Annotated in this window: 406 protein-coding genes, 7 tRNA genes, 4 rRNA genes and 3 pseudogenes (2 of these 420 only partly in view); 246 read left to right on the top strand and 174 right to left on the bottom strand. The window is 63.0% G+C overall.

Annotated features, from left to right (window positions below; genetic code table 11):
- The 4 genes from rrf (LK03_RS02355) to LK03_RS02340 all read left to right on the top strand — a co-directional run.
- Positions 1-71, top strand: a 5S ribosomal RNA gene (gene rrf / locus LK03_RS02355) (it extends 45 nt beyond the left edge of the window).
- A 150-nt stretch (positions 72-221) separates the two neighbouring features.
- The gene (locus tag LK03_RS02350; protein ID WP_038410906.1) at positions 222-881 is read left to right on the top strand and encodes a paraquat-inducible protein A; all 660 of its coding nucleotides are present in this window, start codon (positions 222-224) and stop codon (positions 879-881) included.
- Entirely contained in the window at positions 868-1,491 is a 624-nt protein-coding gene (locus LK03_RS02345; RefSeq protein WP_038410905.1) for a paraquat-inducible protein A, read from the top strand. Before LK03_RS02350 ends, LK03_RS02345 begins: the two co-directional genes overlap by 14 nt.
- On the top strand, positions 1,484-3,784 hold the full coding sequence (locus tag LK03_RS02340; protein ID WP_038410904.1) for a PqiB family protein: 2,301 nt from the start codon (positions 1,484-1,486) through the stop codon (positions 3,782-3,784). The genes LK03_RS02345 and LK03_RS02340 overlap by 8 nt, the downstream gene beginning before the upstream one ends.
- A 107-nt stretch (positions 3,785-3,891) precedes the next feature.
- Here LK03_RS02340 and rpsT read toward each other — a convergent pair whose 3' ends face one another.
- Positions 3,892-4,170: a 30S ribosomal protein S20 gene (gene rpsT, locus LK03_RS02335; RefSeq protein WP_028695915.1), complete on the bottom strand. Its 279-nt coding sequence runs from the start codon at positions 4,168-4,170 to the stop codon at positions 3,892-3,894.
- Positions 4,171-4,424: 254 nt separating this feature from the next.
- On the opposite strand from rpsT, the gene murJ reads away from it, so the two are divergent.
- The 6 genes from murJ (at position 4,425) to ispH (ending at position 11,765) form a co-directional block, all read left to right on the top strand.
- Positions 4,425-5,963 (top strand): murein biosynthesis integral membrane protein MurJ, encoded by a 1,539-nt coding sequence (gene murJ / locus LK03_RS02330; RefSeq protein WP_038410903.1) that lies wholly within the window; start codon positions 4,425-4,427, stop codon positions 5,961-5,963.
- Positions 5,964-6,080: 117 nt separating this feature from the next.
- Complete coding sequence (gene ribF / locus LK03_RS02325; RefSeq protein ID WP_038410902.1) at positions 6,081-7,031, top strand: bifunctional riboflavin kinase/FAD synthetase; 951 nt, start codon at positions 6,081-6,083, stop codon at positions 7,029-7,031.
- Positions 7,028-9,865: an isoleucine--tRNA ligase gene (ileS, locus tag LK03_RS02320; RefSeq protein ID WP_038410901.1), complete on the top strand. Its 2,838-nt coding sequence runs from the start codon at positions 7,028-7,030 to the stop codon at positions 9,863-9,865. The genes ribF and ileS overlap by 4 nt, the downstream gene beginning before the upstream one ends.
- A complete protein-coding gene (gene lspA / locus LK03_RS02315) occupies positions 9,858-10,373 on the top strand; it encodes a signal peptidase II (protein ID WP_038410900.1) in 516 nt (171 codons plus the stop codon). The genes ileS and lspA overlap by 8 nt, the downstream gene beginning before the upstream one ends.
- Positions 10,366-10,803, top strand: coding sequence for an FKBP-type peptidyl-prolyl cis-trans isomerase (gene fkpB / locus LK03_RS02310; RefSeq protein WP_038410899.1), 438 nt, complete (start codon positions 10,366-10,368; stop codon positions 10,801-10,803). The genes lspA and fkpB overlap by 8 nt, the downstream gene beginning before the upstream one ends.
- A 14-nt stretch (positions 10,804-10,817) precedes the next feature.
- On the top strand, positions 10,818-11,765 hold the full coding sequence (gene ispH / locus LK03_RS02305) for a 4-hydroxy-3-methylbut-2-enyl diphosphate reductase (RefSeq protein WP_038410898.1): 948 nt from the start codon (positions 10,818-10,820) through the stop codon (positions 11,763-11,765).
- On the opposite strand, the gene LK03_RS02300 is transcribed toward ispH, so the two are convergent.
- Complete coding sequence (locus LK03_RS02300) at positions 11,754-12,287, bottom strand: GspH/FimT family protein (RefSeq protein ID WP_430962056.1); 534 nt, start codon at positions 12,285-12,287, stop codon at positions 11,754-11,756. The genes ispH and LK03_RS02300 overlap by 12 nt on opposite strands.
- A 96-nt stretch (positions 12,288-12,383) precedes the next feature.
- Between LK03_RS02300 and LK03_RS22385 the strand changes: the two genes are divergently transcribed.
- The 4 genes and pseudogenes from LK03_RS22385 to thiO all read left to right on the top strand — a co-directional run bounded on the left by LK03_RS22385 (position 12,384) and on the right by thiO (position 15,122).
- Positions 12,384-12,725: a hypothetical protein gene (locus LK03_RS22385; RefSeq protein WP_205621225.1), complete on the top strand. Its 342-nt coding sequence runs from the start codon at positions 12,384-12,386 to the stop codon at positions 12,723-12,725.
- A pseudogene (locus tag LK03_RS22760) lies at positions 12,722-12,793 on the top strand (prepilin-type N-terminal cleavage/methylation domain-containing protein); the annotation flags it as partial. The gene LK03_RS22385 and the pseudogene LK03_RS22760, both read left to right, overlap by 4 nt.
- 563 nt (positions 12,794-13,356) lie before the next feature.
- Positions 13,357-13,827, top strand: a complete 471-nt coding sequence (locus LK03_RS02285; RefSeq protein WP_038410896.1) for a hypothetical protein — start codon at positions 13,357-13,359, stop codon at positions 13,825-13,827.
- Between the two features lie 185 nt (positions 13,828-14,012).
- The gene (thiO, locus tag LK03_RS02280; protein WP_038410895.1) at positions 14,013-15,122 is read left to right on the top strand and encodes a glycine oxidase ThiO; all 1,110 of its coding nucleotides are present in this window, start codon (positions 14,013-14,015) and stop codon (positions 15,120-15,122) included.
- 21 nt (positions 15,123-15,143) lie between these two features.
- On the opposite strand, the gene LK03_RS02275 is transcribed toward thiO, so the two are convergent.
- Positions 15,144-15,374: a PP0621 family protein gene (locus tag LK03_RS02275; RefSeq protein WP_038410894.1), complete on the bottom strand. Its 231-nt coding sequence runs from the start codon at positions 15,372-15,374 to the stop codon at positions 15,144-15,146.
- Positions 15,375-15,468: 94 nt separating this feature from the next.
- Entirely contained in the window at positions 15,469-16,488 is a 1,020-nt protein-coding gene (locus tag LK03_RS02270) for an outer membrane protein assembly factor BamD (protein WP_028695927.1), read from the bottom strand.
- A 148-nt stretch (positions 16,489-16,636) separates the two neighbouring features.
- Here LK03_RS02270 and rluD point away from each other — a divergent pair, with 148 nt between their 5' ends.
- The 6 genes from rluD (at position 16,637) to LK03_RS02240 (ending at position 21,637) form a co-directional block, all read left to right on the top strand.
- On the top strand, positions 16,637-17,599 hold the full coding sequence (rluD, locus tag LK03_RS02265; protein ID WP_038410893.1) for a 23S rRNA pseudouridine(1911/1915/1917) synthase RluD: 963 nt from the start codon (positions 16,637-16,639) through the stop codon (positions 17,597-17,599).
- Positions 17,596-18,336 carry a peptidoglycan editing factor PgeF gene (gene pgeF / locus LK03_RS02260; protein WP_038410892.1) on the top strand — a complete coding sequence of 247 codons (741 nt, stop codon included), beginning with the start codon at positions 17,596-17,598 and terminating at the stop codon, positions 18,334-18,336. Before rluD ends, pgeF begins: the two co-directional genes overlap by 4 nt.
- A gap of 125 nt (positions 18,337-18,461) precedes the next feature.
- Entirely contained in the window at positions 18,462-21,026 is a 2,565-nt protein-coding gene (gene clpB / locus LK03_RS02255) for an ATP-dependent chaperone ClpB (protein ID WP_038410891.1), read from the top strand.
- A 372-nt stretch (positions 21,027-21,398) separates the two neighbouring features.
- Positions 21,399-21,474 (top strand) — tRNA-Asn (locus LK03_RS02250).
- A gap of 4 nt (positions 21,475-21,478) precedes the next feature.
- Positions 21,479-21,555 (top strand) — tRNA-Pro (locus LK03_RS02245).
- A gap of 6 nt (positions 21,556-21,561) precedes the next feature.
- Positions 21,562-21,637: transfer RNA gene (locus LK03_RS02240), tRNA-Lys, on the top strand.
- 127 nt (positions 21,638-21,764) lie between these two features.
- Here the strand turns inward: LK03_RS02240 and LK03_RS02235 are convergent.
- The 6 genes from LK03_RS02235 to LK03_RS02210 form a co-directional block, all read right to left on the bottom strand.
- Positions 21,765-23,060: an NAD(P)/FAD-dependent oxidoreductase gene (locus LK03_RS02235; RefSeq protein ID WP_038410890.1), complete on the bottom strand. Its 1,296-nt coding sequence runs from the start codon at positions 23,058-23,060 to the stop codon at positions 21,765-21,767.
- Positions 23,061-23,422: 362 nt separating this feature from the next.
- Positions 23,423-24,052: a DUF1780 domain-containing protein gene (locus tag LK03_RS02230; RefSeq protein WP_038410889.1), complete on the bottom strand. Its 630-nt coding sequence runs from the start codon at positions 24,050-24,052 to the stop codon at positions 23,423-23,425.
- 73 nt (positions 24,053-24,125) lie between these two features.
- The gene (gene yacG, locus LK03_RS02225) at positions 24,126-24,326 is read right to left on the bottom strand and encodes a DNA gyrase inhibitor YacG (protein WP_028695933.1); all 201 of its coding nucleotides are present in this window, start codon (positions 24,324-24,326) and stop codon (positions 24,126-24,128) included.
- On the bottom strand, positions 24,323-24,946 hold the full coding sequence (gene coaE, locus LK03_RS02220; protein WP_038410888.1) for a dephospho-CoA kinase: 624 nt from the start codon (positions 24,944-24,946) through the stop codon (positions 24,323-24,325). The genes yacG and coaE overlap by 4 nt, the downstream gene beginning before the upstream one ends.
- On the bottom strand, positions 24,946-25,812 hold the full coding sequence (locus LK03_RS02215; RefSeq protein ID WP_038410887.1) for a prepilin peptidase: 867 nt from the start codon (positions 25,810-25,812) through the stop codon (positions 24,946-24,948). Before LK03_RS02215 ends, coaE begins: the two co-directional genes overlap by 1 nt.
- A 1-nt stretch (position 25,813) precedes the next feature.
- Positions 25,814-27,019 carry a type II secretion system F family protein gene (locus tag LK03_RS02210; RefSeq protein ID WP_038410886.1) on the bottom strand — a complete coding sequence of 402 codons (1,206 nt, stop codon included), beginning with the start codon at positions 27,017-27,019 and terminating at the stop codon, positions 25,814-25,816.
- A gap of 249 nt (positions 27,020-27,268) precedes the next feature.
- Here LK03_RS02210 and LK03_RS02205 point away from each other — a divergent pair, with 249 nt between their 5' ends.
- The 13 genes from LK03_RS02205 to LK03_RS02165 all read left to right on the top strand — a co-directional run bounded on the left by LK03_RS02205 (position 27,269) and on the right by LK03_RS02165 (position 37,042).
- The gene (locus tag LK03_RS02205; RefSeq protein ID WP_038410885.1) at positions 27,269-27,682 is read left to right on the top strand and encodes a pilin; all 414 of its coding nucleotides are present in this window, start codon (positions 27,269-27,271) and stop codon (positions 27,680-27,682) included.
- Between the two features lie 67 nt (positions 27,683-27,749).
- A tRNA-Thr gene (locus LK03_RS02200) sits at positions 27,750-27,825 on the top strand.
- A 161-nt stretch (positions 27,826-27,986) separates the two neighbouring features.
- Positions 27,987-29,315 carry a tyrosine-type recombinase/integrase gene (locus LK03_RS02195; protein WP_038410884.1) on the top strand — a complete coding sequence of 443 codons (1,329 nt, stop codon included), beginning with the start codon at positions 27,987-27,989 and terminating at the stop codon, positions 29,313-29,315.
- A 314-nt stretch (positions 29,316-29,629) separates the two neighbouring features.
- A complete protein-coding gene (locus LK03_RS02190) occupies positions 29,630-30,499 on the top strand; it encodes a hypothetical protein (protein ID WP_038410883.1) in 870 nt (289 codons plus the stop codon).
- Positions 30,500-30,582: 83 nt separating this feature from the next.
- Positions 30,583-30,816: a helix-turn-helix domain-containing protein gene (locus tag LK03_RS21695; protein WP_081951536.1), complete on the top strand. Its 234-nt coding sequence runs from the start codon at positions 30,583-30,585 to the stop codon at positions 30,814-30,816.
- Positions 30,723-31,148 (top strand): AlpA family phage regulatory protein, encoded by a 426-nt coding sequence (locus LK03_RS22755; RefSeq protein WP_430962055.1) that lies wholly within the window; start codon positions 30,723-30,725, stop codon positions 31,146-31,148. Before LK03_RS21695 ends, LK03_RS22755 begins: the two co-directional genes overlap by 94 nt.
- A complete protein-coding gene (locus tag LK03_RS22130) occupies positions 31,145-31,783 on the top strand; it encodes a hypothetical protein (RefSeq protein ID WP_156109508.1) in 639 nt (212 codons plus the stop codon). Before LK03_RS22755 ends, LK03_RS22130 begins: the two co-directional genes overlap by 4 nt.
- Before the next feature lie 191 nt (positions 31,784-31,974).
- Positions 31,975-32,112, top strand: coding sequence for a hypothetical protein (locus LK03_RS22440; RefSeq protein ID WP_240478641.1), 138 nt, complete (start codon positions 31,975-31,977; stop codon positions 32,110-32,112).
- 379 nt (positions 32,113-32,491) lie between these two features.
- Entirely contained in the window at positions 32,492-32,656 is a 165-nt protein-coding gene (locus tag LK03_RS22275; RefSeq protein ID WP_167334481.1) for a hypothetical protein, read from the top strand.
- Complete coding sequence (locus LK03_RS22710) at positions 32,653-32,940, top strand: hypothetical protein (RefSeq protein WP_081951533.1); 288 nt, start codon at positions 32,653-32,655, stop codon at positions 32,938-32,940. Before LK03_RS22275 ends, LK03_RS22710 begins: the two co-directional genes overlap by 4 nt.
- A complete protein-coding gene (locus tag LK03_RS02175) occupies positions 32,937-33,221 on the top strand; it encodes a DUF3077 domain-containing protein (protein WP_038410882.1) in 285 nt (94 codons plus the stop codon). The genes LK03_RS22710 and LK03_RS02175 overlap by 4 nt, the downstream gene beginning before the upstream one ends.
- On the top strand, positions 33,218-36,094 hold the full coding sequence (locus LK03_RS02170; protein ID WP_038410881.1) for a DUF927 domain-containing protein: 2,877 nt from the start codon (positions 33,218-33,220) through the stop codon (positions 36,092-36,094). Before LK03_RS02175 ends, LK03_RS02170 begins: the two co-directional genes overlap by 4 nt.
- Positions 36,095-36,187: 93 nt before the next feature.
- Positions 36,188-37,042, top strand: a complete 855-nt coding sequence (locus LK03_RS02165; RefSeq protein ID WP_156109507.1) for a hypothetical protein — start codon at positions 36,188-36,190, stop codon at positions 37,040-37,042.
- A 247-nt stretch (positions 37,043-37,289) separates the two neighbouring features.
- Here the strand turns inward: LK03_RS02165 and LK03_RS22125 are convergent, their stop codons facing one another.
- The 4 genes from LK03_RS22125 to LK03_RS02160 form a co-directional block, all read right to left on the bottom strand.
- Complete coding sequence (locus LK03_RS22125; RefSeq protein WP_156109506.1) at positions 37,290-37,853, bottom strand: hypothetical protein; 564 nt, start codon at positions 37,851-37,853, stop codon at positions 37,290-37,292.
- A 171-nt stretch (positions 37,854-38,024) separates the two neighbouring features.
- Positions 38,025-38,513 (bottom strand): hypothetical protein, encoded by a 489-nt coding sequence (locus tag LK03_RS21675; protein ID WP_081951532.1) that lies wholly within the window; start codon positions 38,511-38,513, stop codon positions 38,025-38,027.
- Positions 38,514-38,918: 405 nt separating this feature from the next.
- The gene (locus LK03_RS21670; protein ID WP_081951531.1) at positions 38,919-40,625 is read right to left on the bottom strand and encodes an ATP-binding protein; all 1,707 of its coding nucleotides are present in this window, start codon (positions 40,623-40,625) and stop codon (positions 38,919-38,921) included.
- 3 nt (positions 40,626-40,628) lie between these two features.
- Positions 40,629-41,867: an SIR2 family protein gene (locus tag LK03_RS02160; protein WP_038410879.1), complete on the bottom strand. Its 1,239-nt coding sequence runs from the start codon at positions 41,865-41,867 to the stop codon at positions 40,629-40,631.
- 1,397 nt (positions 41,868-43,264) lie between these two features.
- Here LK03_RS02160 and LK03_RS02155 point away from each other — a divergent pair.
- Positions 43,265-43,900, top strand: a complete 636-nt coding sequence (locus LK03_RS02155; protein WP_038410878.1) for a LysE family translocator — start codon at positions 43,265-43,267, stop codon at positions 43,898-43,900.
- 195 nt (positions 43,901-44,095) lie between these two features.
- On the opposite strand, the gene LK03_RS02150 is transcribed toward LK03_RS02155, so the two are convergent.
- Together LK03_RS02150 and LK03_RS02145 are read right to left on the bottom strand one after the other, a co-directional pair.
- Positions 44,096-45,481, bottom strand: a complete 1,386-nt coding sequence (locus LK03_RS02150) for a sensor histidine kinase (protein WP_049870409.1) — start codon at positions 45,479-45,481, stop codon at positions 44,096-44,098.
- Positions 45,481-46,143, bottom strand: coding sequence for a response regulator (locus LK03_RS02145; protein WP_038410877.1), 663 nt, complete (start codon positions 46,141-46,143; stop codon positions 45,481-45,483). The genes LK03_RS02150 and LK03_RS02145 overlap by 1 nt, the downstream gene beginning before the upstream one ends.
- Before the next feature lie 148 nt (positions 46,144-46,291).
- Between LK03_RS02145 and LK03_RS02140 the strand changes: the two genes are divergently transcribed.
- Genes LK03_RS02140 through LK03_RS02130 form a run of 3 tightly spaced genes read left to right on the top strand, consistent with a single transcriptional unit; the run spans position 46,292 to position 48,810 of the window.
- A complete protein-coding gene (locus tag LK03_RS02140; RefSeq protein WP_038410876.1) occupies positions 46,292-46,558 on the top strand; it encodes a PepSY domain-containing protein in 267 nt (88 codons plus the stop codon).
- Positions 46,558-47,097 (top strand): cytochrome b/b6 domain-containing protein, encoded by a 540-nt coding sequence (locus LK03_RS02135; protein WP_038410875.1) that lies wholly within the window; start codon positions 46,558-46,560, stop codon positions 47,095-47,097. Before LK03_RS02140 ends, LK03_RS02135 begins: the two co-directional genes overlap by 1 nt.
- Positions 47,098-47,118: 21 nt before the next feature.
- Complete coding sequence (locus LK03_RS02130; RefSeq protein ID WP_038410874.1) at positions 47,119-48,810, top strand: phosphoethanolamine transferase; 1,692 nt, start codon at positions 47,119-47,121, stop codon at positions 48,808-48,810.
- 46 nt (positions 48,811-48,856) lie between these two features.
- Here LK03_RS02130 and LK03_RS02125 read toward each other — a convergent pair whose 3' ends face one another.
- The 3 genes from LK03_RS02125 to LK03_RS02115 form a co-directional block, all read right to left on the bottom strand.
- Entirely contained in the window at positions 48,857-51,277 is a 2,421-nt protein-coding gene (locus LK03_RS02125) for a TonB-dependent siderophore receptor (RefSeq protein WP_038410873.1), read from the bottom strand.
- Positions 51,278-51,350: 73 nt separating this feature from the next.
- Complete coding sequence (locus LK03_RS02120; protein WP_038410872.1) at positions 51,351-52,310, bottom strand: FecR family protein; 960 nt, start codon at positions 52,308-52,310, stop codon at positions 51,351-51,353.
- Positions 52,303-52,827: a sigma-70 family RNA polymerase sigma factor gene (locus LK03_RS02115; RefSeq protein ID WP_038410871.1), complete on the bottom strand. Its 525-nt coding sequence runs from the start codon at positions 52,825-52,827 to the stop codon at positions 52,303-52,305. Before LK03_RS02115 ends, LK03_RS02120 begins: the two co-directional genes overlap by 8 nt.
- A gap of 302 nt (positions 52,828-53,129) precedes the next feature.
- On the opposite strand from LK03_RS02115, the gene LK03_RS02110 reads away from it, so the two are divergent.
- Positions 53,130-54,113, top strand: a complete 984-nt coding sequence (locus tag LK03_RS02110; protein ID WP_038410870.1) for a DUF1852 domain-containing protein — start codon at positions 53,130-53,132, stop codon at positions 54,111-54,113.
- Positions 54,114-54,140: 27 nt separating this feature from the next.
- The gene (locus LK03_RS02105) at positions 54,141-55,172 is read left to right on the top strand and encodes a methionine synthase (RefSeq protein ID WP_038410869.1); all 1,032 of its coding nucleotides are present in this window, start codon (positions 54,141-54,143) and stop codon (positions 55,170-55,172) included.
- Between the two features lie 44 nt (positions 55,173-55,216).
- Here the strand turns inward: LK03_RS02105 and LK03_RS02100 are convergent, their stop codons facing one another.
- The gene (locus LK03_RS02100; RefSeq protein ID WP_049870408.1) at positions 55,217-56,689 is read right to left on the bottom strand and encodes an MFS transporter; all 1,473 of its coding nucleotides are present in this window, start codon (positions 56,687-56,689) and stop codon (positions 55,217-55,219) included.
- Positions 56,690-56,788: 99 nt separating this feature from the next.
- On the opposite strand from LK03_RS02100, the gene LK03_RS02095 reads away from it, so the two are divergent.
- From LK03_RS02095 to LK03_RS02050, 10 genes are all read left to right on the top strand, one after another.
- Positions 56,789-57,403: a TetR/AcrR family transcriptional regulator gene (locus LK03_RS02095; RefSeq protein ID WP_038410868.1), complete on the top strand. Its 615-nt coding sequence runs from the start codon at positions 56,789-56,791 to the stop codon at positions 57,401-57,403.
- Positions 57,404-57,520: 117 nt separating this feature from the next.
- Positions 57,521-58,024: a sigma-70 family RNA polymerase sigma factor gene (locus LK03_RS02090; protein WP_038410867.1), complete on the top strand. Its 504-nt coding sequence runs from the start codon at positions 57,521-57,523 to the stop codon at positions 58,022-58,024.
- A gap of 3 nt (positions 58,025-58,027) precedes the next feature.
- The gene (locus LK03_RS02085; protein WP_038410866.1) at positions 58,028-58,969 is read left to right on the top strand and encodes a FecR domain-containing protein; all 942 of its coding nucleotides are present in this window, start codon (positions 58,028-58,030) and stop codon (positions 58,967-58,969) included.
- A gap of 109 nt (positions 58,970-59,078) precedes the next feature.
- A complete protein-coding gene (locus LK03_RS02080; RefSeq protein WP_049870407.1) occupies positions 59,079-61,583 on the top strand; it encodes a TonB-dependent siderophore receptor in 2,505 nt (834 codons plus the stop codon).
- A 108-nt stretch (positions 61,584-61,691) separates the two neighbouring features.
- Positions 61,692-62,369 (top strand): thermostable hemolysin, encoded by a 678-nt coding sequence (locus LK03_RS02075; protein WP_038410865.1) that lies wholly within the window; start codon positions 61,692-61,694, stop codon positions 62,367-62,369.
- A complete protein-coding gene (locus tag LK03_RS02070; protein WP_038410864.1) occupies positions 62,359-63,834 on the top strand; it encodes an AMP-binding protein in 1,476 nt (491 codons plus the stop codon). Before LK03_RS02075 ends, LK03_RS02070 begins: the two co-directional genes overlap by 11 nt.
- Entirely contained in the window at positions 63,831-64,505 is a 675-nt protein-coding gene (locus LK03_RS02065; RefSeq protein ID WP_038410863.1) for a TenA family transcriptional regulator, read from the top strand. Before LK03_RS02070 ends, LK03_RS02065 begins: the two co-directional genes overlap by 4 nt.
- On the top strand, positions 64,492-65,301 hold the full coding sequence (locus LK03_RS02060) for an SDR family oxidoreductase (RefSeq protein ID WP_038410862.1): 810 nt from the start codon (positions 64,492-64,494) through the stop codon (positions 65,299-65,301). The genes LK03_RS02065 and LK03_RS02060 overlap by 14 nt, the downstream gene beginning before the upstream one ends.
- A gap of 106 nt (positions 65,302-65,407) precedes the next feature.
- A complete protein-coding gene (locus tag LK03_RS02055) occupies positions 65,408-66,070 on the top strand; it encodes a response regulator (RefSeq protein ID WP_038410861.1) in 663 nt (220 codons plus the stop codon).
- On the top strand, positions 66,067-67,434 hold the full coding sequence (locus LK03_RS02050; RefSeq protein ID WP_038410860.1) for a sensor histidine kinase: 1,368 nt from the start codon (positions 66,067-66,069) through the stop codon (positions 67,432-67,434). Before LK03_RS02055 ends, LK03_RS02050 begins: the two co-directional genes overlap by 4 nt.
- A gap of 4 nt (positions 67,435-67,438) precedes the next feature.
- Here the strand turns inward: LK03_RS02050 and LK03_RS02045 are convergent, their stop codons facing one another.
- Genes LK03_RS02045 through LK03_RS02035 form a run of 3 tightly spaced genes read right to left on the bottom strand, consistent with a single transcriptional unit; the run spans position 67,439 to position 72,070 of the window.
- On the bottom strand, positions 67,439-68,761 hold the full coding sequence (locus tag LK03_RS02045) for a di-heme oxidoredictase family protein (protein ID WP_240478640.1): 1,323 nt from the start codon (positions 68,759-68,761) through the stop codon (positions 67,439-67,441).
- The gene (locus LK03_RS02040) at positions 68,758-70,050 is read right to left on the bottom strand and encodes an ABC transporter substrate-binding protein (protein ID WP_081951529.1); all 1,293 of its coding nucleotides are present in this window, start codon (positions 70,048-70,050) and stop codon (positions 68,758-68,760) included. Before LK03_RS02040 ends, LK03_RS02045 begins: the two co-directional genes overlap by 4 nt.
- Positions 70,037-72,070 (bottom strand): TonB-dependent receptor plug domain-containing protein, encoded by a 2,034-nt coding sequence (locus LK03_RS02035; RefSeq protein ID WP_038410859.1) that lies wholly within the window; start codon positions 72,068-72,070, stop codon positions 70,037-70,039. Before LK03_RS02035 ends, LK03_RS02040 begins: the two co-directional genes overlap by 14 nt.
- A gap of 501 nt (positions 72,071-72,571) precedes the next feature.
- Between LK03_RS02035 and LK03_RS02030 the strand changes: the two genes are divergently transcribed.
- The 11 genes from LK03_RS02030 (at position 72,572) to LK03_RS01980 (ending at position 82,305) form a co-directional block, all read left to right on the top strand.
- Positions 72,572-73,078: a disulfide bond formation protein B gene (locus tag LK03_RS02030; protein WP_038410858.1), complete on the top strand. Its 507-nt coding sequence runs from the start codon at positions 72,572-72,574 to the stop codon at positions 73,076-73,078.
- 557 nt (positions 73,079-73,635) lie between these two features.
- Positions 73,636-74,580 (top strand): ubiquinol oxidase subunit II, encoded by a 945-nt coding sequence (gene cyoA / locus LK03_RS02025; RefSeq protein WP_038410857.1) that lies wholly within the window; start codon positions 73,636-73,638, stop codon positions 74,578-74,580.
- A gap of 3 nt (positions 74,581-74,583) precedes the next feature.
- Positions 74,584-76,602, top strand: a complete 2,019-nt coding sequence (cyoB, locus tag LK03_RS02020; protein WP_038410856.1) for a cytochrome o ubiquinol oxidase subunit I — start codon at positions 74,584-74,586, stop codon at positions 76,600-76,602.
- A 3-nt stretch (positions 76,603-76,605) separates the two neighbouring features.
- On the top strand, positions 76,606-77,229 hold the full coding sequence (gene cyoC / locus LK03_RS02015; RefSeq protein ID WP_028695961.1) for a cytochrome o ubiquinol oxidase subunit III: 624 nt from the start codon (positions 76,606-76,608) through the stop codon (positions 77,227-77,229).
- A complete protein-coding gene (cyoD, locus tag LK03_RS02010) occupies positions 77,229-77,561 on the top strand; it encodes a cytochrome o ubiquinol oxidase subunit IV (protein ID WP_028695962.1) in 333 nt (110 codons plus the stop codon). The genes cyoC and cyoD overlap by 1 nt, the downstream gene beginning before the upstream one ends.
- Before the next feature lie 11 nt (positions 77,562-77,572).
- Positions 77,573-78,460 (top strand): heme o synthase, encoded by an 888-nt coding sequence (gene cyoE / locus LK03_RS02005; protein WP_028695963.1) that lies wholly within the window; start codon positions 77,573-77,575, stop codon positions 78,458-78,460.
- 231 nt (positions 78,461-78,691) lie between these two features.
- Positions 78,692-79,900 carry an alanine transaminase gene (alaC, locus tag LK03_RS02000; protein ID WP_038410855.1) on the top strand — a complete coding sequence of 403 codons (1,209 nt, stop codon included), beginning with the start codon at positions 78,692-78,694 and terminating at the stop codon, positions 79,898-79,900.
- Positions 79,901-80,051: 151 nt separating this feature from the next.
- Positions 80,052-80,435: a YkgJ family cysteine cluster protein gene (locus tag LK03_RS01995; protein WP_038410854.1), complete on the top strand. Its 384-nt coding sequence runs from the start codon at positions 80,052-80,054 to the stop codon at positions 80,433-80,435.
- A 112-nt stretch (positions 80,436-80,547) separates the two neighbouring features.
- On the top strand, positions 80,548-81,111 hold the full coding sequence (locus LK03_RS01990; protein ID WP_049870406.1) for a GNAT family N-acetyltransferase: 564 nt from the start codon (positions 80,548-80,550) through the stop codon (positions 81,109-81,111).
- A 68-nt stretch (positions 81,112-81,179) separates the two neighbouring features.
- Entirely contained in the window at positions 81,180-81,719 is a 540-nt protein-coding gene (locus tag LK03_RS01985; RefSeq protein WP_038414561.1) for a hypothetical protein, read from the top strand.
- 193 nt (positions 81,720-81,912) lie between these two features.
- On the top strand, positions 81,913-82,305 hold the full coding sequence (locus LK03_RS01980; protein WP_038410853.1) for a lysozyme inhibitor LprI family protein: 393 nt from the start codon (positions 81,913-81,915) through the stop codon (positions 82,303-82,305).
- On the opposite strand, the gene LK03_RS01975 is transcribed toward LK03_RS01980, so the two are convergent.
- The 3 genes from LK03_RS01975 to LK03_RS01965 all read right to left on the bottom strand — a co-directional run bounded on the left by LK03_RS01975 (position 82,302) and on the right by LK03_RS01965 (position 84,443).
- Positions 82,302-83,219, bottom strand: coding sequence for a bestrophin family protein (locus LK03_RS01975; protein ID WP_049870405.1), 918 nt, complete (start codon positions 83,217-83,219; stop codon positions 82,302-82,304). The genes LK03_RS01980 and LK03_RS01975 overlap by 4 nt on opposite strands.
- A 91-nt stretch (positions 83,220-83,310) precedes the next feature.
- Positions 83,311-83,961 (bottom strand): S1 family peptidase, encoded by a 651-nt coding sequence (locus tag LK03_RS01970; RefSeq protein ID WP_038414559.1) that lies wholly within the window; start codon positions 83,959-83,961, stop codon positions 83,311-83,313.
- Positions 83,962-84,358: 397 nt separating this feature from the next.
- Positions 84,359-84,443: transfer RNA gene (locus LK03_RS01965), tRNA-Leu, on the bottom strand.
- 108 nt (positions 84,444-84,551) lie between these two features.
- Between LK03_RS01965 and queA the strand changes: the two genes are divergently transcribed.
- The 6 genes from queA to LK03_RS01935 all read left to right on the top strand — a co-directional run bounded on the left by queA (position 84,552) and on the right by LK03_RS01935 (position 90,640).
- Positions 84,552-85,601 (top strand): tRNA preQ1(34) S-adenosylmethionine ribosyltransferase-isomerase QueA, encoded by a 1,050-nt coding sequence (queA, locus tag LK03_RS01960; protein ID WP_038410852.1) that lies wholly within the window; start codon positions 84,552-84,554, stop codon positions 85,599-85,601.
- Between the two features lie 14 nt (positions 85,602-85,615).
- Positions 85,616-86,731: a tRNA guanosine(34) transglycosylase Tgt gene (gene tgt, locus LK03_RS01955; protein WP_167334511.1), complete on the top strand. Its 1,116-nt coding sequence runs from the start codon at positions 85,616-85,618 to the stop codon at positions 86,729-86,731.
- A gap of 60 nt (positions 86,732-86,791) precedes the next feature.
- On the top strand, positions 86,792-87,124 hold the full coding sequence (gene yajC, locus LK03_RS01950; protein ID WP_028695973.1) for a preprotein translocase subunit YajC: 333 nt from the start codon (positions 86,792-86,794) through the stop codon (positions 87,122-87,124).
- Positions 87,125-87,188: 64 nt separating this feature from the next.
- Positions 87,189-89,051, top strand: coding sequence for a protein translocase subunit SecD (gene secD / locus LK03_RS01945; protein WP_038410850.1), 1,863 nt, complete (start codon positions 87,189-87,191; stop codon positions 89,049-89,051).
- A gap of 10 nt (positions 89,052-89,061) precedes the next feature.
- On the top strand, positions 89,062-89,970 hold the full coding sequence (secF, locus tag LK03_RS01940) for a protein translocase subunit SecF (RefSeq protein ID WP_038410849.1): 909 nt from the start codon (positions 89,062-89,064) through the stop codon (positions 89,968-89,970).
- A gap of 121 nt (positions 89,971-90,091) precedes the next feature.
- A complete protein-coding gene (locus LK03_RS01935; RefSeq protein WP_038410848.1) occupies positions 90,092-90,640 on the top strand; it encodes a glycine zipper 2TM domain-containing protein in 549 nt (182 codons plus the stop codon).
- Between the two features lie 69 nt (positions 90,641-90,709).
- Here the strand turns inward: LK03_RS01935 and suhB are convergent, their stop codons facing one another.
- On the bottom strand, positions 90,710-91,528 hold the full coding sequence (suhB, locus tag LK03_RS01930; protein ID WP_028695977.1) for a type III secretion system regulator SuhB: 819 nt from the start codon (positions 91,526-91,528) through the stop codon (positions 90,710-90,712).
- A 149-nt stretch (positions 91,529-91,677) separates the two neighbouring features.
- On the opposite strand from suhB, the gene trmJ reads away from it, so the two are divergent.
- The 21 genes from trmJ (at position 91,678) to LK03_RS01825 (ending at position 110,251) form a co-directional block, all read left to right on the top strand.
- Complete coding sequence (gene trmJ / locus LK03_RS01925) at positions 91,678-92,433, top strand: tRNA (cytosine(32)/uridine(32)-2'-O)-methyltransferase TrmJ (RefSeq protein WP_038410847.1); 756 nt, start codon at positions 91,678-91,680, stop codon at positions 92,431-92,433.
- Between the two features lie 6 nt (positions 92,434-92,439).
- The gene (gene cysE, locus LK03_RS01920; protein ID WP_038410846.1) at positions 92,440-93,228 is read left to right on the top strand and encodes a serine O-acetyltransferase; all 789 of its coding nucleotides are present in this window, start codon (positions 92,440-92,442) and stop codon (positions 93,226-93,228) included.
- 166 nt (positions 93,229-93,394) lie between these two features.
- Complete coding sequence (iscR, locus tag LK03_RS01915) at positions 93,395-93,886, top strand: Fe-S cluster assembly transcriptional regulator IscR (protein WP_028695980.1); 492 nt, start codon at positions 93,395-93,397, stop codon at positions 93,884-93,886.
- A gap of 34 nt (positions 93,887-93,920) precedes the next feature.
- Positions 93,921-95,135 carry an IscS subfamily cysteine desulfurase gene (locus tag LK03_RS01910; RefSeq protein ID WP_038410845.1) on the top strand — a complete coding sequence of 405 codons (1,215 nt, stop codon included), beginning with the start codon at positions 93,921-93,923 and terminating at the stop codon, positions 95,133-95,135.
- A 46-nt stretch (positions 95,136-95,181) separates the two neighbouring features.
- On the top strand, positions 95,182-95,568 hold the full coding sequence (iscU, locus tag LK03_RS01905) for a Fe-S cluster assembly scaffold IscU (RefSeq protein ID WP_003248539.1): 387 nt from the start codon (positions 95,182-95,184) through the stop codon (positions 95,566-95,568).
- Between the two features lie 41 nt (positions 95,569-95,609).
- On the top strand, positions 95,610-95,933 hold the full coding sequence (gene iscA / locus LK03_RS01900; protein WP_028695982.1) for an iron-sulfur cluster assembly protein IscA: 324 nt from the start codon (positions 95,610-95,612) through the stop codon (positions 95,931-95,933).
- Between the two features lie 8 nt (positions 95,934-95,941).
- Positions 95,942-96,463 carry a co-chaperone HscB gene (hscB, locus tag LK03_RS01895; protein WP_038410844.1) on the top strand — a complete coding sequence of 174 codons (522 nt, stop codon included), beginning with the start codon at positions 95,942-95,944 and terminating at the stop codon, positions 96,461-96,463.
- A 42-nt stretch (positions 96,464-96,505) separates the two neighbouring features.
- Positions 96,506-98,368: a Fe-S protein assembly chaperone HscA gene (gene hscA, locus LK03_RS01890; RefSeq protein ID WP_038410843.1), complete on the top strand. Its 1,863-nt coding sequence runs from the start codon at positions 96,506-96,508 to the stop codon at positions 98,366-98,368.
- A gap of 3 nt (positions 98,369-98,371) precedes the next feature.
- On the top strand, positions 98,372-98,713 hold the full coding sequence (fdx, locus tag LK03_RS01885) for an ISC system 2Fe-2S type ferredoxin (protein WP_038410842.1): 342 nt from the start codon (positions 98,372-98,374) through the stop codon (positions 98,711-98,713).
- 10 nt (positions 98,714-98,723) lie between these two features.
- Positions 98,724-98,924, top strand: coding sequence for a Fe-S cluster assembly protein IscX (gene iscX, locus LK03_RS01880; RefSeq protein WP_038414558.1), 201 nt, complete (start codon positions 98,724-98,726; stop codon positions 98,922-98,924).
- Positions 98,925-99,013: 89 nt separating this feature from the next.
- Positions 99,014-99,439, top strand: a complete 426-nt coding sequence (ndk, locus tag LK03_RS01875; RefSeq protein WP_038410841.1) for a nucleoside-diphosphate kinase — start codon at positions 99,014-99,016, stop codon at positions 99,437-99,439.
- Positions 99,440-99,467: 28 nt separating this feature from the next.
- Positions 99,468-100,613: a 23S rRNA (adenine(2503)-C(2))-methyltransferase RlmN gene (rlmN, locus tag LK03_RS01870; RefSeq protein ID WP_038410840.1), complete on the top strand. Its 1,146-nt coding sequence runs from the start codon at positions 99,468-99,470 to the stop codon at positions 100,611-100,613.
- 14 nt (positions 100,614-100,627) lie between these two features.
- Entirely contained in the window at positions 100,628-101,389 is a 762-nt protein-coding gene (gene pilW, locus LK03_RS01865) for a type IV pilus biogenesis/stability protein PilW (RefSeq protein ID WP_038410839.1), read from the top strand.
- A complete protein-coding gene (locus LK03_RS01860; protein ID WP_038410838.1) occupies positions 101,386-102,378 on the top strand; it encodes a RodZ domain-containing protein in 993 nt (330 codons plus the stop codon). Before pilW ends, LK03_RS01860 begins: the two co-directional genes overlap by 4 nt.
- A gap of 3 nt (positions 102,379-102,381) precedes the next feature.
- Positions 102,382-103,491 carry a flavodoxin-dependent (E)-4-hydroxy-3-methylbut-2-enyl-diphosphate synthase gene (ispG, locus tag LK03_RS01855; protein ID WP_038410837.1) on the top strand — a complete coding sequence of 370 codons (1,110 nt, stop codon included), beginning with the start codon at positions 102,382-102,384 and terminating at the stop codon, positions 103,489-103,491.
- 24 nt (positions 103,492-103,515) lie between these two features.
- Positions 103,516-104,805, top strand: coding sequence for a histidine--tRNA ligase (gene hisS, locus LK03_RS01850; protein WP_038410836.1), 1,290 nt, complete (start codon positions 103,516-103,518; stop codon positions 104,803-104,805).
- A 39-nt stretch (positions 104,806-104,844) separates the two neighbouring features.
- The gene (locus LK03_RS01845) at positions 104,845-105,486 is read left to right on the top strand and encodes a tetratricopeptide repeat protein (RefSeq protein WP_038410835.1); all 642 of its coding nucleotides are present in this window, start codon (positions 104,845-104,847) and stop codon (positions 105,484-105,486) included.
- A gap of 1 nt (position 105,487) precedes the next feature.
- Positions 105,488-106,630: an outer membrane protein assembly factor BamB gene (bamB, locus tag LK03_RS01840; protein ID WP_038410834.1), complete on the top strand. Its 1,143-nt coding sequence runs from the start codon at positions 105,488-105,490 to the stop codon at positions 106,628-106,630.
- A gap of 126 nt (positions 106,631-106,756) precedes the next feature.
- Positions 106,757-108,220, top strand: a complete 1,464-nt coding sequence (gene der / locus LK03_RS01835; protein WP_028695995.1) for a ribosome biogenesis GTPase Der — start codon at positions 106,757-106,759, stop codon at positions 108,218-108,220.
- Positions 108,221-108,320: 100 nt separating this feature from the next.
- Complete coding sequence (locus LK03_RS01830) at positions 108,321-109,469, top strand: pyridoxal phosphate-dependent aminotransferase (RefSeq protein WP_038410833.1); 1,149 nt, start codon at positions 108,321-108,323, stop codon at positions 109,467-109,469.
- Complete coding sequence (locus LK03_RS01825; protein ID WP_038410832.1) at positions 109,457-110,251, top strand: amidohydrolase; 795 nt, start codon at positions 109,457-109,459, stop codon at positions 110,249-110,251. The genes LK03_RS01830 and LK03_RS01825 overlap by 13 nt, the downstream gene beginning before the upstream one ends.
- Positions 110,252-110,279: 28 nt before the next feature.
- Here the strand turns inward: LK03_RS01825 and LK03_RS01820 are convergent, their stop codons facing one another.
- Together LK03_RS01820 and LK03_RS01815 are read right to left on the bottom strand one after the other, a co-directional pair.
- Positions 110,280-112,829 (bottom strand): PepSY domain-containing protein, encoded by a 2,550-nt coding sequence (locus tag LK03_RS01820; protein ID WP_038414557.1) that lies wholly within the window; start codon positions 112,827-112,829, stop codon positions 110,280-110,282.
- Positions 112,830-112,963: 134 nt separating this feature from the next.
- Positions 112,964-114,127: a type III PLP-dependent enzyme gene (locus LK03_RS01815; RefSeq protein WP_028695999.1), complete on the bottom strand. Its 1,164-nt coding sequence runs from the start codon at positions 114,125-114,127 to the stop codon at positions 112,964-112,966.
- Between the two features lie 729 nt (positions 114,128-114,856).
- Between LK03_RS01815 and LK03_RS01810 the strand changes: the two genes are divergently transcribed.
- Complete coding sequence (locus tag LK03_RS01810; RefSeq protein WP_038410831.1) at positions 114,857-116,440, top strand: peptide chain release factor 3; 1,584 nt, start codon at positions 114,857-114,859, stop codon at positions 116,438-116,440.
- A gap of 1,108 nt (positions 116,441-117,548) precedes the next feature.
- Positions 117,549-118,481, top strand: coding sequence for a hypothetical protein (locus LK03_RS01800; protein WP_038410829.1), 933 nt, complete (start codon positions 117,549-117,551; stop codon positions 118,479-118,481).
- A 152-nt stretch (positions 118,482-118,633) separates the two neighbouring features.
- On the opposite strand, the gene LK03_RS01795 is transcribed toward LK03_RS01800, so the two are convergent.
- The 9 genes from LK03_RS01795 to LK03_RS01755 all read right to left on the bottom strand — a co-directional run bounded on the left by LK03_RS01795 (position 118,634) and on the right by LK03_RS01755 (position 130,240).
- Complete coding sequence (locus LK03_RS01795) at positions 118,634-119,602, bottom strand: peptide ABC transporter ATP-binding protein (protein ID WP_038410828.1); 969 nt, start codon at positions 119,600-119,602, stop codon at positions 118,634-118,636.
- On the bottom strand, positions 119,602-120,570 hold the full coding sequence (locus tag LK03_RS01790; RefSeq protein WP_038410827.1) for an ABC transporter ATP-binding protein: 969 nt from the start codon (positions 120,568-120,570) through the stop codon (positions 119,602-119,604). The genes LK03_RS01795 and LK03_RS01790 overlap by 1 nt, the downstream gene beginning before the upstream one ends.
- 10 nt (positions 120,571-120,580) lie before the next feature.
- The gene (locus tag LK03_RS01785) at positions 120,581-121,507 is read right to left on the bottom strand and encodes an ABC transporter permease subunit (RefSeq protein WP_049870404.1); all 927 of its coding nucleotides are present in this window, start codon (positions 121,505-121,507) and stop codon (positions 120,581-120,583) included.
- A gap of 8 nt (positions 121,508-121,515) precedes the next feature.
- Positions 121,516-122,526, bottom strand: a complete 1,011-nt coding sequence (locus LK03_RS01780; protein ID WP_038410826.1) for an ABC transporter permease subunit — start codon at positions 122,524-122,526, stop codon at positions 121,516-121,518.
- Between the two features lie 94 nt (positions 122,527-122,620).
- Positions 122,621-124,216: an ABC transporter substrate-binding protein gene (locus LK03_RS01775; RefSeq protein WP_038410825.1), complete on the bottom strand. Its 1,596-nt coding sequence runs from the start codon at positions 124,214-124,216 to the stop codon at positions 122,621-122,623.
- A gap of 69 nt (positions 124,217-124,285) precedes the next feature.
- Positions 124,286-125,662, bottom strand: coding sequence for an OprD family porin (locus tag LK03_RS01770; RefSeq protein WP_038410824.1), 1,377 nt, complete (start codon positions 125,660-125,662; stop codon positions 124,286-124,288).
- Between the two features lie 151 nt (positions 125,663-125,813).
- Positions 125,814-127,403 carry an ABC transporter substrate-binding protein gene (locus LK03_RS01765; protein WP_038410823.1) on the bottom strand — a complete coding sequence of 530 codons (1,590 nt, stop codon included), beginning with the start codon at positions 127,401-127,403 and terminating at the stop codon, positions 125,814-125,816.
- Between the two features lie 171 nt (positions 127,404-127,574).
- Positions 127,575-129,200, bottom strand: coding sequence for an ABC transporter substrate-binding protein (locus tag LK03_RS01760; RefSeq protein ID WP_038410822.1), 1,626 nt, complete (start codon positions 129,198-129,200; stop codon positions 127,575-127,577).
- Between the two features lie 326 nt (positions 129,201-129,526).
- Complete coding sequence (locus LK03_RS01755) at positions 129,527-130,240, bottom strand: SIMPL domain-containing protein (RefSeq protein WP_038410821.1); 714 nt, start codon at positions 130,238-130,240, stop codon at positions 129,527-129,529.
- A gap of 204 nt (positions 130,241-130,444) precedes the next feature.
- On the opposite strand from LK03_RS01755, the gene LK03_RS01750 reads away from it, so the two are divergent.
- The 4 genes from LK03_RS01750 (at position 130,445) to LK03_RS01735 (ending at position 134,742) form a co-directional block, all read left to right on the top strand.
- Positions 130,445-131,701 carry an ATP-binding protein gene (locus tag LK03_RS01750; RefSeq protein ID WP_038410820.1) on the top strand — a complete coding sequence of 419 codons (1,257 nt, stop codon included), beginning with the start codon at positions 130,445-130,447 and terminating at the stop codon, positions 131,699-131,701.
- The gene (locus LK03_RS01745; RefSeq protein WP_038410819.1) at positions 131,701-132,261 is read left to right on the top strand and encodes a response regulator transcription factor; all 561 of its coding nucleotides are present in this window, start codon (positions 131,701-131,703) and stop codon (positions 132,259-132,261) included. The genes LK03_RS01750 and LK03_RS01745 overlap by 1 nt, the downstream gene beginning before the upstream one ends.
- A gap of 129 nt (positions 132,262-132,390) precedes the next feature.
- Positions 132,391-133,332, top strand: coding sequence for an AEC family transporter (locus LK03_RS01740; RefSeq protein ID WP_038410818.1), 942 nt, complete (start codon positions 132,391-132,393; stop codon positions 133,330-133,332).
- Positions 133,333-133,380: 48 nt separating this feature from the next.
- Entirely contained in the window at positions 133,381-134,742 is a 1,362-nt protein-coding gene (locus LK03_RS01735) for an amino acid permease (RefSeq protein ID WP_038410817.1), read from the top strand.
- A 3-nt stretch (positions 134,743-134,745) separates the two neighbouring features.
- On the opposite strand, the gene LK03_RS01730 is transcribed toward LK03_RS01735, so the two are convergent.
- From LK03_RS01730 to gatC, 5 genes are all read right to left on the bottom strand, one after another.
- Positions 134,746-135,771 carry a calcium/sodium antiporter gene (locus tag LK03_RS01730; RefSeq protein ID WP_430962066.1) on the bottom strand — a complete coding sequence of 342 codons (1,026 nt, stop codon included), beginning with the start codon at positions 135,769-135,771 and terminating at the stop codon, positions 134,746-134,748.
- Positions 135,772-135,850: 79 nt separating this feature from the next.
- The gene (locus tag LK03_RS01725; protein ID WP_038410816.1) at positions 135,851-136,228 is read right to left on the bottom strand and encodes a septal ring lytic transglycosylase RlpA family protein; all 378 of its coding nucleotides are present in this window, start codon (positions 136,226-136,228) and stop codon (positions 135,851-135,853) included.
- Positions 136,229-136,292: 64 nt separating this feature from the next.
- Positions 136,293-137,738, bottom strand: a complete 1,446-nt coding sequence (gene gatB, locus LK03_RS01720; protein ID WP_038410815.1) for an Asp-tRNA(Asn)/Glu-tRNA(Gln) amidotransferase subunit GatB — start codon at positions 137,736-137,738, stop codon at positions 136,293-136,295.
- An 11-nt stretch (positions 137,739-137,749) separates the two neighbouring features.
- Positions 137,750-139,201 (bottom strand): Asp-tRNA(Asn)/Glu-tRNA(Gln) amidotransferase subunit GatA, encoded by a 1,452-nt coding sequence (gene gatA, locus LK03_RS01715; protein WP_038410814.1) that lies wholly within the window; start codon positions 139,199-139,201, stop codon positions 137,750-137,752.
- A gap of 15 nt (positions 139,202-139,216) precedes the next feature.
- Positions 139,217-139,504 (bottom strand): Asp-tRNA(Asn)/Glu-tRNA(Gln) amidotransferase subunit GatC, encoded by a 288-nt coding sequence (gatC, locus tag LK03_RS01710; RefSeq protein WP_038410813.1) that lies wholly within the window; start codon positions 139,502-139,504, stop codon positions 139,217-139,219.
- A 205-nt stretch (positions 139,505-139,709) separates the two neighbouring features.
- On the opposite strand from gatC, the gene mreB reads away from it, so the two are divergent.
- The 8 genes from mreB (at position 139,710) to tldD (ending at position 150,966) form a co-directional block, all read left to right on the top strand.
- Complete coding sequence (gene mreB / locus LK03_RS01705) at positions 139,710-140,747, top strand: rod shape-determining protein MreB (protein WP_038410812.1); 1,038 nt, start codon at positions 139,710-139,712, stop codon at positions 140,745-140,747.
- A 210-nt stretch (positions 140,748-140,957) separates the two neighbouring features.
- On the top strand, positions 140,958-141,977 hold the full coding sequence (mreC, locus tag LK03_RS01700) for a rod shape-determining protein MreC (protein WP_430962065.1): 1,020 nt from the start codon (positions 140,958-140,960) through the stop codon (positions 141,975-141,977).
- Entirely contained in the window at positions 141,977-142,465 is a 489-nt protein-coding gene (mreD, locus tag LK03_RS01695; protein ID WP_028696026.1) for a rod shape-determining protein MreD, read from the top strand. Before mreC ends, mreD begins: the two co-directional genes overlap by 1 nt.
- Before the next feature lie 30 nt (positions 142,466-142,495).
- On the top strand, positions 142,496-143,104 hold the full coding sequence (locus LK03_RS01690; RefSeq protein WP_038410811.1) for a Maf family protein: 609 nt from the start codon (positions 142,496-142,498) through the stop codon (positions 143,102-143,104).
- Between the two features lie 54 nt (positions 143,105-143,158).
- A complete protein-coding gene (gene rng / locus LK03_RS01685) occupies positions 143,159-144,616 on the top strand; it encodes a ribonuclease G (RefSeq protein WP_038410810.1) in 1,458 nt (485 codons plus the stop codon).
- A 73-nt stretch (positions 144,617-144,689) separates the two neighbouring features.
- Positions 144,690-148,520: a YhdP family protein gene (locus tag LK03_RS01680; RefSeq protein ID WP_038410809.1), complete on the top strand. Its 3,831-nt coding sequence runs from the start codon at positions 144,690-144,692 to the stop codon at positions 148,518-148,520.
- Positions 148,521-148,672: 152 nt separating this feature from the next.
- Complete coding sequence (locus LK03_RS01675; protein ID WP_038410808.1) at positions 148,673-149,524, top strand: carbon-nitrogen hydrolase family protein; 852 nt, start codon at positions 148,673-148,675, stop codon at positions 149,522-149,524.
- A 2-nt stretch (positions 149,525-149,526) separates the two neighbouring features.
- Positions 149,527-150,966, top strand: a complete 1,440-nt coding sequence (tldD, locus tag LK03_RS01670) for a metalloprotease TldD (RefSeq protein WP_038410807.1) — start codon at positions 149,527-149,529, stop codon at positions 150,964-150,966.
- A 54-nt stretch (positions 150,967-151,020) separates the two neighbouring features.
- On the opposite strand, the gene yjgA is transcribed toward tldD, so the two are convergent.
- Positions 151,021-151,542: a ribosome biogenesis factor YjgA gene (gene yjgA, locus LK03_RS01665; protein ID WP_038410806.1), complete on the bottom strand. Its 522-nt coding sequence runs from the start codon at positions 151,540-151,542 to the stop codon at positions 151,021-151,023.
- Positions 151,543-151,650: 108 nt separating this feature from the next.
- On the opposite strand from yjgA, the gene pmbA reads away from it, so the two are divergent.
- Complete coding sequence (gene pmbA / locus LK03_RS01660) at positions 151,651-152,997, top strand: metalloprotease PmbA (protein ID WP_038410805.1); 1,347 nt, start codon at positions 151,651-151,653, stop codon at positions 152,995-152,997.
- Positions 152,998-153,133: 136 nt separating this feature from the next.
- Here the strand turns inward: pmbA and LK03_RS01655 are convergent, their stop codons facing one another.
- Positions 153,134-153,784 carry a hypothetical protein gene (locus tag LK03_RS01655; protein ID WP_156109505.1) on the bottom strand — a complete coding sequence of 217 codons (651 nt, stop codon included), beginning with the start codon at positions 153,782-153,784 and terminating at the stop codon, positions 153,134-153,136.
- Between the two features lie 2,194 nt (positions 153,785-155,978).
- Positions 155,979-156,899 (bottom strand): toxin VasX, encoded by a 921-nt coding sequence (locus LK03_RS22705; RefSeq protein WP_346423484.1) that lies wholly within the window; start codon positions 156,897-156,899, stop codon positions 155,979-155,981.
- 419 nt (positions 156,900-157,318) lie between these two features.
- Between LK03_RS22705 and LK03_RS01640 the strand changes: the two genes are divergently transcribed.
- The 5 genes from LK03_RS01640 to LK03_RS01620 are packed head-to-tail and all read left to right on the top strand — an operon-like array spanning position 157,319 to position 161,094.
- Positions 157,319-157,720: a FagA protein gene (locus tag LK03_RS01640; RefSeq protein ID WP_156109504.1), complete on the top strand. Its 402-nt coding sequence runs from the start codon at positions 157,319-157,321 to the stop codon at positions 157,718-157,720.
- Entirely contained in the window at positions 157,713-159,089 is a 1,377-nt protein-coding gene (locus tag LK03_RS01635) for a class II fumarate hydratase (protein WP_038410801.1), read from the top strand. The genes LK03_RS01640 and LK03_RS01635 overlap by 8 nt, the downstream gene beginning before the upstream one ends.
- A gap of 25 nt (positions 159,090-159,114) precedes the next feature.
- Entirely contained in the window at positions 159,115-159,576 is a 462-nt protein-coding gene (locus LK03_RS01630; protein ID WP_028695168.1) for a DUF2753 family protein, read from the top strand.
- 1 nt (position 159,577) lies between these two features.
- Positions 159,578-160,189, top strand: a complete 612-nt coding sequence (locus LK03_RS01625; protein ID WP_038410800.1) for a superoxide dismutase — start codon at positions 159,578-159,580, stop codon at positions 160,187-160,189.
- An 11-nt stretch (positions 160,190-160,200) separates the two neighbouring features.
- A complete protein-coding gene (locus LK03_RS01620) occupies positions 160,201-161,094 on the top strand; it encodes a ZIP family metal transporter (RefSeq protein WP_038410799.1) in 894 nt (297 codons plus the stop codon).
- A 20-nt stretch (positions 161,095-161,114) separates the two neighbouring features.
- Here the strand turns inward: LK03_RS01620 and LK03_RS01615 are convergent, their stop codons facing one another.
- From LK03_RS01615 to LK03_RS01575, 9 genes are all read right to left on the bottom strand, one after another.
- On the bottom strand, positions 161,115-161,387 hold the full coding sequence (locus LK03_RS01615; protein ID WP_038410798.1) for an HPr family phosphocarrier protein: 273 nt from the start codon (positions 161,385-161,387) through the stop codon (positions 161,115-161,117).
- 20 nt (positions 161,388-161,407) lie between these two features.
- Positions 161,408-162,262: an RNase adapter RapZ gene (gene rapZ / locus LK03_RS01610; RefSeq protein ID WP_028695172.1), complete on the bottom strand. Its 855-nt coding sequence runs from the start codon at positions 162,260-162,262 to the stop codon at positions 161,408-161,410.
- Between the two features lie 2 nt (positions 162,263-162,264).
- Complete coding sequence (gene ptsN / locus LK03_RS01605) at positions 162,265-162,729, bottom strand: PTS IIA-like nitrogen regulatory protein PtsN (protein ID WP_038410797.1); 465 nt, start codon at positions 162,727-162,729, stop codon at positions 162,265-162,267.
- 12 nt (positions 162,730-162,741) lie between these two features.
- Positions 162,742-163,050 carry a ribosome hibernation-promoting factor, HPF/YfiA family gene (gene hpf, locus LK03_RS01600; RefSeq protein WP_038410796.1) on the bottom strand — a complete coding sequence of 103 codons (309 nt, stop codon included), beginning with the start codon at positions 163,048-163,050 and terminating at the stop codon, positions 162,742-162,744.
- A gap of 78 nt (positions 163,051-163,128) precedes the next feature.
- Positions 163,129-164,622, bottom strand: coding sequence for an RNA polymerase factor sigma-54 (locus tag LK03_RS01595; protein WP_038410795.1), 1,494 nt, complete (start codon positions 164,620-164,622; stop codon positions 163,129-163,131).
- Between the two features lie 177 nt (positions 164,623-164,799).
- The gene (gene lptB, locus LK03_RS01590; protein WP_038410794.1) at positions 164,800-165,525 is read right to left on the bottom strand and encodes an LPS export ABC transporter ATP-binding protein; all 726 of its coding nucleotides are present in this window, start codon (positions 165,523-165,525) and stop codon (positions 164,800-164,802) included.
- Positions 165,526-166,050, bottom strand: a complete 525-nt coding sequence (lptA, locus tag LK03_RS01585; RefSeq protein WP_028695177.1) for a lipopolysaccharide transport periplasmic protein LptA — start codon at positions 166,048-166,050, stop codon at positions 165,526-165,528.
- Complete coding sequence (gene lptC / locus LK03_RS01580) at positions 166,037-166,612, bottom strand: LPS export ABC transporter periplasmic protein LptC (RefSeq protein ID WP_038410793.1); 576 nt, start codon at positions 166,610-166,612, stop codon at positions 166,037-166,039. The genes lptA and lptC overlap by 14 nt, the downstream gene beginning before the upstream one ends.
- 166 nt (positions 166,613-166,778) lie before the next feature.
- Entirely contained in the window at positions 166,779-167,753 is a 975-nt protein-coding gene (locus LK03_RS01575; protein WP_038410792.1) for a KpsF/GutQ family sugar-phosphate isomerase, read from the bottom strand.
- A gap of 243 nt (positions 167,754-167,996) precedes the next feature.
- On the opposite strand from LK03_RS01575, the gene LK03_RS01570 reads away from it, so the two are divergent.
- From LK03_RS01570 to LK03_RS01505, 14 genes are all read left to right on the top strand, one after another.
- On the top strand, positions 167,997-168,806 hold the full coding sequence (locus LK03_RS01570) for an ATP-binding cassette domain-containing protein (RefSeq protein WP_038410791.1): 810 nt from the start codon (positions 167,997-167,999) through the stop codon (positions 168,804-168,806).
- Complete coding sequence (mlaE, locus tag LK03_RS01565; RefSeq protein ID WP_038410790.1) at positions 168,806-169,603, top strand: lipid asymmetry maintenance ABC transporter permease subunit MlaE; 798 nt, start codon at positions 168,806-168,808, stop codon at positions 169,601-169,603. Before LK03_RS01570 ends, mlaE begins: the two co-directional genes overlap by 1 nt.
- Positions 169,603-170,088 carry an outer membrane lipid asymmetry maintenance protein MlaD gene (mlaD, locus tag LK03_RS01560; protein WP_028695182.1) on the top strand — a complete coding sequence of 162 codons (486 nt, stop codon included), beginning with the start codon at positions 169,603-169,605 and terminating at the stop codon, positions 170,086-170,088. The genes mlaE and mlaD overlap by 1 nt, the downstream gene beginning before the upstream one ends.
- Before the next feature lie 9 nt (positions 170,089-170,097).
- Positions 170,098-170,751, top strand: coding sequence for an MlaC/ttg2D family ABC transporter substrate-binding protein (locus LK03_RS01555; RefSeq protein WP_038410789.1), 654 nt, complete (start codon positions 170,098-170,100; stop codon positions 170,749-170,751).
- The gene (locus LK03_RS01550) at positions 170,748-171,053 is read left to right on the top strand and encodes an STAS domain-containing protein (protein WP_038410788.1); all 306 of its coding nucleotides are present in this window, start codon (positions 170,748-170,750) and stop codon (positions 171,051-171,053) included. The genes LK03_RS01555 and LK03_RS01550 overlap by 4 nt, the downstream gene beginning before the upstream one ends.
- A gap of 114 nt (positions 171,054-171,167) precedes the next feature.
- Entirely contained in the window at positions 171,168-171,407 is a 240-nt protein-coding gene (locus tag LK03_RS01545; RefSeq protein ID WP_028695185.1) for a BolA family protein, read from the top strand.
- Positions 171,408-171,432: 25 nt separating this feature from the next.
- Positions 171,433-172,698: a UDP-N-acetylglucosamine 1-carboxyvinyltransferase gene (gene murA, locus LK03_RS01540; protein WP_038410787.1), complete on the top strand. Its 1,266-nt coding sequence runs from the start codon at positions 171,433-171,435 to the stop codon at positions 172,696-172,698.
- A 92-nt stretch (positions 172,699-172,790) separates the two neighbouring features.
- Positions 172,791-173,426 (top strand): ATP phosphoribosyltransferase, encoded by a 636-nt coding sequence (gene hisG, locus LK03_RS01535; RefSeq protein ID WP_038410786.1) that lies wholly within the window; start codon positions 172,791-172,793, stop codon positions 173,424-173,426.
- Positions 173,427-173,551: 125 nt separating this feature from the next.
- Positions 173,552-174,877, top strand: a complete 1,326-nt coding sequence (hisD, locus tag LK03_RS01530; RefSeq protein ID WP_038410785.1) for a histidinol dehydrogenase — start codon at positions 173,552-173,554, stop codon at positions 174,875-174,877.
- A gap of 2 nt (positions 174,878-174,879) precedes the next feature.
- The gene (gene hisC, locus LK03_RS01525; RefSeq protein ID WP_038410784.1) at positions 174,880-175,926 is read left to right on the top strand and encodes a histidinol-phosphate transaminase; all 1,047 of its coding nucleotides are present in this window, start codon (positions 174,880-174,882) and stop codon (positions 175,924-175,926) included.
- A gap of 137 nt (positions 175,927-176,063) precedes the next feature.
- Positions 176,064-176,711 (top strand): FadR/GntR family transcriptional regulator, encoded by a 648-nt coding sequence (locus tag LK03_RS01520; protein WP_038410783.1) that lies wholly within the window; start codon positions 176,064-176,066, stop codon positions 176,709-176,711.
- Between the two features lie 13 nt (positions 176,712-176,724).
- Entirely contained in the window at positions 176,725-178,005 is a 1,281-nt protein-coding gene (locus LK03_RS01515; protein WP_038410782.1) for a CynX/NimT family MFS transporter, read from the top strand.
- Positions 178,006-178,087: 82 nt separating this feature from the next.
- Positions 178,088-178,561, top strand: a complete 474-nt coding sequence (locus LK03_RS01510) for a nuclear transport factor 2 family protein (protein WP_038410781.1) — start codon at positions 178,088-178,090, stop codon at positions 178,559-178,561.
- Entirely contained in the window at positions 178,554-178,850 is a 297-nt protein-coding gene (locus LK03_RS01505; RefSeq protein ID WP_240478639.1) for a GIY-YIG nuclease family protein, read from the top strand. The genes LK03_RS01510 and LK03_RS01505 overlap by 8 nt, the downstream gene beginning before the upstream one ends.
- On the opposite strand, the gene yejK is transcribed toward LK03_RS01505, so the two are convergent.
- On the bottom strand, positions 178,831-179,838 hold the full coding sequence (gene yejK / locus LK03_RS01500) for a nucleoid-associated protein YejK (RefSeq protein WP_038410780.1): 1,008 nt from the start codon (positions 179,836-179,838) through the stop codon (positions 178,831-178,833). The genes LK03_RS01505 and yejK overlap by 20 nt on opposite strands.
- A gap of 390 nt (positions 179,839-180,228) precedes the next feature.
- Here yejK and LK03_RS01495 point away from each other — a divergent pair, with 390 nt between their 5' ends.
- Positions 180,229-180,510 (top strand): HU family DNA-binding protein, encoded by a 282-nt coding sequence (locus tag LK03_RS01495; protein ID WP_038410779.1) that lies wholly within the window; start codon positions 180,229-180,231, stop codon positions 180,508-180,510.
- Positions 180,511-180,558: 48 nt separating this feature from the next.
- Here the strand turns inward: LK03_RS01495 and rlmF are convergent, their stop codons facing one another.
- The 9 genes from rlmF to LK03_RS01450 all read right to left on the bottom strand — a co-directional run bounded on the left by rlmF (position 180,559) and on the right by LK03_RS01450 (position 193,753).
- Entirely contained in the window at positions 180,559-181,512 is a 954-nt protein-coding gene (rlmF, locus tag LK03_RS01490) for a 23S rRNA (adenine(1618)-N(6))-methyltransferase RlmF (RefSeq protein ID WP_038410778.1), read from the bottom strand.
- Positions 181,513-181,573: 61 nt separating this feature from the next.
- On the bottom strand, positions 181,574-184,420 hold the full coding sequence (locus LK03_RS01485) for a valine--tRNA ligase (protein ID WP_038410777.1): 2,847 nt from the start codon (positions 184,418-184,420) through the stop codon (positions 181,574-181,576).
- Positions 184,421-184,529: 109 nt separating this feature from the next.
- Positions 184,530-185,627 (bottom strand): DUF1513 domain-containing protein, encoded by a 1,098-nt coding sequence (locus LK03_RS01480; protein ID WP_038410776.1) that lies wholly within the window; start codon positions 185,625-185,627, stop codon positions 184,530-184,532.
- Position 185,628: 1 nt separating this feature from the next.
- Positions 185,629-186,693, bottom strand: coding sequence for an imelysin family protein (locus tag LK03_RS01475; RefSeq protein ID WP_038410775.1), 1,065 nt, complete (start codon positions 186,691-186,693; stop codon positions 185,629-185,631).
- 19 nt (positions 186,694-186,712) lie between these two features.
- The gene (locus tag LK03_RS01470) at positions 186,713-188,134 is read right to left on the bottom strand and encodes a di-heme oxidoredictase family protein (RefSeq protein ID WP_038410774.1); all 1,422 of its coding nucleotides are present in this window, start codon (positions 188,132-188,134) and stop codon (positions 186,713-186,715) included.
- 445 nt (positions 188,135-188,579) lie between these two features.
- Positions 188,580-189,917: an imelysin family protein gene (locus LK03_RS01465; protein WP_038410773.1), complete on the bottom strand. Its 1,338-nt coding sequence runs from the start codon at positions 189,915-189,917 to the stop codon at positions 188,580-188,582.
- Positions 189,918-190,041: 124 nt separating this feature from the next.
- The gene (locus LK03_RS01460; RefSeq protein WP_038410772.1) at positions 190,042-192,093 is read right to left on the bottom strand and encodes a putative bifunctional diguanylate cyclase/phosphodiesterase; all 2,052 of its coding nucleotides are present in this window, start codon (positions 192,091-192,093) and stop codon (positions 190,042-190,044) included.
- 271 nt (positions 192,094-192,364) lie between these two features.
- Positions 192,365-192,961, bottom strand: coding sequence for a superoxide dismutase (locus LK03_RS01455; protein ID WP_038410771.1), 597 nt, complete (start codon positions 192,959-192,961; stop codon positions 192,365-192,367).
- 192 nt (positions 192,962-193,153) lie between these two features.
- Complete coding sequence (locus tag LK03_RS01450) at positions 193,154-193,753, bottom strand: LysE/ArgO family amino acid transporter (RefSeq protein ID WP_038410770.1); 600 nt, start codon at positions 193,751-193,753, stop codon at positions 193,154-193,156.
- Positions 193,754-193,882: 129 nt separating this feature from the next.
- On the opposite strand from LK03_RS01450, the gene LK03_RS01445 reads away from it, so the two are divergent.
- The 3 genes from LK03_RS01445 to LK03_RS01435 all read left to right on the top strand — a co-directional run bounded on the left by LK03_RS01445 (position 193,883) and on the right by LK03_RS01435 (position 196,736).
- Positions 193,883-194,773, top strand: coding sequence for a LysR family transcriptional regulator ArgP (locus LK03_RS01445; RefSeq protein WP_038410769.1), 891 nt, complete (start codon positions 193,883-193,885; stop codon positions 194,771-194,773).
- A 49-nt stretch (positions 194,774-194,822) separates the two neighbouring features.
- The gene (locus LK03_RS01440; RefSeq protein WP_038410768.1) at positions 194,823-195,818 is read left to right on the top strand and encodes an NAD-dependent epimerase/dehydratase family protein; all 996 of its coding nucleotides are present in this window, start codon (positions 194,823-194,825) and stop codon (positions 195,816-195,818) included.
- Between the two features lie 96 nt (positions 195,819-195,914).
- Positions 195,915-196,736: a hypothetical protein gene (locus tag LK03_RS01435; RefSeq protein ID WP_038410767.1), complete on the top strand. Its 822-nt coding sequence runs from the start codon at positions 195,915-195,917 to the stop codon at positions 196,734-196,736.
- A gap of 150 nt (positions 196,737-196,886) precedes the next feature.
- Here the strand turns inward: LK03_RS01435 and LK03_RS01430 are convergent, their stop codons facing one another.
- Both LK03_RS01430 and LK03_RS01425 read right to left on the bottom strand, forming a co-directional pair.
- Positions 196,887-197,936 (bottom strand): alkene reductase, encoded by a 1,050-nt coding sequence (locus LK03_RS01430; RefSeq protein WP_038410766.1) that lies wholly within the window; start codon positions 197,934-197,936, stop codon positions 196,887-196,889.
- A 37-nt stretch (positions 197,937-197,973) separates the two neighbouring features.
- The gene (locus LK03_RS01425) at positions 197,974-198,276 is read right to left on the bottom strand and encodes an ArsR/SmtB family transcription factor (RefSeq protein ID WP_038410765.1); all 303 of its coding nucleotides are present in this window, start codon (positions 198,274-198,276) and stop codon (positions 197,974-197,976) included.
- Between the two features lie 141 nt (positions 198,277-198,417).
- On the opposite strand from LK03_RS01425, the gene LK03_RS01420 reads away from it, so the two are divergent.
- Positions 198,418-198,996 (top strand): ACP phosphodiesterase, encoded by a 579-nt coding sequence (locus LK03_RS01420; RefSeq protein ID WP_038410764.1) that lies wholly within the window; start codon positions 198,418-198,420, stop codon positions 198,994-198,996.
- Between the two features lie 6 nt (positions 198,997-199,002).
- On the opposite strand, the gene LK03_RS01415 is transcribed toward LK03_RS01420, so the two are convergent.
- Both LK03_RS01415 and olsB read right to left on the bottom strand, forming a co-directional pair.
- On the bottom strand, positions 199,003-199,791 hold the full coding sequence (locus tag LK03_RS01415; RefSeq protein WP_038410763.1) for a lysophospholipid acyltransferase family protein: 789 nt from the start codon (positions 199,789-199,791) through the stop codon (positions 199,003-199,005).
- Positions 199,791-200,546, bottom strand: coding sequence for an L-ornithine N(alpha)-acyltransferase (gene olsB / locus LK03_RS01410; protein ID WP_038410762.1), 756 nt, complete (start codon positions 200,544-200,546; stop codon positions 199,791-199,793). The genes LK03_RS01415 and olsB overlap by 1 nt, the downstream gene beginning before the upstream one ends.
- 196 nt (positions 200,547-200,742) lie before the next feature.
- On the opposite strand from olsB, the gene LK03_RS01405 reads away from it, so the two are divergent.
- From LK03_RS01405 to LK03_RS01390, 4 genes are read left to right on the top strand one after another with little or no spacing between them, the layout of a single operon-like run.
- Complete coding sequence (locus tag LK03_RS01405) at positions 200,743-201,837, top strand: serine hydrolase domain-containing protein (RefSeq protein ID WP_038410761.1); 1,095 nt, start codon at positions 200,743-200,745, stop codon at positions 201,835-201,837.
- Complete coding sequence (locus LK03_RS01400) at positions 201,834-202,142, top strand: hypothetical protein (protein ID WP_038410760.1); 309 nt, start codon at positions 201,834-201,836, stop codon at positions 202,140-202,142. Before LK03_RS01405 ends, LK03_RS01400 begins: the two co-directional genes overlap by 4 nt.
- A gap of 44 nt (positions 202,143-202,186) precedes the next feature.
- Positions 202,187-202,768, top strand: coding sequence for a YceI family protein (locus LK03_RS01395; protein ID WP_038410759.1), 582 nt, complete (start codon positions 202,187-202,189; stop codon positions 202,766-202,768).
- Position 202,769: 1 nt separating this feature from the next.
- A complete protein-coding gene (locus LK03_RS01390; protein WP_038410758.1) occupies positions 202,770-203,930 on the top strand; it encodes a phospholipase D-like domain-containing protein in 1,161 nt (386 codons plus the stop codon).
- A gap of 9 nt (positions 203,931-203,939) precedes the next feature.
- Here the strand turns inward: LK03_RS01390 and LK03_RS01385 are convergent, their stop codons facing one another.
- On the bottom strand, positions 203,940-204,338 hold the full coding sequence (locus LK03_RS01385; protein WP_038410757.1) for a nuclear transport factor 2 family protein: 399 nt from the start codon (positions 204,336-204,338) through the stop codon (positions 203,940-203,942).
- A gap of 115 nt (positions 204,339-204,453) precedes the next feature.
- Here LK03_RS01385 and LK03_RS01380 point away from each other — a divergent pair, with 115 nt between their 5' ends.
- Both LK03_RS01380 and LK03_RS01375 read left to right on the top strand, forming a co-directional pair.
- Positions 204,454-205,044, top strand: coding sequence for a GNAT family N-acetyltransferase (locus LK03_RS01380; RefSeq protein WP_038410756.1), 591 nt, complete (start codon positions 204,454-204,456; stop codon positions 205,042-205,044).
- Positions 205,041-205,943 (top strand): carbon-nitrogen hydrolase family protein, encoded by a 903-nt coding sequence (locus LK03_RS01375; RefSeq protein WP_038410755.1) that lies wholly within the window; start codon positions 205,041-205,043, stop codon positions 205,941-205,943. The genes LK03_RS01380 and LK03_RS01375 overlap by 4 nt, the downstream gene beginning before the upstream one ends.
- Here LK03_RS01375 and LK03_RS01370 read toward each other — a convergent pair.
- The 5 genes from LK03_RS01370 to LK03_RS01350 form a co-directional block, all read right to left on the bottom strand.
- Positions 205,924-208,437: an RHS repeat-associated core domain-containing protein gene (locus LK03_RS01370; RefSeq protein WP_081951526.1), complete on the bottom strand. Its 2,514-nt coding sequence runs from the start codon at positions 208,435-208,437 to the stop codon at positions 205,924-205,926. The two genes, LK03_RS01375 and LK03_RS01370, sit on opposite strands and share 20 nt — an antisense overlap.
- Complete coding sequence (locus LK03_RS01365) at positions 208,434-211,241, bottom strand: hypothetical protein (RefSeq protein ID WP_038410753.1); 2,808 nt, start codon at positions 211,239-211,241, stop codon at positions 208,434-208,436. The genes LK03_RS01370 and LK03_RS01365 overlap by 4 nt, the downstream gene beginning before the upstream one ends.
- Before the next feature lie 70 nt (positions 211,242-211,311).
- Positions 211,312-212,286, bottom strand: a complete 975-nt coding sequence (locus LK03_RS01360; RefSeq protein WP_038410752.1) for a hypothetical protein — start codon at positions 212,284-212,286, stop codon at positions 211,312-211,314.
- 60 nt (positions 212,287-212,346) lie between these two features.
- The gene (locus tag LK03_RS01355) at positions 212,347-214,269 is read right to left on the bottom strand and encodes a hypothetical protein (protein ID WP_038410751.1); all 1,923 of its coding nucleotides are present in this window, start codon (positions 214,267-214,269) and stop codon (positions 212,347-212,349) included.
- A gap of 148 nt (positions 214,270-214,417) precedes the next feature.
- Positions 214,418-215,941, bottom strand: coding sequence for a fumarate hydratase (locus LK03_RS01350; protein WP_038410750.1), 1,524 nt, complete (start codon positions 215,939-215,941; stop codon positions 214,418-214,420).
- A 228-nt stretch (positions 215,942-216,169) separates the two neighbouring features.
- Between LK03_RS01350 and LK03_RS01345 the strand changes: the two genes are divergently transcribed.
- Positions 216,170-217,111, top strand: coding sequence for an iron-sulfur-binding ferredoxin reductase (locus tag LK03_RS01345; RefSeq protein WP_038410749.1), 942 nt, complete (start codon positions 216,170-216,172; stop codon positions 217,109-217,111).
- On the opposite strand, the gene pyk is transcribed toward LK03_RS01345, so the two are convergent.
- A complete protein-coding gene (pyk, locus tag LK03_RS01340; RefSeq protein WP_038410748.1) occupies positions 217,112-218,563 on the bottom strand; it encodes a pyruvate kinase in 1,452 nt (483 codons plus the stop codon).
- Positions 218,564-218,734: 171 nt separating this feature from the next.
- Between pyk and LK03_RS01335 the strand changes: the two genes are divergently transcribed.
- From LK03_RS01335 to sbcB, 3 genes are all read left to right on the top strand, one after another.
- Positions 218,735-219,121, top strand: a complete 387-nt coding sequence (locus LK03_RS01335; protein WP_038410747.1) for a tetratricopeptide repeat protein — start codon at positions 218,735-218,737, stop codon at positions 219,119-219,121.
- A 216-nt stretch (positions 219,122-219,337) separates the two neighbouring features.
- Positions 219,338-219,697: a PilZ domain-containing protein gene (locus LK03_RS01330; protein ID WP_038410746.1), complete on the top strand. Its 360-nt coding sequence runs from the start codon at positions 219,338-219,340 to the stop codon at positions 219,695-219,697.
- Between the two features lie 65 nt (positions 219,698-219,762).
- Positions 219,763-221,193, top strand: coding sequence for an exodeoxyribonuclease I (sbcB, locus tag LK03_RS01325; RefSeq protein ID WP_038410745.1), 1,431 nt, complete (start codon positions 219,763-219,765; stop codon positions 221,191-221,193).
- An 86-nt stretch (positions 221,194-221,279) separates the two neighbouring features.
- On the opposite strand, the gene mvaT is transcribed toward sbcB, so the two are convergent.
- On the bottom strand, positions 221,280-221,657 hold the full coding sequence (gene mvaT, locus LK03_RS01320) for a histone-like nucleoid-structuring protein MvaT (protein ID WP_038410744.1): 378 nt from the start codon (positions 221,655-221,657) through the stop codon (positions 221,280-221,282).
- Positions 221,658-221,928: 271 nt separating this feature from the next.
- Here mvaT and purU point away from each other — a divergent pair, with 271 nt between their 5' ends.
- Positions 221,929-222,780 carry a formyltetrahydrofolate deformylase gene (purU, locus tag LK03_RS01315; protein WP_038410743.1) on the top strand — a complete coding sequence of 284 codons (852 nt, stop codon included), beginning with the start codon at positions 221,929-221,931 and terminating at the stop codon, positions 222,778-222,780.
- Positions 222,781-222,783: 3 nt separating this feature from the next.
- Here the strand turns inward: purU and LK03_RS01310 are convergent, their stop codons facing one another.
- From LK03_RS01310 to LK03_RS01285, 7 genes and pseudogenes are all read right to left on the bottom strand, one after another.
- Positions 222,784-223,776 carry a lysylphosphatidylglycerol synthase transmembrane domain-containing protein gene (locus tag LK03_RS01310; RefSeq protein WP_038410742.1) on the bottom strand — a complete coding sequence of 331 codons (993 nt, stop codon included), beginning with the start codon at positions 223,774-223,776 and terminating at the stop codon, positions 222,784-222,786.
- Positions 223,773-224,537, bottom strand: coding sequence for a DUF2334 domain-containing protein (locus LK03_RS01305; RefSeq protein ID WP_038410741.1), 765 nt, complete (start codon positions 224,535-224,537; stop codon positions 223,773-223,775). The genes LK03_RS01310 and LK03_RS01305 overlap by 4 nt, the downstream gene beginning before the upstream one ends.
- Positions 224,530-225,621, bottom strand: coding sequence for a glycosyltransferase family 4 protein (locus tag LK03_RS01300; protein ID WP_038414552.1), 1,092 nt, complete (start codon positions 225,619-225,621; stop codon positions 224,530-224,532). Before LK03_RS01300 ends, LK03_RS01305 begins: the two co-directional genes overlap by 8 nt.
- A 227-nt stretch (positions 225,622-225,848) precedes the next feature.
- Positions 225,849-226,613 (bottom strand): methyl-accepting chemotaxis protein, encoded by a 765-nt coding sequence (locus tag LK03_RS22750; RefSeq protein WP_430962064.1) that lies wholly within the window; start codon positions 226,611-226,613, stop codon positions 225,849-225,851.
- A 93-nt stretch (positions 226,614-226,706) separates the two neighbouring features.
- Positions 226,707-227,579 (bottom strand): annotated as a pseudogene (locus LK03_RS22745) (cache domain-containing protein); the annotation flags it as partial.
- A gap of 377 nt (positions 227,580-227,956) precedes the next feature.
- The gene (locus LK03_RS01290) at positions 227,957-229,429 is read right to left on the bottom strand and encodes an inorganic phosphate transporter (protein ID WP_038410739.1); all 1,473 of its coding nucleotides are present in this window, start codon (positions 229,427-229,429) and stop codon (positions 227,957-227,959) included.
- Positions 229,430-229,737: 308 nt separating this feature from the next.
- Entirely contained in the window at positions 229,738-229,938 is a 201-nt protein-coding gene (locus tag LK03_RS01285; RefSeq protein WP_038410738.1) for a hypothetical protein, read from the bottom strand.
- Positions 229,939-230,564: 626 nt separating this feature from the next.
- On the opposite strand from LK03_RS01285, the gene pcaR reads away from it, so the two are divergent.
- The 6 genes from pcaR to pcaD all read left to right on the top strand — a co-directional run bounded on the left by pcaR (position 230,565) and on the right by pcaD (position 236,630).
- On the top strand, positions 230,565-231,374 hold the full coding sequence (gene pcaR, locus LK03_RS01280) for a pca regulon transcriptional regulator PcaR (protein ID WP_038410737.1): 810 nt from the start codon (positions 230,565-230,567) through the stop codon (positions 231,372-231,374).
- A 167-nt stretch (positions 231,375-231,541) separates the two neighbouring features.
- On the top strand, positions 231,542-232,402 hold the full coding sequence (locus LK03_RS01275; RefSeq protein WP_038410736.1) for a CoA transferase subunit A: 861 nt from the start codon (positions 231,542-231,544) through the stop codon (positions 232,400-232,402).
- Positions 232,399-233,178 (top strand): CoA-transferase subunit beta, encoded by a 780-nt coding sequence (locus LK03_RS01270; RefSeq protein WP_038410735.1) that lies wholly within the window; start codon positions 232,399-232,401, stop codon positions 233,176-233,178. The genes LK03_RS01275 and LK03_RS01270 overlap by 4 nt, the downstream gene beginning before the upstream one ends.
- On the top strand, positions 233,175-234,386 hold the full coding sequence (pcaF, locus tag LK03_RS01265; RefSeq protein ID WP_205621231.1) for a 3-oxoadipyl-CoA thiolase: 1,212 nt from the start codon (positions 233,175-233,177) through the stop codon (positions 234,384-234,386). The genes LK03_RS01270 and pcaF overlap by 4 nt, the downstream gene beginning before the upstream one ends.
- 121 nt (positions 234,387-234,507) lie before the next feature.
- Positions 234,508-235,797 carry an MFS family transporter gene (locus LK03_RS01260; RefSeq protein ID WP_038410733.1) on the top strand — a complete coding sequence of 430 codons (1,290 nt, stop codon included), beginning with the start codon at positions 234,508-234,510 and terminating at the stop codon, positions 235,795-235,797.
- A 38-nt stretch (positions 235,798-235,835) separates the two neighbouring features.
- Positions 235,836-236,630 (top strand): 3-oxoadipate enol-lactonase, encoded by a 795-nt coding sequence (gene pcaD, locus LK03_RS01255; protein ID WP_038410732.1) that lies wholly within the window; start codon positions 235,836-235,838, stop codon positions 236,628-236,630.
- A 14-nt stretch (positions 236,631-236,644) separates the two neighbouring features.
- Here pcaD and LK03_RS01250 read toward each other — a convergent pair whose 3' ends face one another.
- The 4 genes from LK03_RS01250 to LK03_RS01235 form a co-directional block, all read right to left on the bottom strand.
- A complete protein-coding gene (locus tag LK03_RS01250) occupies positions 236,645-237,565 on the bottom strand; it encodes a LysR family transcriptional regulator (protein ID WP_038410731.1) in 921 nt (306 codons plus the stop codon).
- 226 nt (positions 237,566-237,791) lie between these two features.
- Positions 237,792-239,243 carry an AdeC/AdeK/OprM family multidrug efflux complex outer membrane factor gene (gene adeC / locus LK03_RS01245; RefSeq protein ID WP_038410730.1) on the bottom strand — a complete coding sequence of 484 codons (1,452 nt, stop codon included), beginning with the start codon at positions 239,241-239,243 and terminating at the stop codon, positions 237,792-237,794.
- Entirely contained in the window at positions 239,240-242,401 is a 3,162-nt protein-coding gene (gene ttgB, locus LK03_RS01240) for a multidrug efflux RND transporter permease subunit TtgB (protein ID WP_038410729.1), read from the bottom strand. Before ttgB ends, adeC begins: the two co-directional genes overlap by 4 nt.
- Positions 242,402-242,404: 3 nt before the next feature.
- Positions 242,405-243,562 carry an efflux RND transporter periplasmic adaptor subunit gene (locus LK03_RS01235; RefSeq protein ID WP_038410728.1) on the bottom strand — a complete coding sequence of 386 codons (1,158 nt, stop codon included), beginning with the start codon at positions 243,560-243,562 and terminating at the stop codon, positions 242,405-242,407.
- A 253-nt stretch (positions 243,563-243,815) separates the two neighbouring features.
- Between LK03_RS01235 and LK03_RS01230 the strand changes: the two genes are divergently transcribed.
- Positions 243,816-244,490, top strand: a complete 675-nt coding sequence (locus LK03_RS01230; RefSeq protein WP_049870403.1) for a TetR family transcriptional regulator — start codon at positions 243,816-243,818, stop codon at positions 244,488-244,490.
- Position 244,491: 1 nt separating this feature from the next.
- Here LK03_RS01230 and LK03_RS01225 read toward each other — a convergent pair whose 3' ends face one another.
- Entirely contained in the window at positions 244,492-245,892 is a 1,401-nt protein-coding gene (locus LK03_RS01225) for an MDR family MFS transporter (protein ID WP_156109557.1), read from the bottom strand.
- Positions 245,893-246,299: 407 nt separating this feature from the next.
- Here LK03_RS01225 and LK03_RS01220 point away from each other — a divergent pair, with 407 nt between their 5' ends.
- Complete coding sequence (locus LK03_RS01220; RefSeq protein ID WP_038410726.1) at positions 246,300-247,169, top strand: isocitrate lyase/PEP mutase family protein; 870 nt, start codon at positions 246,300-246,302, stop codon at positions 247,167-247,169.
- Between the two features lie 9 nt (positions 247,170-247,178).
- Here the strand turns inward: LK03_RS01220 and LK03_RS01215 are convergent, their stop codons facing one another.
- Positions 247,179-248,111 (bottom strand): LysR family transcriptional regulator, encoded by a 933-nt coding sequence (locus tag LK03_RS01215; RefSeq protein ID WP_049870402.1) that lies wholly within the window; start codon positions 248,109-248,111, stop codon positions 247,179-247,181.
- Positions 248,112-248,282: 171 nt separating this feature from the next.
- Here LK03_RS01215 and LK03_RS01210 point away from each other — a divergent pair, with 171 nt between their 5' ends.
- The gene (locus tag LK03_RS01210) at positions 248,283-249,161 is read left to right on the top strand and encodes an MBL fold metallo-hydrolase (RefSeq protein WP_038410725.1); all 879 of its coding nucleotides are present in this window, start codon (positions 248,283-248,285) and stop codon (positions 249,159-249,161) included.
- Between the two features lie 6 nt (positions 249,162-249,167).
- On the opposite strand, the gene LK03_RS01205 is transcribed toward LK03_RS01210, so the two are convergent.
- Together LK03_RS01205 and LK03_RS01200 are read right to left on the bottom strand one after the other, a co-directional pair.
- A complete protein-coding gene (locus tag LK03_RS01205; RefSeq protein WP_038410724.1) occupies positions 249,168-251,015 on the bottom strand; it encodes a tetratricopeptide repeat protein in 1,848 nt (615 codons plus the stop codon).
- An 81-nt stretch (positions 251,016-251,096) separates the two neighbouring features.
- The gene (locus LK03_RS01200) at positions 251,097-256,799 is read right to left on the bottom strand and encodes a beta strand repeat-containing protein (protein WP_081951525.1); all 5,703 of its coding nucleotides are present in this window, start codon (positions 256,797-256,799) and stop codon (positions 251,097-251,099) included.
- Between the two features lie 378 nt (positions 256,800-257,177).
- On the opposite strand from LK03_RS01200, the gene LK03_RS01195 reads away from it, so the two are divergent.
- The 3 genes from LK03_RS01195 to tadA all read left to right on the top strand — a co-directional run bounded on the left by LK03_RS01195 (position 257,178) and on the right by tadA (position 259,783).
- Positions 257,178-257,780 (top strand): class I SAM-dependent methyltransferase, encoded by a 603-nt coding sequence (locus tag LK03_RS01195; RefSeq protein WP_038410723.1) that lies wholly within the window; start codon positions 257,178-257,180, stop codon positions 257,778-257,780.
- A 141-nt stretch (positions 257,781-257,921) separates the two neighbouring features.
- Entirely contained in the window at positions 257,922-259,304 is a 1,383-nt protein-coding gene (locus LK03_RS01190) for a multicopper oxidase family protein (protein ID WP_038410722.1), read from the top strand.
- Complete coding sequence (gene tadA, locus LK03_RS01185) at positions 259,304-259,783, top strand: tRNA adenosine(34) deaminase TadA (RefSeq protein WP_038410721.1); 480 nt, start codon at positions 259,304-259,306, stop codon at positions 259,781-259,783. Before LK03_RS01190 ends, tadA begins: the two co-directional genes overlap by 1 nt.
- Before the next feature lie 189 nt (positions 259,784-259,972).
- Here the strand turns inward: tadA and mltF are convergent, their stop codons facing one another.
- Complete coding sequence (gene mltF, locus LK03_RS01180; protein ID WP_038410720.1) at positions 259,973-261,427, bottom strand: membrane-bound lytic murein transglycosylase MltF; 1,455 nt, start codon at positions 261,425-261,427, stop codon at positions 259,973-259,975.
- A gap of 274 nt (positions 261,428-261,701) precedes the next feature.
- Here mltF and purL point away from each other — a divergent pair, with 274 nt between their 5' ends.
- Together purL and LK03_RS01170 are read left to right on the top strand one after the other, a co-directional pair.
- Positions 261,702-265,601, top strand: a complete 3,900-nt coding sequence (gene purL, locus LK03_RS01175) for a phosphoribosylformylglycinamidine synthase (RefSeq protein WP_038410719.1) — start codon at positions 261,702-261,704, stop codon at positions 265,599-265,601.
- A 2-nt stretch (positions 265,602-265,603) separates the two neighbouring features.
- Positions 265,604-265,915: a YqfO family protein gene (locus LK03_RS01170; RefSeq protein WP_038410718.1), complete on the top strand. Its 312-nt coding sequence runs from the start codon at positions 265,604-265,606 to the stop codon at positions 265,913-265,915.
- Positions 265,916-265,973: 58 nt separating this feature from the next.
- Here the strand turns inward: LK03_RS01170 and LK03_RS01165 are convergent, their stop codons facing one another.
- The 9 genes from LK03_RS01165 to LK03_RS01125 form a co-directional block, all read right to left on the bottom strand.
- Positions 265,974-266,600, bottom strand: coding sequence for a LysE family translocator (locus LK03_RS01165; protein WP_038410717.1), 627 nt, complete (start codon positions 266,598-266,600; stop codon positions 265,974-265,976).
- Positions 266,601-266,630: 30 nt separating this feature from the next.
- A complete protein-coding gene (locus tag LK03_RS01160; RefSeq protein ID WP_038410716.1) occupies positions 266,631-267,212 on the bottom strand; it encodes an anthranilate synthase component II in 582 nt (193 codons plus the stop codon).
- Positions 267,209-268,678 carry an anthranilate synthase component I family protein gene (locus LK03_RS01155; protein WP_038410715.1) on the bottom strand — a complete coding sequence of 490 codons (1,470 nt, stop codon included), beginning with the start codon at positions 268,676-268,678 and terminating at the stop codon, positions 267,209-267,211. The genes LK03_RS01160 and LK03_RS01155 overlap by 4 nt, the downstream gene beginning before the upstream one ends.
- A 1,012-nt stretch (positions 268,679-269,690) precedes the next feature.
- The gene (locus LK03_RS21545; protein WP_049870401.1) at positions 269,691-271,742 is read right to left on the bottom strand and encodes an HET-C-related protein; all 2,052 of its coding nucleotides are present in this window, start codon (positions 271,740-271,742) and stop codon (positions 269,691-269,693) included.
- A gap of 186 nt (positions 271,743-271,928) precedes the next feature.
- Positions 271,929-273,983, bottom strand: a complete 2,055-nt coding sequence (locus tag LK03_RS01145) for a PhoX family protein (protein ID WP_038410714.1) — start codon at positions 273,981-273,983, stop codon at positions 271,929-271,931.
- A gap of 156 nt (positions 273,984-274,139) precedes the next feature.
- Positions 274,140-278,678, bottom strand: a complete 4,539-nt coding sequence (locus LK03_RS01140; RefSeq protein WP_038410713.1) for a hemagglutinin repeat-containing protein — start codon at positions 278,676-278,678, stop codon at positions 274,140-274,142.
- 25 nt (positions 278,679-278,703) lie between these two features.
- On the bottom strand, positions 278,704-280,431 hold the full coding sequence (locus LK03_RS01135) for a ShlB/FhaC/HecB family hemolysin secretion/activation protein (RefSeq protein WP_081951524.1): 1,728 nt from the start codon (positions 280,429-280,431) through the stop codon (positions 278,704-278,706).
- 160 nt (positions 280,432-280,591) lie between these two features.
- Positions 280,592-281,155 carry a L,D-transpeptidase family protein gene (locus tag LK03_RS01130; protein ID WP_038410712.1) on the bottom strand — a complete coding sequence of 188 codons (564 nt, stop codon included), beginning with the start codon at positions 281,153-281,155 and terminating at the stop codon, positions 280,592-280,594.
- Between the two features lie 6 nt (positions 281,156-281,161).
- Positions 281,162-281,728 (bottom strand): NUDIX hydrolase, encoded by a 567-nt coding sequence (locus LK03_RS01125; protein WP_038410711.1) that lies wholly within the window; start codon positions 281,726-281,728, stop codon positions 281,162-281,164.
- A 137-nt stretch (positions 281,729-281,865) separates the two neighbouring features.
- Here LK03_RS01125 and LK03_RS01120 point away from each other — a divergent pair, with 137 nt between their 5' ends.
- From LK03_RS01120 to LK03_RS01095, 6 genes are all read left to right on the top strand, one after another.
- Entirely contained in the window at positions 281,866-282,465 is a 600-nt protein-coding gene (locus LK03_RS01120; protein WP_038414546.1) for a CoA pyrophosphatase, read from the top strand.
- A gap of 43 nt (positions 282,466-282,508) precedes the next feature.
- On the top strand, positions 282,509-283,033 hold the full coding sequence (locus LK03_RS01115) for a gamma carbonic anhydrase family protein (protein WP_038410710.1): 525 nt from the start codon (positions 282,509-282,511) through the stop codon (positions 283,031-283,033).
- Entirely contained in the window at positions 283,026-283,226 is a 201-nt protein-coding gene (locus LK03_RS01110) for a DUF1289 domain-containing protein (protein ID WP_038410709.1), read from the top strand. Before LK03_RS01115 ends, LK03_RS01110 begins: the two co-directional genes overlap by 8 nt.
- Before the next feature lie 72 nt (positions 283,227-283,298).
- Positions 283,299-283,766: a VUT family protein gene (locus LK03_RS01105; RefSeq protein ID WP_038410708.1), complete on the top strand. Its 468-nt coding sequence runs from the start codon at positions 283,299-283,301 to the stop codon at positions 283,764-283,766.
- 88 nt (positions 283,767-283,854) lie between these two features.
- Entirely contained in the window at positions 283,855-285,036 is a 1,182-nt protein-coding gene (gene purT / locus LK03_RS01100; protein ID WP_038410707.1) for a formate-dependent phosphoribosylglycinamide formyltransferase, read from the top strand.
- An 88-nt stretch (positions 285,037-285,124) separates the two neighbouring features.
- Positions 285,125-285,712: a hypothetical protein gene (locus tag LK03_RS01095; RefSeq protein ID WP_038410706.1), complete on the top strand. Its 588-nt coding sequence runs from the start codon at positions 285,125-285,127 to the stop codon at positions 285,710-285,712.
- Here LK03_RS01095 and LK03_RS01090 read toward each other — a convergent pair.
- Together LK03_RS01090 and LK03_RS01085 are read right to left on the bottom strand one after the other, a co-directional pair.
- Positions 285,695-286,906: a transporter associated domain-containing protein gene (locus LK03_RS01090; protein WP_038410705.1), complete on the bottom strand. Its 1,212-nt coding sequence runs from the start codon at positions 286,904-286,906 to the stop codon at positions 285,695-285,697. The two genes, LK03_RS01095 and LK03_RS01090, sit on opposite strands and share 18 nt — an antisense overlap.
- 9 nt (positions 286,907-286,915) lie before the next feature.
- A complete protein-coding gene (locus tag LK03_RS01085) occupies positions 286,916-287,725 on the bottom strand; it encodes a cytochrome C assembly family protein (RefSeq protein ID WP_038410704.1) in 810 nt (269 codons plus the stop codon).
- 244 nt (positions 287,726-287,969) lie between these two features.
- Here LK03_RS01085 and ffh point away from each other — a divergent pair, with 244 nt between their 5' ends.
- The 30 genes and pseudogenes from ffh (at position 287,970) to LK03_RS00935 (ending at position 317,913) form a co-directional block, all read left to right on the top strand.
- A complete protein-coding gene (ffh, locus tag LK03_RS01080; protein ID WP_038410703.1) occupies positions 287,970-289,346 on the top strand; it encodes a signal recognition particle protein in 1,377 nt (458 codons plus the stop codon).
- Between the two features lie 231 nt (positions 289,347-289,577).
- Entirely contained in the window at positions 289,578-289,829 is a 252-nt protein-coding gene (gene rpsP / locus LK03_RS01075) for a 30S ribosomal protein S16 (protein ID WP_028695274.1), read from the top strand.
- Between the two features lie 5 nt (positions 289,830-289,834).
- Positions 289,835-290,371 (top strand): ribosome maturation factor RimM, encoded by a 537-nt coding sequence (rimM, locus tag LK03_RS01070; RefSeq protein ID WP_038410702.1) that lies wholly within the window; start codon positions 289,835-289,837, stop codon positions 290,369-290,371.
- Positions 290,372-290,374: 3 nt separating this feature from the next.
- Positions 290,375-291,127, top strand: coding sequence for a tRNA (guanosine(37)-N1)-methyltransferase TrmD (gene trmD / locus LK03_RS01065; protein WP_038410701.1), 753 nt, complete (start codon positions 290,375-290,377; stop codon positions 291,125-291,127).
- A 42-nt stretch (positions 291,128-291,169) separates the two neighbouring features.
- A complete protein-coding gene (gene rplS, locus LK03_RS01060; RefSeq protein ID WP_003252148.1) occupies positions 291,170-291,520 on the top strand; it encodes a 50S ribosomal protein L19 in 351 nt (116 codons plus the stop codon).
- A 130-nt stretch (positions 291,521-291,650) separates the two neighbouring features.
- On the top strand, positions 291,651-292,088 hold the full coding sequence (locus tag LK03_RS01055; protein WP_049870400.1) for an acyl-CoA thioesterase: 438 nt from the start codon (positions 291,651-291,653) through the stop codon (positions 292,086-292,088).
- A gap of 27 nt (positions 292,089-292,115) precedes the next feature.
- Positions 292,116-293,012: a site-specific tyrosine recombinase XerD gene (gene xerD, locus LK03_RS01050; RefSeq protein ID WP_038410700.1), complete on the top strand. Its 897-nt coding sequence runs from the start codon at positions 292,116-292,118 to the stop codon at positions 293,010-293,012.
- A 153-nt stretch (positions 293,013-293,165) separates the two neighbouring features.
- A complete protein-coding gene (locus LK03_RS01045) occupies positions 293,166-293,909 on the top strand; it encodes a DsbC family protein (protein ID WP_038410699.1) in 744 nt (247 codons plus the stop codon).
- Positions 293,910-293,994: 85 nt separating this feature from the next.
- The gene (locus LK03_RS01040; protein WP_038410698.1) at positions 293,995-295,299 is read left to right on the top strand and encodes a homoserine dehydrogenase; all 1,305 of its coding nucleotides are present in this window, start codon (positions 293,995-293,997) and stop codon (positions 295,297-295,299) included.
- A 177-nt stretch (positions 295,300-295,476) separates the two neighbouring features.
- Entirely contained in the window at positions 295,477-296,886 is a 1,410-nt protein-coding gene (gene thrC / locus LK03_RS01035; protein WP_038410697.1) for a threonine synthase, read from the top strand.
- A gap of 279 nt (positions 296,887-297,165) precedes the next feature.
- Positions 297,166-297,603 (top strand): response regulator, encoded by a 438-nt coding sequence (locus LK03_RS01030; RefSeq protein ID WP_038410696.1) that lies wholly within the window; start codon positions 297,166-297,168, stop codon positions 297,601-297,603.
- A gap of 75 nt (positions 297,604-297,678) precedes the next feature.
- Complete coding sequence (locus LK03_RS01025; protein ID WP_028695281.1) at positions 297,679-297,960, top strand: DUF3509 domain-containing protein; 282 nt, start codon at positions 297,679-297,681, stop codon at positions 297,958-297,960.
- Positions 297,961-298,213: 253 nt separating this feature from the next.
- Positions 298,214-298,756, top strand: a complete 543-nt coding sequence (locus LK03_RS01020; RefSeq protein WP_038410695.1) for a YaeQ family protein — start codon at positions 298,214-298,216, stop codon at positions 298,754-298,756.
- A 31-nt stretch (positions 298,757-298,787) separates the two neighbouring features.
- Positions 298,788-300,496, top strand: a pseudogene (gene recJ, locus LK03_RS01015) (single-stranded-DNA-specific exonuclease RecJ).
- A gap of 130 nt (positions 300,497-300,626) precedes the next feature.
- Entirely contained in the window at positions 300,627-301,733 is a 1,107-nt protein-coding gene (locus tag LK03_RS01010) for an NADH:flavin oxidoreductase/NADH oxidase (protein ID WP_038410694.1), read from the top strand.
- A 169-nt stretch (positions 301,734-301,902) separates the two neighbouring features.
- Positions 301,903-302,595 carry a tellurite resistance TerB family protein gene (locus tag LK03_RS01005; protein WP_038410693.1) on the top strand — a complete coding sequence of 231 codons (693 nt, stop codon included), beginning with the start codon at positions 301,903-301,905 and terminating at the stop codon, positions 302,593-302,595.
- A 136-nt stretch (positions 302,596-302,731) separates the two neighbouring features.
- On the top strand, positions 302,732-304,354 hold the full coding sequence (locus LK03_RS01000) for a methyl-accepting chemotaxis protein (protein WP_038410692.1): 1,623 nt from the start codon (positions 302,732-302,734) through the stop codon (positions 304,352-304,354).
- Between the two features lie 7 nt (positions 304,355-304,361).
- Positions 304,362-304,883: a chemotaxis protein CheW gene (locus tag LK03_RS00995; protein ID WP_038410691.1), complete on the top strand. Its 522-nt coding sequence runs from the start codon at positions 304,362-304,364 to the stop codon at positions 304,881-304,883.
- Positions 304,876-306,138, top strand: a complete 1,263-nt coding sequence (locus tag LK03_RS00990; protein WP_038410690.1) for a CheR family methyltransferase — start codon at positions 304,876-304,878, stop codon at positions 306,136-306,138. The genes LK03_RS00995 and LK03_RS00990 overlap by 8 nt, the downstream gene beginning before the upstream one ends.
- Positions 306,135-306,800 (top strand): chemotaxis protein CheW, encoded by a 666-nt coding sequence (locus tag LK03_RS00985; RefSeq protein WP_038410689.1) that lies wholly within the window; start codon positions 306,135-306,137, stop codon positions 306,798-306,800. The genes LK03_RS00990 and LK03_RS00985 overlap by 4 nt, the downstream gene beginning before the upstream one ends.
- A complete protein-coding gene (locus tag LK03_RS00980; RefSeq protein WP_038410688.1) occupies positions 306,797-309,106 on the top strand; it encodes a hybrid sensor histidine kinase/response regulator in 2,310 nt (769 codons plus the stop codon). The genes LK03_RS00985 and LK03_RS00980 overlap by 4 nt, the downstream gene beginning before the upstream one ends.
- The gene (locus tag LK03_RS00975; protein ID WP_038410687.1) at positions 309,103-310,116 is read left to right on the top strand and encodes a chemotaxis response regulator protein-glutamate methylesterase; all 1,014 of its coding nucleotides are present in this window, start codon (positions 309,103-309,105) and stop codon (positions 310,114-310,116) included. The genes LK03_RS00980 and LK03_RS00975 overlap by 4 nt, the downstream gene beginning before the upstream one ends.
- A 48-nt stretch (positions 310,117-310,164) precedes the next feature.
- Complete coding sequence (locus LK03_RS00970; RefSeq protein WP_038410686.1) at positions 310,165-311,169, top strand: response regulator; 1,005 nt, start codon at positions 310,165-310,167, stop codon at positions 311,167-311,169.
- Between the two features lie 131 nt (positions 311,170-311,300).
- Positions 311,301-312,396, top strand: a protein-coding gene (prfB, locus tag LK03_RS22120) for a peptide chain release factor 2 (protein WP_156109503.1) whose coding sequence is annotated in 2 segments (ribosomal slippage) — positions 311,301-311,372 and positions 311,374-312,396 — 1,095 coding nt in all. Because the reading frame shifts where the segments join, the coding sequence is not laid out codon by codon here.
- A 92-nt stretch (positions 312,397-312,488) separates the two neighbouring features.
- Positions 312,489-313,991: a lysine--tRNA ligase gene (lysS, locus tag LK03_RS00960; RefSeq protein ID WP_028695294.1), complete on the top strand. Its 1,503-nt coding sequence runs from the start codon at positions 312,489-312,491 to the stop codon at positions 313,989-313,991.
- Positions 313,992-314,118: 127 nt separating this feature from the next.
- Positions 314,119-314,835 (top strand): TetR/AcrR family transcriptional regulator, encoded by a 717-nt coding sequence (locus LK03_RS00955; protein ID WP_038410685.1) that lies wholly within the window; start codon positions 314,119-314,121, stop codon positions 314,833-314,835.
- Positions 314,836-314,862: 27 nt separating this feature from the next.
- The gene (locus LK03_RS00950) at positions 314,863-315,408 is read left to right on the top strand and encodes a hypothetical protein (protein ID WP_038410684.1); all 546 of its coding nucleotides are present in this window, start codon (positions 314,863-314,865) and stop codon (positions 315,406-315,408) included.
- 24 nt (positions 315,409-315,432) lie between these two features.
- Complete coding sequence (locus LK03_RS00945; protein WP_038410683.1) at positions 315,433-316,710, top strand: flavohemoglobin expression-modulating QEGLA motif protein; 1,278 nt, start codon at positions 315,433-315,435, stop codon at positions 316,708-316,710.
- Positions 316,682-317,605: an alpha/beta hydrolase gene (locus tag LK03_RS00940; protein ID WP_038410682.1), complete on the top strand. Its 924-nt coding sequence runs from the start codon at positions 316,682-316,684 to the stop codon at positions 317,603-317,605. The genes LK03_RS00945 and LK03_RS00940 overlap by 29 nt, the downstream gene beginning before the upstream one ends.
- Entirely contained in the window at positions 317,602-317,913 is a 312-nt protein-coding gene (locus LK03_RS00935; RefSeq protein ID WP_038410681.1) for a hypothetical protein, read from the top strand. Before LK03_RS00940 ends, LK03_RS00935 begins: the two co-directional genes overlap by 4 nt.
- 58 nt (positions 317,914-317,971) lie before the next feature.
- Here LK03_RS00935 and LK03_RS00930 read toward each other — a convergent pair whose 3' ends face one another.
- From LK03_RS00930 to LK03_RS00915, 4 genes are all read right to left on the bottom strand, one after another.
- Entirely contained in the window at positions 317,972-321,148 is a 3,177-nt protein-coding gene (locus LK03_RS00930; protein ID WP_167334480.1) for a dermonecrotic toxin domain-containing protein, read from the bottom strand.
- Positions 321,149-321,311: 163 nt separating this feature from the next.
- Positions 321,312-322,094, bottom strand: coding sequence for an OmpA family protein (locus tag LK03_RS00925; protein WP_038414543.1), 783 nt, complete (start codon positions 322,092-322,094; stop codon positions 321,312-321,314).
- Positions 322,095-322,144: 50 nt separating this feature from the next.
- Positions 322,145-322,558, bottom strand: coding sequence for a DUF4398 domain-containing protein (locus LK03_RS00920; protein ID WP_028695302.1), 414 nt, complete (start codon positions 322,556-322,558; stop codon positions 322,145-322,147).
- Positions 322,559-322,809: 251 nt separating this feature from the next.
- Positions 322,810-323,154, bottom strand: coding sequence for a hypothetical protein (locus tag LK03_RS00915; protein ID WP_038410679.1), 345 nt, complete (start codon positions 323,152-323,154; stop codon positions 322,810-322,812).
- A gap of 143 nt (positions 323,155-323,297) precedes the next feature.
- Between LK03_RS00915 and ppc the strand changes: the two genes are divergently transcribed.
- From ppc to LK03_RS00880, 7 genes are all read left to right on the top strand, one after another.
- Positions 323,298-325,925: a phosphoenolpyruvate carboxylase gene (gene ppc / locus LK03_RS00910; protein ID WP_038410678.1), complete on the top strand. Its 2,628-nt coding sequence runs from the start codon at positions 323,298-323,300 to the stop codon at positions 325,923-325,925.
- A gap of 257 nt (positions 325,926-326,182) precedes the next feature.
- Positions 326,183-326,830: an adenylate kinase gene (gene adk, locus LK03_RS00905; RefSeq protein ID WP_038410677.1), complete on the top strand. Its 648-nt coding sequence runs from the start codon at positions 326,183-326,185 to the stop codon at positions 326,828-326,830.
- Between the two features lie 83 nt (positions 326,831-326,913).
- Positions 326,914-327,588, top strand: a complete 675-nt coding sequence (gene tsaB / locus LK03_RS00900) for a tRNA (adenosine(37)-N6)-threonylcarbamoyltransferase complex dimerization subunit type 1 TsaB (RefSeq protein ID WP_038410676.1) — start codon at positions 326,914-326,916, stop codon at positions 327,586-327,588.
- A 154-nt stretch (positions 327,589-327,742) separates the two neighbouring features.
- A complete protein-coding gene (locus tag LK03_RS00895; protein ID WP_038414542.1) occupies positions 327,743-328,030 on the top strand; it encodes a hypothetical protein in 288 nt (95 codons plus the stop codon).
- Positions 328,031-328,033: 3 nt separating this feature from the next.
- On the top strand, positions 328,034-328,903 hold the full coding sequence (locus LK03_RS00890; protein ID WP_038410675.1) for a DUF72 domain-containing protein: 870 nt from the start codon (positions 328,034-328,036) through the stop codon (positions 328,901-328,903).
- A gap of 69 nt (positions 328,904-328,972) precedes the next feature.
- Positions 328,973-329,803 carry an isocitrate lyase/PEP mutase family protein gene (locus tag LK03_RS00885; RefSeq protein WP_038410674.1) on the top strand — a complete coding sequence of 277 codons (831 nt, stop codon included), beginning with the start codon at positions 328,973-328,975 and terminating at the stop codon, positions 329,801-329,803.
- A 5-nt stretch (positions 329,804-329,808) separates the two neighbouring features.
- Positions 329,809-330,498, top strand: coding sequence for an extensin family protein (locus LK03_RS00880; protein WP_038410673.1), 690 nt, complete (start codon positions 329,809-329,811; stop codon positions 330,496-330,498).
- A gap of 13 nt (positions 330,499-330,511) precedes the next feature.
- Here LK03_RS00880 and LK03_RS00875 read toward each other — a convergent pair whose 3' ends face one another.
- Entirely contained in the window at positions 330,512-331,135 is a 624-nt protein-coding gene (locus tag LK03_RS00875; RefSeq protein WP_038414541.1) for a hypothetical protein, read from the bottom strand.
- 94 nt (positions 331,136-331,229) lie between these two features.
- Here LK03_RS00875 and LK03_RS00870 point away from each other — a divergent pair, with 94 nt between their 5' ends.
- Complete coding sequence (locus tag LK03_RS00870; protein WP_038410672.1) at positions 331,230-332,012, top strand: class I SAM-dependent methyltransferase; 783 nt, start codon at positions 331,230-331,232, stop codon at positions 332,010-332,012.
- A gap of 21 nt (positions 332,013-332,033) precedes the next feature.
- Here the strand turns inward: LK03_RS00870 and cmoB are convergent, their stop codons facing one another.
- Both cmoB and cmoA read right to left on the bottom strand, forming a co-directional pair.
- Complete coding sequence (gene cmoB / locus LK03_RS00865) at positions 332,034-332,990, bottom strand: tRNA 5-methoxyuridine(34)/uridine 5-oxyacetic acid(34) synthase CmoB (protein ID WP_038410671.1); 957 nt, start codon at positions 332,988-332,990, stop codon at positions 332,034-332,036.
- Positions 332,987-333,766, bottom strand: coding sequence for a carboxy-S-adenosyl-L-methionine synthase CmoA (gene cmoA / locus LK03_RS00860; protein WP_167334479.1), 780 nt, complete (start codon positions 333,764-333,766; stop codon positions 332,987-332,989). Before cmoA ends, cmoB begins: the two co-directional genes overlap by 4 nt.
- A gap of 175 nt (positions 333,767-333,941) precedes the next feature.
- On the opposite strand from cmoA, the gene LK03_RS00855 reads away from it, so the two are divergent.
- On the top strand, positions 333,942-335,099 hold the full coding sequence (locus LK03_RS00855; protein ID WP_038410669.1) for an alpha-xenorhabdolysin family binary toxin subunit A: 1,158 nt from the start codon (positions 333,942-333,944) through the stop codon (positions 335,097-335,099).
- A gap of 17 nt (positions 335,100-335,116) precedes the next feature.
- The gene (locus tag LK03_RS00850; protein WP_038410668.1) at positions 335,117-336,100 is read left to right on the top strand and encodes an alpha-xenorhabdolysin family binary toxin subunit B; all 984 of its coding nucleotides are present in this window, start codon (positions 335,117-335,119) and stop codon (positions 336,098-336,100) included.
- Positions 336,101-336,165: 65 nt separating this feature from the next.
- On the opposite strand, the gene lon is transcribed toward LK03_RS00850, so the two are convergent.
- From lon to LK03_RS00830, 4 genes are all read right to left on the bottom strand, one after another.
- On the bottom strand, positions 336,166-338,589 hold the full coding sequence (lon, locus tag LK03_RS00845) for an endopeptidase La (RefSeq protein ID WP_038410667.1): 2,424 nt from the start codon (positions 338,587-338,589) through the stop codon (positions 336,166-336,168).
- Positions 338,590-338,744: 155 nt separating this feature from the next.
- Positions 338,745-341,156: a glucose/quinate/shikimate family membrane-bound PQQ-dependent dehydrogenase gene (locus tag LK03_RS00840; protein WP_038410666.1), complete on the bottom strand. Its 2,412-nt coding sequence runs from the start codon at positions 341,154-341,156 to the stop codon at positions 338,745-338,747.
- A 39-nt stretch (positions 341,157-341,195) separates the two neighbouring features.
- Entirely contained in the window at positions 341,196-342,494 is a 1,299-nt protein-coding gene (locus LK03_RS00835; protein ID WP_049870593.1) for a carbohydrate porin, read from the bottom strand.
- Positions 342,495-342,781: 287 nt separating this feature from the next.
- Entirely contained in the window at positions 342,782-344,833 is a 2,052-nt protein-coding gene (locus tag LK03_RS00830) for a TonB-dependent receptor (protein WP_038410664.1), read from the bottom strand.
- Between the two features lie 208 nt (positions 344,834-345,041).
- Between LK03_RS00830 and LK03_RS00825 the strand changes: the two genes are divergently transcribed.
- The gene (locus LK03_RS00825; RefSeq protein ID WP_038410663.1) at positions 345,042-345,263 is read left to right on the top strand and encodes a VF530 family DNA-binding protein; all 222 of its coding nucleotides are present in this window, start codon (positions 345,042-345,044) and stop codon (positions 345,261-345,263) included.
- The gene (locus tag LK03_RS00820) at positions 345,260-345,895 is read left to right on the top strand and encodes a Pr6Pr family membrane protein (RefSeq protein ID WP_430962054.1); all 636 of its coding nucleotides are present in this window, start codon (positions 345,260-345,262) and stop codon (positions 345,893-345,895) included. The genes LK03_RS00825 and LK03_RS00820 overlap by 4 nt, the downstream gene beginning before the upstream one ends.
- Positions 345,896-345,898: 3 nt before the next feature.
- On the opposite strand, the gene LK03_RS00815 is transcribed toward LK03_RS00820, so the two are convergent.
- From LK03_RS00815 to LK03_RS00805, 3 genes are all read right to left on the bottom strand, one after another.
- Positions 345,899-346,660 (bottom strand): siderophore-interacting protein, encoded by a 762-nt coding sequence (locus LK03_RS00815; RefSeq protein ID WP_038410662.1) that lies wholly within the window; start codon positions 346,658-346,660, stop codon positions 345,899-345,901.
- Complete coding sequence (locus LK03_RS00810) at positions 346,657-347,187, bottom strand: PadR family transcriptional regulator (protein WP_038410661.1); 531 nt, start codon at positions 347,185-347,187, stop codon at positions 346,657-346,659. Before LK03_RS00810 ends, LK03_RS00815 begins: the two co-directional genes overlap by 4 nt.
- Before the next feature lie 124 nt (positions 347,188-347,311).
- Positions 347,312-350,437 (bottom strand): transglycosylase domain-containing protein, encoded by a 3,126-nt coding sequence (locus tag LK03_RS00805; protein WP_038410660.1) that lies wholly within the window; start codon positions 350,435-350,437, stop codon positions 347,312-347,314.
- A gap of 227 nt (positions 350,438-350,664) precedes the next feature.
- Between LK03_RS00805 and LK03_RS00800 the strand changes: the two genes are divergently transcribed.
- Both LK03_RS00800 and LK03_RS00795 read left to right on the top strand, forming a co-directional pair.
- Positions 350,665-350,928, top strand: a complete 264-nt coding sequence (locus LK03_RS00800) for a type B 50S ribosomal protein L31 (RefSeq protein ID WP_038410659.1) — start codon at positions 350,665-350,667, stop codon at positions 350,926-350,928.
- A gap of 63 nt (positions 350,929-350,991) precedes the next feature.
- Entirely contained in the window at positions 350,992-351,405 is a 414-nt protein-coding gene (locus LK03_RS00795) for an NUDIX hydrolase (protein ID WP_038410658.1), read from the top strand.
- Here LK03_RS00795 and metR read toward each other — a convergent pair.
- Positions 351,389-352,306 carry a transcriptional regulator MetR gene (gene metR / locus LK03_RS00790; RefSeq protein ID WP_038414539.1) on the bottom strand — a complete coding sequence of 306 codons (918 nt, stop codon included), beginning with the start codon at positions 352,304-352,306 and terminating at the stop codon, positions 351,389-351,391. The two genes, LK03_RS00795 and metR, sit on opposite strands and share 17 nt — an antisense overlap.
- Positions 352,307-352,499: 193 nt before the next feature.
- Here metR and LK03_RS00785 point away from each other — a divergent pair, with 193 nt between their 5' ends.
- Complete coding sequence (locus LK03_RS00785; protein ID WP_038410657.1) at positions 352,500-353,492, top strand: alpha/beta fold hydrolase; 993 nt, start codon at positions 352,500-352,502, stop codon at positions 353,490-353,492.
- Positions 353,493-353,501: 9 nt separating this feature from the next.
- Here the strand turns inward: LK03_RS00785 and LK03_RS00780 are convergent, their stop codons facing one another.
- The 10 genes from LK03_RS00780 to LK03_RS00735 all read right to left on the bottom strand — a co-directional run bounded on the left by LK03_RS00780 (position 353,502) and on the right by LK03_RS00735 (position 365,307).
- Entirely contained in the window at positions 353,502-354,827 is a 1,326-nt protein-coding gene (locus LK03_RS00780; RefSeq protein ID WP_038410656.1) for a sigma-54-dependent transcriptional regulator, read from the bottom strand.
- A complete protein-coding gene (locus tag LK03_RS00775) occupies positions 354,824-356,728 on the bottom strand; it encodes a sensor histidine kinase (RefSeq protein ID WP_038410655.1) in 1,905 nt (634 codons plus the stop codon). Before LK03_RS00775 ends, LK03_RS00780 begins: the two co-directional genes overlap by 4 nt.
- Positions 356,729-356,785: 57 nt before the next feature.
- Entirely contained in the window at positions 356,786-357,520 is a 735-nt protein-coding gene (locus tag LK03_RS00770) for an amino acid ABC transporter ATP-binding protein (RefSeq protein ID WP_038410654.1), read from the bottom strand.
- Positions 357,517-358,188 carry an ABC transporter permease subunit gene (locus tag LK03_RS00765; RefSeq protein ID WP_038410653.1) on the bottom strand — a complete coding sequence of 224 codons (672 nt, stop codon included), beginning with the start codon at positions 358,186-358,188 and terminating at the stop codon, positions 357,517-357,519. Before LK03_RS00765 ends, LK03_RS00770 begins: the two co-directional genes overlap by 4 nt.
- Positions 358,189-358,935, bottom strand: coding sequence for an amino acid ABC transporter permease (locus LK03_RS00760; protein ID WP_038410652.1), 747 nt, complete (start codon positions 358,933-358,935; stop codon positions 358,189-358,191).
- Positions 358,936-359,078: 143 nt separating this feature from the next.
- Positions 359,079-360,011, bottom strand: coding sequence for a glutamate/aspartate ABC transporter substrate-binding protein (locus tag LK03_RS00755; RefSeq protein WP_038410651.1), 933 nt, complete (start codon positions 360,009-360,011; stop codon positions 359,079-359,081).
- 263 nt (positions 360,012-360,274) lie between these two features.
- On the bottom strand, positions 360,275-361,807 hold the full coding sequence (gene glpD / locus LK03_RS00750; RefSeq protein ID WP_038410650.1) for a glycerol-3-phosphate dehydrogenase: 1,533 nt from the start codon (positions 361,805-361,807) through the stop codon (positions 360,275-360,277).
- Positions 361,808-361,994: 187 nt separating this feature from the next.
- Positions 361,995-362,750, bottom strand: coding sequence for a DeoR/GlpR family transcriptional regulator (locus tag LK03_RS00745; protein WP_038410649.1), 756 nt, complete (start codon positions 362,748-362,750; stop codon positions 361,995-361,997).
- 145 nt (positions 362,751-362,895) lie between these two features.
- Complete coding sequence (gene glpK / locus LK03_RS00740) at positions 362,896-364,395, bottom strand: glycerol kinase GlpK (RefSeq protein ID WP_038410648.1); 1,500 nt, start codon at positions 364,393-364,395, stop codon at positions 362,896-362,898.
- A 63-nt stretch (positions 364,396-364,458) separates the two neighbouring features.
- Positions 364,459-365,307, bottom strand: a complete 849-nt coding sequence (locus LK03_RS00735) for an MIP/aquaporin family protein (protein WP_038410647.1) — start codon at positions 365,305-365,307, stop codon at positions 364,459-364,461.
- A 293-nt stretch (positions 365,308-365,600) separates the two neighbouring features.
- Here LK03_RS00735 and ybaK point away from each other — a divergent pair, with 293 nt between their 5' ends.
- Positions 365,601-366,068 carry a Cys-tRNA(Pro) deacylase gene (ybaK, locus tag LK03_RS00730; RefSeq protein ID WP_038410646.1) on the top strand — a complete coding sequence of 156 codons (468 nt, stop codon included), beginning with the start codon at positions 365,601-365,603 and terminating at the stop codon, positions 366,066-366,068.
- 43 nt (positions 366,069-366,111) lie between these two features.
- Here the strand turns inward: ybaK and LK03_RS00725 are convergent, their stop codons facing one another.
- Both LK03_RS00725 and argF read right to left on the bottom strand, forming a co-directional pair.
- A complete protein-coding gene (locus LK03_RS00725) occupies positions 366,112-367,218 on the bottom strand; it encodes an ABC transporter ATP-binding protein (RefSeq protein WP_038410645.1) in 1,107 nt (368 codons plus the stop codon).
- Positions 367,215-368,135, bottom strand: coding sequence for an ornithine carbamoyltransferase (gene argF / locus LK03_RS00720; RefSeq protein ID WP_038410644.1), 921 nt, complete (start codon positions 368,133-368,135; stop codon positions 367,215-367,217). Before argF ends, LK03_RS00725 begins: the two co-directional genes overlap by 4 nt.
- A gap of 421 nt (positions 368,136-368,556) precedes the next feature.
- Here argF and grxD point away from each other — a divergent pair, with 421 nt between their 5' ends.
- Positions 368,557-368,892 (top strand): Grx4 family monothiol glutaredoxin, encoded by a 336-nt coding sequence (grxD, locus tag LK03_RS00715; protein WP_028695343.1) that lies wholly within the window; start codon positions 368,557-368,559, stop codon positions 368,890-368,892.
- Positions 368,893-369,008: 116 nt separating this feature from the next.
- Here grxD and bfr read toward each other — a convergent pair whose 3' ends face one another.
- Together bfr and LK03_RS00705 are read right to left on the bottom strand one after the other, a co-directional pair.
- On the bottom strand, positions 369,009-369,482 hold the full coding sequence (bfr, locus tag LK03_RS00710; protein ID WP_038410643.1) for a bacterioferritin: 474 nt from the start codon (positions 369,480-369,482) through the stop codon (positions 369,009-369,011).
- A gap of 201 nt (positions 369,483-369,683) precedes the next feature.
- On the bottom strand, positions 369,684-369,902 hold the full coding sequence (locus LK03_RS00705; protein WP_038414538.1) for a bacterioferritin-associated ferredoxin: 219 nt from the start codon (positions 369,900-369,902) through the stop codon (positions 369,684-369,686).
- Between the two features lie 210 nt (positions 369,903-370,112).
- Between LK03_RS00705 and LK03_RS00700 the strand changes: the two genes are divergently transcribed.
- Positions 370,113-370,715 (top strand): peroxiredoxin, encoded by a 603-nt coding sequence (locus tag LK03_RS00700; protein WP_038410642.1) that lies wholly within the window; start codon positions 370,113-370,115, stop codon positions 370,713-370,715.
- Between the two features lie 111 nt (positions 370,716-370,826).
- On the opposite strand, the gene rnt is transcribed toward LK03_RS00700, so the two are convergent.
- Entirely contained in the window at positions 370,827-371,495 is a 669-nt protein-coding gene (gene rnt / locus LK03_RS00695; RefSeq protein ID WP_038410641.1) for a ribonuclease T, read from the bottom strand.
- On the bottom strand, positions 371,492-372,538 hold the full coding sequence (pyrC, locus tag LK03_RS00690; RefSeq protein WP_038410640.1) for a dihydroorotase: 1,047 nt from the start codon (positions 372,536-372,538) through the stop codon (positions 371,492-371,494). The genes rnt and pyrC overlap by 4 nt, the downstream gene beginning before the upstream one ends.
- Before the next feature lie 166 nt (positions 372,539-372,704).
- Between pyrC and LK03_RS00685 the strand changes: the two genes are divergently transcribed.
- Together LK03_RS00685 and LK03_RS00680 are read left to right on the top strand one after the other, a co-directional pair.
- Complete coding sequence (locus LK03_RS00685; RefSeq protein WP_038410639.1) at positions 372,705-373,751, top strand: flagellar protein MotY; 1,047 nt, start codon at positions 372,705-372,707, stop codon at positions 373,749-373,751.
- A 123-nt stretch (positions 373,752-373,874) separates the two neighbouring features.
- Positions 373,875-375,092 carry an argininosuccinate synthase gene (locus LK03_RS00680; protein WP_038410638.1) on the top strand — a complete coding sequence of 406 codons (1,218 nt, stop codon included), beginning with the start codon at positions 373,875-373,877 and terminating at the stop codon, positions 375,090-375,092.
- A gap of 58 nt (positions 375,093-375,150) precedes the next feature.
- Here LK03_RS00680 and LK03_RS00675 read toward each other — a convergent pair whose 3' ends face one another.
- Entirely contained in the window at positions 375,151-375,603 is a 453-nt protein-coding gene (locus LK03_RS00675) for a hypothetical protein (RefSeq protein WP_038410637.1), read from the bottom strand.
- Positions 375,604-375,916: 313 nt separating this feature from the next.
- Between LK03_RS00675 and LK03_RS00670 the strand changes: the two genes are divergently transcribed.
- Positions 375,917-376,540 carry a response regulator transcription factor gene (locus LK03_RS00670; protein WP_038410636.1) on the top strand — a complete coding sequence of 208 codons (624 nt, stop codon included), beginning with the start codon at positions 375,917-375,919 and terminating at the stop codon, positions 376,538-376,540.
- A gap of 39 nt (positions 376,541-376,579) precedes the next feature.
- Here LK03_RS00670 and LK03_RS22270 read toward each other — a convergent pair whose 3' ends face one another.
- From LK03_RS22270 to metG, 3 genes are all read right to left on the bottom strand, one after another.
- A complete protein-coding gene (locus LK03_RS22270; protein WP_038410635.1) occupies positions 376,580-376,753 on the bottom strand; it encodes a PA3496 family putative envelope integrity protein in 174 nt (57 codons plus the stop codon).
- A gap of 104 nt (positions 376,754-376,857) precedes the next feature.
- Positions 376,858-377,496 carry an endonuclease III gene (gene nth / locus LK03_RS00660; protein WP_038410634.1) on the bottom strand — a complete coding sequence of 213 codons (639 nt, stop codon included), beginning with the start codon at positions 377,494-377,496 and terminating at the stop codon, positions 376,858-376,860.
- Positions 377,497-377,595: 99 nt separating this feature from the next.
- Complete coding sequence (metG, locus tag LK03_RS00655; RefSeq protein WP_038410633.1) at positions 377,596-379,635, bottom strand: methionine--tRNA ligase; 2,040 nt, start codon at positions 379,633-379,635, stop codon at positions 377,596-377,598.
- Between the two features lie 157 nt (positions 379,636-379,792).
- Between metG and apbC the strand changes: the two genes are divergently transcribed.
- Positions 379,793-380,887 (top strand): iron-sulfur cluster carrier protein ApbC, encoded by a 1,095-nt coding sequence (gene apbC / locus LK03_RS00650; protein WP_038410632.1) that lies wholly within the window; start codon positions 379,793-379,795, stop codon positions 380,885-380,887.
- Between the two features lie 111 nt (positions 380,888-380,998).
- On the opposite strand, the gene LK03_RS00645 is transcribed toward apbC, so the two are convergent.
- The gene (locus LK03_RS00645; protein WP_016488765.1) at positions 380,999-381,208 is read right to left on the bottom strand and encodes a cold-shock protein; all 210 of its coding nucleotides are present in this window, start codon (positions 381,206-381,208) and stop codon (positions 380,999-381,001) included.
- Positions 381,209-381,531: 323 nt separating this feature from the next.
- On the opposite strand from LK03_RS00645, the gene dcd reads away from it, so the two are divergent.
- Together dcd and LK03_RS00635 are read left to right on the top strand one after the other, a co-directional pair.
- A complete protein-coding gene (gene dcd / locus LK03_RS00640) occupies positions 381,532-382,098 on the top strand; it encodes a dCTP deaminase (RefSeq protein ID WP_028695358.1) in 567 nt (188 codons plus the stop codon).
- A gap of 116 nt (positions 382,099-382,214) precedes the next feature.
- Positions 382,215-382,451 (top strand): hypothetical protein, encoded by a 237-nt coding sequence (locus LK03_RS00635; protein WP_038410631.1) that lies wholly within the window; start codon positions 382,215-382,217, stop codon positions 382,449-382,451.
- Here the strand turns inward: LK03_RS00635 and pdeM are convergent, their stop codons facing one another.
- The 6 genes from pdeM to LK03_RS00605 all read right to left on the bottom strand — a co-directional run bounded on the left by pdeM (position 382,452) and on the right by LK03_RS00605 (position 392,082).
- The gene (pdeM, locus tag LK03_RS00630; RefSeq protein WP_049870399.1) at positions 382,452-383,162 is read right to left on the bottom strand and encodes a ligase-associated DNA damage response endonuclease PdeM; all 711 of its coding nucleotides are present in this window, start codon (positions 383,160-383,162) and stop codon (positions 382,452-382,454) included.
- Positions 383,159-385,615, bottom strand: coding sequence for a ligase-associated DNA damage response DEXH box helicase (locus LK03_RS00625; RefSeq protein WP_038410630.1), 2,457 nt, complete (start codon positions 385,613-385,615; stop codon positions 383,159-383,161). The genes pdeM and LK03_RS00625 overlap by 4 nt, the downstream gene beginning before the upstream one ends.
- A gap of 67 nt (positions 385,616-385,682) precedes the next feature.
- Complete coding sequence (locus tag LK03_RS00620) at positions 385,683-386,798, bottom strand: succinylglutamate desuccinylase/aspartoacylase family protein (RefSeq protein WP_038410629.1); 1,116 nt, start codon at positions 386,796-386,798, stop codon at positions 385,683-385,685.
- A 98-nt stretch (positions 386,799-386,896) separates the two neighbouring features.
- Entirely contained in the window at positions 386,897-388,555 is a 1,659-nt protein-coding gene (locus LK03_RS00615) for an ATP-dependent DNA ligase (RefSeq protein WP_038410628.1), read from the bottom strand.
- Positions 388,552-389,568 carry a ligase-associated DNA damage response exonuclease gene (locus tag LK03_RS00610; RefSeq protein ID WP_038410627.1) on the bottom strand — a complete coding sequence of 339 codons (1,017 nt, stop codon included), beginning with the start codon at positions 389,566-389,568 and terminating at the stop codon, positions 388,552-388,554. Before LK03_RS00610 ends, LK03_RS00615 begins: the two co-directional genes overlap by 4 nt.
- 72 nt (positions 389,569-389,640) lie before the next feature.
- On the bottom strand, positions 389,641-392,082 hold the full coding sequence (locus LK03_RS00605; RefSeq protein ID WP_038410626.1) for a penicillin acylase family protein: 2,442 nt from the start codon (positions 392,080-392,082) through the stop codon (positions 389,641-389,643).
- Between the two features lie 249 nt (positions 392,083-392,331).
- Between LK03_RS00605 and LK03_RS00600 the strand changes: the two genes are divergently transcribed.
- Positions 392,332-393,108, top strand: a complete 777-nt coding sequence (locus LK03_RS00600; protein ID WP_038410625.1) for an EAL domain-containing protein — start codon at positions 392,332-392,334, stop codon at positions 393,106-393,108.
- A gap of 35 nt (positions 393,109-393,143) precedes the next feature.
- On the opposite strand, the gene LK03_RS21665 is transcribed toward LK03_RS00600, so the two are convergent.
- The 4 genes from LK03_RS21665 to LK03_RS00580 are packed head-to-tail and all read right to left on the bottom strand — an operon-like array spanning position 393,144 to position 394,799.
- Positions 393,144-393,338, bottom strand: coding sequence for an SEC-C metal-binding domain-containing protein (locus tag LK03_RS21665; RefSeq protein ID WP_038410624.1), 195 nt, complete (start codon positions 393,336-393,338; stop codon positions 393,144-393,146).
- Between the two features lie 5 nt (positions 393,339-393,343).
- Positions 393,344-393,820, bottom strand: coding sequence for an LEA type 2 family protein (locus tag LK03_RS00590; RefSeq protein WP_038410623.1), 477 nt, complete (start codon positions 393,818-393,820; stop codon positions 393,344-393,346).
- A 3-nt stretch (positions 393,821-393,823) separates the two neighbouring features.
- Positions 393,824-394,300, bottom strand: coding sequence for a YchJ family protein (locus LK03_RS00585; protein WP_038410622.1), 477 nt, complete (start codon positions 394,298-394,300; stop codon positions 393,824-393,826).
- A 4-nt stretch (positions 394,301-394,304) separates the two neighbouring features.
- Entirely contained in the window at positions 394,305-394,799 is a 495-nt protein-coding gene (locus tag LK03_RS00580) for a DUF6231 family protein (protein WP_038410621.1), read from the bottom strand.
- A gap of 161 nt (positions 394,800-394,960) precedes the next feature.
- On the opposite strand from LK03_RS00580, the gene LK03_RS00575 reads away from it, so the two are divergent.
- Positions 394,961-395,665 carry an OmpA family protein gene (locus LK03_RS00575; RefSeq protein ID WP_038410620.1) on the top strand — a complete coding sequence of 235 codons (705 nt, stop codon included), beginning with the start codon at positions 394,961-394,963 and terminating at the stop codon, positions 395,663-395,665.
- A gap of 83 nt (positions 395,666-395,748) precedes the next feature.
- The gene (locus LK03_RS00570) at positions 395,749-396,015 is read left to right on the top strand and encodes a DUF1145 domain-containing protein (RefSeq protein ID WP_038410619.1); all 267 of its coding nucleotides are present in this window, start codon (positions 395,749-395,751) and stop codon (positions 396,013-396,015) included.
- Positions 396,016-396,019: 4 nt separating this feature from the next.
- On the opposite strand, the gene LK03_RS00565 is transcribed toward LK03_RS00570, so the two are convergent.
- On the bottom strand, positions 396,020-396,484 hold the full coding sequence (locus LK03_RS00565; protein WP_038410618.1) for a CopD family protein: 465 nt from the start codon (positions 396,482-396,484) through the stop codon (positions 396,020-396,022).
- A 95-nt stretch (positions 396,485-396,579) separates the two neighbouring features.
- Between LK03_RS00565 and dinG the strand changes: the two genes are divergently transcribed.
- The 6 genes from dinG to LK03_RS00535 all read left to right on the top strand — a co-directional run bounded on the left by dinG (position 396,580) and on the right by LK03_RS00535 (position 404,754).
- Complete coding sequence (dinG, locus tag LK03_RS00560; RefSeq protein WP_038410617.1) at positions 396,580-398,724, top strand: ATP-dependent DNA helicase DinG; 2,145 nt, start codon at positions 396,580-396,582, stop codon at positions 398,722-398,724.
- Positions 398,725-398,805: 81 nt separating this feature from the next.
- Complete coding sequence (locus LK03_RS00555; protein ID WP_038410616.1) at positions 398,806-401,043, top strand: beta-galactosidase; 2,238 nt, start codon at positions 398,806-398,808, stop codon at positions 401,041-401,043.
- A 124-nt stretch (positions 401,044-401,167) separates the two neighbouring features.
- The gene (locus LK03_RS00550; RefSeq protein WP_038410615.1) at positions 401,168-402,313 is read left to right on the top strand and encodes an EstA family serine hydrolase; all 1,146 of its coding nucleotides are present in this window, start codon (positions 401,168-401,170) and stop codon (positions 402,311-402,313) included.
- A 98-nt stretch (positions 402,314-402,411) separates the two neighbouring features.
- Positions 402,412-403,431: an OmpA family protein gene (locus LK03_RS00545; RefSeq protein ID WP_038410614.1), complete on the top strand. Its 1,020-nt coding sequence runs from the start codon at positions 402,412-402,414 to the stop codon at positions 403,429-403,431.
- 18 nt (positions 403,432-403,449) lie between these two features.
- Complete coding sequence (pdxH, locus tag LK03_RS00540; protein WP_038410613.1) at positions 403,450-404,097, top strand: pyridoxamine 5'-phosphate oxidase; 648 nt, start codon at positions 403,450-403,452, stop codon at positions 404,095-404,097.
- Positions 404,098-404,289: 192 nt separating this feature from the next.
- A complete protein-coding gene (locus tag LK03_RS00535; RefSeq protein ID WP_038410612.1) occupies positions 404,290-404,754 on the top strand; it encodes a glycine zipper 2TM domain-containing protein in 465 nt (154 codons plus the stop codon).
- Positions 404,755-404,859: 105 nt separating this feature from the next.
- Here LK03_RS00535 and LK03_RS00530 read toward each other — a convergent pair whose 3' ends face one another.
- From LK03_RS00530 to LK03_RS00500, 7 genes are all read right to left on the bottom strand, one after another.
- On the bottom strand, positions 404,860-406,470 hold the full coding sequence (locus LK03_RS00530) for an NAD(P)/FAD-dependent oxidoreductase (RefSeq protein WP_038410611.1): 1,611 nt from the start codon (positions 406,468-406,470) through the stop codon (positions 404,860-404,862).
- Positions 406,471-406,554: 84 nt separating this feature from the next.
- Positions 406,555-407,229 carry a COG3650 family protein gene (locus LK03_RS00525; protein ID WP_038410610.1) on the bottom strand — a complete coding sequence of 225 codons (675 nt, stop codon included), beginning with the start codon at positions 407,227-407,229 and terminating at the stop codon, positions 406,555-406,557.
- 220 nt (positions 407,230-407,449) lie between these two features.
- A complete protein-coding gene (locus LK03_RS00520) occupies positions 407,450-408,151 on the bottom strand; it encodes an ABC transporter ATP-binding protein (RefSeq protein WP_028695382.1) in 702 nt (233 codons plus the stop codon).
- On the bottom strand, positions 408,152-408,919 hold the full coding sequence (livG, locus tag LK03_RS00515; RefSeq protein ID WP_038410609.1) for a high-affinity branched-chain amino acid ABC transporter ATP-binding protein LivG: 768 nt from the start codon (positions 408,917-408,919) through the stop codon (positions 408,152-408,154). It abuts the gene before it with no gap.
- Positions 408,916-410,172 (bottom strand): high-affinity branched-chain amino acid ABC transporter permease LivM, encoded by a 1,257-nt coding sequence (locus tag LK03_RS00510; protein ID WP_038410608.1) that lies wholly within the window; start codon positions 410,170-410,172, stop codon positions 408,916-408,918. The genes livG and LK03_RS00510 overlap by 4 nt, the downstream gene beginning before the upstream one ends.
- A complete protein-coding gene (gene livH, locus LK03_RS00505) occupies positions 410,169-411,092 on the bottom strand; it encodes a high-affinity branched-chain amino acid ABC transporter permease LivH (protein WP_028695385.1) in 924 nt (307 codons plus the stop codon). The genes LK03_RS00510 and livH overlap by 4 nt, the downstream gene beginning before the upstream one ends.
- Positions 411,093-411,318: 226 nt before the next feature.
- Positions 411,319-412,434, bottom strand: coding sequence for a branched-chain amino acid ABC transporter substrate-binding protein (locus LK03_RS00500; RefSeq protein WP_038410607.1), 1,116 nt, complete (start codon positions 412,432-412,434; stop codon positions 411,319-411,321).
- 356 nt (positions 412,435-412,790) lie between these two features.
- On the opposite strand from LK03_RS00500, the gene LK03_RS00495 reads away from it, so the two are divergent.
- Positions 412,791-413,102 (top strand): DUF2288 domain-containing protein, encoded by a 312-nt coding sequence (locus tag LK03_RS00495; protein ID WP_038410606.1) that lies wholly within the window; start codon positions 412,791-412,793, stop codon positions 413,100-413,102.
- 157 nt (positions 413,103-413,259) lie between these two features.
- Entirely contained in the window at positions 413,260-414,147 is an 888-nt protein-coding gene (locus LK03_RS00490) for an NAD(P)-dependent oxidoreductase (protein ID WP_038410605.1), read from the top strand.
- A gap of 49 nt (positions 414,148-414,196) precedes the next feature.
- Here LK03_RS00490 and rapA read toward each other — a convergent pair whose 3' ends face one another.
- Complete coding sequence (gene rapA, locus LK03_RS00485) at positions 414,197-417,043, bottom strand: RNA polymerase-associated protein RapA (RefSeq protein ID WP_038410604.1); 2,847 nt, start codon at positions 417,041-417,043, stop codon at positions 414,197-414,199.
- Positions 417,044-417,159: 116 nt separating this feature from the next.
- Between rapA and LK03_RS00480 the strand changes: the two genes are divergently transcribed.
- From LK03_RS00480 to LK03_RS00465, 5 genes are all read left to right on the top strand, one after another.
- The gene (locus LK03_RS00480) at positions 417,160-417,852 is read left to right on the top strand and encodes a M949_RS01915 family surface polysaccharide biosynthesis protein (RefSeq protein ID WP_038410603.1); all 693 of its coding nucleotides are present in this window, start codon (positions 417,160-417,162) and stop codon (positions 417,850-417,852) included.
- An 82-nt stretch (positions 417,853-417,934) separates the two neighbouring features.
- Positions 417,935-418,261 (top strand): hypothetical protein, encoded by a 327-nt coding sequence (locus LK03_RS00475; protein WP_038410602.1) that lies wholly within the window; start codon positions 417,935-417,937, stop codon positions 418,259-418,261.
- Positions 418,262-418,323: 62 nt separating this feature from the next.
- A complete protein-coding gene (locus LK03_RS22265; protein WP_167334478.1) occupies positions 418,324-418,485 on the top strand; it encodes a hypothetical protein in 162 nt (53 codons plus the stop codon).
- Between the two features lie 133 nt (positions 418,486-418,618).
- Positions 418,619-418,735 carry a cytochrome c oxidase subunit CcoM gene (ccoM, locus tag LK03_RS22635; protein WP_038410601.1) on the top strand — a complete coding sequence of 39 codons (117 nt, stop codon included), beginning with the start codon at positions 418,619-418,621 and terminating at the stop codon, positions 418,733-418,735.
- Positions 418,736-418,849: 114 nt separating this feature from the next.
- Positions 418,850-419,197 (top strand): DUF2025 family protein, encoded by a 348-nt coding sequence (locus LK03_RS00465; protein WP_038410600.1) that lies wholly within the window; start codon positions 418,850-418,852, stop codon positions 419,195-419,197.
- Here LK03_RS00465 and LK03_RS00460 read toward each other — a convergent pair.
- The gene (locus tag LK03_RS00460) at positions 419,166-420,242 is read right to left on the bottom strand and encodes a diguanylate cyclase (RefSeq protein ID WP_038410599.1); all 1,077 of its coding nucleotides are present in this window, start codon (positions 420,240-420,242) and stop codon (positions 419,166-419,168) included. The genes LK03_RS00465 and LK03_RS00460 overlap by 32 nt on opposite strands.
- Positions 420,243-420,444: 202 nt before the next feature.
- Entirely contained in the window at positions 420,445-421,329 is an 885-nt protein-coding gene (locus tag LK03_RS00455; RefSeq protein WP_038410598.1) for a formate/nitrite transporter family protein, read from the bottom strand.
- A gap of 563 nt (positions 421,330-421,892) precedes the next feature.
- Between LK03_RS00455 and LK03_RS00450 the strand changes: the two genes are divergently transcribed.
- The 9 genes from LK03_RS00450 to LK03_RS00410 all read left to right on the top strand — a co-directional run bounded on the left by LK03_RS00450 (position 421,893) and on the right by LK03_RS00410 (position 431,403).
- Positions 421,893-423,429 (top strand): 16S ribosomal RNA (locus LK03_RS00450).
- 86 nt (positions 423,430-423,515) lie between these two features.
- Positions 423,516-423,592, top strand: a tRNA-Ile gene (locus tag LK03_RS00445).
- Positions 423,593-423,616: 24 nt separating this feature from the next.
- Positions 423,617-423,692: transfer RNA gene (locus LK03_RS00440), tRNA-Ala, on the top strand.
- A 265-nt stretch (positions 423,693-423,957) separates the two neighbouring features.
- Positions 423,958-426,849 (top strand): 23S ribosomal RNA (locus LK03_RS00435).
- 128 nt (positions 426,850-426,977) lie between these two features.
- Positions 426,978-427,093: ribosomal RNA gene (rrf, locus tag LK03_RS00430) — 5S ribosomal RNA — on the top strand.
- The 16S, 23S and 5S rRNA genes sit together here with 2 tRNA genes alongside, the layout of an rRNA operon.
- 266 nt (positions 427,094-427,359) lie before the next feature.
- On the top strand, positions 427,360-429,003 hold the full coding sequence (locus LK03_RS00425; RefSeq protein ID WP_038410597.1) for an acetolactate synthase large subunit: 1,644 nt from the start codon (positions 427,360-427,362) through the stop codon (positions 429,001-429,003).
- A gap of 130 nt (positions 429,004-429,133) precedes the next feature.
- A complete protein-coding gene (locus LK03_RS00420; RefSeq protein ID WP_038410596.1) occupies positions 429,134-429,691 on the top strand; it encodes a UPF0149 family protein in 558 nt (185 codons plus the stop codon).
- Positions 429,692-429,799: 108 nt separating this feature from the next.
- The gene (locus tag LK03_RS00415) at positions 429,800-430,669 is read left to right on the top strand and encodes a hypothetical protein (protein ID WP_038410595.1); all 870 of its coding nucleotides are present in this window, start codon (positions 429,800-429,802) and stop codon (positions 430,667-430,669) included.
- A gap of 26 nt (positions 430,670-430,695) precedes the next feature.
- The gene (locus LK03_RS00410) at positions 430,696-431,403 is read left to right on the top strand and encodes a hypothetical protein (protein WP_038410594.1); all 708 of its coding nucleotides are present in this window, start codon (positions 430,696-430,698) and stop codon (positions 431,401-431,403) included.
- A 2-nt stretch (positions 431,404-431,405) separates the two neighbouring features.
- On the opposite strand, the gene LK03_RS00405 is transcribed toward LK03_RS00410, so the two are convergent.
- On the bottom strand, positions 431,406-432,143 hold the full coding sequence (locus LK03_RS00405; RefSeq protein WP_038410593.1) for a GntR family transcriptional regulator: 738 nt from the start codon (positions 432,141-432,143) through the stop codon (positions 431,406-431,408).
- Between the two features lie 116 nt (positions 432,144-432,259).
- Between LK03_RS00405 and LK03_RS00400 the strand changes: the two genes are divergently transcribed.
- Both LK03_RS00400 and LK03_RS00395 read left to right on the top strand, forming a co-directional pair.
- Positions 432,260-433,615, top strand: a complete 1,356-nt coding sequence (locus tag LK03_RS00400) for a class-II fumarase/aspartase family protein (RefSeq protein WP_038410592.1) — start codon at positions 432,260-432,262, stop codon at positions 433,613-433,615.
- A 66-nt stretch (positions 433,616-433,681) separates the two neighbouring features.
- A complete protein-coding gene (locus tag LK03_RS00395; protein WP_028694711.1) occupies positions 433,682-434,983 on the top strand; it encodes a cation:dicarboxylate symporter family transporter in 1,302 nt (433 codons plus the stop codon).
- Between the two features lie 91 nt (positions 434,984-435,074).
- Here LK03_RS00395 and LK03_RS00390 read toward each other — a convergent pair whose 3' ends face one another.
- Positions 435,075-435,971 carry a LysR family transcriptional regulator gene (locus LK03_RS00390; RefSeq protein WP_038410591.1) on the bottom strand — a complete coding sequence of 299 codons (897 nt, stop codon included), beginning with the start codon at positions 435,969-435,971 and terminating at the stop codon, positions 435,075-435,077.
- A 105-nt stretch (positions 435,972-436,076) separates the two neighbouring features.
- On the opposite strand from LK03_RS00390, the gene LK03_RS00385 reads away from it, so the two are divergent.
- Positions 436,077-436,538, top strand: a complete 462-nt coding sequence (locus tag LK03_RS00385; protein ID WP_049870397.1) for a CidA/LrgA family protein — start codon at positions 436,077-436,079, stop codon at positions 436,536-436,538.
- On the top strand, positions 436,538-437,227 hold the full coding sequence (locus LK03_RS00380; protein ID WP_038410590.1) for an LrgB family protein: 690 nt from the start codon (positions 436,538-436,540) through the stop codon (positions 437,225-437,227). Before LK03_RS00385 ends, LK03_RS00380 begins: the two co-directional genes overlap by 1 nt.
- A 106-nt stretch (positions 437,228-437,333) precedes the next feature.
- Here LK03_RS00380 and LK03_RS00375 read toward each other — a convergent pair whose 3' ends face one another.
- The 3 genes from LK03_RS00375 to LK03_RS00365 form a co-directional block, all read right to left on the bottom strand.
- On the bottom strand, positions 437,334-437,708 hold the full coding sequence (locus LK03_RS00375) for a MerR family transcriptional regulator (RefSeq protein WP_038410589.1): 375 nt from the start codon (positions 437,706-437,708) through the stop codon (positions 437,334-437,336).
- Positions 437,709-437,779: 71 nt separating this feature from the next.
- Positions 437,780-438,352: an NAD(P)H-dependent oxidoreductase gene (locus LK03_RS00370; protein WP_038410588.1), complete on the bottom strand. Its 573-nt coding sequence runs from the start codon at positions 438,350-438,352 to the stop codon at positions 437,780-437,782.
- Positions 438,353-438,558: 206 nt separating this feature from the next.
- Positions 438,559-438,744 (bottom strand): hypothetical protein, encoded by a 186-nt coding sequence (locus LK03_RS00365; protein ID WP_049870396.1) that lies wholly within the window; start codon positions 438,742-438,744, stop codon positions 438,559-438,561.
- A 44-nt stretch (positions 438,745-438,788) separates the two neighbouring features.
- Here LK03_RS00365 and LK03_RS00360 point away from each other — a divergent pair, with 44 nt between their 5' ends.
- On the top strand, positions 438,789-439,238 hold the full coding sequence (locus tag LK03_RS00360) for a GNAT family N-acetyltransferase (RefSeq protein ID WP_038410587.1): 450 nt from the start codon (positions 438,789-438,791) through the stop codon (positions 439,236-439,238).
- Positions 439,239-439,711: 473 nt separating this feature from the next.
- On the opposite strand, the gene LK03_RS00355 is transcribed toward LK03_RS00360, so the two are convergent.
- The 5 genes from LK03_RS00355 to LK03_RS00335 form a co-directional block, all read right to left on the bottom strand.
- Positions 439,712-440,227, bottom strand: coding sequence for a GrpB family protein (locus tag LK03_RS00355; protein ID WP_038410586.1), 516 nt, complete (start codon positions 440,225-440,227; stop codon positions 439,712-439,714).
- A 462-nt stretch (positions 440,228-440,689) separates the two neighbouring features.
- Positions 440,690-441,940: a ribonucleotide-diphosphate reductase subunit beta gene (locus LK03_RS00350; RefSeq protein WP_038410585.1), complete on the bottom strand. Its 1,251-nt coding sequence runs from the start codon at positions 441,938-441,940 to the stop codon at positions 440,690-440,692.
- Between the two features lie 215 nt (positions 441,941-442,155).
- Positions 442,156-445,035: a ribonucleoside-diphosphate reductase subunit alpha gene (locus tag LK03_RS00345; RefSeq protein WP_038410584.1), complete on the bottom strand. Its 2,880-nt coding sequence runs from the start codon at positions 445,033-445,035 to the stop codon at positions 442,156-442,158.
- 619 nt (positions 445,036-445,654) lie between these two features.
- A complete protein-coding gene (locus LK03_RS00340) occupies positions 445,655-446,356 on the bottom strand; it encodes a 4'-phosphopantetheinyl transferase family protein (protein ID WP_038410583.1) in 702 nt (233 codons plus the stop codon).
- A gap of 66 nt (positions 446,357-446,422) precedes the next feature.
- A complete protein-coding gene (locus LK03_RS00335) occupies positions 446,423-446,893 on the bottom strand; it encodes a MaoC family dehydratase (RefSeq protein WP_028694722.1) in 471 nt (156 codons plus the stop codon).
- A gap of 369 nt (positions 446,894-447,262) precedes the next feature.
- Here LK03_RS00335 and fadD2 point away from each other — a divergent pair, with 369 nt between their 5' ends.
- The 4 genes from fadD2 to LK03_RS00315 all read left to right on the top strand — a co-directional run bounded on the left by fadD2 (position 447,263) and on the right by LK03_RS00315 (position 456,219).
- Positions 447,263-448,954, top strand: a complete 1,692-nt coding sequence (fadD2, locus tag LK03_RS00330; protein ID WP_038410582.1) for a long-chain-fatty-acid--CoA ligase FadD2 — start codon at positions 447,263-447,265, stop codon at positions 448,952-448,954.
- A 278-nt stretch (positions 448,955-449,232) separates the two neighbouring features.
- Positions 449,233-450,930 (top strand): long-chain-fatty-acid--CoA ligase FadD1, encoded by a 1,698-nt coding sequence (gene fadD1, locus LK03_RS00325; protein ID WP_038410581.1) that lies wholly within the window; start codon positions 449,233-449,235, stop codon positions 450,928-450,930.
- Positions 450,931-451,030: 100 nt separating this feature from the next.
- Positions 451,031-454,936, top strand: a complete 3,906-nt coding sequence (gene hrpA / locus LK03_RS00320) for an ATP-dependent RNA helicase HrpA (RefSeq protein WP_038410580.1) — start codon at positions 451,031-451,033, stop codon at positions 454,934-454,936.
- A 161-nt stretch (positions 454,937-455,097) separates the two neighbouring features.
- The gene (locus tag LK03_RS00315) at positions 455,098-456,219 is read left to right on the top strand and encodes a beta-ketoacyl-ACP synthase III (RefSeq protein WP_038410579.1); all 1,122 of its coding nucleotides are present in this window, start codon (positions 455,098-455,100) and stop codon (positions 456,217-456,219) included.
- Between the two features lie 95 nt (positions 456,220-456,314).
- Here LK03_RS00315 and LK03_RS00310 read toward each other — a convergent pair whose 3' ends face one another.
- Positions 456,315-457,559 (bottom strand): putative porin, encoded by a 1,245-nt coding sequence (locus LK03_RS00310; protein WP_028694727.1) that lies wholly within the window; start codon positions 457,557-457,559, stop codon positions 456,315-456,317.
- A 241-nt stretch (positions 457,560-457,800) separates the two neighbouring features.
- Between LK03_RS00310 and LK03_RS00305 the strand changes: the two genes are divergently transcribed.
- Entirely contained in the window at positions 457,801-458,928 is a 1,128-nt protein-coding gene (locus LK03_RS00305; RefSeq protein ID WP_038410578.1) for a GNAT family N-acetyltransferase, read from the top strand.
- 56 nt (positions 458,929-458,984) lie between these two features.
- On the opposite strand, the gene LK03_RS00300 is transcribed toward LK03_RS00305, so the two are convergent.
- Complete coding sequence (locus LK03_RS00300; RefSeq protein WP_038410577.1) at positions 458,985-460,817, bottom strand: ABC transporter ATP-binding protein; 1,833 nt, start codon at positions 460,815-460,817, stop codon at positions 458,985-458,987.
- 66 nt (positions 460,818-460,883) lie between these two features.
- On the bottom strand, positions 460,884-461,373 hold the 3' portion of the coding sequence (locus LK03_RS00295) for a peptidylprolyl isomerase (protein ID WP_038410576.1). Its footprint extends 68 nt past the window's final position; the window shows 490 of its 558 coding nt (coding positions 69-558); its start codon lies beyond the right edge, outside the window; its stop codon occupies positions 460,884-460,886.

Genomic DNA, 461,373 nt, shown 5'->3' with positions numbered 1-461,373 from the left:
TCAGCAGTGAAACGATGCATCGCCGATGGTAGTGTGGGGTTTCCCCATGTGAGAGTAGGTCATCGTCAAGATTCATTTCGCAAAACCCCTATCTGCGCAAGCAGGTAGGGGTTTTGTCTTTTCTGGCACAATACCCCGCGCGCCCGACGCCAGGGAGCCATCTCCCGTATCTGATGTCGGATCACTAGAATACAGCCGACGTACTTCTGCAGAAGCCAATCATGTCCGAATCCGTTGATCAGCCTGTGCTTAGCGAAATGCCGCTGAACCAGCTCATCGCCTGTCACGAATGTGACCTGCTGATGCACAAGCCGGTACTGCGCAAAGACGAGAAGGCTCAGTGCCCACGCTGTGGCTACGAGCTGTACGCCCAGCGTCACAACGTCGTCAACCGCAGCCTGGCGTTGGTACTGACGGCGCTGCTACTGTTCGTTCCCGCGAATTTCTTACCCATCATGCAATTGCACCTGCTGGGCCAGACGTCTGAAGATACGGTGTGGAGCGGTGTACTGGGGCTGTACAACTCGGACATGCGCGGTATTGCCGTGGTGGTGTTTCTTTGCAGCATGGCCATCCCGCTGCTGAAGTTGACCTGCCAGCTCGCAGTACTGCTCAGCATCCGTCTGAACGTAGGTCGTAGTTACGGTCTGTTCATTTATCGCATCTACCACCACGTCCGTGACTGGGGAATGCTGGAGGTCTACCTGATGGGTGTGCTGGTCGCAATCGTCAAACTGGTCGACATGGCTCAACTGACCATCGGCTTGGGCCTGGTGTGCTTCGTTGGCCTGTTGCTGGTACAGGTGTGGCTGGAGGTCGTTATGTCACCCCATCAAATATGGGTCGCGTTGTCGGGAGAGGACGTGCATGCGGGCGATTGATGCAGGGATCGTCGTGTGCAATGAGTGCCATGAGCTCAATCGCATTCCGGCACAAGGTCGGCTGGGGCACTGCAGTCGTTGCGGTGCGATCCTTCACGAGCGGCGACCCAATAGCATCACGCGCACATGGGCGTTGCTCTTCGCGGCGATGATTCTCTATATCCCAGCCAATGTGCTGCCCATCATGACCGTCAGCAGTCTGGGCCAGGGCACGCCGGATACGATCATGTCAGGGGTCATTGCCCTGATGCAGCACGGCATGCTGCCGATCGCTGCGGTAGTGTTCGTGGCCAGTATCCTGGTGCCTACGTTCAAGTTGATCGGCATTGCCCTGTTGTTGTATTCGGTCCAGCGCCATCAACCGCTTTCGGCGCGGCAGAGAATCTGGATGTATCGCTTCATCGAATTCATCGGGCGCTGGTCCATGCTGGACATCTTCGTCATTGCCATCCTCGTGGCGTTGGTGAATTTCGGCCGCATCGCCAGTGTCGAAGCCAATCTAGGCGCTGTCGCCTTTGCCAGCGTGGTGATCCTGACCATGTTTGCAGCGTTAACTTTCGATCCCCGTCTGATCTGGGATAACACGGAGTCGGATGACGACCATGAGTGATTTGCCTACGGCTAAAACCCGCCCCGCTTCAAACTGGTCGGCCATCTGGATTCTTCCGCTCATTGCCCTGTTCATTGGCGGCTGGCTGGCCTTTCAGGCCTATCGCGACGCCGGTGTGGAAATCGAGGTGCGGTTCAAGACGGGCGAGGGTATCGTCGCCAATAAAACCGAAGTCATCTACAAAGGGATGTCGGTCGGTAAGGTCAAATCCTTGGTGCTCGACGACGAGGGGCGTAACACCGGGGTGATCGCCACCATCGAGATGAACAAGGCCGCGCAGGACCACCTGACCACCGGTACGCGCTTCTGGCTAGTCAAGCCAAGTGTCTCCCTGGCGGGCATCTCGGGCCTGGAAACCTTGGTATCGGGCAACTACATTGCCATCGATCCTGGCAAGGGCGAGCCGGTCAAGCGCTTCACGGCGCTGTCGGAGGCGCCGCCTTTATCGGACAACGAACCCGGCCTGCACCTTACGCTCAAGGCAGAGCGTCTAGGGTCGCTCAATCGCGACAGCCCGGTGTTCTACAAGCAGATCCAGGTCGGCCGCGTGAAGAGCTACCGCCTTCTGGAAGACCAGGACATGGTCGAGATCAAGATCTTCATCCAGCCCGCGTACGCCAATCTGGTGCGTAAACACACGCGCTTCTGGAATGCCAGTGGGGTGAGCATCAATGCCGACCTGTCAGGGGTCAAGGTGCGCACCGAGTCGCTGGCGAGCATCGTCTCCGGCGGCATTGCGTTCGCCACACCGGAGCATCGCAAGGACAGTCCCCCGACCGATCCAAGTCTGCCATTTCGCCTGTATGAAGACTTCGATGCTGCCCAGGCAGGTATTCGCATCAAGCTCAAGCTGACGGACTTCGAGGGCCTGCAGGCCGGACGCACACCGGTGATGTACAAAGGCATCCAGGTCGGCTCGCTGAAGACAATGAAGATCGATGAAGACCTCACCGGCGCCACTGCCGAGTTGACCATGGACCCGCTGGCTGAAGACTTCCTGGTTTCCGGCACCCAGTTCTGGGTGGTCAAACCATCGATTTCCCTGGCGGGTATCACTGGGCTCGAGGCGCTGGTCAAGGGTAACTACATTGCCATTCGCCCTGGGGAAAAAGGTTCTGCGCCGTCGCGGGAGTTCGAGGCGAGGGCCAAAGCGCCGCCGCTCGATCTGAAGGCTCCAGGTCTGCACCTGGTGTTGTTCGCCGATACGCTGGGTTCGGTCGAGGTGGGCAGTCCGGTGATGTACCGGCAGGTCAAAGTAGGTAATGTGCAGAGCTATCAGTTCGCGCGCGACAGCAAGCGGATTCTGATTGGCGTACACATCGAGAAGGAATACCAGCACCTGGTCAATGGCTCGACGCGTTTCTGGAATTCCAGTGGCATCACGCTCACGGGCGGTCTTTCAGGAATCAAGATCCAGAGTGAATCACTGCAAACACTGATGGCCGGAGGTATCACCTTCGATACGCCACAGGCCAACGTGCCCCTGAAGCGGCACATTCCGCGTTTCCGCCTGCACGAGAATCAGGAGGCCGCGAACCGTGCGGGCACCCTGATCACCATTCGGGTCGAACGCGCGGACGGTCTCAAGCCGGGTACGCCTATCCGCTTCCGCGGCCTTGAAGTGGGCAGTATCGAAAGCGTCGATCTTACCGCCGACCTGCAGGCAGTGTTGCTGCGTGCACGTATCACCGAGGTGCCGGAGCGCATTGCCCGAGTCGGCACGCAGTTCTGGGTCGTCAAGCCAGCGTTCGGCCTGGCGCGTACCGAGAACCTCGATACCTTGGTGGGCGGTCAGTATCTGGAGGTCAAACCTGCAGCCAGGGTGCAGGCGCCACAGCGTGACTTCATCGCGCTGTCCGAGGCCCCGGTGGTCAAGGAGGCCGAAGTGGGCCTGCCGCTGACGCTGAGCGCCGCCAGACGCGGTTCGATCAAGCCAGGTGTGCCGGTCACCTACCGCGAGGTCAAGGTCGGCAAGGTGACCAGTTATGAACTGGGGCAAAGCGCTGATCGCGTGTTGATTCACGTGTTGATCGAGCCGCGTTACGCTGGACTGGTGCGTGGCGGGAGCCGTTTCTGGAACAGCAGCGGCTTTGGCTTCGACTGGGGGCTGATCAAAGGTGCCACCTTGCGTACCGAGTCCGTCGAGACCCTGATCGATGGTGGTATCGCCTTCGCCACGCCCGAAGGGGAGCAGATGGGCAATCCGGCCCGACCGAATCAGACCTTCGCGCTATTCGACAAAGCCGAAGACCCATGGCTGGAGTGGGCGCCGAAGATTCCTCTGGCCAAATAGAACGGCAACCTGCTACCCGGCCATCGCGCCGGGTAGCGAATCAGAACCGAATTGCAGACAACAAAAAACCGACCCTAGGGTCGGTTTTTTATGAACACGTGCTTCGCTTAGGCAGCAGCGGCTTCTTTCAGCGCCTTGATGTGCGCGTTCAGACGGCCTTTGTGGCGAGCAGCTTTGTTCTTGTGGATGATGCCTTTATCGGCCATACGGTCGATAACTGGCACAGCCAGGGTGTAAGCCGATTGTGCTTTTTCGGCATCTTTGGCGTCGATGGCCTTAACTACGTTTTTGATGTAGGTACGGACCATGGAACGCAGGCTGGCGTTGTGGCTGCGACGCTTCTCAGCCTGCTTTGCACGTTTCTTGGCGGAAGGTGAGTTGGCCACCGTCGAGCTCCTCGAAAGACTTTTGGATAAATGACAAGCAAATAAGGCCGCGAATCATGCCGATGAGTTCATCGGTTGTCAAGGCCATATGCAGGGTCCCGCTGAGTGGCAGCAGTGCTGGAAGGAGTGGATTCCATTCTGCGCCGCGACCTGTAAACTCGGGAAATTTGGCTCCCCCTGCAGCGAGCGCGGGAGTATCGCATATTCGAGCGTCGACTGGCAGCGCTCCTCGTCCCCTGGCGTAAAACTTTTCCATGAATCTGCTTCGATCCCTGGCCGCGGTCAGCTCCATCACCATGATTTCCCGTGTGCTGGGGTTCATCCGCGACACCATTCTGGCGCGCATCTTCGGTGCAGGCGTTGCGACGGACGCCTTTTTCATTGCCTTCAAGCTGCCCAACCTGCTGCGCCGAATCTTCGCCGAGGGCGCCTTCTCGCAAGCCTTCGTGCCGATTCTTGCCGAATACAAGACGCAGCAGGGCGAGGAGGCCACCCGCACCTTCATTGCCTATGTCAGTGGCCTGCTGACGCTGGTGCTGGCATTGGTGACCGCCGTCGGCATCCTGGCCGCGCCCTGGGTGGTGTGGGTGACGGCGCCGGGTTTTGTCGACAGCAGTGAAAAATACGAACTGACCAGCGCGCTGCTGCGGGTGACCTTTCCTTATATATTGCTGATCTCGTTGTCGTCCCTGGCTGGCGCGATCCTCAATACCTGGAACCGCTTTACCGTCCCGGCGTTCACCCCGACCTTGCTCAACGTCGCGATGATCGCCTTCGCCGTCTTCCTCACGCCGTATTTCGATCCGCCGATCATGGCCCTTGCCTGGGGCGTTCTGGCCGGTGGCCTGGCGCAGTTGCTCTATCAACTGCCGGCACTCAAGCGCATCGGTATGCTCGTGCTGCCACGCCTGAATGTGCGCGACGCCGGGGTATGGCGTGTCCTGAAACAGATGTTGCCGGCGATTCTGGGTGTATCGGTGAGTCAGATTTCTCTGATCATCAACACGATTTTTGCCTCGTTTCTGGTCGCAGGTTCCGTGTCGTGGATGTACTACGCCGACCGCCTGATGGAGCTACCGTCCGGTGTGCTGGGCGTGGCGCTCGGCACCATCTTGCTGCCGACGCTGGCCAAGACCTACGCCAACCGCGATCGTCACGAGTACTCGCGGATTCTCGACTGGGGCCTGCGTCTGTGCTTCCTGCTGGTGCTGCCGTGTACGCTGGCCCTGGCGATTCTGGCCGAACCGCTCACCGTCGCGCTGTTCCAGTACGGCAAGTTTACCGCTTTCGATGCCGCCATGACCCAGCGCGCTCTTATGGCCTACTCGGTCGGGCTGCTGGCGATCATCCTGGTCAAGGTGCTGGCCCCCGGCTTCTATGCCCAGCAGAACATTCGCACGCCAGTGAAGATCGCCGTCTTCACGCTGATCTCCACGCAACTGCTGAACCTCGCGCTGGTGGGGCCGCTGCAACATGCAGGCCTGGCCCTGGCGATCAGCATCGGCGCGTGCCTGAACGCGGGTCTGCTGTACTGGCGCCTGCGCAGCCAGCAGCTGTTCCAGCCGCAACCAGGTTGGGCGGTATTTCTGCTCAAGCTGGTTGCAGCGGTGCTGCTGATGAGTGCGGTACTGATCGGCGGCATGCACCTGATGCCGGCCTGGGCCGAGGGCAACATGGCTGAGCGGTTCCTGCGTCTGGGGGCGCTGATCGTGGCCGGTGTGGTGAGCTATTTTGGCTGTCTGCTGCTGTGTGGCATGCGTCCGCGGCACTTCGCACGCAAGGCGCTGCACTGAGGCCTGGACAGGTCAGGCATCGGATTTTCATCGTCAATGCCACCTGCGGATGCTGCTGTCTGTCGCCAGCGTCCGGGTGTGGTTATAATCGACCACTTTATGAGCAAGAAGCGCGCTATGCAGCTGGTTCGAGGTCTTCACAACCTTCGCCCCGAGCACCGGGGCTGTGTCGCCACCATTGGCAACTTCGACGGGGTTCACCGTGGCCACCAGGCTATCCTGGGGCGTCTGCGTGAGCGTGGTCAGGCGCTGGGTCTGCCGACCTGCGTGGTGATCTTCGAGCCGCAGCCGCGTGAATATTTCGCCCCTGACTCGGCCCCGGCGCGCCTTGCGCGGCTGCGCGACAAGATCGAGCTGCTGCAGGCCGAAGGCGTCGACCAGGTGCTGTGCCTGGCCTTCAATCAGCAACTCAGCGCGCTCGGCGCCAGCGAGTTCGTCGACGCGATCATGGTCAAGGGGCTGGATGTGCGTCACCTGGAAGTGGGTGACGATTTCCGTTTTGGCTGCGACCGCGCGGGGGATTTCGCTTTCCTCAGCGACATGGGCCGCCAGCACGGCTTCAGCGTCGAAGCCGCGCAAACCGTGGTGCAGGACGGCATGCGCGTCAGCAGCACGCAGGTTCGCAAGGCGCTGGCCGAGGCCGACTTCGAACTCGCAGCTGATCTGCTCGGCCGCCCGTACCGTATTTGCGGGCGGGTGCTGCATGGCCAGAAACTGGCGCGCCAGTTGGGCACGCCCACTGCCAACATCCAGCTCAAGCGCCGCCACGTGCCGCTGTCGGGGGTCTACCTGACCAGCGCCGAGATCGACGGCAAGCATTGGCCGGGCATCGCCAACATCGGCGTGCGCCCAAGTGTCGCCGGCGACGGCCGACCCCACCTGGAAATCCATCTGCTGGATTTTGCCGGTGATCTCTACGACCGGCGTCTGGCTGTGCAATTTCACCACAAGCTGCGCGAAGAGCAGCGTTTCGCCTCGCTCGAGGCGCTCAAGTCGGCGATCGACGCGGACATCGCCGCCGCACGTGCCCACTGGCACGCTCAACCGCTAACCAAGAGCCTGAAATGACCGACTACAAAGCCACGCTAAACCTACCGGACACCGCCTTCCCCATGAAGGCCGGCCTGCCTCAGCGCGAACCGCAGATTCTGCAGCGCTGGGACAGCATTGGCCTGTACGGGAAGCTGCGCGAGATTGGCAAGGATCGTCCGAAGTTCGTCCTGCACGACGGTCCGCCCTACGCCAACGGCAAGATTCACATCGGTCATGCGCTGAACAAGATCCTCAAGGACATGATCATCCGCTCCAAGACCTTGTCCGGCTTCGACGCGCCGTACGTGCCCGGCTGGGACTGCCATGGTCTGCCCATCGAGCACAAGGTCGAGGTCACCCATGGCAAGCACCTGACCCCTGATCAGACCCGCGAGCTGTGCCGTGCCTACGCTGCCGAGCAGATCGAAGGACAGAAGAGCGAGTTCATTCGCCTGGGCGTGCTGGGTGACTGGGACAACCCCTACAAGACCATGAACTTCGCCAACGAGGCCGGCGAGATCCGCGCCCTGGCGGAGATGGTCAAGCAAGGTTTCGTGTTCAAGGGCTTGAAGCCCGTGAACTGGTGCTTCGACTGCGGTTCGGCATTGGCCGAAGCCGAGGTCGAATACGCCGACAAGACCTCGCAGACCCTCGATGTCGCCTTCCCGATTTCCGATGCCGACAGCGCCAAGCTGGCCGCCGCCTTTGGCCTGGCCGAGCTGAGCAAGCCTGCGGCCATGGTGATCTGGACCACCACCCCGTGGACCATCCCGGCCAACCAGGGTCTGAGCGTGCATGCCGAGTTCAGCTATGCGCTGGTCGATATCGGCGACCGCCTGCTGGTGCTGGCCGAAGAGCTGGTGCCGGCGTGCCTGCAGCGTTATGGCCGTGAAGGCCAGGTCATCGCCACCGCCACCGGCGCGGCGCTGGAGCTGATCAACTTCCGTCACCCGTTCTACGATCGCCTGTCGCCGGTGTACCTGGCCGACTACGTCGAGTTGGGCGCCGGTACCGGCATCGTCCATACCTCGCCATCCTATGGCGAGGACGACTTCGTCACCTGCAAGCGCTATGGCATGCACAACGACGAAATCCTCGCTCCGGTGCAGAGCAACGGCGTCTACGTGCCTGACCTGGAGTTCTTCGGCGGTCAGTTCATCTTCAAGGTCGGGCCGGCGATCATCGACAAGCTGCGTGAAGTCGATGCATTGATGCACACCGAGAACATCAAGCACAGCTACATGCACTGCTGGCGCCACAAGACGCCGCTGATCTACCGCGCCACCGCGCAGTGGTTCGTTGGCATGGACCGCGAGCCGCACAACGGCGAGCCGCTGCGCGCGCGCGCCCTCAAGGCCGTTGAAGAAACCAAGTTCGTTCCGGCCTGGGGTCAGGCGCGGCTGCACGCGATGATCGCCAACCGCCCTGACTGGTGCATCTCGCGCCAGCGTAACTGGGGCGTGCCGATTCCGTTCTTCCTCAACCGCCAGACCGGCGAGTTGCACCCGCGCACCGTCGAGCTGATGGAAGAGGTTGCCCAGCGTGTCGAGCAGCAAGGCATCGAAGCCTGGTTCAAGCTCGACAGCGCCGAGCTGCTCGGTGATGAGGCCGACCAGTACGAGAAGATCGCCGACACCCTGGATGTGTGGTTCGATTCCGGTACCACCCACTGGCACGTACTGCGTGGCTCCCACGACATCGGCCATGCCACCGGCCCGCGTGCCGACCTGTACCTGGAAGGTTCCGACCAGCACCGCGGCTGGTTCCATTCTTCCTTGCTGACCGGTTGCGCCATCGATGGCCACGCGCCGTACCGCGAGCTGCTGACCCACGGCTTCACCGTGGACGAGAACGGCCGCAAGATGTCCAAGTCGCTGGGCAACACCATCGAGCCGGACAAGGTCAACAACACCCTGGGCGCCGACATCATGCGTCTGTGGGTATCGGCCACCGACTATTCCGGTGAAATGGCGGTCTCGGACCAGATTCTCCAGCGCAGCGCCGATGCCTACCGGCGGATTCGCAACACCGCGCGCTTCCTGCTTTCCAACCTGTCCGGCTTCGACCCGGCGCGCGACCTGCTGCAACCCGAGCAGATGATCGCCCTCGACCGCTGGGCGGTGGATCGCACCTTGCTTCTGCAACGCGAGTTGCAAGAGCACTACGGCGAGTACCGCTTCTGGAACGTCTACTCCAAGGTGCACAACTTCTGTGTCCAGGAGCTGGGCGGCTTCTACCTCGACATCATCAAGGACCGTCAGTACACCACCGGCGCCAACAGCGTTGCGCGTCGCTCGTGCCAGACCGCGCTGTACCACATCAGCGAGGCGCTGGTGCGCTGGATCGCACCGATTCTGGCGTTCACCGCAGACGAGCTGTGGCAGTACCTGCCAGGTGAGCGCAACGAATCGGTGATGCTCAACACCTGGTACGAAGGCCTGGCCGAGTTGCCCGAAGGCCTCGAGCTCGATCGTGCGTACTGGGATCGCGTCATGGCGGTCAAGGCGGCGGTCAACAAGGAGCTGGAGAACCAGCGGGCGGCCAAGGTCATCGGCGGCAACCTGCAGGCCGAAGTGACCCTGTTCGCTGCGGACGACCTGAGCGCCGACCTGCACAAGCTCGGTGACGAACTGCGCTTCGTGCTGATCACCTCGGCCGCCAGCGTGCTGCCGCTGGCCGACGCACCGGCCGAGGCCGTCGCCACGGAAGTGGAAGGCCTGAAACTGAGCGTGGTCAAGTCTGGCCATGCCAAGTGCGGTCGTTGCTGGCACTTCCGCGCCGATGTCGGCAGCCACCCGGAGCACCCGGAAATCTGCACGCGCTGCGTCGATAACCTGAGCGGTAATGGCGAGGTGCGCCACTATGCCTAACCCTTCGGTGGGGCGCTTCGGGCGCCTTTCCTGGCTGTGGCTCAGCCTGGTGGTCCTGGTCCTCGACCAGGCCACCAAGCTGTACTTCGACGGCAACCTGAGCATGTACCAGCAGATCGTGGTCATTCCCGACTACTTCAGCTGGACCCTGGCCTACAACACTGGCGCCGCCTTCAGCTTCCTCGCCGATGGCGCGGGCTGGCAGCGCTGGCTGTTCGCCCTGATCGCCATCGTGGTCAGCACCGTGCTGGTGGTCTGGCTCAAGCGCCTGGGGCGCAACGAGACCTGGCTGGCCGTGGCGCTGGCGCTGGTGCTCGGCGGTGCGCTGGGTAACCTGTACGACCGTATCGTGCTCGGCCATGTGATCGACTTCATTCTGGTGCACTGGCAGAACCGCCACTACTTCCCGGCCTTCAACCTCGCCGACAGCGCCATTTGCGTGGGCGCGGTGATGCTGGCGCTGGATATGTTCAAGAGCAAGAAGTCCGAGGAGCCGGTCAATGACTGATACCCGCATCGCCCAGAACACGGAAGTGACCTTGCACTTCGCCTTGCATCTGGAAAACGGCGATACCGTGGACAGCACCTTCGACAAGTCGCCGGCCACCTTCAAGGTCGGCGATGGCAGCCTGCTGCCAGGTTTTGAAACCGCCCTGTTCGGGTTCAAGGCCGGTGACCGTCGCAGCCTGTCGATCGCCCCGGAAAACGCCTTCGGCCAGCCCAATCCGCAGAATGTGCAGGTCATGCCGCGCTCGCAGTTCAATGACATGGAGTTGTCCGAAGGACTGCTGGTGATCTTCAACGACGCCGCCAACGCCGAGCTGCCTGGTGTCGTCAAAGCCTTCGATGAAGAGCAGGTCACCATCGACTTCAATCACCCACTGGCTGGCAAGACCTTGAGCTTCGAGGTGGAGATCCTCGAGGTGAAGGCGCTGTAAGCCTGGAGCCGAGCATGCAAATCAAACTCGCCAACCCCCGTGGTTTCTGTGCCGGGGTCGACCGGGCGATCGAGATCGTCAACCGTGCCCTGGAAGTCTTTGGCCCGCCCATCTATGTGCGTCATGAAGTGGTGCACAACAAGTTCGTCGTCGAAGACCTGCGCAACCGTGGCGCGGTATTCGTCGAGGAATTGGACCAGGTTCCGGACAACGTTATCGTCATCTTCAGCGCCCACGGTGTGTCTCAGGCGGTGCGTCAGGAGGCCGAAGGCCGTGGCCTGAAGGTGTTCGACGCCACTTGCCCGCTGGTGACCAAGGTGCATATCGAAGTCGCCAAGTACAGCCGCGATGGTCGCGAATGCATCCTCATCGGCCATGAGGGCCACCCTGAGGTCGAGGGCACCATGGGCCAGTACGATGCCAGCAATGGCGGTGCCATCTACTTGGTGGAGGATGAAGAAGACGTCGCTCGCCTGCAGGTGCGCGATCCTGAGCACCTGGCCTTCGTCACCCAGACCACGCTGTCGATGGACGACACCAGTCGAGTCATCGATGCCCTGCGCACGCGCTTCCCGCAGATCGGCGGGCCGCGCAAGGACGACATTTGCTACGCCACGCAGAATCGCCAGGATGCGGTCAAGCAACTGGCCGATGAAAGTGATGTGGTGCTGGTCGTCGGTAGCCCGAACAGCTCCAACTCCAACCGTCTGCGCGAGCTGGCCGAGCGCATGGGTACCCCGGCGTACCTCATCGATGGCGCTGAAGACCTGCAGCGAGCCTGGTTCGAGGGCATCGAGCGGATCGGCATCACCGCAGGCGCTTCGGCACCCGAGGTGCTGGTGCGCGGTGTGATCGATCAGCTCAAGGCCTGGGGCGCGACCGATACGGCCGAGCTCGATGGCCGCGCCGAGAACGTCACTTTCTCGATGCCCAAGGAACTGCGCGTTCGTTCACTGCTGTAACGTGCGTGCGGCACACAGGGGCGTGCTCAGGGCCCCTGTGTCCCGCCTGATTCTGCCGCTGCTGGCGATCAATACCTGATGTTCGCTGCGCGCGCCCCGACACAGATGCAGAGTCGCGGCATAGAACGCGGCGCCAGCCTTGAGCGGTATACCCAGGGCGCTGAACCTCACCTGCTTGCCGCCATTGCTGACAATCGTCAAGGGTGGTGACAGCCTGCGTTCCTGCAGCAATTGCCGATCGCCCATTCGCAGAATCTTCCAGCCCTTTCCCCAGTCTTCTTCCCACGCTTCCATCACCACCGACTCGCTGTGTAGCGCGGCGTGGTTGCGTGCATGACGCAGGGCTTGGGCGAGGTCGCGCGCGGCCAGGCTCAGTTGCAGGTTTTCTCTGAGCTGCCCGTAGGCCGTGACGCCAAGCTGTGCCAGACCTCCTGCAATAGCCAGGGCCAACAACAATTGAATCAGTGTTGCGCCTTGTTGCTTCACCGTGCATTTCTCCCAAGCCGTGCTTTTCTTCAGCATCGCCAGTTGCCAGGGGCGGTGTCAGTCGGGCGTGTCGACTGCACGCATAGGGAAATGTCTCGGGGGGAAGCAGGGATGCGAACAGAGCAGGGCGGCATGACGCTGCTTGAAGTTGTCGTAGGCCTCGGCGTATTGGCCGTCGGGGTGTTGAGCGCTACAGCGCTGCAGTTGCGAGCGGTGCAGGCCACTGACGATGCGCGTCGGCATACGGCAGCGGTGTGGCTGGCGCAGGGGGTGATGGAGTGGAGCAGGGCGGCCGGCGCGTTATCGGCCAGCCAGCAAGCGCTCTGGCAGGCGCGGCTCAGGGCAGAGCTGGATGAGCAGGCCCAGGGACGTATCGTGCAGGACGCGCCGGCGCTGCGCGTAGAAGTCCGATGGCCGCGACGACAGGTAGCTGAGCAGGGCTGGGTGCGGCTGAACGACGACGGCGTGCGATGAGCGTTCGGCAACGGGGGTTCGGCCTGCTGGAAACGCTGCTGGCGGTGGCTCTTGGTGCAATGGTGCTGGCTGGCGTGAGCCAGCTCTTCGCAGCAGCCTACCAGGCCTGGCGCTGGCAAGGCGCGGCCTTGCAGATGCAGGGCGATGCGCGCCTGGTACTCAAGCGTATGGCCGAAGATATTCGCATGGCCGGGATGTTCGGTTGCTTGCAGCTCGATGACGCCGATTTCGCCAGTGCAACCGCGGCCCAGGCATTTGCGGCGCCAGTGCGCATAGCGGCGGGGCAGTTGAGTCTGGTGGTCGCGGAACTGCCAGGGCACAGCGGCGCCGCTGACTGGACGCTGCTCACCGATTGCCAATCCACGGCAAGGGTAGAAGACGGCCGTGCGCTCGGTGACGCAGGTCGCATGGCCATACCCATCAGCCGGCTGGTCTACCAGCTTTCCGGTACCAGCCTGATGCTGGTGCGGGGTCGTAGCCGACAACCGTTGCTTGAGGACGTGCGCGCCTTGCGCGTCTGGCAATTGGAGGATGGGCGGATCGAGCTTGAATTGGAGCTCCACCAGACCGCCCACGCACTGACGCAGTATCACCGGCTCAGCGTCGCCCTGCGCAATGGGCCGATGGCACCATGAGCCGGCAGCGCGGCGTGGTGCTGCTGATCAGTCTGATGTTGAGTCTGCTGCTGGCGTTGCTGGCCGCCTCGGCACTGCATGACGCGCTCAACGATACCCATCAGGCAGCGTATCTACTCAAAGGGGGACAAGCCTTCGAGCAGGCCGAAGCGACGTTGCTGGAAGCGGCAAGCCTGCTACCGGCTGGCATGCCCGTCTGTAAAGGCTGCCCACCACCGATACGGCCCCACGAGCTGCAAGGTCGATGGCAACCGGCTGCCAGCGGGTTCTACCAGATACAGAACCTTGGCACCACTGAACGGGCCATGCACCGACCGCGGGGTGAGCAGGTGACGCTGTTCAGGGTCACTGCGGTGAGTGCACAGGCGCAGTCGCGTCAGGTGATCGAGGCGGTCTATGCCTTGGCCGACGGCGAGGGGGAGGTGGCGCAGCGCATCCTCTGGCGCCAGCGCTCGAAGGAGGAATGAATAGTGCGCGACCGCGGGTGCAGGCAGTGGTTGCGTGTCGTAACGGTGAGCGGCATTCTTGCCGCCATTGCCTACCTCAGCTTCCCCCGACAACCCGCGTTGTTTCGTACAGAGGTGTTCGTCGCCTGCTGGGCAAGCTGAAGGTGCTTGATGCGCCCTGGATTACTCGGATGTTGGATCATTAAATGAACAAGCAAGTGGTGGTGGTCGGTGCTGGGGTGATTGGTCTGCTCACGGCGTTCAACCTGGCGATGAAAGGCGCACAGGTAACGGTGTGCGAGCAGGGCGAGGTGGGGCGTGAGTCTTCCTGGGCAGGCGGTGGCATCGTCTCGCCGCTGTACCCATGGCGCTACAGCGCGGCAGTGACGGCGCTGGCCCATTGGTCGCAGGACTTCTATCCGCAACTGGCCGAACGTCTGTTGGCCAGCACTGGCATTGACCCCGAGGTGCACACCACCGGTCTGTACTGGCTCGATCTGCCGGAGCAGGATCAGGCCTTGGAGTGGGCCGAGCAACAGCAGCGGCCACTGCGTGAGGTGGATATCGCTCAGGTCTATGATGCGGTACCCGTGTTGGGGCCGGGCTTTGCCCAGGCGATCTACATGGCCGGCGTGGCGAACGTGCGTAACCCGCGGCTGGTCAAGGCCTTGACCGCAGCGCTGAAGGGGCTGCCGAACGTGACCGTGCATGAGCAGTGTCAGGTGCGCGGGTTCGTTCACGGGCAGGGGCGGGTAACGGGCGTTGATATCGTTACCGACAGCGGCGCCCGCGTGCTGGGGGCCGACGATGTAGTGCTGTGTGCCGGGGCCTGGAGCGGCGATCTGCTGCGTACGCTCGATCTCGAGCTGCCGGTCCAGCCAGTCAAAGGGCAGATGATTCTGTTCAAGTGCGCTGAAGACTTTCTGCCGAGCATGGTGTTAGCCAACGGTCGCTACGCGATTCCGCGCCGGGATGGGCACATTCTGGTAGGCAGCACGCTGGAATATACGGGCTATGACAAACAGCCCACGCAACAGGCGCTGGAGAGTCTGAAAGCCTCAGCCTTCGAATTGCTGCCTGCGCTGGAAGAGGCAGAAGTAGTCGGGCATTGGGCGGGGCTGCGGCCGGGGTCACCCGAGGGCGTTCCTTTCATCGGCCAAGTGCCGGAGCATCCCGGCCTGTGGCTCAACTGCGGACATTTCCGCAATGGGCTGGTGCTGGCGCCGGCATCGTGCCAGCTGCTCTGCGATCTGCTCAGCGGCGCGGCACCGATCATCGATCCCGCGCCTTACGCGCCCGCCGGTCGGCTGGGCTGACTCGACAGGCCGCACGTTATTTCAGCGCGATGACTGCGGCCCCTGCTCCAGGTGCTGCTGACTGCAATACCACTCGCCCCCGCGGCGCAGGGCGCGGTCGGTGGGCAAGTGCACGCCGCAGTGGGCGCAGCGCACCATGCGCAGCGGGTCGTCGAGGCGTGTCGGGTCTTGTGCTTGCTGGCTGATCTTGAATTTGCGCCACAGCCAGAAGGCTGCGGCGATCAGGGCGATCCAGAACAGTAGGCGAATCATGGTGTCCGGCTTGTCGGGGGAAGGGGAGCACAGTCTAGGACGCTGCCCACGAAAAAGGGAGGCCTGAGCCTCCCTTTGTCAGGTTGCGCTGCAATCAGTCGAACAGGCCGAAGGTTGCGTAGCTGAACCACGAACGGCCCTTGTCGGCTTCTTTCGGGCCGGCTGGCAGAATCGGGTCACCGTTTTCGTCCTTGGCCAGCAGCTCACGCGGGATATCGTCGCGAGCGTCCTGGAACTGACGGACCACATCCTGGTTGGCGCGGGTTTCGCCCGGCGGCAGCGGGGTGTCGGTTTCGATCAGGCCCAGGGTGGCCTTGGACAGCCAAGAGCGGCCGTCGGCGTCGCCTTTTGTCGGTTCGAAGCTGCCGTCTTTCAGGCTCGGGTGGTCGGGGTAGTTGAGCTTGAGCGCTTCCAGGCTGGTGGCGGCCAGTTCGTCGAGGTGCATCTTCTGGTACGACTCGACCATGATGGCCAGGCCATCGCCGACCGACGGCGTTTCCTGGAAGTTTTCCACCACGTAGCGACCGCGGTTGGCCGCAGCCACGTAGGCGTCACGGCTCAGGTAGTAGTCAGCGACATGGATTTCGTACGAGGCCAGCAGGTTGCGCAGGTAGATCATGCGCTGCTTGGCATCGGGCGAGTAGCGGCTGTTAGGGAAGCGGCTGGTGAGTTGGGCGAACTCGTTGTACGAGTCGCGGGCCGCGCCCGGGTCACGCTTGGTCATGTCCAGCGGCAGGAAGCGCGCGACGATGCCGCGGTCCTGGTCGAACGAGGTGAGGCCCTTGAGGTAGTAGGCGTAGTCGACGTTCGGGTGCTGGGGGTGCAGGCGAATGAAGCGCTCGGCGGCCGACTTGGCAGCCTCCGGCTCGGAGTTCTTGTAGTTGGCGTAGATCAGTTCGAGCTGCGCCTGGTCGGCATAGCGGCCGAACGGATAACGCGACTCCAGCGCCTTGAGCTTGTTGGTGGCGCTGGTGTAGCTGTGGTTGTCCAGGTCAGCTTGCGCCTGCTGGTACAGTTCGGCTTCGCTGAGGTTCTCATCAATGACTTCCTTGTTCGAGGAACAGGCAGCAGTCAGTCCGAGGATGGCGATAAGCAGCAGGTGTTTCACTTGCATGGCGGCTTGCGTCCCTTTGACGGCCGCTGTCTTGGGCGGTGCCGTCCTGTTATGATGAGCGCCCCCGGAAACACCCGGGGCAAAAGAAGCCGTATTTAACCACAAGCACGCAGCCGAAACCAAAGGCTGTACGCCCGCTGAATCGAGCATGTCCGAGATCATTCAACTTAGCGCAGAAGTCCCCTCCGAACTGGGTGGCCAACGCCTCGACCAGGTCGCCGCCCATTTGTTCGCCGAGTACTCGCGTTCGCGCCTGTCTTCGTGGATCAAAGATGGCCGTCTGACCGTCGATGGCGCGGTACTGCGGCCGCGCGACATCGTCCACGGCGGCTCGCTGCTGGCCCTCGAAGCCGAGCACGAAGCCCAGGGCGAATGGGAAGCCCAGGAGATCGAGCTGGACATCGTCTACGAAGACGATCACATCCTGGTCATCAACAAACCTGCCGGGCTGGTCGTGCATCCTGCGGCCGGGCACGCCGATGGCACCTTGCTCAACGCCCTGCTGCACCACGTGCCGGACATCATCAACGTGCCGCGCGCCGGTATCGTCCACCGCCTCGACAAGGACACCACGGGTCTGATGGTGGTGGCCAAGACCCTGCAGGCGCAGACCAACCTGGTCGACCAACTGCAGCGCCGCAGCGTCAGCCGCGTGTATGAATGCATCGTGCTCGGCGTGGTCACCGCCGGCGGCAAGATCGACGCCTCGATCGGCCGCCACGGTGGCCAGCGCCAGCGCATGGCGGTGACCGAAGGCGGCAAGCCTGCGATCAGTCACTACCGGGTGCTCGAGCGCTTCCGTCTGCATACCCACGTGCGGGTCAAGCTGGAAACCGGCCGCACCCACCAGATCCGCGTGCACATGGCGCATGTCAACTTCCCGCTGATCGGCGACCAGACCTACGGTGGCCGCTTCCGCATTCCGCCGGCAGCCAGCCCGACCCTGGTCGATGCGCTGAAGACCTTCCCGCGCCAGGCGCTGCACGCGCGTTTCCTCAAGCTGATTCACCCCGCCACGGGCGAGACCATCGGCTGGGAAGCACCGCTGCCTGATGATTTCGTCTGGTTGCTGTCGCTGCTCAAGCAAGATCGCAGCGATTTCATCGGATGAACGGCCTGATGCACGCGCTGCTGTATCCCGACTGGCCGGCCCCGGCCACCGTCGGTGCGTGCGTCACCACCCGTGACGGCGGCGTCAGCCTGCCGCCCTACGACACCCTTAATCTCGGCGACCATGTGGGCGATGACCCGCAGGCCGTCGAGGAAAACCGCCGTCGTCTGTGTCAGGCGCTGGCGGTGCGTCCGGCCTGGTTGCAGCAGGTGCATGGCATCGAGGTCGCTCACGCCGACCCGAGCCAGGTGCCGCAAGCCGATGCCAGCTGGACCGCCACCCCGGGTATCGCCTGCACGGCCATGACCGCCGACTGCCTGCCAGTGCTGTTCTGTGACCGCGCCGGTACCCGCGTCGCCGCCGCCCATGCCGGCTGGCGTGGGTTGGCCGCAGGCGTGCTGGAGGCAACCCTCGATCAGTTGCAGGTGGCGCCCGAGCAGGTGCTGGTGTGGCTGGGTCCGGCGATTGGTCCACAAGCCTTCGAAGTGGGCGAGGAAGTGCGCGACGCCTTCACCGCGCAGCACCCCGAAGCCCATACCGCGTTCGTCGCGGGTGCCAGGCCTGGCAAGCTGCTCGCTGACATCTATGCACTGGCGCGTATTCGCCTGGCTGCACGCGGCGTTACGGCGCTGTACGGCGGCGGGTTGTGCACGGTCAGCGATCCACGCTTCTTTTCCTACCGACGTACGCCACAAGGCGGGCGCTTCGCCTCTCTGGTCTGGCTCACGGGCAACTGACCTGCATCAACCCCGCTACGCTTGAATCTTCCAGAATCAGCCACATCTACTGGTTATCCCCGGCAGGTTTTCTTCATCAGGTGTGTCCATCGCTCCGGCCTGCCCTTATTCAGGAAGGTATCCCCATGCGCATAGACCGTTTGACCAGCAAGTTGCAACTCGCCTTATCCGATGCCCAGTCCTTGGCCGTCGGCATGGACCATCCCGCCATCGAACCGCTGCACTTGGTGCAGGCGTTGATCGATCAGCAGGGCGGTTCGATCAAGCCACTGCTGATGCAGGTCGGCTTCGACGTCAACGGCCTGCGCCAGGAACTGGTCAAGGCCCTCGACCAACTGCCGAAAATCCAGAACCCCACCGGCGATGTGAACATGTCGCAAGACATGGCGCGCCTGCTCAACCAGGCCGACCGCCTGGCGCAACAGCGCGGCGACCAGTTCATCTCCAGCGAACTGGTGCTGCTGGCCGGCATGGATGAAAACAGCAAACTGGGCAAATTGCTGCTTAGCCAGGGCGTGAGCAAGAAAGCGCTGGAAAATGCTATCAATAACCTGCGTGGCGGCGCGGCGGTCAACGATGCCAACGCCGAGGAGTCGCGCCAGGCGCTGGACAAATACACCGTCGACCTCACCAAGCGTGCCGAAGAGGGCAAGCTCGACCCGGTGATCGGTCGTGACGATGAAATCCGCCGCACCGTGCAGGTGTTGCAGCGCCGCACCAAGAACAACCCGGTGCTGATCGGCGAGCCCGGCGTCGGCAAGACCGCGATTGCCGAGGGCCTGGCACAGCGCATCATCAACGGTGAAGTGCCCGATGGCCTCAAAGGCAAGCGCTTGCTGGCGCTGGACATGGGCGCGCTGATCGCAGGTGCCAAGTACCGCGGCGAGTTCGAAGAGCGCCTCAAAGGCCTGCTCAATGAGCTGTCCAAGCAGGAACGGCAGATCATCCTGTTCATCGACGAACTGCACACCATGGTCGGCGCTGGCAAAGGCGAGGGCGCCATGGACGCCGGCAACATGCTCAAGCCCGCGCTGGCCCGCGGCGAGCTGCATTGCGTTGGCGCCACCACGCTGAATGAGTACCGCCAGTTCATCGAAAAAGACGCAGCCCTGGAGCGCCGCTTCCAGAAAGTGCTGGTCGATGAGCCAAGCGAGGAGGACACCATCGCCATTCTGCGCGGCCTCAAGGAGCGCTACGAAGTGCACCACAAGGTGGCGATCACCGACGGCGCGATCATCGCCGCTGCCAAGCTCAGCCACCGCTACATCACTGACCGCCAGTTGCCCGACAAGGCCATCGACCTGATCGACGAAGCGGCCAGCCGCATTCGCATGGAAATCGATTCCAAGCCCGAAGTGCTCGACCGTCTCGACCGTCGTCTGATTCAGCTCAAAGTCGAATCCCAGGCGCTGAAGAAAGAGCAGGACGAACCGGCCAAGAAGCGCCTTGAGAAACTCACCGAGGAAATCGGCCGCCTGGAGCGTGAATACTCCGACCTGGAAGAAATCTGGGCGTCGGAAAAAGCCGAGGTGCAGGGCTCGGCGCAGATTCAGCAGAAGATCGAGCAGGCCCGCCAGGAATTGGAAGCGGCGCGGCGCAAGGGTGATCTCAGCCGCATGGCCGAGCTGCAGTACGGAGTGATTCCCGATCTGGAGCGCAGTCTGCAGATGGTCGATCAGCACGGCAAGACGGAAAACCAGTTGCTGCGCAACAAGGTCACCGAGGAAGAAATCGCCGAAGTGGTGTCGAAATGGACCGGTATTCCGGTATCGAAGATGCTCGAAGGCGAGCGCGACAAACTGCTGAAAATGGAAAGCCTGCTGCATGAGCGTGTGATTGGTCAGAACGAAGCGGTGATCGCCGTGGCCAATGCCGTACGCCGCTCGCGCGCCGGGTTGTCCGATCCGAACCGCCCAAGCGGCTCGTTCCTGTTCCTCGGCCCGACCGGGGTGGGCAAGACCGAGCTGTGCAAGGCGCTGGCCGAGTTCCTGTTCGACACCGAAGAGGCCATGGTGCGCATCGACATGTCGGAATTCATGGAGAAACACTCCGTGGCCCGCCTGATCGGTGCGCCACCGGGCTATGTCGGCTATGAAGAAGGGGGCTACCTGACCGAAGCGGTGCGGCGCAAGCCTTACTCGGTGGTGTTGCTCGATGAGGTCGAGAAGGCCCACCCAGATGTGTTCAACGTGTTGCTGCAGGTGCTCGAAGATGGCCGCCTGACCGACAGCCATGGCCGCACGGTGGACTTCCGCAATACGGTCATCGTCATGACCTCGAACCTGGGCTCGGCGCAGATTCAGGAACTGGTGGGTGATCGCGAGGCGCAACGTGCCGCAGTGATGGACGCTGTGGGTTCGCATTTCCGCCCCGAGTTCATCAACCGTATCGACGAAGTGGTGGTGTTCGAGCCGCTGGGTCGCGAGCAGATCGCCGGTATCACCGAGATCCAGTTGGGCCGACTGCGCAGTCGTCTGGCAGAACGCGAGCTGACCTTGAACCTGCAGCCCGAGGCGCTCGACAAGCTGATCGCGGTGGGCTACGACCCGGTTTATGGAGCACGGCCGCTGAAACGTGCCATCCAGCGCTGGATCGAGAACCCGCTGGCGCAGTTGATTCTGTCCGGCAAGTTCGTACCCGGCACGACCATCACCGGCACGGTGGACGGCGACGGCATCGCCTTCGAATAAAAGCAGCCAACCTGCCTTCACCGTTCGCGTCTGAGGGCGGGCGGCCAGCTTGAAAGGCCTTCTGCGACTGCCCAGCCAATCGGCTGGGCAGTGGTTTTTCCAGGCCAATCAATAACGTGTTGAGAAAATTGAAATTTCTGCTTGCACTGCGAATAAAGTGCCCCTAATATACGCCGCGTTGTCAGGCACTAAGCAGATCAGCAGCGGTATCGATGATCTGAAAACAATTTGCAAATCAGTAAGTTGAAAGCAAATTGGGGTTGACAAGCAAAACGAAGGATGTAGAATAGCCGGACTCAGCGGTGATAACGCGAAAGCGGAAGCCAAAGAGATCGAAGCTAACTAAGTCTTCGAAGTTGTACGAAGTTCAGTTCCGCGATAGCTCAGTCGGTAGAGCAAATGACTGTTAATCATTGGGTCCCTGGTTCGAGTCCAGGTCGCGGAGCCAATTTCGGGGTGTAGCGCAGTCCGGTAGCGCGCCTGCTTTGGGAGCAGGATGTCAGGAGTTCGAATCCCCTCACCCCGACCATTTTCCGGGTCGTTAGCTCAGTTGGTAGAGCAGTTGGCTTTTAACCAATTGGTCGTAGGTTCGAATCCTACACGACCCACCATGTAAAAAGGGCATCTCGTCTGAGATGCCCTTTTTCTTTTGTCTTGAATTTAAGTTTCGGTGTGAAACAGTACTAGTTGCGCTGCAAGGGCAGGGCGCCATTCAGGCGACCCTGCCCATCAAAAGCCTCAGTGCAGTTTCAGGCGTGGCTCGGTGCCACGGCCGATCTTGCTGCCGAGCATCAGCATCAAGGTCTTGAAAGTGCCGTACAGCGCCATCTGGTGCATGCGGTACAGCGAGACATAGAACATCCGCGCCAACCAACCTTCCAGCATGACGCTGCCGGTCAGGTTGCCCATCAGATTGCCCACCGCCGAGAACCGCGACAGCGATACCAACGAGCCGTAGTCGCGGTACTGGTAGGTCGGCAGCGCTTTGCCCTCCAGTCGCGCCTTGAGGCTTTTGGTCAGCATCGACGCCTGCTGGTGCGCGGCCTGGGCCCGCGGTGGCACGTTGCGGTCGCTGTCCGGTTGCGGGCAGGCGGCGCAGTCGCCGAAGGCGAAGATGTCGTCATCCAGGGTGGTCTGCAACGTTGGGCGTACCATCAACTGATTGATGCGGTTGGTTTCCAGGCCGTCGATGTCCTTGAGGAATGCCGGTGCGCGGATACCGGCCGCCCACACCTTCAGACTCGCCTGAATCACTTCGCCATTGGCAGTCTTCATGCCATCTTCGCTGACCTCACTCACCGCCGCGTTGGTCAGCACGGTGACGCCAAGCTTTTCCAAGGTCTTGTGCACCGGAATGCTAATGCGCTCGGGCAGCGCCGGCAGCACCCGCGGGCCGGCTTCGATCAGGGTGATGTGCATGTCCTGCGGCTGAATGCGATCAAGACCATAAGCTGCCAGCTCGTGGGCGGCGTGATGCAGTTCGGCGGCCAGTTCGACCCCGGTCGCACCAGCGCCGACGATCGCCACGCTGATCTTTTCCCCGGCCACTTCACCGGCATGGGCGCGCAGGTAGTGGTTGAGCAACTGCTGGTGGAAACGCTCGGCCTGCTTGCGGGTATCGAGGAACAGGCAGTGCTGCGCCGCGCCGAGGGTGCCGAAGTCGTTGGTGTTGCTGCCCACGGCGATCACCAGGGTGTCATAGCCCAAGGTGCGCGCCGGCAGCAGCTCACGGCCTTCTTCATCTAGGGTGGCGGCCAGCTGGATGCGCTTGCTGGCGCGATCCAGGCCACTCATGCGCCCGAGCTGGAAGTTGAAGTGGTTCCACTTGGCCTGGGCGACGTAGTTCAGCTCGTCTTCCGAGGAGTTGAGCGAGCCGGCGGCCACTTCGTGCAGCAACGGCTTCCAGATGTGCGTGAGGTTGGCGTCAACCAGTGTCACGTTGGCCTGCTTGCGTTTGCCCAGGCTCTTGCCCAGGCGGGTCGCCAGTTCCAGGCCGCCGGCGCCGCCGCCGACGATGACGATGCGATGTGTCATGGAGATCTCTCATAAGGGTGAACGATTCGTGGCCGATACGGCCGGTCAGCCAGTGCATCGAGGACAGGGCGAGCGCGAAGCAGCTCATAGCACCAGTGCACTCGATACGCGGCTGAAAAGGTCCAGAGCGATGCTCACCGGCGCCACCACGGCCAGCGACAGCCATGGTTGATGGGGCCGGCGGGTGGGACTTGCGGGTGATCATCGACGCGACGCTGGTCTCCAGGACTCAGGCGGCTGCTCATGATGGGCCTCGTCAGATAGACGCATACGACTGCGCAAACGCCACAGCGTTCGCGCGGGTGCTTAATGATAATCCTTTTCAACCATGGCGCGGCAACGCGCGTTGCTCAGGGGGCAGGTCAGAGGCTGATGCCTACGTCGAAGACGATGCTGCGCCCAAGATTGCTGCGCAGAAAATCTGGCGCGTCAGGGTGGGCGAACAGCACCCGGGCGAAGGTCGGGCCTACCAGCGACAACGAACGCCAGCCCTGGCGCAGGTATTCAGTGGGCGGTGGGAAATGGCTGTTGAGGTCAAGCACTTCGCGTTTCAGGCTGGTGAAGGCGATGATGTCCAGCTCGTTGAGGTCGAGGCCGCGTTCGACGTAATTGTGCGCCTTCTTGCGCAAGGTCGGCGCCAGGCGTCCGAGCAGTTCCTGGGCACTGATACGCCGCGGCCGCGCTTCGCGCCGCACCAGCTGGCTCAGGGAAAACGCGCTGCGGCGGCGCTGCAGCTCTTCGCGCCACTCATCGTTGAGCCGGCGCCCTTCATCGAGCACGAAAAACACTTCGAATGCGGCATCGCCGAACAGCACATCGGGCGGCTCTTGTCCGGCTGGGGTGAAGTCCTCATTGCGGTAGGGCACGTTGAGCCCTTGCAGCAGGCGTTGGCAGACCCAACGCTCGCGCTCCCATTTGCGCGCATTGGAAAGAAAGGCGTTGGCCTGTTCGGCCTGGATGGTGAGCAGGCGCAGGTAGTCTGAGTCGTCCATGACCACAGCTTAGTCGCTAACGATGACGGTAACGTGTTGTTCGCAGGTGAAAAACGGCTCGCGACGGGGCGGGTCAGTGACGGGGTTCGAGATCGCCCGAGTACAGCTCGTCTTCGGCTTCCGGCGCGGCCGGAATCTTGTGTTCTTCGGCCGCCCAGGCGCCGAGGTCGATCAGCTTGCAGCGGTCGGAGCAGAACGGGCGGAAGGTATTGGCGGTGGTCCACTCCACGGGAGCGCCGCAGGTAGGGCAGTCGACGGTCATTGGCTGGCTCATGGCTGGCCTCCTTCAAGGGTCAGGTAAAAGTGGTGCAGGCGATCGATCTGCTCATGCAGCCACGGCAGGTCACGGTCATTGACCACGACATCATCGGCATGGCGCAAACGTTCTTCCCGGCTCAACTGCGCCTTGAAGATCGCCTCGACTTGCGCGGGGTTGCTGCCATCGCGCTGCAAGGTGCGCTGCAATTGCAGTTCATGGGGCGCGTCGATCACCAGGATGCGCTGGGTCTTGGCGTACTGGCCTGATTCGATCAAAAGCGGCGACACGTACACCGCATACGGCGTTTGCGCTTTGGCCAGGTAGCTGAAGATTTCCTGGCCGATCAGCGGATGCAGCAGCCCTTCGAGCCAGCGCCGCTGCGCCGGGTCGGCGAAGATCAGCTGGCGCAAGGCGGCGCGATCGAGCTGACCGTCCGCCTGCAAGATGCCCGGCCCGAAGCGTTCGACGATGCTCGCCAGCGCCGGCCGACCCGGCTCGACGACCCAGCGCGCCGCCTGATCCGCGTCGACCAGGTGCACGCCCAGCTGGACGAAGCGTTCGGCGGCCGCGCTCTTGCCGCTGCCGATGCCGCCGGTGAGGCCAAGAATCCAAGGGGTAAATGCCGCAGTGCTCATCAGAGAGTGATCATATGCAGGTAGGAAGTGCGTATTTCATCATCCCAGAGCAACACGATCCACCCCGCAATCGCCAGGCAAGGACCAAACGCCATGGCCGACCCCAGTTTGGCGCCCCGTCGCACCAGCAGCCACAGCCCCGCGCCCGCGCCGAGCAATGACGCCAACAGCAGCGTCAGCGGCAAAATCTGCCAACCGCCCCAGGCGCCGAGCAGGGCCAGCAGCTTGAAGTCGCCATGGCCCATGCCGTCCTTGCCGGTGACCAGTTTGAACAGCCAGAACACCGACCACAGGCTCAAATAGCCCACGGCAGCGCCCAGCACAGCGTCGAATAACGGTACTCGTACGCCATAGGCATTGAGCAGCAGGCCTAGCCAGAGCGTTGGCAGCACCAGTACATCGGGCAGCAACTGTCGATCGATATCGATCACGCTCAGCGCCAGCAGCACCCAGCCCAAACCCATCAGCGCCAACCCAGGGCCCCCCACGCCGACCTGCCATGCCACCAGCACCGCCAACACTGCGCCGCCCAGCTCGACCAACGGGTAGCGCACACTGATACGCGCCTCACACCCGGCACATCGACCGCCCAGCAGCAGGTAGCTCAACAGCGGAATGTTGTGCCAGGCGCGAATGGCCTTCCCGCAGCGCGGGCAGTGCGACCCAGGCCACGCCAAGTTGAGCCGCTCGTGAGCCTGCAGCGGCAAACCGAGCACCTCACGCGCCTCGTTGGCCCAGCGCCGTTCCAGCATGATCGGCAAGCGGTACGCGACGACGTTGATGAAACTGCCCGCCAGCAGGCCAAGCACGCCCGCCAGTACGATGAACAGTTCTGCCTGCTGTGTAAGATCGATCCACAGCGCCATGTCAGAACAAGCTGCCCATCTGGAAGATCGGCAGGTACATCGCCACCACCAGCCCGCCCACCAGCACGCCAAGAATCAACACGACGGCCGGCTCCAGCAGCGTGCCCAACTGATCCAGCACCTGGCTGACCCGCGCTTCATAATGCTGCGCGGCCTTGTCCAGCATCAGGTCGAGCGTGCCGCTGCTTTCGCCGATGGCGACCATCTGCACCAGCATGGGCGGGAACAGGGTGCTGCCAGACATCGCCTGACTCAGCCCCAGCCCGTTCGCCATACCCGACCGCAAACGGCGGATCGCCTGTTCATGCAGCTCGTCACCACTGGCAGCGGCGACGCTGTCCAGCGCATCGAGCAGCGCCACCCCGGCCCCGTAGGAGGTCGCCAGGCTTCGACTGAAGCGCGCCAGCGCCGCATCCCGGCGCAACCCACCCAGCACCGGCAGCGCGAAGCTGCGTTGCAGTAACCATTGCCGAGCCGGCGCATACCGCCGATAGAGCAGCCGACCCGCACAGGCGCCCACGCTGAGCACCAACAGCAGGCCAATGGCGTGCTCACCCAGCAACGTGGAAACATCGATAACGGCCTGGGTAAATGGCGGCAGTGCCTTGTCGAAACTGGCGAACAGCCCCTGAAAACGCGGCACCACTTCCAGCAGCAACAGCGCCGCCACGCCCAGGCCCGTGAGCAGCAGAATCAACGGATACATCATCGCCTTGCGCACTTTGCGCAGCATGGCCTGACGCTGCTCGAGCATCGTCGCCAATTGCTCCAACTGCCGCTCCAGCGTGCCCGCCTGCTCGCCGACCCGCACCAAATTGCAGTACAGCGCATCGAACCACGCCGGGTGCTGGCGCAACGCATCGGCCAGCGCCAGGCCACCCGCCACCTGTTCGCGCAGCCGCTGCAACAGCGCCGCCATGCGCGCATCCGCCCCGGCGCGGCCCATCACCTCAAAACTCTGCAATAACGGAATGCCGGCATTGAGCAAGGTCGCCAACTGCCGACTGAACCCCGCCGCATCAGCCTTGCCCCGCTGCGGCCAGCGCCACTGCCGCGCGCTGGCCGAGCGTACCCAGGCAACCTCAATACCCCGCGCCTGCAACCGCGCCCGCACCCAGGTCGAGCTGCGCCCAGCCGCCTGACCACTCACCGCCACACCCTGGGCATCCACGCCCTCCCAGGCGAACTGCTGAACAACCTGCGTCATGGAATATCCTTTTCCGTCATCGACCGAACAGGCCAGCGGGGCAGGGCCCCGCTCCCTGTGAAACGCTCCGAAACAGCTTGCCGGCCTCATTGCCAGGCATCGCTGCCAGAGGCTCACTAGAGTAGTGCGGCGGACACGAAGTCCCACCCCACGAGCGTGACAAAAGGTGACCGAACAGGCCTACTCACCCGCAGCGAGCCGAGCCAGCGCCGTCGCGCCATGGGCCCACGCACAAGACAAGGAAATCCCATGCAACAACAACGCGGCATCACCCTGATCGAACTGATGATCGTGGTCGCCATCATCGGCATACTCGCGACCATCGCCATTCCCAGCTACACCAGCCACCAGGCCCGCTCCAAGGCCTCCGCCGCCCTGCTGGAAATCTCCGCCCTGAAAACCCCGCTGGAACTGCGTCTCAACGACGGCAAGGACACCACCAGCGTCACCGACCTCGGCGGCCAGCCCACCACCACCCACTGCGCCATCACCGCCACCGGCAACGCAGCCAACGCCACCGCCAGCCTGCAATGCACCCTGGCCCAGGCCCCCGCCAGCGTCCTCGGCAAAACCCTCACCCTGACCCGCACCCCCACCGGCTGGAGCTGCACCACCACCATCGAAGAAGACCTCGCCCCCAACGGCTGCACCCCCTCCAGCTGACGCGGCATTTCAACAAGCGAAACAAGGGTTTGCGTAACCATCACCGCAGTGGTACGTTGCGCAACACGCCGGTGTAGCTCAGTCGGTAGAGCAGCGCACTCGTAACGCGAAGGTCGCAGGTTCGATTCCTGTCTCCGGCACCAGAGACCAGTTTCTAGAAGTCTATGACTGTCTACGAAACATCCCACAAAGCCCGCCTCGTGCGGGCTTTGTTGTTTCTGTCTATCTCGTTTTGTCTCTGGCCATCTACCGTTTTTCGGTATACGTTTCGGTATATGCCGGTTCGACGAAAAAGCGTATACCTATGGCTCGCACTGTTACACCATTATCAGACCCCAAATGCGAGGCCGCTAAGCCGCGAGACAAGGATTACACCCTGTTCGATGGTCAAGGCCTGTTCCTGTTGGTTAAGAAGAACGGCAGCAAAATCTGGCGCATGAAGTTCAAACGCCCGGATGGCAGAGAGGGGCTGGCCACCTTCGGCAACTACCCAGCGCTGTCACTAAAAGCCGCACGCGCGCGCCGAGCCGAAGCGCTGGAGTTGCTGGCGCATGGTAAGGACCCGATTGAGAGCGCCAGGCAGGGGAGGGTCGAAGCGGCGAATGCGAGGGCTAACACGTTCGGAGTGCTGGCCAAGGATTGGCATGAGGCCTGTTCCAAGAAATGGTCACCAGGTCATGCGGCGACGGTATGGCGGCGAATCGAAACTTACTTGCTCCCGGCCATAGGCCAGCGCCCGGTGTCCGGCCTGAAAACTCGCGACCTGCTGGCGCCGCTCAAGGTGGTGGAAAAGCGTGAGGTTTTGGACACCGCTGGCCGGCTACGGCAGTACATGACTGGCATCATGCGAATGGCTGTGCAGCACGGGCACATCGACACAAACCCGGCTGTGGACCTTCAGGGCGCAACCGCTACCCGCAAGACTGTCCATCGACCCGCATTGGCACTGGATCGGCTGCCTGAGCTGCTGCGGAGAATCGACGGTGACACCGGTCGGCCGCTGACCCGGCTGGCTACCAAGCTTACCCTCCTAGTTTTCATCCGGTCCAGTGAGCTGCGGTTTGCTCGCTGGCCAGAGATCGACACAGGTCGCTCTATGTGGGAGATCCCTGGCGAGCGCCAGCAGATTGAGGGCGTGAAGAACTCGCATCGCGGCTCCAAGATGAGCACGCCCCATCTGGTGCCTTTGAGTCGCGAGGCACTAGCCACGCTCGAGCAGGTGCGCCAGCTCACCGGACGCTTCGACCTTGTGTTCGCGGGTGATAGTAACCATTGGAAGCCCATGAGCGAGAACACGGTGAACAAGGCGCTTCGACGCATGGGCTACGACACCAAGACGGAGGTCTGTGGGCATGGGTTCAGAGCCATGGCCTGTTCCGCGCTCGTCGAATCGGGACTTTGGAGTAAGGACGCGGTAGAGCGTCAGATGAGCCACCAAGAGCGTAACAGTGTACGGGCGGCATACATCCATAAGGCTGAATACATCGAAGAGCGCCGGCTCATGGTTCAGTGGTGGGCCGACTATCTGGATGCCAATCGAGAGAAGCACATCACGCCTTATGACTTTGCTCGCATCGGGGCAGGAGTAGGCAATGTGGTGCGTGGAGCATTCGGTAAGAATGATCAGCAATGAAAACAAGTAGTCGATTAAAAGCCAGTGTTCTTGGTGTTCTTGGTGTTCCAAAAACACTGGAAGCCAGAGAACACGAGGTCTGTAGCCAAGGAACACCTTTGCCTAAACGGCGGAACCCGAAGACGCGGGAACACCCAAGGTGTTATCTGAACGAGGCGGCTCGGCCCGTGCGCCCGCCTAGGCTAACGCAAGCCGCCCCCCCCTTTCTGGTGGCCGCTCTGCCGACGCGCTCGCGCACTCGATCACGGCCCGGCGCGGCTTTGTCTGCGACAATTGGGGCGCGGGGATCGTCAAATAGCTAACGGCGCACTGCTATGACTCTTGGCAAATTAATGAGTCCTCTGAACCTCGATCTCGACGAGCTTGAATTGGAGTTGGAGTGGTTGCCGCTTTATGGCGAATTCGCCGAACGCTTCACTGAGGCGCTTGATCTGGTGGCGGCTGGTATCGAAATGTGGCGTCCCGAGAGCTGCGAGGAGTGGCACCCTGAGGAATGGGCAATTGAGGCGACAGCAGAAGTAAGTCGAAAGCTTTACATGATCGAACAAGCCCTGCATCGGTACCCAGCACTGGGGATCGCTTGGGCAGTGCGGAACGTAGGCTCCTGGGACAAGCGCGCCACTGACTCACAACTTGCAGCAGCCCTTGCCATGGCTTATGGCTGCCGGGCGATAAACGTTCTTCGCGCATGGCTAGGGCAACTGGCTAACCATGTGGTAGAGGCTTCCGGTCGCGCGTTCGTTGATGACACGATGATTAATTATCCCAGCGTTTACGCCTCAATCATTGACGACTATCGGACTGATGACTCGGTAGCTGAGATCGAGGCGCGAGAGTCGGCTGCCGATTTGCTTGGCCGCGCACGCAATTCCCTCGTCTTTGCGGAGCTTTATCGGCATCCAAATATTCCTGTCGAAGCGCTGACTCGAATTGGGGAGCAAGCTGTAAGGAATAGCCGTGCAGTAACCGGCAGAAAAGCCGGAGAACGGAGCGGTGCCGCCAGGCAGGAGAGCAACGCCGGGCGTGACAGAGCCATTTGCAAAGCAGGACGGGATCTACTGTCGTCTGGTCGGTCGCATAGCGAAATTTCAGGAATCATTGCCAAACGGCCAGTTGCAGAAGGCCTAGGATCAAAGAGCGTGAGGGAGATCTTACGCCGAGGAGGCGTGTTGCATCTCTCTTAACTCATAGGGAGGTGAACCTAGTTCACTTCCCTCCCTCCCCATATCTTCGCCCCTGTTGATTTCATCAAACCTGGGGGCATCAAATGCAGCTCAATCGAACTGTAACAACCGTTTCACCCGCCGACCTACTAACGCCTGAACAAGCAGCCAAGCTCCTGAGCTTATCGGTTAAAACGCTGGCCACCTGGCGTAGTACTGGCCGGCACGCTCTGCCTTTCATCCGATGCGGCGCTCGTATCCGTTATCAGCGTGCCGAGCTGGTCGCCTGGCTCACAGATCGCCGCCACACTCCTGCCTCACCTCAGGGGGAGCTGTGATGCCTTCGTTCAAGTCCTCAGGCCACAGCTCCTCATTGCCTGCTGTTGCCGTCGCACGTAGCGATAGCGCTCCAATGCGAAAGCTGCGCCAAGAGGCTGGTCAAGCTACGGTATTGGACCCTGCCACAACGCTGATTCGCTTTCCCGACGTCATCGCCATGACTGGCCTGGCGCGCGCGACGATCTACAAGCGTCTCAAGGACGATCCGACCTTCCCTCGCCCTGTACCGCTGAGCGACAGCATGTCTCGAGGGGCTCCAGTCGGTTTCGTTTTGGCAGAAGTACAGCGCTGGACATGTGCTCGTATTGAGGTGCGGGAGGCCAGCGCATGATGAGCAATCAAAGTCGTTTTCCCGGCCCTTTCTTGGACACGTACGGAATTGGTTTTTCTCTCTATCAGATGAGTCGCAACAATTGGAAGCAACGCACCATCGCTGGAGTCAGTTGGAACGGCCAGGAAGGAAAAGCTTACTTCTTCAATCCTGACGGCATAGCGCTACCGCTGCTTCCCTCTGTGGCGAAATTGCCCAATGTGCTGCGCGAGCATAGGACAAGGATGCAACCGGCATGCGTTGTGGGATCGGGTGTATTCGCCATGCCCAACTCTTCATTAGAAGCATTGAGCTCCAGCGAGTTGAGCCAGTGGGTGACTTATTGGTTTGTTGAGGATCACGCAGTTTATGCGAACTGCCCAGATACGTGGAGCGCCCATGTAGAGCTTCAAGTTACGGGGGAGCGCAAAGCAGCCGAGCACAACTATCCAAACGTCCGCCGTATCAACCTGCCTACCGTGCAGACTCCCAGTCCATCAGGGCAATCCCTACAGCAAGACACTACATATGTTGGCTTAGCACAATGGGTACGCGAGAACACCGAAGAATGCCGCCGCATCCTACAAGCCCAGTACGAGCGCGAATGCGCAGAGGATCAGCGAATCGCGGACTGGCTGCGGGGTTGCACCGCATGAGACCTATTTTCCTGCCGTCAGCAGCTCTCGATGCCATAAACGAGCTAGGCCAAGCGGCGCCATCAGTCGAACGAATAAAGCGCCTTCAAGAGCTACGCGACGAAGCGCAAGCGTCCGGAGCGCATGTTCTGCTCCTGATTTGGCCAACCCTCGATTGGGCGCTGCTCGCTATCGAGGTGCCTGAGGACGTAGTGATTCAGGACGCAGTCCAGTTGGTGCCCAACGTGCTGGCCAACCCCGATGCGCTGGAGCAAATGCATGAGAAGGCCAGGCAAGGCCGCAATCTCACTTGGCTCAAGCTTGAGCGTCGTCCGGCTAGTATCCACTAACGAAAACGCCCGCGGCTGCAACCGAGGGCGTCTGAGGGTTTTCATTGTGCCCGCTTACTCTATGTCATGGCCAAGAACCATGCAACATACTCGCACCACTCAGCTTGCGCTTAAAAAGTTCATGCGTTACTCTCCGCTCGTCGCTGCAAATTCAGCGACCGGGTTTGGCGACCCGATCAACATAAGGCGCACAGGCGCCCCCATCACGATTGCAGGCGCTTTTTTTGTGCCCGCACGTCTGTGTTATGGCGGCTGTGCGTGGGAGACCTCCGGGTCTGCCGGTTTCCTTATGTACCGGTTCGCCAACCTGCGCACAGCTGCCACCCTAATTCGTTTGGCGACGGACCGTGGCAGCTCCATACATAAGGAGCGTCACCCCATGCACACCCTCGATCCGTCTGCTCTTCAGCGCCATATTGCCGCTCTCAAAGCCCGTGCCATCGCAGCACTGCACGCCGATTCGTCGCTTTCTGTTCGCTTAGCGCGTTACAACGCGGCGATGGCCCGTGCCCGTGCCTTGGAAACAAGCGGGGGTGCTCAATGACTACTCCGTGGTTCAGCCTCTCTCAACCCGAAGACCTACTTTGCGTTACTGCACAAACACCTGCTGGCGTCCCGATTGACGCAATAACTTGTGCTGTTGAGCGAGCACAGGCGGTGCTGTGCTTGCTGGAGGATCAATTCGATACGGAGCAAGGGCAGCGCCTGACTAACCGCGTGATCCTGGGCGCCTTGTGGGACGTGCGCGGAACGCTGGAACAAATTCGTACCCTAGCCCTACATGCCGATGATTCGACTCGCCATGTCGCGGAAAGGAGTACGAAATGAACGAGCGTGTACAGGTTAACACAGCGGGTGATGCGACCTTCTCTAACCACAACTCTTCGAATTTACCCTTCTTTCGGGTATGTCCCGGTATCTCCGGTGAGGAAGCGTTGGAACAAGCTTCCATACTCATGAACTGCGTGAACACATTGACGCAGTTGGCCAGTGTGGGTGACAGCAACAATGCATTGGCGTGGGCTGCACATTACTTGGGTGAGCAGGCTAAAGCACTCGTCGACGATGTCACAGCCGGGATTCAGATTGCCGAGAGTAGGCAGGCATGAGCAGGACGACGCCTAATGCCAGGCATCCGACCTTTGCGCAGGTCAAGGCCGCTTCGTGCGCTGCGATCGACCGCGTGCTGGCGCACTGGCTGCCCGGTGGGAAGCGGATAGATGGTGGTAAGGAATACACCGCCCCCAACCCAACAAGAGCTGACAAACATTCGGGTTCGCTCAAGGTGAACCTGGCTAAATCCACTTGGTGCGACTTCGCCACCGGTGACAAAGGCGGCGATTTGATTGACCTGGTGCGCTACCTTGATCGCAGCACTGATGTGGAGGCATGCAACAAGTTAGCAGCCTTCCTCAATGTCGAGGCAAAGAGCAATCCAAACTCCACGCCTCAATCTCGCCAGGCTAAGAAACCAGAATGGGTACCTATGCTGCCCATTCCCAAGCAGGCAATGTCGAAGGTACCGCAAACGCACCGGCAACACGGCAAACCCTCCAAAGTTTGGATTTACCGTAACGGCTCTGGTCAGCCACTTATGGTGCTGTATCGCTTCGACCTCAAGCCGGATGAATGCGGATCGCCGCGCAAAGCGTTCGCGCCCCTTACTTGGTGCAAGCACTCTGCCAATGATTCGTTGGCCTGGCGCTGGCAGGGCTTACCGGAGCCTCGTCCGTTGCTGCGTCTTGATGAACTGGTTAAACGCCCCTCGGCACCAGTGGTGCTGTGCGAGGGCGAGAAGGCTGCCGATGGCGCCGCGGATCTGTTACCCGAGCACGTTGCTACTTGTTGGCCTAATGGAACAAATTCTTGGCAGAAGACTGATTTCACGGCATTAGTCGGGCGTGATGTGTTGCTGTGGCCTGACAACGATGCGCCGGGTAAAACGTGCATGGATGCCTTGGCGGACTATCTGCGGAAGCTTGGAGCTGCATCAGTGCAAACGATAGCCTTGTCAGCGTTCGAGCAGATGCCAGGCATGGACGGTAAACGCCCAACTTTTGCGCCGGGCGGTGATTGGCACGAAGGTGACGACGCGGCAGACGCGCAATACAACGGCTGGACTGCCCAGCACCTGGCAGAGCTGCAACGCACCGGCGAGCTGTTCGCACTCGCACCTGCAACCGACCTCGCTTCTCCGAAGCAGAGTAAGACTGCTGGTCAAGTCAAACCACGGGCTGAGAAGACAACTGCACCGGAGTCGAACGGCTTCCGTGTCACAAAAGACGGGGTGTTCTTCACTGGTGAGGATGGTGAGGCGCGCGCGGTTTGTTCGCGGCTGGAGATACTGGCGCGGACCCGTGATGAAAAAGGCCACGGCTGGGGTCTGTTGGTCGAGTTTGATGATCCCGACGGGGCCAGCAAGCGCCTCAATATTCCAGCTAGAGCAATGGCAGGCGACTTTGGCAAAGAAGTTCTCGCACCTCTAGTAGATATGGGGTTACGACTGACACCCGTGCGCACTGCTCGCAATGCACGCAACGATCTTCAAAGCTATTTGCAGGGGTACGACAGCCCTAAGCGTGCGCGTTTGGTCACACGACTAGGCTGGCACGGGGATGCTTACTTATTGCCAGAGCAGCAGATAGGAGCCAGCGCCGAGCACCTGCATTTCTACGAAGCCGGTGCGCAGCTTCCGCCGATTAATCATGTAGGCACATTGGAGCAATGGCAGCAGCAAATCGGCGCGCTTTGCGTGGGCAATAATCGCCTTGCATTCGTCGTATGCGTGGCTTTTGCCGGAGCGGTGCTGCATCTGCTCGGGCATGAGTCGGGTGGTTTCCACCTCTACGGCGACAGCTCAGGTGGCAAGACCACGCACTTACAGGTGGCAGCCTCGGTTTGGGGTGGTCCGCGTCTGGTGCGTTCCTGGCGTTCTACGGACAACGCCTTGGAGAGTATCGCGGCAGCGCATTCGGATGGCCTACTGGTACTGGATGAAATCGGGATGTGCGACCCCCGGATCATTGGGGAAACGGTGTACATGCTGGGCAATGGCACTGGCAAGGCGCGGGCCAACGACCGGGGTATGAGCGGGCGCCAAGTACAGGAGTGGCGTTTGCTATTCCTTTCCACCGGAGAAAAGACCCTTGCGCAGCACATGGCTGAAGCTAACAAGGAATTGAAAGCAGGCATGGAAGTGCGGCTGCTTGCAGTGCCGGCGGATGCTAGCAAGGGGCTAGGGTTATTTGAGGAGCTGCATGGCTTTGACGATGCCGCCGCGCTGTCGGATGCACTCAAAGCGCGGGTAAGCAAATGCTACGGCTCGCCCGCCTTAGCTTTCCTGTCGGCCCTCTGTGACCCCGCAAAACTTCGCGCTTACACGGCGATGGTGCGCAGCACATTGGAACGCTTTACCAACGAAGCATTGCCTGCCAGCGCTAGTGGCCAGGCGCAGCGCGCCGCGACTCGGTTCGGACTGGCAGCCGCGGCGGGTGAGCTGGCCACAGCGTTGGGCGTTACAGGGTGGCCTGATGGCCTAGCGTTGCACTCCGGCCGCGTGTGCCTGGAGGCCTGGTTGGCTGAGCGCGGAGGTGCGGGCAATTTAGAGGGTGACGCTATAGTCACGAGGCTGCGCGGAATGGTGGAACGCTATGGAGAGAGTCGATTTACTCGATGGGATGCAATCGCCGCAAAGACTGATGACCACGCACCACGTACAACCGACCGCCTTGGCTTTCGCAGGACGATGGATCATGGCGTTGGCGATTCTCTATACACCTCAGTGACTTACTACTTTCTCGGTGCAACTTGGCGCGATGAAGTATTCAAGGGAATGAACCTGCGTAACGTGAATAGAGAGCTAGTCGCGCGTGGAATACTGGAGCCAAGCGGAGATGGTAAGGCGGCTCAGTCAGTGACGCTACCCGGAATGCCTAAGGGGCGGGTATATGTTGTCAATACAAATGTTCTTTTTAGCGGCTGAATAAAGAAATTATATTAATCGGGAGTCATGGCTAGTTCTCGGCCCGGCCCGCCTACGCTCGTAATTAATTAAATTAAATTCTTGGAGTTTGAAATGAACAAAAATTCTTCTGTGTTGAAAAGTTACAAAGACGAACTAGAAGCTTTGAAAAAAGATCTTCCCCGGCTAAAAGCGATAGCTGACGAAGCAGAAGAAAAATTCTCTAATAGCCGGCAGGGAAGACCTGTATATCCTCGGGACCAGATTGGCCCTTACTCTAATGCTAAAGCAAGAATAGATACTCTTACTCAAGAGATCCCATCGCTCCAAAGGATTGTGAATTGGGAGGAGGGCGTAGAGTTCGCCACTAAAAACTTGCGCATTGCAAAAAAAGATATGGCAAGGGTACAGGGAGAAATGAAAGTTTTGCAGGACAGACGTGAAAAGCTAGAGTCCAAACGTGCGCATCTGGTGGCAAAACATGAGGGAGAATTTGAAGCGGCAGAACATGAGGAGCATGAGGCAGCGCAGGCTTACGCCCAGGCTATGGCGGAGGACGATAGCGGTACTGAGCGCAAAGCCGAGGGGCTTTTGCAGAAAGCGTCCCAGGCGCTAGCGATAATGAAACAAGCTCTCAAAGGCGCTAATACAGTGGCGTCTGCATTGACCATCCAGATTACAGAACTGGATGAATCCATCGAGGATAAGCAAGCCGAACTTGAAGCACTGAAGACCAGTACTCTTCAAGCGGCCCGATTTTACTGGTCTGATCGCTTCGAAATTCTTACGCGTGAGCTGGTTAAATTGGCAGCTCATGTGTCAGCGTCCGAGGATTTACTTGGGTATGGTGATAGTTTTAGCAAAATGTATATTCCAAACCTTTCCCCAAGGGTTAATAGCTACATATCCAACTGCGAGGTTAGGACTTTGCGTGAAGCTGTTAGGCTCGAGCAGTTGACAGATATTTGATTGCGAAGCCATTAAAAACTGGTAATCGATCTAAGCGCCACTCTCAAATTGAGTGGTGGTGCTTAGATATGAATGTCTTAAGAGAGTAGTTTTTAGCTACTAGTAAGCTGCGCGTAGAGTTTTGGAGCAAAGGCGCTATTTTGAGGATTGACCTAGCTTGCTAAATATTCAAAGCGGTTCGATGCAGTGGGGCGGTAGAGCATAGTCTTAGCATATTCAGTTCAGCATAGGATTTATGAGTAGATTTTTACGATTTATAAAATCCGCAACCAACTGCTATTTTTGTTTTTTCTAGGCTTCCAAGCATGTGGTTTACAGAAACCTTTGTTTTGCCAAATGTGAATGAAGTTGATTCAGCAACCCGTTGACGCTCGTTCACTGGGCTAGCGATCACTGCGAAGAGCAAAGAGCCAATCAAAGCTATAGGGAACTGCATCTTCCCATTAAGCGTACCGATGTAAGAGGCGTTGACAAATTCCACTTCCTCCGAGAGTTTTCCATCATGGAAGATAGAGCAGCGCATAATCTTATAGACGATGTCTTCAAATTCAACCCATTTATACGAATCGTTTGAGTCAGAAATTTCAATAGTAAGTTTGCCAGCTTTGGACGGTGTTCCATTGCTTAACGACCACAAAATGAAAGGAAGGCTGTCACTCAAGAATTTTTTACAGCGCTCAGATGTTTTCTTTCCTGGGTAAAGTAGCTTTGCTGTGCCGTCAATGGCAATTGCAAGTTGTATGAACGCATTTTCAGCATCCCCTAAAGCGAGCTTGGCTGTGCATTCCTGAATTCGCGCTGCAATGGTCAATATTTAATCTCCTAATTTATAGGTTTTTAAAACGATTTTGAGAACTCCGAGCCAAGCTACTGTTATGGTGGTAAACCTATATGCCAGACATCGCAGATTCGGCTCATAGCTGCGTGCGGGAGTCAGCTGAACTTATTCCTAAATAGACGGAAGCATGCTGCTGAGCGGCATTCACTTCCTAGTGTAACGTGTTTGGTGGGCTGTGGAGCTTATGCCAGAGGCAAACCAAACACATACCATTGACGTAAAGAGATCGAGAATTTCCTTCGGCTCGGTTGGTTGTTCAAGTTCAGGCTCGCAACACTTCCTTAGGTAGTTGGACAGTGGAAGCAAGTCGATACTTTCGATTTTGAAATCGATATTATGGCTGAGCTTGTTCCGAAGGCTATTCAAGTGTTTTATTGCAGGGATGCAGTTATATTTTTCCGGGTAATTGTCCGTAGTAAGAAGCGCTACTTTTTGCCCAAATGTCTGCCTTGATGCGTTCCAGTCCAGTTTCGGATATTGGGTTTTTAAATACTCATCAAGGTAGTGCTCAATTATGAGGTGGCACGACAAAAAATAACCAAGCAATTCATAATTCAGGCTTTCTAGGCGTTGCCAAATAACTTTGCCATCTCGAATATCTTGTACTAATGGAGGCAGACTCTTCTTCATCATTTGCTGGCTCTACTCTGAACTCAATGGTCTGTATGGCTGGTCTAGATCGTATTTCAGTGAGCAAAATGCAGGCCCATCCTAGGCTTGATAGCTACCCGTATCAACTTCCAGTGACGTGTTTCATCAAAAATCGTGTAAGACGCCTTGTCGGTAGCGTTACCGTAGGACATGTTGAGGCAGGCTAGGTCTTTTGAAGGACCATTTTTGACCATGTGCATTTAGCTACGAGTGGGAAGCTGCCGCTCATGGAGGGCAGCTTTCGACCAAAAGCGGACGTTTACTTAGGCCGGATCTCGAGTTACTGAAGCATTTACGAAGCCTGGCACCATTCAGGCTGGCGCTCCGCAACCCAAGGTTCCAGCGCTTCTTAGCTGACGGCGGGGAATCCTACAATGCCTGACTCGATTACCACAGCTCTTGAAAGCTAGGGCCATCAGATATTGGTGGTTGAGAGGGTCGACCAATTTGAATGGTCACCGGAATCGGAAAATCTACCCCCACCATTGCAACTTCACCCTGCTTTAGGTTTGGCAAGAATGCAGCCGCTGAACGATCAATCTCCCCACATGCACGCTCGACAACTTCTCTATCTCGATCATTGGTCAAACGATGCACTAGAAGAGTGCCCATCTGGCTCAATACACCTTCGGTAATGTCCCTAGGTCGTTGAGTTGCAAGGCAGATATTCAATCCGTACTTACGGCCCTCTTTTGCAATCAGCTCAAATGCATCAAGATTCTGAAGGTCATCCTCGTTACCGAGGGTCTTACCTAGGAAGTTATGAGCTTCGTCGAGAATCACTAGCAGTGGGCTCTTGCGGAACGCTTCACTTCTGGCACGCTGCAGGAGCAATCGTCCTATTGCATTAGCAATTACTTCTCGTGCATTAAATTCATAACCGATGGAACTCAGGCAAATTCTGAACAGACGCTTATCACTCTCTAAAAAAGCATCAAGGTTATGAACAAGATTCGGTAGGCCAGCTGCTGGGCTGAAAACGCAGCTGAGTGAGCGGGAACTCATCACACTCATAATCCTGGTCATGAGTGATGAACAGTACGAAAGTTCGTTGCTCGCACCCCCCCAGCGATCCATTTTATCTACGCCAGCATCTGGATAGCAGCACTCTTGGACAACCTGCTGGACAAGGTGCCTAGGCTCGAATGGTTGACTGGGGTTACCGACCAAGCTAGCGTAGTTTTCGCGCCTCATTGCTTCTCTGTAGTTGTCTTTGGATTGGCTAACCTTGCGCACAATTCCCCTAGGAAATAGGTCAGGTGCAAGTGCCGCTAACCGTAAGCTTTTAATCGCCTCCCTAAGTTTTGGACCTTGCGTCTTTCCTGAGGGCTGAAATAAGGCAATAAAATCGGTTTCTGCAAAGCTTGTGGGAGGGATGGCGACTTCGATTGACTCTGCGCTTCGATGTATAGGTTCACCTAGGTGGCAATGAACGGTGTCGGCCCCGTTCAGCGATCGATACTCTCCTGTAGCATCGATCAATACGAGTTTGCAGGAGAATCTTCGGCATTCTTGGATCAGTTTGGATGTTGTCCAGCTCTTGCCGCCACCTGTCGAGCCCAAAACTGCACAGTGTCGGCCAAATAGCTTCTCTGGGGTGACCGCGATTGGGAACCCGTTATCACCTGCAACATGTCCTAGATCCAGAGTGACGCGCGGCTCTTCTGCGTTTACCCCCGCAGAAGTCAGTACCGGAATTTGGGATATGAACTCACCAGGAGCGGAGTAGACTCGATCACCTAGCCGAGGATAAGAGCTGACTCCGGCTGTGATCTTAAGAGTGTGAGGATTGACCGAGCCCAATAGGCGAATGAACCCAATAGCGTCGATTTGACGAGTCCCTGCAAAATCTTGAGAGATTTCAGTTCGATCACGGTCGGGAAGATTGACCTCCGTGATCCGCCCCAGGAGGACTGTCTGCTGGCCCTCGATCAAGACAAATTCGCCGACTTCACCCTTACCATAGCGGTTTTTTCCCAGGTAGTGCCCGCTTACCTCGCCCGCATGGGCAAGGTTTGTTTTGATGAGTTGAGCGCTGACGCTGGATACCACTCCAATCTTCAGGGTGCTGGCCAATATTCCGTCCAGTGCCATTGGTTATGCTCCTCCCTTTACACGTCTCACGGCGTTTGCTAGCTGCTCTGCAGGCGAAGCGGTACGCAGATGTGGGATGTGGCTGACCATGTCACCGAATGAGCAGCTAACAAAATGGATATCGAAGCCTTCCATCGCAAGGTCATGGAATTTTCCCCAATAGGGGCTTGAACCATGCTGACCGCGATTGTGTAGGTGAGTGATGCCCTGGAAATCACAGAGGATGAGTTTGAGACTTGGGTTGGACTGAATCGCAGAGTAGACGGGTTCGGAGAGGTGGTCATCATTGAAGCCGAAACCCGCAATAATTAAGCAACTATTGGGCTGTCGCAGAAACTCTAAAAACCTTGATAGGAGTTCAAGGTGTGGTTGTAAAAATGCTTGCTGATACTTTCCTTTTGCCGGATAGATCAAACAGGCATTCTCAGGGGCGGGAGCAACATGCTCGTAAATCTCGGTACCCTCACGACTCCAGCTCACGGAGCCATGAAGCTTCAAGAGGTGATAAATACCCTCTGTGAATTCGTGGCTGTCCGCCTCCCGCCGTACAATGTCGTAAGTGAAGTGCTTTCCATCGAATCTGCGCTTTCGGGTGTATGAGAAGCCATCAACGGTAACCATCCCTAGATCGGACGCAGCGGTTTCAAAACACATGTCGTAGTTCGTAGTGAAAACCCTTAGCCGAGGATCTCGAACCCTGCGCCTCGCCAACTTCTGCAAAAGATTTCTGTACGCTGAGATGTCGGAGTTATCGCTATTCATAAACTCTGAGCAGGCGTGGAGAATTAAGGCCTTCACATCGTTAACAAATGTGCTCACCTCCACGTCGTTGTTGAACGCCAAGTAGGCATCGCACTGGGACAAAAAATGCTCGATGTTCGGGTTTTCTCTTTCATGATAACGGACGGTATCTGCGACTTGTGCAGCGCGTTCGGAGAGCCTGTTTTGCCCCTCTGGGCACATCGCTCTTTGCCAGAGCTCCCACATGCTCGGGCCGCCGACTGCGCCTAGCGAAGTACCGCTCCCTGCAAAGAACCCTAGGTTCGGGATTTGAAGTGCAGACGCAAACATGGCCGAAAGCGTGGCTTTATTGGCGCGCACTTGTTCATCATCAGCCTCTTCTGTGGACTTCAATGCCATGAAGGCCGCCTCAGTCAACGGTAGCCACTCGGCGGCCCCTGGCGATAGGTAAGCCTGTTGCCCCTTGAGTTTTTCGTTGGGTGGGGCTACGTCGTCTGTCATGACACGATCCTTTGTCTGTGGCTAGCCGCAGCTATCCGAGTCCAACGATAAGCCGGAGGGACTGAATTGGGACGCTGTATTGGGGAGTTGATGGACCCATAGTGCCATGATGCAATCACTCGCGGAAGCTGCGTTTCATGGCCTGCACCGGGCGCTGATGTGCTGAGGTGGGGGACCATACGCATTCGATCTCTTTGGTCTCCAGCTTCGTCACATTCCCCGTAGCATACTCCCGCTGGTAACTCGTCCTCCCGAAGCAGTCAGGTATACAACCCGCTGCGCGGGACCGTAGAAAAGTGCCAATACCGCACAGACGGTCGTCGGTGTTGCCCAGCATCTGTTGTTTGTGTGTAAGCCTTTGGTGCTGGTCAAATCGCCCCAAATTTCGTACACGGTGATCTAGGTCGAATCGGGGTTGGGGGCGGCCTTTTTCTAGCGGCAACTTTGGGTCGATTGCAGCCTATCGCGGGTGCGAATTTTACTGACCAGATTTGCTGCAAATGCCCGGTAACATTAAAGGTGCAGGAACACTTTTTGTGTCCCTGGACCCTTCGTGTTCCAAATTTTGCGCAATGGTGTTCCTCGGCTAAAAGCCCCATGGTTTCAGGCTTCCAGCCTTGCGGGAACACTGAGAACACTAAGAACACCGGCTTCTTACGTTTGCCCGCCCCAGGCCCCGGAAAAGGCTAAGGCCAGCAGCGGGAGAGGCCCCTAGACGGCTCGAACTGGCTAACGAGCTTGGCTACTGAGTAGGGTTACGCACTGGGAAGCTTGTTGTTCACGCTCAGTTCACTGGCTTAGATGCCGGAATGGCGCGGTTGTATTGGCCGGTTTTTTGGGTCCTCTACATACCCCCCTCCCTACACGGGTACGGGGACTCGCAGTTTACCTGCAGCTGAGATTTTCTCCTGGGTGTCCGTCTTCTCTTGGGTATGCCTAGGCCCTAGCGATCTCGAAAGCTTCACTCAACGTTTGCCATGAGGACGCTGGCCAGTCTTCACCGGCTTGCCTGCCTTGCGAGCACACAACGGCGAAGCCAAGCCAAGAAGCGGCCGTCCGGTGAGGCTGTGCGTTTGGGTGCCACAGAAGGAAAGGGTAGGGGGGCGAGTTCGGTTTTAGGTATACGGTTAGGTATACAGGTAGATCGGGCGGAAGCCAGCTACCAGTATAATCAAGGGCTGTAGGTGTCTTATTCGATTCCTGTCTCCGCATCACAATTCGGCTCTCAGTAGCCTTTTGGCTATCCGCCAAACGTTCAACAAAGCCCGCCCCGCGCGGGCTTTGTTGTTATTCCTATTCCCGTTTTTCCCCGACCACCCTCAATCCCCTTATAAAACCTGAACGCCCTCCGAACCTGCTAGATTCGCAAGTCTCGTCCCCCACGGAAGGCCCCGGCAATGCCCATCCACGAATGGCTCAGCTTCACCCTGATCGCTCTACTCGTCACCCTGACCCCCGGCCCCGGCGTAATCATGGCGCTCTCCAACTCAGTCGCCTACGGCCCAAAGCGCGCAATGCTTGGCTCGTTCGGAAGCGCTTGTGGGCTGTTGATTATCTCCGCCGCAACCAGTGCGGGCCTTGGCGTAGTGCTTCAGGCTTCGGCCACGGCGTTCTTGCTGTTGAAGGTGTTGGGCGCCAGTTATCTGATCTATCTGGGCATAAAGCAGTGGCGCAGCCGCACCAGTGCGTTCGACAAGCTGGACAGTCCGACAAGGCGGGTGTCGAGCAACAAGCGGCTGGTGTTGAATGGCGTGGCGGTAGCGCTCACCAACCCGAAAGCGATTCTGTTCTTCGCAGCGTTTTTGCCGCAATTCATTCGTCCGGGGCAAGATTCGGTCATGCACTTGGGCATGCTGATCCTGACGTTCGCGATGTGTTCGATCCTTTCCCACGCGTTTTACGTGACGCTGGCGCAGATGCTGCGGCGGCAGTTAGCGGCGCCGAATCGGGCACAGTTGATGAATCGGTTGTTTGGGGCGTCGTTCATGGCGTTGGGTGGGAGTTTGTTCACGGTTCAGGCCAAGGTGGCCTGACGCAGCGAATCTGCGATCAGGTGTAGGAACCTGCTAGTAAACGTGGCGCGCATTGAGCGTCCCATCATGGCGGCTGTGTGCGGGCAGGCTTCGGCGTGTCCGGGTTCCAAGGTTCCCGGTAGACCTACCCCGCACACAGTTGCCACTCAATCCCGTAGGAAGGACGGTGGCGGCTTCACGCTCAAGCCTGGAGCATCATGCATGCTTATCCGCAGCCCGAGCCGCAACCCCGGGAAACGTCAGCTCCACACAAAGCCCCTTGCGCCCCCTGTTCGAAATCAGCAAAACCCCGCCCAACCGCCGGCTGATCATCTCGACGATGGACAGGCCAAGGCCGGCGCCTTGCGGGTTCGCATCGCTGTAGAAGCGGTCGCACAGGCGCCCCAATACTGCTTCGCTGACGCCGGGGCCTTCGTCCAGCACTTGCAGCACCACGTTCTGTTCGCCGCTGCGGCGCAGGCGCACGCAGACTTCGCTGTGGGCGGGGGCGAAGGTCAGGGCGTTGCTGATCAGGTTTTGCAGCATGATGGCGACGCAGGCCGGGTCGCCGAGCAGGTGTTGGTCTTCTTCGCCGTCGAGTACCAGTTCCACGTCGCGTTTGAAGGCCAGGGGCGCCAGTTCGGCCAGTTCCTCGCGCACCAGTGCGGTGAGGTTGAGCGGGTGCTGGGGTTTTGATACCGGTTCCAGGCGGGCCATGGTCAGCAACTGGCTGACGATGCGCGTTGCGCGGCCAACGCCCTGTTGCAGAAACTCGAGGGCTTCGGCGCGTTCTGCCTCGCTGTCTGCCTGCCGTGCGTTGCGCACATGGATGTCGAGGATCGCCAGTGGCGTGCGCAGTTCGTGGGCGGCATCGGCGATGAAGCGGCGTTCGCGTTCGAGCAGGGCGCGGACTTGGCTCAGCAGCCGGTCCAGGGAGTTGCGCATGGGCTCGAGTTCCTGGGGCAGGGGGCCGACGGCCAGCGGCTCGAGGCTGTCGACCGGCCTGGCGCGTACGTGGCGTGCCAGGCGCTGCAAGGGGGCGAGGCCCCAGCCGAGCAGTGCCCAGATGATCGCGGCCAGCAGCGGCAAGCCCATCAGCAGGGGAAGCAGTGCGTGCTGGACGATTGTCTGGATCAGATCCTGACGCACATCGTCGCGCTCACCGACCCAGATACGCAGGCCCTGCACGCTGTCGGCCAGCAGCACGCCACACCAGTCCTGGCCGTCGATGATGAAGTCGTGAATGCCCGGTTGCGGCAGTTGCTCCAGCTGCGGTGCGTCTTCGGAGCGCACCAGCAGACGGCCGTCCGGCGCCCATATCTGAAAGGCCAGGTTGATTTCGTAGGGGTGAGTGAGGATGCCCTCGCCCGAGCGGTTCAGTGCGCCGTCGAGCGCGGCGCCCAGTTGATTCCAGTCGGTCTGCTCGGGGCTCTGCGTCTGCAGCATGCCTTGCAGCAGGCGAGCGCCTTGCACCAGTTGGGCGTCGTAGACCTGCTCGATCTCGCGGTGGCTATCGCGCAGAACCAGCAGGGCCAGGGCCAGGGTGCCGAGGATGACCAAGGCGATGGTCGGGGCGAGGATACGTGTGCGGATGGCGATCATCAGGGGTGGTCCACCACATAACCGACGCCGCGGACGGTGCGAATGAAGCTGCTATCGAGCTTCTTGCGCAGGTTGTGGATCATCACTTCCAGGGTGTTGCCCTGGCCGCTGTCTTGCCAGCCATAGAGCGCGCTGCTCAAGCGCTCGCGGGTGACCACCACACCGGGGCGGCTGAGCAACTGGTGCAGCAGTTGATATTCCATGGGCGTCATGGGCACGGCATTGCCTTGGTAGCGCACTTGCTGGGTGGCCGGGTTGAGGCTCACGCCGGCATGCTCGAGCAGCGGTTGCGCGCGGCCTTGGCTGCGTCTGAGCAGGGCGCGTGTGCGGGCCTTGAGTTCGTCGAGGTCGAAGGGTTTGATCAGGTAGTCGTCTGCCCCGGCGTCAAGGCCTTGGATGCGGTCGGCCGTGGCATCGCGTGCTGTAAGAATCAGCACCGGCACGTCGTTACTCTGCCGCGAACGGAGCTTGCGCAGCACCTCCAGGCCATCAAGCCCCGGCAACCCGAGGTCGAGCAGCACCAGATCGAACGGCTCGCAACGCAGCGCATGCTCGGCCGCCAGGCCGTCCGCGACCCAGTCCAGCCGGTAGCCTTCACGGCGCAGGGCTACGCGGATGCCCTCTGCCAGGGCCGTATCGTCTTCGACCAGCAGAACGCGCATCGACACTCACCTCGGATAGTGGAATGGGGCCATGATCGCCATCCGCAATCTGCGGGCCAGAGGCAAGATATTGCAAGATATTACCTACTAAGAGTTCTTTAAGGTTCGCCCAGCACTGTAGGTAGCCATCAATCAGGAGGTCTCTCCCATGCGCTACATCGTGCTCCCCATGCTGCTGCTGGCCAGCTCGCAGGTATTTGCCAAGATTGAATGCACCACGGCTGACCGCTCTACCTGGCAGGACCCGGAGCGCTTCCAGGAACAGCTCAAGGCGCAGGGTTACCAGATCAGCAAATTCAAGATCACCGAAGGCAACTGTTACGAGATCTACGGCTTCGACAAAGACAAGCGCAAGGTCGAGATCTACCACGATCCGGTCACGGGTAAAGCGGTGAAGACCGAGATCGACGAGTGATGACGGCAGCGACGATACGCCTGTGGGATCCGTTGATCCGCCTGTTCCATATGTCTATCGCCGCTGTCTTCGTTGGCAATTACTGTTTCAACGAGGCTGGCGATGACTGGCACCGCTGGCTGGGTTATTACGCAGCCACCTGGCTGGCGATACGCCTGGTGTGGGGTTTCATCGGGCCACGCAGTGCACGCTGGGCTGACTTCTGGCCGACGCCGCAGCGCGTGCGCGAACAGGCCATGGCCTTGTTGCGCGGCCACGATTGCCACCGACTTGGCCACTCGCCCATTGGCGGGCTGGTGATGCTGCTGATGATGGCGGCGATCGCTAGCCTGGCGATTTCCGGTTACCTCATGCAGGAAGTCGACGCGCTATGGGGCGCTGACTGGCCAATGACGATTCATAGCGTCAGTGCCGACACGCTGCTCGTGCTGATCATCGTGCATGTGACCGCAGCGCTGTTCGAAAGCGTGCGCCTGCGCGAAAACCTGCCCCTGTCCATGCTGACCGGTCGCCGCCGACCTCTGCCAAAAGATCGATAAGTCTCCCTCCAGGACACCCGCATGCACCTTTCCCTAGCGCTTCCCCGCCCGACCGGGGGGCTACGTCCGTGGCTCAACCTGGCTGCTCTGGCAACGCTCAGTTGCGCCTTGTTGTTGCTCGATGACTTTCTCCAGCAGCTGTACACCTCCAACAACCGCGCTGAACTGGAGCTGAGCTATGTCATCGTGCTCTGGCTGTTCAGCGCAGCGCTGTGGCTCGGCAACCTGCGTGCGCTGACGGTTGGGGTGTTGCTGCTGTTCGCGGCGATGCAGCTCATGCAATTGGCCAACATCAGCTTCTTCGGTGAACCGCTGAGTGCCACCGATATCCAGTCGTTGCTCAATGATCCGGCCGAGGTGAGTCAGACGGCGCGGCACAGCCTGGCTCAGCACTGGCCGGCGCTGTTGTGTGTGGCTTTGCCGTACATGGCGCTTCTGGTCCTGCATGTGAGGCTGCCTGGCCGCGTCGCGCTTCCGGCCAGCCGCTGGGCACTGGTGTTGATCGCGCTGGTGCTGCTGGCCAAACCCTACCGTGCCACCTATCGCAACCTTGACTCCTTCGCCGCCAGCCCGAATCGCAGCGCTCTGCACAATAGCCTCAACGTATTTTCGGCCTGGTCGGTGCGACTGGCGTTCCGCGATGGGGTCGAACTGCCGCCGACGCCGTACGCGCCGTACCAGCTGAGCGCCGTGCCGAGCACTGCCAAGCATGTCTGGCTGGTGGTGGCCGACTCGCTGCGCACTGACCGTCTGGGGCTGTTCGGCTATGAACGCAACACCACGCCGCAGCTTTCCAGCTACCTCAAGCAGCACCCCAGCGCCTTCGTCCGTCCAGGCATCGCGGCGGGTGTGGCCACCGATGTCAGCCTGCCGTATCTGCTCAACCCGATTCGTGAGCCCGGCAAGGACCAACTGCTGCGCACCGGCCAGGTCAACCAGTTCCGTTTCGCCCAGCAGGCGGGTTTTCGCACCCACTGGATCTCCTCGCAAGAGTCCAAGCTGCTGGCGCATCTGGGCAGCCGCTATCTGGATGTTTCGATCACCCGTGAAGATCACCCGCTGCGTTTTCTCCAGCGCCAGGACCGCGCCTTGCTGGATGTGCTCGATCAGCAGCGTTGGGCCGAGCGCAACTTCGTCGTGCTCAACCTGCGCACGGCGCACCTGCCTTATGCGCAGAACTACCGGCATGAATCACGCCCCATGCCATGGCCCGACAGCGGCCCGGACGGGCAGAGCAACGCCTACGACAACTCGATCCATTACCTCGATAGCCTGCTGGGGGAGGTTATCGCCGACTTCGACAAGCTCGAGGGCGAGCGCTACCTGATCATCACCGGCGATCACGGCCAGCGCCTGGGGGAGGGCGGCTACTGGGGGCATAACGACCTGGTGCCGGAAGTCAGCAACATACCGATGATCGTGGTGGCGCGTGATGCGCCGGAGCAGGCCATGAACGAATTCGCCCGCGAACGCTGGATCAGTCATTACGAGGCCGGTCAATGGCTGGCCGCCCGGCTGGGAACGCGAATTGACAACCCCAACCTGCGCGCCGATGAATATTTCGTGCATGGCAAGCTGCTGTTTACCGACAACTTCATCCAGCGTGTCTGCGAAACGCCGGGTGGTCTGGTGCATCAGGCGCCGGAGCAACTGAGCATGCTGCTGGTCCAGCCGCCAGCAAGCAGTTGTCTTGAAAACGCAGGAAAAGGATGAGGCCTGGGCAACGAACATTCATCACTCAGGCCAGGCAACGCCTCCTTCAATAGGTGTACTTGACCACCCCCGTCACACTCCGCGGCGCCCCATACACCCCGGCGCTGGTGGTGCTGTAGTAACTGCGGTCGAACACGTTATCCACATTCACCCCCAGCGTGAAATGCTCGTCGATGGCGTAGCGGGCCATGAGGTTGGTGATGGCGTAGCTCGATTGTTGGTAGTAGCCCAGATCGACCCCGGTCTTGCTTTGCCAGTTGACGCCGCCACCGAGGGTGAGTTTGTCGAGAGGGGCGGGGAGTTGGTAGGTGGTGAAGGCTTTGAAACTATTGCGCGGGATTTGTGTGGCGATGCGTTTGTCGTTGGAGTCGGTGCTGACGCTGTAGGTGTAGCCGCCGGCCAGTTGCCAATTGTCGGTCAGTTGGCCGTCGAGTTCGATTTCCACGCCTTTGGTGGTGGTGCCTTCTTCGCCAAGGTAGGCCTGCCAGCCGGTAGGGGTGAGGTTGTCGCCATCCATGACGGCGAGGTTGTCTTGCTGGAGTTTGAACAGGGCCAGCCGGGCGTTGAGGGTGTCGTCGTTGAAGGCGGCTTTGATGCCGGTTTCATAGCCAGTGCCTTCCAGCGGGCTCAGGTACGAGCCGCTGGTGGTTTGCAGTGACTGTGGGTTGAAGATTTTCGTGTAGCTGGCATATACCGACCAGGTGTCGTCAAGGTCGTAGACCACTCCGCCGTAGGGGATGAATACGCCGCTCTCTTTGCGCGAGACCTTGTTGTAGTAACTGTCATCGAAGTAGCGGGTTTCGTCGGATTGTTTCCAGTCGATCACCCGGCCGCCGAGAATTACCGTCAGGTCGTCGGTCAGGTGCAGGCGGGACGTGAGGTAGGCGGCATATTGAGTTTCCTCAAAGTCTTGTACGCCGTACTTGCGAAACTCAGGTTTTGCCACATCGCCGCGCCACGCGTGGGCGTTGCCGAGGGTGCCATCGTAGTCGCCGCCTGGACGAATCCAGCCGCCGTAGTCAGGCGCGTCGTTGTTCTGCAAGTGGGACAGGGTCACGCCGGTGATCAGTTCATGTTCGCGGCCGAGCAGTTGGAACGGACCGGTCAAGTAGGCGTCGAGGGCGTCCTGTTTCGGGTGGCCCTTGAACTTGTTGGGCATCACGTAGGCGCCAAGGCCAGTCGTGCGGTCGATGTCGCCGGCGAAGTAGACGATCTCGGAGTCGTACTGGTTTTCGTTGTGGCTGTATTCGACCTTGCCGCTCCAGCCGTTATCGAAGGTGTGTTCCAGCGAGGTGAAGAAGGTGGTCTGCCGGTGGTCGTAGTAATTCCAGTTGGCTGCGGTGTTGAACGAGCGCTTGAAATCGGTCTTGCTACCGTCGCTGTACTTGAGCGGGAAGCCGCTGCGCGGCGGTTGCTTGGTGTGCACGGTGAGGTAGCTGAAGCCTGCGGTGAGCAGGGTGTTTTCACTCAGGTCGAACTCGCTGATGCCGTAGACCAGGTTGCTGTCTTGCTTGTAGCGATCGACCCAGGCGCGTTCGCTGTTGTAGTCGAGCACCAGGCGGCCACGCACCGCTGCGCTGGCGGTGAGCGGGCCGGAGACGTCGACCGTGCTGCCATAGCGGTCCCAGTTTCCGGCTTCGGCGCTGATCTGCAACTGCGGCTCGAAGGTCGGGCGCTTGCGGATCAGGTTGATGGTCGCGGAGGGCTCGCCCATGCCGCTGATGAGCCCGGTGGCACCGCGGACCACTTCGATGCGGTCGTACATGGCGGTGTTCTGGGTGTAGTTGTCCAGGCGTGACGAGGTGGGTACGCCGTCGATTTCGTAGTTGTTGATGGCGAAGCCGCGTGAGTAGTAGCTGTCGGTATCAGCGCCCAGGCCCTCGCGCACCACGGTGATGCCCGAGGTGGCTTCCAGCGCGTCGGTGAGGTTGGTCAGGCGCTGGTCCTGCATGCGCTGCTGGGTGACCACCGAGATCGACTGCGGCGTTTCCTTGATCGGGATGTTCAGGCGCGTCGAGCTGCTGGACGACTGGCTGGTGTACGAGCCGGTGCCCTCGGTGATGGAGCCAGGGGCCTTGCCGGAAATGGCGATGGCCCCGAGGTCGAGCACGCCGGCGATAGGCGCGGCGGGCTCGATCTGGTAGCCGTCGGCGCTGGCCCGGGCGACCAGCCCGGAGCCGCTCAATGCCTGAGCGAAGCCGGCGTCGACGGTGAAGCTGCCGCGCACGCCAGGGCTGCTCAAGCCGTACACCTGGCTTGACTGAAACGAAATCGGCGCGCCGCTGGCCTGGGCATAGCGGCTGAGCACTTCGCCCAGTGGGCCGGGGGCGATGTCGTAGCGCTGCACGGTCTGCTCGGCGAGGACGCTCGCCGGCAGCGCCAGCGGCACGCTGAACAGCGCCAGGCGGATGGCCAGGCACAGGCTGCGCGGGGTGGAATGGGGCTGCGCTCGAGTCGGCGAGTTCATCGGGTGAGTACTCCTGTTGGTGTTGGCCAAGGGAGGACGCACAACATGGGAAAACACGAAACGATTCTCGAAATTATTTACCCACCGCTGCAGATTTGAGCGAAACCCGGGTAATCCACGGCGTGTACTGGCTGACTTCGATGGGCAAGGTGCGTTGCAGCAGGCGCAGTGCCTGGCGCGGATCGTCCAGCGGAAGCATCACCGTGACTCGCAGGTCCAGCAACGCAGCGCGATCGGCCAGCAGCACGCCCGGGTAGTGCCGGGCCAGGCGCGTCAGCACTTCATTCAGCGGCTGATCGACCGCCAGCAACTGGTGCGCGTGCCAGGCGTGTTCGAGTGGCTGCGCCTGCACCGGTTCGACCGTACCGGGGCCTTCGGGGCTCAGGCGAATGCGCTGATTGGCGGTCAGTTGCAGGGTGCGTCCGCCGCTATCGATGGCAGTAGTCGACTCGAGCATGGTCACCAGGGTAGCGTCGTCCTGGCGCTCGACCGTGAAGCGGGTGCCCAGCGCACGCACGCTGCCGTGCGGGGTCACCACGCGCAACGGGCGCGGGTCCTTGGCGACCTCTACCAGTACTTCACCGCGTAGTAGCTGGACACGTCGCTCGCCGCCATCGAACTTCACATCCACCGCCGAGTCGCCATCCAGATACAGTTGGCTACCGTCGTCCAGTTCGCGCTCCAGCCAATGGCCGCTGCGGGTGCTGAGGTCGGCGAATAAGTAGCCCTGTTGATACGAGTTGGTAGCGAACCAAGCGGCGGGCAACAACGCCAGGGCCAGTGCCAGTGCTTTCACGCGCCCCGGGCGTGGCGTTCGCGGCGCCTGGCGCAAGGCGTTGCGGGCGGCGTGTGCAGGCAGCGTGTACAGTGCGCCGAGCTGGCCTTGCAAACGAGCTGCAGCGGCAGCGTGGGCTGGCGATTGGCTTAGCCAGGCGTGAAAACGCGCCTGTAATTGAGCATCGCTGGAACCGTCCAGTTGCACCAGCCAGTTCGCGGCTTCGCGTAGGACCGCGTCGTTGATCGCCTCAGGCATCGTGCACCTGCATGGCCGCGTCGCAGGCGAGCATGGCCTCGACCAGGTCGGCCTGCACGGTGCGCACCGTGACGCCATGGTGGCGTGCGATGTCTTCCTGGCTGAGACCTTCCAGGTGGCGCAGGATGAAGCTCTCACGCACCCGTGGCTTCATCCGTACCAGGGCGCGGTCGATACGTTCGAGCAGTTCGATGGCTTCGAGGATGTGTTCCGGAGCGAAGGCCTGCTCGGTGTGTTCCAGGCTCTGTTCCAGAGCTTCCCGGTAGGCCTGCTCCAGGCGCAGCCGGCGACCGTTGTCGATGAGGATGCGCCGGGCGACGGTGGCGAGAAACGCTCGCGGCTCCCGCGGTGTTTCGTAGCGTCCGGCGCTGAGCAGGCGGTAGAAGGTGTCATGGGCGAAGTCCGATGCCTGGTGCGGGCAATGCAGACGCCGCCGCAGCCAGGCCACCAGCCAATGGTGGTGGCCGGCGTAGAGCTGGGCGATGTCGTCGGCAGCGGAAGTGGAGGGTCGATCCATGACGAGGGCTACAAATGAGAATGACTCTAAGTTATCACTTGTGCCGTGTGACTGCCACGGTGGGTCGCCAGGCTGGCAGAGGTTTATCGCCCTGGCCTTTGCCGGCATCCCAGTTGTGGGTTGGTCTTGAGTAGAATTCAATACCAGAGCAAATGAACATGAGCACCGCTAAAGATTCTCTGAAATCGTTTCATTAGCCCCGCTTCCCTTCACCCCCCTAAACTGCCGGCCAATGACCGACGCTGCGTGCCACAAGCGCGCAGCGTAACGACCTTCTTCCGCATTCAAGGTGCCAGGCCGACATGAGCAGTGAGTTCACTTTCGCCATCAAACGCATTGCCTTCGATGAGCATTACCAGCCATCGGGCAATACGCGTATCACCACCAACTTCGCCAACCTGGCGCGGGGCGCTGATCGGCAGAACAATCTGCGCAACACCCTGCGCATGATCAACAACCGCTTCAACGCCCTGGCCAACTGGGACAACCCCGAGGCGAATCGTTATTCGGTCGAGCTGGACATCGTTTCGGTGGAAATGAAAGTGGCCGCAGGCAGCCTCGAGCATCAACTGCCGCTGATCGAAATCCTTAAGACCGCAGTGATCGATCACCGCACTGGCGAGCGCATTGACGGCATGGTCGGCAACAACTTCTCATCGTACGTGCGCGATTACGATTTCAGCATCGTACTGCCTGCGCACCATCAAGCGCAGTCGGCGTTGCCGGTGCCGGAAGACTTTGGTGTGTTGCATGGCAAGTTGTTCAAGTCGTTCGTCGAGTCCGAGGCGTACCGCGCGCACTTCCACAAGGCGCCGGTGATTTGCCTGAGCGTGTCGAGCACCAAGACGTATCACCGCACCGACAATCACCACCCGGTGCTGGGTGTCGAGTATCGCCAGGATGAATACTCGCTGACCGACGATTACTTCCGCGAGATGGGCCTGACCGTGCGCTACTTCATGCCGCCGGGCAGTGTCGCGCCGCTGGCGTTCTATTTCTCGGGCGATCTGTTGGGTGATTACACGGCGCTGGAGCTGATCAGCACCATCAGCACCATGGACACGTTCCAGAAGATCTACCGGCCGGAAATCTACAACGCCAACTCGGCTGCCGCCGCCTCGTACCAGCCGAGCCTGCGCCATGAGGACTATTCCCTGACCCGTATCGTCTACGACCGGGAAGAGCGCAGCCGCCTGGCCACCGAGCAGGGGCGCTTCGCCGAAGAGCATTTCATCAAGCCGTATGGCCCTGTGCTGCAGCAGTGGGCTGCGAACTACGCGCGTTGATCGATCATTCGTACAAGGTTTTTTATCATGACAAAGTTACTCCCCACCTCCACCGCCGGTAGCCTGCCCAAACCCATCTGGCTGGCCGAGCCGGAAACCCTCTGGTCGCCCTGGAAGTTGGAAGGCGATGCACTTGTGGAAGGCAAGCAAGATGCCTTGCGCGTATCGCTGCGTGAACAGCAGCAGGCGGGTATCGATATCGTCAGCGACGGTGAACAGACCCGTCAGCATTTCGTTACCACTTTCATCGAGCACCTGAGCGGCGTCGACTTTGCCCAGCGCGAAACGGTGCGTATTCGTGATCGTTACGACGCCAGTGTGCCCACCGTGGTTGGCCCGGTGGCGCGGCAGAAGCCGGTCTTCGTCGAAGATGCCAAGTTCCTCCGCGCACAGACCTCGCAGCCGATCAAGTGGGCGCTGCCTGGCCCGATGACCATGATCGACACCCTGTACGACGCGCACTACAAGAGCCGGGAAAAGTTGGCCTGGGAGTTCGCCAAGATTCTCAACCAGGAGGCCAAGGAGCTGGAAGCGGCGGGTGTCGACATCATTCAGTTCGATGAGCCGGCATTCAATGTGTTCTTCGATGAAGTCAACCAGTGGGGCATTGCCACACTGGAGCGGGCTATCGAAGGGCTGAAGTGCGAAACCGCTGTGCACATTTGCTATGGCTACGGCATCAAGGCCAACACCGACTGGAAAAAGACCCTGGGTTCGGAGTGGCGTCAGTACGAACAGGCGTTCCCGAAACTGCAACAGTCGAGCATCGATATCATTTCGCTGGAGTGCCATAACTCCCACGTGCCGATGGACTTGCTGGAGTTGATTCGCGGCAAGAAGGTCATGGTCGGCGCGATCGACGTCGCCAACCATACGGTGGAAACTCCGGAAGAAGTGGCCGCCACCTTGCGCAAGGCGCTGCAGTTCGTCGACGCCGACAAGTTGTACCCGTGCACCAACTGCGGCATGGCACCGCTGCCGCGTGAGGTAGCCCGTGGCAAGCTCAACGCCTTGAGTGCGGGTGCCGAGATCGTGCGGCGTGAGTTGTCGAATCGGTAGGCGAGGCGTTATGGAAACCGGGGTATGCACCCCGGTTCAGGCTTTCAGCGACCCAGGTTTCGCGGCAACCAGCGCCAGGCCAGCACCGCGACGCCCAGCGTCACCACCCCGCCGACTGCCATTGCCCAGTGCAGCCCTTGCACAAAGGCGACTTTCGCCTGCCAGGCCTGCACGTCATTCAGCCCGGCGTAGGCCAGGGTTTCGCTCAGTGTGCCGGCCTTGCCTGGGCCTTGCAGGCGAAACACCAAGGCGGCCAATGAACCCAGCAAAGCGATGCCCAGGGCGTTACCCAATTCGTTGCTGGTTTCGGCGATCGACCCTGCGGCGCCCGCGCGTTCACTGGGCACGGCAGAGACGGCGATGTCGGCCACCAGGCTGAATGACAGGCCGTAGCCGATGCCCGCAATCATCCCAGAGGCGATCCACACGCCCACGCCGCCGTCGGCGCGGACCAACAGCAGCAGCAACGCGCCGGCACCGATCAGGACATGGGTGGCGACCAGCGCTGCTTTGTGTCCAACGCGCTCGACGATACGCGCGCTACCGACGCAACTGAGCGTCAGCACCGCAGCGCCCGGCAGCGTCAGTAGCGCGGCCGTGAAGACATCATGCCCCAGCACCGCTTGCAGATAGACACCGCCCAGGTAGCCCGACGCCGACCACACCACCAGTGACAACAGACCCGTGACGATGGCCAGGGCGAAGCGCCGGTCGCGGAACAACGCCACGTCGAGCAATGGCATCGCCAGGCGCGTTTGCCGCCGCAGAAACATCACCAGCGCCAGCGCGCCCAGCACGCCGCAAACCGTGGGCACAAGCGCCAGGCCCTCGGCGGCGGTGCTTTTCAAGGCGTAGATGAACAACAAAATGCCGACGAACGACAACACCAGGCTCGCTCCGTCAAGGCGGGTTTGACCGCCCTGACGCACTTCGCGCAGCAACCACGGGGCCAGCAGCAGGAAGGCCAGTACCACCGGCAGGTTGATCAGAAATACCGCGCCCCAGGCAAAATGCTGCAACAGCATGCCGCCGATCAGCGGGCCGAGCGCGAAGCCGGCGGCGAAGGTTGCGGCGAACAGGCCAATGGCCTGGGCACGCTGGCGCGGGTCGGGAAACAACTCGCTGACGATGGCCAGCCCTGAAGGCAACAAGGTGGCGCCGCCGACCCCCATCAGCGCACGGCAGATGATCAGTTGCAGCGGGGTATTGACCATCGCGGCTCCTAGCGATGCCAGGCCAAACAACAGCGCTCCGGCCATCATCAGCCGGAGCCGGCCATAACGGTCGCCCAGGTTGCCGAAGGCGATCAGCAGCGAGCCGACCACCAGGCCATAGCTGTCGAGCATCCACAGGCTTTGCTCGGCAGTGGGCGACAGTGCGGCACTGAGCCGTGGCATCGCCAGGTACAGCACCGAACCGTCCATGGCCACCAGTAAAACGACCAGCAGAATCGAGCACAGCCCCAGCCAGGCCTTGCTGCGGTTCGGTAGAGGGGAATCGAAGATGACGGTGTGCATGACGAGGGCTCACAGGAAGGCGGCGGCGCTTGCTGGCACCGCTGCGGGCTAATATACTTTTTGTACATAAGTCACTTAACCTACATTTGGTATATAAGCATGTCAAGCCAATCCCGGAACCAGGACGATTCGGCATCGCCGCGCCGGCGACTGTCTCGCGAAGAGCGACTGCGACAACTGCTGGACGTGTCATGGCGGGTCATTGGCCAGGAAGGCACCGATGCCCTGACCCTCGGCCACTTGGCCGAACGGGCGGCGATCGCCAAGCCGGTGGTCTACGACCATTTCCGCACTCGCAATGGCCTGCTGTCGGCCCTGTATGAAGATTTCGATGTGCGCCAGACCGCCTTGATCGATGCCGCCATCGCCGCCAGCGGGCCGAGTCTGGAAGACAAGGCCGAAGTGATCGCCAGCAGCTACGTCGACTGCGTGCTGAGCCAGGGTCGGGAGATTCCGGGTGTATTGGCCGCCCTCGATGGCTCACCCGAGCTGGCGGCGGTGAAGCGCCGCTATCAGCAGGCGTTCATCGATAAGTGCCGTCGACTGCTTGCGCCTTACGCCGGCTCACAAGGCGTGTCACAGGCGGGGTTGTGGGCGATGCTCGGGGCCGCCGAGGCGTTGTCCCATGCGGCGGTCATTGGCGACATCGCTCAGGCGCAGGCCAGTGACGAGCTGCGCGAAACGGTGTTGGCCATGGTCGCGCGTAGCCGCTGAGGGCGTTGAGGCTGTGCTTGGGCTACAACTGAGACTGTTCCAAGCGAAAGGTGCAGTACTGCTTTGGTGCTAATGAGGTGTATTATCATTCGCCTTTTTCCCAGCACACCCTTCGCCATGTCCGACGCCATTGAACGACTCGCCCTACAGCGGCTGTACAGCGACCACCATGGTTGGCTGCACCGCTGGCTGCGCGGCAAGCTCGGTTGCCGCGAGCAGGCGGCGGACCTGGCCCAGGACACTTTCGTTCGGGTGATGACCCAGCGCCGCTTCGACGACCTGCGCCAGCCGCGGGCCTACCTGACCACCGTCGCCCGCAGCCTGCTGATCGACCTGTACCGCCGCCGTTCTTTGGAACAGGCCTACCTGGCGGCCCTGGCGGCGCAGCCCGAAGCGCTGGACATCTCGCCGCAGACGCGCAGCATCATCCTCGAGACGCTACTGCAGATCGATACGATGCTCGACGGGCTGTGCCCGCGGGCGCGGGAGATTTTCCTCCTGGCGCAGTTGGATGGCCTGAGTTTCGTCGAGATCGGTCGGCGTCTGGGGTTGTCGAGCAATACCGTGCGCAAGCACTTCATCCGCGCCATGGCCCAGTGCCTGTTGCTGGTCGAGGACTGAGCCGTGTCTGGCAAACCGAGCCTGCAGACCCTGGAAGCGGCGGCCTCGTGGTACGTGACCCTGTGCGAGCAGGGCGATGCGGCTCGCGAAGCGCATCGTCAGTGGCTGCAAAGCGACCCGGCGCATGCCTTGGCCTGGGCGCGGGTGGCGCGCTTGCAGGCGACCCTTGGCGGCCTCGAGGGCGGCATTGCCAAGGCCGCGCTGAACGGCGCCCAGGCCCAGCGCCGGCAGGTGCTCAAGGTACTGGCGCTGCTGCTGGCCGCTGGTGGCAGCGCGGCGCTGGGCTTGCCGTACTCACCGTGGCGCAACACCCTGGCCGACCTGCACACCGGGGTCGGTGAGCGACGCCACGTGATCCTGGCCGATGGCTCGCGGCTGGTGCTCAACACCGACACGGCGCTGGATGTGCAGTTCGACGCGCAGCAGCGCCAGTTGCGCCTGCGCCGGGGCGAGGTGTTGATCGAAACCGCTGCCGATTCACGACCGTTTCGGGTGCAGACTGCGGCCGGCAGCCTGCAAGCGCTGGGCACGCGCTTCATGGTGCGCAGCGATGAGGCCGGCACCCAGCTCAGCGTGTTCGAGCATGCCGTGCAGGTCAGCCCATTGGCCGCCGCAGAGCTGCGGGTCGAGGCCGGTCAGCGCCTCCTATTCAGCGCTACGCAGGTGCAACCGGTGCTGGCGCTGGCGGCCGGCGGCGATGCCTGGCTGCGCGGGCAGTTGATCGTCGCGGACTGGCGTCTGGATGCGTTCATCGCCGAACTTGCGCGTTATCGACCGGGGCGACTGGTGTGCGATGAGCAGGCGGCGGGGCTGCGTATTTCCGGGATATTCCAGGTCGACGACAGCGACGCGGTGCTGGCCAACCTCAGTGGCACCTTGCCGATACGGGTGCGCTGGATCAGCCGCTGGTGGGGGCGGGTCGAGCGGCTGCAGCCGGTGGCCTGACCGAATCGAAACTTTTTTGCAGCCAGGTGTTGTAGATTCTGATTCTCATTCGACAGAGACAGAGAGGCGCGCAGACGCCATCCTTCTGCCACTGGAGAATCGCACCGTCATGTCAGGCACCACCGCACCCCGTCACGCTCGCTTTCGCGCCTTGCCGCTGGCGCTCAGCACCGCCCTTGTCGCCAGTGCTGTCTCGTTCAGCGCGGTCAGCGTACCGGCCTGGGCGCAGACGCAGCAGAGCGAGTACCGCTTCGCCATTCCCGCTGGGCCGCTGGAAGATGCGTTGTCAGCCTATGGCAGTCAGGTCAAGGCAAGCATTTCCTACGAGCCGGGGCTGAGCCGTGGCCGCACCTCGCCGGGCGTGCAGGGCGTGTTCAGCGCGCAGGCGGCGCTCGATCGCCTGTTGCAAGGCACCGGGCTGCAAGCCGTCGCCCATGGTAGCGCCAGCTACACCTTGCTGGCCCAGGACAGCAGCGACACCGCGCTGCAACTGGGCGCGACCACGGTCGACGGGTTGAGCGATACGCTGGGCAACGTCAGTGAGGGCAGCCGTTCCTACACCGTGGGCCAGGTGTCGGTCGGCAAGGCGCCGCAGTCGATCAAGGAAACCCCGCAGGCGGTCAGTGTCATGACCCGCCAGCGCCTGCAGGACCAACAGCTCACCACCCTTGGCAAAACCCTGCAGCAGACCACCGGCATCACCGAATTCCAAGGCAGCATGACCAGCGCCGTTTACCTCTCGCGCGGCTTCGAGGTGACCAACTTCCGCCTCGACGGCGGCGCCACCCTGCGCCATGCCGCGTGGATGGAGATGGACACGGCCATCTACGACCATGTGGAGGTGCTGCGCGGCGCCGATGGCCTGTTCGCCGGCGCCGGTGAGCCGGGCGGCACCGTCAACCTGGTGCGCAAACGGCCCACGGCAACGCCCCAGGCCAGTGTCATGCTCTCGGCCGGCAGTTGGGACAACTACCGCCAGGAGCTGGACGTCAGCGGCCCGCTGGCCTTCGATGGCCGCCTGCGCGGGCGGCTGGTGGCGGTGAACCAGGACCGCAACAGCTTCATCGACTACGCCGGGGCCAAGCGCAAGCTGGTGTATGGCGTGCTCGAAGCCGACCTCGACGACGCCACCACGCTGTACGGCGGCATGACCCACGACAACCTGCGCGGCAGCGACCAGGATTACGGCCTGCCGCGTTATGCCACCGGCGAAGACCTCAAGCTGCCACGCAGCACCTACCTGGCCGGAGCGACCGATGTGCGCTACCTGACCAACAACACCTATTTCCTGCACGTGGACCGCCAGCTGAGCGACGCCTGGACCCTGAGCCTGGACACCCAGTACAACCGCCAGCGTGAGTACCGTAACGACTACAACTTCAACGGTGCCGTCGACCCGCAGACCGGCGGCGGGGTCTTCGCTGAAGGTGGCACGCAGCATTTCCCGAAAACCGAGAAGGCCATCGATGTCTCGCTCAAGGGCACGTTCGAGTGGTTCGGCCTGGAGCATGGCCTGACCGCCGGGTGGAACTGGACCGACAGCAAGGGCCGGGACGATACCGCCAGCAGCGGTGATGTCGTGGTCGACGACATCTTCAACTTCGACCCCAAGGATTACCCCTCCAACAAGGGGCGTTCGAGCCCGTTCGGTTACCTGACCCAGAACACCAAGACCGACGGCGTTTACGGCGCGTTGCGCCTGCAATTGGCCGAGCCTTTGCACTGGTTCATTGGCGGCAGCCTGAACAACTACCACTACAGCTACGACAACCTGACCTATGCCACTGGTAAAAGTACGCCGAACAAGGTCGAAGACACTCGGGTGTTTCTGCCCTACAGCGGCCTGACCTACGACCTGACCCCGGAGTGGACCGCCTACACCAGCGTGGCGGAAATCTACAAATCCCAGTCCGATCGCTACACCGGCCCACCCGGCGGTGGCACCTCGCTCGACCCGATCACCGGACGCAACTATGAACTGGGCATCAAGGGTGAACTGCTCGGCGGGCGTCTCAACACCTATGCCGCGGTGTACTACACCCAGCGCAACGGCTCGGCTTTGCGCGATCCGCGTTACCCGTATAGCTCCAACTCCACCACCGGCACCAGCTGCTGCTACACCGACGATGGCGAGGTGGTGAGCAAAGGCCTGGACTTCGAGGTCAGCGGTGAACTGGCCGAACGCCTCGAAGCCACCTTCGGCTACACCTACAACCACAACGAAAACAAGGTGTCCGGCGCAGCCTACAACTCGCTGACCCCGCGGCACCTGGCCAAGCTGTTCGCCACCTACCAGTTGCCAGGGGTGCTGTCGCAGCTCAAGGTCGGCGGCGGCGTCACCGCGCAAAGCGCCAGCTATGTGTCGGGCAGTGCCTTGCTGCGCGATGCCAACGGTGGCCTGACCGGTGACAGCGTCGACTACCGCTTCTCCCAGGCCGGCTACGCGCTGTGGAACGCCTTTGCCCACTACCAACTGGACGAGCACTGGAGCGTGGCCGGCAACCTGGACAACCTGTTCGACAAGCACTACTACTCCACCGTCGGTTACTCGGACTACGGCAACTTCTACGGCACCCCGCGCAACTTCACCGTCAGTCTGCGCGGCGAATTCTGATGCGCAGCCGGGCATGCACGCCACGCTGATGCCCGGCCTGATCTTCAGACTTCATTAAGAAACCTTCTCGATACTCCCGGCCCATGCCATCCACGGGAGTCATCGAGCATGCCCTGTCACTTTCGTTACCTGCCTGCCGCCTTGCGCGTGGTGTCCGCCCACGGCGAGACGCTCAGTGTTGCCCGGGTGCAACCGGCAACACCGTCGCGCCTGGCTTGCGAAACCTTCATCGCCGAGCGCTTCCGCTGCGCCCACGGCGCGCAGATCAGCCAGTTCATGCCCGAGCTGTTTGCCGTCACCGATGCAGACGGCGCACTGCATGCGGTAGCCGGTGCGCGGTTGGCCACGAATACGACGCTGTTTCTCGAACAGTATCTGGACGCGCCCATCGAGCGGCTGGTCAGTGAGCGCATGCAAGGCTTGGTGCGCCGCAGCAGCATTGTCGAGATCGGCAACCTGGCCGCCGCCGACACGGGCAGTGCGCGCCTGAGCATCGTCGTCCTGACCTACCTTCTGGCCAGCGCCGGGCTGGAGTGGGTGACTTTCACCGGCGCCGCCACCCTCACCAACAGCTTTCATCGCCTGGGCCTCGAACCCCAGGCGCTGTGCCTGGCCGACCCGCTGCGCCTGGGCGAACAGCGCCACGCCTGGGGTCGTTATTACCAGCAGCAGCCGCAGGTGCAGGTGGGCAACATTCGCGCCGGTTTCGCCCATTTGCGCGAGGCTGGCATTTTCGCCCGGCTGGGCCTGGACGCCGAAGGCGGGCAGGTGAGCCATGTCGCCTGAGCTGGAGCAGTTTCATCAGCGGCTGCGCGGCCATGCCCAACGCGACGCGGATGCCGTGGCGCTGCTCGGCGATCAGCGCAAGGTCAGTTACGCCGAGCTGCTGGATGAGGTCGAGCAGCGTCGCCTGCGCCTGCGCGAGCATGGCGCGAGGGTGGTGGCGTTGCTGCTGGACAATGGCGTCGAGGCGATGCTGTGGGATCTGGCCGTGCTGTTCGAGGGTCTGGCCTGCGTGACCCTGCCAGGCTTCTTCACCCCGGCGCAGCGCGCCCATTGCCTGGCGCGCAGTGGCTGCGACGTGGTGATCGCCGAAGCTGCCCTGGACGATGAGTTGCGTGCCGCCGGCTACCGCCCAGGGCCGTTCTGGCAGCGTCCGGTGGCAACCGGGCAGTTACTGCCCGGCACCGCCAAGCTGACCTTCACCTCGGGCACCACCGGCACGCCAAAAGGGGTGTGCCTGAGCGCCGCCAGCGTACTCGGCGTGGCCCAGGCGTTGCACCAGGCCAGCGCGGTCAATGCACCGCGCCAGCATCTGGCGCTGTTACCGTTGGCGGTGTTGCTGGAGAACATCGGTGGTTATGCCGCGTTGCTCGCTGGCGCGTGCCTCAGCCTGCCGAGCCTGCAACGGGTTGGCCTGCACGGTGCCAGCGGGGTGGATGCACCGCGCCTGTTCGCCCTGTTGGCCGAGTGCCAGCCCCATAGCCTGATTCTGGTGCCGCAGTTGCTGCAACTGCTGGTGCTGGCCGCCGAGCAGGGCGCCTTCGACCCGCGCCGTCTGCGCTTTGTCGCAGTGGGTGGGGCGAAGGTGTCGGCGTCTTTGCTGGCGCGGGCGCAGCACGTCGGGCTGCCGTTGTATGAAGGCTACGGTCTGTCGGAATGCGCCTCGGTGGTGTGTCTGAACCGGCCCAGGGCGCAGCGCCCCGGCAGCGTCGGCCTGCCGTTGCCCCATGTGCAGGTGCGCCTGGCCGACGACGGCGAGGTGCTGGTCCAGGGCGCCACGCTGTTGGGTTACTTGGGTGAGCCGGCGCCGGCCGAGGGCTGGTGGCCGACCGGTGACCTCGGCTGGTTCGACGCCGACGGCTACCTCTACCTGCGTGGGCGCAAGAAACATCAGTTCATCACCAGTTTTGGGCGCAACGTCAATCCGGAGTGGGTCGAGGCCGAACTGAGTCAGGGTGGGGTCATCGCCCAGGCCCTGGTGCATGGCGAAGCGCAGGCGCACAACCACGCCTTGCTCTGGCCGCACGACCCGGCCATTGGCGACCAGCACCTGGCCGAGGCCGTGGCCCAGGCCAATCAGGGGCTGCCCGATTACGCCCAGGTCCACCGCTGGAGCCGCCTGAGCGAACCGTTCAGCACCGTCAACGGCTTGCTCACCAGCAACGGCCGTCTGCGCCGCGACGCCATCATCGAGCGCTATCGCCCGCTGCTCAGCCCCACCCTGCCCACCGAGGACATCACCCCATGAGCTTTTTCGAAACCTTGCAACACGCCACCCGCCGCGAGCGCCAGACCCTGTTCACCTTGCCGATCATCAGTGATGCCCTGCAAGGCCAGGTCAGCCTCGACGCTTACCGCGGCTTTCTCACCCAGGCCTATTACCACGTGCGCCACACTGTGCCGTTGATGATGGCCTGTGGTGCGCGACTGCCGGCGCGGCTGGAGTGGTTGCGCGCTGCGGTGTGCGAATACATCGACGAGGAATACGGCCACGAAGCGTGGATTCTCGACGACCTGCAAGCCTGCGGCGGGGACCCGCAGGCGGTGCGTGACGGCACCCCGGCGCTGCCCATCGAGCTGATGGTGAGCTTTCTCTACGACCTGATCGCCCGGGGCAATCCGGTGGGGTTGTTCGGCATGGTCAATGTGCTCGAAGGCACCAGCATCGCCCTGGCGACCCAAGCCGCCGGCAGCGTGCAGAACCGCCTGGGCCTGCCCGATACGGCGTTCCGCTACCTCAATTCCCATGGCGCGCTGGACGTCGAGCACATGCAGACCTACCGGCGCTTGATGGACCAACTGCAAGACCCGGCCGACCACGCGGCGGTGATTCACGCCTCCAAGGTGGTGTATCGCCTGTACACCGACATGTTCCGTGGCCTGCCGCGGGTCGAGGAGCCGGCCCATGCGCTGGTCTGAAGCGCGGGTGGTGCTCACCGGTGCCAGCGGCGGCATTGGCCTGGCGATTGCCGAAGGCTTGTGCGCGGCCGGCGCCCAGGTGCTGGCGGTGGCCCGACACGAACAGGCCTTGCAAGGGCTGCTGGCGCGCTACCCGCAACAGGTGCAGTGGGTCCAGGCCGACCTCACCCGCGCCAGCGATCGCCAGCAGGTGGTGCAGGCCGCGCAGCGAGCTGGCGGCTGCAACCTGCTTATCAACGCCGCCGGGGTCAATCGCTTCGCCTTGCTCGAACAGCTCGACGACGCCGAGGTACAGACGATGCTGGCGCTGAATGTCGCCGCGCCGATCTGCCTGACCCGCGCGCTGTTGCCGCAACTGCGCATGGCCGGGGAGGCGAGGGTGGTGAACGTCGGCTCGACCCTGGGCTCGCTGGGCTACCCCGGCTACGCCACCTACAGCGCCAGCAAATTCGCCTTGCGCGGCTTTTCCGAAGCGCTGCGCCGCGAGTTGGCCGATACCCAGGTGAACGTGCTGTATGTTGCCCCGCGGGCCACTCGCACCAGGATGAACAGCGCCGCTGCTCAAGCCCTGAACGAAGCGCTCAACAGCGGCGTGGACGAGCCGCAGGTGGTGGCCGCTGCGGTATTGCGGGCGATTGCCGGCGGGCGCCGCGAGCTGTTTCTAGGCCGCCCGGAACGGCTCTTCGTGGGCCTCAACAGCGTGCTGCCGAAACTGGTCGACTGGGCGCTGCGCAAGCAGCTGCCGTTGATTCGCCGGTTGAGCCAGAAACCCGCCGTGGACGCAGCCGAACCTTGAGCGCGGCTGAGCCTGTACTTTTCCAGGGATCGCTTCTACCTTCAGCAGCGCCCGGCCAGGGTTGCCAGGCGCTGCTGGCCGACAAGACTGACTGAGCGAGGCGCGGGTGCGGCTACTACTGATCGAAGATGACGTCGCCCTCGGTGAGGGCATCCACCAGGCGCTGCGTCGCGAGGGCTATACCGTCGACTGGCTGCACGACGGCAGCAGCGCGCTGCATGCCTTGCGCAGCGAAAGCTTCGACCTGGCCGTGCTCGACCTCGGCCTGCCCAAGCTCGACGGCCTGGAAGTGCTGCGCCGCCTGCGCCAGGGCGGGGCGGCGCTGCCGGTGCTGATTCTCACCGCCCGCGATGCCACCGAAGACCGCATCGCCGGGCTCGATGCCGGCGCCGACGATTACCTGGTCAAGCCGTTCGACCTGGCCGAACTCAAGGCGCGTCTACGCGCGTTGTTGCGCCGCAGTGCCGGGCGCGCCAGCGCCCTGATCGAGCACGCCGGCATCGTCCTCGATCCCAGCAGCCAGCAGGTCAGCTACCAGGGCCAGCCGGTGGCGCTGACCCCCAAGGAATACCAACTGCTGCACGAATTGCTCTCGCCGCCGGGGCGGGTGATGTCCCGCGAGCGCCTTACCCAGTTGCTCTACGGCTGGAGCGAGGAGGCCGAGAGCAACACCCTGGAAGTGCACATCCACCATTTGCGCAAGAAGTTCTGCGCCGAGCTGATTCGCACCGTGCGCGGGGTCGGTTATCGGCTGGAACCCAAGCGATGAGCTCGATCCGCCGCCGCACCCTGACCCTGATCATCGGCCTGCTGCTGGGCGGACTGCTGATCATCAGCCTGCTCAACCTGCACGACAGCCGCCATGAAATCGCCGAGGTGTACGACGCGCAACTGGCGCAGAACGCTCGCCTGCTGCAAGGGGTGATGCGCATGCCGGTGGCCGTGGGCGAGCAGGCGGCGCTGTACCAAGCCTTCAACAAGGCGTTGGGCGAGGCCGCACCGAAGCTCGACGGGCATCCCTATGAGCGCAAGATCGCCTTTCAGGTCTGGAACGAGCAGAACGCGCTGCTGGTGCAGACCGCCAGCGCGCCGCGCTTCGAGCGCCCGCCAAGCGAGCCTGGCTTCAACGATGTCACCGACCTCAAGCACCGCACCTGGCGCGGCTTCGTCTTGCTCGATACCCAGCACCAGTTGCGCATCTGGGTCGGCGAGCGCGACGACGTGCGCGCCGACCTGGTGCAGCGCATCGTGCGCCACACGCTATGGCCCAACGTCATCGGCAGCCTGATTCTCGCGGCGCTGGTGTGGCTGGCCATTGGCTGGGGCCTGCAACCGCTGGCCGATCTGGCGAGCACGCTGCGCGCCCGGCATGCCGGCTCGCTGGAGCCCTTGCACCTGTTGCCGCTGCCCAGCGAACTGGAACCGATGCAGTCGGCGCTCAACCGCATGCTGGCGCAGATCGAGCAGGTGCTGGCGCGCGAACGGCGCTTCATCGCCGATGCCGCCCACGAGATGCGCACACCGCTGGCGGTGCTGCGGGTGCACGCGCAGAACCTGCTGGAAACCGGCAGTGCCGAGCAGCAGGCGCAATCGCTGCATTACCTGATCAGCGGCGTCGACCGCACCACCCGGCTGGTCAACCAGTTGCTGACCATGGCCCGCCTCGAACCCCGTGCCAGCAGCGCCGCGTTGCCTGCCGTGGATTTGCAGGCCAGCGTGCGCGAGAGCCTGGTGCAGCTCACCGCCTGGCTGCTCGACAAAGGCCTGGAACTGGAGTTCGATGTGCAGCCTGGCGATTACCATGCCAGCGTCGATGTCGGCTGGGTCACCATCGCCCTGCACAACCTGCTGAGCAACGCCGCCCACGTCTCGCCGCCCGGCGCCACCCTCAGCGTGACGCTGAGCAGCGCGCCGAGCCATTTCAGCCTGAGCGTCGCCGACCGTGGCCCAGGCATCGCCGAGGCAGACCGCGAGCGGGTCTTCGAACGCTTCTTCAGTTCAGGCAACGACCAGGGCGTGGGCCTGGGCCTGACCATCGTGCAGACCATCGCCGAGCGCCTGGGGGGCGATGTTCGCCTGGACAACCGCGCAGACGGCGGCCTGACCGCCACTCTGCGCATCGCCCGGCGCTGAGCGGCTACAGCGAACGCAGAAAGCCCATCAGCAGTTCGCGTTGCGCCGCTGGCAAGGCGCTGAAGCGCTTGCGGGCGGGTCGTGCTTCGCCGTCGTGCCAGAGGATCGCTTCTTCCACAGTGCGCGCGCGCCCGTCGTGCAGGTAACCCGCGCCGGGGGTAATGACTTCGCCAAGGCCCAGGCCCCACAACGGCGCGGTGCGCCATTCACGGCCGCTGGCCTGGTAGTCGGGGCGATGGTCGGCCAGCCCTGCGCCCATGTCGTGCAGCAGCAGGTCGGTGTAGGGCTCGATCGCTTGCTGCGACAACGCCGGGTAGTTGGGGTGCTGGCCGGTGGTCAGGCGCGGGACGTGGCATTGCCCGCAGCCCAGCTCGCTGAACAGTTGTTCGCCTTGTTTGATCGGCGCGGCGTCGCGCTGTCGCCGAGGCGGTGCGGCCAGATGCGCGAGGTAGAAGTGCAGGGCGCTCAGGCGCTGGGCATCCAGCTCGGGCTGCGGGCCGCGTTCGGCCTGTTGGCACTCGGTCTGCGCTGGCGTGCAGTTCTGCTGGGGATACAGCGCCGTGGTGATGCCCAGATCACCGTGCAGGGCGCTGGCGATTTGTTGCGCCAGGTCAGGCTGGTTGGCCTTGAGGCCGAAGCGACCGACTTCCAGGCGCTGGCGCTCGACGCTCCACACCCAGTTGACCCGCCCCGCAACACCGTCCGCCTTGGGCGCTGCGGCCAAGGCCTGCAAGGTTTGCGCATCGACCGCTTCGAGCAGCCCCAGGCCGAACACCGCGCTGCCGACCCGTGCCGAGGTCTGTACGCCGTCCAGTGTGCCGTAGGCCAGTTCGCTGAAGCGGATGCGCGGCTCGCGCAGCTCGACGCGCTGGCCGTCGCCGAGGGTGACCTCGCTGTACTGCCAGTCTAGGTGCGCGCGACCCTCGCCGGGCACGCCGGGAATGCCGTTTTCATTCAACTGATCACCGTATAGCGGGTGCGGCAGCACGCCACCGTGGGCATCCTTGCCCGGCACCGAGAGGCGCACCAGCATGCTGCGCATCGGCGCCTCGGGCTCACTCGGCGCCTGGCCGCGACCATTGCGCGGGTGGCAGGCGATGCAGGTGATGCGGTTGTACAGCGGCCCCAAGCCCTGCGCCGACTCATCGGCCGAGGGCGCGACAACCCAGGCCTGACGAAACAGACCGCGGCCTTTGAAGAACTGCTCGAGCTGGGCATCGCTGGCTAGCGCCGGCAGCGGCTGGGCGAAGGCTTCGCGCGGCACCTGGGCGTGCCCTCCGGCGCTGAGCAGCAGGCCCAGGCCGAGCAGGGCGCAGCGCGTGTTCACAGGCCCATGGCCTCAAGCAAGCGCTGCGCCTCGGCCTGCCGCTGGGCGCTGTAGAACTGCCAGGCGATCTCTTGCTGGCCCAACGGTTCCTGCTCACTGGCAGGCACATTGCCCATGCCCGCCGAGGGGCGCGTGGCGAACAGCGCGAGCAACGCCGGCGCTTCGGCGGCGCTGGCGCTCAACGGCGGTTGGTTGAGGCAGGCGCGCACGGCGCTGAGGTCATGCCCGGCGGCTTCCCCGGCGTGAATCCGCTGCCACAGCGCATTGAGGCGCTCGTGGGGTTGGCCGGGCCACTGCACGAACAGCGAGGTGACCAGCGCCAGACGCTCGGCACTGCTGTTGCGGTAGGCGAAGTCGCCTCGTTGCGCGCCGCGGAATGGGTTGGGGTAGTGCGCCGGCAGGCTGCGGTAGACCTCGGGGCGTACCGGCAGCTTGCGGATTTCCGGGTCGGCCAGCAGCTGTTGCCCAGCGTCAGAGAGCACGAAGCGCACGAAGGCGCGCGCGCCGTCAGGATGCTTCGCGCCCGCGCTGATGGCGATGTGCGCCGGATTCAGGCCGCCATGGCGCGGGTAGGTGAAGCGTACCGGTTGGCCATTGCTGATCGCCGAGGCGACGAAGAAGTCGATCGATAGCCCCAGCGCCGAGCGACCGCTGGCCACCTCATCGCTGACCAGGCTGCCGCCGCGGCTGACCAGCCTGGCGCGTCCGGCCAGCTCGCTCCACAGCGCCCAGCCGCGTTCCCAGCCGTAGGCTTGCAGCACGATATCCAGCAGCACCGGCGCATAGCCGACCCGGGCCGGGTCGGGCAGGGCGATGTGCTCGCGCAGGCGTGGGTCGAGCAGCTCAAGCCAATCCTTCGGCGTCGCCACGCCCAGTTCCCGCAGGCGCTGCGGGTTGCTGGCAAAACCGTAGCCGGCGAGTTCGGTGGCCTGGTAGCGCGCCTGCGCATCGCGCAACGGCGTGGCGCCAATGCGCGCCGGCAGGCCACGCAGGTCGACGCCCAGCGGTTGCCAGGCGTGCTCTGCCGCCAGGCGCTCGAAGTTGCCCGGCGACGGCGCCCAGTACACATCGACGCCGCCTTGTTCGGGCTGGCGCAGCCAGGGCAGGGCATCGTAGCCCTGACGCCAGAGGATCTGCACGCGCCACTGCGGATGAGCCTGGCTGAAGGCGTCCTCGAAGCGGCTCATGACTTCTTCCGGGTAGCTGGTCATGACCACCACCGGTTCGGCGGGCGCAGCCAGCGCGCTCGCCGAGCACAGGGCCAGCAGCCACGGCCTAAAACGGCGCATTGAACTGCACGAACAGGGTTCTGCCCGGCTCCGGATAGCCTTCGCTGTAGCTGTACAGGCGGTCGAAGAGATTGCGCACGCCGGCTTCCACCTTCACGTCGTTGCTGAAGCGGTAGCCGCTCTTGGCGTTGTAGACCGCATAGCCGCTGGAAGTCTGCAGACCGTCCGAGGTGTTGTAGCGGCGTGAGGCGGCGTCGACGCTGAAGGTGTGCTGCCAGGCATCGAGGTTCCATACCGCCGAGGCGAACAGGTTGTGGCGGGGTGTGTCGATCGGGTGCAGTTCGGGATTGCTGCGGTTTTCCCGGTCGAGGTAGGTATAACTGGCGCCCAGTTCCCAATCGCCGACTTCGCCGTTCAGGCCCAGTTCGTACCCGCGGTTACGCGCCTTGGCGATGTTCTGGTACTGGCCGCAAGGGGCTGCGCAGTTGTCCTGGGCCGGCACCGTGACCTGCTGGATCGAGTCGTCGATATTGCTGACGAACAACGCGGCATCCAGGCGCCACTGCGGCGTCAGCGCGCCGCTGTAGCCCAGCTCGTAGTGGGTGGCGCGTTCGGATTTCAGGTCGGGGCTTGGAATCACCGTGCCGAAGCGCGTCGAGTAGCGGTCCTTGATGGTGGCGAAGCGGGTCTTGCGCGCCACGGTCAGGCGTACCTGGCCGTCGTGGTCGAACAGCGGCTGGGTGTTCATGAACAAGCCGAGCTGGCCATTGACCGCGTCGTCGCTGCCGGTGGGTTCGTCGTACAGCGTCTTGATCCGCGGCGAGCTGGCGTTGGTGCCGTAGTTCTCGGCGTCGAGACTCTTGCGGTAGTTGTACGACACGCCGCCGACCAGGCTGAACACCTCGTTCAGGCGCAGGGTGTCTTCGAACGCCAGCGATTGCGTCTGGTCGCGGAAGTGGGTCTGCGGGTCGCCGCCATCCCGTGAGCGGTGAATGTCTTCCTTGAAGTGGTAGGCGATGCCTAACCGGTTGGCCTCGGTCACGGCCAGATCACCCTCGACCGAGAAGCCGCTGGACTCGTCGTCGTACTTGCTGGGGAAACCGTTCTGCAGTGCGCCAACCTGGCCCAGGTCGTACTGGTAGCTTTCCAGCGAGTTCTTGAAGGTGTCATGGAAGACCCGGGTCTTCAGGCCATGCTCGCCAAAGCGGGTGTTGGTGCTCAGGTACAGGCTGGTCTTGTCCCACTGCGGCCATTGCCACCAGCGCTTGCGCTGGCCGGTGGTAGGCAGCTCGCCAGCGTAGGGCGGCTGGCCTTTGCGGCCTTGCTGTTGCACGTAGCCGAGCACGTACTCATCGCCTTCGACCGGGGTGAAGCCGAGCTTGAAGCTGAACTTGCCATCGCGGCGCTGACTGTTCTCGCGGCGGCCATCGCCCTGCTGCAGGTTATTGGGGCGGAAATCGTCCGAGAGCATGGTGTAGTCGTAGTCCACGTACGACACGCCACCCTGCATCCACCAGTTGCCCTGGTTGCTGCCCAGGTTGGCGTAGCTGCGCCAGGCGTTGGGGTTGCCGTGGTCGGTCATCTCCAGGCCGCCGCCGACTTCACCTTCGAAGGCTTCGCTGGGGCGGCGGGTAATCAGGTTGATAGCACCGCCCAGGGCGTTGGGGCCGTACAGCAGCGACGAGAAACCCTTCGACACCTCGATGCGCGACAGGTCATAGGTGGTGAAGCGACCCAGGTCGATGTTGCCGTCGTACGGCACGTAGGTGGGAATACCGTCGATGAACACCGGCACTTGCAGGCGATCGAAGCCGCGCACTGAAACCACTTGCTCGGCGCGACCACCGATGTAGCCAAGATTGACCCCCGGAGCCAGGGCCAGTGCCTGGCCGACTGTTTCGCGGTCGAACTGGCGAATGTCCTTGAGCTCGAGGGTGGTGCTACCGGTGGCGAGCTTTTCGTCTTCCGGCGCCGAAATACGGATTTCGCCGAGGGTGAAAGCGGGGCTATCGGCGAGGGCGAAGGGCGCGGCGCTGGCGACGATGGCCAGGGTCAATGCCCGAGAAGGTGCAACGTTCATGACAACTCCTGTCGTGCATGCCACCGTGTTCGGCGGCCTTATTATAAATTTTTGGATATAGCGACCTGTGCGCGCGCCTAGGGAACTTCATCAGCCTGATCAGGCAGGCTGAGTGGGTGCTATTAGGTGCTTCGATGCCAGCGTGGCGTCGCAGATAGTAGCGGCGCAGATGTCTAAATGACATCGATATATACAACTATATATAGCGTTAGACAGGGTAGATCGGGCGATAGAGGCGGCTTATTGCGGGCTGAGTTTGCCGATGCAGACGTATTAATGAAGCGGCGGCGTCGACCGTCCTGCAGAGGTGGATGCTGCCGCGAGATTGACCGGGGGCCAGGTTTAATCCTGCATTAATCGCTGTATTCTTCACTCCGGCTGACCCACCGACCGGGGCACAAGGTTGCGGCGCCCGCCCGCTGTGGGGGTGGTTGAACCGATTTTCCGGGGGCTGGTCCTAACGCCTCGTGCAGTGCATTCTCTTGATCGAAGGAACCGGCAATGACCCAACACCTCTCCACCCTCAACCGGGAACGGCGCTTTCTTGTGCTGCTTGGAGTGATCTGCCTGTCGCTGATCGGCGGTGCGCTTTACATGCAGGTGGTGCTGGGCGAGGCGCCATGCCCGCTGTGCATCCTGCAACGCTATGCGCTGTTGCTGATCGCCGTGTTCGCCTTCATCGGCGCGGCGATGCCGGGGCGGCGCAGCCTGACGGTCTGCGAAGGGCTGGTGGTGGCCAGCGCCATTGGCGGCATCATTGCGGCGGGCAACCATGTCTATATACTCGCCAACCCGATGGTCAGCTGCGGCATCGATACCCTGCAACCCATCGTCGATGACCTGCCGCTGGCCAAGGTCTGGCCGCTGGCGTTCCAGGTCGATGGTTTCTGCAGTACGCCGTACCCGCCGATCCTCGGTTTGTCCCTCGCGCAGTGGGCGCTGGTCGCCTTCGTGCTGACCGCGATCCTGGTACCGCTAGGCATCCTGCGAAATCGCCGCCGCAGGTAGACAAAATGCCGCACCCTGAGGGCCGTGGAATCCCCTGACGCTGGACCCGGTCTTTCCTCCACAGGCCCTGCGCCAGACCTGCAAAGCCTTATGCCACGCGGCTTGCAACGGGATGGGCAGGGGTGCGACAAACTGTCGCAAAGCTGACATTGTGCGGTTCATTGTTACCGCAGATGTAAAAGACTGTTGCTCAATAAGTCATAGTCACCAGCAGCCCAGCTAACTACAATCGCCCCCAATTTCCGTTCGGCAACTGCTTGCGAGTCGCAGGATAGAAGGAAGCTTCAGCCTCCTTTTTGCTGACTTCGTCGAGTATCGCCCTACGGCGATCCCGGGCGGACACCCCTCCGCGTTTTCTCGCACCAAATGGACTTGGTCTGAAGCACAGGCCGTTTGCCTAAGATACCTAAGCACCGTTGAGCACGCTCCAAGCCAGATCCTGCAGTCGGATCACAGGCAGGAGCGAATTCGAGCGAAAAATGCTAACGCTTGGCAGGACGAAGTGTTGGCTACCAAAACACAATTGCATTGAAGCAAGCTGATCTAGAGGTCGTGAGATGAGTAAAAAGCGTTACCCCAGACTGTTCGGCATATTGCCCGTTTTAGGCATGCTTTTACTCAGTGGGTGCAACTGGACCCTGCTCGACCCGAAGGGCCAGGTCGGCATTGAGCAAAAGAACCTGATCCTGATCGCAACCGGCCTGATGCTGCTGGTGGTGGTGCCGGTCATCATCATGACCCTGGCCTTTGCCTGGAAGTACCGTGCTTCCAACAAAGCCGCCACCTACACCCCTGACTGGTCGCACTCGACCAAGATCGAAGCCGCGGTGTGGATCATCCCGATCCTGATCATCATCGCCCTGGGCTACGTCACCTACCTCTCCACGCACCGCCTCGATCCCTATCGTCCGCTAGACTCCGATGTCAAGCCGGTACAGATCGACGTGATCGCCCTGGACTGGAAATGGCTGTTCATCTATCCCGAGCAAGGCATTGCCACGGTGAACAAGATCAACTTCCCGGCCAACACTCCGGTCAATTTCCGCGTGACCTCCGATGCCGTGATGAACTCGTTCTTCATTCCGGGTCTGGGCGGCCAGATTTACGCCATGGCCGGCATGACCACCAAGATTCACCTGATCGCCAACGAAGAAGGTGTATTCGACGGTATCAGCGCCAACTACAGCGGCGCCGGTTTCACCGGTATGAAGTTCAAGGCTACCGCTACTTCCCAGGCTGAGTTCGATGCCTGGGTCGCTGAAGTGAAGCGGTCGCCGTTGAAACTGGACAAGGCAGCCTACGAGGCCTTGGCCAAACCTAGCGAAAACAACCCAGTTGCGCTGTACAGCGAGGCCTCGCCCGACCAGTTCCAGATCATCGTCGACAAGTACGCTGGTATGAATCGCGGTCGTCCGAGCCACGAACAGGAAGGCAGCAAGGATCTGGCCACAACCCAGGGTGTTGAGTCGAGTAAGCAATCAGCTGCCGGGGCAGAGGAGTAAGAGATGTTCGGTAAATTAAGTCTGGAGGCGATACCCTATCACGAGCCGATAGTCATGGTGACGCTTGCCATGATCGCGCTCGGTGGTATCGCTGTCGTCGGTCTGATTACGTATTTCCGCAAGTGGACCTACTTGTGGTCCGAGTGGCTGACCACGGTCGACCACAAGAAAATCGGCGTGATGTACATCATCGTCGCGATGATCATGCTGCTGCGTGGCTTCGCTGACGCCATCATGATGCGTACGCAGCTGGCGGTCGCCACCGGCGGCTCCGAAGGCTATCTGCCGCCTGAACACTATGACCAGATCTTCACCGCCCACGGTGTGATCATGATCATCTTCATGGCGATGCCGTTCTTCACCGGTCTGATGAACCTTGCGGTTCCGCTGCAGATCGGTGCCCGTGACGTGGCCTTCCCGTTCCTCAACTCCCTGAGCTTCTACCTGCTGCTGGCAGGCGTGCTGCTGGTCAACATCTCGCTGGGCGTCGGTGAATTCGCCAAGACCGGCTGGGTTGCCTATCCGCCGCTTGCGGGTATTCAGTACAGTCCTGGGGTGGGTGTCGACTACTACATCTGGGCGCTACAGCTATCAGGTCTGGGTACGACACTGACCGGCGTGAACTTCCTCGTCACCGTGATGAAGATGCGCGCCCCTGGCATGAAACTGATGGACATGCCGATCTTCACCTGGACCTGCACCTGGGCCAACGTGCTGATCGTCGCTTCGTTCCCGATCCTGACTGCCGCACTCGCACTGCTGACCGTTGACCGTTATCTGGACTTCCACATCTTCACCAACGAGCTTGGTGGGAACCCGATGATGTACGTCAACCTGTTCTGGGCGTGGGGTCACCCTGAGGTGTACATCCTCATCCTGCCGGCCTTCGGTGTGTTCTCGGAAGTCACCTCGACCTTCGCGGGCAAGCGTCTGTTCGGCCATCACGCGATGATCTACGCCTCGGGCGCGATCGCCGTACTGGGCTTTGCGGTCTGGCTGCACCACTTCTTCACCATGGGTGCCGGCGCCAGCGTCAACACCTTCTTCGGCCTGGCGACGATGCTGATCTCCATCCCGACCGGTGTGAAGCTGTTCAACTGGCTGTTCACCATCTACCAGGGCCGTCTGCGCTTCACCGCGCCGATCATGTGGACCCTGGGCTTCATGGTCACCTTCTCGATCGGTGGTATGACCGGCGTTCTGCTGGCTGTACCGGGTGCTGACTTCGTTCTGCACAACAGCCTGTTCGTGATCGCTCACTTCCACAACGTGATCATCGGCGGTGCCGTCTTCGGCTACATCGCTGGCTTCTCCTTCTGGTTCCCGAAAGCCTTCGGCTTCACCCTGAACGAGAAGTGGGGCAAGGCTGCGTTCTGGTTCTGGATCTCCGGCTTCTACGTGGCCTTCATGCCGCTGTACGCGCTGGGCTTCATGGGCATGACCCGTCGTCTGAACCACTCCGACAACCCGCTGTGGGAACCCTACCTGTACGTAGCCGTCGTCGGCGCCGTGCTGATCCTGTTCGGTATCGCCTGCCAGCTGATCCAGATCTTCGTCTCGGTCCGCGATCGCAAGCAGAACATGGACGTCACTGGCGACCCATGGGGCGGCCGTACCCTGGAATGGTCCACTTCGTCGCCACCACCGTTCTACAACTTCGCTCACATGCCTGAGAAAGTGGGTCTGGACGCTTGGCACGAAGCCAAGGAAGCCGGTGTCGCCTACAAGGTTCCGGCCAAGTACGAAGCGATCCACATGCCGAGCAATACCTCCACCGGTTTGTTCATGGGCCTGCTGCTGACCGTCTTCGGCTTCGCCTTCATCTGGCACATCTGGTGGCTGGTAGGTCTGAGCCTGGTTGCGACCATCGCCGTCTTCGTTCGCCACGCTGCGCGTGACGATCAGGGCTACATGGTTCCGGCTGAAGAAGTGGCGCGTATCGAAGGTGAACGCCATCGGGCTCTGCAGCTCGCCGGTGTGCCTACCAATGGCGCACGTGTCGAAACGTTTGAACGGGTGTAATCAATGTCCAGTCAAGTAATCCACGGTGACGCTCATGGCCACGACCATGGGCACGACGATCACCACCACGACTCGGGCCAGATGACCGTACTCGGTTTCTGGCTGTACCTGATGACCGACTGCATCCTGTTTGCGTCGCTCTTCGCCACCTACGCGGTGCTGTCCGGCAGTTTTGCCGGCGGCCCGTCGGGTCATGACATCTTCCAGCTCGACTTCGTGCTGGTAGAAACCGCGTTCCTGCTGCTGTCCTCGATCACCTTCGGCTTCGCCATGCTGAAGATGTTCGCCGGTAACAAGGCAGGCGTACTGGGCTGGTTGGCAGTGACCTTCCTGTTCGGTGCGGGCTTCATCGCGATGGAAATCTATGAATTCCATCACCTGATCGGCGAGGGTTACGGCCCGCAGCGCAGTGGCTTCCTGTCGGCGTTCTTCGCGCTGGTCGGTACCCACGGCCTGCACGTGACCGCCGGCCTGATCTGGATGGCGATCATGATGTTCCAGATCAACAAGCACGGCATCACGCCGACCGCCAAGACCCGCATGAGCTGCCTGAGCCTGTTCTGGCACTTCCTCGACGTGGTCTGGATCTGCGTATTCACCGTCGTTTATCTGCTGGGGGTTCTGTAATGGCCAATGCACACGACACGCATCACGACGACAGCCACGGTAGCGTGAAGTCGTACATGATCGGCTTCGTACTGTCGATCATCCTGACCGCGATCCCGTTCGCCCTGGCCATGTCGCCCATGCTGCCGAAGAACCTCACGGTTCTGGTGATCGTCGCCATGGCAGTGATCCAGGTAGTGGTACACCTGGTGTACTTCCTGCACATGGACCGCTCCAAGCAGCAACGCAACAACGTTTCGACGTTCCTCTTCACCGTCATGGTGATTGCACTGTTGGTCGGCCTGTCGCTGTGGATCATGTTCAGCATCCACATCGAAATGATGGCCAAGTGAGGTAAGTCTGCATGTCCGTGAAGCACTTCATCCAGATCACCAAGCCGGGCATCATCTTCGGCAACGTGATTTCCGTGGCAGGTGGTTTCTTCCTGGCTGCCAAGGGCCACGTGGACTTCGCACTGCTGCTGGCGGTGATCGTCGGCACGTCCCTGGTGGTCGCTTCCGGCTGTGCATTCAACAACTGCATCGACCGTGACATCGATCAGAAAATGGAGCGCACGAAGAATCGCGCCATGGTTCAGGGCGCCATGTCCCTGCCCGTGGCGCTGCTCTACGCCACCCTGCTCGGGGTGGCCGGCTTCAGCCTGCTGTACGTCCAGGCCAACCCGCTGGCGGCGTACTGCGCACTGATCGGTTTCGTGGTGTATGTGGGCTTCTACAGCCTCTGGCTCAAGCGTAAGTCGGTGCACGGCACCTTGGTCGGCAGCCTGTCCGGTGCCATGCCTCCGGTGATCGGCTACTGCGCCGTGAGCAACAGCTTCGACCTGGCAGCCTTCACGCTGCTGGTGATGTTCAGCCTGTGGCAGATGCCGCACAGCTTCGCCATCGCCATCTTCCGCTTCAAGGACTACAGCGCGGCCAACATCCCGGTTCTGCCGGTGGCGCGCGGTGTTCTGGCAGCGAAGAAGCAGATCGTGCTGTACGTGCTGGCGTTCGTGCTGGCCACCTTGATGCTGACCCTGGGCGGTTACGCCGGCCTGGGTTACCTGGTGGTCGCCGCGGCCATGGGCCTGTACTGGTTGTACATGGCCTGGGGCGGCTACAAGGCCGAGGACGACAGCAAGTGGGCGCGCAAGGTCTTTGGTTTCTCCATCCTCACCGTCACGGCCCTGAGCCTGATGATGTCGGTGGACAGCCAGACCGCCGCCGACGTGCTGATGACCTACGCACGCTGATAGCCCGGCAGTTGCTGCACTGAAAACCCCGACGCTTGCGTCGGGGTTTTTTATTGGGCGGCGCAAAGCCTATGCGCCATATTTCATGCAAAGCATCTGAAAATCATCCGCTAAACAGGAAATATTCGTTTACAAGAGTCGGTTTACGGCAGTATGTTTCGTCATGGCCGCCGCAGTGGCCAGCGTCGCTCGGACGGTTCCGGGCGCTTACGTACTTCGAGGAAACACCCCATGGCCGACTCCGTCACGCCACGCCGCTTTTCGCGCATCGATCGCCTCCCGCCCTACGTGTTCAACATCACCGCCGAACTGAAGATGGCCGCCCGCCGCCGTGGCGAGGACATCATCGACCTGAGCATGGGCAACCCTGACGGCGCCACGCCGCCGCACATCGTCGAGAAACTGGTGCAGGTCGCCCAGCGTGACGACACCCATGGCTACTCCACCTCCCGCGGTATCCCGCGTCTGCGCCGGGCCATCTCCAACTGGTACAAGCAGCGCTACGAGGTCGATATCGACCCGGAAAGCGAAGCCATCGTCACCATCGGTTCCAAGGAAGGCCTGGCGCACCTGATGCTCGCCACCCTCGATCAGGGTGACACCGTGCTGGTGCCTAACCCCAGCTACCCCATTCATATCTACGGCGCAGTGATCGCCGGTGCGCAGGTGCGCTCGGTGCCGCTGGTGCCGGGGGTGGATTTTTTCAATGAGCTGGAGCGGGCGATCCGCGAGTCGATTCCCAAGCCGAAGATGATGATTCTGGGCTTTCCCTCCAACCCGACCGCGCAGTGCGTCGAACTGGACTTCTTCGAGCGCGTGGTGGCGCTGGCCAAGCAGTACAACGTGCTGGTGATTCACGACCTGGCCTACGCCGATATCGTCTACGACGGCTGGAAGGCACCGTCGATCATGCAGGTGCCGGGGGCCAAGGACATCGCCGTGGAGTTCTTCACCTTGTCCAAGAGCTACAACATGGCCGGCTGGCGCATCGGCTTCATGGTCGGCAACCCGGAGCTGGTCGGCGCCCTGGCGCGGATCAAGAGCTACCACGACTACGGCACCTTCACACCGCTGCAAGTGGCCGCCATCGCCGCGCTGGAGGGCGATCAGCAGTGCGTGCGCGATATCGCCGAGCAGTACCGGCAGCGGCGCAACCTGTTGGTCAAGGGGCTGCACGAGCTGGGTTGGATGGTCGAGAACCCCAAGGCCTCTATGTATGTCTGGGCGAAGATTCCCGAGGCGTATGCCCACCTGGGCTCGCTGGAGTTCGCCAAGAAATTGCTGGCCGAAGCCAAAGTCTGCGTGTCGCCGGGTATCGGCTTCGGTGACTATGGCGACGACCATGTACGTTTTGCCCTGATCGAGAACCAGGACCGTATCCGCCAGGCCATTCGCGGCATCCGGCAGATGTTCCGCGCCGACGGCCTGAGCCACAAATAGCCCGGTCGAGGAGGTCGCCAGGCGGCCTCCTCATACTGTCGGATCGACGGCGATTTATTTTTCATCGCCCCTCTTCTCAGCCGCACGGCCTTGGATTAAAAAGAGCGCGCGGGCAAGACCCGCTCCCCTCAACTCTCCCTCCGTGGGCATCATGTCCGAATACAACCCTTGCCTTGACTGCGGCGCCTGCTGCGGGTTTTTTCGTGTGTCTTTCTTCTGGGGCGAATGCCAGTCTGCCGGCGGTTTGGTGCCCGATGATCTGGTGGTACAGATCAACCCCACCCGTGTGGCCATGATCGGCACCGATGCCAAGCCCACCCGTTGCATCAGCCTGGATGGCGAGATCGGCAAGAGGGTCGGTTGCAGCATCTACGCCAACCGCTCCAGCCCCTGCCGCGAGTTCGAGGCCTCGTGGGTCGATGGTGTGCACAACCCCAGTTGCGATGCAGCGCGTGCGGCCTATGGCCTGCCACCGCTGGAGGCCAACGAACCGCATTGGCCGGACGATAACGACGACGGCGCACAGGTGGCGTGATAGAGGCTGTCGTGGCGGTTGTCGCAGATGTCCATACGACCAAGGCCTGATCCGCTCGCGCACACTTCTCGGATGACACTGGAGCGTCATGTCACGGTAACGGAGAGTGCGCGTGCCCCAGCCTTACAGCTTCCCCAGCGATCTGTGCCTGCACAGCCCGCGCCTGCTCCTGCGGCCCATGCGTCATGCCGATGCACCGACCTGGCTGACGATCATGGCCGACCCGCAGGTGATGCGTTACTGGCATCACGCGCCGTGGCAGGACGTGGCCGAGGCCGAGAGCGCCCTGGCGGCTGACCGTGAGGCTTATGTCGAAGGGCGTCAGCTCAAGCTGGGCATGTACCGCCGTGACAACACCGAGCTGATCGGCATGGTCCAGCTGTTCAACCTCGAGCCGGCCTCTCGCCGCGGCGAAATCGGCTACTGCCTGAGCAGCGCCGTGCAAGGGCGCGGCTACATGGATGAAGCGCTGACTTGCTTTATCGACTACCTGGCCCACACCCTGCACCTGCGCCGCCTGGAGGCGGAAATCGACCCGCGTAACGACGGTTCGGCGCGCACCTTGGAGCGTCAGGGTTTCGTGCTCGAAGGCGCCTTGCGTGCACGCTGGTGTATCGCCGGTGAACTGTCCGACTCAGGGCTGTATGGTCTGCTGCTGGAACCGCCGGTGGCCTGAGTGCGGTTGAGCGCTATTCGTTGCCGGGTTATGGTCGGGCCCCGTTTCAATTGCCTGCGGTCGTGTTCTTGCCTGCCTACTACCTCTCCCTGAGCCTGCTGCTGTACCTCGCCAGCCTGTTCTTCGCCGGCGCACACATGAGCGGCGGCTATCAGTTGTCTGCGTTGCAGATGCTCATCTACGGGCCATGGGGCATGCCCTTCGGGCTGTTCCAGTGGTTCGCCAATCCTTTGTTCGCCCTGGCTGTTCTGGCGCATCGACGCTTCCGGCGCCTGGCGCTGTTGGCGGGTGTTGGCGCGCTGTATATGGCGCTGGGCAGCTTTGCCATCGAGCGGCTGCCGGATAACGTCAGCTATGCCTTCCATGACGTCACTGCACTGGGACTGGGCTTTTATCTGTGGGCGCTGGCGCTGCTGGCGTTCTGCGCAGGCCAGGCCTGGCATTGCTGGAAGGCGCGCAGTGCCTTGGATGTGCCGGGCTGGCGCTGGTGGGATGGCGCGATGATCGTGGCGCTGTTGGCGGTGGTGTATGCCGGGTTGCAGACGCCGGCGCTGCGCTTCGAGCCGGGGGCGGTGTTGATGCCGGCCGAGCAGGGGCAAGTGTTGTAGCGGTAGGGCGTGTGCACTGCGTTGTTGCATTTGCCGGAACTGCCCGGGGCTTGCAGAGTCAAGCGATCAGTCATGTCTGTCTCTGCCGGGCGTATCTGACAGACTGTCTTGGATACTCGGATAGCGCTCGACTGGCAGAGCTGTCAGGCGTAATTCCTGCACATTTTGCGCACAACCAATGGACGACCCACTCATGCTCAAGCTCCCCCTTGTGACCAGCGCCATCGCCGCGGCTCTGATGCTTTCAAATGCACACGCCGCCGAAGGCTCCAAGGCCTACACCCAATGCATGGACAAAGCCTCCAGCACCTCGCTCATGAGCACCTGCATCCAGAGCGAAAGCACTCGCCAGGACACGCGCCTGAATCAGGCTTACAAGCAATTGATGGGCAAACTTGCAGCGCCGAAACAGAAGGCTCTGCGCGAAGTGCAGCGCAACTGGATCGCCTACCGCGACAGCAACTGCACGTTCTGGGGGCGTTTGAATGACGGCACCCTCTCGCAACTGGACGGTGCCATGTGCATCAAGGACATGACCGAGAGCCGCGCCCATGAATTGGAGCGCATGCTTAACCCTGAAGGTTAACTGCGGGTCGTTTCGATCAGTACTTCGTCACCTTGGCTTTCGCACTGCGCCTCGCGCTGCATCGATTCCAGGTTGCGCTCGATGGTCTCGCAGATCGCGTCCATCTTGATCTGGTGTTCGCTGACCTTGAACGGGCTCTGCAGGTCGGTGCCGATTCGCTCGATCGCCAGCAGCATGAAGCCGACCACGGTGGAGGCCAGCGGGGTGAACCAGCCAAGCGATTCGACGATGCCGACCGGCACGATCAGGCAGAACAGGCTGATGAACAGCCGCGGGAAATACACGTAGGGGAAGGGCAGGGGCGTATTGGCGATGCGCTCCATGCCGCCTTGGGCGTTGGAAATATCCACCAGGGTCGATTCCAGCCGGGCCAGGCGAATGCTGTCGAGCCGCCCGGCCTTGTATTCGCGGGCCAGCAGCGCGGCGGAGCCGGCAAGAATGTCGTTGGCGAAGTTGTTCGAGCCGTTGCGCCGCTCGAACTCCCCTTGCGGGATGAACGCCATCAATTCCGGCGGGCACGGCTCACCTTTCAGGTGCGCAGCCAGGCAATTGACGTAGGCCACCTGACGGCGCAGCAGCGTCGCCTTCACCGGGTTGAGGCCCTCGTCGCCATCGTCGACCAGTGTCAACACCTGGCGGGCGAAGCTGCGCGAGCTGTTGACCATGGCCCCCCACAGCGTGCGCGCTTCCCACCAGCGGTTGTAAGCGCTGCTGTTGCGAAAGCTGACCAGCACCACCAGCGCCGAGCCGAGCAGGGTTAGCGGAATCAACGGCAGGTTGAACTTGCTGTTGAGGAACAGCATGAAGTCGATGGTCACCACGACGTCCCAGATCAACAGCCAGAACAGTGACCAGCCGATGTAGCCGAAGGTCTTCACCACCAGGCGATATTTACGGGCAATGGCTTCTTTCAAAATGCGTGCTCATGTTCATTGACATGAGTCATCGGACGTCGCGACCCGAGCAAGGTTCGCGCGTCCCATTGTCGCGTGCGGCCAGGCCGCGCTATTGCGCGGCGGCCTTCGCCACCAGGCCGATAGCCGCCGGGCGTTTCGGCTCGGCGCCGCCGTGCGCCAGCTTGTACTGGTAACGGCGCCACTCGCGCTCGATCTCGTTGTAGGGCATGAACACGCTGACCCGCTGCGCGTCAGCCAGATCCGGGCGGCGCTCACCGTCGATCTCATCCTTGGCGATGAACGCAACGTTGATGCCCAGCACCTTGCCGTCATCGGCGAACAGCGGCCCGCCCGACATGCCCTTGACCAGCGGGCCGTCATGCACCGAATAGAACACCCCGCCGCCGGTGCCCTTCAGGCGCACCAGCGCACCGCTGGCATGCCCACGACCCTCGACCGGCATCGACAGACCATTGAAACCGACCGCAGTCACCGCCTCGCCCGGCACGAACTGGCGCCACTGCGGCACGCTGCTGGCCTTGTGCCGGAAAAACACCACATCACCCAGCCCCTCATGCACCACACCCTGAAGGAACGGCGTGTGCTTGGCGGTGACGGCGTAGTCCTCATTCCACTGAATGGCCGTTGCCATCAGCAGCATCGGCAGCGGCGCGCCCGAATGGACGACGAACGCCTGGTCATGGAGAGGGTTTGTAGCGAAAGAACTGGTGGGCATTCCATTGCACCCACTCAACAGCATCATTGCTGCGAGGCAGGGCACAGTCGTTTTCATGGTGGACGTCGCGAGGAGGGGTGGACGAGCCGGCCAAAACCTATCAGCCGCGTTCTACTTTGGGACTAACCCAAACGTCGCAGAGTGTACTAGTGGCATGTGGCTATTAGCTATGGATTTTGCGCATCCCGCAGATAGATTCTGCTAGGTGGTAGGCGTTTTCAGAACGGCGCAGGCTGGCAGGTTGTGCGGTGGTGTGGGGAGGGTGAATTGCGGACAGCGAAAAGGCCGCGATGGGCGGCGAAGCAGCCCCAAGCACCTGACCGGCGCCGGTTCCCTCTAAACGCCAGACACAAAAAAACCGGCTCAATGGCCGGTTTCTTTGGCGTTCCGGGTCTGGTAGAGACCGCTTGGAACTTGATGATGGTGCCCCGAGGGAGACTCGAACTCCCACTCCTTTCGAAAACGGATTTTGAATCCGCCGCGTCTACCAATTCCGCCATCAGGGCTTGTCGGCGCGCAGTATAGAGAGGCGCCGTCGGTCGGTCAATCGGCTTTCATGGTCAATTTTTACCGGTTGGGCTAAACTTCCCGGCTTTGTCGAACCGAACACCATCATGCGCGTCGCCGATTTCTCTTTCGAACTCCCTGATTCCCTGATCGCTCGCCATCCGCTGGCCGAGCGCCATGGCAGCCGTCTGCTGGTCCTCGATGGGCCGAGCGGGGCGCTGGCGCACCGGCAGTTCACGGACCTGCTGGAATACCTGCGTCCAGGTGACCTGATGGTGTTCAACAACACCCGGGTGATTCCGGCGCGGTTGTTCGGCCAGAAGGCGTCCGGTGGCAAGCTGGAAGTGCTGGTCGAGCGTGTGCTCGACAGCCACCGCGTGCTGGCCCATGTGCGTGCCAGCAAGGCGCCGAAGGTGGGTACGCAGTTGCTCATCGACGGCGGCGGCGAGGCCGAGATGGTCGCCCGCCACGATACGCTGTTCGAGCTGCGCTTCAGCGAAGAAGTGCTGCCATTGCTCGAGCGGGTCGGGCACATGCCGTTGCCGCCTTATATAGACCGCCCCGACGAAGGCGCCGACCGCGAACGCTACCAGACGGTCTACGCCGAGCGCGCCGGTGCGGTGGCCGCGCCCACTGCCGGGCTGCACTTCGATCAGCACCTGCTGGCGCAGATTGCCGCCAAGGGCGTCGAGCAGGCCTTCGTCACCTTGCATGTCGGTGCCGGCACCTTCCAGCCGGTGCGGGTCGACAATATCGAAGACCACCACATGCACAAGGAATGGCTGGAAGTCAGCCAGGACGTGGTGGATGCCGTGGCGGCCTGCCGTGCGCGGGGCGGTCGGGTCATCGCCGTGGGCACCACCAGCGTGCGTTCGCTGGAAAGCGCGGCCCGCGATGGCCAGCTCAAGGCGTTCAGCGGTGACACTGACATCTTCATCTACCCCGGTCGGCCGTTCCATGTGGTCGATGCGTTGGTGACCAACTTCCACCTGCCGGAGTCCACGCTTCTGATGCTGGTCTCGGCCTTCGCCGGTTATCCCCAGACCATGGCCGCCTACGCCGCGGCGGTCGCCGAGGGCTACCGCTTCTTCAGTTACGGTGATGCCATGTTCATCACCCGCAATCCGGCGCCGCGTGGCCCCGAGGATCAAGCATGAGTCGCACCTGTCGAATGTCGTTCGAACTGCTGGCCACCGACGGCAAGGCCCGTCGCGGTCGGCTGACCTTCCCCCGTGGCACGGTCGAGACCCCGGCCTTCATGCCGGTGGGCACCTATGGCACGGTCAAGGGCATGCTGCCACGGGACATCGAAGCCATTGGTGCAGAGATAATCCTCGGCAACACCTTCCACCTGTGGCTGCGCCCGGGCACCGAGGTGATCAGGAAGCACAACGGCCTGCACGATTTCATGCAGTGGAAAGGCCCGATTCTGACCGACTCCGGCGGCTTCCAGGTGTTCAGCCTGGGCGCCATGCGCAAGATCAAGGAAGAAGGCGTGACCTTCGCCTCGCCGGTGGACGGCTCCAAGGTGTTCATGGGCCCGGAAGAGTCGATGCAGGTGCAGCGCGACCTGGGTTCGGACATCGTGATGATCTTCGACGAATGCACGCCGTACCCGGCCGAGCATGATGTGGCGCGCACCTCCATGGAGCTCTCGTTGCGCTGGGCGCAGCGCTCGAAAAATGCCCACGGCGACAACTCGGCGGCGCTGTTCGGCATCGTCCAGGGCGGCATGCATGAAGACCTGCGCATGCGCTCGCTCGAAGGCCTGGACAAGATCGGCTTCGATGGCCTGGCCATTGGCGGGCTGTCGGTCGGCGAGCCCAAGCATGAAATGATCAAGGTGCTGGACTACCTGCCAGGGCAGATGCCTGCTGACAAACCTCGTTACCTTATGGGGGTAGGCAAGCCCGAGGATCTTGTAGAGGGTGTGCGCCGCGGCGTCGACATGTTCGACTGCGTGATGCCCACGCGCAATGCGCGCAATGGTCATCTGTTCGTCGACACCGGGGTGATCAAGATCCGTAACGCGTTCCATCGCCATGATGAATCGCCGCTCGATCCAACCTGTGATTGCTACACCTGCAGCAACTTCTCGCGCGCCTACCTGCATCACCTGGACAAGTGCGGAGAAATGCTCAGCAGCATGTTGAATACCATTCACAACTTGCGCCATTACCAGCGCCTGATGGCTGGTTTGCGCGAGGCTATTCAACAGGGTAAATTGGCCGCCTTTGTCGACGCCTTCTATGCCAAACGCGGGCTGCCTGTGCCGCCGCTGGACTGAGTGTTCCTCACCGAATGTACACGCTTCGCCTGTGCATAACGCTAGCAACTGGAGTGTCAAATGAGCTTTCTGATTCCTGCCGCCTACGCGGACGCCGCAGCCCCTGCCGCCGCGGGCCCTGCCGGTTTTGAATGGATCTTCCTGGTCGGCTTCCTGGTCATCTTCTACCTGATGATCTGGCGTCCACAGGCCAAGCGCGCCAAAGAGCAGAAGAACCTGCTGGGCAACTTGCAGAAAGGTGACGAAGTTGTCACCAACGGCGGTATCGCCGGCAAGATCGTCAAAGTTTCCGATGACTTCGTCGTGCTGGAAGTGTCTGACACCGTCGAACTGAAGTTCCAGAAGGGTGCCATCGCGGCGACCCTGCCAAAAGGTACGCTCAAAGCGATCTGAGGCACCGGTTTTATTTTTCCAGTCGGGGCGCGCAACGCGCCCCGCGTCTTGAACGGGCGGCGTGATGCTGAACAAATACCCTCTGTGGAAATACGCACTGATCCTGCTGGTACTGGCGATCGGTTTCATTTATTCCGCTCCCAACCTCTACCCGGATGATCCGGCCGTGCAGATCAGCGGTGCCAGCTCGGCGCTGCAGGTCAATCAGGCCGACCTGGATCGCGTCAGCAAGGCGCTGACCGATGCCGGTATCGCCGTCAAGGGCGCCAGCCTGGGTGAGAAGGGCAGTGGCCTGGTGCGTCTGAGCAATCAGGAAGACCAGTTGCCAGCCAAGGATGTGGTGCGCAAGGCCCTCGGCGACGACTATGTCGTGGCCCTGAACCTGGCCCAGACCACCCCGCAGTGGCTGCGCAAGATCGGCGCCAGCCCCATGAAGCTGGGCCTGGACCTGTCCGGTGGTGTGCACTTCCTGCTGGAAGTGGACATGGACAAGGCCATGAGCGCGCGCATGAAAGTCTACGAGGGCGAGGTGAAGACCTTGCTGCGTAAAGAGCGCATCCGCTACCGCAGCCTGCCGCAACAGAACGGCGGCATCATGCTCGGCTTCGCCGACGACGCCACCCGCGAACAGGCCCGCAGCCTGGTACGCAAGAATTTCAACGACTTCGACCTGACCACCACCGAGCGCAACGGCCAGGCCGTGCTGCGCATGGCGCTGACCCAGGCGAAGATCGCCGAGATCCGCGAATACTCGATCCGCCAGAACCTGACCACCGTGCGTAACCGGGTCAACGAGCTGGGCGTGGCCGAGCCGCTGGTTCAGCGCCAGGGCGCCAACCGCATCGTGGTCGAGCTGCCGGGCGTGCAGGACACGGCCGAGGCCAAGCGTATTCTCGGCAAGACCGCCAACCTCGAGTTCCGCTTCGGTGCCGAGCCAGGCGCATCGCGCGCCACCAGCGAAGTGTTCGAGTTCCGCGAAGGCGGCCGCTCGGCACCGGTCGAGCGCGGCCTGATCATCACCGGTGACCAGGTCACCGACGCCCAGGCCAGCTACGACGAACACGGTCGTCCGCAGGTCAACATCCGCCTCGACGGCCATGGTGGCGAACTGATGAGCCGCGCAACGCGCAGCAACGTCGGTCGCAGCATGGCGGTGATCTTCATCGAGCAGAAGCCGATCACCCGCTACGTCAAGCAGACGGTCAATGGCGTCGAGAAGGAAGTGCCGGTCCAGAGCTTCCAGGAAGAGAAGAAGATCATCAGCCTGGCGACCATTCAGTCGCCGCTGGGTAGCCAGTTCCGCATCACCGGCCTCAATGGCCAGGGCGAATCGTCCGAGCTGGCGCTGCTGCTGCGTGCCGGTGGTCTGGCAGCACCGATGTACTTCGCTGAAGAGCGCACCATCGGCCCAAGCCTGGGTGCCGACAACATCACCAAGGGTGTCGATGCGTCGCTGTGGGGCATGCTGTTCGTCTCGCTGTTCATCATCGCCATCTACCGTGGCTTCGGCGTGATCGCCACCATTGCCCTGGCGGGCAACATGGTGCTGCTGCTGGCGCTGATGTCGTTGCTCGGCGCCACCCTGACCTTGCCGGGTATCGCCGGTATCGTGTTGACCATGGGTATGGCGGTCGACGCCAACGTGCTGATCTTCTCGCGGATTCGCGAAGAGCTGAAAAACGGCATGTCGGTGCAGCGCGCCATCCACGAAGGCTTCAACCGCGCCTACACCGCGATCATCGACGCCAACCTGACCAGCCTGCTGGTGGGCGGCATCCTGTTCGCCATGGGCACCGGGCCGGTCAAAGGCTTCGCGGTCACCATGTCCCTCGGGATTTTCACCTCGATGTTCACCGCCGTCATGGTGACCCGCGCAATGGTCAACCTGACCTGCGGCGGGCGTGACATCAAGAAGCTGTGGGTTTGAGGGAATAACCATGAAAACCATCAACTTCATGGGCGTACGCAACAGTGCGTTCGCCATTACCGTACTGCTCACCGTGCTGGCGCTGTTCAGCTGGTGGCAGAAGGGCCTGAACTTCGGTCTGGACTTCACCGGCGGTACGCTCATCGAGCTGACCTACGAGCGTCCGGCCGACCTCAAGGCGGTGCGCGGCGAGCTGGTCAGTTCCGGCTTCCACGAGGCCGTGGTGCAAAGCTTCGGCGCCACCACCGATCTGCTGGTGCGCATGCCAGGCGACGACCCGCAACTGGGCAACAAGGTTGCCGAGGCGCTGCAGAAGGCCGGTGGCGACAACCCGGCGACGGTCAAGCGCGTCGAGTTCGTCGGCCCGCAGGTGGGTGAAGAGCTGCGCGACCAGGGCGGCCTCGGCATGCTGCTGGCGCTGGGCGGCATCCTCATCTACCTGGCCTTCCGCTTCCAGTGGAAGTTCGCCGTCGGCGCGATTGTGTCGCTGGTGCACGACGTCGTGGTCACGCTGGGTATCTTGTCGTTCTTCCAGATCACCTTCGACCTCACCGTGCTGGCCGCCGTGCTGGCGATCATCGGCTACTCGCTGAACGACACCATCGTGGTGTTCGACCGGGTGCGTGAGAACTTCCGGGTCATGCGCAAGGCCTCGCTGATCGAGAACATCAACGTCTCGACCACCCAGACCCTGCTGCGCACCATCGCCACTTCGGTGTCGACCTTGCTGGCCATCGCCGCGCTGCTGTTCTTCGGCGGTGACAACCTGTTCGGTTTCTCGCTGGCGCTGTTCATCGGTGTCATGGCCGGTACTTACTCGTCGATCTATATCGCCAACGTGGTGTTGATCTGGCTGAAACTGAGCAGCGAAGACCTGATTCCCCCGGTCAAAGCCGAAGGTGTGGACGATCGTCCGTAAGAGATCTCCTACGCCATTTGGCGAATCAAGAGGCGCGAGTATTGAACTCGCGCCTTTTTTTTTGCTCCAAGGCTGGGACAAGCGCGGGCGCGGACCCGCTGGATAGATCAGGAGATTTCACGTGAATAAATCAATGCTGGTAGGGACGGTACTGGGTGCTGTTGCAGTGACTGCCGGCGGGGCGCTGGCGACGTATAGCCTGGTCAACAAAGGCCCGCAGTACGCCCAGGTGACCGACGTGCAACCGATCAAGCAGCAGATCAAAACGCCCCGTGAGGTGTGCAAGGACGTGACCGTGACCCGTCAGGCGCCGGTCAAGGATCAGCATCAGATCGCCGGCACCGTGGTCGGTGCGCTGGCAGGCGGCCTGCTCGGCAACCAGATCGGCGGCGGCAACGGCAAGAAGCTCGCCACCGTGGCCGGTGCAGTCGGCGGCGGCTACGCCGGTAACAAGGTGCAGGAAGGCATGCAGCAGCGTGACACCTACACCACCACGCAAACCCGCTGCAACACGGTCAACGACATCAGCGACAAGGTGGTGGGTTACAACGTCAAGTACACCATCGGTGACCAGGCCGGTCAGGTGAAGATGGATCGCGATCCAGGTTCGAGCATACCGTTGGACAAGAACGGCAAGCTGATTCTGAGTCAGAGCCAGCCGGGTCAGTGATTCACTGAATCCAAGGCATAAAAAAAAGCACCTGAACGGTGCTTTTTTTATGCCTGGAAGAAACGCCAATCAGCGCTTCAGGTGTTCCGGCAAGTGCGGCTGGATGGCGGTGAGGATCGCCTTGAAGCACTTGATGTTGCCGGCAACGATGTGGCCTTTGTCGAGGAAGTCGTGACCGCCGTTGAAGTCGCTGACCAGGCCACCGGCCTCTTGGATCAGCAGTACGCCAGCGGCCATGTCCCATTCCGACAGGCCTGCTTCCCAGAAGCCGTCGAAACGGCCGGCGGCAACGTAGGCCAGATCGAGGCTGGCAGCACCGGCGCGGCGGATGCCGGCGGTCTGGCCGGTGAGGGCGCGGAACATGCCCAGGTAGCTGTCCAGATCGCTCATCTGGTCGTCACGGAACGGGAAGCCGGTGCCGAGCAGGGCGCCATCGAGGCTGCTGCGCGAGCTGACCCGCAGGCGGCGGCCGTTGACCTGGGCGCCGCGACCGCGACTGGCGGTGAATTCTTCCTGGCGAACCGGGTCGACGATGACCGCGTGCTCGAGGCGGCCGCGGTATTTGCAGGCGATGCTCACGGCGAAATGCGGAATACCGCGCAGGAAGTTGGTGGTGCCATCGAGCGGGTCGATGATCCACAGGTAATCTTTGCCTTCTTCACCACTGCCGGCATGCAGGCCGGTTTCCTCGCCGAGGATGGAGTGGTTCGGGTAGGCCTTGCGCAGGGCTTTGACGATGGTCTCTTCAGCGGCGCGGTCAACCTCGGAGACGTAGTCTTTCGCACCCTTTTCGTCGACCTTGAGGCTGTCCAGGCGTTCGATGGAGCGGAAGATCAGTTCACTGGCGCTGCGCGCAGCGCGCAGCGCGATATTCAGCATAGGCTGCATGGGCGTTTCACCTGGAATGTTAAAGAATAAAGCCGGCCATTCTAGCAGAAATTCGCGCGGGCAAAAGCGTCACATGCGCGTGCTTGGCGTTGGTCGAGTGGCTTCTGTAAGATTGCGGCCCCTCGATCCCGCCACATGAGCCCATCGCCTTGCTGCAGAATATTCGTGTTGTTCTGGTCAACACCAGCCACCCCGGCAACATTGGCGGCGCTGCACGTGCCATGAAAAACATGGGCTTGTCGCGCCTGGTGCTGGTGCAGCCCAGGGACTTCCCGTCCGAGCAGGCCAGCGCCCGCGCTTCGGGTGCCGATGACCTGCTGGCCGGCGCAGAAGTGGTCGATAGCCTCGAAGCGGCGCTGGTCGGCTGCACCTTGGTGCTGGGCACCAGTGCCCGCGACCGCAGCCTGCCCTGGCCCATGCTCGACCCCCGCGAGTGCGGCGTGAAGGCGGTCGAGCATGCCCGCGGCGGCGAGCAGATCGCCCTGGTGTTCGGCCGCGAGCATGCCGGGCTGACCAACGACGAACTGCAGCGATGTCACTTCCACGTGCACATTCCCTCCAACCCCGACTTCAGTTCGCTGAATCTGGCTGCCGCCGTGCAAGTGCTGGCCTACGAGGCGCGCAGCGCCTGGCTGGCTGTGCAGGATGGCGCTCGGGTCGAAGTGGGGGAGGCCAGCGAGCCGCTGGCGACCATGGATGAGATGGAGCGTTTCTACGACCATCTGGAGCAGACCCTGGTACAGATCGGCTTCCTCGACCCAGCCAAGCCCAAGCACCTGATGGCGCGTCTGCGTCGACTGTACGGGCGCAGCGCGGTGAACCATTCGGAAATGAGTATTTTGCGCGGCATTCTCACCGAGACCCAGAAGGTCGCCCGGGGCGAGCCGCATAAACGGAAGGACTGAAATCAGATGTTCGAGCGGCTGCGTGAAGATATCCAGAGCGTATTCCACCGCGACCCGGCGGCGCGCACTACCTTCGAGGTGCTGACTTGCTACCCCGGCATGCACGCGATCTGGCTGCATCGCCTGGGCCATGCGCTGTGGCGGCGTGACTTCAAGTGGCTGGCGCGGGTGGTGTCGAATTTCGGTCGCTGGCTCACAGGTATCGAGATTCATCCCGGCGCCACCATCGGCCGGCGATTCTTCATCGACCACGGCATGGGCATCGTCATCGGTGAAACCGCCGAGATCGGCGACGACGTGACCCTCTATCAAGGTGTGACCCTGGGCGGAACCAGCTGGAACAAGGGCAAGCGCCACCCGACCCTGGAAGACGGCGTGGTGGTCGGTGCCGGGGCCAAGGTGCTGGGCCCGTTCACCGTCGGTGCCGGCGCGAAGATCGGCTCCAATGCGGTGGTGACCAAGGCCGTGCCTGCCGGGGCCACGGCGGTGGGCATTCCCGGGCGCATCATCGTCAAGAGCGAGGAGGGCGCCGAGCTCGAGGCGCGGCGCAAGGCCATGGCCGAGAAGATCGGTTTCGATGCCTACGGCGTCAGTGGCGACATGCCCGACCCGGTGGCGAGGGCCATCGGCCAGATGCTCGATCACCTGCAGGCGGTCGATGAGCGGCTCGAAGGCATGTGCGGAGCGCTGACTCAACTGGGCAGCGACTACCGCGCCAAAGAGCTACCGGCGCTGCCTGAAGAAGACTTCGTCGACGAGAAAGACGCCGCCCGCAGCGACGCCCAGGCGCACTGATTTCGCCATGCTGGCACCCTGGCGTGTGCAGGCCCGTCAGGGTCTGCTACACTCGCGACCACTTCCGTGGGTAAACCCGACCAAAGCAGTAGGTCTTATAGTTGACTTAAATGCTCGGGAATTGCATACTGGCGCCCATTCCGTAACTCCCGTGGTACCCATAGCCATGCGACTGACTACCAAAGGCCGATACGCCGTAACCGCCATGCTCGACCTGGCGTTGCACGCGCAGCACGGGCCTGTGTCCCTGGCCGATATTTCCGAGCGCCAGGGGATCTCCCTTTCTTACCTGGAACAGTTGTTCGCCAAGCTTCGGCGCAGCAGCCTGGTTTCCAGCGTGCGTGGTCCTGGTGGCGGATATCAGCTGTCCCGCGGTATGGAAACCATTGAAGTGGCCCAGGTCATCGACGCGGTCAACGAGTCGGTCGACGCCACCCGTTGCCAAGGCCTTGGCGATTGCCACTCCGGCGACACCTGCCTGACCCACCACCTGTGGTGCGACCTCAGCCAGCAGATCCACGAATTCCTCAGCGGCATCAGCCTGGCCGACCTCGTCATGCGCCGCGAGGTGCAAGAAGTCGCCCATCGCCAGGACCTGCGCCGTGTCGCAGGCCGCGCCGCGCAGATGGACAAGATTGAGACGTCCGCCGTCGAATGACAGAGCGGCGCCAACGCCTGATAGGAGATATCCAATGAAGTTGCCGATCTACCTCGATTACTCCGCGACCACCCCGGTCGATCCCCGTGTCGCCCAGAAAATGGTTGACTGTCTGACCATGGACGGCAACTTCGGGAACCCGGCGTCGCGCTCCCATGCCTTCGGCTGGCGCGCAGAGGAAGCGGTGGAAAACGCCCGTCGTCAGGTCGCCGAGCTGATCAATGCCGATCCGCGCGAAATCGTCTGGACCAGCGGTGCCACCGAGTCCGACAACCTCGCCCTCAAAGGCGTCGCGCACTTCTATCAGACCAAGGGCAAACACATCATCACCTCCAAGATCGAGCACAAGGCCGTCTTGGACACAGCGCGTCAGCTCGAGCGTGAAGGCTTCGAGGTCACCTACCTCGAGCCCGGTGCCGATGGCATCGTCACCCCAGCCATGGTCGAGGCGGTGCTGCGCGATGACACCATCCTGGTCTCGCTGATGCACGTGAACAACGAAGTCGGCTCAATCAACGACATCACCGCCATCGGCGAACTGACCCGCGCTCGCGGCGTGCTGTTCCACGTCGATGCGGCGCAGTCCGCCGGCAAGGTCGAAATCGACCTGCAGAAGATGAAAGTCGACCTGATGTCGTTCTCGGCGCACAAGGTCTACGGCCCCAAGGGTATTGGCGCGCTGTACGTCAGCCGCAAGCCACGTGTGCGCCTGGAGGCCATGGTCCACGGTGGCGGTCATGAGCGCGGCATGCGTTCCGGCACCCTGCCGACCCACCAGATCGTCGGCATGGGCGAAGCGTTCGCCATCGCCAAGCAGGAAATGGCCGAGGAAAACGTGCGCGTCAAGGCGTTGAGCGACCGCTTCTTCAAGCAGGTTTCCGACCTTGAAGAGCTCTACATCAACGGCAGCCAGACCCAGCGCGTACCGCACAACCTGAACCTGAGCTTCAACTACGTCGAAGGCGAATCGCTGCTGATGTCCCTCAAGGATATCGCGGTTTCCTCGGGTTCGGCGTGCACCTCAGCGTCGCTGGAGCCGTCCTACGTGCTGCGCGCACTGGGCCGCAACGACGAACTGGCACACAGCTCGATCCGCTTCTCCTTCGGCCGCTTCACCCGCGAGGAAGAAATCGACCACGCCGCGCAGAAAGTCTGCGAGGCGGTGAACAAACTGCGCGAACTGTCGCCCCTGTGGGACATGTACAAGGACGGCGTCGACATCTCCAAGATCGAGTGGGCCGCCCACTAAGCAGTCGCCAGTAAGAGCGGCTCCCTGACGAGGAAGGAATTGCACCATGGCATACAGCGAAAAGGTCATCGACCACTACGAAAACCCGCGTAACGTCGGCAAGATGAATGCCGAGGACCCGGATGTCGGCACCGGCATGGTCGGCGCTCCTGCGTGTGGCGACGTCATGCGCCTGCAGATCAAGGTCAACGAGCAGGGCGTCATCGAAGACGCCAAGTTCAAGACCTACGGCTGCGGCTCGGCCATCGCCTCGAGCTCCCTGGCTACCGAGTGGATGAAAGGCAAGACCCTCGACGAGGCCGAGACCATCAAGAACACCCAGCTCGCTGAAGAGCTGGCGTTGCCACCGGTCAAGATTCACTGCTCGGTACTCGCCGAGGATGCCATCAAGGCAGCCGTACGCGACTACAAGCAGAAGAAAGGCTTGATCTGAGCGCCTGTCGCCAGGCATTCGATGAGAGGTAAGGAGTTCCGATGGCTATCAGCATGACAGAAGCCGCCGCCAACCATATCCGCCGCTCCCTCGACGGGCGCGGCAAGGGTGAGGGCATTCGCCTCGGCGTGCGCACCACTGGCTGCTCGGGTCTGGCCTATGTGCTGGAGTTCGTCGACGAGTTGGCAGGGGAAGACCAGGTCTTCGAGAACCATGGCGTAAAGGTCATCATCGACCCGAAAAGCCTGGTCTACCTCGATGGTACCGAGCTCGACTTCGTCAAGGAAGGGTTGAACGAAGGCTTCAAGTTCAACAACCCCAACGTGCGCGGTGAATGTGGCTGCGGCGAAAGCTTCAATGTCTGAGGCCTGACGTGGGTACTCCTTGCCATTACGCGCTGTTCGACCTGCAGCCCGCCTTCCGTCTGGACCTCGACAAGCTGGCCGTTCGCTACCGCGAACTGGCCCGCGAGGTTCATCCCGACCGCTTCGCCGACGCTTCCGAGCGTGAGCAGCGCGTCGCCCTGGAAAAGTCCGCGGCTCTCAACGAGGCCTACCAGACCCTGCGCAGCCCGCCTCGGCGTGCGCGCTACCTGCTGGCCATCAGTGGCCAGGAAGTGCCGCAGGAAGTGACGGTGCATGATCCCGAGTTCCTTCTGCAGCAGATGCAGTTGCGCGAAGAGCTCGAAGACTTGCAGGACGAGGCCGATCTGGATGGCGTGGCGCAGTTCAAGCGTCGCCTCAAGGCTGCCCAGCAGACCCTCGACGACACCTTCGCCAGTTGCTGGGACGACCCGGCCGAGCGCGAGCAGGCCGAGCGACTGATGCGCCGCATGCAGTTTCTCGACAAGCTCGCCCAGGAAGTGCGCCAACTCGAAGAGCGCCTCGACGATTAACCCGGCGTTACCCGTGATGACGCCTAAGGTACTCAGATAAGCATGGCCCTATTGCAGATCGCCGAACCCGGTCAGAGCCCCCAGCCGCACCAGCGTCGCCTGGCGGTGGGGATCGACCTGGGCACCACCAACTCGCTGGTCGCTGCCGTGCGCAGTGGTCGCAGCGAGCCCCTGCCCGATGCCGAGGGCAAGCTCATCCTGCCGTCTGCCGTGCGTTACCTGGCCGACCATACCGAAGTCGGCCTGGCGGCCCGAGACGCGGCGCCGAGCGACCCGTTCAACAGTATCCTCTCGGTCAAGCGCCTGATGGGCCGCGGCCTGAGTGACGTCAAGCAACTGGGCGAACAGCTGCCCTATCGCTTCGTCGAGGGTGAATCGCACATGCCGTTCATCGACACCGTGCAGGGGCCCAAGAGCCCGGTGCAGGTGTCGGCGGACATTCTCAAGGCGTTGCGCCTGCGCGCCGAGCAGACCCTGGGTGGCGAACTGGTGGGCGCGGTCATCACCGTCCCGGCCTACTTCGACGATGCCCAGCGCCAGGCCACCAAGGACGCCGCGCGCTTCGCCGGGCTCAACGTTTTGCGCCTGCTCAACGAGCCGACCGCAGCGGCCGTGGCCTATGGCCTCGACCAGAATGCCGAAGGCCTGGTGGCCATCTATGACCTGGGTGGCGGCACCTTCGATATTTCCATCCTGCGCCTGAGCGCCGGGGTCTTCGAGGTGCTGGCCACCGGTGGCGACACGGCCCTGGGCGGCGACGACTTCGATCACGCCATCGCCGGCTGGATCATCGAACAGGCGGGCCTGTCGTCGGACCTCGATCCGGCTACCCAGCGCCTGCTGTTGCAGACCGCGCGCACCGCCAAGGAAGCCCTGACCGAGCAAGACAGCGTGTCGCTCAGCCACGGCCAGTGGTCGGGTGAGCTGAGCCGTAGTAGCTTCGAGGCGCTGATCGAGCCGATGGTCGCCCGTAGCCTCAAATCGTGCCGCCGCGCCCTGCGCGACAGTGGCGTCGAGGTCGAGGAAGTGGTTGCCGTGGTCATGGTCGGCGGTTCGACCCGCGTGCCGCGCGTGCGCGAGGCGGTTGGCGAGCTGTTCGGGCGTGAGCCTTTGACCTCGATCGACCCCGACCAGGTTGTGGCCATTGGCGCGGCGATTCAGGCCGATACCCTGGCCGGTAACCGCCGTGACGGTGGCGAGCTGCTGCTGCTCGACGTCATTCCGCTGTCGCTGGGCCTGGAAACCATGGGCGGGCTGATGGAGAAGGTGATTCCGCGCAACACCACCATCCCCGTGGCACGTGCTCAGGAATTCACCACCTACAAAGACGGCCAGTCGGCCATGATGATCCACGTGCTCCAGGGTGAGCGCGAGTTGATCAGCGACTGCCGTTCGCTTGCTCGCTTCGAATTGCGCGGTATTCCGCCGATGGTGGCCGGCGCTGCGAAAATTCGCGTCACCTTCCAGGTCGATGCCGACGGCCTGCTCAGCGTCGCTGCCCGCGAGCTGGGTTCGGGTGTCGAGGCCAGCATTCAGGTCAAGCCATCCTACGGCCTGACCGACGGTGAGGTGGCGCGCATGCTCAAGGATTCCTTCGAGCACGCCGGCGCCGACCGCAATGCCCGCCAGTTGCGCGAGCATCAGGTCGATGCCGAGCGCTTGCTCGAAGCGGTCGAAGGCGCCCTGGACGCCGATGGCGAGCGCCTGCTCGATGCCGACGAGCGTGACGCCATCCAATTCCAGATGCAGGAACTACGTGATTTGCTCGCCGGCACCGATGGCCCTGCCATCGAGCAACAGACCAAGCGTCTGTCGCAGGTGACCGATGCATTTGCCGCCCGTCGCCTTGATTCGACGGTCAAAGCCGCACTGGCCGGGCGCAACCTGAATGAGATCGAGGAGTAACCGATGCCGCTGGTGACATTCCTGCCGCACGAGAAGTTCTGCCCCGAGGGGCTGACCGTGGAGGTTGCGACAGGGACCAATATCCTGGAGCTGGCCCACGACCATCACATCGAGATGGAAAGCGCCTGTGGCGGTGTAAAAGCCTGTACTACCTGCCACTGCATCGTCCGCCAGGGCTTCGATTCGCTCGACGAAGCCGACGAGCTCGAAGAGGACATGCTGGACAAGGCCTGGGGCTTGGAGGCGCAATCGCGTCTGGGCTGCCAGGTAGTGGTGGGTAACGAGGACCTGGTCATCGAGATTCCCAAGTATTCGCTCAACCATGCTGCCGAAGCGCCGCATTGAGGATCAGGTCATGAGTCTGAAATGGGTTGATGTACTTGATATCGCCATCGAGCTTGCAGAAAGCAAGCCTGACGTCGATCCTCGCTACGTGAATTTCGTCGATCTGCAGCGCTGGGTCATCGCGCTGCCCGGTTTCAGCGACGATCCGGCCCGCGGCGGCGAGAAGGTCCTCGAGGCCATCCAGGCGGCGTGGATCGAAGAAGCCGACTGACTGACGCGTGCAGGTTAGGCAATCCCCTGGAACCCGCGTATAATTCGCGGGTTTAATTTTTCGCAACACTCAATATTCTGGAGTTTTCCATGGCTGTTCAACGTACTTTCTCGATCATCAAGCCTGACGCCGTTGCCAAGAACGTCATCGGCAAGATCACTTCGCGCTTCGAAGAAGCCGGTCTGCGCATCGTTGCCTCGAAAATCAAGCAACTGTCCAAAGCCGAAGCCGAAGGCTTCTACGCTGAGCACAAAGAGCGCGGTTTCTTCGGTGACCTGGTTGCCTTCATGACCTCCGGCCCGGTCGTCGTTCAGGTTCTGGAAGGCGAGAACGCCATCGCTCGCAACCGCGAACTGATGGGCGCCACCAACCCTAAAGAAGCTGCTGCCGGCACCATCCGCGCCGACTTCGCCGAATCCATCGACGCCAACGCCGTCCACGGTTCGGATTCCGAAGCAGCCGCTGCTCGCGAAATCGCTTACTTCTTCGCTGCTACCGAGGTAACCACTCGCTAAGCGAAAGCTTACGGGTGAGGGTGAATCCATGACGACATCTACTGGCAAAATCAACCTGTTGGGGCTGACTCAGCCGGAAATGGAACAGTTCTTCGACTCGATCGGGGAAAAGCGTTTCCGTGCCGGTCAGGTGATGAAATGGATTCACCATTTTGGCGTCGATGATTTCGCCGCCATGACCAATGTCGGCAAGGTCTTGCGCGAGAAGCTCGAGGCCGTTGCCGAGATTCGGGCTCCGGAAGTGGTCAGTGAGGACATTTCCGCCGACGGCACCCGCAAATGGGTGATCCGCGTTGCCTCCGGCAGCTGCGTCGAAACCGTCTACATTCCTACCGACGATCGCGGCACCCTGTGCGTGTCGTCGCAAGCCGGCTGCGCCCTGGACTGCAGTTTCTGCTCAACCGGCAAGCAAGGCTTCAACAGCAACCTCACCGCCGCCGAAGTGATCGGCCAGGTGTGGCTTGCGAACAAATCCTTCGGCACCGTGCCCGCCAAGATCGACCGCGCCATCACCAACGTGGTGATGATGGGCATGGGCGAGCCGTTGCTCAATTTCGATAATGTCATCGCCGCCATGAAGATCATGATGGACGATCTGGGCTATGGCATTTCCAAGCGCCGGGTCACGTTGTCGACCTCGGGCGTGGTGCCGATGATCGACGAGCTGGCCAAGCACATCGACGTGTCCCTGGCCCTTTCGCTGCACGCGCCGAACGACGCGCTGCGCAATCAGTTGGTGCCGATCAACAAGAAGTACCCGCTCAAGATGCTCCTCGAGTCGTGCATGGGCTACATGTCCACACTCGGTGGCAAGCGCGTGCTGACCATCGAGTACACCTTGCTCAAGGACGTCAACGATCAGCCGCAACACGCCGCCGAAATGATCGAGCTGCTACGCGATGTGCCGTGCAAGATCAACCTGATCCCGTTTAACCCGTTCCCGCATTCGGGTTACGAGCGTCCCAGCAACAACGCCATTCGTCGTTTCCAGGACTTGCTGCACCACGCTGGCTACAACGTCACCACCCGTACCACTCGTGGTGAAGACATCGATGCGGCATGCGGCCAGTTGGTCGGGCAGGTCATGGACCGTACCCGGCGTAGCGAACGCTACATCGCCGTGCGCCAGATCGCTGCCGATGCCGAGTTGCAAGACAGCGCCGTGCGCCTCTGACGAGACCTCCCTTGATGACCCTGCGCTCGGCGCTGTCGATCTTCACGCTATTGCTGCTCGCCGGCTGCGTGTCGAGCGGCGCCAGCGACCCGCTGGCCAGCCGCGAGGGTCGTGAACAGGCTCGGCGCGCCTACGTGCAGTTGGGCTTGGGCTACGTGCAACGCGGAATGAACCAGCAGGCCAAGGCGCCGCTGGCCAAGGCACTGGCCATCGCCCCCGGCGACGCTGACGCCCATGCCGCCCTGGCGCTGGTGTATCAGGCCGAGGGCGAGCCGGAGCTGGCTGATCGGCACTTCACCAAGGCCTTGCAGCAGCGTCCGACCGAGACGCGAATGCTCAACAACTACGGTGCATTCCTCTATGCTCAGGGACATTTTCGTCAGGCAGAGCAGATGTTTCGCCAAGCTGCCGTCGATACCCTGTATCCTGAACGTTCGCGGGTGTACGAGAACCTGGGTCTGACCGCCCTCAGGCAAGGTCAACACGACCAGGCGCACGAGCATCTGCACAAGGCCCTTCAACTCAATCCACATCAGCCCCGAGCATTGTTGGAAATGGCTGAGTTGGCCTACGAAAACAGGCATTATGTGCCGGCCTGGGACTACTTCAATCGTTTCAGCGAACTGAGCGACCATGACGCCCGCAGCCTGTTGCTGGGTAGCCGTCTGGCACGTCGGTTCGACGAGCAGGTTGCCGCAGCGCAGCTGGGCCAGCAATTACAACGACTCTATCCGGGTACACCGGAGTATCAGCAATACCTGTCGGAGCAACGATGAACGCCGCGCATCCCGAAGCAGTAGCAGCGACCCACCAGAATCCCGGGGACACCCTGCGCCAGGCCCGAGAGGCCCGCGGCTGGTCCCAGGCCGAAGTGGCGCGCAAGCTGAACCTTACGCTCACGTCGCTGAACCACCTGGAAACCGGTGCCTTCGACAAGCTGCCGGGGCACACCTTCGCCCGCGGCTACATCCGCGCCTACGCCAAGCTCATGGACATGGACCAGGCACCGCTGGTCGCGGCCTTCGATCAGGTCACCGGTTCCCACGCCAAGGGCAGCGACGTGCATTCGCTGGGCCGCATCGATGAGCCCAAGCGCCTGTCGCAGAACATCCTGCGCGGGGTCAGCCTGCTGGTGCTGCTGGCGGTGGTCGGCGGTGGCTTCGTCTGGTGGCAGGACCAGGGCAGCCAGCGCAGCAAAGAGCTGGCGAACATGGCCCTTGAGCATGTCGAGGTGGAAAGCGCCGATGGCACCACGCAAATCCATCCGCTCGACGAGCCGGAAGATCAGGCGGTGAACGCCGCGCAGCAGCCCGAGTCGACTGCGCTGGCCCTGCCTGGCACCACCGGCGAAAGCACCGAAGCACCCGCGACCGAAACCTCCACCGCAGCCGCTCAGCCGAGCCAGAACAGCGCTGCCGTGCCTGCACCGGCCGCGCCGACGGCCTCCGCCGCTCCTGCGAACAATGCCGCGAGCACCCCTGCCAGTCCGGCCGCCACGCCTGCCGAAACCCCGGCACCTGCCGGCAGTGGCAAGGTGGCGATCACCTTCGTCGCCGACTGCTGGACGCAGGTCACCGATGGCAACGGCAAGGTGCTGCTCAGCGCGCTCAAGCGCAAGGGCGAGACCGTCGAACTCAGTGGCAAGCCGCCGTTCGCGGTGCGCCTGGGCTTCGCCCGTGGCGCCCAGGTCAGCTACAACGGCCAGGCGGTCGACGTCGCTTCGTTCACCAGTGGCGAGACCGCTCGCCTCAAGTTGGGACAGTAATTCATGCACGGTGAATCTCCGATCAAACGTCGCGAATCCCGCAAGATCTGGGTCGGCAATGTAGCGGTAGGCGGCGACGCGCCGATCGCCGTACAAAGCATGACCAATACCGATACCAATGACGTCGCCGCCACCGTCGCGCAGATCCAGCGCCTGGTCGATGCCGGCGTCGACATCGTGCGCGTGTCGGTGCCCGACATGGACGCTGCCGAAGCATTCGGTCGGATCAAGCAGCAGGTCAGTGTGCCGCTGGTGGCCGATATCCACTTCGACTACCGCATCGCCCTGCGCGTGGCTGAACTGGGTGTCGACTGCCTGCGCATCAACCCGGGCAACATCGGTCGCGAAGACCGTGTGCGCGCCGTGGTCGATGCCGCCCGCGACCGTGGCATTCCGATCCGTATCGGCGTCAATGCCGGCTCCCTGGAAAAAGACCTGCAGAAGAAATACGGCGAGCCCACCCCGGCGGCGCTGGTGGAGTCGGCGCTGCGCCACGTCGAGCACCTCGATCGCCTGGATTTCCAGGACTTCAAGGTCAGCGTCAAGGCTTCCGATGTGTTCATGGCGGTCGATGCCTACCGGCAACTGGCCAAGCAGATCGTCCAGCCCCTTCACCTGGGCATCACCGAGGCCGGTGGCCTGCGTTCAGGAACGGTGAAATCTGCCGTGGGCCTCGGTATGCTGCTTGCCGAAGGTATCGGCGACACCATCCGTATTTCCCTGGCCGCCGATCCGGTCGAGGAAGTGAAGGTCGGCTACGACATCCTCAAGTCCCTGCGTCTGCGTTCGCGTGGCATCAATTTCATCGCTTGCCCGAGCTGCTCGCGGCAGAATTTCGATGTGGTCAAGACCATGAACGAACTGGAAGGGCGCCTTGAAGATCTGCTGGTGCCGATGGACGTAGCGGTGATCGGTTGCGTGGTCAACGGTCCCGGCGAAGCCAAGGAAGCCCATGTCGGCCTGACCGGCGGCACGCCGAACCTGGTGTATATCGACGGCAAGCCGTCGCAGAAGCTGAACAATGACAACCTGGTCGATGAGCTGGAACGGCTCATCCGCCAGAAAGCGGCCGAGAAGGCCGACGCCGACGCGGCATTGATTGCCCGTGGCTGATACACAGATTCGTAAGGACTTTCCGTGAGCAAATCGCTGCAAGCCATCCGTGGCATGAACGACATCCTGCCCGACCAGTCGCCGCTGTGGCGCTACTTCGAGGGCACCGTGGCCAGCCTGCTGGACGGTTATGGCTACAGCCAGATCCGCACGCCCATCGTCGAGTTCACCGAGCTGTTCAAGCGCTCGATCGGCGAAGTGACCGATATCGTCGAAAAAGAGATGTACACCTTCGAGGACCGCAACGGTGATTCGCTCACCCTGCGCCCGGAAGGCACCGCTGCCTGCGTGCGCGCCGTGCTCGAACACGGCATCACCGGTAACGGCCAGGTGCAGAAGCTCTGGTACACCGGGCAGATGTTCCGCCACGAGCGCCCGCAGAAGGGCCGCTATCGGCAGTTTCACCAGATTGGCGTCGAGGTGTTCAATCTCGACGGTCCGGATGTCGATGCCGAGCTGATCATCCTCAGCTGGCGGCTGTGGGGCCTGCTTGGTATTCGTGATGCGGTGACCCTGGAGCTCAACAGCCTGGGCACCAGCGAAGCGCGGGCGCGCTACCGCGATGCCCTGGTGGAATTTCTTTCCGCACGCCTCGAGCAGCTCGACGAAGACAGCCAGCGCCGCCTCAAGAGCAACCCGCTGCGGGTGCTCGACAGCAAGGATGCCGGCACCCAGGCGGTGCTGGTCGATGCGCCGAAGCTCGAGGATTACCTCGACGACGCCTCGCGTGAACACTTCGAGGGCCTCAAGGCGCGTCTGCATGCCGCAGGCATTCCGTTCGTGATCAACACCAAGCTGGTGCGTGGCCTGGACTACTACAGCAAGACCGTGTTCGAGTGGGTCACCGACCAGCTCGGCGCCCAGGGCACCGTGTGTGCCGGCGGTCGCTACGATGGTCTGGTCGAGCAGATGGGCGGCAAGCCGACCCCGGGCGTGGGTTTCGCCATGGGCATCGAGCGCCTGATCCTGCTGCTGCAGACCCTCGACAAGGTACCTGCCTCGATCAACCGGCAGATCGACGTCTACCTGTGCGCGTTCGGCGAGCAAGCCGAGTTGGCCGGGCTGCGTCTGGTCGAGCAACTGCGTGATCGTCTGCCGTCGCTGCGCCTGGCGGTCAACGCCGGGGCCGGCAGCTTCAAGAGCCAGTTCAAGAAGGCCGACAAGAGCGGCGCGCTGTTCGCGCTGATCCTGGGCGACGACGAACTGGCCGCTGAAGTCATCGGCGTCAAGCCCCTGCGTGGTCAGGGCGAACAACAGAACATTGCCTGGGATGCTCTGGCCGAGCACCTGCAAAGCGCAATCGCGAACGCGTGACGCGCTTCAACCGCCGAATTGCTGAAAAGGAGTATTGGGGTGTCGAGTATCGATGATGATGGCCTGGCTGGCGCCAAGGACTGGTGGAATCGCAACGGCAAGCCGTTGCTCACGGGTGCCTTGCTCGCCGCGGCAGTGGTGATGGGTTGGCAGGCCTGGCAGAAGTACCAGAGCAACCAGTCCCAGGGTGCCTCGGGCCTGTACCAGGCATTGCTGGAAACCACGCTGACGCCAAGCGGCACGCCGGACACCGCCAAGGTCGCCGAACTGGCTGGCAAGCTCAAGAGCGATTTCGGCGGCAGCGCCTATGCGCAGTACGGCAGCCTGTTCGTCGCCAAGGTTGCAGTCGACAGCGGCAAGCTCGATGATGCCGCCGCTGAACTCAAGAGCGTGCTCGACAAGCCGGCCGACGCCACCCTCGGGGAAATTTCCCGACAGCGTCTGGCCCGTGTGCTGGCCGCTCAAGACAAAGCGGAAGATGCGCTGAAACTGCTCGATGGTGATGCGGAAAAGGCCTTCCTGGCCAGCCGCGAAGAACTCAAAGGTGATCTGCTGGTGCAACTGGGCCGTGCCGATGATGCACACGGCGCCTACGAAAAGGCCAAGGCCGCGATGTCTGACGACGCCGCGACCGGTGGACTGCAACTGAAGCTGGACGACTTGGCCAAAGGGGACGCGTGACGTGATCGGTTGGAAACAAGCAGCAGTGCTGACCCTGGCCGTACTGGCCGCGGGTTGCAGCAGCAACAGCAAGAAGGAACTGCCACCGGCCGAACTGACCAAGTTCACCGAGGAAGTGGTGCTGAAGAAGCAGTGGAGCCGTTCGATCGGCGACGGCCAGGGCGACAAGTACAATGTTCTGGTGCCGGCCATCGAGAACGACCGCATCTTCGCCTCCGACGTCACTGGCGAGGTCTACGCCCTCGATCGCCGTAATGGCGATGTGATCTGGGAGAACGATCTTGACCTGCCGGTCTCCGGTGCGGTCGGTGTCGGCTATGGCCTGCTGACCCTGGGTACGCTCAAGGGCGAGGTCATCGCCTTGGATTCCACCACGGGCAAGGAGCGCTGGCGTTCGCGGGTGTCCAGCGAAGTGCTGGCGCCACCTGCCAACAACGGTGACGTGGTGGTGGTGCAGACCCAGGACGACCGTCTGATCGGCCTCGATGCCGCCACGGGCGAGCGTCGCTGGATCTATGAGAACACCCCGGCCGTGCTGACCCTGCGTGGCACCGGTGCGCCGGTGGTGACCAACCGCCTGGCCATCGCCGGCCTGTCCACCGGCAAGGTGGTCGCGGTGGATATCCAGAACGGCGTGCCGGTCTGGGAAAGCCGCGTCGCCATCCCGCAAGGTCGCTCGGAGCTGGACCGCGTGGTCGACATCGACGGCGGTCTGCTGCTGTCCGGTGGCACCCTGTACGTCAGCACCTACCAGGGCCGTGTCGCCGGGCTCGACATCGAAAGCGGGCGCGTGCTGTGGCAGCGCGACGCCTCCAGCTATGTCGGCGTGGCCCAGGGCTTCGGCAACGTTTACGTGAGCGAAGCGTCGGGCACGGTCGAGAGCGTCGACGAGCGTTCCTCCAGCGCCCTGTGGAGCAACGACAGCCTGGCCCGCCGCCAGTTGTCGGCGCCGGAAGTGTTCTCCAGCTACATCGCCGTGGGCGACTTCGAGGGCTACCTGCACCTGCTCAGCCAGGTCGATGGTCGCTTCGTGGGTCGTGAGCGGATCGACAGCGATGGTCTGCGCGCCCGCCCTCTGGTGGTCGACGACACCATCTACGTCTTTGGCAACAGCGGCAAGCTCGAAGCACTGAGCATCCGCTGACGCTATGCTCAAGGCCTGCGGGCCTTGGGCGGCGGCGCTCAGGCACAGCCTGGACACGCCGCATGAACTCCGGCCGCTGCTTGCAGCGGCCTTTGCATTTTCAAGAATTCACCAGTGGAGAGCCGCATGGTTCCCGTAATTGCCCTGGTAGGGCGGCCGAACGTCGGCAAATCCACCATGTTCAACCGCCTGACCAAGACCCGCGATGCCATCGTCGGTGACCTGTCGGGCCTGACCCGCGACCGTCAGTACGGCGACGCCTCCTGGCAGGGGCGTTCGTTCATTCTCATCGACACCGGCGGTATCACCGGCGATGAAGTGGGCATGGATGAAAAGATGGCCGAGCAGTCGCTCATGGCCATCGAAGAAGCCGATTATGTGCTGTTCCTGGTCGATGCCCGCGCCGGCATGACCGCAGCCGACCAGATGATTGCCGAGCACCTGCGCAAGCGCAACAAGGCTGCGGTGCTGGTCGCCAACAAGATCGACAACATCGACGCCGACGTCGCCCGCGCCGAGTTCTCGCCGCTGGGCATGGGCAATGCCATTCCCGTTGCAGGCTCGCAAGGTCGCGGTATCAACGCGCTGATGGAGTCGGTGCTCGGCCACATTCCCCGTGACGCTGAAGAAGAGGCGCTCGATGCCGAGGTCGCCGAAGGCGAAGAAGCGCTGCGCATCCCAGGGCCGAGCGAGAAGGATGGCATCAAAATCGCCATCATCGGCCGTCCTAACGTCGGCAAGTCGACCCTGGTCAACCGCATGCTCGGCGAAGAGCGTGTAGTGGTCTACGATGAGCCGGGCACCACCCGCGACAGCATCTACATCCCGTTCGAGCGTGATGGCGAAAAGTACACCTTCATCGACACCGCTGGCGTGCGCCGTCGCGGCAAGATCCATGAAGAGGTCGAGAAGTTCTCGGTGGTCAAGACGCTGCAGGCGATCAAGGACGCCAACGTGGTGATCTTCGTCATGGACGCCCGCGAGGGGGTGGTCGACCACGACCTCAACCTGCTGGGCTTCGCCCTGGAGGCCGGGCGGGCCATCGTCATCGCCCTGAACAAGTGGGACGGCATGCAGCCGGGCGAGCGCGACTATGTGAAGACCGAGCTGGAGCGCCGGCTGTTCTTCGTCGATTTCGCCGACATCCACTTCATTTCCGCGCTGCACGGCACCGGCGTTGGCAACCTGTACAAGTCGGTGCAGGCCGCCTTCAAGTCGGCGGTGACCCGCTGGCCGACCAGCCGCCTGACGCAGATTCTCGAAGATGCCATCAGCGAGCACCAACCGCCGCTGGTCAATGGCCGCCGCATCAAGCTGCGCTATGCCCACCTTGGCGGCGCCAACCCGCCGCTGATCGTGATCCACGGCAACCAGACCGAGAAAATCCCGCGTTCTTACTCGCGCTACCTGGAAAACACCTACCGCCGCGTGCTGAAGCTGGTAGGTACGCCGATCCGTATCGAGTACAAGGGCGGCGAAAACCCGTTCGAGGGCAAGAAGAACACCCTGACCGATCGTCAGGTCAACAAGAAGCGTCGCTTGATGTCGCACCACAAGAAGGCCGAGAAAAAACGCCGCGACAAGCGCTGATCGTTCCAGCGGCAAGCTTCGAGTCGCGCACTGCGCCGCTTGAAGCCTGCCGCTCGGAACTTGTAGCTTATGCCCCTCAGACCCCAGGAAAGAGGGCTCCATGATTCGCAGCAAACTGCCAGATGTTGGCACCACCATCTTCACCCGCATGTCGCAGCTCGCTGCGCAAACCGGTGCGCTCAACCTTTCCCAAGGCTTTCCTGACTTCAACGGCCCACAGCCGCTGCTCGATGCAGTGGGGCGGCATGTCTGCGCCGGGCATAACCAGTACGCGCCTATGACCGGCCTGCCTGCCCTGCGCCAGCAAGTGGCGAGCAAAGTGCTGCGCCTGTATGGGGTGCAAGTCGATGCCGATGAAGAAGTGACCATCACACCGGGCGCCACCGAAGCGATCTTCTGCGCCATTCAGGCGGTCATCCACAGCGGTGATGAGGTGATCGTCTTCGATCCCAGCTACGACGCCTACGACCCGGCCGTGACCCTGGCCGGTGGACGTTGCGTGCACCTGCCGCTGAACGAGGGTGATTTTCGCATCGACTGGCAGGCGTTCAGCGATGCGCTAAGTCCGCGCACGCGCATGGTGATCCTCAATTCCCCGCACAACCCCAGCGGCGCACTGATCACCCGCGAAGACCTCGATACCCTGGCCGCGCTGATCGCCGATCGCGAGCTGTACATGCTCAGTGATGAGGTCTACGAACACCTGGTTTTCGACGGTGCTCGGCACGCCAGCGTGCTGGCCCACCCGCAGCTCTATGCGCGGGCCTTCGTGGTCAGCTCGTTCGGCAAGACCTACCACGTCACCGGCTGGAAGACCGGCTACGTGATCGCTCCGCCCGCGCTCAGCGCTGAGCTGCGCAAGGTGCACCAGTACGTCAACTTCTGCGGCGTTACGCCCTTGCAGCACGCCTTGGCCGAGTTCATGGCCGAGCATCCCGAACATGTCGATGAGTTGCCGGCCTTCTATCAGGCCAAGCGCGACCTGTTCTGCGATCTGCTCGAGGGTTCGCGCTTTCGCTTTACCCGTGCGCCCGGCACCTACTTCCAGTTGCTGGATTACTCGGCCATCCGGCCCGACCTCGGTGATGTCGACATGGCCCTGTGGCTGACCCGCGAACACGGTGTGGCGAGCATTCCTGTGTCGGTGTTCTATCAGCAACCCATCGCCGGGCAGCGTCTGATCCGCCTGTGCTTTGCCAAACGTGAGGAGACGCTGCGCCACGCAGCGGAAAAACTATGCGCGATCTGAGCCAGCTACCGAATCTGACCCTTGCGCTGGTGCAGACCAGTCTCGCCTGGCACGACCGCCAGGCCAATTTCGAGCATTTCGAAGCGTTGCTGGAACAGGCCCGTGGGGCGGATCTGATCGTCCTGCCGGAAATGTTCACCACAGGCTTTTCCATGGAGTCCGAGCGTTTCGCCGAGGCGGAGAATGGCCCGGCCAGCAAATGGCTCAAGGCCCAGGCGAAAAAGCTCGACGCGGTGGTGACTGGCAGCGTGATGATCCAGGCCGCCGACGGTACTCACCGCAACCGCTTGCTGTGGGCGCGCCCGGATGGTGAGCTGCTGCACTACGACAAGCGCCACCTGTTCCGCATGGCCAAAGAGCACGAGCACTACACCCCCGGCTATCGCCAGGTGCAGTTCGAGCTCAAGGGCTGGCGGATTCGTCCGCTGATCTGCTACGACCTGCGCTTCCCGGTGTGGAGCCGCGACCCCCATGACACCGACCTGCTGCTGTACACCGCCAACTGGCCAGCGGCGCGGCGTTTGCACTGGAACCGTCTGCTGCCGGCGCGGGCCATCGAGAACCTGTGTTTTGTCGCGGGGGTGAACCGGGTCGGCACCGATGGCAAAGGCTTTGCCTATTCTGGTGACAGCCAAGTGCTGGACTTCCAGGGCGAAAGCCTGCTCAGCGCCGGCGAGGCCGATGGCGTGTTCACCGTGGTGTTGCGCTCCGCCGAATTGGCCGCCTACCGCAAGCGCTTCCCGGCCGACCTGGACGCCGATTCGTTCACCCTGGACTGCTGAGCTTCTTGTCCACTGAGCTACCTGCGGCTCAGTAGACATCACGCCGGTAGCGGCCGGTTTCGATCAGGCGTTGCATGGCCTCTTCGCCAAGCAGCGCCTGCAAGGCAGCATCGACGCCGACAGCCATGCCCTGCAGGCTGCCGCAGACATACAGGCAAGCGCCTTGGTCAAGCCAGTCCCTGAGTCGCTGACCCTGCTGCAACAGCACATCCTGCACATAGATTTTCTCGGCCCGATCGCGCGAGAACGCCAGATCGAGTCTGGTCAGCGTGCCGTCTGCCAGCGATTTCTCCAGTTCATCGGCGCAGAAGTAATCGTGTGCCCTGTTACGTTCACCGAACAGCAGCCAGTTGCGCGTTTCACCGGCGACGATGTTGGCCCGCAACAGGCTGCGCAGCCCGGCAAGGCCGGTACCACTGCCGATCAGAATCAACGGCGCGGCAGCGGCGGGCAGGTGGAAGCCGCTGTTGCGGCGCAGGCGCAGGGCGACACTGGCACCGAGCGGCAGATGTTCAGTGAGCCAGCCCGAGCCCAGCCCCAGGCTGCCGTCGTCGCGGCGCTCCTGGCGCACGATCAGCTCCAGCACGCCGTCGCTGGCGATCGAGGCAATGGAGTATTGACGAGTGCCGAGCGGCGCCAGGGCATCCACCGCGGCCTGGGCATGCAGGCCGATCAGCTGGCTCAGGTTGCTCGGTAGCTGACGCGCGGCAAAGGCCTGTTCGGCAGTTTGCGCCAGGCCGTCGCACTGCACCGGCTGATCGCCGCGCAGGCTCAGCGCGGTGAGCAGTCGCTGCACCTGCGCAGGCGCATTGCGCGGCAGGATGTCCACCAGATCGCCGGCCTGCCACTGCGCAGCGTGTTGGGCCTGCAAACTGAGCAGATACACCGGCTTGCCCTGGCTGCCGGGGTTAAGCAGGGTACGTGCGGTGAGTGTCCAGTGTTCGTAGTGCGCCGGTTGCCAAGCTGCTGCGGGCGCAGTGCCGGTCAGTTGCGCCAGGCCCGCCTGCCACTGCTGCAACGCGGCGGGGTCGGCGTTGTCGACTTCCACCGGGCTGAACGTGCAGCGCGCACCGCGCTCGCTCAGCCACGCCTGGACGCGTCGGGCGAAGCCGCAGAAATGCGCATATTGCCGATCACCCAGCGCCAGCAGGGCGTAGTCCAGATGCGCCAGCGAACTGGCCTGGCCCAGCACCTTGCGCTCGAAAGCGCGGGCGTTATCGGGCGCTTCACCGTCGCCGAAGGTGCTGATGACAAACAGCGCACGGCGCGCCCGGCGCAGATCGTCTTCACCCAGATCACCCAGCGCCCGCACCTGCACCGCCAGCCCGGCGGCCTGCAGCTGCGCGGCGCTGTGCCAGGCCAACTGCTCGGCCAGACCGCTCTGGCTGGCGAAACCGATCAGCCAGGCATCGGCGCCCTGGCCGCCCTCACTGACGTTGGCCCGGGCCGTGCGGGCCTGGCGTTGCTTGCGCCGGCGGTCCAGGTACAGCAACCAGCCGGTGATGAAGAACAGCGGCATCAGCGCACTGGCTGCGGTGAGCAGAATGCGCCCGGTCAGGCCGAAGTAGTTGCCTACGTGCAGGGCGTAGAAGCTTTGCAGCAACTGCTCGTTGAAGGATTTGTCGGCATAGCGCTCTTCATGCAGCACCTTGCCGCTGGCTGGGGCGAAGTTGATCAGGTCGAAGGCGCGCGGGTGCGCGGCGTCGCTGCGCAGCAGGCGCACACTGACCGGGCCGTGGCCATCGGCCGGCAAGCGCAGGTTGTAGGTGCTCAGGGTGGGGCCAGCCAGACGCTGCAACTCGCTCCAGATCACCTCGTAGTTGACGGGCTGCGGCGCGCTCGGCGGCAGGTCGCGGGTCATGCGGCGCCTGGATTGTACTTGTTCCCGCGCATTCGGCTCGCTGCGCGCATCGCTGAGCAACTGGCGTACGCCATCGCGGTACCACTCGTAGGACCACGTCAGCCCGGTCAGGGCCATCAGCAGGTAGAACAGCAGACACCAGGTGCCGACCACCGCGTGCAGATCCCAGTTGAACGCGCGGCCACGCTTGCGCCAGTCGAAGGTCAGCCACGCGCGCCAGTTGAGGGTCTGTCGTGGCCAGCGCAGGTACAGCCCAGAGAGGCAGAAGAACACCAGCGCCAGGGTGCTGGCTGCGGTGACCTGTCGGCCGGTTTCGCCCATGGCCAGGAAACGGTGCAGGCGCAGCATCAGGTCGAAGAAGCCTTGCCCGACCACCTCGCCCTTGAGCTCGCCGGTGTACGGGTCGGCATAGCGCAGTTGCCCGCGGTGGGCGCCGGCCTCGGGGCTGAAGAAAATCCGTGCCGCGCGATCGGACTGCGGTTCGACCCACAGCATGCTGACCCGCGCCCCTTGGGCCGCTTCTGCGCGGTGCACCAGCTCAGCCGGTGGCAGTACACCTTGCGGTTGTACCTTGACGGTCAACGTATCCGGGTTGAGCAGGCGCAGCAGTTCATCCTGGAACGACCAGGCCGCGCCAGTCGCGCCCATCACCGTCAGGACCAGGCCAGCGCTGATGCCGAGCAGCCAGTGCAACTGGAATAGGATTGTTTTCAGCACCACCATCACCTTGCCGGCCTGCCCGGAAATGGGCGGCGTGCATTATGCCTTGGCGGCTGCGGTGTGGGCAGTCAGGTGAGGGCGCGCAGAATTGCGGCAGACATGAAAACGGGGCCTTGCGGCCCCGTTCGGTGTTACAGGTAGAAGGCTTTCAGTGGCGGGAAGCCGTTGAATTCCACCGCGCTGTAGCTGGTGGTGTAGGCGCCGGTGGACAGCCAGTACAGGCGGTCACCGATGGCCAGGTTCAGCGGCAGGCCGTATTTGTAGTGTTCGTACATGATGTCGGCGCTGTCGCAGGTCGGACCGGCGATGACCACTTCTTCCATCTCGCCTTTCTTCTCGGTCCAGATGGGGAATTTGATCGACTCGTCCATGGTTTCGATCAGGCCAGAGAACTTGCCCACATCGGTGTACACCCAGCGCTCGACCGCGGTACGCGACTTGCGCGCCACCAGCACCACTTCGCTGACCAGAATACCGGCGTTGGCGATCAGCGAGCGGCCTGGTTCCAGGATGATTTCCGGCAGGTCGTCACCGAAGTCTTCCTTGAGGAAGCGGATGATCTCTTCGGCATAGGTTTCCAGGCTGTTGGTGCGGGTGATGTAGTTGGCCGGGAAGCCGCCGCCCATGTTGATCAGCTTCAGCTCGATGCCATCTTCCACCTTGAGGCGCTCGAAGATCACCTTGACCTTGGCGATGGCCGCATCCCAGACGCTGATGTCACGCTGCTGCGAGCCGACGTGGAACGAGATGCCGTACGGCACCAGGCCCAGGTCACGGGCCAGAATCAGCAGGTCCATGGCCATGTCGGTCTGGCAGCCGAACTTGCGCGACAGCGGCCAGTCAGCGGTGGTCGAGCCTTCGGTGAGAATCCGGACATAGACTTTCGAGCCCGGCGCGGCCTTGGCGATGTTGCGCAGGTCGGCTTCCGAGTCGGTGGCGTACAGACGCACACCCTTCTCGTAGAAGTAGCGGATGTCCTTGGACTTCTTGATGGTGTTACCGTAGCTGATACGGTCGGCGCTGACGCCCTGGCCCATCACCTTGTCCAGTTCATAGATCGAGGCGATGTCGAAGTTCGAGCCTTTGTCCTTGAGCAGGTCGATGATTTCCACGGCAGGGTTGGCCTTGACCGCGTAGTAGACCTTGGCGAATTCGAAACCGGCACGCAGGTCGTCGTAGGCCTTGCTGATCATCTGCGTATCGATGAGGACGAACGGCGTTTCCTGCTTGTCGGCGAACGCCTTCATCTTGGTGAAAGTGTCACGTGCGAAATAGTCTTCGACCTGGATCGACATGCTCAGGGACTCCATGGGCAAACTGAATGAATAAGTGGCTGCACTGAACGTCCTCCGTATCCCCACTTTGGTTCGCCTAGGCTCTGCCTGAAAAGCCTTGAGACTCGGTTATGCTGCGTTGAACACAGCCTCGGAATGCTCATTTACTCGAGTAAACTCCGCTTCCTCGGCTGTGTTCGCCTTGCCTAACCTTCGCTCAAGACGTTTCAGACAGAGCCTAACTCAGTACTTGAGCCGGATGGATCGTTTCCAGCATGGACGTTCGGCGCGCACTGTAGGGCGTGAGGACTGCGGAATCAACAGCTAGGCCGGGCGCGCCCCTTGAGTTACCGACTGGTGTGCGGGGCAGATGTTCCCGCAGCATCGGTAAGCGTTAAATATTGTGGAATAGCGGCCTATAGGTGCGGGCTTACCCGTGAAGGCTGGCACCCTCGGGCCAGGCCTGTGAATGCTTACCCACGAGACCAGGTGGCGTCTCGATGGGGCCGCTGCGCAGCCCATCGCGGGTGAACCCGCTCCTATGGGGTGTGCATATTTATGGCCACGACCGCGGGCCGGGATGCGTAGACGGTCGATCATAAATTTTTTGTTACCGGCTCAGCTTGTGCTCAGTTTTGCGAGCGACCTCAGGCCAGAACACAAGACCCTACATGGGGCGGCGCTTTGGTCTGCGGGCGAGATCGGGTATGATGCTGCCCCTTTTTCCAAGACCGAGTCAGGCGATTTCCCATGACCCAACAGGCCGCCGAAGTCGCGAAGCGCCGCACTTTCGCCATCATTTCCCACCCCGACGCCGGTAAGACCACCATTACCGAGAAGCTCTTGCTGATGGGCAAGGCGATTGCCGTTGCCGGTACGGTGAAGTCGCGCAAGTCCGACCGCCATGCCACTTCCGACTGGATGGAAATGGAAAAGCAACGGGGTATCTCCATCACCACCTCGGTGATGCAGTTCCCCTATCGCGAGCACATGGTCAACCTGCTCGACACCCCCGGTCACGAAGACTTCTCCGAAGACACCTACCGCACCCTGACCGCGGTCGACTCGGCCCTGATGGTGCTGGACGGCGGTAAGGGCGTAGAGCCCCGCACCATCGCCCTGATGGATGTCTGCCGACTGCGCGACACGCCCATCGTCAGCTTCATCAACAAGCTCGACCGCGATATTCGTGACCCCATCGAGCTGCTCGACGAGATCGAAGCGGTACTGAAGATCAAGGCGGCGCCGATCACCTGGCCGATCGGGTGCTACCGCGACTTCAAGGGCGTGTATCACCTGACCGGCGACTACATCATCGTCTACACCCCAGGTCATGGGCACGAACGCACCGAAGCGCGGATCATCGAAAAGCTCGACTCCGACGAAGCCCGCGCCCATCTGGGCGACCAGTACGACAGCTTCGTCGAGCAACTGGAGCTGGTGCAGGGCGCTTGCCACGAGTTCAACCAGGACGAGTTCATCAACGGTCAACTGACCCCGGTGTTCTTCGGTACTGCCCTTGGCAACTTCGGTGTCGACCATGTGCTCGATGCGGTGGTCGACTGGGCACCGCGGCCGTTGAGCCGTGAGGCGCGCGAGCGCGTCGTCGAGCCGGTGGAAGAGAAATTCTCCGGCTTCGTGTTCAAGATCCAGGCGAACATGGACCCCAAGCACCGCGACCGTATCGCCTTCATGCGCATCTGCTCGGGCAAGTACGAGAAGGGCATGAAGATGCGCCATGTACGTCTGGGCAAGGACTTGCGCATCGGCGACGCGCTGACGTTCTTCTCCTCCGAGCGTGAGCAGCTCGAAGAAGCCTATGCCGGCGACATCATCGGCCTGCACAACCACGGCACCATCCAGATCGGCGACACCTTCACCGAAGGCGAGGCGCTGGGCTTCACCGGTATCCCGCACTTCGCCCCGGAACTGTTCCGCCGCGTGCGCCTGAAAGACCCGCTCAAGTCCAAGCAACTGCGCCAGGGTCTGCAACAGCTCGCCGAGGAGGGCGCGACCCAGGTGTTCTTCCCGCAGCGCAGCAACGACATCATCCTCGGCGCCGTCGGTGTGCTGCAGTTCGATGTGGTCGCCAGCCGCCTGAAAGAGGAATACAAGGTCGAGTGCGCGTATGAGCCGATCACCGTCTGGTCGGCGCGCTGGGTGGCCTGCGACGACAAGAAGAAGCTCGAGGAATTCGAGAACAAGGCCGTGGAGAACCTGGCGCTCGATGGCGGTGGGCACCTGACCTACCTGGCGCCGACCCGCGTCAATCTGGCGTTGATGGAAGAGCGCTGGCCGGATGTGAAGTTCCGGGCTACGCGGGAGCATCATTGAGGGGAGAGGGAGGTTTGCGGTTCGAGACTGCAGCGTCTCAGCCTGGACTTGATGGGTAGGTGGATACATGGCATCGACGTTGATGCCGATGCGCCTGTCACATCGCAGGTTTCGCCTTGCGGCGACCCCCTTTTTAGGGAAAAAGGGGGGAAAACCCTGTGCTCCACTAGCCGGCCCTACACTACGCTTCGCTCCGTTTCGGGTCCCCTGCGTTCCGGCACTCTTCGGGCCAGCGCGGGCAAGGGTTGCTGCGCAACCCTCACACCTCGCGTCATCGGCTACGCCTCGGGTGCGCTGCGCGCACGGCCCTACGAGTACCGGAACGAAGGCCGGCTACAGTCGCGATCGGTGTTGTCTGAGCGATTGATGTACAAAAAGCGCTTTGCCGATGTGGTTGCGGGCAGTCAGGTAGGTTTCGATAAGTTCACGACTCTAATAGTCCGGCCTCAGCCGCTCAGCATCATGATTGGCATTGACGCCAGGACTCGATTCTCTGCAGCGACAGCTGCGATGGCCCAGGCGCTAGGGCTCTTGTACATCGATCATCCAGACGATACCGATCGCGACTGTAGACGGCCGGAGCGTAGGTGTTCGAAGGGGCGTGCGCGTTAGCGCACCCGAAGCGCAGCCGAGGACGCGAGGTGTTAGGGTTGCGCAGCAACCCTTGCCCGCGGCGCCCCGTAGAGCACCGGAGCGCAGGGGACCCGGAACGGAGCGCAGCGCAGTGCAGGGCCGGCTAGTGGAGCATGGCGGTTTTGCATCCTTTTGCCGCGACAAAAGGATGTCGCCGCCAGGCGAAACAGCGGTCCGAAAGCCAACGACTCTGTACAGGTCATGGCATTGCATCCACGTCTAGAATCACCTAGATATTCCCGGCCGTAGATACTGGTGACTCGAAGCCTTCCCAAATCCATGACTCATTCCAGCCCAACCGTGCATAACACACTGCCTTTGTCGGGCAATCCGGCGTTCTGCACGATCCTAGGATCTATCTCATTTTCTAAGTAATTGAAATACAAGGAAGTAAATTTTTTGACATAGTTGGCATAGCCGCTGCACCGCCTAGTTTGCGAACGGACTTTTCGCTCACTACATAGGCGCTACCACTATGATCACATCTGCCGATCTACCCGGAGCCGTCGACGACGGACTCAACCGCTCAGGCGTGTCCTGGGGTGCTATTTTTGCGGGTGCTGCGGCCGCAGCTTCCCTTTCCTTATTACTGGTAGTGCTCGGCGCCGGCTTAGGATTTGCCGCGACGTCGCCGTGGGCGAACGAGGGGGCCAGTGCGGAGGCGTTAGGGATTTCCACCATTGTCTGGTTGTTGGTGACTCAGATCATCGCCTCGGGCGCGGGCGGCTACATCGCCGGTCGTCTGCGGGTGAAATGGGCCAATCTGCACGGTGACGAAGTGTACTTCCGCGACACCGCGCATGGCTTCCTGTCGTGGGCCGTGGCTGCTCTGGTCAGCGCAGTGCTGATCGTCGGCGCCGCCGGTAACATCATCAGCGCCGGTGCGCAGGTCGGTGCAGGTGCCGTCGCAGGTGCCGGTGCCAGCATTGCCGCTGCCTCCGACGACAAAGCCGGTGGTAACGATAACGCCATGGGCTACTTCGTCGACGGTCTGTTCCGTAGCGATGCGCCAGTCGGTGTCAGCGAAGACGCTGCCAACGGCGTCGCCGCGCGCATTCTGGCCCGTGGTATTGCCCAGGGCGGTAGCCTTGAGCCAGCCGACCGTACTTACCTCGCACAGCTGGTTGCCCAGCGCACCCGCCTGACCCAGGCCGAAGCTGAAGCTCGCGTCGACCAGGTGCTTGGCCAAGTGCAACAAGCCAAGGTCGAAGCTCAGCAAGCCGCTGACACCGCTGCCAAGGTGGCGGCATGGACCGCGCTGTGGACCTTCATCGCCCTGCTGTGCGGCGCCTTCTTCGCCAGCCTCGCTGCGCTGTTCGGTGGTCGTCGCCGTGACCGCGTGATCTGGGTCGAAGATCCCTACAGCACCACCCGTACCGTTCGCACAGGCACCACGCCTGTTCGTTGAGATGACCGATAAAGGAGATTCGTCATGCGTTCACTGTTGCTGTGGTTCCTTGGGGTACCGATCCCGGTAATCATCCTCATCGCCATCTTCATGCACTGATCACGACAAGGGCCGCTTAGCGGCCCTTGTCGTTTTCACCCCTGGCGTAACGCCTAGAGGAACTGCTCGGCGTAGTGGCAGGCCACCTGCCGGGTATCCACCGCGCGCAACGGCGGCACCTCACCGGCGCAACGCTCCGTGGCATACGGGCAGCGCTTGTGGAAGGCGCAGCCGGACGGCGGATTCAGCGGGTTGGGCAGTTCGCCGACGATGCGCAGCTTGGGTTTTTCCGGATCGGGACGCAGCGTGGGTGTCGCCGACAGCAGGGCCTGGGTATAGGGGTGCAGCGGCTTGGCGTACAGGTCATCCTTCGGGCCGATCTCGGCGGGCCGGCCCAAGTACATCACCAGCACGTCATCGGCCACGTGACGCACCACCGCCAGGTTGTGTGAGATGAACACGTAGGCGGTGTTGAACTGCTGCTGCAGATCCATGAACAGGTTGAGCACCTGGGCCTGGATCGACACGTCCAGCGCCGAGGTGGGTTCATCGGCCACCAGCACCTTGGGTTGCAGCATCATCGCCCGGGCCAGGGCGATGCGTTGACGCTGCCCGCCGGAGAACATATGCGGGTAGCGCTGATAGTGCTCGGGACGCAGGCCCACTTGCTCCATCATCTTCTGCACCCGCTCGCGGCGCTCTGCCTTGCTCAGCGACGTGTTGATCAGCAGCGGCTCAGCCAGTTGATCGCCGATCTTCTGCCGCGGGTTGAGCGAGGCGTAGGGGCTCTGGAACACCATCTGCACGTCACGGCGTAGTTGCTTGCGCTCGGCCTTGCTGGCGCCGGCCACCTCCACCCCGTCGATCTGCAACGAGCCCGCGCTGGGCTGCTCGATCAGCGTCAGGGCGCGGGCCAAGGTCGATTTGCCACACCCGGATTCACCGACCACGGCCAGGGTCTTGCCGGCCTGCAGCTCGAACGACACGCCATTGAGCGCCTGCACCACCGCCGAGCCCTTGAACAGGCCACGTGACACGCTGTAGTGACGGGTGAGGTTGTTCGCGGTCAGTACGACGCTCATCACGCCACCTCCTGGTTCAGCGGGTAGAAACAGCGCACCAGGCTATGGGCCTGGGTCTCCAGTGCCGGGCGTTGCATCCGGCAGTGGTCCTGCACATAGGGGCAACGCGGTGACAACAGGCAGCCCCGGGGCCGGTCGTAGCGCCCCGGGACGATACCGGGCAGGGTCGCCAGGCGCTCGGCGCCCAGGCTGTGCTCGGGAATCGCCGCCAGCAGTGCTTCGCTGTAGGGATGAGCAGGGCGTTCGAACAGCGTGGGTACCTGGCCCAGTTCCACCGCCTGTCCGGCATACATCACGCAGACCTTGCGCGCGGTCTCGGCGACCACCGCCAGGTCGTGGGTGATGAGGATCAGCGCCATGTCGTGGGCCTGCTGCAGGTTGACCAGCAGCTCCATGATCTGCGCCTGGATGGTTACATCCAGCGCGGTGGTCGGTTCGTCGGCGATCAGCAGGCGCGGTTCACCGGCAATCGCCATGGCGATCGCCACACGCTGGCTCATGCCCCCGGAGAGCTGGTGCGGGTAGGCATCCAGGCGGCTCTCGGCGGCGGGAATCTCGACTTTTTGCAGCAGTTCCAAGGCGCGCTGGCGCGCTGCACGGCCCTTCAGGCCCAGGTGTTGACGCAGCACTTCCTCGATCTGGTAGCCGACGGTGTAGCTGGGGTTGAGCGCAGTCATCGGGTCCTGGAAGATCATCGCGATGTCCTTGCCGACCACCTTGCGGCGCTGGCGCCGGCTCAGCGAAAGCATGTCCAGGCCGTTGAAGGTCATGGCATCGGCGCTGATCCGCCCGGGGGCGTCGATCAGGCCCATCAGCGCCATCATGGTCACCGACTTGCCCGAGCCGGACTCACCGACGATGGCGAGGATTTCCCCGGCCTCGACGCTCAGGTCGAGGCCGTCGACGACCGGGACAGCGCTGGCATCGCCGAAACGCACGTTGAGGTTGTTGATCTGCAATAGCGGCATGGTGTGCTCCTCAGGCGGCGTTCTTGAGTTTCGGGTCCAGCGCATCGCGCAGGCCGTCGCCCATCAGGTTGATTGCCAGGACGCTGAGCAGAATGGTCAGCCCAGGCAGGCTCACCACCCACCAGGCGCGCTCGATGTAGTCGCGTGCCGAGGCCAGCATGGTGCCCCACTCAGGCGTCGGCGGTTGCACGCCAAGGCCGAGAAAGCCCAGCGCTGCGGCATCGAGAATCGCCGAGGAAAAGCTCAAGGTGGCCTGCACGATCAGCGGCGCCATGCAGTTGGGCAGCACGGTGACGAACATCAGCCGTGGCAGGCTGGCGCCGGCCAGGCGCGCAGCGGTGACGTAGTCGCGGTCGAGCTCGCCGATCACTGCGGCGCGGGTCAGGCGCACGTAGGAGGGCAGCGAGACGATGGCGATGGCGATCACCGTGTTGATCAGCCCAGGGCCGAGGATGGCCACGATGGCCACCGCCAGCAGCAGCGAGGGCAGCGCCAGCATCACGTCCATCAGGCGCATGATCGACGGGCCGAGCAAGCGCGGGAAGAACCCGGCCAGCAGGCCCATCAGCACGCCCGGGATCAGCGACAGCACCACCGACGACAGGCCGATCAGCAGCGACAGTCGAGCGCCCTGAATCAAGCGCGAGAGCAGGTCGCGGCCCAGTTCGTCGGTGCCCAGCACGAAGCGCCAGGTGCCGCCGTCCAGCCACACCGGCGGGGTGAGCAGAAAGTCACGGTATTGCTCGCTCGGGTTGTGCGGCGCCACCCATGGCGCGAACAGTGCGCACAGCACGATCAGGCACATGAAGGCCAGGCCCGCCACCGCGCCCTTGTTGCGCGAGAAGGCGTGCCAGAACTCCTTGTAGGGCGAGGGGTAGAGCAGGCTCTGGTCAACGGCGTTGGCGGCGGCCACGGGGGTTACGGTCGAATCGGTCATGGCGGGCCTCAGCGCTGGTGGCGGATACGTGGGTTGGCCAGGCCGTAGAGGATGTCCACCACGAAGTTGACCAGGATCACCAGGCAGGCGATCAACAGGATGCCGTTCTGCACCACCGGGTAGTCGCGCGCGCCAATGGCTTCGATCAGCCATTTGCCGATGCCCGGCCACGAGAAGATGGTTTCCGTCAGCACGGCGCCTGCGAGCAATGCGCCGATTTGCAGGCCGAACACCGTCAGCACCGGTATCAGCGCATTGCGCAGACCGTGGATGAACACCACCCGCGCCGGGGACAGCCCTTTGGCGCGGGCGGTGCGGATGTAGTCCTCGCGCAGCACTTCGAGCATCGACGAGCGGGTCATGCGGGCGATCACCGCCAGCGGAATGGTGCCCAGCACGATGGCTGGCAGAATCAGGTGCTGCACGGCATCGAGGAAGGCGCCGTCTTCACCGCTGAGCAGGGTGTCGATGAGCATGAAACCGGTGACCGGCTCGACATCGAACAGCACGCCGTTACGCCCGGACACCGGGGTCCAGCCCAGGCTCACCGAGAAGAACATGATCAGAATCAGGCCCCACCAGAAAATCGGCATGGAATAGCCGGCCAGGGAAATGCCCATCACCCCATGGTCGAACAACGAGCCACGCTTGAGCGCGGCGATCACCCCGGCCAGCAGGCCGACGACGCCGGCGAACAGCAGGGCGGCGAAGGCCAGCTCGACGGTGGCCGGGAACAGTGTGGTGAATTCGCTCCACACACTTTCCCGGCTGCGCAGCGATTCGCCCAGATCGCCCTGGGCGAGCTTGCCGATGTAGTCCAGGTACTGCGCCGGCAGCGGCTTGTTCAGGCCCAGGCGCTCCATGGCCTGGGCGTGCAATTCAGGGTCGAGGCGGCGTTCGCCCATCATGACCTCGACCGGGTCACCGGGGATCAGGCGAATCAGCGCGAAGGTCAGCAGGGTGATGCCGAAAAAAGTCGGTATCAGCAGGCCCAGGCGGCGGGCGATAAAACTCAGCATTGTCAGTGGTACCTCATCAGGCTGTGCGGCGATCAGCCAGTCACGGCAAGTGCCGCCGGTGGTCCGGATAGGGGCCGGCGGTCGTTGTGCTGTCTTACTTCACCTGGGTCGTGGCGAAGTTGTTCTTGGTCGTTGGGCTGATCACATAGCCCTCGACGTTGTCGCGCAGGGCGGTGAACACCTTGGGGTGTGCGATGTTGATCCAGGGCTGGGCGGCATCGTACACCGCCAGCGCTTGCTCATAGAGTTTCGCGCGCTGCGCGGGTTCGATGATTCCCCGTGCCTGGTCGATCAACGCCTGGAATTGCGGGTCGCACCAGCGTGAATAGTTTTCGCCATTTTTCGCCGCTTCGCAGCCCAGCAGCGGGGCGAGGAAGTTGTCCGGATCACCGTTATCGCCCGCCCATCCTGCAGCGACCATGTCGTGCTCGCCACGCTTGGCCCGGCGCAGCATTTCCGCCCATTCCATCACGCGGATGTCGACGCGCAAGCCGATCTGCGCCAGGTCGGCCTGAAGCATTTCCGCCGCCAGGCGTGGATTGGGGTTGCTTGGGCCGCCGCCGTTGCGGGTGAACAGGGTCAGCGTGGTGCCGTCGGGCACGCCGGCTTCCTTGAGCAGCGCGCGGGCTTTGTTCAGGTCGCGTGGCAGGCTGTGCAGGCTCGCGTTGTAGCCCATCAGCGTCGGCGGGTAGGGGTTGACCGCCGGCAGCGCATTGCCCTTGCCGAACAGTTGCTCGACCAGCGCCTGGCGGTCGACGGCCATGTTGATCGCCTGGCGCACACGCACATCGTTAAGCCACGGGCGTTGGGTGTTGAGCGACACATAGCTGGTGACCATCGCTTCGATACCCGCCACTTTCAGGCGCGGGTCGGCTTCGATGGCCGACACGTCTTCGGGTTTGGGGTATAGCGCTATCTGGCATTCGTTGGCACGCAGCTTTTGCAGGCGCACGTTGTTGTCTGGGGTGATGACGAAGATCAGCGCCTCGGCCGGTGGCTTGCCGCGGAAGTAGGTGGGGTTGGCGGCGTAGCGCACCTGGGCATCCTTGCTGTAGCGCTGGAACACGAACGGCCCGGTGCCGATCGGCTTGCTGTTGAGCTCGGCGGTCTTGCCGGCGGCCAGGAGCTGGTCACCATATTCGGCCGAATAGATGGAGGTGAAGCCCATCGCCAAGTCATGCAGGAACGGCGCTTCGCGGCGGCTCAGAGTGAACACCACGGTGTAGTCGTCGGTTTTCTCCACCGAGCGGATCAGTTGTCCGAAGCCCATGCTTTCGAAGTATGGGAAGCCGACGCTGGCCTTGCTGTGCCAGGGGTGGCTTGGGTCGAGCTGACGCTGGAAGCTCCATAGCACGTCGTCGGCATTGAGTTCACGGCTGGGGCTGAACCAGGCGGTTCGATGAAACTGCACGCCTCGGCGCAGGTGAAAGGTGTACACCAGGCCGTCGTCACTGACCGACCAGCGCTCGGCCAGGGCCGGTTGCAACTCGGTGGTGCCAGGGACGAATTCCACCAGGCGGTTGAACAGGGTTTCGGCCGCCGCGTCGCCGGTGACGGCGGTGGTGTACTGGACGGTGTCGAAACCTTCCGGGCTGGCTTCGGTGCAGACCACCAGCGGCTTGGCCAGCGCCTGATCGGCCAGGCCCAGCAGCAGGGTCATCAGTAGGGCGTTGCGGGCAAGCGTCTTCATAGGGACTCCAGGGGTGACGAGATGCAGAATAGCTGCCACGGCCCGCCATGCAGGCCGTGGCACCCAACCTCAGAGCAGGCTGAACGGCAGCGTGGTGACCACGCGGAACTCGTCCAGGCTGCCATCGGCCTGACCGGCACTGGCGCGGTGGGCGCTGTAGGTGGCGCGAATCGCGGTGTTTTTCAACGGCCCGCTCTGTACTGCGTAGGTGGTGCCGAAGCCGTATTCATAGTGGTTTTCCCCCTGCATCCCACGCACGTCGTAGCCATTGCCGCGGTAATGGGTGCCATCGATGCCCCAGCCGCGGGCCTTGTAGATATTGAACTTGAGCCCCGGCACGCCGAAGGGTGCCATGTTCAGCACGTAGGAGAACTGCAGCGACTTTTCATTGGGCCCGTTGAAGTCCGACATCAGTGAGTTGGCGAGGAAAATGCCGTTGGTCTCGTGCAGGTAGTCGAAGTACTCGTTGCCGTTGATCTGCTGCCAGGCCACCGAGAACGTGTGCGCCTGATGGGTCAGGCCCAGCGACAGGCTGTAGGCATCGTTGTCGATCTCACCGAGCTTCTGCCGGCCGCTGTCGACGGTCTTGTAGTAGTTCAGGCCAGTGGCCAGGCTGAGCACATCGCTGTCGCCCAGGCTGTGGCTGGCGCCAAAGTAGTACTGGTTCCAGAAGTCTTCGACGTTGGCGGCATACAGGCTGGTGGTCAGGCTTTTCAGCGGTTGGTAATTGAGGCCGAACATGTTGACCCGATCGGTCTCGACTCCGGCGGCGCCGTATTCACTGCGAAACTTGCTCAGGCTCTGCTCGGTCCGCGGCGACACGCGATCGAAGGTGCCGGCGTCGAAGGTCAGGTTGTCGAATTCGGCGCTGTTGACGCTCACGCCCTGGAAGCTCGAGGGCAGCGCGCGGTTGCCGATGTAGGCGATCACCGGCGTGTCGACGCTGTGGCGCCCGGCGGTGAGGGTGGTGTTGGATACGCGCGCCTTGAGGTTGGCCAGGCCCAGCTTGCTCCACTGGGCGATCACGTCGCCGTCGCTGTGGGTCAGGGTGCGGTTGTTCGGCCCGGCCACCCGCGAGCGGCCTTGCTGCAAGGCCAGGGCGTGGTAGCCGGCCGCTTCCAGGGCAAAGCCCACCGTACCCTGGGTGAAGCCCGAGCTGTAGTTGAGCAGGGTGCCCTGTACCCAGTTCTCACGGCTGTGGCTGTCGTGCCGAGTGCCGTCGGCCTTGTAGTAGCGCCACAGTGGTCCGCGTGTCGAATGCTCGCGGCCATACCAGTTGCGCGTGCTCCCCGACACGCTTTGACCGGCGATGAAGCCTGGTGCCTCGGCTTGCGCTGAACCGCTGGCCAGTTGTACCGAGAGCGGCTCCTGGCTGATCGGCTCGGCATGGGCGAGGGGAATGAACGTGCACAAGGCCAGGGCCAGTGCAGTGTTGGCTGTTTTCAAGGTGAATGCTCCTTTCTCGTTATGACCCGCCTGGCAGGGCGGGGTAGGTGCGGCAGGGTGTTGCGAAACGAGTTCAGTGGGTCCTGTAGGCAAATTCCGGGTGCACGTCGCCACGGGAGTGGCGCGGCCACTCCCGGAGTTGGGTGAAGGGTTATTCGGTACTGACGCCGGAGAAGGTGTTGCGGCCGAACGGGCTGACCTGGAAATCGAGCACCGTGCGGCGAATCGGCTGATTGACGGTGGAATGCGCCACTGGAGTGATCGGCACCTGCTGTTTCAGGCGCTGCTGCGCACGCTGGTACAACGCTGTGCGTTGGGCCGGGTCGGTGATCCGCCGGGCCTGCTCGACCCATTGGTCGTATTCGCCGTCGCACCAGCGGGCGTAGTTGTTGCTGCCAATGGCGGCGCAGCTGTACAGCGTGCCGAGCCAGTTGTCCGGGTCGCCGTTGTCGCCGGTCCAGCCGACCAGGGCGATATCGTGCTCGCCATTCTTCAGGCGTTTGAGGTACTCGCCCCATTCATAGCTGACGATCCGCACGTTGAAGCCGATGGCCTGCCAGTCGGCCTGGAGCATCTGTGCCATGAGTTTGGCGTTGGGGTTGTAAGGGCGCTGCACCGGCATCGCCCACAGGGTGATTTCATGCCCCGGCTCGACTCCAGCTTCGGTAAGCAGGGCCTTGGCCTTGGCCGGATCGAACGGCGCATCCTTGATGGTGGCATCGTACGACCATTGGGTCGGCGGCATGGCGTTGACCGCCAGTTGCCCAGCCTCGCCATACACCGCCTGCAGGATCGCCGCCTTGTTCACCGCCATGTCCAGCGCCTGGCGCACCTTGAGCTGGTCGAACGGCGCGCGCTGGGTGTTGTAGGCGATGTAGCCCAGGTTGAAGCCGGCTTGCTGCAGCACCTGCAGCGCCGGTTCGGTCTTGAGCTGCGGCAGGTCGGCGGGGCGCGGGTTGAGGGTGACCTGACACTCGTTGCGGCGCAGCTTCTGCACCCGCACCGAGGGATCGACGTTGATCGAGAACACCAGAGTGTCGAGTCGGACCTGCTCGGGTGCCCAGTACTCGCGGTTGCCGCGGTAGCGAATCTGCGCGTCCTTCTGGTAGCGCTGGAACACGAACGGCCCGGTGCCGATCGGTTTGAGGTTGATGTCGGCGGGGCTGCCCTCGCTCAGCAGCTGCTCGGCATATTCGGCCGAGAGGATCGAGGCAAAGCTCATCGCCAGGTTCTGGATGAACGCTGCATCGACCTGGGCCAGGGTGAAGGTGACGGTCAGTGGGTCGGTGGAGTCGACGGCAAGGATGTTGCGGTCCAGGCCCATGCTGACGAAGTAGGGGAACTCGGTCGGGTAGGCCAGACGGAACGGGTGCTGCTTGTCGAGCATACGGCGCACGCTGAACAGCACATCGTCGGCGTTGAAGTCACGGGTCGGGGTGAAGGTGGCGTTACTGTGGAACCTGACGCCTTCACGCAGGTGGAAGGTGTAGCGCAGGCCATCGTCCGACACCTCCCAGTGGGTAGCCAGGGCCGGTTGCACGGCGGTGCCGCCGCGTTCGAACTCCACCAGGCGGTTGTACAGCGGCGCGCTGGCGTCGTTGTCGGTGGCGCTGGTGAATTGTGCCGTGTCGAAGCCTGCGGGGCTGCCCTCGGAGCAGAACACCAGGCTGTTGGCCAGCGCTGCGGCGCTGTGGCTGAGCAGGCCTGCGCCCAGTAAGGCGCATAGCAGAATCAAACGCATGACAACTCCTTGCCCAAGTCGATGAGTCCGTTGTACGCATGGGCATGCGCTGGCAGCAGACCACGCTTCGTCGAGCGAAAACGGCTGGCTGACGGTCGCATGCACTGCACGCGGATAAGAGAGGAAATCTCCGAGGCCGGGCGTAACGCTTCCCAAACCCTGTGCCTGCGGCTACTCGTTGACGCTGACGCCGTAGAACGAGTTGAGGCCGAACGGGCTGATCTTGAAGCCCTGCACCGATTTCCTCATGGGCTGGTACACCGTTGAGTGGGCGATGGGCGTCATCGGCACCTGTTCCTTGAGGATGCGCTGGGCCTGCTGGTAGAGCGCACTGCGCTGGGCCTGGTCGGAGGTGGCCTTGGCCTGCTTGATGAGGTCGTCGTAGGGCTTGTAGCACCACTTGGAGAAGTTGTTGCCGGCCAGCGAGTCGCAGCCGAACAGGGTGCCGAGCCAGTTGTCCGGGTCACCGTTGTCGCCACTCCAGCCGATCAGCATGGCGCCGTTCTCGCCACCCTTGGAGCGCTTGATGTACTCGCCCCACTCATAGCTGACGATATCGGCCTTGATGCCGATCTTGGCCCAGTCGGCCTGGAGCATCTGCGCCATGAGCCGGGCGTTGGGGTTGTACGGGCGCTGCACCGGCATGGCCCACAGGCTGATGTGGGTGCCTTCCTTGATACCGGCCTCCTTGAGCAGCGCCTTGGCCTTGATCGGGTCGAAGGGCACGTCCTTGATGCTGGTGTCGTACGACCACTGGGTCGGCGGCATGGCATTGACCGCCAGTTGCCCGGCACCCTGGTACACCGAGTCGATGATCTGCTGCTTGTTCACCGACATGTCCAGTGCCTGACGCACCTTGAGCTGGGCCATGGGGTTGGGCTGATCGCTGCCTTTGAGGGTGTCCATCACGTTGTAGGCGATGTAGCCAAGGTTGTAGCCGGCCTGTTCGGGCATCTGCAGGTTGGGGTCTTGCTTCAGCGCCTGGAGGTCGGCTGGGCGGGGGAACAGGGTTATCTGGCATTCGTTCTTGCGCAGCTTCTGGATGCGCACCGAGGGGTCGGTGGTGATGGTGAAGATCAGGCTGTCGAGCTTGACGTCATCGGGCTTCCAATAGTCCTGATTGCCCTTGAAGCGAATCACTGCGTCCTTCTGATAGCGGCTGAAGACGAACGGGCCGGTGCCGATCGGCTTCTGGTTGATGTCTGCCGCAGCGCCCTGCTTGAGCAATTGCTCGGCGTATTCGGCCGAATGAATCGAGGCAAAGCTCATTGCCAGGTTCTGGATGAAGGCGGCGTCGATCTGGTTGAGGGTGAAGCGCACGGTGTGCTCGTCGAGCTTCTCCACACGGGCGATGTTCTTGTCCATGCCCATGTCGGTGAAGTAGGGGAACTCGCTGGGGTATGCCTCGCGGAACGGGTGCTGGGCGTCGAGCATGCGGTTGAACGTGAACAACACGTCATCGGCCTGAAATTCGCGGCTGGGGGTGAAGTAGTCGGTGCGGTGGAACTTCACCCCTTCACGCAAGTGAAACGTGTAGGTCTTGCCGTCGTTGGACACCTCCCAGCGGCTGGCCAGGCCCGGTATCACCTGGGTGCCACCGCGTTCGAACTGGGTCAGGCGGTTGAACAGCGGTTCGGCCGAGGCATCGAAATCGGTCCCGGTGGTGTACTGGCCCGGGTCGAAACCGGCCGGGCTGCCCTCGGAACAGAACACCAGGTTGGAGGCTGCGACGGCGCTCGGGCTGGCGATCAGAAAGCCTGTGGCGAGCGCGAGCGGGATGACTGCATGTTTGAGCATGGTGGCCTCATTCTTGTCATTTTTCGGAGGAGATGGCCTCGTGAGCCGCACCGGATACTTGTCCAGGGTGGTGGGCTTTGCAATGTCGAAAAAGCGAATAAGGGTGAAAAAGTGGAACGAACGTACATCGATGTCGCATCGATATAAGTTCTTGAGGTTTTAAGGCTTTAATCCAGCTAATTTGCCGAAAATAGCAACTTTTTCAAGGTTTTTCGGGGCGTGAGAAGGGGCTTAAATGCCTGTAGGCAAGGGTTAACACGTAGGTAGGAATCTTTACCGATGAATGACCCAGGCCGCTTTGCGCAGCCTGGGTCGAGCAGCAAAAGTCAGGGCATCTGCACTTCGATCAGACCGTCTGCATTGAGCGTCACTTCGCTGGTGCCGGCCTCAATGTCAGGTGCTGGCGCCGCTTCGTCGCTCATGGCTTTCATCGCCATGGGTGCGCTGCGCAGGTAGGGGCGCGGGTAGCCGCTGCTGTTGAGGTTGAGGTTGACCACCTTGTAGCCCGACCCACCGAGCGCCTCGGTGGCCAGCTGGGCACGGGCCTTGAAGGCGTTGACCGCTTCCTTGAGCAGTTCGTCTTCGCTGGTCTTGCGCGTGGCCGGGGCGATGGAGAAGTCCATGCCGCCCATCTTCAGGTCTTGCAGCAGCTCGCCGGTGAGCTTGGACAGGGCCGGGAAGTCGGCGCTTTCCAGGCGCAGTTCAGCGCGTTCGCGCCAGCCGCTGATCTTCTGCCCCTTGCTGTCATAGACCGGGTAGCTGTTGCGGCTGCCCTGGCTGATCTTCACGTCCTTGACCTCACGGGCCTGTTGCACGGCCTTGTTCATGGTCTCGGTGATCTGCTTGGCGAGTTTGCCGGGGTCGGTGTTCTGCGCTTCGCTGTACAACGTCACGACCATCAGGTCGCGGGCGACTTCCTTGCTCACTTCGGCGCGCAGCGATACCTGGTTGTAGCGCGGTTCGTCCGCGGCCAGCGCGGGCAGGCTGGCCAGCAGGCCGCAGGTGATAATCACAGCGGTGCTGCGACGGGGCATGTGCATGTGTGGCTCCTTGGTGTTGACAGCGTTCGGTTGGGCGCGATGGGCTGCGCACCTGGCCAATCAGACCGACGACAGCAAATCGGGTTCAAAAGTGCCATCATGTAGCTGTATCAAAGTGTGGCGCTTTGCCGCATCGCTTCAGGGCGCAGCGCCATTTCGGTATACTCCGCGTGTTTTTCCCCGCCGTTGCCCTCAGGAGAGCTCATGCTCGCCGCCGTACATCCGTTGTCCGCTACCCGTCAGAACCTCTGGCGCCTGACCGTCATTCGGGTGCTGGTGCTGGCCGCCCAGGCCGGGTCAGTGGGCGTCGCCTACTGGACCGAACTGCTGCCATTACCCTGGCTGTCGCTGGCCCTGACCCTGGCGCTGTCGTCATTGCTGTGCGCTTTCACCGCCTTGCGTCTGCGCCTGTCGCTGCCGGTCACCGAACTCGAATACGCGTTACAGCTGGCCTGCGACCTGTTGATCCACAGTGCGCTGCTGTATTACTCGGGCGGTTCGACCAACCCGTTCGTTTCCTATTACCTGGTGCCGCTGGCGATCGCTGCGGTGACTTTGCCGTGGCTGTATTCACTGGTGCTCTCGGGCATCGCCCTGGCGGCCTACAGCCTGCTGCTGGTGCAGTTCTACCCCCTCGAAGACCTGCCCATGGCGCGGGACAAGATGCAGGTCTACGGCATGTGGCTGAGCATCGCCCTGGCCGCTGCGGTGATCACCTTCTTCGCTGCGCGCATGGCCGAGGAACTGCGCCGTGCCGAGCAGATGCGTGCAGAGCGCCGCGAAGACAGCCTGCGCGACGAGCAACTGCTGGCCGTCGCCACCCAGGCCGCCGGGGCTGCCCACGAGCTGGGTACGCCACTGGCGACCATGAGCGTGCTGCTCAATGAAATGCGCCAGGACCACCGCGACCCGCAACTGCAGGAAGACCTCGCCGTGCTGCAGGACCAGGTGCAGTCGTGCAAACACAGCCTGCAGCAGCTGGTGCGCGCTGCCGAGGCCAACCGGCGCATGGACATCGTCGAGCAGGACGTCACCGCCTGGCTCGACGAGGCGCTCAACCGCTGGCACCTGATGCGCCCGGAAACCAGCTACCGCTTCCAGCGTTTGCGCGATGGTGAAGTGCCAAGGCTGGCGCCGCCGCCCGACCTCACCCAGGCCTTGCTCAACCTGTTGAACAATGCCGCCGATGCCTGTCCGGACGACCTGCAGGTCTACCTCGACTGGAACGAGCAGGACATCCTGATCAGCATCCGCGACCATGGTCCGGGCGTGCCGCCGGCCATCGCCGAGGCCATTGGCAAACCCTTCATAACCACCAAGGGCAAAGGCTTCGGCCTTGGCCTGTTCCTGAGCAAGGCCAGCGTGACGCGTGCCGGCGGCTCGGTGAAACTCTATAGTCATGACCAGGGCGGCACCCTGACCGAACTGCGCCTGCCCTACGGCACGCGAGGAGAGCAATGATGAGCGATGAAATCCAGGTTGACGGCGAAGAGCTGCCCCACCTGCTGCTGGTAGATGACGACGCCACCTTTACCCGAGTCATGGCCCGGGCCATGAGCCGCCGCGGCTTTCGCGTCAGCACCGCAGCCTCCGCGGAAGAAGGCTACGAGCTGGCCAAGCGCGACCTGCCCGACTACGCCACCCTCGACCTGAAGATGGAAGGCGATTCGGGCCTGGTGCTGTTGCCCAAGCTGCTGGAGCTCGATGCGGAAATGCGCGTGGTAGTGCTGACCGGCTATTCGAGCATCGCCACCGCGGTCGAGGCGATCAAGCGCGGTGCCTGCAACTACCTGTGCAAACCGGCCGACGCCGACGACGTGCTGGCGGCACTGCTGTCCGAGCATGCCAACCTCGACACCCTGGTGCCGGAAAACCCGATGTCGGTCGACCGCTTGCAGTGGGAACACATCCAACGCGTGCTGACCGAGCACGAGGGCAATATTTCCGCCACCGCGCGGGCGCTGGGCATGCACCGGCGGACCCTGCAGCGCAAGTTGCAGAAGCGCCCGGTGCGGCGCTAAGCTTTGCCCTGGCCTATCAGGCAGTTCCTAGGCGGGAACTGCCTTTTTATTGCCTGTGGGAAACCGCAATTGCTGGCCGCTGGCGTATGATTAGCGCCCTCATTCCGCCACACCGGGACGTCCCGCCCCATGCTCGAGCTGCTGATCCAGACCCTGAACATCACGGCACCTGTGTTCGCCATGCTGTTTCTCGGCGTACTGCTCAAGCGTATCGGGTTGATCGACGATGCCTTCAATCGGGTGGCCTCGAACCTGGTGTTCAACGTGTGCATGCCGGCGCTGCTGTTCCTCGGCATCTACCATGCCGACCTGTCCAGCGCTGTGCAGCCAGGCCTGATCGTTTACTTCACCGTGGCCACGCTGATCGGTTTCGGTCTGTCGTGGTGGCTGGCGATCCGTCGCTGTGCGTATGCCGATCGTGGCATCTATACCCAGGGCAGCTTTCGCGGTAACAACGGCATCATCGGCCTGGCGCTGGCGGCGAGCCTGTATGGCGACCACGGCATTTCCCTCGGCGCGTTGCTCGCCGGCCTGGTGATCCTGCTCTACAACACGCTCTCGGCGGTGGTGCTGGCGGTGTATAGCCGCGAGCTCAAGTCCGACCCATTGAGCATCGCCAAGAGCGTGCTGAGCAATCCGCTGATCCTCAGTGTGCTGCTGGCCACCGCGCTGGCCTACGGCGAGGTAGCGTTGCCCAACTGGCTGCTGACCTCCGGCGACTACCTGGCGCAGATGAGCCTGCCGCTGGCGCTGATCTGCATCGGCGGCACGCTGTCGCTGCCGGCGCTGCGCGACAGCGGCAAGGTGGCCTTGGAGGTCAGCTTGTTGAAAATGCTCTGGCTACCGCTGCTGGGCACCCTGGGGGCCTGGCTGTGCGGGTTCCGCGGCGCCGAGCTGGGCATTCTGTTCCTGTATTTCGGCAGCCCCACCGCAGCGGCCAGCTATGTCATGGCCCGTGCAGCCCAGGGCAACCACCAGTTGGCGGCCTCGATCATCGTCATCACCACGCTGATGGCCGCCATCACCACCAATATCGGCATTTTCGTCTTGCAGTGGGGCGGATGGATCTAGATGCTCACTGCCGACTTCGCCACCGTTTTCTGAGCCATAGGACACCGCATGGACACGCAGCACTCGCCAGAACCGCTCAAACGCGGTCTGAAAAACCGTCACATCCAGTTGATCGCCCTGGGTGGAGCCATTGGCACGGGGCTGTTCCTCGGCATCGCCCAGACCATCCAGCTGGCCGGCCCCTCGGTGCTGCTCGGCTACGCGATCGCCGGTCTGATGGCGTTCTTCATCATGCGCCAGCTCGGCGAGATGGTGGTCGAGGAGCCGGTTGCCGGCAGCTTCAGCCACTTCGCGCACAACTACTGGAGCGAGTTCGCAGGCTTCGTCTCGGGCTGGAACTACTGGGTGGTGTATGTCCTGGTGGGCATGGCCGAGCTGACCGCGGTGGGGATCTACATCAAGTACTGGTGGCCGGACTTCCCCACCTGGGCCACGGCGGCGATCTTCTTCGTGGTGATCAACGCCATCAACCTGACCCAAGTGAAGGTGTATGGCGAGATGGAGTTCTGGTTCTCGCTGATCAAGGTGGCGGCCATCGTCAGCATGATCGGCTTCGGCGCCTGGCTGCTCGGCACCGGTAACGGCGGGCCGGATGCGAGCATCGCCAACCTGTGGCAACACGGCGGCTTCTTCCCCAATGGCATCACCGGCCTGGTCATGGCGCTGGCGGTGATCATGTTTTCCTTCGGCGGGCTGGAACTGGTTGGGATCACCGCTGCCGAGGCCGACAACCCACGGCTAAGCATTCCCAAGGCCACCAATCAGGTGGTCTACCGCATCCTGATCTTCTACATCGGCGCGCTGGCCGTGCTGCTGGCGCTGTACCCGTGGCAAAAGGTGGTGCAGGGCGGTAGTCCGTTCGTGATGATCTTCCATGAACTGGACAGCGACGTGGTGGCCACGGTGCTCAATGTGGTGGTGCTGACGGCGGCGCTGTCGGTCTACAACAGCTGTGTCTACGCCAACAGCCGCATGCTGTTCGGCCTGGCCAGCCAGGGCGATGCGCCGCGCCAGTTGCTCAAGCTCAATCGCCGTGGCGTGCCGTTGGCAGCGCTGGGGGTGTCGGCCGTGGCCACTGGGCTGTGCGTGGTGATCAACTACCTGATGCCAGGCGAGGCCTTCGGCCTGCTGATGGCCTTGGCGGTCTCGGCGCTGGTGATCAACTGGGCGAGCATCAGCATCACCCACCTGAAGTTCCGCAAGGCCAAGCTGGCCCAGGGGCAGACGCCGTTCTACCGCAGTTGGGGTCACCCGTTCACCAACTACCTGTGCCTGGCGTTCATCGTGCTGATCGTGGTGGTGATGTACCTAACCCCGCCGATTCGCATCTCGGTGGCGTTGATTCCGGCCTGGATCGCGGTGCTGGGTGTGGCCTTCAAGCTGAAGAAGCTGCGTCAGGCCAAGGCCTGAGCCTCATTGCTGGCGCCGCCAGGCACGCACGGTGGTGTACAGCAGAATGCCGGCCAGCGCCGGCAGCACATAGAACAGCATCAGCCGCTCGAGCTGCCCGGCCAGCGGCATGCCGGTGGTGAAGGCCACTATGTGCAGGCCGTACACCAGGTACAGGCCCAGCAACACCAGTCCTTCCGCGCGGGTGATGCGATAACCGGAATAGAACAGCGGCAGGCTCAATGCCGCGACGCCGAGCATCACCGGCAGGTCGAAGGCCAGGGCGTTGGGGGAGATCGACAGCGGCTGCGGCGTCACCAGGGCCGTCAGGCCCAGCACCGCCAGCAGATTGAACAGGTTGCTGCCGATCACCGTGCCGACGGCGATCTCCCGTTCGCCGCGTAACGCGGCGACCACCGCGGCGGCCAGTTCGGGCAACGAGGTGCACACTGCAACCACGGTCAGGCCGATGACCCGCTCCGACAAACCCAGGTCGGTCGCCACTTCCACCGCAGCTTCCAGCAGCAGATGCCCGGCCAGGCTCAGCAGCACGAAACCCAGCGCCACCTGCAACAGCGTGCCGGACCAGAACCGTGCACGCCCCACGTGGTGAATGAGGGGGGCTTGATAGGTGCGGGCGTAGTGCCGTGACTGGTGCCACAGCATCAGCAGATACCCCAGCAGGCCGAGCAGTAGCAGCGCACCTTCGATGCGGCCAAGCTCTGCGTTGCTCGCCAGCAGGTAGACCAGCGCGCTGGCGCCGATCATCAGGGGTAAATCGAGGCGTACCAGTTGCCGCGACACCCGCAGCGGGATGATCAGCGCGGTGAGCCCCAGCACCACCAGCAGGTTGAAGATGTTGCTGCCGATCACGCTACCCACGGCCACATCGGGCGCGCCCTGGTAGGCCGCTTGCAGGCTGACGGTCAGTTGTGGCGCGGTACTGCCGAAGGCCACCAGGCTCAAACCGATGATCAGTGGCCTTACGTGCAGTCGAGTGGCCAGGCGCAAGGCGGCGCGTACCAGCAGCTCGGCACCGATCACCAGCAGGATCAGCCCGCTGCTCAGTTGCAGCAGGCTGAAGGTGGGCAAAGTGGCGAGATCGAAAATGATCAGGACTCCTGAACGGTCATTGGCTCAGTCCTTGTACCCGCACCCGTGCGGTTCCGCTACGCAGCATGCCGATTTTTCCGGCCGCGGCGCGCGACAGATCGATCAGCCGCCCGCGACTGTGCGGGCCGCGGTCATTGATGCGCACCACCACACTGCGCTGGTTGGCCAGGTTGGTGACGCGCACGCGGCTGCCGAAAGCCAGGCTGCGGTGTGCGGCGGTCAGGGCGTTCTGGTTGAAGGGCTCGCCACTGGCGGTGCGCTTGCCGTGATGGCGTGCGCCGTACCAAGAGGCATTGCCGGTCTGGTCGTAGCCGCGGGGATCGATGGCGTCACTGGCGCAGCCAGTGAGCAGGGAAAACAGGGCGAAGGTGCCCAGGGAGCGTTTGAACTGCATGCGGGCTCCTTGGCGGAAAGTGAGTTGCCCAAGCGGCGAGCCGCCGCTCGGGCGAAGCCGAAACTCAGCCTTCGAGTTTGGCCTTGAGCAACTGGTTCACCTGTGCCGGGTTCGCCTTGCCCTTGGAGGCTTTCATCGCCTGGCCGACGAAGAAGCCGAACATCTTGCCGCGCTTGGCCTCATCGGCGGCGCGGTACTGCTCGACCTGCTCGGCATTGGCCGCCAGCATTTCGTCGAGCATCGACTCGATGGCGCCGCTGTCGGTGACCTGCTTGAGGCCCTTGCAGTCGATGATCGCATCGGCGTCGCCTTCGCCGGCGGCCATGGCTTCGAACACGGTCTTGGCGATCTTGCCGCTGATGGTGTTGTCACGGATGCGCAGCAGCATGCCGCCGAGCTGCTCGGCGCTGACCGGTGCCTGATCGATCTCCACGCCCAGCTTGTTGAGCAGACTGCCCAGCTCGACCATCACCCAGTTGGCGGCCAGTTTGGCATCGCCGCCGATCTTCACCACCTGCTCGAAGTAATCGGCCTGTTCGCGGCTGGCGGCCAGCACGTTGGCGTCGTAGGCCGACAGGCCGTACTGCTGCTGGAAGCGCTCGACCTTCTGCGTCGGCAATTCCGGCAGGGCGGCGCGGATGCTGTCGAGCAGTGCCGGTTCGATGACCACTGGCAGCAGGTCGGGATCGGGGAAGTAACGGTAGTCGTTGGCTTCCTCCTTGCTGCGCATCGAGCGGGTTTCGTCCTTGTTCGGGTCGTACAGGCGGGTTTCCTGGATGACCTTGCCGCCATCTTCGATCAGTTCGATCTGGCGCTGAATTTCGCTGTTGATGGCGCGTTCGATGAAGCGGAACGAGTTGACGTTCTTGATCTCGCAGCGGGTGCCGAATTCGCTCTGGCCCTTGGGCCGGATCGACACGTTGCAGTCGCAGCGCAGAGAGCCTTCGGCCATGTTGCCGTCGCAGATGCCCAGGTAGCGCACCAGGGCATGGATGGCCTTGACGTAGGCCACGGCCTCCTTGGCGCTGCGCATATCCGGTTCCGAGACAATCTCCAGCAGCGGCGTGCCGGCGCGGTTGAGGTCGATGCCGGTGGCGCCGTTGAAGTCTTCGTGCAGGCTTTTGCCGGCGTCTTCTTCAAGGTGCGCGCGGGTCACGCCGATGCGCTTGAGGGTGCCGTCTTCCAGGGCGATGTCCAGGTGACCCTTGCCGACGATCGGCAGGTCCATCTGGCTGATCTGGTAGCCCTTGGGCAGGTCGGGGTAGAAGTAGTTCTTGCGCGCGAAGACGTTGCGCGGCCCGATCTCGGCGTCGATCGCCAGGCCGAACATGCAGGCCATGCGTACCGCTTCCTGGTTGAGCACCGGCAGCACGCCGGGCATGCCCAGGTCGACCAGGCTGGCCTGGGTGTTCGGCTCGGAGCCGAAGGTGGTGGCGCTGCCGGAGAAAATCTTCGACTGGGTGGCGAGCTGGGTATGAATCTCCAGCCCGATCACAACTTCCCATTGCATGTGTGAATTCCTCAGAAGCCGTTGGGGGCACGGGTGTGCCAGTCGGTCACTTGCTGGTAGCGGTGGGCGACGTTGAGCAGGCGCGCTTCCTGGAAGTACGGCGCCAGCAGTTGCACGCCCACCGGCAGGCCATCGACGAACCCGGCCGGCATCGACAGGCCCGGCAGGCCCGCCAGGTTGGCGGTGATGGTGTAGACGTCTTCCAGGTAGGCGGCGACCGGGTCGTTGCCCTTGGCGCCGAGCTTCCAGGCCAGGTTCGGCGTGGTCGGGCCGAGAATCAGGTCGACGTCTTCGAAGGCCGCCATGAAGTCGTTCTTGATCAGCCGACGGATCTTCTGCGCCTTGAGGTAGTAGGCATCGTAGTAGCCGGCCGACAGCGCATAGGCGCCGACCATGATGCGCCGCTGCACCTCGACGCCGAAGCCTTCGCCACGCGAACGCTTGTACAGGTCGGTGAGGTCCTTGGGGTTGTCGCAGCGGTAGCCGAAGCGCACGCCGTCGAAGCGCGACAGGTTCGAGGAGGCCTCGGCCGGGGCGATCACGTAGTACGCGGCGATGGCATGCTGCATGTTCGGCAGGCTGATTTCCTTGATCACCGCGCCGAGCTTTTGCAGTTCCTGGATGCTGGCCTGGACCTGTTCGGCGATGCGCGGGTCGAGGCCGGCGCCGAAGTATTCCTTGGGAATGCCGATGCGCAGACCCTGCAGCGACGCCTCGAGGCTGGCGCTGTAGTCAGGCACCGGTTCGTCGATGGAGGTGGAGTCGTTGGCATCGAAGCCGGCCATACCTTGCAGTAGCAAGGCGCAGTCTTCGGCGCTGCGGGCCATCGGGCCGCCCTGATCGAGGCTCGAGGCGTAGGCGATCATGCCCCAGCGCGAGACCCGGCCATAGGTCGGCTTGAGCCCGGTGAGGCTGGTCAGCGCGGCCGGCTGGCGAATCGAGCCACCGGTGTCGGTGCCGGTGGCAACCGGGGTCAGGCGTGCAGCGACAGCCGCCGCCGAGCCACCCGACGAGCCGCCAGGGACGTGCTCGAGATTCCACGGGTTCTTCACCGCGCCGTAGTGGCTCGACTCGTTGGCCGAGCCCATGGCGAACTCGTCCATGTTGGTCTTGCCGAGGGTGACCATGCCGGCTGCGGCCAGCTTGGCGACCACGGTGGCGTCGTAGGGCGCGGTGAAGTTGTCGAGCATCTTCGACGCGCAGCTGGTGCGCACGCCCTGTGTGCAGAACAGGTCCTTGTGGGCGATCGGCGCGCCGAGCAGGGCGCCGCTCTCGCCGGCTGCGCGGCGTGCGTCGGCGGCCCGCGCCTGCTGCATCGCAAGGTCTTCGGTAACGGTGATGAAGCTGTTGAGCTGCGGGTCGAGGGACTTGATCCGCGCCAGCAGGGTGGTGGTCAGTTCTTCGGCGGAAAACGACTTGTCGGCGAGTCCGCGAGCGATCTCGGCCAGGGTCAATTGATGCATGGCAGGCTCTATCCCTTACTCGATGACTTTCGGAACCAGATACAGACCGTTTTCGGTCGCAGGGGCGATGGCCTGGTAGGCGTCGCGCTGGTTGCGTTCGGTGACCTGGTCGGCGCGCAGGCGCTGGCTGGCTTCCAGGGGGTGGGCGAGTGGCTCGATACCGTCGGTGTCGACCGCTTGCATCTGGTCGACGAGGCCGAGAATGCTGTTCAGGGCATCGGTGATGTGGGGCAGCTCGGCTTCATTCAGGCCCAGGCGGGCCAGATGAGCGATCTTTTCCACGTCGCAACGTTGAAGCGCCATGGGGTTCTCCAGGACTATGAAACAAAAAGGAACAATTGTGCCATGAGGAACATGCTGCGGCTTTGACGGTCAAAGGGCCGCGATCTTCTGCTGGCGTGCTCGGAAAAACTGCCAATTTAACATATTGGCTCCTTGCCCAAAATCCCCGCCATTGTTAGAGTTTGCCGCACTTTTTTACCCACGCTTTCCCCAGGGTCACTTTCCCATGTTCAAGAAACTGCGTGGCATGTTTTCCAGCGATCTGTCGATCGACCTGGGGACGGCCAACACTCTAATCTACGTGCGTGAGCGCGGTATCGTACTGAATGAGCCCTCGGTTGTTGCCATCCGGACCCACGGCAACCAGAAAAGCGTCGTCGCTGTCGGTACCGATGCCAAGCGCATGTTGGGTCGTACCCCTGGCAACATCGCCGCCATTCGTCCGATGAAGGATGGCGTGATCGCCGATTTCAGCGTTTGTGAAAAGATGCTGCAGTACTTCATCAACAAGGTGCATGAGAACAGTTTCCTGCAGCCCAGCCCACGCGTGCTGATCTGCGTACCCTGCAAGTCGACCCAGGTCGAGCGCCGTGCCATCCGCGAGTCGGCCCTCGGCGCCGGTGCCCGTGAGGTGTTCCTCATCGAAGAACCCATGGCCGCAGCCATCGGTGCCGGCCTGCCGGTCGAGGAGGCGCGTGGCTCGATGGTCGTCGACATCGGCGGCGGCACCACCGAAATTGCCCTGATTTCCCTCAATGGCGTGGTCTACGCCGAATCCGTACGGGTCGGTGGCGACCGTTTCGACGAAGCCATCGTCACCTACGTGCGCCGCAACTACGGCAGCCTGATCGGCGAATCCACCGCCGAACGCATCAAGCAGGAAATCGGCACCGCCTACCCGGGTGGCGAAACCCGTGAAGTCGATGTCCGCGGCCGTAACCTGGCCGAAGGTGTACCGCGCGCTTTCACCCTCAATTCCAACGAAGTGCTCGAAGCGCTGCAGGAATCGCTGGCGACCATCGTTCAGGCGGTCAAGAGCGCGCTGGAGCAATCGCCGCCGGAGCTAGCCTCCGACATCGCCGAGCGCGGCCTGGTGCTGACCGGTGGTGGTGCACTGCTGCGTGACCTGGACAAACTGCTGGCCCAGGAAACCGGGCTGCCGGTGATCGTCGCCGAAGACCCGCTGACCTGCGTCGCTCGCGGCGGTGGCCGCGCTCTGGAGATGATGGACAAGCACGCCATGGACCTGCTCTCGAGCGAGTGACCGACACCGTCGCTGTCTACCCGGAACGTTTCCCTCCGGTTTACAGGTAGCACGGGCAGTGCTACCTGTATGCGTCGGCTGGCGCCGATCTGCGCCGCTTCCGTCAACCCGCAACCAGGCTGGTGCGTTGTCCCATGTCCAATGACCTCCTGAGTCGTCCACGAGGAACGGCCCATTAAACCGCTTTTCTCCAAAGGCCCCTCGCTGGGCATCCACCTGTTGGTTCTGGTCGTGCTCTCGGTCGCCTTGATGGTGGTCGATGCGCGCTTCGCCGTGCTCAAGCCGGTGCGCAGCCAGATGGGCCTGGTGTTGATGGAGTCGTACTGGATCACCGACCTGCCGCAGCGGCTCTGGCAGGGTGTGGCGGGGCAGTTCGGCAGCCGTACCGAGCTGATCGCCGAGAACGAGAAACTCAAGACCGAGGCGCTGCTGTTGCAGGGCCGGCTGCAAAAGTTGGCCGCCCTCACCGAGCAGAACGTGCGCCTGCGCGAACTGCTCAACTCCTCGGCACTGGTCAACGAGAAGGTCGAAGTCGCCGAACTGATCGGCGTCGATCCCAATCCGTTCACCCATCGCATCCTCATCAACAAGGGCGAGCGTGACGGTGTGTTCCTCGGCCAGCCGGTGCTCGATGCCCGCGGCCTGATGGGCCAGGTGGTCGAGCTGATGCCCTACACCTCGCGGGTGTTGCTGCTGACCGACTCCACCCACAGCATTCCGGTGCAGATCAACCGCAACGGCCTGCGCGCCATCGCCAGCGGCACGGGTAACCCCGAGCGCCTGGAGTTGCGCCATGTGGCCGACACCGCCGACGTCAAGGAAGGCGACCTGCTGGTCAGCTCGGGCATGGGCGAACGCTTCCCCGCAGGCTACCCGGTGGCAACGGTCAACCAGGTGATTCACGACAGCGGGCAACCTTTCGCCATCGTCCGCGCCATCCCCACCGCCGCCCTCAACCGCAGCCGCTACATGCTGCTGGTGTTCACCGACAGCCGCACCCCCGAACAACGCGCCACCGAGGCGGCCATGGCCCAGGAAGAGGCCGACCGCAAGGGCACCAGCGCAGCGCCCGCAGCGCCTGCCAACGCGACGACCCCGGCGGCACCAGCGAACGATCAAGGCACGCCCTCGGCACCCACCAACGCCGCGCCATCGTCGTCGGCCCCGGCGCAGCCTTCGGCGACCCCGGCGCAACCGGCAGCGACGCCGGAACAACCGCGGAGGCCATGATGCCCAGTACCCGTAGCAACCATGGCTGGGTGATCTGGCTGACCTTCGCCCTGGGCCTCTTGCTCAGCGTGTCGCCCATGCCGCAGTTCATGGAGGTGTTCCGCCCGATGTGGCTGGCCATGCTGGTGGCCTTCTGGGCCCTGGCCGTGCCAAACCGCGTAGGCATGACCACCGGCTTCGTGCTGGGACTGGCCGAAGACGTGCTGTACGGCACCCTGCTCGGGCAGAACGCGTTGGTGCTGACGCTGATCACCTTCCTCGTGCTGACCCTGCAGCAGCGCATGCGCAACTTCCCCATGTGGCAGCAAAGCCTGGTCATTCTGGTCATCTTCGGCATCGCCCAGCTGGTGCAGTTGTGGCTCAGCGCGCTGACCGGCAACCGTCTGCCGACCCTGGCACTGGTGTGGTCGGCGGTGGTCAGTGCGGTGCTCTGGCCCTGGCTGAGCTTTGCCTTGCGCGATGTGCGTCGGCGTCTGCGTATCAACTAACGGTTGCCCCCATCGACAAGGATACGTCCCATGCCCTCGCTGTACCTGGCCTCAGGCTCGCCACGCCGCCGTGAACTGCTGACCCAGGTGGGCATCGCCTTCACCCCCATCAGTGCCCCCATCGACGAAACCCCACTGGCCAATGAAGCCGCGAGCGCCTATGTCGAGCGCCTGGCGCGGGCCAAGGCCGCCGCCGGGCGCGCCCTAGCACCTGCCGAGGCAGTGGTGCTGGGTGCCGATACCGCCGTGGTGCTCGACGGACACATTCTTGGCAAGCCGCAAAGCGCCGAGCATGCCCAGGCCATGCTGCTCGCCTTGAGCGGACGTAGCCACCAGGTGCTCACTGCCGTCGCGGTCAGCGATGCGACGCGCAGTATCAGCCTGTGCGTGAGTAGTGAGGTCACCTTCCGCGTCATCAGCCTGGCCGAAATACAGCGCTACTGGCGTAGCGGCGAACCTGCCGACAAGGCGGCGGGCTATGCCATCCAGGGCTTGGGTGCGGTGTTCGTCAGTGGTCTGGTGGGCAGCTATTCGGCCGTGGTCGGTCTGCCTTTGCTGGAAACCGTCGAGCTGCTGGCGCGCTTTGGCATCGACTGCTGGAGCGAGGTATCAGTGGTTGATGAGGTGAAGTCGTACTAGCAAGGCGGCAGTTCGCCATCCATCATTAACCCCATACTTTGACGAGAAGCTGCCATGAGCGAAGAGATTCTGATTAACATCACGCCGATGGAATCACGCGTGGCAGTGGTCGAAAACGGGGTACTGCAAGAGGTCCACGTCGAGCGCACGTTGCGCCGTGGCATCGTCGGCAACATCTACAAGGGCAAGGTCGTGCGTGTGCTGCCGGGTATGCAGGCTGCGTTCGTCGACATCGGTCTGGAGCGCGCAGCGTTCATCCATGCCTCGGAAATCTCCCAGCGCGAAGGCTCGGCAGTCGAGACCATCAGTGCGCTGGTGCATGAAGGCCAGGGCCTGGTCGTGCAGGTGACCAAAGACCCGATCGGCACCAAGGGCGCGCGGCTGACCACGCAACTGTCGATTCCCTCGCGCTACCTGGTGTACATGCCACGCAGCAGTCATGTCGGCATATCCCTGAAGATCGAAGACGAAGCCGAGCGTGATCGCCTCAAGCAGGTGGTCAGCGACTGCATGGCCAAGGAAGAAATGAAGGATGCCGGCGGCTTCATCCTGCGCACGGCGGCTGAAGGCGCCCGTGCCGAGGACATCCTGCAGGACATCCGCTACCTGCGGCGCCTGTGGGAGCAGATCGGCAGCCAGATGAAGACCTGCGGCGCGCCCACGGTGATCTACGAAGACCTCGGCCTGGCATTGCGCACCTTGCGCGATTTGGTCCACGGCAAGATCGAGAAAATTCGCATCGACTCGCGGGAAACATTCCAGAAAACCATGCAGTTCGTCAGCGAGCTGATGCCGGAAATCGCCAGCCGCCTGGAGCATTATCCCGGCGAGCGGCCCATCTTCGACTTGTATGGGGTCGAAGATGAAATCCAGCGCGCCCTGGAGCGCAAGGTCCCGCTCAAGTCCGGTGGCTACCTGGTGGTCGACCCTGCCGAGGCGATGACCACCATCGACGTCAACACCGGCGCTTTCGTCGGCCATCGCAACCTTGAGGAAACCATCTTCAAGACCAACCTCGAGGCCGCCACCTCCATCGCCCGGCAACTGCGTCTGCGCAACCTAGGTGGCATCATCATTATCGACTTCATCGACATGGAAGACGAAGAGCATCAGCGCCAGGTACTGCGCACCCTGGAAAAGCAGCTCGAACGCGACCATGCCAAGACCAACATCATCGGCATCACCGAGCTGGGCCTGGTGCAGATGACCCGCAAGCGCACCCGGGAAAGCCTCGAGCAGGTGCTCTGCGAGCCGTGCAGCGCCTGTCAGGGCCGCGGGCGGATCAAGACCCCGGAAACCACCTGCTATGAAATCTTCCGGGAAATCCTGCGCGTCGCCCGTGCCTACCAGGCCGAGGGGTATCGGGTGCTGGCCAATCAGAAAGTGGTCGATCGCCTGCTCGACGAAGAGTCGGGCAACGTCGCCGAGCTGGAAACCTTCATCGGTCGAACCATCCGCTTCCAGGTCGAGTCCATGTATTCGCAGGAGCAGTACGACGTGGTGCTGCTCTGAGCGGCGCTGACGCCGCAGGCCGGCAGGCGCGCACCCTGCCGGAGACGATTATCGAGGCACCACTGGGAGGGCCATGGCCATGGGGCGTCTGAGTCGCGTTCCCGGTGCCTTGACCCGTTGGGGACTGGGCATCTGTGCACTGCTGATCGTACTGCTGGCGCTTTACGTCAGCCTGGGCCGTGCGCTCGTGCCGCTGGTGGGCGAGTATCGCGCCGAGGTCGAAGCCAAGCTTGCCGACGCGGTCGGTCAGCCAGTGCACATCGGCGCCTTGCAAGGTCGCTGGAGTCGGCTGGTGCCGGTGCTCAGCCTGCGTGACCTGCAGATTGGCGAGGGCGCCAACGCGCTGCGTCTGGATGAAGTCAAGGTAGTGCCCGACCTGCTTGGCAGCCTGAAAGCCTGGCAGCCACGCCTGGCGCGGGTCCAGCTCAGTGGTGTGCAACTGATCGCCCGGGAAAACGCCGAGGGCCAATGGGCCATCGAAGGGCTGCCCAAGCAGGACGACCAACCCTTCGATCCGGCGCGGGTCTTGCGCCAGTTGCGTCAACTGGGGCGGGTCGATGTCTTCGACAGCCAACTCACCGTGCACCCCTGGCAGCGCGAACCGCTGACCCTCACCTACGTCGATGTCGGCCTGCGCGCGGGCAGCACTCGGCAACGTCTGGAGGTGAAGGCCACCTTGCCCGATGGCCAGCCGCTGGCTGCAGTGTTGCACAGCCAGGCGCGCGCCGACGCTTGGCGCGAGGGTGCCGTGCAGGCTTACCTGAGTGTGCCGCAAAGCGACTGGGCGCAATGGCTGCCGCCGCGCCTGTTGGGCGAGTGGAAGGCGCAAGCCTTGCAGGCCGGGGGCGAGTTCTGGCTCGACTGGCAGCAACGGCAACTGCAAAGCGCGGTAGCACGTGTGCAGGCCCCGCATCTGCGCGGCGCCTATGCCAAGCGCAAGCCCATCGATGTCGACCAGCTGGCGCTGTCGGCCTGGCTGCAGCGCAAGCCCGAGGGGCTTGAACTGCTGGTCGATTCGCTCTCGGCGAAGCTGGGCGAATCGCCGTGGCAGACGCGGCTCAAGGCTCAGCAACTCACTGGCGATACGCCCGAGAAGGAGCGCTGGCAGGTGCAGGCCGATCGGCTCGACCTGACGCCGCTGACCCCGGTGATCCAGTCCCTGGCGCCGCTGTCGCAGCAACTGATGACCGTGGTCGACTCGCTCAAGGTCAAAGGGGGGCTGCGCAACGTGCGGCTCGACGTGCGGCCCAAGGCCGAGGGCGACCAGCGGGTGCAGTTCGCGGCCAACCTCGAACGCATCGGGTTCGCCGCCTACCACGGCGCGCCGGCAGCGGATAACGTCAGCGGCAGCATCAGCGGTGACCTGGGCCATGGTGAGCTGCGCCTGGACACCGATGCCTTCATGCTGCACCTGTACCCGATCTTCGAGAAACCCTGGCACTACCAGAAGGCCAATGCACGGCTGACCTGGACCCTCGACAAACAGGCCTTCACCCTGGTCGCGCCCTACCTGAAAGTACGCGGCGAGGAGGGCAACATCGCCGGCGATTTCCTGATCCGCATCTTTCTCGAGAAAGGCCATGAAGACTACATGGACCTGCGCGTCGGTCTGACCGACGGCGACGGCCGCTACACCGCCAAATACCTGCCCGAAGTCTTGAGCCCGGCTGTCGACGAATGGCTACGCACCGCCATCGTCAAAGGCAGCGTCAACGAGGGTTACTTCCAGTACCAAGGCTCGCTGCACCACGACGCCCCACCGCACTCGCGCAGCATCAGCCTGTTCTTCGATGTACGCGACGCCGCGCTGGACTTCCAGCCAGGCTGGCCCCAGGTGCGTGAGGTGGATGGCAAGGTCTATATCGATGATGCGGGAGTGCGTATCGCCGCCGAGCGGGGGCTGCTGCTCGACACCAAGGTCAGCCAGGTCAAGGTCGATATCCCGCATGTCGAAGAAGATCAGCACAGCCATCTGCTGCTGCAGGGGGCGGTGGACGGCAAGCTGGCCGATGGCCTGAAGATTCTTCAGCAGGCGCCGATCGGCACCGAGGAGATATTCGCGGGTTGGGAAGGCAGCGGGCCGCTCAAGGGCAAGCTCAAGCTGGACATTCCCCTGGCCAAGGGCGACCAGCCCAAAGTACTGGTGGACTTCTCGACCCGTGATGCGACCCTGAAAATCGCCTCGCCTGAATTGCAGTTGAGTCGCCTGGGCGGCGAGTTCCGCTTCGATCTGGCCAAGGGCCTGAGCGCGGGAGATGTGACCTTCAACGCCTTTGGCCGGCCGGTCAGGGCGCAGATCAGCGCCGAGGGGCAGGGCGGGCAGATGCAGACGCGCATCGACGCCACCGGGCAGATGGCCCTGAGCACCCTGACCGACTGGCTGAAGTTCAAGCACGCGCTACCGGCCAGCGGCGAGATTCCCTATCGGCTGCAACTGCATTTGGGCAGCCTCGACAACCGCCTGGTGGTCGATTCGACCCTCAAGGGCTTGCAGATCGACTTGCCAGTGCCTTTCGGCAAAGCCACCTCGACGGTGCGTGACAGCCGCTTCAGCATGAACCTCGACGGCTCGCAGCGACGCATCGATGCGCGTTACAGCGACCTTGCACAACTGGCCTACGTGGCACCGGCCGACGCGCTCGACCAGGGCCGCGGCGAAGTCCTGCTGGGCAGTGGCCAGGCGACGCCTCCGGCCAGTCGCGGCCTGCGCGTACGCGGGCGAGTCGAAAACCTCGACGTGCAGGAATGGCAACAGCAAGGGAGCCGCTTTGCCGGTGACGATCCTGGCGGCAGTGCGCGGCAGGTGTTGCAGAGCGTCGATTTGAGTGTCGGCCGTCTGAAGGTCTACGACATGACGCTCAATCAGGCCGTGGTGCGCCTGGCCCGCAGCGGCAGTGCCTGGGACTTGCGCCTGGACAGCCGCGAAGTCATTGGCGATGCCCGCCTGCCCGATGCCAAGGCCGCGCCGCTGGTGGTGCGCCTGCGCACCCTGCGCCTGCCGCCAGCGCAGACTGACGCTGTCGCCGAGCAGCAGAACGCCAATGGCCGAGACCCACTGGCCAGCTTCGATCCGCGGCGCACGCCGGCGCTGGATCTGATCATCGACAAGCTGTACCGCGGCGACGATTTCTACGGCCGGGTCGGCGTGCAACTGCGGCCCACCGCGCGTGGTGTGTCGGTCAACAGCCTGGACCTTGACATGAAGGGCTTGCAGGTGACCGGCAGCGGTGCCTGGGAAGGGGACTCGGGACGTACCAGCAGCTGGTACAAGGGGCGTGTCGGCGGGCGCGATCTGTCAGAGGTGCTCAAGGCCTGGGGCTTCGCGCCGTCGGTGACCAGCCGAGAATTCCATATGGACATCGATGCCCGCTGGCCGGGTTCGCCGGCCTGGATCGGCCTGGACCGCCTCTCTGGCAGTCTGCAAGCTTCGCTGCGCAATGGTCGTTTCGTCGAGGTCGAGGGCGGCGCCCAGGCACTGCGGATTTTCGGCTTGCTCAACTTCAACTCCCTTGGCCGGCGCCTGCGCCTGGACTTCTCCGACCTGTTCGCCAAGGGCCTGGCCTATGACCGGGTCAAAGGTCACCTGGTGGCCAGCCAGGGCGTGTATGTCACCCGCGAGCCGATCAGCATGACCGGCCCGTCGAGCAACATCGACATCGACGGCACTCTGGACATGGTGCGCGAGCGGGTGGCGGCCAACGTGCAGGTGTCCCTGCCGGTGACCAACAACCTGCCGCTGGCGGCGTTGATCGTCGGCGCCCCGGCCATTGGTGGCGCGCTGTTCATCGTCGATCAACTGATCGGCGACCGGGTGTCGCGCTTTGCCAGCGTGCATTACCGCGTCGAGGGCCCGTACAAAGAGCCTAAAATCACCTTCGTGAAGCCTTTTGATAAATCGCGCTAGGCTCTGTACGAAAAGTACTGAGACGCCGGGGGGACAAGGCGAAAACAGCCGAGGAAGCGGAGTTTACTGGTTGTAAATGAGCATTCCGAGGCTGTTTTCAACGCAGTATCACCAAGTATCAGGGCTTTTCGGACAGAGCCTAGGAGCCGGTCATGAGTATCGCGGTCATCCAGATGGTCAGCCAGGACGACGTCCTGACCAACCTGCACAGCGCCGCACGTCTGTTGCAGCAAGCCGCCGAGGGCGGCGCGCGGCTGGCGGTATTGCCAGAGAATTTCGCTGCCATGGGCCGGCGCGACGCCGCCGCCATTGGCCGCAGCGAAGCGCTGGGCGATGGGCCGATCCTGCCTTGGTTGAAACACACCGCCCGCGCCCTCAGGTTATGGATCGTGGCCGGCACCTTGCCATTGCCCCCGGTCGATCAGCCTGACGGCAAGGCGTGTGCCTGTTCGCTGCTGATCGATGACCACGGCGAGATCGTCGCCCGTTACGACAAGCTGCACCTGTTCGATGTCGATGTGAGCGATAACCGCGGCCGTTACCGCGAATCGGACGATTACGCCCAGGGTGGGCAGGTGGTGGTAGCCGATACCCCAGTGGGACGCTTAGGGCTGACGGTCTGTTACGACCTGCGCTTTCCCGAGCTGTACAGTGCCTTGCGCGCCGCCGGCGCCGAGCTGATCAGCGCGCCTTCGGCGTTCACCGCGGTGACTGGCGCGGCGCATTGGGAGGTGCTGATTCGGGCACGTGCCATCGAAACCCAGTGCTACCTGCTGGCCGCTGCCCAGGGCGGAATACACCCCGGCCCGCGCGAGACCCACGGCCAGGCCGCCATCGTCGACCCCTGGGGACGCATCGTCGCCCAGCAGGCGCGCGGTGAAGCGGTGTTGCTGGGGCGGCGCGATGCCGATGAACAAGCGTCGATACGGACGCGAATGCCGGTGTTCGAACACCGGCGCTTTTTCTCGCAGGACGCCTTGCGGCCTGCGCACACCTTGGAGTGACTATGAGCCAGATGTTATCCACCGTCAGCGAGCAACTCCTGGCCCCGGGCGGTTTGACCCTGGACAGCCTGCAAAGCGTCCTGGGCGGCCTGGCAGGGCCCGGTATCGATGCCGCCGACCTGTACTTTCAGGGCCAGGTCTCGGAAACCTGGGCTCTGGAAGACGGCATCGTCAAGGAAGGCAGCTTCAACCTCGACCAGGGCGTGGGCGTGCGTGCCCAGTCCGGCGAGAAGACCGGTTTTGCCTACAGCAACGCCATCAACGTCGAAGCCCTGACCTCGGCCGCCACCGCTGCGCGTTCGATCTCCCGCGCTGGCCAGCAAGGTCGTGTGCAGGCGTTCCGCAGCCAGGACGTCACCGCGTTGTACGTCGCCGACAATCCCCTGGCTGTACTGACGCGCGCCGAGAAGGTCGAGCTGCTCAAGCGCGTCGACGCCGCCACCCGTGCACTCGATCCACGTATCCAGCAGGTCAGCGTGAGCCTGGCGGGCGTCTGGGAACGCATTCTGGTCGCCGCCAGCGACGGTAGCCTGGCTGCGGATGTTCGCCCGCTGGTGCGCTTCAACGTCAGCGTCATCGTCGAGCACAACGGTCGCCGCGAGCGGGGCGGGCAGGGTGGTGGCGGGCGTACCGACTACCGCTATTTCACCGAAGAAAAAGTCATGGGCTATGCCCGCGAGGCGCTGCGTCAGGCGCTGGTCAACCTCGAAGCGGTGGCGGCGCCTGCCGGTACCTTGCCGGTGGTGCTGGGGTCGGGTTGGTCAGGGGTGCTGCTGCACGAAGCGGTCGGCCACGGCCTGGAAGGCGATTTCAACCGCAAGGGCAGCTCGGCCTTCAGCGGGCGTATCGGCCAGCAGGTGGCCTCCACGCTGTGCACCATCGTCGATGACGGCACGCTCGAGGGGCGTCGCGGTTCGCTCAGCGTCGACGATGAAGGCACCCCCACCGAATGCACCACGCTGATCGAGAACGGTGTGCTCAAGGGCTACATGCAGGACAAGCTCAACGCGCGTCTGATGGGCATGGCGGTCACCGGTAACGGTCGCCGTGAATCCTATGCGCACCTGCCGATGCCACGCATGACCAACACCTACATGCGCGCTGGCGAAAGCGACCCGGAAGAAATCATTCGCTCGGTCAAGCGCGGCCTGTACTGCGCCAACCTCGGCGGCGGGCAAGTGGACATCACCAGCGGCAAGTTCGTCTTCTCCACCAGCGAGGCGTACCTGATCGAAGACGGCAAGATCACCGCTCCGGTCAAGGGTGCGACCCTGATCGGCAATGGCCCGGAGGCGATGCGCGGTGTGTCGATGGTGGGTAACGACCTGGCCCTGGACAGTGGTGTCGGTACCTGCGGCAAGGATGGTCAGTCGGTGCCTGTGGGGGTCGGTCAGCCGACCCTGAAGCTCGATGCGATTACCGTCGGTGGGACTGGGGCGTGAGTGACGCCCTAGGGGGGCGCTGTCTGCGCCCCCGCTTGCGGGGCAGTGCCGGGCTCAGCGCAGGCCGCGCTGCAGCTCGTCGAGGTCACGGATGTACTTGAACACCTTGCGCGCCGCCGCCGGCGGCTTGTTGCGGGCTTTTTCATGCTGGGCATGGCGCACCAGCGAGCGCAGGTGCTGGCGGTCGGTGTCGGGGTACTCGTTGACGAAGCGCTCGAGGTCTTCGTCGGTGCCGTCGACCAGCCGGTCGCGCCAGCGCTCGAGGTTGTGGAAGCGTTCGTTGTACTGGCGGCTGGAAGTGTCGACCTGTTCGAACACCGCGTTGATCGCGTCCAGGTCCTGGTCGCGCATCAGCTTGCCGACGAACGACATGTGCCGTTTACGGGCAATGTGCGAGGTGTGCTTGCTGGCATCGGCCAGGGCCTTGCGCAGGGCGTCGGTCAACGGCAGGCGGGCCAGGGTATCGGCCTTCAGGGTGGTCAGGCGCTCGCCCAGTTCGACCAGCGCATGCAGCTCGCGCTTGATCTGAGTTTTGCTTTTTTCGCCGTCGAAGGCGTCGTCGTATGAATCAACCATGGTGGCAGTCCGCAGGAAATCGCCGCCATGATAACCAGTCGGGGGCCGCTTGTCCGGCCCGGTCTATGAATGGCCTTCGCCGAACGCAGAATTTGATTGGAGATAACCATGAGTGCAGTCCAGAGCGTAGGCCCCAAGGACCTGCCGGTGTTGCAGGAGCAGGTCGAGGCGATCGTCGCCGAAGCACGCCGCCAGGGTGCCAGTGCCTGCGAAGTGGCGGTTTCCCTCGAGCAGGGGCTGTCTACCACCGTGCGCCAGCGGGAAGTGGAAACCGTCGAATTCAACCGCGACCAGGGCTTTGGCATCACCCTGTACCTGGGGCAGCGCAAGGGCTCGGCGAGCACCTCGGCCAGTGGCGCCGACGCCATCCGCGAAACCGTCGCCGCGGCCCTGGCCATCGCCAAACACACCTCCGAGGACGAATGCGCCGGCTTGGCCGATGCCGCACTGATGGCCCGCGAGGTGCCTGACCTGGACCTCTACCACGCCTGGGATATCAGCCCCGAGCAGGCCATCGCACAGGCGCTGGCCTGTGAAGCGGCCGCGTTCGAGGCCGACCCGCGCATCGTCAACGCCGATGGCACCACCCTCAACACCCACCAGGGCGTGCGGGTCTACGGCAACAGCCACGGCTTCGCCGGCGGCTACGCATCGACCCGGCACAGCCTGAGCTGCGTGATGATCGCCGAGGGTGACGGGCAGATGCAGCGCGACTACTGGTACGACGTGCAGCGCCAGGGCCATCTGCTGGCCGATCCGCGCAGCATCGGCCAACGCGCCGCACAACGCGCCGCCAGCCGCCTCGGCGCACGCTCGGTGCCTACTTGCGAAGTACCGGTGCTGTTCTCGGCAGAATTGGCGGGCGGGCTGTTCGGCAATTTCATGTCGGCGATTTCCGGTGGCAACCTGTACCGCAAGTCGTCGTTCCTCGAAGGCAGCATCGGCCAGCGCCTGTTCCCCACTTGGCTGACCCTCGACGAACGCCCACACATTCCGCGTGCCCTGGGCAGTGCCGGCTTCGATGGCGACGGTCTTGCGACTTACGCCAAGCCGTTCGTGGAAAACGGCGAGCTGGTGTCGTACATTCTCGGCACCTACTCGGGTCGCAAACTAGGCCTGCCCAGCACGGCCAACTCCGGTGGTGTGCACAACCTCTATGTCACCCATGGCGTGGAAGACCAGACAGCGCTGATCCGCCGCATGGGCCGCGGCCTGCTGGTCACCGAACTGATGGGCCACGGCCTGAACATGGTTACTGGCGATTACTCACGCGGCGCGGCCGGCTACTGGGTCGAGAACGGCGAGATTCAGTTCGCCGTGCAGGAAGTGACTATTGCCGGCAACATGAAAGACATGTTCCAGCAGATCGTTGCCATCGGCAGTGACGTTGAGACCCGCAGCAATATCCATACGGGCTCGGTGCTGATCGAGCGGATGATGGTTGCGGGGAGTTGATGGCCTCGTCCGGGTGAGCGGGCTTGCTGCCCGGTCATTCAAAGCGCACCTCCTGAGCCCCTGCCAGTGCTGAACACTGGCAGGGGCTTTTGATGTCAGGCCCCGGGGTTTCTCGATCAACTGCGGGCGTACCTGCTCACGAATCGATCCGCTCTCCATTCACCCGAATCACCGGCTTGCGCTGGTCGCGGAAGCCGCACAACGTGTCGATCTCTTTTGGAAACTTCGCATAGGGCACGTTGTACTGGATGAAGTTTTCGAAGCTGTCGGGGTAGGCGTTGATCAGCAGCCAACCGAGCCAGAGCGGAATCGTTATCGGCGCTTTGAGCAGCCCATAGGGTTTTGCCAACGTGCGACGCAGGCCGGCGTACCAGTCACGGTAAGGTTGCAGTGCTTCCTCTCGACGGCTTAGTCGTGGGGGGATGGGTGGGGGTTTAGGCAATCCTTCGGGACCGTGTTCCATGAAGGCCTGGAGATAGGAAAATAGAGACTTGGCTGAGCGGTCACCGTCGAATACACCGAGATTTCCGCATGCGGCACAGATTTCGGAGGGTGGGTCCATGTTGTAGTCCACGCCAATAAGATAAAGCGGGTGTCGGGTGACAAAGCCTGTCGGCGTCATGATGGGAATGTAGCCTGCCAGGACTTCGAGATGATCCCAGTCAAGGGTGTGAAGGCGCGTTTGACCGGGGAAGACGATGTAGACCTTGCGCGTTAACCGGTGGATGCGTATGTAGGCACCGCGCGTGCGGTGGGTGCCGCCGGCGAAGTAGAAGATGGCTGCCATCATAGGGAGCGTGGCCGCTGATAGGATGATCTTGATTGTCGTTTCTAATGTGAGCCGCTCTATGCCGTATATGTAAAATATGACTGGCAATAGAGCAATCGTAACTATTATAGAGATGGCAAGCGCCCCTGACGCACCGCGCTGATGCCAATTCGCATACGTTTCAAGTTCGACGGCTCTGCTGTTTATCCTTCGCACACCATCCGGTTGCGCAGTTTCGCCAGTAGGCCAGTCCTTATATAGTCTGGTTCCGCCAAAGCGAAGGCTCTTAGGCAGGCGTTTGATTCCTGGCTTCATAGCGGACCCACCAGAGGCTGGAGCATACCCGATTCGATTGGATCGATTAACCAAGTGCCTGCTTTGAAGATCAGGGGTTCAGGTGCGCACAGTGGTGTCAACATTAGATGAGGCAGGCGTGTAGGGTCAGGAATATATACATATTCAAGTTTGACGTGGGCGAACTGATGCATCTGAATCGACCAGCCGCATTCCTCGGCACTGAATCCTAAAGAGGTAATCAAGCACTCCTGTTGGTAGTCGAGCGGGTTGGAACCGGCATATATGATCGGTCCATCGATACGCTCAAGTGATCTGTTACCTCTATGGAAAGACAGTCGAGTCTGGAACCGATCCCCCGGAGCACCTTCTATTCCAGGGAGCCAGCAATGAATGTATAAGGTGCCTATCGGGTGACCGGATCGCTGCTCCCATTTCGCAACGATGCGAGGTCGGTAGTACAGCCCATACACCGCTTCCAATTCTTTTGCGTTGCTATAGCGGCTGCGATCGATACCCCAGGCGCTGTGTTTGAGCCATATCTCGGCAGGGCCGTGCTTTGTGATGTCGACACCCATCGCAAATGCAAAGGTCGCGATAGTAGCTAGGAGTGCTACGACGGCCCATCCCGCTATCCCAAGTCCCATAACGAGCACCGCACCTGCACCACTTAATCCTGTGGCCGCAGCCACGCCGCCTCCCCAGGTTGCAATGGTGAGGATGCCCGCAGAGATTGCTGAGCCGAGAAACATGAGTCCCTGCGCGCGGTTGCTGTTGTCGAATGCTTGCATTGATTTCACTAGGTCTGAAATAGCCACCAAGCCCGCTCCGAGAGCACCGAAAGTAGCTACACCGCGTTTAGCCGAAAAAATTTTCGCGCTATTAGCCAGCGTTTCATTCCCGCGCATGGCGGCGCTCACTGCAACCGCTCTTGCGCTGATCTCGATAACCGCCCCTATCAGTGCACTTACTGCACCCGCAAAATGAATAACAGCGGACACTGGTTCGTTATTGGCGCTCAGTTCTCTAGAGGCATTCCTCATCCCCACAACCGCCAAATACCCCCCCAACCCCGTAAACAAATGCCCCGCCGGCTCCCGCATTCGTTTCACCGCATTCATGAACGGATTCCCCTCCAGTTCCATCGCCCGTGGTGGTGGCAGCGCTGGTCGATCCTTGGGCGGAATGTCGATCTCGTGGTAGCTGGTCTCGCCAATCTTGACCCATTCATAGACGGGGATTCGGATGGTCAAGTCGAACTGCGTGACCTTCGGCGTCGGTACTTTCCAGCCTTGGGCTCTGGCGGCCTCCAGGCTTTGGTGGCCCTGGAACTCATAAGCGGCCCGTTGCAGGTCTGCCAGGCTCATTTCGTACCGGACCAGAGTGACGTTGGCCCTGATCTCCATCACATGCCGCAAGCGGGGTATCAGCACGTCCGCGCGTTTGGCCGCGGGTATCGCTTGCAGCAGACCGATCAGGGCGTTGGTGGCCGGGGTGATGGCATGTTCTTCCATGAAGGCGTCCAGTACCTGGAAGGTGCTCTTGGCCAGCCCCCCGGCACTGTCGCGCAAGCGATCGAGGAGCAGGTCACTGCCATTGGTCAGCGCCAGCCAATAGGGGCTGCTGTCCACGGGCATGTCGATCAGCTGGGCCAGCATCTGCGTGCCGCGCTGGGTGTGCACCAGGGCGCCGATACACTGGAAAACCGCCTGCTCATAGGCACGGGCCGTGGGGATCACGCGGGTATCGAAGCAGCGCAGCGCCTTGCCCAGCAGCTTGACCGGATTCATTAGCGCCACCCAGGCGATGGCATCGTTCACCGCCAGGGCGATGGTTTCATCGAAGGCGTTGATGCGCTCGGCGTACTCGGCGGGAAATGCCATGGCGTCAGTGTATTTGACGAGCTTTTTCTGCCGGATCAGCGCATTGGCTCCCTCTTCGGAATAAGCAGCCTGCTTGTGCATGGCCTCGAAGTAGTTGCTGATGAGCGTCGCGCTCTGCAGGGCGTGGGCATTCTGGCCGGCATACTTCGTCTTGCGCTCCACCGCGCTGCTGACCAGGTAATGCAGCTCGCTGGCAATGCCGATGGGATCGGGCGGGCAACGGCCAGCGGCGTGATATCGCGGCGTCCGTAGAGTCCGGCATGGAGGCCCTGGATGATGGCTTTGTAGTCAGGTGCGGTGTTGGGAAACTGGGTTTCGCTCCACTCGAAGTGCCTGGGCGTGCTGTAGCCTCTGGGCACCAGTTCCGGGGTGGCATTGCCGACCAGCGCGGCATTGAAGGCATGGGGCTGCTCAGGCCCGGCCGCGGGGTCGAGCCTGACGGCGAGGGTGTCGCGCAGGCCATCCTGATTGGTTTCGATGGCCCACAGCGCACGGTGGCTGAGCAGCGTGTCGCTGATCATCACGTACACCTGCTCGGCGATATGGCTTTGCGGGGCTTGCAGGTAGGGCCTGGCTTGATGGGTTTCAGGCACGCATTGGCGACCTGGGGTGGCATTGGTTTCGTCGCAGCGGTCCCACCAGATGCGGGCGAAGCGGATGTCCTCGGTGACCTGATAGTGCTGGGTCCACATGCGCCCGTCTTTGAAGTAGCACAGGTAGACGTAGCTGCCAGGGCGCAATAAGCGCAGGCCATAGGCTTTGCCTGAGCCAAGGGCGGGATAGCCGTCGGTGCAGAGGGTGGGGAAGATGCTGGGTTCGAGCGGCGTGTCGACGATCCCGTAGCGCAACGGATAGAGCGGGATACTGGGTTCGCACGGCGGGTGCATGATACCGACGCCGACTTCCTTCTGATTAGGCCGGTTGGTGCCGAGGGCGATCTTGTACAGGCTCGTCATGCCTATACCTCGAGGGTCATTGCTGTGGACGATTTCAACAGGGCGGGCCTCCAATGAGGACGGACCCGAGCGGTCGTCCGTGGCGTCAAGTGGCAGTGACCCTATTTAGAAGCATCGTCCAAAGCTGAAAACTGGGAACGGTCTGAGAAGCGTGCAGGAAGCATCCTGTTCTGGCGTTGAGAGGCCAGGAAACCCGCAAAAGCAGGTGATAAATGCCGTCCAGAGGGGGATATGCCACGTGTAACAACCATGCCGATCGTGCTAGCGGCAGAGGGGCACCCCAACACCGCGTTGCGACCTCCGCGCAAAACCATCACGCGCGCAATGAGGAGGTGGTCATCACGGAGATTCGAGGAACGGAACTTGAAGTGATTCCGTTTATCAATTAATAATGAATATCATTACCCAGCAACTGGCCGATGTCGTTCATGAAAACCATCCTCCACGAATTGCCCTACCTGGAAAACTGGCGCTGGCTCAGTCGCCGCATCCGCTGTGCCATCGAGCCTGACGAGCCGCGCCTGATCGAGCATTACCTTGCCGAAGGCCGCTACCTGGTGTGTTGCACCGAAACCTCGCCGTGGACGGTGGCGCTGACCTCGTTCCGCCTGCTGCTCGATACCGCCTGCGACCGCATGCTGCCCTGGCACTGGCGTTCCCAGTGCCTGGATCAGGCCTGGCGGCCGCTGCTCGACCTGCGCAACCTCGACCGCCGCGAGGACAACCAGCGCTGGCAGCCCTACGCCCTGCAACTGGCCAGCTGCAAGTTGCTGCCGTCGATCTCCCACGAAGAACTGATGCAAGGATTCGAACATGAGTGATACCCGTATCGAGCGTGACAGCATGGGCGAACTGCAGGTGCCGAGTCAGGCCCTGTATGGCGCCCAGACCCAACGCGCGGTCGATAACTTCCCGGTCAGTGGTCAGCGCATGCCGGTGCAGTTCATTCGCGCACTGTTGCTGGCCAAAGCTGCCGCGGCCAAGGCCAACGTCAAGCTCGAACAGATCAGCGCGGATCAGGGCCAGGCCATCGTCAAGGCGGTCGAGCAACTGCTCGAGGGTGATTTCATCCAGCATTTTCCGGTGGATGTGTACCAGACCGGTTCCGGCACCAGCTCGAACATGAACGCCAACGAGGTCATCGCCACCCTCGCCAGCCGTGTCCAGGGCGCCCCGGTCAATGCCAACGACCACGTCAACTGCGGGCAAAGCAGCAACGACATCATCCCCACCACCATCCATGTCAGCGCCGCCCTTGCGGTGCACGAGCAACTGTTGCCGGCCCTGCAGCACCTGACGGCGACCATCGATGCCAAGGCGCAGCAGGTCCATCAGCACATCAAGACCGGCCGCACCCACCTCATGGATGCCATGCCGGTGCGCATGAGCCAGGTACTCGGTGGCTGGTCGGCGCAGATCAAGGCTGCCCAGGCCCGCATCCAAGCGCTGTTGCCGGCGTTGCAGGCTCTGGCCCAAGGGGGTACCGCAGTCGGGACCGGCATCAATGCCCACCCACGTTTCGCCGCAGGGTTCGCGGCCGAACTGAGCGCGCTCAGCGGCATCGAGTTCACCCCCGGTGACAACCTGTTCGCCCTGATTGGCTCGCAGGACACCGCCGTGGCGCTGTCCGGGCAACTGAAGACCGCCGCCGTGGCGTTGACCAAGATCGCCAACGACCTGCGCTGGATGAACTCGGGTCCGCTGGCCGGGCTTGGCGAAATCGAACTGGAGGCGTTGCAGCCGGGGTCCTCGATCATGCCGGGCAAGGTCAATCCGGTGATTCCGGAAGCGACCGCCATGGTCGCCGCTCAGGTGATCGGCAATGACGCGACCATCGCCATCGCCGGTCAGTCGGGCAACTTCGAGTTGAACGTGATGCTGCCGGTGATCGCCCGCAACCTGCTGGAGAGCATCGAACTGATGGCCAATGTCAGCCGCCTGCTGGCCGACAAGGCCGTCGCCAGCTTCAAGGTCAACGACGCCAAGCTGAAGGAAGCGCTGTCGCGCAACCCGATTCTGGTCACCGCGCTGAACCCCATCATCGGCTACCTGAAGGCTGCCGAGATCGCCAAGACCGCCTACAAGCAGGGCAGGCCGATCATCGAGGTGGCGCTTGAGCACACCGACCTGTCGCGCGACCAGCTGGAAACCCTGTTGGACCCGGAAAAACTGACGGCCGGCGGCATCTGAGCCGCCTCACATCGAGGAGATCGTCATGCAGCACTGGAAACGTACCACGCAACTGGCCAACCACCTGTTCGAACAGGGCGAGCTGGTCGATGCCCGGGAACACTACCTCCAGGCGTTGGCGCTGGCCCAGGTGCTGTTCGAGCGCTGGCATGACGTCGACGAGGCGGTGGCGGTGTTCGTCATCGCTCACCACAATCTGGCCGACCTTCACCTGCGGCTCAATCAGCCCCATGAAAGCGCCGACTACCTGTGTTCGGCACACCAACGCCTGCTCCAGGCCAGTCAGGAAGCGCGCTTGCCACAAGCATTGCGCGAAGCGGCGCTGCGCCACAGCGCGCGGACCTACACCGAACTGCTGAATTTCATCGCCGAATATGGCCAATACCCGCGTACCGAGCGGCTGCTCAATCGCAACGCCGCTGCAGCCAGCGAACTGGCAGCGCAGCTCGACGTGACCTCCGCACACCCTGCCTACGGAATTCATTGAAATGTCCCATACCTTGCCTGCATTGCCCTACGCCTACGATGCCCTGGAACCGCACATCGATGCGCAGACCATGGAAATCCACCACACCAAGCACCACCAGACCTACGTCAACGGCCTCAACGCCGCGGTCGAAAACACCGAATGGGCTGACTGGCCGGTGGAAAAACTGGTCGGTGCGGTCAAGCAACTGCCGCAACACCTGCAAGGCCCGGTGACCAACCATGGCGGTGGTCATGCCAACCACAGCCTGTTCTGGAAGGTCATGTCGCCCAATGCTGGTGGCGCTCCGCAGGGTCAGTCGGCTGCGGCCATCGACCAGCAACTGGGGGGCTTCGAAGCCTTCAAGGAAGCCTTCACAAAAGCTGCACTGACGCGTTTCGGCAGCGGTTGGGCCTGGCTCAGTGTCACACCGGAGAAAAAACTGGTCGTCGAGAGCAGCGGCAACCAGGACAGTCCGTTGATGCACGGCAACACGCCGATTCTCGGACTGGACGTCTGGGAACACGCCTACTACCTCAAGTACCAGAATCGTCGGCCGGAATACATCGGTGCCTTCTACAACGTCATCGACTGGGCAGAAGTCGAACGTCGCTACCTCGAAGCGACCAAGTGAGCTGATTGCCTATGCGCTCACAGGTAATGTCGGTCAGCAGCGTGCGCCTGTTCAGGCAGGCGCTGGGTACGTTGCTGGTGCTGGTGGGTACAGCGTTGTTGCTGGCACGCGGCATTGCCTGGCTCGACCTCGAGCCACGCATGATGCGCGCCCTGGAAGGGGGCGCGTTATGTGCGCTGGGCACGGCCCTGGGTGCAGTACCGGTGCTGGTGATCCGCAACATGCCGGTAGCCGTTGCCGATACGCTGCTTGGCTTCGGGGCCGGGGTAATGCTGGCGGCCACCGCCTTCTCATTGATCATCCCGGGGCTCGGTGCCGCGCAGGCCATTGGTTACAGTCCATGGGGCGCCGGTGCGTTGGTCAGCGCCGGTCTGCTGGGTGGCGCGCTGTGCCTGTTCCTGGTCGACCTCAAGGTCTCCGGCGCCTCGCCTGAAGCGCTGGTCGGCCACGGTGATGAGCCGGTGATCGCCGCGCGGATCTGGCTGTTCGTGATCGCCATCATCGCGCACAACGTGCCGGAGGGCATGGCCATTGGCGTTTCTGCAGGCGGTGGCATGCCGGACGCCGACAGCCTGGCCATGGGCATCGCCTTGCAGGATGTGCCAGAGGGACTGGTGATTGCGCTGGTGTTGGCAGGGGCGGGGATGTCGCGCTTCAAGGCCTTCGCCATCGGCGCCGCGTCCGGGTTGGTCGAGCCGGTCGCCGCCGTGCTGTGTGCCTGGCTGGTGAACGTCGCTGAGCTGCTACTGCCGCTGGGACTGGCCTGCGCGGCGGGGGCGATGTTGCTGGTGGTGACCCAGGAAATCATTCCTGAATCGCGCAGCAACGGCCATCACCGCCTGGCCAGTCTTGGATTGTGCATCGGCTTTTGTCTGATGATGGTGATGGACACCGCAATGTCCTGAACATGATCGACGAAGTCGCCTTACTCGCCTTCGTCGAACTTGTTGTCGATCAGCTCGACCAATGCCTGCAGGGCGTCATCGGCCTGCTCACCTTCGGTGTCGAGGTGTACCTGGGTGCCTTTGCCCGCCGCCAGCATCATCACTGCCATGATGCTCTTGCCATCGACCAGCTTGTCTGGCGCTCGACCGACCCTGACCTGACAAGGAAACCGCCCGGCCACGCCGACGAACTTGGCGGCCGCCCTGGCATGCAGACCCAGCTTGTTGATGATGGTGATTTCACGGGCGGGCATCGTAGGGTGGATCCTGTGGGCTAGAGGTCGCGGTGGCGGACCTGGACGTTTTTCAGGGATTGCTGCAGGAACTGGCCGAGCCGCTCGGTGAGGTACACCGAACGATGGTGGCCGCCGGTACAGCCAATGGCGATGGTGACGTAGGCGCGGTTGCTGGCGGCGAAGCGTGGCAACCACTTGATGAGATAGGCGGAAATGTCCTGGAACATTTCTTCGACGTCGGGCTGCGCGGCCAAGTAATCGATCACCGGCTGCTCGAGGCCAGAATGGTTGCGCAACTCGGCCTTCCAGTAGGGGTTTGGCAAGCAGCGCACATCGAACACCAGGTCGGCATCCACCGGCATGCCGCGTTTGAAGCCGAACGACTCGACCAGAAATGCAGTGCCGGGCTCGGGCTGGTTGAGCAGGCGCAGCTTGAGTGAGTCGCGCAGTTGGTAGAGATTGAGACGGCTAGTGTCGATTTTCAGGTCAGCCAGGTCGGCGATGGGGCCGAGCAGGCCGCTTTCGTCGCGGATGGCTTCGGCCAGCGAGCGGTTGGCGTTGGTCAGCGGGTGGCGTCGACGGGTTTCGGAAAAGCGTTTGAGCAGGGTGTCTTCGTCAGCGTCCAGATACAGCACGTCACATTGGATGTGCCGTGAGCGGGCTTCTTCGAGCAGGGCAGGGAAGCGCGAAAGATGCCCTGGCAAGTTGCGGGCATCGATGGACACGGCGACTTTCGGCTGTTGCAGTTCGGTATTGAGCAGGATCTTCTCGGCCAATTGCGGCAACAACCCGGCAGGCAGGTTGTCGATGCAGTAATAGCCGTGGTCTTCGAGCACGTTCAGCGCGGTGCTTTTACCGGAGCCGGAGCGGCCGCTGACGATGATCAGACGCATGCTCAGGCCTCGTTCTGCACATCCAGGACGACCTGGTACAGGGCCTCATTGCTATTGGCGGCACGCAGACGTTCGCGCACTTCCTTGCGATCGAGCATGCTGGCTATCTGGCGTAGCAGTTCGAGGTGGGCATCCGTGGCGGCTTCCGGGACCAGCAGCACGAACAACAGGTCGACCGGTGCGCCATCGATGGCGTCGTAATCGATGGGCGAATCGAGGTGCAGCAATGCACTCACCGGCACGCTGCAGCCGGGGAGGCGACAATGGGGGATGGCGATGCCGTTGCCAAAACCGGTGGAACCGAGTTTTTCACGGGCCACCAGTTTTTCGAAGATGTCTTGCATCTCCAATTCTGGAACCTGTTCGGCAATGACCGTGGCGACCTTTTCCAGGGCGCGCTTCTTACTGCCGCCCGGCGCGTTCGCGAGGGAACGGCCGGGGGTCAGGATGGTTTCAAGTCGGATCATGGATGAGAGAGGTCAGCGGGCCGCTGCGCCTTGCAGCAGGCTTTGCTGTTTTTCCTTGTGTTTTTTCAGTTGGCGGTCGAGCTTGTCGGCCAGGGCGTCGATCGCTGCGTACATGTCTTCGTGTTCAGCATTGGCAACCACCTCACCACCTGGAATCTGCAAGGTCGCCTCGACCTTCTGCTGCAGTTTCTCGACCTTCATGATGACCTGCACGTTGGTGATCTTGTCGAAGTGACCCTCCAGACGTTTGAGCTTCTGTTCGACATACTCGCGCAGCGGTGGGGTGACTTCTACATGGTGTCCACTGATGTTGACTTGCATACAGCTTCTCCTTCATTGCCGGTGCAGAAAGTGGCAGGTGTTGCACCTGCCACTGGAACGCGTTGGCACATCCAGCCGCTACATCAGTCGCTTTCGCTCGCTCGAGGGGGCAATGCCCAGAGATTCGCGGTATTTGGCGACGGTGCGACGAGCGACCTGGATGCCTTGTGCTTCCAGTAAACCAGCGATCTTGCTGTCACTCAATGGCTTTTTCTGATTTTCCGCAGCGACCAGTTTCTTGATGATCGCGCGGATCGCCGTGGACGAGCATTCGCCCCCTTCGGCGGTGCTGACGTGGCTGGAGAAAAAGTACTTGAGCTCGTAGATACCCCGCGGCGTATGCATGTATTTCTGCGTGGTCACCCGGGAAATGGTCGACTCGTGCATGCCTACCGCTTCGGCGATGTCGTGCAGCACCAATGGCTTCATCGCCTCGTCGCCCTGATCGAGGAAACCGCGCTGGTGCTCGACGATCTGGGTGGCGACCTTCATCAGGGTTTCATTACGGCTTTGCAGGCTCTTGATGAACCAGCGCGCTTCCTGCAACTGGTTGCGCATGAAGGTGTTGTCGGCGCTGGTGTCGGCGCGACGGACGAAACCGGCGTACTGTGCATTGACCCGCAGGCGCGGCACCGCTTCCTGGTTCAGCTCGACCAGCCAGCGCTCGTTGTGCTTGCGCACGATGACGTCGGGCACCACATACTCGGGCTCGCTCGACTCGATCTGCGAGCCGGGACGCGGGTTGAGGCTCTGCACCAGCTCGATGACCTGACGCAGTTCGTCTTCCTTGAGCTTCATGCGCCGCATCAACTGGCTGTAGTCGCGGCTGCCGAGCAGGTCGATGTAATCGCTGACCAGGCGCTGCGCCTCACTCATCCACGGCGTGCGAGCGGGCAACTGGCGCAGTTGCAGCAGCAGGCATTCGCTCAGGCTGCGCGCCGCGATACCGGCCGGTTCGAACTGCTGGATGCGATGCAGAACCGCTTCGACTTCATCGAGTTCGATATCCAGTTCGGGGTCGAAGCCTGCGCAGATTTCGTCGAGGCTGTCTTCCAGATAGCCCTGGGGATTGATGCTGTCGATGAGGGTCACGGCGATCATGCGGTCGACGTCCGACATCGGTGCCAGATTGAGCTGCCAGAGCAGATGGCTCTGCAGGCTCTCACCGGTGGAGGTGCGGGTGGTGAAGTCCCACTCGTCATCGTCGCTGCTGGGCAGGCTGCTGGCGCTGGTCTGGTAGATGTCCTCCCAGGCCGTGTCCACTGGCAGCTCGTTGGGAATTCGCTCGCTCCACTCGCCGTCTTCGAGGTTCTCGTTGGGCGCGGTGGTTTCCTGGAAGGAGGTGTCTTGCGTCTCGGCGGCCGGCTTGTGTTCGGCGTTGTCGGCCATCGGGTCGTTGCTGTCGAAGTCGTCGCCTTCTTCCTGGCGCTCGAGCATCGGGTTGGATTCCAGGGCTTCCTGAATTTCCTGCTGCAGGTCCAGAGTAGAAAGCTGAAGCAGACGGATGGCCTGTTGCAACTGCGGGGTCATCGTCAGTTGCTGGCCCATTTTTAGGACGAGCGATGGTTTCATGGCTGGGGCTAAATACCTTGTTCGCCGGCGCACAAGCGCCATCCACTACACGAAGGCGCCGCGGCGCCGAGTCTAGCAAGTTGTATGCCTGAAACGCGCGCATTTGCCTAGAGCGCCATGGCAATTAAAGCCGCATTCAGGCCCTTGACACCCGGCTTCGGGCCTTGCCATCTGAGCTCAGAGTCGGAACTCGTGGCCCAGGTAGACCTCCTTGACCAGATCGTTGGCCAAAATCGTGTCCGAATCACCTTCCGCGATCAGTTGACCATCATTGACGATATAGGCCGTTTCGCAGATGTCGAGCGTCTCGCGCACGTTGTGGTCGGTGATCAGCACGCCAATGCCCTTGGCCTTAAGGTGATGAATGATCTGCTTGATATCACCCACGGAAATCGGGTCAACCCCGGCGAAGGGTTCATCGAGCAGGATGAACTTGGGCGCAGTCGCCAGTGCTCGGGCGATTTCAACGCGACGGCGTTCACCGCCGGACAGGCTCATGCCAAGGTTGTCGCGAATATGGCTGATGTGGAATTCCTGCAACAGGCTCTCGAGCTCTTGCCGACGACCTTCCGCATCCAGCTCCTTGCGCGTCTCGAGGATCGCCATGATGTTGTCGGCCACCGACAGCTTGCGGAAGATCGAGGCTTCCTGTGGCAGGTAGCCGATGCCTGCGCGGGCGCGGCCATGCATGGGCTGATGGCTGACGTCGAGGCTGTCGATCAGGACGCGACCCTGGTCCGCCTGGACCAGGCCGACGATCATGTAGAAACAGGTGGTCTTGCCCGCCCCGTTGGGGCCGAGCAGACCGACGATCTGCCCGCTGTCGATCGACAGGCTGACATCGCGCACCACTTGCCGGCCTTTATAGCTCTTGGCCAGGTGCTGAGCTTTGAGAGTCGCCATTTACTCGGCCTTCTTCTTCGGCTGAATGACCATGTCGATCCGCTGACGCGGCGCAGTGACCTTGCCGCCGCGGCCTGCGGTGGCGATCTGCGACTTGGTGTTGTAGACGATCTTCTCGCCCTCGGTGGTGTTGCCTTCGTTCTCGACCTTGGCGCGGTCGGTGAGCACCACCAGGTCTTTCTGCGCCTGGTACTGGATGGTCACGGCCCAGCCTTTCATCTTGTCGGGCTTGGCGGCGTTCTGCTGCTGTTCGAAGTACGCCAGGTTGCCCACCGAGGTCACGACGTCGATGTCGCCGGACTGGGCACGGGTGATGGTGACGGTGTTGCCTTTGATCATCATCGAACCTTGGGTGATGATCACATCGCCGGTATAGGTGGCGACGCCTTGTTTGTCATCCAAATGGGCGTTGTCGGCCTGGATGCGGATCGGCTTGTCACGGTCGGTCGGCAGGGCCCAAGCGCTCGCGCTTCCCAGTGCTGCGCTCAGGCTGAGCAAAAAGGGGAGGGTTTTAACGAGCCTCATACTGTCCTCTTACGTTGGACAGCAGGTCCATCCTGCCGTCTTTCAGGTACGCTTTCATTCCTTTACCCGTAGTCGTCCCACCGGCGCCGTCGATTCTAACGGCTTGCTCGGTCTGCGCATATTGCTTCTGCGGGAACACGGTCATGCGGGTACTGGTGATCAGGGTATTGCGGTTCTGTTCATCGGTGCGCGAAATACGCACCGAGTCTATCAGTTCCACCTCGGTGCCATCGGGATTGACCTCGGCCCGTTCGCTTTGCACATGCCATGGAAACGTCGTGCCTCGGTACATCTGCAGGTCAGGTTTGCTGACCAGGGTCATTTCGCTGACCTTGACGTGTTCGATCCTGTCGGCAGTCATTTCGTACTGGCGTTTGCCGTCGGGCAGGAACTGCACGCTGTGGGCGTTGATTGCATAGTAGTCGATGGCGTTCTCATCGACCTGCGCGACTGGCTTGTCGTCGAGAAAGCTTTCCGGGCTGACGTTCCAGTAGCCGACCGCGGCGAACAAGACGGCTATCACGCTGAACAGCGCAATGTTTCTGGCTTTTTTGCTAAGCATGTGCGGCTCTACAGGTAGTGGGCGTTGGCGAATCCGGGGGCACCGGGCCGCGTGGAGGGCGCGCAAGGCGCCACGTCGTGCCTGGGCTCAGGGCGTTGGAGCCAGCGACAGGTAGCGAGGTTCAGTTCCTGCGGGCTGCGAACCGGCGATTGCGATGGGTGGGACATTACATCACCCCCGCGCGCAACAGGTCGTGCATGTTCAGCGCGCCGATCGGGCGGCCACTGCCGTCCGTCACCACCAGGGCGTTGATCTTGTGCTGCTCCATGAGTTTCAGGGCTTCGGCGGCCAGGGCCTGGGCCTGCACGGTCTTGCCGTGCACGGTCATCACCTGCTCGATGGGCGTGGTGTGAACATCGATGCTGCGATCCAGGGCCCGCCGCAGGTCACCATCGGTGAACACCCCGGCCAGGGCTCCGTCGGCCTCGAGCACCACGGTCATGCCCAGGCCCTTGCGCGACATTTCGAACAGGGCGTCCTTGAGCAGGGTGCCGCGTTGCACATGGGGCAGCCTGGCATCGGCATGCATGACATCCTCGACTTTCAGTAGCAGGCGCCGACCCAGCGCACCGCCTGGATGCGAGAACGCGAAATCTTCGGCGGTGAAGCCGCGTGCTTCGAGCAGGGCAATGGCCAGGGCGTCGCCAAGTACCAACGCGGCGGTGGTCGAGGAGGTGGGCGCGAGATTGAGCGGGCAAGCTTCGTGCTCGACCCGCGCGTCGAGGTTGGCCTCGGCGGCCTGGGCCAGGATCGAATCGGGGTTGCCGGTAAGGCTGATGAGCGGGATGCCCAGACGTTTGACCAGGGGCAGCAGGGTCAGGATCTCGGCCGTGGTGCCCGAATTGGACAGGGCCAGGATCACGTCTTCGCGGGTGATCATGCCCATGTCGCCGTGACTGGCTTCGGCCGGATGAACGAAGAACGCCGGAGTGCCGGTACTGGCCAGGGTGGCGGCGATCTTGTTGCCGATATGCCCTGACTTGCCCATGCCCAGGACGATGACGCGGCCCTTGCTGGCCAGGATCAGCTCGCAGGCTCGCACGAAACGTGCGTCGATGCGGGCCTCGAGGCCCTGTACGGCTTCGAGCTCCAGGCGCAAGGTGCGCTGGGCGGATTGGACAAGCTCGAGGGTTCTGCTCATGGTCGAAAATAGAGTTCGCGGGAAAGGCGGCGATTATAGCTGCAATGCACGAAACCCTCACCTTTGATCGTCAGCATGAAACTTTATAAAGCTGTCTATGGCCTGAATGACACCGGCGATAGCCTTGGGATGGGCCTCCCAGCAGTGGTATAGTTCGCGGCTATCCGGCCCGCCAGGGATGCGTGTGTCTTCCACCTGAAGGCGTGCGTCCATGAAGACGAGGCTGTATCGCAAGGAGTCTAGATGAGTGGGGATAGCGCCTACGCGGTCGAGTTGAAGGGTCTGTCCTTCAAGCGCGGTTCGCGCAGTATTTTCAACGACGTCGACATACGTATTCCTCGTGGCAAAGTCACCGGCATCATGGGGCCGTCCGGCTGCGGCAAGACCACGTTGCTGCGTCTGATGGGCGCGCAGTTGCGCCCTTCGGCAGGTGAAGTGTGGGTCGGTGGGCAGAATCTGCCGAGCCTGTCGCGCAATGACCTGTTCGACGCGCGCAAGCAGATGGGCGTGCTGTTCCAGAGCGGTGCACTGTTCACCGACCTGGACGTGTTCGAGAACGTGGCCTTCCCGCTGCGCGTGCACACCGAGCTGCCCGAGGAAATGATCCGCGATATCGTGCTGATGAAGCTGCAGGCCGTTGGGCTGCGCGGTGCCATTGGCCTGATGCCCGATGAGTTGTCCGGGGGGATGAAGCGCCGTGTCGCGCTGGCCCGGGCCATCGCGCTCGACCCGCAAATTCTCATGTACGACGAGCCGTTCGTGGGCCAGGACCCGATCGCCATGGGCGTGTTGGTGCGCCTGATTCGCCTGCTCAACGACGCCCTGGGCATCACCAGTATCGTGGTGTCCCATGACCTTGCCGAAACCGCCAGCATCGCCGACTACATTTATGTCGTAGGCGATGGTCAGGTGCTGGGGCAGGGCACCCCGGCCGAGCTGATGGGCTCGGATAACCCGCGTATTCGCCAGTTCATGAAGGGCGATCCCGACGGCCCGGTGCCATTTCACTTTCCTGCGCCTGACTATCGCGCCGATCTGCTGGGGGCGCGTTGATGCGCAACACTTCCATACTCGAACGCATCCGTCTGTTTGGCCGCGCCGCCATCGACATCGTCGCCGTTCTGGGCCGCTCGTGCCTGTTCCTCGGCCATGCCCTGGTGGGGCGTGGCGGGATCGGCGGTGGTTTCTCGCTGCTGGTCAAGCAGCTGTACTCGGTCGGCGTGCTGTCGCTGGCGATCATCGCCGTGTCGGGCGTGTTCATCGGCATGGTGCTGTCGCTGCAGGGCTACAGCATCCTCACCAAGTACGGTTCGGAGCAGGCGGTCGGGCAGATGATCGCCCTGACCCTGCTGCGTGAACTGGGGCCGGTGGTCACCGCACTGCTGTTCGCCGGCCGTGCCGGCTCGGCGCTGACGGCGGAAATCGGCAACATGAAGTCGACCGAGCAGTTGTCGAGCCTGGAAATGATCGGCGTCGATCCGCTCAAGTACATCGTCGCGCCACGTCTGTGGGCCGGCTTCATTTCCCTGCCGTTGCTGGCGCTGATCTTCAGCGTGGTCGGCATCTGGGGCGGCTCGTGGGTCGCCGTGGACTGGCTGGGGGTCTATGAGGGCTCGTTCTGGGCCAACATGCAGAACAGCGTGTCGTTCAGCGGCGACGTGCTCAATGGGGTGATCAAGAGCCTGGTATTCGCCTTCGTGGTGACCTGGATCGCCGTATTCCAAGGCTATGACTGCGAGCCCACGTCCGAGGGGATCAGTCGCGCCACGACCAAGACCGTAGTTTACGCCTCGCTGGCCGTCCTGGGTCTGGACTTCATTCTGACCGCCTTGATGTTTGGAGACTTCTGATGCAAAACCGCACCCTGGAAATCGGTGTCGGCCTGTTCCTGCTGGCCGGGATTCTGGCGTTGTTGCTCCTCGCGCTCCGCGTCAGCGGGCTGTCTGCGAGCCCTGCGAGCGACACCTACAAAGTTTATGCCTATTTCGACAATATCGCCGGTCTTACGGTCAGAGCCAAAGTGACCATGGCGGGTGTGACCATCGGCAAGGTCACCGCCATCGATCTGGATCGCGACAGTTACACCGGGCGAGTCACCTTGCAGTTGGAGCAGAGCGTCGACAACCTGCCGACCGACTCCACTGCTTCGATTCTCACCGCCGGCCTGCTGGGCGAGAAGTACATCGGCATCAGCGTCGGTGGCGAAGATCAGGTGCTCAAGGAAGGCAGTACCATCCACGACACCCAGTCATCGCTCGTGCTCGAAGACCTGATCGGCAAATTCCTGCTCAATTCGGTCGGCAAAGAAGCCAAAGAAGCCCCCCCAGCTAATTAAGGAGTCTCCATGATTTCGATTCTGCGACGTGGCCTGCTGGTGCTGTTGGCAAGCCTGCCCATGCTGGCCATGGCGGCACCAGGCCAATCGGCCCATGAGGTGATCACCAGCACCACCGACGCGCTGTTGTCCGACCTGAAGGCCAACAAGGAGCGTTACCGCTCCGACCCTCAGGCCTTCTACAACTCGCTCAACAGCATTCTGGGGCCAGTGGTCGATGCCGATGGCATTTCCAGGAGCATCATGACCGTCAAGTATTCGCGCAAGGCGACCCCTGCGCAGATGCAGCGCTTCCAGGAGAACTTCAAGCGTAGCCTGATGCAGTTCTATGGCAACGCCCTGCTCGAGTACAACAACCAGGGCATCACCGTGGACCCTGCGCGCAGCGATGATGGCGAACGCGCCAGCGTGACCATGAAGGTGGCCGGCAACAACGGCGCGACCTATCCGGTGCAGTACACCCTGGTCAAGCTGGGCAGCGAGTGGAAGGTGCGCAACGTGATCGTCAACGGCATCAACATCGGCAAGCTGTTCCGTGACCAGTTCGCTGACGCCATGCAGCGCAACGGCAACGACCTCGACCGCACCATCGACAACTGGGCCGGTGAAGTGGCCAAGGCCAAGCAGACCGCCGACAGCTCGCCGGACAAGGAAGTGCAATGAACCAGGCGGGTGTAAGCATGACCGAGCAAGGCGTTCTGCGCCTGACCGGTGTGCTCGACTATCGCAGCGGGCCTGCGCTGCGCAAGCAGGGGGCGGTGCTGATCGCCGCCTGCAAGGGCCCTCAGGTGGTGCTCGACTGCAGCGCGGTGAGCCACTCCAGCAGCGTCGGTCTCTCGCTGTTGCTAGGCTTCCTGCGTGATATCACCGGCGCCGGCAAGTTCTGCGAGCTGCGTGGCTTGCCCCAGCACATGCGAGAAATCGCCGAGGTCTACGATCTCGATCAAGTGCTGGCCGACTTCTGAGTCGGCCAGCAGCGCAGCCCCCCGGTCAGCGCGCCCGCTGTTGGGCTTCGCAGGCGGGGGGCTTTTTTGTATCATGGCCGACCCCCGCGCACTGGGCGCCGATTGAGGTTGAACATGCAGGCCGTAGACGTTAAGAGCTTCCTTGAAGAGAAATTGCCGGGAACCCGGGTCGAAGTAGAAGGCCAGGGCTGCAATTTCCAGCTGAACGTGATCAGCGATGAGCTGGCCGGGCAGAGCCCGGTCAAGCGCCAGCAAGCGATCTACGCTCACCTGAACCCATGGATCGCCGACGGCAGCATCCACGCGATCACCATGAAATTTTTCAGCAGCGCAGCCTGGGCTGAGCGCACCTGAGCCTAACTTTGGCGGCGAGATTCCGATGGACAAACTGATTATCACTGGCGGCGCTCGCATCGACGGCGAGATCCGCATCTCCGGGGCGAAGAACGCCGCCCTGCCCATTCTGGCCGCAACCCTGCTGGCCGACGGCCCGGTCACGGTCGGCAACCTGCCGCACCTGCACGACATCACCACCATGATCGAGCTGTTCGGACGCATGGGCATCGAGCCTGTGATCGACGAAAAGCTGGCCGTGGAAATCGACCCGCGCACCATCAAGACCCTGGTCGCGCCGTACGAGCTGGTCAAGACCATGCGCGCCTCGATTCTGGTCCTGGGGCCGATGGTCGCGCGTTTCGGCAAGGCTGAAGTGGCCTTGCCGGGTGGTTGCGCCATCGGCTCGCGTCCGGTCGACCTGCACATCCGTGGCCTGGAAGCCATGGGCGCGAAGATCGAGGTCGAAGGTGGCTACATCAAGGCCGAAGCGCCGGAAGGCGGGCTGCGCGGCGCGCATTTCTTCTTCGACACCGTGAGCGTCACCGGCACCGAGAACATCATGATGGCTGCCGCCCTGGCGCGTGGCCGCAGCGTGCTGCAGAACTCAGCCCGTGAGCCGGAAGTGGTGGATCTGGCCAACTTCCTCATCGCCATGGGCGCGAAAATCCAGGGCGCCGGCACCGACACCATCACCATCGACGGCGTCGAACGTCTGCACTCGGCCCGCTACCGGGTCATGCCAGACCGCATCGAGACCGGCACCTACCTGGTCGCAGCGGCCGTGACCGGCGGGCGGGTCAAGGTCAAGGACACCGATCCGACCATCCTTGAAGCCGTACTGGAAAAACTCAAGGAAGCTGGCGCCGAGATCACCACCGGTGAAGACTGGATCGCCCTGGACATGCACGGCAAGCGGCCCAAGGCCGTCAACCTGCGGACTGCGCCGTACCCGGCGTTCCCCACCGACATGCAGGCGCAGTTCGTCTCCCTCAACGCCATTGCCGAAGGCACCGGCGCGGTGATCGAGACGATCTTCGAGAACCGCTTCATGCACGTGTACGAAATGCACCGCATGGGCGCGCAGATTCAGGTCGAGGGCAACACCGCCATCGTCACCGGTACCACCACGCTCAAGGGCGCGCCGGTCATGGCCACCGACCTGCGCGCCTCGGCCAGCCTGGTATTGTCGGCGTTGGTCGCCGAGGGTGACACGCTGATCGACCGCATCTACCACATCGACCGTGGTTATGAGTGCATCGAGGAAAAACTGCAGATGCTGGGCGCCAAGATCCGCCGCGTACCGGGCTAATCTGTGACCGGCGCAGGGACGCGCCAGCCGAATCGAATACGGTCGGGCCTTGGGTCCGGCCGGCTGCAGCCGCTTAAGGAACGACGTTTCCCATGTTGACCATCGCGCTATCCAAGGGCCGTATTCTCGATGACACCCTGCCGTTGCTGGCAGAGGCCGGTATCGAGCCGACCGAGAACCCGGACAAGAGCCGCAAGCTGATCATCCCCACCACTCAGGACGACGTGCGCCTGCTGATCGTCCGCGCCACCGACGTGCCGACTTATGTCGAGCATGGCGCCGCCGACCTGGGTGTGGCGGGCAAGGACGTGCTGATGGAATACGGCGGCCAGGGCCTGTACGAGCCGCTCGACCTGCAGATCGCCCAGTGCAAACTGATGACCGCAGGTGCTGTCGGTGCTGCCGAGCCCAAAGGGCGCCTGCGCGTCGCCACCAAGTTTGTCAACGTCGCCAAGCGCTACTACGCCGAGCAGGGCCGTCAGGTCGACATCATCAAGCTGTACGGCTCGATGGAACTGGCGCCGCTGATCAACCTGGCCGACAAGATCATCGACGTCGTCGACACCGGCAACACGCTGCGCGCCAATGGCCTGGAGCCGCAGGAACTGATCGCCACCATCAGTTCGCGCCTGGTGGTCAACAAGGCATCGATGAAGATGCAGCATGCGCGAATTCAGCACCTCATCGAAGCGCTGCGCGGCGCGGTCGAGTCTCGACACCGCGGCTGACTTGCGCGCGACCCGCTGGGGTCGCGCCCGTCCCTCCGCGTCACTGCCCGTCGTTCAGGTGCCCGCGCGGATGGGGCGGTCGTTTCGGGCGCCTGAACACCCGCTAATCAATCGAGGCCCACGCCATGACCGTGTCTACTGCAATTGCCCGTCTCAACGCTGCCGATGCCGAGTTCGCCCGACATCTGGATCATCTGCTGAGCTGGGAAAGTGTTTCCGATGACGCGGTCAACCAGCGCGTGCTCGACATCATCAAGGGTGTGCGTGAGCGCGGTGACGCGGCGCTGGTGGAATACACCCAGCGCTTCGACGGCGTACAGGCCAGCGGCATCGCTGACCTGATCCTCGGCCGCGAGCGCCTGGAAATGGCCTTGACGCGTATTTCGCCTGCGCAGCGCGCTGCGCTGGAAAAGGCCGCCGAGCGCGTGCGCATCTACCATGAGCGGCAGAAGCAGGACTCCTGGCAGTACACCGAAGCCGATGGCACGGTGCTCGGACAGAAGGTCACGCCGCTCGATCGCGCCGGTCTGTACGTGCCGGGCGGCAAGGCGTCGTATCCCTCGTCGGTGCTGATGAACGCCATTCCCGCCAAGGTCGCCGGGGTTGCCGAGGTGGTGATGGTGGTGCCGACTCCGCGTGGTGAAGTCAACGAGCTGGTGCTGGCTGCGGCGTGCATCGCCGGGGTCGACCGGGTATTCACCGTGGGCGGTGCGCAAGCGGTGGCGGCGCTGGCCTATGGCACCGAAAGCGTGCCGCAGGTCGACAAGATCGTCGGCCCAGGCAACATCTACGTGGCCACCGCCAAGCGTCATGTCTTTGGCCAGGTGGGCATCGACATGATCGCCGGTCCCTCGGAAATCCTCGTGGTCTGCGACGGTCAGACCGACCCGGACTGGATCGCCATGGACCTGTTCTCCCAGGCCGAGCACGACGAAGACGCCCAGGCGATTCTGGTCAGCCCGGATGCCGAGTTCCTCGACCGCGTTGCGGCCAGCATCGACAAGCTGCTGCCAACCATGGAACGCGCCGAGATCATCGAAAAATCCATCAATGGCCGCGGCGTGTTGATCCAGGTGCGTGATATGCAGCAGGCCATCGAGGTCGCCAACCGCATTGCGCCCGAGCACCTGGAGCTGTCGGTGGCCGATCCGCAGGCTTGGTTGCCGCACATTCGACACGCCGGGGCGATCTTCATGGGTCGCCACACCAGCGAAGCCCTGGGCGACTACTGCGCCGGCCCCAACCACGTGCTGCCGACCTCAGGCACCGCGCGCTTCTCGTCGCCGCTGGGGGTGTATGACTTCCAGAAGCGTTCGTCGATCATCTACTGCTCCGAGCAGGGCGCTTCCGAGCTTGGCCAGACCGCTTCGGTGCTGGCCCGTGGCGAATCGCTGACCGCCCACGCCCGCAGCGCCGAATACCGCATCCTCGACCAAGACAAGGGGAACTGAACATGAGTCGATTCTGGAGTCCCTTCGTCAAGGACCTGGTGCCTTACGTGCCGGGCGAGCAGCCCAAGCTGGCGCGGTTGATCAAGCTCAACACCAATGAAAACCCTTACGGCCCATCGCCCAAGGCGCTGGAGGCCATGCGCGGCGAGCTGAGCGACGACCTGCGCCTGTACCCCGACCCGAACAGCGACCGCCTCAAGCAGGCGGTGGCCGGTTACTACGGCGTCGACACCGCCAAGGTGTTCGTCGGCAACGGCTCGGACGAGGTGCTCGCGCACATCTTCCACGGCCTGTTGCAGCACGACGCACCGCTGCTGTTCCCCGACATCAGCTACAGCTTCTACCCGGTGTACTGCGGCCTGTACGGCATCGAGTACGAGCAGGTGGCACTGGATGAGCAGTTCCAGATTCGCGTCGAGGACTACTGCAAGCCCAATGGCGGCATCATCTTCCCCAACCCCAACGCACCGACCGGTTGCCTGCTGCCTTTGCAGGCCATCGAAACCTTGCTGCAAGCCAACCCTGACTCGGTGGTGGTGGTCGATGAGGCGTATATCGATTTTGGCGGCAACACCGCCATTGCCCTGGTCGATCGTTACGACAACCTGCTGGTGACCCAGACGCTGTCCAAGTCGCGCTCGCTGGCCGGACTGCGGGTGGGCCTGGCGGTCGGGCACCCTGATCTGATCGAGGCACTGGAGCGGGTCAAGAACAGCTTCAACTCCTACCCGCTGGACCGCGCAGCGATTGCCGGGGCGAGTGCCGCGTTCGATGATCGCGACTACTTCGAGGCCACCCGGCGCAAGGTCATCGAAAGTCGCGAGCGACTGGTCGAGCAATTGCTCGCCAAGGGCTTCGAGGTGCTGCCGTCGGCGGCCAACTTCGTCTTCGCCCGCCATCCGCAGCACGATGCTGCGCAACTGGCCGCGCGCTTGCGCGAGCAGGGGGTGATCGTGCGTCACTTCAAGCAGGCGCGGATCGCCCAGTTCCTGCGTATCACCATCGGCACGCCCGAGATGAACCAGGCGCTGCTCGACGCACTGGAGTAAGCGTTGCACCTGACCCGGCGGGCGTGAAGCGAGCCGGGTCTTTATTCCTCCACCCTTGAAGAACGGCATTGCGCCGAGCCGTGCGCAGGCGTACGCTCGCACCTCTAGATAAATTCATCGGATGACTGGTTGACCCAATGTCTACCCTTATCAAGCGCTCCCTCGTCGTGCAGGCCGTCGAGCAACTGCGCCAGCGCATCGCCGAAGGCGCCTGGGCCGTGGGCGACCGCCTGCCCACCGAGCCAGAGCTTGCCAATGAGCTGGGCATCAGCCGCAACACCGTGCGCGAAGCCATGCGCGTGCTGGCCTTCAGTGGCCTGGTGGAAATCCGCCAGGGCGACGGCAGTTACCTGCGCACCGTGCAGGATCCACTGCAAGCGGTGCTGGCGCTGTCGCGCTGCACCGTCGAACACGCCCGCGAAGCGCGGCATGTGCTGGAAGCTGAAGCCATAGCACTGGCCGCCGAGCGCTGCACCGGCGATGACCTGCGCGAGCTGCGCGAAGCGCTGGAGCACAGCCGTGGACATTTTCACGGCGAGGTCGAGGCCTACCTGTGCGCCGACATGGTGTTTCACCAGCGCCTGGTCGATGCCGCGCACAACCCGGCCTTGAGCGAGCTGTACCGTTACTTCTCAGGCCTGGTGCGCGCCGCGGTCGAGCACAACATGACCCGAGCCCCACGCTGCCAGGCTACCTTCGATCTACACGTCGAGATCGTCGATGCGCTGGAACGCCACGACCCGCAGCAGGCCAAGCGGCTGATGCGTGCCCTTATCGAATCCTGACCGGGAGCCCGCCATGGCTGACTCAACCTTGCAACGCTCCACCGCACCGGGCCACGAGCTCGACGAACTGCTGATCGACGCCGAGGCCGACGACGATCAGGTTCAGCACACCCCAGCCCCGACCCAGCGTAGCTGGTTGCTGCTGCTGGGCCTGGTACTGGTGGCATTGAACCTGCGCCCGGCCCTGTCGAGCATGGCGCCACTGCTCGGTGAGGTCAGCCGCAGCCTCGGCCTGAGCGCCTCTGCCGCAGGGCTGCTGACCACCTTGCCGGTGCTCTGCCTGGGCCTGTTCGCGCCACTGGCGCCGCGTCTGGCGCGGCGCTTCGGTGCCGAGCGAGTGGTGCTTGCCATCCTTCTGACCCTGGCCTTGGGCATCATCTTGCGCAGCTTGCTCGGGGTGGCCGGGCTGTTCGCCGGCAGTCTGCTGGCCGGCGCCAGCATTGGCGTCATCGGCGTGCTGCTGCCGGGTATCGTCAAACGCGATTTTCCCCGCCATGCCGGCATCCTTATGGGCGTCTACACCATGGCCCTGTGCCTGGGTGCGGCGCTGGCCGCCGGTACCACGGTGCCGGTCAGCCGCTACTTCGATGACAGTTGGGCCATCGGTTTGGGCGTGTGGATGTTGCCGGCGCTGCTGGCGATGCTGTTCTGGGCACCGCAGGCCAGGCACGGGCATGGCATGCACAAGGTGGCCTACCGAGTGCGCGGCCTGTGGCGTGATCCGCTGGCCTGGCAGGTGACCTTGTACATGGGCCTGCAGTCCTCGCTGCCCTACATCGTCTTCGGCTGGCTGCCATCGATTCTGATCGGTCGCGGCCTGAGCCCTACCGAGGCAGGGCTGGTGCTGTCCGGCTCGGTGATCGTGCAACTGCTCAGCTCGCTCGGCGCGCCTTGGGTGGCGACACGGGGCAAGGATCAGCGCCTGACCATCGTCGTGGTGATGCTGGCGACCCTGGCCGGCTTGTTCGGTTGCCTTTACGCCCCATTGGGCGGGCTATGGGGCTGGGCGGTGCTGCTGGGACTGGGGCAGGGCGGCACCTTCGCGCTGGCGTTGACCTTGATCGTGCTGCGCTCCAAAGATGCCCATGTGGCCTCCAACCTCTCGAGCATGGCCCAGGGGGTGGGTTACACCCTGGCCTCGATGGGGCCGTTCGCGGTCGGCCTGGTGCACGATCTCACCGATGGCTGGGCGGCAGTGGGCTGGATCTTCGCTGCGGTCGGCGCGGGCGCGCTGGTCTTTGGCATGAAGGCGGGTCGAGCCTTGCACGTGCAGGCGGTGAGCGAGCGGGTGTAGCGCAGGCTGGATCAAATGAACGTGGCATTGGCCGTGGCGAGGGACTATCGTGCGCATCCGACAGCCTGGAAGGAAGGCCCCTATGACTGATCCCAATCGCGCAGTGGTCGAGCGCTTCTACCACGCCTTCGCCCAGCGCGACGCCGAAGCGATGGTGGCCTGCTACAGCGACGATGTCGTCTTCAGCGATCCGATCTTCGGCACCTTGCGCGGCGCCGATGCCGGCGACATGTGGCGCATGCTGCTCAGCCGTGCCGAGCAGCTCGAGGTGCATGTCGATGACGTGCGTGCCAACGGCGACAGCGCCAGCGCGCACTGGCGGGCCAGCTACCGCTTCGGGCCGCGGGCGCGCAGGGTGGTCAACGACGTGCAGGCACGCTTCCAGCTGCGTGATGGCCTGATCTGCCACCACGACGACAGCTTTGCGCTGTGGAGCTGGTCACGCCAGGCGCTGGGTCTGCCCGGACTGCTGCTGGGCTGGTCGCCACTGTTGCAGGGCAAGGTCCGCCGCCAGGCGTTTGAAGGCCTGCGCAGCTATCAGCAGCGCCGTGGCTGAGTCGACAACTGGGAAGCCGTGGTACGTGTACCTGGTGCGCGCCGCCAATGGTTCGTTGTACTGCGGCATCAGCGACGATCCGCAGCGCCGTTTCGAGCGGCACTGCAAGGGCCAGGGCGCGCGCTACTTCAAGACCAGCCCGGCGCAGGCGCTGGTGTATGTCGAGCAGTGGCCGGACAAGCCCGAGGCGCTGCGTCAGGAGCGGCTGGTGAAGAAGCTGCGCAAGTGCGCCAAGGAAGCCCTGGTCGCCAGCTACCAGGGCCTGCCGCTCAGTCCTTGCGACGCTTGAGCTGATCGATCAGTTGTGTCGGCAGGCCCTTGATCACCAGGGTGCCGGCCTCTTCATCGTATTCCACCTTCGATCCCAGCAGATGAGCCTCGAAGCTGATCGACAGGCCTTCGGCGCGCCCGGTGAAGCGGCGGAACTGGGTTAGGGTGCGTTTGTCGGCGGGGATTTCCGGCGACAGGCCGTAGTCCTTGTTACGGATGTGTTCGAAGAATGCGCGCGGGCGATCTTCGTCGATCAGGCTCGACAGCTCATCGAGGGTCACCGGCTCGCCCAGCTTGGTCTGCGTGGTGGCGTAGTCGACCAGGGTCTGGGTCTTCTCGCGCGCCACTTCCTCGGCCAGGTCTTCGCTTTCCACGAAGTCGCTGAAGGCTTTGAGCAGGGTGCGGGTTTCCCCTGGACCATCGACCCCTTCCTGGCAGCCGATGAAATCACGGAAATACTCCGAGACCTTCTTGCCGTTCTTGCCCTTGATGAAGGAAATGTACTGGCGCGAGCTGGGGTTGTTCTGCCATTCCGACAGGTTGATGCGTGCGGCCAGGTGCAACTGGCCCAGATCGAGGTGACGTGAGGGCGTGACATCCAGTTCGGCGTTCACCGCCACGCCTTCGCTGTGGTGCAGCAGGGCAATGGCCAGGTACTCGGTCATGCCTTGCTGGTAATGGGCGAAGAGCACGTGGCCACCGGTCGACAGGTTCGATTCGTCCATCAGCTTTTGCAGATGCTCGACGGCGGTGCGGCTGAAGGCGGTGAAGTCTTGTTCATTGTCCAGGTAACGTTTCAGCCAGCCGCTGAAGGGGTAGGCGCCGGACTCGCCGTGGAACAGTCCCCAGGCTTTGCCTTGTTTGGCGTTGTAGCTGTCGTTGAGGTCGTTCAGCAGGTGTTCGATGGCATCCGTGGCGCTCAGCTCGGCCTCTCGGGCATGGAGCACGGCGGGCGTGCCATCGGGCTTCTTGTCGATCAGGTGAACGATGCAGTGACGGATTGGCATGGAAATCTCGCTCAGGTGGAGGCGGAACTGGCCCGCGCGACAGGCCGCAGAGTTTAACCTACGGACGCGGCGACGCAGTGGCCAGATCGTGGCAGAAATGGCAGTCGCTCATTTTTTGAGCAAAAAACCGTTTTTTTTCCGCCAACCCCTGAAAAACCTGACCGAGAACGCAGTCTTGAGCGGAATTCGCTGACAGCCTGTGGTAGTTTTGCCGGGTCTTGCGCCCCATCGCTGGCGCATTGCCGGTAACCCGCTGGGGTCGTGTCGAACCAAACGCTTGAATGGGCATCTACATACCCATTGGTGCGGCCCGCCCTCTGTATCCGGGCAGGCCCGATAACGATCCGGCACGTTGCTTAATCACTGTTTTTATAGGGAAGGAACATCACCATGGCTTTGACCAAAGACCAACTGATTGCTGATATCGCCGAAGCTGTCGATGCGCCGAAGGCCACCGCCAAGCACGCTCTGGAGCAACTGGGCCAGATCGTTGCCGACCAACTGGAAAACGGCGCTGAAATCACCCTGCCAGGCATCGGCAAGCTGAAAGTCTCTGAGCGTCCTGCCCGTACCGGCCGCAATCCTTCGACTGGCGCTGCCATCGAAATCGCTGCCAAGAAAGTCGTCAAGTTCGTACCTGCCAAGGTCCTGACCGACGCCATCAACAAGTAATTGTCGATGCGCTGAAAGCCGCGTCCGCTTGCCGGACGCGGCTTTTTTTCATGCCTGCGATTTACCCCGAGCATGCCAGGCGCGCCGCGCTGCCTGGTCATGGAAGCTCCAGGCCACCATGCGACTGCGTTTCTGCCCCTGGCCCATCTCCACGACCTGACGTGCAGCGACCCCGGCTTTGTCCAGCGCCGCCTCGATGCCGGGCAGGTTGCTGGCCTTGGACACCAGGCTGGTGAACCACAACACCTGCCCGGCGCAGGCCACGCTCTCGGCGATCAACTGGCTGACGAAGCGAATTTCGCCGCCGGTACACCACAGCTCGTTGTTCTGACCACCGAAATTCAGCACCGGCAGGCGACGCTTGGGGTCCTGCTTGCCGAGGCTTTTCCACTTGCGCGAGCTGCCGCGCGTGGCCTCTTCCCGCGAGCTGTGGAAGGGTGGGTTGCACAGGGTGAGGTCGAAGCGCTCGTCCGCTTGCAGCAAGCCGCTGAGGATCGCCGTGGGATTGGCTTGCTGGCGCAGGCCGATGGCTTTGCCCAGGCCGTTGGCCTGAACGATGGCTTTCGCCGAGGCGAGGGCGACGGCATCGATGTCCGAGCCCACGAAGCGCCAGCGGTAATCGCTGTGGCCCAGCAGCGGATAGATGCAGTTGGCGCCTACGCCGATGTCCAGTACGCGCACCTGGGCGCCGCGTGGAATCTGGCCACCGGTATCCTCGCCGAGCAGGTCGGCCAGCACATGGATATAGTCGGCCCGGCCCGGAATGGGCGGGCACAGGTAATCGGGCGGAATGTCCCAATGGGCGATGCCGTACTGGGCCTTGAGCAGCGCGCGGTTGAACACCCGCACCGCTTCTGGGTTGGCGAAGTCGATGCTGGGTTTGCCGTGTGGATTGGTGAGGGTGAAGCGGCCCAGTTCGGGGTGCGCCTTGATCAGCGCGGGGAAGTCGTAGCGGCCCTGATGGCGGTTGCGCGGATGCAGGGTGGGTTTGTTCTCGGTCATTGCGGGTCCGGGTTGTGGACTGTCCGCTCCTGCTCAGGCAGCAGGAGCGGACAACGCCAGGTTACAGCGCAGCGATGCGGGCGTGCTGCTCGGTGAAGTTGGCCAGGGCCTGTTCGGCCTCGGCCAGCTTGGCCCGTTCCTTGTCGATCACCGCCGGCGGCGCCTTGTCGACGAAGGCGGCATTGGACAGCTTGCCGCCCACCCGCTGCACTTCGCCTTGCAGCCGCTGGATTTCCTTGTTCAGGCGCGCCAGTTCGGCGTCCTTGTCGATCAGTCCGGCCATCGGCACCAGCACTTGCAGATCACCCACCAGCGCGGTGGCCGACAGCGGTGCTTCTTCGGCCTCAGCGAGCACGGTGAAGGATTCGACCTTGGCCAGCTTCTTGAGCAGCGCTTCGTTTTCCTGTAGCCGGCGCTGGTCTTCGGCGCTGGCGTTCTTGAGGAACAGCGGCAGCGGCTTGCCAGGGCCGATGTTCATCTCGGCGCGGATGTTGCGCAGGCCGACCATCAGTTCCTTGAGCCATTCGATGTCGCCCTCGGCAGCGCTGTCGATGCGCGCCTCGACCGCCACCGGCCATGGCTGCAGCATGATGGTCTTGCCGTCGATGCCCGCCAGCGGCGCGATGCGCTGCCAGATTTCTTCGGTGATGAACGGCATGAACGGATGCGCCAGGCGCAGCGCCACTTCCAGCACCCGAACCAGCGTTCGGCGGGTGCCGCGGGCGCGTTCGACCGGGGCATGCTCATCCCACAGCACCGGCTTGGACAGCTCCAGGTACCAGTCGCAGTACTGGTTCCAGATGAACTCGTACAGCGCCTGGCTGGCCAGGTCGAAGCGGAACTGCTCGAGCTGGCGGGTCACTTCGGCTTCGGTACGCTGCAACTGCGAGATGATCCAGCGGTCGGCCAGCGACAGCTCGTAGGCTTCGCCGTTCTGGCCGCAGTCCTCGCCCTTGTCCAGTACGTAGCGCGCGGCGTTCCAGATCTTGTTGCAGAAGTTGCGATAACCCTCGACCCGGCCCATGTCGAACTTGATGTCGCGGCCGGTGGAGGCCAGCGAGCAGAAGGTGAAGCGCAGGGCGTCGGTGCCGTAGCTGGCAATGCCTTCGGGGAACTCGGCTCTGGTCTGCTTGGCGATCTTCTCGGCCAGCTTGGGCTGCATCAGGCCGCTGGTGCGTTTTTCCAGCAGCGCATCGAGGGTGATGCCATCGACGATGTCCAGCGGGTCGAGCACGTTACCCTTGGACTTGGACATCTTCTGTCCCTGGCCATCGCGCACCAGGCCGTGTACGTACACGGTCTTGAACGGCACTTGCGGGGTGCCGTCCTCGTTTTTCACCAGGTGCATGGTCAGCATGATCATCCGGGCGACCCAGAAGAAGATGATGTCGAAACCTGTGACCAGTACGTCGGTGGAGTGGAATTTCTTCAGGAATTCGGTCTGCTGCGGCCAGCCGAGGGTGGAGAAGGTCCACAGCCCCGAACTGAACCAGGTGTCGAGCACGTCATCGTCCTGGCGCAGCGCGACGTCATCGCCCAGGCCATGCTTGGCGCGTACCTCGGCCTCGTTGCGACCGACATACACACGCCCCGAAACGTCGTACCAGGCCGGAATACGGTGGCCCCACCACAGCTGACGGCTGATGCACCAGTCCTGGATGTCGCGCATCCACGAGAAGTACATGTTCTCGTACTGCTTGGGCACGAATTCGATACGGCCGTCTTCCACGGCGGCGATGGCAGGCTCGGCCAGGGGTTTGGTTGAGACGTACCACTGGTCGGTCAGCCACGGTTCGATGACGGTGCCGGAACGGTCGCCCTTGGGCACTTTCAGGGCGTGGTCATCGATGCTCACCAGCAGGCCCAGGGCGTCGAGGTCGGCGACCACCTGCTTGCGCGCGACGAAACGGTCGAGGCCGGCGTACTGCGCGGGCAGGGCGGTATCGACCTGCTCGTTGAGGCTGCCGTCGAGGTTGAAGGCTTGTGCGGCGCCGAGCACGCAGGCGTTCTGGTCGAAGATGTTGAGCAGCGGCAGGTTGTGACGCTTGCCCACTTCGTAGTCGTTGAAGTCGTGCGCCGGGGTGATCTTCACGCAGCCGGTGCCGAACTCGGGGTCGCAGTAGTCGTCGGCGACGATCGGGATGCGCCGGCCTACCAGGGGCAGGTCGACGAAGCTGCCGATCAGCGCCTGGTAACGCTCGTCGTTGGGGTTGACCGCAACCGCAGCATCGCCCAGCAGGGTTTCCGGGCGAGTGGTGGCGACCACCAGGTAAGCCTCGCCATCGGCGGTGGTGGCGCCGTCAGCCAATGGGTAGCGCAGGTTCCACAGGTGACCGCGCTCGTCATGGCTTTCCACTTCCAGGTCGGAAATGGCCGTGTGCAGCTTGGTGTCCCAGTTGACCAGGCGCTTGCCGCGGTAGATCAGGCCATCTTCGTGCAGGCGCACGAAGGCTTCCTTGACCGCCTCCGACAAGCCGTCGTCCATGGTGAAGCGCTCGCGGGTCCAGTCCACCGACGAGCCGAGCCGGCGAATCTGCCGGCTGATGTTGCCACCGGACTGTTCCTTCCATTCCCAGATCTTTTCCAGGAACGGCTCACGGCCCAGATCGTGACGATTCTGCCCTTTGGCTTCGAGCTGACGCTCGACCAGCATCTGCGTGGCGATACCGGCGTGGTCGGTGCCCGGCTGCCAGAGGGTGTCGCGCCCCTGCATGCGGCGGAAGCGGATCAGCGCATCCATGATGGCGTTGTTGAAGCCGTGCCCCATGTGCAGGCTGCCGGTGACGTTCGGCGGCGGGATCATGATGGTGTACGACTCACCTGCACCTTGTGGGGCGAAGTAGTTTTCGGCCTCCCAGGTGGTGTACCAGGAAGTTTCGATGGCGTGCGGCTGGTAGGTCTTATCCATGCGCGGCGGGACCCTTAGGCATTAATTCGGGAAAGCCGGGAAGTATAACCAAGCTAAGCCCCGTGGCGACAGGGGCAAGCTAAGCGCCGCCCCTGCGCAGTCGTGCCGTTCAGATCAAATGCAGATGGTTGTCCCACAGGCCCGAGGGCAACTTCAGCGGCTGGCCGACCAGTTCTGCCTTGCGGCAGTCGTACAGGCGGCAACGGCCCTGGCCGGAGGTGACGACGAAACCATCGTTCACCGCGGCGACTCCTGCGCAGTCGGGCATCGGCGCATCCAGGCGCACCGCGCCGCTGTCCAGCTCCCAGATGAACAAGCGGTTGGCCCGTGGTGCGGTCAGCGCCACCAGACGCAGCTCGTCATGCACGGCCACGCTGGCGGTGTAGTGGGCCATGCTCTGCAGCTGGCTTGCGGCCACTGGGAACGCCTGGAACGGCTGTCCCGGACGCTTGATCGCCAGCAGCTCCGGGGTGTCTTCGGCGGCGCCCATGTACTGCTGGCAGGCGAGCACCGTGCCATCCCGGGCAATCGCCAGGTGGCGCACGCTGTTCATCTGCTGGCTGAGGGTTTCCTGGCTGAGCAGCGTGCCGTCGCGCTGCATCAGCACCAGGCTGGGCTGCATCGCGTCGAGGTTCATCTCGACGCGGCTTTCGGCCTCGGTGCGGATGCCGCCGTTGGCCACCACCAGGGTTTCGCCATCGGGCAGCCAGGCCAGTTCATGGGGACCGATGCCGTGGGTGGGAATCTCGCCGGTGTAGTGCAACTGATCGTCTTCGAAGCGGTACACCCCGAGCACGCCACGACCGGGGTCGGTGGTGTCGTTTTCGGTGGCGTACAACCACTCGCCATCCTTGTGCAGCACGGCGTGGCCGTAGAAGTGCCGGTTCGGCTGCGAGGTGAGGGTTTGCAGCAGGCGGCCATCGCGCAGATCGATCAGATAGCTCTCGGTGCCCGGGCGGCGGGCGACGAACAGTGCCAGCGGCTTGCTCGGGTGATTGACGATGGCGTGGCAGCGCTGGTTCACCGCCGTGGCGAACACCTCGCTGCCGTCGAGCCGATAGCCGACGGCGTAGTGCTTGCCGTCGCTGTCATCGCGCGCCGAGAGCAGCAGCGGGGTGCTGCCGGCGTTGCGCGCCAGGCGCCAGCCACCCAGGTTCAGGGCGCTGAGCAGGGCGCTGCCGAGTTTCAGGGCCTGGCGTCGCAGCATGTCAGTCACCGTCGTTGGCGTTGAAGCCCAGTTGAATGTTCAAGGCCTTGGCCAGTTCGCCTTCATGCAGGCGGTGGACGACGTTGAGGCTGTCGTAGATCTGGTTCAGGCGCTGTTTGCCGGCATCGTCGGCGAGCAGTTCGCCGAGGGTCTGCTGGTTGTCTTCGAGCAGCTTGAGCGAGGTGGCGTAGGCGTCGTCGATCTTCTGCGCCAAGGCTTCCTGGTCTTTGCCGAGCAGGCCGCGCAGGCCTTTGTTGTCGACCCCGAGCCAGACCGCCTGGGCCGCCTTGAGGCTAGCCTCGAGGCTTTTCATCGAGCTGTGGCTGCGCCAGGCTTCGGCTTGCAGCGGCTGGGCGATGCCTTTGCTCTGACGGCCCATCGGTGCGCCGAGCTTTTTCTTCAGGGTGTCGAGGGCGGTGACCTGGGCACGCAGCAGGTCGGCGATGGCCTCGTGGGAGTCGGCGTAGCGCTGGTTGGGGAACTTGGTCATCTGCGAGAGCATGCCGTCGGTGCTGTTCCAGCCCTTGAGGATCTCTTCGGCCAGGGCCTTCTGGTGTTCGGCGATGGCCACCAGCAGCGGGCAGTAACGGGCCTTCTGCTCGTCGGTGGCGATGTCCGGCTTGCTGTCGAAGAGGATGTACTCGTAGGCAGACAGGCCACGCACCACGACGCTGGATTTGCCCAGGGTCTGGGCGTCGACGGGTTTGTCACCGTTGACCAGTTGCTCGACCTGGCGGCCGACCAGGTTCTTCTTGTCGGGCCAGAACTGCACCTGCCAGGGGCGGTTGCCCTCGGCCAGCGGCCCGACCAGCAGCGGCTGCAGCTCGGACCAGGCCTTGTGCGCGTTGAGATAGTCGGCGCGGGCTTTTTCCAGCGATTCCTTGCCCTCGCAGAAGGCCAGGGCGCTGGCGGCCAGCTGCTTGTCGGCTTCGACCCAGCGGCTGTAGGTGGGCAGGATCACTTGCTTGGCGATGGCGGCCGAGGTAACGGCTTGCGGGTCCTGCGGCGAGCAGGCGCCGAGGGCGAGTGCGGCGAGGCTGGTGAACAACAGTTTGGGTCGGAACATGCCCGGCTCCTTGCGCGTTTTAAAGTGAGTTCAGGAACGCCAGCAGCGCGGCGCGCTGCTCGGCATCGAAGGTCAGCACATGCTGGCGGGCTTTTTCGGCCTCGCCGCCGTGCCAGAGCACGGCCTCGAGCAGCGAGCGGGCACGGCCATCATGGAGAAACTGGGTATGGCCACTGACGTTCTGGGTCAGGCCGATTCCCCACAGCGGCGGGGTGCGCCAATCTTGCCCGCCCGCGGCGAACTCGCTGCGGTTGTCGGCAAGGCCTGGACCCATGTCATGCAATAGCAAATCACTGTAGGGGCGAATCACCTGGCCGGCCAGTTCCGGCTCGGCGGCATCGCGGGCCGTGGTGAACTGCGGGGTATGGCAGCCCTGGCAGCCGGCCTGGAAGAACAGGTTCTTGCCGGCCAGCACCTGGGCATCGCCGACGTTACGTCGCGCCGGCACGCCAAGGTTACGGGTGTAGAAGGTGACCAGACGCAGGATATTGTCGCTGACTTCCTTCTCGCCGTTTTCGCCATCGCCATTGGGCGCGGCGCGGCAGTCGGTCTGCGCCGCGGTGCAGTCGTCGACCGGCTGCAAGGTGGTGGTCAGGCCCATGTCACCGGCGAAGGCGTGCACGTTCTGTTGATTGACGTTGGGCTGCCCGGCCTTCCAGCCGAAGCGCCCGAGCACAGTTTTCTGCTGGGCCTGATCCCACACCCGGTTCGGCCGGCCGCGGATGCCATCGCCGTTGCGGTCGTGCGGGTCGGCATTGGCGAGAATATCCTTCTCGGCAATCGCTTCGAGCAAGCCCAGGCCAATCATCGGCGGCGCGATGCGCGCCGAGAAGCGTGTGTCGGGGTGCATCGGGCCATAGCCGAGTTGAGTGATCTGCAACTGTGGCTGGCGCAGTTCAACGCTGTGGCCGTCGGCGAAGCTCACCGTGTGGGTGGTGTACTCGACCCGCACCTTGCCCTCGGGGCGCACCCCTGGAATCGCCATGTCCTGCAACTGCGTGCCGTATACCGGTTCCGGCACCACGCCCAGGCGCTTGATTTCTTCCACGTAGGGTGGCTGGTCAGGGATCGACAGGCGCACCAGCATCGACACGGCGTTGCTGGCGTCCGGCTCGGGTGGATGGCCGCGACCATCACGGATGTGGCAGTTGATACAGGCGTTGGTGTTGAACAACGGCCCCAAGCCATCGCGCGCCGTGGTGGTTGATGGAGCGATCACCCATGGGTTGCGGAAAAAGCTGTTGCCCACCGCAAAATCCAGACGCCGCTCGTGGGAAAGGTTCGCCGCTGGCAGAGAAAACGCGTTGCGATCGCCACGCTTGACCGTGGTCTCACCGCCCGACAACGCCTCACCCGGCTCGGCCTCAGTGAAACGCGGCGCGTCGTCACAGCCAGCCAGGGCAGCGATCAGCAGCAGGGGGGAGAGGCGAAGCAGAGACATCCACGGTCCTGGACTTGAGCTAAAAATCGGCGAGCAAGCTTAGCAGGCTGTAGATATTTGAATAAGAGCAATTTGCAATTGGCGGATGAAACTGGTGTTAGGTGCAAGCGCGTCTTCAGTCGCTAGGGCTGCAAAGCGGCCCCAATGGCCTTCACAGTTCCACCAGGTACAGTGCGTGTAGGAGCGGCGCAAGCCGCGATGGCCGGCAACGCCGGCCCAACCAAGCCAACTGAGATGTACCTGTCAGATCTCTATCGCGCCTGTTGGGGCCGGCTTTGCCGGCCATCGCGGCTTGCGCCGCTCCTGCACCAGTCAGTCCGGTCACCGCTTCGGCATCGCTGACGCTGGCCCATGAGGTTGGGTCCATAGCGGCCTGCTCAATCGAAGAAAACGCTCATAAAAAAAGCGGCCCGAAAGCCGCTTCTTCCAGCACTTGAACAGCGAATCAGAACTCGTGATCAGCCGTATCCGGGTTCAGGTTGGTGATGCCCAGCTTGCCTGCGGCCTGCTCGATCGCACCGGTCTGCTGGACCAGGGCAGCGATGGCGTCGCGCACGATCTGGTTGCCGGCGGTATTGTCGGCGGCGATCAGTTGGTCGTAGTGCTCGCCTTTCTCGGCGTGGTCGACGATCACCTGGATCTTCGCTTCGGTGTCTTGCAGATCGGCCTTGAGGGTGTTGTCGGTGGCAGGGTCTGCCTTGGCCACCAGCGAAGACAGGCTTGGGCCGGTCAGCTTGCTGCCGTCGGTGCGGGTGTATTCGCCGAGGTAGACGTTGCGAATGCCCTTGGCGTCGTAGAAGTGCGACCAGTGGGTGTTGTCGCTGAAGCAGTCGTGCTCGTCTTCCGGCGAGTTGGCTTCCAGCGAAACCTTCATGCGCTCACCGGCCAGTTCACCCAGCGACAGGCTGCCCATGCCGAACAGCATCTTGCGCAGGCCGTCGTTGACCGGCTCGCCTTCGAGGGTAGCGCGGTAGTTGTCGGAGACGTTCGGTGCCCAGTTGCCGACCATTTCTTCGAGGTCGGTGACCAGCAGGTCGGTGACCGCCTTCAGGTAGGTGCGGCGACGGTCGTTGTGCCCGCCGGTGGCGCCTTCGCCTTCCAGGTAGTCGGAAGCAGGACGGTTGCCCGCGCCTGGGCCGGTGCCGTTGAGGTCCTGGCCCCAGAGCAGGAATTCGATGGCGTGGTAGCCAGTGGCGACGTTGGCCTCGGAGCCGCCCAGCTCGTTGAGGCTGGCGAGTTTTTCCGGGGTGATGTCCTTGACGTCGATCTTGTCTTCGCCCACCTGGATTTCAGTGTTGGCGATGATGTTGGCGCTGGCGGCCGGGTTGCCCAGGGCGTGCTCGTAGCTGGAATCGACGTAGTCGATCAGGCCTTCGTCCAGCGGCCAGGCGTTCACCTGACCTTCCCAGTCGTCGATGATGGTGTTGCCGAAGCGGAACGCTTCGCTCTGCAGGTAGGGAACGCGCGAGGCGACCCAGGCGTCACGGGCGGCCTTCAGGGTTTGGTCGTTGGGCGAGGCGAGGAAGGCGTCGATGGCGCCCTGCAGGGTTTTCGCGGTGCTCAGCGAGTCGCTGTAGACGGCATGGACCATGTCCGCGTAGTGCTTGACCACCGCCTTGGCGGCCGCTTCGTCGACCGCGCCAGGGGCGGTAGCGTTCGTGCTGGCAGCAGCAGGGGCTTGGGCTTGAGGTGCGGCGGCCTTGTCGTCCTTGCTTTCACCGCAACCGGCCAAGGCAATGGCAATGGCCAACAGACTGGCGGAGGCCAGAGGCATACGAATCATTATTGGTTTCCTGCGTCGTGGGTTGGACTGGTGTGCCGGAGCACGCGAAAACGCAACATCATGCGAAAGATTTGCATTCTCTGTAAAGGGCCGTCATGTAATTGCTGGTAATGGCACCGTGCGGTCAGTGCAACGCTTCGCTGTTGCGCTGTGCCTGGCGCAGGAATGCGGTCAGCTCGCGGGCGGGCAGCGGTTTGCTGTAGTGGTAACCCTGCCCCTCATGGCAGCCCTGGGCGATGATGTAGGCCTCCTGCTCGGCGCTCTCGACGCCTTCGGCGATGACCTGCATGCCCAGGCTCTTGCCCAGTTGGATAATGGCGCGAACGATGGTGGCATCGTCGTCATCGTCGAGCAGGTCCTGGACGAAGCTCTTGTCGATCTTGATCTTGTCCAGCGGCAGCGACTTGAGATAACTGAGCGACGAATAGCCGGTGCCGAAATCATCGATGGCGATCATCGCCCCCGACCTGCGCAAGCTGAGCAGGTGCTGGGCGGCGGTGCTGATGTCTTCCATCAGGCCGGTTTCGGTGACTTCCAGTTCCAGGCTGCGCGGCGGTAGCCGGTAGATCTGCAACAGGTTGTAGACCACCCTCGGCAACTCGTTGTGGTGCAACTGCACCGTAGAAAGGTTGACCGCCATGCGCAGTTGGCTGAAGCCCTGGTCGTGCCATTCGCGCAGTTGCTTGCAGGCCTGATCGAGCACCCACTCGCCGATGGCGATGATGCTGCCGTTCTGTTCGGCCAGGGGAATGAACTGGTCCGGTGGCACCAGGCCCAGCTCGGGATGCTGCCAGCGCAGCAGGGCTTCGACGCCCACCACCTGCTGGTCCAGGTAGCTGATCTGCGGCTGATAGACCAGAAACAGCTGGTTGCGCGGCAGGGCTTCGCGCAGGTCTTTTTCCATCTCGCGGCGCCTGCGCATCTCGCTGTCGACGCTGGCGATGTAGAACTGATAGCGGTTGCGCGAACGGGTCTTGGCCAGGGTCATGGTCTGCTCGGCCTTCTGCAGCAGCTTCTCGGTGCTGTCGCCATCTTCCGGAAACAGTGTGATACCCACCGTTGCGCGCAGGCGAATCAGTTGGTGGTCGAGGTCGAAGGGTTGTTCGAGATCGTCGAGGATGCTCTGCGCCAGTTCTGCGGCTTCATAGGGTTGCTCGATGTTGGCCTGGACCAAGGCGAACTGATCGCCACCCAGCCGTGCCAGGGCGCCGAGCCGACCGCTGTGGGCGCGCAGGCGATCGGCCAGGGCCAGCAGCAACTGGTCGCCGACCTGGTAGCTGAACTGTTCGTTGATGCCCTTGAAGTCATCCAGGCCGACGCACAGCACCGCCACGCGGTGTTGCAGGCGGCCGCCATCGATCAGGATCTTGTCCAGTTGCGCTTGCAGCTGCTGGCGATTGGGCAGGCCGGTGAGGAAATCGTACTGGGCCATGCGTTGCAGGCTGTTTTCCGCCTCATGGCGCAGGTGGGTGTTGCGTTCGATGGAGGCCAGCAACTGGTTTGCGGTGTTGACCCAGATCCCCAGTTCATTCTTTTCATGGCCCTTGAGTTGTGGAATCTGATGCTGGCTGGGGCGGTCGGGGTTGATCTGGGTGAGGTGCTCGATGATGCGCGACAGCGGCTTGGTCAGCAGCCAGTGGTAGACCAGGTACAGCACCAGGCCCATGGCCAGGGCGCGCAGCACGCCGGCGATGAAGATGATCACCGCATTGACCAGAAAGGTTTCGCCATAAGAGGCGGTGTCGAGGGTGATGTTGAGGTCGCCGTAGTATTCGCTGTACGGGCCGCGGCCGACCAGGGGCGTGGAAAAGGTGCGTTCCTGGTCGAGAATCAGGTCGGTCAGCCAGCGCATCGACATGTCCTGCAAGGGGCGGTTCTTTTCCGCCAGCAGGGTTTCGTTGGGATGGCCAATGGAGGCCATGCGCACCGACTGGTCCTGGAACAGCCCCTCCATCACCTGCATGCCCATTTCCCGGTCCAGGCTATAGACCGCCTGGGTGGAAGGGTCGCGGAACATGTCGAGGATTCGCTGGGCATCGCTGCTGACCGCCTGGCGCGTCTTGTAGGCGTCATAGATGATCTGCGCGCAGCTCAGGACGACGCCCACGGCCAGTGCCGAGAGCAGTACCACCCGCAGCAGCTTCACCGTCAGGCTGTGCCGAAATTCCAGCTTCAAAGAGGGTTTCCTTAATCCATACGCCCGGCAGCATTCTGCCAGCAACCTGGGCAATGCACTATTGGCCAGATGCCATGCCCGTTCCAGTGATCCTTGGCCGATCTACCGCACTGTATCGGTAGGGCGGCGGGGGTACTTGAATGCGTCTTCACTGTCGCTCGACGCTTATAGCGTAGTGGCGTCCCGTCAGTCGGCAACTTGCCGGTCTCCGGCCATGGGCGAAAAAAAACCCGGCGCTGGCCGGGTTTCATGTGCAAGGCGGCTGAGATGATCAGGCCTTGAACGGGGTGCCTTCGAACTGCTGGGCAACGAAGTCCCAGTTGACCACGTTCCAGAACGCCTCGACGTATTTCGGACGCACGTTGCGGTAGTCGATGTAGTAGGCGTGTTCCCAGACGTCGCAGGTGAGCAGCGGGGTGTCGCCTGCGGTCAGTGGGCAGCCGGCGCCGATGGTGCTGGCCAGGGCCAGGGAACCGTCAGCCTTCTTCACCAGCCAGCCCCAGCCGGAGCCGAAGGTGCCGACGCTGGTCTTGGTGAACTCTTCCTTGAACTTGGCGAACGAGCCGAAGGCTGCGTTGATGGCCTCGGCCAGGGCACCGGTCGGCTCGCCGCCGCCGTTTGGCGACAGGCATTCCCAGTAGAAGGAGTGGTTCCAGATCTGCGCGGCGTTGTTGAACACGCCGCCCGAGGAGGTCTTGATGATTTCTTCGAGGGTCTTGCCTTCGAATTCGGTGCCCGGGATCAGGTTGTTCAGGTTCACGACATAGGTGTTGTGGTGTTTGTCGTGGTGGAACTCCAGGGTTTCCTTGGAGATGTGCGGTGCCAGCGCATCGTGGGCGTAAGGCAGCGGCGGCAATTCAAAAGCCATGGTTGATTCTCCTCATACAGGTCTGGGTTGCGGTGTACGCAAGGCCGATCACGGGCGGCCCGATCGCGTCGGTGGGTCTTTACCCTTTGCGACGCAAGAGGCCGATCATAGCACCGGCCCCTACGCTTAACCACGCAACAAGTATAGGGATTAGAGGTTCCCAGGCACTTGCCTGACCACGACCGGTGGCGCTCAGTTGACGATCAATTGCGCTGCCACCGCAAACATCATCAGCGCCACCATCAGATCGAGCAGGCGCCAGGTCGCCGGGCGCGCCAACCACGGCGCCAGCCACGCCGCGCCCAGCGCCAGGGTCGAGAACCACAGCAGCGAGGCACTGGCGGCGCCGGCCACGTAGGCGCCGGGCATGGGCTGCTGCGCGCCGAGCGAACCGATCAGCAGCACCGTGTCGAGGTACACGTGGGGGTTGAGCAGCGTGACCGCCAGGGCACTGAGCAGTACCGCGCGGCGTGAGCGCGTGCCCTGGCCCTGTTGGCGTTGCAGGCTTTGCGTCGAGCAGGCACTGCGCAGCGCCTTGACGCCATACCACAGCAGAAACGCTGCACCGCCCCAGCGTGCCACCGCCATCAGGGTCGGGCTGTTGGCCAGCACCGTGGCCAGACCGAATACGCCGGCTGCGACCAGCAGGGCGTCGCAGACGATGCACAGTACCGCCACCGGTAGATGGTGTTCACGGCGCAGGCTTTGCGCAAGGACGAAGGCGTTCTGTGCGCCGATGGCGACGATCAGGCCCAGGGCGACCAGTATGCCGTTGAAGTAGCTTTGCCACATGGCGGGGGTGTCTCCAGTCAGGCGGGCAAGCCGGTTGCAGCCGATTGCCAGGGAAAGAATGCTGGCGAGTGTGACGACCGACCCTGTATAAGCAAAACAAATAATCCTGATCACTCATTAGGAAAATCGATGTTCGACTACAAATTGCTCGCGGCCTTGGCTGCGGTCATCGAGCAAGCTGGCTTCGAGCGCGCTGCGCAGGTATTGGGGCTCTCGCAATCGGCGGTGTCGCAGCGCATCAAGCTGCTCGAGGCGCGGGTTGGCCAGCCGGTGCTGGTTCGCGCCACGCCGCCGGTGCCGACCGAGGTGGGCCGGCAGTTGCTCAACCACGTGCAGCAGGTGCGCCTGCTTGAACGCGATGTGCAACGCCAGGTGCCGGCGCTGGATGAGCCGGGGCTGCCTGAGCGACTGCGCATCGCCCTGAATGCCGACAGCCTGGCCACCTGGTGGGCGCAGGCGGTAGGTCCGTTCAGCGCCGAGCAGCAGGTGCTGTTCGATCTGGTAGTGGAGGACCAGGACGTCGGCCTCAAGCGTATGCAAGGCGGGGAAGTGGCGGCATGCCTGTGCAGCAGCGAGCGCCCGGTAGCCGGTGCGCGCAGTCTGGCCCTGGGGGCGATGCGCTACCGTGCGCTGGCCAGCCCGGCGTTCATGGCCCGGCATTTTGCCGGTGGCTTTGCGTTGCAGCGGCTGGTACGCACGCCGGGTATCGTCTTTGGCCCCGACGATTACCTGCAGCACCGCTACCTCGCTTCGCTGGGCATCGAGGAAGGTTTCCTGCATCACTTGTGCCCGTCTTCCGAGGGCTTCGTGCGCATGCTCGAGGCCGGCATGGGCTGGGGCCTGGTGCCAGAGTTGCAGGCCAGTGAGCAGTTGCGCAGTGGCGCTTTGGTGGAAATCTGTGCCGATACGCCCGTGGACGTGCCGTTGTACTGGCATCATTGGCGCAACGGCGGGCAACTGCTCACGCAACTGACCGAACACCTGCGGCGCACGGCCTCGCTCTGGCTGGTGCCCTGGTAGACGCGGGCAGCGTCAGTTGCATCTGAAATCTGGCAAGGCGGGGTCTTACATGCGAATTCTGGTCACGGGCGCGAGCGGCTTCATTGGTGGGCGCTTCGCCCGCTTCGCCCTCGATCAAGGCCTGGAGGTGCGAATCAACGCACGTCGTGGCGAGGCGGTCGAGCATCTGGTCAAGCGTGGCGCGCAGTTCATTCCGGGCGATCTGGCCGATGCCGAGCTGGCCCGTCGACTGTGTCAGGGCATGGACTCGGTCGTTCATTGCGCCGGTGCGGTGGGCACCTGGGGGCGCTATCAGGATTTCTACCAGGGCAACGTAGTGCTCACCGAGAACATCGTCGAGGGCTGCCTGAAGGAGCACGTGCGGCGTCTGGTACACCTGTCGTCGGCGTCGATCTACTTCACAGGTCGCTCGCGTACCGAGATCACCGAGCAGAAGGTGCCGCGGCGCTTCCACGACCATTACGCGGCCACCCGACACCTGGCCGAGCAAAAGGTCTTCGGCGCTGGCGAGTTCGGTCTGGAGGTGCTGGCGTTGCGTCCGCGAATGGTCGTTGGCGCCGGGGATCGCCACCTGTTGCCGCGTTTGCTGGCGCAGCAGGCCAAGGGGCGTCTGGCGATCATCGGCAATGGCCTGAACAAGGCTGATTTCACCAGCGTGCACAACCTCAACGAGGCGCTGCTCGGCGCGCTGTTCGCCGACGACCAGGCACTGAATCAGGCCTACAACATCAGCAACGGCCAGCCGCTGCCGCTGTGGGATGTACTCAACTACGCGTTGCGCCAGGTACAGATGCCACAGGTCACCCGCTATCGCTCGACGAGCGCCGCCTACACCTGGGCTGCGCTGAACGAGGCGGCGTGCCTGCTTTGGCCTGGGCGCCCGCAGCCACGCAGCAGCCGCACGGCGGTGCAGACGCTCAGCCGCGACTTCACCCTCGACATCAGCCGCGCCCGGCAACTGCTCGACTACCGTCCAGGCGTGAGCCTGTGGAGCGCGCTGGATGAGTTCTGCCACTGGTGGCAGGGCCAGCGCCCGCAGTCCTGAACCGCCTGGGCAACGCCTGCGACAGACATTCATCAGCCGGCCAGGCAAGCGGTTTATACTCTCGCCTCCCAGCTCCTACCGTGGTTGAACTTCCCCATGCGCAACGATGACCGTGACGACTTCGACAATGTACCGACCCTGCGCGCCGGTACCCGCGATGACGACGAACTGCTGCCTGCCCATGTCAGCCGCACCCGGCAGAACGCCGCCAAACCGGCGTCTACCGGCGCGCTGTGGGCCTTGCTCGGTGCCGCCTTCATCGCCTTGGGCGGGTTGGGTTGGTGGAGCGTGCAGCAGATTTCCCTGCTTGAGCAGCAACTGGTGGCCACCCAGGAGTCGTTCGCGCGCATCAGTGAAGAAGCCGCAGGGCGGTTGCAGGCGATCAGTGGCAAGGTGGCGGCCAGCGAGTCGAGCGTGAGCACCGGTTCCGAGGCGTTGAAGCTGCAGATTCGTCAGTTGCAGGCCAGCCTCGCCGAGCAGGACAAACAGCAGCAAGGGGTGGCCGGGCAGGCCGGTGATCTGGGCAAGCGCCTGGAGCAGGTGCTGGCCGACACCCGTCAGCAACAGCAGGCCGTCACTGAGTTGCAGGGCCAGCTACAGGCGCAGCTCAAGGCAGTGAACGCTGAGCTGGCAGCGCTCAAATCAGGCCAGCTCGATGGCGGCAAACTCGAAGGGCAGCTCAAGAGCCTGAGCAGCGATGTCGCGGCGCTCAAGCAGAACAATCCGCGCGCGGCCATCGAAAGCCTGGAACAGGACGTGCTGGTGCTCAAGAGCCAGGCCGACAAGGCGCCGGCGGCCAACACCGCGGGCGCCTCGGTGCAGGAATTCGACGCCTTCCGCGGACAGACCACCCGCACCCTCAATACCCTGCAAAGCCAGGTGCAGAACCTGCAACAGCAGATCAATGCGCGGCCTTGAGAATATGAGGGGGTGTGGGGCCGGCTATGCCGGCCATCGCGGCTAAAGCCGCTCCTACAGACAAAATTGTAGGAGCAGGTTCACCCGCGAATGGCCGGCGCAGCGATGGAGCCGTTTCAGGCTGCCGCCATTGCCGGACTGCCGCCCTCGTTACAGCCGCGGATAATCGATATAACCCGCCGCACCGTGGCTGTAGAAGGTGTTGGAGTCGGCCTCGTTCAGCGGCGCATCGTCGCGCAGCCGCGCGGGCAGGTCAGGGTTGGCGATGAACGGCACGCCGAAGGCCACGGCATCGGCGGTGCCGGCGGCGATGGCAGCGTTGGCACTGGCCTTGTCGAAGCTTTCGTTGACGATGTAGACACCGCCGAAGGCCTGCTTCAGACGCGGCGCCAGGCTGTCGGCCGCTTCGTGTTCACGGGCGCAGATATAGGCGATACCGCGCTTGCCCAGCTCACTGGCGACGTAGGTGAAGGTTTCCGCCAGGTTGGCATCACCCATGTCGTGCAGGTCAGCGCGTGGCGACAGGTGCATGCCGACACGCCCGGCGCCCCACACTTCGATCACCGCATCGGTCACTTCCAGCAGCAAGCGCGCGCGGTTTTCCAGCGAACCGCCATAGGCGTCGGTGCGCTGGTTGGTGCTGCTCTGCAGGAACTGATCGAGCAAATAACCGTTCGCACCGTGGATTTCCACCCCGTCGAAGCCTGCCGCCTTGGCATTCTCGGCACCGGCGCGATAGGCCTCGACGATGTCGGCGATTTCTTCGCTGGCCAGTGCCCGGGGCGTCGGATAGTCGACTTTCGGACGAACCAGGCTGACATGCCCGGCCGGCTGGATGGCACTGGGCGCCACCGGCGCTTCGCCGTTCAGGTACAGCGAGTGGGAAATGCGCCCCACGTGCCACAGCTGTAGGGCTATGCGCCCGCCGGCAGCGTGTACGGCGCTGGTGACGTTGGTCCAGCCGCGTACCTGTTCGCTGCTCCAGATGCCTGGGGTTTGCGGGTAGCCGACGCCCATCGGCGTCACCGAGGTCGCTTCGCTGAGAATCAGCCCGGCGCTGGCGCGTTGCACGTAGTACTCGGCCATCAGCGCGTTGGGCACGCGGCCTTCATCGGCGCGGCAGCGGGTCAGCGGGGCCATGATGATGCGGTTGGGCAGCTCGAGGTCGCCCAGGGTGATTGGATCGAACAGCGTGGTCATAGGGTTACCTTAAGGGGTGAGTCGAGGAGGAATACCGTCACAGCTCTTCGCTCATCTGCGTGAGGAAGGCCTGGATGGTGGCTTCGTTGCGTTGGAAAAAGTGCCATTGGCCGATCTTCTGGCTGCTCACCAGGCCGGCGCGTTGCAAGGTCGCCAGATGCGCCGAGACGGTCGACTGCGACAGCCCGCAGCGCTGGTCGATCTGCCCGGCGCAGACCCCGTGCTCGGTGCTATGGTACTGGTCGGGAAACTCCACGGCAGGGTCTTTGAGCCAGTGCAGGATGTCGCGGCGCACGGGGTGAGACAGGGCTTTGATGATTTCGTCGAGGTCGAGGGGCATGGGCTTGGCAACGCATGGCTGAATATCGGGTTAGAACGAAATATAGATCGTTGGTTTCCGATATGGAAAGACCGTATGGCGCTAGGTTCAGTTAATTTCGCTATATCGGGTTATAACGATACGCGTGCTAGACTCGCCCGCATGAATTATCTGGCTCACCTACATCTGGGCGGCGATCAGCCCCAGCAACTGCTCGGCAGCCTGTATGGCGACTTCGTCAAGGGCAGTCTGGAAGGGCGGTTCCCGCCTGCCGTCGAGGCGGCCATTCGCCTGCATCGGCGCATCGACAGCTTCACCGACCAGCACCCGCGGGTGCTGACCGCGCTGGCGCGCTTTCCCCGTGAGCGTCGGCGCTTTGCCGGCATTGCCCTCGACGTTTTTTTCGATCATTGCCTGGCCCGTCACTGGCGCGACTATGCCGATGCGCCGCTGGCCGACTTCACCCAACGCTTCTACCGTGTGCTGCTCGCCGAGCCGGCCTTGCCGGAGCGTCTGGCGCGCATGGCACCGTTCATGGCGGCGGACGACTGGCTGGGCAGCTATGCCGATTTCGCTGTGCTCGAGGAGGTGTACGACGGCATCGCCCGACGCCTGTCGCGGCCCGAAGGGCTGCGCGGCGTCATGGCTGAGGTCGAGGCGCTGTATGAGCCGCTGCTGGAAGACTTTCGCCGCTTCTACCCGCAGTTGCAGGCGTTCGCTGCGCAAGCGCAACCTGCCTGATGCGGCTCAGGCGGCCTGGGCCCGCGGCGCTGGGGTGACGGCGCTGGGCGCGGCGCCGAACAGCGCCAGGTACACCGCCTGCTGGGCTTGCAGCGCCAGTACCGCGCGCTCCATGCCATGGCTTTCGATCGGTTCGAGCAGATGAATGCGCACCTGCCCGCGGGGCAGGGCGAACAACCGCAGCAGGTGCGACAGCAGATCGTCGTCGCCCACGAACGGCGCCAGTCGATCGGCCTCGCCACCACGCCGGTACTCGATGGCCACCGGTTGCACCGGCGTGCCGCTGTCGATGGCGCCGGCCAGCAGGCGGCCGTGGAAGGTGCGCAGCTCGCGGCCGTCGGTGGTGGTGCCCTCGGGGAAAATCAACAGCGGCTGCGCGCTGCGCAACTGCTCAGCGATCTGCCCGCGCAGGCGCTGGGCATCACCACCGCCGCGGCGAATGAACAAGGTGCCGGCCTTTTCCGCCAGCCAGCCAGCCAAGGGCCAGTGGCGCACCTCGGCCTTGGACAAGAACGACAGCGGCGTGAGCATGCCCAGCAGTGGGATGTCCGTCCAGGACACATGGTTGCTCAGCCAGAGCATCGGCCGTTGCGGCAGCGTGCCGATCACCTCGACCTGAAACGGCAGGGCCGCCACCAGGTGCCGCATGAAGCGCCGGCTCCAGCGCTGGCGGCGCTGCAGCGAAGGCTTGAGGCCGAGGCGCTCGGCGGCGGCCATGGCACTGGCCATGCCGATGCCCAGGCCGAGCACCGCCAGCAGCCGCGCCAGACGCGCGGTCACCCGCAGACGGCGCATCACACCGCAGCCTTGAAGTGGCGGGCGTAGCGTGGGCAGAGTTGGTCGCGCTTGAGCAGGATGAACACGTCGGCGACCTGGAAGTCTTCGTCCCAGCACGGCTCGCCGCAGATCTTCGCGCCCAGGCGCATGTAGGCCTTGAGCAGCGGCGGCAGTTCGGCAGTGATGTTGCTCGGCAGGGCCAGGCTGGGCAGCGGGTTCTTCGGTTCGGCGCGCAGGTGCTGGTTGCACAGGTAGCGTTCGCGCAGGCGCTGCATTACCGCATGGGCTTGCACCCCGCCATCCTGCATGGGAATGCTGGCGCAGCCCATCAGGTAGCTGTAGCCACCCTCGTTGAGCACCTCGGCCAGTTCGCTCCACAACACCGCGATGGTGCCACCATTGCGGTAGGCCGGGTCGACGCAGGTGCGCCCCAGTTCGAGGATCGGCCCTTGCAACTGCCCAAGGCCGTGCAAGCTGAATTCTTCTTCGCTGTAGAAGCGCCCCAGGCTGCTGGCGGCCTGATGGTCGAGCAGGCGGGTGGTGGCGACCAGCTTGCCGGTGTTGAGGTCGCGCACACCGATATGGCGGCAGTGGATGTCGTAGTCGTCCGTGTCCAGGCCCTGTTCGGCGCCGTTCAGACGCGCCTGGAATTCGCTGCTGAAAACGGTGTAGCGCAGCGCCTGGGCTTCCTCCAGGGCGGCGGGGCCAACCAGGCGTTCGGCGTGCAGACGGCGTTCGGTGCAGGTGTCGCCAGAGCGAGCGATCCGAGTCATTACGAGTCTCCATGTGCCAGCCTTGGAAGCGGGCAGGGCGGCTTGTTGTAGGCAAGCTCAGGCTAGGCAGGGCCAATGTCACGCCCATGAAGCTTTGGTGATGCTTGCGTGACACTCGGCAAGGCGTGCTGATGGGCGAGTTGTCATCAAGTGGCGGCATGCTGCGAGCAGGATTGGACGAGCAGGTGAAGCCCGCATGGTCAGGCTGTTGCAAGGGGTGGGATTGATGCTGCTGTGTGCCTGCGCCGCAGCGCAGGAGGTGTGGCCGGTGCCCGACTGGCAGCGCGCAGACAATGCCTTGAACTGGCAGGCGCTGGACGACTATGCCTTTCCCGCGCAGGCGGCATCTGGCCGGGCAGGGGTGCGCAGCGATGCGCTGCTGGTGATCCGCGATGGCCGCATCGTTTATGAGCGCTATCGCTCACCGACCACCGCAGCCACCGCCCACCTGACCTGGTCGGTGAGCAAGAGCGTGCTGGCGACAGTGCTAGGGGTGGCGTACGGGCAGCAGCGCTTTGCGCTTACCGACTCTGCCCACCGCTATTACTCGGCGCTGCACCAGCATGCCGGCATTCGTTTGATCGACCTGCTGCACTGGGCCAGTGGCCTGGACTGGCAGGAAGACTACGAATATGCCCCGCTCAACTCCTCGGTGGTCGCCATGCTCTATACCCGTGGCCGCCAGGACATGGCCGGCTACACCGCCGCGCGTCCGGCCGCGGCAGCGCCGGGAACGCGCTTTCTCTACTCCAGCGGCGACAGCAACCTGCTGGCCGCGGCCCTGCGCGGCATGCTGCCTGAGCAGGACGCCGGTCGCTTCGCCCGGCAGGCACTGTTCGATCCGTTAGGTATCGGCAGTGCGGTCTGGGAACGGGATGCTGCCGGCACCCTGGTCGGCTCTTCCTACCTCTACCTCAGCGCCCGTGACCTGGCGCGCATCGGCCTGTTGCTGCTGCGCGACGGGCGTTGGCAAGACCAGCAATTGCTACCCAAGGCCTGGGTCGACTTCAACCGCGCGCCGTTCGCGCTGGCCCAGGCCGAGGCCGCGCCGGGCGAGCCGATCGCCGGTGGCCACTGGTGGCTCAACCAGCCGGCTGCCGGGCGTGCTCGGCCCTGGCCGGACGCGCCGGCCGACACCTACGCGGCGCTGGGGCACTGGGGGCAGGCGCTGTACGTGGTGCCCAGCGAGCGATTGCTGATCGTGCGCTACGGCGATGATCGCGGTGCCAGCTTCAGCCACAACGCCTTGCTGGCACGGGTGCTGGCGGTGCTGGTCGAGGAGGCGCGATGAAGCGCTGGCTGTTGTTCGCGACGCTGCTGTTGATCGCTGGCGCTGCTCTGTGGGTGTGGAATACCCGCCAGGCGCTGGCTGACTTCCCCGACATCCTGCCCGCCTACTCGGCCAAGGAATACTGTTCCTGCCGTTTCGTCATGGGCTTTGACACTGCCTATTGCCGTGGTTATGTCGAGCAGTACCTGCCGCTCGATAGCCTCGAAGAAGACACCGCGCGGCAGTTGGTCAGCGCACGCGGGTTGGGGCGTCGCCAGCAGGCGGCCGTGCAGGGGCCGGGCGAGGGCTGTCGCTTGCTGCCGTGAAAGCCTGCGGGTAAGGTTGGCGATCTTGTTTCGCGAGATTTCCCATGTTCACGTTGCCCCGCCTGCTGCCCGCGCTGTTGCTCCTGCTGTGCCTGCCCGCCCATGCCAACTGGCATCTGGATGGCGAGTCGTCGCGTCTGTCGTTCGTCACCGGCAAGAATGGTGATGAGGTCGATGTGCACCGCTTCCTGGTGCTGCATGGCTCGGTCGATACCAAGGGCGCAGCCGGGTTGAGCATCGAAATGGATTCGGTCAGCAGCGGCACACCGTTGCTCGATGAGCGCATGCGCGAGCGCTTGTTCGAGGTGCGCAACTTCCCCGATGCGACCATCAAGGCGCAGATCGACCTGCGCCCGATCAACGACCTGGCCAATGGTGCCCAGGTCGAGCTACGTCTGCCGGTGACAGTCACTCTGCACGGCAAGTCGCAGCGCTACCAGGCGCAACTGCTGGCCACGCGCCTGGATGAACGGCGTTTCCAGGTGGTCACCCTCGAACCGCTGCTGCTGCGCGCCGAGGATTTCGACCTGCTACCGGGCCTGGAAACCCTGCGTAATGTCGCCAAACTCAAGACCATCAACCCGTCGGTGCCGGTCAATGCGGTGCTGATCTTCACGGCGCGCTGAAATGGCCGGGCCGGTTTTTCCCTGGCGTGAAGGCAACCAGTTCGAACTGCTGATCGACGGCCCGGCGTTCTTTCCGCGCATGTTGCTGGCCATCGTGCGCGCCGAACTCAAGGTCGACCTGGAGCTATACCTGGTCGAGGCCGGGGCCTGCGCCGATGCGGTGGTCGAGGCGCTGGAGCAGGCCGCGCAGCGCGGCGTGCAGGTGCGCTGTCTGTTCGACGACTACGGCTCGCAAGCCTTCGGCCGGCCGCTGCGCGAGCGTCTGCTCAATGCTGGCGTCGAGTTGCGCTGGTACAACCGCATCCACTGGCGACGCGGCCTGCGCAACCTGTACCGCGACCACCGCAAACTGCTGCTGGTGGACGAGCGCCTGGCGGTGGTCGGCGGCACCGGGGTCACCGATGAATTCTGGGTGCCGCAGGACGACTTCAGCCAATGGCATGAAGTGATGGTGGCCATCGAAGGGCCGCTGGTGAGCGACTGGCAATTGCTTTTCGACCGCCAGTGGCACGCCAACCAGCAGCGCACCGCCTGGCGCCCGCCCAAGGATTTCGACGGGCTGGCGCGGGTGCCTAACCAGCCAGCGCAAGGCCAGGGGCTGGGCCGGGTGGCCTACGCCGACGCCCGCCAGCACCGCGACATCCTGCGCTCACTGGTGCGCGCACTGAATGCCGGCGAGCGGCGCATCTGGCTGGCGACGCCGTACTTTCTGCCCACCTGGAGCGTGCGCCGCTCGTTGCGCCGCGCCGCCCAGAAGGGCGTCGATGTACGCCTGCTGCTCACCGGGCCGCGCACCGACCACGCAGCGGTGCGCTATGCCGGGCACCGCTACTACCCACGGCTGCTGCGCGCCGGGGTGAAGATCTTCGAATACCAGCCGCGTTTCCTGCACCTGAAGATGGTGCTGGTGGATGACTGGGTCAGCGTCGGCTCCTGCAACTTCGACCACTGGAACCTGCGCTTCAACCTGGAAGCCAATCTGGAAAGCCTCGACCCGGTGCTCACCGCTGAGGTGGCCGCCAGCTTCGACCGCGATTTCGCCCTGAGCGAGGAAGTCGACCTTGCCAGCTGGCGCGCGCGGCCACTGTGGCGGCGGGTCAAGCAGCGCCTGTGGGGCTGGCTCGACCGGATCGTGGCGAACCTGCTTGACCGCCGTGCCTGAGGCCGGCCTTCAGGCGACCTGCTCGATCCAGTCGTTGAGGTTGTAGTAGTTGGTCACCCGGGCGATCTTGCCGCAGTGAATGTAGAAGAACGCGCCGGCCGGCAGCACGTAGGTCTGGCCGTCGGCTGCTGGCAGGCCTTCGTCATTGGCCAGGTACTCGCCATGCACGGTGAATTCGGCAGCCGCGCGATTGCCCTCGGCGTTCTGCATGACCACGATGTCGGCCAGACGCTCACGGTAGCAGCGGTTCATTTTCTCCATGAAGCTGGCGAACTTGGCTTTGCCCATCTGCCGTTCGCCCTGGTTGATGTCGTGAATCACATCTTCGCTGAGCAGCGCGAGAAAGCCGGGCATGTCGCCGGCGTTGAAGGCGGCGTAGTAGGCCTGGACGAGTTCGGTAGCGGTCATGGCAAAGTTCCTGTCGTGTAGGGGCAAGGGATCGACGTTGGCCGGATGATAGGGTTTCCCCTCAGGCCCGGCTTAGCCGAGCGCGTCATCCACATCGACAAAACGACCTCTTCGCATGGAAATCCGCCTGTTGCACGGCGCTGCGATCGCGCCCTACATCGATGACCTCGCTCGCCTGCGCTTGACGGTGTTTCGCGAGTTCCCCTACCTCTACGACGGCTCGCTGGACTACGAGGCCGATTATCTGGCCGCCTATGCCCGCTCCGGGCGCAGCCTGCTGGTGCTGGCGCTGGACGACGGCAAGGTGGTCGGTGCCTCGACCGGTCTGCCGCTGGTCGACCAGGTGCCGGAGTTCCAGCAGCCGTTCCTCGATCAGGGCCGCGACCCCAACGCGGTGTACTACTTCGGCGAGTCGCTGGTGCTGCCCGAGTACCGCAACCAGGGCCTGGGCGTGCGCTTTTTCATCGAGCGCGAGTCGTACGCACACAAGCTGGCCGAGTTCGACTACTGCGCCTTCTGCGCCGTGGAGCGGCCCTCCGGCCACCCACTGCGCCCCGCCGATTACAAGCCACTGCAAGGCTTCTGGCGCAACCGAGGGTTTCTTCACGAACCGTCGCTGCGCACCCGCTATGCCTGGCGCGATCTGGATGAGGTCGAGGAGTCGGACAAGATCATGTCGTTCTGGCTCAAGGCCCTGCCGGTATGATTCGCCTGGCGGCCTGTCAATACGCCATCGAATTGCTGGAAACCTGGGACGCCTACGCCGAGCATCTGCAGGCGCTGTGCGCCGAGGCGGTGCACGGCGGGGCGCAATTGCTGCTGTTGCCCGAATACGCCGGACTGGTGCTCAGCGGCCAGTTGCCCGCTGCGCAGCGCGGTGATCTGCATGGCTCGATCAGCGGCATCCAGCCGCTGATTCCACGCTGGCTGGCGCTGTGTGAAGGCATTGCCCGCGAGCATGGAGTGTACCTGCAACCGGGCAGCCTGCCGGTGCTCGACAGCGATGGGCGCTACCGCAACCGCGCCTGGTTGTTCGGGCCGCAAGGGATGCTGGGCCACCAGGACAAACTGATGATGACCCGCTTCGAGAAAGAGCAGTGGGACATCAGCGCCGGCAGCGGGCTGAAGGTGTTCGACACGGCACTCGGCCGGCTCGGCATTCTGATCTGCTACGACAACGAATTTCCCCTGCTTGCCCGGCGCCTGGCCGAACAAGGCGCCGACCTGATTCTGGCGCCCAGTTGCACCGACACCGAGGCCGGTTACCACCGCGTGCGCATCGGCGCTCAGGCGCGGGCGCTGGAGAACCAGATCGCCGTGTTGCAAAGCCCGACCGTGGGGCTGGCGCCGTGGTCACCGGCGCTGGATGTGAACATCGGTCGGGCGGGGTTGTTCGTGCCGCCGGATTATGGGTTTCCTGCCAATGGGATCATGGCCGAGGGTGTCGATTTGAGCGCTTCGGGCAGTCATTGGTTAGTCTGTGCGCTGGACATTGACGCCTTGTTATCTGTCCGGGAGCGGGGTCAGGTGCATATCCGCAAGGACTGGCCTGGCCAGTTTTCCCAAAGCCAATACTCAGACCCCGTCACACATGATGAACTCTGAACTTGGGAGAGAAGTAGCGTGACGCCGCGAATCTTCCCATTTTGGGACGCCGCATCAGGATTTCTGTGAACGTTCTGGGTATTTCTTCCATAGGTAGGTTGAGTAACCCCGAGGCGTTGCGCAATGAGCCTGAGTTGCTGGGGTGGTTGACCCAGATCGCTTGTTTATAAGCAGTCACTGGGCGTCCAGTGACGTTGGCCACACGCTGAGCCGCACCTGATTCAGCAGCGTGGCAGGCCAACAATACGAATGGCTCGCCGTCTGCACGACCACTTGCGTTCAGCCAGGCTTGAGCTTCGTATCCCACCTTCTCGGCACGCGACATCATTCCCTTTGAATCCATCAGCATCCCAGTGGCGGAGCCGTGGGTTTCAAATGCAGATACACCTTGGCCCAGCCAATCGGGATGGAAGACAACTTCCGGACTTCCTCTTACAGTCCTGTGCAGAACGACAGGGGAAGAGCTTTTTTGTGGAGCCATAGGCGCATTTGTAGTACCAGAGGCCTGCCCTGCGAGCGAGCCTGAGCCAGGCTTTGCGGCCCGCCCAGCCAGTTTCTGACTACCCCTGCCGACTCTGCGGCTCAGGGTCGCCATCTTCGATGCGGCCTTCGGCGCCATCTCCAGCCCACTGCCCAACAGGCCTGTGCCCAACGAAATCCAACCCAGAATACTGGCCGCCTTGGAATCCTTGTCTACCGCTTCCAGTACGGTGGAGGCGATCCCGGTGCCCAGTGACACAGCGCCCAATGTGGCGGCGCCCATGGCCATCGCGCCGCTGGCGGTCAGGGCCGAAATGCCGCCGGCATACACTGCTGCGAACGCGGGTGCTGCCGCACCGAAGGTCGCCACGGTCGCCACCACGCCCAGGGCCAGGCCCACGCCGGCGATGACCCAGGTCCACCAGCTGTGACCATCCGGGTCGATACGATTCACCGGATCGCCTGCGCAATAAGCGTAAGCATTCAGGCCTCCCCGACTGAACGGGCTGGTGCTGTCCGGTGCGAGGAAGATCATCAGCAGTGGATCGTATGGGCGGTAGCCGCTGGGAATGTACCAGCCGGTCAGCGGCTCACGACGCTCACCGGCGAATCCGAACTGCATGTCATCGAGCGGTGGTGCGTCGTGCTCAGCGCCGTGAGCGGTGTAGCGGCGCGCACGTAGCTGTCGCTCGGCTTCGACGCGCACGCTGCCTTGCGCATCGCAACCATAGAGCGTGACGTTGCCCTGGCGCACGCCGTCCCGCAGCCGCTCAAGTCCCAGCAACTGACCGCCATCACCGAGCGGACGAAGGGTCTGGGCGCCGCGTTGCTCATGGGTCAACTGTCCGGCGCTGAAGAACCCACGTGCCAGCGTCCCGTCCACCGTGCGGTCGCACAGGTTGCCACTGGGATCGTAACCATAGCGGCACGTCTGGCCGCGATACTCGACCTGAGTCACCCGATCCTGCGCGTCCCATTGCAATGTGCGGCCGAGGCTGTCGCTTTCCAGGCGACCGCAGGCGTCGTAGTTCAGGCGAATCGATGTCGGCCAGGTTGCGTGGGTATGGCCGATAGCGCTGACCTGGCAGGGGTCGAGCGGGTTGTCATAGGTATAGGTAGCGCGGTCTTCGCTGCCGTCGGCGAAGGTGCTGACGATTTGCTCGTAGCCGTCGAGTGCGTTGAGGGAGAACACCTGCCTGACGACCCGATTACCGAAAGGATCGGTAGGCGCGATCGCAGCATCGGCGGTGTACACGCTCAAACGGCCCAGCAGGTCATAGCGGAAGGTTTCCTGGCCGGTATGAACATCATCCTGCCAGTGTCGCGTGCTGACCTGATCCAGGTCGGTGTAGGTCAGTGTTTGTACCGAGGTCTGCGTGTTGCCATCGACGATGGCAGTGAAACGACGGCGGTGTTCACGGCCCTGATCGTCGTAGTCGATGGCCTGCACCACGCTGCGGCCGCCAACCTGATCGAGCGTGGTGTACGTGCAGGGGCGAGAAAACTCGTCGTAGGTGATGTCGTAGCGGATCTCGCCCACCACGGTCTGGTACAGCCGGCCATGGGCATCGTAGGCGCGGCGATGCTCTACACCGTCGGCATCGACATAACTGAGCAATTGGCCGCCCAGGCTGTACTGCCAGAGCGTTACATGCTCTGCGCCGTCGATCTGCCAAGTGTCGCTCTTGGGCTGCCCGCTGGCCGTGTAGGTCGCAAGCGCGGTGCCCAGTGTGCCTTCGCTGCGTTGCACCATGCCCAGTTTGGCGTGGTAGCTGAACTGGTTGGCCGGCTCCCCGGCTGGCAGAATGGCTGCGACGGCGTTGTGCAGCTCCGCGATGTAGCTGAAGTCGATCCGCTTACCGTTGGCCAGGGTATTGGCGCAGGGAGGTAGTTGTGCCGGCTGATAGTGGTAGGCGGTGACGCGACCCCCGGCCTCTACGGTCAGTTGCCGGCCCAGGCCGTCGAAGGTCTGTCTGCCGAGGGTGGAATGGGTCATGGTCGATGGGGACGTCATGGCTGTTCTCCGATGCTCACGGCTGCGCAAATCGATTCGGGGTGGTCGCCGTCACTGTGCGCGGCGTAGGTGAACGCGACCGTGCGTACATGGGCTCGGTCCTGTTCGGTGAAGTGCTGATGGCGCTTGCAGATGCGCCCGTAGTGGTCGTATTCGAAACGCGTGATTTGCGCCGCCCCACCGCGCGGAGTGACGCGCTGTTCGATGAGCCGATCGAGGCCGTCGCGCAGGGAATCTTGGGTGCGTACGCTGCGTCCCTGGGAGTCGTAGAACACGCTCTGAACGGGGCTGCCTGCGACATTCAGGATGGTGAGTTGCCTGGCCGACAGGGCGCCGCCTGGGCTTTGCTGCCAATGCTCGATGCAGCGTTGGGACGGATCATTGCGGGTGTGCGTGACCACGCCGGTTGGGGCCGTCTGGCGACAGACGTTGCCCCAGTCGTCGTAGTCGTTGGTCTGCGTGAGGCTGAACAGCAGATCGCCCTCGGGCGACCAGTCCTGGGAGCGTTGTTCAATCATCCGTCCCCAGGCGTCGTAGCGGATACGCTCGATGTCGAGGAACACGCCTGGTCGGTGATCGAGGTCTTCGAGTTGCATCAGCACCAGGCGACCGCTGCCGTCGAGCCAGGAACGTTTGCGCTGGCCGGTAGCGTCAGTTTCTTCCAGCGCCACATGCACTTCGAGTTCATCGCCCAGGCGTGGGGCGTGCTCGGCGACGAACCCATCGTCCACGTGATACGCGCAGGTTCGGGCTGTTTCGTAGTCGGTGCCGTTGGCGATCACCGTACGCACTGCCCGTCCCAGCGCATCGTAGGCATACACCGTCTGGCTGCCATCGGCACTGGTTTCGGAGTGAGTCAGCCCGGTGATGAGCGAGCGCGTGTCTGCGCTGACCGACCGGCTCACCTCGGTATTCTCGAAGCCATCGATCTGTGTGCGGGTCTCGAGCAGCGCAGGCGCCCCAGGTGCGCGCACCACGCGGTAGTCGTAGCGGGTGGTGGTGGTCAGGCCGTTCAAGGTGCTCAGCACCAGCCGTTGTCGGCCGTAGTGGGTCTTGTCCTGCCGTTCGTAGGTTTGCGAGGTGCTTTCCAAAACCGTGTCGCGGCGCACATCCACCAGTTCTTCCAGGCAGACCACCGCATGATCCATATCGCCGTCGATCAACGACGCCAGCGCCTCGTATTCATAGCGTGTGCGCAGAACCGGCGCATCACCGGGGCAACCCGGCGCGGGATACACCGTCCTTGACTTGAGATACCGCACCATCCCCGAGGCGTCGGCGGGACAACCCATCAGATCGCCGGAGGCAGGATAGTAATCGTTGACCTCGATCACTCCAGTAGGGAAGGAGGTTTGCAGGGTGTTGCCGAACACATCGTAGGTGTAGGAGATTTCCTCACTGCAGCGGCTGCCTACCGCGTGATCGATGTAGGTGGTGCAGTTGAGGTGAGGTAACTGGCATTGAGGCGGTTGCACCAGCCAAGGTTGGTCGTAATCGACGCCATACACCGTCTCCTGGAGGATTTCGCAATCGCCGCTGACGGTGACCTCGCGAATTTGCAGGTGATGTCGGTCCCAGGTCCGAGTGATGGTGGTGCTGGGTGCGACGCCCTGTTGCCTGAGCTCAGCCAGTAGGGCATCGAGATCGTTCCGCGCACCCTGTTCGGTGTTTCGTTCACTGAGCTGAAACGCCTGGAGTAGCGCCAGGTCGCCAGCACTCTGGTACTCGATGCACTGGTATTCATAGCGTGTGCCGAGCCGATACAGCGAGTCACGGCCCTGCTCCCAATTGAAACCTTGCGGGCTTGCACCACCCAGATAGTTGTTCGAACCGACCCATCCGTAGGTTCGCAGCAACGCTGGTGCGCCAGGGCCGTCGGTGTGCAGCCAGCTCGTCACACGGGGCATGTAGGCGATTGGCGCGTTGTTGGGCAGACGGTGAGACGCTTCGAGGGTCTGGCTCCAGTTGACGCGGTCGGTTGCCCCAAGTGGCCCGGAAACCTGTGTAGGCAAACGCAGACGCTGATTGCCTACCGCCTGATCGAGGTAGCCGAATGTGAATGGGGCATGGATTTCCGGGACAACCAAGCGCGTCAATTCCTGATTGCTCAGGATGAACTGAAACTGTGACGGCTCGGAAGAGTCCGGCTCCAGGGTCAGGACACGCTGCTGCCTGTCGTAGCGCGCCAGTGTTCGCTGCCCGTCGCGTACTGTCTGCAGGTGCAGAACATCATTGGCGCGCGCCCAGTCGAAATGCAGGCTACGACCTTCGGGGCTGCGCAGTTCGTGCAACACGTACTGGCTACCGCTGCGTCCGACGCGACGCAAGAATTCCGCTTCGCCAGTCTTGTGCAGGATGCGAAAACCCACCTCCCCGGCAGGGTCGTTGTCAGTCCACAGGCTGACTTGCATGGCTTTGAGCTTGTAATCGTGAAAGGCCAACTGGCCGCCTGGGCCGAGATCGGAATTGGCCAGATCCACCGAGAACTGCTCGCCCGAGGACAGGCGAAGGGTCCAGAGGTTCTGTACCAGGGTCAGCTGGGTGTAGCGCAGCGACCAACCCAGGCCAAAGCCCTCGTCCTGCTGCGAGGCCATGGCGCTGTAGCCCAGGGCAAACGACCAGGTTGGACCGGCCAGGTCGTTGGCTTCGCCCAACGGCAGGTTGATGCTCAGATTGAACTGGCCGGTGCGGGGGTCGACGCTCGACTGCACAGCGTGCAGGAAGTTGTGCCCCTGGGTATGGATACTGCTCGCGTTGAGCGGCGCGGGTGACTGCGCGGGGTCGTGCGGAAATGACGGGGACATGCTATGCGGTCTCTATCCGTTGATGAGTCCGCCAGGGGCCTGAGCGGCCTCTGGCGGTGTGCCAGGCAGCTCAGATCGCTGATTCGTCCCTTGTCGGATAGCTCAGCATGAGCCTGCTGCGCCGTTCCAGCGCGCTGCCACCGTCGTCGAAGCGCAGAAGCACCTGATGGTCATTGCCGTGACGATCTATGAGGTTGATCGAGCACGGGCCTGCATGGCCCAGTCCTGGCCTGTTGAAGGGGATGTTGTCTGCGCCATTGAGCACCACCACCATCGAGTCGTTGCCGGGTGTCTTGGCGCGGGTGCTGGGTGTGAAGCGGTCACCGACGTCGATCGCAGCGTTGTATCGCACGGTCTTGTCGCCCGGCGGCGCGATGCCGACATAGGTGGCGTAGGTTTCCGTCAGCGTGTTGGTGTGCCAGCGAATCATTCCTGGCACTTCCAGTCGGGATTGCGTGGACAGGCCGAGTGTTTTCAGGCGCAGGGAGTATTCATGGAGAAAGACATTGTTGATGTCGCCTTCCCTGATGGTCTGCTGCCACTCGTAATCGTTTTCGCCAAAATAGGGCGGGCGAACGGTCGTTAAAGACACGTGACTATCGAACCCGTTGCCGATATCGGTGTAGTAGACCGTGTTCTCGTCTTTCTGAATGCGGGCACGAAGTCTGACGCTACTGCCACCGGGCTGCGAGGTCGAAACGTACATCAGTTTGTTCGCCGGTGGGGGCGGTGCACTGTTCGATGGCGATGCAGCGAGCGGCCCTGGCATGAGGTCGAAGCGTGTATCTCGTTCCGAGGTCTGCCACCAGTTGAGGGCGCCGGGACCATTGAAGGGCAGAGGCTCATACAAGCCGTCGGATCGCTCCATGACCAGGGTCAGGCTCGCCAGTTGCGCGGGAGTGAGCGCCGGCTGGTTGGCATGCACATGGGCAATGAGCCGAATCTCGGCCTGTTGACGGGCATTGCCATACAAGTTGCTGCTGGCCGAGGACAGCTCGAGGCGGAAGGTCTGTAACCAGAGTTGCGGATTGTCGAGGGTGTTCATGGCGCGATTCACCTGAAAATAGGTTCAAGAAACGGGTTGCAAGCGGATGCATAGCTCAGTTCAGTTGGTCAGCCACATGACATTCATACGGTCACGCACGGCGACCCAGACTGAGTGGTGGTTGCCGTTTTCGTCCTGAACGTTGCACAAGTAATCCCAGTTGCCATTGGATTCACCTTCGATCCAGGTTCGGTCGAGTTTCAGGCGGAACAGACTGACGCCTTCATTCGGCGTATTGAGCGACTGCGAGATATCGAGCCGAGCGGCAGTAACCGATGACTGGCCCAGCAAGACGCTCCAGAAGATCCAGTTGGTGATGTTATTGCCGTTGTAGTCCCAGCTCAGGCTTTGCGATTGGGGGTAATACACGATGCGATGGGGAATGGCGCTGCGGAAGGTCAGGTGATACCGGTCGATGTCCCTGACGCCGTTGCTGCGGTGATCGCTGGCATCGTGACGCACCAGGCTGAAGTCACCGGGTCGGTTGTAGAGGTAATCGACTGCGCGGGGCTCGATGATGGCCGAGCTATTGGACCTTCCCGCCACGGTCGTACCGTCGCCTGGCGGCAGCGTGCGGTCATGGGTGTGGTAGGTCTTGCCGTCGATCACCAAGCGTGCGGCGATTCGAACATTCGCACTTTGGTAGGTCTTGTAGAAGAACCGGATGGTTTGTGTATTGGGCCTGATGGGCAGCGATGGGTCAGCCCCGAACTGGTTCTGGTAATAGTTGAAGCGCTGATCGATCCGGCTTTGCGTACGGCTGACGCCATAGCCGGGAGGCATCGTCGAACCCGTGTTGTAGTCGATCAGTCGCACCTCGGCCAGGATACTGTCGGGAACGGTGACCGGAATACCGTACTCATCCACGGCCTCGATGATCACATCCACGTAAGTCTGTTGCGAGCCGTTGGCATAAAGCCGGCATGGCACCGCATCGGCGGCCAAGCCGCGGCCTGCGACTCGGAAAAAACTGATGTTGCTGATGCCGTGGCTGGCGATCGACCGGGCAGTCCTGACCTCAAGATCCAGGCGAGCGTCCGGGCTTGGACCGATAGTCAGAACATGCAGCCCACCTTGTCGATCTCGGGCTTCGATCGTCTGTGGCTGAGTGCGACCTCGACCGTCAAGCGGACTACCGCTGCAGCGCTGTGACTGAAGCACCACGACGAGTTGGTCGGTGGTCGAGGTGAGGGGCTGGGTCACCCATTGATCGTGTTCGACAGTCGCTGCGTGCATGTCGTCTGGATGAACGATGGTCGAGGTATTGGGCAGCGCAAAGCCTATCGCTGGCGCTCGGGCGCCGAGCGATGGCTGCGGATTGGTTGCTTGCATTGCATCGATTGGCGGCGCGACCAGTCTGGCGCTTGCGAAGCCACCCCATTTGGGGCGCAGCGAATACTCCAGGATGGCGTCTGAGTCACGGATGGCGACGTTGTCGAACAGACGCTCACCGACACGGACCTTGCGCTGCCATTCGTAGTCCTGGGGGAAGCGGTAGTGGGGCGACTGCTCGGCGATCAGTTCCTGTTGCAGCGGCTCTGGAGTAACGATCTGCTGGCCTGGTGCTGGTTGCACCGTGCCGAGCAGAGTGATGCACTGGCCATCAGCCGCACGGCAATGCACATACAGGCGTTTGATGCGCACGGTCGCATCCGCACGACAGGGCGCCACAGGCACCGCCATGTCTGTGCATGACCAATGGTAGTCGTATCGCTCGTCGTGTTGGGTGCGATAGAACCAGTCGGCGGTGTCATCGTCGTATGGAAGCGGTAGGCAGGACCCGTTGGCAGTCTGGTACATGAGGCTGAACGATTCGAATTGCTCATCGCTGATGACCTGGCCTTCTGCCGCAGCGGCGACCAGTGTCACTTCGACCTGCTGGTGCCCGTTGTTGAGGATGCGATCACTGCGCGACGTCAGGAAAATGCCGAAGTCCGCCAGCCAGGGCTCGGCATTGGCAGTTGGGTGGGTGGGGTGTGGCATGCTCGTCGCTCCTTGCTGATGTGGGCAACGAGCGTATCGGTGAGCCCGAACGGGCGGTACTGACAGAGCTGCCAGTAGGCGCCGGGCATCGGACATGCCCTATGACAACGCCCGGCCAAGGCCGGGCGTTCGGGTGACACGAGAGCGCTTACTTCACTTCCACCGCCAGGCTCTGGGCGATCTTGCCCTGCCACAGCGCGGGACCGGTGATATGCACCGATTCGCCGTTGCTGTCGACGGCAACCGTCACCGGCATGTCCTTGACCTCGAACTCGTAGATCGCTTCCATGCCCAGTTCGGCGAAGGCCAGCACCTTGGACTTGCGAATCGCCTGCGCCACCAGGTAGGCAGCGCCGCCGACGGCCATCAGGTATACAGCCTTGTTGTCCTTGATCGCTTCGATGGCGGTCGGGCCACGCTCCGACTTGCCGATCATGCCCAGCAGGCCAGTCTGCTCGAGAATCTGCCGGGTGAATTTGTCCATCCGCGTCGCGGTGGTCGGGCCGGCAGGGCCAACCACTTCGTCACCGACCGGGTCGACCGGGCCGACGTAGTAGATGAAGCGACCTTTGAGGTCGACCGGCAGTTCTTCACCACGGTTGAGCATCTCGACCATGCGCTTGTGCGCGGCATCGCGGCCGGTGAGCATCTTGCCGTTGAGCAGGATGGTTTCACCCGGCTGCCAGCTGGCGACTTCTTCCGGGGTGATGCTGTCGAGGTCGACGCGGCGCGCGCTTGGGCCGGCTTCCCAGACGATTTCCGGGTAAGCGTCCAGCGACGGTGCTTCCAGTTCGGCAGGGCCGGAGCCATCGAGCACGAAGTGCGCGTGGCGGGTGGCGGCGCAGTTGGGGATCATGCACACCGGCAGCGAAGCGGCGTGGGTCGGGTAATCCATGATCTTCACATCGAGGACGGTAGTCAGACCGCCCAGGCCTTGGGCGCCGATGCCCAGCTGGTTGACCTTGTCGAACAGCTCGAGGCGGATTTCCTCGATGCGGTTCTGCGGGCCGCGGGCCTTGAGTTCGTGAATGTCGATGGACTCCATCAACACTTCCTTGGCCATGACTGCGGCTTTTTCGGCAGTGCCACCGATGCCAATGCCGAGCATGCCCGGCGGGCACCAGCCGGCGCCCATGGTCGGCACGGTTTTCAGCACCCAGTCGACGATCGAGTCGGACGGGTTGAGCATGGCCATCTTGGATTTGTTTTCCGAGCCGCCGCCCTTGGCCGCCACGTCCACTTCGACCTTGTCGCCAGGGACGATGGAGTAGTGGATGACTGCCGGGGTGTTGTCCTTGGTGTTCTTGCGGGCACCGGCCGGGTCGGCCAGGATCGAGGCGCGCAGGACGTTCTCGGGCAGGTTGTAGGCGCGGCGCACGCCTTCGTTGATCATGTCGTCGACGCTCAGGGTGGCGCCGTCCCAGCGCACGTCCATGCCGACGCGCACGAACACGGTGACGATGCCGGTGTCCTGGCAGATCGGCCGGTGGCCGGTGGCGCACATGCGCGAGTTGATCAGGATCTGGGCGATGGAGTCGCGCGCGGCGGGCGACTCTTCACGCAGGTAGGCCTCGTGCATCGCCTGGATGAAATCGACGGGGTGGTAGTACGAGATGAATTGCAGGGCATCGGCGACGCTCTGAATCAGGTCGTCCTGCTTGATCACGGTCATGCAGCGCGCTCCTCTCTAAAGACGGGAACATTCGTAAAGGCACTCGGCGACCGCACGGTGCGGCGTGGAGTGCCTTGCAGGAGATGGCGGCTGGTCAGGCCGCCAGCGAAAAAGGCGCGGCATTATAGCGCACCTGTGTGGGTGAAACACCTTCGCCCTGAGCGGTTCTGACAGCCTTGTGTGCCCATGCATGGCATGCTGTGTGGCAGTGCTCAGGAGACCTTGCCCATGCCCGAATTACGCGTCGGCGCGCGCCACTGGCCGGTGGCGACCGACAGCAACCTGCTCGATGCCCTGCTCGCGGCGGGAATCAGCGTGCCCTATAGCTGCCGGGCGGGTCATTGCCATGCGTGCCTGGTGCGCTGCCTGCACGGCCAGCCCGCCGACGCCCGGCCTGACGTGCTGAGCACCGCCCAGCGTGCCGAGGGCTGGCGCCTGGCCTGTCAGTGCCGGGTGATCGAGGATCTGCACGTCGCGCCCTTCGATCCCAACGGCGACGGCGTGCCGGCCCAGGTTGCCGAGGTGCAGTGGTTCGGTGAGGTGCTGCGTGTGCGTCTGCTACCCGAGCGCCCGCTGCGTTATCAGGCGGGCCAGCACGCCGTGCTGTGGCTGCAGGGGGTCGCACGGCCGTATTCACTGGCCAGTCTGCCGGGCGAAGACCGTTATCTAGAGTTTCACATCGATTGCCGGCGTGAGGGCGCGTTCAGCGCGCGTGCTCGGCAGTTGCGCTGCGGCGATGCGATCAGCCTGGGCGAGCTGCGCGGCGGGGCGTTGCACTACGATCCGGACTGGCGCGACAAGCCTTTGTGGCTGCTCGCGGCTGGCACCGGACTGGCGCCGCTGTGGGGCATCTTGCGTGAGGCGCTGCGCCAGGGCCACGCGGGGCCGATCAGGCTGCTGCACGTCGCCCATGGGGCATCAGGGCACTATCTGGCAGAGGCGTTGAATGAATTGGCGCGCAAGCATCGGTCGTTGCGCGTAGAGGAGGTGCTGGCGGATGAGTTGCAAGCGGCGCTGGCGGCATTGCGCCTGGAGTCGCGGCAAACGGTGGCGCTGGCCTGCGGCGCGCCGGCAACCGTCGAGCAGTTCGCTCGACGGCTGTTCATTGCCGGATTGCCGAGAAATCAGCTGTATACCGACGTGTTCACTCCTGCAGAGGACACACCGTGATCAAACCAGCGGGTCACCGACATGCAGAATCTTCATGCCGTTGGTGCCACCGATGGTGTGGTAGCTGTCGCCTTTGGTCAGGATCACCCAGTCGCCCTGTTGCACCAGGCCACGCTTGAGCAGTTCGTCGACCGCTGCCTGGCTGACCTGCTCGGCCGGCAGTGCTGCCGGGTCGAACGCGATTGGATAGACGCCGCGGAACATCGCGGCCCGGGCCTGAGTGGCTTGGTGCGGCGAGAGTGCGAAGATCGGCACGTGCGAGCGCAGGCGCGACATGATCAGCGGGGTGTAGCCGCTTTCGGTGAGCGAGATGATCGCCTTGACCCCAGGGAAGTGGTTGGCGGTGTAGATCGCCGCCAGGGCGATGCTCTCGTCGCAGCGCTGGAAGGTGGTGTGCAGGCGGTGGCTGGACTTCTGGCTGGTCGGATGTTTTTCCGCCCCCAGGCAGATTCGCGCCATGGCCTGCACGGCCTCGATCGGGTAGGCGCCGGCAGCGCTTTCCGCCGACAGCATCACGGCGTCGGTATTGTCCAGCACGGCGTTGGCGACGTCCGAGACTTCGGCACGGGTCGGCATCGGGTTCTGGATCATCGACTCCATCATCTGCGTGGCGACGATCACGGCTTTGTTGTTGCGCCGGGCGTGCTGGATGATCTTCTTCTGGATGGCGATCAGCTCGGCATCGCCGATTTCCACACCCAGGTCACCGCGCGCGACCATCACGGCATCGGACGCGGCGATCAGCCCATCGAGGGTTTCGTCGTCTGCGACCGCTTCGGCACGCTCGATCTTCGCTACCAGCCAGGCGCTGCCGCCGGCGGCATCGCGCAAGGTGCGGGCGTATTCCATGTCCTTGGCATCGCGCGGGAAGGACACGGCCAGGTAGTCGAGGTCCATTTCCGCGGCCAGCTTGATGTCGGCCTTGTCTTTTTCGGTCAGCGCTGGCGCGGTCAAGCCGCCGCCCTTGCGGTTGATACCCTTGTGGTCGGACAGCGGCCCGCCGATCAGCACCACGCAGTGCAGGGAGTCGGCGGTGGCGGTTTCGACACGCATGACCACGCGGCCATCGTCGAGCAGCAGCTCGTCACCCACGCCGCAATCCTTGACCAGATCGGGGTAGTCGATGCCGACGATCTGCTGGTTGCCCTCGGTCAGCGGGTGAGCGGTGGAGAAGGTGAAGCGATCACCCACCTTCAGTTCGATGCGCTTGTCGCTGAACTTGGCGATGCGGATTTTCGGACCTTGCAGATCGCCCAGCAGCGCTACATGGCGGCCGTTGCGTGCGGCGATCTCACGGATCAGGCGGGCACGCGCCTTGTGCTCGTCCGGGGTGCCATGGGAGAAGTTCAGACGTGCCACGTCGAGGCCGGCGAGGATCAGTTGCTCGATCACTTCCGGCGAGTTGCTGGCAGGGCCAAGGGTGGCGACGATTTTGGTACGGCGGATGGTCATGCATAGACTCCTTTAATGAAGCGCAGCGAGAGGCTACTCCTCAATCGTGTTGTAGTCATCGTTCAGTTGCACTACCTGGGTTGCACCTGGCTGCGGCGGGGTCAGGCTGGCACGTTGCTGTGAAGATTTGCCCGGCGCCGCCGATACAAAGCTCATCTGAGGAGAACCTGCATGAGAACCCTGATTCTACTGGCCGCCGCCGCCAGCCTGGTCGGCTGCACCCGGTGGTCGATGGACCACCATCTGGACAATGCCTACCGCGCCTATGACCGCGGCGACTGTGCGCGAGTGATGCTCGAGCTGTCGCAGGTCGATCGCACCAGCCGCGCCCGACCGTTCATCCACCCCGAGGTGTCGTTGCTGCGCGGCCAGTGTCTGGAGAGACAGAAGCTCTATGTCGATGCGGCGCAAACCTATCAGTACCTGATCGAGCGCTACCCCGGTAATGAATACGCCTACCGCGCCGCAGCGCGTCTGCAGACCCTCGAGCGTTTGGGTCATTACCGGGCAGGGCAACCTGCGCAGGTGTCACCGGCCCGGGCCGTACCCCTGCGCTGATCGGTTGCGGTGTGCGCAGGCATCCTCTGCTATACCGTTGAATGCTTTGTGCGATAAAGGCCTGCGCGCGGTGCAAGGCCAGTGCCCAGTGTTCGATGGATGCGGTGTCCGCTTGGCGCCTTTTTGTACGAGCGTTCCTACAATCTGTTAAACCTTTGTAACAAACTTCGCCAGTACCGAGTTTTCCTGGCCTCTTAAAGGAAAGCCATCACCGCCATGTTTACTGCCCGCCAAATCGAGCGTCATGAATTGTGTGCCGTGCTCCAGGTGTTCAACCGCATCACCGGCCAACCGCTGGGGTATCTGGGCAATGTCTCGGAAAACGGCATCATGCTGATCAGCGAGCTGCCGCTGATGGTCGGTCCGGATTTCGAACTGCAGATTCGTGTCCCGCTCAAAGGCGGCGGGCTGCAGTTCATCAATCTCACGGCCAGTTGCCTGTGGTGCCACGAAGATGAAACGCCCGGTCACTACGACTCCGGCTTCATGTTGCTGCAGGCGCCGCGCGACTATGATTCCTACGTTCGTGCCTTGCAGGAGTTCTTTAGCTTTCGCCAGGCCAGCGCCTCGGCCTAGGCTGGACTGGCCGCTGCCCCCCGCGCACCGCTAGACTCGGGTCGATCTTCTGACAGGACGACCCCGTGAGCTTCAGCATCTTCTGGCACGACTACGAAACCACCGGCATCAATCCACGTTGCGATCGCCCGCTGCAATTGGCCGGGGTGCGTACCGACCTCGACCTCAACGAGATCGACGAACCGATCAACCTGTATTGCCGTCCCAGCGACGATATCCTGCCCCATCCCATTGCCTGCCAGGTCACGGGTATCACCCCTCAGGTGCTCGCCCAGCAAGGCCTGGGCGAGGCCGAGTTCATGACCCGAGTGCATGCCGAATTGGCACGTCCCGGCACCTGCGGTGCCGGTTACAACACCTTGCGCTTCGACGATGAAATCACCCGTTACAGCCTTTACCGCAACTTCTTCGATCCCTATGCCCGCGAATGGCAGGGCGGCAACAGCCGCTGGGACCTCATCGATGTGGTGCGCACCGCCTGTGCCCTGCGCCCAGAGGGCTTGCAGTGGCCGCAGCAGGAGGGGCGCACGAGTTTGCGCCTGGAACTGCTCAGCCAGGCCAACGGTATCGACCATGGCAACGCCCACGAGGCCCTCTCCGACGTGCGTGCCACCCTGGGCCTGGCACGTCTGATTCGTGAGCGTCAGCCGAAGTTGTACAACTGGCTGTTCGAGCTGCGCAGCAAGCACAAGGTCATGGAGCAGATTCAGCTGCTGCAACCCTTGGTGCATATATCCGGGCGCTTTTCCGCCCAGCGCAACTACCTCGGGGTGGTATTGCCATTGGCTTGGCATCCAAGCAATCGCAATGCACTGATAGTCTGCGATTTGCATCATGACATTCTGCCTTTATTGCAGGAAAGTCCTGACAGCTTGCGTCAGCGTTTATACACACGACGTGAGGAATTGGCGGCGGAGGAGTTACCGGTTCCGCTTAAATGCATTCAGATAAACCGCTGTCCAGTGGTGGCGCCACTGTCGGTAATACGGCCGAACGACGAGCAGCGGCTGAATCTGGATATGTCGCGTTATCTGCAACGGGCCGAGCAACTGGTCAGTCAGGCCAGTCAGTGGCAGGACAAACTCGCACTGATTTATAGCGCGCAAGATTTCCCGCTCAGTGAAGATCCGGAACAGCAGTTGTACGACGGCTTTATCGGCGACCGCGACCGTCGACTGTGCGAACAGGTGCGTGCTGCAAGCCCGCAGGAGTTGGCCCAGGGGCGGTGGATATTCGATGACATGCGCCTGCCGGAACTGCTGTTCCGTTACCGGGCCCGCAACTTCCCGGCGACCTTGAATGACGCCGAACTGCAACGCTGGGATGCATTCTGTCGGCAGCGCCTGAGTGAGATCGCGGCGGGCGCGCCAAATACCCTGGCCGACTTCCGCCAGGCCCTGCAAGGCGCCCTGCAGAACGCTGCCATGCCCGTGCGGCCGGTGCTCGACGCCTGGCAGCGGGAGGCTGAGCGCTTGCAGGAGCGTTATGGACTGTAAGTTGAAGTCATGTTCACGCACATAAAAAAACGCCAGCAAGTGCTGGCGTTTTTTCAGGTGGGAAGACGGGCGTACCCGTCAGGCCATCAACCCAGCAGGGTCGACCAGCCTTCTACGACATCACCACCCCATTTGGCTTTCCACTCTTTCAAGGTCTTGTGATTGCCACCTTTGGTTTCAATCACTTCACCGTTGTGTGGGTTTTTGTATTGCTTGACCTTGCGCGCGCGTTTGCTGGTCACTGGCTTGGCAGCACCGCGCGGGGCTTTGCTCATTTTGGCTTCAGGGTCGAGCAGGGCAATAACATCACGCAGCGACTTGGAGTATTCGCCCATCAGTGCGCGCAATTTGCCTTCGAATTCCAGCTCTTGCTTGAGCTTGTCGTCTTGCGAGAGATTGGCCAGGCGCGCCTGAAGTTCTTTGATGGCTTCTTCGGTGGCGCGGTATTCGTTGATCAGGGACATGAGGCGTTCCTTGAGTACATAGTTTGGGAGACAGTGGCGCAATAATAGACAGACGTTTCTGGCAAGTAAACAACTAATCTTGAAGTCGATGTTTGCATGAGCCGTCGTCAGGATGTATTTGGTAAAAAAATTTTTACTTTAAGTGCCGGTGTTAACCGAACGCCGGCATCGAGGCGCCGGGGGGGCGAAGGTGCAACACGTCGATGATTACTGCGCTTTGTCCGGCACCCCGCTACAATCGGCGCCTTTGCGAAGTTCTGGAGTCTGTTCGATGCGCACCTTTCGTCTGGTGATCGCCTGCCCCGACCGTGTCGGTATCGTGGCCAAGGTCAGTAATTTTCTGGCGCTGTACAACGGCTGGATCACCGAAGCCAGTCACCACTCCGATCCGCAGAGTGGCTGGTTCTTCATGCGTCATGAAATTCGTGCCGAGACCCTGCCTTTTGGCATCGAGGCATTGCGCGAAGCTTTCGCTCCGATCGCTGCAGAGTTCTCGATGATCTGGCGCATCACCGATTCGGCGCAGAAAAAGCGCGTGGTGCTGATGGCCAGCCGCGAGTCGCACTGCCTGGCCGACCTGCTGCACCGCTGGCACAGCGATGAATTGGACTGCGATATCCCATGCGTGATTTCCAACCACAACGATCTGCGCAGCATGGTCGAGTGGCACGGCATTCCGTTCTTCCACGTACCGGTCGATCCGCAGGACAAACAGCCGGCCTTCGCCGAAGTGTCGCGGCTGGTCGCCGAACACAGCGCCGATGTCGTGGTGCTCGCGCGCTACATGCAGATCCTGCCGCCGCAGCTGTGCCAGGACTATGCCGAGCGGGTCATCAATATCCACCACAGTTTCCTGCCTTCATTCGTAGGCGCCAAGCCGTACCACCAAGCGGCGCTGCGTGGCGTCAAGCTGATCGGCGCCACGTGCCATTACGTTACCGAAGAGCTCGACGCCGGCCCGATCATCGAGCAGGACGTGGTGCGCGTCAGCCATGCCGACACCATCGAAGACATGGTGCGGTTCGGCCGCGATGTGGAAAAGATGGTGCTGGCCCGTGGTCTGCGTTACCACCTCGAAGACCGCGTGCAGGTGCATGGCAACAAGACCGTCGTGTTCGACTAACCCTCAGTCCACCTGCCGCCGCCAACGCTGCAGCAGCGGCCGCGCCAGCAGGCAGACGAACACCGGCGCACCGGCCAGCAGGTAGAAATAGTAGGTGATACCACGCCAGATGACGATCGCCGCCGCCGCTGCCGAGCCGCCTACCAGCGGCGTCAGCAGGGTGGCGCTGGTCAGCTCGGCGGCGCCGGCGCCACCCGGCAACAGGCTGAACTGCCCGGCGCTGAGCGCCAGCATCTGCACCAGAAAGCTCGGTATCCACGCCAGGTTCGCCCCCAGCCCCTGCAATACCAGGTACAGCACGCTGTAGCGCAGGCCCCAGTGCGCGCAGGTGAGGGCGAAGACCAGCGTCAGAGTGCGTTTGGGCAGGCGCCAGGTCTGCGCCAGTGCCTGCACGAAGCGCAACAGCTTGCGCGCCCACCGCCGCCTGCGACTGGCGGCCATGCCCAGGCGTTTGAGCATCCGACCATTCCAACGCATCACCTGACGCCGCCAGCGCAGCAGCGCGAGCAACAGCAGCAGTGCAGCGCAGAGCATCAGCGCGCTGCCCATCAGCATGCTCTGCTGGCTGTGGCCAAGGCGGTTGAACATGGCGTACCCGGCAATCGCCAGCATTGCGCAGAAGAAAAACAGCAAGTCGTTGAGCTGATCCATGGCGAACGCCGCACCGCTGCGCGCGGCGCTGACCCCTTCACGATGCAACAGCGCAATCAGCGCCACCGGTCCGCCGCTGCCGCCGGGCGTTGTGCAGATGGCAAACTCAGTGGCCATCACGACACCTACGCTGCGAACGACCTTCAGGTGCTCGCCTTGCTGACCCAGCAGCAAGCGCAGGCGCCAGGCGTTGATCACCCAGCACAGCACAATCATGCCCAGCAGACCCACCAGCAGCGTGGGCGAGAAATGACGCAACCGCGGCAGCAGGTCGGCGCCGCCCAGCCATAACGGCACCACGGCCCCCAGCAGCAGCGCCGCGCCGAGCCAGACCAGCCGACTCATGGCTGCAACTGGCGCTCGAGCCAGGCCGACTTGGTCAGCGGCTGACGACCTTGGGCGATCAGCGTGCGCAAGGTGTTCATCCAGTAGTCGCGCGATGAACGGTGGCGCATGTCCACCGGGTGCAGACCTAGGCGCAAGGTGCTGGCGCCTGCCAGGCGTCGGCATTGCCAGTCGCTGACCACCCGCGACAGGCCGCGGCGCCAGGCACTGCGCGCACTCCACACCAGGCCCGGTGCGTCGATGGCCTGAAAGTCAGGCAGGCGGTACAGGTGCTGGGGCGTACTGGTATAGGCCAGGGGCAACTGCCGCAGGGCCTGACGGGTGCCTTCGCTCATCAGCCAGGCCGGGGCGACGAAGCCCTTGACCGGTAGTCCCTGGGCGTCGAACACGGCAAGCCCTTCACGTAGACGGCGCATCGCCTCGGCCTGATCCAACCCATAGAATTCGCCCTCATGGGTGTAGATACGGCGCATGAACAGCTCGCGTGGGCTGCGTGGCGCCGGACCATCATCGGCATGGTAGAAACCATGCAAGGCCAGCTCATCGCCCAAGGTCAGGCGCCGTTGCAGCAGGCGGCAGAACGCCGGCGCGTGCTGCAGGGCATTGCGGTGGTGGAAATCGGGGACCACCAGCCAGGTCATCGGCACATCGCCCAAGGCATCGACGGCTTCGACGAACGGCTGATAGTCCGGCCAGGTTTCCGGCGCCACGTCGTGCAGCACCAGCATCACGCTGCGCGGCGCATCCTGCACCTCACCCATGGGCACGCACCGGCATTTGATGACCAAGCACCGCGTGATAATGCTCCAGCAGGCCATTGACCACGCTGTCCCACGAATAATGCTGCTCGACATGCTGGCGTGCCTGCGCACCCAGCTTGCGTGCGCCTTCTTCGAACACCTCACGCACGCTGGCCGCCATGGCCTGGGCGTCGTTCGGCGTGCACAGGCGGCCGGATTCGTCACGCACGATCTCGCTGAATGCCCCGGCACGCACGGCCACGACCGGCGTAGCACTGGCCATGGCTTCGAGAATCACCAAGCCGAAGGTTTCCTGGTCACCGGCGTGCACCAGCAGGTCGGCACTGGCCAGCAGGCCTGCCACTTCCTGGGGCGGGCAGAACTGGTTGATGACACTGACGTTGTCCGGCACGTTGGCCGGCATGCTCGAACCCACCAGCAAGAGGTGGTAATGGCTGCCCAGGGCGCGCATGCAGTCGAGCAGCACCGGCAGATTCTTCTCGCGCGAGCCGCGTCCGGCGAACACCAGCAGGCGCGTGGTATCGGCCAACCCCAGGCGTGCGCGCAGTTGTGGGTCACGTCGCGAGGGATTGAACAGGTTCAGATCGACCCCAAGCGGCTGCACATGCACCTCTTTGACCCCGAGGCGAATCAGTTTGTCGGCCATGACCTGGCTGGGCGCCAGCACGCGATCGAAGTTGCCGTACAGCTTGCTGACGTAGGCCTCGACGTTGGGCGTGAACCAGTTACCCATGCGGTTACTGACCAGCAGTGGCAGATCGGAGTGGTAAAAGCCAATGACCGGCACGTCCAGCTGGCGGCGCGCTTCGAGCGCGGCCCAGGCGGTGAAGTAGGGGTCACCGACTTCGATCAAGTCCGGTTGCAGTTTGCGCAGCGTGTTGCACCAGGGCGCCAGGCGCACCGGAAAGCGGTAGCCCTTGCCGAATGGCAGGGGCAGGGCGGGGACCTGGTAGATCCCATCCGCCTGAGTGGCGGTGGCGCCCGGAATGAGCAGGCTGTGCCGCACGCCAGGCATGGCGTCGAGGCGGCGGTGTTTGGCATCAAGATAGGTTCGTACGCCGCCGCTTGCGGGGGCGTAGAACATGGTGATGTCAGCAATGTGCACGATCGGTGTCCCTCCGGGATCATCTTCGGCGCTGTCTTACGGCTGTAACACACCGTTACAGGTAGCGCCTGAAGGTGGACCTTTCATCGGTGACATTTGTTCGATTTGGCTGACGACCACGCAGCGTGCATCGGTGCTGTGGCAGGGCTTGCCACGGCAACGGCCCAGCGCCGCAGCACGCGTCGCTGAGCCGGGAACGCAGCAGGTCAGATACGGAACGTGCCGACCAGGTGCTTGAGACGGCTGGCTTGTTGCTCCAGGTCCGAGCAGGCGCGCAGGGTGGCCTGGAGGTTCTCCACGCCTTCCTGGTTGAGCAGGTTGATCTCGCTGATGTCGATGTTGATCGCTTCGACCACGGCAGTCTGTTCCTCCGTGGCCGTGGCCACCGACTGGTTCATGCCGTCGATTTCACCGATGCGCTCGGTCACGCTGCCCAGACGCTCGCCAGCCTGATTGGCGATGTCGACGCTGTCCTGGCTGTGGCGCTGGCTCTGGTCCATGGTCTCCACCGAAGCGCGGGCGCCGACCTGCAGTTCTTCGATCATGGTCTGCACCTGTTGCGCCGACTCCTGGGTGCGATGGGCCAGGTTGCGCACTTCATCGGCAACCACGGCGAAGCCGCGTCCGGCCTCACCGGCACGGGCGGCTTCGATCGCCGCGTTGAGTGCCAGCAGGTTGGTTTGCTGGGAGATGCTGGTGATGACCTCGAGGATCTGGCCGATGTTGACGGTCTTGCCATTGAGCGTCTCGATATGCCCGCTGGAGGTGACGATCAGGTCCGACAGGCGGTTCATCGCCTGGATGTTGCGCTCCACTACCTGCTGGCCTTCTTCGGCCAGTACCCGAGCCGAACTGGCATGCTGCGAGGCCAGGGCGGCGTTGCCGGCGATTTCCTGGGCGGCAGCGCCGAGCTCGTTGATCGCCGCCGCGACACTGCTGGTGCGGTTGCTCTGCTCATCGGAGTTGGTCATCGACGAGTTGGAGGCGCTGATCACCCGCAAGGCCACTTCGTTGACCTGCTGGGTGGCCGAGGCGACCTCGCGGATCGATCCATGAATACGTTCGACGAAACGGTTGAACGCATTGCCGAGGATGCCGAACTCGTCATGGTGTTGCACATCCAGGCGCCGGGTCAGGTCACCTTCACCTTCGGCGATGTTCTCCATGGCGCGGGTCATCACGTGCAGCGGGCGCATCAGCACGCGGATCAGCAGGCCCAGCAGGGCCATGATGATAACCACCGCGACCAGCGTGGCGATCACTGCCGAGGTACGCAAGGTACTGAGCATGGCGAAGGCTTTGTCCTTGTCCACCGACAGACCGATGTACCAGTTGGCGGTGGGCAGCCCGGTGATGGGGGTGAAGCTCAGCAAGCGGGTTTCGCCGTTGACGCTGACTTCGGTGAGCTGGCTGGTCAGCTTCGGGGTGTCCTGCGCGAAGGCATCGGTGAGCGATTTCATCACCAGCTCCTTGTCCGGGTGGACGAGGATCTTGCCCTGGTCGCTGACCAGGAAGGCGTAGCCCATGCCGCCGAAGTTCAGCGAGTTGATGATCTTTACCAGACCATCCAGGGCCAGGTCTCCGCCCACCACACCTTCACTGGCGGAAACCTTGCTGAGGATGCCGATGACCATCTGCTGGGTGGTCAGGTCGATGTAGGGCTCGGTCAGGATGGCGCCGCTGGCCGCCATACCGTCCTTGTACCAAGGGCGTACCCGCGGGTCGTAGCCGTCGGGCATCTTGGCGTCCGGGCGCACGGTGAAGCGGCCGTCGGGCTGGCCGAGGTAGACCGTGAGAAAGCTTGAGGTCAGCGCCTGCTGGCCCATCAGCAGCGCCGCTTCGCCAGGATTTTGCGCGATGTTCTGCGCCAGGTTTTCGACCAGGCGAATACGGCCGTCGAACAGACTGCGCACGTTGGTCGCGGTCGATTGGCCCATCTCGTTGAGGTAGTTCTCGAGGTTGGCGCGCAGGGCGTTGCGTTGCAGGTAATCGTTGAACAGGGTGAACAGGGTGAAGGCAACGATCACGATCAATGATGCAGCGATCAGAATCTTGTGGCTGAAACGAAGGCTCTTGCGCATGGCGTCCTCGGGTCCGCTTGGCTGTCTATCGGGTTGGCATCTGCCACGGTGGGCACGCCGCGCGCCACGCTGCGGGAGGTGCAGGGGCGGTCAGAGACAGGTATCGGCCGGCAGAGCCGCTAGCTTGAGCGGTTTCTTCGAGGAAGGGGGCGGCGAAGGGTAGGGGCGCTGGCCTATGCGTTCAGGCCCCCTCCAGGCGCGGGCGCTGGAGAGGGCCTGAAGCGCGAGCAGACTTAGCTGATCGCCAGGGTCGCCAGCCAGAACAGGCCGGCGGCGAGTGCCACGGTAGCAGGCAGGGTCAGCACCCAGGCCAGCAGGATGGTCTTGATAGTGCCGCCCTGCAGGCCGCTCTTGTTGGCGACCATGGTGCCGGCCACGCCAGAAGACAGCACATGGGTGGTCGATACCGGCAGGCTGAAGATGTTGGCCATGCCGATGGCGCAGGCTGCGGTGATCTGCGCCGACATGCCCTGGGCATAGGTCATGCCCTGCTTGCCGATCTTCTCACCGACGGTCAGTACCACACGGCGCCAGCCGACCATGGTGCCCAGGCCCAGGGCCAGGGCGACGGCGACGATGACCCAGAACGGCGCGTACTCGGTAGTGGCCGTGAGGTCCTTGCGCAGCTTGTCGAGGTCGGCCCGCTCGCGGGCGTCCAGGCCTGGCAGTTTGCTGACCTTTTTCGCGGTGTCGTCCAGGCACAGCAGGTAACGACGCACTTCCACGCGCTTCTCGGCGCCGAGGTTGTGGTAGTCGGTCACCCCTTGCAGCGAGGTTTGCAGCGCGCTGATGGTCGGTTCGGTCTGCTGCGGGTTGCAGCTGAACTGCTCGGGCAGGTCGCCGGAGCGCGCCTTGCCCAGGGCCAGGTACTCGCCCAGGGTGGCTTCGTTGCGCTGGTAGAACTGGCTCAGGTGCAGAGTGGCGTCGCGTGTGCGTTCGATCTGGTAGGTGCTGCTGCCCAGGTCGAGCACGAACTGCGCCGGGACGATACCGATCAGCACCAGCATGATCAGGCCGATGCCTTTCTGGCCATCGTTGGAGCCGTGCACGAAGCTTACGGCCATGGCCGAAACCACCAGCACCATGCGGTTCCAGAAGGGCGGGTGCTTCTTGTCGTCGAGCTTGCGTCGCTGGTCCGGGGTCTTGTGCATCTTCGACAACGGACGCCACCACTTCAGGCCCAGCAGCACCAGCGCAGCGACGATGAAGCCGGCCAGAGGCGAGAACACCAGCGACAGGCCGATGTCGATCGCTTTCTGCCAGTTCACCCCATCACCCAAGGGAATATGGTTGATCAGCGCGTTGGCCAGGCCCACGCCGAGGATCGAGCCGATCAGCGTGTGCGAGCTGGACGCAGGAATACCGAAGTACCAGGTGCCCAGGTTCCAGGTGATCGCGGCGGCCAGCAGCGAGAAGACCATCGCCAGACCGTGACCGGTGTTGACGTTGATCAGCAGCTCGACGGGCAGCAGGTGGACGATGGCATAGGCAACGCCAACGCCTCCGAGCACGACCCCAAGGAAGTTGAACACCCCCGAGAAGAACACGGCCAGGTGCGGCGGCATGGCTTTGGTATAGATGACGGTAGCTACCGCGTTGGCGGTGTCATGAAAGCCATTGATGAACTCGAAGGCGAGCACAAAGGTCAGTGCGAGCACCAGGCTCACGGCTACCCAGGCGTCCAGTCCGCTGAATAAATCGATCATGAAAGGTTTTCTGGCGGTCGAAAGGGGGGCGGATTATGCCAGAAAACCATGACAATCGAAGCACCCGCTTGGACTCAAAAAGCCTGCGCGAAGTCACGCCTGCGACCGCAGTCTGAGGACGCTTCTCATTCGACCCCCGTCATCCTGCGCTGCAAGGCTTTGAAAACCTTTGAAATAAGGGCGAGAGTCGGTCGTCACGGCTTTTAAAACACGTGTATGAAATTTGTGTGAAAGCATGTCTGCGAAAGCTGCGTCGACACAGCTGAGAATCGATCTCAGGCAAGTTTCTCGATGACCGCTGATCTGCGTCAGGGTTTATCGCTGCGCAATTCCTTTTCCATCTTGTCCAGCTCTTCGGCGTAAGCCTGATCATGAACGGTAGCGCGCTTGCGCCAGGGCTTGCGCTCGGGGTCAGGTTGCGCGGCGTAAGTGGTGACTTCACCACCGTAGACTCCGGTATAACGCTCGGCTTGGCGCTCAAGTTCAGCGCGAAGTTCTTCTTTGGTCACAGTCTTACCTGTCAGTTGTAGATAACGCACCGGGCATGGGCTCAGCCACGGAGCGTGCAGAAAGAAGTGTTGCGATGCCCTCGCGAGCAGGCCGAACAACGTCGGCAAGGCAGTGGCTCAGCGCTGCGCGACGATCGAGGCATGACGCCGATCACACAGAGTGATCCTTGAACCGAGGGGGTGGCCAGGCGATGCCCTGACTAATCAAGGCAAGCGATTATAACCCCAGGTTCGTTCAAGGCCACTAGCTGGTCTTGGCTGAGTCGCGCCTGTTTGCCAGGAAGTTGTAATCGGATAAGTGCGCAGTAACAACCCGACTCAAACGTTGGAGTGTGCGCCACCCCCGCAAAGTTCCAGAGCCGGGCGTAAATGAAAACGGCCTCGCGCAAGAGCGAGGCCGCTGCCTTGAAGCTTCCACGGTGGGTACCTGACCAGTCTCTCCAAAGAAGCCACATGGGCACGAGAAAGGTATAAGCAAACGTGTCATCGGTCAATTGCGATTATCGGTCGTTTGTCCGATAATCGCACAAGGCAGTGAAATTCAAGCACCAATTTTTTGAGGCCTCTCCGTGAGTGACGACATCCCTGAAGCCACTGCAACCTCTGTGTCGCGCCCTGGCGCAGCCATGGCCCCGCCCATCGTGGCGTCGCCGGCCAAGCGCATTCAGGCCTTCACCGGCGATCCCGACTTCATGACCTCACTGGCGCGCGGCCTGGCGGTGATCCAGGCCTTCCAGGAACGCAAACGCCACCTGACCATCGCCCAGATCAGCCACCGTACGGAAATTCCCCGCGCTGCCGTTCGGCGCTGCCTGCACACGCTGATCAAACTTGGCTATGCCACCACCAACGGCCGCACCTACTCGTTGCTGCCCAAGGTCCTGACCCTGGGCCATGCCTATCTGTCGTCGACGCCGCTGGCGGTGTCGGCGCAGCCGTATCTGGACCGCATCAGCGAAGCGCTTCATGAAGCGGCCAACATGGCCACCCTCGAAGGCGACGACATTCTCTATATTGCCCGCTCTGCGACGGTGGAACGGCTGATCTCCGTCGACCTTTCGGTGGGCGGCCGACTGCCTGCCTATTGCACCTCCATGGGGCGCATCATGCTCGCCGCCCTGGACGATACGAGCCTGCGCGAATACCTGGAGCGCGCCGACCTCAAGCCGCGCACCAGCCGCACCTTGCACGACGCTGACTCGCTGTTCGCGTGCATTCAGCAGGTCCGCGAGCAGGGCTGGTGCGTGGTCGATCAGGAACTGGAACAAGGCCTGCGCTCGATCGCCGTGCCGATCTATGACGCCTCGGGGCAGGTGCTGGCGGCACTGAACGTCAGCACCCATGTCGGGCGCGTCAGTCGCAGCGAGCTGGAACAGCGCTTCTTACCCATTCTGCTGTCGACCAGCCAGGACCTGTGTCATCAGCTGTTCGGTTGAGCGGCAGTTCAGCGGTGAGCAGGTCATTCACTTAGTGTTCGATAATCGCCCATATACGCGATTATCGGATTGTCCTGCCCGGGTCAGTCTCCTTACTCTCAAGCCATCGCACAGCGGCGTTGCCAGCGCGGCCCGCTGCCCCGACTCGTCCTGACCAGGAGTCCCCAATGGCTGCAATCCTTTCGCTGCGCGATGCCGTGCAGCAGTTCGTCCACGATGGCGACACCGTCGCCCTGGAAGGTTTCACTCACCTGATTCCGACCGCTGCCGGTCACGAAATCATTCGTCAGAACAAGCGCGACCTGACCCTGGTGCGCATGACGCCTGACCTGATCTACGACCAGTTGATCGGCGCCGGTTGCGCCAGGCGTCTGGTGTTCTCCTGGGGCGGCAACCCCGGCGTGGGTTCGCTGCACCGCCTGCGCGACGCGGTCGAGAAGCAATGGCCGCATGCCATCGAGATCGAAGAACACAGCCACGCTGATCTGGCCAACGCGTACGTCGCCGGCGCGTCTGGCTTGCCGTTCGCCGTGCTGCGCGCCTATGCCGGCTCCGACCTGCCCAAGGTCAACCCGCTTATCAAGAGCGTGACCTGCCCGTTCACCGGCGAAGTGCTGGCGGCGGTGCCGTCGGTGCGCCCGGACGTCACGGTGATCCACGCGCAGAAAGCCGACCGCAAGGGCAACGTGCTGCTCTGGGGCATTCTTGGCGTGCAGAAGGAAGCGGCCCTGGCGGCCAAGCGCTGCATCGTCACGGTCGAGGAGATCGTCGACGACCTCGATGCACCGATGAATGCCTGCGTACTGCCCACCTGGGCGCTCAGCGCGGTGTGCCTGGTGCCCGGAGGCGCGCACCCGTCCTACGCCCATGGTTATTACGAGCGCGACAACCGCTTCTACCAGGCCTGGGACCCGATTGCCCGCAGCCGCGAGGCGTTCAGCGCCTGGATCGACACTTATATTCGCGGCACCGCCGATTTCGACGCATTCAAGGCCAAGCTGGCCAGCACCGTGGAGGCCGCACAATGAGCTACTCGACTGCAGAAATGATGACCGTCGCCGCGGCCCGCCGCCTGCGCAATGGTGCAGTGTGTTTCGTCGGCATCGGCCTGCCTTCGAAGGCGGCCAACCTGGCGCGGCTGACCTCTTCGCCGGATGTGGTGCTGATCTACGAGTCCGGCCCGATTGGCGCCAAGCCGAGCGTGCTGCCGCTGTCGATCGGCGACGGTGAACTGGCCGAGACCGCCGACACCGTGGTGCCGACCGGGGAAATCTTCCGCTACTGGCTGCAAGGCGGGCGAATCGATGTCGGTTTCCTCGGCGCTGCCCAGGTCGATCGCTTCGGCAACATCAATACCACCGTGGTCGGCGACTACCATGCGCCGCGCACGCGTCTGCCCGGGGCCGGCGGCGCTCCGGAAATTGCAGGTTCGGCCAAGCAGGTGCTGATCATCCTCAAGCAATCGACCCGGGCGTTCGTGGAAAAACTCGACTTCATCACCTCGGTAGGCCATGGCGAAGGCGGCGATTCGCGCAAGCGCCTGGGACTGCCCGGGGCAGGGCCGGTGGGCATCATCACCGACCTGTGCATCATGGAGCCGGAAGCTGGCAGCAACGAATTCGTCGTGACCTCGATGCACCCAGGCGTCACCCGCGAGCAGATCGTCGCCGCCACCGGTTGGGCGGTGCGCTTTGCCGACGACCTGCAGCACACCGCTGCGCCCAGCGATACCGAGCTCTCGGCGCTGCGCGACCTTGAAGCCCGTACCGCCCAGGCCCATGGCCAGGCGCCAGGAGAAGCCTGATGCGTGACGTATTCATCTGCGACGCCGTGCGTACCCCCATCGGCCGCTTCGGCGGCGCCCTGGCCAGCGTCCGGGCCGACGACCTGGCGGCGGTGCCGCTCAAGGCGCTGATCGAGCGCAACCCCAGCGTGCAGTGGGCGCAGCTCGATGAGGTGTTCCTCGGCTGCGCCAACCAGGCCGGTGAAGACAACCGCAACGTCGCGCGCATGGCGCTGCTGCTGGCCGGGTTGCCGGAGACGGTGCCGGGGGTGACCCTCAATCGCCTGTGCGCCTCGGGGCTCGATGCCATTGGCACGGCGTTTCGGGCCATCGCCAGTGGCGAGATGGAGCTTGCGATCGCTGGCGGGGTCGAGTCGATGTCCCGTGCGCCGTTCGTCATGGGCAAGGCTGAAAACGCTTACTCGCGTAACATGAAACTGGAAGACACGACCATCGGCTGGCGCTTCGTCAATCCGCTGATGCACCAGCAGTACGGCGTCGATGCCATGCCGCAGACCGCTGACAACGTCGCCGACGACTACCAGGTGTCGCGCGCCGATCAGGATGCCTTCGCCCTGCGTAGCCAGCAAAAAGCCGCTGCCGCCCAGGCGGCGGGGTACTTCGCTGAAGAGATCGTCCCGGTGTGCATCGTTCAGCGCAAAGGCGAAACCCTGGTCGAGCACGATGAGCACCTGCGCCCTGACACCACGCTCGAAGCGCTGAGCCGGCTCAAGCCGGTCAACGGCGCGGACAAGACCGTCACCGCTGGCAACGCCTCGGGGGTCAACGACGGTGCTGCGGCGCTGATTCTGGCCTCGGCCGAGGCGGTCAAGCGCCACGGGCTCACCCCCCGCGCCCGCGTGCTGGGCATGGCCAGCGCGGCGGTGGCGCCACGGGTGATGGGCATCGGCCCGGTGCCTGCGGTGCGCAAGCTGACCGAACGGCTGGGCCTGGCAATGAGCGATTTCGACGTCATCGAACTCAACGAAGCCTTCGCCAGCCAGGGCTTGGCGGTGCTGCGCGAGTTGGGCGTGGCTGACGACGCCCCACAGGTCAACCCCAACGGCGGCGCCATCGCTCTGGGGCATCCGCTGGGCATGAGCGGTGCACGGCTGGTGCTGACCGCGCTGCATCAGCTGGAAAAGAGCGGTGGACGCAAAGGCTTGGCGACCATGTGCGTGGGGGTCGGCCAGGGCCTGGCGCTGGCGATCGAGCGGGTCGAGGGCTGAAGGCTCACGGCCAGGGGCTGGGGGCTGAAGCTCGCCAGCCCCAGGCAAGCGGCACCTGAGGAACGACTTTGTTACCGACTGTGTCTAGAGTTGACCGTGAATCCCTAGGAGCATCTGCGCCATGACCTCAACCTATTACACCGGCGAAGAACGCAAGAAGCGCGTTTTCGCCATCGTCGGTGCCTCGTCAGGCAACCTGGTGGAGTGGTTCGACTTCTACGTCTACGCCTTCTGCGCCATCTACTTCGCCCCAGCCTTCTTCCCCTCCGATGACCCCACCGTGCAGTTGCTCAACACCGCCGGGGTGTTTGCCGCAGGCTTTCTGATGCGGCCTATCGGTGGCTGGATCTTCGGCCGTCTGGCCGACCGCCACGGGCGCAAGAATTCGCTGATGATCTCGGTACTGATGATGTGCGCCGGCTCGCTGATGATCGCCTGCTTGCCGACCTACGCCAGCATCGGCACCTGGGCGCCGGCGCTGCTGCTGTTGGCGCGGTTGATCCAGGGGTTGTCGGTGGGTGGCGAATACGGCACCACGGCGACCTACATGAGTGAAGTGGCGCTGCGTGGCCAGCGTGGCTTCTTCGCCTCGTTCCAGTACGTGACGCTGATCGGCGGGCAATTGCTCGCGGTGCTGGTGGTGGTGATTCTGCAGCAGCTGCTGAGCGACGAAGAGCTGCGCGCCTGGGGCTGGCGCATCCCGTTCGTGGTCGGCGCCGTGGCTGCGGTCATCTCGCTGATGCTGCGCCGTTCACTGGAAGAAACCAGCAGCGCCGAAACCCGTCAGGACAAGGACGCCGGCTCCATCGGCGGGCTGCTGCGCAACCATGGCGCGGCGTTCATCACCGTGCTCGGCTACACCGCCGGTGGCTCGTTGATCTTCTACACCTTCACCACCTACATGCAGAAGTTTCTGGTCAACACCGCCGGCATGCCGGCCAAGAGCGCCAGCTATGTGATGACCGGCGCGCTGTTCCTGTTCATGCTCATGCAGCCGCTGTTCGGCATGCTCTCCGACCGCATTGGCCGGCGTAACTCGATGCTGCTGTTCGGCGCCCTGGGCACACTGTTCACCGTGCCGCTCCTGATGGCACTGAAAACCGTGACCAGCCCGTTCCTGGCCTTCGTACTGGTAACCGTGGCGCTGTGCATCGTCAGCCTCTACACCTCGATCAGCGGTCTGGTCAAAGCCGAGATGTTCCCCCCGCAAGTGCGCGCGCTGGGTGTTGGCCTGGCCTACGCGGTGGCCAACGCCATGTTCGGCGGTTCGGCTGAATACGTGGCATTGAACCTGAAGTCGATGGGGATCGAAAACAGCTTCTATTGGTACGTCACCGCGATGATGGCGGTGGCCTTCCTGTTCAGCCTGCGCTTGCCCAAGCAGGCGGCGTACCTGCATGACGATCACTGACCCCCAACCTCAACCGGCATAGCCTCAAGGAGACCACCGTGGCACACGTGCAACTGGCCGATGGCGTACTGAACTACCAACTCGAGGGGCCTGCCCAGGCACCGGTGCTGGTGCTGTCCAACTCGTTGGGCACCGATCTGGGCATGTGGGATGAGCAGGTGCCGTTGTGGCGCGAGCACTTTCGCGTACTGCGCTACGACACTCGGGGTCACGGTGGTTCGACGGTCAGTGACGGCCCCTACAGCATCGAGCAGCTCGGTGGCGACGTGCTGGCCTTGCTCAATGCGCTGCACATCGAGCGTGCGCATTTCGTCGGGCTGTCGATGGGGGGCTTGATCGGCCAGTGGCTGGGCATCCATGCCGGGCATCGGCTGCACAGCCTGACTCTGTGCAACACCGCCGCGCAGATTGGCACTGCCCAGGTCTGGAACAGCCGCATCGACCTGGTGCTGGGCGGTGGTCAGCAGGCCATGGCCGAACTGCGCGATGCGTCGCTGGCACGCTGGTTCACCGCGGATTTCGTCGCCGATCATCCGCTGCAATGCCAGCGCATCACGCAAATGCTGGCAGGCACCTCGGCCCAAGGTTACGCAGCCAACTGCGCGGCGGTCCGCGATGCGGACTTTCGCAGCCAGTTGGGGCGCATCGAGGTGCCGACGCTGATCGTCGCCGGCAGCGGCGACGTGGTCACCACCCCGGAACATGGCCGCTTCCTGCAAAGCCATATCACTGGGGCGCAGATCGTCGAATACCCAGCGGCGCACTTGTCCAATGTCGAGATTGGCGAACCCTTTACCCGCCGAGTGCTGGCCTTTCTGCAAGGCCAAGGCTGAGGGATTGGACGACCTCAGACCCGCTCCGGCGTCGGCTGAGCGTCCACTACCAACAGCGTGTCGATCAGCGCTCGGGCTGCCGGCGATAGCTGATAGCCGCTGCGGCTGATCACTCCGCAACGCACGCTGAGCAAGTCCAGGCGCGGCGGCAGGTTGCGCCAGTGCAGGGTCACCAGCGTCCTGGCCGCCAGATCCTGTGCCAGCGCCTGGGTGCTGGCGCAGCCGATGGCATCGCTGCCCAGTACCACGCTGCGCACAACGTTGAAATCCTCGCACTGCACCTGCAGGCGCAGGTCGCTGCGCCCGCTCAGATTGGCCAGGTACTTGCGCACCCCAGGTGCCAGCCAATGGCTGACCAGCGGGTAGTCGAACAGTTCGTTGGTCGACAGGCTGTCCTTGCGCAGCAAAGGGTGGCCTGCGCGACAGAAGAACGTGCCGGCTCGCGCTTGCAGAGGCTGGGTGTGGAAGTAGGGGTCGGCTTCGAAGGGGCGCAGGTCGTCGACGAAGAATTCGATCTGTTCGCGGCGCAAGGCCTCGCCCAGTCGTTCAGGTGCGGCGGTGAGCAGGCGGGTATGGATGCCCGGCCGTTCGCCCATCAATTGCGTCAAAGCCTGCGGCACCAGACTCACCGCCATCGCCGGCCCGCAGCCAAAGTGCAGCTCGCCAGCATCCACCGCACTCATCTGCAACACCTCGTTGCTCAACTGTGCTGCGCCCTGCACCAGACGCCGCGCATGTTGCAGTACCACCAGCCCCTGCGCGGTCGGCGCCAAGGTCTTGTTGGCGCGGTCGATCAACTGACAACCTAAGGTCTGTTCAAGATTCTGGATCGCCCGGCTGAAGGCCGGCTGGGTGATGCCCATGGCGTCTGCTGCACGCACGAAGCTGCGGTAGTCGGTCAGCGCGATGAAATAGCGCAGTTGGCGAAGATCCATCTCGGGCTCAGCAGCAGGGGCGGGTAGGGCATGTTCCGTGCTGACTGATTATTCCGTCAACGAATATGTGTCTGGTTTTATATTCGATTATTGAATTTCTATAGAAGCGTTGGCGTGTGACCGCCGCGCTGGAGAGGGGTGGGGCAAGTCAGTTAGTTCTGCCTTCAATCGCAGCTCGACCGGAGCGAGGGACGTTCCGATCGAGCTGCGAAGGCGTTGCGATCGATCAGCCCTTGGGCGTCTGCACCGACGCTTGCTGGGCCTGGCCGGTGCGCTCGTACCAGCCGCCACCGAGGGCCTTGTACAGATTGACCTCGCTGGTCAGCTGCGACAGGCGATCACTGATCAGCGCCTGTTGCGCGCTGAACAGCGTGCGCTGGGCGTCGAGGAAAGTCAGGTTGCTGTCGATGCCGATGCGGTAGCGACGTTCGGCCAGGCGGTAGTAGTCCTGGTTGGCGGCGACCAGATCGCGCTGGGCCTGCAACTGCTCTTCGAAGGTCTTGCGCGCGGCCAGGCCATCGGCGACTTCCTGGAAGGCGGTCTGGATGGTCTTTTCGTACTTGGCGACGTTGATGTCCTTCTGGATCTTCGCGTAGTCGAGGCTGGCGCGCAGCGCACCGGCGTTAAAGATCGGCAGGTTGATCTGCGGCTGGAATAGCCAGGTGCCCGAGCCGGCACTGAACAGCCCGCTCATGTCGGGGCTGAGGGTGCCGGCATTGGCGGTCAGGCTGATGCTGGGGAAGAACGCTGCGCGCGCCGCGCCGATATTGGCGTTGGCGGCCTTGAGCAGGTGCTCGGCTTCCTGGATGTCAGGACGCCGCTGCAGCAGGTCGGACGGCAGGCCCGCCGGCACTTCGGCCAGCTGGTCGGCATCGAGCTTGAGCGGCGCCGGCAGGTTGCTCGGCACGCCAGTGCCGATCAGCACGGTCAGGCTGTTGAGGTCTTGCGCCACCAGGCGTTGATACTGCGCCAGCTTGACCCGCGCGCCTTCCACGGCGGTGCGTGCCTGGCTCAGATCGAGCGCCGAAGCAACCCCGACCTCGCTGCTGCGGCGAGTCAGGTTGAAGCTCTGCTCGTAGGCGTCGAGGGTGTCCTTGGTCAGCTTGAGCAAGTCCTGATCGGCCTGCCAGGTGTAATAGGCATTGGCGATGCTGGCGACCAGGGCGATCTGCGTCGAGCGCCGTGCCTCTTCGCTGGACAGGTAGATCTCCAGGGCCTGTTGGCTGAGGCTGCGTACCCGACCGAACAGATCCAGTTCATAGGCGCTGACCCCGACCGTGGCCGAGTACTGGCTGGTGATGCCAGCCCGGCCGGTCTGCGACAGATCGGCCGGCACCCGCTGGCGACTGCCGCTGCCGTTGGCCGACACCGCCGGGAACAGATCGGCCCGCTGGATGCGGTACTGCGCGCGGTAGGCGTCGATGTTCAGGGCTGCGACGCGCAGGTCACGGTTGTTTTCCAAGCCGGTCTGGATCAGCTGTTGCAGCGCACGGTCGGTGAAGAACTGGCGCCAGCCTTGTTCGGCTGCGGCGACATCGGCCGACTCGGCGGGCGAGTAGGCCGGCCCCTGCGGCCACTGCGCCGCGACCGGGGCTTCCGGGGTCTGGTAGTCAGGAATCAGCGAGCAACCGCCGAGGATGAAAGCGGTTACTGCCAGGGACAGCAGGGACTTGGTCATTGCCCAGCCTCATTACGTGGAGTGACGGGATGTTCGGAGTGTTCGTCGGTTTTACGCTTGCTGCCGCCGAACACCGAGGAAACGGCGACGAAGAACAGCGGTACCCAGAAGATGGCCAGTACCGTGGCGCTGATCATGCCGCCAATCACGCCGGTGCCGATGGCGTGCTGGCTGCCCGAGCCTGCGCCGCTGGCGATGGTCAACGGTACCACGCCGAGAATGAACGCCAGCGAGGTCATGATGATCGGGCGCAAACGCATGCGGCAGGCTTCGATGGTGGCGTCGTACAGACTGCGCCCCTGTTCATGCAGCTCTTTGGCGAATTCGACGATGAGAATCGCGTTCTTCGCCGCCAGGCCGATGGTGGTCAGCAGGCCGACCAGGAAGTACACATCGTTGGACAGACCGCGCAGGCTGGTGGCGATCAGCGCACCAATGATGCCCAGCGGCACCACCAGCACCACGGCGATCGGAATCGACCAGCTTTCGTACAGCGCTGCCAGGCAGAGGAAGACGAACAGGATCGACAGCGCGAACAGAGCCGGCATCTGCGAACCCGAGAGTTTTTCTTCGTAGGACATGCCGGTCCAGGCGTAGCCGATGCCGTCCGGCAGCTCGCCGGCAATGCGCTCGACCTCGGCCATCGCTTCACCGGTGCTGTAGCCCGGCGCCGGCGTACCGAGCACCTCGACCGCTTCCACACCGTTGTAGCGCGACAGCTTGGGCGAACCGTAGGTCCACTCGCCGCTGGCGAAGGAGGAGAACGGCACCATCTCGCCCTGGCCGTTGCGCACGTACCATTTCTGCAGGTCTTCCGGGCTCATGCGCGCGCTGGACTGCCCCTGGATGTAGACCTTCTTGACCCGACCGCGGTCGATGAAGTCGTTGACGTAGCTGCCGCCCAAGGCAATCGACAGGGTGTTGTTGATGTCAGCGATGGTCACGCCCAAGGCACTGGCGCGCTCGTCGTCGACGATCAGCTGGTACTGCGGTTCATCGTTCAGGCCGTTGGGGCGCACGCCGGCCAGAATCTTGCTCTGCGAGGCCTTGGCCAGGAACTGGTTGCGCGCCTCCATGAGTTTTTCATGGCCGACGCCGGCGCGGTCCTGAAGGAACACGTCGAAGCCGCTGGCGTTGCCCAGCTCCAGCACCGCAGGCGGTGCGAAGGCGAACACCATGGCGTCGCGGAAGGTGAAGAAATGCTGCTGGGCGCGGGTGGCGAGGTTGAACACGCTGTTCTCCGCCGAGCGCTCGCCCCATGGCTTGAGCATGATGAAGGCCATGCCCGAGCTCTGCCCACGACCGGCGAAGTTGAAGCCGGTCACGGTGAACACCGACGACACCGTGTCGGATTCGTCCTTGAGCAGGTAGCTGCGCATCTGGTCGACCACATCCTGGGTGCGCTCGGCACTGGAGCCGGCGGGCGTCTGCACCTGGGCGAACAGCACGCCTTGGTCTTCCTCGGGAAGGAAGGCAGCGGGGATGCGGTTGAACAGCAAGACCATGCCGACCACGATCAGCGCATAGGCCAGCAGGAACGGAATCTTGCGTCGCAGAACGAAGCCGACGCTGCGTTCGTAACCCTGCACGCTGCGGTCGAAGCTGCGGTTGAACCAGCCGAAGAAGCCGCCCTTGGCGTGGTGGTGCTCGCCCTTTTTCAGCGGGGTGAGCATGGTGGCGCACAAAGCCGGGGTGAACACCAGTGCGACCAATACCGACAGGCCCATGGCCGAAACGATGGTGATCGAGAACTGCCGGTAGATGACCCCGGTCGAGCCGCCGAAGAAAGCCATCGGCAGCAGCACCGCCGACAGCACCAGGGCGATACCGACCAGCGCACCCTGGATCTGCTCCATGGACTTCTTGGTCGCCGCCTTGGGCGGTAGCCCCTCTTCTGACATCACCCGCTCGACGTTCTCCACCACGACGATGGCGTCGTCCACCAGCAAGCCGATGGCCAGGACCATGGCGAACATAGTCAGGGTGTTGATGCTGAAACCGAACGCGGCAAGGATGCCGAAGGTGCCGAGCAGCACCACCGGAACGGTCATGGTGGTGATGATGGTGGCGCGGAAGTTCTGCAGGAACAGGTACATCACCAGGAACACCAGCACCACGGCTTCGATCAGGGTGTGGATCACCCCGCTGATCGACTCGGTGACCACTGGCGTGGTGTCGTACGGGAACACCGCTTTCATGCCCGGCGGGAAGAACGGCTCCAAGTCGCTGATGGTCTGGCGCAGTGCCTTGGCCGTATCCAGGGCGTTGGCGCCGGTGGCCAGCTTGATCGCCATGCCCGAGGCAGGCTTGCCGTTGAACTGGGCGCTGACCGAATAGTTTTCGCCGCCCAGGCCAACCTTGGCAACGTCACGCAGGCGCACCTGCGAGCCATCGCTGTTGACCTTGAGCAGAATCTTCTCGAACTGCTCGGCGGTCTGCAGGCGGGTCTTGCCGATGATGGTGGCATTGAGCTGGGTGCCCGGCATGGCCGGCAGGCCGCCGAGCTGGCCGGAGGACACCTGCACGTTCTGCGCGGTAACCGCGGTGCGCACATCGACGGGAGTCAGCTGATACTTGTTGAGCTTGGCCGGATCGAGCCAGATACGCATGGCGTACTGGGCACCGAACACCTGGAAGTCGCCGACACCTGCGGTGCGCGAGATCGGGTCCTGCATGGTCGAAACGATGTAGTTGGCCAGGTCGTCCTTGGTCATCGAGCCATCTTCGGACACCAGGCCGATCACCATCAGGAAGTTCTTCACCGCCTTGGTCACGCGAATACCTTGCTGCTGCACTTCCTGCGGCAACAGCGGGGTGGCCAGGTTGAGCTTGTTCTGCACCTGCACCTGGGCGGTGTCGGGGTTGGTGCCCTGCTCGAAGGTGGCGGTGATGGTCATGCTGCCGTCGGAGTTACTTTCCGACGACACATAACGCAGGTTGTCGATGCCGTTGAGCTGTTGCTCGATGACCTGCACCACGGTGTCCTGCACGGTCTGCGCCGAGGCCCCCGGGTAGGTCACGGCGATGGCGATGGCCGGCGGCGCGATGCTGGGGTACTGGTTGATCGGCAATTTGAGGATCGACAGGGCGCCGACCAGCATGATCACCAAGGCGATCACCCAGGCGAAGATCGGGCGATCGATAAAGAACTTCGACATGGTTTACTCCGCTTTGGCGTCTGCGTCGGCTGCCTTGGCCTGATCAGGGCTGTTCGGCTTCTTCAGGTTGCTGGCTTCGCTGACCTTGACCTCGACGCCAGGGCGCACGTACTGCAGGCCTTCGGTGATCAGACGGTCGCCCGGGTTGAGGCCTTCCTCGATCAGCCAGTCGCTGCCCAGGGTGCGGCTGGCCTTGAGTTCGCGCAGCTCGACCTTGTTGTCCTGGTTGACCACCAGCGCGGTCGGGGTGCCCTTGAGGTCTCGGGTCACGCCTTGTTGCGGGGCGAGAATGGCGTTGGCGTTGACGCCGGCCTTGAGTCGGGCGTGGACGAACATGCCCGGCAGCAACTCGTGCTCAGGGTTGGGGAACACCGCGCGCAGGGTCACCGAACCGGTGGTTTCATCCACCGCCACTTCAGAGAACTCCAGGCGGCCCTGATGCTTGAACAGGCTGTCGTCCTCCAGCACGAGCTGCACCTGCGCGGCGTTGTCGCCGGCCTTCTGCAACTGGCCGCTGGCAAGATCACGGCGCAGCTTGAGCAGCTCGGCGGTGGACTGGGTAACGTCGACGTAGATGGTGTCGAGCTGCTGGATGGTGGCCATGGCGTTGGCCTGGCCATTGCTCACCAGCGCACCTTCGGTGACTGCCGAGCGGCCGATGCGACCGCTGATCGGTGCCAGCACCTTGGTGTAGCGCAGGTCGATCTGCGCGCTCTTGAGGCTGGCCTCGGCTTGCAGGCGCTTGGCGTTGGCGTCGTCGTATTCCTGGCGGCTGACCGCCTGCTCGTCGATCAACTGCTTGTAGCGACCGGCCAGCGAACGGGTGGCCTGCAAGTTGGCCTGGGCGGTGGCCAGGGTGGTTTCGTAGACGGCCGGGTCGATCTGGTAGAGCTGCTGACCCTGCTTGACGTCACTGCCTTCCTTGAACAGACGCTTGAGAATGATGCCGTTGACCTGTGGCCGGACTTCCGCGACGCGGAACGCCGAGGTGCGTCCCGGCAGCTCCGAGGTGAGCGTGAAGGCTTGCGGTTGCAGGGTGATGACCCCGACCTGAGGCGCGGGCTGCGCAGCTGGCGGCGCCTCTTCTTTCTTACAGCCGCTGAGCAGTGTGGCCAGGGCGACGGCGGAAACCAGAGCGGTGACAGCTGGCTTGAAGTGCATGAGGATCCTCGGATCGCGGGAGCAGGGGAGCTCAACAGTTGGGAGACAGAGTGGAGCGCCATGTTATCGGGTGGATAAATAGCTTGCTAAGGAATATACTTACGTTCATGGTTGTTTGTAAATACCGCAGGGTGGTACTTGGCTACTACTCACGTCTTGTCGAATACAGTTCCGGGAGACGCACGCCAGAGGCGTCCCCGGGGGATTTCCACGCCGCACCCCAAGCGTGGGACCTGATTGAGGTTGTGCTGCCATGGTTCGTCGTACCAAAGAAGAAGCTCAGGAAACCCGCGCGCAGATCATTGCGGCTGCGGAAAAGGCCTTCTACCGCCGCGGCGTCGCCCGCACCACCCTGGCCGATATCGCCGAACTGGCCGGCGTTACCCGCGGTGCCATCTACTGGCATTTCAACAACAAGGCCGAGCTGGTCCAGGCCTTGCTCGACATGCTCCACGAAACCCATGACCATTTGGCTCGCGCCAGCGAAAGCGAGGATGAACTCGACCCGCTTGGCTGCATGCGCACGCTGCTGCTGCAGGTGCTCGACGAAGTGGTACTGGACGCCCGGACCCGGCGTATCAATGAGATTCTGCATTACAAGTGCGAGTTCACCGACGATATGTGCGAAATCCGTCAGCAGCGGCAACGCGCGGTGCTCGATTGCCACAACAGTATCGTCGTAGCCATGGCCAATGCAGTGCGCCGCGGTCAGCTGCCGCCAGAACTCGACCCGGAACAGGCCGCCGTGGTGCTGTTCGCCTACTTCGACGGGCTGATTGGCCGCTGGCTGCTGCTGCCGGGCAGCTTCGACCTGCAAGGCCAGGGTGAACGCTGGGTCGATGCCGGGCTGGACATGCTGCGCTTGAGCCCGGCCCTGCGCAAACACGGATTTGTGAACGATTGTGAGGGCAGCGCTTCCCGGCTTTGATTCAGCGCCCACGCAGCTGTCGGTCAGGCAGGGCAAGGGCGGCGAAGAGCGCCACCGCCGCCACCCCGGCGCTGCCCAGCAGCACGTCTCGGAACACCCGCAGCAATTGCGCCTGGGTCTGTGCACTGACGCCGTCGTCGTTCAGGCTGCCGAGCAGGGGATTGTCGAGCAGTGCCACGCCATCGTGCTGCAGCAAGGCCAGCAGCAGGCTGGACATGATCGCCACACCCATCGCCCCACCGAGCGAGCGGAACAGGTTGGTCGTACTGGTGGCCACGCCCATGTCGCGGTGCTCCACGGCGCTTTGCGTACCGACCAGCGAGGTGGGGAACTGCAAGCCGCCGGCGATTCCCGCCAATAGCATGAACACCCCGCTGAACCACACCGCCTGAGGCGGGCTGAGCGCCATGCCCAGAATCGCCAGGGGCATCAGCACGGCTCCGGCGAGAATCTGCGGTTTGTAGCGCCCGGTGCGGCTGGTCAGGCGGCCGCCGGTGAAGGCGCCCACCGGCAAGCCCATCGCCAGCGGCAGCAGGTGCAGCGCCGCGCTGTCGGCCCCGGCGCCGGTAATCGCCTGGTAGCGCAGCGGCATCAGCATGGTCAGGGAAATCGCCTGGAAGCTGGCGAAGAAGATCACGCACCAGCACAGCACCGCCACGCGGTTGCTGAACAGCTGCAGTGGCAGCAACGGCTCGGCGCAGCGCCGTTCATGGGCCACCAGTGCCAGCAGACCGAGCACCGCGCCGGCCAGCAGCGCCAGTACCGCAGGCGAGCCCCAGGCGCTGCCCTGGCCGACCAGGCTGATCGCCAGCAGCAGGCTGCCCACACCGATTATCATCAGCACCCCGCCCAGGTAGTCGACTTGCGCCTTGCGGCGCTTGACCGGCAACCCACCCAGCGCGCGGTGGATCGCCCACAGTGCCACCAGCCCCAGTGGCAGGTTGATCCAGAACACCCAGTGCCAGGACAGGTAGGCGGTCAGCCAGCCGCCGAGCACGGGACCGGCGACGCTGGCCAGGGCATACATGCTGCTGAAATAGCCCTGATAACGGCCGCGCTCGCGAGGCGGCACGTAGTCGCCGATGATCGCCTGACTGACCGAAACCATGCCGCCTGCACCCAGGCCTTGCAGCACCCGCGCCAGCACCAGTTGTTCCATGCTCTGCGCCAGCGCGCAGCCCACTGAGGCCAAGGTGAACAGCGCGGTGCCGGTGAGGATCATCCGTCGACGACCGTACAGGTCGCCGAGCTTGCCGTAGATCGGTACGGCCACGGTCATCGCCACCAGATAGGCGGAGATCACCCAGGCCAGCAGGCCGACGTCATTGAACTGCGCGGAGATGGCCGGCAATGACACGGCGACGATGGTCTGGTCGAGCGCACCTAGCAGAATCGCCAGCATCAGGGCGGTCAGTACGGCGCGTAGATGGGTGTCGTTGAGCGTGGTGGTCACGGGCTGTCCGCTGCGCTGGAGGTCATATCGATCGAAGGTTATCGAAGGGCCAGTGTACGCCGAGTTAGGTAGCTTCCTATGTAGAATCTGCATCCCCTATGCAAGATCGGCATACAGGGTTTCATCGTTTGAAACATGGCTGCGTGCTATCGTGGCGGCGTCAAATAGCCTGAATCAAAGGCTTTGCACCAGGATAGTGCAGCATTTTGTCACGGGGTCATCCACTGCTGTATCCCGTACGGTCTATTCCCTCCCTGCATGCCTTGCGCGGAGTGCCTTCATCATAATGATTGGAACAGGTCGGCAATGCCGGCTCTGGGAGCCAGTTGAACAGTTGACGTAACAGCGGAGTGATCATGCCCAAGGCTTCCCACCACGATCTGCGTATTGCCTTCCGCGACCTGCTCGCGTCCCAATCCTGCTACCACACCGCCTCGGTGTTCGACCCGATGTCGGCGCGCATCGCTTCCGACCTGGGTTTCGAAGTGGGCATCCTCGGCGGCTCGGTCGCCTCCTTGCAAGTGCTGGCCGCTCCGGACTTCGCCCTGATCACCCTGAGCGAATTCGTCGAGCAGGCCACACGCATCGGTCGGGTCGCGCAATTGCCGTTCCTGGCCGATGCCGACCACGGTTACGGCAACGCACTCAACGTGATGCGCACGGTCATCGAGCTTGAGCGGGCCGGGGTCAGCGCCCTGACCATCGAAGACACCCTGCTGCCGGCGCAATTTGGCCGCAAGTCCACCGACTTGATCTCGGTCGACGAAGGTGTCGGCAAGATTCGCGCAGCCATCGAAGCACGGGTCGACTCGGCCATGGCCATCATCGGCCGGACCAACGCCGGGGTGCTCAGCACCGAAGAAGTCATCCATCGCACGCAGAGCTACCAGAAGGCCGGCGCCGATGGCATCTGCATGGTTGGCATCAAGGACTTCGACCACCTCGAACAGATTTCCAGCCATCTGAGCGTGCCGCTCATGCTGGTCAGCTACGGCAATCCGAACCTGCGCGACGACCAGCGCCTGGCCGAGCTGGGGGTACGCATCGTGGTCGATGGCCATGCGGCTTACTTCGCCGCGATCAAGGCCACTTACGATTGCCTGCGCCTGCAGCGCGGCCAGCAGAACAAGTCGGAAAACCTCAGCGCCACCGAGCTGTCGCACACCTACACCCAGCCCGAGGACTACATCCGTTGGGCCAAGGAGTACATGAACGTCGAGGAGTGATCCTCGCCTTCATTCGCCGGAGCCGGGCACATGTTCCTGCGCAGTCAGGCTCCACGGCGAGCCGTCTGCGAAGCGCTCGACCAGAAAGTCGAGCATGCTGCGCAGCGCCGCTGGCATGTGTTTGCGTGAGGTGTACACCGCGTTGAGCATCAGCTCACGGGGTTTGGCCTGGGGCAACACGCTGATCAGCTCGCCGCTGCGCAGCGCGGGTGCGGCGAGGTAGGCCGGCAACAGCGCGATGCCGGCACCCAGTACCGCAGCTTTTTGCAGGCTGATCGCCTCGTTGCAACTGATGTTGCCCTTCACAGCCACCTCCAACGGCTCGCCGTCTACCTCGAAGTACCAGCGCGCGTTGCTGAAGTAGGTGTGCGTCAGGCAGTTGTGCTGCGCCAGTTCCTCGACGTGCAGGGGCATGCCATGTGCCTTCAGGTAGGCCGGGCTGGCGCAGACCACCGAGCGGCACAGGGTCAGCGGGCGGGCGATCAGGCCTGGGTCGAGCACGTGGCACGAGCGCACCGCCAGATCGATGCGTTCCTCGACCAGATCCACCGTGCGGTCGAGCATCTGCAATTCGACCTTCACCGCCGGGTAACGTTGGGCGTAGTCCACCACCGCATCGATCAGCTGCGCCTGGCCGAACGAGCTGCTGACGCTGATGCGCAAGGTGCCGTGCGGTGTGTCATCGGGGCGCTGCACGGCCATTTGCAGATCGCCCGCCAGCTCCAGCAATTGGCGACAGCGTGGCAGGGTTTGCGCCCCGGCGGCGGTCAGGCTGAGCTTGCGCGTGGTGCGCTGCATCAATCGCGCACCCACCCAGCCTTCCAACTCGGCGAGGTAGCGTGACACCACTGGTCTGGACAGGTGCAGGTGCTCCGCGGCGGCCGACTGGCTACCCAGATCGACCACGCTGACGAATACCCGCATGGCAGTGAGACGGTCCATGATTTGTCCGATTCGCGAAATGCACTGTGTCCGATGATGGCATTTTTTGCGCGCGATCGAGCGAATAAGCTCAGGGCCTTCGTTGATCGGGCAAAGGCGGGTGGCGCATGACGGCTGAACCAGCCTGTTTATCTGCCCATGGCCCGACTGTCATTTCCACGAGGATGTCCCATGCCGTTACGCGCCGTGCTGGGCAGGTTGCTGCTGGCCTGTTGTCTGGTTTCGACACCGCTGCTTGCCGCCGAGCCACTGCAGCTTGAGGTTTACAACCCGGGTAAGGACGCGCTGTTTCCGGTCAGCTCGGTGATCATCAGTGGCAAGCGCGACGCGCTGCTGATCGACGCGCAGTTCGGCAAAACCCAGGCCAGGCAACTGGTGCGTCGACTTAAGGCCAGCGGCAAGCGTCTCAAGGCCATCTACATCAGCCATGGCGACCCAGACTACTATTTCGGGCTGTACACCGTACTCAGGGCCTTTCCGCGCACGCCCGTGCTGGCCTCGCCGGCGACAGCCAAGTACATCCGCAAGACCATGAATGCCAAGCGCCTGTTCTGGGGGCCCAAGCTCGGCGCCGACGCCCCCGAGCGGCTGATCGCACCCAAGGTGCTCAAGGGTGACCGGCTGATTCTGGAAGGTCAGGCCATACAGGTGGTCGGCCTCGATGGGCCGCAAGCCGAGCGCAGTTTCGTGTGGATTCCTTCGATCGCTGCGGTGGCCGGTGGCGTGGTGGTCTCGCAGGGTCTGCACGTGTGGATGGCCGACACGCAGTCGGCGCAGTCCCATGTCGACTGGTTGAGCACCTTGGAGCGCATCGAGTCGCTGCAGCCGCGCACGGTGATTCCGGGCCATTACCTGGGTGAAAGCACCCGCGACGTGCGCGCGGTGCAGTTCACCGCCCAGTACATTCGCGATTTCGATGACGAAGCCAGCAAGGCGCGTGATGCCGTCGAGCTGATCGCGGCAATGAAATTGCGCTACCCGCGCCTTGCCGACGACAGCGCGCTGGAGCTGAGCGCCAAGGTCGCCAAGGGCGAGATGAGCTGGCCGTGACCCGGCTCAGTCCTGAGCCGGCGGTTGTCTCACCGCCACCCGCTTGAGCGCGTCCTCGAAGTCTCGTACGAAACGTGGCGTGTCGAACAGCACCGACGATTCGCGTCCGGCCCGCAAGCGCTGGCGCAGGCTGGCCAGGCGCTGCGGGTCGCTCGCCAGCTCCACGGCGCGGTCTTCATAGGCTTGCAGCGACTGGCAGATCAGTTCCGGAAGGCCCAGCGCGGTGAGCAGGCTGCCAGCCATGCGCGAGGCGAAGGTGCGGCCCGAGCGGGTCAGTACCGGCAGGCCCATCCACAGCGCATCGTTGGCGGTGGTGCCGGCGTTGAACGGGTAGGTGTCGAGGAACAGGTCGGCGGCACTGTAGCGGGCCAGGTACTGCGCCGGCGCCACCCGTGGGGCGAACAGCAGGCGCTGCGCATCGACGCCCTGTTCGGCCGCGCGGGCGCACAGGTTGCCCTGGGCCCAGGGGTTGTCGGCCAGCAGCCAGAGCACGCTGCCCGGGGTACGCTTGAGAATGCGCATCCAGCAGTCGAACACCGCTTCGTTGAATTTGTAGTTGTTGTTGAACGAGCAGAACACGAAGCGCTCGGCCGGCAGGCCGCAGTCGGCGCGGCTGGGCAGTTCGGCCACCGGGCGTTGGCGGTCGCTGCACTGGTAAATCTGCGCCAGGTACAGCGGGGTTTCGCTGTAGTAAGGCTTTTCCCGATCGGGAATCAGGTACTGGTCGGCGATGACGTAGTCGATGCCGGGCAGGCCGGTGCTGCCGGGAAAACCCAGATACGTCATTTGCACCGGCGCCGGACGCTGGGCGGGGATGTCCGGGCGGGCCCCGGCGGTCAGGCCATGCAGGTCGATGAGGATGTCGATTTCATGGCTGCGGATGCAGTTCGCTGCGGCGTTGTCATCCAGCGCGCCGATGGGCACGAAGTGATCCATCGCCTGGCGCACTCGCTGGCGCAGGGCCGAGCCGTCCTCGCGGCTCCAGCAAAAGCCATACACCTCGAACTGGCTGCGGTCGATCAGCTCGAACAGCTCGACGGTCAGCAGCGACACCGCGTGCAGGCAGAAATCCGATGACAGAAAGCCGATGCGCAGTTTCGTGTGCGCATAGCCCTGGGCCGGCGCCAGGGCCACGCCCGATTGCCTGACCCGCTCACGAACGAAGCGCATGGCCGCTGCCAGTTGCAGGCCCGGATCGTCGCTGGCTGCCAGCAGCGCCAAGGGCGAGGCGGCCTTGAGCAGTTCGCCGGCAGTCACGCCCGGCAAGGTGGTGAAGGCTGGCCAGACGCACTGTTTCTGGCGCAGGTGCAGCCAATGCTGAATGACCTTCGGCTGCGCGGGCGCAGCGATCAGGCTGGCCTGCAACGCCGTTTCCGCGGCGGCGAACGCACGGGTTTCCTCAGACAGTCGGCCCAGGGCGTTGCAGGTCATCAGGTACAGCTCGCGGCTGTGTTCGGCCTCGACCAGGCGTTGGTCGAGCATCGTTTGCCAGGTGGCCAGCGCTTGTTGCGACTGTTGCTGGCGCTCTTGCAGGGCGCCGAGGTTGAACCAGGCCTGGGCGAACTGAGGGTTTTGCGCGATGGCGGCGCGGTAGGCGTGCTCGGCCTCGGCCAGCTCGCCCAGCCCGGTCAGGGTCGCGCCCAGGTTGAACTGAATGATGTAGTTGACCGACGAGTGACAATGGCGCAGCCAGTGCTGATAGAGCACGGCCACATCACGCGGACGCTGGGCGGCATTGAGGCGCTCGGCGGTTTCCAGCAGGCGCATGGGTTCGAGCGCGGCGCGCTCGGCCAGTTGCAGGGCGGCTGCCAGCACCGCGTCGAGGTCGGGGCTGTGAAGGATGTCTGTAGGCATGGCGCCAGGTTCTCCGCCAATAAAAAAATACCGAGCTCTTTCGAGCTCGGTATCAGGTCAGTCAAGGTTTACCACTGACGATCAGTGAATCCAAGTCTGCACATCGGTCGCGACCAGCAGTTGCACATCGCCGTCGTTGAACACGTTGTAGCTGGCGCCATCGACTTCGGTGGTGCCCGCCGCCTGCCACTGACCGGCATCGCCATTGAGGTTGACGCTGTCGTTGTGCGCGCCGTCGACGATCAACTGCACTGGCGCTGCGGCGCCGTTGCCGGCATCGCCCTGCACGGCCTGGCCCAGCGCTGCCACGGCTGCGGCATCGAGGGTCAGGCTGGTGGCCTGGGCGCCGTTGGCGGCCAGATCGACATGCGCCACGGTCTGCCCGTCACGCTGGCTCAGGTCGATGGCCTGGGCGCTGTTGCCGTCGGTGCGGAACCACACGTCGGCAATGCTGTGGCTCTGGCCATCGCTGGTTTCGAAGCTGGCGTTGAGGCCGATCAGGTTGCCGTGGTTGAGCTCGGCGGTCTTGCTCACATCGAGGTTGAACTGGGTGATGCCCAGGTCGCTCAGGCTGTGCAGCTCGCCGGCATCGGTGATGCCATCGTTATTGCGATCGACCCATACTTGCAGGGCAGCGAACAGCGCGTCGGAGGCATTGACCACGCCATCGTGGTTGCTGTCCAGGCTGGCCAGGGCTTCGAAGCCGTCCTTGGCCAGCGAGCCGTCGGGCAGGCGGAAGGCCGAACCGAACAGCTCCGAGCCGTCGTTGACCAGGCCGTCGCCGTTGCGGTCGAGCACCAGCAGGCCGTCACCGCCACTGGCCCAGCCGGTGGTTTCCTTGTGGCCGTCGGCGTTGAGGTCGAACTTGACCCCATTGCTCAGGTGGCGGGTTTGCACACCGTCGCCATTGAGGTCGAGCACCAGCGGGGTCGACAGGGCCAGGGCATCGATCTGGCCGGCGCTCATGGCCTGCAATTGCGCGGTGGTGAAGGCATCGACCTGGGTCATCGACAGGTGCGACAACTGCGCGGTGGTCAGGGCTGCCGCCTGGGTGGTGGTCAGCGCGGCCACTTGCGCGGTGGTCAGGGCGGCCATGTCGGTGGTTTCGATGGCGATGATCTGCGCGGTGGTCAGCGCTGCGATGTCAGCGGTTTCCATGGCCGCGAACTGGGTCGCCTTGAGCGCGACGATCTGCGCGGTAGTCAACGCCGCCACCTGGGCGGTGGTCAACGCCACCACTTGAGCGTTGGTCAGCGCCGCGACATCAGCGGTTTCCATGGCCGCCACTTGCGTGGTGGTCAGCGCAGCGATCTGCGTGACCTTGAGCGCCGCCACTTGCGCGGTGGTCAGTGCCACCACTTGGGCCGTGGTCAGTGCTGCGGTCTGCGCGGTGGTCAGGCTCGCCACGCTGGCCAGCGACAACGCCGCAACGTCGGCGGTTTCCAGCGCGGCCACTTGGGTGGTGGTCAGCGCTGCGGCCTGGGCGGTGGTCAACGCGGCCACTTGCGCGGTGGTCAGCGCCACCACCTGAGCGGTGGTCAATGCAGCGATGTCGGCGTTTTCCATCGCAGCGATCTGCGTCGGTTTCAGCGCGGCCACTTGTGCGGTGGTCAGTGCGGCGACCTGGGCAGTGGTCAGGGCCACCAGTTGTGGGTTGCTCAGGGCTGCCAGGTCGGCATTTTCCAAGGCCGCCACTTGCGTGGTGGTGAGGGCTGCGATCTGCGTCGGCTTGAGCGCGGCCACCTGGGCAGTGCTCAGCGCGACCACCTGGGCGGTGGTCAAGGCGGCCAGGTCGGCGTTCTCCATCGCGGCGATCTGCGTCGGTTTCAGCGCAGCGACCTGAGCGGTGGTCATCGCGGCCACCTGGGCGGTGGTCAGCGCGACGATGCCGGCGGTGCTCAGGGCTGCGATGTCGACGGTCTGCATGGCCGCCACTTGCGTGGTGGTCAGGGCCGCAACCTGGGCCGGTTTCAGCGCCGCAACCTGTGCGGTGGTCAGGGCGACGACCTGGTCGGTGGTCAGCGCGGCGGTCTGTGCAGGGGTCAGGGCAGCGATGCTGTTGACCGGCAGGGCGGCCAGGTCAGCGGTTTCCAGCGCGGCGACCTGGGCGGTGGTGAGGGCTGCCACCTGGGCCGTGGTCAGTGCGGCGACCTGGGCGGTGGTCAGCGCAACGATCTGCGCGGTAGTCAGCGAAGCGACATCCACGGTTTGCATCGCCGCGATCTGGGCCGGTTTCAGGGCGGCCACTTGCGCGGTCGTCAGCGCCGCAACCTGTGCGGTGGTCAGGGCGATGACTCCGGCCGTGGTCAGCGCGGCGATGTCGACGGCCTCGATGGCCGCGACTTGGGTAGTGGTCAGTGCCGCCACCTGGGCGGTCGTCAGCGCGGCGACCTGGGCAGTGCCGAGGGCCACCACCTGAGCGGTGGTCAGGGCCGCGACGTCAGCGGTTTCCATGGCGCTGATCTGTGTCGGTTTCAGCGCCGCGACCTGGGCGGTAGTCAAGGCGGCGACCTGCGCGGTGGTCAGTGCAACGATGCCTGCGCTGCTCAGCGAAGCCAGATCAGCCGGCTGCATGGCCGCCACTTGCGTGGTGGTCAGTGCGGCGACCTGAGCAGGCTTGAGCGCACCGGCCTGGGCGGTGGTCAGGGCGACGATCTGCGCGGTGGTCAGCGCCGCGGTCTGTGCGGTGGTCAGTGCGGCGATGCTACCCAGCGGCAGGGCGGCGATGTCAGCGGTCTCCATCGCGGCGATCTGCGCGGTGGTGAGGGCGGCGATTTGCGTGGGCTTGAGCGCGGCCACCTGGGCCGTGGTCAGCGCCACCACTTGAGCGGTGGTCAGCGCGGCGACGTCGGCGGTTTCCATGGCAACGATCTGCGTCGGTTTGAGCGCGGCGACCTGAGCGGTGGTCAGCGCCGCCACCTGCGCGGTGGTCAGGGCGACGATGCTGGTGGTGGTCAGCGCAGCGACGTCGACGGTTTCCATGGCCGCCACTTGCGCGGTGGTCAGTGCGGCGATCTGCGTGGGCTTGAGGGCAGCGACCTGGACCGTGGTCAGGGCCGCCACCTGAGCGGTGGTCAGTGCGGCGACATCAGCGGTTTCCAGGGCGACGACCTGGGTCGGCTTCAGCGCAGCGATCTGCGCAGTGGTCAGTGCCGCTACCTGGGCAGTCGTCAGGGCGACGATGCTGGCGGTGGTCAGCGCCGCCACATCAACGGTTTGCAGCGCTGCCACTTGCGTGGTGGTCAGTGCGGCAATCTGCGCCGGCTTGAGCGCGGCCACCTGCGCGGTCGTCAGCGCCACCACTTGTGCAGTGGTGAGCGCGGCGGTCTGCGCGGTGGTCAATGCGGCGACGCCGTTGACGGTCAATGCGGCAACATCGGCGGTTTCCATGGCCGCCACCTGGGCGGTGCTCAGGGCCGCGACCTGCGCCGTGGTGAGGGCTGCGACTTGCGCGGTGGTCAGGGCCACCACTTGCGCGGTGGTCAGCGCAGCGACATCGACGGTCTGCATCGCTGCCACTTGCGCCGGCTTGAGCGCGGCGACCTGGGCCGTGGTCAGGGCCGCGACCTGAGCGGTGGTCAACGCCACCACGCCTGCGGTGGTGAGGGCAGCGATGTCGGCGGTTTCGATGGCCGCCACTTGCGTGGTGGTCAGTGCGGCGATTTGGGCGGTGGTCAAGGCGGCCACCTGCGCAGTGGTCAGTGCCACGACCTGGGCGGTGGTCAGCGCTGCGACGTCGGCGGTTTCCATGGCCGCGACCTGGCTTGGCTTGAGTGCTGCCACCTGGGCGGTGGTCAGCGCGGCGACCTGAGCGGTGGTCAATGCAACCACGGCAGCGTTGCTCAGCGAGGCGACATCCACCGGCTGCATGGCGGCGATTTGTTCGGTAGTCAGCGCAGCCACTTGCGTTGGCTTGAGTGCGGCCACCTGAGCGGTGGTCAGGGCGACCACTTGCGCGGTGGTCAGGGCTGCGGTCTGGGCGGTGGTCAGCGCGGCAACGCTGTTCACTGGCAGGGCGGCGACGTCAGCCGTTTCCATCGCGGCGATTTGCGCGGTGGTCAGCGCGGCCACTTGCGCGGTGGTGAGTGCTGCCACTTGCGCAGTGGTCAGGGCGACTACCTGGGCGGTCGTCAGCGCCGCGACATCAGCAGTCTCCATGGCGGAAACCTGGCTTGGCTTGAGCGCGGCGACCTGAGCGGCAGTCAGTGCGGCAACCTGGGCAGTGGTCAGGGCCACGACGGCGGCCGTGCTCAGGGCCGCCACGTCGACGGTTTGCAGCGCGGCGACTTGAGTAGTCGTCAGCGCGGCTACCTGGGCAGGCTTGAGCGCGGCCACTTGCGCGGTGGTCAGCGCCACCACCTGAGCGGTGGTCAGCGCGGCAGTCTGCGCAGTGGTCAGGGCGGCGACGCTGGTCACCGGCAGGGCGGCGATATCGGCGGTTTCCATGGCGGCCACTTGCGTGGTGGTGAGCGCGGCGACCTGGGCGGTGGTCAGCGCAGCCACTTGCGCGGTGGTCAAGGCCCCCACCTGGGCGGTGGTCAGGGCGGCGACGTCGACGGTCTGCATGGCGGCGATTTGCGTCGGTTTGAGTGCCGCCACCTGCGCGGTGGTCAGCGCCGCGACCTGGGCGGTGGTCAGTGCCACGACGCTGGCGTTGGTCAGTGCGCCGATATCGACGGTTTCCATGGCGGCCACTTGCGTGGTGGTCAGGGCGGCGACTTGTGCCGTGGTCAGTGCCGCGACCTGAGCGGTGGTCAGCGCCACCACCTGGGCGGTGGTCAGAGCGGCGATATCAGCCGTTTCCATGGCCGCGACCTGGTTGGCCTTGAGCGCGGCGACCTGTGCGGTGGTCAGTGCCGCGACCTGGGCGGTGGTCAGCGCAACGATACCGGCGGTGCTGAGCGCAGCGATATCGACGGCTTGCATGGCGGCCACCTGGGCGGTGCTCAGTGCGGCCACCTGGGCTGGCTTGAGGGCGGCGACCTGGGCGGTGGTCAGGGCCACGATCTGGTCGGTGGTCAGGGCTGCGGCCTGGGCCGTGGTCAGCGCGGCAACGCTGGTGACGGGCAGGGCAGCGATGTCAGCGGTTTCCAGCGCGGCGATCTGCGCGGTGCTCAACGCTGCGACCTGGGTGGTCTTCAGTGCGGCAACCTGAGCGGTGGTCAGCGCCACGATCTGCGCGGTGGTCAGCGCGGCAACGTCGGCGGTTTCCATGGCGGCGATCTGCGTCGACTTGAGCGCGGCGACTTGAGCGGTGGTGAGCGCTGCGACCTGCGCGGTAGTCAGCGCCACGACGCCGGCGGTGGTCAGGGCAGCGATGTCGACAGTCTGCATGGCCGCGACCTGTGCGGTGGTCAGTGCGGCGACCTGGGTGGTTTTCAGCGCCGCGACTTGCGCGGTGGTCAGCGCCACGACCTGGTCGGTGGTGAGCGCGGCGGTCTGCGCGGTGGTCAGCGCTGCGATGCTGATCACCGGCAGGGCGGCGAGGTCAGCGGTTTCAAGGGCGGCGACCTGGGTGGTGGTCAGTGCGGCGACCTGGGTGGCCTTCAGCGCGGTCACCTGGGCGGTGGTCAGGGCGACGATCTGCGCGGTGGTCAGTGCCGGCAGTTGGGTGGCCGACAGCACGGCGATGTTGGGTTTGCTGATCACGGCGATCTGCGCTGTGGTCATCTGGGCGATCTGGGCAGTGCTCAGGGCGGCGATATCCTGGGTCGCCAAGCGGGCGATGGTGGCCGTACTCAAGGCAGCGACTTGCGCCGGGGTCAACGAAGAGATGTAGCTCATGAACGCATCCTGTCTAAGGTTTCTGTGCGCTGCCAGCGTTGTCGCCGTAGCCTTGGGCCGGGAATGGATATCCCCCCACGTCGTTTAGCGACCTGGCCGTTGAAAACCTTAAGACCATTTATTGATGGCGTTTTGCCGTTTCCAGCTTTTTGGTTATAAAAAGCAAGCTATCTATAGGCTGAGCTTGTAAAACAACGGTCATCGCAGCTACGGCGTTGGCTCTGCGACGCGGGTTTGACGCGTGTGAGGCGAGGCCGGGGCGGGCGCTTGACCGGTGATCGACGCGCCACTAGTGTGCGCGGGACGCTGCGTTCGTTCGCCCATTGGCAAGGGCGCTGACGTTCTTCTTTCCTGGCACTTCTGCGCGAGTACCCATCAGTGAAAACCTTCCTTCATGTCGGTTGCGGTCCCAAGAACAAGAGCGGTACCACCAAAGGGTTTGCCACTGACGACTGGCAGGAACTGCGCTTCGACATCGACCAGAGCGTCAACCCGGACATCCTCGGCACCATGACCGACATGTCCCAGGTGCCCGACGCCTCGGTCGATGCGCTGTTTTCCAGCCACAACATCGAGCACCTCTACCCCCATGAAGTGCCGGTGGCCCTGGCCGAGTTCAAGCGTGTGCTCAAGCCGGGCGGGTTCGTGGTCATCACCTGTCCGGACCTGCAATCGGTGTGCGCGCTGGTGGCTGAAGACAAACTTACCGACGAAGCCTACCGCTCGCCTGCCGGGCCCATCGCGCCGATCGACATTCTCTACGGCCATCGTCCGGCCATGGCCAACGGCAACCTGTACATGGCTCACCGCTGCGGCTTCACCAAGAAGGTGCTGACCGCCTCGCTGCAGGCGGCCGGCTTCGACATGGTGCTGCCGATCCAGCGCGCCTACCCGGCGTTCGACCTGTGGGCCGTTGCCGCCCTGGCGCCGATCAACGAGCAGCAGGTGGTGGAAATCGCCCAGCAGCACTTCCCTGATTGATCCAGACCCCTTGCCAGGCGGGCCTCGCGCTCGCCGCGGGCAGAGTTCACTTAATCTTTCGCAAATGCAGGTGTATCGTATTCGCCCTTGATCGCCGGCCATGCTGGCAAATTGATTTGGCCTTACGAGGTACCCGCACCGATGTCCGTAACCCGTCGACAAATGCTCATGGGCCTCAGTGGCCTGGTGGTGGTAGGCCTGGGCGCAGGGGGCGCGGCGCGCTACTGGCTCGGCAAGGTCGAAGACGACAACGCCGGCCACGACTACGAGCTGATCGCGGCGCCGCTGGATGTCGAACTGGTGCCAGGCTTCAAGACCCAAGCCTGGGCCTTCGGCCCATCGGCGCCGGGCACCGAGTTGCGGGTGCGTCAGGGCACCTGGCTGCGGGTACGCTTCATCAACCATCTGCCGGTGGAAACCACCATTCACTGGCACGGTATCCGCCTGCCGCTTGAGATGGACGGTGTGCCGTATGTGTCGCAATTGCCGGTCAAGCCAGGCGAATACTTCGACTACAAGTTCCGTGTACCGGACGCCGGCAGCTACTGGTATCACCCCCATGTCAGCAGTTCCGAAGAACTGGGCCGCGGGTTGGTCGGCCCGCTGATCGTCGAGGAACGCGAACCCACCGGCTTCGCCCACGAACGCACGTTGAGCCTGAAAACCTGGCACGTCGACGAGCAGGGCGCGTTCATGCCCTTCAGCGTACCCCGCGAGGCAGCGCGCAACGGCACTGCCGGGCGGCTGATCACCATCAACGGCGCGGCCGATGCAGTGACTGAACTGCCGGCCGGGCAGGTGGTACGGGTGCGTTTGCTGAACCTCGACAACACCTGGACCTACCGCATCAACCTGCGCGGCAATTGCGAGGCGCGCATCTACGCCCTGGACGGTAACCCGATCACCCCGCGGCCGCTGGAGGACGACTACTGGCTCGGCCCGGGCATGCGTATCTGCCTGGCCATTCGCATTCCCCAGGCCGGCGAAGAGATTTCCCTGCGCGACGGCTTCGTGCGCCTCGGCACCTTGCGCTCGGTGCCCAGCGAGCAGGCGCCCGGCGACTGGCCGAAGGCACTGCCGGCCAACCCGATTGCCGAGCCCGACCTGGACAATGCCGAGAAGCTCAATTTCAATTTCGAGTGGGCCGGCAAGGTCTCGGTGGACACCGACAATGGCCGTCCGCCGAGCCTGTGGCAGATCAACGGCCAGGCCTGGGACATTACCGACAAGACCTGTGCCGACCGCCCCATCGCCACCCTGCAGAAGGGCAAGAGCTACATCTTCGAACTGAAGAACATGACCCAGTACCAGCACCCGATCCACCTGCATGGCATGAGCTTCAAGGTGATCAACTCCAACCGCCACGAGATCCGTGAGCCTTGGTTCACCGACACCTACCTGCTGGGCAAGAACGAGCGCGCCCAGGTCGCCCTGGTGGCCGATAACCCCGGCACCTGGATGTTCCACTGCCACGTCATCGACCACATGGAAACCGGCCTGATGGCCGCGATCGCGGTGGTGTGATGCGCCCGCAGATCATTGATCGCAGCCGTGATCAGGCATTCATGCGCCTGGCCCTGGCCCTGGCTGCCGAAGGCGCGGCGTTGGGCGAGGTACCGGTCGGTGCGGTGCTGGTGCACGATGGCGAGGTCATTGGCCAGGGCTTCAACCGTCCCATCCTCGACAGCGACCCCAGCGCCCATGCCGAAATGGTCGCCATCCGCGCCGCCGCCCAGGCCGCGAGCAACTACCGCCTGCCGGGCAGCACCCTGTACGTGACCCTCGAGCCGTGCAGCATGTGCGCCGGGCTGATCGTCCACGCCCGCGTGGCGCGCGTGGTCTACGGCGCCAGCGAACCCAAGGCCGGCGTGGTGCAGAGCCAGGGACAGTTCTTCGCCCAGGGGTTTCTCAATCACCGGGTGATGGTGGAGGGCGGGGTCTTGGCCGAGGACTGCGGGCGGGTGCTGAGCGAGTTCTTCAAGGCGCGGCGGGGGAAGGGGTGAGGGGGGCGCTTCGATGCGAGGGGTGCAAGCAGGAGCGGGTGACCGCCTGAACTGGGGTCGCTTCGCGGCCCATCGCGGCTAAAGCCGCTCCTACAGGAGCGCGAATCCCGACGTCTCCACGATCCCTGTAGGAGCGGCTTTAGCCGCGATGGCCTGCGCAGCAGGCCCACCCCCCTACCGGCCCGACACTCAAGGCTGCGCCGCGTCCGCCGGCTTGTCCTTGTTCACCCCCGGCACATGCAAACCGCCTTCACCCGGCTGGCCTTCGAGCTGCGGCTGGGTTACCCAGGTGAGAATGTCGTAATAACGGCGGATGTTGGCGACGAAATGCACCGGCTCACCGCCACGGGCATAGCCATAGCGGGTCTTGCTGTACCACTGCTTCTGCGCCAGACGCGGCAGCATTTTCTTCACGTCCAGCCATTTGTTCGGGTTCAGCCCTTCGCGCTTGGCCAGGGTGCGGGCGTCTTCCAAGTGGCCGCTGCCGACGTTGTAACCGGCCAGGGCGAACCAGGTGCGGTCCGGCTCTTTGATGCTGTCGTCGAGCTGGTCCTTGACCAGCATGAAGTACTTGGCCCCGCCCTGGATGCTCTGGCGGGCATCGAGGCGGTTGGAAATGCCCATGGCCTGGGCGGTGCGCTGGGTCAGCATCATCAGCCCGCGCACGCCGGTCTTGGAGGTGACTTCCGGCTGCCACATCGATTCCTGATAGCCAATGGCGGCCAGCAGTCGCCAGTCGACCTGCTCGACCTTGGCACTGGCCTTGAAGTGTTTTTCGTACTTGGGCAGGCGCTGCTGCAAGTGCTGGGCGAAGGTGTAGGCGCCGACATAGCCAAGCACGTCGACATGCCCGTAGTAGCGGTCCTTGAGGCGCTGCAAGGTGCCGTCCTTCTGCGCCTTGTCGATGAAGTCGTTGACCTTGTTGAGCAGGCTGTCGTCTTCGCCGGCGGCTACTGCCCAGCGCTGGTCGCGGGTATCGCCCAAGTCGAAGGCCACGCGCACGTTGGAGAAGTACACCTGGTTCATCGCCAGTTCGTTGGAGTCGACCAGGGTCAGGTCGATCTGCCCTTCGTCGACCATGCGCAGCAGGTCGACCACCTCCACCGCATCCGACTCTTCGTATTCCAGCCCCGGATACTGCTGCTTGAGCGCGGCCAGCTGTTCGGCGTGGCTGCTGCCTTTGAGCACCATGATCTTCTTGCCCACCAGCCCGCTGGGCTGGGTCGGACGCGGGCGACCGTTGCGGTAGATGACCTGTGGCGTTACTTGCAGATACGGGTGGGAGAACCTGGCCTGGGTCGTGCGTTTTTCGCTGCTCACCAGCCCCGCCGCGGCCAGCACCGGACCTGAAGGGCTGCCCAGTTGGCTGAAGAGGTCGTCGAGGTTGTCTGCGGTTTCGATCTTCAGCTCGACCCCGAGGTCGTCGGCGAAGCGCTTGACCAGCTCGTATTCGAAGCCGGTTTCGCCGTTGCGATCCTGGAAGTAGGTCGCTGGGCTGTTGCGGGTGACCACGCGCAGGACGCCGTCATCCTTGACGCGTTCGAGTGTGCTGGGTTTTTCAACACAGGCACCGAGCATCAGGAGGAGTCCGGTTGCGATGAGCCATCTGGCGCAACGCTGGCGCAAAGCAGTCTGGGCGAACATGGGGTGCAGTATACGCAAAGCCCAGCCCGCGCCATATCTCGACAACGACAGGCAGGTCTGCTAGCAGGTCAGGGGAATCGGAGCTGTTTCAGCCACGCCCAGGGAGCGAGTGAGCGCTGGCAGACTCGGCAAGCCACGCAGGTGCTCATTTTTCTGACCCCCAAGTCCGATTCGGCCACTTGGCAGCATTAGCCTCTGGCGGGTGCCGAAAGCCGTGGACTTAGGCTAGAATGCACGGCCTCCAAGCACACCCCTTCTTGAGGCTGTCCCGACGATGTTGATCCTGCGCGGCGCTCCTGCCCTTTCTGCCTTTCGCCACGGTAAGTTACTCGAGCAACTGAGCCAGAAAGTTTCCGCTGTTACCGGTTTGTATGCCGAATTCGCCCACTTTGCCGACGTCGAAGGCGAACTGGGCACCGACCAGCAGCAGGTGCTGGGCCGGTTGCTCAAGTACGGGCCTAGCGTGCCGGTGCAGGAGCCTGCGGGCCGCCTGTTCCTCGTCGTGCCGCGCCTGGGCACCATTTCGCCGTGGGCCAGCAAGGCCACCGACATCGCCCACAACTGCGGCCTGCAGAGCATTCAGCGTCTGGAGCGGGGCATCGCCTACTACGTAGCGGGCGAGCTCAGCGAAGCCGATGCTGCGCTGGTCGCCGCCGAACTGCACGACCGCATGACCCAGCGTGTGCTGAATCGGTTGCAGGACGCCGCCGACCTCTTCAGCCACGCCGAGCCACGCCCGATGACCTCAGTCGACGTGCTTGGCGGCGGCCGCGCCGCCCTGGCCCAGGCCAACCTCGACCTGGGCCTGGCCCTGGCCGACGATGAAATCGACTACCTGGTCGAGGCCTTCCAGGGCTTGCAGCGCAACCCCAACGACATCGAACTGATGATGTTCGCCCAGGCCAACTCCGAGCATTGCCGGCACAAGATCTTCAATGCCACCTGGGATATCGACGGCCAGGCACAGGAAAAAAGCCTGTTCGGCATGATCAAGAACACCTACCAGATGCACAACGAGGGCGTGCTCTCGGCCTACAAGGACAACGCCTCGGTCATCATCGGCAACGTCGCCGGGCGCTTCTTCCCCAACCCTGAAACCCGCCAGTACGGCGCGGTGCAGGAGCCTGTGCACATTCTGATGAAGGTCGAGACGCACAACCACCCGACCGCCATCGCACCGTTCTCCGGCGCCTCCACCGGTTCCGGTGGCGAGATCCGCGATGAAGGCGCAACCGGCCGCGGCGCCAAGCCCAAGGCGGGCCTGACCGGCTTCAGCGTATCCAACCTGCGCATTCCAGGTTTCGCCCAACCGTGGGAGCAGGCCTACGGCAAGCCCGAACGCATCGTCGATGCGCTGGACATCATGATCGAAGGCCCGCTGGGTGGTGCGGCGTTCAACAATGAGTTCGGCCGTCCGGCGCTGACCGGCTACTTCCGTACCTTCGAGCAGGCCATCAGCACCCCGCATGGCGATGAAGTACGCGGCTACCACAAGCCGATCATGCTCGCCGGCGGCATGGGCAACATCCGCGAAGACCACGTGCAGAAAGGTGAAATCACCGTCGGCGCCAAGCTGATCGTGCTCGGCGGCCCGGCCATGCTCATCGGCCTGGGCGGCGGCGCTGCCTCGTCGGTGGCCACCGGGGCCAGCTCGGCCGACCTCGATTTTGCCTCGGTCCAGCGCGAAAACCCGGAAATGGAGCGCCGCTGCCAGGAGGTCATCGACCGCTGCTGGCAGCTCGGCGACGCCAACCCCATCGCCTTCATCCATGACGTGGGCGCCGGCGGCATTTCCAATGCCCTGCCGGAGCTGGTCAACGACGGCGGTCGCGGCGGGCGCTTCGAACTGCGCAACGTGCCCAACGACGAGCCGGGCATGGCCCCGCATGAAATCTGGAGCAACGAATCCCAGGAGCGCTACGTGCTGGCCGTCAGCAGTGAGCACTTCGAGCGCTTCCAGGCCATCTGCGAGCGCGAGCGCTGCCCGTTCGCGGTGGTCGGCGAGGCCACCGAAGAGCCGCACCTGACCGTCACCGACAGCCACTTCGACAACACCCCGGTAGACATGCCGCTCGATGTGCTGCTGGGCAAACCGCCGCGCATGCACCGTTCGGTCAGCCGCGAAGCCGAGCTGGGCGACGCCTTCGACCCGGCTGCCCTGGCGCTGCAAGACAGCATCGAGCGCGTGCTGCACCACCCGGCGGTGGCCAGCAAGAGCTTCCTGATCACCATCGGCGACCGCACCATCACAGGCCTGGTGGCCCGCGACCAGATGGTCGGACCGTGGCAGGTGCCGGTGGCCGACTGCGCCGTCACCGCGACCAGCTTCGACGTCTACACCGGCGAAGCCATGGCCATGGGCGAGCGCACCCCGCTGGCCCTGCTCGATGCCCCGGCGTCCGGGCGCATGGCCATCGGCGAAACCATCACCAACCTGGCCGCCGCGCGCATTGGCAAACTGTCCGACATCAAGCTGTCGGCCAACTGGATGTCCGCCGCCGGCCACCCGGGTGAAGATGCCCGCCTGTACGACACGGTCAAGGCGGTCGGCATGGAGCTGTGCCCTGAGCTGGGCATCACCATTCCGGTGGGCAAGGATTCGATGTCGATGAAGACCCAGTGGAGCGAAGCCGGCCAGGACAAGAGCGTCACTTCGCCGCTGTCGCTGATCATCACCGGCTTCGCCCCGGTCAGCGATGTGCGTCAGACCCAGACCCCGCAACTGCGCATGGACAAGGGCGAGACCGACCTGATTCTCATCGACCTGGGCCGCGGGCAGAACCGCATGGGCGCCTCGATCCTGGCGCAGACCCACGGCAAGCTGGCCGACAAGGCTCCGGATGTCGACAACGCCGAAGACCTCAAGGCCTTCTTCGCGGTGATCCAGGGCCTCAACGCCGACGGTCACCTGCTGGCCTACCACGACCGTTCCGACGGCGGCCTGATGACCACCGTGCTGGAAATGGCCTTTGCCGGGCACTGCGGCCTGAACCTCGACCTCAAGACCCTCACCGGCAGCGTGGACAAAGCCTGCGCGGTCCTGTTCAACGAAGAGCTGGGCGCGGTGATTCAGGTGCGTCGTGATTCCACCCCCGTGGTGCTGAGCCAGTTCAGCGCCGCCGGCCTTGGCGAGAACTGCGCTGCCGTGATCGGCCAGCCGATCAACAACAACGATATCTACGTGCGCCTGGGCGACGAGGTGCTCTACAGCGGCAAGCGCTCGACCTTGCAACGCCAATGGGCCGAGACCAGCTACCAGATTCAGCGCCTGCGCGACAACGCCGACTGCGCCGAGCAGGAATTCGACGCATTGCTGGAGGAAGACAACCCCGGCTTGTCGGTCAAGCTCGGCTACGACGTCAACGAGGATGTCGCAGCGCCCTACATCAAGAAAGGCGTGCGCCCGCAGGTGGCGATTCTGCGCGAGCAGGGCGTCAACGGTCAGGTCGAAATGGCCGCGGCCTTCGACCGTGCCGGCTTTGCCGCCATCGATGTGCACATGAGCGACATCCTCGCCGGTCGGGTCGATTTCGAAGCCTTCAAGGGCCTGGTGGCCTGTGGTGGCTTCTCGTACGGCGACGTGCTCGGCGCGGGTGAGGGCTGGGCCAAGTCGGCGCTGTTCAACAGCCGCGCCCGCGACGCCTTCCAGGCCTTCTTCGAACGCAGCGACAGCTTCGCGCTGGGCGTGTGCAACGGTTGCCAGATGATGTCCAACCTGCACGAACTGATTCCTGGCACCGAGTACTGGCCGCACTTCGTACGTAACCGCTCGGAGCAGTTCGAGGCCCGTGTGGCCATGGTAGAGGTGCAGAAATCCAACTCGATCTTCCTCGACGGCATGGCCGGCTCGCGTATGCCGATCGCCATCGCCCACGGTGAAGGCCATGCGGAATTTGCCAGCGAGCAGGCCCTGCAGGCCGCCGATGCCTCCGGTTGCGTGGCGCTGCGCTTCGTCGACAACCACGGCAAGGTCACCGAAACCTACCCGGCCAACCCCAACGGCTCGCCCCGTGGCATCACCGGGCTGACCAGCCGTGACGGCCGCGTGACGATCATGATGCCTCACCCCGAGCGGGTCTTCCGCGCGGTGCAGAACTCGTGGCGCCCGGATGAGTGGCAGGAAGATGCAGCGCTGATGCGCATGTTCCGCAACGCTCGGGTATGGGTGGACTGACGGTGTACAAGCTGGCCTTCTTCGTTCCGGACAGCCATGTCGAACAGGTCAAGGCCGCGGTGTTCGCCGCTGGCGGCGGACGCATCGGCGACTACGAGCATTGCGCCTGGCAGACCCTGGGCCAGGGCCAGTTTCGGCCGATGCAGGGCAGCCAGCCCTTCATCGGTCGCGCCGGCGAGGTCGAGGTACTGGAAGAATGGAAGGTCGAGCTGGTGGTGGCCGACGAGGCGATCACTGCGGTGATCGATGCGTTGCGCCAGCACCACCCGTATGAAACGCCCGCTTACGAGGTCCAGCCGCTGCTGGACATCTGAAGCACTCGCCTGGGCCTGATCATCAGGCCCAGCGTCTATTGCCCTCTGAAAACCTCCCTTACTTCTGACTCAACGCCGCAATCGACAGCCCGGCTGCGATGAACGTCATGCCTGCCCCCATATTCAGCCCATCAGCCAGTCGTGGCCGCGCTTTGATGCAGCCCGATAGCCGGGTGGCGAAGACCCCCATCAAGGCGAAGCCAACCGCTGTGAGCAGGGCGAACCACAGCCCGTAGACCAGCATCTGCACGGTGACCGAGCCCAGTACCGGATCGACGAACTGCGGAATGAACGCCAGCACGAACAGCCCAGGCTTGGGATTGAGCGCGGCCGACAGGAAGCCGGTGAGAAAGATCGTGCGCAGCGGCTGCTGCGCGGTGGCGGTGAAGGTCACCAGGCTGCGCGAACGCAGCACCTTGACCCCCAGCCACAGCAAGTAGCCCGCGCCGATCAGCTTGACCACCCAGAAGGCCACCTCTGACGTCTTGATCAGCAGGGTCAGCCCCAGCGCCGCCGTGGTGATGTGAAACACGATACCCATCCCCGACGACACCCCGGACACCAGCGCAGCCAGGCGCCCCTGGCTCAGCCCGCGGCCGATAGCGAGCAGGTTGTCAGGCCCGGGTGAGAGCACCAGCAACAGGCAGGCAGTGGTGTAGGCAAGCCAGATTTTCATTGGAAACATGTTCGCGATCCTTGCGTGGTGGGGGAAGTGCTACTGCACGTACTGGCGAATAAAGCTGCGAAACAGCTCAAGACCGTTCTCGGTGAGAATGCTTTCCGGGTGGAACTGCACGCCCTCGACCGCAAGCGAGCGATGGCGCACGCCCATGATGTAGTTGTCATCGGTCGAGCGCGAACTGACCTCCAGGCATTCGGGCAGCGCCTGGTCGAGGATCATCAGTGAGTGGTAGCGAGTCGCCTGGATCGGCTGCCCGCCGGTATGGGCATAAACCCCCTTGCCATCGTTGACGATGGTGCTGACCTTGCCGTGCATCACGTGCGGCGCTCGGCCGACCTGAGCGCCGTAGGCCAGGCCCAGGGCCTGATGACCAAGGCACACCCCGAGCAACGGCAAGCGCCCTTCGAAGTAGCGGATCAGCTCGATGTAGCCGACGTCGGCAGGATGTCCAGGGCCTGGGCCGAGCACGCAGAAGTCCGGCGCGAAGGCTTCGATGCGTTCGATCAGGTCCGGCGTATCGTGGCGCTCGACGCGGGTCTCCAAGCCCAACTGTTCGAGGTACTGGCTGATGATGAAGACGAAGCTGTCGTAGGCGTCGATCAAGAATACGTTCACAGGGCAATCTCCTGGCCGGTCACGGCCCGGTACACCGAGCCCATCTTGTACAAGGTTTCCTTCCATTCCAGTTCGGCGACCGAGTCAGCCACCACGCCGGCAGACGCCCGCAGGTGGTAGGTGCCCTGGTCATGCACGGTGGAGCGGATGCACAGCGCGGTGTTGACGCTGCCGTCGAAGCCGATCAGACCCAGCGCCCCGGCGTAGATACCGCGGCGGTTGCTCTCCATGCCCTCGATTAACTGCATGGCCCTGACTTTGGGCGCACCGGACATGGTGCCTGCAGGGAACGACGCCTTGATCACGTCGTAGGCATCCAGGCCCGGACGCATCAGACCGCGCACATTGGAAACCATGTGGTAGAGATGCGAGTACTCTTCCACTCGCATGAATTCATCGACCTCCAGCGACCCTGCCTGGCAGACACGGCCGATATCGTTGCGGCACAGGTCGATGAGCATCAGGTGTTCGGCGCCTTCTTTTTCCGAGCGCGTCAGCTCCCGCACCAGTTCAGTGGGGTCGACCCCGGGCTTCTTGCCCACGGTGCCGGCGATCGGGCGCATTTCGATGAGGTCATCCTTGATGCGTACGAACAGCTCCGGACTGGCGCCGATCAGGTCGATGCCACCGACGTGGGCCAGGTACATGTAGGGCGACGGATTGCGCTGACGCAGACTCTTGTAGACCTCAAAGGGCGTTACCGTCGAGCGAATGCAGATCTCGTGGCCGAGCTGAATCTGATACACGTCACCGGCGCGGATATGCTCCATCGCCACGTTCACCCGTTGCAGGAACTGTTCGATGGACACGCTGCGGGTCTCTTCGAACACTTGCGGGTACAGCGGCGCCGAGTGCGAAGTCGCCGGCGCTTGTGCGTGGAGAAATGGATAGTCTTCCAGGCTACGGGTCGGCCACAGCGGGTGGTTGTTGATCAGTGTTTCCACGGTGCCGTTGCTGTGCAGGTACACCAGTGTCTGGTACACCGAAAGGGCGATCAGCGGGTAGTGATGGGTCTTCTCGGTGTGGTCGGGCAGGCGCTCGATCAGGCGAACGCAGTCGTAGGAAAAGTAACCGAAGAACGCCAGGCTACCCGGAGCCTGATGCGCAGGTTCGAAGCAGGCCTGCACCTGCCGCAGCAGATCCCAGGCCGCGTCGCGGTCGGGCAGGGCAATGTTCAGCGACGCATCGATGCTCACCCCGCGCTGGCGCAGGCTGGCATATAAGTGCTCGCACAACTGCGCACAGCCGCGCAGCCAGGCGCGATCCTCATCGATGCACACTTCCAACAGAGGCTCCAGGCCAATAATCGTGGCGCGCCGATCGCGGCTCGGCCCGGACAAGGATTCGAGAATGAACACCGAGGCGTCGCCCAGTTGCTGGGTCGCCTGCGCATACACGGCAAGTGCATCGGTAGGCCGGCGTTCTTCGCGACGTAATACATCGACAGCGATAGAGTGAATGGTCATGTTAATTACCGTATTTAGTGTGCAGCGGTTCGAGCACTATCAAATAGAAAGTGCCAAGAGATATAACGTGTGGAAGCACGTTATTCAGGGGTAACGAAGGGATTACTGAACATCAGCTCATACGCACGCGGCGGGCGTGGCATGTCGTGCGCAAACACAGCCGAGCACACGCAAGGCATAACGCACCGCACGCTACGGCAGACAGGCGCACGCCATGGGCTGTAAGAGTTCAGGAGAGCAGATCAGACGTGACCGCAGGGCGGCACGAACACCTGTCTTCGCGTATTAGCGACGCCAGGTATTGCTTTTGAAGACGGCCAGGACGGCCCGGGAACAGCTGTCGCTGAATCGGTGGGAAGAGCGGATAGCAGAGAGATGATAGTACATGTGCAGACATCCCAGTCTTGGCGAATTACTGCGGCAAAAGACCTCAGTGCTGCGAAACTACAGGTGGACTTTTAGTGTGTCAACTGGGCGATGCACGTGATACTGCGACTGTCGGATCGGCGGTGTTTTAATTGTATCAAGTGCCGCGACAGTTCAAGGCGCAGCGCGCCGTCTCCCCGGCGTCTCAGAACTCTTCGTACAGAGCCTCATGTGGATGTCGCTGAGTTGACCCACCTTGACCGAAGCGCCTGAAATGCAAGGATCGTTGGATACCTTCAAGAAACGCTACGACGCGGTTCACCACGTCTGCCGGACTGACGACACGGCTCGGCGTGCTGTACAGGTGACCAATGAACTTCGCTGATCGCCTGCTGCTGGCGGCGTTGCGCGCTACAACCGCTGGCGCTTCACGCTGCGCCAGCGCAGCAGATCGATGGCTTCTGCGTTGCACCGTTCTGGATCGAAGTGCAGGGCCTCGACTGGTTCGCGAGTCGCCCTGCTATCGGCCGCTGCGCCGGATGAGGACAGCGGGCTGCATTCAGTCGCAAGGCAGCCCGCTCGAGCGCCGCTCAAAGGGCGCGGTACGTTCGCCGGCAAAGGCAGTAACCCGCCCCACAGCGTGCGATCAACCGATCAAGCCTGCACCGGCCTCGGTGACATCGATGATGTTGAGCGAATGTTTCTGATCCATTTCCTTGAGCCGCGCGCGGCCCTGCTCGCTGATTTCGCGTTTGCGGCGGGTCAATTCGTCTGCAGACTCGCCAGCAGTGATCGCGTCGGGATGGGCGTTCGCCCACGTCGCCACGATTTCATCCTGCCAGTCGTCGACGTCCGGGTGGCCGATGAAACTCTTCGCCACAGTGGCCGGATCGCGATCATGATCGCCGGCCCAATAGGCGTGCATGGACCAACCCACCCGCTCGACCGCATAGGCGGCCAGCAATGCGGCCAGTTCATGAAAGGGGTGCGTATCGTGGTCCTTGGCCAGTTGCGAGTGAGTGGCATAGGTGCCGGGTTTGACGTTGGGATCGTTCTGCAAGAGTGTCTGGATATCGTCGATCTGATCACCCGCCCAGGTCAGCAGATTTTTCAGCACCACATCCTGTGCGCTACCGAGCAGCGCCAACGGTAGGGTCAGGGCCCATTTGGCGAGCGCGGAGTATTTCAGCAGTGGGTTGTCTGCCAGTTTGTCGCGAAACTCCAACGCGGTGACCAGATCCTCGCGCAACTTCGGATTCGGGTGCTCCTTGAGCAGAATCAGCAACATCTGCTCTTGGTCGCTGCGCGCGCCGGGTTCGATGGGTTTGTAGATATGGCCGTTGGCAGGGAACAGCACCTTGGCCATGGGCTCGGCAACGCTTGCCAGGACATCGAGGCCGCCGAACAGCCCGGTGATTACAGGGTGTTCGCGCTGACTCTCGACCCCGCAGACCCAGGGCAGCACCTTGTCGTGGCCGACCTTGCGCAGGCTCAGTTCGACGAAGTTCGAATGGGCGAAAAAGTCCTCGAGGGTGTGAAGACCCGCGCCGAACTCACGCAAGCCTTTCGGGGTTGGGCCTTCGGACATGGCCTCAATCATCTTGTTGTACATGAAGTCGACGGCGTCATCGATGTGTCGGCGCATGGCGCGCTGCTCATCGATCTGAGCCTGCGGGCTGTCGGCCAGCACCAGGGGCTCGAAGTCCGGATCGATGCTCCGGGGATCTTTGGCGTCGGCATCGAGGGTCAGTGGATTGTCGATATGCTCGGAGGGTTTGTACACGCCGAGCACCTGGGGTGTGACGGTGTAGAACGCGCGACCTCTGTCGTCTTGCTGCAGGTGATGAAACTCCTTGAGTGCCAGCAGATCCACCACTTCGGTGAGGACTTCTCTGGATAGCTTGGAGGGGAAATCCTTGGGGGCATCCTGGGTGCGAACGATCTTGGGATCGACCAATTGCGAGTAGTCACGCAGCCAATTGCCGAAGTAGATGGCATCGATCTGCTCGCGGGTGAAGCCGACATTGCCCAGCGCCTTGGCGATACGGCCATGTCCGAACGAATGGGTGCCGTTACCTTCTCCTGCCCCAAACAGACGAGAGGCCAGCAAAGCCGGTGCGGCATCGACCGTATCGACCTCGCTCGGGGCGGCGCTGTTGGTTGGCAAGGTCAGGATCAAGTTGGCCGTCAGTTCGCTGCTGGTGTATTCGGCGAAGGCCAGTTCGCCCTGCACAACGGGATCATGTACCAAGGCGAACACAGCATAGCGCTGGCCCGCAGTGCTGGGTTCAGAGGGTTCGAACAGCGCATCGACCGCAGCCGCCTGGTCGATGTCACTGTCGTGCAATCCGGTCCGCAAGTAATCACCGAATGCTTCGATCAGGCTGACCAGCAGTGGTGCGCTGGCTTGCGAGTCTTGCAAGGCCTGTTCGATGACACTGCGCGGCAGCTGGATCGTACCGTCTGCCGGATCGTAGACCGCGCCGCTGGCGTCACTGTCGTCAAGTACTCGGTACCCGGGATTGGGCAAGGCATCGGCGAGCAGATCACTGTGCAGCTTGAGGTATTGTTCGGCTGAAACGCGACGGCCGAACACCGCGACCGTCAACGCCTCGAACGACTTGGCGGAGAACTGCGCAGCGATGCGCTGCAGTTGTTCGAGGGCGAAGCGGCTATGGAAAGAAGGGGTGTCGTGCATGATGAGCTCCTTGTTGAATGGCGCTCATCATGCAAACAGGTGTTGGGCGCTGGAACGGGTTCGTGATCAATCAGAGCGTTCCTTCGCCCTTGAGGTCATCGGCCCACACCCCAGCAGGCTCCTTCCTAACGCAGTGCAACCATTTTCAGCGTGCCTGCCGGGTTGCCCGGGAAGCCTGTTCCGGTCTCACGCCGTACCGATCTCACCGCCATCGTCGCGCTGGATCACCACCGTTGCCGAGCGGGGTCTGACGCTGTGGCCTGGCGCAGTGACGTCAGTCGCCCGCTCGCTGCTAGGCCAGTTGGCCGGGTGCTGGATGTTGACGAACAGCGTCTTGTTGTCGGGGGTGAAGGCGATGCCGGTCACTTCGCAGCCATTGGGGCCGACGAAGAAGCGGCGCAGGTCGGCCTGGTTGCTGGCGTCGATCGGCACCTGTTGACCGGCGGCGTCGAGCAACTGCGTAGGGACTACCGCCAGCAACTGGTCGTTGGTGTAGTCGGTGAGGGTGGTTTCGCTGTTGTCGGTCTCGAACCACAGCACACCACGGCTATCGAAGCGCATGCCGTCGGGGCTGGCGAACTGGTTGAGTTCGCTCAGGCCCGAGCGGTTGATGTCGGCGGCGCCGCTGGCGTTGCCGCCGAAGACGAAGATATCCCAGGTGAAGCTTCGTTGGTCGTCACTGTCATGCCAGCGCACGATGTGACCGTGGCGGTTGGGGCCGCGTGGATTGGCCGCGTTGACCGTGCTCGGGGTGCGCACGCTGTTGTTGGTCAGGGTCACGTAACCGTCGCCGTTGAGCGGGTTGACGGCGGTCCACTCGGGGCGATCCATGGGCGTTGCACCGACGGCGTCGGCGGCACCACGGGTGTTGAGCAGGATGCTGGCCAGATCGCCGAAGCGCGTGCCAAGGGTGCTGCCGTCGGTGGTTTGACTGGTGCTCTCCAGCGCCAGCCAGACGCCGCTGCCGTCGGCATCGAAGCGCGCCACGTAGAGCGTGCCATGGTCGAGGTACTTGGCGCCGGTGGCGAGGCGGTCGTGGGGATTGGCGTCGGCCGGGTCCCAGCGTGCGCTGGAGACGAACTTGTACAGGTACTCGTTGTTGGAGTCATCGCCCATGTACCAGACCAGCGGCTTGCCGGCTTCGGCACGGCCTGGGCAGCAGCCTTCGTGGCGGAAACGGCCCAGGGCGGTGCGCTTGGTGGCCAGCGCCTGGCCGTCGTAGGGGTCGATCTCGACGATGTAGCCGAAGGTGCTGGCTTCGTTGCGGTAGTCATCGGCGGCGCCCGCCCCGCGTGGGGTGATGTCGAAGCGGGCGAACTCGTCCTGCGCTTCGCTGGCATCACCCGCGGCACTTTCCCAGCGGTACTGGCCGCTGGAGGTGGCGACGCCCAAGCGTGCCTGGTCGGCGGGCAGCGGCGCCTTGTTGACGAAGATGGTCGGCCAGTTCTCTTCGCAGGTCAGGTAGGTGCCCCACGGTGTATAGCCATTGCCGCAGTTGTTGTTGGTGCCGCGGCAGTGGGTTCCGTCGGGTGAGTAGCGGGTCTTGACGTGCTCGCTGCCGCGCAAGGGGCCGGCGATGAGCATGCGTGAGGCGGTGGTGAAGCGGCGGTTGAGCGGGTCGTTGTCGATCACCTGCCAGCGCCCGTTGCGCTTGCTCAGGCGGACCACACCAGCACCGTGGGCGTTGATTTCCTTGCGCACTTCTTCGGCAGGACGCTTACCGTCGGCAGTGCTGGTCGGACCGTGTGGGTGCAGGGCCGCCGGGTCGATGTATTCGAAGTTGATCGCCAGCAGGCCATCGTCGCTGCGTCCATCGAGGGGAAAGAAGTGCATGCCGTCGTGGTGCATACCCATGGCGTTTGCCTGATCCCTGGCAGTGTTGCTGCCATCGGCCTGCCAAGGCCGGGCCTGATCGTTCAGCGGGGTGCCCCAGGGCGCCAGGACATAAGCGCTGTAGCCGGCGGCCAGGGTGCAGGCATCGGTGCGCGAGCCTGGGATCGACGTAAAATCCAGTCGCACTGGCTTGCCGTTGGCGGTAGTAGGCCGTGTCGGGGCGAGTGTGGGACTGGCGGCCTGGGCCAGCAGACTGCCCCCTAACCCTGCGCCGGCGATCATGGCGACGGCCGCACCAAGGCTTCCGCGCAGCATGCTGCGCCGGCTCAGGTGGGCCTGCATGACGTCGGCCATGGGCAGGTTGGCGCTGCGGTTACGGTTGAGGTTGTCGCCGCTGTCTCGACTCATCGGGGTGTCCTTGTTCTTGGGCGGGTTGCGAGAACCGCGACTCTAGGCAGGGGGTGTGATGGTTCTGTGACGGTGCGGTTAAAGGCTGATGACAGAAACTGGTGTGGTTTGGCTCATTGCCCACGGCAACGATCTGCCGTGGACAACGACTGCGGCTTACTCGCTACGGCGCTGCTCGATGATGCCCGCCTGCCATTCGCTGCTGTTGCTGTGACCGCTGGTACGGATCAGACCGAGGTCCACGGCATTGTCGCCGTCGGCCGCGCCGCGGTTCTTGGTGATTTCAGCCACCGCCGTACCCAGATCGACCGCAGAGTTCGAGGCATCGAGGTTGATGTCGCGGCGGTAGTCCTGGCCCCGCAGGTTTTCCAGCGACAGGTTGCCGCCGCCCAGTTCCACTGCGCCCTGCGGCGCCTGCAGACGCGCGCCGACCAGTCGGGTATCGCCGCCTACGTCAAGACGGATGCCCTGATTGCCCTTGATTGCGCTGGCATGGGCGACACCGTCGCTCTGCTGACGCTGCACGTCGACCTTGAGGGTCGGCGACCAGGTCGGGTCGAGGCTGGCCACGGTGTCGCCAGCCTTTTCCTGGACCTTGCCCGCCGCTGGACCGGCCAGGGAGCTGACGGCGTTGAGGTAGCCCTGGGGGTTCTTTTCCTGGCTCAGACGGGCATCGACCTGCACCGAGGTGCTGTCGCGCGCGTCCTTGCGACTGGCCACCAGCAAGTCACCGCCGACGCTGCCGCGCACCTGGTCGGCATCGATGCGGGCGCCCTCGATGCTGACATCGCCGGCACTGCTCACGGTCACCTGATCGGCACGCAACGCGCTGTCGTTGAAGGTGTGTTCATTGCGCTTGTCGACATCGACCTTGACCCGGCCATGCAGGGCACGGATGTCATCGCTGGGCGCCTCGGCCTTGCTCAGGCTGAAGCCGGCACCTGCGGTCAGTTCCAGGTTGTCGCGGCGCTCAAGGTTGGCCGACGACTCGATCAGCATGCCGCCCTTGCTGGCCTCGAGCTCGATGGCCTTGGCGTTGGCCTGCAAGCCTTGCAGATGGATGGCCTGGTCTTCCCGGGCCTGGCTGGCGATGCGCAAGGTGCCGCTGGTGTGGATGCTCGGGTCGAGCGCGGTGCTGCTCTGCTCGTCGATCTTGCCGTTGGTAAGGTGACCGCCCAGACCACCACCGCTCATCGCGCCCTGACTGGCAGCAACCTCGGCGCCGCCGCCGAGGGTCTTGCCGCTGGCACTGTGCTCGTTGGCGCCGGCCAGCACCTGCACCACGCCGGCGCTTTCCAGGGTGGTCGCCGCCACGGGTGCCTGACGGGTGCCGATGCGGACACCTTCGAGGTTCAGCTCGCTGCCACCGCGCAGGGTCACCGCGCCACTGGTATCGATCTGCGCCGCGTGGGCTGTGCGGTCCTGCGACTGGTAGGTGGGGTAGTCGGCGTAGCCACGAACATCGACGCCGGTCTTGCCTGGGCGGTTGCCGCCCTTGCTCCACAGACTGCCATCGAACTGGGTGTGATCCTTGCTCACGCTGTCCAGCGCGGTGCTGAACTGCAGGCCCTGGGCAGCCTCGACCACGACCGGGCCGCTGCCGCCGTCGATGCGAGTGCCTTCATACAGACCGTCGCTGCCCAGTTGCACCTGCACGCCGGTCTGGCCTTGCAGGCTGCCGACCCGAGCGTTCAGCTGTTCGCTGGCCGTGTCGCTCTGGCTCACGCCTGCGGTGATGCGGCCGTTGATGTCTTGACCGGTACTGGTGTCGACCCTGAGCGTGCCGTCGATCTGCTGGATGTGCTCGCGATGGCTGCTGCGGTCGTAGGCGGCGAGCATCTGGTGCTCTTGCGCATCGATCTGCAGTTGGCCCTCATCGGCGCGGTAGTCGGTGCCGATGTCGAGAATCTGATCGGCCTTGACCTGCACCGCAGCGCCGCTCAATTCGGTGACTTGCGCGGTGTGCTCGGTATGCTCGATGTCTTTGCGCAGGTGCGCAAGACCTGCATCGGCGCCCAGGCTCGGTGGGCTCATGGCATCTTCCGTCGAGGCCTGCTGGAAACGCGCCGCTTCACTGCCTTCGACCAGGCGCTCTATGGGCCGGGTCAGGTCGCGGTATTCCAGGCTGGCGCCCAAACTACCGCGCCAGTCGCGGATGGTTTCCTCGCGGCTGTGGGTGTCTTCGGCAGCGCGGTTTTCGATGCGCTCGGCCGTGGCCAGCAGGGTCTTGCCGGCCTCGATGCGGGCGCCTTCGTTGACCAGTTCCTTGCTGTCGAGGGTAATGTCGCCAGTGGCGCGCAGTTCGCTGCGCTGCACCGTGCTGTCCTGTTCATCGATGCGGGTTTGCAGGCGATGGCCTTCGAACTGGCTGCCCAGCTTGTCGATGCCGCCGGACACTTGCAGACCGCCGCCGCTGTGCGTTGTGGTTTCTTCGTGCTCGGTTTCGTTGCGGGTGACGCCGGTCTCGATGCGCGGCGCCGTGACCTTCAGATCGCCTGCTTCGGCCGTGACCTTGGAGCCGTCCACACGTAGCGTCTCACCGCTAGTGAGCACAACGTTCGCGCCCTGCAACTGGCTGCCGGTCTGTTGCGTACTGCGGGTGCGCTCGTCGACGCTGACCACTTCATAGCCCACGCCAGCCTCGAACTGGCGCGAACCGGGTTTGTCACCGTCGGCCTCGCGGGTCTGCCCGGCCGATGCGTTCAGCCCACGCTGCTGCTGATGGCTTTCGCCGGTGTGGGTGCTGGCGGCGCTGGTGATGGTCAGGTCGCCAGCGGCGCTCATCTCCAGTTGCTGGGCGGCGGCGATACGCGCCCCTTCGATCTTCATTTCACCGGCGCTGGCCAGGCGCAGATTGCTGGTGGAGTTAACGTCGCTGGTCAGCACTTGCTGATCGCTCTGGCGTTTCTCGCTGTTGCTGCCGAACAGGCTGAACAATTGGCTATCGCTTTGCGTGTCGCTGCGCTCGCGCTTGCTCAGGGCTGAACTCACTTCCAGCAGCCCCTGTTCGCTGTACACCACGCCATCGCCTTGGCTGGTCACCTGGCTACCGCGGATGGTCGCCTGCTGCGCGGTGACCTTGAGCGTACCTTCCGAGCGTAGGGTGCTGCCCACCGCGTTGCTGGCCTTGCTGTCACTGCCTTGGCGGTCAGCGAAGAAGGTGCCGGAGACCAGGTCGCCGCGGTAGTCCTTGAGGCCGCGCTCATCGCGTACCTGGGTGTCCGCCACTTCGACATGCTGGCCTTTGAGCTCCATGTGCTGCTCGGCCTCCAGGCGACTGCCTTTGATGTGCAGATCACCGCCGGCATCGACCAGCACCTGATTGCCTTTGAGCACACTGGGGTCGGCGGTTTCCTCGTAATGGTCGGTATCCTTGTCACCGCGCCAGAGGTTCTTGCGGTGACGCACCTCGACCTGCGTGCGGCGACTGTCGAGAGCAGCGTCGATGTCGACATCGCCGGCGGCTTTCACGCTCACCTGCTGACCCGCCTCGACGGTGGCACCGGTCAGGCGCAGGTCACTGCCGGCGTTGAGATTGACCTCGTCGCGAGCACTGAGCATCACCCCTTGCTGGCTGCGCTCGGTGGTGGTGGTGTCACTGCTGTAGGTCTCGTTGGTGACGAAGAGAAACGTGTTGCTCCAGGCTTCGTTCTGCCGGGTGACCTTTTCCCGGGTCTTGCCGTCGAGGGTCAGCTTCTTGCCGGCACTGACGTCGATCCGATCGGCGCTGCCGGTCACCGCGCTCATCGAAAGATCATCGGCAGCGCCGAGCTTGAGTTCGCCGCGCTTGACCTGCAAGTGGGCCTTGCGCTGGGCGCTGCCTTCGACTGTCAGGGCGCCTGCCGAGCTGACGCTGATGCCCTCATCGGCCTCTAGGTGCGGCGCGCCCAGGCGTACGCCAGCACCCTCGCCGGTGGAGACGATACGGATGCGCCCGGCGCGCATGGCGCCGAACAGACTGGCATCGATGGCACCCGGCTCGCCCGGCAGGTGTTCGAGCACCTCCAGCGAGTCACCCAGCAGGCGGTTGCGCCCGGCGATGATGCTCAACTCGCCGCCATTGTCGATCGGACCCTGGCTAACCACCTTCGGCGCCACCAGGTCGAGCGCGCCGCCAGGATGGCTGACGCCGCCTTCGAGTACCGACAACTGACCACTGGCGTGCAGGGTATCGAGCTGGATGTGCTGCGGGTCGTCCAGTAGCGGCTTGCCGACCAGGAAGCCGGCGCGGGTGGTGTTGATGAAGCTGGCGCCATTGAGGCTGATGCCGTTGGGGTTGGCGAGGATGTAGTCGGCCGGGCGACCGAAGATTTCCTGGGCGCCGGCCACCAGCGAGGCATTGCTGCTGATCACCTCGTTGATGATGGTCGAAGCCGCCTGGCCCTGGAATTGTGGGTTGGCCGCCAGCGCGCCGGCCAACTGTGACTGACCCGGCTCCAGGGCGTTGTTCATCACCAGACCCGCAGCGCCGACGTTGTAGTCGAGGAACTGGTTGTGCGACAGGCCATGGCCGTTGGGCGCGACGATGTCGATCACCGGCACGCCATGCCCGGGGTTGATCAAAGGCGTGCCACCGGGGCCTGCGGCGGCCTCCAGGCCCGGGTTGGCGAAGCCGCTGGCGGGGGTGGCCAGGCACAGGAAGATGGTCCAGCGCAGGGTGTCTGCGCGCAGCGGGGGGTGACGGAGGTCAGTCATGGTTGTCTCTCTTGTTGTGGGTGAATCAGAGGCTCAGGTTCAGCTCGAACAGCCAGAAACCGGGTTCCAGTGCGCTGCGAGGTACGGCGCTGGCGTAGAGCGGCTGCTGGTATTCCAGGCGCAGGCTGTGCTTGGGCAGCAGCAGCTCGACACCGGCACTGGCGCCGGCGAGGCGTTGCGAGTCGTGTTCGCTGGGGTGGCGGTAGGCCGTGTCGCGCTGTGCGCGGCGGCTCAGGCCCAGGTCCAGGGCGATGAATGGGCGCAGGTGCAGGGCGGGTAGGGAGGAGGGCAGGGGCCGTTGCGTGTGGTCGAGCGTGTTGCGCCAGACAGCGCCGTTGGCGTTGCTGACGCTGAGCTGGCGGAAGCCGCGCACGGCGTAGTAGCTGGTCAGGCTCAGTTGTTCCAGAGCGGGAAGGCGCTCAGCGCTGTACTGAAGGGCTACTTCGCTCCTCCAGCGCAGTTTGGAGTCGGCGTTGCCCACGCTCGAATAGCCAAGGCTGGCGCGGTATTTGTCCAGCCATGAGCTTGACCGATGGTTACGCCAGTCACTCAGGCGTTGACGCACTTGTCTGACGCCCAGTGATGCGTTCCACAAACCGTGCTCCAGCCACAACAGCGTCAGGCCGGTGTCGATGCTGAGTAGATCAGGACTTTGCACTGTCAGGCGTTGGCCGAGGATGCGGTTTCGCAGGCGCGCCTGACTAACCTGCACACCGGCGCTGAGCAAGCCGCGCTGGTTGCGCCACAAGGTCCGCTCGGCTGTGAAAAGAACGGTTTGACTGGTGCCGTGGGTGCCAATGTCCAGTCCCCAGCCATTGACTTGGGGCGATACCGTAGATCCTTGACTGGCGCCCAGTGCAAAGCGCCACGGACCGTAAGGCACGCTGTAGCTCAGGCTGGTCATCTCAGCTTGCCCTAGTGCATTGAATACCGTGCTGTGCAGGTTCAGACGCAAGTCGCCGTTGAGTCCGAACGGGCTGTCTACGCCCAAGCCCACGCCCAATTGATGACGGCTGCTCGCATCACTGCCACGGTTCTCAAGGTGGACGTCCAGATGCCATGGCACCTCCCGCCGCAACGTCTTGACCACCACCCGCGTCCCCCCTTCCAGCTCGCCCGGCAGCAGATCGCTGCCCAGCTCGAAGGCGCGCAGGCGGTTGAGCTGGTCCAGCCCTTGTTCCAGGTCGGGCAGGTGCAAAGGCTCACCGAGCAGATCGGGAAAGGCTCCGCGCAACGACAGTGGCAGGCTGTCATCGGCGAACTCGATCGACTCCACGAAACCCTCGACGATGACGATATCCAGCGGCTCGCCACGTTGTGGTTGACTGCGCAGCAGCGGGCGCGCCATGGGATAACCCGCGTCGATGTAGCGCTGGGTAATGGCCCGCAGTAACTGATTGATACCGGCAACGCCCATGCAGGGGCGCAGATAAGGCTCGACGATACGCTGCAACTGGGCGTCGTCGAGTTGCCGATGGCCGCTCAGGCGGATGCCGCTGACCGGCTGACACGGTTCATCGAGAGCAGGGCTGGCCGTTGCCGGGGCCGACGGCTCGCTGCGTTCGCGCTGCCAGCGTTGCAGGCGCTGCTGGGTCTGTTCGGCCTGTCGGGCATTGTGTTGCTCGCGCAACTGACGGCTGGCCAGATCGTCTGCCATGCCCTGGGAGGTCACGACAAGGCTCAGCAGCAGGCCTGTGGCGTGAAGGCGTAACGAACCAAAGCGTCGCAGCGAACGGGTGGAGGGCGTCGACATCGAGGAATCCCGCAATCAGGTACCGGGTGGTACTTTTTTATTTGCGGTGATTCTAAAAATGCGGCGTGAGGACTGGCTGCGGTCCCGTACTGACCTAGGCGTCAGCCGAAAGTGGTAACACCGTAGGAATTTTCCTCTTGCACATATTCAGACCCATAGGTCATGGGCGAATTTCGATCATCGTGCCGTCCTTGACCAGACTCCACACCTCGCGCATGTCGGCGTTGCGCATGGCGATGCAGCCTTCGGTCCAGTCCAGGGTGTGGAAGTACCACTCGGGGTAGTCTTCGTTGATCGGCGTGCCATGGATCATGATCATGCTGCCGGGCGCCACGCCCTCGCGGCGAGCCCGGGCGGCGTCGCTGACGTTGGGGTAGGAGATGTGCATGGCCAGGTTGTAGCGGGTGCTGGCTTTGCGCCAGTCGATCCAGTAGAAACCCTCGGGGGTGCGTTTGTCGCCCTCACGTTCCTTGGCGCCCTTGGGCTGCTTGCCGAGCGAGATGCGATAGGTCTTGAGCGGCTCGCCACGGCTGAGCAGTTGCAGGCGGCGTTCGGATTTGAGCACCAGGATCTTGTCCACCGACTGGGTGGTCAGTGCCTTGCTCGCGGTGCCCGCAGGCGGGGTGGCCACGCTGTCGAGCGGCTTGCGGATGAGGGTCTCGGTGAAGCCGGCCTGGGCCAGCGGAGCAAGACACAGGCAGATCACAGCAAGCAAGCAACGCATGGAACGCTATTCCCGGGGAAGAGGGTTGGAAGAGGCGAGGTTCATCGGCGCCACGTATTCGTGGCCGACCGGATAAGACTGCGCGAGGCGGTCGCGATAGTAACATTGCAGGGTGCGCGCCACGGTGCGAAATGCCAGGTGGTCCCAGGGGATTTCGTGTTCTTCGAACAAGCGCACCTCCAGGCTCTCGGCACCCACTGCGAAGTCCAGGTCGCTGAGTTCGGCGCGGAAGAACACGTGCACCTGATTGATGTGTGGCAGGTCGAACAGCTGGTACAGATGCGCCTCATCCACCCGCGCGCAGGCTTCCTCGTCGGTTTCCCGACGTGCGGCCTGTTCCAGGGTCTCGCCGTTTTCCATGAAGCCGGCCGGCAAGGTCCAGAAGCCGCGGCGCGGTTCGATGGCGCGCCGGCACAGCAAGACCTGACTGCCGTGGATCGGCAACACGCCGGCGACCATGTTGGGGTTCTGGTAATGGATGGTGTGACAGGACGAGCAAACGAACCGCAGCCGGCTGTCGCCCTCAGGGATACGCTGGATGACCGGGTTGCCGCAGGCGCTGCAGAATTTCATGCTGGGAATCCTGTAGTGAGACGCCTATCTTGGCGCGTGCGTGTCTGCCACGGCAAGCCGTCGCTGGCCAGGGGCTTGGGTGCCTTGCGGCTTTTGGTGCATCATGCTCGGCAGGCCTTGGAACCGAGAGTGTGCAGATGCTGGATGAGCTTGTTCGGCGGATGAGCAGCCACAGCCCCGTGTCGATGGAGGTCGACCGGCGCTTCCCGGAAGCTGCGGTGCTGCTGCCGATCACCCGTTGTGAAGAGCCTGAGTTGGTGCTGACCCTGCGCGCCCAAGGCCTGTCGACCCATGGTGGCGAGGTGGCCTTCCCCGGTGGTCGACGTGACCCGGAAGACCCCAGCCTGGTGTTCACCGCCCTGCGTGAAGCCGAAGAGGAAATCGGCTTGCCGCCGGGTCTGGTGGAAGTGCTGGGGCCATTGAGCCCGCTGATTTCCCTGCACGGGCTGAAGGTGACGCCATTCGTCGGGTTGATTCCCGACTATGTCGAGTATCGCCCCAACGACGCAGAAATCGCCGCGGTGTTCAGCGTGCCGCTGGCGTTCTTCCGCCAGGACCCGCGCGAACACACTCACCGCATCGACTACCAGGGGCGCAGCTGGTACGTGCCCAGCTACCGCTACGACGACTACAAGATCTGGGGGCTGTCGGCGATCATGATCGTCGAGCTGGTCAACCTGCTGTACGACGCCGGCATCAGCCTGCACCAGCCGCCGGACTGTTTCGTCCAATCCTGAGCGGGGCCCACCCTGTCATCGGCATCACCGTGAGGAATCCGTCATGAAATACCGCTTGGGTGATCAGCGTGTCGAAGCCCATCCCAGCAGCTGGGCTGCCCCCAACGCCACGCTGATCGGCAAGGTGCGCTTGCAGGCGCGCGCCAGTGTCTGGTTCGGGGCGGTACTGCGCGGCGATAACGAACTGATCGACATCGGCGCCGACAGCAATGTCCAGGACGGTGTGGTGATGCACACCGACATGGGCTCGCCGTTGACCCTCGGCACGGGCGTCACCGTCGGGCACAACGCCATGCTGCACGGCTGCAGCGTGGGCGATTACAGCCTGATCGGCATCAACGCCGTGGTGCTCAACGGTGCCCGGATCGGCAAGCATTGCATCATCGGCGCCAACGCGCTCATACCCGAGGGCAGGGTGATTCCCGACGGCTCGCTGGTGGTCGGCTCGCCGGGCAAGATCGCCCGAGAACTGACCGAGGCGCAGAAGCGCATGCTCGAAGCCAGTGCTGCCCATTACGTGGCCAACGCCCAGCGCTATGCGCGCGATCTGGTGGTTGACGATGAGTGAAGTAGCTGCGCGTCCAGTGGCCTCGCCCTGCGTCAGTATCTGCGCGTTGGATGAACAGGACATCTGCACCGGCTGCCAGCGCAGCGTCGAGGAAATCAGCCGTTGGTCGCGCATGAGCGATCAGCAGCGCCGTGAGGTATTGCAGCTGTGCCATCAGCGGGCGCTGGCGGCGGGGCTGATTCTCGGCGGCTGAGCAGGTCGACCGGTAGCTGCCAGGGGCGAGGAAATCCAGTACCCTGTGCGGCTTGTCCGAAGGTCTCCTGTCATGCTTTTTCTCATCGCCTATATCAGCAGCGTAGTGCTGATCAACTTCGCCTTTTCCAGCGCCCCGCACCTGGATGTCATCTGGTCGGCCTGGGGCGGCCTGGTGTTCATCCTGCGCGACATGGTGCAGACCCGCTTTGGTCACGGCGCGCTGCTGGCGATGCTGGTCGCACTGGTGCTGTCGTACATCACCTCCGAGCCTGCCATCGCGCTGGCCAGCGCCACGGCGTTCTTCCTCTCCGAGCTGATCGACTGGCTGGTGTTCAGCATCACCCGCCGGCCTTTGCGTGATCGCCTCTGGCTCAGTTCGGCGCTGAGCATTCCGGTCGATACCTTCATCTTCTTCGGCATGATCGGCGCACTCACCCCAGCGGTGGTCGGTACGGCCATGGCCTCGAAGTTCGCCGGAGTCAGCGCGGTGTGGCTGGCGATGAGCTGGCGCGCCCGTAAGGCGACGCTGGCCGGCTGACCCCTGGAGGCGATGGTGTAGAATGGCGCTCCTTTTCTCCCGGGCAGCGCTTCCTGCACGCGATCCCGACCGTCTCAGAGGACCTCTAATGACCCGTATCGGAACCCCTTTGTCGCCGAGCGCGACCCGTGTACTGCTCTGTGGCTGCGGCGAGCTGGGCAAGGAAGTGGTGATCGAACTGCAACGTCTGGGGGTCGAGGTGATCGCCGTTGACCGCTACGCCAACGCGCCGGCCATGCAGGTGGCGCATCGCAGCCACGTGGTCAACATGCTCGATGGCGCGGCCCTGCGCGCGGTAATCGAAGCCGAGCGGCCGCATTACATCGTGCCGGAAATCGAAGCCATCGCCACGGCCACCCTGGTCGAGCTGGAAAGCGAAGGCTTTACCGTGGTACCTACGGCGCGCGCCACTCAGCTGACCATGAACCGCGAGGGCATCCGCCGCCTGGCCGCCGAAGACCTCGACCTGCCGACCTCGCCGTACCATTTTGCCGATACCTACGAAGACTATGCCAAGGGCGTCGCCGATGTCGGTTACCCGTGCGTGGTCAAGCCCGTGATGAGCTCGTCCGGCAAAGGGCAGAGCTTGCTGCGTAGCGACGCCGACCTGCAGAGCGCCTGGACCTACGCCCAGGAAGGTGGGCGCGCGGGCGGCGGGCGAGTGATCGTCGAAGGTTTCATCGATTTCGACTACGAAATCACCTTGCTGACCGTGCGCCATGTGGGGGGAACCACCTTCCTCGACCCGGTCGGCCACCGCCAGGAAAAAGGCGACTATCAGGAGTCGTGGCAGCCGCAGGCCATGAGCGCCAAGGCCCTGGCCGAATCGCAACGGGTGGCCAAGGCGGTCACCGATGCGCTCGGCGGGCGCGGCCTGTTCGGCGTCGAGCTGTTCGTCAAAGGGGATCAGGTGTGGTTCAGCGAAGTCTCGCCACGCCCGCACGACACCGGGCTGGTGACCTTGATCTCCCAGGACCTGTCGCAGTTCGCCCTCCATGCGCGAGCGATTCTCGGCCTGCCGATTCCTGCGGTACACCAGTTCGGCCCTTCGGCCTCGGCGGTGATCCTGCCCCAGGGCACTTCCACCCAGACCGCCTTCGCCAATCTCGGCGCTGCGCTGAGCGAGCCTGATACCGCGTTGCGTCTGTTCGGCAAGCCGCAGATCGACGGCCAGCGGCGCATGGGCGTGTGCCTGGCGCGCGATGAATCCATCGAGGCGGCGCGGGCCAAGGCCAGCCGCGCAGCACAGGCGGTCAGCGTCGAGTTCTGATAGCCCGTGCCCGCCGCGACACCGCGGCGGGCATCCGCTACATTTTCCTTCAGCGCTGCAACGGCGCCTCGAACAAGAAGGAAACGCCATGCGCCACGAATTCAGCGACGTGCTCAACGACCTGATCGACTATTTCCTGCTCGCCGATTTGCAACGCCTCAAGCGTTTCCAGGACGATCACGATCTGCCCGATGATCTGGCCCATGCCTTCACCCACGGCGACAGCGGCGACCGTGCGGTGCTCGAAGGGGTGGTGTTGCCGCTGGCAGGGGTGGAAAACCTGCCGTATCGCATCATCTTTACCCTCGACGGGCAGTCGCCGGCGTTGCTCGAAGCAGGCAGCAGCCTGCGCCATCGCCGGTCCGGGTACATTCTTCAGGTGGAAAGTGGCGCGGTGCTGCTATTCACCTGGCGGTTGTTGCAGCACTTCACCAACAAGACACTCGGTGATGTGCTGGCGCGCTACCAGGCGCCGGAGCGACCGATGATCGAGCTGGAAAATGGCTGGTACGAGGTGCAAGTGCTGGCCGGAGCGGTGCTGCGCGACGAGCTGTACGAGCCGGCGTTCGAATTCGTGCTGCGCAAGACCTGGAGCAGGCCGGCGGCTGGCGACCTCGACGTGGGCTACCGCTATACGCTCAACGACGAACTAGCGGACTCAGCGCCGCGCCGCTAGCGACGAACCCACGTTCCAGGCCAGCACCTTGCTCGCGCAGTTGTCCTGGGTTTCGAGAATTTCCAGGCGGTAGCGGCCGATCCTCAAGCACACAGCGGTTTCGGGAATGCTTTCAAGGGCTTCGATGACCAGGCCATTGAGGGTCTTCGGTGCGCCGTCGCAGGGCAAGTGCCAGCCCAGGCAGCGGTTGATTTCCCGCAAGGTGGTGGCGCCGTCGATGATGAAGCGGCCATCGGCCTGGGTTTCGATGTGCGGGTTGTTCAGGTGCTGTTCCTGCTCGAACTCGCCGACGATTTCTTCCAGCAAGTCTTCTAGGGTCACGATGCCGAGCACTTCGCCGTACTCGTCGACCACCATCGCCATGCGCCGCTGCTGCTTGTGAAAGTTCAGCAGCTGCAATTGCAGGGGTGTGGTTTCTGGAATGAAGTAGGGCGGATGGCAGGCCGCCAGGAGTGCGTCCTTGGTCAGTGCGCCCGCGCTCAGCAAATGGCGCACCAGCTTGATGTTGAGCACGGCCTCGACCTGATTGATGTCGGCATGGAATACCGGCAGGCGAGTGTGCTGGCTGCCCAGCAATTGCGCGCTGATCCGTTCGATCGGGTCGTCGAGGTTGATGCCGTCGACATCGTTGCGCGGTACCAGAATGTCATTGACGGTGACCCCTTCGAGGGCCTGTACACCGCGGGAAATGCCAGGGCGCACAGGGCCGGGGCTGGCTTGGTCGTCGAACGGATCGTCGGTCGCGCCCACTGCAGTGGCTTGGGCGGCCTGCCGGCGCAGCGGTCGCAGCAGCAGGCGTGCGCAGGCATCTAGCAGGCAGGCCAGTGGTTGCAGTAGCCAGAGCGGCACGCGCAGCACTTGTCGTCCCAGGTTCAGACAGCCGCGCGGGTAGCGCCGGGCCAGACGCCGCGGCAGGTATTCGCTGAGCACCAGCAGGGTCAGCGCCGCGCCCAGACCGGACAGCCAGAAACCGTGCTCACTGAAGTGGCGCCAGCCCTCCAGGCAGGCCAGGCCCAGCACCAGCAGCTTGCCGAGGCTGGCGCCAAGCACCAGGGCCTGGGCAGGCAGCGCAGGAGCGTCGTCTTCATCGGCGGGGGGTATTTGGGCGGCGGCGTCGACCGTGCTCAACAGCACCGACCAGAGCAGCGCCAGGGCCAGGATACCGAGCAGGGTGGCATGCGGCAGGGTGTACATGGGCAAGGGTCAGATGTGCAGGATGAATTCGCGAACCAGCTTGCTGCCGAAATAGGCCAGCATCAGCAGGCAGAAGCCGGCCAGGGTCCAGCGGATCGCCTTGTGCCCACGCCAGCCAAGGCGCGTACGGCCCCACAGCAGTACGCCGAACACCACCCAGGCCAGGCAGGCGAGGGACGTCTTGTGCACCAGATGCTGGGCGAACAGGTTATCGAGGAACAACCAGCCCGACACCAGCGAGGCACTGAGCAGCGCCCAGCCAGCCCAGAGGAAGCCGAACAGCAGGCTTTCCATGGTCTGCAGGGGCGGGAAGTTGCGGATCAGGCCTGACGGATGCTTGTGCTTGAGCTGGTAATCCTGCAGCAACAGCAGCAGCGACTGGAACACGGCAATGGTGAACAGGCCATAGGCGAGAATCGACAGCAGGATGTGCGCCAGGATGCCCGGTTCTTCGTTGGTCAGCGGTACCGTACCTGCCGGGGCGAACTGCGCCAGCAGCGCGGTCACCGCGCCAAGCGGGAACAGCAGCACCAGCAGGTTCTCCACCGGAATGCTCAGGCAGGCGAGCAGGGTCAGGGCAATCACCGCCACGGCGATCAGGCTGGCGGCACTGAAGAAGTCCAGGCTCAGGCCCAGCGGAGTGTTCAGCTGAAAGAACAGTGCGCCGCCCTGGGCCAGCACGGCCAGGCCGCCGAGCAGGCCCAGCAGGCGCTTGTCGGCGCGCGAGCCCTGACGAATGCGCATGGCGTGATACAGCGTCGCCAGCAGGTAGAGGCCGGCGGCGAGCAGATTGGGAATGAGGCTGGGTGAAGAGAGCATAAGTCCTGGCAGGCAAGCCCTTGAAGAAACGGAGTGTGGCATAGAAGGTGGCGGGCAAGGAAGTCTGCGACGGCGTGGCTGCGGCTGTGCCGGCCTGGATCAGCGAAGCGTGCGTCTGTCAGCGCCGAGGTGTGCGTAATCGGTGCGCTGCGCTATAATCGCCGGCTTGCTGTGCCCTGGGCCTTTTCATCGAGGACCAGGTTGCCTGACCACCCTCGGCTTTACTGGGCCTGAAAGGATCACCATGTTCGAAAACCTGACCGACCGCCTGTCACAGACGCTGCGCCACGTTACCGGCAAGGCCAAGCTGACCGAAGACAACATCAAGGACACCTTGCGCGAAGTGCGCATGGCGCTGCTTGAGGCCGACGTGGCCCTGCCGGTGGTCAAGGATTTCGTCAACAGCGTGAAAGAACGTGCGGTCGGCACCGAGGTGTCGCGCAGCCTGACCCCGGGTCAGGCGTTCGTGAAGATCGTCCAGGCCGAACTCGAAGGCCTGATGGGTGCGGCCAACGAAGAGCTGGCGCTCAACGCGGCGCCCCCCGCCGTGGTGCTCATGGCCGGCCTGCAGGGTGCGGGCAAGACCACCACCGCTGGCAAGCTGGCGCGCCACCTCAAGGAGCGCAAGAAGAAGAGCGTGATGGTGGTGTCGGCCGACGTCTATCGTCCTGCCGCGATCAAGCAGCTCGAAACCCTGGCCAACGACATCGGCGTGACCTTCTTCCCGTCCGATATCAGCCAGAAGCCGGTAGCCATCGCCGAGGCGGCGATTCGCGAGGCCAAGCTCAAGTACATCGACGTGGTGATCGTCGACACCGCCGGCCGTCTGCACATCGACGCCGACATGATGGACGAGATCAAGTCCCTGCATGCCGCGGTCAAGCCTGTGGAAACGCTGTTCGTGGTCGACGCCATGACCGGTCAGGACGCGGCCAACACCGCCAAGGCCTTCGGTGAAGCGCTGCCGCTGACCGGTGTGATTCTCACCAAGGTCGATGGCGATGCCCGTGGCGGTGCTGCCCTCTCGGTGCGCGCCATCACCGGCAAGCCGATCAAGTTCATCGGCATGGGCGAGAAGAGCGAAGCCCTCGAGCCGTTCCACCCTGATCGTATCGCCTCGCGCATCCTGGGTATGGGCGATGTGCTCAGCCTGATCGAGCAGGCCGAGCAGACCATCGACAAGGCCAAGGCCGACAAGCTCGCCAAGAAGCTGAAGAAGGGCAAGGGCTTCGACCTCGAAGACTTCCGCGACCAACTGCTGCAAATGAAGAATATGGGCGGCCTCGGTGGCCTGATGGACAAGCTGCCGAGCATCGGCGGCGTCAACCTGTCGCAGATGGGCAATGCCCAGGGCGCGGCCGAGAAGCAGTTCAAGCAGATGGAAGCGATCATCAACTCGATGACCCCGGCCGAGCGCCGCGATCCTGAATTGCTCAGTGGCTCGCGCAAGCGCCGCATCGCCCTGGGTTCCGGCACCCAGGTGCAGGATGTCGGACGGCTGATCAAGCAGCACAAGCAGATGCAGAAAATGATGAAGAAATTCTCCAGCAAAGGCGGCATGTCGAAGATGATGCGCGGGCTGGGCGGAATGCTGCCAGGCGGCGGCATGCCGAAGCTGTAACCCATTCAGGGCTTGGGCGTGTTCGCCCGAGTCCAGGATCCCCGCTGCCGCGGGGTCAACGCTGCCCGCTTCGGCAGGCAGCCAATTGTGCAGATCGACAGGCAGGCCTTCATTCAACTGAAAAAGGCATTTGCAAAAGTCCGTACATTCCTTGAGAATATGCGGCCTTTCGGGTACCCGTGTGCCCGCTGGGATCATGATTTGCAGCACCGACTACAGGAACGATGTTCAATGCTAACCATCCGTCTTGCCCGTGGCGGCTCCAAAAAGCGCCCATTCTACCAACTGACCGTAACCGACTCGCGTAACCCGCGTGACGGCTCCCACATCGAGCAGGTTGGCTTCTTCAACCCTGTCGCTCGTGGTCAGGAAGTTCGCCTGTCCGTTAAAGAAGATCGCGTCGCTCACTGGCTGAGCGTTGGCGCGCAGCCGTCTGAGCGCGTTGCTCAGCTGCTGAAGGAAGCGGCCAAGGCTGCAGCCTGAACCGTATGAGCGCGACGCCAGAAATGGCTGACGACCTCATCGTCGTTGGCAAGATTTTTTCGGTTCACGGCGTTCGCGGCGAGGTGAAGGTCTTTTCCTTTACCGATCCGATTGAAAACCTGTTGGATTACCGTCACTGGACGCTTCGGCGTGAAGGGTCGGTCAAACAGGTCGAGCTGGTGAGTGGCCGTTCCACGCAAAAGGATCTGGTCGCGAAACTCAAAGGGCTAGACGATCGTGACGAAGCACGTCTTCTGAGCGGTTACGAGATCTGTATCTCACGCAGCCTTTTGCCCAACTTGAGCGAAGACGAATACTACTGGCATCAACTGGTAGGTCTGAGCGTCATCAACCAGGACGAACAACTGTTCGGCAAGGTCGATCACCTGTTGGAAACCGGCGCCAATGATGTAGTAGTGGTCAAGCCTTGCACGGGCAGCCTGGATGATCGTGAGCGTCTGTTGCCGTATACCCGGCAATGCGTGCTGGCAATCGACCTGGAAGCAGGTGTGATGCGGGTCGAATGGGATGCGGATTTCTGACTGATGGGCAACCTTCGAGTAGAAGTCGTCACGCTGTTCCCTGAGATGTTTTCGGCCATTACCGAGTACGGCATTACCAGCCGCGCGGTGAAGCAGGGGTTGTTGCAACTGACCTGCTGGAATCCGCGGGACTACACCACTGATCGCCACCACACGGTGGATGATCGGCCTTTTGGCGGTGGTCCGGGGATGGTGATGAAGATCAAGCCTCTGGAAGACGCCCTGGCCAGCGCCAGGCAAGCGACCGGAGCATCGGCGAAGGTGATTTACCTCTCGCCACAAGGCCGCACGCTGACTCAGCAAGCGGTCAAAGGCCTGGCTGAACAGGAGTCGTTGATCCTGATCGCCGGTCGTTACGAAGGCATCGACGAGCGTTTTATCGAAGCTCATGTCGATGAAGAGTGGTCGATTGGCGACTATGTACTGTCTGGTGGCGAGCTGCCGGCCATGGTGTTGATCGATGCGGTTACACGACTGCTGCCCGGAGCTTTGGGGCATGTGGGTTCGGCGGAGGAAGACTCCTTCACCGATGGCCTGCTTGATTGCCCGCACTACACCCGACCTGAGGTGTATGCGGATCAGCGTGTACCCGACGTGTTGCTCAGTGGCAACCATGCACACATCCGGCAATGGCGGTTGAAGCAGTCCTTAGGCAGGACATTCGAACGTCGCGCCGATCTTCTGGAAAGTCGCTCGCTTTCTGGAGAAGAGAAGAAGCTGCTCGAGGAATACCTCCGAGAGCGGAACGATAGTTAACGTATCGATGGTGGATCACGGTATCCATCTTAGGAGCACAGCATGACCAACAAGATCATCCAGCAGCTCGAAGCAGAGCAGATGAGCAAGGAAATCCCAACTTTCGCACCCGGCGACACCGTTGTCGTCCAGGTTAAAGTGAAAGAAGGTGAGCGTTCCCGTCTGCAGGCGTTCGAAGGCGTCGTCATCGCCAAGCGCAACCGCGGTCTGAACAGCGCCTTCACCGTGCGCAAGATCTCCAGCGGCGTCGGCGTAGAGCGTACCTTCCAGACCTACAGCCCGCAGATCGACAGCCTGGCCGTGAAACGTCGTGGTGACGTGCGTAAAGCCAAGCTGTACTACCTGCGTGACCTGTCCGGTAAAGCAGCTCGCATCAAGGAAAAACTGTCCTGAGTGCAGTTTGACCGGCAGCCCAGGCTGCCATGCGAAAGAAAAAGCAGCCTTCGGGCTGCTTTTTTGTGGGCGTGGGTTTTTCCGCGTATAACACCCTCTGCCGCGTAAACCCTTGCGATGGGAGCAATCGATGACGCCGCGTGACCAGGAAATCCAGCGCCGTACCGAATTGTCGGTCACCCGTGTGACCAAGACGGTATTCCCCAACACCACCAACCACCACAACACCCTGTTCGGTGGCACCGCCCTGGCCTGGATGGACGAAGTGTCGTTCATCGCCGCCACGCGCTTTTGCCGCTTGCCACTGGTGACGGTCTCCACCGACCGCATCGACTTCAAGCACCCGATTCCGGCCGGCACCATCGTCGAGCTGGTTGGCAGCGTGATCAAGGTGGGCAACACCAGCCTGCAAGTGCAGGTCGATGTATTCGTCGAAAACATGTACCTCGATGGCCGTGAACGTGCCATCCACGGTGTGTTCAGCTTCGTGGCCATCGACGAAGACAAGCGCCCGGTGCCGGTACTGCCGCACTTGAGCGGCGAAGACGCCGCCGCTGAGCCACTATGATTCGCCCGACCGAGTAAGCTTGCCTGTATGCCTGCACTGGACCACCCCTTGATCGACCCTTTTCTCGATGCGCTCTGGCTCGAGAAAGGTCTTTCCGCCAATACCCGTGTCTCCTACAAGAGCGACCTGACCCTGTTCAATGGCTGGCTGGACGAGCGCGGTGTCGATCTGGCGCAGGCGGGGCGCGACTCGATTCTCGATCATCTCGCCTGGCGTCTGGATCAAGGCTACAAGCCGCGATCGACGGCGCGTTTCATTTCGGGGGTGCGGGGCTTTTATCGCTATCTCCTGCGCGAGAAGCTGATAGCGGTCGACCCGACGCTGCTGGTGGAAATGCCGCAGTTGGGGCGGCCACTGCCCAAGTCGCTGTCCGAAGCCGATGTCGAAGCGCTGTTGCAGGCCCCCGATCTGGCCGAGGCGATCGGTCAGCGTGACCGCGCCATGCTGGAGGTGCTGTACGCCTGCGGCCTGCGGGTCACCGAGCTGATCAGCCTGACCCTCGATCAGATCAACCTGCGCCAGGAGGTGGTGCGGGTGATGGGCAAGGGCAGCAAGGAACGGCTGGTGCCCATGGGTGAGGAGGCCGTGGTCTGGCTGGAGCGCTACCTGCGCCATGGCCGAGCCGAGCTGCTCGACGAGCGGCCCAGCGACGTGCTGTTTCCCAGCCTGCGCGGCGAGCAGATGACCCGTCAGACCTTCTGGCACCGTATCAAGCACCACGCCAAGGTCGCCGGAATCGACAAGCCGCTGTCGCCGCACACCTTGCGCCACGCTTTCGCCACGCATCTGCTCAACCACGGCGCCGACCTGCGTGTGGTGCAGATGCTGCTCGGCCACAGCGACCTGTCGACCACGCAGATCTATACCCACGTGGCCAAGGCACGGCTGCAGCAGTTGCACGCGCAGCACCACCCGCGCGGATGAATGAAATTCATGTTCTGCCAGGCGGCGCGTGCAACGACAGTCAGCGCCAGCCCGTTGTGGTAGTCTTGGCCAGTTTGTAGCAGGGGCCGTCTGGTCGTCGCGCCGTGGGCGCAGGCCACACCCGCAAGCCCCCGCCCGCCTTCAGGAGTTCCCATGCGCGTGACCCGGATTTTCGCAGCTGCCGCCCTGGCGCTGTGCAGCACCCTTGCCGCTGCGGCGGCGACCGACGCCAATACCGGCGCCGAACAGGCAATTCGCAAGACCCTGCAAAGCCTTGAACTGGATGTGCCGGTGGAAAGCGTTTCCAGCAGTCCGGTCGGCGGCCTGTACGAAGTCAAGCTGCAAGGCGGTCGAGTACTGTATGCCAGCCCCGATGGACAGTTCGTCATGCAGGGCTACCTGTATCAGATTCAGGATGGCAAGCCGGTGAACCTCACCGAAAAGACCGAGCGTCAGGGTGTGGCCAAGCTCATCAATGGCATCCCGGCCGCCGAAATGGTGATTTACCCTGCCAAGGGCGAGACCAAGTCTCACATCACCGTGTTCACCGACACCACCTGCCCGTATTGCCACAAGCTGCACGCCGAAGTGCCCGAGCTCAACCGCCGCGGTATCGAAGTGCGCTACCTGGCCTTCCCGCGCCAGGGCATCGGCTCTGACGGCGACCAGCAGCTGCAGGCGGTGTGGTGCTCCAGCGACCGCCGTGCGGCGATGGACAAGATGGTCGATGGCAAGGACATCAAGGCTGCCAAGTGCGCCAACCCGGTCGGCAAGCAGTTCGAGCTGGGCCAGTCGATCGGTGTCAATGGCACACCGGCCATCGTTCTGGAAAGCGGCCAGGTGATTCCGGGCTACCAGCCGGCGCCGCAGGTGGCCAAGCTGGCCCTGGCCAAGTAATCGATTTTTTGCACGCCGTCGCTATGGGGCGACGGCACGTTTCACGGTCGACCGAGGTGGTGGGCCGTTCTATGGGGAGTTCACAGTGAAACCGGTCAAAGTAGGCATCTGTGGGTTGGGGACCGTCGGTGGCGGAACCTTCAATGTGCTTCAGCGTAACGCCGAGGAGATCGCCCGCCGTGCCGGGCGCGGTATTGAAGTGGCACAGATCGCCATGCGCTCGCCCAACCCGAACTGCCAGATTACCGGTACCCCCATTACCGCCGATGTGTTCGAGGTCGCCAGCAACCCGGAAATCGACATTGTCATCGAGCTGATCGGTGGCTACACCATCGCCCGCGACCTGGTGCTAAAGGCCATCGACAATGGCAAGCACGTGGTCACCGCGAACAAGGCGCTGATCGCCGTACACGGCAACGAGATCTTCGCCCGCGCCCGCGACAAGGGTGTGATCGTCGCCTTCGAAGCGGCGGTGGCCGGCGGTATCCCGGTGATCAAGGCCATTCGCGAAGGCCTGTCGGCTAACCGCATCAACTGGCTGGCCGGCATCATCAACGGCACCGGCAACTTCATCCTCACCGAAATGCGTGAGAAGGGCCGCGCCTTCCCCGACGTACTGGCCGAGGCCCAGGCGCTGGGCTACGCCGAAGCCGATCCGACCTTCGACGTCGAAGGCATCGATGCCGCGCACAAGCTGACCATCCTTGCCTCCATCGCCTTCGGCATCCCGCTGCAATTCGAAAAGGCCTACACCGAAGGCATCACCCAGCTGACCACGGCCGACGTCAACTACGCCGAAGCGTTGGGCTATCGCATCAAGCATCTGGGCGTGGCGCGCAGCACCGCGGCCGGTATCGAGCTGCGCGTACACCCGACCCTGATCCCCAGCGATCGCCTGATCGCCAACGTCAATGGCGTGATGAACGCTGTGATGGTCAACGGCGATGCCGCAGGATCGACCCTGTACTACGGTGCTGGCGCCGGCATGGAGCCGACCGCTTCTTCGGTGGTGGCAGACTTGGTCGACGTGGTGCGCGCCATGACCTCGGACCCGGAAAACCGCGTACCGCACCTGGCCTTCCAGCCCGATTCGCTGTCTTCCCACCCGATCCTGCCGATCGAAGCCTGCGAGAGCGCCTACTACCTACGTATCCAGGCCAAGGATCACCCCGGCGTGCTGGCCCAGGTGGCGAGTATTCTTTCCGAGCGTGGTATCAACATCGAGTCGATCATGCAGAAGGAAGCCGAGGAGCAGGACGGCCTGGTGCCGATGATCCTGCTCACTCACCGGGTCATCGAGCAGAACATCAACGATGCCATCGTCGCCCTGGAAGACCTGCAGGATGTGGTCGGCAACGTCGTACGCATCCGCGTCGAACAGCTGAACTGAACTGACCTGAAGCTGCAAGCTTGGAGCTGCAAGCTGCAAGAAACAGCAGCGCAGCGTTGAGGTTGAAAGATTAATTACGTGGCGACGCCTGAGTGCAGCTCGCGAGAAAACGCCGATCGGCTTTTACTTGCAGCTTGCAGCTACAAGCTCCCCACTCAAACCAAAGGTTTGCCCCCCATGCGCTATATCAGTACCCGCGGCCAGGCGCCGGCCCTGAATTTCGAAGATGTCTTGCTGGCCGGCCTTGCCAGTGATGGCGGTCTCTACGTGCCAGAGAACCTGCCGCGCTTCACCCAGGAAGAAATCGCTTCCTGGGCCGGCCTGCCGTACCACGAGCTGGCCTTCCGGGTGATGCGCCCGTTCGTTGCCGGCAGCATCGCCGATGCCGATTTCAAGCAGATTCTCGAGCAGACCTACGGTGCCTTCGCCCACGCGGCCGTGGCGCCGCTGCGTCAGCTCAATGGCAATGAATGGGTCATGGAACTGTTCCATGGCCCGACCCTGGCCTTCAAGGACTTCGCCCTGCAACTGCTCGGCCGCCTGCTCGACCATGTGCTGGCCAAGCGCAACGAGCGTGTGGTGATCGTCGGTGCCACCAGTGGTGACACCGGTTCTGCCGCCATCGAAGGCTGCCGCCAGTGCGAAAACGTCGACATCTTCATCCTCCACCCGCACCAGCGTGTGTCTGAGGTGCAGCGCCGGCAGATGACCACCATCCTCGGCGAAAACATCCATAACATCGCCATCGAGGGCAACTTCGACGACTGCCAGGAGATGGTCAAGGCCAGCTTCGCTGATCAGTCGTTCCTCAAGGGCACGCGCCTGGTAGCGGTCAACTCGATCAACTGGGCGCGGATCATGGCCCAGGTCGTCTACTACTTCCACGCCGCCCTGCAGCTCGGTGGCCCGGCACGTTCGGTGGCGTTCTCGGTGCCGACCGGCAACTTCGGCGACATCTTCGCCGGTTACCTTGCGCGCAACATGGGCCTGCCGATCAGTCAGCTGGTGGTGGCAACCAACCGTAACGACATCCTGCACCGCTTCATGAGCGGCAACCAGTACGTCAAGCAAACCCTGCACGCCACCTTGTCGCCGTCGATGGACATCATGGTCTCGTCCAACTTCGAGCGCCTGCTGTTCGACCTGCACGGTCGCAACGGCGCCGCGATTGCCGGTTTGATGGACACCTTCCGCCAAGGCGGCGGCTTCAGCGTCGATGACGATCGCTGGAGCGAGGCGCGCAAGCTGTTCGACTCGCTGGCCGTCAGCGATGAGCAAACCTGCGAAACCATCGCCGAGGTGTTCGCCAGCACGGGTGAGGTGCTCGATCCGCATACCGCCATTGGCGTGCGCGCGGCCCGCGAATGCCGCCGCAGCCTGGACACCCCGATGGTGGTGCTGGGTACCGCGCATCCAGTCAAGTTCCCCGAAGCGGTGGAGAAGGCTGGCGTCGGCAAGGCGTTGGAGCTGCCCCCTCACCTGAGCGACCTGTTCAGCCGTGAAGAGCGCTGCACGGTCCTGGCCAACGACCTGAAAACTGTTCAGGCGTTCGTCAGCCAACACGGCAACCGCGGCAAGCCGCTGTAACGCCGCAGCGGGCGAGGACAGTGCCGTTGGGTGCTGCCTCGCCGTCGGTACCGTCGGTGCGAGGCTCCGCCCGTTGCGGGCCGTCTGGATTGGGCCTGCTGCGTAGGCCATCGCGGGTCAACCCGCTGCTACCGAGGTCATCTCCCGCAGGGCGGCTGTGCCGGGAGTGCCGCCAGATACACCCCACTGTCGTTTCAGAGTTTTCTTATGGAGAAGCATTACCTGCGTGTCTAGAGTGGCGGGTCTTTCCGGCTGCCCTACGGCATCGAGGCGCGACTCATGAAACGGCTGACCGTCCTGATCCATCAACAGCATCCCTATCACCAGCTCACCCTGCACCAGGCCTGCAATGCCCAAGGCGTATTCGACGTTCGCCTGGTCGACGACCTGCGCACGATACCTGGCCGGCTCCAAGCGGGCAGGGCGCCTGACCTGCTGATGCTCGACCAGCGCATGCCTTCGTCTGCCGGCACGGCCTTGCTGCAGCGCCTGCGGGCGGAGCGCAAGGTGCCAGCCTTGCTGTTCACCGGTCAGGCCGACAGTCCCTGTCACGACTTCGCCCGCCTGGCGCAGCAACAGGGGTTATGGGTCGTGGGAGAACTGCACTGGCCGCTGTCAGCGAACGCATTGCGCATGATCCTGCAGCGCTTGGATGGCATCACCCGGTCTTTGCCGCTGCACAGCCGTTCCGAGGTCGTCGGATACGCCTGCCGATGAGCGTCCAACACCGAACTTTCCGCTTCGCTTGCAGGTCAGTACGACTGTATCCAACACAACAAGCGAGTACGCCGGATGGAAAGAATCTGCAGACTGCTCAACGATGCACTGTCCCCTTACCACACTCGCCTCAGTGACGAAGATGCCAGCGGCCAGCGCCTGCTGACCGTATTCAACCGCCAGGGCGCGGAAACCTTGAAATGCCAGGTCAGCCTGCGCCAGCTGGAAGATCGCCGCCTGCTGGTCGATCTGGTCGACGGCCTGCACCGTGACCTGCAAATTGCCGAAGGGCGCCTGCAACCGTGCGTCATCGCTGCCTTGCAGCATCAGAAACTGCCGCAAGGAACCTTCGCCTGACGCAAACGTCAGACACTTCATTGGCACCCGTCTCGATGCTTTGCTCCGGTAGCGAGACGTTGCCACGGGAAGCCCAGATGGCTTCTTGCTTGAACCCCGGTCGACTACCCCAGCGGCCGGGGTTTCTTTTTTTCCACGCCAGCGCAGTGCCGGATGCCCCTACGGACAGGCCTGCGCACAGTCGACAGACCAACGTTACGGGGGCTAATCGGTTAGACTGGCGTACTTTTTTCGCGAGCATGAAGCCCCACCTATGGCCCAGCCGTCCACCACCTACAAATTCGAACTCAACCTCACCGACCTTGACCGCGGCGTTTACGAAAACGTGCGTCAGACCATCGCTCGCCATCCTTCGGAAACCGAAGAGCGAATGGCGGTACGCTTGCTGGCCTACGCGCTCTGGTACAACGAGCAGTTGTCGTTCGGCCGCGGGCTGTCAGACGTCGATGAAGCCGCGCTGTGGGAAAAGAGTCTGGATGACCGCATCCTGCACTGGATCGAGGTTGGCCAGCCCGACGCCGAACGCCTGACCTGGTGTTCGCGGCGCACCGAGCGCACCAGCCTGCTGGCCTACGGCAGCTTGCGTGTGTGGGAGGGCAAGGTAGTGCCGGCGGTGAAGTCGCTGAAGAACCTGAACATCGCCGCCGTCCCGCAGGACGTGCTGGAAACCCTGGCCAGCAACATGCCGCGCACCATCAAGTGGGACGTGATGATCAGCGAGGGTACCGTGTTCGTGACCGACGACCAGGGTCAACACGAAGTTCAGCTGCAATGGCTGCTCGGCGAACGCGGCTGAACCGACTGACAAGGAAACCCCTGTAGACCCCATGCGTATCGAACCTCGTGCACTGCCTTCACCGTTGCCATCACTCGGCAATCTGCCGCCGCTACTGACTCGCCTGTACGCTGCCCGAGGCGTGCAGAGCGAAGCCGAACTGGATAAAAGCCTCAAGCAGTTGCTCCCTTACCAGCAGCTCAAAGGCATCGAGGCCGCGGTGCAATTGCTGGTCGAGGCCATCGATCAGCGTCAACGCATTCTCATTGTCGGCGACTTCGATGCCGATGGCGCCACTGCCAGTACTGTCGGCGTGCTCGGTCTGCGCCTGTTGGGTGCCGCCGAGGTCGACTATCTGGTGCCGAACCGCTTCGAGTACGGCTACGGCCTGACCCCGGAGATCGTCGAGGTCGCGCTGCAACGCCAGCCGCAGTTGCTGATGACGGTCGACAACGGCATCTCCAGCGTCGAAGGCGTGGCCGCGGCCAAGGCGGCGGGGCTCAAGGTGCTGGTCACCGACCACCACCTGCCAGGCCCGCAGCTACCCGCTGCCGATGCCATCGTCAACCCCAACCAGCCCGGCTGCGAGTTCCCCAGCAAGGCCCTGGCCGGTGTCGGGGTGATCTTCTACGTGCTGATGGCCCTGCGTGCGCAGTTGCGCAACCTGGGTCGCTACGCCGACCGAGCGCAGCCGAACATCGGTGAGCTGCTTGACCTTGTGGCACTGGGTAGCGTTGCCGACGTGGTGCCGCTGGATGCCAACAACCGCATCCTGGTCCATCAGGGCCTGGAACGCATCCGCGCCGGTCGCGCGCGGCCTGGGATCAAGGCGATTCTGCAAGTGGCCCGGCGTGAGCATGGGCGCATCACCTCCACCGACCTGGGCTTCATCCTTGGCCCACGGCTCAATGCTGCCGGACGCCTGGATGACATGAGCCTGGGCATCGAGTGCCTGCTGTGCGAAGACCCGGGCCTGGCCCTGGACATGGCCCAGCAGCTCGATGGTCTCAATCAGGACCGCAAGTCGATCGAGCAGGGCATGCAGCGCGAGGCCCTGGCCCAGCTCAAGGATCTGCCACTGCAAGACATGCCCTACGGCCTGTGCCTGTTCGAGGCCGAATGGCACCAGGGGGTCATCGGCATCCTCGCTTCGCGTCTGAAAGAGCGCTACCACCGGCCAACCATCGCCTTTGCCGATGCCGGCGAGGGCATGCTCAAGGGCTCGGCGCGCTCGATTCCGGGTTTGCATATCCGTGATGCGCTCGATGCCGTGGCCGCCCGCCATCCGGCGCTGATCAGCAAGTTCGGCGGGCATGCCATGGCCGCCGGCCTGTCGCTGCCCAGCGAGCACTTCACGGATTTTGCCCAGGCCTTCGATGAAGAGGTGCGCCGGCAACTGGTGGAAGACGACCTGACCGGTCGGTTGCTCTCCGATGGCACCCTGGCGGTGGAGGAGTTTCACCTCGACCTGGCCCGTGCGCTGCGCAATGCCGGACCCTGGGGCAGCACTTCCCTGAGCCGCTGTTCCATGGCGTGTTCCAGCTGGTCGAGCAGCGCATCGTCGGCGAGCGCCATCTGAAGGTGGTGCTCAAGAGCGAATGCGGCTCGCTGCGCCTGGATGGTATCGCCTTTGGCGTTGATCGTGAGGTGTGGCCAAACCCCAGCGTGCGTTGGGTCGAGCTGGCCTACAAACTGGACGTCAACGAGTTCCGCGGCAATGAAAGCGTGCAGTTGCTGATCGCCCACATCGAGCCGCGCTGAGCCACGGGGGCAAATCCGCGGGAACCATTGGCCGGGGCAAACTGGTCTAGTCTCACAGGAGCGACACCGGGTCGAGGGCGGTCACGAGTGCCCGGGTCGCATTTCTTCTTGGAGTCCTGGGAGGTCTTTCATGAGCCTGCTGCTAGAGCCCTATACCCTGCGTCAACTGACCCTGCCCAATCGCATTGCCGTATCGCCGATGTGCCAGTACTCGGCCGTCGATGGCCTGGCCAACGACTGGCACCTGGTGCACCTGGGCAGTCGCGCAGTGGGTGGCGCCGGACTGGTCATCGCCGAAGCCACGGCGGTGACGGCCGACGGTCGTATCACTGCTCAAGACCTCGGTCTGTGGAACGACGAACAGATCGCGCCGCTGCAACGGGTCACCCGTTTCATCACAGCCCAAGGCAGCGTTCCTGGTGTGCAGCTGGCCCATGCCGGGCGCAAGGCCAGCACTCACCGGCCGTGGCTGGGCAAGCACGGCAGCGTCAATGAACAGGAGGGCGGCTGGCAACCGGTCGGGCCCTCGCCGATTGCCTTCGATCCTGAGCATGCGGCGCCACGCGAGTTGAGCGAGCCCGACATCGCCGGCATCGTCCAGGCGTTCACCGATGCCGCGCGCCGCGCCCTTGCCGCTGGCTTCAAGGTGGTCGAGGTGCACGCGGCGCATGGCTACCTGCTGCACCAGTTCCTCTCGCCGCTGAGCAACCAGCGTCGCGATCAGTACGGCAGTTGCTTCGAGAACCGTATCCGCCTCACCCTGGAAGTGACCCAGGGCGTGCGTGACGTGTGGCCAGCTGAGTTGCCACTGTTCGTGCGTGTCTCGGCCACCGATTGGGTCGAAGACGGCTGGAACCCCGACGAAACCGTGGAACTGGCCAGGCGCCTGCGCGCCATCGGCGTCGACCTGATCGATGTCTCCTCGGGCGGCACCTCGGTCAACGCCGAGATTCCCACCGGCCCGGGCTACCAGACCCGCTTCGCCGAGCGGGTGCGCAAGGAATCGGAAATCGCCACTGGTACCGTGGGCATGATCACCGAGCCGGCCCAGGCCGAGCATATCCTGCGCACCGGCCAGGCCGATCTGATCTTCCTTGCCCGTGAACTGCTGCGCGATCCGTACTGGCCGCTGCATGCCGATGACGACCTGGGCGGCCACAAGGCGACCTGGCCTGCGCAGTACCAGCGCGCCACCAGCCGTTCCAGCCCAATTCACGAGTCCGATCTGCGCGACTGAGACCTCGCCCCCGCGCAATGCCGAGCGGCGCGTCCCTCAACGGGCGTGCTGCTCGCCTGGCAACATCCAGATGCATATCTCATGACCCGCCCGGCGCTCGCCAGAGAACCGGGTGAGTGCCTGCCTGTCCGATCCTGAGCATGATTCCCTAGTCCATGGAGACGCTGGCATGAATACGCGTGGCTTGCTCGATCAACTGCTCAAATCCGGTCAGGACCTGCTAGCGCAGCACACTGGCAAAGGCACAGGTTCCGGCGCTGGTAGCGGGTTGGGCGCTGGGTTGGGTGGCTTGTTGTCAGGCGTAGGTGGCAAGGCGCTGGGGGCCGGTGCGCTCGGTGCATTGCTCGGCAACAAGAAGACCCGCAAGCTCGGTGGCAAGGTGATCACCTACGGCGGCCTGGCCGCACTCGGCGTGCTGGCCTACAAGGCCTATGGCAACTGGCAGGCCAGCCAGGCCGGTGCGCCGCAGCGCGAGCCGCAGACCGTCGACCGGCTGCCGGCCGCTGAAGCCGAACTGCACAGCCAGGCCGTACTGCGCGCACTGGTCGCCGCAGCCAAGGCCGATGGTCATGTCGATGAGCGCGAGCGTGAGCTGATCGAAGGCGAATTCACCCGCCTGGACAACGATGCCGAACTGCGCCAGTGGTTGCACACCGAGCTGAACAAACCGCTGGACCCGGCTGACGTGGCCCGCGCTGCGCAAACCCCGGAAATGGCCGCCGAGATGTACCTCGCCAGCCTGATGATGGTCGATCAGGAAAACTTCATGGAGCGCGCCTACCTGGACGAGCTGGCCAAGCAACTGCGTCTGGACCCTGGGCTGCGCCAGGAACTGGAGGCGCAGCGGCAGTTGGCGGGTTGATCAGGGCCGGCACTGCCGGCCGCTCCTGTAGGACTCAATACCCTCAGTCCGGGAATTTCTCCCGGAATTACGTAAGAGCCCTGGGCTATACTCTGGCGATTTTTCCCCGCTTGTAGCGTATTTCCGAGGGCTGACTGTGAAGAACTGGACCATGCGCCAAAGGATCCTGGCGAGTTTCGCCGTGATCATCGCCATCATGTTGCTGATGATCGTGGCGGCCTATTCGCGCCTGGTGGCCATCGAAGCCAGCGAAGAGGCGGTCGGTTCCGACAGCATTCCCGGGGTTTACTACAGCTCGATGATCCGCAGCGCCTGGGTCGACAGTTACGTCAGCAGTCAGCAATTGGTGGGCCTGTCGCGTCACCGCGAGATCAGCAGCGCCGATGTCGAAATGTTCAAGGGCTTCGAAGAGCGTCTGCGCCAGTCTATGGCGAGCTATCAGCGCACCCTTCGCAACAGCGAAGATCAGGTCAGCTATGAAGCCTTCGTGGCCATGGAGCAGCAGTACGTCGCCCTGGTCAACCAGGTGCTGCAGACCTACCGCGAGCAGAACTACGTGGAAGCCGAGCGGCTGATCATCGAGGTGCTGACGCCGGTCTGGGTAGAAGGCCGGCGGCACCTGAACGAAGTCATCGAGCGCAACCGCGACCGCGCCAACCAGGCGACCAGCGACATCGTCGCCGCGGTAGCCACGGCCAAGGTGAGCATGATCGTTTCCCTGGCCCTGGCCATCGTCGTTGCTGGCATCTGCGGCCTGCTGCTGCTGCGCGCGATCTTCGATCCGATGCGCAAGATCGTCCATGCCCTCGACCGGCTGCGCTCGGGTGACTTGAGCATCCGCCTGAACCTGGCACGCAAGGACGAATTCGGCGCCATCGAAACCGGTTTCAACGAAATGGCCGAGGCGCTCGCCAGCCTGGTCTCCCAGGCCCAGCGTTCATCGGTGCAGGTGACCACCTCGGTGACCGAAATCGCCGCCACCTCCAAGCAGCAGCAGGCCACCGCCACCGAGACCGCCGCGACCACCACCGAGATCGGCGCCACCTCGCGGGAAATTGCCGCCACCTCGCGTGACCTGGTGCGCACCATGACCGAAGTCACCAGTGCCGCCGATCAGGCGTCGAGCCTGGCCGGTGCCGGGCAGCAAGGGCTGGCGCGCATGGAAGACACCATGCATCAGGTGATGGGCGCCGCCGAGCTGGTCAACGCCAAGCTGGGCATCCTCAATGAGAAGGCCGGCAACATCAATCAGGTGGTGGTGACCATCGTCAAGGTCGCCGACCAGACCAACCTGCTCTCGCTCAACGCCGCCATCGAGGCCGAGAAGGCCGGCGAGTACGGCCGCGGCTTCGCCGTGGTCGCCACCGAGGTGCGTCGCCTGGCCGACCAGACGGCGGTCGCCACCTATGACATCGAGCAGATGGTGCGCGAGATCCAGTCGGCGGTCTCGGCCGGGGTGATGGGCATGGACAAGTTTTCCGAGGAAGTGCGCCGCGGCATGTTCGAAGTCACCCAGGTCGGCGAGCAACTGACGCAGATCATTCATCAGGTCCAGGCCCTGGCGCCGCGCGTACTGATGGTCAACGAAGGCATGCAGGCCCAGGCCACCGGTGCCGAACAGATCAACCAGGCGCTGGCTCAGCTGAGCGACGCCAGTACGCAGACGGTCGAGTCGCTGCGTCAGGCCAGCTTCGCCATCGACGAGCTGAGCCAGGTGGCGGCAGGCCTGCGCGGCGGCGTGTCGCGCTTCAAAGTCTGAAGCGGCCATGAGTGAAGTCCGTGGTGCAGTGGCCGAAGGGGGGGCACGTCAGCGTGCGCTGTACCTGCTGTTTCGTCTGGGCAGCGAGCGCTTCGCGCTGGATGTTTGCGAGGTCATCGAGGTGCTTCATCACCGCCCGCTCAAACCGATTGCCCAGGCGCCGGCCTGGGTGGCCGGGGTGTTCGCCCATCGCGGCCTGCTGGTGCCGGTGATCGATCTGGCGCAACTGACCTTCGCCGTCCATTCGCGTCAGCGCACCAGTACGCGTCTGGTGCTGGTGCACTACCGCCCGGCTGACGGTCGCGACTTGCAGCTGGGGCTGATTCTCGAGCAGGCCAGCCAGACCCTGCGCTGCGCGGTGGACGAGTTCCAGCCCTACGGCCTGGACAACCGTGAAGCGCCTTATCTGGGGCCGGTGCGCCAAGACGCCGAAGGGTTGCTGCAGCGCATTCAGGTCGATGAACTGCTGCCCGAGGCCGTGCGCCTGCAGCTGTTTCCTCCAGGCGGCGAGCAGGTAGCCCATGAGTGAAGACCGTTTCCACCGCTTCCTGCAACAGCGTATCGGCCTGGATGTCGAGTCGGTCGGCGCGGCGATGATCGAGCGCGCCTTGCGCCAGCGCAGTGGCGCCTTGCAGGCCCGCGATCTGGACGACTACTGGCTGCACCTGCAGCAGTCGGCAGCCGAGCAGCAGGCCTTGATCGAGGCGGTGATCGTTCCGGAAACCTGGTTCTTCCGCTATCCCGAATCCTTCGCCGCGCTGGCCAATCTGGCGCGCAAGCGTCAGGGCGAGCTGGCCGGGCGGCGCCCGCTGCGTATCCTCAGCCTGCCCTGTTCGACTGGCGAAGAACCGTATTCCATCGCCATGGCCCTGCTCGACAGCGGCCTTGCCGTGGGCAGCTTCAGCGTCGAGGCGATGGACATCAGCCCGCTGTCGATCGCCAAGGCGCAGCAGGCGGTGTATGGCCGCAACTCGTTCCGCGGCAGCGACCTGGCCTTTCGCGAACGGCATTTCAGTGCCACGGAGGAGGGTTACCGGCTTGGCGAGCACGTGCGCGAGCAGGTCAGGTTGCAGGTCGGCAACGTGCTCGACCCGGCGCTGGCCGCCCGCGAAGGCCTGTACGACTTCGTGTTCTGCCGCAACTTGCTGATCTATTTCGATGTACCGACCCAGCAGCGGGTGTTCGAAGTGCTCAAACGACTCATGCACGCCAGCGGTGTGTTGTTCATCGGCCCGGCTGAAGGCAGTCTGCTGGCCCGTTTGGGCATGCGTCCGCTGGGCATTGCCCAGTCCTTCGCCTACGTGCGGTACAGCCCGCCGAGCGTGGCCGCAGCGCCGGTGTCCAGTGCCCCGGCCAAGCCTGCGCCGACCCGGATGACAGCGCCCCTTGCCCCGGCGCCACGGCCACTGCGCAGCGCGCGTGCGCTGCCGGTGGTCGATGCGCCCGTAACATCACCGGCGCCAGCCGGCGAGGCCGCTTTGCTGGCGCAGATCACGCGTCAAGCCAATGCCGGCGAAAGCCGCGACGCCCAGGCCAGCTGCCTGCGCTACTTGCAGCAGTTCCCCCCGCATGCGCAGGTCTACTACTGGCTGGGCCTGCTCAGTGACACCCAGGGCGAGGCGACCCAGGCCATCGCTCATTACCGCAAGGCGCTGTACCTGCAGCCGCAGCACCCCGAAGCGTTGATGCACCTGGCGACCCTGTTGGCGGCCCAGGGCGACACGGTCGGTGCGCGGCGCCTGCAAGATCGCGCCGCACGGGCCGGACGGGAGCCTGAACGATGATCGACAGCCATAGCAGCGGCGTGCTGGCCCAGGGCGCTGAGGCCATCGACGATTGCTGGAACCGCATCGGCGTGCGCGGCGACAAACAATGCCCGCTGTTGGCGCGGCACATTCACTGCCGCAACTGTGAGGTCTATGCGGCGGCGGCTACGCGCCTGCTCGACCGTTATGCGCTGATGCCCGAGGCCCAGGCCTCGACGCCGGCCGAGGTGCCCAGCGCCACTGGCCGCTCGATGCTGCTGCTGCGCCTGGGCGAGGAGTGGCTGGCGCTGGCCACCGCGAGCCTGGCCGAGATCGCCCCGACACAGACCGTGCATGCCTTGCCGCACCAGCGCTCGCGGGCCTTGCAGGGGGTGGTGAACGTGCGCGGAGCGCTGGTGCCGTGCCTGTCGCTGGCGCAGTTACTGGAGATCGACCTCAGCGCTGCGCCCGAACGCGCCACCCGCAGCCTGCCACGCATGTTGATCCTGGCTGCCGAAGGCGGCCCGGTGGTGCTGCCGGTCGACGAGATCGAGGGCATCCATCGCCTCGACCCGGCACGCCTGCCGGCTGAACCGGCCTCGACGCCGTACACCTTGGGCGTGCTGCACTGGCGTGGACGCAGCGTGCGAGTACTGGATGAGCGTCAGCTACTGGCGGCAGTCAAGCGGAGCCTGTCATGACCCCTGAGCAAATGCGCGATGCCTCGTTGCTCGAACTGTTCAGCCTGGAAGCCGAGGCACAGACCCAAGTGCTCAGCGCCGGGCTGATGGCACTGGAACGCAGTCCGACCCAGGCTGACCAGCTCGAAGCCTGCATGCGCGCCGCGCACTCGCTCAAGGGAGCGGCGCGTATCGTCGGCATCGACGCCGGGGTCAGCGTTGCCCATGTCATGGAGGATTGCCTGGTGGCGGCGCAGGAAGGGCGTCTGCGTCTGACGCCGGAGCATATCGATGCACTGCTGCAAGGCACTGACCTGTTGATGCGCATCGCCACCCCGGGCGATACCGCCAGTAGTGCTGGCGTGGCGCCGTTCCTGGCGCAGATGGCGGCGTTGCTCGACCCGGCCAGCCTGGCCGGGGCCGCGCGTCCTGCGCCTGCCGCGCCCAGTCCGCCGTTACCGGACCTGCCACCAGCAGCGCCAGCGCCTGCCATTCAGGCTCCAGCACCTGCCGAAATGCCCGACCCAGCGCAGCCTGCCGCACCACGTCGGGGCGCTGGCAGCGCCGCAGGCGAGGGCGGCGAACGGGTCTTGCGGGTCACCGCCGACCGGCTCAACAGCCTGCTCGATCTGTCGAGCAAATCGCTGGTGGAAACCCAGCGCCTCAAGCCCTACCTGGCGACATTGCAACGCCTCAAGCGTATGCACGGGCAGGGCATGCGCGCGCTCGATGGACTGCGCGCGCAGCTCGAACAGGGTGGACAGAGCCCGGAAGTGCTCGAAGCACTGGCGCAGACCCAGCGCATGCTCAGCGAAACCCAGGACATCCTCGCCCAGCAGGCGGCCGACCTCGATGAGTTCGGCTGGCAGGCCAGTCAGCGCGCGCAACTGCTATACGACACCGCCCTGGCTTGTCGCATGCGCCCGTTCGCCGATGTTCTCAGCGGGCAGAGCCGTATGGTCCGCGACCTGGGCCGCTCGCTGGGCAAGCAGGTGACCCTGCACATCGACGGCGACAAGACCCAGGTCGATCGCGATGTGCTGGAGAAACTCGAAGCGCCGCTCACGCACCTGCTGCGCAACGCTGTCGACCATGGCATCGAATTGCCCGAGCGGCGCCTGCTGGCCGGCAAACCTGAGGCTGGCGAGATTCGCCTGCGCGCTTCGCACCAGGCCGGGCAACTGGTGCTGGAACTGAGCGACGACGGTGCCGGCATCGACCTGCAGCGCTTGCGCCAGAGCATCATCGAGCGCGCGCTGTCGCCGGCCGAGACGGTGGCGCAGATGAGCGAGGACGAGCTGCTGACGTTCCTGTTCCTGCCCGGATTCAGCCTGCGCGATACCGTGACCCACGTGTCGGGACGTGGCGTTGGCCTGGATGCGGTGCAGCACATGGTGCGCAACCTGCGCGGCGCCATCGAACTGACCCAGCAGCCGGGACATGGCTGTTGTTTTCATATTCAGGTGCCGCTGACCCTGTCGGTGGTGCGCAGCCTGGTGGTAGACGTCGGCGGTGAGGCCTATGCCTTCCCGCTGGCGCACATCGAACGCACGCTCGAGGTGGCGGCCGAAGACATCGTGCAGATCGAGGGGCGTCAACACTTCTGGCACGAGGGCCGGCATGTCGGCCTGGTCGCTGCCAACCAGTTGCTCAATCGCCCACCGGTGCAGGGTGAGCGCAGCAGCTTGCGCGTGGTGGTGATCCGCGAGCGCGAGCACTTGTACGGCGTGGCTGTGGAGCGCCTGGTGGGCGAGCGGGTGCTGGTGGTCATGCCGCTGGATGCACGCCTGGGCAAGGTTCAGGACATTTCTTCCGGGGCACTGCTCGACGATGGCTCGGTGGTGCTGATCATCGATGTCGAAGACCTCCTGCGCTCGGTCGAAAAACTGCTCAGCACCGGGCGCCTGGAGCGCATCGAGCGCAGCCCGCAGGGTGCCCGTGGCGCGGTACGCAAGCGCGTGCTGGTGGTCGACGACTCGCTGACGGTGCGCGAGCTGCAGCGCAAGCTGCTCGGCAATCGCGGCTATGAGGTGGCCGTGGCGGTGGATGGCATGGACGGCTGGAACGCCTTGCGCAGCGAGGACTTCGATCTGCTGATCACCGATATCGACATGCCGCGCATGGACGGCATCGAGCTGGTCACCCTGGTGCGACGCGACAACCGGTTGCAGTCATTGCCGGTGATGGTGGTGTCCTACAAGGACCGCGAGGAAGACCGCCGCCGCGGGTTGGATGCTGGCGCCGACTATTATCTGGCCAAGGCCAGCTTCCATGATGACGCGCTGCTGGATGCGGTGGTCGAGCTCATTGGAGGGGCGCAAGGGTGAGGATCGCCATCGTCAACGACATGCCCATGGCCGTGGAAGCGTTACGCCGTGCCGTCGCGCTGGAGCCTGCGCATCAGGTGATCTGGGTCGCCGGCAACGGCGCCGAGGCCGTCGATCGCTGCCGCGAGGATACGCCCGACCTGATTCTCATGGACCTGATCATGCCGGTGATGGATGGCGTCGAGGCGACCCGGCGGATCATGGCCGACACGCCCTGTGCCATCGTCATCGTCACCGTCGATCGCAAGCAGAACGTGCACCGCGTGTTCGAGGCCATGGGCCATGGCGCGCTGGATGTGGTCGATACCCCGGCATTGGGTGCCGGTGATGCACGCGAGGCGGCGGCGCCGCTGCTGCGCAAGATCTTCAACATCGGCTGGCTGATCGGCCAGCAGCGGCCCAGCGCGCCGCGAGCGATGCCCTCGACGCAGCGCCAGGTCGTGCAGCGCCGCGCGCTGGTGGCGATAGGCTCGTCGGCCGGCGGCCCGGCTGCGCTGGAAGTCCTGCTCAAGGGCCTGCCGAAGGACTTTCCCGCAGCCATCGTGCTGGTGCAGCACGTCGACCAGGTGTTCGCCGCCGGCATGGCCGAGTGGCTCAGCGGGGTCTCGGGGTTGCCGGTGCGCCTGGCCCGCGAGGGCGAGCCGCCGCAGGCCGGGCACGTGTTGCTGGCCGGCACCAATCACCACATCCGTCTGCTGCACAATGGCCAGCTGGCCTATACCCCCGAGCCTGTGAATGAAATCTACCGGCCCTCGATCGATGTGTTCTTCGAGAGCGTGGCGCGTTACTGGAACGGCGAGGCAGTAGGCGTGTTGCTGACCGGCATGGGTCGCGACGGCGCCCAGGGCCTGAAACTGATGCGTGAGCAGGGCTTTCTGACCATCGCCCAGGACCAGCACAGCAGTGCGGTGTACGGCATGCCCAAGGCTGCCGCGGCGATCGATGCCGCAGTGGAAATCCGCCCGTTGGAGCGTATCGCCGGGCGACTGATGGAAGTCTTCTCCAAATGACGATAGTTGAGTCGTGCCGCATGACCGGCAATGACCTGGTGAATAGGCATGAATGATCTGCTGCAAGAGGGTTTCAACGTCGGTAACGACAATTCGGCGATGGTCTTGCTGGTCGACGACCAGGCGATGATCGGCGAAGCGGTGCGCCGTGGGCTGGCCGACGAGGAGAACATCGATTTCCACTTCTGCGCCGACCCGCACCAGGCGGTGGCCCAGGCCATCCGCATCAAGCCAACGGTGATCCTGCAGGATCTGATCATGCCGGGCCTGGACGGGCTGACATTGGTGCGCGAGTACCGCAACAACCCGGCGACCCAGGACATTCCGATCATCGTCCTGTCGACCAAGGAAGACCCGCTGGTCAAAAGCGCGGCGTTCGCTGCCGGGGCCAACGATTACCTGGTCAAGCTGCCCGACACCATCGAACTGGTGGCGCGCATCCGCTACCACTCCCGCTCGTACCTGACCCTGCTGCAACGCGATGAAGCCTATCGCGCGCTGCGCGTGAGCCAGCAGCAGTTGCTCGACACCAACCTGATGCTGCAGCGGCTGATGAACTCCGACGGCCTCACCGGGCTGTCCAACCGCCGTCACTTCGATGAATACCTGGAGCTGGAATGGCGCCGGGCCATGCGCGAGCAGACCCAGCTGTCGCTGCTGATGATCGATGTCGACTACTTCAAGTCGTTCAACGACACCTTCGGCCATCTGGCCGGTGACGAAGCCTTGCGTCAGGTGGCCGATGCCATCCGCCGTTCCTGCGCCCGCCCGAGCGACCTGCCGGCGCGTTATGGCGGCGAAGAATTCGCCCTGGTGCTGCCCAACACCTCGCCCGGCGGCGCGCGCCTGGTGGCCGAGAAACTGCGCCAGACCGTGCTGGCGCTGGACATCCCGCATACCACCCCGGCGGCCGATTCGCGCCTGACCGTGAGCATTGGTCTTGCCACCCAGACCCCGGAAATCGGCAGCCTGTGCCGGCAGTTGATCTCGGCGGCGGACAAAGGGCTGTATCAGGCGAAGAAGGAAGGGCGTAACCGGGTCGGGGTGGCCTGAGGTGCGTGCGCAGCGGCACAGCCGCTACGCCGTTCGCGAGCTGCCGAGCGCCCGATGGGCCTGCCGCGACAAGTCAGACTGGTTTATACTCTCCGGCTTTTCACCGAATCCTGCGAGAGAGTCCGCCGCCCATGGAAATCCAACCGATCCTCAATACCATCAAGGACCTCAACGAGCGGTCCCAGTCGATTCGGGGGTATCTTTGACTACGATCAAAAGCATGACCGCCTGATCGAAGTCAATCGCGAGCTGGAAGACCCGGCCGTGTGGAACAAGCCTGAATACGCCCAGGCCCTGGGCCGCGAGCGCGCCATGCTGGCGCAGGTGGTCGAGACCCTCGACAAGATGGCCAACGGCCTTGCCGACTGCAAGGACCTGCTCGACATGGCCGTCGAAGAAGACGACGAGGGCACCGTCGGCGACGTCGAGAGCGAGCTGCAGAGCCTGGAAGAAGCGCTGGCCCAGCTCGAATTCCGCCGTATGTTCAGCGGTGAGATGGACATGAACAACGCCTACCTGGACATCCAGGCCGGCTCTGGCGGCACCGAGGCCCAGGACTGGGCCAACATCCTCTTGCGCATGTACCTGCGCTGGGCCGACAAGCGCGGCTTCGACGCCACCATCATCGAGCTCTCAGAAGGCGAAGTGGCCGGCATCAAGGGCGCCACGGTGCACATCAAGGGCGAATACGTGTTCGGCTGGCTGCGCACCGAAATCGGCGTGCACCGCCTGGTGCGCAAGAGCCCGTTCGACTCCGGCGCACGTCGCCACACCTCGTTCTCGGCGGTGTTCGTCTCGCCCGAGATCGATGACAAGGTCGAGATCGACATCAACCCGTCCGACCTGCGCATCGACACTTACCGCTCCTCGGGCGCCGGTGGTCAGCACGTCAACACCACCGACTCGGCGGTGCGTATCACCCACGTGCCGACCAACACCGTGGTCGCGTGCCAGAACGAACGCTCGCAGCACGCCAACAAGGACACCGCCATGAAAATGCTGCGGGCCAAGTTGTACGAGCTGGAAATGCAGAAACGCAATGCCGCCTCCCAGGCCCTGGAAGACAGCAAGTCCGACATCGGCTGGGGCCACCAGATTCGCTCCTACGTGCTGGACGACTCGCGGATCAAGGATCTGCGCACCGGCGTCGAGCGCAGCGACTGCCAGAAGGTCCTCGATGGCGACCTCGACCAGTACCTGGAGGCCAGCCTCAAGCAGGGGCTGTAAGCCGCACACCACCGCCGCGCAGGCCGGTCGCCCCCGGCCTCGCGCGCCTTGCCCGCCAAGGGCCACGAATACCTGATGGAAAGACTGACGACATGAGCGACCAGAACACCGCAACCCCCGACCTGCAGCAAGAAGAAAACGCCCTGATCGCCCTGCGCAAGAGCAAGCTTGCCGCCGAGCGCGCCAAGGGCAATGCCTTCCCCAACGACTTCCGCCGCGACAGCTACTGCAACGATCTGCAGCAGCAATATGTCGACCAGACCAAGGAAGCCCTGGAAGCTGCAGCGATTCCGGTCAAGGTTGCCGGTCGTATCATGCTCAACCGCGGCTCGTTCATGGTCATTCAGGACATGACCGGGCGCATACAGGTCTACGTCAACCGCAAGACTCTGCCGGCCGAAACCCTGGCCGAGGTGAAAACCTGGGACCTGGGCGACATCATCAGCGCCGAAGGCACCCTGGCCCGTTCCGGCAAGGGCGACCTGTACGTCGAGATGACCCAGGTGCGCCTGCTGACCAAATCGCTGCGCCCGCTGCCCGACAAGCACCACGGCCTGACCGATACCGAGCAGCGCTATCGCCAGCGCTACGTCGACCTGATGGTCAACGAAGAAACCCGTCACACCTTCCGCGTGCGCTCGCAGGTGATCTCGCACATTCGCAGCTTCCTGGCCAAGCGCGACTTCCTCGAAGTCGAGACACCGATGCTGCAGACCATCCCTGGCGGCGCCGCGGCCAAGCCGTTCGAAACCCACCACAATGCCCTGGACATGGCCATGTTCCTGCGCATCGCGCCTGAGCTGTACCTCAAGCGTCTGGTGGTCGGTGGCTTCGAGAAGGTCTTCGAAATCAACCGCAACTTCCGTAACGAAGGTGTCTCGACCCGGCACAACCCCGAGTTCACCATGCTCGAGTTCTACCAGGCCTACGCCGATTACCGCGACAACATGGACCTCACCGAGGAACTGTTCCGCGAGCTGGCCGAACTGGTACTGGGCAGCACCGACGTGCCATACGGCGACAAAGTGTTCCACTTCGGCGAACCGTTCGCCCGCCTGAGCGTGTTCGACTCGATCCTCAAGTACAACCCGGAACTGACCGCGGCTGACCTGCAGGATGTCGACAAGGCGCGCGCCATCGCCAAACAGGCCGGCGCCAAGGTGCTTGGCCATGAAGGCCTGGGCAAGTTGCAGGTGATGATTTTCGAAGAGCTGGTCGAGCACAAGCTCGAGCAGCCGCACTTCATCACCGAGTACCCGTTCGAAGTCTCGCCGCTGGCCCGTCGCAACGACGACAACCCGGCGGTGACCGACCGCTTCGAACTGTTCATCGGCGGCCGCGAGATCGCCAACGCCTACTCCGAGCTCAACGACGCTGAAGACCAGGCCGAACGCTTCCTGGCCCAGGTGGCCGAGAAGGACGCCGGTGACGACGAAGCCATGCACTTCGACGCCGACTTCGTCCAGGCGCTGGAATACGGCATGCCGCCAACGGCGGGCGAGGGTATCGGCATCGACCGCCTGGTGATGCTGCTGACCAACTCACCGTCGATCCGCGACGTGATCCTGTTCCCGCACATGCGTCCACAGGCCTGAGCAAGAAGCCGCCCCTACGGGCGGCTTTTTTAGCTGCAAGCGGTTAGCGGCAAGCTGTAAGCCAAAGCCGAGTGCGTATCCGCTTTTGCTTGCAGCTTGCAGCTAGCCACTCTACTGAGGTTGAGCCGTGCCCCCAACACTTGTCTCCCAGGGCGCCGCCGGCATCGCCAGCGCCGTCGCTGAAAACGTGCAGTACCAAGGTCGCAAGACCGCCCGCCAGGGCAGCGAGCAGCGTCGCCAGGCGATTCTCGATGCGGCGATGCGCGTGGTCGTGCGTGATGGCGTGCGGGGTGTGCGTCACCGTGCGGTGGCGGCCGAGGCGCAGGTTCCGCTGTCGGCCACGACGTACTACTTCAAGGACATCGAAGACCTGCTCACCGACACCTTCGCCCAGTACGTGGCGCGCAGCGCCGACTACATGGCCAAGTTGTGGGCGACCACCGAGGGCGTGCTGCGTGAGCTGATCGCCCGCGGTGACGGCAGCCTCGCCGCGCGGGCACGGCTGGCCGACGAGATCGCGCAGATGACCGCCGACTATGTCAGTCGCCAGTTGCTCAATCGGCGTGATTTTCTCATCGCCGAGCAGGCGTTCCGCCAGGAAGCGCTGCTGTGCCCGCGCCTGGCCGAACTGGTGTGCGCCCATGAGCAAATTTTGCTGCACGGTGCGCGACAGATGCTCGAGGTGATCGGCTCGCCGCAGCCCGAGCAGGACGCCCTGGTGTTGACGGCGATCATCGAGCAGATGGAGTATCAGGGCCTGCTGCGTCAGGCCGATACGCCTGACGATGGGCAAATGCTCGCGATCCTCAGCCGTTACCTGCATCTGGTGCTGGCAGCTGGCTAAGACGCGACCCTCTTTCTGGAGAAGCCGATGAACCCCTGGCGTGCGCTGTTGGCCCTGTCATTTCTGTTGTTGGGCGGTTGTCTGGTGACCTTCGACGAACCCTTGCCGGGCGCCGACAGCGCGCCCAAGGGGCTGCTCGGACAGTGGCGCAGCCAGGATGCCTGGGGTGAATCGCTGACCCTGAACATCAGCCAGGACAAGGCCGGCGCCTACACCGCCACCACCCAGGCCCAGGGCAGGGCGGCCCAGCGTCATCGTTTCACGGTGGTGCAGCGCGGTAACCGCTGGTACCTCTCGGCACCCGTCCCGGCAGCCTTCGGTTCAGGTTTCACCGTGGCAGGCTTCGACCTGGTGGGGCAGCGTGAGCTGGTGATCTACAGTCTGGATGTCGAGCAGATCAGGCAGGCAGTCGCGGCCGGTGAGCTCAAGGGCCATGCCCTCGAGGCCGTCGCAGACGACGGCCCGGGCATGCGCATCGACAGTCCGATTGCCCAGGTCCAGGCTTATCTGGATGATTCGGCCAACACCGACCTGTTCGTCGAGGCCGCCCGTTTTCAGCGCACGGGGCAGTGATTCCGGCGCTTCAAGGAGTCCTCGATGGACGAATACCAGCAGACCATTCGTGCGCTGTCCGACCGCATCGTCGCCGCGCAGACACCGATTCGTGTGCTCGATGCGGTGAAGTGGGACGACAGCATCAAGCAGGCCTTCCTCGACGCCAAGGGCAAGGCGCCTCCGGCCGTCGACCGTGCCTACTACCAGAACCGCCCGCTGGGGTTTGACTCCAGCGCGGTGAAGGCCGAGTTCCAGGCCATCGAGCGTGACATCACCCGGCGTCTGGGGCAGTTCAACCCGGTCGGGCAGATCATGCGGCGCATGTGCAAGGAATACCGCATGGTGGTGCGCATGCTCGAAGCGCGGGGCACCGAGGATTTCGGGCTGATTTCCCAGGAGCTGTACGGCGCCGCATCCGATGCCTTCCACGCCGGTGATCCGACCCTGGCGGACCTGGGCTTGATGCTGTCGAACTACCTGGACAACATCGATGGTCGCGGTGATCTGAAGGACGAAGCCAAGGACCTGAGTGCCAAACAGGCAGTGGAGATTCTCCAGCGGCGCCTCAATACGGTGTTCGGTGAGGCCGAGGGCACCATCCGCGTGTTCGAGTCCGATGGCATCGTCGCCGATGCAGCAGCCGGCGCCGATTACATCAAGGTGCGCGCCGATGCTCGCTTCAACAGCCGCGACGTGCGTGCGCTGGAGGTCCACGAAGGGCTGGTGCACGTCGGCACCACACTCAACGGCCTCAATCAGCCGATCTGCACCTTCCTTGCCAAGGGTCCGCCTTCTTCGACGGTGACCCAGGAAGGCCTGGCCATTCTGATGGAAGTCATCGCCTTCGCCTCCTACCCCAGCCGCCTGCGCAAGCTGACCAACCGCACCCGCGCCATCCACATGGTCGAGGAGGGCGCCGACTTCATGCAGGTCTATGCCTTCTTCCGCGAGCAGGGCTTCGACCTGGGCAACAGCTATAGCAATGCCAGCCGGGTGTTCCGTGGCTCGGTGCCCAACGGCCTGCCGTTCACCAAGGATTTGTCCTATCTCAAGGGTTTCATCATGGTTTACAACTACATTCAGTTGGCCGTGAAGAAGGGCAAGCTGGAGCAGATACCGCTGTTGTTCTGCGGCAAGACCACCCTGGAAGACATGCGCACCTTGCGCCAACTGGTCGAAGAGGGCCTGGTCGAGCCACCCAAGTACTTGCCCGAGCAATTCCGCGACCTCAATGCGTTGTCGGCCTGGATGTGCTTCTCCAACTTCCTCAACCACCTGAGCCTCGACCGCATTGAAGCCGACTACGCCAACATTCTCTAAGCGCCTGCGCGGTCTGCTCGTCGCCGGCGCCCTGCTACTCTCGGCCGGTTGCAGCAGCCTGCTGTTCTACCCCGAGCCAGGCCAGCCGTTCACCCCCGAGCGGGCCAGCATCGCCTGGCGTGATGTGAGCTTGACCACCGCCGATGGCGTGAAACTGCATGGTTGGTGGCTGCCGGCAAAACAGGGGGTTGCGGTCAAGGGTACGGTGCTGCACCTGCATGGCAATGGCGGCAACCTGGCGGGCCACCTGGGCGGCAGTTACTGGCTGCCCGAACAGGGCTATCAGGTGCTGATGCTCGACTACCGCGGCTATGGCCTTTCGCAGGGCACACCAAGCCTGCCGGCGGTGTATCAGGACTTGGCGGCGGCATTCGATTGGCTCGACCAGGCACCTGAAGTACGCGGCACGCCACGGTTCTTGCTCGGCCAAAGCCTGGGCGGCGCTCTGGCGATTCACTACCTGGCGCAACACCCCGAGCAGCGCCGGCGTTTTACGGCGCTGATTTTCGATGGCGTACCGGCCAGTTACCGCGATGTCGGCCGCTACGCCCTCGGCACCTCCTGGCTGACCTGGCCGTTGCAGGTGCCACTGGCCTGGCTGGTGCCTGACGGCGACAGCGCGATCCGTTCCATTGAACGCCTCGACAGCCCGCCCAAACTGTTTTTCCACAGCATCGACGACAACCTGGTGCCGCTGGACAACGGCATCCGCCTGTACCAGCACGCGCCGCCCCCACGCGTGCTGCAGTTGACCCGAGGCGGCCATGTGCAGACCTTTGCCGACCCCAACTGGCGCCAGGTGATGCTGCGTTTCATGGACGACCCCACGCATTTCAACGGCCTGCGGCGTCTGGCCGAAGTGCCCAACTACCCCGACGAGAAAGCCCCGCAATGAGCGAAGAACGCAACGCCATCCCGCTGATCCTGACTGGCCTGGCGAGCATCTTCGTCACCGTCGGTGCGCTCTGGTACTACGGCTACCTGCATTTCGCCAAACCTGAAGATGCCTTGCTGCTGCAGGACTACACCATGCTCAAGACCGTGCCCGGCGAGGACTACAAAGTCTCGCTGGCCCCAGCCGAACAGGTCGCCCATTGCATCGAGGGTGTGCTGGTGCTGTTCGATACCCAGCAGAAAGGTCTGACCGGCGTACTGGTGGACAACCGCAAGCGTGCGGTGCGCTGCGTGCAGGACCCGCTCTGAAGCCTGTGCCATGGCAGAGCACCTGAACTCTGCCGTGGCGTGCGTGGGGATCAGCTGATCAGTGGCTGATCCACGAGTGGGCGCTGCCAGGCATGATCGCTGCCGGGCCGTTCAACCTGAAGGGAAAGTAGTGATCGAGGGTCTCTCGGTGCAATGCGTCGTAGGCCTCAGAGCGGACAGCCGAATGACCCTCCACATAGTCGATCAACGACAGGTAGTCAGGTCGCGTGGTTTCCAGCAGTTGATGGAAGGCGTCCGGCCCCGCCAGCGACGAAATCACCTGCATGTGCGCATTCAGCTCCTGGCCCTCTTGCACAGGCCGGGGTGTGACCAGAAACGCCTCGGGTAACAGCTGGAAGCGTTCGTTGGCCGTTTGCAACATGCGCTTGAGCACCGGGTTGCCAGGGTGGCTGGCGAAGTGCGAATTGCCCACCCGGACCTTGCCGCTCCACGGCATCTTGTAGCAGCCCCCCAGCAAGACATCATGCGGCGCTGCATTCAGCGGCGTGACCGGTAGCTTGACCAACTCGTCGTCGACGTCCATGTACAACCCACCGTATTCCTCGATCAGCCGGTAGCGCAGAAAATCCGCTGCGGCTGCATAGTTGCGCGCTGGGCTTTGCGGATTCCGAAAATACCGGTAGCCCTGTCCCTCATCGTTTTCATTGAAACGGGTGAAAAAATCTTGCTCGCGCAGGTCTTGCACCTCGATCCCCAGCGACTCGCACAACGCACGATTGGTTTCCAGCACGCCTGGATCATTGTCCAAGTGCATGATGAAGCGGTAGCCTCCCTTGTCGAGGTTCTTGCGCAGCTTCCAGGCGATCTTGTGCGGTACAGGCTTGTCACCGACCCAGATCATGTGCACTTCACGTGCAATGGGCTCGATCGACTGCGGCAGCTGCGGCAGGTCAGGGAAGCGGTAGTCTGCGAACAGGGTCTCGGCCGGCAAGTGTTCGCGTACTTGCTCGTACTGCTCGGCGCTTCCTGCCCGCCAGCGGACTTTGTCGCGCAGCGGCAGCTTTTCCCGCCACAGATACAGGTCCTGGAAGTACAGACGCCAGGCTGCAGCATCGGCGTCGTACCACACGGGCATCTCGACAATTCGCTGATCGATCTCCAGCCCTTGCGCCTGACGACGGGTCAATTGCACGGTAGCGCCATAACCATCGCTTTGTTCGCTGATGTCATCGAGCGCCAACGTGGTCTCGATGCGCGGCAGCAACGGTTGGCGCTGGATGTCATCGACATGCTGCACCGGCAGGTCTTGCACGGGCAGTTCCCGGGCAGAGGCACCACCGCGTAGTCCGAAGCGCAGATTGATATCCCAGTAGCCGTTTTCCAGCGCTGTGATGAACGGCCCGTGCGCGGCCGAATCATCCTCGGCACAGATACGCAGTTGCTGTTCGTGTTCGAGCCACTGCACACGGTACACATCCTTGCGCAGGTTGATGTAGAGCTTGCCGTCGTCGACGAAGACGCCTTTACCGCCACCGCTGACATGTACCTCACGTGTCACCCTGAGTTCTGCCAGACGCGCCCTCAGTTCAGGGGCAAGGCTGTCCAGTACAGGCCGCTGGGTCTGGAACTCGGCGATCAGTGGCCAGCGTGCGCCGGCGTCTGCCTGGGGGGAAATGTCGCTGGCTTGCAGCAGTTCGCGTTGTCCGGCGGCCTCGGCGATGTCGGCCGCTTCCAGCGCTGCACCTTGCAAGGTTTCTCTGACCGCCAGCAGTTGACTGGCCTTGCCGACCAGCGGTAGCGCATTGAGCAAACCGAAGGCCAGACGTTGCCCGCCCTGAACGACCTCGGTGGCGTCCTTGGCGGCGATCATCTGACCTGCACCTACCGCGAGCAGGGCTACACCCAGTGCTGCGGCTACGGTATCCAGAGCCGGCACCACCAGGGCGATGGCGCCGACAACGTTGGTCGCGGTCCCAAGGCCATACGCCACCTGCTTGCGCTGGTAGTCGGCCTGAGTGGTGATGTCGTAGTCTGCATCGCTGTAAAGACGGCTCTTGATGGCGTCACGGACACGCGAGAACGTGTAAGGGTAGAGCGATGCTGCCAGGTTGATGGTGCTGCTGAGCGACCATAGCCCGGTAGTGTCGTCGAGCCGCTCGGGATATGCACCCAGGCCCCGTAGCGCGGTGTCTACACCGCTGTAGAAGACTCCGTCGCGACGATCCTTGCGACTGAAGTGGCTGGCCAGCACGGCGCGCTTGCGCGGGTCGCGACAGGTGTGGCCGATCCACTCACGCAGCTCTTGCACAGACGCGAAGCCGTGCAGTGGGGAGGCATTGCCAGGGATGTACAGCACGACAGCGTCTTCACCCTGCTTTTGAAAGCTGATGATGTCCGTGGCCGTATAGCCATGGATCTGCAACGGCCTGACCTGATGCCGCGCAGACATCGGGTTATCGACGAAATAACGCATCGAAGTGCCCGACCAACTGGTGTTTGCGTGCAACATCATGCTGTTGAGCACCAATTGCGCATGGGCCTCACTGAGACTGCCCTCCTCGCGCTGGAGCAAGGTGGCCCGCACGACATTGCCCTTGAGCATGAGGTGGTAGATGCTCTCGTGTTGACTCCAGAAGCGTCGCAGATAACCGATGTACTTGCCTTGCAGATCAGCGTCCCATACCGCCCGCTGGAAAGTGGCAGGATCGAGCTCGATCTGGTTGTCTGGGCCATAGACCTGCGGCGAGGTGCGCCGATACACCGCATCGTACGCTTCACTGTCTGCCAGCTCGGCAGGTCCCAGCGTGACCAGCTCACTGATCGGGTAACCGGCCGTGCGCCAGGCCATCGGATGCCCGAGATGATCGAGCGCATCACCGCTGCCACGCTGTTGCCAATTGGCCAGCATCGCCTGTGGCAAGGTCATGGCGTGGGCTACTTGCGCTTTCCAGGGAGACTCTTTGATATGCACTTGGTCGATGTACAGCGTCGCCAGAATCAAATCATCCGCGCTATCTTCGATAGCGTGCTGATCGAGAAGCGTGCGTAGGGTCTGGGCGGCGAACTGGTGGGGTGTTTGCAGCGAGATGTGCTCACGTTCGAATGCCTGGCTGATCGAGAGCAGGATGTCCTCGTCTTCTTCTGGCGTGGCAGGGATGATCGACAGCAGGTCGTATTCGCCGGGCGACAAGACACGATCAGGATGGCTGGCGGGCTCTGGAGAGAAGGGCTCGCCAGGGGCAGGGTATTCGGGGTGTTGTGGTTGATAGTCCATGTTCGTACTCGATGATGGCTGGAAGCCCCACCGTGCGCCATGGCTTGAATACATCGGCAATAGAGATGTGACACCTGGGGCGTTGCCGTCGCTGCCAAAGGCGTATGCGCCGGAACGAAAAACCCCGCCACGAAGGCGGGGTTCTTGTATTCAACCTACGCGGTTAGCGGATGGTCGAACGCGGTGCGACAGGCTGGTTGTCGTTGGAGATGGTAACTTCCACACGACGGTTCTGCGCACGGCCCGAGTTGCTGGAGTTGTCAGCCACTGGGTATTGCTTGCCATAGCCTTGCGAAACGATGCGCGATGGATCGACACCGGCACGTACCAGGGCAGTGCTAACGGCACCAGCGCGGCGGTCGGACAGCGACAGGTTGTAGCTGTCGGAACCAACGCTGTCGGTGTAACCCTCGACGATGACCTTACGTTCCGGATTCTCGCTCAGGAACTGCGCCAGCTTGGTGATGTTCGGCAGGGCGCTGCTTTTCAGCTCGGCCTTGTTGAAGTCGAACAGCACGTCGCCGAAGGTCACCAGGGTGCCGCGGTCGGTCTGCTTGGCGTTCAGCTCGTTCTGCAGTTTCTTGATCTGCGCGTCACGGGCGTCCAGGCGGGCCTTGGCGCGCTCGGCAGCTGCACCCTTGAGCTCGGCTTCGGCGGTGCGCAGGGCGATGGTCTGCTTGGCGACTTCAACGCGCTGGTTGGTCAGGTAGGCCAGCTGGTCGACCTTCTTGTCGTCTTCGCGATCCATGTAGGCTTTGTCAGCCTTGTTCAGCCAATCCTGGGCGTCCTTGGTTTCCAGGGCCGCGACTTTGCTCGACTGCGGGTCGCTTTGCAGCGCCGAGAAGTTGCTGCGAGCCGATTCCAGGTTAGGGTTCGGGTCGTGGGAGCAGGCAGCCAGACCAACGCTCAGAGCGAGCAGGGCAGGGATCATTACGTGTTTGCGCATGGTGTTCATCCTTTGATCGTTAACGAAGGCTTAGGGTCGGAAAACGCGGCTTATTCAGCGGCGCGCATACCTTCCTCACGCACTTCCTGAACCCCTTGACGGGCGTCCTGTACAGCCTTCTGGGCCTTGGCGGCCTGAGCTTTACGCTCGGCTACGCGGGCATCCCACTCAGCCTGCTCGGCCAGGATTCGGGCGTCTTCGTACTTCTTGTCGTGCATGGCGATTTCAGCTTTCTTGAACTTGTCCTGGGCTGCCTTCATCTCGACCGCCGCGAACTCGGTGCCGCCAGCGCTGACCGCCGAGTTGACCGCCGATTGGGTCACGGCGTACTGCTCGGTCGGGGGCTTGCCAGCACAACCGGCCAGCACCAGGCTGCTGCCCAGGGCCAGTGCGGCCAGCTTGAGCCCGCGCATGTTGAAGGAAGAAGGTTTTGCGATGCGGGTCTTCATGGTGGTCAACTCCATTGGTCACTCCTGATAACGACGATGTCCGCAGTGGATCCATCGCTGTTTCCCTGATGCTCCCGAGCGCCGCAACGCCCGCATTTACAGGGTTTTGCCGTGATGGCTACCGTTTGTGACCGAGGCGTTTTTTGAATAGTTCCGATAAATTCGCGCGCTAACGATCTTTTTCCCTGACTGATTGGTCAGGCGTTTTTGCACGGAACTTACCGCTTGCCCAAGGGTATGTCGGCGCAGCCAGCGGCGGTTGACCATCACTTTTTCTCGTCGTCGGCCTGGCCATCCAGGCTGTGTAGATGCTGCTTGGACAGGGCGAGAAAACGTGGGGTGGAGCCGACGTCTTCATACAGCGGATCACCTTCCTCATCAGTGGCGATGACCTGCTGACCTTTGACGTAGGGGAAGCTCTCTTCCAGCTCTTCCAGTGCGGCGCCGACCAGTTCGCCCAGCAACTCCTGAGCTGTACGCTTGGGGTACATGTCGATCAGCGCCGCCAGGCGCGCTTCAGCCTCCAGGTCCAGATGCAGGACGTGGCTGGTCGGGCTCAGGCGGCCCTTGGCGTTTTGCTCCCAGTGCTGGGCAAGTTCGCGGATTTTCACGGTGACCTCCAGGGGTGTGTCATGACATTGCTTGTGAGTGAACCTGCACCGGGTTAGTTGCGCGCGATTCGCTCGGCTTGCCTTGGGCACCCCGCCGTGGGCACTCTTGGGGGTAAGCGGTTTCCTCGAAGGGAGAAGGGCTGATGACCGATATCGATGTGCGCTTGCGCGAAGACGTCCATCTACTGGGCGAGCTATTGGGTGAAACGATTCGTCAGCAGCACGGCGAAGCATTTGTGCAGAAGATCGAAGCCATTCGCCACAGCGCCAAGGCCGACCGCAGCGGTGCCGGGGAACAGCTGAGCAGCACCCTCGACAGCCTGGCTGACGATGAGTTGCTGCCGGTGGCGCGGGCGTTCAACCAGTTTCTCAACCTGGCCAACATTGCCGAGCAGTACCAGTTGATCCACCGCCGCAGCGACGATCAGCCCCTACCGTTCGAAGCCCGCGTGCTGCCCGAACTGCTCGCCCGACTCAAGCAGGCCGGGCACGATGAACGGGGCCTGGCCGAGCAGTTGGCGCAGTTGCAGATCGAACTGGTCCTCACTGCACACCCCACGGAAGTGGCCAGGCGTACGTTGATCCAGAAATACGACGCCATCGCTGCGCAACTGGCTGCACAAGACCACCGGGACCTCACCGAGGCCGAGCGTCAGCAGGTGCGTGAGCGCTTGCAGCGGCTGATCGCCGAGGCCTGGCATACCGAGGAAATCCGTCGCACTCGACCCACGCCCGTGGATGAAGCGAAGTGGGGCTTCGCGGTGATCGAGCATTCACTCTGGCAGGCCATTCCCAACCATCTGCGCAAGGTCGATGCGGCGTTGCACGCCGCCACCGGGCAACGGCTGCCGCTGCAGGCTGCGCCCATCCGCTTCGCCTCGTGGATGGGGGGCGACCGTGATGGCAACCCCAACGTCACGGCCTCGGTCACCCGTGAAGTGCTGCTGCTGGCACGCTGGATGGCCGCTGATCTGTTCCTGCGCGACGTCGATGCACTGGCTGCCGAGCTGTCCATGCAGCAGGCCAGCGCGGCGCTGCGCGAACAGGTCGGTGATAGCCGTGAGCCTTACCGGGCGGTGCTCAAGCAACTGCGCGAGCGTCTGCGAGCCACCCGTGCCTGGGCCCATGCCAGCCTTGAGGTCACCCAGCCCGCCGGGCCTGAGGTACTGGTCGACAACCAGCAACTGATCGCGCCGCTGCAACTGTGCCATGCCTCGCTGCACGCCTGTGGGATGGGGGTAATCGCCGACGGCCCGTTGCTCGACTGCTTGCGCCGAGCCGTGACCTTCGGCCTGTTCCTGGTACGCCTGGACGTGCGCCAGGACGCCGGCCGCCACCGCGACGCGCTGTCGGAAATCACCGCCTACCTCGGCCTTGGCCACTACGCCCAGTGGAGCGAGGTGCAGCGCATGGACTTTCTGCAAGCCGAGCTGAACAATCCAAGGCCGCTGTTGCCGGCGCACTTCCAGGCCGAGGACGACACCGCCGAAGTGCTCGCCACCTGCCGTGAAGTGGCGTCGGCGCCTGCGGCTTCGCTGGGCTCCTACGTGATTTCCATGGCCGGTGCAGCTTCCGATGTGCTGGCCGTGCAACTGCTGCTCAAGGAAGCCGGTCTGACCCGGCCGATGCGTGTGGTGCCGTTGTTCGAGACGTTGGCTGATCTGGACAACGCAGGCCCGGTGATCGAGCAACTGCTGCAGTTGCAGGGTTACCGCGCCAGCCTGCAAGGCCCGCAGGAAGTGATGATCGGCTATTCCGATTCGGCCAAGGATGCCGGCACCACGGCGGCTGCCTGGGCGCAGTACCGCGCCCAGGAAAGCCTGGTGAACATCTGCCGCGCACACGATGTCGAGCTGCTGCTGTTCCATGGCCGTGGCGGCACGGTGGGACGCGGCGGTGGACCGGCCCATGCGGCGATCCTGTCGCAGCCACCCGGCTCGGTGGCCGGGCGCTTCCGAACCACCGAACAGGGCGAGATGATCCGCTTCAAGTTCGGTCTGCCGGGCATTGCCGAGCAGAACCTCAACCTTTACCTGGCGGCGGTGCTGGAGGCGACCCTGCTGCCGCCGCCCTTGCCGCAGCCGGCCTGGCGCCAGGTCATGGATCAGCTCGCCAGCGATGGGGTGGCTGCCTACCGCCAGGTGGTGCGGGAAAACTCGGACTTCGTCGAGTACTTCCGCCAGTCGACGCCGGAACAGGAGCTTGGCCGTCTGCCGTTGGGCAGTCGTCCGGCCAAACGGCGTGCCGGCGGAATCGAGAGCCTGCGGGCGATTCCGTGGATCTTCGGCTGGACTCAGACGCGCTTGATGCTGCCGGCCTGGCTCGGCTGGGAAACGGCCCTGGACAATGCGCTGGCACGCGGTGAGGGCGATCTGCTGGGGCAGATGCGTGAGCAGTGGCCGTTTTTCCGCACCCGCATCGACATGCTGGAGATGGTTCTGGCCAAGGCTGACGCACAAATCGCCGAGGCCTACGACCAACGTCTGGTGCAACCGCACCTGCTGGGGTTAGGCAGTCATTTGCGCGACCTATTGTCGCAGTCGTGCGAGCTGGTATTGGGGCTTACCGGGCAGTCGGTGCTACTCGCCCACAGCCCCGACACCCTGGAGTTTATCCGCCTGCGCAACACCTACCTCGACCCCTTGCACCGCTTGCAGGCCGAACTGCTGGCCCGCACCCGAGGCCGCGAAGCCGCTCTGGACAGCCCGCTGGAGCAGGCCTTGCTGGTGACCGTAGCAGGCATCGCCGCGGGCTTGCGTAATACTGGCTGAGGCATCGCGCGGCTGCGCACAGCGCTTCCCGGGTCGGTCGCCAGTGGCCGGGCCGCGCCAGGGTGGCACCAGGCGCAACCCCTGCGACGCTGGGTCGCAAGGGGGGCATTCCTGCCACTTTGGGATGCTTGTCTGCCTGACAGGCGCTGTGTATCTTGAGCAGCCTTTTGACCGATTTTCCGGTCGAGACCGTTTTTCCGGAGTTGGCCCGTTCAGCCGAATCCATTGATTTACATAAAAATTATGAGGAGCACGAGATGCGCGTAATTCTGCTGGGAGCTCCCGGGGCCGGCAAAGGTACTCAGGCAAAGTTCATCACCGAAAAGTTCGGTATCCCTCAGATCTCCACCGGCGACATGCTGCGCGCCGCGGTCAAAGCCGGTACGCCGCTGGGCCTGGAGCTGAAGAAAGTCATGGATGCCGGCCAACTGGTGTCGGACGAGCTGATCATCGATTTGGTCAAGGAGCGCATCGCCCAGTCTGATTGCGCCAATGGCTGCCTGTTCGATGGCTTCCCGCGCACCATTCCCCAGGCCGAAGCCATGCAGCAGGCCGGTGTCGCGATCGACAACGTGGTCGAGATCGCCGTCGACGATGAAGAAATCGTCGGTCGCATGGCCGGTCGCCGTGTGCACCTGGCCTCGGGTCGTACCTACCACATCCAGTACAACCCGCCGAAGGTCGAGGGCAAGGACGACGTCACAGGCGAAGACCTGATCCAGCGCGACGACGACCGCGAAGAAACCGTGCGTCATCGCCTGTCGGTCTACCACACCCAGACCAAGCCGCTGGTGGACTTCTATCAGAAACTCGCCGCTGTTCAAGGCAAGCCCAAATACAGCCACATCGAAGGCGTCGGTTCGGTCGACTCGATCACCGCCAAGGTGCTCGCAGCGCTCAGCTGAGCCCCGCGTCCATCGCACCACGGCCCGCTTGCGGGCCGTTGTCGTTTATACTGCCGCTCTTTTTTGCCTGGATACCCTGTTCGATGACCACCCTGCTGGCCCTGGATACCGCCACCGAAGCCTGTTCCGTCGCGCTGCTGCAAGGCGGTGAGGTCATCAGCCATCACCAGGTCATTCCGCGACAGCACGCGCAAAAGCTGCTGCCGATGATCAAGCAACTGATGGCCGAGGCAGGCGTGCCGCTGAGCGCGCTGGATGCCATCGCCTTTGGCCGTGGCCCTGGCGCATTCACCGGGGTTCGCATCGCCATCGGTGTAGTACAGGGTTTGGCGTTTGCCTTGGAGCGGCCAGTGCTGCCGGTGTCCAATCTGGCAGCGCTCGCCCAGGGTGCGTTGCGCGAGCAGGGTCACACCCAGGTCGCCGCTGCCATCGATGCGCGCATGGACGAGGTGTACTGGGGCTGCTACCGCGCCCAGGCCGGTGAAATGCGCCTGCAGGGCGAGGAAGCGGTGCTTTCGCCCGAACGTGTCGCGTTGCCCGCTGAGCGTGCCGGCGACTGGTTCGGCACGGGCACGGGCTGGGGTTACGCCGAACGTCTGGCGGTCCCGGTGACGGCATTCGACGCCACGCGCCTGCCTACGGCGCAGGATATTCTGGCCCTGGCGACCTTCGCCTGGGGCCGTGATGAAGCAGTGGCTGCCGACCAGGCCCAGCCGGTCTACCTGCGGGACAACGTGGCAACGCCCAAGGCCCGTTAACGCGCTTCGACCAAGCCCGAAAGCGGTCGTCCGTCGGCCCGGTCTTCCCAGCGCCAAACCTTCTGCGATAAGTGTGGTCAAGTTAACACTAGAGCATTAGCGAAGGACCACCGATGCTGCTAGATTGCCATCATTGGTCCCGAGTCTGCCGTTCATGCGCATCGATGGTTTTCCTGCTTCTTCCTATCCGGTCAAGCGCACGCCTGCGCGCCGCGCGCCCGTGGCCGACGAACAGATCGATGACGCCCAGTTGGCCGAGGAGGTCGACCTGGTCGAGCTGGCCAAGGGCAATCGCCGCGGGGGTCTACCGGTGCGCCAGCAGGATGTGATCTTTCCCCGCGCGCGCGATCGGCGCACCGCCTGCGCCCTGGCCAGTTACCTGGCCACGGCCGGCTACAGCGAGTGGGACATGGACATACTGGGCCTGGATCTGTACATCTGACCCATGAGCTCAAGCGTACTGCCTTATTTTCTCGGATGCCCGTCCTGGGCCGACAACACCTGGCGCGACTACTTCTATCCAGATGACGCCCGCGGTAGCGACTACCTGGCCCTGTATGCCCAGGTATTCAATGCCGTCGAAGGCAATACAACCTTCTATGCGCGCCCCTCGGCCGACATCCTGGCCCGCTGGGCTCAGGTCATGCCAGAGCACTTTCGCTTCACCGCCAAGTTTCCCCGTGACATCAGCCACAGCGATGACCTGCGACTGCAACTGGATGCGGCCCAGGCTTTCGTTGCCTTGATGGCCCCGTTGGGCAAGCGGGTCTCGCCGTTCTGGCTGCAACTGCCGGCAAGCTTTGGCCCGCCGCGCCTGCCAGAGCTGGCCCACGTGCTGGCCGAACTGGCGGTGCCAGTCGCGGTGGAGGTGCGTCATCCGGCGTTCTTCGCCCGAGGCGATGAAGAGCGCCAGCTCAATCGGCTACTGCACGGTCTGGGCGTAGAGCGCATCTGCCTCGACCCGCGGGCGCTGTTCAGCTGCACCTCCCGTGACCCGGCGGTGCTCCATGCGCAGAGCAAGAAGCCCAACGTGCCGGTACGTCCGGCCGCCTTCACCGAGTATCCGCAGGTGCGTTTCATCGGTCACCCACAGCTGGCGGGCAATGAGCCATTTCTGGGGGCGTGGGTGGAAAAGGTCGCCACCTGGATCGAGGCGGGCAAGCGCCCCTACGTGTTCCTGCACACCGCTGACAACCACTTGGCCGCAGCCCTGGCCCAACGCTTTCATGAGCGCTTGAGCGAGCGGCTGCCCGGCCTGGCGGCGCTGGCGCAACTGGCACGTGGGCCAGAAGTCGAACAGCTCGGCCTACTCTGATACCTTCGTCGCTCTGCGGTCGAACCCATCGACCGCTCACATGTTCTCTTCCGACCCGAGGTGCTGATCATGGATGTGCAAACCCTGCGCGGTGAAGCTTTCAAGGCGTTGCACGAACGCGACGGTGCATTCGTCGTGGCCAATGCCTGGGATGCCGGCTCGGCGCGGCTGTTGGCCAGCCTCGGGTTCGATGCGCTGGCCACCACCAGCGCGGGTCTGGCGTTCAGCCTTGGCCGACCGGACGCTGAGGGTGCATTGAGCGTCGAGGACGTCCTGGGCAATGCCGCAAGCATCGTCGAAGCCACTGCGTTGCCGGTGACCGCCGATCTCGAGAATGGCTTTGGCGATACGCCGCAGGACTGCGCCGCGAGTATCCGCCGCGCCGCCGAGGTCGGGCTGGTCGGCGGCTCCATCGAAGATGCGAGCGGGCGCAGCGAGGCGCCGATCTATGATTTTCAGCAGTCCGTCGAGCGTGTTCAGGCCGCCGTGCAGGCTGCAAGTGAGCTGGCATTCCCGTTCACTCTGTGCGCCCGTGCCGAGAACCTGCTGCACGGACGAATCGATCTGGCCGACACTATCAAGCGCCTGCAAGCCTATGCTGAGGCCGGCGCCGATGTGCTCTACGCACCGGGCCTGAGCACTGCCCAGGATATCCGCAGCGTGGTGCAGGCGCTGGCGCCCAGGCCGGTGAACGTGCTGATGGGCATGGCCGGCGTGACGCTGACCGTGCAGCAGCTGCAGGATCTGGGCGTGCGCCGCATCAGCGTTGGCTCGTCCATGGCCCGGGTGGCGTTCGGTGCCTTGCTGCGTGCCGGGCTGGAAATCCGCGAGCGCGGAACCTTCACCTACGGCGAGCAGGGCATGCCGTTCACTGAACTCAACGATCTGTTCCGGCGCTGAAGGCAATGCGCGGGCTGGTGCTGTTCTGTCTGTTCGTCCTGCTCGGTGTCGGGGCGTTGTGGTCCAGCGGCTGGCGTCCGCCAGCGCAGTGGAACCCGTGGGCGCCGCTGGATGTGCGGCAGCCGCCGAACCTGCTGACGCCCTATAAACTCTCGCGCCTGCGCGACGACCCGCAGTTGTGCAGCCGCGCTCTGGCCAGTTCCGGCTTGCGCTACCGGGCCCAGGCCGACAGCCCGGCCGACGTCAATTGTCCGCTGCGTAACGTCTGGCGGATCGAGGGCGGGCAGGCGCGGCTGAGCAGCAGTTTCCTGGCCAGTTGCCCGTTGGCCGTCGCCTACGCATCATTCGAATTGCACGGCCTGCAACCCGTCGCCCAGCAGGTGCTGGGCCAGTCGGTCGCTCAGGTCGATCATCTCGGCAGCTTCGCCTGCCGCAACGTCTACCACCGCAAGCAGGGGCGGCTCAGCCAGCATGCCAGTGCCAATGCCTTGGATATCAGCGGCTTTCGTCTGACCAATGGCGAGCGCATCATCCTGGCCCGCGATTGGCAGGGTGATGGGCGCAAGGCGCAGTTTCTAAGGGCTGTGCAGCAGTCGGCGTGCAAGCATTTCAGCACTGTGCTCGGGCCGGACTACAACGCCGCACACGCCAACCATTTCCACCTCGACATGGGTCTGTGGCAGGTCTGTCGCTGAAGTCTCGAGGGCATCAGGCGTAGGCGCGCACGTTGTTCAGCACCACGGGGCGCGTCCAGTGCAGGTCGAACTCCAGGTCGTGCTGCAGGGCCGCTACCGCGGCCTCGGAGAACGGCTCAGGTGCTTCATCGAGCAGGTCCAGCTCGAACTCGGCGATGGGCAAATGCAGCGGCCGCGGGCTGGGTGCAGTGCCAGGAACGGGCGGCTCACTGCCTTGGCTGATGACCAGCGGTCGCAGCCAGCTGCTGTTGAGGTCGAGCTGGCGCTGCTGTTCGATCAATTCGGCGCTGCTGAAGGGCTCAGGGGCGGGAGGCAGCAGTGCTGCGTCAAGTTCGGCCTTGGGCAGAAACAGCGGCTCGGGAGGCTCGACGTGACGTTCGCTGACTGCGCAGGCGCGCTGGGTGTCGATCAGCTCCAGTGCGCGGGCACCCCCGCAGGGCTCGCCGCTCAGTGGATCGAGCCGGCTCAGCGACTCACTGAAGGCATCTGCCGGCACGTGCTGCTGATCTGCCAGTGCGCGGGCGAAGAAGTCCTGCCACAGCTGGCTGACACCGCTCAGCGCCTGGGTGTTCTGCCGGGCATAGTTGCCGACAGAGGACAGGTAGGTCAGGCCGATGGCAGGGGAGATGTCGGTCATGGCGGTGGCGAAGCAGGCGCTCTGGCACAATGGCGGATACTGGGTGTATCGGCCGTGGCCGGGGTTTCATTAAATTTTTTGGGTGCGTGAACCGATGGTCGAGCAACAGCAACAGGTGGGCATCAGGGTCGAGGCCTTGTCGGCGCCGTTCCAGGCGCAGGCGCAGCACTGGGCAGAGCGCCTGGGTCTGCCGCTGGTCGATGAGCAGGCCGAGTTCGCCGTGCAGTTCGGTGGCGATGGCCTGCAGATTCAGCAACTCGGGCCACAGGCGCCGGGGCCGGTCCGGGTCGATTTCGTCGAAGGTCAGGCGGCGCATCGCCGACTGTTCGGCGGCGGCAATGGGCAGATGATCGCCAAGGCCGTGGGCATCGCCCAGGGCATTCGCCCGCAGGTGCTCGATGCCACCGCCGGGCTGGGCAAGGATGCCTTCGTGCTGGCCAGCCTGGGCTGTCAGGTGACGCTGATCGAGCGTCAGCCGCTGATTGCCGCGTTGCTCGAAGATGGCCTGGTTCGCGGCCGCCTGGATGCCGAGGTGGCGCCGATCGTCGAGCGCATGCGCCTGCTCACGGGTAACGCCATCGAGCACCTGCGCAACTGGCAGGGCGAGCCGCCCCAGGTGATCTACCTCGACCCGATGTTTCCACACCGCGACAAGAGCGCGTTGGTGAAAAAGGAAATGCGCGTGTTCCGCCCGCTGGTGGGCGACGATCTGGACGCCCCGGCGTTGCTGGCGGCAGCCTTGCAGTTGGCCAGCCACCGCGTAGTGGTCAAGCGCCCGCGCAAGGCGCCGATCATCGACGGCGCCAAGCCCAGCCATAGCATCGACGGCAAATCGAGCCGCTACGACATCTACCCGAAAAAGACCCTCAAGGCCTGAGGCCGGTGCCGGCCAGGCCTTTTACTTGCGTGCCAGCAGCGTCGCCCGGCGCGGCGCCGGCAGGCCCTCGACGGTGCGCGAGTGGTCGTGCGGGTCGAGGAAGTCGGCCAGCGACTGGTAACGCATCCACTCGGTGCTGCGCTGCTCCTCGATGCTGGTGACACTGACGTCCACGCAACGTACGTCGCTGAAGCCTGCACGGCGCAGCCAGCGCTCCAGCGCCGGAACCGACGGCAGGTACCAGACGTTGCGCATCTGCGCGTAACGGTCTTCAGGTACCAGCACCTGCTGCTCGTCGCCTTCCACCACCAGGGTTTCCAGCACCAGTTCACCGCCCTTGATCAGGCAATCCTTGAGCGCCAGCAGGTGCTCGATAGGGGAGCGCCGGTGGTAGAACACGCCCATGGAAAACACCGTGTCGAAGCCTTCCAGCTGGGCCGGCAGCTCTTCCAGAGCGAACGGCAGGTGCCAGGCCGGCAGATCGGGCAGATAGCGCTGCACGGCCTGGAACTGGCAGAAGAACAGCCAGTTGGGGTCGACGCCAAGCACCATGTCGGCACCGGCACCGAGCATGCGCCACTGGTAGTAGCCGTTGCCGCAGCCGACATCGAGCACGCGCTTGCCGCGCAGATCCAGGTGCGGGGCGATGCGTTGCCATTTCCAGTCCGAGCGCCACTCGGTGTCGACGTGCACGCCGAACAGGTCGAAAGGGCCCTTGCGCCAAGGCGACAGACCCATCAGAGCGCTGCGCATCTGCGCGCGGGTGGAGTCGTCGCAAGGGCAATCCAGGCGCAGACCATTGCGCAGGTCGATATCGCTGGGCTGGATATCCGGCAGCGCGGCAAGCGCATCGCGCCAGCGCGCCAGATCGCCGTGGCCTTTTTCCAGCTTGAGGTTCAGTTGCGCTTGCAAGCCAGCTGCCCAGGATGCCAGCGGAGTGCCAGCCAGACGCTGGACGAGGGGAGTGAGATCGATCATGGCAGGGCTATCAACGACGCGAAGTTAAGGCATTGGAACCAGGGCACCACCTTGCTGAAGCCGGCGGCGTGCAGGCGTTCGGTGTGGGCCTGCAAGGTATCGGGTTTCATCACGTTTTCAATGGCGCTGCGTTTCTGGGCGATTTCCAGTTCGCTGTAGCCATTGGCGCGCTTGAAGCCCAGGTGCAGGTCATTGAGCAGTTGCTGTGCCTGCGCATCGGCCATCAGCAGCTTTTCCGAAAGGATCAGCGCACCGCCCGGCAACAGCGTCTGGCGGATGCGTGTGAGCAGCTCCAGACGCTGTTGCGGGGCGATGAACTGCAGGGTGAAGTTCATCGCCACCAGTGATGCCGGCTCGAAGGGCAGGGTGAGGATGTCGGCTTCCACCACCTCGACTGGCAGCAGTTCCTGGAACATCGAGTCCTGCGCCGTGAGGTACTGGCGGCAGCGCTCGACCATCGCCGCCGAGTTGTCCACCGCTACCACCCGGCAGCCTTCGCTGCGCACATGCCGGCGCAGCGCCTGGCTGACCGCGCCCAGTGAGGCGCCGAGGTCATACAGTATGCTGCCTGGCTGGGCGAAGCGGGCAGCGAGCACCCCGAGGTTCTCGACGATGGTCGGGTAACCGGGCACCGAGCGCTTGATCATGTCTGGAAACACTTGCACCACGTCTTCGTTGAAGACGAAGTCGGGCACCTGCTCCAGCGGCTGGGCGAATAGGCGGTCGGGGGCTTTGCTCACGGAACTACCACTGCGGTGACGATGAAGGGCACGCATTCTAGCCAAACTGGGCTTGCTGCGCATCGCCACCGGGCTGATGGTCCTGACGACGCGTAACCCTGGCGCTGCAACCGTTCCAGCTGCGGGAATCAGTGCCAAATGCTCGTGGTAGCGAGGTCGATTTACTGTCCTGTTCTCCCGGCCATCGGGCCGAGTACACAGGAAAATATTCATGAGCGTTGATAGTCCGCTTTATTTGCAGCAGTTCGATGATGCCGCAGGGCAGCCTGGCAAACTGGTGTCGGCGATGTTGCAGCGTGATGGTGAGGCCGGTGGGCTGACCCTCAGTCGCGAACACATCATCACCCTCAATCGCTACGCCAATTACGTGTTCACGCTACCGTCGGAGTTGAGTGATCTCAATCGTTGGCTGGGGTACACCAGCATCGAAGAGCCACACCTGACCGGGGAAAGCCTGCTGGAATTGTTCGACCTGCTCCGCCAGCACGCTCGTAGCTGGCGACCGTTGTCCGATGCGAGTAAACAGTTGGCGAGTCAGTTGGGCAGCAGTGCCCGTTCGATCGCCTCGATTGGTACAGACATCATCGTCGAGTGCCGAGCGATCAAAGCACTGGGTGACAAACAGTCGAGATGGCCGCAGATCGTCTTTGACGAGCCGGTGGCACTGGATGGGAGTGAGCGCATGGCGGTCCGAAGCCTTGCTGAGTTCTTCACGGTGCTACTGGAGGATGTGCGTAACTACGCCGAGCGCGTCATTGAAGTAGGGCGGATGAGTCAGCAGTTTCGTGACACGGCCTCCCTGACGCTGATTCCTGCGGTACATGACAAGCGTCGCGCGGTGCAGCGGCAGCAGTCAGATGGCGCAGTAGAGGGGTTGCGTGAGCGGCTCAAGGAGCTCGATGACGATATCTCGAGCCTCAACAAACAATATGACGAGTACGTCAAGGCGGCGCTTTCCGGGCTCGCTGCGGGTCCGCTCGGTGTGGCCATCACTGGCGGTATCTATGGCAGCAAGGCCGAGTCGGTGCGCAAGGAGCGTAACCGCCAGCAGGCGCAGCGACACGTGGTTGCCCAGGATCTCGCAAGCCGATTGGCGCTTGAAGGACGCATGGAAGACCTGGCGACCTTCATCGATGAACTCAAGTCGCGTCTGGATGACGTGGTGACAGCCAGCAGCCACCTGCACACGGCCTGGACCAGTGTGGAGAGCTACATCAGTGCCTCGCTGGACAAGCTCGAACACATCCAGACCAACCATCAGCTTGCAGCGTTCATCGTCCGGTTCAATCAGTTCCTCGCCCAGTGGGAACAGATCGAACTGCAGTCGCAGCAACTGACCCGTATTTTCGATGACGCCGCCGCAGCCTGAGCCCAAGGAGCATGATCATGACCATTACCCAACTGCACCCCGAAGCACCCGCCGCTGACCTCACCGCGATGCTTGAGGCAACGCGCACTCACCTTCAGCTATGGCAGCGCGGCACGTTGAAATTCGTCCCGAGCCAACAGGAAATCCTTCAGCGGCATGTCACGTTGTTCAGAGGCGCAGGCGATCAGTTGCGCGCTACTGCACAACGATTGGTTGCCGAGCTTTCCACCGATGCCCTGACCGACATACTCGCTGCGCAAGAGGCTACAGAATTCGAGGAGTTGCTCAGCCTCGCTACCGATGAGGCTTCTGCGGTCTTGCGTAGACTCGCTGCACAAATCGACCTGGTGCGACGCGAGCAGCTCGCACTGCTCGCGTTACCGCTGCTCGACCCGAATGACAGCGTGCAGCGCGTCATGAGCCAGCGGGAGCGTAACAGCACCGAGCAAACGGCCTTGCAGGGTGAAATCACGCGCCTGGGCGAAGATTTGAAGGTCGTCGAAGCCTCGATCAATGCGCTCGTGAACAATGGTCTGGAGATCGAGTTCGGCGGTGTGGTGCCGTCGCTTGAAACCCTCAATGCCTTCGCCGCGCCTGGAGGGGAAGCGTTGCTGACCGTTCAGGCAGTGAGCAAGGCCATCGAAGACTTGCGCAACGTGCTGGGCGATATCATCGAGGGTATGCGCTACGGACAGCTCAACGATCAGGCAATGCGTCTGCGCGCGCGTATCGCGACTGACCAGGAACGTCTGCGCGAGATGCGTCGCAGGGATGGGGAATTGGCCGACCAACTGAGTGTGCTTGAGCAGTTTCCTCAGTTGAGCAGTCTGCGAGAAGCAGCGGCCGGCGATCTGGCTCGCGTGTTGCTGGGCTTGCAGCAACTTCACGCAGCGATCGCTGATGTGGCGCTGACAGACCGCGCTGGGGTCGCTGCGCTGGACACCGCGTTCAATCGGTTAAGGACGCTCGAACGGGAGATCGTCACTCAGCTTACCCGCTGACCCTTGAAGAAGCCGCCCAGTGGGCGGCTTCCGGTGTCATGGCAACCGTGCGGGGAGGGGGCGTGTCAACCGAACAAGACCTTCGCCACGTCACTGAAGCGTTTGGCAAAGTGCACGGTCAAGCCTTCGCGCAGGTACTCTGGCAGTTCGTTGTAATCGCCACGGTTGGCTTCGGGCAGGACCAATTCGTAGATCTTCTGCCGCCGCGCAGCGATGACTTTTTCCCGCACCCCGCCAATGGGCAGCACCTGACCGGTCAGTGTCAGCTCGCCGGTCATGGCCACGCCTTTCTTCGGCGCCTGGTCGCGTGCCAGTGACAGCAGTGCGCTGGCCATGGTCACACCGGCACTGGGACCGTCCTTAGGCGTGGCGCCTTCGGGCACATGCAGGTGGATAAAGGCTTCGTTGAAGAAGCTCAAGTCACCGCCGTATTGCGCAAGGTTCGAGCTGACATAGCTGTAGGCAATTTCCGCCGACTCCTTCATCACATCACCCAATTTGCCGGTGAGCTTGAAGCCGCGGTTGAGGGTATGCACACGGGTTGCCTCGATCGGCAACGTGGCGCCACCCATGCTGGTCCAGGCAAGCCCGGTGATGACGCCTTTACCCGACAGCACCTGCTCACTGCGAAACACCGGCGTACCCAGTGCAGGCTCAAGGTCTTTAGGGCCGATCTTGAGTTTCGCCTCGGGGTTTTCCAGCAGCTTGAGCACGGCCTTGCGCACCAGTTTGCCCAATTGCTTTTCCAGCTGACGCACGCCGGCCTCGCGGGCATAGCCCTCGATCACCTGGCGCAGCGCGGTGTCGCTGATGCTCAGGCTGGTCTTGGCCACCCCGGCCTTGGCCAGTTGCTTGGGCCACAAGTGGCGCTTGGCGATGGCGAGTTTTTCTTCGGTGATGTAGCCCGAGAGGCGAATCACTTCCATACGGTCGAGCAGGGGGCCTGGGATCGAGTCGAGGGTATTGGCGGTGCACACGAACAGCACCTTGGACAAATCCAGGCGCAGGTCGAGGTAGTGGTCGAGGAATTCGACGTTCTGCTCCGGGTCGAGGGTTTCCAGCAAGGCCGAGGCCGGATCGCCCTGGTAGCTCTGGCCCATCTTGTCGATCTCGTCGAGCATGATCACCGGGTTCATCACCTCGACATCCTTCAGCGCCTGCACCAGCTTGCCCGGTTGGGCGCCGATATAGGTGCGGCGGTGACCCTTGATTTCCGCCTCGTCGCGCATGCCGCCGAGGCTGAAGCGGTAGAACGGTCGGCCCAGGGACTCGGCGATGGATTTGCCGACGCTGGTCTTGCCCACACCAGGCGGGCCGACCAACAGCACGATCGAGCCGCTGATCTCGCCTTTCCAGGCGCCGACGGCCAGGAATTCGAGAATCCGTTCCTTGATATCGTCCAGCCCGGCATGGTGCTGGTCGAGCACTTTGCGTGCGTGCTTGAGGTCGAGCTTGTCGTCGCCGTACACCCCCCACGGCAGGGCGGTGGCCCAGTCGAGGTAGTTGCGGGTCACGGCGTATTCGGGCGAGCCGGTTTCCAGGATCGCAAGCTTGCCCATTTCCTCGTCGATGCGCTTTTGCGCCTGTTCGGGGACTTTCTTTTCTTGCAGACGCTGCTGGAACTGCTCGAGGTCGGCGCTGCGGTCGTCCTTGCTCAGGCCCAGTTCCTGCTGAATGACCTTGAGCTGTTCCTTGAGGAAGAACTGGCGTTGATGCTCGCCGACCTGGCGATTGACCTCGGCGGAGATCTCGTTCTGCAGGTGCGCGACCTCGACCTCCTTGCGCAGCATCGGCAGGACTTTTTCCATGCGCTTGAGCATCGGCACGCAATCGAGCACTTCCTGCAACTGCACGCCGGTGGCCGAGGTCAGCGCGGCGGCGAAGTCGGTGAGGGGCGAGGGGTCGTTGGGGCTGAAGCGGTTGAGGTAGTTCTTCAGCTCTTCGCTGTACAGCGGGTTGAGCGGCAGCAGTTCCTTGATCGCGTTGATCAGCGCCATGCCGTAGGCCTTGACCTCATCGGTCGGCTCGGAGAGCTGGCGCGGGTACTCGACCTCGACCAGATACGGGGGACGGTGGTGCTTGAGCCAGGTGCGGATGCGTACGCGGGTCAGGCCCTGGGCGACGAACTGCAGCTTGCCATTTTCCTTGCTAGCGTGGTGCACCTTGACCAGCGTGCCGTACTCGGGAAGCGCCTTGGTGTCGAAATGGCGGTGGTCTTCGGCTGGAGTATCCATGAAGAACAGCGCCAGCGAGTGGTGTGGAGTCTTGGCGACCAGGTCGAGGGTCTCGGCCCACGGCTCTTCGTTGACGATGACCGGCAACACCTGGGCGGGGAAGAACGGGCGGTTGTGAATCGGGATGACGTAGACCTTGTCCGGCAGTTGCTGGCCTGGCAGGGCGAGGAAGCGGCCGGCCTCGGCATCGGCCTCGATATGTTCGACTTCGTCGCTTTCGTCGGAATGATCAGGAAGATCCTGCTGGTCGCTCATGGGGCACCTGCGTGATTGGCTATGGTGCTTAGATGGGGCAGCGGGTGAGTGGTTTCAATGGCGAGTGCTGGGCATGGCAAGCGCCGCGGCGCGCAGGGCTGCGCGCCTTGGCAGAGGCGCCCCGCAAGTGGGGCGCGCGGCCTTGAGGCTGGTCTTCAGTCAGCCAGCTTGTAGGCGATGATGTAGTCACCCATCTTGGTGCCCAGCGAGCCATGGCCACCGGCGGTCACCAGCACATATTGCTTGCCGTCTTCACCGGTATAGGTCATCGGCGTGGCCTGACCACCTGCCGGCAGGCGGCCTTTCCACAGCTCCTTGCCGTCGTTGACGTCGTAGGCGCGCAGGTACTGGTCGAGGGTGCCGCTGAGGAAACCAACGCCGCCTGCGGTGACGATCGAGCCGCCCATGCTCGGCACGCCGACCGGCAGACCGATCGGCACCGGGGTGCTGTCACGGGTGGTGCCGTTCTTGTGCTTCCACACCACCTTGTTGGTGAACAGGTCGATGGCCGCCACATAACCCCAGGCCGGCGCCTGGCATGGCAGGCCGATGGGCGAGAGGAACGGGTGCATGGTCACGGCATAGGGCGCGCCGGTGTTGGGCTGCACGCCGCTGGTTTCGCTCATCCGCTTGCTGCCGGCAGCGACCTGCTCACGGGGCACCATCTTCGACACGAAGGCCATGTAGTTGGGCGAGGTGAACAGCAACTGGCGCACCGGATCGACCGACACGCTGCCCCAGTTGAATACCCCGACGTTGCCTGGGTATACCAGCGAACCCTGCTCCGACGGCGGGGTGTACTGACCTTCGTAGCGCAGCTGGCGGAACTGGATGCGGCAGAGCATCTGGTCGAACGGGGTGGCGCCCCACATGGCCTCTTCGGTCAGCTCAGGGCCGAGCAGGTTGAGGTCGGAGCGGGCCTGGGTCGGTGCAGTGTGGTCACCCTTCACTGCGCCTTGCGGCACCGGAATTTCGCGGATCGGCACGATCGGCGTACCGTCGCGGCGGTCCAGCACGTACAGGCTGCCCTGTTTGGTCGGCACGATGACCGCAGGCTTGACGCCGTCGTCGGTCTTCAGGTGCACCAGGGTCGGCTGGCTGCCAACGTCCATGTCCCACAGGTCGTGGTGGGTGAACTGGTAGTTCCAGCGTGGCTTGCCGGTGGCCAGGTCCAGGGCGACCACGCCAGCGCTGTACTTCTCCGCGCCTGGGGTACGGTCGGCGCCCCACTGGTCGGGGGTCTGGTTGCCCAGCGGCAGGTAGATCATGCCCAGTTCTTCATCGACGCTGGCGATCGACCACATGTTCGCCGAGTTGCGCGTGTAGACCTCACCGGCGCCCAGCGGACGGGTGTCTTCGGGCTTGTTGCTGTCCCAGTTCCACACCAGGTGGCCGTCGTGTACGTCGTAGGCACGGATCACCCCGGATGGCTCGTCGACCGACTCGTTGTCGGTGACGTGACCGCCGATGATCACCAGGTCGCGAGTGATGGCGGCGGGCGAGGTGGAGTAGTAGCCGCCAGCCGAGAACGGGCCGATGTTGCGGGTCAGATCAACCACGCCCTGGTTGGCGAAGCCTTCGCAGACTTTGCCGGTGTCGGCGTTGATGGCGATCAGACGGGCATCGGCTGTCGGCAGGTAGAGGCGACGTGGGCAGGCCTGGGCGACCAGTTTGCCGGCTTCGCTGATCTTCGGTGCGGGACTGCCGTCGCGGCTGACGTAGCGGTTTTCGTCATAGTACGAAACGCCACGGCAGGTCATGTGGGCGAAGCCTTTGAAGGTCTTGGTCGGGCTCTTGATCTGCGGATCGTAACGCCAGATCTCTGCACCGGTGTCAGGGTTCAGGGCCAGCAGCTTGCTGTGCGCCGTGCAGGCATAGAGCATGCCATTGACCTTGAGCGGGGTGTTCTGGTTGGTCAGCTCGACCGGGTCATCGTCGCTCGGCAGGTCGCCGGTGCGAATGCGCCAGGCTTCTTCGAGGCGGCCGACGTTCTGCGCAGTGATCTGGCGCAGCGGCGAGTAGCGGTCGCCGTATTCGGTACGGCCATAGGCCTGCCATTCGCCGTCGGGCATGGCCGGGGCGGCACTGGCCATTTCGCTGCTGTCACGGCCCAGTTCGCCGCGGATTTCACCCGGGTGAGTGAATTGGCTGGCGACTGCAGTGGCGCCCGAGGCGATCACCGCAACGGTCAGCAGTGCGGTGTTGGCGCGACTGGCAGAGCCGATCAGCGGGCGACGCGCCCACGGCAGCAGTAACACCACGCCCAGGGCGAACCACAACGACAGGCGCGGTACCAGTTGCCACCAGTCCAGACCGATTTCCAGCAGTGCCCAGACCGTGCTGCCCAGCAGCACCAGGCCGTACAGGCCCAGGCCAAGGCGTCGGCGCGCCAGCAGCAACCCGCCCGACAGGGCGAAGCCGGCGCCTGCGATCAGGTAATACAGCGAGCCGTGCAGCTGGGTCAGGTAGATGCCGCCAGCCAGCAGCGCCAGGCCCATCAACAGCAGCACAATGCCCATCAGGCGGGGCAGCCAGGGGACGCCGGGTTTGGCACCGTCAGTGCTCATGGGGGTGTTCTCCGTAGGTCAGTAGAAATCGAAAGATGATCAAAAGCTGCTCTGAATCTTCACGCCGGCCACCAGCGCGTCGTCGACCTGGCTAACCCCACCTGGATGGCGGATGTACTGCAGGTTGGGACGCACGGTGAGCCAGTTGGCCACGTGCACGCCATAGTTGAGTTCAGCGCTGTATTCGGTGTCCTGAACTGGCAGGAACGCCGGGTCGGCGTAGTCATTGAGCCCCGCAGCCTCGTTGGCCAGACGCGCATTCTTGCGAAACGCCGGGTTGACGTGCACCTGGGCCACGGCGAAGCCGAGGTCGTCCTTGGGCCTTGCGTCGAACGGGCCGCGGTACACCAGGCCCGCCTGCAGGTAGTGGTCGATCACGTTGGTCTTCTTGTCGTGAGCGGTGGCATTGGCGAACAGGCTCAGGCCGCGCGAGGCATCGGAGGCCTTCGCGCTTACCTGCTGCTGCACGCCAAGCCACACACCGTGCTTGCTGGCACGGCTGCGGTAGGCGTTGCCGCTGCTGGCGGCTGGCTGTCCATGGCTGTCGTCGAGGACGTCTTGCGCCCTGGCGTTACTATAGTAGTAGCCGGCGCGGTACTCGCCCTCAAGGCCATTGACCTTGGGCTTCCACACCAGTTCGACGGGGATCAGCGCACCTTGCGTGCCGCTGCCGCTGAGCTTGAAGCCATTGCCGGTTTCCAAGTTCGAGGGGTTCTGCTCGAACGCGCCGACCTGCACGAACAGCTCCGGCGTGAGGTGGTACTTGACCCGCAACGCCCACTGGCTCACCGGCCAGTTGTACCAGATGCCGCCGACCCAGTTGCCCACCTGCGAGCCGCAGAAGGCCAGGTTCTGGAAGTCGCAGGGGAAGCTGTTGAAGTCCTCGCCCTCGCCGAAGCGGCCGACTTTCACGTCCAGCGCGCCCTCGAAATACTTCTGTCGAACCCACATCTGCGTCAGCCGCCAGGTCTGCCCGCGGCCCCAGACTTCCTGGGCCGAGGTGAAGCCGCCGACCCGCGGGTCGTTGATGCGGTCGTTGCTGATATTGCGGCCGCTGCGCTCGGTGATGGTCAACTGGGCATCGGTGTCGGCCCAGCCAGCGATTTTGGCCAGATCGAAATGGCTGCCCAGGGTGAACTGATCGCTGTAGCGGGCGCTGCGGTCGTGGTCGTAGCCACCCTGCAGGTTGGCGCCGACTTCACCGGTGTAGCCGAGGGTGAAGTCGTAGCCTTTTTCGAGTAACTGGCTACGGCTGCCGTTCCAGTCACCGAGCATCCATGGCGATTGGCTATCGAACGCATCGTGCGCTGCGGCACTGGGCGTCAGGGCTGCGAGCATGGGGTAGAGGGTCAGGGCGAGCAGGGTGGGGCGAGGCAGGTTGAGCGAAAGATAGCGCTGTCTTGTCATTGTCGAAGCATGCCGAAGGCCTCGAGGGCGCAAGCGACCTCGATGCGGAATCAAAAAAAGTGAAGCTGAAGCGTTTCAGCGTGGCGCGAAGGATATAGAGGAACGCAACGGAAAAAAAGACAAAATGTCGCAGGGCACTGTTGCCGGGGCGGTAACAGTGCCCTTATTTAACCGCTACCGGACGCGTATTGCACGCGCCCGGCACAGGCTGGGTCAGATCAGAACGAGGTGCGCAGGCCCACCTCGACGCTGCGCCCAGGGGCCGGTGCGACGTCACGCAGGATCGAGCTGGCGTAGCGCACGGTCTGGTCGGTGAGGTTCTCACCGCGAACGAAGGCCAGCCATTGGCTTTCACCGATGTCGAAGCGGTAGCCGACGCTGGCGCCCAAGGTGGTGTAGCCGGCGGTGTGGCTTTCGTTCTCGGGCGTGCGCCGCTGCGCGGCGGCGTGCTGCACATCGACCCGCGCCTGCCAGCGATCCTTCGACCACAACAGCCCGCTGTTCAGGCGCAACGGGGCAATGCGCGGCAGCGGCTGGCCGCTGTCGAGGTTCTTCGCGCGGGTGTAGTCACCGGACAGTTCCAGGGCGAACTGACCATATTGGTTGTCGGCCAGTTGCCAGCGATCCTGGGCCTCGATGCCGTAGAAGCGTGCGCGCACGCCCTGGTACAGGTACTCGGGGATTTCACCGTGCTCGTGGTCATGGTCATCGTCGTGATCGTCATCGCCATGGTCATGCTCATGGCCTTCACGCAGGTTGCCGCTGCCGATCAGGCCGATGTAATTGCGAAAGTGGCTATAGAACACACCCACCGAGCCCTTGTGGGTGCCGTTGTCGAAACGCAGGGCCACGTCGGCGGACAGCGCCTTTTCCTTGTTCAGGCCTGCATCGCCCACCTCATACGCGCCGGTAGCCACATGGGCACCGTCGGCATACAGCTCGTAGAAGGTCGGCGCGCGCTCGGTATAGCCCAGGTTTCCGGCCAGGGCCCACACCGGATCAAGCTGGTACACCGCCCCAGAGGATAGGCTCAGGGCATTGAAGCTGCTGGTGCTGTCGGCCGCGGCGAAGGTGGCGTTGCCTTTGGCGTCGGGGTCGACGCGGGTGTGTTCCAGGCGGCTGCCGAAGCTCAGGTTCAGGCGCTCGGTGGCCTGCCACTGCTCCAGCAGGAACAGCGCCAGGCTGTCGGTATTGGTGTGCGGCACGAAGGCTTCCTCGCCCAACGCGGAGAACTCGTTACGCGATAGATGTGCACCGATGACTCCTTCCAGCGGCCCCAGCGGCTGGTGGCGCGCCTCCACACGGGCTTCATAGCCCTTGTTCTTGAAGGTGGTGTGCACCTCGCCACTTTCGATTTCGCGGTGCTGGTAGTCGGTGTAGCCGGCGTCGAACTTCAGCGAGGTGAACGGGCCTGCCAAGTCGCGCAGTTCCGATGTGAAGGCGTAATGGTCTTGCTGCATGTCCAGGCGCACGCCCGGCTCGGCCACAGAGCCGTAGTTGCTGTCGTAGCGGCTGTACGAAAGCCCCGTGTAGCCGTGCTCCCAGTTGTACGAGCCGCCGATGGCGCCGCCGTCCTGGCGTCCGTCGCTGTTTTCCAGACGGCCTTTGCGGCCCGGATCATCTGCATCGCGCAGGTTGCTGCGCTTGGCATAGCCTGGAATACGCAGATCGTTGAACTGACGGCTGTTGGCATCGAGGTGCAGGGCGAAGGTGCCGTCACCGGCTTCCAGCTTGCCGGCGCTGCTGCGGGTGGTGTCGGCGCCGCCGTAGCGCAACTCCCCGGCGCCATGAATGCCGTCGATGGGTGAGCTGGGGATGCGGTTGTCGAAGGTGTTGACCACTCCACCAATGGCGTTGCCGCCATACAGCAGCGCTGCGGGGCCGCGGACGATTTCGATGCGCTCGACGCTGTTGGGGTCCAGTGGCACGGCGTGGTCATACGACAGCGATGAGGCGTCCAGCGCGCCGACGCCATTGCGCAGGATACGGATGCGGTCGCCGTCCAGGCCGCGGATCACCGGGCGGCTGGCACCGGGTCCGAACCAGGTGGAGGCCACGCCGGGTTGCTTGTTGAGGGTTTCGCCAAGGCTGGAGTGCTGCTGTTGCAGCAGCTCATCGCCTTCCAGGACGGTGCTGGGCGCGGCCAGTTGTGCGCTACCCAGCGGGTTGGCGGTGATCACCTGGGGTTGCAGTTCCAGCGCCTGGCTGGACATCGACGCCAGGCACAGCGCGGCGGCCAGGGGGGAAAGGGTGAACGAAAAACGGAGCATGGCGGGTGACGTTCCTTGGCAGATAATTATTACGTTATAAAGTAACATAATTATTCCAGCACAAAGCCGTCACGGCTGACCAGCACTTTGTCGCCGTTGTCTGCAGTCAGTGGTTGTGAAAGAAACCGCTGGCGCTGTAGGGGGTCAGAATCAACCTGGGCGGCCTTACCGGTGTAAAGTGCGTCCCTTGCTAATTCTGGAGCGCGGCATGAGTACGTCGGAACACAACGCCTTGCATGGCAAGACCCTCGAACAGATCCTCACCGAACTGGTGGCCCACTACCAATGGGCCGGGCTGGCCGAGCGGGTCGAGGTGCGCTGTTTTCAGCGCGACCCGAGCATCAAGTCGAGCCTGACCTTTCTGCGCAAGACCCCTTGGGCGCGGGAAAAAGTCGAGCAGCTGTACGTGAAGATGCAGCGCCGCGGTTGAGCATCCGGCATCCGTGGCTGACGCTGGCGGCATTGCTCGGCTGGACCGGCCTGAGCGTGCAGATCTGGTTGGTGCTGATAGCCCGCTGGCAGGCCGAGGCGAACCTGGTCGGTGGGCTGGTGAGCGTGTTCGGTTACTTCACCGTCCTCAGCAATACCTTGGTGGCGACCGTGCTGAGCCACGCCGCGTGGGGTCGGGAAGGGCCGGCGCGGCGCTGGTTTCTCAGCGCGCCGGTCAGCACCGGCATCGCCGTCAGCATCAGCCTGGTGGCACTGGCCTACAGTCTGCTGCTACGCCACTTGTGGCAGCCCAGCGGTTGGCAGTGGCTGGCCGATGAGTTGCTGCACGATGTGATGCCGGCGCTGTTCGTCCTGTACTGGTGGCGGGTGGTGCCCAAGGGAAGTCTGCGTCTGCACCATCTGGCGGCGTGGAGTCTCTACCCGCTGGGCTATTTTGCTTTCGCACTGTGGCGCGGCTTCGAGATTGGGGTGTATCCCTATCCCTTCATCAACGTGGCCGAACTGGGCTATGGCCGGGTACTGCTCAATGCCCTTGGGTTGCTGCTGGGCTTTTGCCTGGTCGGTGGTCTGTTCATCGCCATCGACCGCTGGCGCGCCAGGCGCCGCGCGTGACGATCAGGCCTCGTCGGCGCTGGCATCAGCGCGCCAATAGGCGGCAGCCTTGAGATGCTGCTCGTTGACGCCTTTGTCCAGCAGCAGCGCCTTGACCTCGCGAGTCAGGCTCTTTTCCAGCGCGACCCAGCTGTACAGACGGCCTGCGGGCAGCTCAAGGGCCTCGATCTGCGCGGCCAGCTCGGCCTCATGGCGCACTACCCAGCGTATCTCGACCTGCGCCTGGCTGGGCAACAGCTGGCGCTCGGCGGCATCTTCGATCTGGATCAGCGCCAGTACCTGACGCCCCGCTGGTAGTTCCTCCAGGCGCCGGGCGATGGCTGGCAGAGCGGTTTCGTCGCCGATCAGCAGGTAGCTGTCGAAGATGTCCGGTACCACCAGTGACGCGCGCGGACCGGCGATGTGCAGGGTCTGGCCGGGAGCTGCCTGGGCGGCCCAGGTCGAGGCAGGGCCATCGCCATGCAGGACGAAGTCGATGTCCAACTCCAGGGCGTCGAGGTCGATGCGCCGCGGTGTGTACTCGCGCAAGGTCGGCTTGACCTCGGCATCGCGGCCCAACTGGCGCGCCTCGATGGCCGCCTGTTGTGCGGCGTCGCTGGCGAACAGCAGCTTGATGTGATCGTCGCTGCCCAGGCTGGTGAAGCCCTCCAGCTCGGCGCCGCCCAAGGTGATGCGGCGCATGCGCGGGGTCAGCTCGGTGACCCTGAGCACGCTCAGGCAGCGCTGACGGAGGGTGTGATTGACGCGATGGACACTGTCGTTCATGAGCGATTCTCCGACGTCGGGTGAGGGCCGGCGGCAATGGCGCTGGCGGCATCGTTGAGCAGGCGAGTGACGCGCTCGATTTCTTCGGCGCTCCAGTGGCCGTTGTGCATGTGCAGGGCATGGCGCAGGTTGCCCACCGCCTGGTGGATCTGTTCCGGACGCTGCTGGCCGGTCAGCGCACGCTTGCTGATGTCCAGGCGCATGCGCAGGTTGTCCAGCGCCACGCGTTGCTCGGCAAGGCTGCTTTGGCCAAGATCGGTGATCAGGTACAGGCGCTTGCTGCCCTGCGCCTGGCCGCGGATCAACTCGGCTTCTTCGAGGAAGTTGAGGGTGGGGTAGATCACCCCGGGGCTTGGGCTGTAGCCGCCGTCGAAGCGCTTTTCGATCTGGCGGATCAGGTCGTAGCCGTGGCCAGGCTGTTCAGCCAGCAGCGACAGCAGCAGCAGTTTCAGGTCGCCCGGAGCGAACATGCGCGGGCCACGGCCGCCACGGCGCTCGAACGGGTCTTGGGCAAGGGGGTTGCGCATGGGCAGGCTCCGCGATGAGAGGTATCGCAAAAGCTTACGCAAGATATATCTTTTATCAAGCAATAAATGCGCATGATTCCCATTTATTGATCGTGCGCTGGTTTGTTCAGGCCTTGAGGGGTGTCTAGGACGCCCCGTTGGCGGCTACCTGCGGTGCCGTGCATTCGGTCGCGCTGCCGGGCTCGAGATACGGCATGAGAATCGGTGCCATGCCCTTGAGCACCTGCACGGGTAAGGCGGAGGTGAATTTGAACGCCTCGGCCGTGCGGCCTGGCACGAAGGCAGTGAGCGTGCCGAAATGGTTGTCACCGAGGAAGAACACGAAGGTGGCGGTGCGGTTCAGCGAGCGTGAGCCGATCAGCCGACCGCCGGCACCGAAGCTTTCGATGCGGTTATCGCCAGTGCCAGTCTTGCCACCCATCACCAGCGGGGTGCCATCGTGCAAGATGAAGCTGCCGGAAATACGCCGCGCAGTACCGGCGTCGACTACCTGCGACATGGCGCCCTTGAGCGCCTGGGCCACTTCCACCGGCAGAATCCGCTTGCCGCGGTCAGGATCGCTGACCAACTGCGTCTCGTACGGGGTGCCTGCGGCCAGGTGCAAGGTGTCGATCCGCAAGGTCGGCAGGCGCACGCCATCGTTCTGGATGATGCCGACCAGCTCGGACAACGCCGCCGGCCGATCACCCGAACTGCCAATGGCCGTGGCCAGCGATGGCACCAGGTGATCGAACGGGTAGCCGACGCGTTTCCAGCGCTGATGGATATCGAGGAAGGCTTCGATCTCGACCATGGTCCGCACCCGGCTGTCGCGCGCGCCCTGGTGGCGGCTCTTGAACAGCCAGCTGTACACCTCCTGGCGCTCGAAGCGACTGGCGTTGATTGCCTCACGCTGGGTGGCGCCGGGATTTTTCAGCAGGTAACCGAGCAACCACAGATCGAGCGGGTGCACCTTGGCGATGTAGCCCTGATCCGGCAGGTCGTACTTGCCCGGCCCGTAGGCGGCGTACATCTCCACCAGGCGACTGTCGCTGAGTTTGGCCAGGGCCGCCGGACTGCCCTGGCTGTGGGCGCGGACGAAGGCGTTGAAGGTTTCCTGACGTGACTCGGGGAACAGGTAGCGGTGCACGGCGGCCAGGCGCTGCGGGGTGACGCGCAGGCTGTCGAGGAAGGTGTCCAGGCGTTGCTGCGAGGTCTTGCGCTGGTATTTCTTCCAGAAGCGCAGGAGGTAATTGGTGCCTTCGCGGTCGGCGAAGCGCGCCAGGTATTCCTGGCGGCGCGGATCGGCGTCGTCCTTGAGCAGCGGTTCACGGTTGTAGGGCTGCTGGTAGGTCACGTAGCGCACGATGTCGCGCATCAGGCGAATGAACGGCAGGTTGATCGATTCGCGCAGGGCGTCCTTGAGCGTCGGGTTGCGGCCATTGTCTTCCTTGCGGAAGTTGTTGAACACGTGCATGCCGCCGCCGGTGAAGAACGACTCCCCGGTGTTGGCCGAGTATTTGCGCTCCAATGCGGCATCGAGCATGGCCGCAAGGTTCTGGTCCTTGGGGTTCTGTAGCAGCCAGTCGAGCGACCAGCGGCTGAGGCGGTCGAGGTCGGCGACCTGCACCTTGCGCAGTTCAGCGGCTGGCTTGCCGGCATATTGCCCGTGCAGCTCGGCGATGATTTCCAGGTAGGTGGTGAGCACCCGCAACTTGGCGGTCGAACCCAGCTCCAGCTTGCTGCCTTCGTTGATGTCGAACGGCTGGTTGGTGCTGTCGGTTTGCACGCGCACCCGTGAGCCGTCGGCGGTGCGTTCGAACAGGGTGAAGCTGTAGCTGACCTGGTCGGTGGTCTTGGGGGTGAGCAAGCGCTCGCCGATCAGGCCGATCTGCGCGGCGAAGGCGGGGTCGGCGAGGTGCTTGAGGTAGTCGCTGACCTGCAACTGCAGGTCGGCCTGCAAGGTACTGGTGGCCGACAGGTCGAGACGATCGAGGTCGTAGAGGGGGCGGTTGAACATCGCCGCCAGGCGGTTGCGCGCCAGGCTGATGCCCTTGTTGGTGACGATCGGCACGATGGTCGGCTGTGCTACCCAGTCGCGGTAGATGGCCTTGCTGGCCAGGGCAGCGTCGGCCAAGGCTGGTTCGATGATGCCGTTGGCAGCCAGCACGCGCACGTGCGAATCGGTCAGCTCGGCCAGCTCGATGCGGCCCTTGGACAAATAATGCGAGGGCCGGCGCTGGGCGATCATCAGCGACAGCACCTGGCGCAGGGCAAGGCCGCGCTCGGCCAACTGCTCGGCATCGCTGGAGGTGCTTTTCAACGCGGCGTTGACCTGATCGAAATCAGCCCCGTACCACACCCGCAAGCCCTCGGCCATGCCGTGCACCTCGCCGTGGCCCGGCACGGCCGACAGCGGCACGCTGTTGAGGTAGTCGCGCACGATGCGCTGGCGCGCCAGCGTGGTATCGGGGCCGCCCTGGTAGGCGCGCACGCTGGCGGAAAACATCTGCCGCAGCTTTTCCGCACCCGAGACGGTCAGCCCATCGGGCGAATGACGGTATTTTTCCAGTTGTGTGGCCAGGGTACTGCCGCCTGCTGACTGACCGGGCAGGGCCAAGTACTTGGCGATCTGGCTGTAGGCCGCCTTGGCGAAGCGTGGCCAGTCTACGGCCGGGTTGTTCTGCGGGTCTCTGGGGTCGAGCAGGCCGCGGTTTTCGATGAACAGCAGGCTGTTGACCATCACCGGCGGGATGTCGCTGAACGCCGGGTAGAGGTGCTGTGGGTATTGGTAGCGGTAAAGGCTGTCGCCGCGACAATCGGTGATGGAAAGGCCTGCCTGGATTTTCTCCACATAGGGGACGAACAGCCCGTGACCGACGTAGTCCATCAGCGCGGGCGAGAAGCGCGTCTGCTCGCTGATGACATAGTCACGCTTGAGCAGGCGCGGGATGAACTCGCCAATGCCGCTGTAGCCCAGGCGTTTGTCGAACGGCCCTTCGCCGGGGTAAATCACCGCGTCGCTGGGACCGGGTTGCAGCGAGTAGGTCAGCGTACTGGCCAGGCGGCTGAAGGTGCGGGCCTGCAAGGCTGAGGTCTGGCTTTCCTGGTAGACGGCGATGCCCAGCGCGATCAGTGCAAGCAGCACCAGAAGGGCCAGCAGCCGCCACCACAGGCGACGGCGGCGGCGGGGTGGTGGCGCTGGGGCAGAGGGCTGCTCGGTATCGGTTGCTTCCATTCGGGGAGGTTCCGTGTGCCACAGTGCGCCCATAGTTCTAAATCCGACCAGGTAGTTTCATCTTGCTGGGCAGAAGCTTAGACGCTGGGTGGGCGATGTGAAAATTTTGTCAAAGGAAGCGGAGACTTACTTGTGACAAACGGTACCGGGCAGAGGTTGCGCGATTATTCCGGCGTAGCGCATTTAATCACTGAGCAGTTGTCAGGAACGATTCCTGATTGATATGTTATATGGTATCAATTATCTCAGGAGTACCCACCATGAAACCTGGCATCCACCCGCAATACCGTACCGTGCTGTTCCACGACACCGCCGCAGACGTGTACTTCCTCATCGGCTCCAGCGTCGACACCGACCGCACCCAGGTGCACAGCGACGGCAACACCTACCCCTACGTGGCCCTCGATGTGTCCAGCGCATCTCACCCGGTGTATACCGGTCAGCAGCGCAAGACCACCGTCGAAGGCCGTGTCGCCGGCTTCAACAAGCGCTTCGCCGGCTTCGCCAGCAAGCCTGCACCGTGACCTGCCGCTTGTCTGAGCACCGTGGGCGTGTAATGCTCGCACGCCCATTCAGGCAGCCCCTTCATGTCCAACATCATTCGCATCGCCGCCGCTCTGCTGGTCGACCCGCAGGGCCGTACCCTGCTGGTGCGCAAACGCGGCACCCAGGCCTTCATGCAGCCTGGTGGCAAGATCGATTCCGGTGAAACCGCGCCCCAGGCCCTTGCTCGCGAGCTGTTCGAAGAGCTTGGCGTGCGCATCGAACCGCAGGCTGCCCAGCACCTGGGCAGCTTCAGCGCTCCGGCAGCCAACGAGCCTGGCTGTCAGGTGCACGCCGAGCTGTTCCAGGTGCTCACCGATCAACCCGTCGCACCTGCCGCCGAGATCGAGCAGGTGTTGTGGCTAAGCGCAGACCAAACCCCAGATGTCGAGCTCGCGCCACTGACGGCCGAGCAGATCCTGCCGCTGTACCGCGAACGCTTCAGCGCACCGCACTGACCCCATCGAGGGTGGCGAACGAGGTGTCCTTGGCGGTCAACAGGAAATCGCGCATGTAGGGCGCGTCGAGCATGTCGGTGCGCACCGCCGCGTACAGCGTGGCGAACAGGCCTTTCTCGCCCAGGCGCTTGCCCTTCACATAGCCGCGCGAGCTGTACTCGTGCAGCGCCCAATGCGGCATGCCGCACACGCCACGGCCGCTGGCGACCAGTTGCATCATCATGACCGTCAGCTCCGAGGTGCGTACCCCCGCCGGTTCGATATCGGCCGGCTCGAGAAAGCGGGTGAAGATGTCCAGCCGGTCGCGTTCCACCGGGTAGGTGATCAGGGTCTGGTCGAGCAGGTCTTGCGGCACGATGTAGGGCTTGCTCGCCAGCGGGTGCTGATTGGCCACTGCCAGCATGGCCTCGTAGGTGAACAGCGGCACGTACGTGATGCCTGCCAGGTCCAGCGGGTCGGAGGTCACGACCAGGTCAAGGTCACCGCGGGCCAGCGCCGGCAAGGGTGCGAAGGCAAACCCCGAGGCCAGGTCGAGTTCCACTTCCGGCCAGGCGTCGCGAAACTGATCGATGGTCGGCATCAGCCACTGAAAGCAACTATGGCACTCGATGGCCATGTGCAGGCGCCCGGCGGTACCGCCGGCCAGACGCGCGATATCGCGCTCGGCACTGCGCAGCAAGGGCAAGGTGGCATCGGCCAGTTGCAGCAGACGCAGGCCGGCGCTGGTAAAGCGCAGCGGCTTGCTCTTGCGCACGAACAGCGGCAGGCCCAGGCGCTCTTCCAGTTCCTTGAACTGATGAGAGAGTGCCGACTGGGTCAGGTGCAGGCGTTCCGCCGCTTCCACCAGACTGTCGGCCTCGCGCAGGGCATGAAGGGTTTTCAGGTGACGGATTTCCAGCACAGCAAACTCCGGGGTCATTCCCACCGATGTGATCAGGGCGATGAGTTTCCCTCATGTTATGGCAGGTGTCGACCCGTGCCGACATGACCGCTTGGCCGGCTTCATCAAACTGTCATTGAAGTGTGGCAGCGCGCTTGAACGCAATTCATCACACTCGCGCTCTACTGGGAATCTGCAATCTGGTGTTCAGGGCATGCGAGCGTTGTTGGTGTGGGTGATGTTGTGGGTGGGGGTTCCCGGAATCGCAGCGGCGCGCTGTGATGCGCAGGTGCCGGTGCAGCAGGCCGAGCTGGGTCAGCTGAGCCTGGCCTATCAGAGCGTGGGCGCCGCAAATGATCCGGCGTTGCTGCTGGTCATGGGCCTGGGCGGGCAGTTGATCGACTGGCCCGATGACGTGGTCGAGGCGCTGTGTCGCCAGGGCTTTCGGGTCATTCGATATGACAACCGCGACGCCGGCCTGACCCGCTGGACGCAGCCGCCAGCGTCGGCCAGCCTGACCCTCGAACTGCTGCGCTACAAGCTCGGCCTGCCGGTGGCAGCGCCCTACGGCCTCACCGACATGGCCGACGACGGCCTGCAGTTGATGGACCAGCTGGGTATCGAGCACTTTCACGTACTGGGTGTGAGCATGGGTGGCATGATCGCCCAGCATCTGGCGGCCAAAGCACCTGAGCGGGTCAGCAGCCTGACGCTGCTGATGTCCAGCTCGGGCGCGGTGGGCTTGCCGGCGCCCAGTGCGGCGCTGGTGCAGCTGTTCGCTCGGCGCGGCGCCGGTGACCGCGACACGGCGTTGCAGCAGCAGGTCGAGCTGTTGTCTGCGCTGGGCAACCCGCGGGTCGCCGATGATCGAACGCAGTTGCTGCAACAGGCGGCGCGCGCCTATGACCGCGGCTTCAACCCCGAAGGTGGGCGGCGCCAGATCATGGCGATTCTTGCCGAGCCAAGTCGCGTGGCGCTGCTCAACCAGCTGCGGGTGCCGACGCTGGTGGTGCACGGCACGGCCGACCCACTGCTGCCGGTGATGCACGGGGTGCACCTGGCAGCGCACATCCGCGGCAGCCAGCTGCGACTGATTCCAGGCCTTGCCCACCGTCTGCAAGAACCGTTCAAGGCACCCTTGCTGGGGGCGATCCTGCCTTACCTGCGTGCCCAGCGCCTTGAACCTGCGCACATCGCCGGGCTTTAAGCGCAGCGTTCAGCCCAGGCCGTATTTCTTCACCTTGTCGAACAGGGTGGTCTTGGCCATGCCCAGATCCTGACTGGCCTGGCTGAGGTTGCCGCCGGTACGCAGCAGCGCCTCGCTGAGCAGGTTGCGCTCGAACGCCTCGACCGCTTCGGCAAAACCCAGCCCCTGGCTGGCGCCGCTCGGGCTCTTCTTGAACGCCGGCAAACCCAATGCGAAGCGCTCTGCCACGTTGCGCAACTCACGCACGTTGCCCAGCCACTCGTGGGCCATGATCTGCGACAGGGTCTGGCTGTCCAGCGTCAGTGCTTCGCGGTCGAAACGCAGCGCCGCCTGTTCGAGGAAATGTTCGAACAGTTGCAGGACGTCCTCGCGCCGCTCGCGCAGCGGCGGCAACTCCAGGGTCACCACGTTCAGGCGGTAATACAGGTCGCTGCGGAACTCGCCGCGCTGACCGAGGCTTTGCAGGTCGGCTTTGGTCGCCGCGATGATCCGGCAGTCGACCGGAATGCTGGTGTTCGAGCCCAGCCGCTCGAGGGTGCGCTCCTGCAGCACGCGCAACAGTTTGATCTGCAGGTTGATCGGCATGCTTTCGATTTCATCGAGGAACAGCGTGCCGCCATTGGCATGTTCGATCTTGCCGATGCGCCGTTTGCCGGCGCCAGTGAAAGCATTGGCCTCATGCCCGAAGATTTCGCTTTCGAACAGGTTCTCGGGTAGCCCGCCGCAGTTGATGGCGACGAAGGGCTGGCCCTGACGCCGGCTGAAATCGTGCAGGCAGCGGGCGACCAGTTCCTTGCCGCTGCCGGTCTCGCCTTCGATCAGCACATTGGCCGAGGTATCGGCGACATTGCCGATCAGCTCGCGCAGGTGCTGCATGGCCGGCGAGCGACCGATGATGCGCGCCTCCAGCGAGCCTTGCCCGGCCAGTTGGCGGCGCAGGGCTACCACCTCGCGGGCCAGCCCGCGCTGCTCCAGGGCGCGGCGTACCACATCCACCAGACGCTCGGGTGAGAACGGCTTTTCCATGAAGTCGTAGGCGCCATTGCGCATCGCGCCCACGGCCATGTCGATGTCGCCGTGACCGGTGATCAGCACCACTGGCAGGCTGCGGTCGCGGGCCTTGAGCCTTGCCAGCAACTCCAGGCCATCGATACCGGGCAGGCGGATGTCGCTGACCACGATACCGGCGAAGTCATCGCCGATGCGTTCCAGCGCCGCCTCGGCGCTGCCCACCCCCTCGCAAGCGATGTCCTCCAGCGCCAGGGCCTGCTGGCAGCCCAGCAGTACATGGGGATCGTCTTCGACGATCAGGACGGTCAGGGGGGCTTGGGTCATGGATGCTCAGCCGTATCGAGGGATGGGTTTGCCAGGGGCAGCACCAGCACGAAAGCGGTGCCGCCTTCGCTGGGATGCTCGACATTGAGACTGCCCTGGGCGGCGGCGGCGAGGCTGGCCGACAAGGTCAATCCCAGGCCGAGGCCATGTTCGCCTGGCTTGGTGGTGAAGAACGGTTCGAACAGGTGCTTGCGTGCTTCGAGGTCGATGCCGTGGCCATTGTCGCGTATTTGCAGGCGGTAGCGTTCGCCCTGCAGTTCGCCCTCCAGCCACAGGGTCGGGCGGGGTTGGTCCTGGGTGGCGTCCAGGGCATTGGCCAGCAGGTTGGCGAGGATCTGCTCGAGGCGGGTCTGGTCGATGGCCAGGCGCTGCTCGTCGAAGTCGCGATGAATCCGCAGGCGACTGCTGGAAAGGCGCGCGGCCAGCAATTGCTGGCAGGCATCCACGGCTTTGCACAGCGACGCCTGACCGCCATCGTCGCTGCGCTTGGCGAACGAGCGCAGGCTGGCTGTGATGCGGCCCATGCGGTCGATCAGCTCGTTCATGGTGCGCAGGTTGGCACTGGCGACATCCAGCGCGCCGCGCTCCAGGAAGCGCACGCTGTTGCCCGACAAGGTGCGCAGTGCCGCCAGTGGCTGATTGAGTTCATGGGCGATGCTGGTGGACATCTGGCCGATGGCGGCCAGTTTACCGGCCTGCACCAGCTCATCCTGGGCCTGGCGCAGGGTCTGTTCTGCGTGCCTGCGCTCGCGAATCTGTCCCTTGAGCCGCTCGTTGCTGGCGCGCAGGTCGGCGGTACGCTCGGCGATGCGCCGTTCGAGCTGGGCGTTGGCTTCCTGCAGCGCTTCGCGGGCGGCCAGGCGCGTGGCGATGACCTTGCGCCGCTCGTTCCAGGCGATACCGAGGATGGTCAACAAAGCGAAGGCGAAGGCCACCAGCGCGCCCTGCACCATGGCTTCGCGGCGCAGGTCCTGCAATGGCGTCAGCAGGGTGAAGTGCCAGGGCGTGTCGGCCAGACGGCGGGTCTGTGACAGGTAGGTGACTTCCCTCTGCTCGCCATGGGCGGTTTCGCTGTTGGCCGGGAAGGTGAGCTTTTCGACGCCATCGGCCAGTGGCTCGCGGGCCAGCGGTTGCAGTTCCTCCAGCGGCCACCAGTAGTACTGCAGGCTGCGCGCGAGCTGTTCCTTGACCTGCGGCGTCAGCGGCTGCAACGACTTCAGGCGTCGCGCCGGATCGCTGGAAAGAATGATGATGCCGTTCTCGTCGCTGACGAAGGCTTCCAGGCGCGCGCGCTGCCAGCGTTCCTCCAGGGTGTCGAGGCGTACCTTGATCACCGCTACGCCGATGATCTTGCCGTGTTCTTCCAGGCCGTGGGCGAGGTAGTAGCCAGCCTCGCCGGTGGTGCTGCCAATGCCGTAGAAGCGTCCCGGCTGGCCGCGCACGGCATCCTGGAAGTAGGGGCGGAACGACAGGTCTTCACCGAGGAACGAGTCGGCATCGCGCCAGTTGCTGGTGGCCTGGACGCGGCCCTGGGTATCGAGAATGTAGATGGCCCGGCTGCGGCTGCGCCGCTGCATGCCTTCGAGGTATTCGTTGACCGACTGCCGAGCGCCGCCATCGGGGTCGAGCAGCAACTGCGACACGCTGTCATTGAGCTCCAGCAGGCTGGGCAGGTAGGTGTACTTGCTGATCTCGCTTTCCACCGTGCGCGCGTGCAGCTCGAGCTGACGCTCGCCGGTTTCGCTGAGGGTACGGATGCCGTTGCTCTGGCTGACCAGGAAGGCGACCAGGCCGATGCCCACCATCAGCAGGATGATCAGCGGCGGAATGAGCAATTGGCGAAGCAGACGGGATTTCACGGTGGGCCGGGTAAGGCGAAGCAGCGCGGGGTTGCATTTCATCACAGTGGCCTTGTCACCACCAGCCTGCGCTGCCGAGGCAACGCAGGCTGATGACACTCAGTGCTGCAGGATCTTGCTCAGGAAGTGCTGGGTGCGCTCGTGGCGTCCGCTTGGATCACCGAAGAAGGCTTCTTTCTGGCAATCTTCGATGATATGCCCCTTGTCCATGAAGATCACCCGGTTGGCCACCTTGCGGGCGAAGCCCATTTCGTGGGTGACGCACATCATGGTCATGCCTTCGTGGGCCAGCTCGACCATCACATCGAGCACTTCGTTGACCATTTCCGGGTCGAGCGCCGAGGTCGGTTCGTCGAACAGCATGACGATCGGGTCCATCGACAACGCACGGGCAATCGCCACGCGCTGCTGCTGACCACCAGAGAGTTGGCCGGGATGCTTCTTGGCGTGGGCGCTCAGGCCCACACGGTCGAGCAGCGCCAGGCCCTTCTTGGTCGCTTCGGCTTCACTGCGGCCGAGCACCTTGCGCTGGGCGATGGTCAGGTTCTCGGTGATGCTCAGGTGCGGGAACAGCTCGAAGTGCTGGAACACCATGCCCACCCGCGAACGCAGTTTGGGCAGGTTGGTCTTGGAGTCGGCGATCGAGGTTCCGTCGACCACGATGTCACCTTTCTGGAACGGCTCCAGCGCGTTGACGCACTTGATCAGGGTCGATTTGCCCGAGCCGGACGGACCGCAGACCACCACCACTTCACCTTTCTTGACCTCGGTGTTGCAGTCGGTCAGTACCTGGAAGTCCCCGTACCACTTGTTGACGTTCTTGATGGAAATCATACGGCGATCCTTTTTTGCAGACGCTTGACCAGCCACGAAGCGGAGAAGCTGATGATGAAGTACACCGCCCCGGCGAAGATCAGGAACTCGTGGGAGCGTCCGATGATGTCGCCGTTGGCACGTGCCGAGTTGAGGAAGTCCACCAGGCCGACGGTGTACACCAGCGACGTGTCCTGGAACAGGATGATGCTCTGTTGCAGCAGCAGGGGCGTCATCTTGCGAAACGCCTGGGGCAGGATGATCAAGCGCATGGTCTGCCCATAGGTCATGCCCAGCGCCTGTGCGGCGCCCATCTGACCCTTGGAGATGGCCTGCACGCCGGCGCGGACGATTTCGCAGAAATACGCCGCCTCGAACATCATGAACGCCACCACGCAGGAGGTGAACGCGCCGATTGGCGTGTCTTCTCCGGTGATCCAACGCAGCACGAACGGCACCGCCAGGTAGAACCAGGTGATCACCAGCAGCAGCGGAATGGAGCGGAAGTAGTTGACATAAGCGCCGGCAAGGCGCGACAGCAGTTTGCTCGACGACAGCCGCATCAGGGCCAGCACGGTGCCCAGGGCGATACCGCCGACCACGCCCATGATCATCAGCTCGAGGGTCAGCAGCATGCCATCCCACAGTGCCGGCAGTGCAGGAATGATTTCGCTGAAATCCAGTTCCATTTACTTGCCTCCTACGGAAATCAGGCCGGGCACGGCGACTTTCTTCTCGACCAGGCGCATGAGCAGCATCAGCCCCATGTTGAGGGTGAAGTAGATCAGCGTTGCCAGGGTGAAGGCTTCGAACAGGTTGGCGGAGAACTCGGCGGTCTGCTTGGTCTGCGCCAGCAGTTCCATCAAGCCGATCAGGGACGCGACCGAGGAGTTCTTGAAGACGTTGAGAAACTCGGAGGTAAGCGGCGGAATGATGATGCGGAAGGCCTGGGGCAGCAGCACGTTGCTGTAGATCTGCGTGAGGCTGAAGCCCATGGCGCGTGCTGCCGATTCCTGGCCGCGCGGCAGCGCCTGGATACCGGTGCGCACCTGCTCGCAGACCCGCGCTGCGGTGAACAGGCCCAGGCAGATGATCACGCTGATGAGCGCCGAGGTAGTCGGGTTGAGGTCTTGCTTGAACCATTCCTGCAGGCCTTCAGGCAGCAGATCGGGTACCAGGAAGTACCAGATGAACAGTTGCACCAGCAGCGGCACGTTACGGAACAGCTCGACATAGGCGGTGGCGATTCCCGACACCAGGCGGTTCGGCATGGTACGCATGACACCCAGCACCGAGCCCAGCAGCAGCGCGATGATCCAGGCGCTGATGGCGATGGCGATGGTCCAGCCAAGACCTGTGATGTACCAATCGAGGTAGGTTTCGTCGCCCACCCCGGTGGACCTGAAGAACACGCCCCAGTCCCAGTTGTAATTCATCGGGATTTCCCCTCAGACGATCGTTTCACGGGCACCTTCCAGCCTTCGAGGGCGACGAGCGCCCTCGAAGGAAAGGTTAGACACTAACGGCAGGCCTGCCGGGTTAATTCACGCGCATACGGCGCAGCAGGCCAGGGGTGGGGTCAGGAGGTCTTGTTGTCGGCGGGCTTGTCGTCGGCGGCCTTGTCGGTCGGCTCGGCGATCAGTTTCTTAAGCTCGTCGCTCATCGGGAACTGCAGGTTCAGGCCTTTGGGCGGAATCGGCTGCTGGAACCACTTGTCGTAGCTCTTGTTCACGTCACCCGACTTGAAGTAGGCGACGATGGCATCGTCAACCGCTTTCTTGAAGGAAGGGTCGTCTTTACGCACCATGCAGCCGTAGATTTCGTACGACTGAGGCGTGCCGGTGATGACCCAGTCGGTAGGCTTCTTGGCCTTGGCCATTTCGCCGGCGAGCAGTGCGTCGTCCATCATGAAGGCCACGGCGCGGCCGCTTTCGAGCATGTTGAAGGCTTCGCCGTGGTCCTTGGCGGAGATGACGTTCATCTTCATCTGCTTGTCGGCGTTCATGGCCTTGAGCAGGCGCTCGGAGGTGGTGCCGGCGGTGGTCACGACGTTCTTGCCGGCCAGGTCAGGGAAGTCCTTGTAGGCCGGCTGACCGTCCTTGACCTTGGTCAGCAGACGGGTACCGACTTCGAAGATGCCGACCGTGAAGCCAACCTGCTGCTGACGTTCGACGTTGTTGGTGGTGGAGCCGCACTCCAGATCGACGGTGCCGTTCTGCACCAGCGGGATACGGGTCTGAGAGGTGACCAGGTTGTACTTGACCTTGATGTCTGTGCCCAGTTGCTTCTTCAGGGCCTCGACCACAGCCAGTTGCACGTCGTGCGAGTAGCCGATGGGCTCTGACTTGCCAGCCAGGTAGGAAAACGGAATGGAGGAGTCGCGGTGGCCCAGGGTGATGGTGCCGGAGTCCTTGATCTTCTTCAGGGTGCCGGTCAGCTCTTCGGCCATGACGGGAGAAGCGAATACCGCAGCGGCGATGGCCGCGCCCAGCAATTGACGAACGATACGCATCAAATTTTCCTCGACGTGTTTGTTTTTTTTATGGAGCCGTTGGCGGACTCTTTCGTTCAACCTCTGCGGCGCGTGATGGCCGCAGACGATGACCAAGTGTAGAGCATGAGTCGTGCCAAGCTCACGGCTCGACTATAACGTCGTGAAAATCGCGGGGTTTGATCTTTTTCAATGAACCTGTAAGTAAGTATTCGTGCGGAATACCGAACGACTGTCGGTGCACCGTTCGGTTATCCGAATGAATAGGTGCACCGACGTGTTTCTCAGGCTGCTGCGGTGGACCGCTGCGCGGTTTCTGCCAGGTAGTTTGCCAGGACCTGCTGTTCGCTTTGGTTCAGCGCAAGACCCAGCTTGGTGCGTCGCCAGAGGATATCGCCGGCCTCCAGCGCCCATTCGTTGGCGCGCAGGTAGTCGACTTCGCGGCCGAACAACCCGGCGCCGAAGGCCTGACCCAGGTCGGCAGGCCCGCTGACACCGTCGAGCATCTGCCACACACGGCTGCCGTAGGTGACTGCCCAGCGCTTGGCGATGTCGGCTGCCAGCCAGCTGTGACGTGCCAGCAGTTGCTCGCCGAGCACCTGTGCAGTGCTCATCTGCTCGCCACCGGGCAGTGGCGATTCGGCGGTCCAGCTGCCGCGCATCTGGGTGAAGAACGGCTTGAGCTCGGCCATGGCCGATTCGGCCAGCTTGCGGTAGGTGGTCAGCTTGCCGCCGAACACCGAGAGCAGCGGTGCCTGGCCGCTGGTGGCCGACAGCGCCAGAGTGTAGTCGCGTGTGACGGCTGAGGGGTTGTCCGATTCGTCGTTGCACAGCGGTCGCACCCCCGAGAAGGTATGGCGAATGTCGCTGCGGCTCAGCTGATGGTTGAAGTGGGCGTTGACCACATTCAGCAGGTAGTCGGTTTCCGCCTCGGTGATCGCCACCTTGGCCGGGTCGCCGCTGTATTCGCGGTCGGTGGTGCCGATCAGGGTGAAGCGGTCGAGGTAAGGTATGCAGAAGACGATGCGCTTATCTTCGTTCTGCAGAATGTAGGCCTGTTCGCCTTCATAGAGACGCGGCACCACCAGGTGGCTGCCCTGGATCAGGCGGATGCCGTAGGGCGCGGTGAGCTTGAGGTCATCCTTGATGAAGCTGGCGACCCAAGGGCCTGCGGCATTGACCAGCGCGCGGGCGCGAATGCTGTAGGTTCTGCCATCGGCGCGCTGCAGATCGACCTGCCACATGCCCTCGACCCGCTCGGCGCGCAAGCAGCGTGTGCGGGTGTGGATGTGCGCGCCGTGTTCGCGCGCGGCCATGGCATTGAGCACCACCAGGCGTGCATCGTCGACCCAGCAGTCGGCATATTCGAAGCCGCGGGTGATGGCCGGCTTGAGCGGGTAACCCGGGCCGAAGCGCAGGCTGCGCGAGGCACCCAGACGCTTGCGCTTGCCCAGGTTGTCATACAGGAACAGGCCGGCGCGAATCATCCATGCCGGGCGCAGGTGAGGGCGGTGGGGCAGGACGAAGCGCATCGGCTTGACGATGTGCGGTGCCTTGGCCAGCAGCACTTCACGTTCGGCCAACGCCTCGCGAACCAGGCGAAATTCGTAATGCTCCAGATAGCGCAGGCCGCCGTGAATCAGCTTGCTGCTGGCCGAGGAGGTGTGCTGGGCCAAGTCGTCCTTTTCGCACAAAAACACGCTCAGTCCGCGGCCTGCGGCATCGGTGGCGATACCGACACCATTGATGCCGCCACCAATCACGGCAACGTCGTAGCAGTCGGCAAGCGGGGGCGTGGAGGTGACGGGCTGGGACACGGTGAAGGCCTCCTGGGCGCGAGTATCAGCAAAGTGAACAGTAATGTTCGTTTGCGAAAATACTAGCCCAGGTATAGTTCAATCACCAGTGCCTGGGTTGGTTATCTGATCGTTTTTCGACGAATCGAACATTATCGAACATTTAACTGATCGGTTTGCATGCCTGCTGCGCCTGGGTGAGTGCTGCTTACACCAAGTCCAAACGTACCTTGTGCTCGTTGAGCAGATGGGTCAGCGCAGGGGAGGGCGGCCTGTCGGTCACCAGGCAGTCGACCAGGCTGATCGAGCCCAGGCGGACCATGGCGTTGCGCCCGAACTTGCTTGAGTCTGCAGCGAGGATGACCTGGCGGGCATTGGCGATGATCGCCTGGGATACCCGTACTTCCTGGTAGTCGAAGTCCAGCAGGCTGCCGTCCTCATCGATGCCGCTGATGCCGACCACGGCGAAATCCACCTTGAACTGGCTGATGAAATCGACGCTGGCCTGACCCACCACGCCACCATCCCGGCGTACCGTACCGCCTGCGACCAGCACTTCGAAGTCTTCCTTGGCGCTCAGAATCGAGGCCACGTGCAGGTTGTTGGTGATGACCTTCAATTGGCTGTGGTTGAGCAGCGCGCGGGCGATGGATTCGGTGGTGGTGCCGATATTGATGAAGAGCGACGCGTGGTCAGGAATCTGTCCGGCGACCGTCTCGGCGATGCGCTGCTTTTCGTCGCGCATCTGATCGGCGCGCATGCTGTAGGCGGTGTTCTCGATGCTCGAATCATAGGCAGCGCCACCGTGGTAACGGCGCAGCATATTCAGCTCGGCCAGCTGGTTGATATCTCGGCGGATGGTTTGCGGGGTGACGACGAACAACTGCGCCATCTCTTCGATGCTGACATACCCGCGTTCGCGGACCAGATCGAGGATGTGTTGCTGGCGTGGAGGCAGATTCATGGGCGGTCCTTGGAGGCTGCCGGACAAATGCTGCAATCATGCCGTAGGAAAGGGATGACGGCCAGTGCGTCAGGGGCTACACGGGCCGTAGGCCAGCGGCACTGCGTGTCATGAACTCAACGCAGCACTGCTAGCCGTGCACCGATCAGGCGTCGTGATCTTCCCAGTCGCGGGTACGCTCGATGGCTTTTTTCCAACCGGCGTAGAGCTTCTCTTTCTGCCCATCGTCCAGTTGCGGGCTGAACTCGCGTTCGATCACCGCCTTGTTGCGCAGCTCCTCCAGGCCACTCCAGAAGCCGCAGGCAAGGCCCGCCAGGTAGGCCGCGCCGAGGGCCGTGGTCTCGCGCATTTTCGGCCGCTCGACGCAGGTGCCGAGGATGTCGGCCTGGAACTGCATGAGGAAGTTGTTGGCCACCGCGCCACCATCGACGCGCAGCTCCGACAGTCGCTCGCCGCAGTCCTGCTGCATGGCGTCAAGCACATCGCGGGCCTGGTAGGCGATCGATTCCAGCGCCGCCCGGATAATGTGGTCGACCTTGACGCCGCGGGTCAGGCCGAACAGCGCGCCACGGGCGTACGGGTCCCAGTACGGTGCGCCCAGACCGGTGAAGGCCGGCACCAGGTACACGCCATTGCTGTCCTTGACCTTGCTGGCGAAATATTCGGTGTCCAGCGCATCGTTGACGATCTTCAGTTCGTCACGCAGCCACTGCACGGTGGAGCCACCGTTGAACACCGCACCTTCCAGGGCATAGGCCACCTCGCCACGCGGACCGCAGGCGATGGTGGTGAGCAGGCCGTGGGACGAGTTGACCGCCTTGCTGCCGGTGTTCATCAGCAGGAAGCAGCCTGTGCCGTAGGTGTTCTTCGCCTGACCCGGCTCAACGCACATCTGCCCGAACAGCGCCGACTGCTGATCGCCGGCGATACCGGCGATGGCGATCCCGCTCTTGGTGTGGCCATAGACCTCGGAAGACGAGCGCACCTCGGGCAGCATCTGCCGCGGGATGTCGAGAATCTCCAGCAGCTTGTCGTCCCACTCCAGGGTATGGATGTTGAACATCAGCGTGCGTGAGGCGTTGGTGTAGTCGGTGACGTGGACCTTGCCGCCGGTGAATTTCCAGATCAGCCAGGTATCGATGGTGCCGAACAGCAGTTCGCCGCGCTCGGCGCGCTCACGTACACCCTCGACATTGTCGAGAATCCACTTGAGCTTGGAGCCGGAGAAGTACGGGTCGGTGACCAGACCGGTGGCTTCGCGGATGTAGTCGGCATGCCCGTCGCGCTTGAGCTGCGCGCAAATCTCGGTGCTGCGCCGGCATTGCCAGACGATTGCGTTGTACACCGGTCGACCGGTTTCGCGGTCCCATACCACGGTGGTTTCACGCTGGTTGGTGATGCCGATCGCTGCAACCTGGGCATGGCTGATGCCGGCCTGGGCCAGCGCCTCGACCATGGTACCGCTCTGCGTGGCGAAGATTTCCATCGGGTCGTGCTCGACCCAGCCGGCTTGCGGATAGTGCTGGACGAATTCGCGTTGGGCAGTGCCCACCACGTTGGCATCACGGTCGAAGATGATCGCGCGCGAGCTGGTGGTGCCTTGGTCCAGGGCGATGATGTAGTGCTTGTCCTGGGTGTCTGTCATGGTCGTTGGCCTGCAAGAAGTAGAGGGTCCGGGGGTCGCGGGTGGCTGCACCCGGCATCGACATCAGGAAATCTGGGTTTCGCCCTGGGCAGTATCGTCGCTCGCAGGTGCTTCTACCGGCCTGGGCAAATGACGGGCGATGAGCACACGGTACAGCCCTGCGCCAAGGCAGGCGCCGACGATGGGGGCGAAAATCGGTACCAGGAAATAGGGAACGCTTCGACCACCGGTAAAGGCAATTTCGCCCCAACCGGCGAAGAACGTCATCAGTTTGGGGCCCAAATCCCGCGCGGGGTTCATGGCGAAGCCGGTCAGCGGTCCCATGGCACTGCCGATCACGGCGATCAGCAGACCGATCAGCAGAGGTGCCATGGCGCCGCGCGGCAGGCCGTTGTTATCGTCGGTCAGGGCCATGATGACCGCCATGAGAATCGCGGTGATGACGGTTTCTACCAGGAAGGCCTGGGCCGTGGACAGTGCCGCATTGGGGTAGGTCGAGAACACCGCCGACAGCTCCAGGCTCGCTTCACTGCCACGGGTGATCGCGTGCAGCTGTTCGTAATCGAAAAACAGCGCGCTATAGAGGGTATAGACCAGTGCCGCGGCACAGAACGCGCCCAGCACCTGGGAGGCAATGTACAACGGCAGCTTGCGTTTTTCGAAACCGGCGAACACCGCCAGGGCAATGCTCACGGCCGGATTGAGGTGCGCGCCCGACACGCCTGCGGTGAGATAGATCGCCATGCTCACGCCGATCCCCCAGATGATGCTGATCTCCCAAAGGCCAAAGCTGGCGCCCGCGACCTTGAGCGCGGCGACGCAACCGGTGCCGAAGAAGATGAGCAGGGCAGTGCCGAGGAATTCGGCCAGGCATTGCGCGGCCAGAGTGGGCTGTCTTGAAGCATTCGTCATGTATGACCTCGTTTCTTGTTGTAGTGAGGCGCGCTGTGCGCCTGACAGCAAGGCCCGTGGTCGATCCGGTTGACGTCGGGCATGGGTGCGGATGCACCAGGAAAGTGCACCTACTATTCAAAAACGAAAAAATATAGACAAGAAACGCGGATGTCAAAAGTCGAAACTGAACACTGGGCCACATTCTGACCAGGGTCATAGAAAACGTCCATTTGTCAGGGCGGCCACGCTGTGGATGAGGCGGCGCTTTTCTTCTACAGTAGCGGCCCCACTGGCTTCGCCCGGACTCGCCCATGACCCCTGCCCTTGACCTGCTGAAGAAGGCCCGCGCAGAACATCGCGTGCACAGCTACGAACATGACCCGAAATCGGCCTCCTATGGTCTGGAAGCGGCTGAAAAGCTCGGCCTCGATCCGCAGCGGGTGTTCAAGACACTATTGGCCAGTACGGAAAAGGGTGAGTTGCTGGTGGCGGTCGTGCCGGTAGTGGGCGCGCTCGATCTGAAGGCACTGGCCCACGCGGCAGGGGTGAAGAAGTGCGAAATGGCCGACCCTGGCGCTGCACAGCGCGCCACGGGCTATCTGGTGGGCGGCATCAGCCCACTGGGACAGAAGAAACGCCTGCGTACCTTCATCGATGAGTCTGCGCAGCAGTTTCCCAGCATCCATGTCAGTGCCGGGCGGCGCGGGCTGGAAGTCGAGCTGGCGGCTGCACTGCTGGCGCAGCACACCCAGGGGATATTCGCTGCCATCGGGCGCTGACGCTGTTCGGCCGCCTCGGCAGAGGCGGCCTGCAAGCAAACGCTCAGAGCGCTGAGCTGTGGCGGCGTACGCCGTGCTGCTCGGTGAGTTGTGCCGCCACGGTCCCTGACACCGCGAACAGCACCAGGTGATCGGCGGCGACCTTGATGCCGACATCCGCCCCGACTTGATGATCGTTATGGCTGGGGAAAATTGCCTCCAGCTGGCTGCCGGTGGGCAGTTGCAGACGATACAGCGTCGAAGCGCCGAGGAAACTCTTGCCCACCACTTGCGCACGCAATGGGCTGTCCGGGGCATGGACCAGATCGTCCGGGCGCAGCAGGACATCGACGGGACTGCCGGCAGCCATGGGGTAGGCACGATTGCCCCGCAACTCGCCCAGCTCGGTGCTGACCGCCTCGTGGCTGCTCATCTGTCCACGGATGAAGTAGCCCTGGCCAACGAAGCTCGCCACGAAGGGTGTCTGTGGTTCATGGTAGAGGTTGAAGGGAGTATCCCATTGCTCCAGGCGACCTTCCTTGAATACGCCAACCTGATCGCTCACGGCAAAGGCCTCTTCCTGATCGTGGGTGACCAGAATGGCGCTGGTGCCGCGGCTTTTGAGAATGTCGCGCACCTCGTGACTGAGGCGTCGACGCAACTCCACATCGAGGTTGGAAAACGGTTCGTCAAGCAACAGCAGCTGCGGTTCGGGCGCCAGCGCGCGGGCCAATGCCACACGCTGCTGCTGACCGCCGGACAGCTCGTGGGGGTAACGGGCGCCCAGGCCGTCGAGCTTGACCAGTGCCAGCATCTCTTCCACGACTTCGGCCTGGCGCGGATGCTTGCCGATGCCAAAGGCGATGTTCTGTGCCACGGTCAGGTGCGGGAACAGCGCGTAATCCTGGAACACCATGCCGATCCGGCGTTTCTCCGGCGACAAGGTGAAGCCAGGCCGCGAGATGACCTCGCCGGCCAGCTGGATTTCCCCGTCGTGTACCGGTTCGAAGCCAGCGATGGCGCGCAGTGTGGTGGTCTTGCCGCAACCTGATGAACCGAGCAGGCAACCGATGTCGCCCGCCTTCAGGTGCAGGTTGAGGTTCTGGACGATGCGCTGCTCACCGTAGCCGCAGGCCAGGTTACGCAGGTTCAGCAATAGGGATTGACTCATGCGTGGTGGTAAGCCGGTTCGATGATGAATTCGAGAAGGGCCTTCTGCGCATGCAAGCGGTTTTCAGCCTGATCCCAGGCGACCGAGCGAGGGTCGTCCAGCAGATCATGGCTGATTTCCTCGCCACGATGGGCGGGCAGGCAGTGCATGAACAGGGCGTCGGGTGCCGCCAGGTCGAGCATCGCGCGGGTGACCTGGTAGGGCGCGAAGTGCGCCAGGCGCCGAGCAGTTTCCTCCTCCTGGCCCATGGAAGTCCAGACATCGGTGGTCACCAGATGCGCGCCGCTGACCGCCGCCTGTGGATCGCGCACGATCTGCACGCGGTCGCCGCCCAGCGCCATGAAGCGCGGGTCTGGCTCGTAGCCTTGCGGGCAAGCAATGCGCAACTGGAAGTCGAACTGCACGGCCGCTTCGATGTACGAGTTGCACATGTTGAAGCCGTCACCGACCCAGGCTACGGTCTTGCCCTGGATTGAGCCACGGTGCTCGATGAAGGTTTGCATGTCGGCCAGTAACTGGCACGGATGCGATTCATCCGACAGGCCGTTGATCAGCGGCACGCGGGAATTGGCGGCGAATTCGGTGAGGGTGTCGTGGGCATGGGTACGGATCATCACCGCATCGACCATGCGCGAAAGCACCTTGGCGCTATCGGCGATCGGCTCGCCGCGCCCCAGCTGGGTGTCCCGCGGGGAGAGGAAGATGGCCTGGCCGCCGAGCTGGATCATGCCGGCTTCGAACGACACGCGAGTACGCGTCGAGGACTTTTCGAAGATCATCCCCAGGACACGGTTCTTCAGCGGCTCGAACACCACGCCGCGGTTACGCAGGTCTTTTAGCTCGATGCCTCGACGGACCACGCCGATCAATTCGTCAGCAGTGAAATCCAGCAGGGAGAGAAAGTGCCTAGCGCTCATGATTGACTACCTTAATTACAACGTTCTGCAGGTCGCTGTTGGCTTTTCTTGACAACGGCAATGACCTGCGGCGTAAGCCGCAAAGTGCGGACGGAAAAGGGGAAGGGCGCAATACTATAATTAAATGTCGCTTGAAACCAAGGGGTCTTCAGGCGAACTGCCCATGGATTGCGGTCACGACGGTGAAGCGACCGTTGTTTATTTGTTACATCGGTTGTACACGTCCTGGCCGTGGCTTGGCAAACGCTCTGTCGCTTCTAAGCCTTGCGGGTCGTCAGTGGCTTGTGGAGTGACGATAAAGGTGTGAGCCAGGCGCCGGTCGGCATCGTCCGGTCGGTATGACCGAGCAGGCTGATCGGCTTTCCGATACAATGCCCCACCGTGCCGACGAACCTGTCGGAAAGTTCAGCCGAGGTGCTTCATGGATATCATCGAAACAATCAAAGAGCAGATCGCCAACAACACCATTCTGCTTTATATGAAAGGCTCGCCGAACGCGCCGCAGTGCGGCTTTTCGGCCAAGGCTTCCCAGGCAGTGATGGGCTGTGGTGAAAAGTTCGCCTACGTCGACATCCTGCAGAACCCGGAAATCCGCGCCAATCTGCCCAAGTACGCCAACTGGCCGACCTTCCCGCAACTGTGGGTCGGCGGTGAACTGGTCGGCGGCTGCGACATCATGCTCGAGATGTTCGAAAACGGCGAGCTGCAGACCCTGGTCAAGGACGCCGCTGCCAAGGCCAAGGCCGCCGAAGCCTGAGGCTGCTTGACGGCCATCGGTGCCCGTCGTGACCTCGACGCCGGCACCGCCAGGTTGGAATGAAAAAGCCCCGCTACGCATGCACGTAGCGGGGCTTTTTCGTGGGGCAGGAGCTCTTACTCTTCGCCCATCTGCGACTGCAGGTAGTTTTCAATGCCGATCTTGTCGATCAGGCCCAGCTGGGTTTCCAGCCAGTCGATGTGCTCTTCCTCGGACTCAAGGATGTCTTCGAGCATGTCACGGCTGCCGAAATCACCCATGGTTTCGCAATGAGCGATGGCGGCTTTCAGGTCAGTCAGGCCTTTGCGCTCGATGGTCAGGTCGCACTCGAGCATTTCCTGGGTGTGCTCACCGATCAGCAGCTTGCCCAAATCCTGAACGTTGGGAATGCCTTCGAGGAACAGAATACGCTTGATCAGTTTGTCGGCGTGCTTCATCTCGTCGATGGATTCTTTGTACTCGTGCTTGCCCAGCGTGTTCAGGCCCCAATCTTCGTACATGCGGGCATGGAGGAAGTACTGGTTGATTGCGACCAGCTCGTTACCGAGGATCTTGTTGAGATGCTGGATGACGCTGATATCGCCTTTCATGTCTGGGTGCCTGCCGTAGGAAAGATGCCAATAACAGCAAGTCTGAGCGTGTCATCGCAGAGTGTCAAACCTAAGTAGTTGAATAATAAGTAAAATTTAATGGGAATAAGAATGTTTGTGAACCGCGTTAGAGCGCTAACTTATTGAATTAAAGGCACAAAAAAACCGGACGCAAGGTCCGGTTCTTCGAATAAGGGCTATTCAGGCTGCGGTAAATTCTACCGCGAACGCCGGGGTCTGTTGGCTGACCTGAAGTTCTGTAAGCGTTTCGCGGACCACCTGCTTGGCCAGGCAAGCGCATTTGCCGCACTGCGTACCGACCTGGGTAGTGTCGCGTACTTCCTTGTAGCTGCAGCATCCTTCGTAGATCGCTTCGCGGATCTGTCCATCGGTGACACCGACACAAAGACACACATACATAAGGCTGACCATCGCTGGGAGGTTCGATGGGTTGGAGCTTAATGGTAATGATAATGCTTGTCAAAACGGCTCGACGCTTTCGTCCGCGGCGGCGACCGACGATAGATTCGGACTGTCACCTCAAGCCGTGTATGATGGTCGGCCTTGTGTGATCCCGGTCGAATCCGTTCCACCGGGAGTTAATCGTTGCCCCTCATCAGGAGATAAAGAATGAGCGTTCTCGTTGGCAAGCAAGCCCCTGACTTCACCGTTCCGGCCGTACTCGGCAGCGGCGAAATCGTCGACAGCTTCAACCTGGCCTCGGCCATCAAGGGCAAGTACGGTCTGGTGTTCTTCTACCCACTGGACTTCACCTTCGTTTGCCCTTCCGAGCTGATCGCGCTGGACAACCGCATTCCTGACTTCGCCGCCCGCGGCGTGGAAGTGATCGGCGTCTCGATCGACTCGCACTTCACCCACAACGCCTGGCGCAACACTCCGGTCAACAATGGTGGTATCGGTCAGGTCAAGTACACCCTGGCAGCCGACATCACCCACGAAATCTGCAAGGCCTACGACGTCGAGTCCGAAGGTGGCGTGGCCTTCCGTGGCGCCTTCCTGATCGACACCAACGGCGTCGTGCGTTCGCAGATCATCAACGACCTGCCACTGGGCCGTAACATGGACGAGCTGCTGCGTCTGGTCGACGCCCTGCAATTCCACGAAGAGCACGGTGAAGTCTGCCCTGCCAACTGGAAGAAAGGTGACAAAGGCATGAACGCCTCGCCTGAAGGCGTCGCCGCTTACCTGAGCGAGAACGCCGGCAAGCTGTAAGGGCGCACACAAAAAAACCGGCCTTGATGGCCGGTTTTTTTAGCTGCAAGTTGTGAGCTGCAAGCGGTGCGCTTTATCTTGCCGCTTGCAGCTCAGAGCTTGCCGCTGGCCTCAATGTGCGCGCCAGCCGCCCATGTCTTTCCAGCGGTTGACGATGGTGCAGAACAGCTCGGCGGTCTTTTCGGTGTCGTAGCGGGCCGAGTGCGCTTCACGGCCGTCGAAGTCGATATCGGCGCTTTGGCAGGCACGCGCCAGAACGGTTTGTCCGTAGGCCAGCCCGGCCAGCGTGGCGGTGTCGAAGCTGGAGAACGGGTGGAACGGGTTGCGCTTGATGTCGTTGCGCACGACTGCAGCGTTCAGGAAACCCAGGTCGAAGCTGCTGTTGTGGCCGACCAGAATTGCCCGCTTGCAGCCATTGGCCTTCAGTGCCTTGCGCACACCGCGGAAGATATCCGTGAGTGCTGCTTCCTCCTGCACGGCCATGCGCAGCGGATGGTCGAGCTTGATCCCGGTGAACTCCAGCGCTGCCGCTTCGACATTGGCGCCTTCGAACGGCTCGACGCGGAAGAAGTAGGTGTGCTCAGGGAACAGGAAGCCCTTCTCATCCATGCCGATGGTCACCGCTGCGATTTCCAGCAGGGCGTCGGTGGCGCTGTTAAAGCCGCCGGTCTCGACGTCCACCACCACCGGCAGGTAGCCACGGAAACGCTCGGCCATCGGATGGCGTGGGCCGGCATTGCCCTGGCTTTCTTGTTCGTCGTCGTAATGATCGTCGGTCACGCGCGTTCCTCCAGCAGGCGCCAGCGCAGTGTCTCACCCGCGCGCAGCGGAATGACGGTCTGCTCGCCGAAGGGCAGGGCGTCAGGCGCCGTCCACGCTTCACGGACCAGGGTAATGTGGTCGGTATTGACCGGCAGACCATAGAAGGCCGGCCCGTGCAGGCTGGCAAAGCCTTCCAGTTTGTCCAGGGCGTTGCGCGATTCGAAGGCCTCGGCGTACAGCTCGATGGCGGCATACGCGGTGTAGCAGCCGGCGCAGCCGCAGGCATTTTCCTTGGCGTGACGCGCGTGGGGCGCCGAGTCGGTGCCGAGGAAGAATTTCGCGCTGCCGCTGGTGGCGGCATCGAGCAGCGCCACCTGGTGGGTGTTGCGCTTGAGAATCGGCAGGCAATAGAAATGCGGGCGGATGCCGCCGACCAGCATGTGGTTGCGGTTGTACAGCAGGTGCTGGGCGGTGATGGTTGCGGCGACGTTGGCCGAGGCCTCGCTGACGAACTGCGCGGCGTCGGCGGTGGTGATGTGTTCGAACACCACCTTGAGGCTCGGGAAGCGTTCGACCAGACGGCGCATGTGCTCGTCGATGAAGCGCTTCTCGCGATCGAAGACGTCGATCTCGGCGCGGGTGACCTCGCCATGCACCAGCAGCGGCATGCCGGTCTCGGCCAGTGCTTCGATGGCGGGGAAGATCTTGTCGATGCTGGTGACCCCGGAATCGGAGTTGGTGGTCGCCCCGGCCGGATACAGTTTGGCGGCGTAGACGAAACCGCTGGCCTTGGCAGCGAAGATGTCCTCGCGGCTGGTGCGGTCGGTGAGGTAGAGCACCATCAGCGGCTCGAAGGCGCTGCCTGCCGGACGCGCAGCCAGGATGCGGCTACGGTAGGCGCCTGCTTCATCGGCACTGCGCACCGGTGGAACCAGGTTGGGCATGACGATGGCGCGGGCGAAAGTGCGCGCCACGTCGGCAACGGTATGAGGCAACACGGCACCATCGCGCAGATGGATGTGCCAGTCGTCGGGGCGCAAGAGGGTCAGGCGGTCGGACATTGGGGATTCCAGGCGGGTCGAACTCAGGGGGTGAATGCTACCGGAAAACCGCTCTGCGAGCATCACTGCCGAGGCTGACGAGCCCGCCATGCATGCGCCACTATCAAGTTTTGACTGCCTCGCCCGATAGCCTGCAGGTATGCCGCAATGATTCATGGAGCCGCCCGTGCGCCAGCGTTACCTGATCGTCCTGACCCTGTTCGCCAGCCTTCCGGCTGCAGCGATGACCCTGCAAAGCCGCATGGAGAACGCTGCCTGGAAGGTCGAGGGTGATCAATTCGAGTGCCGGCTGTCACAGCCTATCGAGGGCTTCGGTAGCGGTGAATTCCTGCGCCGCGCCGGCGAGCAGCCCACCTTCCGCCTGCGCTCGGAGAGTCACTTGCTGGGCCCAGGCTCGGCCAGCCTGTTCGCGGCCGCCGCGCCCTGGCAGCCCGGTCGCGGTGACATCAACCTTGGCAGCGTGCGCCTGAGCACCCGTGGTGTGCTGTTCACCTCTACCCAGGCCCAGGCCAGCCGGCTGATCAGCGGCTTGCTCGATGGCCGCAGTGCCGTGCTGCGCAAGGCGGGGGGCGAAGCGGGGCGGGGTATGGAGGTGCGGGTGCTGCCGGTGAGCTTCGCCAAGGCGTTCGACGATTATCTCGTCTGTGCCGGCAAGCTGTTGGCGATGAACTACGACCAGGTGCGTCAGACCCAGGTAGTGTTCCCCGGCGCAGGCGCAGAGCTCGACAGTGCGGCACGTGCACGCCTGGACGTCATCCTCGACTACCTGAAGGCTGATCCTTCGGTCAATCACATCGAGCTCGATGGCCACTCCGACAACAGCGGCAATCGCCTGAACAATCGCGAAATGTCGCGCCGTCGTGCCCTGGCCGTGGCCGACTATCTGGTCAGTCACGGCGTGCCGATGCAGCAGATCATCGTGCGCTTTCATGGGGAACGCTATCCCGTGGCGAAGAACAATAGCGCCGCCAACCGTGCACGCAATCGTCGGGTCAGCATTGCGCTCGAACGGATCCCGGCGGCGCCTGCGACGGAGCAAAAGGCCCCTGCCACCGATGCCACGGTGCCTGCCACTGCCCCGGCAGCCACGCCAGCCGCTGGCGCCACCACGCCAACTGCCGCCAAGCCTACTGCCGCGACACCGGCGGCCGCGCCCGTTGCCCCCGCCGCGCCGCCAACGGCTGCGGCCGCCCCCACACCTGGGCGCAGTTGAAGCGGATTACGCACTGCCCGCAGGTATTGTCGCGTTGGCATCACAAGCTGTCGCGCCCCTGTAAATCTGTGCGCAAGGCCGGTAGAATCGACGGCTTTCCGTACAACCCCGTGGAGTGATGGCATGGCGGACGTAAATAAGGTCGTACTGGCGTATTCCGGCGGCCTTGATACTTCGGTGATTCTCAAGTGGCTGCAAGACACCTACAACTGCGAAGTGGTGACCTTCACCGCTGACCTCGGCCAGGGCGAAGAGGTCGAGCCGGCTCGCGCCAAGGCCCAGGCGATGGGCGTCAAGGAGATCTACATCGACGATCTGCGCGAAGAGTTCGTGCGCGATTTCGTCTACCCGATGTTCCGCGCCAACACCGTTTACGAAGGCGAGTACCTGTTGGGTACTTCCATCGCCCGTCCGCTGATCGCCAAGCGCCTGATCGAAATTGCCAACGAGACCGGCGCTGACGCCATCTCCCACGGCGCCACCGGCAAAGGCAACGACCAAGTGCGTTTCGAGCTGGGTGCCTACGCGCTCAAGCCGGGCGTCAAAGTCATCGCACCCTGGCGTGAATGGGATCTGCTCTCGCGCGAGAAGCTCATGGACTATGCCGAGAAGCACGGCATTCCAATCGAGCGCCATGGCAAGAAGAAGTCGCCGTACTCGATGGACGCCAACCTGCTGCACATCTCTTATGAGGGGGGTGTGCTGGAAGACACCTGGACCGAGCACGAGGAAGACATGTGGCGCTGGAGCGTCTCGCCCGAGAATGCCCCGGACCAGGCGACCTACATCGAGCTGACCTACCGCAACGGTGACATCGTCGCCATCGACGGCGTGGAGAAGAGCCCGGCCACGGTTCTTGCCGAGCTGAACCGCATCGGCGGTGCCAACGGCATCGGCCGCCTGGACATCGTCGAGAACCGCTACGTCGGCATGAAGTCGCGTGGTTGCTACGAAACCCCTGGCGGCACCATCATGCTGCGCGCTCACCGTGCCATCGAGTCGATCACCCTGGACCGTGAGGTTGCGCACCTCAAGGACGAGCTGATGCCCAAGTACGCCAGCCTGATCTACACCGGCTACTGGTGGAGCCCGGAGCGCGTCATGCTGCAGCAGATGATCGACGCCTCGCAGGTGAACGTGAACGGTGTGGTGCGTCTGAAGTTGTACAAGGGCAATGTCACCGTGGTTGGCCGCAAGTCCGACGATTCGCTGTTCGACGCGAACATCGCGACCTTCGAAGAGGACGGCGGCGCCTATAACCAGGCTGACGCCGCAGGCTTCATCAAGCTCAACGCACTGCGTATGCGCATTGCTGCGAACAAGGGCCGTTCGCTGCTCTGATCGCGTCCCGCAGCGTCGACTAGCCCAGTCATTGACTGGGCTTTTTTTCGCCTGCGCGTCAGGAAGGCGGATCGGCGCCAGGGGTGATCGTCAGCGATATCCGCAAACGTTGGTCCAGGTCGTAGAACAGCCAGGTCTGCTCTTGATCGAGCGGTTTGCCGAGCGCTTGCAGCACCCGATTGTCGATTTCCTGCTTGGTTTGCGGCCCTGATAGCGCCATGGTCATGATCTGCATCTGGGCCGTGTCCGCCGAGCGACGGGGCTCGCTGCGTTCTGGCGTGTCATTGCGTGCCATGAGCCAGGTGGAAGGTCGCCACAGGGAGCGATAGTTGAAGTTCAGCGTCAGGAAGAACAGCACGGTGAGGAAGAAAGGAAAGGCCACCAGGAACCATGTGTAGATGTACTGGCTCTCGCGGCTGAGGAAAGGTAGGGAGGCTAGAGCTGATGCCTCGATGATGCCCGCAAAGATGGCGATGATGCTCAGCGGGCTGATGGAGTCGGACTTGTTCATGGCGGGCGTTCGGCAGCTGTTTGTGCCTGTGTACGCCAGGATGGCGCTGCGGTATAGCGTGGCGGCTTTCCCTGGCGGCCGTTGTCAGGCTGAGCGTGATTCGTTGTGCAACTCGTCTGGGGTGCTGTACGACGGGCGTGGCGGCATGCGCGCGGGACGTCATTGTTTGCAGTGGGAGCGATATGTAGGAATTTTCTTTAGATCAAGTAGGCATGATCCTAGTAGTTGTTGATGGCCGGATTTCTCGCGCGGTACCGGTTAGGCTCCTCGTTTAGTGCGCTGGCAATCAAAATAACGAGTCTATGGGTATCGCATGAAGAAAGTACTGATCGTGGATGATCATCCAGTCATTCGTCTGGCGGTACGCATGCTGATGGAGCGGCATGGCTACGACGTGGTGGCAGAAACCGACAATGGCGTTGATGCACTGCAGCTGACGCGTGATCTGCTCCCGGATATCGTCATTCTGGATATTGGTATCCCCAAACTCGATGGTCTCGAGGTGGTCACCCGCATGACCGCCCTGAGCCCAGACAGCAAGGTGCTGATCCTGACCTCGCAGTCACCCGGTCATTTTTCCATGCGCTGCATGCAGGCCGGCGCAGCAGGTTACGTGTGCAAGCAGCAGGAGCTCACCGAGTTGCTAAGCGCCATCAAAGCCGTGCTGTCGGGCTATAGCTATTTCCCCAACCAGGCCATGCATGCCTCCCGCAGCACCGGGGGAGCGTCCGAGTCGGAGATGGTCGAGCGGTTGTCCAGTCGTGAAATGATGGTTCTGCAACAACTTGCCAAGGGGCGCTCGAACAAGGAGATCGCCGATAGCATGTTCCTCAGCAACAAGACGGTGAGCACCTACAAGAGCCGCTTGTTGTTCAAGCTCAACGCGCGCTCACTGGTCGATCTTATCGAGCTGGCGCAACGCAACAGCATTGTCTGACTTAAAGGTGTTGATCCCCGTCGTGCTGACTCGTGCGGCTCACAGGTCGTAGTCGAAGTCTGCCAGCTGGCGTTGCAGCCGACGCTCATCGAGCAGGTTGTCGATAGTGCGGCGTTTGCTCAGGTTGGTCTTGGCAGGTTCGACGGCGACAGGGGTGTCGTCATCAGACGAGAAATCATCATCGAGTAGCGTGTCGTCTTTATCGGTGCTCATTGGTCACTCCGCGCCATAAGGGCCTTTGGCCGTCCTTATAGCGAGAATCAGCAATCCGGTAAAAAAGATTTTTTCAATCACATCGGCGGGGAACTGCTATTGCTTCAATCGTCCGAAGTCTTGGCCTTGTAGTCGCACAGATCCTCGATCCGGCAACTTGCGCAGCGCGGCTTGCGGGCTTGGCACACATAGCGGCCGTGCAGTATCAGCCAGTGGTGCGCATCAAGCAGATAATCCTTCGGCACGAACTTCATCAGTTGTTTTTCTACCGCCAGTACCGTCTTGCCAGGCGCAATCCCCGTGCGGTTGCTGACGCGGAAAATATGCGTGTCTACGGCCATCGCTGGCTGACGAAACGCAGTATTGAGTACCACGTTGGCGGTTTTGCGGCCGACACCCGGCAATGCCTCCAGCGCTTCGCGGGTGTTCGGAACCTGGCTGGCGTGTTGCTCGATCAGTAGGCGACAGGTCTCGATGACGTTTCTGGCCTTGCTGTTGTACAGGCCGATGGTCTTGATGTACTCGCTAAGGCCCTCGACACCGAGCGCGTAAATCGCCTCCGGCGTATTGGCCATCGGGTACAGGCGAGCGGTAGCCTTGTTGACGCCGACATCTGTCGCCTGCGCCGACAGAATGACGGCGATCAACAGCTCGAACGACGAGGTATAGGCCAGTTCGGTTTTCGGGTCGGGGTTGTCTTCGTGGAGCCTGCGAAAGATTTCCAGGCGTTTGGCGGCATTCATGATTCAGAGGTGTCCAGGGCGCCGAGTATACGACTGGCAGGTCTACAGCGCATTGCACCGGCTGGGCGCAGGAGGCTCAGCCAGTGCAATACGCAAGGGTCACTTGATACGCTGGCCAGGTTTGGCGCCGCTGTCCGGGCTCAGCAGGTAGATCTCTTCGCCACCAGGGCCTGCGGCCATGACCATGCCCTCTGAGACGCCGAAACGCATTTTGCGCGGCTTGAGGTTGGCGACCATCATGGTCAGTCGGCCTTCGAGTTGCGCAGGGTCGGGGTAAGCCGACTTGATGCCGGAGAACACATTACGTTGTTCGTCGCCGATATCGAGGGTAAGGCGCAGCAGTTTGTCCGCACCCTCCACAGCCTCGGCCTTGACGATCAGCGCGACCCGCAAGTCGACTGCCGCGAAGGTGTCGAACTCGATCTGGGCAGCCAAAGGCTCCTTGCTCAGCTCGCCATTGCCGGCCGGCACCGGGCTTTGAGCGGCGGCCAAGTCCTCTTTGCTGGCGGCAATCATGGCCTCAACCTTGGCAGGCTCGATGCGGCTCATGAGCGGCTTGAACGCATTGAGGGTATGGTTCTCAAGGCGCGTGGCGGCATCTTCCCAGCGCAGCGGAGCGACATTAAGGAACGCTTCGGCGTCGGCAGCCAGCAGCGGCAGCACGGGTTTGAGGAAAATCACCAGTTGGCGGAACAGGTTGATGCCTTGGGCGCAGATCGCCTGCACTTCATCCTGCTTGCCTTCCTGCTTGGCCAGTGACCAGGGTGCCTTGTCGGCAATCCAGGCGTTGGCACGATCGGCCAGGGCCATGATCTCGCGCATGGCCTTGGCGAAATCACGGTTCTCGTAGGCCTCGGTGATCTGCGGCGCGGCATTGCGGAAGGCTTCGGTCAGCTCCGGAGCGGCGTCGCCGGAGACCAACACGCCGGCGTTGCCCTTGTGAATGAAACCGGCGCAGCGGCTGGCGATGTTGACCACCTTGCCCACCAGGTCGGAATTGACCTTCTGCACGAAGTCTTCCAGGTTCAGGTCCAGATCATCGACGCCGCGGCCCAGTTTGGCGGCGTAGTAGTAACGCAGGTACTCCGGCGCCAGGTGGTCCAGGTAAGTGCGGGCCTTGATGAAGGTGCCGCGGGACTTGGACATCTTCGCGCCATTGACTGTCAGGTAACCGTGCACGTTGACCGCCGTCGGCTTGCGCAGGCCGGCACCTTCGAGCATGGCGGGCCAGAACAGGGCGTGGAAGTTGACGATGTCCTTGCCGATGAAGTGATACAGCTCGGCGGTGGAGCCGGCATTCCAGAACGCGTCGAAGTCCAGCTCGGGGCGCCGCGCGCAGAGGTTCTTGAAGCTGGCCATGTAACCGATGGGGGCGTCCAGCCAGACATAGAAGTACTTGCCCGGCTCACCGGGGATCTCGAAACCGAAATACGGCGCGTCGCGGGAAATGTCCCACTCCTGCAGGCCGGCATCGAGCCATTCGGCCAGCTTGTTGGCGACTGCCTCTTGCAAGGTGCCGCTGCGGGTCCACTGCTCCAGCATGGCCTGGAAATCAGGCAACTTGAAGAAGAAGTGCTGGGAGTCGCGCAGCTCTGGAGTGGCGCCGGAAATCGCCGACTTCGGGTCTTTCAGTTCGGTGGGTGCGTAGGTGGCGCCGCATTTCTCGCAGTTGTCGCCGTACTGATCCTGGGCAGCGCACTTGGGGCAAGTGCCCTTGATAAAGCGGTCGGCCAGGAACATGCCTTTTTCGGGGTCGAAGTACTGCGTGACCGAGCGCGTGGCGATGTGCCCGGCCTCTTTGAGGCGCGAGTAGATCAGCGCGGACAGTTCGCGGTTCTCTTCACTGTGGGTGGAGTGGAAGTTGTCGAAGTCCACCAGGAAGTCGGCGAAGTCGCCACTGTGTTCGGCCTGAACGTTGGCGATCAGTTGCTCCGGGGTGATCCCTTCCTTTTCCGCACGCAGCATGATGGCCGAGCCGTGGGCGTCGTCGGCGCAGACATAAATGCACTGGTTGCCACGCATCTTCTGGAAGCGCACCCACATGTCCGTCTGGATGTACTCGAGCATATGGCCAAGGTGAATGGAACCGTTGGCATAGGGCAGGGCGCTGGTTACGAGAATCTGACGGGGCTCGGACATGGTGGCTCGGCTACTTATAGGGCATCGGGTGAAGAAAAAGTTGATCGGCCACTATAAAGGCCTGAGGAATATATTTCATCCCGCGTGCACATCTGCTGACGATTGACGGGTTAGCATAGGCGTCTGATTCATTGACTGTCTTGCAACGGGAGCCTCCATGAGTGCCGTCACACGTGCCGCCGTAGAAGGCGTGCTACGCCAGTACACCGACCCCTACCTGAACCAGGACCCGGTCACCGCCGGATGCGTGCAGGCCATCGACATCCAGGCCGATCAGGTTCGCGTGCATCTGCGCCTGGGCTACGCGGCCGCACTGTTCAGCAAGGGCTGGGCGCACGTGTTGGCCAGCGCCCTGGAAAACCTTGAAGGTGTCAGTCGGGCACACGTCGATGTCGACTGGCAGATCGTCGCGCACAAGGCGCAGGCTCAAGTGCCGGGCATGAGCAATGTGAAGAACATCATCGCCGTCGCGTCAGGCAAGGGCGGGGTCGGCAAGTCGACCACCGCCGCCAACCTGGCGTTGGCTCTGGCCCGTGAGGGCGCTCGCGTGGGTATTCTCGATGCTGACATTCATGGGCCCAGCCAAGGGGTCATGTTCGGCATCGCCGAGGGCACCCGGCCGCAGATTCGTGAGCAGAAATGGTTCGTACCGATCAAGGCCCATGGCGTGGAAGTCATGTCGATGGCGTTTCTTACCGACGAGAACACGCCCATGGTCTGGCGTGGGCCGATGGTCTCCGGCGCGCTGCTGCAGTTGGTGACGCAAACGGCCTGGGACGATCTCGACTACCTGGTCATCGACATGCCGCCGGGTACGGGTGACATCCAGCTGACCCTGGCGCAGAAAGTGCCGGTGGCCGGTTCGGTCATCGTCACCACGCCCCAGGACCTGGCCCTGCTCGATGCACGCAAGGGCGTGGAAATGTTCCGCAAGGTCAACATTCCGGTGCTGGGCGTGGTAGAGAACATGGCGGTGCATATCTGTTCGAACTGCGGGCATGCCGAGCACCTGTTCGGTGAGGGCGGCGGCGAGAAGCTGGCCAGCCAGTACGGGGTCGATCTACTGGCCTCATTGCCGCTGTCGATGCTGATTCGTGAGCAGGCCGACAATGGTAAGCCGACCGCCATCGCCGAGCCCGACAGTCAAATCGCCATGGTGTATCAGGAGCTGGCGCGGCAAGTGGGTGCGCGCATCGTGCTGCAGGCCGCTGCGGCGCCGGCGATGCCAAACATCACCATCAGCGAAGACTGATCCGCATGGAGCGGGGCGTTGCGCCTCGCTCCGGGATGTTGGGCCCCACAGCCGCCCATAAAAAAACCCGCCGTGAGGCGGGTTTTTTTGAAGCGAGGAAGCTAAATCGACTTAGGCGATTTGAACTTCTTCAGCCTGCATGCCTTTCTGGCCGCGGGTAGCGACGAAAGTAACAGCCTGGCCTTCTTTCAGGGTCTTGAAGCCGTCAGCTTGGATGGCTTTGAAGTGCACGAACAGGTCATCGCCCGATTGCGGAGTGATGAAGCCGTAGCCTTTCTCATCGTTGAACCACTTAACAGTACCGGATTGACGGTTGGACATGTGTCTGTCTCCTTGGACAAAGTTGATTTCGGCACAGGAAACGCCCTGGCCGGACTGAGTGCAAAGAGTAGGAAAATTCAGCGATGAGCAGATTAATATCGTGCATCAAACTAGAGATTCTCGGTGTCACGTGCAGCACAGTGGCGACACCTTAACCCACTTTCTGCAAGCTGCCAATGGTCTAGATGCCGATTGCCGTGATTCGCTGCGACAGACGGCCAGCCCGCAGATGGCGCGGGATAGGGCGCAGAACTTTAACCCGCACGCCAGGACCGGTAAGATGCGCGTCTGATTTTCCCTCGCACTCTCAGGACACCCCCGCCATGAGCATCAAATCGGACAAGTGGATTCGCCGCATGGCGCAGGAACACGGCATGATCGAACCGTTCGTCGAGCGCCAGATGCGCGGCGAGGCCGACAGCCGGGTCATCTCCTTCGGCGTCTCCAGCTACGGCTACGACGTGCGCTGCGCCGATGAATTCAAGGTCTTCACCAACATCAATTCGGCCACCGTCGATCCCAAGAATTTCGACGCCGGCAGCTTCGTCGACATCAAGAGCGACGTCTGCATCATCCCGCCGAACTCCTTCGCCCTGGCCCGCACCGTCGAATACTTCCGCATTCCGCGCAACGTGCTGACCATCTGCCTGGGCAAAAGCACCTACGCCCGCTGCGGCATCATCGTCAACGTCACGCCGCTGGAGCCGGAATGGGAAGGTCACGTGACCCTGGAGTTCTCCAACACCACCACGCTGCCGGCAAAGATCTACGCCAATGAAGGTGTGGCGCAGATGCTATTCCTCGAATCCGACGAGGAATGCGAAGTGTCTTACAAGGACCGTGGCGGCAAGTACCAGGGCCAACGCGGCGTGACCCTGCCACGCACCTGAGATTGGCCGCCGAGGGAATTGTTTTCCTGATCGGCACTCCAACGAATTAGTCGAGGCCGCACCTGTTCGATCGCACTCGTTCACACAGGCGCGGCCCGTTTCGTCAGGAGAAGCCTATGAAGCTCAATGCTGCTGTCAGTGCCAAGCTGGCCGTCCTCCAGCCCAATCATGTTGGCGTGCCCGCCTGGTCACTGCTGGCCCATCCACCGGTCCCACCCCTGCCTCATTACTTGGGCGGCGCGCCGCAACGCCTGGGTGGCGTTCCACACCAGCCTGATCAGGATACCCCGCAGCCGACCGAACCCGGCAGCCCCACCGAGCCGGATGTGCCGCCTCCCGCCCCTCAAGCCTGATTACCCCTGAATGGCCCAGACCCGCTCGGCGCCTGCAACGAAGATGCGGGCGCCAACTTGCGGGTCGATGGTCCAGCCACCGGTGAACTCGCCGAACGCGGGTAGCAGGCTGACATTGGCGTCCATCACGAAGCAGGGCAAGCGTAAACGCTGGCGCCCGCGACCGCGCAACACATAGGCAGGGTGCACGTGGCCTGCCAGTACTGGCCGTTGCCCGTGCGCCTCAGGTTCGTGGCGCAGGGCATACGGACCCAACAGCAACGGCTCATCCACTACTTCGATGTTCAAGTGCTCTGGCGGATCGCCCGCGCTATGGTCGTGGTTGCCGCGCACCAAGGTCATTGCCAGGTTCGGGTTCGCCTCGCGCCACCCCTGTAGCCGTGCCAGGGTCGCTGGCGCGCGTGCGCTGCGGGCGTGCAGGAAGTCCCCCAGCACGATCAGCCGCTCGCAGGCATGGCGGCTCACCAGCACCTGCAGCCTGTCCAGGGTCGCCTGAGTCGTGCCGCGTGGTACAGGCTGATGCAGGGCGCGGTAGCTCGCGGCCTTGCCGATGTGCACGTCAGCGACCAGCAGCGCGCGCTGGGCAGGCCAGTAGATGGCTTTGTCCGGCAGCAGCCAGAGCGTTTCACCGCAGTGTTCGATGGCCAGGTAGTCGGTGGCAGGGCAGGGTGCGTGCGGCGGGTTGGCTGGGGGGAGGGTAGGGCGGCTCATCGGCGCTCGGCGGCTTTCTCCAGGTCGGCGACCATACGGGCGATACGGTCGGCCAGTTTTTCGGTGCTGAGGGTGTCACGCAGGCCTTCGACCAGCAAGGCGAAGGCCAGCGGCCCAGGCCGAGGCAGCTCGCGCAGGTCGAGGGTGAGGTTGCCGATACGCTGCAATTGCGCATGCAGGCGTTCGATTTCCAGTTCTTCGCGCAGAACTTCGTCCCGTGCCTGGCCCAGCAGCAGGTTGTCAGCATCATGCTTGCGGAATACTTCATAGAACAGCCCGCTGGAGGCCTGGATCTGCCGCGTGCTCTTTTGCGCCGCCGGATAGCCGCCGAACACCAGACCGGCGATCTGCGCGATCTCGCGAAAGCGGCGCAGGGCCATCTCGCCGGCATTGAGGCTCGCCGTGACGTCTTCGAGCAGGTGTTCGGTGGACAGTGCCCCGGGCAGATACGCCGCCCAATCCACCGGGCTTGGGCTGAGCAGCTCGAAGCCGTAATCGCTGACGGCGATCGAGATCGACAGCGGCTGGGCCCGGCTGACGCGCCAGGCGATCAGGTTGGCCAGGCCCAGATTGGCCATGCGCCCGGCGAACGGGTAGAGAAACAGGTGCCAGCCTTGCCGCGTGTGCAAGGTTTCGGCGAGCAGGGTGCCGAGCGTCGGCAGTGCCGACCAGCGCGCCTGTACCTCGAGCAATGGCCGCACTGCGCGCAGTTCCGGGCTGGCGAAGCGGCCGTGGGCGGCGCCGTCCAACTGGGCGACCAACGCCTGGGCCAGCTCGCTCGACAGCGGCATGCGCCCGCCACTCCAGCGCGCCACCGCGGCCTTGCGCGCGGTGCTGCGGCGCACGTAGGCGGTCATGTTCTCGACCCGTACCAGCTCCAGCACCCGGCCGCCGAACACCAGGGTGTCGCCGGGGCGCAGACGCGAAATGAATGATTCCTCGACACTGCCCAGGTGCTTGCCGCCACCGCCCTTGCTCCAGTATTTGAGTTGCAGGCTGGCGTCGCTGACGATGGTGCCGATGCCCATCCGGTGGCGCCGCGCCAGGCGCTCGCTGGCGACCCGCCAGATGCCATCGGCGTGCCGCTCGACGCGCTGGTAGTCAGGATAGGCGCTGAGCGAGTCACCACCATGGGAGACGAAATCCAGCGCCCACTGCCACTGGCTGTCGCGCAGGTCATGGAAGGCCCAGGTGCTGCGCACTTCGGCAAGCAGTTCATCGGCGCGAAAGCCACTGCCCAAGGCCATGCTCACCACGTGCTGGACCAGCACATCCATGCACAGTCGGGGGGATTGGCGGCCCTCGAGATGACCTGCAGCCAGGGCCTCGCGAGCGGCTGCCGCTTCCACCAGCTCAAGGCTATGGGTCGGCACCAGGGTGATGCGTGATGGCCGCCCTGGCGCGTGCCCGGAACGCCCGGCGCGTTGTACCAAGCGTGCGATGCCTTTGCTCGAGCCGATCTGCAACACCCGCTCCACCGGTAGAAAGTCCACGCCCAGGTCAAGGCTTGAGGTGCACACCACAGCCTTCAAAGTACCTTCCTTGAGGCTGCGCTCGACCCAGTCGCGGGTGTCGCGCGCCAGCGAGGCGTGGTGCAGGGCGATCAGCCCGGCCCAGTCGGGCCGGGCGTCGAGCAAGGCCTGATACCACAGCTCGGCCTGGGCACGGGTATTGGTGAATACCAGGCAACTGCTGCTGGCGTCGATCTGCTCGCTGACCGGCTTGAGCAACTTCAGGCCCATGTGCCCGGCCCAGGGGAAACGTTCGATGTCCGGCGGCAGCAAGGTGTCGACGTCCAGGCGTTTGTCCTGTTTACCCTGGACCAATTGGCCACCCTTGGGCAGCAGAACCTGCAAGGCATGGTCAAGATTGCCCAGCGTTGCCGACAGGCCCCACACACGCAGATCCGGATGCCAGCGACGCAGGCGCGCCAGGGCCAGTTGCAGTTGCACGCCACGTTTGTTGCCGAGCAACTCGTGCCACTCATCCACCACCACCATGCGCAGGCTGGCGAAATCCGTTTCGGCCTGCGCACGGGTCAGCAGCAACGTCAGGCTTTCCGGGGTGGTGATCAGCACGCTGGGCAGGCGCCGGGCCTGACGCGCGCGTTCGGCGCTGCGGGTATCGCCGCTTCGCACACCGACGCTCCAGTGCAGTTGCAAGTCATCCAGCGGCGCCTGCAGGGCGCGGGCAGTGTCTGCCGCCAGGGCACGCATGGGGGTGATCCACAGCACCTGCAACGGCGCTGCCTGGCGCGGCGTGCCGATGGCACTGCTGGCGAAGGCGCGTAACGCGCCAAGCCACACTGCGTAGGTCTTGCCCGCGCCCGTGCTGGCATGCAGCAGGCCGGACTCGCCGCGCCCCACTGCCGCCCACACGCTGCGCTGGAAGGCGAACGGCTTCCAGCCGCGGGTGGCGAACCAGGAACTGGCGAGGTCGGCGGGTGGCGGCATGCGGGGCAAGGTCCAGGCGGTCTATGTTGCTACAGACCGCGCGCCACTGCGGTTGGTTTTACCGAACTCAGTTGCCCAAAAGATAACCGCTGCGGCAGACCCGCTCGCCAGCGACGTGGGCGATGACCATGCCTGCCGTGGCCATGCGTCGTACGCTGCGTGCATACAGCAGGCCGGACTGGGTCGTGCGCACGCTGCTGACCTGATCGCTCAGGGGGTCGATGATCTCGGCCACCAGCGCGCCGGCTTCGAGCCACTGACCAGGTTCGGCGTGGTACACCAGCAACCCGCCGCGGGTCGTGCTGAGTGCCTCAACCGCAGCCAGCGGTGTGGCCGGACGTGGCAGCGCCGGCAGCGCGCGGGCGTCGCCGGCGATTACCCCGCGCAGGGTCAGGTAATCGAGTATCGCCTGGCAATCCTGCTGGGCGAGGGCATGGCTGACATCGGCTTGGCCACGCAGTTCCAAGGTCACCGACAGCGCGCCCAGGGGAATCGGAAACTGCTTGCCGAAGCGCTGCTGCAGTTGCCACCAGAGCAGGCTGAAGCATTCATCGAACGACTGCCCGCCCGAGTCGGTGGCCAGCAGGCTGGCTTGTGCGCCCAGGTACCGCGCCAGGGGCTCGATCTGCGGCCAGGCGTCGGGGGTGGTGTAGAGGTGCTCGACGGCCTGGAAGTCGCAGTGCAGGTCGAGCACCAGTTCCGCGTCACAGGCCAGCCGTTGCAGAGTCAGGCGCAGTGATTGCAGAGGCGTCTGCGGCTGATGATCGCCCAGCGCCTGGCACAGTTGCTGGCGGATCAGCGCCGCGTTGGCCTGAGCATCCTGGGTCAGTTGCCCCTCGATGGCATCGCCGACGCTGTCGGCCAGGTCGATGAAGCGGCGGTTGAAGTTCTGCCCGCTGTGCAGCTCGAAACGCCCTAGCGGGGCGTCGAGCAGCACCTGCTCCAGACCGATGGGATTGGCCACCGGCACCAGCACCACCTCGCCGAGCAATCGCCCGGCGCTTTCCAGGCTCTGCAAACGCTGCTTGAGGTGCCAGGCCACGAGCATGCCCGGCAGCTCATCGGCATGCAGTGACGCCTGGATATAGGTCTTTCGGCTGCCACGTGGGCCGAAATGGAAGCTGTGCAACTGGCGGCTGACGCCAGGCACCGGAGAGAGCAGTTCGTGGGGAGCGTGGTGCATGGAAGATCCTGGGGTCTAGCGCTGAGCCGTCAATGAAAGCACAGGATGATCGCTAGCGCCGCGTTCTTCTGCATAACCGGCGCATCAGGCGTGTGCTTTCAGCCAAGCAGACCCTGCAAGATTGCCAGATCGTCGGCTTGCTCGACGGTCTTGTCCTGGCGCCAGCGCAGCATGCGCGGGAAGCGTACGGCGATGCCGCTCTTGTGCCGCTTGGACAAGGCAATGCCTTCGAAGCCCAGTTCGAAGACCAGCGTCGGAGTGACGCTGCGCACCGGGCCGAATGTCTCCACGGTAGTCTTGCGCACGATAGCATCGACCTTGCGCATCTCTTCATCGCTCAAGCCTGAATACGCCTTGGCGAACGGTACCAAGGTGCGTTGCGCTGTGCCCGGCGGACCGTCCCACACGGCGAAGGTGTAGTCGCTGTACAGGCTCGCTCGACGCCCATGGCCGCGCTGAGCATAGATCAGCACGGCATCGACGCTGAACGGGTCGACCTTCCATTTCCACCACACGCCCATGTCTTTGGTCCGACCCACGCCATACAGCGCTTCGCGGTGTTTGAGCATCATGCCCTCGACCCCCAGGCTGCGCGAGGCTTGGCGCTGGCGTTCGAGGTCGGCCCAATCCGGGCCTTGCAACAGGGGCGAGAGCAACACCGGGGCCAGTGGATGCTGTTCGGTCAGTTGCTCGAGCTGCGCACGCCGTTCGTGCTGGGGGCGGCTGCGCCAGTCCTCGCCCTGCCACTCGAGCAGGTCATAGGCCTGCAGTACCACCGGCGCATCGGCCAGCAGCTTCTTGCCCAGCGTCTTGCGTCCCAAGCGTTGCTGCAGCAGCGCGAAGGGTTGTACGGCAACGTCTTCAGCGCTGCTGCCGGGCTTCCACACCAGAATCTCGCCATCGAGCACCACACCATCGGGCAGGGTTTCGACCAGGCTGTGCAGTTCGGGGAAGCGTTCGGTGACCAGTTCTTCGCCACGCGACCAGATCCACAGTTGACCGTCGCGCTTGACCACCTGGGCGCGGATACCATCCCACTTCCACTCGATTTGCCAATCGCTGGGCGGGCCGATCAGCGCCTGGAATTGCTCACTGGGTGTTTGCAGGGCATGGGCCAGGAAGAATGGGTACGGCTGGCCGCCGCGCTCCTGATGTTCCTGCTCGGATTCGGCGGCGATCAGCTTGTGGTAACTGGCGGCGCTGGGTCGGTGGCTGAGGTCGGTATAACCGACCATGCGTTGCGCGACGCGCTTGGGGTCGAGCTCGGCCAACTGCGCCAGCGCACGGGTGACCAGCAGCTTGGAGACGCCCACGCGAAAGCTGCCGGTGATCAGCTTCAGGCATAGCATCAGGCTCGGACGATCGAGCTGCGCCCACAGTTGCGGCAGCCGTTCGTGCAAGGCCTCGGGAGTTTGCCCACGTAGCGGCAACAGGTAATGCTCGACCCAGTGGGCCAGGCCCTCGTCGGTGGCATGTTCGCTCTCGGGCAGCAGCAAGGAAATGGTTTCGGCCATATCGCCCACGGCCTGGTAGCTTTCTTCGAACAGCCACTCCGGCAGGCCCGACAACTGCGTGGCCAGTTCCCGCAGCACCCGGGTCGGCACCAGTTGCCGCGGGCGTCCACCGGCCAGGAAGTACACCGCCCAAGCGGCGTCATGCGCCGGCGCGACGGCGAAGTATTCGCGCAGGGCGAGCAGTTTGGCGTTGCTCGAGGTGGTGGCGTCCAGGCGCAGGTACAGCTCGGCGAAGGCTTTCATGGCTGTGCCTCGACGCTGGCGCTGTCGTCCTCATCGCCGTATTCGGTGACAAAGCCACGGGCATCCAGGCCGCGCTCGCACAAGTAGCGCACCAGCACGTTGACCGAGCCGTGGGTGACCATGACCCGCTCGGCACCGGTCTGTTCGATGGCCCACAGCAGACCCGGCCAGTCGGCATGATCGGAGAGCACGAAGCCGCGGTCCACGCCACGGCGACGGCGGGTGCCGCGCAGGCGCATCCAGCCGCTGGCGAAAGCGTCGCTGTAGTCGCCGAAACGGCGCATCCAGCTGCTGCCACCAGCCGAGGGCGGGGCCATGATCAGCGCCTGGCGCAACAGCGGATCGTTGCGCGCAAAGTCGCCAGCGTAGTGAGTCTGGGGCAGGGCGATGCCAGCCTCGCGGTAGACCCGGTTCAGCGGCTCGACCGCGCCATGCACCAGGATCGGGCCGAGGCTTGGGTTCAGGCCATGGAGAATGCGCTGGGCCTTGCCGAAGGCGTAGCAGAACAGCACGCTGGCCTTGCCTTGCTCGACATTGCCACGCCACCAGTCGTTGATCTGGGCGAAGATTTCCGCTTGGCTGGGCCAGCGGTAGATCGGCAGGCCAAAGGTCGATTCGGTGATGAAAGTATGGCAACGCACCGGTTCGAACGGCGCACAGGTGCCATCGGGTTCGACCTTGTAGTCGCCCGACGCCACCCACACTTCGCCCTGGTATTCCAGGCGCACCTGTGCCGAGCCCAGCACGTGTCCGGCGGGGTGCAGGCTCAGGGTGACGCCGTGGTGCACCAGCCGCTCGCCGTAGGGCAAGGTCTGCAGATTGATGTCCTGGCCCAGGCGACTGCGCAGCACGCCCGCGCCGGGTTCGGCCGTCAGGTAGTGGCCGTTGCCCGGACGCGAATGATCGCCGTGGCCGTGGGTGATCACTGCCCGTGCTACCGGACGCCAGGGGTCGATGTAGAAATCCCCCGGTGGGCAGTACAGGCCTTCGGGGCGAGCGATGACAAGGTCCATGGCGGTGGCGCCGAGCAGGGAGTTCCTGTTGGGAGCGCCGCGCCGCCCTGGAAGTTCGACCGGATCGTCAGCTCACTTGCCGGGTACCAGCGACAGGCGCTGTTTGCCATAGGCGCGTTCGAAGTGCTGCGGTTGCAGGGGCAGGCTCATCATCTGGCCCTTGAACCAGGCGCCGGTCGCGTCACCGAAGTGTGGGCTGGCGGGATTGCCCGATTGCCCGGAGCTGGTCATCAGTTGCAGCGGCTCGACCTGGCCGAAATCGACGATCATGCGCGCCGAGGCCGGCAGGGTGGTGTCGAACTGGCTGCCGATGGCATAGGGGGTGAAGGCCAGGGTGCTGAAGTCACCGGAGGCCGGCATGCTGGGCCGCTCGAGCGGATCGCCCAGCCCGTGCCAGGTCGGCGCGGGCCAGTGGTACTGGTGCAGCGCGCCCCACTGCCAGGCGCGGCGGTCGCTGCCCAGTTGCGCAGTGGCCGCCTGCATCGCAGCGGCCAGGCTGCGGGCGAGAATGGTCGGTTTGTCTTCCTTCTGCGGCGTACTGCGGTCATCCCAGAACGGGCTGTCGTCGCGGCCCAGCAGGTGGTCGATCTGCGCCGAATACGACAGCCGCGAATTGCTGACGAACGCTTGCCAGGGCGCGCCGGACTCAGGTCCGAGGTCGTCGAGGAAGGTTTGCCGCGCCACGCTTTGCAGGAACAATTCGTACAGCGCAGCCTCGGCCGAGGCTGCGCTCAGGCGCCCATCGAAGGCCTTGAGTCGCGCCAGGGCATCGCGCGCGGCGCTGCGCTGGTCGGCGGGCAGGGCGTTGATCGCCTGTTGCAGCGGCTGGGCCATGCCTGGGGCTTCGAACATGCGTTTGAGCTTGTCGGCCAGCGGCGTCACCGCGTCGTTGAACAGCAGGTTGAGGCTGCGCGCATCGAAGCGACCGCTGCTGGCCAGTTGGCCAAGGCGCTCGGCGCGCTCGGGGTAGTACCAGGTGCTCGACAACTGCATGCCGTAGCCCTTGGGCTGACTGCGCTGGTTGGCATGGCCGATCCAGCCGGCGGTTGGGTCCTGATCGTAGGGGTGCAGCATCGGGTCGGCATAGCCATCCCAGTCGTAGCGCCCGTCCCAGCCCGGTGAGGGCAGCAGGCCCTGGCCTTCACGGCGGTTGGGGTAGCGGCCGCTGACCTGCCAGGCGATGTGCTGCGGTTCGGCGAAGACGAAGTTGAGCGCCGCAGCGGCCACCTCCCGGGTGCTGTCGAAGGCTTTTTCCACCGAGCCTGCGCGGGTCAGGTCGAACAGCGCATCGAGGCTGCGGTCGTCCTTGAGCGACGGCAGGTACAGCGCCAGGGCCAGGCCATTGTTGCCGGGCTGGCCGAGTAAGGTGCCATGGCGGGTGTCGTACAGCACTTCGCGCACAGGGCGCTCACCCTTGACGAAGAAGGTTTCGTTGCGCGCGCGTGCCGGTAGCCACTTGCCGTCGGCCAGGTAGGTCAGCTGATTGCCCTGGCGCCGCACCTGTTCGAGGAACAGGTCCTGGTTGTCGGCCATCACCGCGCTGCTGCTCCAGGCCAGCTTGCCGTTGTACCCGGCCAGCAGCAACGGCAGACCCGGCAGCGACAGCCCCGCCACCTGGTACTTGCTGGTGTGCACCTGCACCGGGCTCAGTGCCCAGGCCGCGCGACTGTCGCTGGCCAACAGGCTTTTGCCACTGCGGCTGCGCTGCGGCGCGATGGCCAGGTTGGCCGAGCCCGGACTGCCGAGCAGGTCGAGATCGGCCAGCTTCTGCGCAGCGGCGGCCAGGGCGGTGAAGCCCGCAAGCTGGTCGACCAGGTTGAGGCCCTTGAGTTTGCCGGCTTCGGCCTCGGCCAGTGGCTCATCGGCGGCCACCGGCAGCAGCCAGGGCAGCTTGTCGCCGCCCACCTGGCGGGCCAGGGTCAGGGCGGACAGTTCCTCTTGCAGATTCACCGACTGGCTGAAGGCATACAGGCTGAAGATCAGCGCCGAGTCCTCAGGCTTCCAGTACTCGAGCTGCTGATTACCCTTGGCCAGCCCGCCTGGCAGGCTGTTGCGATAACGGAACAGGTAGGCGTTGACACCGCGGGCGTAGACCTCGAAGAAACGCTGCACCCGCGGTGAGGCAGCGGTATACAGCTGGCCGGCGCTTTGTCTGAGGTTGACCGCGCGCATCAGCCGGTCGACGTCCAGCGCTTCGGCACCGGCCAGCTCGGCCATGCGCCCCTGCGCGAGCAGGCGCATGGCGAGCATCTGCTCGATGCGGTCGACGCTGTGCACATAGCCCAGGCTGAACAGCGCGTCATGGAAGTTGCCGCTTTCGATCAGCGGCGCGCCCATGCTGTTGCGCCGCACCGACGCACCGTGCGCCAGGCCTTTGAGCGCCTGCACACCGACGCTGGGCGGCACGCTTTCAGGTTGCGCGCCCATCTGGCAGCCGCCCAGACCGAGCAGGCCAAGCAGCGTGGCAGCGGCGGTAAGACGTGGGCGAAAGGACGCGAAGGCGGCGGCGGCCATGGCAAGGGCTCCTGCAGGGCGAGGGGGCGGTAGGGAAAGGCGCTACGTTAGTGACGGCGAAGGCGCCGTGCAAGCGGCGCTGAAGGCTTTTTTACCCTGTACAGTGGTTGCGCTGGGACGAAGATCTGCCGCTCAAGCAACGACTGCCGTGGCAGTCTGGCGTAAAGCCATCAATGCTGTTGTCGAACCCGCATATCCGGCTCACGCCGCCTGGCACGACGCCGCGATTCGCTCACTGAGGTAACCGTCATGACCCGCTCTACCGAACCCCAACCTGCCCCGCGCTCCGTCGGTTGCCGACGCTGCGCCGACCAGGCGCCACTGCCGTTCGACTTCAGCATGGCCTTTCAGCCAATCGTCGCGCCAGGGCGTCAGCAGGTGTTCGCCTATGAAGCGCTGGTGCGTGGCACCGATGGCAGTAGTGCCTACAGCGTGTTGAGCAAGGTCACCGAAGACAACCGCTACACCTTCGATCAGACCTGTCGCATCAAGGCTGTCGAACTGGCCGCGCAGTTGAACCTGCAGGGCTACCTGAGCATCAACTTCCTGCCCAACGCGGTGTATCAGCCCGCAGCCTGCATTCGTGCGACCCTCGACGCCGCACAGCGGGTCGGCTTTCCCACCAGCCGGATCATCTTCGAAGTGACCGAGAACGAGAGCCTGACCGATCGCACGCACCTGAAGAACATCCTCATCGAGTACCAGCGGCAAGGCTTCAAGACCGCCATCGATGACTTCGGGGCCGGTTATTCGGGGTTGGGGCTGTTGGCCGAGTTCCAGCCCGACATCATCAAGCTGGACATGGAACTGATTCGCGGGGTCGATCACGACACCGCGCGCCTGGCCATCGTCGAAGGCATCGTCGGCATCTGCAGGAAGCTGGGCATTCGGATCATTGCCGAAGGGGTGGAACAGGTGGCTGAGTACCGCGCGCTCAGGGCGCTGGGCATCGACCTGTTCCAGGGCTACCTGTTCGCCCGGCCGGCGTATCAGGCATTGCCCGAGCCGCAGTGGCCGCTCGACTGAAACGCGCCGAGGGCCACTGCACTGCGTTCAGAGTTTCAGGCGCCGTGGCACTTCTTGAACTTTTTCTCGCTGCCGCATGGGCATGGGTCGTTGCGACCGACATCCTTGAGGGTATTGCGCACCGGCTCCTGGGGGGCATGGTTGCAGTGCGGGCCATGTACATGGCCGTGGTGGTGGTGGTCATGGTCGTGGTTGCAGTCCGGGCCATGGACATGAGGTTGCTGGGTCATGCGGTCTACTCCGAGTGAAAATCGCCGGGGATTATCTCACCACTGCGCCAGAAGTGCAGGCTTCGATGCCACAACAGTCCAGTGTTGAGCTCGCCGCTGAGTTGGTAGGGCACCGGCCGCTTGCTGCGGATGGCCTTGACCAGCGGCTTGAGGTGGCGCCAGAGGTTGGTGCGTACCTCGATCTTGAAGGTGCGCTGTTCATGTGCGGCGACGCTGCGCCACAGGCTGGCGTTGTCCTCGACCACCGGAATGTCGTTGAGCCGCACGGAAAAATCCAGGTTACGGATGAACAGCCGGCTGTCGTTCGGATTGTCGACCCGCACGTGCAGGATGAACTGCTGCTGGTGCATCGTGGCCTTGACCTTCTGCACCTTGACCAGGCGCAACTGCGGCTCGCGCCAGTCGTCGCTGCCCCAGCTGGCGCAGCCGCCCAGAACGCTCAGCATCAGACTCAGTAGCAACAGGCGACTCAATGGGTTCATCGCTCACCCGGCCAGGTAGCTGGCGCAGCATTTCTTGAACTTCTGCCCGCTGGCGCAGGGGCAGAGGTCGTTGCGACCGACCTTCAGCGGTACGGTCGGGTCGATGAAGTACCAGCGCCCGGCGTGCTGGACGAATGCCGAGCGCTCGCGGTGTTGGTGATCGCCATCGGCGTCATGCCAGCGCGCGGTGAAGGTGACGAAGGCATGTTCCGGCTGGCCGCCGAACACCTCGGCGCTTTCCACTTCCAGCCCCAGCCAGGTGCTCTGGGCGCTCCAGGCACTGATTGCAGCGCGGTCCAGACCGGGCTGCTGCGCGGGCAGGGTGGTGTCGTGCAGGTAGTCGATCAGGCCCAGCACGTAGGCGCTATACCGTGAACGCATCAGTGCCTGGGCATCGGGCGCCGGGGTGCCGGCGTGCCAGTGACCGCAGCAGGCATCGAGCAGGTTGCCACTGCCACAGGGGCAGACCGAAACACTCATCCAATCACCACCAGTACTTGCCAAAATTTTCCGGGTTGGCCCAGAACCGTGCGTTGAGCCAGTCCGGGACCTGTTTGTAGTCACGTAGATCATAGGTGAACAGGCACAACTGCTGGGCGTCGCGAGTGAATTTCTCGCTGGCCGACAGGGCCAGGGCATAGAAGTCGGTGTCTTGCCAGCCACAGGCTTGCAGATCGGCCAGCACCGCCACTTTGCTGGCGTTCAGATTGCGGATGCCGCCCAGCAGTTCCAGACCCGTGCGCTTGGGCAGATGTTCCAGGCACTCGACCAGCACGGCCAGGTCATAGCGCTGTGCAGCGACAGGGGCGGGCAAGGTCGCAGCGGGCACGTGTTCGATGAGCGTCTGCGGATGGGCCTGGGCGAACGCGTCCAGGGCCGGGAAGTGGCTGCCGACCAGCAACAGCCGCTGCGGCGCGACACGCTCGAGCAGCGCGGCAAGGGCCTGCTGCGGCGTTCGCTGGGAAATATTCAGGGTCATCGAGGTTCCTCGCTCAGAGCGCTCAAGACTAACGGTCTGCGGCGTGCGGGCATAGAGGCAGCGGTGCTGACTGATGGCCGAACACTGGCAGAGCCGCTTGGCGGGGTCTTTACTGCGGTGGATCGGTCCTCGGCCGACGACCCCATTAGGAGAAGCAACCCATGAGTACAGTTCGCACCGCGGTACCTCTGATTTTGCTTGCCAGCCTGATGACCGGCTGCGCCGGCCTGCAGAAAACCGACTGGCCCAAGTGCGCTGCCGTAGGCGGTGTCGGCGGTGCCGCCCTGGGCGCCATCGAAAGCTCCAGCTGGGCGGGCTGGGGTGCGTTGCTCGGCGGCGGCCTGGCAGCTGGCTACTGTTGGGCCCACGGCGATGGTGACGAGGACGGTGATGGCGTACCGGACAGTCGCGACAAGTGCCCGGGCACGCCGCGCGGGGTCCAGGTCGATGCCACCGGCTGTCCGCTCAAGGCGCCGGAGCCGGCCCCGGTAGTCGAGGAAGTGATAGTGGTCGAGAAAGAAGAGGTGATCGTGATTCGCGATGTGCACTTCGAGTTCGATTCGGCGCGCCTGACCGCCACCGACAAAGAGCGCCTCAACACCATTGCCACGCGCCTCAAGCAAGAGGCTGCCAGCGCGCGCCTGAGCGTCACCGGGCATACCGACAGCGTCGGGGCCGACAGCTACAACCAGAAACTATCGGACCGTCGCGCCCATTCGGTGACCGATTACCTGATCGGCAGCGGCGTGCCGCGCAGCAGTTTCGTCTCGGTCACAGGTGCCGGGGAAAGCCAGCCGGTGGCCGACAACGCAACCGCCGAAGGCCGGGCGATGAACCGTCGCACGGAAATCAAGATCGACCGTTGAGGTTCGCCGCCCACGGCAGACAGCCATTGCCGTGGGCGTTCATTCACGACCCGCGCCAAGGCGTGCGCACACGGAGTCTCACCATGGGCCTGATCCTCAACCTGGGCAAGGCCCTGACCGTGCTGTTCTGGGGCGTGGTGCTGTTCAATCACCTGTTGCCCCAGGCCATGCCGTTCAGTCTGCTGATCAAGGCTGCGGGGTTGGCGCTGTTCGGCCTGCACGTGCTGGAGGTGCTGTGCTTCAACGCCAGCCTGCGCGGTCGCAGTCATCGTTGGTTCGACCGTCTGCAGATTCTGCTCACCGGCATGTTCCACGTCATGTCGCTGCCCAGGCCTGCGCCGCGCAGTTGAGGCCTCAGAAGCTCCAGCGGGCGCTGGCAACGGCCACCACCAGCAGTCCCAGCAGCAGGTTGATGCCCACCATCCGTCGGATACGCGCCAGCGCGCTGGCCCCGGCCGCCCAGTCCTCCCTGGCGAGCGCTTCACGCAGTTGTGGCAGCAGCAAGGCATGGATGCGCAGAAACACCGCGACCATGACGATGGCGCCGCCGATCATCCATTGCACGTAGCGCGGCGCGGTCTCGAAGCCGCTGAAACGGCTGTGGATCAGCACCACACCGCTGATCGCCAAGGTCGTCACTGCCACCCAGACCCATCCGAAGAAACGTGGGAAAACTTCCCCCCACAGGCGCAACCGCGCTGGCCCCTCCAGCGCCTTGGCCGTGGCCGGGCGCAGCACCATCCAGGCGAAGAACATGCCGCCGACCCAGATCAGCGAAGCCAGGACGTGCAATGTGTAGGGCAGGGCATGGACGAGCATGAGGATCTCCGAAGGCATAAACGGCGTGAGGCAGGTATGATAGCCGGCCCGTGTAAAGCACTGAAAATATATCCAGCCCTTCGGGCGCGCAGACCATGATCAGCAACGAACTCAAAGCCACCATCCAAGGCGCCTATACGCGTTTCCTCGAAGCCAAGAGCCTCAAGCCGCGCTATGGCCAGCGTCTGATGATCGCCGAAGTCGCCAAGGTGCTCGGCGACATCGCCGTGGACGATGAAGGCCGCCGTGCCGGCGACCCCGCCGTGGTCGCGGTCGAAGCGGGCACCGGTACCGGCAAGACCGTTGCCTATAGCCTGGCGGCCATTCCCGCGGCCAAGGCCGCCGGCAAGCGCCTGGTGATCGCCACTGCCACCGTGGCCCTGCAGGAGCAGATCGTCTTCAAGGACCTGCCCGACCTGATGCGCAACAGTGGCCTGAACTTCAGCTTCGCGCTGGCCAAGGGGCGCGGTCGCTACCTGTGCCTGTCCAAGCTCGACGTGCTGCTGCAGGAAGGCCAGGCGCAGTCGTCCACCGCGCAACTGTTCGAGGAAGAGGGCTTTCAGATCGACGTCGATGAGCGCAGCCAGAAGCTGTTCAATTCGATGATCGAAAAGCTCGCCGGCAACCGCTGGGACGGCGATCGTGACAGCTGGCCCGAAGCGCTCGAGGATCAGGACTGGATGCGCCTGACCACCGATCACAGCCAGTGCACCGGCCGCCACTGCCCGAATTTTCAGCAGTGCGTGTTCTACAAGGCCCGTGAAGGCATGGGCAAGGTCGATGTCATCGTCACCAACCACGACATGGTTCTGGCTGACCTCGCCCTGGGTGGCGGGGCGGTGCTGCCTGACCCACGCGACACCATGTACGTGTTCGACGAAGGCCATCACCTGCCCGACAAGGCCATCGGCCACTTCGCCCATTTCTCACGCCTGCGCTCGACCGCCGACTGGCTCGAGCAGACCGCCAAGAACCTCACCAAGCTGCTGGCCCAGCACCCGCTGCCCGGTGACTTGGGCAAGCTGATCGAGCAAGTGCCTGAGCTGGCCCGGGAAATTCGTACCCAGCAGCAGTTCATGTTCACCCTCTGCGAGCAGGTCGCCGACTTTCGTCCCAGTGAAGACAACGAAGGCCGTGACCGTCCGCGCTATCGCTTCGAGGGTGGGGTGATCCCCGAGCAGCTCCGCGAGATCGGCATCGAGTTGAAGAAAGGCTTTGCCCGCCTCAATGACCTGTTCACGCGCCTGGCCGACCTGCTCAAGGAAGGCATGGATGGTGAGGTCAACATCGGCATCGCCAGCCACCAGGCCGAAGAGTGGTACCCGCTGTTCGGCAGCCTGGTGACCCGCGCCCAGGGCAACTGGGAGCTGTGGACCGCCTTCACCGCCGAAGACCCTGAGGACAGCCCGCCGATGGCGCGCTGGCTGTCGCTGGCCGAAAGCGGCGCGCTGTTCGACATCGAGGTCAACGCCAGCCCGATCCTCGCCGCCGAGATGCTGCGGCGCAACCTGTGGAAAGTTGCCTACGGCGCGCTGGTGACTTCCGCCACGCTCACGGCGCTGGGCAAGTTCGACCGCCTGCGCATGCGTTCCGGACTGCCACGCGATGCCGTGACCTGCGTCGTACCCAGCCCGTTCGTGCACGGCGATGCCGGCGTGCTGCGGGTGCCCGACCTGCGCGCCGACCCGCGCGATGCGGTGGCGCACACCGCAGCGATCATCCGCGAGCTGCCGGCCATGGTCGAAGACGCCCGCGGCGCCCTGGTGCTGTTTTCCTCGCGTAAACAGATGCAGGACGTGTTCGATGGCCTGGACCGCGACTGGCGCAAGCTGGTGCTGATCCAAGGCAATCTGTCTAAGCAGGAAACCCTCAACAAGCACAAGGCGCGAGTCGACGATGGCCAGCACAGCGTGCTGTTCGGCCTGGCCAGCTTCGCCGAAGGGGTTGACCTGCCCGGTGCCTATTGCGAGCACGTGGTCATCGCCAAGATCCCTTTCGCCGTGCCGGACGATCCGGTGGAAGCGGCGCTGGCCGAATGGATCGAAGCCCGTGGCGGCAATCCGTTCATGGAAATCGCCGTGCCCGACGCTTCGTTGCGTCTGATCCAGGCCTGCGGCCGTCTGCTGCGCACCGAACAGGACCGCGGCGTCATCACCTTGCTCGACCGGCGTCTGGTCACCCAGCGCTACGGCAAGGCTATCCTCAATGCACTTCCGCCCTTCCGGCGGGAAATTGCCTGATCGCCGGCGCACGATGCGCCGGCCCGTTGTCTCCTATTCGGTCGTGAGCCCTGTCGGGCTCTGAAGGAGTGTTACCGCCCTATGATTCGTCGCAGCCTGCCTGCCGTACTCAGCCTGTTGCTCAGCTCGCCCGCGTGGGCCGGGCAGCAGACGCTGTTCAGCTTCGTCCGCCCCACCTCGGTGATCAACGTGGTCACCCAGGACGCGGGCCTGCCGCAGTACAACGCCGAGCAGACGGCCCAGGGCGAAGTGCTCAGGCGGGTGGTGTTCAATCCGGCCGAGCGGCCGACCTTGCGCCTGACACCGCAGGCCGGCAGTTGGGACTGGTCGGCCGGGCAGTTCCTCACCCTGCGCCTGCAAAGCGGCATGGACTGGGCGCTGAGCGTCGACGTAGTGGTGCAGGACAGCGCTGGCCAGACCCTCACCAGCCGCATCGACCTTCCGGCCGGGCCGGCGCAGACCGTCATGCTGCCGCTGACCGCCCGTTCGCCGCTGAGCCAGGGCATGCGCGCCGGGCCGCCGATGCCGTGGACGTACCAAGGCCAGCGCGTGCTGCTGACCAGCAGCGTCGGTCAGGTCGATCTCAAGCAGGTGACCTCGGTCAGCCTGAGCATCCCCAGGCCCAATGTGGCGCAGAGCCTGTTGATAGAGCGCGTTGGCCTGCAGGATGACGACGAGGTTTTCAAGGCGGCCTACGCCGGCCTGATCGATGAATACGGACAATCCACCCGCGGCCGCTGGCCCGAGAAAATCGACAACGACGAGCAGCTCAAGGCTGCCGCTCGCCGTGAGCAACAGCAGCTCCAGGGCTGGTTGGCCGAGCGCGGCAAGGCCTCGCTCGACCCTTATGGTGGTCTGCTGGCCGGCCCGGCCTTCGAAGCCAAGGGTTTCTTTCGCACCGAGAAGCGCGCGGGGCACTGGTACCTGGTGACCCCGGACGGCCATGCGTTCTTCTCGCTGGGGGTCAATGCCGTTGCCGCCGACGGCGGACGCACTTATGTAGCAGGGCGCGAAGCCATGTTCAAAGCGTTACCGGAGGCAGGCAAGCCGCTGGCGGCCTTCTATGGCCAAGGCAACAACGACGACGGCAACGCATCGTCCCAGGGGCGTGGCTTCAAGCAAGGCCGCTGGTATGACTTCTATGCCGCCAACCTGCAGCGCAGCCACGCCACGCCGTGTCCGCCGGCGGCAGGGGGGCAGGCGCCTGGCGAATGCCCGGCGCCGCAGGTTGACGCCAAGCGCTGGCAGGCCCAGGCCATCGATCGCGTGCTGGCCTGGGGCTTCAATACCTTGGGCAACTGGAGCGACCCGGCCCTGGGCGAGGCGCAGCAGGTGCCTTACACCTTGCCGCTGTCGATCGTTGGCGACTACGCCAGCATCAGCACCGGCATGGACTGGTGGGGGCGGTTGCCCGATCCATTCGACCCGCGTTTCGCCATGGCCACTGAGCGCGCCGTGGCGATCGCGGCGCGTGACCATCGCGACGACCCCTGGCTGATCGGTTACTACGCCGACAACGAGCTGGCCTGGGCCGCCCCGGGCGGCGACCCGAAGGCCCGTTATGGCCTGGCTTATGGCACCTTGCGCCTGACCACCGACGTGCCGGCCAAGCGCGCGTTTCTCAAGCAGTTGCGCGACAAATACCGCAACCAGCAAGGCCTGTCGAAGGCCTGGGGTATCGACCTGCAAGCCTGGGAGCTGATGGAAGACCCGGGCTTCGAAGCGCCCCTGCCCAACCCCGAGCACCCGGAGATCGAGCGCGATTACCAGCATTTCCAGGAGGTCTTTGCGCAAACCTATTTCAAGACCGTCGCCGATGCCCTGGACTGGCACGCGCCGAATCATCTGTTGCTGGGTGGTCGCTACGGCGTCACCTCGCCCGAGGCGGTCAAGGCCTGCGCCGAGTTCTGCGACGTGTTGAGTTTCAACCTCTATACCCTCAAACCCCAAGACGGTTACGACTTCGCCTGGCTCACCGAGCTGGACAAGCCGGTGCTGGTCACCGAGTTCCAGTTCGGCTCGCGCGACCGCGGCCCGTTCTGGCCCGGTCCGCTGGAGTTGCCGCGCGAAGAAGACCGTGGCCCTGCCTACGAGACCTTCCTCAAGGCTGCGCTGGCGCAACCGACGATCGTCGGCGCGCACTGGTTCCAGTACCTCGACCAGCCGGCCAGTGGTCGTTTGCTGGATGGCGAGAACGGCCACCTGGGCCTGGTGGCGATCACCGATGTGCCGTGGAGTGGCTTCATCGACGCGGTGCGCAAGGCCAATCTGGGGCTGACCCGACAGTTGGCCCAGCGCCTTCAGCAACCTGCCCCTTGATCGGCGTCAGGCGTTCGGCACGCACGGGTAGCGTCCGTCGTGCCGAAGGCCGCTGGCTGGTAGGCAAAACCGTCAACTACTGAAACAATGCACGCCTTTGCCAACAGGTCAGTGGGAGCGGGCGGTGCAGATCCAGGGTCACTATGAGCTGAAGTTCGAGGCGCTGCGCGATGCCTTCGCCGCGCTGTTCGACGATCCCCAGGAGCGCGGTGCGGCGCTGTGCGTGCAGGTGGGCGGGCAGACCGTGGTCGATCTCTGGGCTGGCACCGCCGATAAAGACGGCCAGCAGGCCTGGCACACCGATACCATCGCCAACCTGTTCTCGTGTACCAAGCCGTTCGCCGCAGTCACCGCCTTGCAGTTGGTCGGGGAGGGTAAGCTCGCCCTCGATGCGCCAGTGGCGCGCTACTGGCCGGAGTTCGCCCAGGCCGGCAAGCAGGCGGTGACGCTGCGCCAGTTGCTCAGCCATCGCGCGGGGCTGCCGGCCATCCGCCAACTGTTGCCCGCCGAAGCGCTGTACGACTGGCAGGCGATGACCGCCGCCCTGGCCGCCGAGCAGCCCTGGTGGACCCCTGGCAGTGAGCATGGCTATGCCGCCATTACCTATGGCTGGTTGATTGGTGAGCTGATCCGCCGCGTCGAGCAGCGCGGTCCCGGCGAGTCGATCGTCGCCCGCACCGCCGCGCCGTTGGGCCTGGATTTCCACATCGGCCTGGCCGATAAAGAGTTCTACCGCGTGGCGCACATCGCCCGTGGCAAAGGCAATGCCGGCGACGCCGCCGCGCAGCGTCTGCTTCAGGTAACGATGCGTGAACCCGAAGCGCTGTCGACCCGTGCCTTCACCAACCCGCCGGCCATTCTCACCAGTACCAACAAGCCGGAATGGCGGCGCATGCAGCAGCCGGCTGCCAACGGCCATGGCAACGCCCGTAGTCTTGCCGGATTCTATGCCGGGCTGCTCGATGGCAGCCTGCTCGACGCCGAACTGCTCGACGAACTGACCCGTGAACACAGCCTGGGTGACGATCGCACCTTGCTGACGCAAACGCGCTTCGGCTTGGGTTGCATGCTCGACCAGCCGCACGTGGCCAACGCGACCTTCGGTCTGGGAGCAAAGGCGTTCGGTCATCCGGGGGCGGGCGGCTCGGTTGGATTCGCCGATCCCGAGCACGATGTGGCTTTTGGCTTTGTTACCAATACCTTAGGACCGTACGTGCTGATGGACCCGCGGGCGCAGCATTTGGTGCGGACATTGCGCACCTGCCTTTGATCGGGTAACGCGGGTGTTGCCCCAATCCTTTGTCTATCCTGAAGGCCACTGCACGAGCGTGCTGGCAAAATTCCCTTTCAATTCATGGTGTATCGCTGATGTCCTCACATAAAACCTTAGCTCTCGCCCTGTGCCTGGCCATGACTGGCTGCGCTCAGCACCCGCAAACCGACGCGAGCACCGAGGGCCGCAGCTGGTGGCCGTTTGGCTCGGACAAGGTCGCCGAGCAGGACGTCAAGGACGCGGTCACCGAAAAGGTTGCCCAGGCCGATGCCAAGGCGGCCAGCAAGAATGCCTCCGGTACCCGCTGGTGGTGGCCGTTCGGCGACAGTGAGGACAAACAGGCTCCGGTCGCGGCAGCCGTGCCGAAGATCGACCAGAAGGCCACCCAGGCCTGGCTCGACCAGTACGAGCCGAAAGTGCGCGAGGCCCTCAAGGACAGCAAGTTCGAGCTCGAGCGCCGTGATGATGTGCTGGCCGTGACCATCCCGGTGGATGGCTCGTACAACCCGGACCGCCCGAACATGCTGCTGCCGGTGACCCTGGCACCGATCACCCGCGTCGCCAAGGTGGTTGAAGGCGATCCGAAAACCGCCGTGATGGTGCTCGGTCATGCCGACAGCAGTGGCGCGGCTGCGGCCAACCAGCGTCTGAGCCTGGAGCGTGCTGCTTCGGTATCGGCCATCTTCCGCCTCAGCGGCTTGCAACGTGACCGTCTGACCCTCAAGGGCATGGGCTCGGTGATGCCGCGCGCGGCCAACGACAGTGTGCAAGGTCGTGCGCTGAACCGCCGCGTCGAGCTGCTGCTGACCCCGCAGAACACCATGCAGGCGTTGATCGCCAAGTACCAGCAGGCCGCTCCAGCGCCGGCGCCGGCCGCGATGGTCGCCACCCAGGACGTCAAGCCGGCCGCCGCCGCTCCAGCGGCTAAACCTGCCGCCAAGGCTGCGGCGAAACCGGCTGCCAAGTCTGCCGCGAAAAAACCTGCTGCCAAAGCCGCCGCCAAACCTGTGGCGAGGAAGGCCGCCACTCCAGCCAAACCAGCCGCGAAGAAGGCCAGCACCGATAAAAGCGTCGCCGCCAACAGCACCACCAAGGCCGCCAAGACCACCAACTGATCGCCAAGGAACCGCGTCATGACCCAGTCTCTGGCCGATATGCGCCGCGACTACACCCGAGATGGCCTGGCCGAGGACCAGGCCCCTGCCGAACCGTTTTCACTGTTCGAACAGTGGTTCGCCGAGGCAGTGAAAACCGAGCAGGCTCCTGTCGAGGCCAACGCCATGACCTTGGCTACAGTCGATGGCGAGGGTCGCCCGCACTGCCGCGTGTTGCTGCTCAAGGGACTGGATGCACGAGGCTTCACCTTCTTCACCAACTATCGAAGCGCCAAGGGTCAGCATCTGCTGGATAATCCCTTCGCGGCGATGACCTTCTTCTGGCCGGCGCTGGAGCGTCAGGTGCGTATCGAGGGGCGCGTGGAAAAGGTCACGGCCAAAGAGTCCGATGATTATTACCAAGTGCGCCCCCTGGGCAGTCGCCTGGGCGCATGGGCTTCGCCACAAAGTCAGGTGATCGCCGATCGCCAGGTGCTGCAGGCACTGCTGGAGGCCACCACCGCGCGCTTCGCCGATTCTCAGCCACACTGCCCAGAGCACTGGGGCGGCTACCGCCTGTTGCCTGAGCGCATCGAATTCTGGCAAGGCCGCGCCAGTCGTCTGCATGATCGCCTCAACTACCGCTTGATCGCTGGCCACTGGCAGCGCGAGCGTCTCGCACCTTGATGGGCGCTGCACTGGCGAAGATCGCCAGTGCAGTAATCTCCGAACAACTCCGGTCACACATTCATGGGCAGCATTTTTTGCCTGCCACAGCCTGTACCGTGGCTGAACGAAAGCTGTTTTTTATGAGTTGTCGTCGTGACAGCCGTCCTCACGCGGCGTCTAATGGACATCTGACCTACGGAGATTCTTCCCATGCGTAAATCCGCTCTGCTGCTGGCGACCTTCACTACCGCGTCGCTGCTGCTCGGAGGCTGTGCCTCCAACCTGTCTGGCGACAGCTACTCCCGTGACGAGGCCCGCCGCGTGCAGACCGTGCGCATGGGCACCATCGAGTCACTGCGTCCGGTCAAGATCGAAGGCACCAAGACGCCGATCGGCGGTGGCGCCGGCGCCGTGGTCGGTGGCGTGGCCGGCAGTGCCATCGGTGGTGGCCGTGGCAGTCTGGTCGCGGCAGTAATTGGCGCAGTCGCTGGCGGGTTGGCAGGCTCGGCTGCCGAGGAAGGTCTGACGCGTACCCAAGGCGTAGAGATCACCGTCCGCGAAGACGACGGCAGCATGCGCGCCTACGTGCAGTCGGTGCAGCAGAATGAAGTGTTCCGCGTCGGCGAGCGCGTGCGCATCATGACCGTCGATGGCACCAGCCGCGTCTCACACTGATTCGTCCCTATGAAAAAGCCCGACTTGGCATGCCCGGTCGGGTTTTTTTGTGCCCTGTGATTGGTGCTGGTTCGTACCCACGACAGGGCGTGACGCCTTACCGCGCTAGGCAGTAGCGATCATCGCCAGCGCCACCGCCTCGGCAATACGAATACCGTCCACGCCTGCAGAGAGAATGCCGCCGGCATAGCCTGCACCTTCACCCGCCGGGAACAGGCCCTTGAGGTTGAGGCTCTGGTAATCATCGCCGCGGGTGATACGAAGCGGCGAGGAGGTGCGCGTCTCGATGCCGGTCAGCACGGCGTCATTCATGTTGTAGCCTTTGATCTGCCGGTCGAAGGCGGGCAGGGCCTCGCGGATGGCCTCGATGGCGAACGCTGGCAGGCTCGGCGCCAAGTCGCCCAGCGTGACCCCTGGCTTGTAGGACGGCTCGACGCTGCCCAGTGCGGTGGATGGCCGCCCGGCCACGAAGTCACCGACCAGCTGCGCTGGCGCCTGGTAGTTGCTGCCGCCCATGACATAGGCGTGGGCCTCGAGCCGCTCTTGCAGCTCAATGCCGGCCAGCGGCCCACCGGGATAGTCGCGTTCAGGGTCGATACCCACCACGATGCCTGAGTTGGCATTACGCTCGTTGCGCGAGTACTGGCTCATGCCGTTGGTCACCACGCGGCCCGGTTCGCTGGTGGCCGCCACCACCGTACCGCCAGGGCACATGCAGAAGCTGTAGACCGAGCGGCCGTTCTTGGCGTGATAGACCAGCTTGTAGTCAGCCGCGCCGAGCTTCGGATGACCGGCGTATTTGCCCAGGCGTGCCTTGTCGATGACGGTTTGCGGGTGTTCGATGCGAAAACCGACCGAGAACGGCTTGGCCTCCATGAACACGCCCTTGCCATGCAGCATGCGGAACGTGTCGCGGGCGCTGTGACCCAACGCCAGTACCACGTGGCGCGACAGCAACTGCTCGCCGCTTTCAAGCACGACACCGGTCAGTTGCTCGCCGTCGATCAGCAGATCGCTGACTTTCTCCTGGAAGCGCACCTCGCCGCCCAGTGCGATGATTTCCTGGCGCATGGTTTCGACCATGCCGGTAAGGCGGAAAGTGCCAATGTGCGGCTTGTTGATGTAGAGGATTTCGTCCGGCGCGCCGGCCTTGACGAACTCGTGCAGCACTTTGCGACCGTGGTGCAGCGGGTCTTTGATCTGGCTGTAGAGCTTGCCATCTGAGAACGTGCCAGCGCCGCCTTCACCGAACTGCACGTTGGACTCGGGGTTGAGCTCGCTCTTGCGCCACAGCCCCCAGGTGTCCTTGGTGCGCTGGCGTACTTCCTTGCCGCGCTCGAGGACGATGGGCTTGAAGCCCATCTGCGCCAGCAACAGTGCGGCGAAGATACCGCACGGGCCGAAGCCGACCACCAGAGGTCGTTCCTGCAGATCGTGTGGCGCTTGGCCTACATAGCGGTGGCTGACGTCCGGGGCGACGCCGACGTTGCGGTCGTCGGCGAACTTGGCCAGCAGTTCGCTTTCGTTGCTGGCGTGCAGGTCGATGGTGTAGATGAACAGCAGCTCGCTGTTTTTCTTGCGCGCGTCGTAGCTGCGTTTGAACAGGGTGAAGTCGAGCAGTTGCTCGTCGGCGATGCCCAGGCGCTGGACGATGGCCTGGCGCAGGGCATCGTCGGAATGGTCCAGGGGCAGTTTCAGTTCGTTGATTCGTAGCATGGTCGGTCGGCCGGCGGCTCTGAACAAACCGCCGATTATAAGCTGTTCGACCGCCTTAACGGCAGGGTTAACGCGTCGGCCCGATCAGCTGTCCCTGGCGCCACCGAAGTAGCCGCAGCCTTGCAGGGTCTTGCCGTCGATGCGCAGTTCTGCGCGCAGGTGACGGACAGCACCGCTTTTAGGGTCGACGCAGCGTTGCGGGGCCAGCCACAGCTCGACGTGCTGACCGTTGGCCTCGCTGCTCAGGCTCAGGCCGCCACCGGGAATTTCTTCTTCCAGGAACGGCAGCGGCAACAGCGCCTGCCCCTCGCGCTCGATGACCATGCCTCGGCTGCTGGCCTTCACGCCCCAGGCGGGGGACTGCCCCTCGGCGCGCAGGGTCAGCTGCTTGAAATTCGGATCGCTGCAGGCATTGCTCGAAGGTTCAAGGCGGTACAGCTGCTGCACGTCGAACTGGCCATCGCTGTCGGCCTGGCGGCTACCGCCCAGGCGCCCGCGCAGGTCTGCGAACAGACGCGCCTTGGCACTGCCGGCCAGGTTGTCGGCTTCCTGCAACAGGCCGGTATTGCCGGCATCATTGACCACGAAGCGGCGGTTCTCATTGCACGGTTTGAACAGCAGCTTGCCGTTGCTCGCACTCAGTTCGCCCTGCAGGCGTGTCGTACCGCTGGTGGTGTCGCTCGGCTGTTCGGCGAACAACTGGCAACCGGCGAACAGCGGAAGCAGCGCCGCGAGCAGCAGTGGAGGGGTGAGGCGCATGGAAAGCTCCAACCTTGAGACGAAAAGTGTCGGCCACGTTACCGAGGCGACGGGGCGATCTCAAGTGCAGGTGGAGAAGAAAAGTCTGTACACGCCTGCGACTCGCAGCGAGGCGTTGTCGGGGTGGGCGAGCTAGGTTGGAACGAAGCGCCGCTTGCACAGGGGCTCGATATCCTTTCGAGCACCCTGCGCAAGCGGATCGATACAGCAAGGTAGTCGATCAACCGCCCAGGTACGCGTCACGCACCTTCGGATCGACCAGCAAGGCTTCGCCGGTGCCCTGCATCACCACGTGGCCGTTTTCCAGTACGTATGCCCGGTCAGCTACCTTAAGCGCCTGGTTGGCATTCTGCTCGACCAGGAACACCGTGACGCCATCACGGCGCAGTTGCTCGATGATGTCGAAGATCTGCTGGATGATGATCGGCGCCAGACCCAGCGAGGGTTCGTCGAGCAGCAGCAGTTTGGGCTTGCTCATCAGCGCACGGCCAATGGCGAGCATCTGCTGTTCGCCTCCCGACATCGTCCCGCCCCGTTGCGTGTAGCGCTCCTTGAGCCGCGGGAACAATTGCAGCACCCGGTCGAGCTGCTCCTGGTAATCGCCCTTGTCGGTGAAAAAACCGCCCATCGCCAGGTTTTCCTCGACGGTCAGGCGAGCGAACACGCGGCGACCTTCCGGTACGACCGCGATGCTCTTGCGCATGATGTGCGAGGAGGGCTGGCCGACCAGTTCTTCGCCCAGGTACTTGATACTGCCGCTGTGCGCCTGCGGCGAGCCGCACAAGGTCATCAGCAGGGTCGATTTGCCGGCGCCATTGGCGCCGATCAGGGTGACGATCTCGCCCTGGTTGATCTCCACGTTGACGTCGTGCAGCGCCTGAATCTTGCCGTAGAAGGTCGATACGTTTTCGAACTTGAGCATTTACGCCTCCCCCAGGTAGGCCTTGATCACATCGGCATTGGCACGAATCTGTTCGGGCGTGCCATCGGCCAGGGGCGTACCCTGGTTGATCACCACGATGTGATCGGAAATGCTCATCACCAGCTTCATGTCGTGCTCGATCAGCAACACCGTGAGGTTGTGTGATTCGCGCAGATAGCTGATGAGCGCCTTGAGGTCTTCGGTTTCCTTGGGGTTGAGGCCTGCAGCCGGTTCGTCGAGCATGATGATGCGCGGCTGAGTCATCATGCAGCGAGCGATCTCCAGGCGCCGTTGCTGACCGTAGGCGAGGGTGCCGGCGGTGCGGTTGGCGAACTCGGTGAGGTTGACCTTCTCCAGCCAGTACGCCGCACGCTCCATCGCTTCCTTTTCGCTGCGGCGAAAGCCCGGCGTCTTGAACAGACCGGCGAAGAAATTGGTGTTCAGGTGCCGGTGCTGGGCGATCAGCAGATTTTCCAGCGCGGTCATTTCCTTGAACAGACGGACGTTCTGGAAGGTGCGGACCACGCCGCGGCGGGCGATCTGATGGCCTGGCAGGCCCTGGATCGGTTGGCCGTCGAGCAGGATGCTGCCGCCGCTGGGCTTGTAGAAGCCGGTCAGGCAGTTGAATACGGTGGTCTTGCCGGCGCCGTTGGGGCCGATCAGCGCCACGACCTGTTTTTCCTTGACGGTCAGGGCTACGCCATTGACCGCTAACAAGCCGCCAAAGCGCATGCTCAGGCCGCTGACTTGCAGAATTTCGCGGCTCATCGGCGCAGCTCCATGTGGGGACGTTGCATTGGCAGCAGACCTTGCGGGCGCCAGATCATCATCAGCACCATCATGGCGCCGAACATCAGCATCCGGTACTCGCTGAACTCACGCATCAGTTCGGGCAACAGAATCATCACGATGGCCGCCAGAATCACGCCCAACTGCGAACCCATTCCGCCAAGCACGACGATGGCGAGGATGATCGCCGACTCGATGAAGGTGAACGACTCAGGCGTCACCAGGCCCTGACGGGCAGCGAAGAAGCTGCCGGCGAAACCGGCGAAGGTCGCCCCCAGGGTGAAGGCCGAGAGCTTGATCACGGTGGGGTTCAGGCCCAGCGCGCGGCAGGCGATCTCGTCTTCGCGCAGCGCTTCCCAGGCCCGGCCGATGGGCATGCGCAGCAGGCGGTTGATGACGAACAGCGCCGCCAGTGCCAGCAACAGCGCGACCAGGTAAAGGAAGATCACCTTGTTGATGGAGTTGTAGGGCAGGCCGAAGTACTCGTGGAAGGTCTGCATGCCTTCGGCGGCGCGGCGATCGAAGCTCAGGCCGAAGAAGCTCGGCTTGTCGATGTTGCTGATGCCGTTCGGCCCGCCGGTCCAGTCGGTAAGGTTGCGCAGGAACAGGCGGATGATCTCACCGAAGCCCAGGGTCACGATCGCCAGGTAGTCGCCGCGCAGGCGCAGCACCGGGAAGCCCAGCAGGAAGCCGAAGGTGGCTGCCATCAGGCCGGCGATCGGCAGGCAGATCCAGAAGCCCCAGCCCAAGTAATGCGAGAGCATGGCGTAGGTGTACGCGCCCACCGCATAGAAGCCGACGTAGCCCAGGTCAAGCAGCCCGGCCAGACCGACGACGATGTTCAGGCCCAGGCCGAGCATCACGTAGATGAGGATCAGCGTGGCGATGTCCACCGCACCGCGAGAACCGAAGAACGGCCAGATCAGCGCCACCACGATCAGTCCGAGGATGATCCAGCGTTGCGTCTTGGGCAAGGTCAGGAAATTGCTCACCGAAGGCGGCACCAGCTTGCGACCGGAGCGCTGGCCCATCACCGCACTCCACTGGCGGTCGAACAGCACCCGCAGGAACATCAGCAGCGAACACACGGCAATGATCGACAGAGTGAAGTTGCCCTGGCTGTGCACCACCAGACGGATGCCGTCGATGCTCAGTTTCAGGCCCAGCACCGGGAAGGCCACGGCCCACACCAGCAAGGCACTGAACAGTGCCTGTTTGAGATTTCTGTTCATACTTTTTCAACCTCCGGGCGGCCCAGAATGCCGGTCGGCCGGAACAACAGAACGAGAACCAGCAGGCCGAACGCCACGACGTCCTTGTACTGGTCGCCGAAGATATCGGCACCGAACGCTTCGGCCACACCCAGCACCAGGCCGCCGAGCATGGCGCCAGGGATGCTGCCGATGCCGCCCAGCACCGCCGCGGTGAAGGCCTTCAGGCCCACCAGGAAGCCGGCGTTGGGGTTGATCACGCCGTACTGCATGCTCAGGAGTACGGCTGCGACCGCTGCCAGGGCGGCGCCGATGACGAAGGTCAGGGCAATGATGTTGTTGGTGTTGATGCCAAGCAGGTTGGCCATCTTCAGGTCTTCGGCGCAGGCTCGGCAGGCGCGACCCAGGCGAGATCTTGAAATGAACAGGGTCAGCAGGGTCATGGCCACCAGGGTGACGACGAACACCAGCACCTGCATGTAGGACACCAGCACTTCCTCGGCGCCACCTGGGCCGAAGGAGAAACTGCCGGGAATCAGGTTGGGGATGGATTTATCCTTGGAGTCCTGTGACAGCAGCACGGTGTTCTGCAGGAAAATCGACATACCGATGGCCGAAATCAGCGGAATCAGGCGGTTGCTGTTGCGCAGTGGTCGGTAGGCGACCCGCTCGATGCTGTAGCCGTAGGCACTGGTCACGAAGATCGTGGCGACGAAGGCCACGGTCATCAGGATCGGCAGCGAATCGATACCCATCATCGCCAGACCCGCCAGGGCGATGAACGCCACGTAGGAGCCGATCATGTACACCTCGCCGTGGGCGAAGTTGATCATGCCGATGATGCCGTACACCATCGTGTAGCCGATGGCGATCAGGGCGTAGGTGCTGCCAATGGTCAATCCGTTAACCAGTTGTTGGAAGAAATGGTAGATCTCAGGCATTGAAGCGCTCCTAAAAACCTGAAGTGCATTCGCTGGCGTGGGGGTAACCCGATGCGCCTCGTCGTCTGAGCGACGATGACCGGGCTTGGCCAGGGAACCGCGGGTGACGGTTTTAAGATTTTCAGGTGGGATGGCTGCCGGATCGCGGCAATCGGGCCCATGAACCTCGTAAAACAAAGCCCACTGCTCGCACAGTGGGCTTGTAGGTCAGCTGTAGGTCAGGCGATTACTGAGGGGAAACTTCAGTCTTCGGTTTGCCGAAGTGCCATTCGTAGACCACGAACTTGAAGTCCTTGAGGTCGCCCTTTTCGTCATAGGTGAGGGTGCCTGTGGGGGTCTTGAACGAACCGGCATGGATGGCGGCAGCGACCTTGTCGGTGTCTTCGGACTTGGCAGCCTTGATGCCTTCGGCGATCAGCTCCACGGCAGAGTAGGCCGGGAACACGAACGGGCCGCTCGGATCCTTGCCGTCAGCCTTGATGGCGTCGACGATGGCCTTGTTCTCAGGATCGGCGTCGAACGACTTGGGCAGGGTCACCAGCAGGCCTTCCGAAGCGTTCTGGGCGATCTGCGAAATCGAGTCGTTGCCCACGCCCTCAGGTCCCATGAACTTGGCTTTCAGGCCTTTTTCCTGAGCCTGGCGCAGGATCAGGCCGAGTTCGGGGTGGTAGCCGCCGTAGTAGACGAAGTCGACGTTGTTCTGCTTGAGCTTCTGAATGACCGAGGAGAAGTCCTTGTCGCCTGCGTTGAGACCTTCGAACACGGCGACCTTGGTGCCTTTGTCTTCCAGGGTCTTCTTCACTGCGGTGGCGATGCCTTCACCGTACTGCTGCTTGTCGTGCAGTACCGCGACCACTTTCGGTTTGACGAAGTCGGCAATGTAGTTGCCAGCAGCGGGGCCCTGGGCGCTGTCCAGGCCGATGGTGCGGAAGATCAGCTTGTAGCCGCGGCTGGTGATTTCCGGACTGGTGGCGGCCGGGGTGATCATGATCACGCGTTCGTCTTCGTAGATGTCCGAAGCAGGCTGGGTGGAACTGGAGCACAGGTGACCGATCACGAACTTGACGCCGTCGTTGACCACTTTGTTGGCGACGGCAACGGCCTGTTTGGGATCGCAGGCATCATCGTATTCCTTGGCTTCGAGCATCTTGCCATCGACGCCGCCCTTGGCGTTGATGTCCTTGATGGCTTGCTTGGCACCGATGAACTGCATGTCACCGTACTGGGTGACAGGCCCGGTCTTGGGCCCGGCGATGCCGATCTTGATGGTGTCGGCGGCCATCGAATGGCTGGCGAAACCGGCCACAACCAATGCAGCGAACAGCTTGGAAATCTTGATCATGATGCTCCACTCATTCTGTTGTAATTCTTATAGTCCTGGCGGCCAGGGCTACAGACCGGGCGGGGCGGCGGCATGACGCTGCCAGACCGCAACCCCACCTTCCCCCGAGATATGTCCCGGAACTGTACCGGTACAGTGTAGAGCGCTGTTCGCGCGCTTGAAAAGCCAGCTCATAGCGCCTCTTCGAGCGGTGTCGCGTAGTCGATACAAACATATAGAAACGCGCCATCGCTGCACTGCACGTCACGCTATCGATTCGCTCGTTCGGAGTCGATCGACCAATTACGTGTTTAGAGCCAGGGTTTTCTGTAAAAATGTCGGCCGTTTTCAGCAGACGATTTTTCTCTCAGGACCCCATGACCGATCACACAAGCACCCTCTATGCCAAATTGATTGGCGAAACCGCAATCATCGAGTGGAAAGCCCTGGAACGCTTCTGGGCCAAAGGTGACCTGATTTGGGTCGCGCCTGGGCTGGATCTGATCGAAGTGGCCAGCGCTTTTGCGCAAAACCAGAGCGAAACCGTCGCCAAATGGCGCTCTGATGGCACGGTCGTGCCGGTTCCGGTCGACATCGCCACCAGCCTGCAAGCCCGCGATCCAGAGATCTGGGCGGTGGTCGTCTCGCCATTTATTTTGATACAAGAAAAGACGTCACAAATGCACTGAGACCTTCTGGTGCACCTGATCAGGCAATTGCTCCGTTTTGAAGCGTGGGGAGTTCCAGCAACGGTGCAGGTTGGTAACAGTCGTCTGTGTGCTTGCACACTGCGGTAACAACTTACGCAGGGCGTAATAACTTTGGGTCATTTCTCGGGAGCTGTTGATGAAACCTGAACTGCCAGCGCTGGGTTTTGCCGGTATCGGTCTGATGGGTCTGCCCATGTGCAGGCGCCTGCTCGCCGCTGGCTATCCTCTGACCATCTGGAACCGCAGCGCCGAGAAATGCCGCGAGCTGGTCGAGCTCGGCGCCCGTAGCGTGGCGACGCCTGCCGAGCTGTGCAGGCACAGCGATATCGTCTTGTCATGCCTGGCTGATAGCGCAGCGGTGCGCGAAGTGATGCTCGGTGAGCAGGGGGTCGCCGAGGCGGGTAAGGCCCACCAGCTGCTGATCGACTTGTCGAGCGTAGAGCCTTCGGCCACGCGGGAAATGGCCGCGGAGCTGGCGGCCTTGTGCGGCATGGGCTGGATCGACGCACCGGTTTCCGGCGGCGTTGCCGGCGCCGAAGCAGGCAGTCTGGCGATCATGGTTGGCGGTCAGGCCGCGCATCTGGAGCGGGTGCGCGGCATCCTGCTGACCCTCGGCCAACGGGTAACGCACATGGGTGGGGTGGGGGCAGGGCAGGTGACCAAGGCCTGCAACCAGATGATCGTCGCCTGCAATGCGTTGGTGATCGCCGAGGCCGTGGCATTGGCAGAACGTTCAGGCGTCGACGCCGGTTTGCTCGCCCAGGCGCTGGCCGGTGGTTTTGCCGATTCCAAACCCTTGCAGATTCTGGCTGGACAAATGGCCGAAAGCCGTTTCGAGCCGGTCAAGTGGCACGTTCGCACCTTGCTCAAGGATCTGGACAACGCCGTGCAACTGTCCCGCGAGCAGGGTTCGGCAACGCCGGTCAGCGCCCTGGCGGCGCAGTTGATGCGTCTGCATGGCAGCCAGGGCCATCTGGAGCATGACCCCGCCACCTTGGTGCAACTGTACCGCGAACGATCCTGAAGCCTGCCCGGCGACATCCTTTGACGATGGCGCCGGGTGGGAGGGGGCCTCAGCCGGCGACCAGAATGCGGATCGCCTCCAGGCGCAACGCGGCCTTTTCCAGCATGACCACGCCTTCTTCGCGCAGTTTGCGCAACGCGTCGAGTTCGCTGTCGCGCACGCTGGGGTTGACTGCCTTGAGTGCGGTCATGCGCGCCAGCTCCTCATCGGCCTCGGCCGCCAGGCGACGTTGTGCCTGGGCGACACGTTCGACGTGGGTCGGCATGATCTTCTCTTCCCCTGCGCTGATGCGTTTGGCCAGCGCGTCGCGTTGAGCCTGGACGAACTTGTTGGCACTGGCGCGCGGTACGCTTTCGAGCTGATCGTTGAGGGTTTCGAAACTCACGCGCGACGCCAGGTCGTTGCCATTGGCATCGAGCAGGCAGCGCAATGCAGCCGGTGGCAGGTAGCGACCCAGTTGCAGGTGGCGTGGTGCGACCACTTCGCTGACATAGAGCAATTCCAGCAGCACGGTGCCAGGCTTGAGTGCCTTGTTCTTGATCAGCGCCACCGCGGTGTTGCCCATCGAACCGGACAGCACCAGGTCCATGCCGCCCTGCACCATGGGGTGTTCCCAGGTGATGAACTGCATGTCTTCCCGCGACAGCGCCTGCGCACGGTCGTAGGTGATGGTGACGCCTTCGTCGTCCCCCAGCGGGAAGCTCGCATCGAGCATCTTCTCGCTCGGCTTGAGAATCAGCGCGTTTTCCGAATGATCTTCACTGTCGATGCCAAAGGCGTCGAACAGGGTTTCCATATAGATAGGCAGGGCGAACTGATCGTCTTGCTCGAGAATGGCCTCGACCAGCGCTTCGCCCTCTCCTGAACCACCGGAGTTGAGTTCGAGCAGGCGATCGCGACCGGTGTGCAACTCGGCCTCGAGCCGTTCGCGCTCCTGGCGGGCATCGCTGACCAGTGCATCCCAGTCGCTGCTGTCGCCGCCTTCGAGCAGCGGCAGCAGGCGTGGGCCGAACTGATGCTGCATGGCGTTACCGGTTGGGCACGTGGCGAGAAACGCGTTCAGCCCCTGGTGGTACCACTGATAGAGACGCTCTTGTGGGCTGTCCTGCAAGTACGGCACATGCAGTTCGATGGTGTGCTTCTGACCGATCCGGTCGAGTCGGCCGATGCGCTGCTCGAGCAGATCGGGGTGGGCCGGCAGGTCGAACATCACCAGATGGTGGGCGAACTGGAAGTTGCGACCCTCACTGCCGATTTCCGAGCAGATCAGCACTTGTGCGCCAAATTCCTCGTCGGCGAAATAGGCGGCGGCGCGGTCACGTTCGAGGATGTTCATGCCTTCGTGGAACACGGTGGCCGGGATGCCTGAGCGCACGCGCAGCGCGTCTTCCAGGTCCATGGCCGTCTCGGCGTGGGCGCAGATCACCAGTACCTTGGTGCGCTTGAGCATCTTCAAGGTGTCGATCAGCCAGTCGACCCGTGGATCGAAGCGCCACCAGCGATCGTCCTCTGTACTGTCTGCATCGGTCTGGAAGGCCACTTCCGGGTACAGTTCGGCATGCTCGCCCTGCAGCAACTCGGCGTATTGCTGCGGGTTGGGCAACGGGTAGGCGTGCAGCTTGCGCTCGGGGAAGCCCTGGATCGCCGCGCGAGTGTTGCGAAACAGCACGCGGCCCGTGCCATGGCGGTCGAGCAGCTCGCGGATCAGGCGCGCACAGGCGTCGGTGTCACCATCGCTGACCGCGCTCAGCAGCGCTTCGCCTTCGGCGCCCAGGAAACCCTGGATGGTGGCGTGGGCGTTGTTCGACAGGCGACCGTGGTCGAGCAGCTCCTGCACCGCCTCTGCGACCGGGCGATAGTGCTCGCTCTCGGCGCGGAACGCGGCCAGGTCATGGAAACGGTTCGGGTCGAGCAGGCGCAGGCGGGCGAAGTGGCTGTCCTGGCCAAGTTGTTCGGGCGTTGCAGTCAGCAGCAGCACACCGTCGATGACTTGGGCGAGCTGTTCGACCAGCGCATATTCCTGGCTGGCCTTTTCTTCATGCCAGACCAGGTGGTGCGCTTCGTCGACCACCAGCAGGTCCCAGCCTGCGGCGAACAGTGCGTCCTGGGCTTTCTCGTCTTCCACCAGCCATTCGAGGGCGACCAGTGCCAGTTGCGCATCGTCGAACGGGTTGCTGGCGTCGCTCTCGATGAAGCGCTCGGCGTCGAACAGGGCCACTTCAAGGTTGAAGCGGCGGCGCATTTCCACCAGCCACTGGTGCTGGAGGTTTTCCGGCACCAGAATCAGCACGCGGCTGGCGCGACCGGAAAGCAACTGACGGTGAATGATCAGGCCGGCTTCGATGGTCTTGCCCAGGCCCACTTCGTCGGCCAGCAGTACCCGCGGAGCGACGCGGTCGGCCACTTCACGGGCGATGTGCAACTGGTGGGCGATGGGTTGCGCGCGTACGCCACCCAGGCCCCAGAGCGACGACTGCATCTGCTTGCTGGTGTGCTGCAAGGTGTTGTAGCGCAGCGAGAACCAGGCCAGTGGGTCGATCTGCCCGGCGAACAGGCGGTCGCTGGCCAGACGGAACTGGATGAAGTTGGACAGCTGGGTTTCCGGCAAGGTGCGCGGTTGATTCTGCGCGTCCAGGCCGTGATAGACCATCAGCCCATCGACGTCGTCGACTTCGCGCACGGTCAGTTTCCAGCCATCGAAATGGGTGATCTGGTCACCTGGCGCGAAGCGCACCCGGGTCAGCGGCGCATTGCGTACGGCATACTGGCGAGTCTCGCCGGTGGCCGGATACAACACGGTAAGCAGGCGGCCGTCCTGTGCCAGGATGGTGCCAAGGCCAAGCTCGGCTTCGCTGTCGCTGATCCAGCGTTGCCCCGGTTGATACTGCTGCGCCATACTGGCTGAACTCCCGCGATGAAAAGCCGCCTATGGTAACGGATAGGTCCGGCAGGACCAATCAGTCTAGTGCGTTCGTTGAACAATACTGCTTGCCATGAGGCACGAGGACCGCGATGCCCGCCAAGTACCGTTGCTTGAATGTCTGTCTGGTGATGGCCGGCACGATGCTGCTGGCAGCCTGTGAGCAAAAGCGCTTCGAAATCTTTCCACCGATTCCGCCTGAGCAGCTCGAGGTGCTCGGCGTCCAGGCACCTATAAAAAGTGTGCATTTCCGCGACCAGCAGGGCGAAGGCCTGTTGGTGCTGAGTCGGGTGGACGGCCAGGCCACCGACGCCGAAACCGAGCAGGAGGTCGACCGCGTGGTGCTCAAGGCCACGTTGTACGATCGCAAGGGGGATGCGGCGTTCACTGCGCGCTGGAACATCGAGCAGGAAACCAGCTGCGCAGGCCTGGATCTGGACGTCGACTTCTATACCGATGTCAGTGGTGTCAGCGATCTGAACGGCAACGGCATCGCCGAAGTCACCGTGGCCAGTCATGCGTATTGCGGCGGTGGTATCGAGCCGCAGGACATTGCCATCGAACTGCGTGAGGGTGAGTCGGTCTATTCACTGACCGGCCAATCGCTGATCAGTCCCGCTGGCGAGCAGCCCTTCGGCGGCGAGCGCGAGGAAAGTGCCTCGTTCAACCAGGCCGACAAGGTCTTGCGCGACCACCTCGATGAGGTCTGGAAGCAGGTCTACAAGCGACCTTGGAGTGAAGTCAGCGAGCCGGCGGACGACGATGATCCGGATGCTGCCGAGTAGTTTTACGCACATCCACTGATGGGCCGTGCGGCCGACTCATGTCTGCTCTTGCCAGGCCGATAACCGGTTAAAGGAGACCTCCATGCTGCCGCCAATCATTCCCCTGAGTGCCACACCGGTGACGTCCCAGCTTGACCCAGTCAAGCCGCGTCCCGATATTCCACCCGTGGTGCCTGTCCAGACCACCTCCGGCGACGGCAGCGTCGACCTTCGCCAGCGTCAGGCCCCCCAGGAACAGGCGTTGTTGCTGCGCGAAGAGCAACGTCGCCGCCAGCAGCAGCACGCCGGGCAGGAAGATCAGCGCTACCAGCCTGAACCTGGCGATGGGGTCAACGCCGACAATACCGTTCCGGTGATTGCCCTGGTTGAGCCCAATCGCCAGGGCCTGCTGGTCGACATAGAGATATGAGGCTGGTCAGCCTGACCATGCTTCGTCATCATTGCCACTTCGCTTCCGCCTGAGCCTGCCCCATGAGCCAAGACAAGCTGATCGACTTCGGCGCCGAGCGCGCCAAGCGCATTCATGACATCAACGACAAGCGTCTGGACGACATGCGTCAGGCGTTCGAACACGCCATGCCGCTGGGCAAGACCAGCAAGGCCAAGCGCAAAGGCAAGTCGAAGAAGCGCTGATCACTGACCTGCATCAAGTTCCGCCCCCACCTGCGTGCCCGCTCTGGGCACCATTGATCCTGATCAATTTCCCCCCGTCCATCTTTGGTTAACGTTCCCCCATCGGACAACGACAAGCGAATGGGAGGTCGACATGTTCTTCGACAACGTAGTTATCGCAGGCGTGGTAACGGTCGGGTTGATGGTCACGTTCTTTGTCGGTCTGGGCATTTTCATCTGGAAGGATTCCAGCAAGCGCAAGCCGCGCTGACTCTTCCGGAATCACGAGCACGCAAGGCATTTAGGGCGACTTCGGTCGCCCATTTTTTTGCCTGTCATTTGTCATTCCCGCCGTCTGGCGTGGTTCATTCGAATGAGGTTCTGCATGTCCATCACATCTGCCGACATTTGCCACGCTGCCGATCAGCTCAACGGGCTGGTCGGCTTTCATAGGAAAAGAGGCACGTTCATCGTCAGGTTTTCCGAGGACGCCTTTGGCCTGGATGTCTCGCAAGACTCGCTGCAGCCGTGCAGCGAATTCGTCTGGCGCGCGGTAGACAACGATCGCCAGGTGCTATGCCGGCAGCGGCTGGGGCTGTTGCTGGAACAGCATGTCGATGATCGGCTCAATATTGGCGAGCCGCTCAGGCTCTACCTCAAACGTGTCGATTTGCCGGAAATCGTCGCCGAGCGCACACCGGTCATTCCGGCCAGGCCAGGCGCAGCCCGGTAAATGAAGCCGCTGGCGCGACGTCGACTCGATCGCGGCCTTCGTGCTTGGCGTGATACAGCGCTCGGTCAGCTTCATCCAGCCACTGCTCGGCGTCTTCGAATTGCGCGCGATAGGCACATAGCCCGATGCTCAGGCTCACGCGAAGGTCAGGCAACTGCGCACTGCGATAACCGGCAATCCGCTCGCGCAGGCGCTCCATGGCCAGGCACGCTTGCTCTTCGCTGGTTCTTGGGAAGATCACACAGAACTCGTCGCCGCCATAGCGTCCGGCCAGATCACCCTCGCGCAGGCAGCGCTTGAGCTCGTCGCTGAGCTGGCGCAGCATGCGATCGCCGACCACATGACCGTAGGTATCGTTGATGGCCTTGAAGTGGTCGATGTCAATCAGAGCGATCACTGCGGTGCTGCTGCGCTGCTGGCAAATGAGAAACTTCAGGCGCAGACGATCTTTCCAGTAGCCGTGGTTGAACAGGCCGGTCAGGCTGTCGGTACGGCTGAGGTCGCCCAACTGACGTTTATGTTCGGCCAAGGTGGTCGCCAGCTTGAACAGCACCCAGCCCAGCGCCATAGGGTAAAGCGTCAGCATCGGCAGGCTGGCGTAGACTTGCAGGTCGGTGGCGTGCAACTGCAGGTTTGCCCCAAGCACGAGAATGCCGATGCCCGCGCCGCTCAACTGTGCCAACGCGCCGTGGAGCATCAGTGAACGCCCTCCCGAGCCGACGTTGTTCATCGTCACCATGGAAAGAATGGTCAGACAGGGCAGCGGGTTGAACTGCATCGCGGCAGCCCAGAATCCGGCCATCAGTGAATCAATCAGCAGGTTGCGCCGTTCGGCGGCATAGGGTGAAGCCGAACGGCTGGCCCAGAGGAAGGCGACGTGCGGCCATGCCAGACCATTGAACAGCATCAGCGCCCATAGCCAGATGGATGCATCCAAAGGCCACACTGCGGCAGCCACCGCCAGTAACGACATGGCCTTGCCGAAGATCCGCGGCAGGTAGATGCGCCGTACGAATGAAACTCCTTTACCGCTGCGGATATCCATCATGGCTTCGATTCTGTGGTGGGGTGCGGTTTATCGCATAAGTTCAGATTTATTGTTGATGATTCGTCGGAATCTGACCACTGACCTTGTGGGCCAAATCAGCGGTGCTGGGAGCGATGCGGAAGGATTCTGATAGGCGGGAGGTGAGCCGGAGGGGGTGTTGCCCTGCGTAATGATGCAGGGCAACGTAGGGTGTAGTCGGTCAGTGCTTCTTTCTAGTAGAGGGGTGTGCTTCGTCGAGCAGCTTCGAAGGCGCCTTGCCACTGTCGCTACGCACCTGAGCATGGCTGATAATGGCGAAGATGAAGCTGCCGCCGATGATGTTGCCGGCCAGGGTGGGCAGAGCGAAGTGCAGCCAGAAGGTGCTCCAGGTTTCTTCGCCGGCCCATACCAGGTAGGACACTTCGACAGAGCCCACCACGATATGGGTGAAGTCGCCCAGGGCCATCAGGTAGGTGATAAGCACGATGATGCCGATCTTGGCGTGCTCCATGGACGGGATCATCCACACCATGGTCGCGATCATCCAGCCCGAGATGATGCCCTTAGCGAACATCTGGCCGATGTCGTTTTCCATGACCTTGCGGCCTACATCAAGGAAGGCAAGGTCGGTCTTGGTATCGAAGATCGGCAGTTCGAGCATGACCCACGCCACCAGCAGCGTACCTGCCAGGTTGCCGAGCAACACCACGCCCCAGAGGCGCAGCAGGCGGCCGAGATTGGCCAGGGTCGGCGTGGTCATTATCGGCAGGACGGCGGTGAGGGTGTTTTCCGTGAACAATTGCTGACGGGCCAGAATCACGGCCAGAAAACCTGCGCTGTAACCGAAGCTTGCGATCACCTGTGCAGTCTCGCCGTCGGGCAGGCGTGAATAGAGCAAGCCCATGGCCATCAGCGAAAGCCCCATGGTCAGTCCGGCTGCCAGTGCCGACCACCATAATGCAGCGAGGGTGCGCTCAAGCTCCTGGTCGCCCTGCGCCCGGATGATTTCATGCAGCACCGCTGCGCGGGGCGGCTGGCTTTCGTCGATTTCCTGCTCCTCATCGGCTGATAGCCCGGGGGTCTTGGTACTATGTTCGTCGTTCATGCCGGCGGCGCTCGTGGGGGTAGGTTCTCTACAGATCAATGGCGCTCTGAATAGTTGCGACAGGGGTCGCGGCAGGGCGGCAAGTATTTCTTCTTCTACGGGTTGACACCCCAATTGAATCGCGTATTATTCGCCTCCCGCAGCGATGAACGTCACAGCGGGAAGTTAAGTGTCAGGTCTTCTTGTTTCGAAGTTTGAACGAGAAAATGAAATGCTTAACGAGGTGGTTGACAGCGGTGTTTAACGCTGTATGATTCGCCTCCCGCTACGAGTGATCGCAGCGAGCCAAGTGTTTGAAGTTGAACGAGATTCTCGCAAAATACTTCGAAATAAACGCTTGACAGACTTAGAGGAAAGCGTAGAATGCGCGCCTCGGTTGAGACGAAAGGCTCTTAACCAAACGCTCTTTAACAAATTGAATCAAGCAATTCGTGTGGGTGCTTGTGAGTACGGACTGATCGTCGCATAGATTATCAGCATCACAAGTGGCCATGCGAGAAATCACATAGTCATTTGAGATTGCTGAGCCAAGTTTAGGGTTTCTTAAAAACCCAAGCAGTATTGAACTGAAGAGTTTGATCATGGCTCAGATTGAACGCTGGCGGCAGGCCTAACACATGCAAGTCGAGCGGATGAGAAGAGCTTGCTCTTCGATTCAGCGGCGGACGGGTGAGTAATGCCTAGGAATCTGCCTGGTAGTGGGGGACAACGTCTCGAAAGGGACGCTAATACCGCATACGTCCTACGGGAGAAAGCAGGGGACCTTCGGGCCTTGCGCTATCAGATGAGCCTAGGTCGGATTAGCTTGTTGGTGAGGTAATGGCTCACCAAGGCGACGATCCGTAACTGGTCTGAGAGGATGATCAGTCACACTGGAACTGAGACACGGTCCAGACTCCTACGGGAGGCAGCAGTGGGGAATATTGGACAATGGGCGAAAGCCTGATCCAGCCATGCCGCGTGTGTGAAGAAGGTCTTCGGATTGTAAAGCACTTTAAGTTGGGAGGAAGGGCAATCAGCGAATACCTGGTTGTTTTGACGTTACCGACAGAATAAGCACCGGCTAACTCTGTGCCAGCAGCCGCGGTAATACAGAGGGTGCAAGCGTTAATCGGAATTACTGGGCGTAAAGCGCGCGTAGGTGGTTTGTTAAGTTGGATGTGAAAGCCCCGGGCTCAACCTGGGAACTGCATCCAAAACTGGCAAGCTAGAGTATGGTAGAGGGTGGTGGAATTTCCTGTGTAGCGGTGAAATGCGTAGATATAGGAAGGAACACCAGTGGCGAAGGCGACCACCTGGACTGATACTGACACTGAGGTGCGAAAGCGTGGGGAGCAAACAGGATTAGATACCCTGGTAGTCCACGCCGTAAACGATGTCAACTAGCCGTTGGAATCCTTGAGATTTTAGTGGCGCAGCTAACGCATTAAGTTGACCGCCTGGGGAGTACGGCCGCAAGGTTAAAACTCAAATGAATTGACGGGGGCCCGCACAAGCGGTGGAGCATGTGGTTTAATTCGAAGCAACGCGAAGAACCTTACCAGGCCTTGACATGCAGAGAACTTTCCAGAGATGGATGGGTGCCTTCGGGAACTCTGACACAGGTGCTGCATGGCTGTCGTCAGCTCGTGTCGTGAGATGTTGGGTTAAGTCCCGTAACGAGCGCAACCCTTGTCCTTAGTTACCAGCACGTTATGGTGGGCACTCTAAGGAGACTGCCGGTGACAAACCGGAGGAAGGTGGGGATGACGTCAAGTCATCATGGCCCTTACGGCCTGGGCTACACACGTGCTACAATGGTCGGTACAGAGGGTTGCCAAGCCGCGAGGTGGAGCTAATCTCACAAAACCGATCGTAGTCCGGATCGCAGTCTGCAACTCGACTGCGTGAAGTCGGAATCGCTAGTAATCGCGAATCAGAATGTCGCGGTGAATACGTTCCCGGGCCTTGTACACACCGCCCGTCACACCATGGGAGTGGGTTGCACCAGAAGTAGCTAGTCTAACCTTCGGGGGGACGGTTACCACGGTGTGATTCATGACTGGGGTGAAGTCGTAACAAGGTAGCCGTAGGGGAACCTGCGGCTGGATCACCTCCTTAATCGAAGACATCAGCCTGCTGATGAGCTCCCACACGAATTGCTTGATTCTTTGTACGAAGACGATGCTGTAACGCGACCCTGTTATAGGTCTGTAGCTCAGTTGGTTAGAGCGCACCCCTGATAAGGGTGAGGTCGGCAGTTCAAATCTGCCCAGACCTACCATTTCATGGTGCAGCCTAGAGATACGGGGCCATAGCTCAGCTGGGAGAGCGCCTGCCTTGCACGCAGGAGGTCAGCGGTTCGATCCCGCTTGGCTCCACCACCTTTTGCTGAAGTGTACGCTTGATCGTCGCACTGTTCAGAATACAGAAATGAACATTCCACTCGGGTAGCGAGTGAAGTGAATGTTGATTTCTGACTTTTGTCAGATCGTTCTTTAAAAATTCGGATATGTGATAGAAATAGACTGAACACCAGTTTCACTGCTGGTGGATCAGGCTAAGGTAAAATTTGTGAGTGCTCCTTGAGCACGCGAATTTTCGGCGAATGTCGTCTTCACAGTATAACCAGATTGCTTGGGGTTATATGGTCAAGTGAAGAAGCGCATACGGTGGATGCCTTGGCAGTCAGAGGCGATGAAAGACGTGGTAGCCTGCGAAAAGCTTTGGGGAGTCGGCAAACAGACTGTGATCCAGAGATCTCTGAATGGGGGAACCCACCTAGGATAACCTAGGTATCTTGTACTGAATACATAGGTGCAAGAAGCGAACCAGGGGAACTGAAACATCTAAGTACCCTGAGGAATAGAAATCAACCGAGATTCCCTTAGTAGTGGCGAGCGAACGGGGACCAGCCCTTAAGCCGGTTTGAGATTAGTGGAACGCTCTGGAAAGTGCGGCCATAGTGGGTGATAGCCCCGTACACGAAAATCTCTTGGCGGTGAAATCGAGTAGGACGGAGCACGAGAAACTTTGTCTGAATATGGGGGGACCATCCTCCAAGGCTAAATACTACTGACTGACCGATAGTGAACCAGTACCGTGAGGGAAAGGCGAAAAGAACCCCGGAGAGGGGAGTGAAATAGAACCTGAAACCGTATGCGTACAAGCAGTGGGAGCCTACTTTGTTAGGTGACTGCGTACCTTTTGTATAATGGGTCAGCGACTTATATTCAGTGGCGAGCTTAACCGAATAGGGGAGGCGTAGCGAAAGCGAGTCTTAATAGGGCGTTTAGTCGCTGGGTATAGACCCGAAACCGGGCGATCTATCCATGGGCAGGTTGAAGGTTAGGTAACACTGACTGGAGGACCGAACCGACTACCGTTGAAAAGTTAGCGGATGACCTGTGGATCGGAGTGAAAGGCTAATCAAGCTCGGAGATAGCTGGTTCTCCTCGAAAGCTATTTAGGTAGCGCCTCATGTATCACTGTAGGGGGTAGAGCACTGTTTCGGCTAGGGGGTCATCCCGACTTACCAAACCGATGCAAACTCCGAATACCTACAAGTGCCGAGCATGGGAGACACACGGCGGGTGCTAACGTCCGTCGTGAAAAGGGAAACAACCCAGACCGTCAGCTAAGGTCCCAAAGTCATGGTTAAGTGGGAAACGATGTGGGAAGGCTTAGACAGCTAGGAGGTTGGCTTAGAAGCAGCCATCCTTTAAAGAAAGCGTAATAGCTCACTAGTCGAGTCGGCCTGCGCGGAAGATGTAACGGGGCTCAAACCATGCACCGAAGCTACGGGTATCACCTCTGGTGATGCGGTAGAGGAGCGTTCTGTAAGCCTGTGAAGGTGAGTTGAGAAGCTTGCTGGAGGTATCAGAAGTGCGAATGCTGACATGAGTAACGACAATGCGAGTGAAAAACTCGCACGCCGAAAGACCAAGGTTTCCTGCGCAACGTTAATCGACGCAGGGTTAGTCGGTCCCTAAGGCGAGGCTGAAAAGCGTAGTCGATGGAAAACAGGTTAATATTCCTGTACTTCCGATTGTTGCGATGGAGGGACGGAGAAGGCTAGGCCAGCTTGGCGTTGGTTGTCCAAGTTTAAGGTGGTAGGCTGAGATCTTAGGCAAATCCGGGATCTCAAGGCCGAGAGCTGATGACGAGTTGCCTTTAGGCGACGAAGTGGTTGATGCCATGCTTCCAAGAAAAGCTCCTAAGCTTCAGACAATCGGGAACCGTACCCCAAACCGACACAGGTGGTTGGGTAGAGAATACCAAGGCGCTTGAGAGAACTCGGGTGAAGGAACTAGGCAAAATGGCACCGTAACTTCGGGAGAAGGTGCGCCGGTGAGGGTGAAGGACTTGCTCCGTAAGCTCATGCCGGTCGAAGATACCAGGCCGCTGCGACTGTTTATTAAAAACACAGCACTCTGCAAACACGAAAGTGGACGTATAGGGTGTGACGCCTGCCCGGTGCCGGAAGGTTAATTGATGGGGTTAGCGCAAGCGAAGCTCTTGATCGAAGCCCCGGTAAACGGCGGCCGTAACTATAACGGTCCTAAGGTAGCGAAATTCCTTGTCGGGTAAGTTCCGACCTGCACGAATGGCGTAACGATGGCGGCGCTGTCTCCACCCGAGACTCAGTGAAATTGAAATCGCTGTGAAGATGCAGTGTATCCGCGGCTAGACGGAAAGACCCCGTGAACCTTTACTATAGCTTTGCACTGGACTTTGAATTTGCTTGTGTAGGATAGGTGGGAGGCTTTGAAGTGGGGACGCCAGTTCTCATGGAGCCATCCTTGAAATACCACCCTGGCAACTTTGAGGTTCTAACTCAGGTCCGTCATCCGGATCGAGGACAGTGTATGGTGGGTAGTTTGACTGGGGCGGTCTCCTCCCAAAGAGTAACGGAGGAGTACGAAGGTGCGCTCAGACCGGTCGGAAATCGGTCGTAGAGTATAAAGGCAAAAGCGCGCTTGACTGCGAGACCCACACGTCGAGCAGGTACGAAAGTAGGTCTTAGTGATCCGGTGGTTCTGTATGGAAGGGCCATCGCTCAACGGATAAAAGGTACTCCGGGGATAACAGGCTGATACCGCCCAAGAGTTCATATCGACGGCGGTGTTTGGCACCTCGATGTCGGCTCATCACATCCTGGGGCTGAAGCCGGTCCCAAGGGTATGGCTGTTCGCCATTTAAAGTGGTACGCGAGCTGGGTTTAGAACGTCGTGAGACAGTTCGGTCCCTATCTGCCGTGGACGTTTGAGATTTGAGAGGGGCTGCTCCTAGTACGAGAGGACCGGAGTGGACGAACCTCTGGTGTTCCGGTTGTCACGCCAGTGGCATTGCCGGGTAGCTATGTTCGGAAGAGATAACCGCTGAAAGCATCTAAGCGGGAAACTTGCCTCAAGATGAGATCTCACTGGGATCTTGAATCCCCTGAAGGGCCGTCGAAGACTACGACGTTGATAGGTGGGGTGTGTAAGCGCTGTGAGGCGTTGAGCTAACCCATACTAATTGCCCGTGAGGCTTGACCATATAACACCCAAGCAATCTGCAACGCAGATTGTGGTGGTGAAGACGCTGAAACCGAAAATTCGCAGCTCACAGACATCACATATCCGAATGCGCTGGCACGTTCTCAGAACGCACCGGCTACCGAATTTCTTGACGACCATAGAGCATTGGAACCACCTGATCCCATCCCGAACTCAGCAGTGAAACGATGCATCGCCGATGGTAGTGTGGGGTTTCCCCATGTGAGAGTAGGTCATCGTCAAGATTCATTTCGCAAAACCCCTATCTGCGCGAGCAGGTAGGGGTTTTGTCTTTTCTGGCTTTTAACTACATCACGCCCTGATGCTGCGCTCGCAGATTTCCCCCTCATTTCCCACGAAAGTAGGCAAACTACGTGACTTGCCTGGCCGCTAACGGCGTCAAGACCTTGTTCTTGCCGTTTTAACAGCGCCAGGAAATGACCGCTGGGAGTGTCGACTCCAGGCGAATTTTGGATCTACCACCGCAATATCACGTGAGGTTACAAGCGAGATGGCCAAGGCCGCCGATGTCGTTGTGCAATGCCTGGAAAACGAAGGTGTCGAGTATGTATTTGGTATTCCTGGCGAGGAAAACCTCGACCTGCTGGAATCCCTGCGTAAGTCGAAGATCAAGTTGGTGCTGACCCGTCACGAGCAGTCTGCCGGCTTCATGGCCGCCACCTACGGGCGCCTGACCGGCAAGACCGGTGTCAGCCTTTCGACGCTCGGTCCTGGCGCGACCAACCTGGTAACCGCCAGCGCCTACGCCTACCTCGGCGGCATGCCGATGATGATGATCACTGGCCAGAAGCCGATCAAGAAGTCCAAGCAGGGCCGTTTCCAGATCATCGACGTGTGCGGCATGATGGACCCCATCACCAAGTACACCCACCAGTTCGCCTCGGCCGACAACATTCCGGCCCGTATGCGCGAAGCGTTCCGCCTGGCTGAAGAAGAGAAGCCCGGTGCCGTGCACCTGGAACTGCCTGAAGACATCGCCGCCGAACAAACCGACTCGATGCCGATTCCGCCAAGCCTGCACCGCCGCCCCCTGGCAGAGCACAAGGCTATCGAAGCGGCCGTCGAAAAACTGCAGAACGCCCGCAGCCCGATCTTGGTGATTGGCGCCGGCGCCAACCGCAAGATGACGGCCAAGGTGCTCAAGCAGCTGATCGACAAGACCGGCATCCCGTTCATCACCACGCAGATGGGCAAAGGCGTGGTCGACGAGCGTCATCCGCGCTTCCTGGGAAATGCTGCGCTGTCGTCCGGCGACTTCGTGCACCGCGCGGTGGAAGCGGCCGACCTGATCGTCAACATCGGCCACGACGTGATCGAGAAGCCGCCGTTCTTCATGGTCCGTGGCGGCACCGAAGTCATTCACATCAACTTCCGTTCCGCTGAAGTCGATGCAGTGTACTTCCCGCAGATCGAAGTGATCGGCGACATCGCCAATGCCGTGTGGCAGATCGGCGAAGCCTTGACCGACACCACTCACTGGGACTTCACCCGCCTGATGGCCATTCGTGAAGCCAACGAAGCGCAGATCGTCGAAGGCGCCGATGACAATCGCTTCCCGGTCTACCCGCAGCGTCTGGTCGCCGACATTCGTCGTGCGTTGCCGTCTGAAGGCATCGTCGCGCTCGACAACGGCATCTACAAGATCTGGTTCGCCCGTAACTACAAGGCCCACAAGCCCAATACCGTGCTGCTGGACAACGCCCTGGCGACCATGGGCGCTGGCCTGCCGTCGGCCATGGCAGCGCACCTGGTGCACCCAGATCGCCCGGTCATTTCGGTGTGCGGTGACGGCGGGTTCATGATGAACAGTCAGGAACTGGAAACCGCCGTGCGCTTAGGCATGCACCTGACCGTGGTGATTCTGCGTGATGATGGCTACGGCATGATCCGCTGGAAACAGGCCAACATGGGCTTCACCGATTTCGGCCTCGATTACGGCAACCCGGACTTCGTCAAATACGCCGAAGCCTACGGCGCCAATGGCCATCGCGTGGAAAGCGCCGAAGGCTTCCTGCCGTTGCTGCAGCATTGTATCAATACACCAGGCGTTCACGTCATCGACTGCCCGGTCGATTACAGCGAGAACGACCGCATCCTCAACAGCGAGCTGCGTGAACGCGCGCTGAGCGTTTAAGCCGTTATACCGGGCCGCTACTGGCACAGTTAGCGGCCCCGGTCTGATTGCAGCTGAGCCACGCCACCAAGCCGCTGTCGTTCGCCTGTGCTAGGGTGCAGGGCTACGTGTGCCTCAGGACAGTCAGCCCATGCTCCCTCCTCTAAGCGACAAAGAACTGCTTCGCCTCGAAGACCTGCTCATCACCTACGGCAATGACTACTCGGTGCTCAACCTGGCCGAGCTCAACGGCTTTTTCACGGCGTTGGCCAGTTCGCCGGTGCGGGTCATACCCGAACACTGGTTGCCTGCGGTCGCCGGCGGCAAAGTGCCCAAGTTCAAGAAACCGGCCCATGAAGAGGCCTACACCGCCCTGATGTTGCGCTATGCCGATCAGGTGGCGCAGGCGCTGGCCGATGACCTGGACAACTACCAGCCGCTGTTCGAACACAGTGAAGATGAACACGGCAGCATCGTGGTATTGGAAGAGTGGTGCTTCGGTTACATGCGCGGTACCCAGATCGCCGAATGGCATGAGTTGCCCGCCGCGCAGAACGAACAACTCAAGGCCATTTCCCTGCATGGCCTGGAAGACAACTTCGAGCTACTCGATACCCTGAGCCGCGAGCAATTGCAGGCGTGCGTGCCGCAGGTGTTGGACGCGGTGCGTGGGCTGTATCGCTTTCAACGGCAGCAAACGCTGAGTTGAAGTTGCCAACTCCCGCACAAACACCTCTGTCCGTATGAACCTTGTCGAGCAGATTTGATCCGAGCGAACAACCTCAGTATTCATCTCTGCTCACAAGGAAGCGTCACCATGCCCGATGCCAGCACTGGTAGTCTGATCAAGTCATACCGCTACGGAAGAGGCTATCTGATCTTCATATATGGCTTTATCGCCGTATTGCTCGGCCTTGCCGCGTTCCTCGCCTACGGTTATTCCATTTTCTCCACGCCAGGCGCCACCACCTCGGGCGGGACGCGCTTCAATGGTCCGCCTGAAGTCCTGCTCTACGCGGCAGGTTTCCTAGTCTTCATTGCACTGTGCATGTTCGCCCTGTCGCGTTGGCAGAAGAAACTGCGTGACGCCCGCTACGACGTGCATGAACACGGCATCCGCCAGGTCACTTCGAGCGTCGATGAGTTCGTGCCCTTCGTCGAGATGGATGATCTGTACCTGTTCGCATCGGGCCAGACCCTGACGGCCGGCCTGATCAACAACCTCGCCTATCGCCGCCACGCCGGTGAACAGTTCCGCCGGGTCAACCCGCATATGCCCAAGCTGGATGAGTTCATGGAACTGGTGCGTGACCTGCACGTGCAAGCCCGTCTGCCCATCGCCCTGGAAACCTTGAGCCAGGGTGGCTCGGTGCAGTTCAACTACGCCGACACCCAACAAGTGTGGGGCAAGCGGGTAACTGGCAACTTCCTCAATGTAGAGACCAAACCACTGTTGATCACACCCCAGACCCTGGAAGTGGACGGCCGTCGTTTCCCCATTTCGCTGTTGCGTGAAGCCAACGTGAGCAACTGGACCGAGAAGGTGGTAATCAAGGACAACGATGGCCAAGTGGTGTTGTCGACCATCGCCACCGGCATCATGAGCATGGACGTGTTCTTCAATGTCCTGGGCTGGATGCAGGAACAGCAGCAGGTCGCGGTGACCGGTAAAGTATTGGCCGATTGATTATCTGAACGCACTTGGGACGCGCCATGGCCATTCCCTACAACGCCGCTGCAGTTCTGACCTTGGCCGTGCTGAGCAGCGCGTGCGTGCCATGGAAGCGTGAACGCCCGGCCTATGCTGACCTGTGCACTTCGAAGTTCGAATTTCAGGTGCCAGGCCCGCAAGGGCAGACACGTATTTTCCTGCACGCCTATTTGTACGATCACGCCGCGCGCTGGTCCGACGAGCCTTATCAGCAGGTACTGCATGTCCAGTACCCTGGCGAGAAGTACCCACGTTCAGAGTTCTACGTGCAGTTGATTGCCTACAACCAGGATCGTCAACGGGTAACGCGTGGCAGCGGCGGGGTGCCTGCCGTACCGATTATGTACGACACCCGGGAAGCGTTCATCACCTTCGCCGATGGCACACGGTTGCAGGCCAGGCCCGAGGTGTACCTCGGTGACGGCGATGTCTACGACTACACCCGCGTCACGCCGCGCAATGCGCGGCCCTCGCCGTATGACATCAACAGTGACGAAGTGCACGGCCTGATTCCGCGCATCACTAACGAAAAGCGCTACGGCTCGGCCTATGTGGTGTTCCAGACCGATCGGTTCGCCGCCGACTCGAAGTGGACCATCAACCTGGGCGCGCTCCAGGTGCAAGGCCAGAAGTTACCGATCCCGCCCTTGCAGCTGTGCAACCATCCGGTCAAGACCTGGATCGGCATCGAACCTCTGATGAGGCCCTGAACTCAACTGGCGCTGCGGTCTCGACGCATTTGCGTGGTGAGGGTGAAGCGATCGGCCGGGTGCACGGTTTCCGAGACGGCCATCAGCTCGCCGATTTCATCGCGGTACTGACGAATGATGCGCAGGCCCGGTGAACCGGCCTCGGCCGCCAGCGCCTGGGCCAGCTCTGCGCTCAGCAGCACCGCCCGCACCTGTTGATCGACCACGGCGATCGCTCGACCGAAATGCGCTTCGATCAGCCCGGCGATCAGTTGGTCGGGATGGGCGTGGGCCAGTTCGATGACGTCGCTGTAATCGCGTTGGGCATAGACGTCGGTCCAGCACAGCGGCGCTGCGTTATGCACCCGGTCGACACGAATGCTCGACACGCAGAAGTAGTGCTCACCCGGCACCAGGCCCAGCCGCGCCGCTTCGCTCAGATCAGCGACGAAGTGGCGCACGGTCTGGATTTCCCGCTGCTGGGTTTCGGCCAGATGGGCGAGGTCGGCAACGCTTGCCAGCGATTGCGAATAGCCGCCACGCGGGCTGCTGGCCTCGACCCGTGTGCCGACACGCTTGCGCCGCGATACCAGCCCCTGCACCGATAGCTGATTGATGGCCGCACGCACGGTGTGGCGGCTGACATCGTAGAGGTCGCACAGCTCGAATTCGGTCGGAAGCAGGCTGCCCACCGGGTAACGGCCTGTGGCGATGCCTTCCATCAAGTCTTTCGCCACGCTGGCGTATCGCGCCTGGTTCATGCCTTTGGTCGTTCCCTGGAAATTCGTCGGTTGACAGTGTAACAGCGGTGAGGCAAGAATTATGTACGTACATTAATAATATGTACGGTCAATAACAACATTTCAGGATCTTGCCCATGTCCACTACCGTTTTCGATTCCACCTTGTTCCGCGATATGTTCGGCACCGCCGAAATGCGTGAAGTGTTTTCCGACAAAGCGCTGATCGAGCGTTACATCGAGGTCGAAGTGGCCCTGGCCAAGGCCGAAGCGCAGTGCGGGGTGATTCCTGCCGAGGCCGCCGCGCAGATCGCCGAGCTGTCGCGCTACGAGTCGCTGGATCTGGCGCTGATGCAGCATGAAACCGAAATCGTCGGCTATCCGATCCTGCCGCTGGTCGAGCAGCTGTCCAAGCTGTGCGGCGAAGCGGGCCGCTACGTGCATTGGGGTGCCACCACCCAGGACATCATGGACACCGCTGTGGTGTTGCAGGTGCGCAGCGCGCTGGTCATCGTCGAGCGCGACGTGCAAGCCGTGCGCGGCCTGTTGGCCGAGCTGGCGCAGCGCTATCGCGACACGCCCATGGCAGGCCGCACGCACTTGCAGCATGCCTTGCCGATCACCTTCGGCTACAAGTGCGCGGTGTGGCTGAGCATGTTCGACCGCCACGCCGAGCGTTTGGTCGAGCTGCGTCCCCGGGTTGAGGTCGGCCAGTTCGCCGGCGCCGCAGGCACCCTGGCATCGCTCGGCGATAAAGGCCTGCACGTGCAGGCCGCGCTGATGGCCGAACTCGGCCTGGGCGTACCGCAAGCCACCTGGCACGTGGCCCGTGACGGCTTTGCCGAAACCCTGAATTTCCTCGGCCTGGTCACCGCCTCGCTGGGCAAGGTGGCGCTGGACATCATGATGATGATGACTAGCGAGCTGGGCGAGGCCTACGAGCCGTTCGTCAAAGGTCGTGGCGCCAGCAGCACCATGCCGCAGAAGCGCAACCCGATTTCCTGCGAACTGATGTACGCCGCAGCCAAAGGGGTACGCCAGCAGGCCGGGCTGATGCTCGATGCGATGATTCAGGACTTCGAACGCTCCACCGGTCCCTGGCAGGCAGAATGGATCGCCATCCCTGAAGCCTTCGCCCTGTCTGCCGCCTCGCTGGGCCAGGCGCGCTTCATGCTCGCCGGCCTGGATGTGCGCACCGAGCGCATGCGCAAGAACCTCGACATGACCCAGGGCCTGATCGTCGCAGAGGCGGTGATGATGGGCCTGGCGCCGGCACTGGGCCGCCAGGTGGCGCACGACGTGGTGTACAGCGCCTGCCGCCGCGCCAACGACGAAGGCATCAGCCTGTTCGAAGCGCTGCAGGCGCAAGGCGAGGCCACCGAGCGTCTGGATCTGGCCAGCCTCGAAGGGCTGTGCGACCCGAGCAACTACCTGGGCCTGGCCCCGCAGATGGTCGACCTGGCGCTTTCGCAGCCCGGCAGCGTCGCCCGCTGAGTCGATTCGGGCCCGGCGTGTCGGGCTCTGGTGCTGCTTTCCTACAAGAACAATGAGAACGCAACCATGTCGTCCACTACGAAAAAACCGCTGTACAAGGACCTGACCTTTCAGGTGCTCGCGGCGATGCTGCTTGGCATCGCCTTTGGTTTCATCGCCCCCGAGGTCGCTGCCAGCTTCAAGATTCTCGGGGATATCTTCCTCAAACTGATCAAGACCGCCGTGGCCCCGCTGGTGTTCTTCACCGTGGTCCATGGCATCGCCTCGGCCGGTGACATCAAGCGCGTCGGCAAGGTCGGCTGGCGTGCGCTGGTGTATTTCGAGGTGCTGTCCACCGCGGCGCTGGCGTTGGGCCTGCTGTGGGGCAACCTGATCGGCATCGGCTCGGGCATGCACGGCGCCCATGCCAGCAGCGCCGCGTCGGCGGCGGCCAGTGCCGCGGTCGCCAAAGGCCATGCACCGACCTCGACCATGGACTTCATCTACAACATCTTTCCCGATAACTTCGTCGGCGCCTTCGCCGGCGGGCAGTTGTTGCAGGTGCTGGTGATCGCCGTGCTGTTCGGTTTTGCCTTGCTGGCACTCAAGCATGAACGCCGCCAGGTGATCGAAGATGGCCTGAACCGGGTGTCGGAATGCTTCTTCGAGTTCATCAACCTGATCATGAAGTTCGCCCCGCTGGGCGCCTTCGGTTCGGTGGCCTACGCCGTTGGCAGCAATGGCTCGGCCGTGCTGATGTCGCTGGCCAACCTGGTGCTGATGTTCTACGTGGCGATCGCCTTCTTCCTGTTCGTGATCCTCGGCACCGTGTGCCGGTTGTCGGGCTTCAGCTTCTGGCGCTTCCTCAAGTACATCAAGGACGAAATCTTCATCGTGCTGGGCACCGCGTCTTCGGAAAGCGCACTGCCGCGTCTGTTGCAGAAACTCGAACGCTTGGGCTGCTCGAAGCAGAGTGTCGGTCTGGTCTTGCCGACGGGGTATGCCTTCAACCTCGACGGCACCTCGATCTACATGTCGATGTGCGTGCTGTTCATCGCCAACGCCTATGGCGTGCCGCTGGGCTGGGAACAGCAACTGGGCATTCTGGCGATCATGCTGGTGACCTCCAAGGGTGCGGCCGCGGTATCAGGCGGCAGCTTCGTGGTGTTCGCCGCCACGGTCACCGCCATTGGCGTGCTGCCCATCGAAGGGTTGGCCTTGCTGTTCGGGGTGTACCGCTTCATGTCGATGGCCATGGCTGCGTGCAACACCATCGGCAACAGCGTGGCCACAGTGGTGGTGGCCAAGTGGTCGGGGGAGTTCACCGAGCAGACCGCGCGTGAAGAATACGCCCGGGTGCTGGGGCGGCCGGCTGGAGCGGCGCTGTGAGTGGATGAGGCTGTGCATTGACTGACGTTGGTTTCGGCCAGCATCGCCTGAAAGCCACCCCAGCTCCGCGCTCGAGGTGGCTTTCTTGCATTCAACGCGGTTGCAGCGAGCGCCTGGCCAGCTCCAGCCAGGCTTTGGCCGCGAACGACAGATGCCCGTCGCGCCGCCAGGCCAGCGAGACATTCCAGCTCAGCGCCGGCGAGCCGACCTGAGCAATGGTGAAATCCTCGGGCGCCAGCGTGTCGCAAAACACCTTCGGCAACAGCGCCACTCCCACGCCCAGGCCCACCAGTGAGGCCATGAAATCCCATTGCCCGCTGCGCCCACTGACTTTCGGGGTGAAGCCTGCTTCGCTGCACGCTGCGGTCACCATGTCATTGAGCGCGAAAGCGTCGCCGTAAAGGATGAACTCACTGTCAGCCAATTCCTCGAGTGCCACGCTGGCTCGACCTTGCCAGGGCGACTGGCGCGGCGCCAGCAGACACATCGGCGACTTGAACAACGGCAGCGACTCGAACTCCGACCACAAATCCCCGGCACCTGGAAAGTCCAACACAGTACCCATTTCCAGCACGCCGTCGCGCAGGTGGCCGAGGGTATCGTTGCTGCCGATCTCGAACAGCTTGAGCTCGATGTTGGGGTAGGCCGCGTGATAGGCCGCGAACACCGGCGCCAGAATCGAATGGGTGGAAGGCGACAAGCCCATGCGCAGCACGCCGCGCTCGACCCGCTGCAGCGCATCGACCTCCTGCTTCATGCGCGCGTGCACCGCGATCATCTGCTTCGCGCGCTGATAGACGATGTCGCCGGCCTCGGTGACGCTGAAGCGTTTGCCTTCGCGCGCCAGCAACGGCACCCCGAAACTGTGCTCCAGCACCTGCACCATCTTGCTCACGGTGGGCTGGGTGAGGTGCAGGGCGTTCGCTGCCTTGGTGAAGCTCTGCTGATCGACCACGGTGACGAAGTAGCGCAGCGCGCGGATATCCATGAAGCATTCCTGTTGTGCATCATTTGCATGACTTTAATTCATTTTTTCTTTGCAGGGGGTGTCGGTAGCATTCTGCTCATTCGCTGAAATGCCAGGAATCGTTCGATGTCGTCTTATCCGCTGGTCAATCCTCCACGTCCTGTCGCCTTGTGGGCTAAAGCGCTGGGGCAGGTGCTGCTGCTGGGCGGCCTGTGGTGGATCGCCCAGCGCCTTGCAACCCTGCTGGCGCTGCCACTGTCCGGCGGCATCGTCGGCCTTGGCCTGCTGGTAGCGCTGTTGCTGAGCGGCGTGGTCAAGCCGGCGTGGGTCGAGGCGGGGGCCGAGCTGATCCTGGGCAACATGCTGCTGTACTTCATTCCGCTGGTGGTGTCGGTGGTGCAGTACACCGACCTGCTCGAACATGAAGGCCTGAAACTGTTGGTGGCGATTGGTGTGGGCTTTCTCAGCGTGATGCTGGTCACGGCCTGTGTGGTCGAGCTGATCTGTCAGCAGATTCGCAAGCGGCGGTACGGCAAGCTGACCGATGTGCGCAGAGATCGCCTTACCCTTAGCAGCCAGGTGTCGTGATGAACGACTCGCTGATCTCCCTGCTGTTTCTGCTGGCGACCCTGGGGCTGTTCTATGGCAACCAGGCTGTCTACAAGCGCCATCCGCGGGTATGGCTGACCCCGGCCATCCTCACCTCGGTGCTGCTGATCGCACTGGTCGAGGCCACCTCGTCGAGCTACCCGCTGTACTTCCAGGACACCCGCTGGCTGGTGTGGCTGCTGGGTCCTGCGACGGTCGCTTTCGCCCTGCCGATCTACAACAACCGGCGCATCGTGCGCAGGTACTGGATGGCGCTGCTGGCCGGCAGTGTGGCGAGCATCGTGGTGTCGGTCGGCGTGACCCTGCTGGCTGCCCGTGCGCTGGGCCTGGACCAGGCCATCACCCGCAGTTTGCTGTCACGCTCGGTGTCCACGCCATTCGCCCTGGAGGCCACCGCGCACCTGGGCGGAACCGCGCAGCTGACCGGCCTGTTCGTGGTCATCACCGGCCTGTTCGGCATCGTCTTGGGGGAAATGATCCTGACCTTGATGCCGCTGCGCACCCGCCTTGCCAAAGGCGCGCCGCTGGGCAGCGCGGCCCACGGTTTTGGCATGAGCATCGCCCGCGGCCTGGGGCCGGAGGAGGGCGCGGTGGCGAGCCTGACGATGATCTTCAGTGGCGTGCTGATGGTGCTGGCCGCGCCGGTGATTGCTTGGGCGGTGGCGTGAGGGTTGGCTGGCATAGCGGGCTTACATCGTGCCCGAACGGCCTGCACCGGAGCCGCTTCGACGGCCTCAGCCGAGCCATTGACCGCCTTGGCCATTCGCTCGTTACTTATGCCAGACGCTCGAGCCCGCACTGATACTTCGCACCTTCAAGGCTCGCTTCAAACGCCTCGAGCCCCGCATATATCTGTTGCAGCCCAGTGATTTGCCCGAGTACTTCGCGTTTCTTGTCGGTAATGGCCTTGCCCGCCAATTCCAACGGCAGATCAGCGCCGTGATGCCCCAGCAGAATCGCCTGCAGTTCTTTGAGCTTGAAACCCAACTGCTGCGCACACTTGATGAACGTCAGCAGTTCGACACTCTGCTGGGTGTAAACGCGATACTGCCCTCGGCGTTCAGGCGGCGGCAGCAGGCCAATCGCTTCATAGTGGCGAATGGTCTTTACCGTGGTGCCTGACAGTTGCGCGGCTTTGCCGATATACATGAGCGGCCTCTTATAAGGGAGTGGCGCATCATTGCATGGCACCCGCGGTTCGGGAATCACCTGAGTGCAGGTCAGACGGCAATGCCGCGTGCCCGTTCGAGCCAGGCTTCGCGCCGCTGAGCACTGGAGCCGAGCACCGGCCCGAACATCAACGTACGCAGTGGCCGGATACCGCAGAACTGCAAGGTAGTCTTGCGCACCTGATGAATGCCAGGCATGCGATACACCCAGCGGTAGTACCACGGCGGTGTATCCATCGTCACCAGCAGATGCGCCGTTCGGCCTTTGAGCAGTTGCTCGGGGAACGCCTTGCCTGCCCTGTAGCGAAACGCGAAACCGGGCAGGAACACACGGTCGAAAAAGCCTTTCATCAACGCCGGGATACCGCCCCACCAAATGGGGTAGATGAACACCAGATGCTCGGCCCAGGTGATATCGGCCTGGGCCCCGAGCAGCTCGGGTTCCAGTGGCTGGACTTGCCGGTAGCCGCTGCGCAACACCGGGTCGAAACTCAACGCATCAAGTCGTAACACCCTCACATCATGGCCGGCACCGCTGGCCGCCTCGACATAAGCCTCGGTCAGCGCTGCGCAGAAACTCTCGCCCGACGGGTGCCCCAGCACCACAAGTACTCGTTTGCTCATCGTCACTTCATCCTGAACATGAACGTGCAGGGTAAAGCCTGACCCTAACGGGAGAGTCAACTGCTTAGGGGCGTTGCAATGCGCGTCAGCTAGCGGCTGAAGCTAGTTATCCGTCACCCTCGATCATGAAAAAACGTCGCGCTGCGCCCCAGACATGCACATCCGCCCGAGCTGCGGCGCATCGCCACCACCTTGTTGGTCAGCCACTAACGCAAATGGCGGTTTTTCGGAGCAGGGTGATGCGCCAACAAGGTAAAGGCCCCCGACTCGCTGATCATGGTCGTCTGCGCGTACTGGCCATAGTGCAGCTGTTGCACAACCCGATACTGATCCGAGTCGAGCTTGCGCAGGCAGCGTTCGCCGAAGAAGTCGAAGCGTCCGGGAAAGCTCATTGGGATGGGCTAAGCTGTAGTCCTTATAGGATCGAGGTTCAAGCATGGAATGCCACGTTCGTCTCGCTACGAGCAGAGATGCAGTAGCGATAAGCCGCGTAGTGATTGCCGCCCTGCGCGAGTCGAACTCACAGGACTATCCGTCTGATGTGATCGCTCAGGTTGAGCAAAGCTTTTCCCCTGAAGCCATCACCACACAAGTTACGCAGCGTAAGGTCTTCGTAGCCTTGTCGGGCGAAAACATTATTGGCACTGCCGGTCTCGACGCTGATGTGGTCAGAAGTGTTTTCGTTGACCCGGCTCACCAAAAAAGTGGTATTGGGCGGCATTTGATGGATGCCATTCATGCGACTGCCGCCAGCGCAGGATTTGGCGCTGTACGGGTGCCATCGTCGATTACAGCAGAACGTTTTTATACCGCATTGGGTTATCAAAAAATTCGCGACGAGTTTCATGGTGCGGAGCGCACCATCGTCATGGAGAAGCGGCTATAGGATAGCCCAGACTTTTTATCCATGACGTAGCGCGGTTGCCGTTTAGGTTAGGCTCACTTTTCCTCTGGATTGACCACGTCGCGAGTGGGGATTGGACGTAAGTTAGCGATATGGGGAGCAATGGATTAACCCATGCAGTTGACCGCCGCAAAGTAAGTGCGGCCGCTTGAATGCGACAACCTTCTTCCTGATTTGGTTTGCGAGTTGCGTCGAGTGGCTGGATTCCTAGGTTTTGTACAAAAAGTTCTGAGACGTCGGGGAGGCAAGGCCGACGGCGGCCCCAACTAGGCGTCCCCGCAAAAACAGCCGAGGAAGCGGTCGGAGTCGCGCTCGACTTTACTGGTTGTAAATGAGCATTGCGACGGGGGGGCGCCCGGCCTGGGCTCGCATCCGAGGCTAGGTGCCCCCAGCTGTTTTCAACGCAGTATTACCACGTATCAGGGCTCTTCATACACAGCCTAGCGATCCATCGGTCACTCAGGAGTTGATATACCGGCGCGACGTAGTGCTGCAATCACAAATGGAGACTTTTTCTCCAAGTATTCACCCATCCCGCCCGTATTGCTCGCCTCTAGTTGTAGCTTTAGCGCTTCATACTGCTGGCGGATCGAAGCGTCACGCCTGAGCAAATCTCTGAACCCCAGCATCTGAGTGATCGTAAAGTGGCCACGGGTACAGGCGTGGAGCTTATGCGTGCGAATTCCATCCACATTACGCCGATAGAAGTGATGCCCTTCTGATAGATCACTTCCTCGGACATACCCCAAACCTACCAAAATCTCGTCTCGCGCCGAGGTATTGCTATGGTTGCGAACTTCGATGAGCACATCGATCTCGGGCTTCGCCGCGAGCCCTTTGACCGAGGTGCTCCCAACATGGTGTATAGCGATCAGTTCATCGCCAAACGCCGAAGCTATGAGTGGCTTATGGGCCAGAAAGCGATCGGGCCAGTTGGGGTTGTAGGGGGTGATCTTGCTGGTGAGTGCCATTTCCGTTCCTTGGTGGCTGGTATCTGCCCAGAAGTCTCCCCCAAACAATGAGCATTCGCCAGCGACGGCTCACGAAAACCTCAGCAGTGCGCCTATTCAGCGGATTGAATCCGAGTTGTGCCGAAGTTGGGTAGGTGTCCTGTGCAGGGTACTTTTCTGGCTCTATGCCGTGCTTCACCAAGGTCTGCTTTAGGTCGTAAAGCGACGTTCATGCCTCAACTGTCGCTGTACGCTTTGAAACCTCCGTCTACTGCGCCATTCCCAATGCGTCATCGGCCTCAATTCTCAGAGTCTTTGTACTGAGATAGATCCGCGATGCCTTCACACAGCACTTTTCCCACACCCACAAAAAATCCGATGCCCGTTTCCAAGCATCGGATTCTATGACCCATAGGGTCGCTATAGCTCAACCCATCTCAGCTCGCTGAAACAGGCTCAGGTGCAAAGCCCCGCACCTGCCAATCAATCCCAGCTCAACGCCCCGCCAGTCTGATACTCGATCACGCGCGTCTCAAAGAAGTTCTTCTCTTTCTTCAAGTCCATGATCTCGCTCATCCAGGGGAATGGATTCGTGGTGCCTGGGTATTCTTCTTTCAGGCCGATCTGGGTCAGGCGGCGGTTGGCGATGAATTTGAGGTAGTCCTCCATCATCGCGGCGTTCATGCCCAGTACGCCGCGCGGCATGGTGTCACGGGCGTATTCGATTTCCAGTTGGGTTCCTTGCAGGATCATCTGGGTGGCTTCGTCTTTCATGGCCGAGTCCCACAGGTGCGGGTTCTCGATCTTGATCTGGTTGATCACGTCGATGCCGAAGTTCAGGTGCATCGACTCGTCACGCAGGATGTACTGGAACTGTTCGGCAACGCCGGTCATCTTGTTGCGGCGGCCCATCGAGAGGATCTGGGTGAAGCCGCAGTAGAAGAAGATGCCTTCCAGCACGCAGTAGTAGCCGATCAGGTTGCGCAGCAGTTCTTTGTCGGTTTCCGGGGTGCCGGTGTTGAATTCCGGGTCGGAGATGGCGCGGGTGTACTTCAGGCCCCAGGCGGCTTTCTTCGCGACCGATGGGATCTCGTGGTACATGTTGAAGATCTCGCCTTCATCCATGCCCAGCGATTCGATGCAGTACTGGTAGGCGTGGGTGTGGATCGCTTCTTCGAAGGCCTGGCGCAGGATGTACTGGCGGCACTCGGGGTTGGTGATCAGGCGGTACACGGCCAGGGCCAGGTTGTTGGCGACCAGCGAGTCGGCGGTGGAGAAGAAGCCGAGGTTACGCATGACGATGCGGCGCTCGTCTTCGGTCAGGCCGTCCTGGCTCTTCCACAGGGCGATGTCGGCGGTCATGTTGACCTCTTGCGGCATCCAGTGGTTGGCGCAGCCGTCGAGGTACTTCTGCCAGGCCCAGTCGTACTTGAAGGGTACGAGCTGGTTGAGGTCGGCGCGGCAGTTGATCATGCGCTTCTCGTCGACCGCAACGCGGGCGGCAGAGCCTTCCAGCTCGGCCAGGCCTTCGGCGATGTCGAGGTCGTTCAGCGAGGCCTTGGCGCGCTTGACGGCGTCGGAGTCGCTGGCGGTGGCGGCGCGGGCTTCTTGAGCGGCGGCGTCGCCGGCGCTGTCGAGGCGGTCCATGTTCGCGGTCGCGGCGGCCTGGTTCGGAGTAGCGGTTTTGGCGGTGACTTCGCCGTCTTCTTTATCGAATTCGTCCCAGCTCAGCATGGTGAATGCTCCTGCTTGAGGGCCCTATGCAAATAGGGCCGTGGAAAGGGGATGCGGTTCCTGACCCTTCGTCGGGGTGATGCAGTGCACGCAAATCAGGTAAGCCCGGTGTGGGGCGGCCGAGGCGGCGATGGCCTTGGCGTGTTGTGTCTGGGGTGCCGCTGGCGCGGTGCGGCGAACCCGCTCCTATAAAGGAGGAGCGGGTTTCCTGCGCCTTATTGGCAGGCTTCGCAATCCGGCTCGTCGATCGCGCAGGCTTTTGGCACGGGGGCTGGGCCTGCGGCTTGGGCCGGGGCGCTGTCGCCGCCGCTGGAGACGGCGTTGAGCTTGCCGGTGTTGATGGTCGATTTCTCGGTGCTGGTCGCGGCCAGGGCACGGAGGTAGTAGGTGGTCTTCAGACCGCGGTACCAGGCCATGCGGTAGGTCACGTCGAGCTTCTTGCCCGAAGCGCCGGCGATGTACAGGTTCAGCGATTGCGCCTGGTCAATCCACTTCTGGCGACGGCTGGCGGCATCGACGATCCACTTGGTCTCGACTTCGAAAGCGGTGGCGTACAGGTCTTTGAGTTCCTGCGGGATACGCTCGATCTGCTGCACCGAACCGTCGTAGTACTTGAGGTCGTTGATCATCACCGAGTCCCACAGGTCGCGGGCCTTGAGGTCGCGCACCAGGTACGGGTTGATCACGGTGAACTCGCCGGAGAGGTTCGATTTCACGTACAGGTTCTGGTAGGTCGGCTCGATCGACTGCGACACGCCGGTGATGTTGGCGATGGTCGCGGTCGGCGCGATGGCCATGATGTTCGAGTTGCGAATGCCTTTCTGCACACGCTCGCGCACCGGTGCCCAGTCCAGCGACTCGTCCAGGTTGACGTCGATGTACTTCTGGCCACGGGCTTCGATCAGGATCTGTTGTGAGTCCAGCGGCAGAATGCCCTTGGACCACAGCGAGCCTTGGAACGTCTCGTAGGCGCCGCGCTCGTCGGCCAGATCACAGGAGGCCTGGATCGCGTAGTAGCTGACCGCTTCCATCGACTTGTCGGCGAACTCGACGGCAGCGTCGGAGCCGTAGGCGATGTGCTGCAGGTACAGCGCGTCCTGGAAGCCCATGATGCCGAGGCCGACCGGACGGTGCTTGAGGTTGGAGTTGCGCGCCTGCGGCACCGAGTAGTAGTTGATGTCGATCACGTTGTCGAGCATGCGCACGGCGGTGTTGACGGTGCGTTGCAGCTTGGCGGTGTCCAGCTTGCCGTCGACAATGTGGTTCGGCAGGTTGATCGAGCCCAGGTTGCAGACGGCGATCTCATCCTTGTTGGTGTTCAGGGTGATCTCGGTGCACAGGTTCGAGCTGTGTACCACGCCCACGTGCTGCTGCGGCGAGCGCAGGTTGCACGGGTCTTTGAAGGTCAGCCATGGGTGACCGGTTTCGAACAGCATCGAAAGCATCTTGCGCCACAGGTCTTTGGCCTGGATGGTCTTGAATACCTTGATCTTGTTGTACTCGGTCAGCGCTTCGTAATACTCGTAGCGCTCTTCGAAGGCCTTGCCGGTCAGGTCGTGCAGGTCTGGCACTTCGCTTGGCGAGAACAGGGTCCACTGGCCGTCATCGAAGACGCGCTTCATGAACAGGTCGGGAATCCAGTTGGCGGTGTTCATGTCGTGGGTACGACGACGGTCATCACCGGTGTTCTTGCGCAGTTCGATGAATTCTTCGATGTCCAGGTGCCAGGTTTCCAGGTAGGCGCAGACCGCGCCCTTGCGCTTGCCGCCCTGGTTGACCGCAACGGCGGTGTCGTTGACGACCTTCAGGAACGGCACGACGCCTTGGGACTTGCCGTTGGTGCCCTTGATGTACGAGCCCAGCGCGCGCACCGGGGTCCAGTCGTTGCCCAGGCCACCGGCAAATTTCGACAGCATGGCGTTGTCGTGGATGGCGTGGTAGATGCCCGACAGGTCATCCGGCACGGTGGTCAGGTAGCAGCTCGACAGCTGTGGACGCAGGGTGCCGGCGTTGAACAGGGTCGGGGTCGAGGCCATGTAGTCGAAGGACGACAACAGGTTGTAGAACTCGATGGCACGGGCTTCCTTGTCGGCCTCTTCCAGCGCCAGGCCCATGGCCACACGCATGAAGAACACCTGGGGCAGCTCGAAGCGTACGCCGTCCTTGTGGATGAAGTAACGGTCGTAGAGGGTCTGCAGGCCGAGGTAGGTGAACTGCTGGTCGCGCTCGTGGTTGATCGCCTTGCCCAGTTTTTCCAGGTCGAAGTCGGCCAGCGCCGGGTTCAGCAGTTCGAACTCGATACCTTTGGCCACGTAGGCCGGCAGGGCCTTGGCGTACAACTCGGCCATCTCGTGGTGAGTGGCGCTGTCGGCCACGTCGAGGAAGCCCAGGCCTTCGGCGCGCAGGGTGTCCATCAGCAGGCGGGCGGTGACGAACGAGTAGTTCGGCTCGCGCTCGACCAGGGTACGGGCGGTCATCACCAAGGCGGTGTTGACGTCTTTGAGGGCCACGCCGTCGTACAGGTTCTTCAGGGTTTCGCGCTGGATCAGCTCGCCATCGACTTCGGCCAGGCCTTCGCAGGCTTCGCTGATGATGGTGTTCAGGCGGGTCATGTCCAGCGGCGCCTTGCTGCCGTCGGCCAGGCTGATGCGGATGGTCGGGTGCGCTTCGACGACGTTCTCGGCGCTGGCGCGGGTGGCGCGCTCCTTGGCCCGCTGGTCGCGGTAGATGACGTAGTCGCGGGCGACTTTCTGTTCGCCGGCGCGCATCAGGGCCAGTTCGACCTGGTCCTGGATTTCTTCGATGTGGATGGTGCCGCCCGATGGCATGCGACGCTTGAAGGTTGCGGTGACCTGTTCGGTCAGGCGCGCGACGGTGTCGTGAATGCGCGACGAGGCGGCAGCGGTGCCACCTTCAACTGCAAGGAACGCCTTGGTGATGGCAACGGTGATCTTGTCGTCGGTGTAGGCGACGACCGTGCCGTTACGCTTGATCACACGCAGTTGGCCAGGCGCGGTGGCGGCCAGATCCTGATTCGAATCGGCGTCCTGTGGCAGCGTGGCCTGCGGGTTCTCGCGAGTTGTGTCGGTTTGCATCGGTGGGTGTCTCCACAGTTTCTATAGTGTTCAGGCGCCTTTTGAGCGCCTACCGGTTCTGTCCACGTCTTGCGCGACCGTCCGGGGGACGCGACACGCGCGCATCCACCCATTCGGGAATGCCGACTTCGGGACAGACTCAGGAAATAAGGGGCATGCCAATGCCGCTCCCTGGCCGAAGTCAAAGGTTGCGGATGATCCGTAACCCGTTGCCGTCTGGTGTTCGGCACTGCCGAAAACACCCTTGACCGAACAAGGCCCTGGCGGGCTTGCCTCGGCCCCTCCGCAGGAGCGGTTGGTACCTGGAAATCACGCTAAGTTCCTACACAAAAGCACTTGAGTTTGTGTAGGAAGTTGTGTTTGTGATTTTCCGCGAAACCCAACATATAGTGGTTCGCTGAAATTGCGCTACAAGATAATGCGGTATCGGGGGCTTTGCAAGGCGGCCGGCTGTGGATAACTTGTGGGTACTTTGTGCGTGATTTGTCAGCGTTGGCTGTAGGCCTTGTCCCAAGCAGCTTGCCGCGTTTTTTGCGCATTCGAGGCCAGGCGAAGAATTTTTTGGGGGCGCGCCTTGGTACATCCAGCAGCCGAGCGCAGCACCCTGAGCTAGAGCTTGTCAGACGCTGACGAGGCTCAGCAGATGACCGTCCGTCAGGCAGAACTGACCTTGAACTTCGCAGCCCGCTCGCCAACCGCTGGAAAGGTCAGTGAGCAGGCGCAGGCGGGCGAATCCTTCGCTGGACCATTCCAGCAATTCTGCGTGCTCGAAATAGAAGCGCTGAAGGGTCAGTGGGTAGAGGGTCTTGAACAGGCTTTCCTTGAGCGAGAAGGTCAGCGTCACCACCAGGCCGATCTGGCTGCGATCGAGGCGTTGCAACTCGGCGGGGGTGAGGATTTCCCCGGCCAGGCGCTCGGCGCGGGCATCGTCGAGCAGGCGCTCCTGGTCCAGACCAATGCCACGGCAGGCGCTTCGCGCTGCCACCACCGCGGCTGCCCAGCCCTGGCCGTGGGTAATCGAACCGCGGATATCGTGCGGCCACACCGGTGCGCGGTCGGCGCCGCTGGCGGGCACGTAGTCTCGACCATCCAGGCGCTGCAAGGCGGCCTGCGCACACACCCGCCCGGCCAGGTATTCGGCCTGGCGCTTGGCTACCGAGCGTTGCAGGCTGTCGCTCTGCTCGATGCCGGCGCGGGCAAAGTCATCGCCGTGCAGCCGTGCCGGGTCGAAACCGCAACTGGCCAGCACCGCCCCCGGTATCGCCTGGGGCAGTGGCCAGTGGAACTGGATAGGGTCGCAGCAAAGGGGCAGGGTGGTCATGGGCGGCGATTGTGACATACCGACCCGCGCGCGCTCCAGGCCAGTGCAGCGCGCGGCGCTGGCCGATCAGCCGGCGACGAAGTTCGGCGGCGATACCAGCTCGACGGTCTGCAACTTGCGCGGTGCGAGGATTTCCGCTTCGCCTTCCACTACCAGTTCGTCGTTCTGGTTGTACACGTTGGTGGCGATGCGCACTTTGAACTTGGGCAGTTTTTCCAGGATTTCCAGGCGCACGGTCAGGGTGTCGCCGATCTTCACCGGTTTCTGAAAGCGCATTTGCTGGCCCAGGTAGATGGTGCCGGGGCCGGGCAGGGTGCAGGCCACTGCAGCGCTGATCAGCGCGCCACTGAACATGCCGTGGGCGATGCGCTCGCGGAACATGCTCTTGGCGGCGAACTCGGCGTCCAGGTGCACCGGGTTGTGGTCACCGGACATGGCGGCGAACAACTGGATGTCGCGCTCTTCGACGGACTTTTCGTATTGGGCAGTCTGGCCGACTTCGAGGGCTTCGTAAGGCGTGTTGCTGACCTGGGTCATCGGGTTTCCTTGAGTGGTTGATTCGTGGGGGCGATCCATCGCGCGCCGGGCTCGCTCCAGCGCATGCAGCAGACCCCGGAGTATATCGGCGCTGGCCGCCGGGTGACGGCTTTCGATGAGCGGTCGCGGATGAATATCCGCCGACGCGTGCCTTATAAGAGCCATAGGACGGCCTGTTCAGCCCGCGCATCACACCGCTTCACGGCAAATACGATTCACGATGTTAATGGCAGCCCCTGTCCGATGGGCCGCGACGCGCAGAGCTGCTAACGTCGATTCATGCCTGCTCGGCCCATGTCGCCGCAGGCAGCGCGAGGCTTACCCCCTCGGCCCATCGATCGCACAGGCCAGGCAAAGGAACAATAATAAATGCACGCCGACTTCTGGAATGACAAACGCCCCGCGGGCGTCCCCACCACCCTTGAGCTGGACCGCTACCAGTCAGTGGTCGAGGTGTTCGAGCGCTCATGCCAACGCTTCGCCGACCGTCCCGCGTTCAGCAACCTGGGCGTGACCTTGAGCTACGCCGACCTCGAGCGCCACAGCGCAGCCTTTGCCGCCTGGCTGCAGCACAACACCACGCTCAAGCCGGGTGATCGCATCGCGGTGCAGATGCCCAACGTTCTGCAATACCCCATCGCGGTGTTCGGCGCCCTGCGCGCCGGGCTGGTGGTGGTCAACACCAACCCGCTGTACACCGCCCGGGAAATGCGCCATCAGTTTCGCGATGCCGGGGTGCGTGCGCTGGTCTACCTGAACCTGTTCGGCCAGCGCGTGCAGGAGGTGTACCGCGATGCCGGGCTGGAATACCTGATCGAAGCGAAGATGGGCGATCTGCTGCCCAGCGCCAAAGGTTGGCTGGTCAACCTGCTGGTCGACAAAGTGAAGAAGATGGTGCCCGCCTATGCGCTGCCCCAGGCCATCGCCTTCAAACAGGTGCTGCGCAGTGGCGCCACCCTGCGCCATAGCCCGGTGGCGCAACAGCGTAATGAGGTCGCCGTGCTGCAATACACCGGCGGCACCACCGGCCCGGCCAAGGGCGCCATGCTCACCCACGGCAATCTGATCGCCAACATGCTGCAGGTGCTGGCCTGCTTTCAGCAGCACGGCGACGACGGCCAGCCGATGATCAAGGAAGGCCGCGAGGTGATGATCGCGCCGCTGCCGCTATACCACATCTATGCCTTCACCGCGAACTGCATGTGCATGACCTTCACCGGCAACCACAACGTGCTGATCACCAACCCGCGCGATATTCCGGGCTTCATCAAGGAACTGGGTAAATGGCGCTTCTCGGCGCTGATCGGCCTCAACACGCTGTTCGTCGCACTGATGGACCACCCAGGTTTCAGGTCACTGGATTTCTCTGCGCTGAAGGTCACCAACTCCGGCGGCACCGCGCTGGTGAAAGCCACAGCCGAGCGCTGGGAAAGCCTCACCGGGTGTCGCATCGTCGAAGGCTATGGCCTCACCGAAACTTCGCCCGTGGCCAGCACCAACCCCTACGGACAGATGGCGCGCCTTGGCACGGTCGGCCTACCGGTGGTGGGCACGGCGTTCAAGGTGATCGACGAGCAAGGTCAGGAACAGCCCCTCGGCCAGCCGGGCGAGCTGTGCATCCAGGGCCCGCAGGTGATGAAGGGCTACTGGCAGCAGCCTGAGGCCACGGCCGAGGCGCTGGATGCCGAGGGCTGGCTGAAGACCGGCGACATCGCCGTGATAGACGCCGACGGCTACACGCGCATCGTCGATCGCAAGAAAGACATGATCATCGTCTCGGGCTTCAACGTGTACCCCAATGAAGTCGAAGAGGTGGTCATGGGCCATCCGCAGGTGGCCAACTGCGCCGCCATCGGCGTGGCGGACGAGCGCACCGGCGAGGCGGTCAGGCTGTTCGTGGTGGCCCGCGAGGGCGGCATCGACATTGAAGAACTCAAGGCCTACTGCAAGGCCAACCTGACCGGCTACAAAGTGCCGCGGCAGATCGTGGTGCGTGATGCCTTGCCCATGACCCCGGTGGGCAAGATCCTGCGCCGCGAGCTGCGCGACATCGCCCCATAGCCGGCATCGAAGGCCCCGTGCAGGTCGGCGCTCGCCCCGCGTCGGCTCTGCGGCGGGGCATGGACGGTATTCAGCGGCGCGAAGGCGTTCGTGACCGAATCTAAATATCTGGTTCTCTTAGTGACTGAAGAGGCTTTTACCGGCTCTGGTCGGCTTTTGGCAAAGCTGTTACTCTCGGCGCGCTTTCGGTGCGTGGCCCGGTGGTAGGCCTGCACCCCCAACCATAAAAAAACGCATGAACGCGTGAGAATCCGCTGTTGCTAGAGGAGTGGGGCTCCATGATCGAAGATTTCTGGAAGGACAAGTACCCAGCCGGCATCGCGGCTGAGATCGATCCTGACGAATTTCCCAATATCCAGACAGTCCTCAAGCAATCCTGCCAGCGCTTCGCTGACAAACCTGCCTTCAGCAACCTCGGCAAGACCCTCACCTACGGCGAGCTGTACACGCTGTCCGGCGCCTTCGCCGCCTGGCTGCAGCAGCACACCGACTTGCAGCCCGGCGATCGCATCGCCGTGCAATTGCCCAACGTCCTGCAATACCCGGTGGCGGTCTTCGGCGCGCTGCGTGCGGGCCTGGTGGTGGTCAACACCAACCCGCTGTACACCGCGCGGGAAATGGAACACCAGTTCAAGGATTCCGGGGCCAAGGCCCTGGTCTGCCTGGCCAACATGGCCCACCTGGCAGAAAAAGTGGTGCCCAAGACCGACGTGCGCCACGTCATCGTCACCGAAGTCGCCGATCTGCTGCCGCCGCTCAAGCGTCTGTTGATCAACAGCGTCATCAAGTACGTGAAGAAGATGGTGCCGGCCTATCACCTGCCCAAGGCGATCCGCTTCAACGACGCCCTGGCCAAGGGTCAAGGCCAGCAGGTGGTCGAGGCCAACCCCGGCGCCAACGACGTTGCCGTGCTGCAATACACCGGCGGCACCACGGGTGTGGCCAAGGGCGCCATGCTGACCCACCGCAACCTGGTGGCGAACATGCTGCAGTGCCGTGCGCTGATGGGCGCCAACCTGCGCGAAGGCTGTGAAATCCTCATCACCCCGCTGCCGCTGTACCACATCTATGCCTTCACCTTCCATTGCATGGCGATGATGCTGATCGGCAACCATAACGTGCTGATCAGCAACCCGCGCGATCTGCCAGCCATGGTCAAGGAACTGCGCAAGTGGAAGTTCAGCGGCTTCGTGGGCCTGAACACCTTATTCGTCGCCCTGTGCAACAGTGAGAGCTTCCGCTCGCTGGACTTCTCTGCGCTGAAAATCACCCTGTCCGGCGGCATGGCCCTGCAACAGAGCGTGGCCGAGCGCTGGAAGGATGTCACCGGCTGCGCCATCTGCGAAGGCTATGGCATGACCGAGACCAGCCCGGTGGCGGCGGTCAATCCGGCCGAGGCCAATCAGGTCGGCACCATCGGTATTCCGGTGCCCTCGACCCTGTGCAAGATCATCGACGACAGCGGCGCCGAGCTGCCTTTGGGCGAAGTCGGCGAGCTGTGCGTGAAGGGCCCGCAGGTGATGAAAGGCTACTGGCAGCGCGACGATGCCACCGCCGAGATCCTCGACAGCGAAGGCTGGCTGAAGACCGGTGACATCGCCCTGATCCAGCCCGATGGCTACATGCGCATCGTCGACCGCAAGAAGGACATGATTCTGGTCTCGGGCTTCAACGTGTACCCCAACGAACTCGAAGACGTACTCGCCGGCCTGCCAGGTGTGGTGCAGTGCGCCGCCATCGGCATCCCCGACGAAAAGTCCGGCGAAGTGATCAAGGTGTTCCTGGTGGTCAAGCCCGGCATGACCCTGACCAAGGAGCAGGTCATGGAGCACATGCGCGCCAACCTCACCGGCTACAAGGTGGCGCGCCACATCGAGTTCCGCGATTCGCTGCCCACCACCAACGTCGGCAAGATCCTGCGCCGCGAGCTGCGCGACGAAGAGCTGAAAAAGCTCGGCGTGAACAAAAGCGCCTGATCGAGGCCGGGCTGGTGATGGGGCGTGGTGCCGTGAGGTGGTAGACTCACGGCCGCTTTCGCGGATGCCCCCGCGCCTATAGAGTCCACTGCCAAGCCCCATGACTGACCACGCCATCGACCGCCTGCTCCAGAACCTCGACCACGCCATGATCGCCGACCGCCACCGCTTGCGGCGGCAGTTGCACGACTTGCGCAAGCGCCCTGATGAAGCGCGCCTGGCGCAGTGGGTGGAGAAGGTTCAGGCCTCCTGCGCCCAGGTCGAGGCGCGTGAGCGTAGCGTGCCGCGTATCCACTACGACGACAGCCTGCCGATTGCGGCCAAGCGTGACGACATCAAGAAGGCCCTGGCCGAGCACCAGGTGCTGGTGATCGCCGGCGAAACCGGCTCGGGCAAGACCACCCAGTTGCCGAAGATCTGCCTGGAGCTGGGCCGCGGCCGCCATGGTCTGATCGCCCACACCCAACCGCGACGCATCGCGGCGCGCAGCGTGGCGGCGCGGGTTGCCGAAGAGGTCGGTACACCGCTGGGCGGGCTGGTCGGCTATCAGGTGCGCTTCGAAGACCAGAGCGATGCCAACACCCTGGTCAAGCTGATGACCGACGGCATCCTGCTGGCCGAAACCCAGCACGACCGCCTGCTCGAACGCTACGACACGATCATCGTCGACGAAGCCCACGAACGCAGCCTGAACATCGACTTTCTGCTTGGCTACCTCAAGACCCTGCTGCATCGGCGTCCTGAGCTCAAGCTGATCATCACCTCGGCGACCATCGACCTGGAGCGCTTCTCGAAGCATTTCGACGATGCACCGATCATCGAGGTGTCCGGGCGCACCTTCCCGGTCGAGACTTGGTACCGTCCGCTCACCAGCGAGCAGGATGAGGAAGGCAACGCCGTCGAGGACGACCTCACCGTCGACCAGGCGATTCTCGCCAGCCTCGATGAAATCGCGGCTCACGAGCGCAGCCAGGGCAAGGGCCCGGGCGATGTGCTGGTGTTCCTGCCCGGCGAGCGGGAAATCCGCGATGCCGCGGAAATGCTGCGCAAGGCGCAGTTGCGCCACACCGAAATCCTGCCGCTGTATGCACGGCTGTCGCCGGCCGAGCAGCAGCGCATCTTTCAATCCCACCCGGGGCGGCGTGTGGTGCTGGCGACCAACGTCGCGGAAACCTCGCTCACGGTGCCGGGCATTCGCTACGTGATCGACAGCGGCACCGCGCGCATCAGCCGCTACAGCTACCGCGCCAAAGTGCAGCGCCTGCCCATCGAAGCGGTGTCCCAGGCCAGCGCCAACCAGCGCAAGGGCCGCTGTGGCCGGGTCGAGCCGGGTATCTGCATCCGTCTGTACAGCGAGGAAGACTTCAACGGCCGGCCAGCCTTCACCGACCCGGAAATCCTGCGTACCAACCTGGCTGCGGTGATTCTGCAGATGCTCCATCTGCGCCTGGGCGCCATCGATGCCTTCCCGTTCATCGAGCCGCCGGATGGCAAGGCCATCAGTGACGGTTTCAACCTGCTGCAGGAGCTCTCGGCGGTCAACCGCGACAACCAGCTGACCCCGCTCGGGCGCCAGTTGGCGCGCCTGCCGATCGACCCGCGGCTGGGGCGCATGCTGCTCGAAGGCGCGCGCCAGGGCAGTTTGCAGGAAGTGCTGATCGTCGCCAGTGCGCTGTCGGTGCAAGACCCCCGTGAACGTCCGCCCGAGCGCCAGCAGGCCGCCGACCAGGCCCATGCGCAGTGGAAGGACGTCGATTCCGACTTCGCCGCGCTGGTGAACCTGTGGCGCGGCTTCGAAGAACAGCGCCAGGCGCTGACCGCCAACCCGCTGCGCACCTGGTGCCGCAAGCAGTTCCTCAATTACCTGCGCCTGCGCGAATGGCGCGACGCCCATCGCCAGCTGGCGCTGATCTGCCGCGACCTGCAACTGACGGTGAACAAGGAACCGGCAGATTTTCCGCGTATGCACAAGGCGATTCTCAGCGGCCTGCTCAGCCAGATCGGCCAGAAAACCGAGGACGGCGACTACCAGGGTGCGCGGCAGCGGCGCTTCTGGGTGCATCCATCGTCCGGTATCGGCCGCAAGCGCCCGCAGTGGATCATGGCCGCCGAACTGGTCGAGACCACCAAGCTCTACGCGCGCATGGTGGCGAAAATCGAGCCGGACTGGATCGAGCCGCTGGCCGGGCACCTGGTGAAGAAGAACCACTTCGAGCCGCACTGGGAGAAAAAACGCGGCCAGGTGGTGGCCTACGAGCAGGTCAGCCTCTATGGGCTGATCGTCATTGGCCGGCGGCCGGTGCATTTCGGGCCGATCGACCCGGTGGTGTCGCGCGAGCTGTTCATCCGCCACGGCCTGGTCGGCGGCGAGATTCAGTCGCGGGCCAAGTGCCTGGCGGCCAACAAGCGTCTGCTCGAGCAGCTCGACGAGCTGGAAGCCAAGGCGCGCCGGCGCGACATTCTCGCCGACGAAGAGACCCTCTACAGCTTCTACGAAGCGCGGTTGCCGCAAGAGATTCACCAGGCGGCCACCTTCGATGCCTGGTACCGCATGACCAGCCAGCAGCAGCCTGACCTGCTGATCATGCGCGAGGAAGACGTGCTCGCCCGTGAGGCCAGCGAAGTCACCGCTGCGCAGTACCCCGACAGCCTCAAGGTGGGCGAATTGCGTCTGCCGCTGAGCTATCACTTCGAGCCGAACCATCCGCGTGATGGCGTCACCGTGCGGGTGCCGGCGCCGCTGCTGCCGAGCCTGCCGGGCGAGCGCCTGGAGTGGCTGGTGCCGGGGCTGCTGGAGGCCAAGTGCGTGGCGTTGGTGCGCAACCTGCCCAAGGCGCTGCGCAAGAACTTCGTGCCGGTGCCCGATTTCGTCAAGGCCGCGCTGGCGCGGCTGAGTTTCGGCCAGGGCGCCTTGCCCCAGGCGTTGGGCCATGAGCTGCTGCGCATGACCGGAGCGCGGGTGCCGGACGAGGCCTGGGCCGAAGCGGTGACCCAGGTCGAAGGGCATTTGCGCATGAACATCGAGGTGGTCGACGGCAAGGGCAAGTTCCTCGGCGAAGGCCGCGACCTGGTCGAGCTGACCGCGCGTTTTGCCGCCGCCAGCCAGGCAGCCCTCGACCTGCCACGCAGCGACAAGACCGATCAGCCGGTGCAGGCCAAGGCGTTCGCCGAGGTGGCCCACACCACCCAGCAGAAGGTCGCCGGCTTGTCGTTGACGGTCTACCCAGCGCTGGTCGAGGAAAACGCCACGGTGCGCGAAGGGCGTTTCTCGACCCAGGCCGAGGCGCAGTTCCAGCATCGCCGCGCCTTGCAGCGTCTGCTGCTGCAACAGCTGGCAGAGCCTGCCAAGTTCCTGCGCGCCAAGCTGCCGGGGCTGACCGAACTGGGCCTGCTGTACCGCGAACTGGGACGGGTCGATGCGCTGGTCGAGGACATCCTTCTGGCCAGCCTCGACAGTTGCGTGCTGGACGGCGAAAGCAGCCTGCCACGCGATGGCGCGGCGCTGGCCTCGCTGGCCGAGCGCAAGCGCGGCAGTTGGGCCGAGCACGCCGAACGCCTGGCGCGGCAAACCCTCGAGGTGCTCAAGCTGTGGCATGGCCTGCAAAAGCGCTTCAAGGGCAAGATCGACCTGACCCAGGCAGTGGCGCTCAACGATATCCGTCAGCAACTGGGCAATCTGGTCTATCCAGGTTTCGTGCGCGATACGCCCGGGCAGTGGTTCAAGGAATTGCCGCGCTACCTCAAGGCCATCGAACTGCGCCTTGAGAAGCTCGGCGCGCAGGTGCAGAAAGACCGGGTCTGGAGCGGTGAGCTGAGCAACCTCTGGACGCAATACAAGACCCGCGCCGACAAGCACGCCCAGGAGGGCAAGCGCGACGAGCAACTGACGCTGTACCGTTGGTGGCTGGAGGAATACCGGGTGTCGTTGTTCGCCCAGCAGTTGGGCACCAAGGCGCCGATTTCCGACAAACGTTTGAGCAAACAGTGGAGCCAGGTGGAAGGTTGACCCTGGGGATTTGTGGCACACTGGCCGCCGTCTACGCTTGACCCAATACCCCTGGTTCGACCGGGGGCAGCACCTGTTCAATCTGGCACCAAGGTGCCAGCATTCAGTCCGTATTTTCGCCAGTGCCCGGCAGGTGCTGGCCCTAGAGCAGAGGAACGACCGTGCACAATGTCGTGATCAGCGGCACCGGCCTGTACACCCCGGCGCAGAGCATTTCCAACGAAGAGCTGGTGGAGTCGTACAACACCTGGGTGCGTCAGGCCAATGCCGCCCAGGCCGAGGCCATCGAGCGGGGCGAGGTCGAGGCGTTGCCCGAGTCCAACGCCGCGTTCATCGAAAAAGCCTCCGGCATCAAGAGCCGCTTCGTCATGGACAAGGCCGGCATCCTCGATCCGCAGCGGATGAAACCCAGCCTGCCCGAGCGCAGCAACGATGAGCCTTCGGTGTTGTGCGAAATGGCCGTGGCTGCCGCCCGCCAGGCGCTGGAACGCGCCGGGCGCAGCGCCGCCGATGTCGACGGGCTGATCGTCGCCTGCTCCAACCTGCAACGGCCGTATCCGGCCATCGCCATCGAAGTGCAGGCCGCGCTGGGCATCCAAGGCTTCGCTTTCGACATGAACGTCGCGTGTTCATCGGCCACCTTCGGCATCCAGACCGCCGCCAATAGCGTGCAGCTCGGCCAAGCCCGTGCGGTGCTGGTGGTCAACCCCGAGGTGTGCACCGGCCACCTCAACTTCCGCGACCGCGATAGCCACTTCATCTTCGGCGATGCCGCCACCGCAGTGCTCATCGAGCGCCAGGACCAGGCCACCTCGGCGCATCAGTTCGACATCGTCAGCACGCGCCTGTTGACGCAGTTTTCCAACAACATCCGCAACAACTTCGGCTTCCTCAACCGCGCAGCCGAAGACAGTGCAGCCAGTGCCGACAAGCTGTTCGTGCAGGAGGGTCGCAAGGTCTTCCGTGAAGTGTGCCCGATGGTTGCCGAGCTGATCGCCGGGCACCTCAGCGACAACGGCTTGCAGCCCAGCGATGTACAGCGCTTCTGGCTGCACCAGGCCAACCTCAGCATGAACCACCTGATCGTCAAGAAGCTGCTGGGGCGTGAAGTGAGCGAAAGCGAAGCGCCGGTGATTCTCGACCGTTACGCCAACACCAGTTCGGCCGGTTCGGTGATCGCCCTGCACCTGTACCAGGACGACCTGGCGCCGGGCGCAGTGGGGGTGTTGAGTTCGTTCGGGGCGGGGTATTCGATTGGCAGCGTGGTGCTGCGCAAGCGCTGACCACACGGCGGAGTCACCCGCCTGCAAACGAAAAAACGGGAAGCGCCGTATGCGATCGGCGCTTCCCGTTTTCGTTTGTCAGAACGTTTTGTGGCTTAGAACTTCGCTTCCAGATCGACCTGCAGGGTGTCGACGTCGGCGTTGCTGTTGGGCAGGTTGGAGTAGTCGGTCTTGGCCATCAGGTAGGCAGCGCCGAGCGAGAAGTTCTTGTCGATCTCGTAGCCGACCTTGAACTTGTGGCCGCGCGAGCCGGTGAAGCCGTTGCCGAAGTCCGAGTCGGTGAAGGCGCTGACCACACCGTTACGCTGCACGTCGCGGTAGTTGTAGTCCAGGCTCCAGGTGCCGATCTTGGTTTTCAGACCGGCCAGCCAGGCCTGGTCCATGCCGTCGGTGCTCTCGGTGTTCTTCACGTACTGGCCGTAGGCCGACAGCGGGATGGCGAAGCCGGTGAAGTCGACCTGGCCAAAGCCTTCCACCAGCTGGAACTCGTCGGTGGTGTTGCCCAGGGCGCGCAGTACGGCCGATGGCTTGTCGTTGTCGTAGCCGTACAGGCTGGCACCGACGGTGAACTTGAGCGCGTCGGTGGCGGCAAACTTGGTGCCCAACTGAGCGTGGTAGAGCTGCGCATCGTGCTTGAACTGCACGCCGTTGCCGTCGACGTTGTCCTTGAGCATGTAGTGGCCGATGCTGCCGAACACCTCGGCGCCGCCCAGGTCATGCTTGTAGGTGGCCGCTACACCTTCGGGGTTGATGTCGCTGTCCCAGATGATGTCGCCCATGCTCACCCAAGGCTGCTGCATCTTGCCGCCGATCAGGTGCAGGTTGGGGATGGCGGTCGGGTGCCAGTCGAGGTAGGCCAGGTCCACCCACAGCGATTTCTTCTCGAAGTAGTTGTCCAGGCTCTGGTTGGTCGAGCGCGCATCGGCGCTGCTGCCGGTGGCGATACGCACGCCGGCGTCGACCTGCGGGTTGATCTCGCTGTAGAAGCCGACACGGGCGCGAACGCGTTCGCGGTCCTGGTTGTTGCTGCGGCTGTTCGGGTCGTTGACGTTGACGTCTTCGTAGCGCAGACGCACATCACCCTTGATTTGGGTCTTGGCGGCCCAGGCCACTTTCTGTTCGAAGGAACTCATGCGCTCGGACTGAGCTTTCTGTGCGGCCTTTTCCTTGGTCTCGTTGGCCAGATCCGCTTGCAGCTCGCTGTACTGCGCCTGGTTGATCGAGCCGTTGGCTCGCAGCATTTCGAGCAGCTTGGCGTCGACGGCAGCACTGGCCGGAGTGCTCAGTGCCAGTACCATGCCGGTCAGGCTGACTCCGGTAAGTGTAGAAACAAGACGCATACAGTTCTCCCTGTTGGAAAAAGAGGGGAGGCTCGAACGCCCGCCCCTGAGTTGGCATGCCTTCGGAAACGCCCTGACTAGACAGGTTTCTCAGGTTCCGAAAAACAGGCGCAAGTATTGCGAGGGGGGGTGACAGATTCATGTCTGGTTGATGGCACTTCGTTTAAAACGCGTATCGAGGTTTGAGTGTGCGCGGCAACTTCCCTGATACTGCTTGCCTCTTCATGCCCGAGTAGCGCCCGTGATCAGCCTGCACAGCCTTGCCCACCTGCACGACCTGCCCGCAGCGACCTGGGATGCCCTGGTGCCGCCCGACCAGCCGTTTCTGCGCCACGCCTTTCTCAGCGCCATGGAAGACAGCGCCAGTGTCTGCCGCGCCACCGGCTGGGCCGCCGAGCACCTGGTGCTTGAGCGCGACGGGGACGTGCGGGCGCTGCTGCCGGCCTACCGCAAGTGGCATTCGTTCGGCGAGTACGTGTTCGATCACGGCTGGGCCGAGGCCTGTGAACGCGCCGGCATCGCCTATTACCCAAAGCTGCTCGGCGCTGTGCCGTTCAGCCCGGTCAGCGGCCCACGGCTGCTGGCGCATGACCAGGCCGATGCCCAGTTGCTGGTGCAGGCGCTACCCGAGTACCTGAACAAGGGGCAGTTGTCGGGCGCACACATCAACTTCACCGACCCAGGCCTCGATCAACTGCTGGCCACGCAGCCCGGCTGGCTGCAACGGCTGGGCTGCCAGTTCCACTGGCGCAACCGCGACTACCGCGACTTTCAGGATTTCCTCGACACCCTGACCTCGCGCAAGCGCAAACAACTGCGCAAGGAGCGCGAGCAGGTGGCGGGGCAGGGCATCGTTTTTACCCACCATCAGGGTGGCGAGCTGAGCGAGGCGCAGTGGGACTTCATCTACCGCTGCTACGCCAACACCTATGCAGTGCGGCGCCGCGCGCCGTACCTGACCCGCGCCTTCTTCAGCCTGATTGCCGAGCGCATGCCCGAGGCGATTCATGTGGTGATCGCCCGCCAGGGCAGTCGTGAGGTGGCCATGGCCTTGAGTCTGCTGGGCAGCGACAGCCTGTATGGACGTTACTGGGGCTGCCTGGACGAGTTCGACCGGCTGCATTTCGAAACCTGTTTCTACCAGGGCATGGAGTTCGCCATCGGCCAGGACCTGCGCCGCTTTGACGCCGGCGCCCAGGGCGAGCACAAGCTGATTCGCGGTTTCGAGCCGGTGCTCACGCACTCCTGGCACTACCTGCTGCACCCTGGTCTGCGCCAGGCGGTGGACGAGTTTCTGTGTGAAGAGCGCGTCGGCGTACAGGCCTACGCCGAGCAGGCGAAAACGCTGCTGCCGTATCGCTGTGAGTGAAGGACGCCGAGGGTTCATGGCTGGCTGCAACCACCAGCCATGAACCTCGGCAGGCATCAATCGATACCGACGAAACCACCGGTCTGGTGCTGCCACAGCCGGGCATACACGCCCTTGTGCGCCAGCAGCTCGGCATGGCTGCCCATCTCGACGATCTTGCCTTTGTCGAGCACCACCAGGCGGTCCATGCGCGCGATGGTCGACAGGCGGTGGGCGATGGCAATGACCGTCTTGCCTTGCATCAGCGTTTCCAGGCTCTCCTGAATCGCCGCTTCGACCTCCGAATCGAGCGCCGAGGTGGCTTCGTCCATGATCAGAATCGGCGCGTTCTTCAGCAGCACCCGGGCAATGGCGATGCGCTGACGCTGGCCGCCCGAGAGCTTGACCCCACGCTCACCGACATGGGCATCGAAGCCGGTGCGGCCTTGGGCATCGGACAGCTGCGGGATGAACTCGTCGGCGCGTGCCTGGCGCACCGCTTCACGCATCTCGGCCTCGCTGGCCTCGGGCCTGCCATACAGCAGGTTCTCGCGAATCGAGCGGTGCAGCAGCGAGGTGTCTTGGGTGATCATGCCGATCTGCGCGCGCAGGCTGGCCTGGTTGACGGTGGCGATGTCCTGATCGTCGATCAGAATCTGTCCGCCATGGATGTCGTACAGGCGCAGCAGCAGGTTGACCAGGGTCGACTTGCCAGCGCCGGACGGCCCGATCAGGCCGATCTTCTCGCCGGGGCGGATGTTCAGCTCCAGCCCCTGAATGACGTTGCTGGCCTTGCCGTAGTGGAAGTCGACGTGGTGGAAATGCACTGCGCCGCGGCTGACGTCGAGCGCCGGTGCGTTGGGTTGGTCGCGCACCGTGACCGGTTGGGCGATGGTCTGCAGGCCGTCCTGGACCATGCCGATGTTCTCGAAGATGCCGTTGACCACCCACATGATCCAGCCCGACATATTCACGATACGGATCACCAGGCCCGTGGCCAGGGCGATGGCGCCGACGCTGATCAGCGACTGCGTCCACAGCCACAGGGCAAGCCCGGTGGTGGTGACCACCAGCAGGCCGTTGAGGCTGGTGATGACCACATCCATGCTGGTGACCACGCGCGAGGCGAGCTGGGTCTTTTCGGTCTGCTCGCGGATCGCTTCGCGGGCGTATTGCTGCTCATGGTCGGTGTGGGCGAACAGCTTCAGGGTGGTGATGTTGGTGTAGCCGTCGACGATGCGCCCCATGAGCTTGGAGCGGGCATCGGAAGACACCACCGAGCGCGCCTTGACCCGCGGCACGTAGTAGCACAGCGCACCGATGTAGCCAACGATCCACACCAGCAGCGGCAGCATCAGGCGCCAGTCGGCCTCGGCGAACAGCACCAGTGAGGTGATGGCGTAGATCAGCACGTGCCACAGCGCATCGACCGCCTGCACCGCCGAGTCGCGCAGCGAGTTGCCGGTCTGCATGATGCGCTGGGCGATACGCCCGGCGAAATCGTTCTGGAAGAAGTTCAGGCTCTGGCGCAGTACGTAGGTGTGGTTCTGCCAGCGGATCAGGCTGGTCATGCCGGGGTTGATGGTCTGGTGCACCAGCAGGTCGTGCAGGCCGAAGAAGATCGGCCGCAACAGCAGCACCACCACCAGCATCCAGATCAGCTCACCGCTGTGCTGGCTGAAGAAATTGACGTTGGGCGTGCCCTGGGCCAGGTCGATGATGCGGCTGAGGAAGCTGAACATCGCCACTTCGATCAGCGAAGCGATCAGGCCGATCACCAGCAGCGCAGCGAAACTCGGCCATACCTGGCGCATGTAGTAGAGGTAGAAGGGCAGTACCTTGCCGGGCGGCGCTTCAGTCGGCGCCTCACGGAAGATGTCGATCAGTTGCTCGAAACGCCGGTACAGCATGGGGACGAACACTCCTGGCAAGACTCACGCGGGGTAGCGACTGCACCTCCCTGTGCAGCGAGACGATCAGTCGATGCGCTTGGCCGACTTGATCAGCACCGGATCGACCGGCACGTCACGCATACCTTTCTTGATGGTGGTGGGCGAGGCGACGATGCGGTCGACCACGTCCATGCCCTTGGTGACCTTGCCGAATACCGCGTAACCGGCGTCGCGACCCGGGTCGAGGAAGGCGTTGTCGGCGACGTTGATGAAGAACTGGCTGGTCGCAGAATCAGGGTTGGAGGTGCGCGCCATCGACAGCGTGCCGCGGGTGTTGAGCAGGCCGTTGCTGGCTTCGTTCTTGATCGGGTCTTTGGTGTCTTTCTGCACCATCTGCTCGGTGAAGCCGCCGCCCTGGACCATGAAGCCCGGAATCACCCGGTGGAACTGGGTGCCGTTGTAGAAACCGCTGTCGACGTAGGCGAGGAAGTTCTTGGTGCTCAGCGGCGCCTTGTCGGCATTGAGTTCGATTTCCACCGCGCCGAAGCTGGTGTCGAGCAGCACGTGCGGGGTC

The organism is Pseudomonas cremoricolorata, assembly GCF_000759535.1.
Lineage (GTDB): Bacteria > Pseudomonadota > Gammaproteobacteria > Pseudomonadales > Pseudomonadaceae > Aquipseudomonas > Aquipseudomonas cremoricolorata_A.
Note: the sequence above shows the minus strand (reverse complement) of the source record. Positions and strands in the feature narration are given on the sequence as shown.

Coding starts and splice junctions, on each gene's coding strand:
- LK03_RS02350 (WP_038410906.1), top strand. CDS start 222: ATGTCCGAATCCGTTGATCAGCCTGTGCTTAGCGAAATGCCGCTGAAC.
- LK03_RS02345 (WP_038410905.1), top strand. CDS start 868: ATGCGGGCGATTGATGCAGGGATCGTCGTGTGCAATGAGTGCCATGAG.
- LK03_RS02340 (WP_038410904.1), top strand. CDS start 1,484: ATGAGTGATTTGCCTACGGCTAAAACCCGCCCCGCTTCAAACTGGTCG.
- murJ (WP_038410903.1), top strand. CDS start 4,425: ATGAATCTGCTTCGATCCCTGGCCGCGGTCAGCTCCATCACCATGATT.
- ribF (WP_038410902.1), top strand. CDS start 6,081: ATGCAGCTGGTTCGAGGTCTTCACAACCTTCGCCCCGAGCACCGGGGC.
- ileS (WP_038410901.1), top strand. CDS start 7,028: ATGACCGACTACAAAGCCACGCTAAACCTACCGGACACCGCCTTCCCC.
- lspA (WP_038410900.1), top strand. CDS start 9,858: ATGCCTAACCCTTCGGTGGGGCGCTTCGGGCGCCTTTCCTGGCTGTGG.
- fkpB (WP_038410899.1), top strand. CDS start 10,366: ATGACTGATACCCGCATCGCCCAGAACACGGAAGTGACCTTGCACTTC.
- ispH (WP_038410898.1), top strand. CDS start 10,818: ATGCAAATCAAACTCGCCAACCCCCGTGGTTTCTGTGCCGGGGTCGAC.
- LK03_RS02300 (WP_430962056.1), bottom strand. CDS start 12,287: ATGCTGAAGAAAAGCACGGCTTGGGAGAAATGCACGGTGAAGCAACAA.
- LK03_RS22385 (WP_205621225.1), top strand. CDS start 12,384: ATGACGCTGCTTGAAGTTGTCGTAGGCCTCGGCGTATTGGCCGTCGGG.
- LK03_RS02285 (WP_038410896.1), top strand. CDS start 13,357: ATGAGCCGGCAGCGCGGCGTGGTGCTGCTGATCAGTCTGATGTTGAGT.
- thiO (WP_038410895.1), top strand. CDS start 14,013: ATGAACAAGCAAGTGGTGGTGGTCGGTGCTGGGGTGATTGGTCTGCTC.
- LK03_RS02275 (WP_038410894.1), bottom strand. CDS start 15,374: ATGATTCGCCTACTGTTCTGGATCGCCCTGATCGCCGCAGCCTTCTGG.
- LK03_RS02270 (WP_028695927.1), bottom strand. CDS start 16,488: ATGCAAGTGAAACACCTGCTGCTTATCGCCATCCTCGGACTGACTGCT.
- rluD (WP_038410893.1), top strand. CDS start 16,637: ATGTCCGAGATCATTCAACTTAGCGCAGAAGTCCCCTCCGAACTGGGT.
- pgeF (WP_038410892.1), top strand. CDS start 17,596: ATGAACGGCCTGATGCACGCGCTGCTGTATCCCGACTGGCCGGCCCCG.
- clpB (WP_038410891.1), top strand. CDS start 18,462: ATGCGCATAGACCGTTTGACCAGCAAGTTGCAACTCGCCTTATCCGAT.
- LK03_RS02235 (WP_038410890.1), bottom strand. CDS start 23,060: ATGACACATCGCATCGTCATCGTCGGCGGCGGCGCCGGCGGCCTGGAA.
- LK03_RS02230 (WP_038410889.1), bottom strand. CDS start 24,052: ATGGACGACTCAGACTACCTGCGCCTGCTCACCATCCAGGCCGAACAG.
- yacG (WP_028695933.1), bottom strand. CDS start 24,326: ATGAGCCAGCCAATGACCGTCGACTGCCCTACCTGCGGCGCTCCCGTG.
- coaE (WP_038410888.1), bottom strand. CDS start 24,946: ATGAGCACTGCGGCATTTACCCCTTGGATTCTTGGCCTCACCGGCGGC.
- LK03_RS02215 (WP_038410887.1), bottom strand. CDS start 25,812: ATGGCGCTGTGGATCGATCTTACACAGCAGGCAGAACTGTTCATCGTA.
- LK03_RS02210 (WP_038410886.1), bottom strand. CDS start 27,019: ATGACGCAGGTTGTTCAGCAGTTCGCCTGGGAGGGCGTGGATGCCCAG.
- LK03_RS02205 (WP_038410885.1), top strand. CDS start 27,269: ATGCAACAACAACGCGGCATCACCCTGATCGAACTGATGATCGTGGTC.
- LK03_RS02195 (WP_038410884.1), top strand. CDS start 27,987: ATGGCTCGCACTGTTACACCATTATCAGACCCCAAATGCGAGGCCGCT.
- LK03_RS02190 (WP_038410883.1), top strand. CDS start 29,630: ATGACTCTTGGCAAATTAATGAGTCCTCTGAACCTCGATCTCGACGAG.
- LK03_RS21695 (WP_081951536.1), top strand. CDS start 30,583: ATGCAGCTCAATCGAACTGTAACAACCGTTTCACCCGCCGACCTACTA.
- LK03_RS22755 (WP_430962055.1), top strand. CDS start 30,723: ATGCGGCGCTCGTATCCGTTATCAGCGTGCCGAGCTGGTCGCCTGGCT.
- LK03_RS22130 (WP_156109508.1), top strand. CDS start 31,145: ATGATGAGCAATCAAAGTCGTTTTCCCGGCCCTTTCTTGGACACGTAC.
- LK03_RS22275 (WP_167334481.1), top strand. CDS start 32,492: ATGCACACCCTCGATCCGTCTGCTCTTCAGCGCCATATTGCCGCTCTC.
- LK03_RS22710 (WP_081951533.1), top strand. CDS start 32,653: ATGACTACTCCGTGGTTCAGCCTCTCTCAACCCGAAGACCTACTTTGC.
- LK03_RS02175 (WP_038410882.1), top strand. CDS start 32,937: ATGAACGAGCGTGTACAGGTTAACACAGCGGGTGATGCGACCTTCTCT.
- LK03_RS02170 (WP_038410881.1), top strand. CDS start 33,218: ATGAGCAGGACGACGCCTAATGCCAGGCATCCGACCTTTGCGCAGGTC.
- LK03_RS02165 (WP_156109507.1), top strand. CDS start 36,188: ATGAACAAAAATTCTTCTGTGTTGAAAAGTTACAAAGACGAACTAGAA.
- LK03_RS21675 (WP_081951532.1), bottom strand. CDS start 38,513: ATGATGAAGAAGAGTCTGCCTCCATTAGTACAAGATATTCGAGATGGC.
- LK03_RS21670 (WP_081951531.1), bottom strand. CDS start 40,625: ATGGCACTGGACGGAATATTGGCCAGCACCCTGAAGATTGGAGTGGTA.
- LK03_RS02160 (WP_038410879.1), bottom strand. CDS start 41,867: ATGACAGACGACGTAGCCCCACCCAACGAAAAACTCAAGGGGCAACAG.
- LK03_RS02155 (WP_038410878.1), top strand. CDS start 43,265: ATGCCCATCCACGAATGGCTCAGCTTCACCCTGATCGCTCTACTCGTC.
- LK03_RS02150 (WP_049870409.1), bottom strand. CDS start 45,481: ATGATCGCCATCCGCACACGTATCCTCGCCCCGACCATCGCCTTGGTC.
- LK03_RS02145 (WP_038410877.1), bottom strand. CDS start 46,143: ATGCGCGTTCTGCTGGTCGAAGACGATACGGCCCTGGCAGAGGGCATC.
- LK03_RS02140 (WP_038410876.1), top strand. CDS start 46,292: ATGCGCTACATCGTGCTCCCCATGCTGCTGCTGGCCAGCTCGCAGGTA.
- LK03_RS02135 (WP_038410875.1), top strand. CDS start 46,558: ATGACGGCAGCGACGATACGCCTGTGGGATCCGTTGATCCGCCTGTTC.
- LK03_RS02130 (WP_038410874.1), top strand. CDS start 47,119: ATGCACCTTTCCCTAGCGCTTCCCCGCCCGACCGGGGGGCTACGTCCG.
- LK03_RS02125 (WP_038410873.1), bottom strand. CDS start 51,277: ATGAACTCGCCGACTCGAGCGCAGCCCCATTCCACCCCGCGCAGCCTG.
- LK03_RS02120 (WP_038410872.1), bottom strand. CDS start 52,310: ATGCCTGAGGCGATCAACGACGCGGTCCTACGCGAAGCCGCGAACTGG.
- LK03_RS02115 (WP_038410871.1), bottom strand. CDS start 52,827: ATGGATCGACCCTCCACTTCCGCTGCCGACGACATCGCCCAGCTCTAC.
- LK03_RS02110 (WP_038410870.1), top strand. CDS start 53,130: ATGAGCAGTGAGTTCACTTTCGCCATCAAACGCATTGCCTTCGATGAG.
- LK03_RS02105 (WP_038410869.1), top strand. CDS start 54,141: ATGACAAAGTTACTCCCCACCTCCACCGCCGGTAGCCTGCCCAAACCC.
- LK03_RS02100 (WP_049870408.1), bottom strand. CDS start 56,689: ATGCACACCGTCATCTTCGATTCCCCTCTACCGAACCGCAGCAAGGCC.
- LK03_RS02095 (WP_038410868.1), top strand. CDS start 56,789: ATGTCAAGCCAATCCCGGAACCAGGACGATTCGGCATCGCCGCGCCGG.
- LK03_RS02090 (WP_038410867.1), top strand. CDS start 57,521: ATGTCCGACGCCATTGAACGACTCGCCCTACAGCGGCTGTACAGCGAC.
- LK03_RS02080 (WP_049870407.1), top strand. CDS start 59,079: ATGTCAGGCACCACCGCACCCCGTCACGCTCGCTTTCGCGCCTTGCCG.
- LK03_RS02075 (WP_038410865.1), top strand. CDS start 61,692: ATGCCCTGTCACTTTCGTTACCTGCCTGCCGCCTTGCGCGTGGTGTCC.
- LK03_RS02070 (WP_038410864.1), top strand. CDS start 62,359: ATGTCGCCTGAGCTGGAGCAGTTTCATCAGCGGCTGCGCGGCCATGCC.
- LK03_RS02065 (WP_038410863.1), top strand. CDS start 63,831: ATGAGCTTTTTCGAAACCTTGCAACACGCCACCCGCCGCGAGCGCCAG.
- LK03_RS02060 (WP_038410862.1), top strand. CDS start 64,492: ATGCGCTGGTCTGAAGCGCGGGTGGTGCTCACCGGTGCCAGCGGCGGC.
- LK03_RS02050 (WP_038410860.1), top strand. CDS start 66,067: ATGAGCTCGATCCGCCGCCGCACCCTGACCCTGATCATCGGCCTGCTG.
- LK03_RS02040 (WP_081951529.1), bottom strand. CDS start 70,050: ATGCGCCGTTTTAGGCCGTGGCTGCTGGCCCTGTGCTCGGCGAGCGCG.
- LK03_RS02035 (WP_038410859.1), bottom strand. CDS start 72,070: ATGAACGTTGCACCTTCTCGGGCATTGACCCTGGCCATCGTCGCCAGC.
- LK03_RS02030 (WP_038410858.1), top strand. CDS start 72,572: ATGACCCAACACCTCTCCACCCTCAACCGGGAACGGCGCTTTCTTGTG.
- cyoA (WP_038410857.1), top strand. CDS start 73,636: ATGAGTAAAAAGCGTTACCCCAGACTGTTCGGCATATTGCCCGTTTTA.
- cyoB (WP_038410856.1), top strand. CDS start 74,584: ATGTTCGGTAAATTAAGTCTGGAGGCGATACCCTATCACGAGCCGATA.
- cyoC (WP_028695961.1), top strand. CDS start 76,606: ATGTCCAGTCAAGTAATCCACGGTGACGCTCATGGCCACGACCATGGG.
- cyoD (WP_028695962.1), top strand. CDS start 77,229: ATGGCCAATGCACACGACACGCATCACGACGACAGCCACGGTAGCGTG.
- cyoE (WP_028695963.1), top strand. CDS start 77,573: ATGTCCGTGAAGCACTTCATCCAGATCACCAAGCCGGGCATCATCTTC.
- alaC (WP_038410855.1), top strand. CDS start 78,692: ATGGCCGACTCCGTCACGCCACGCCGCTTTTCGCGCATCGATCGCCTC.
- LK03_RS01995 (WP_038410854.1), top strand. CDS start 80,052: ATGTCCGAATACAACCCTTGCCTTGACTGCGGCGCCTGCTGCGGGTTT.
- LK03_RS01980 (WP_038410853.1), top strand. CDS start 81,913: ATGCTCAAGCTCCCCCTTGTGACCAGCGCCATCGCCGCGGCTCTGATG.
- LK03_RS01970 (WP_038414559.1), bottom strand. CDS start 83,961: ATGCTGTTGAGTGGGTGCAATGGAATGCCCACCAGTTCTTTCGCTACA.
- queA (WP_038410852.1), top strand. CDS start 84,552: ATGCGCGTCGCCGATTTCTCTTTCGAACTCCCTGATTCCCTGATCGCT.
- tgt (WP_167334511.1), top strand. CDS start 85,616: ATGTCGTTCGAACTGCTGGCCACCGACGGCAAGGCCCGTCGCGGTCGG.
- yajC (WP_028695973.1), top strand. CDS start 86,792: ATGAGCTTTCTGATTCCTGCCGCCTACGCGGACGCCGCAGCCCCTGCC.
- secD (WP_038410850.1), top strand. CDS start 87,189: ATGCTGAACAAATACCCTCTGTGGAAATACGCACTGATCCTGCTGGTA.
- secF (WP_038410849.1), top strand. CDS start 89,062: ATGAAAACCATCAACTTCATGGGCGTACGCAACAGTGCGTTCGCCATT.
- suhB (WP_028695977.1), bottom strand. CDS start 91,528: ATGCAGCCTATGCTGAATATCGCGCTGCGCGCTGCGCGCAGCGCCAGT.
- cysE (WP_038410846.1), top strand. CDS start 92,440: ATGTTCGAGCGGCTGCGTGAAGATATCCAGAGCGTATTCCACCGCGAC.
- iscR (WP_028695980.1), top strand. CDS start 93,395: ATGCGACTGACTACCAAAGGCCGATACGCCGTAACCGCCATGCTCGAC.
- LK03_RS01910 (WP_038410845.1), top strand. CDS start 93,921: ATGAAGTTGCCGATCTACCTCGATTACTCCGCGACCACCCCGGTCGAT.
- iscU (WP_003248539.1), top strand. CDS start 95,182: ATGGCATACAGCGAAAAGGTCATCGACCACTACGAAAACCCGCGTAAC.
- iscA (WP_028695982.1), top strand. CDS start 95,610: ATGGCTATCAGCATGACAGAAGCCGCCGCCAACCATATCCGCCGCTCC.
- hscA (WP_038410843.1), top strand. CDS start 96,506: ATGGCCCTATTGCAGATCGCCGAACCCGGTCAGAGCCCCCAGCCGCAC.
- fdx (WP_038410842.1), top strand. CDS start 98,372: ATGCCGCTGGTGACATTCCTGCCGCACGAGAAGTTCTGCCCCGAGGGG.
- iscX (WP_038414558.1), top strand. CDS start 98,724: ATGAGTCTGAAATGGGTTGATGTACTTGATATCGCCATCGAGCTTGCA.
- ndk (WP_038410841.1), top strand. CDS start 99,014: ATGGCTGTTCAACGTACTTTCTCGATCATCAAGCCTGACGCCGTTGCC.
- rlmN (WP_038410840.1), top strand. CDS start 99,468: ATGACGACATCTACTGGCAAAATCAACCTGTTGGGGCTGACTCAGCCG.
- pilW (WP_038410839.1), top strand. CDS start 100,628: ATGACCCTGCGCTCGGCGCTGTCGATCTTCACGCTATTGCTGCTCGCC.
- LK03_RS01860 (WP_038410838.1), top strand. CDS start 101,386: ATGAACGCCGCGCATCCCGAAGCAGTAGCAGCGACCCACCAGAATCCC.
- ispG (WP_038410837.1), top strand. CDS start 102,382: ATGCACGGTGAATCTCCGATCAAACGTCGCGAATCCCGCAAGATCTGG.
- der (WP_028695995.1), top strand. CDS start 106,757: ATGGTTCCCGTAATTGCCCTGGTAGGGCGGCCGAACGTCGGCAAATCC.
- LK03_RS01830 (WP_038410833.1), top strand. CDS start 108,321: ATGATTCGCAGCAAACTGCCAGATGTTGGCACCACCATCTTCACCCGC.
- LK03_RS01825 (WP_038410832.1), top strand. CDS start 109,457: ATGCGCGATCTGAGCCAGCTACCGAATCTGACCCTTGCGCTGGTGCAG.
- LK03_RS01815 (WP_028695999.1), bottom strand. CDS start 114,127: ATGTCGATCCAGGTCGAAGACTATTTCGCACGTGACACTTTCACCAAG.
- LK03_RS01810 (WP_038410831.1), top strand. CDS start 114,857: ATGACCCAACAGGCCGCCGAAGTCGCGAAGCGCCGCACTTTCGCCATC.
- LK03_RS01800 (WP_038410829.1), top strand. CDS start 117,549: ATGATCACATCTGCCGATCTACCCGGAGCCGTCGACGACGGACTCAAC.
- LK03_RS01795 (WP_038410828.1), bottom strand. CDS start 119,602: ATGAGCGTCGTACTGACCGCGAACAACCTCACCCGTCACTACAGCGTG.
- LK03_RS01790 (WP_038410827.1), bottom strand. CDS start 120,570: ATGCCGCTATTGCAGATCAACAACCTCAACGTGCGTTTCGGCGATGCC.
- LK03_RS01785 (WP_049870404.1), bottom strand. CDS start 121,507: ATGACCGATTCGACCGTAACCCCCGTGGCCGCCGCCAACGCCGTTGAC.
- LK03_RS01780 (WP_038410826.1), bottom strand. CDS start 122,526: ATGCTGAGTTTTATCGCCCGCCGCCTGGGCCTGCTGATACCGACTTTT.
- LK03_RS01775 (WP_038410825.1), bottom strand. CDS start 124,216: ATGAAGACGCTTGCCCGCAACGCCCTACTGATGACCCTGCTGCTGGGC.
- LK03_RS01765 (WP_038410823.1), bottom strand. CDS start 127,403: ATGCGTTTGATTCTGCTATGCGCCTTACTGGGCGCAGGCCTGCTCAGC.
- LK03_RS01760 (WP_038410822.1), bottom strand. CDS start 129,200: ATGCTCAAACATGCAGTCATCCCGCTCGCGCTCGCCACAGGCTTTCTG.
- LK03_RS01755 (WP_038410821.1), bottom strand. CDS start 130,240: ATGCACATGCCCCGTCGCAGCACCGCTGTGATTATCACCTGCGGCCTG.
- LK03_RS01750 (WP_038410820.1), top strand. CDS start 130,445: ATGCTCGCCGCCGTACATCCGTTGTCCGCTACCCGTCAGAACCTCTGG.
- LK03_RS01745 (WP_038410819.1), top strand. CDS start 131,701: ATGAGCGATGAAATCCAGGTTGACGGCGAAGAGCTGCCCCACCTGCTG.
- LK03_RS01740 (WP_038410818.1), top strand. CDS start 132,391: ATGCTCGAGCTGCTGATCCAGACCCTGAACATCACGGCACCTGTGTTC.
- LK03_RS01735 (WP_038410817.1), top strand. CDS start 133,381: ATGGACACGCAGCACTCGCCAGAACCGCTCAAACGCGGTCTGAAAAAC.
- LK03_RS01725 (WP_038410816.1), bottom strand. CDS start 136,228: ATGCAGTTCAAACGCTCCCTGGGCACCTTCGCCCTGTTTTCCCTGCTC.
- gatB (WP_038410815.1), bottom strand. CDS start 137,738: ATGCAATGGGAAGTTGTGATCGGGCTGGAGATTCATACCCAGCTCGCC.
- gatA (WP_038410814.1), bottom strand. CDS start 139,201: ATGCATCAATTGACCCTGGCCGAGATCGCTCGCGGACTCGCCGACAAG.
- gatC (WP_038410813.1), bottom strand. CDS start 139,504: ATGGCGCTTCAACGTTGCGACGTGGAAAAGATCGCTCATCTGGCCCGC.
- mreB (WP_038410812.1), top strand. CDS start 139,710: ATGTTCAAGAAACTGCGTGGCATGTTTTCCAGCGATCTGTCGATCGAC.
- mreD (WP_028696026.1), top strand. CDS start 141,977: ATGCCCAGTACCCGTAGCAACCATGGCTGGGTGATCTGGCTGACCTTC.
- LK03_RS01690 (WP_038410811.1), top strand. CDS start 142,496: ATGCCCTCGCTGTACCTGGCCTCAGGCTCGCCACGCCGCCGTGAACTG.
- rng (WP_038410810.1), top strand. CDS start 143,159: ATGAGCGAAGAGATTCTGATTAACATCACGCCGATGGAATCACGCGTG.
- LK03_RS01680 (WP_038410809.1), top strand. CDS start 144,690: ATGGCCATGGGGCGTCTGAGTCGCGTTCCCGGTGCCTTGACCCGTTGG.
- LK03_RS01675 (WP_038410808.1), top strand. CDS start 148,673: ATGAGTATCGCGGTCATCCAGATGGTCAGCCAGGACGACGTCCTGACC.
- tldD (WP_038410807.1), top strand. CDS start 149,527: ATGAGCCAGATGTTATCCACCGTCAGCGAGCAACTCCTGGCCCCGGGC.
- yjgA (WP_038410806.1), bottom strand. CDS start 151,542: ATGGTTGATTCATACGACGACGCCTTCGACGGCGAAAAAAGCAAAACT.
- pmbA (WP_038410805.1), top strand. CDS start 151,651: ATGAGTGCAGTCCAGAGCGTAGGCCCCAAGGACCTGCCGGTGTTGCAG.
- LK03_RS01655 (WP_156109505.1), bottom strand. CDS start 153,784: ATGGCAGCCATCTTCTACTTCGCCGGCGGCACCCACCGCACGCGCGGT.
- LK03_RS22705 (WP_346423484.1), bottom strand. CDS start 156,899: ATGACGAGCCTGTACAAGATCGCCCTCGGCACCAACCGGCCTAATCAG.
- LK03_RS01640 (WP_156109504.1), top strand. CDS start 157,319: ATGTCGTTCATGAAAACCATCCTCCACGAATTGCCCTACCTGGAAAAC.
- LK03_RS01635 (WP_038410801.1), top strand. CDS start 157,713: ATGAGTGATACCCGTATCGAGCGTGACAGCATGGGCGAACTGCAGGTG.
- LK03_RS01630 (WP_028695168.1), top strand. CDS start 159,115: ATGCAGCACTGGAAACGTACCACGCAACTGGCCAACCACCTGTTCGAA.
- LK03_RS01625 (WP_038410800.1), top strand. CDS start 159,578: ATGTCCCATACCTTGCCTGCATTGCCCTACGCCTACGATGCCCTGGAA.
- LK03_RS01620 (WP_038410799.1), top strand. CDS start 160,201: ATGCGCTCACAGGTAATGTCGGTCAGCAGCGTGCGCCTGTTCAGGCAG.
- LK03_RS01615 (WP_038410798.1), bottom strand. CDS start 161,387: ATGCCCGCCCGTGAAATCACCATCATCAACAAGCTGGGTCTGCATGCC.
- rapZ (WP_028695172.1), bottom strand. CDS start 162,262: ATGCGTCTGATCATCGTCAGCGGCCGCTCCGGCTCCGGTAAAAGCACC.
- ptsN (WP_038410797.1), bottom strand. CDS start 162,729: ATGATCCGACTTGAAACCATCCTGACCCCCGGCCGTTCCCTCGCGAAC.
- hpf (WP_038410796.1), bottom strand. CDS start 163,050: ATGCAAGTCAACATCAGTGGACACCATGTAGAAGTCACCCCACCGCTG.
- LK03_RS01595 (WP_038410795.1), bottom strand. CDS start 164,622: ATGAAACCATCGCTCGTCCTAAAAATGGGCCAGCAACTGACGATGACC.
- lptB (WP_038410794.1), bottom strand. CDS start 165,525: ATGGCGACTCTCAAAGCTCAGCACCTGGCCAAGAGCTATAAAGGCCGG.
- lptA (WP_028695177.1), bottom strand. CDS start 166,050: ATGAGGCTCGTTAAAACCCTCCCCTTTTTGCTCAGCCTGAGCGCAGCA.
- lptC (WP_038410793.1), bottom strand. CDS start 166,612: ATGCTTAGCAAAAAAGCCAGAAACATTGCGCTGTTCAGCGTGATAGCC.
- LK03_RS01575 (WP_038410792.1), bottom strand. CDS start 167,753: ATGAGCAGAACCCTCGAGCTTGTCCAATCCGCCCAGCGCACCTTGCGC.
- LK03_RS01570 (WP_038410791.1), top strand. CDS start 167,997: ATGAGTGGGGATAGCGCCTACGCGGTCGAGTTGAAGGGTCTGTCCTTC.
- mlaE (WP_038410790.1), top strand. CDS start 168,806: ATGCGCAACACTTCCATACTCGAACGCATCCGTCTGTTTGGCCGCGCC.
- mlaD (WP_028695182.1), top strand. CDS start 169,603: ATGCAAAACCGCACCCTGGAAATCGGTGTCGGCCTGTTCCTGCTGGCC.
- LK03_RS01555 (WP_038410789.1), top strand. CDS start 170,098: ATGATTTCGATTCTGCGACGTGGCCTGCTGGTGCTGTTGGCAAGCCTG.
- LK03_RS01550 (WP_038410788.1), top strand. CDS start 170,748: ATGAACCAGGCGGGTGTAAGCATGACCGAGCAAGGCGTTCTGCGCCTG.
- LK03_RS01545 (WP_028695185.1), top strand. CDS start 171,168: ATGCAGGCCGTAGACGTTAAGAGCTTCCTTGAAGAGAAATTGCCGGGA.
- murA (WP_038410787.1), top strand. CDS start 171,433: ATGGACAAACTGATTATCACTGGCGGCGCTCGCATCGACGGCGAGATC.
- hisG (WP_038410786.1), top strand. CDS start 172,791: ATGTTGACCATCGCGCTATCCAAGGGCCGTATTCTCGATGACACCCTG.
- hisD (WP_038410785.1), top strand. CDS start 173,552: ATGACCGTGTCTACTGCAATTGCCCGTCTCAACGCTGCCGATGCCGAG.
- hisC (WP_038410784.1), top strand. CDS start 174,880: ATGAGTCGATTCTGGAGTCCCTTCGTCAAGGACCTGGTGCCTTACGTG.
- LK03_RS01520 (WP_038410783.1), top strand. CDS start 176,064: ATGTCTACCCTTATCAAGCGCTCCCTCGTCGTGCAGGCCGTCGAGCAA.
- LK03_RS01515 (WP_038410782.1), top strand. CDS start 176,725: ATGGCTGACTCAACCTTGCAACGCTCCACCGCACCGGGCCACGAGCTC.
- LK03_RS01510 (WP_038410781.1), top strand. CDS start 178,088: ATGACTGATCCCAATCGCGCAGTGGTCGAGCGCTTCTACCACGCCTTC.
- yejK (WP_038410780.1), bottom strand. CDS start 179,838: ATGCCAATCCGTCACTGCATCGTTCACCTGATCGACAAGAAGCCCGAT.
- LK03_RS01495 (WP_038410779.1), top strand. CDS start 180,229: ATGGCTTTGACCAAAGACCAACTGATTGCTGATATCGCCGAAGCTGTC.
- rlmF (WP_038410778.1), bottom strand. CDS start 181,512: ATGACCGAGAACAAACCCACCCTGCATCCGCGCAACCGCCATCAGGGC.
- LK03_RS01485 (WP_038410777.1), bottom strand. CDS start 184,420: ATGGATAAGACCTACCAGCCGCACGCCATCGAAACTTCCTGGTACACC.
- LK03_RS01480 (WP_038410776.1), bottom strand. CDS start 185,627: ATGCTGCGACGCCAGGCCCTGAAACTCGGCAGCGCCCTGCTCAGCGCC.
- LK03_RS01475 (WP_038410775.1), bottom strand. CDS start 186,693: ATGTTCCGACCCAAACTGTTGTTCACCAGCCTCGCCGCACTCGCCCTC.
- LK03_RS01470 (WP_038410774.1), bottom strand. CDS start 188,134: ATGTCTCTGCTTCGCCTCTCCCCCCTGCTGCTGATCGCTGCCCTGGCT.
- LK03_RS01465 (WP_038410773.1), bottom strand. CDS start 189,917: ATGATTCGTATGCCTCTGGCCTCCGCCAGTCTGTTGGCCATTGCCATT.
- LK03_RS01455 (WP_038410771.1), bottom strand. CDS start 192,961: ATGGCTTTTGAATTGCCGCCGCTGCCTTACGCCCACGATGCGCTGGCA.
- LK03_RS01450 (WP_038410770.1), bottom strand. CDS start 193,753: ATGTGGCAAAGCTACTTCAACGGCATACTGGTCGCCCTGGGCCTGATC.
- LK03_RS01445 (WP_038410769.1), top strand. CDS start 193,883: ATGTTCGACTACAAATTGCTCGCGGCCTTGGCTGCGGTCATCGAGCAA.
- LK03_RS01440 (WP_038410768.1), top strand. CDS start 194,823: ATGCGAATTCTGGTCACGGGCGCGAGCGGCTTCATTGGTGGGCGCTTC.
- LK03_RS01435 (WP_038410767.1), top strand. CDS start 195,915: ATGCGCAACGATGACCGTGACGACTTCGACAATGTACCGACCCTGCGC.
- LK03_RS01430 (WP_038410766.1), bottom strand. CDS start 197,936: ATGACCACGCTGTTCGATCCAATCACCCTGGGCGACCTCGAGCTGCCC.
- LK03_RS01425 (WP_038410765.1), bottom strand. CDS start 198,276: ATGCCCCTCGACCTCGACGAAATCATCAAAGCCCTGTCTCACCCCGTG.
- LK03_RS01420 (WP_038410764.1), top strand. CDS start 198,418: ATGAATTATCTGGCTCACCTACATCTGGGCGGCGATCAGCCCCAGCAA.
- LK03_RS01415 (WP_038410763.1), bottom strand. CDS start 199,791: ATGCGCCGTCTGCGGGTGACCGCGCGTCTGGCGCGGCTGCTGGCGGTG.
- olsB (WP_038410762.1), bottom strand. CDS start 200,546: ATGACTCGGATCGCTCGCTCTGGCGACACCTGCACCGAACGCCGTCTG.
- LK03_RS01405 (WP_038410761.1), top strand. CDS start 200,743: ATGGTCAGGCTGTTGCAAGGGGTGGGATTGATGCTGCTGTGTGCCTGC.
- LK03_RS01400 (WP_038410760.1), top strand. CDS start 201,834: ATGAAGCGCTGGCTGTTGTTCGCGACGCTGCTGTTGATCGCTGGCGCT.
- LK03_RS01395 (WP_038410759.1), top strand. CDS start 202,187: ATGTTCACGTTGCCCCGCCTGCTGCCCGCGCTGTTGCTCCTGCTGTGC.
- LK03_RS01390 (WP_038410758.1), top strand. CDS start 202,770: ATGGCCGGGCCGGTTTTTCCCTGGCGTGAAGGCAACCAGTTCGAACTG.
- LK03_RS01385 (WP_038410757.1), bottom strand. CDS start 204,338: ATGACCGCTACCGAACTCGTCCAGGCCTACTACGCCGCCTTCAACGCC.
- LK03_RS01380 (WP_038410756.1), top strand. CDS start 204,454: ATGGAAATCCGCCTGTTGCACGGCGCTGCGATCGCGCCCTACATCGAT.
- LK03_RS01375 (WP_038410755.1), top strand. CDS start 205,041: ATGATTCGCCTGGCGGCCTGTCAATACGCCATCGAATTGCTGGAAACC.
- LK03_RS01370 (WP_081951526.1), bottom strand. CDS start 208,437: ATGACGTCCCCATCGACCATGACCCATTCCACCCTCGGCAGACAGACC.
- LK03_RS01365 (WP_038410753.1), bottom strand. CDS start 211,241: ATGTCCCCGTCATTTCCGCACGACCCCGCGCAGTCACCCGCGCCGCTC.
- LK03_RS01360 (WP_038410752.1), bottom strand. CDS start 212,286: ATGAACACCCTCGACAATCCGCAACTCTGGTTACAGACCTTCCGCCTC.
- LK03_RS01355 (WP_038410751.1), bottom strand. CDS start 214,269: ATGCCACACCCCACCCACCCAACTGCCAATGCCGAGCCCTGGCTGGCG.
- LK03_RS01350 (WP_038410750.1), bottom strand. CDS start 215,941: ATGACCGTGATCAAGCAGGACGACCTGATTCAGAGCGTCGCCGATGCC.
- LK03_RS01345 (WP_038410749.1), top strand. CDS start 216,170: ATGCCCGAATTACGCGTCGGCGCGCGCCACTGGCCGGTGGCGACCGAC.
- pyk (WP_038410748.1), bottom strand. CDS start 218,563: ATGACCATCCGCCGTACCAAAATCGTCGCCACCCTTGGCCCTGCCAGC.
- LK03_RS01335 (WP_038410747.1), top strand. CDS start 218,735: ATGAGAACCCTGATTCTACTGGCCGCCGCCGCCAGCCTGGTCGGCTGC.
- LK03_RS01330 (WP_038410746.1), top strand. CDS start 219,338: ATGTTTACTGCCCGCCAAATCGAGCGTCATGAATTGTGTGCCGTGCTC.
- mvaT (WP_038410744.1), bottom strand. CDS start 221,657: ATGTCCCTGATCAACGAATACCGCGCCACCGAAGAAGCCATCAAAGAA.
- purU (WP_038410743.1), top strand. CDS start 221,929: ATGCGCACCTTTCGTCTGGTGATCGCCTGCCCCGACCGTGTCGGTATC.
- LK03_RS01310 (WP_038410742.1), bottom strand. CDS start 223,776: ATGAGTCGGCTGGTCTGGCTCGGCGCGGCGCTGCTGCTGGGGGCCGTG.
- LK03_RS01305 (WP_038410741.1), bottom strand. CDS start 224,537: ATGGGTGAGGTGCAGGATGCGCCGCGCAGCGTGATGCTGGTGCTGCAC.
- LK03_RS01300 (WP_038414552.1), bottom strand. CDS start 225,621: ATGTTCTACGCCCCCGCAAGCGGCGGCGTACGAACCTATCTTGATGCC.
- LK03_RS22750 (WP_430962064.1), bottom strand. CDS start 226,613: ATGACCAACTCCGATGAGCAGAGCAACCGCACCAGCAGTGTCGCGGCG.
- LK03_RS01290 (WP_038410739.1), bottom strand. CDS start 229,429: ATGATCGATTTATTCAGCGGACTGGACGCCTGGGTAGCCGTGAGCCTG.
- pcaR (WP_038410737.1), top strand. CDS start 230,565: ATGGCCCCGCCCATCGTGGCGTCGCCGGCCAAGCGCATTCAGGCCTTC.
- LK03_RS01275 (WP_038410736.1), top strand. CDS start 231,542: ATGGCTGCAATCCTTTCGCTGCGCGATGCCGTGCAGCAGTTCGTCCAC.
- LK03_RS01270 (WP_038410735.1), top strand. CDS start 232,399: ATGAGCTACTCGACTGCAGAAATGATGACCGTCGCCGCGGCCCGCCGC.
- LK03_RS01260 (WP_038410733.1), top strand. CDS start 234,508: ATGACCTCAACCTATTACACCGGCGAAGAACGCAAGAAGCGCGTTTTC.
- LK03_RS01250 (WP_038410731.1), bottom strand. CDS start 237,565: ATGGATCTTCGCCAACTGCGCTATTTCATCGCGCTGACCGACTACCGC.
- adeC (WP_038410730.1), bottom strand. CDS start 239,243: ATGACCAAGTCCCTGCTGTCCCTGGCAGTAACCGCTTTCATCCTCGGC.
- ttgB (WP_038410729.1), bottom strand. CDS start 242,401: ATGTCGAAGTTCTTTATCGATCGCCCGATCTTCGCCTGGGTGATCGCC.
- LK03_RS01235 (WP_038410728.1), bottom strand. CDS start 243,562: ATGCACTTCAAGCCAGCTGTCACCGCTCTGGTTTCCGCCGTCGCCCTG.
- LK03_RS01230 (WP_049870403.1), top strand. CDS start 243,816: ATGGTTCGTCGTACCAAAGAAGAAGCTCAGGAAACCCGCGCGCAGATC.
- LK03_RS01225 (WP_156109557.1), bottom strand. CDS start 245,892: ATGCTGGCGATTCTGCTAGGTGCGCTCGACCAGACCATCGTCGCCGTG.
- LK03_RS01220 (WP_038410726.1), top strand. CDS start 246,300: ATGCCCAAGGCTTCCCACCACGATCTGCGTATTGCCTTCCGCGACCTG.
- LK03_RS01215 (WP_049870402.1), bottom strand. CDS start 248,111: ATGGACCGTCTCACTGCCATGCGGGTATTCGTCAGCGTGGTCGATCTG.
- LK03_RS01210 (WP_038410725.1), top strand. CDS start 248,283: ATGCCGTTACGCGCCGTGCTGGGCAGGTTGCTGCTGGCCTGTTGTCTG.
- LK03_RS01205 (WP_038410724.1), bottom strand. CDS start 251,015: ATGCCTACAGACATCCTTCACAGCCCCGACCTCGACGCGGTGCTGGCA.
- LK03_RS01200 (WP_081951525.1), bottom strand. CDS start 256,799: ATGAGCTACATCTCTTCGTTGACCCCGGCGCAAGTCGCTGCCTTGAGT.
- LK03_RS01190 (WP_038410722.1), top strand. CDS start 257,922: ATGTCCGTAACCCGTCGACAAATGCTCATGGGCCTCAGTGGCCTGGTG.
- tadA (WP_038410721.1), top strand. CDS start 259,304: ATGCGCCCGCAGATCATTGATCGCAGCCGTGATCAGGCATTCATGCGC.
- mltF (WP_038410720.1), bottom strand. CDS start 261,427: ATGTTCGCCCAGACTGCTTTGCGCCAGCGTTGCGCCAGATGGCTCATC.
- purL (WP_038410719.1), top strand. CDS start 261,702: ATGTTGATCCTGCGCGGCGCTCCTGCCCTTTCTGCCTTTCGCCACGGT.
- LK03_RS01165 (WP_038410717.1), bottom strand. CDS start 266,600: ATGTTTCCAATGAAAATCTGGCTTGCCTACACCACTGCCTGCCTGTTG.
- LK03_RS01155 (WP_038410715.1), bottom strand. CDS start 268,678: ATGACCATTCACTCTATCGCTGTCGATGTATTACGTCGCGAAGAACGC.
- LK03_RS21545 (WP_049870401.1), bottom strand. CDS start 271,742: ATGCACGACACCCCTTCTTTCCATAGCCGCTTCGCCCTCGAACAACTG.
- LK03_RS01145 (WP_038410714.1), bottom strand. CDS start 273,983: ATGAGTCGAGACAGCGGCGACAACCTCAACCGTAACCGCAGCGCCAAC.
- LK03_RS01140 (WP_038410713.1), bottom strand. CDS start 278,678: ATGACTGACCTCCGTCACCCCCCGCTGCGCGCAGACACCCTGCGCTGG.
- LK03_RS01135 (WP_081951524.1), bottom strand. CDS start 280,431: ATGTCGACGCCCTCCACCCGTTCGCTGCGACGCTTTGGTTCGTTACGC.
- LK03_RS01130 (WP_038410712.1), bottom strand. CDS start 281,155: ATGCGTTGCTTGCTTGCTGTGATCTGCCTGTGTCTTGCTCCGCTGGCC.
- LK03_RS01125 (WP_038410711.1), bottom strand. CDS start 281,728: ATGAAATTCTGCAGCGCCTGCGGCAACCCGGTCATCCAGCGTATCCCT.
- LK03_RS01120 (WP_038414546.1), top strand. CDS start 281,866: ATGCTGGATGAGCTTGTTCGGCGGATGAGCAGCCACAGCCCCGTGTCG.
- LK03_RS01115 (WP_038410710.1), top strand. CDS start 282,509: ATGAAATACCGCTTGGGTGATCAGCGTGTCGAAGCCCATCCCAGCAGC.
- LK03_RS01110 (WP_038410709.1), top strand. CDS start 283,026: ATGAGTGAAGTAGCTGCGCGTCCAGTGGCCTCGCCCTGCGTCAGTATC.
- LK03_RS01105 (WP_038410708.1), top strand. CDS start 283,299: ATGCTTTTTCTCATCGCCTATATCAGCAGCGTAGTGCTGATCAACTTC.
- purT (WP_038410707.1), top strand. CDS start 283,855: ATGACCCGTATCGGAACCCCTTTGTCGCCGAGCGCGACCCGTGTACTG.
- LK03_RS01095 (WP_038410706.1), top strand. CDS start 285,125: ATGCGCCACGAATTCAGCGACGTGCTCAACGACCTGATCGACTATTTC.
- LK03_RS01090 (WP_038410705.1), bottom strand. CDS start 286,906: ATGTACACCCTGCCGCATGCCACCCTGCTCGGTATCCTGGCCCTGGCG.
- LK03_RS01085 (WP_038410704.1), bottom strand. CDS start 287,725: ATGCTCTCTTCACCCAGCCTCATTCCCAATCTGCTCGCCGCCGGCCTC.
- ffh (WP_038410703.1), top strand. CDS start 287,970: ATGTTCGAAAACCTGACCGACCGCCTGTCACAGACGCTGCGCCACGTT.
- rpsP (WP_028695274.1), top strand. CDS start 289,578: ATGCTAACCATCCGTCTTGCCCGTGGCGGCTCCAAAAAGCGCCCATTC.
- rimM (WP_038410702.1), top strand. CDS start 289,835: ATGAGCGCGACGCCAGAAATGGCTGACGACCTCATCGTCGTTGGCAAG.
- trmD (WP_038410701.1), top strand. CDS start 290,375: ATGGGCAACCTTCGAGTAGAAGTCGTCACGCTGTTCCCTGAGATGTTT.
- rplS (WP_003252148.1), top strand. CDS start 291,170: ATGACCAACAAGATCATCCAGCAGCTCGAAGCAGAGCAGATGAGCAAG.
- LK03_RS01055 (WP_049870400.1), top strand. CDS start 291,651: ATGACGCCGCGTGACCAGGAAATCCAGCGCCGTACCGAATTGTCGGTC.
- xerD (WP_038410700.1), top strand. CDS start 292,116: ATGCCTGCACTGGACCACCCCTTGATCGACCCTTTTCTCGATGCGCTC.
- LK03_RS01045 (WP_038410699.1), top strand. CDS start 293,166: ATGCGCGTGACCCGGATTTTCGCAGCTGCCGCCCTGGCGCTGTGCAGC.
- thrC (WP_038410697.1), top strand. CDS start 295,477: ATGCGCTATATCAGTACCCGCGGCCAGGCGCCGGCCCTGAATTTCGAA.
- LK03_RS01030 (WP_038410696.1), top strand. CDS start 297,166: ATGAAACGGCTGACCGTCCTGATCCATCAACAGCATCCCTATCACCAG.
- LK03_RS01025 (WP_028695281.1), top strand. CDS start 297,679: ATGGAAAGAATCTGCAGACTGCTCAACGATGCACTGTCCCCTTACCAC.
- LK03_RS01020 (WP_038410695.1), top strand. CDS start 298,214: ATGGCCCAGCCGTCCACCACCTACAAATTCGAACTCAACCTCACCGAC.
- LK03_RS01010 (WP_038410694.1), top strand. CDS start 300,627: ATGAGCCTGCTGCTAGAGCCCTATACCCTGCGTCAACTGACCCTGCCC.
- LK03_RS01005 (WP_038410693.1), top strand. CDS start 301,903: ATGAATACGCGTGGCTTGCTCGATCAACTGCTCAAATCCGGTCAGGAC.
- LK03_RS00995 (WP_038410691.1), top strand. CDS start 304,362: ATGAGTGAAGTCCGTGGTGCAGTGGCCGAAGGGGGGGCACGTCAGCGT.
- LK03_RS00990 (WP_038410690.1), top strand. CDS start 304,876: ATGAGTGAAGACCGTTTCCACCGCTTCCTGCAACAGCGTATCGGCCTG.
- LK03_RS00985 (WP_038410689.1), top strand. CDS start 306,135: ATGATCGACAGCCATAGCAGCGGCGTGCTGGCCCAGGGCGCTGAGGCC.
- LK03_RS00980 (WP_038410688.1), top strand. CDS start 306,797: ATGACCCCTGAGCAAATGCGCGATGCCTCGTTGCTCGAACTGTTCAGC.
- LK03_RS00970 (WP_038410686.1), top strand. CDS start 310,165: ATGAATGATCTGCTGCAAGAGGGTTTCAACGTCGGTAACGACAATTCG.
- lysS (WP_028695294.1), top strand. CDS start 312,489: ATGAGCGACCAGAACACCGCAACCCCCGACCTGCAGCAAGAAGAAAAC.
- LK03_RS00950 (WP_038410684.1), top strand. CDS start 314,863: ATGAACCCCTGGCGTGCGCTGTTGGCCCTGTCATTTCTGTTGTTGGGC.
- LK03_RS00945 (WP_038410683.1), top strand. CDS start 315,433: ATGGACGAATACCAGCAGACCATTCGTGCGCTGTCCGACCGCATCGTC.
- LK03_RS00935 (WP_038410681.1), top strand. CDS start 317,602: ATGAGCGAAGAACGCAACGCCATCCCGCTGATCCTGACTGGCCTGGCG.
- LK03_RS00930 (WP_167334480.1), bottom strand. CDS start 321,148: ATGGACTATCAACCACAACACCCCGAATACCCTGCCCCTGGCGAGCCC.
- LK03_RS00925 (WP_038414543.1), bottom strand. CDS start 322,094: ATGCGCAAACACGTAATGATCCCTGCCCTGCTCGCTCTGAGCGTTGGT.
- LK03_RS00920 (WP_028695302.1), bottom strand. CDS start 322,558: ATGGAGTTGACCACCATGAAGACCCGCATCGCAAAACCTTCTTCCTTC.
- ppc (WP_038410678.1), top strand. CDS start 323,298: ATGACCGATATCGATGTGCGCTTGCGCGAAGACGTCCATCTACTGGGC.
- adk (WP_038410677.1), top strand. CDS start 326,183: ATGCGCGTAATTCTGCTGGGAGCTCCCGGGGCCGGCAAAGGTACTCAG.
- tsaB (WP_038410676.1), top strand. CDS start 326,914: ATGACCACCCTGCTGGCCCTGGATACCGCCACCGAAGCCTGTTCCGTC.
- LK03_RS00895 (WP_038414542.1), top strand. CDS start 327,743: ATGCGCATCGATGGTTTTCCTGCTTCTTCCTATCCGGTCAAGCGCACG.
- LK03_RS00890 (WP_038410675.1), top strand. CDS start 328,034: ATGAGCTCAAGCGTACTGCCTTATTTTCTCGGATGCCCGTCCTGGGCC.
- LK03_RS00885 (WP_038410674.1), top strand. CDS start 328,973: ATGGATGTGCAAACCCTGCGCGGTGAAGCTTTCAAGGCGTTGCACGAA.
- LK03_RS00880 (WP_038410673.1), top strand. CDS start 329,809: ATGCGCGGGCTGGTGCTGTTCTGTCTGTTCGTCCTGCTCGGTGTCGGG.
- LK03_RS00875 (WP_038414541.1), bottom strand. CDS start 331,135: ATGACCGACATCTCCCCTGCCATCGGCCTGACCTACCTGTCCTCTGTC.
- LK03_RS00870 (WP_038410672.1), top strand. CDS start 331,230: ATGGTCGAGCAACAGCAACAGGTGGGCATCAGGGTCGAGGCCTTGTCG.
- cmoB (WP_038410671.1), bottom strand. CDS start 332,990: ATGATCGATCTCACTCCCCTCGTCCAGCGTCTGGCTGGCACTCCGCTG.
- cmoA (WP_167334479.1), bottom strand. CDS start 333,766: ATGCGTGCCCTTCATCGTCACCGCAGTGGTAGTTCCGTGAGCAAAGCC.
- LK03_RS00855 (WP_038410669.1), top strand. CDS start 333,942: ATGAGCGTTGATAGTCCGCTTTATTTGCAGCAGTTCGATGATGCCGCA.
- LK03_RS00850 (WP_038410668.1), top strand. CDS start 335,117: ATGACCATTACCCAACTGCACCCCGAAGCACCCGCCGCTGACCTCACC.
- lon (WP_038410667.1), bottom strand. CDS start 338,589: ATGAGCGACCAGCAGGATCTTCCTGATCATTCCGACGAAAGCGACGAA.
- LK03_RS00840 (WP_038410666.1), bottom strand. CDS start 341,156: ATGAGCACTGACGGTGCCAAACCCGGCGTCCCCTGGCTGCCCCGCCTG.
- LK03_RS00835 (WP_049870593.1), bottom strand. CDS start 342,494: ATGCTCGCAGCCCTGACGCCCAGTGCCGCAGCGCACGATGCGTTCGAT.
- LK03_RS00830 (WP_038410664.1), bottom strand. CDS start 344,833: ATGCTCCGTTTTTCGTTCACCCTTTCCCCCCTGGCCGCCGCGCTGTGC.
- LK03_RS00825 (WP_038410663.1), top strand. CDS start 345,042: ATGAGTACGTCGGAACACAACGCCTTGCATGGCAAGACCCTCGAACAG.
- LK03_RS00815 (WP_038410662.1), bottom strand. CDS start 346,660: ATGAACGACAGTGTCCATCGCGTCAATCACACCCTCCGTCAGCGCTGC.
- LK03_RS00810 (WP_038410661.1), bottom strand. CDS start 347,187: ATGCGCAACCCCCTTGCCCAAGACCCGTTCGAGCGCCGTGGCGGCCGT.
- LK03_RS00805 (WP_038410660.1), bottom strand. CDS start 350,437: ATGGGCGCACTGTGGCACACGGAACCTCCCCGAATGGAAGCAACCGAT.
- LK03_RS00800 (WP_038410659.1), top strand. CDS start 350,665: ATGAAACCTGGCATCCACCCGCAATACCGTACCGTGCTGTTCCACGAC.
- LK03_RS00795 (WP_038410658.1), top strand. CDS start 350,992: ATGTCCAACATCATTCGCATCGCCGCCGCTCTGCTGGTCGACCCGCAG.
- LK03_RS00785 (WP_038410657.1), top strand. CDS start 352,500: ATGCGAGCGTTGTTGGTGTGGGTGATGTTGTGGGTGGGGGTTCCCGGA.
- LK03_RS00780 (WP_038410656.1), bottom strand. CDS start 354,827: ATGACCCAAGCCCCCCTGACCGTCCTGATCGTCGAAGACGATCCCCAT.
- LK03_RS00775 (WP_038410655.1), bottom strand. CDS start 356,728: ATGAAATGCAACCCCGCGCTGCTTCGCCTTACCCGGCCCACCGTGAAA.
- LK03_RS00770 (WP_038410654.1), bottom strand. CDS start 357,520: ATGATTTCCATCAAGAACGTCAACAAGTGGTACGGGGACTTCCAGGTA.
- LK03_RS00765 (WP_038410653.1), bottom strand. CDS start 358,188: ATGGAACTGGATTTCAGCGAAATCATTCCTGCACTGCCGGCACTGTGG.
- LK03_RS00760 (WP_038410652.1), bottom strand. CDS start 358,935: ATGAATTACAACTGGGACTGGGGCGTGTTCTTCAGGTCCACCGGGGTG.
- LK03_RS00755 (WP_038410651.1), bottom strand. CDS start 360,011: ATGCGTATCGTTCGTCAATTGCTGGGCGCGGCCATCGCCGCTGCGGTA.
- LK03_RS00745 (WP_038410649.1), bottom strand. CDS start 362,750: ATGAATCTGCCTCCACGCCAGCAACACATCCTCGATCTGGTCCGCGAA.
- glpK (WP_038410648.1), bottom strand. CDS start 364,395: ATGACAGACACCCAGGACAAGCACTACATCATCGCCCTGGACCAAGGC.
- LK03_RS00735 (WP_038410647.1), bottom strand. CDS start 365,307: ATGACGAATGCTTCAAGACAGCCCACTCTGGCCGCGCAATGCCTGGCC.
- ybaK (WP_038410646.1), top strand. CDS start 365,601: ATGACCCCTGCCCTTGACCTGCTGAAGAAGGCCCGCGCAGAACATCGC.
- LK03_RS00725 (WP_038410645.1), bottom strand. CDS start 367,218: ATGAGTCAATCCCTATTGCTGAACCTGCGTAACCTGGCCTGCGGCTAC.
- argF (WP_038410644.1), bottom strand. CDS start 368,135: ATGAGCGCTAGGCACTTTCTCTCCCTGCTGGATTTCACTGCTGACGAA.
- grxD (WP_028695343.1), top strand. CDS start 368,557: ATGGATATCATCGAAACAATCAAAGAGCAGATCGCCAACAACACCATT.
- bfr (WP_038410643.1), bottom strand. CDS start 369,482: ATGAAAGGCGATATCAGCGTCATCCAGCATCTCAACAAGATCCTCGGT.
- LK03_RS00705 (WP_038414538.1), bottom strand. CDS start 369,902: ATGTATGTGTGTCTTTGTGTCGGTGTCACCGATGGACAGATCCGCGAA.
- LK03_RS00700 (WP_038410642.1), top strand. CDS start 370,113: ATGAGCGTTCTCGTTGGCAAGCAAGCCCCTGACTTCACCGTTCCGGCC.
- pyrC (WP_038410640.1), bottom strand. CDS start 372,538: ATGTCCGACCGCCTGACCCTCTTGCGCCCCGACGACTGGCACATCCAT.
- LK03_RS00680 (WP_038410638.1), top strand. CDS start 373,875: ATGGCGGACGTAAATAAGGTCGTACTGGCGTATTCCGGCGGCCTTGAT.
- LK03_RS00675 (WP_038410637.1), bottom strand. CDS start 375,603: ATGAACAAGTCCGACTCCATCAGCCCGCTGAGCATCATCGCCATCTTT.
- LK03_RS00670 (WP_038410636.1), top strand. CDS start 375,917: ATGAAGAAAGTACTGATCGTGGATGATCATCCAGTCATTCGTCTGGCG.
- LK03_RS22270 (WP_038410635.1), bottom strand. CDS start 376,753: ATGAGCACCGATAAAGACGACACGCTACTCGATGATGATTTCTCGTCT.
- nth (WP_038410634.1), bottom strand. CDS start 377,496: ATGAATGCCGCCAAACGCCTGGAAATCTTTCGCAGGCTCCACGAAGAC.
- metG (WP_038410633.1), bottom strand. CDS start 379,635: ATGTCCGAGCCCCGTCAGATTCTCGTAACCAGCGCCCTGCCCTATGCC.
- apbC (WP_038410632.1), top strand. CDS start 379,793: ATGAGTGCCGTCACACGTGCCGCCGTAGAAGGCGTGCTACGCCAGTAC.
- LK03_RS00645 (WP_016488765.1), bottom strand. CDS start 381,208: ATGTCCAACCGTCAATCCGGTACTGTTAAGTGGTTCAACGATGAGAAA.
- dcd (WP_028695358.1), top strand. CDS start 381,532: ATGAGCATCAAATCGGACAAGTGGATTCGCCGCATGGCGCAGGAACAC.
- LK03_RS00635 (WP_038410631.1), top strand. CDS start 382,215: ATGAAGCTCAATGCTGCTGTCAGTGCCAAGCTGGCCGTCCTCCAGCCC.
- pdeM (WP_049870399.1), bottom strand. CDS start 383,162: ATGAGCCGCCCTACCCTCCCCCCAGCCAACCCGCCGCACGCACCCTGC.
- LK03_RS00625 (WP_038410630.1), bottom strand. CDS start 385,615: ATGCCGCCACCCGCCGACCTCGCCAGTTCCTGGTTCGCCACCCGCGGC.
- LK03_RS00620 (WP_038410629.1), bottom strand. CDS start 386,798: ATGCACCACGCTCCCCACGAACTGCTCTCTCCGGTGCCTGGCGTCAGC.
- LK03_RS00615 (WP_038410628.1), bottom strand. CDS start 388,555: ATGAAAGCCTTCGCCGAGCTGTACCTGCGCCTGGACGCCACCACCTCG.
- LK03_RS00610 (WP_038410627.1), bottom strand. CDS start 389,568: ATGGACCTTGTCATCGCTCGCCCCGAAGGCCTGTACTGCCCACCGGGG.
- LK03_RS00605 (WP_038410626.1), bottom strand. CDS start 392,082: ATGGCCGCCGCCGCCTTCGCGTCCTTTCGCCCACGTCTTACCGCCGCT.
- LK03_RS00600 (WP_038410625.1), top strand. CDS start 392,332: ATGACCCGCTCTACCGAACCCCAACCTGCCCCGCGCTCCGTCGGTTGC.
- LK03_RS21665 (WP_038410624.1), bottom strand. CDS start 393,338: ATGACCCAGCAACCTCATGTCCATGGCCCGGACTGCAACCACGACCAT.
- LK03_RS00590 (WP_038410623.1), bottom strand. CDS start 393,820: ATGAACCCATTGAGTCGCCTGTTGCTACTGAGTCTGATGCTGAGCGTT.
- LK03_RS00585 (WP_038410622.1), bottom strand. CDS start 394,300: ATGAGTGTTTCGGTCTGCCCCTGTGGCAGTGGCAACCTGCTCGATGCC.
- LK03_RS00580 (WP_038410621.1), bottom strand. CDS start 394,799: ATGACCCTGAATATTTCCCAGCGAACGCCGCAGCAGGCCCTTGCCGCG.
- LK03_RS00575 (WP_038410620.1), top strand. CDS start 394,961: ATGAGTACAGTTCGCACCGCGGTACCTCTGATTTTGCTTGCCAGCCTG.
- LK03_RS00570 (WP_038410619.1), top strand. CDS start 395,749: ATGGGCCTGATCCTCAACCTGGGCAAGGCCCTGACCGTGCTGTTCTGG.
- LK03_RS00565 (WP_038410618.1), bottom strand. CDS start 396,484: ATGCTCGTCCATGCCCTGCCCTACACATTGCACGTCCTGGCTTCGCTG.
- dinG (WP_038410617.1), top strand. CDS start 396,580: ATGATCAGCAACGAACTCAAAGCCACCATCCAAGGCGCCTATACGCGT.
- LK03_RS00555 (WP_038410616.1), top strand. CDS start 398,806: ATGATTCGTCGCAGCCTGCCTGCCGTACTCAGCCTGTTGCTCAGCTCG.
- LK03_RS00545 (WP_038410614.1), top strand. CDS start 402,412: ATGTCCTCACATAAAACCTTAGCTCTCGCCCTGTGCCTGGCCATGACT.
- pdxH (WP_038410613.1), top strand. CDS start 403,450: ATGACCCAGTCTCTGGCCGATATGCGCCGCGACTACACCCGAGATGGC.
- LK03_RS00535 (WP_038410612.1), top strand. CDS start 404,290: ATGCGTAAATCCGCTCTGCTGCTGGCGACCTTCACTACCGCGTCGCTG.
- LK03_RS00530 (WP_038410611.1), bottom strand. CDS start 406,470: ATGCTACGAATCAACGAACTGAAACTGCCCCTGGACCATTCCGACGAT.
- LK03_RS00525 (WP_038410610.1), bottom strand. CDS start 407,229: ATGCGCCTCACCCCTCCACTGCTGCTCGCGGCGCTGCTTCCGCTGTTC.
- LK03_RS00520 (WP_028695382.1), bottom strand. CDS start 408,151: ATGCTCAAGTTCGAAAACGTATCGACCTTCTACGGCAAGATTCAGGCG.
- livG (WP_038410609.1), bottom strand. CDS start 408,919: ATGAGCCGCGAAATTCTGCAAGTCAGCGGCCTGAGCATGCGCTTTGGC.
- LK03_RS00510 (WP_038410608.1), bottom strand. CDS start 410,172: ATGAACAGAAATCTCAAACAGGCACTGTTCAGTGCCTTGCTGGTGTGG.
- livH (WP_028695385.1), bottom strand. CDS start 411,092: ATGCCTGAGATCTACCATTTCTTCCAACAACTGGTTAACGGATTGACC.
- LK03_RS00500 (WP_038410607.1), bottom strand. CDS start 412,434: ATGATCAAGATTTCCAAGCTGTTCGCTGCATTGGTTGTGGCCGGTTTC.
- LK03_RS00495 (WP_038410606.1), top strand. CDS start 412,791: ATGACCGATCACACAAGCACCCTCTATGCCAAATTGATTGGCGAAACC.
- LK03_RS00490 (WP_038410605.1), top strand. CDS start 413,260: ATGAAACCTGAACTGCCAGCGCTGGGTTTTGCCGGTATCGGTCTGATG.
- rapA (WP_038410604.1), bottom strand. CDS start 417,043: ATGGCGCAGCAGTATCAACCGGGGCAACGCTGGATCAGCGACAGCGAA.
- LK03_RS00480 (WP_038410603.1), top strand. CDS start 417,160: ATGCCCGCCAAGTACCGTTGCTTGAATGTCTGTCTGGTGATGGCCGGC.
- LK03_RS00475 (WP_038410602.1), top strand. CDS start 417,935: ATGCTGCCGCCAATCATTCCCCTGAGTGCCACACCGGTGACGTCCCAG.
- LK03_RS22265 (WP_167334478.1), top strand. CDS start 418,324: ATGAGCCAAGACAAGCTGATCGACTTCGGCGCCGAGCGCGCCAAGCGC.
- ccoM (WP_038410601.1), top strand. CDS start 418,619: ATGTTCTTCGACAACGTAGTTATCGCAGGCGTGGTAACGGTCGGGTTG.
- LK03_RS00465 (WP_038410600.1), top strand. CDS start 418,850: ATGTCCATCACATCTGCCGACATTTGCCACGCTGCCGATCAGCTCAAC.
- LK03_RS00460 (WP_038410599.1), bottom strand. CDS start 420,242: ATGGATATCCGCAGCGGTAAAGGAGTTTCATTCGTACGGCGCATCTAC.
- LK03_RS00455 (WP_038410598.1), bottom strand. CDS start 421,329: ATGAACGACGAACATAGTACCAAGACCCCCGGGCTATCAGCCGATGAG.
- LK03_RS00425 (WP_038410597.1), top strand. CDS start 427,360: ATGGCCAAGGCCGCCGATGTCGTTGTGCAATGCCTGGAAAACGAAGGT.
- LK03_RS00420 (WP_038410596.1), top strand. CDS start 429,134: ATGCTCCCTCCTCTAAGCGACAAAGAACTGCTTCGCCTCGAAGACCTG.
- LK03_RS00415 (WP_038410595.1), top strand. CDS start 429,800: ATGCCCGATGCCAGCACTGGTAGTCTGATCAAGTCATACCGCTACGGA.
- LK03_RS00410 (WP_038410594.1), top strand. CDS start 430,696: ATGGCCATTCCCTACAACGCCGCTGCAGTTCTGACCTTGGCCGTGCTG.
- LK03_RS00405 (WP_038410593.1), bottom strand. CDS start 432,143: ATGAACCAGGCGCGATACGCCAGCGTGGCGAAAGACTTGATGGAAGGC.
- LK03_RS00400 (WP_038410592.1), top strand. CDS start 432,260: ATGTCCACTACCGTTTTCGATTCCACCTTGTTCCGCGATATGTTCGGC.
- LK03_RS00395 (WP_028694711.1), top strand. CDS start 433,682: ATGTCGTCCACTACGAAAAAACCGCTGTACAAGGACCTGACCTTTCAG.
- LK03_RS00390 (WP_038410591.1), bottom strand. CDS start 435,971: ATGGATATCCGCGCGCTGCGCTACTTCGTCACCGTGGTCGATCAGCAG.
- LK03_RS00385 (WP_049870397.1), top strand. CDS start 436,077: ATGTCGTCTTATCCGCTGGTCAATCCTCCACGTCCTGTCGCCTTGTGG.
- LK03_RS00380 (WP_038410590.1), top strand. CDS start 436,538: ATGAACGACTCGCTGATCTCCCTGCTGTTTCTGCTGGCGACCCTGGGG.
- LK03_RS00375 (WP_038410589.1), bottom strand. CDS start 437,708: ATGTATATCGGCAAAGCCGCGCAACTGTCAGGCACCACGGTAAAGACC.
- LK03_RS00370 (WP_038410588.1), bottom strand. CDS start 438,352: ATGAGCAAACGAGTACTTGTGGTGCTGGGGCACCCGTCGGGCGAGAGT.
- LK03_RS00365 (WP_049870396.1), bottom strand. CDS start 438,744: ATGAGCTTTCCCGGACGCTTCGACTTCTTCGGCGAACGCTGCCTGCGC.
- LK03_RS00360 (WP_038410587.1), top strand. CDS start 438,789: ATGGAATGCCACGTTCGTCTCGCTACGAGCAGAGATGCAGTAGCGATA.
- LK03_RS00355 (WP_038410586.1), bottom strand. CDS start 440,227: ATGGCACTCACCAGCAAGATCACCCCCTACAACCCCAACTGGCCCGAT.
- LK03_RS00350 (WP_038410585.1), bottom strand. CDS start 441,940: ATGCTGAGCTGGGACGAATTCGATAAAGAAGACGGCGAAGTCACCGCC.
- LK03_RS00345 (WP_038410584.1), bottom strand. CDS start 445,035: ATGCAAACCGACACAACTCGCGAGAACCCGCAGGCCACGCTGCCACAG.
- LK03_RS00340 (WP_038410583.1), bottom strand. CDS start 446,356: ATGACCACCCTGCCCCTTTGCTGCGACCCTATCCAGTTCCACTGGCCA.
- LK03_RS00335 (WP_028694722.1), bottom strand. CDS start 446,893: ATGACCCAGGTCAGCAACACGCCTTACGAAGCCCTCGAAGTCGGCCAG.
- fadD2 (WP_038410582.1), top strand. CDS start 447,263: ATGCACGCCGACTTCTGGAATGACAAACGCCCCGCGGGCGTCCCCACC.
- fadD1 (WP_038410581.1), top strand. CDS start 449,233: ATGATCGAAGATTTCTGGAAGGACAAGTACCCAGCCGGCATCGCGGCT.
- hrpA (WP_038410580.1), top strand. CDS start 451,031: ATGACTGACCACGCCATCGACCGCCTGCTCCAGAACCTCGACCACGCC.
- LK03_RS00310 (WP_028694727.1), bottom strand. CDS start 457,559: ATGCGTCTTGTTTCTACACTTACCGGAGTCAGCCTGACCGGCATGGTA.
- LK03_RS00300 (WP_038410577.1), bottom strand. CDS start 460,817: ATGCTGTACCGGCGTTTCGAGCAACTGATCGACATCTTCCGTGAGGCG.